The sequence below is a fragment of the Tsukamurella sp. PLM1 genome, assembly GCF_023168325.1.
Lineage (GTDB): Bacteria > Actinomycetota > Actinomycetes > Mycobacteriales > Mycobacteriaceae > Tsukamurella.
In genome coordinates this window covers 737602-1189550 of the sequence record NZ_AP025688.1, presented here as the reverse complement: position 1 = coordinate 1189550, position 451949 = coordinate 737602, and the positions used below count along the sequence as shown (strand labels likewise).

General features: G+C 70.6%; 404 protein-coding genes, 5 tRNA genes, 3 rRNA genes, 78 pseudogenes and 2 riboswitches (1 of these 492 running past the window's edge). Of the genes and pseudogenes, 186 read left to right on the top strand and 304 right to left on the bottom strand.

The annotated features are described in order from the left end of the window. Positions 1 to 27, top strand: partial view of an ectoine/hydroxyectoine ABC transporter permease subunit EhuD gene (ehuD, locus tag MTP03_RS06315; RefSeq protein ID WP_248491203.1) — the 3' end only. It extends 615 nt beyond the left edge of the window; 27 of the gene's 642 nt are visible here — the last part of the coding sequence; the start codon falls outside the window, past its left edge; its stop codon occupies positions 25 to 27. Positions 28 to 46: 19 nt separating this feature from the next. Next, complete coding sequence (gene ehuA / locus MTP03_RS06310) at positions 47 to 802, top strand: ectoine/hydroxyectoine ABC transporter ATP-binding protein EhuA (RefSeq protein WP_248492061.1); 756 nt, start codon at positions 47 to 49, stop codon at positions 800 to 802. 26 nt (positions 803 to 828) lie between these two features. On the opposite strand, the gene MTP03_RS06305 is transcribed toward ehuA, so the two are convergent. The 7 genes and pseudogenes from MTP03_RS06305 to MTP03_RS06275 form a co-directional block, all read right to left on the bottom strand. After that, positions 829 to 1788 carry an alpha/beta hydrolase gene (locus MTP03_RS06305; RefSeq protein WP_248491201.1) on the bottom strand — a complete coding sequence of 320 codons (960 nt, stop codon included), beginning with the start codon at positions 1786 to 1788 and terminating at the stop codon, positions 829 to 831. Positions 1789 to 2056: 268 nt separating this feature from the next. Further along, entirely contained in the window at positions 2057 to 3319 is a 1263-nt protein-coding gene (locus MTP03_RS06300; protein ID WP_248491199.1) for an ABC transporter substrate-binding protein, read from the bottom strand. 53 nt (positions 3320 to 3372) lie between these two features. Next, positions 3373 to 4287, bottom strand: a complete 915-nt coding sequence (locus MTP03_RS06295; RefSeq protein WP_248492060.1) for a tetratricopeptide repeat protein — start codon at positions 4285 to 4287, stop codon at positions 3373 to 3375. Positions 4288 to 4428: 141 nt separating this feature from the next. Then, on the bottom strand, positions 4429 to 6084 hold the full coding sequence (locus MTP03_RS06290) for an AMP-binding protein (RefSeq protein WP_248491197.1): 1656 nt from the start codon (positions 6082 to 6084) through the stop codon (positions 4429 to 4431). Next, on the bottom strand, positions 6081 to 7367 hold the full coding sequence (locus MTP03_RS06285) for an alpha/beta fold hydrolase (protein WP_248491196.1): 1287 nt from the start codon (positions 7365 to 7367) through the stop codon (positions 6081 to 6083). The genes MTP03_RS06290 and MTP03_RS06285 overlap by 4 nt, the downstream gene beginning before the upstream one ends. A 71-nt stretch (positions 7368 to 7438) precedes the next feature. Beyond that, positions 7439 to 7717, bottom strand: coding sequence for a DUF3817 domain-containing protein (locus tag MTP03_RS06280; protein WP_248492059.1), 279 nt, complete (start codon positions 7715 to 7717; stop codon positions 7439 to 7441). A gap of 103 nt (positions 7718 to 7820) precedes the next feature. Then, positions 7821 to 9066 (bottom strand): annotated as a pseudogene (locus MTP03_RS06275) (acetyl-CoA C-acetyltransferase). 31 nt (positions 9067 to 9097) lie between these two features. Here MTP03_RS06275 and mce point away from each other — a divergent pair. Together mce and MTP03_RS06265 are read left to right on the top strand one after the other, a co-directional pair. Continuing rightward, a pseudogene (mce, locus tag MTP03_RS06270) lies at positions 9098 to 9611 on the top strand (methylmalonyl-CoA epimerase). 70 nt (positions 9612 to 9681) lie between these two features. Continuing rightward, positions 9682 to 10758 carry a hypothetical protein gene (locus tag MTP03_RS06265; protein WP_248491194.1) on the top strand — a complete coding sequence of 359 codons (1077 nt, stop codon included), beginning with the start codon at positions 9682 to 9684 and terminating at the stop codon, positions 10756 to 10758. 43 nt (positions 10759 to 10801) lie between these two features. Here MTP03_RS06265 and MTP03_RS23455 read toward each other — a convergent pair whose 3' ends face one another. From MTP03_RS23455 to murA, 6 genes and pseudogenes are all read right to left on the bottom strand, one after another. Then, entirely contained in the window at positions 10802 to 10984 is a 183-nt protein-coding gene (locus tag MTP03_RS23455; RefSeq protein ID WP_371820902.1) for a hypothetical protein, read from the bottom strand. Between the two features lie 136 nt (positions 10985 to 11120). Beyond that, positions 11121 to 11816: an endonuclease NucS gene (gene nucS, locus MTP03_RS06255; RefSeq protein WP_248491192.1), complete on the bottom strand. Its 696-nt coding sequence runs from the start codon at positions 11814 to 11816 to the stop codon at positions 11121 to 11123. A gap of 176 nt (positions 11817 to 11992) precedes the next feature. Further along, positions 11993 to 12109: ribosomal RNA gene (gene rrf, locus MTP03_RS06250) — 5S ribosomal RNA — on the bottom strand. A 130-nt stretch (positions 12110 to 12239) separates the two neighbouring features. Then, positions 12240 to 15322, bottom strand: a 23S ribosomal RNA gene (locus tag MTP03_RS06245). A 438-nt stretch (positions 15323 to 15760) separates the two neighbouring features. After that, a 16S ribosomal RNA gene (locus MTP03_RS06240) occupies positions 15761 to 17280 on the bottom strand. The 16S, 23S and 5S rRNA genes sit together here, the layout of an rRNA operon. Before the next feature lie 838 nt (positions 17281 to 18118). Next, positions 18119 to 19371, bottom strand: a pseudogene (gene murA, locus MTP03_RS06235) (UDP-N-acetylglucosamine 1-carboxyvinyltransferase). Positions 19372 to 19419: 48 nt separating this feature from the next. On the opposite strand from murA, the gene MTP03_RS06230 reads away from it, so the two are divergent. Then, positions 19420 to 19992: a cob(I)yrinic acid a,c-diamide adenosyltransferase gene (locus MTP03_RS06230; RefSeq protein ID WP_248491190.1), complete on the top strand. Its 573-nt coding sequence runs from the start codon at positions 19420 to 19422 to the stop codon at positions 19990 to 19992. Between the two features lie 3 nt (positions 19993 to 19995). Here the strand turns inward: MTP03_RS06230 and MTP03_RS06225 are convergent, their stop codons facing one another. The 11 genes and pseudogenes from MTP03_RS06225 to MTP03_RS06175 all read right to left on the bottom strand — a co-directional run bounded on the left by MTP03_RS06225 (position 19996) and on the right by MTP03_RS06175 (position 29713). Further along, positions 19996 to 20424, bottom strand: a complete 429-nt coding sequence (locus MTP03_RS06225) for a DUF2550 domain-containing protein (protein WP_248491188.1) — start codon at positions 20422 to 20424, stop codon at positions 19996 to 19998. 94 nt (positions 20425 to 20518) lie between these two features. After that, entirely contained in the window at positions 20519 to 20902 is a 384-nt protein-coding gene (locus MTP03_RS06220; protein ID WP_248491187.1) for a F0F1 ATP synthase subunit epsilon, read from the bottom strand. 6 nt (positions 20903 to 20908) lie between these two features. Continuing rightward, positions 20909 to 22354 (bottom strand): F0F1 ATP synthase subunit beta, encoded by a 1446-nt coding sequence (atpD, locus tag MTP03_RS06215; protein ID WP_146435791.1) that lies wholly within the window; start codon positions 22352 to 22354, stop codon positions 20909 to 20911. A gap of 18 nt (positions 22355 to 22372) precedes the next feature. After that, positions 22373 to 23290, bottom strand: a complete 918-nt coding sequence (locus MTP03_RS06210) for a F0F1 ATP synthase subunit gamma (RefSeq protein WP_248491186.1) — start codon at positions 23288 to 23290, stop codon at positions 22373 to 22375. Beyond that, complete coding sequence (atpA, locus tag MTP03_RS06205; RefSeq protein ID WP_248491185.1) at positions 23283 to 24917, bottom strand: F0F1 ATP synthase subunit alpha; 1635 nt, start codon at positions 24915 to 24917, stop codon at positions 23283 to 23285. Before atpA ends, MTP03_RS06210 begins: the two co-directional genes overlap by 8 nt. A 44-nt stretch (positions 24918 to 24961) precedes the next feature. After that, positions 24962 to 26308 carry a F0F1 ATP synthase subunit B/delta gene (locus tag MTP03_RS06200; protein ID WP_248491184.1) on the bottom strand — a complete coding sequence of 449 codons (1347 nt, stop codon included), beginning with the start codon at positions 26306 to 26308 and terminating at the stop codon, positions 24962 to 24964. Then, positions 26309 to 26818, bottom strand: a complete 510-nt coding sequence (locus tag MTP03_RS06195) for a F0F1 ATP synthase subunit B (protein WP_248491183.1) — start codon at positions 26816 to 26818, stop codon at positions 26309 to 26311. 35 nt (positions 26819 to 26853) lie between these two features. Next, the gene (locus tag MTP03_RS06190) at positions 26854 to 27108 is read right to left on the bottom strand and encodes a F0F1 ATP synthase subunit C (protein ID WP_068575212.1); all 255 of its coding nucleotides are present in this window, start codon (positions 27106 to 27108) and stop codon (positions 26854 to 26856) included. Between the two features lie 81 nt (positions 27109 to 27189). Further along, a pseudogene (gene atpB / locus MTP03_RS06185) lies at positions 27190 to 27938 on the bottom strand (F0F1 ATP synthase subunit A). Beyond that, positions 27935 to 28348: an ATP synthase subunit I gene (locus MTP03_RS06180; RefSeq protein WP_248491181.1), complete on the bottom strand. Its 414-nt coding sequence runs from the start codon at positions 28346 to 28348 to the stop codon at positions 27935 to 27937. Before MTP03_RS06180 ends, atpB begins: the two are co-directional and overlap by 4 nt. A gap of 207 nt (positions 28349 to 28555) precedes the next feature. Further along, a complete protein-coding gene (locus MTP03_RS06175) occupies positions 28556 to 29713 on the bottom strand; it encodes a glycosyltransferase family 4 protein (RefSeq protein WP_248492057.1) in 1158 nt (385 codons plus the stop codon). Positions 29714 to 30039: 326 nt separating this feature from the next. Here MTP03_RS06175 and MTP03_RS06170 point away from each other — a divergent pair, with 326 nt between their 5' ends. The 12 genes and pseudogenes from MTP03_RS06170 to MTP03_RS06120 all read left to right on the top strand — a co-directional run bounded on the left by MTP03_RS06170 (position 30040) and on the right by MTP03_RS06120 (position 39060). Then, complete coding sequence (locus MTP03_RS06170) at positions 30040 to 30897, top strand: ABC transporter permease (RefSeq protein ID WP_248491179.1); 858 nt, start codon at positions 30040 to 30042, stop codon at positions 30895 to 30897. 117 nt (positions 30898 to 31014) lie between these two features. After that, a pseudogene (locus MTP03_RS06165) lies at positions 31015 to 31876 on the top strand (ABC transporter permease). 27 nt (positions 31877 to 31903) lie between these two features. Then, positions 31904 to 32104 carry a hypothetical protein gene (locus tag MTP03_RS23450; RefSeq protein ID WP_371820901.1) on the top strand — a complete coding sequence of 67 codons (201 nt, stop codon included), beginning with the start codon at positions 31904 to 31906 and terminating at the stop codon, positions 32102 to 32104. Continuing rightward, on the top strand, positions 32092 to 33018 hold the full coding sequence (locus tag MTP03_RS06160) for an MCE family protein (RefSeq protein WP_248491176.1): 927 nt from the start codon (positions 32092 to 32094) through the stop codon (positions 33016 to 33018). The genes MTP03_RS23450 and MTP03_RS06160 overlap by 13 nt, the downstream gene beginning before the upstream one ends. A gap of 14 nt (positions 33019 to 33032) precedes the next feature. Then, positions 33033 to 33689 carry an MlaD family protein gene (locus MTP03_RS06155; protein ID WP_248491174.1) on the top strand — a complete coding sequence of 219 codons (657 nt, stop codon included), beginning with the start codon at positions 33033 to 33035 and terminating at the stop codon, positions 33687 to 33689. A 5-nt stretch (positions 33690 to 33694) separates the two neighbouring features. Further along, positions 33695 to 34054 (top strand): hypothetical protein, encoded by a 360-nt coding sequence (locus MTP03_RS06150; protein WP_248491172.1) that lies wholly within the window; start codon positions 33695 to 33697, stop codon positions 34052 to 34054. After that, positions 34051 to 34590 (top strand): MlaD family protein, encoded by a 540-nt coding sequence (locus tag MTP03_RS06145; RefSeq protein ID WP_248491171.1) that lies wholly within the window; start codon positions 34051 to 34053, stop codon positions 34588 to 34590. Before MTP03_RS06150 ends, MTP03_RS06145 begins: the two co-directional genes overlap by 4 nt. 464 nt (positions 34591 to 35054) lie before the next feature. Beyond that, entirely contained in the window at positions 35055 to 36158 is a 1104-nt protein-coding gene (locus tag MTP03_RS06140; protein ID WP_248491169.1) for an MlaD family protein, read from the top strand. Between the two features lie 142 nt (positions 36159 to 36300). Next, complete coding sequence (locus MTP03_RS06135) at positions 36301 to 37203, top strand: MlaD family protein (protein WP_248491167.1); 903 nt, start codon at positions 36301 to 36303, stop codon at positions 37201 to 37203. After that, positions 37200 to 38162, top strand: a complete 963-nt coding sequence (locus MTP03_RS06130) for an MlaD family protein (RefSeq protein ID WP_248491166.1) — start codon at positions 37200 to 37202, stop codon at positions 38160 to 38162. The genes MTP03_RS06135 and MTP03_RS06130 overlap by 4 nt, the downstream gene beginning before the upstream one ends. A gap of 47 nt (positions 38163 to 38209) precedes the next feature. Beyond that, complete coding sequence (locus tag MTP03_RS06125) at positions 38210 to 38512, top strand: hypothetical protein (protein WP_248491165.1); 303 nt, start codon at positions 38210 to 38212, stop codon at positions 38510 to 38512. Continuing rightward, entirely contained in the window at positions 38473 to 39060 is a 588-nt protein-coding gene (locus tag MTP03_RS06120) for a hypothetical protein (protein WP_248491164.1), read from the top strand. Before MTP03_RS06125 ends, MTP03_RS06120 begins: the two co-directional genes overlap by 40 nt. A gap of 61 nt (positions 39061 to 39121) precedes the next feature. On the opposite strand, the gene MTP03_RS06115 is transcribed toward MTP03_RS06120, so the two are convergent. The 4 genes from MTP03_RS06115 to rpmE all read right to left on the bottom strand — a co-directional run bounded on the left by MTP03_RS06115 (position 39122) and on the right by rpmE (position 42124). Continuing rightward, entirely contained in the window at positions 39122 to 39772 is a 651-nt protein-coding gene (locus MTP03_RS06115) for an L-threonylcarbamoyladenylate synthase (protein ID WP_248491163.1), read from the bottom strand. After that, the gene (gene prmC / locus MTP03_RS06110) at positions 39769 to 40656 is read right to left on the bottom strand and encodes a peptide chain release factor N(5)-glutamine methyltransferase (protein WP_371820900.1); all 888 of its coding nucleotides are present in this window, start codon (positions 40654 to 40656) and stop codon (positions 39769 to 39771) included. Before prmC ends, MTP03_RS06115 begins: the two co-directional genes overlap by 4 nt. 58 nt (positions 40657 to 40714) lie before the next feature. Then, a complete protein-coding gene (gene prfA, locus MTP03_RS06105) occupies positions 40715 to 41803 on the bottom strand; it encodes a peptide chain release factor 1 (protein ID WP_248491162.1) in 1089 nt (362 codons plus the stop codon). Positions 41804 to 41890: 87 nt separating this feature from the next. Further along, entirely contained in the window at positions 41891 to 42124 is a 234-nt protein-coding gene (gene rpmE / locus MTP03_RS06100; RefSeq protein ID WP_248491160.1) for a 50S ribosomal protein L31, read from the bottom strand. A 272-nt stretch (positions 42125 to 42396) separates the two neighbouring features. On the opposite strand from rpmE, the gene MTP03_RS06095 reads away from it, so the two are divergent. Next, positions 42397 to 43419 (top strand): serine/threonine-protein kinase, encoded by a 1023-nt coding sequence (locus MTP03_RS06095; protein ID WP_248491155.1) that lies wholly within the window; start codon positions 42397 to 42399, stop codon positions 43417 to 43419. A gap of 11 nt (positions 43420 to 43430) precedes the next feature. After that, a complete protein-coding gene (locus MTP03_RS06090; RefSeq protein ID WP_248491154.1) occupies positions 43431 to 43985 on the top strand; it encodes a hypothetical protein in 555 nt (184 codons plus the stop codon). A gap of 62 nt (positions 43986 to 44047) precedes the next feature. On the opposite strand, the gene rho is transcribed toward MTP03_RS06090, so the two are convergent. The 6 genes from rho to argS all read right to left on the bottom strand — a co-directional run bounded on the left by rho (position 44048) and on the right by argS (position 52881). Then, the gene (gene rho / locus MTP03_RS06085) at positions 44048 to 46018 is read right to left on the bottom strand and encodes a transcription termination factor Rho (RefSeq protein WP_248491153.1); all 1971 of its coding nucleotides are present in this window, start codon (positions 46016 to 46018) and stop codon (positions 44048 to 44050) included. Between the two features lie 383 nt (positions 46019 to 46401). Then, positions 46402 to 47403, bottom strand: coding sequence for a homoserine kinase (gene thrB / locus MTP03_RS06080; protein ID WP_248491152.1), 1002 nt, complete (start codon positions 47401 to 47403; stop codon positions 46402 to 46404). Positions 47404 to 47411: 8 nt separating this feature from the next. Next, positions 47412 to 48503, bottom strand: coding sequence for a threonine synthase (thrC, locus tag MTP03_RS06075; protein ID WP_248491151.1), 1092 nt, complete (start codon positions 48501 to 48503; stop codon positions 47412 to 47414). Then, the gene (locus tag MTP03_RS06070) at positions 48496 to 49830 is read right to left on the bottom strand and encodes a homoserine dehydrogenase (protein ID WP_248491150.1); all 1335 of its coding nucleotides are present in this window, start codon (positions 49828 to 49830) and stop codon (positions 48496 to 48498) included. The genes thrC and MTP03_RS06070 overlap by 8 nt, the downstream gene beginning before the upstream one ends. Continuing rightward, positions 49830 to 51254, bottom strand: coding sequence for a diaminopimelate decarboxylase (gene lysA, locus MTP03_RS06065; protein ID WP_371820899.1), 1425 nt, complete (start codon positions 51252 to 51254; stop codon positions 49830 to 49832). Before lysA ends, MTP03_RS06070 begins: the two co-directional genes overlap by 1 nt. After that, a complete protein-coding gene (gene argS / locus MTP03_RS06060) occupies positions 51229 to 52881 on the bottom strand; it encodes an arginine--tRNA ligase (RefSeq protein WP_248491147.1) in 1653 nt (550 codons plus the stop codon). Before argS ends, lysA begins: the two co-directional genes overlap by 26 nt. A gap of 76 nt (positions 52882 to 52957) precedes the next feature. Between argS and MTP03_RS06055 the strand changes: the two genes are divergently transcribed. After that, positions 52958 to 53030 (top strand) — tRNA-Arg (locus MTP03_RS06055). A 62-nt stretch (positions 53031 to 53092) separates the two neighbouring features. Here the strand turns inward: MTP03_RS06055 and MTP03_RS06050 are convergent. Next, a complete protein-coding gene (locus MTP03_RS06050; protein ID WP_248491146.1) occupies positions 53093 to 53239 on the bottom strand; it encodes a zinc transporter permease in 147 nt (48 codons plus the stop codon). A 101-nt stretch (positions 53240 to 53340) separates the two neighbouring features. Between MTP03_RS06050 and MTP03_RS06045 the strand changes: the two genes are divergently transcribed. After that, positions 53341 to 54942, top strand: a complete 1602-nt coding sequence (locus MTP03_RS06045) for an FUSC family protein (protein WP_248491144.1) — start codon at positions 53341 to 53343, stop codon at positions 54940 to 54942. Here the strand turns inward: MTP03_RS06045 and MTP03_RS06040 are convergent. The 3 genes from MTP03_RS06040 to MTP03_RS06030 all read right to left on the bottom strand — a co-directional run bounded on the left by MTP03_RS06040 (position 54929) and on the right by MTP03_RS06030 (position 58751). Next, positions 54929 to 55432 (bottom strand): hypothetical protein, encoded by a 504-nt coding sequence (locus tag MTP03_RS06040; RefSeq protein ID WP_248491142.1) that lies wholly within the window; start codon positions 55430 to 55432, stop codon positions 54929 to 54931. The two genes, MTP03_RS06045 and MTP03_RS06040, sit on opposite strands and share 14 nt — an antisense overlap. A gap of 50 nt (positions 55433 to 55482) precedes the next feature. Further along, positions 55483 to 56205 (bottom strand): O-methyltransferase, encoded by a 723-nt coding sequence (locus tag MTP03_RS06035; protein ID WP_248491140.1) that lies wholly within the window; start codon positions 56203 to 56205, stop codon positions 55483 to 55485. An 86-nt stretch (positions 56206 to 56291) separates the two neighbouring features. Beyond that, positions 56292 to 58751: an HAD-IC family P-type ATPase gene (locus tag MTP03_RS06030; RefSeq protein WP_248491139.1), complete on the bottom strand. Its 2460-nt coding sequence runs from the start codon at positions 58749 to 58751 to the stop codon at positions 56292 to 56294. Between the two features lie 120 nt (positions 58752 to 58871). Between MTP03_RS06030 and MTP03_RS06025 the strand changes: the two genes are divergently transcribed. Continuing rightward, on the top strand, positions 58872 to 59333 hold the full coding sequence (locus MTP03_RS06025; RefSeq protein ID WP_248491137.1) for an SRPBCC family protein: 462 nt from the start codon (positions 58872 to 58874) through the stop codon (positions 59331 to 59333). Between the two features lie 108 nt (positions 59334 to 59441). After that, complete coding sequence (locus tag MTP03_RS06020) at positions 59442 to 60965, top strand: long-chain fatty acid--CoA ligase (protein ID WP_248491136.1); 1524 nt, start codon at positions 59442 to 59444, stop codon at positions 60963 to 60965. A gap of 371 nt (positions 60966 to 61336) precedes the next feature. Here MTP03_RS06020 and MTP03_RS06015 read toward each other — a convergent pair whose 3' ends face one another. From MTP03_RS06015 to MTP03_RS05980, 8 genes and pseudogenes are all read right to left on the bottom strand, one after another. After that, positions 61337 to 63955: an ATP-binding protein gene (locus MTP03_RS06015; protein WP_248491134.1), complete on the bottom strand. Its 2619-nt coding sequence runs from the start codon at positions 63953 to 63955 to the stop codon at positions 61337 to 61339. A gap of 11 nt (positions 63956 to 63966) precedes the next feature. Next, entirely contained in the window at positions 63967 to 65103 is a 1137-nt protein-coding gene (locus MTP03_RS06010; RefSeq protein ID WP_248491133.1) for a metallophosphoesterase, read from the bottom strand. An 80-nt stretch (positions 65104 to 65183) separates the two neighbouring features. After that, positions 65184 to 65969 (bottom strand): hypothetical protein, encoded by a 786-nt coding sequence (locus MTP03_RS06005; protein WP_248491132.1) that lies wholly within the window; start codon positions 65967 to 65969, stop codon positions 65184 to 65186. Next, positions 65970 to 67232, bottom strand: coding sequence for a DEAD/DEAH box helicase (locus tag MTP03_RS23445; protein WP_371820898.1), 1263 nt, complete (start codon positions 67230 to 67232; stop codon positions 65970 to 65972). A gap of 101 nt (positions 67233 to 67333) precedes the next feature. Further along, a pseudogene (locus MTP03_RS23440) lies at positions 67334 to 68029 on the bottom strand (SNF2 helicase-associated domain-containing protein); the annotation flags it as partial. Then, positions 68026 to 68445 carry a hypothetical protein gene (locus tag MTP03_RS05990; protein ID WP_248491131.1) on the bottom strand — a complete coding sequence of 140 codons (420 nt, stop codon included), beginning with the start codon at positions 68443 to 68445 and terminating at the stop codon, positions 68026 to 68028. The pseudogene MTP03_RS23440 and the gene MTP03_RS05990, both read right to left, overlap by 4 nt. A gap of 400 nt (positions 68446 to 68845) precedes the next feature. Then, on the bottom strand, positions 68846 to 69469 hold the full coding sequence (locus tag MTP03_RS05985) for a GNAT family N-acetyltransferase (protein WP_248491130.1): 624 nt from the start codon (positions 69467 to 69469) through the stop codon (positions 68846 to 68848). 10 nt (positions 69470 to 69479) lie between these two features. After that, positions 69480 to 69929 (bottom strand): thioesterase family protein, encoded by a 450-nt coding sequence (locus MTP03_RS05980; protein ID WP_248491129.1) that lies wholly within the window; start codon positions 69927 to 69929, stop codon positions 69480 to 69482. Between the two features lie 118 nt (positions 69930 to 70047). On the opposite strand from MTP03_RS05980, the gene MTP03_RS05975 reads away from it, so the two are divergent. Both MTP03_RS05975 and MTP03_RS05970 read left to right on the top strand, forming a co-directional pair. Continuing rightward, positions 70048 to 70833, top strand: coding sequence for a hypothetical protein (locus MTP03_RS05975; protein ID WP_248491128.1), 786 nt, complete (start codon positions 70048 to 70050; stop codon positions 70831 to 70833). A gap of 137 nt (positions 70834 to 70970) precedes the next feature. Beyond that, positions 70971 to 74705, top strand: a complete 3735-nt coding sequence (locus MTP03_RS05970; protein ID WP_248491127.1) for a multifunctional oxoglutarate decarboxylase/oxoglutarate dehydrogenase thiamine pyrophosphate-binding subunit/dihydrolipoyllysine-residue succinyltransferase subunit — start codon at positions 70971 to 70973, stop codon at positions 74703 to 74705. Between the two features lie 572 nt (positions 74706 to 75277). Here MTP03_RS05970 and MTP03_RS05965 read toward each other — a convergent pair. Beyond that, entirely contained in the window at positions 75278 to 75937 is a 660-nt protein-coding gene (locus tag MTP03_RS05965; protein ID WP_248491126.1) for a TetR/AcrR family transcriptional regulator, read from the bottom strand. A gap of 119 nt (positions 75938 to 76056) precedes the next feature. On the opposite strand from MTP03_RS05965, the gene MTP03_RS05960 reads away from it, so the two are divergent. Further along, a complete protein-coding gene (locus tag MTP03_RS05960) occupies positions 76057 to 76887 on the top strand; it encodes an SDR family oxidoreductase (RefSeq protein WP_248491125.1) in 831 nt (276 codons plus the stop codon). A gap of 71 nt (positions 76888 to 76958) precedes the next feature. Here MTP03_RS05960 and MTP03_RS05955 read toward each other — a convergent pair whose 3' ends face one another. Continuing rightward, the gene (locus MTP03_RS05955) at positions 76959 to 77777 is read right to left on the bottom strand and encodes a glycine betaine ABC transporter substrate-binding protein (RefSeq protein WP_256465270.1); all 819 of its coding nucleotides are present in this window, start codon (positions 77775 to 77777) and stop codon (positions 76959 to 76961) included. A gap of 119 nt (positions 77778 to 77896) precedes the next feature. On the opposite strand from MTP03_RS05955, the gene corA reads away from it, so the two are divergent. Then, on the top strand, positions 77897 to 78982 hold the full coding sequence (gene corA / locus MTP03_RS05950; protein WP_248491124.1) for a magnesium/cobalt transporter CorA: 1086 nt from the start codon (positions 77897 to 77899) through the stop codon (positions 78980 to 78982). Positions 78983 to 78992: 10 nt separating this feature from the next. Beyond that, positions 78993 to 79145, top strand: coding sequence for a hypothetical protein (locus MTP03_RS05945; RefSeq protein WP_248491123.1), 153 nt, complete (start codon positions 78993 to 78995; stop codon positions 79143 to 79145). Positions 79146 to 79164: 19 nt separating this feature from the next. On the opposite strand, the pseudogene MTP03_RS05940 reads toward MTP03_RS05945, so the two are convergent. From MTP03_RS05940 to MTP03_RS05885, 13 genes and pseudogenes are all read right to left on the bottom strand, one after another. After that, positions 79165 to 79759, bottom strand: a pseudogene (locus MTP03_RS05940) (suppressor of fused domain protein). Between the two features lie 25 nt (positions 79760 to 79784). Continuing rightward, a pseudogene (locus MTP03_RS05935) lies at positions 79785 to 80649 on the bottom strand (chromosome partitioning protein ParB). Next, positions 80639 to 80899 carry a hypothetical protein gene (locus MTP03_RS23435; RefSeq protein ID WP_371821017.1) on the bottom strand — a complete coding sequence of 87 codons (261 nt, stop codon included), beginning with the start codon at positions 80897 to 80899 and terminating at the stop codon, positions 80639 to 80641. Before MTP03_RS23435 ends, MTP03_RS05935 begins: the two are co-directional and overlap by 11 nt. A gap of 260 nt (positions 80900 to 81159) precedes the next feature. Then, a pseudogene (locus tag MTP03_RS23430) lies at positions 81160 to 81288 on the bottom strand (metallophosphoesterase); the annotation flags it as partial. 36 nt (positions 81289 to 81324) lie between these two features. After that, on the bottom strand, positions 81325 to 82506 hold the full coding sequence (locus tag MTP03_RS05925; protein WP_248491122.1) for an ABC transporter ATP-binding protein: 1182 nt from the start codon (positions 82504 to 82506) through the stop codon (positions 81325 to 81327). 28 nt (positions 82507 to 82534) lie between these two features. Continuing rightward, the gene (locus MTP03_RS05920) at positions 82535 to 83368 is read right to left on the bottom strand and encodes a carbohydrate ABC transporter permease (protein ID WP_248491121.1); all 834 of its coding nucleotides are present in this window, start codon (positions 83366 to 83368) and stop codon (positions 82535 to 82537) included. A gap of 9 nt (positions 83369 to 83377) precedes the next feature. Beyond that, positions 83378 to 84309 (bottom strand): annotated as a pseudogene (locus MTP03_RS05915) (carbohydrate ABC transporter permease). After that, positions 84306 to 85751 carry an extracellular solute-binding protein gene (locus MTP03_RS05910; RefSeq protein WP_248491120.1) on the bottom strand — a complete coding sequence of 482 codons (1446 nt, stop codon included), beginning with the start codon at positions 85749 to 85751 and terminating at the stop codon, positions 84306 to 84308. Before MTP03_RS05910 ends, MTP03_RS05915 begins: the two are co-directional and overlap by 4 nt. A 141-nt stretch (positions 85752 to 85892) precedes the next feature. After that, entirely contained in the window at positions 85893 to 86633 is a 741-nt protein-coding gene (locus MTP03_RS05905; protein WP_248491119.1) for a TetR/AcrR family transcriptional regulator, read from the bottom strand. A 34-nt stretch (positions 86634 to 86667) separates the two neighbouring features. Then, positions 86668 to 87664 (bottom strand): annotated as a pseudogene (locus tag MTP03_RS05900) (diiron oxygenase); the annotation flags it as partial. 381 nt (positions 87665 to 88045) lie between these two features. After that, positions 88046 to 88342, bottom strand: a complete 297-nt coding sequence (locus MTP03_RS05895) for a transcriptional regulator (RefSeq protein ID WP_248491118.1) — start codon at positions 88340 to 88342, stop codon at positions 88046 to 88048. Beyond that, positions 88339 to 88665: a hypothetical protein gene (locus tag MTP03_RS05890; RefSeq protein WP_248491117.1), complete on the bottom strand. Its 327-nt coding sequence runs from the start codon at positions 88663 to 88665 to the stop codon at positions 88339 to 88341. Before MTP03_RS05890 ends, MTP03_RS05895 begins: the two co-directional genes overlap by 4 nt. 169 nt (positions 88666 to 88834) lie before the next feature. Beyond that, positions 88835 to 89353 (bottom strand): general stress protein, encoded by a 519-nt coding sequence (locus MTP03_RS05885; RefSeq protein WP_248491116.1) that lies wholly within the window; start codon positions 89351 to 89353, stop codon positions 88835 to 88837. 51 nt (positions 89354 to 89404) lie between these two features. On the opposite strand from MTP03_RS05885, the gene MTP03_RS05880 reads away from it, so the two are divergent. The 3 genes from MTP03_RS05880 (at position 89405) to MTP03_RS05870 (ending at position 91974) form a co-directional block, all read left to right on the top strand. Next, entirely contained in the window at positions 89405 to 90691 is a 1287-nt protein-coding gene (locus MTP03_RS05880) for a magnesium transporter MgtE N-terminal domain-containing protein (protein ID WP_248491115.1), read from the top strand. Then, positions 90688 to 91233, top strand: coding sequence for a DUF1003 domain-containing protein (locus MTP03_RS05875; RefSeq protein ID WP_248491114.1), 546 nt, complete (start codon positions 90688 to 90690; stop codon positions 91231 to 91233). The genes MTP03_RS05880 and MTP03_RS05875 overlap by 4 nt, the downstream gene beginning before the upstream one ends. Positions 91234 to 91419: 186 nt before the next feature. Further along, complete coding sequence (locus MTP03_RS05870) at positions 91420 to 91974, top strand: hypothetical protein (RefSeq protein ID WP_248491113.1); 555 nt, start codon at positions 91420 to 91422, stop codon at positions 91972 to 91974. A gap of 12 nt (positions 91975 to 91986) precedes the next feature. Here the strand turns inward: MTP03_RS05870 and ahcY are convergent, their stop codons facing one another. The 5 genes from ahcY to MTP03_RS22605 all read right to left on the bottom strand — a co-directional run bounded on the left by ahcY (position 91987) and on the right by MTP03_RS22605 (position 97089). Next, positions 91987 to 93462 carry an adenosylhomocysteinase gene (gene ahcY, locus MTP03_RS05865; RefSeq protein WP_248492053.1) on the bottom strand — a complete coding sequence of 492 codons (1476 nt, stop codon included), beginning with the start codon at positions 93460 to 93462 and terminating at the stop codon, positions 91987 to 91989. A 244-nt stretch (positions 93463 to 93706) separates the two neighbouring features. Beyond that, positions 93707 to 95206, bottom strand: coding sequence for an amino acid permease (locus MTP03_RS05860; protein ID WP_248491112.1), 1500 nt, complete (start codon positions 95204 to 95206; stop codon positions 93707 to 93709). Positions 95207 to 95272: 66 nt separating this feature from the next. Next, positions 95273 to 95833 (bottom strand): ATP-binding cassette domain-containing protein, encoded by a 561-nt coding sequence (locus MTP03_RS05855; RefSeq protein ID WP_248491111.1) that lies wholly within the window; start codon positions 95831 to 95833, stop codon positions 95273 to 95275. Beyond that, positions 95830 to 96903: an ABC transporter ATP-binding protein gene (locus MTP03_RS05850; protein WP_248491110.1), complete on the bottom strand. Its 1074-nt coding sequence runs from the start codon at positions 96901 to 96903 to the stop codon at positions 95830 to 95832. The genes MTP03_RS05855 and MTP03_RS05850 overlap by 4 nt, the downstream gene beginning before the upstream one ends. Positions 96904 to 96960: 57 nt before the next feature. Then, entirely contained in the window at positions 96961 to 97089 is a 129-nt protein-coding gene (locus MTP03_RS22605; protein ID WP_255603085.1) for a hypothetical protein, read from the bottom strand. Between the two features lie 203 nt (positions 97090 to 97292). Between MTP03_RS22605 and MTP03_RS05845 the strand changes: the two genes are divergently transcribed. Next, positions 97293 to 97496, top strand: coding sequence for a hypothetical protein (locus MTP03_RS05845; RefSeq protein ID WP_248491109.1), 204 nt, complete (start codon positions 97293 to 97295; stop codon positions 97494 to 97496). 27 nt (positions 97497 to 97523) lie between these two features. On the opposite strand, the pseudogene manA reads toward MTP03_RS05845, so the two are convergent. From manA to MTP03_RS05830, 3 genes and pseudogenes are all read right to left on the bottom strand, one after another. Further along, positions 97524 to 98767, bottom strand: a pseudogene (gene manA / locus MTP03_RS05840) (mannose-6-phosphate isomerase, class I). 1138 nt (positions 98768 to 99905) lie between these two features. Continuing rightward, positions 99906 to 101276 carry a phosphomannomutase/phosphoglucomutase gene (locus MTP03_RS05835; protein ID WP_248491108.1) on the bottom strand — a complete coding sequence of 457 codons (1371 nt, stop codon included), beginning with the start codon at positions 101274 to 101276 and terminating at the stop codon, positions 99906 to 99908. 127 nt (positions 101277 to 101403) lie between these two features. Next, a complete protein-coding gene (locus tag MTP03_RS05830; protein ID WP_248491107.1) occupies positions 101404 to 101886 on the bottom strand; it encodes a DUF3499 domain-containing protein in 483 nt (160 codons plus the stop codon). Between the two features lie 179 nt (positions 101887 to 102065). On the opposite strand from MTP03_RS05830, the gene MTP03_RS05825 reads away from it, so the two are divergent. Continuing rightward, complete coding sequence (locus MTP03_RS05825; protein WP_371820897.1) at positions 102066 to 102488, top strand: metallopeptidase family protein; 423 nt, start codon at positions 102066 to 102068, stop codon at positions 102486 to 102488. Positions 102489 to 102502: 14 nt separating this feature from the next. On the opposite strand, the gene MTP03_RS05820 is transcribed toward MTP03_RS05825, so the two are convergent. Then, a complete protein-coding gene (locus MTP03_RS05820) occupies positions 102503 to 102829 on the bottom strand; it encodes a WhiB family transcriptional regulator (RefSeq protein WP_248492052.1) in 327 nt (108 codons plus the stop codon). A 384-nt stretch (positions 102830 to 103213) separates the two neighbouring features. Here MTP03_RS05820 and cofD point away from each other — a divergent pair, with 384 nt between their 5' ends. Genes cofD through MTP03_RS05805 form a run of 3 tightly spaced genes read left to right on the top strand, consistent with a single transcriptional unit; the run spans position 103214 to position 106182 of the window. Continuing rightward, entirely contained in the window at positions 103214 to 104242 is a 1029-nt protein-coding gene (gene cofD, locus MTP03_RS05815; RefSeq protein WP_248491105.1) for a 2-phospho-L-lactate transferase, read from the top strand. Then, positions 104239 to 105621 (top strand): coenzyme F420-0:L-glutamate ligase, encoded by a 1383-nt coding sequence (locus MTP03_RS05810; RefSeq protein WP_248491104.1) that lies wholly within the window; start codon positions 104239 to 104241, stop codon positions 105619 to 105621. Before cofD ends, MTP03_RS05810 begins: the two co-directional genes overlap by 4 nt. Positions 105622 to 105624: 3 nt before the next feature. Then, positions 105625 to 106182 carry an NUDIX hydrolase gene (locus MTP03_RS05805; RefSeq protein WP_248491103.1) on the top strand — a complete coding sequence of 186 codons (558 nt, stop codon included), beginning with the start codon at positions 105625 to 105627 and terminating at the stop codon, positions 106180 to 106182. Positions 106183 to 106225: 43 nt separating this feature from the next. Here MTP03_RS05805 and MTP03_RS05800 read toward each other — a convergent pair whose 3' ends face one another. Further along, a complete protein-coding gene (locus MTP03_RS05800) occupies positions 106226 to 107098 on the bottom strand; it encodes an SDR family NAD(P)-dependent oxidoreductase (protein ID WP_248491102.1) in 873 nt (290 codons plus the stop codon). 222 nt (positions 107099 to 107320) lie between these two features. On the opposite strand from MTP03_RS05800, the gene MTP03_RS05795 reads away from it, so the two are divergent. Then, the gene (locus tag MTP03_RS05795; protein ID WP_248491101.1) at positions 107321 to 107776 is read left to right on the top strand and encodes an alpha/beta fold hydrolase; all 456 of its coding nucleotides are present in this window, start codon (positions 107321 to 107323) and stop codon (positions 107774 to 107776) included. Next, complete coding sequence (locus tag MTP03_RS05790; protein WP_248491100.1) at positions 107776 to 108129, top strand: alpha/beta fold hydrolase; 354 nt, start codon at positions 107776 to 107778, stop codon at positions 108127 to 108129. Before MTP03_RS05795 ends, MTP03_RS05790 begins: the two co-directional genes overlap by 1 nt. Positions 108130 to 108158: 29 nt before the next feature. Here the strand turns inward: MTP03_RS05790 and MTP03_RS05785 are convergent, their stop codons facing one another. Together MTP03_RS05785 and glgC are read right to left on the bottom strand one after the other, a co-directional pair. After that, complete coding sequence (locus MTP03_RS05785; RefSeq protein WP_248491099.1) at positions 108159 to 108848, bottom strand: CD225/dispanin family protein; 690 nt, start codon at positions 108846 to 108848, stop codon at positions 108159 to 108161. 96 nt (positions 108849 to 108944) lie between these two features. Further along, positions 108945 to 110162 carry a glucose-1-phosphate adenylyltransferase gene (glgC, locus tag MTP03_RS05780; protein WP_248491098.1) on the bottom strand — a complete coding sequence of 406 codons (1218 nt, stop codon included), beginning with the start codon at positions 110160 to 110162 and terminating at the stop codon, positions 108945 to 108947. Between the two features lie 168 nt (positions 110163 to 110330). Here glgC and glgA point away from each other — a divergent pair. Then, positions 110331 to 111498 (top strand): annotated as a pseudogene (gene glgA / locus MTP03_RS05775) (glycogen synthase); the annotation flags it as partial. A gap of 44 nt (positions 111499 to 111542) precedes the next feature. Here the strand turns inward: glgA and MTP03_RS05770 are convergent. The 5 genes and pseudogenes from MTP03_RS05770 to MTP03_RS05750 all read right to left on the bottom strand — a co-directional run bounded on the left by MTP03_RS05770 (position 111543) and on the right by MTP03_RS05750 (position 113915). Beyond that, positions 111543 to 112025, bottom strand: a complete 483-nt coding sequence (locus MTP03_RS05770) for a hypothetical protein (RefSeq protein WP_248492051.1) — start codon at positions 112023 to 112025, stop codon at positions 111543 to 111545. Continuing rightward, positions 112022 to 112390 carry a putative RNA methyltransferase gene (locus MTP03_RS05765; protein ID WP_248491097.1) on the bottom strand — a complete coding sequence of 123 codons (369 nt, stop codon included), beginning with the start codon at positions 112388 to 112390 and terminating at the stop codon, positions 112022 to 112024. The genes MTP03_RS05770 and MTP03_RS05765 overlap by 4 nt, the downstream gene beginning before the upstream one ends. 76 nt (positions 112391 to 112466) lie before the next feature. Continuing rightward, positions 112467 to 112633 (bottom strand): annotated as a pseudogene (locus MTP03_RS05760) (DUF3117 domain-containing protein). A gap of 111 nt (positions 112634 to 112744) precedes the next feature. Continuing rightward, entirely contained in the window at positions 112745 to 113065 is a 321-nt protein-coding gene (locus tag MTP03_RS05755; RefSeq protein WP_248491096.1) for a DivIVA domain-containing protein, read from the bottom strand. 7 nt (positions 113066 to 113072) lie between these two features. Further along, complete coding sequence (locus tag MTP03_RS05750; protein WP_371820896.1) at positions 113073 to 113915, bottom strand: erythromycin esterase family protein; 843 nt, start codon at positions 113913 to 113915, stop codon at positions 113073 to 113075. 77 nt (positions 113916 to 113992) lie between these two features. Between MTP03_RS05750 and MTP03_RS23425 the strand changes: the two are divergent. Beyond that, a pseudogene (locus MTP03_RS23425) lies at positions 113993 to 114826 on the top strand (MerR family transcriptional regulator); the annotation flags it as partial. 254 nt (positions 114827 to 115080) lie between these two features. Here the strand turns inward: MTP03_RS23425 and MTP03_RS05740 are convergent. The 10 genes and pseudogenes from MTP03_RS05740 to mgtE form a co-directional block, all read right to left on the bottom strand. Continuing rightward, positions 115081 to 115200 (bottom strand): transcriptional regulator, encoded by a 120-nt coding sequence (locus tag MTP03_RS05740; RefSeq protein ID WP_248492050.1) that lies wholly within the window; start codon positions 115198 to 115200, stop codon positions 115081 to 115083. A 13-nt stretch (positions 115201 to 115213) separates the two neighbouring features. Continuing rightward, a complete protein-coding gene (locus MTP03_RS05735; protein WP_248491095.1) occupies positions 115214 to 115387 on the bottom strand; it encodes a transcriptional regulator in 174 nt (57 codons plus the stop codon). Continuing rightward, the gene (locus tag MTP03_RS05730) at positions 115387 to 115860 is read right to left on the bottom strand and encodes a hypothetical protein (protein WP_248491094.1); all 474 of its coding nucleotides are present in this window, start codon (positions 115858 to 115860) and stop codon (positions 115387 to 115389) included. The genes MTP03_RS05735 and MTP03_RS05730 overlap by 1 nt, the downstream gene beginning before the upstream one ends. 64 nt (positions 115861 to 115924) lie before the next feature. Continuing rightward, a pseudogene (locus MTP03_RS05725) lies at positions 115925 to 116858 on the bottom strand (glucosyl-3-phosphoglycerate synthase). After that, positions 116855 to 117733 (bottom strand): dihydropteroate synthase, encoded by an 879-nt coding sequence (gene folP / locus MTP03_RS05720; protein WP_248491093.1) that lies wholly within the window; start codon positions 117731 to 117733, stop codon positions 116855 to 116857. Before folP ends, MTP03_RS05725 begins: the two are co-directional and overlap by 4 nt. A 1-nt stretch (position 117734) precedes the next feature. Next, positions 117735 to 119546 (bottom strand): long-chain-acyl-CoA synthetase, encoded by a 1812-nt coding sequence (locus MTP03_RS05715; RefSeq protein WP_248491092.1) that lies wholly within the window; start codon positions 119544 to 119546, stop codon positions 117735 to 117737. A 10-nt stretch (positions 119547 to 119556) separates the two neighbouring features. Then, positions 119557 to 120105: a TIGR00730 family Rossman fold protein gene (locus tag MTP03_RS05710; RefSeq protein ID WP_248491091.1), complete on the bottom strand. Its 549-nt coding sequence runs from the start codon at positions 120103 to 120105 to the stop codon at positions 119557 to 119559. Further along, a pseudogene (locus tag MTP03_RS05705) lies at positions 120102 to 120886 on the bottom strand (TIGR00730 family Rossman fold protein). Before MTP03_RS05705 ends, MTP03_RS05710 begins: the two are co-directional and overlap by 4 nt. 10 nt (positions 120887 to 120896) lie before the next feature. Further along, positions 120897 to 121998 (bottom strand): annotated as a pseudogene (dapE, locus tag MTP03_RS05700) (succinyl-diaminopimelate desuccinylase). Between the two features lie 14 nt (positions 121999 to 122012). After that, positions 122013 to 123365, bottom strand: a complete 1353-nt coding sequence (mgtE, locus tag MTP03_RS05695) for a magnesium transporter (RefSeq protein WP_248491090.1) — start codon at positions 123363 to 123365, stop codon at positions 122013 to 122015. An 82-nt stretch (positions 123366 to 123447) separates the two neighbouring features. Between mgtE and dapD the strand changes: the two genes are divergently transcribed. After that, complete coding sequence (gene dapD, locus MTP03_RS05690; RefSeq protein WP_248491089.1) at positions 123448 to 124398, top strand: 2,3,4,5-tetrahydropyridine-2,6-dicarboxylate N-succinyltransferase; 951 nt, start codon at positions 123448 to 123450, stop codon at positions 124396 to 124398. A 30-nt stretch (positions 124399 to 124428) separates the two neighbouring features. On the opposite strand, the gene MTP03_RS05685 is transcribed toward dapD, so the two are convergent. The 4 genes from MTP03_RS05685 to fdxA form a co-directional block, all read right to left on the bottom strand. After that, positions 124429 to 124830 (bottom strand): hypothetical protein, encoded by a 402-nt coding sequence (locus tag MTP03_RS05685; protein WP_248491088.1) that lies wholly within the window; start codon positions 124828 to 124830, stop codon positions 124429 to 124431. A gap of 274 nt (positions 124831 to 125104) precedes the next feature. Beyond that, positions 125105 to 125995 (bottom strand): DUF692 family multinuclear iron-containing protein, encoded by an 891-nt coding sequence (locus tag MTP03_RS05680; RefSeq protein ID WP_248491087.1) that lies wholly within the window; start codon positions 125993 to 125995, stop codon positions 125105 to 125107. Then, on the bottom strand, positions 125992 to 127095 hold the full coding sequence (gene dapC / locus MTP03_RS05675; protein ID WP_248491086.1) for a succinyldiaminopimelate transaminase: 1104 nt from the start codon (positions 127093 to 127095) through the stop codon (positions 125992 to 125994). The genes MTP03_RS05680 and dapC overlap by 4 nt, the downstream gene beginning before the upstream one ends. A 1-nt stretch (position 127096) precedes the next feature. Further along, positions 127097 to 127423 (bottom strand): ferredoxin, encoded by a 327-nt coding sequence (fdxA, locus tag MTP03_RS05670; protein WP_248491085.1) that lies wholly within the window; start codon positions 127421 to 127423, stop codon positions 127097 to 127099. A 124-nt stretch (positions 127424 to 127547) separates the two neighbouring features. Between fdxA and MTP03_RS05665 the strand changes: the two genes are divergently transcribed. Beyond that, entirely contained in the window at positions 127548 to 128747 is a 1200-nt protein-coding gene (locus MTP03_RS05665; protein WP_371820895.1) for a NupC/NupG family nucleoside CNT transporter, read from the top strand. A gap of 1137 nt (positions 128748 to 129884) precedes the next feature. Here the strand turns inward: MTP03_RS05665 and MTP03_RS05660 are convergent. The 6 genes and pseudogenes from MTP03_RS05660 to typA form a co-directional block, all read right to left on the bottom strand. Beyond that, positions 129885 to 132443, bottom strand: a pseudogene (locus tag MTP03_RS05660) (bifunctional FO biosynthesis protein CofGH); the annotation flags it as partial. A 35-nt stretch (positions 132444 to 132478) separates the two neighbouring features. Continuing rightward, positions 132479 to 132829 carry a hypothetical protein gene (locus tag MTP03_RS05655; protein ID WP_248491083.1) on the bottom strand — a complete coding sequence of 117 codons (351 nt, stop codon included), beginning with the start codon at positions 132827 to 132829 and terminating at the stop codon, positions 132479 to 132481. Beyond that, positions 132830 to 133731, bottom strand: a pseudogene (gene mshB, locus MTP03_RS05650) (N-acetyl-1-D-myo-inositol-2-amino-2-deoxy-alpha-D-glucopyranoside deacetylase). Beyond that, a complete protein-coding gene (locus tag MTP03_RS22600; RefSeq protein ID WP_256465224.1) occupies positions 133728 to 133850 on the bottom strand; it encodes a hypothetical protein in 123 nt (40 codons plus the stop codon). Before MTP03_RS22600 ends, mshB begins: the two are co-directional and overlap by 4 nt. Next, on the bottom strand, positions 133820 to 135295 hold the full coding sequence (locus MTP03_RS05645; RefSeq protein WP_248491082.1) for an ABC transporter family substrate-binding protein: 1476 nt from the start codon (positions 135293 to 135295) through the stop codon (positions 133820 to 133822). The genes MTP03_RS22600 and MTP03_RS05645 overlap by 31 nt, the downstream gene beginning before the upstream one ends. Positions 135296 to 135665: 370 nt before the next feature. Then, positions 135666 to 137573 carry a translational GTPase TypA gene (gene typA, locus MTP03_RS05640; RefSeq protein WP_248491081.1) on the bottom strand — a complete coding sequence of 636 codons (1908 nt, stop codon included), beginning with the start codon at positions 137571 to 137573 and terminating at the stop codon, positions 135666 to 135668. Between the two features lie 181 nt (positions 137574 to 137754). Between typA and MTP03_RS05635 the strand changes: the two genes are divergently transcribed. After that, positions 137755 to 137952, top strand: coding sequence for a hypothetical protein (locus MTP03_RS05635; protein WP_248491080.1), 198 nt, complete (start codon positions 137755 to 137757; stop codon positions 137950 to 137952). 43 nt (positions 137953 to 137995) lie between these two features. On the opposite strand, the gene MTP03_RS05630 is transcribed toward MTP03_RS05635, so the two are convergent. The 4 genes and pseudogenes from MTP03_RS05630 to mgrA all read right to left on the bottom strand — a co-directional run bounded on the left by MTP03_RS05630 (position 137996) and on the right by mgrA (position 141962). After that, positions 137996 to 139411, bottom strand: coding sequence for an NAD(P)/FAD-dependent oxidoreductase (locus MTP03_RS05630; protein WP_248491079.1), 1416 nt, complete (start codon positions 139409 to 139411; stop codon positions 137996 to 137998). 459 nt (positions 139412 to 139870) lie between these two features. Then, on the bottom strand, positions 139871 to 140221 hold the full coding sequence (locus MTP03_RS05625) for a hypothetical protein (protein ID WP_248491078.1): 351 nt from the start codon (positions 140219 to 140221) through the stop codon (positions 139871 to 139873). 25 nt (positions 140222 to 140246) lie between these two features. Then, positions 140247 to 140915, bottom strand: coding sequence for a TetR/AcrR family transcriptional regulator (locus MTP03_RS05620; protein ID WP_248491077.1), 669 nt, complete (start codon positions 140913 to 140915; stop codon positions 140247 to 140249). Then, positions 140912 to 141962: pseudogene (gene mgrA / locus MTP03_RS05615) on the bottom strand (L-glyceraldehyde 3-phosphate reductase). The gene MTP03_RS05620 and the pseudogene mgrA overlap by 4 nt, the downstream one beginning before the upstream one ends. Before the next feature lie 52 nt (positions 141963 to 142014). Between mgrA and MTP03_RS05610 the strand changes: the two are divergent. Then, a complete protein-coding gene (locus MTP03_RS05610; RefSeq protein ID WP_248491076.1) occupies positions 142015 to 142998 on the top strand; it encodes a cation diffusion facilitator family transporter in 984 nt (327 codons plus the stop codon). A 2-nt stretch (positions 142999 to 143000) separates the two neighbouring features. On the opposite strand, the gene MTP03_RS05605 is transcribed toward MTP03_RS05610, so the two are convergent. The 6 genes from MTP03_RS05605 to MTP03_RS05580 are packed head-to-tail and all read right to left on the bottom strand — an operon-like array spanning position 143001 to position 150011. Next, a complete protein-coding gene (locus MTP03_RS05605) occupies positions 143001 to 144950 on the bottom strand; it encodes a GMC family oxidoreductase N-terminal domain-containing protein (protein WP_248491075.1) in 1950 nt (649 codons plus the stop codon). Between the two features lie 4 nt (positions 144951 to 144954). Then, positions 144955 to 145968 (bottom strand): ABC transporter ATP-binding protein, encoded by a 1014-nt coding sequence (locus tag MTP03_RS05600; RefSeq protein WP_248491074.1) that lies wholly within the window; start codon positions 145966 to 145968, stop codon positions 144955 to 144957. A 46-nt stretch (positions 145969 to 146014) separates the two neighbouring features. Continuing rightward, complete coding sequence (locus MTP03_RS05595; RefSeq protein ID WP_248491073.1) at positions 146015 to 147451, bottom strand: iron ABC transporter permease; 1437 nt, start codon at positions 147449 to 147451, stop codon at positions 146015 to 146017. Continuing rightward, positions 147388 to 147621, bottom strand: a complete 234-nt coding sequence (locus tag MTP03_RS05590) for a hypothetical protein (RefSeq protein ID WP_248491072.1) — start codon at positions 147619 to 147621, stop codon at positions 147388 to 147390. The genes MTP03_RS05595 and MTP03_RS05590 overlap by 64 nt, the downstream gene beginning before the upstream one ends. A gap of 13 nt (positions 147622 to 147634) precedes the next feature. Further along, positions 147635 to 148699 (bottom strand): thiamine ABC transporter substrate binding subunit, encoded by a 1065-nt coding sequence (locus MTP03_RS05585; protein WP_248491071.1) that lies wholly within the window; start codon positions 148697 to 148699, stop codon positions 147635 to 147637. A gap of 4 nt (positions 148700 to 148703) precedes the next feature. Then, a complete protein-coding gene (locus MTP03_RS05580) occupies positions 148704 to 150011 on the bottom strand; it encodes a glycosyltransferase 87 family protein (protein ID WP_248491070.1) in 1308 nt (435 codons plus the stop codon). Between the two features lie 57 nt (positions 150012 to 150068). On the opposite strand from MTP03_RS05580, the gene MTP03_RS05575 reads away from it, so the two are divergent. Next, positions 150069 to 150833 (top strand): CPBP family intramembrane glutamic endopeptidase, encoded by a 765-nt coding sequence (locus MTP03_RS05575; protein WP_248491069.1) that lies wholly within the window; start codon positions 150069 to 150071, stop codon positions 150831 to 150833. A gap of 279 nt (positions 150834 to 151112) precedes the next feature. Here MTP03_RS05575 and MTP03_RS05570 read toward each other — a convergent pair whose 3' ends face one another. Then, positions 151113 to 151787, bottom strand: a complete 675-nt coding sequence (locus MTP03_RS05570) for an MFS transporter (protein ID WP_248491068.1) — start codon at positions 151785 to 151787, stop codon at positions 151113 to 151115. A 5-nt stretch (positions 151788 to 151792) separates the two neighbouring features. Then, complete coding sequence (locus MTP03_RS05565; protein WP_248491067.1) at positions 151793 to 152329, bottom strand: hypothetical protein; 537 nt, start codon at positions 152327 to 152329, stop codon at positions 151793 to 151795. A gap of 50 nt (positions 152330 to 152379) precedes the next feature. On the opposite strand from MTP03_RS05565, the pseudogene MTP03_RS23420 reads away from it, so the two are divergent. Continuing rightward, positions 152380 to 152472 (top strand): annotated as a pseudogene (locus MTP03_RS23420) (hypothetical protein); the annotation flags it as partial. 182 nt (positions 152473 to 152654) lie between these two features. After that, positions 152655 to 153374 carry a substrate-binding domain-containing protein gene (locus tag MTP03_RS05560; protein WP_248491066.1) on the top strand — a complete coding sequence of 240 codons (720 nt, stop codon included), beginning with the start codon at positions 152655 to 152657 and terminating at the stop codon, positions 153372 to 153374. Here the strand turns inward: MTP03_RS05560 and MTP03_RS05555 are convergent. From MTP03_RS05555 to glgP, 5 genes are read right to left on the bottom strand one after another with little or no spacing between them, the layout of a single operon-like run. Then, a complete protein-coding gene (locus tag MTP03_RS05555; RefSeq protein ID WP_248491065.1) occupies positions 153365 to 153850 on the bottom strand; it encodes a WS/DGAT domain-containing protein in 486 nt (161 codons plus the stop codon). The two genes, MTP03_RS05560 and MTP03_RS05555, sit on opposite strands and share 10 nt — an antisense overlap. After that, positions 153850 to 154686: a hypothetical protein gene (locus tag MTP03_RS05550; protein ID WP_248491064.1), complete on the bottom strand. Its 837-nt coding sequence runs from the start codon at positions 154684 to 154686 to the stop codon at positions 153850 to 153852. Before MTP03_RS05550 ends, MTP03_RS05555 begins: the two co-directional genes overlap by 1 nt. Further along, positions 154683 to 154949: an ROK family protein gene (locus MTP03_RS22595; RefSeq protein ID WP_256465223.1), complete on the bottom strand. Its 267-nt coding sequence runs from the start codon at positions 154947 to 154949 to the stop codon at positions 154683 to 154685. The genes MTP03_RS05550 and MTP03_RS22595 overlap by 4 nt, the downstream gene beginning before the upstream one ends. Then, on the bottom strand, positions 154859 to 155590 hold the full coding sequence (locus MTP03_RS05545; RefSeq protein WP_256465222.1) for an ROK family protein: 732 nt from the start codon (positions 155588 to 155590) through the stop codon (positions 154859 to 154861). Before MTP03_RS05545 ends, MTP03_RS22595 begins: the two co-directional genes overlap by 91 nt. Next, a complete protein-coding gene (gene glgP / locus MTP03_RS05540; protein WP_248491063.1) occupies positions 155587 to 158055 on the bottom strand; it encodes an alpha-glucan family phosphorylase in 2469 nt (822 codons plus the stop codon). The genes MTP03_RS05545 and glgP overlap by 4 nt, the downstream gene beginning before the upstream one ends. A 153-nt stretch (positions 158056 to 158208) precedes the next feature. Here glgP and MTP03_RS05535 point away from each other — a divergent pair, with 153 nt between their 5' ends. The 3 genes and pseudogenes from MTP03_RS05535 to pyk all read left to right on the top strand — a co-directional run bounded on the left by MTP03_RS05535 (position 158209) and on the right by pyk (position 161981). Next, positions 158209 to 159384, top strand: a complete 1176-nt coding sequence (locus tag MTP03_RS05535) for an ROK family transcriptional regulator (RefSeq protein WP_248491062.1) — start codon at positions 158209 to 158211, stop codon at positions 159382 to 159384. A gap of 151 nt (positions 159385 to 159535) precedes the next feature. After that, positions 159536 to 160555 (top strand): type I glyceraldehyde-3-phosphate dehydrogenase, encoded by a 1020-nt coding sequence (gap, locus tag MTP03_RS05530; RefSeq protein ID WP_248491061.1) that lies wholly within the window; start codon positions 159536 to 159538, stop codon positions 160553 to 160555. A gap of 5 nt (positions 160556 to 160560) precedes the next feature. After that, positions 160561 to 161981 (top strand): annotated as a pseudogene (pyk, locus tag MTP03_RS05525) (pyruvate kinase). Positions 161982 to 162011: 30 nt separating this feature from the next. On the opposite strand, the gene MTP03_RS05520 reads toward pyk, so the two are convergent. The 4 genes and pseudogenes from MTP03_RS05520 to MTP03_RS05505 form a co-directional block, all read right to left on the bottom strand. After that, positions 162012 to 162512, bottom strand: coding sequence for a MarR family winged helix-turn-helix transcriptional regulator (locus tag MTP03_RS05520; protein WP_248491060.1), 501 nt, complete (start codon positions 162510 to 162512; stop codon positions 162012 to 162014). A 24-nt stretch (positions 162513 to 162536) separates the two neighbouring features. Next, positions 162537 to 163406, bottom strand: coding sequence for a 3-hydroxyisobutyrate dehydrogenase (mmsB, locus tag MTP03_RS05515; RefSeq protein WP_248491059.1), 870 nt, complete (start codon positions 163404 to 163406; stop codon positions 162537 to 162539). Between the two features lie 13 nt (positions 163407 to 163419). Then, positions 163420 to 164537, bottom strand: a pseudogene (locus MTP03_RS05510) (acyl-CoA dehydrogenase family protein). Positions 164538 to 164591: 54 nt separating this feature from the next. After that, positions 164592 to 166142: a CoA-acylating methylmalonate-semialdehyde dehydrogenase gene (locus MTP03_RS05505; protein ID WP_248492049.1), complete on the bottom strand. Its 1551-nt coding sequence runs from the start codon at positions 166140 to 166142 to the stop codon at positions 164592 to 164594. 105 nt (positions 166143 to 166247) lie between these two features. Between MTP03_RS05505 and MTP03_RS05500 the strand changes: the two genes are divergently transcribed. Together MTP03_RS05500 and MTP03_RS05495 are read left to right on the top strand one after the other, a co-directional pair. Beyond that, the gene (locus tag MTP03_RS05500; RefSeq protein ID WP_248491058.1) at positions 166248 to 167915 is read left to right on the top strand and encodes an AMP-binding protein; all 1668 of its coding nucleotides are present in this window, start codon (positions 166248 to 166250) and stop codon (positions 167913 to 167915) included. A gap of 205 nt (positions 167916 to 168120) precedes the next feature. After that, complete coding sequence (locus tag MTP03_RS05495) at positions 168121 to 169116, top strand: MarR family transcriptional regulator (RefSeq protein ID WP_248491057.1); 996 nt, start codon at positions 168121 to 168123, stop codon at positions 169114 to 169116. Between the two features lie 16 nt (positions 169117 to 169132). On the opposite strand, the gene MTP03_RS05490 is transcribed toward MTP03_RS05495, so the two are convergent. From MTP03_RS05490 to MTP03_RS05475, 4 genes and pseudogenes are all read right to left on the bottom strand, one after another. Then, positions 169133 to 169339 (bottom strand): hypothetical protein, encoded by a 207-nt coding sequence (locus MTP03_RS05490; protein WP_224646123.1) that lies wholly within the window; start codon positions 169337 to 169339, stop codon positions 169133 to 169135. A gap of 102 nt (positions 169340 to 169441) precedes the next feature. Next, a pseudogene (selB, locus tag MTP03_RS05485) lies at positions 169442 to 171219 on the bottom strand (selenocysteine-specific translation elongation factor). Continuing rightward, positions 171207 to 172488 (bottom strand): annotated as a pseudogene (selA, locus tag MTP03_RS05480) (L-seryl-tRNA(Sec) selenium transferase). Before selA ends, selB begins: the two co-directional pseudogenes overlap by 13 nt. A 46-nt stretch (positions 172489 to 172534) precedes the next feature. Beyond that, positions 172535 to 172630 (bottom strand) — tRNA-Sec (locus tag MTP03_RS05475). Between the two features lie 93 nt (positions 172631 to 172723). Here MTP03_RS05475 and selD point away from each other — a divergent pair. Next, positions 172724 to 173713 carry a selenide, water dikinase SelD gene (gene selD, locus MTP03_RS05470; protein ID WP_248491056.1) on the top strand — a complete coding sequence of 330 codons (990 nt, stop codon included), beginning with the start codon at positions 172724 to 172726 and terminating at the stop codon, positions 173711 to 173713. Here the strand turns inward: selD and nrfD are convergent. The 3 genes from nrfD to fdnG are packed head-to-tail and all read right to left on the bottom strand — an operon-like array spanning position 173703 to position 179045. Further along, positions 173703 to 174803: an NrfD/PsrC family molybdoenzyme membrane anchor subunit gene (gene nrfD, locus MTP03_RS05465; RefSeq protein WP_248491055.1), complete on the bottom strand. Its 1101-nt coding sequence runs from the start codon at positions 174801 to 174803 to the stop codon at positions 173703 to 173705. The genes selD and nrfD overlap by 11 nt on opposite strands. Then, on the bottom strand, positions 174800 to 175822 hold the full coding sequence (locus MTP03_RS05460) for a 4Fe-4S dicluster domain-containing protein (protein WP_248491054.1): 1023 nt from the start codon (positions 175820 to 175822) through the stop codon (positions 174800 to 174802). Before MTP03_RS05460 ends, nrfD begins: the two co-directional genes overlap by 4 nt. A gap of 31 nt (positions 175823 to 175853) precedes the next feature. Then, positions 175854 to 179045 (bottom strand): formate dehydrogenase-N subunit alpha, encoded by a 3192-nt coding sequence (gene fdnG, locus MTP03_RS05455; RefSeq protein ID WP_248491053.1) that lies wholly within the window; start codon positions 179043 to 179045, stop codon positions 175854 to 175856. 271 nt (positions 179046 to 179316) lie between these two features. On the opposite strand from fdnG, the gene MTP03_RS05450 reads away from it, so the two are divergent. The 5 genes and pseudogenes from MTP03_RS05450 (at position 179317) to MTP03_RS05435 (ending at position 181590) form a co-directional block, all read left to right on the top strand. Then, complete coding sequence (locus tag MTP03_RS05450; protein ID WP_248491052.1) at positions 179317 to 179955, top strand: HAD-IA family hydrolase; 639 nt, start codon at positions 179317 to 179319, stop codon at positions 179953 to 179955. Positions 179956 to 180022: 67 nt separating this feature from the next. After that, positions 180023 to 180238 (top strand): annotated as a pseudogene (locus MTP03_RS23415) (RNA polymerase sigma factor); the annotation flags it as partial. Positions 180239 to 180371: 133 nt separating this feature from the next. Further along, complete coding sequence (locus MTP03_RS05445) at positions 180372 to 180587, top strand: RNA polymerase sigma factor (RefSeq protein ID WP_248491051.1); 216 nt, start codon at positions 180372 to 180374, stop codon at positions 180585 to 180587. Continuing rightward, complete coding sequence (locus tag MTP03_RS05440) at positions 180584 to 180955, top strand: hypothetical protein (protein WP_248491050.1); 372 nt, start codon at positions 180584 to 180586, stop codon at positions 180953 to 180955. Before MTP03_RS05445 ends, MTP03_RS05440 begins: the two co-directional genes overlap by 4 nt. Next, positions 180952 to 181590, top strand: coding sequence for a DUF4349 domain-containing protein (locus tag MTP03_RS05435; protein WP_248491049.1), 639 nt, complete (start codon positions 180952 to 180954; stop codon positions 181588 to 181590). The genes MTP03_RS05440 and MTP03_RS05435 overlap by 4 nt, the downstream gene beginning before the upstream one ends. Positions 181591 to 181594: 4 nt before the next feature. On the opposite strand, the gene MTP03_RS22590 is transcribed toward MTP03_RS05435, so the two are convergent. From MTP03_RS22590 to MTP03_RS05415, 5 genes are read right to left on the bottom strand one after another with little or no spacing between them, the layout of a single operon-like run. After that, the gene (locus tag MTP03_RS22590; protein WP_256465221.1) at positions 181595 to 181717 is read right to left on the bottom strand and encodes a hypothetical protein; all 123 of its coding nucleotides are present in this window, start codon (positions 181715 to 181717) and stop codon (positions 181595 to 181597) included. After that, a complete protein-coding gene (locus MTP03_RS05430; RefSeq protein ID WP_248491048.1) occupies positions 181705 to 181995 on the bottom strand; it encodes a PaaI family thioesterase in 291 nt (96 codons plus the stop codon). The genes MTP03_RS22590 and MTP03_RS05430 overlap by 13 nt, the downstream gene beginning before the upstream one ends. Positions 181996 to 182019: 24 nt before the next feature. After that, positions 182020 to 182265 (bottom strand): hypothetical protein, encoded by a 246-nt coding sequence (locus MTP03_RS05425; protein WP_248491047.1) that lies wholly within the window; start codon positions 182263 to 182265, stop codon positions 182020 to 182022. Beyond that, the gene (locus tag MTP03_RS05420) at positions 182265 to 182996 is read right to left on the bottom strand and encodes a DUF5995 family protein (RefSeq protein WP_248491046.1); all 732 of its coding nucleotides are present in this window, start codon (positions 182994 to 182996) and stop codon (positions 182265 to 182267) included. The genes MTP03_RS05425 and MTP03_RS05420 overlap by 1 nt, the downstream gene beginning before the upstream one ends. Before the next feature lies 1 nt (position 182997). Then, positions 182998 to 184191, bottom strand: a complete 1194-nt coding sequence (locus MTP03_RS05415) for an NAD(P)/FAD-dependent oxidoreductase (RefSeq protein WP_248491045.1) — start codon at positions 184189 to 184191, stop codon at positions 182998 to 183000. A 100-nt stretch (positions 184192 to 184291) separates the two neighbouring features. Between MTP03_RS05415 and MTP03_RS05410 the strand changes: the two genes are divergently transcribed. Continuing rightward, entirely contained in the window at positions 184292 to 185818 is a 1527-nt protein-coding gene (locus MTP03_RS05410) for an OFA family MFS transporter (RefSeq protein ID WP_248491044.1), read from the top strand. Positions 185819 to 185836: 18 nt separating this feature from the next. Here the strand turns inward: MTP03_RS05410 and MTP03_RS23410 are convergent, their stop codons facing one another. Beyond that, positions 185837 to 186154, bottom strand: coding sequence for a MerR family transcriptional regulator (locus tag MTP03_RS23410; protein WP_248492048.1), 318 nt, complete (start codon positions 186152 to 186154; stop codon positions 185837 to 185839). 90 nt (positions 186155 to 186244) lie between these two features. On the opposite strand from MTP03_RS23410, the pseudogene MTP03_RS23405 reads away from it, so the two are divergent. Both MTP03_RS23405 and MTP03_RS22580 read left to right on the top strand, forming a co-directional pair. After that, positions 186245 to 186553: pseudogene (locus tag MTP03_RS23405) on the top strand (NAD(P)H-dependent oxidoreductase); the annotation flags it as partial. Between the two features lie 82 nt (positions 186554 to 186635). Continuing rightward, a complete protein-coding gene (locus tag MTP03_RS22580; protein ID WP_256465219.1) occupies positions 186636 to 186878 on the top strand; it encodes an NAD(P)H-dependent oxidoreductase in 243 nt (80 codons plus the stop codon). 67 nt (positions 186879 to 186945) lie between these two features. On the opposite strand, the gene MTP03_RS05395 is transcribed toward MTP03_RS22580, so the two are convergent. The 3 genes from MTP03_RS05395 to MTP03_RS05385 form a co-directional block, all read right to left on the bottom strand. Beyond that, entirely contained in the window at positions 186946 to 187911 is a 966-nt protein-coding gene (locus MTP03_RS05395; RefSeq protein ID WP_371820894.1) for an RNA polymerase sigma factor, read from the bottom strand. A 157-nt stretch (positions 187912 to 188068) separates the two neighbouring features. After that, complete coding sequence (locus tag MTP03_RS05390) at positions 188069 to 188455, bottom strand: YciI family protein (RefSeq protein ID WP_248491043.1); 387 nt, start codon at positions 188453 to 188455, stop codon at positions 188069 to 188071. Between the two features lie 93 nt (positions 188456 to 188548). Beyond that, positions 188549 to 189241: a type 1 glutamine amidotransferase domain-containing protein gene (locus MTP03_RS05385; RefSeq protein ID WP_248491042.1), complete on the bottom strand. Its 693-nt coding sequence runs from the start codon at positions 189239 to 189241 to the stop codon at positions 188549 to 188551. A 96-nt stretch (positions 189242 to 189337) separates the two neighbouring features. Between MTP03_RS05385 and MTP03_RS05380 the strand changes: the two genes are divergently transcribed. Next, positions 189338 to 189781 (top strand): MarR family winged helix-turn-helix transcriptional regulator, encoded by a 444-nt coding sequence (locus MTP03_RS05380; protein WP_248491041.1) that lies wholly within the window; start codon positions 189338 to 189340, stop codon positions 189779 to 189781. Between the two features lie 6 nt (positions 189782 to 189787). Here the strand turns inward: MTP03_RS05380 and MTP03_RS05375 are convergent, their stop codons facing one another. Continuing rightward, positions 189788 to 190246 carry a peroxiredoxin gene (locus tag MTP03_RS05375; protein WP_248491040.1) on the bottom strand — a complete coding sequence of 153 codons (459 nt, stop codon included), beginning with the start codon at positions 190244 to 190246 and terminating at the stop codon, positions 189788 to 189790. A gap of 23 nt (positions 190247 to 190269) precedes the next feature. Here MTP03_RS05375 and MTP03_RS05370 point away from each other — a divergent pair, with 23 nt between their 5' ends. Together MTP03_RS05370 and MTP03_RS05365 are read left to right on the top strand one after the other, a co-directional pair. After that, on the top strand, positions 190270 to 190902 hold the full coding sequence (locus tag MTP03_RS05370) for a DUF2461 domain-containing protein (RefSeq protein WP_248491039.1): 633 nt from the start codon (positions 190270 to 190272) through the stop codon (positions 190900 to 190902). Continuing rightward, a complete protein-coding gene (locus tag MTP03_RS05365) occupies positions 190892 to 191317 on the top strand; it encodes a YbaN family protein (RefSeq protein WP_248491038.1) in 426 nt (141 codons plus the stop codon). The genes MTP03_RS05370 and MTP03_RS05365 overlap by 11 nt, the downstream gene beginning before the upstream one ends. On the opposite strand, the gene MTP03_RS05360 is transcribed toward MTP03_RS05365, so the two are convergent. From MTP03_RS05360 to MTP03_RS05335, 6 genes are all read right to left on the bottom strand, one after another. After that, positions 191298 to 191576, bottom strand: a complete 279-nt coding sequence (locus MTP03_RS05360) for a hypothetical protein (protein ID WP_371820893.1) — start codon at positions 191574 to 191576, stop codon at positions 191298 to 191300. The genes MTP03_RS05365 and MTP03_RS05360 overlap by 20 nt on opposite strands. A 95-nt stretch (positions 191577 to 191671) precedes the next feature. Next, on the bottom strand, positions 191672 to 192508 hold the full coding sequence (locus tag MTP03_RS05355; RefSeq protein WP_248491037.1) for a helix-turn-helix domain-containing protein: 837 nt from the start codon (positions 192506 to 192508) through the stop codon (positions 191672 to 191674). Then, positions 192505 to 192840: a hypothetical protein gene (locus MTP03_RS05350; protein ID WP_248491036.1), complete on the bottom strand. Its 336-nt coding sequence runs from the start codon at positions 192838 to 192840 to the stop codon at positions 192505 to 192507. Before MTP03_RS05350 ends, MTP03_RS05355 begins: the two co-directional genes overlap by 4 nt. 96 nt (positions 192841 to 192936) lie before the next feature. After that, complete coding sequence (locus MTP03_RS05345) at positions 192937 to 193368, bottom strand: VOC family protein (protein ID WP_248491035.1); 432 nt, start codon at positions 193366 to 193368, stop codon at positions 192937 to 192939. A gap of 56 nt (positions 193369 to 193424) precedes the next feature. Then, positions 193425 to 194423: an acryloyl-CoA reductase gene (locus MTP03_RS05340; protein ID WP_248491034.1), complete on the bottom strand. Its 999-nt coding sequence runs from the start codon at positions 194421 to 194423 to the stop codon at positions 193425 to 193427. Positions 194424 to 194491: 68 nt separating this feature from the next. Beyond that, on the bottom strand, positions 194492 to 195655 hold the full coding sequence (locus tag MTP03_RS05335; RefSeq protein WP_248491033.1) for an FAD-dependent monooxygenase: 1164 nt from the start codon (positions 195653 to 195655) through the stop codon (positions 194492 to 194494). Positions 195656 to 195750: 95 nt separating this feature from the next. On the opposite strand from MTP03_RS05335, the gene MTP03_RS05330 reads away from it, so the two are divergent. The 3 genes from MTP03_RS05330 (at position 195751) to MTP03_RS05320 (ending at position 197497) form a co-directional block, all read left to right on the top strand. Next, positions 195751 to 196335: a hypothetical protein gene (locus tag MTP03_RS05330; RefSeq protein ID WP_248491032.1), complete on the top strand. Its 585-nt coding sequence runs from the start codon at positions 195751 to 195753 to the stop codon at positions 196333 to 196335. Beyond that, a complete protein-coding gene (locus MTP03_RS05325; RefSeq protein ID WP_248491031.1) occupies positions 196328 to 196786 on the top strand; it encodes a MarR family winged helix-turn-helix transcriptional regulator in 459 nt (152 codons plus the stop codon). Before MTP03_RS05330 ends, MTP03_RS05325 begins: the two co-directional genes overlap by 8 nt. A gap of 96 nt (positions 196787 to 196882) precedes the next feature. Further along, the gene (locus MTP03_RS05320) at positions 196883 to 197497 is read left to right on the top strand and encodes an FABP family protein (protein WP_248491030.1); all 615 of its coding nucleotides are present in this window, start codon (positions 196883 to 196885) and stop codon (positions 197495 to 197497) included. Between the two features lie 8 nt (positions 197498 to 197505). Here MTP03_RS05320 and MTP03_RS05315 read toward each other — a convergent pair whose 3' ends face one another. Further along, positions 197506 to 197847, bottom strand: a complete 342-nt coding sequence (locus MTP03_RS05315) for a VOC family protein (RefSeq protein WP_248491029.1) — start codon at positions 197845 to 197847, stop codon at positions 197506 to 197508. Positions 197848 to 197869: 22 nt separating this feature from the next. Further along, positions 197870 to 199369 carry an MDR family MFS transporter gene (locus MTP03_RS05310; RefSeq protein WP_248491028.1) on the bottom strand — a complete coding sequence of 500 codons (1500 nt, stop codon included), beginning with the start codon at positions 199367 to 199369 and terminating at the stop codon, positions 197870 to 197872. Positions 199370 to 199485: 116 nt separating this feature from the next. Here MTP03_RS05310 and MTP03_RS05305 point away from each other — a divergent pair, with 116 nt between their 5' ends. From MTP03_RS05305 to MTP03_RS05295, 3 genes are all read left to right on the top strand, one after another. Next, a complete protein-coding gene (locus MTP03_RS05305; RefSeq protein WP_248491027.1) occupies positions 199486 to 199950 on the top strand; it encodes a nitroreductase/quinone reductase family protein in 465 nt (154 codons plus the stop codon). Between the two features lie 60 nt (positions 199951 to 200010). Beyond that, the gene (locus MTP03_RS05300; RefSeq protein WP_248491026.1) at positions 200011 to 200619 is read left to right on the top strand and encodes a vancomycin high temperature exclusion protein; all 609 of its coding nucleotides are present in this window, start codon (positions 200011 to 200013) and stop codon (positions 200617 to 200619) included. Positions 200620 to 200681: 62 nt separating this feature from the next. Further along, positions 200682 to 201506: a bifunctional 2-polyprenyl-6-hydroxyphenol methylase/3-demethylubiquinol 3-O-methyltransferase UbiG gene (locus tag MTP03_RS05295; RefSeq protein ID WP_248491025.1), complete on the top strand. Its 825-nt coding sequence runs from the start codon at positions 200682 to 200684 to the stop codon at positions 201504 to 201506. Positions 201507 to 201586: 80 nt separating this feature from the next. Here MTP03_RS05295 and MTP03_RS23400 read toward each other — a convergent pair whose 3' ends face one another. The 5 genes from MTP03_RS23400 to MTP03_RS22575 form a co-directional block, all read right to left on the bottom strand. Beyond that, positions 201587 to 202459, bottom strand: coding sequence for a hypothetical protein (locus MTP03_RS23400; RefSeq protein WP_371820892.1), 873 nt, complete (start codon positions 202457 to 202459; stop codon positions 201587 to 201589). Between the two features lie 28 nt (positions 202460 to 202487). Beyond that, a complete protein-coding gene (locus MTP03_RS05285; protein WP_248491024.1) occupies positions 202488 to 202859 on the bottom strand; it encodes a zinc ribbon domain-containing protein YjdM in 372 nt (123 codons plus the stop codon). An 88-nt stretch (positions 202860 to 202947) separates the two neighbouring features. After that, positions 202948 to 203535 (bottom strand): dihydrofolate reductase family protein, encoded by a 588-nt coding sequence (locus MTP03_RS05280; protein WP_248491023.1) that lies wholly within the window; start codon positions 203533 to 203535, stop codon positions 202948 to 202950. A 48-nt stretch (positions 203536 to 203583) separates the two neighbouring features. Further along, entirely contained in the window at positions 203584 to 204219 is a 636-nt protein-coding gene (locus MTP03_RS05275; protein WP_248491022.1) for a DUF5701 family protein, read from the bottom strand. An 89-nt stretch (positions 204220 to 204308) separates the two neighbouring features. Further along, positions 204309 to 204599 (bottom strand): type II toxin-antitoxin system RelE/ParE family toxin, encoded by a 291-nt coding sequence (locus tag MTP03_RS22575; protein ID WP_256465268.1) that lies wholly within the window; start codon positions 204597 to 204599, stop codon positions 204309 to 204311. A gap of 88 nt (positions 204600 to 204687) precedes the next feature. Here MTP03_RS22575 and MTP03_RS05265 point away from each other — a divergent pair, with 88 nt between their 5' ends. Genes MTP03_RS05265 through MTP03_RS05255 form a run of 3 tightly spaced genes read left to right on the top strand, consistent with a single transcriptional unit; the run spans position 204688 to position 206119 of the window. Further along, entirely contained in the window at positions 204688 to 205452 is a 765-nt protein-coding gene (locus MTP03_RS05265; protein WP_248491020.1) for an MFS transporter, read from the top strand. Then, positions 205413 to 205550 carry a hypothetical protein gene (locus MTP03_RS05260; RefSeq protein ID WP_248491019.1) on the top strand — a complete coding sequence of 46 codons (138 nt, stop codon included), beginning with the start codon at positions 205413 to 205415 and terminating at the stop codon, positions 205548 to 205550. The genes MTP03_RS05265 and MTP03_RS05260 overlap by 40 nt, the downstream gene beginning before the upstream one ends. Before the next feature lie 2 nt (positions 205551 to 205552). Next, a complete protein-coding gene (locus MTP03_RS05255; protein WP_248491018.1) occupies positions 205553 to 206119 on the top strand; it encodes a hypothetical protein in 567 nt (188 codons plus the stop codon). Here the strand turns inward: MTP03_RS05255 and MTP03_RS05250 are convergent. Beyond that, entirely contained in the window at positions 206116 to 206298 is a 183-nt protein-coding gene (locus MTP03_RS05250) for a hypothetical protein (protein ID WP_248491017.1), read from the bottom strand. The genes MTP03_RS05255 and MTP03_RS05250 overlap by 4 nt on opposite strands. A gap of 678 nt (positions 206299 to 206976) precedes the next feature. On the opposite strand from MTP03_RS05250, the gene MTP03_RS05245 reads away from it, so the two are divergent. Continuing rightward, positions 206977 to 208128, top strand: coding sequence for a hypothetical protein (locus MTP03_RS05245; RefSeq protein WP_248491016.1), 1152 nt, complete (start codon positions 206977 to 206979; stop codon positions 208126 to 208128). Positions 208129 to 208185: 57 nt separating this feature from the next. Here MTP03_RS05245 and ychF read toward each other — a convergent pair whose 3' ends face one another. Then, positions 208186 to 209259 carry a redox-regulated ATPase YchF gene (ychF, locus tag MTP03_RS05240; protein ID WP_248491015.1) on the bottom strand — a complete coding sequence of 358 codons (1074 nt, stop codon included), beginning with the start codon at positions 209257 to 209259 and terminating at the stop codon, positions 208186 to 208188. 101 nt (positions 209260 to 209360) lie between these two features. Between ychF and MTP03_RS05235 the strand changes: the two genes are divergently transcribed. From MTP03_RS05235 to MTP03_RS05205, 7 genes and pseudogenes are all read left to right on the top strand, one after another. Continuing rightward, the gene (locus MTP03_RS05235; protein WP_248491014.1) at positions 209361 to 211631 is read left to right on the top strand and encodes a carbon starvation CstA family protein; all 2271 of its coding nucleotides are present in this window, start codon (positions 209361 to 209363) and stop codon (positions 211629 to 211631) included. Continuing rightward, entirely contained in the window at positions 211592 to 211792 is a 201-nt protein-coding gene (locus MTP03_RS05230; RefSeq protein WP_248491013.1) for a YbdD/YjiX family protein, read from the top strand. The genes MTP03_RS05235 and MTP03_RS05230 overlap by 40 nt, the downstream gene beginning before the upstream one ends. A 63-nt stretch (positions 211793 to 211855) precedes the next feature. Next, entirely contained in the window at positions 211856 to 213319 is a 1464-nt protein-coding gene (locus MTP03_RS05225; protein WP_248491012.1) for an AlkA N-terminal domain-containing protein, read from the top strand. Position 213320: 1 nt separating this feature from the next. Next, positions 213321 to 213836, top strand: a complete 516-nt coding sequence (locus MTP03_RS05220; protein WP_248491011.1) for a methylated-DNA--[protein]-cysteine S-methyltransferase — start codon at positions 213321 to 213323, stop codon at positions 213834 to 213836. After that, positions 213833 to 215344 carry an AI-2E family transporter gene (locus MTP03_RS05215; RefSeq protein WP_248491010.1) on the top strand — a complete coding sequence of 504 codons (1512 nt, stop codon included), beginning with the start codon at positions 213833 to 213835 and terminating at the stop codon, positions 215342 to 215344. The genes MTP03_RS05220 and MTP03_RS05215 overlap by 4 nt, the downstream gene beginning before the upstream one ends. Further along, positions 215271 to 216155: a DNA recombination protein RmuC gene (locus tag MTP03_RS05210; RefSeq protein ID WP_248491009.1), complete on the top strand. Its 885-nt coding sequence runs from the start codon at positions 215271 to 215273 to the stop codon at positions 216153 to 216155. Before MTP03_RS05215 ends, MTP03_RS05210 begins: the two co-directional genes overlap by 74 nt. Before the next feature lie 16 nt (positions 216156 to 216171). Next, positions 216172 to 216532: pseudogene (locus MTP03_RS05205) on the top strand (DUF6542 domain-containing protein); the annotation flags it as partial. A gap of 436 nt (positions 216533 to 216968) precedes the next feature. Here MTP03_RS05205 and MTP03_RS05200 read toward each other — a convergent pair. After that, on the bottom strand, positions 216969 to 217223 hold the full coding sequence (locus MTP03_RS05200; protein ID WP_248491007.1) for a hypothetical protein: 255 nt from the start codon (positions 217221 to 217223) through the stop codon (positions 216969 to 216971). Between the two features lie 272 nt (positions 217224 to 217495). Here MTP03_RS05200 and MTP03_RS05195 point away from each other — a divergent pair, with 272 nt between their 5' ends. Beyond that, on the top strand, positions 217496 to 217705 hold the full coding sequence (locus MTP03_RS05195) for a hypothetical protein (protein ID WP_248491006.1): 210 nt from the start codon (positions 217496 to 217498) through the stop codon (positions 217703 to 217705). A 39-nt stretch (positions 217706 to 217744) separates the two neighbouring features. Here the strand turns inward: MTP03_RS05195 and MTP03_RS05190 are convergent, their stop codons facing one another. Then, positions 217745 to 218695, bottom strand: coding sequence for a 4-hydroxy-3-methylbut-2-enyl diphosphate reductase (locus tag MTP03_RS05190; RefSeq protein ID WP_248491005.1), 951 nt, complete (start codon positions 218693 to 218695; stop codon positions 217745 to 217747). Between the two features lie 163 nt (positions 218696 to 218858). On the opposite strand from MTP03_RS05190, the gene MTP03_RS05185 reads away from it, so the two are divergent. From MTP03_RS05185 to MTP03_RS05175, 3 genes are read left to right on the top strand one after another with little or no spacing between them, the layout of a single operon-like run. Further along, positions 218859 to 219404 carry a lipid droplet-associated protein gene (locus MTP03_RS05185; protein ID WP_371820958.1) on the top strand — a complete coding sequence of 182 codons (546 nt, stop codon included), beginning with the start codon at positions 218859 to 218861 and terminating at the stop codon, positions 219402 to 219404. Next, on the top strand, positions 219401 to 220690 hold the full coding sequence (xseA, locus tag MTP03_RS05180) for an exodeoxyribonuclease VII large subunit (protein WP_248491004.1): 1290 nt from the start codon (positions 219401 to 219403) through the stop codon (positions 220688 to 220690). The genes MTP03_RS05185 and xseA overlap by 4 nt, the downstream gene beginning before the upstream one ends. Then, positions 220687 to 220896 (top strand): exodeoxyribonuclease VII small subunit, encoded by a 210-nt coding sequence (locus MTP03_RS05175; RefSeq protein ID WP_248491003.1) that lies wholly within the window; start codon positions 220687 to 220689, stop codon positions 220894 to 220896. The genes xseA and MTP03_RS05175 overlap by 4 nt, the downstream gene beginning before the upstream one ends. A gap of 1 nt (position 220897) precedes the next feature. Here the strand turns inward: MTP03_RS05175 and MTP03_RS05170 are convergent, their stop codons facing one another. Next, positions 220898 to 221485, bottom strand: coding sequence for a DUF4245 domain-containing protein (locus tag MTP03_RS05170; RefSeq protein ID WP_248491002.1), 588 nt, complete (start codon positions 221483 to 221485; stop codon positions 220898 to 220900). A 117-nt stretch (positions 221486 to 221602) separates the two neighbouring features. Here MTP03_RS05170 and glpX point away from each other — a divergent pair, with 117 nt between their 5' ends. Beyond that, on the top strand, positions 221603 to 222610 hold the full coding sequence (gene glpX, locus MTP03_RS05165) for a class II fructose-bisphosphatase (RefSeq protein ID WP_248491001.1): 1008 nt from the start codon (positions 221603 to 221605) through the stop codon (positions 222608 to 222610). A 62-nt stretch (positions 222611 to 222672) separates the two neighbouring features. Beyond that, on the top strand, positions 222673 to 224091 hold the full coding sequence (locus MTP03_RS05160; RefSeq protein ID WP_248491000.1) for a class II fumarate hydratase: 1419 nt from the start codon (positions 222673 to 222675) through the stop codon (positions 224089 to 224091). Positions 224092 to 224217: 126 nt separating this feature from the next. Here MTP03_RS05160 and MTP03_RS23395 read toward each other — a convergent pair. Together MTP03_RS23395 and MTP03_RS05155 are read right to left on the bottom strand one after the other, a co-directional pair. Next, a pseudogene (locus tag MTP03_RS23395) lies at positions 224218 to 224382 on the bottom strand (NPCBM/NEW2 domain-containing protein); the annotation flags it as partial. Positions 224383 to 224698: 316 nt separating this feature from the next. Next, entirely contained in the window at positions 224699 to 225010 is a 312-nt protein-coding gene (locus MTP03_RS05155; protein ID WP_248490999.1) for a hypothetical protein, read from the bottom strand. A gap of 135 nt (positions 225011 to 225145) precedes the next feature. On the opposite strand from MTP03_RS05155, the gene MTP03_RS05150 reads away from it, so the two are divergent. Both MTP03_RS05150 and MTP03_RS05145 read left to right on the top strand, forming a co-directional pair. After that, on the top strand, positions 225146 to 226666 hold the full coding sequence (locus tag MTP03_RS05150; protein WP_248490998.1) for a serine/threonine-protein kinase: 1521 nt from the start codon (positions 225146 to 225148) through the stop codon (positions 226664 to 226666). A gap of 13 nt (positions 226667 to 226679) precedes the next feature. Further along, positions 226680 to 227273 carry a trans-aconitate 2-methyltransferase gene (locus MTP03_RS05145; RefSeq protein ID WP_248490997.1) on the top strand — a complete coding sequence of 198 codons (594 nt, stop codon included), beginning with the start codon at positions 226680 to 226682 and terminating at the stop codon, positions 227271 to 227273. 94 nt (positions 227274 to 227367) lie between these two features. On the opposite strand, the gene MTP03_RS05140 is transcribed toward MTP03_RS05145, so the two are convergent. The 7 genes and pseudogenes from MTP03_RS05140 to MTP03_RS05110 all read right to left on the bottom strand — a co-directional run bounded on the left by MTP03_RS05140 (position 227368) and on the right by MTP03_RS05110 (position 235915). Beyond that, positions 227368 to 229062, bottom strand: coding sequence for a fumarate hydratase (locus tag MTP03_RS05140; RefSeq protein ID WP_248490996.1), 1695 nt, complete (start codon positions 229060 to 229062; stop codon positions 227368 to 227370). 99 nt (positions 229063 to 229161) lie between these two features. After that, positions 229162 to 230490, bottom strand: coding sequence for a permease prefix domain 1-containing protein (locus MTP03_RS05135; protein WP_248490995.1), 1329 nt, complete (start codon positions 230488 to 230490; stop codon positions 229162 to 229164). Further along, positions 230487 to 230836, bottom strand: a pseudogene (locus MTP03_RS05130) (PadR family transcriptional regulator). Before MTP03_RS05130 ends, MTP03_RS05135 begins: the two are co-directional and overlap by 4 nt. 71 nt (positions 230837 to 230907) lie before the next feature. Continuing rightward, on the bottom strand, positions 230908 to 232212 hold the full coding sequence (locus MTP03_RS05125) for a PhoH family protein (protein ID WP_371820891.1): 1305 nt from the start codon (positions 232210 to 232212) through the stop codon (positions 230908 to 230910). Positions 232213 to 232460: 248 nt separating this feature from the next. Then, positions 232461 to 233291, bottom strand: coding sequence for an acyl-ACP desaturase (locus MTP03_RS05120; protein WP_248490993.1), 831 nt, complete (start codon positions 233289 to 233291; stop codon positions 232461 to 232463). 105 nt (positions 233292 to 233396) lie between these two features. Then, complete coding sequence (glyA, locus tag MTP03_RS05115; RefSeq protein ID WP_248490992.1) at positions 233397 to 234695, bottom strand: serine hydroxymethyltransferase; 1299 nt, start codon at positions 234693 to 234695, stop codon at positions 233397 to 233399. A 9-nt stretch (positions 234696 to 234704) separates the two neighbouring features. Next, positions 234705 to 235915 (bottom strand): annotated as a pseudogene (locus MTP03_RS05110) (DUF885 domain-containing protein). A gap of 44 nt (positions 235916 to 235959) precedes the next feature. On the opposite strand from MTP03_RS05110, the gene coaA reads away from it, so the two are divergent. Next, positions 235960 to 236889: a type I pantothenate kinase gene (coaA, locus tag MTP03_RS05105; RefSeq protein ID WP_248490991.1), complete on the top strand. Its 930-nt coding sequence runs from the start codon at positions 235960 to 235962 to the stop codon at positions 236887 to 236889. Between the two features lie 34 nt (positions 236890 to 236923). Here the strand turns inward: coaA and MTP03_RS05100 are convergent, their stop codons facing one another. From MTP03_RS05100 to MTP03_RS05065, 8 genes and pseudogenes are all read right to left on the bottom strand, one after another. Then, the gene (locus tag MTP03_RS05100; protein WP_248492045.1) at positions 236924 to 237724 is read right to left on the bottom strand and encodes an isoprenyl transferase; all 801 of its coding nucleotides are present in this window, start codon (positions 237722 to 237724) and stop codon (positions 236924 to 236926) included. 72 nt (positions 237725 to 237796) lie between these two features. Next, entirely contained in the window at positions 237797 to 238582 is a 786-nt protein-coding gene (locus MTP03_RS05095) for an ABC transporter ATP-binding protein (protein ID WP_248490990.1), read from the bottom strand. Then, positions 238579 to 239634, bottom strand: coding sequence for a glycine betaine ABC transporter substrate-binding protein (locus MTP03_RS05090; RefSeq protein ID WP_248490989.1), 1056 nt, complete (start codon positions 239632 to 239634; stop codon positions 238579 to 238581). Before MTP03_RS05090 ends, MTP03_RS05095 begins: the two co-directional genes overlap by 4 nt. Further along, complete coding sequence (locus MTP03_RS05085; RefSeq protein WP_248490988.1) at positions 239631 to 240452, bottom strand: ABC transporter permease; 822 nt, start codon at positions 240450 to 240452, stop codon at positions 239631 to 239633. The genes MTP03_RS05090 and MTP03_RS05085 overlap by 4 nt, the downstream gene beginning before the upstream one ends. A gap of 128 nt (positions 240453 to 240580) precedes the next feature. After that, on the bottom strand, positions 240581 to 241333 hold the full coding sequence (locus tag MTP03_RS05080; RefSeq protein ID WP_248490987.1) for an SDR family NAD(P)-dependent oxidoreductase: 753 nt from the start codon (positions 241331 to 241333) through the stop codon (positions 240581 to 240583). Then, complete coding sequence (locus MTP03_RS05075; protein ID WP_248490986.1) at positions 241326 to 241859, bottom strand: DinB family protein; 534 nt, start codon at positions 241857 to 241859, stop codon at positions 241326 to 241328. The genes MTP03_RS05080 and MTP03_RS05075 overlap by 8 nt, the downstream gene beginning before the upstream one ends. Positions 241860 to 241991: 132 nt before the next feature. Then, positions 241992 to 243049, bottom strand: a pseudogene (locus MTP03_RS05070) (3-deoxy-7-phosphoheptulonate synthase). Between the two features lie 196 nt (positions 243050 to 243245). After that, positions 243246 to 245214, bottom strand: a pseudogene (locus MTP03_RS05065) (thioredoxin domain-containing protein). A 128-nt stretch (positions 245215 to 245342) separates the two neighbouring features. Here MTP03_RS05065 and MTP03_RS23390 point away from each other — a divergent pair. Then, positions 245343 to 246407: a dihydrofolate reductase family protein gene (locus tag MTP03_RS23390; RefSeq protein ID WP_371820890.1), complete on the top strand. Its 1065-nt coding sequence runs from the start codon at positions 245343 to 245345 to the stop codon at positions 246405 to 246407. A gap of 3 nt (positions 246408 to 246410) precedes the next feature. Here MTP03_RS23390 and MTP03_RS05050 read toward each other — a convergent pair whose 3' ends face one another. Then, positions 246411 to 247379: a YafY family protein gene (locus tag MTP03_RS05050; RefSeq protein ID WP_248490985.1), complete on the bottom strand. Its 969-nt coding sequence runs from the start codon at positions 247377 to 247379 to the stop codon at positions 246411 to 246413. 121 nt (positions 247380 to 247500) lie between these two features. On the opposite strand from MTP03_RS05050, the gene MTP03_RS05045 reads away from it, so the two are divergent. Beyond that, entirely contained in the window at positions 247501 to 247896 is a 396-nt protein-coding gene (locus MTP03_RS05045; protein WP_248490984.1) for a RidA family protein, read from the top strand. A gap of 172 nt (positions 247897 to 248068) precedes the next feature. Here MTP03_RS05045 and MTP03_RS05040 read toward each other — a convergent pair whose 3' ends face one another. The 4 genes from MTP03_RS05040 to mca form a co-directional block, all read right to left on the bottom strand. Next, entirely contained in the window at positions 248069 to 248287 is a 219-nt protein-coding gene (locus tag MTP03_RS05040; RefSeq protein ID WP_248490983.1) for a DeoR family transcriptional regulator, read from the bottom strand. 70 nt (positions 248288 to 248357) lie between these two features. After that, positions 248358 to 248600 (bottom strand): hypothetical protein, encoded by a 243-nt coding sequence (locus MTP03_RS05035; RefSeq protein ID WP_248490982.1) that lies wholly within the window; start codon positions 248598 to 248600, stop codon positions 248358 to 248360. A 95-nt stretch (positions 248601 to 248695) separates the two neighbouring features. Further along, positions 248696 to 249025: a hypothetical protein gene (locus MTP03_RS05030; protein WP_248490981.1), complete on the bottom strand. Its 330-nt coding sequence runs from the start codon at positions 249023 to 249025 to the stop codon at positions 248696 to 248698. Next, entirely contained in the window at positions 249025 to 249891 is an 867-nt protein-coding gene (gene mca, locus MTP03_RS05025; protein WP_248490980.1) for a mycothiol conjugate amidase Mca, read from the bottom strand. Before mca ends, MTP03_RS05030 begins: the two co-directional genes overlap by 1 nt. 60 nt (positions 249892 to 249951) lie before the next feature. Between mca and MTP03_RS05020 the strand changes: the two genes are divergently transcribed. The 3 genes from MTP03_RS05020 to greA all read left to right on the top strand — a co-directional run bounded on the left by MTP03_RS05020 (position 249952) and on the right by greA (position 251861). Beyond that, positions 249952 to 250380, top strand: a complete 429-nt coding sequence (locus MTP03_RS05020) for a DUF4307 domain-containing protein (RefSeq protein ID WP_248490979.1) — start codon at positions 249952 to 249954, stop codon at positions 250378 to 250380. Next, positions 250377 to 251201, top strand: a complete 825-nt coding sequence (locus MTP03_RS05015; protein ID WP_248490978.1) for a queuosine precursor transporter — start codon at positions 250377 to 250379, stop codon at positions 251199 to 251201. The genes MTP03_RS05020 and MTP03_RS05015 overlap by 4 nt, the downstream gene beginning before the upstream one ends. Positions 251202 to 251366: 165 nt before the next feature. Then, a complete protein-coding gene (greA, locus tag MTP03_RS05010) occupies positions 251367 to 251861 on the top strand; it encodes a transcription elongation factor GreA (protein ID WP_248490977.1) in 495 nt (164 codons plus the stop codon). Between the two features lie 100 nt (positions 251862 to 251961). On the opposite strand, the gene MTP03_RS05005 is transcribed toward greA, so the two are convergent. Further along, positions 251962 to 252579 (bottom strand): polysaccharide deacetylase family protein, encoded by a 618-nt coding sequence (locus MTP03_RS05005; protein ID WP_248490976.1) that lies wholly within the window; start codon positions 252577 to 252579, stop codon positions 251962 to 251964. A gap of 122 nt (positions 252580 to 252701) precedes the next feature. Between MTP03_RS05005 and MTP03_RS05000 the strand changes: the two genes are divergently transcribed. Next, positions 252702 to 252989, top strand: coding sequence for a hypothetical protein (locus MTP03_RS05000; protein ID WP_248490975.1), 288 nt, complete (start codon positions 252702 to 252704; stop codon positions 252987 to 252989). A 404-nt stretch (positions 252990 to 253393) separates the two neighbouring features. On the opposite strand, the gene MTP03_RS04995 is transcribed toward MTP03_RS05000, so the two are convergent. Further along, the gene (locus MTP03_RS04995) at positions 253394 to 254566 is read right to left on the bottom strand and encodes a cystathionine gamma-synthase (RefSeq protein ID WP_248490974.1); all 1173 of its coding nucleotides are present in this window, start codon (positions 254564 to 254566) and stop codon (positions 253394 to 253396) included. A 15-nt stretch (positions 254567 to 254581) separates the two neighbouring features. Next, positions 254582 to 255963: pseudogene (locus MTP03_RS04990) on the bottom strand (cystathionine beta-synthase). A 70-nt stretch (positions 255964 to 256033) separates the two neighbouring features. Here MTP03_RS04990 and MTP03_RS04985 point away from each other — a divergent pair. Continuing rightward, positions 256034 to 256498 carry a hypothetical protein gene (locus tag MTP03_RS04985; protein WP_248490973.1) on the top strand — a complete coding sequence of 155 codons (465 nt, stop codon included), beginning with the start codon at positions 256034 to 256036 and terminating at the stop codon, positions 256496 to 256498. After that, a pseudogene (locus tag MTP03_RS04980) lies at positions 256384 to 256950 on the top strand (GDSL-type esterase/lipase family protein); the annotation flags it as partial. The gene MTP03_RS04985 and the pseudogene MTP03_RS04980, both read left to right, overlap by 115 nt. A gap of 60 nt (positions 256951 to 257010) precedes the next feature. Here MTP03_RS04980 and MTP03_RS04975 read toward each other — a convergent pair. From MTP03_RS04975 to MTP03_RS04965, 3 genes are all read right to left on the bottom strand, one after another. After that, positions 257011 to 257919 carry a Bax inhibitor-1/YccA family protein gene (locus MTP03_RS04975; protein ID WP_248490972.1) on the bottom strand — a complete coding sequence of 303 codons (909 nt, stop codon included), beginning with the start codon at positions 257917 to 257919 and terminating at the stop codon, positions 257011 to 257013. Between the two features lie 127 nt (positions 257920 to 258046). Beyond that, positions 258047 to 258586 (bottom strand): Clp protease N-terminal domain-containing protein, encoded by a 540-nt coding sequence (locus MTP03_RS04970; protein WP_248490971.1) that lies wholly within the window; start codon positions 258584 to 258586, stop codon positions 258047 to 258049. A gap of 18 nt (positions 258587 to 258604) precedes the next feature. Beyond that, complete coding sequence (locus MTP03_RS04965) at positions 258605 to 258811, bottom strand: RNA polymerase subunit sigma-70 (protein WP_248490970.1); 207 nt, start codon at positions 258809 to 258811, stop codon at positions 258605 to 258607. A 180-nt stretch (positions 258812 to 258991) separates the two neighbouring features. Between MTP03_RS04965 and MTP03_RS04960 the strand changes: the two genes are divergently transcribed. The 3 genes from MTP03_RS04960 to MTP03_RS04950 all read left to right on the top strand — a co-directional run bounded on the left by MTP03_RS04960 (position 258992) and on the right by MTP03_RS04950 (position 260304). Beyond that, a tRNA-Leu gene (locus MTP03_RS04960) sits at positions 258992 to 259068 on the top strand. 145 nt (positions 259069 to 259213) lie between these two features. Then, entirely contained in the window at positions 259214 to 259597 is a 384-nt protein-coding gene (locus MTP03_RS04955; RefSeq protein ID WP_248490969.1) for a DUF4062 domain-containing protein, read from the top strand. A 362-nt stretch (positions 259598 to 259959) separates the two neighbouring features. Then, entirely contained in the window at positions 259960 to 260304 is a 345-nt protein-coding gene (locus MTP03_RS04950; protein ID WP_248490968.1) for a PadR family transcriptional regulator, read from the top strand. 23 nt (positions 260305 to 260327) lie between these two features. On the opposite strand, the pseudogene MTP03_RS04945 reads toward MTP03_RS04950, so the two are convergent. From MTP03_RS04945 to MTP03_RS04930, 4 genes and pseudogenes are all read right to left on the bottom strand, one after another. Beyond that, positions 260328 to 260723 (bottom strand): annotated as a pseudogene (locus tag MTP03_RS04945) (site-specific integrase); the annotation flags it as partial. A gap of 321 nt (positions 260724 to 261044) precedes the next feature. After that, positions 261045 to 261602, bottom strand: coding sequence for a dihydrofolate reductase family protein (locus MTP03_RS04940; protein ID WP_248490967.1), 558 nt, complete (start codon positions 261600 to 261602; stop codon positions 261045 to 261047). A gap of 68 nt (positions 261603 to 261670) precedes the next feature. Then, a pseudogene (locus MTP03_RS04935) lies at positions 261671 to 262653 on the bottom strand (mechanosensitive ion channel family protein). Between the two features lie 72 nt (positions 262654 to 262725). Beyond that, positions 262726 to 263301, bottom strand: a complete 576-nt coding sequence (locus tag MTP03_RS04930; RefSeq protein WP_248490966.1) for a dihydrofolate reductase family protein — start codon at positions 263299 to 263301, stop codon at positions 262726 to 262728. Between the two features lie 45 nt (positions 263302 to 263346). Continuing rightward, a riboswitch (guanidine-III (ykkC-III) riboswitch) is annotated at positions 263347 to 263410 on the top strand. A 17-nt stretch (positions 263411 to 263427) separates the two neighbouring features. Here MTP03_RS04930 and MTP03_RS04925 point away from each other — a divergent pair. After that, the gene (locus tag MTP03_RS04925; protein ID WP_248490965.1) at positions 263428 to 263742 is read left to right on the top strand and encodes a multidrug efflux SMR transporter; all 315 of its coding nucleotides are present in this window, start codon (positions 263428 to 263430) and stop codon (positions 263740 to 263742) included. Between the two features lie 51 nt (positions 263743 to 263793). On the opposite strand, the gene MTP03_RS04920 is transcribed toward MTP03_RS04925, so the two are convergent. The 5 genes from MTP03_RS04920 to eno form a co-directional block, all read right to left on the bottom strand. Beyond that, a complete protein-coding gene (locus tag MTP03_RS04920; RefSeq protein WP_248490964.1) occupies positions 263794 to 264075 on the bottom strand; it encodes a hypothetical protein in 282 nt (93 codons plus the stop codon). Positions 264076 to 264195: 120 nt separating this feature from the next. Continuing rightward, positions 264196 to 265161 (bottom strand): Ppx/GppA phosphatase family protein, encoded by a 966-nt coding sequence (locus MTP03_RS04915; RefSeq protein WP_248490963.1) that lies wholly within the window; start codon positions 265159 to 265161, stop codon positions 264196 to 264198. Next, a complete protein-coding gene (locus MTP03_RS04910; RefSeq protein WP_248490962.1) occupies positions 265158 to 265682 on the bottom strand; it encodes a DUF501 domain-containing protein in 525 nt (174 codons plus the stop codon). The genes MTP03_RS04915 and MTP03_RS04910 overlap by 4 nt, the downstream gene beginning before the upstream one ends. After that, positions 265682 to 266101, bottom strand: coding sequence for a septum formation initiator family protein (locus MTP03_RS04905; protein WP_248490961.1), 420 nt, complete (start codon positions 266099 to 266101; stop codon positions 265682 to 265684). Before MTP03_RS04905 ends, MTP03_RS04910 begins: the two co-directional genes overlap by 1 nt. Positions 266102 to 266127: 26 nt before the next feature. Next, positions 266128 to 267411, bottom strand: a complete 1284-nt coding sequence (gene eno, locus MTP03_RS04900) for a phosphopyruvate hydratase (RefSeq protein WP_248490960.1) — start codon at positions 267409 to 267411, stop codon at positions 266128 to 266130. Positions 267412 to 267559: 148 nt separating this feature from the next. On the opposite strand from eno, the gene MTP03_RS04895 reads away from it, so the two are divergent. The 17 genes and pseudogenes from MTP03_RS04895 to MTP03_RS04815 all read left to right on the top strand — a co-directional run bounded on the left by MTP03_RS04895 (position 267560) and on the right by MTP03_RS04815 (position 285171). Then, positions 267560 to 268579, top strand: coding sequence for an isopenicillin N synthase family oxygenase (locus MTP03_RS04895; protein ID WP_248490959.1), 1020 nt, complete (start codon positions 267560 to 267562; stop codon positions 268577 to 268579). A 28-nt stretch (positions 268580 to 268607) separates the two neighbouring features. Next, positions 268608 to 269003, top strand: coding sequence for a hypothetical protein (locus tag MTP03_RS04890; RefSeq protein WP_248490958.1), 396 nt, complete (start codon positions 268608 to 268610; stop codon positions 269001 to 269003). A gap of 147 nt (positions 269004 to 269150) precedes the next feature. Further along, on the top strand, positions 269151 to 269513 hold the full coding sequence (locus MTP03_RS04885) for an NADH-quinone oxidoreductase subunit A (protein ID WP_248490957.1): 363 nt from the start codon (positions 269151 to 269153) through the stop codon (positions 269511 to 269513). Beyond that, positions 269504 to 270057 (top strand): annotated as a pseudogene (locus MTP03_RS04880) (NADH-quinone oxidoreductase subunit B family protein). The gene MTP03_RS04885 and the pseudogene MTP03_RS04880 overlap by 10 nt, the downstream one beginning before the upstream one ends. Further along, entirely contained in the window at positions 270054 to 270776 is a 723-nt protein-coding gene (locus MTP03_RS04875; RefSeq protein ID WP_248490956.1) for an NADH-quinone oxidoreductase subunit C, read from the top strand. Before MTP03_RS04880 ends, MTP03_RS04875 begins: the two are co-directional and overlap by 4 nt. A 26-nt stretch (positions 270777 to 270802) precedes the next feature. Further along, positions 270803 to 272061, top strand: a pseudogene (locus MTP03_RS04870) (NADH-quinone oxidoreductase subunit D). Continuing rightward, a complete protein-coding gene (gene nuoF, locus MTP03_RS04865; protein WP_248490955.1) occupies positions 272058 to 274124 on the top strand; it encodes an NADH-quinone oxidoreductase subunit NuoF in 2067 nt (688 codons plus the stop codon). The pseudogene MTP03_RS04870 and the gene nuoF overlap by 4 nt, the downstream one beginning before the upstream one ends. Then, a pseudogene (locus tag MTP03_RS04860) lies at positions 274121 to 276480 on the top strand (NADH-quinone oxidoreductase subunit G). Before nuoF ends, MTP03_RS04860 begins: the two are co-directional and overlap by 4 nt. Further along, on the top strand, positions 276477 to 277802 hold the full coding sequence (gene nuoH / locus MTP03_RS04855) for an NADH-quinone oxidoreductase subunit NuoH (RefSeq protein WP_248490954.1): 1326 nt from the start codon (positions 276477 to 276479) through the stop codon (positions 277800 to 277802). Before MTP03_RS04860 ends, nuoH begins: the two are co-directional and overlap by 4 nt. Before the next feature lie 40 nt (positions 277803 to 277842). Continuing rightward, positions 277843 to 278297: pseudogene (nuoI, locus tag MTP03_RS04850) on the top strand (NADH-quinone oxidoreductase subunit NuoI). After that, positions 278294 to 279069: pseudogene (locus MTP03_RS04845) on the top strand (NADH-quinone oxidoreductase subunit J). Before nuoI ends, MTP03_RS04845 begins: the two co-directional pseudogenes overlap by 4 nt. Then, positions 279066 to 279364, top strand: a pseudogene (gene nuoK / locus MTP03_RS04840) (NADH-quinone oxidoreductase subunit NuoK). Before MTP03_RS04845 ends, nuoK begins: the two co-directional pseudogenes overlap by 4 nt. Positions 279365 to 279367: 3 nt before the next feature. After that, positions 279368 to 281245 (top strand): NADH-quinone oxidoreductase subunit L, encoded by a 1878-nt coding sequence (gene nuoL, locus MTP03_RS04835; RefSeq protein WP_248490953.1) that lies wholly within the window; start codon positions 279368 to 279370, stop codon positions 281243 to 281245. Beyond that, positions 281242 to 282752 (top strand): annotated as a pseudogene (locus MTP03_RS04830) (NADH-quinone oxidoreductase subunit M). Before nuoL ends, MTP03_RS04830 begins: the two are co-directional and overlap by 4 nt. After that, a complete protein-coding gene (nuoN, locus tag MTP03_RS04825) occupies positions 282749 to 284188 on the top strand; it encodes an NADH-quinone oxidoreductase subunit NuoN (RefSeq protein ID WP_248490952.1) in 1440 nt (479 codons plus the stop codon). The pseudogene MTP03_RS04830 and the gene nuoN overlap by 4 nt, the downstream one beginning before the upstream one ends. Positions 284189 to 284203: 15 nt before the next feature. Then, positions 284204 to 284521, top strand: coding sequence for a hypothetical protein (locus tag MTP03_RS04820; protein ID WP_248490951.1), 318 nt, complete (start codon positions 284204 to 284206; stop codon positions 284519 to 284521). Then, positions 284518 to 285171: a TetR family transcriptional regulator gene (locus MTP03_RS04815; protein WP_371820889.1), complete on the top strand. Its 654-nt coding sequence runs from the start codon at positions 284518 to 284520 to the stop codon at positions 285169 to 285171. Before MTP03_RS04820 ends, MTP03_RS04815 begins: the two co-directional genes overlap by 4 nt. 16 nt (positions 285172 to 285187) lie before the next feature. Here the strand turns inward: MTP03_RS04815 and MTP03_RS04810 are convergent, their stop codons facing one another. The 3 genes from MTP03_RS04810 to MTP03_RS04800 are packed head-to-tail and all read right to left on the bottom strand — an operon-like array spanning position 285188 to position 287125. Beyond that, on the bottom strand, positions 285188 to 286618 hold the full coding sequence (locus tag MTP03_RS04810) for a lipase family protein (RefSeq protein WP_248490950.1): 1431 nt from the start codon (positions 286616 to 286618) through the stop codon (positions 285188 to 285190). 48 nt (positions 286619 to 286666) lie between these two features. Further along, complete coding sequence (locus tag MTP03_RS04805; RefSeq protein WP_248490949.1) at positions 286667 to 286954, bottom strand: DUF1905 domain-containing protein; 288 nt, start codon at positions 286952 to 286954, stop codon at positions 286667 to 286669. A gap of 15 nt (positions 286955 to 286969) precedes the next feature. Then, entirely contained in the window at positions 286970 to 287125 is a 156-nt protein-coding gene (locus MTP03_RS04800) for a DUF1761 domain-containing protein (RefSeq protein ID WP_248490948.1), read from the bottom strand. Positions 287126 to 287425: 300 nt separating this feature from the next. Between MTP03_RS04800 and MTP03_RS04795 the strand changes: the two genes are divergently transcribed. The 4 genes from MTP03_RS04795 to MTP03_RS04780 all read left to right on the top strand — a co-directional run bounded on the left by MTP03_RS04795 (position 287426) and on the right by MTP03_RS04780 (position 293524). Continuing rightward, entirely contained in the window at positions 287426 to 288085 is a 660-nt protein-coding gene (locus MTP03_RS04795) for a TetR/AcrR family transcriptional regulator (protein ID WP_248490947.1), read from the top strand. Between the two features lie 51 nt (positions 288086 to 288136). Continuing rightward, on the top strand, positions 288137 to 291790 hold the full coding sequence (mfd, locus tag MTP03_RS04790) for a transcription-repair coupling factor (protein ID WP_248490946.1): 3654 nt from the start codon (positions 288137 to 288139) through the stop codon (positions 291788 to 291790). After that, positions 291787 to 292731, top strand: a complete 945-nt coding sequence (locus MTP03_RS04785) for a MazG family protein (RefSeq protein WP_248490945.1) — start codon at positions 291787 to 291789, stop codon at positions 292729 to 292731. Before mfd ends, MTP03_RS04785 begins: the two co-directional genes overlap by 4 nt. 79 nt (positions 292732 to 292810) lie before the next feature. After that, positions 292811 to 293524, top strand: coding sequence for a lytic transglycosylase domain-containing protein (locus tag MTP03_RS04780; protein ID WP_371820888.1), 714 nt, complete (start codon positions 292811 to 292813; stop codon positions 293522 to 293524). Positions 293525 to 293546: 22 nt separating this feature from the next. Here the strand turns inward: MTP03_RS04780 and MTP03_RS04775 are convergent, their stop codons facing one another. From MTP03_RS04775 to MTP03_RS04750, 6 genes are all read right to left on the bottom strand, one after another. Further along, a complete protein-coding gene (locus MTP03_RS04775) occupies positions 293547 to 293849 on the bottom strand; it encodes a MerR family transcriptional regulator (protein ID WP_248490943.1) in 303 nt (100 codons plus the stop codon). A gap of 143 nt (positions 293850 to 293992) precedes the next feature. Further along, entirely contained in the window at positions 293993 to 294331 is a 339-nt protein-coding gene (locus tag MTP03_RS04770) for a hypothetical protein (protein WP_248490942.1), read from the bottom strand. Positions 294332 to 294387: 56 nt separating this feature from the next. Beyond that, positions 294388 to 294870, bottom strand: coding sequence for a hypothetical protein (locus MTP03_RS04765; protein ID WP_248490941.1), 483 nt, complete (start codon positions 294868 to 294870; stop codon positions 294388 to 294390). Next, a complete protein-coding gene (locus tag MTP03_RS04760) occupies positions 294867 to 295178 on the bottom strand; it encodes a DoxX family membrane protein (RefSeq protein WP_256465267.1) in 312 nt (103 codons plus the stop codon). The genes MTP03_RS04765 and MTP03_RS04760 overlap by 4 nt, the downstream gene beginning before the upstream one ends. A 71-nt stretch (positions 295179 to 295249) precedes the next feature. Beyond that, complete coding sequence (locus MTP03_RS04755) at positions 295250 to 295459, bottom strand: CsbD family protein (protein WP_248490940.1); 210 nt, start codon at positions 295457 to 295459, stop codon at positions 295250 to 295252. A gap of 56 nt (positions 295460 to 295515) precedes the next feature. After that, on the bottom strand, positions 295516 to 295689 hold the full coding sequence (locus tag MTP03_RS04750; RefSeq protein ID WP_248490939.1) for a hypothetical protein: 174 nt from the start codon (positions 295687 to 295689) through the stop codon (positions 295516 to 295518). 200 nt (positions 295690 to 295889) lie between these two features. Here MTP03_RS04750 and MTP03_RS04745 point away from each other — a divergent pair, with 200 nt between their 5' ends. Then, positions 295890 to 296327, top strand: a complete 438-nt coding sequence (locus MTP03_RS04745; protein WP_248490938.1) for a pyrimidine dimer DNA glycosylase/endonuclease V — start codon at positions 295890 to 295892, stop codon at positions 296325 to 296327. A gap of 4 nt (positions 296328 to 296331) precedes the next feature. Here the strand turns inward: MTP03_RS04745 and MTP03_RS04740 are convergent. Continuing rightward, positions 296332 to 296403: transfer RNA gene (locus MTP03_RS04740), tRNA-Gln, on the bottom strand. A gap of 107 nt (positions 296404 to 296510) precedes the next feature. Between MTP03_RS04740 and glmU the strand changes: the two are divergent. The 5 genes and pseudogenes from glmU to MTP03_RS04715 all read left to right on the top strand — a co-directional run bounded on the left by glmU (position 296511) and on the right by MTP03_RS04715 (position 301486). Continuing rightward, positions 296511 to 297961, top strand: a pseudogene (gene glmU / locus MTP03_RS04735) (bifunctional UDP-N-acetylglucosamine diphosphorylase/glucosamine-1-phosphate N-acetyltransferase GlmU). 29 nt (positions 297962 to 297990) lie between these two features. Next, a complete protein-coding gene (locus MTP03_RS04730; RefSeq protein WP_232015612.1) occupies positions 297991 to 298935 on the top strand; it encodes a ribose-phosphate diphosphokinase in 945 nt (314 codons plus the stop codon). Between the two features lie 13 nt (positions 298936 to 298948). Next, positions 298949 to 299290, top strand: coding sequence for an arsenate reductase (glutaredoxin) (gene arsC / locus MTP03_RS04725; protein WP_248490937.1), 342 nt, complete (start codon positions 298949 to 298951; stop codon positions 299288 to 299290). Positions 299291 to 299296: 6 nt separating this feature from the next. Then, the gene (locus tag MTP03_RS04720; RefSeq protein WP_248490936.1) at positions 299297 to 300190 is read left to right on the top strand and encodes a LysR family transcriptional regulator; all 894 of its coding nucleotides are present in this window, start codon (positions 299297 to 299299) and stop codon (positions 300188 to 300190) included. A 117-nt stretch (positions 300191 to 300307) separates the two neighbouring features. Continuing rightward, complete coding sequence (locus tag MTP03_RS04715) at positions 300308 to 301486, top strand: NAD-dependent formate dehydrogenase (protein WP_248490935.1); 1179 nt, start codon at positions 300308 to 300310, stop codon at positions 301484 to 301486. Positions 301487 to 301522: 36 nt separating this feature from the next. On the opposite strand, the gene MTP03_RS04710 is transcribed toward MTP03_RS04715, so the two are convergent. The 3 genes from MTP03_RS04710 to MTP03_RS04700 form a co-directional block, all read right to left on the bottom strand. Continuing rightward, a complete protein-coding gene (locus MTP03_RS04710) occupies positions 301523 to 301849 on the bottom strand; it encodes an FUSC family protein (RefSeq protein ID WP_248490934.1) in 327 nt (108 codons plus the stop codon). Next, the gene (locus MTP03_RS04705; RefSeq protein WP_248490933.1) at positions 301840 to 302493 is read right to left on the bottom strand and encodes a hypothetical protein; all 654 of its coding nucleotides are present in this window, start codon (positions 302491 to 302493) and stop codon (positions 301840 to 301842) included. The genes MTP03_RS04710 and MTP03_RS04705 overlap by 10 nt, the downstream gene beginning before the upstream one ends. A 73-nt stretch (positions 302494 to 302566) precedes the next feature. Next, positions 302567 to 302758, bottom strand: coding sequence for a hypothetical protein (locus tag MTP03_RS04700; protein WP_248490932.1), 192 nt, complete (start codon positions 302756 to 302758; stop codon positions 302567 to 302569). A gap of 145 nt (positions 302759 to 302903) precedes the next feature. Here MTP03_RS04700 and MTP03_RS04695 point away from each other — a divergent pair. The 4 genes and pseudogenes from MTP03_RS04695 (at position 302904) to MTP03_RS04680 (ending at position 307510) form a co-directional block, all read left to right on the top strand. Continuing rightward, positions 302904 to 303870, top strand: a pseudogene (locus MTP03_RS04695) (Dyp-type peroxidase). Beyond that, positions 303867 to 304663 (top strand): annotated as a pseudogene (locus MTP03_RS04690) (family 1 encapsulin nanocompartment shell protein). The pseudogenes MTP03_RS04695 and MTP03_RS04690 overlap by 4 nt, the downstream one beginning before the upstream one ends. Positions 304664 to 304698: 35 nt before the next feature. Further along, entirely contained in the window at positions 304699 to 307254 is a 2556-nt protein-coding gene (locus MTP03_RS04685) for an ATP-dependent Clp protease ATP-binding subunit (protein ID WP_248490931.1), read from the top strand. Between the two features lie 97 nt (positions 307255 to 307351). Continuing rightward, on the top strand, positions 307352 to 307510 hold the full coding sequence (locus MTP03_RS04680) for a hypothetical protein (RefSeq protein ID WP_248490930.1): 159 nt from the start codon (positions 307352 to 307354) through the stop codon (positions 307508 to 307510). A 13-nt stretch (positions 307511 to 307523) separates the two neighbouring features. On the opposite strand, the gene MTP03_RS04675 is transcribed toward MTP03_RS04680, so the two are convergent. From MTP03_RS04675 to MTP03_RS04665, 3 genes are all read right to left on the bottom strand, one after another. After that, on the bottom strand, positions 307524 to 308354 hold the full coding sequence (locus MTP03_RS04675; protein WP_248490929.1) for a dienelactone hydrolase family protein: 831 nt from the start codon (positions 308352 to 308354) through the stop codon (positions 307524 to 307526). A 20-nt stretch (positions 308355 to 308374) separates the two neighbouring features. Then, a complete protein-coding gene (locus tag MTP03_RS04670; protein WP_248490928.1) occupies positions 308375 to 309193 on the bottom strand; it encodes an LLM class F420-dependent oxidoreductase in 819 nt (272 codons plus the stop codon). A gap of 63 nt (positions 309194 to 309256) precedes the next feature. Beyond that, positions 309257 to 309700, bottom strand: a complete 444-nt coding sequence (locus MTP03_RS04665; RefSeq protein WP_248490927.1) for a limonene-1,2-epoxide hydrolase family protein — start codon at positions 309698 to 309700, stop codon at positions 309257 to 309259. 237 nt (positions 309701 to 309937) lie between these two features. On the opposite strand from MTP03_RS04665, the gene MTP03_RS04660 reads away from it, so the two are divergent. From MTP03_RS04660 to MTP03_RS04650, 3 genes and pseudogenes are all read left to right on the top strand, one after another. Next, complete coding sequence (locus MTP03_RS04660; protein WP_248490926.1) at positions 309938 to 310534, top strand: 50S ribosomal protein L25/general stress protein Ctc; 597 nt, start codon at positions 309938 to 309940, stop codon at positions 310532 to 310534. A 2-nt stretch (positions 310535 to 310536) separates the two neighbouring features. Further along, complete coding sequence (gene pth / locus MTP03_RS04655; RefSeq protein WP_248490925.1) at positions 310537 to 311121, top strand: aminoacyl-tRNA hydrolase; 585 nt, start codon at positions 310537 to 310539, stop codon at positions 311119 to 311121. A gap of 231 nt (positions 311122 to 311352) precedes the next feature. After that, positions 311353 to 312878 (top strand): annotated as a pseudogene (locus tag MTP03_RS04650) (peptide chain release factor 3). Between the two features lie 66 nt (positions 312879 to 312944). Here the strand turns inward: MTP03_RS04650 and MTP03_RS04645 are convergent. Beyond that, positions 312945 to 313556: a TetR/AcrR family transcriptional regulator gene (locus MTP03_RS04645; protein WP_248490924.1), complete on the bottom strand. Its 612-nt coding sequence runs from the start codon at positions 313554 to 313556 to the stop codon at positions 312945 to 312947. Between the two features lie 51 nt (positions 313557 to 313607). On the opposite strand from MTP03_RS04645, the gene MTP03_RS04640 reads away from it, so the two are divergent. Continuing rightward, entirely contained in the window at positions 313608 to 314051 is a 444-nt protein-coding gene (locus tag MTP03_RS04640) for a PaaI family thioesterase (protein ID WP_248490923.1), read from the top strand. Between the two features lie 190 nt (positions 314052 to 314241). Here the strand turns inward: MTP03_RS04640 and MTP03_RS04635 are convergent, their stop codons facing one another. The 5 genes from MTP03_RS04635 to MTP03_RS04615 form a co-directional block, all read right to left on the bottom strand. Next, positions 314242 to 314643: a transposase gene (locus MTP03_RS04635; RefSeq protein WP_248490077.1), complete on the bottom strand. Its 402-nt coding sequence runs from the start codon at positions 314641 to 314643 to the stop codon at positions 314242 to 314244. Continuing rightward, on the bottom strand, positions 314610 to 314954 hold the full coding sequence (locus tag MTP03_RS04630; RefSeq protein WP_248490922.1) for a hypothetical protein: 345 nt from the start codon (positions 314952 to 314954) through the stop codon (positions 314610 to 314612). Before MTP03_RS04630 ends, MTP03_RS04635 begins: the two co-directional genes overlap by 34 nt. A gap of 92 nt (positions 314955 to 315046) precedes the next feature. Then, entirely contained in the window at positions 315047 to 315439 is a 393-nt protein-coding gene (locus MTP03_RS04625; RefSeq protein ID WP_248490921.1) for an IS110 family transposase, read from the bottom strand. Positions 315440 to 315632: 193 nt separating this feature from the next. Then, a complete protein-coding gene (locus tag MTP03_RS04620) occupies positions 315633 to 316334 on the bottom strand; it encodes a LysE family translocator (RefSeq protein WP_248492041.1) in 702 nt (233 codons plus the stop codon). Between the two features lie 78 nt (positions 316335 to 316412). After that, positions 316413 to 317693, bottom strand: coding sequence for a glycosyltransferase (locus MTP03_RS04615; RefSeq protein ID WP_248490920.1), 1281 nt, complete (start codon positions 317691 to 317693; stop codon positions 316413 to 316415). A 38-nt stretch (positions 317694 to 317731) separates the two neighbouring features. Here MTP03_RS04615 and MTP03_RS04610 point away from each other — a divergent pair. The 3 genes and pseudogenes from MTP03_RS04610 to MTP03_RS04600 form a co-directional block, all read left to right on the top strand. Then, positions 317732 to 318001 (top strand): annotated as a pseudogene (locus MTP03_RS04610) (glycosyltransferase); the annotation flags it as partial. Between the two features lie 97 nt (positions 318002 to 318098). Continuing rightward, positions 318099 to 318779, top strand: a pseudogene (locus MTP03_RS04605) (glycosyltransferase); the annotation flags it as partial. A gap of 295 nt (positions 318780 to 319074) precedes the next feature. Continuing rightward, entirely contained in the window at positions 319075 to 320325 is a 1251-nt protein-coding gene (locus MTP03_RS04600) for a cytochrome P450 (protein WP_248490919.1), read from the top strand. 933 nt (positions 320326 to 321258) lie between these two features. On the opposite strand, the gene MTP03_RS04595 is transcribed toward MTP03_RS04600, so the two are convergent. From MTP03_RS04595 to MTP03_RS04555, 11 genes and pseudogenes are all read right to left on the bottom strand, one after another. Further along, a complete protein-coding gene (locus MTP03_RS04595; RefSeq protein WP_248490918.1) occupies positions 321259 to 321726 on the bottom strand; it encodes an AfsA-related hotdog domain-containing protein in 468 nt (155 codons plus the stop codon). 143 nt (positions 321727 to 321869) lie between these two features. Next, positions 321870 to 322298: pseudogene (locus MTP03_RS23385) on the bottom strand (AfsA-related hotdog domain-containing protein); the annotation flags it as partial. 72 nt (positions 322299 to 322370) lie between these two features. Next, positions 322371 to 323216: a nucleoside-diphosphate kinase gene (locus tag MTP03_RS04590; protein WP_248490917.1), complete on the bottom strand. Its 846-nt coding sequence runs from the start codon at positions 323214 to 323216 to the stop codon at positions 322371 to 322373. Then, positions 323216 to 324249, bottom strand: a pseudogene (locus tag MTP03_RS04585) (SDR family oxidoreductase). Before MTP03_RS04585 ends, MTP03_RS04590 begins: the two are co-directional and overlap by 1 nt. Positions 324250 to 324296: 47 nt before the next feature. Then, on the bottom strand, positions 324297 to 324530 hold the full coding sequence (locus tag MTP03_RS04580; RefSeq protein WP_248492040.1) for an acyl carrier protein: 234 nt from the start codon (positions 324528 to 324530) through the stop codon (positions 324297 to 324299). Positions 324531 to 325304: 774 nt separating this feature from the next. Further along, complete coding sequence (locus MTP03_RS04575) at positions 325305 to 325475, bottom strand: hypothetical protein (protein ID WP_248490916.1); 171 nt, start codon at positions 325473 to 325475, stop codon at positions 325305 to 325307. 92 nt (positions 325476 to 325567) lie between these two features. Further along, positions 325568 to 328027, bottom strand: coding sequence for an AMP-binding protein (locus MTP03_RS04570; protein ID WP_248490915.1), 2460 nt, complete (start codon positions 328025 to 328027; stop codon positions 325568 to 325570). After that, a complete protein-coding gene (locus MTP03_RS04565) occupies positions 328020 to 329774 on the bottom strand; it encodes a PEP-utilizing enzyme (RefSeq protein WP_248492039.1) in 1755 nt (584 codons plus the stop codon). The genes MTP03_RS04570 and MTP03_RS04565 overlap by 8 nt, the downstream gene beginning before the upstream one ends. A gap of 143 nt (positions 329775 to 329917) precedes the next feature. Continuing rightward, positions 329918 to 329986, bottom strand: a pseudogene (locus MTP03_RS22570) (hypothetical protein); the annotation flags it as partial. A gap of 11 nt (positions 329987 to 329997) precedes the next feature. Beyond that, positions 329998 to 330786: a PEP/pyruvate-binding domain-containing protein gene (locus MTP03_RS04560; RefSeq protein WP_256465218.1), complete on the bottom strand. Its 789-nt coding sequence runs from the start codon at positions 330784 to 330786 to the stop codon at positions 329998 to 330000. A 232-nt stretch (positions 330787 to 331018) separates the two neighbouring features. Continuing rightward, positions 331019 to 331930: pseudogene (locus tag MTP03_RS04555) on the bottom strand (enoyl-CoA hydratase/isomerase family protein); the annotation flags it as partial. Between the two features lie 97 nt (positions 331931 to 332027). Between MTP03_RS04555 and MTP03_RS04550 the strand changes: the two are divergent. Beyond that, positions 332028 to 333855: pseudogene (locus MTP03_RS04550) on the top strand (ABC-F family ATP-binding cassette domain-containing protein). A 104-nt stretch (positions 333856 to 333959) separates the two neighbouring features. Here the strand turns inward: MTP03_RS04550 and MTP03_RS23380 are convergent. The 7 genes and pseudogenes from MTP03_RS23380 to MTP03_RS04510 all read right to left on the bottom strand — a co-directional run bounded on the left by MTP03_RS23380 (position 333960) and on the right by MTP03_RS04510 (position 341913). Then, entirely contained in the window at positions 333960 to 334106 is a 147-nt protein-coding gene (locus tag MTP03_RS23380) for a YHS domain-containing protein (protein ID WP_371820957.1), read from the bottom strand. Positions 334107 to 334284: 178 nt separating this feature from the next. Beyond that, positions 334285 to 336529, bottom strand: a pseudogene (locus tag MTP03_RS04540) (heavy metal translocating P-type ATPase); the annotation flags it as partial. 32 nt (positions 336530 to 336561) lie between these two features. After that, entirely contained in the window at positions 336562 to 337524 is a 963-nt protein-coding gene (locus MTP03_RS04535; protein WP_248492037.1) for a heavy-metal-associated domain-containing protein, read from the bottom strand. 143 nt (positions 337525 to 337667) lie between these two features. Next, positions 337668 to 338581: pseudogene (locus MTP03_RS04530) on the bottom strand (4-(cytidine 5'-diphospho)-2-C-methyl-D-erythritol kinase). 10 nt (positions 338582 to 338591) lie between these two features. Next, a complete protein-coding gene (gene rsmA, locus MTP03_RS04525) occupies positions 338592 to 339497 on the bottom strand; it encodes a 16S rRNA (adenine(1518)-N(6)/adenine(1519)-N(6))-dimethyltransferase RsmA (protein ID WP_248490914.1) in 906 nt (301 codons plus the stop codon). Positions 339498 to 339512: 15 nt separating this feature from the next. After that, positions 339513 to 340486, bottom strand: a pseudogene (locus tag MTP03_RS23090) (transglycosylase family protein). Positions 340487 to 341064: 578 nt separating this feature from the next. Continuing rightward, the gene (locus MTP03_RS04510) at positions 341065 to 341913 is read right to left on the bottom strand and encodes a TatD family hydrolase (RefSeq protein WP_248490913.1); all 849 of its coding nucleotides are present in this window, start codon (positions 341911 to 341913) and stop codon (positions 341065 to 341067) included. A gap of 122 nt (positions 341914 to 342035) precedes the next feature. Between MTP03_RS04510 and MTP03_RS04505 the strand changes: the two genes are divergently transcribed. Together MTP03_RS04505 and MTP03_RS04500 are read left to right on the top strand one after the other, a co-directional pair. Further along, on the top strand, positions 342036 to 343217 hold the full coding sequence (locus MTP03_RS04505; protein WP_248490912.1) for a hypothetical protein: 1182 nt from the start codon (positions 342036 to 342038) through the stop codon (positions 343215 to 343217). Then, positions 343214 to 344362 carry a hypothetical protein gene (locus tag MTP03_RS04500; RefSeq protein WP_248490911.1) on the top strand — a complete coding sequence of 383 codons (1149 nt, stop codon included), beginning with the start codon at positions 343214 to 343216 and terminating at the stop codon, positions 344360 to 344362. The genes MTP03_RS04505 and MTP03_RS04500 overlap by 4 nt, the downstream gene beginning before the upstream one ends. A 15-nt stretch (positions 344363 to 344377) precedes the next feature. On the opposite strand, the gene metG is transcribed toward MTP03_RS04500, so the two are convergent. Together metG and MTP03_RS04490 are read right to left on the bottom strand one after the other, a co-directional pair. Further along, positions 344378 to 345928: a methionine--tRNA ligase gene (gene metG, locus MTP03_RS04495; RefSeq protein WP_248490910.1), complete on the bottom strand. Its 1551-nt coding sequence runs from the start codon at positions 345926 to 345928 to the stop codon at positions 344378 to 344380. A gap of 129 nt (positions 345929 to 346057) precedes the next feature. After that, positions 346058 to 346411, bottom strand: a complete 354-nt coding sequence (locus MTP03_RS04490; protein ID WP_248490909.1) for a hypothetical protein — start codon at positions 346409 to 346411, stop codon at positions 346058 to 346060. 86 nt (positions 346412 to 346497) lie between these two features. Here MTP03_RS04490 and MTP03_RS04485 point away from each other — a divergent pair. After that, positions 346498 to 347535: pseudogene (locus tag MTP03_RS04485) on the top strand (aminodeoxychorismate synthase component I); the annotation flags it as partial. Between the two features lie 109 nt (positions 347536 to 347644). Further along, a complete protein-coding gene (locus MTP03_RS04480) occupies positions 347645 to 348139 on the top strand; it encodes a hypothetical protein (protein WP_248490908.1) in 495 nt (164 codons plus the stop codon). Here MTP03_RS04480 and rsmI read toward each other — a convergent pair. Continuing rightward, positions 348112 to 348904: pseudogene (gene rsmI / locus MTP03_RS04475) on the bottom strand (16S rRNA (cytidine(1402)-2'-O)-methyltransferase). The gene MTP03_RS04480 and the pseudogene rsmI sit on opposite strands and share 28 nt — an antisense overlap. 63 nt (positions 348905 to 348967) lie before the next feature. Between rsmI and MTP03_RS04470 the strand changes: the two are divergent. Then, complete coding sequence (locus MTP03_RS04470; RefSeq protein WP_248490907.1) at positions 348968 to 350578, top strand: dolichyl-phosphate-mannose--protein mannosyltransferase; 1611 nt, start codon at positions 348968 to 348970, stop codon at positions 350576 to 350578. A gap of 209 nt (positions 350579 to 350787) precedes the next feature. Here the strand turns inward: MTP03_RS04470 and MTP03_RS04465 are convergent, their stop codons facing one another. Continuing rightward, positions 350788 to 351999 carry an MFS transporter gene (locus MTP03_RS04465; protein ID WP_248490906.1) on the bottom strand — a complete coding sequence of 404 codons (1212 nt, stop codon included), beginning with the start codon at positions 351997 to 351999 and terminating at the stop codon, positions 350788 to 350790. Between the two features lie 92 nt (positions 352000 to 352091). On the opposite strand from MTP03_RS04465, the gene MTP03_RS04460 reads away from it, so the two are divergent. The 8 genes and pseudogenes from MTP03_RS04460 to MTP03_RS04435 all read left to right on the top strand — a co-directional run bounded on the left by MTP03_RS04460 (position 352092) and on the right by MTP03_RS04435 (position 359799). Further along, complete coding sequence (locus MTP03_RS04460; protein ID WP_074850389.1) at positions 352092 to 352181, top strand: potassium-transporting ATPase subunit F; 90 nt, start codon at positions 352092 to 352094, stop codon at positions 352179 to 352181. Then, a pseudogene (gene kdpA / locus MTP03_RS04455) lies at positions 352181 to 353837 on the top strand (potassium-transporting ATPase subunit KdpA). Before MTP03_RS04460 ends, kdpA begins: the two are co-directional and overlap by 1 nt. Continuing rightward, positions 353834 to 355948, top strand: coding sequence for a potassium-transporting ATPase subunit KdpB (gene kdpB / locus MTP03_RS04450; RefSeq protein WP_371820887.1), 2115 nt, complete (start codon positions 353834 to 353836; stop codon positions 355946 to 355948). Before kdpA ends, kdpB begins: the two are co-directional and overlap by 4 nt. A 34-nt stretch (positions 355949 to 355982) precedes the next feature. Further along, positions 355983 to 356563, top strand: a pseudogene (kdpC, locus tag MTP03_RS04445) (potassium-transporting ATPase subunit KdpC). Positions 356564 to 356587: 24 nt separating this feature from the next. Continuing rightward, a pseudogene (locus tag MTP03_RS23375) lies at positions 356588 to 356635 on the top strand (hypothetical protein); the annotation flags it as partial. A 58-nt stretch (positions 356636 to 356693) separates the two neighbouring features. Beyond that, positions 356694 to 357158, top strand: a pseudogene (locus MTP03_RS23370) (histidine kinase); the annotation flags it as partial. 145 nt (positions 357159 to 357303) lie between these two features. Continuing rightward, positions 357304 to 359128: pseudogene (locus tag MTP03_RS04440) on the top strand (DUF4118 domain-containing protein). Beyond that, positions 359125 to 359799: a response regulator transcription factor gene (locus MTP03_RS04435; protein ID WP_248490905.1), complete on the top strand. Its 675-nt coding sequence runs from the start codon at positions 359125 to 359127 to the stop codon at positions 359797 to 359799. The pseudogene MTP03_RS04440 and the gene MTP03_RS04435 overlap by 4 nt, the downstream one beginning before the upstream one ends. Positions 359800 to 359961: 162 nt before the next feature. Here the strand turns inward: MTP03_RS04435 and MTP03_RS04430 are convergent, their stop codons facing one another. The 8 genes from MTP03_RS04430 to MTP03_RS04400 form a co-directional block, all read right to left on the bottom strand. Further along, positions 359962 to 360723, bottom strand: coding sequence for a hypothetical protein (locus tag MTP03_RS04430; RefSeq protein WP_248490904.1), 762 nt, complete (start codon positions 360721 to 360723; stop codon positions 359962 to 359964). Then, a complete protein-coding gene (locus tag MTP03_RS04425) occupies positions 360702 to 360860 on the bottom strand; it encodes a hypothetical protein (protein ID WP_248490903.1) in 159 nt (52 codons plus the stop codon). Before MTP03_RS04425 ends, MTP03_RS04430 begins: the two co-directional genes overlap by 22 nt. A gap of 304 nt (positions 360861 to 361164) precedes the next feature. Further along, positions 361165 to 362166 (bottom strand): RNA polymerase subunit sigma-70, encoded by a 1002-nt coding sequence (locus MTP03_RS04420; protein WP_248490902.1) that lies wholly within the window; start codon positions 362164 to 362166, stop codon positions 361165 to 361167. Position 362167: 1 nt separating this feature from the next. Further along, positions 362168 to 362326 carry a VOC family protein gene (locus MTP03_RS23365; protein ID WP_371820886.1) on the bottom strand — a complete coding sequence of 53 codons (159 nt, stop codon included), beginning with the start codon at positions 362324 to 362326 and terminating at the stop codon, positions 362168 to 362170. Then, on the bottom strand, positions 362323 to 362586 hold the full coding sequence (locus tag MTP03_RS23360; protein WP_371820885.1) for a VOC family protein: 264 nt from the start codon (positions 362584 to 362586) through the stop codon (positions 362323 to 362325). Before MTP03_RS23360 ends, MTP03_RS23365 begins: the two co-directional genes overlap by 4 nt. Positions 362587 to 362700: 114 nt before the next feature. Beyond that, entirely contained in the window at positions 362701 to 363987 is a 1287-nt protein-coding gene (locus tag MTP03_RS04410; RefSeq protein WP_248490901.1) for an aspartate aminotransferase family protein, read from the bottom strand. Further along, positions 363984 to 364943: a phosphotransferase enzyme family protein gene (locus MTP03_RS04405; protein ID WP_248490900.1), complete on the bottom strand. Its 960-nt coding sequence runs from the start codon at positions 364941 to 364943 to the stop codon at positions 363984 to 363986. The genes MTP03_RS04410 and MTP03_RS04405 overlap by 4 nt, the downstream gene beginning before the upstream one ends. Beyond that, on the bottom strand, positions 364940 to 365371 hold the full coding sequence (locus MTP03_RS04400; RefSeq protein WP_248490899.1) for an Lrp/AsnC family transcriptional regulator: 432 nt from the start codon (positions 365369 to 365371) through the stop codon (positions 364940 to 364942). Before MTP03_RS04400 ends, MTP03_RS04405 begins: the two co-directional genes overlap by 4 nt. Positions 365372 to 365452: 81 nt before the next feature. Between MTP03_RS04400 and MTP03_RS23355 the strand changes: the two genes are divergently transcribed. Further along, complete coding sequence (locus MTP03_RS23355; protein WP_371820884.1) at positions 365453 to 366454, top strand: AzlC family ABC transporter permease; 1002 nt, start codon at positions 365453 to 365455, stop codon at positions 366452 to 366454. A 312-nt stretch (positions 366455 to 366766) separates the two neighbouring features. Here MTP03_RS23355 and MTP03_RS04385 read toward each other — a convergent pair whose 3' ends face one another. The 4 genes and pseudogenes from MTP03_RS04385 to MTP03_RS04370 all read right to left on the bottom strand — a co-directional run bounded on the left by MTP03_RS04385 (position 366767) and on the right by MTP03_RS04370 (position 369781). Continuing rightward, positions 366767 to 367384 (bottom strand): hypothetical protein, encoded by a 618-nt coding sequence (locus MTP03_RS04385; RefSeq protein WP_248490898.1) that lies wholly within the window; start codon positions 367382 to 367384, stop codon positions 366767 to 366769. Positions 367385 to 367894: 510 nt separating this feature from the next. Continuing rightward, a pseudogene (locus MTP03_RS04380) lies at positions 367895 to 368674 on the bottom strand (lysophospholipid acyltransferase family protein). Between the two features lie 88 nt (positions 368675 to 368762). Continuing rightward, complete coding sequence (locus MTP03_RS04375) at positions 368763 to 369404, bottom strand: NAD(P)-dependent oxidoreductase (RefSeq protein ID WP_248490897.1); 642 nt, start codon at positions 369402 to 369404, stop codon at positions 368763 to 368765. Next, positions 369401 to 369781 carry a DoxX family protein gene (locus MTP03_RS04370; protein ID WP_248490896.1) on the bottom strand — a complete coding sequence of 127 codons (381 nt, stop codon included), beginning with the start codon at positions 369779 to 369781 and terminating at the stop codon, positions 369401 to 369403. The genes MTP03_RS04375 and MTP03_RS04370 overlap by 4 nt, the downstream gene beginning before the upstream one ends. 152 nt (positions 369782 to 369933) lie before the next feature. On the opposite strand from MTP03_RS04370, the gene MTP03_RS04365 reads away from it, so the two are divergent. Continuing rightward, positions 369934 to 370263, top strand: a complete 330-nt coding sequence (locus MTP03_RS04365; protein WP_248490895.1) for a helix-turn-helix domain-containing protein — start codon at positions 369934 to 369936, stop codon at positions 370261 to 370263. 476 nt (positions 370264 to 370739) lie between these two features. Here the strand turns inward: MTP03_RS04365 and MTP03_RS04360 are convergent. The 5 genes from MTP03_RS04360 to MTP03_RS04340 form a co-directional block, all read right to left on the bottom strand. After that, a tRNA-Ala gene (locus MTP03_RS04360) sits at positions 370740 to 370812 on the bottom strand. Positions 370813 to 370856: 44 nt separating this feature from the next. Continuing rightward, the gene (glpR, locus tag MTP03_RS04355; RefSeq protein ID WP_248490894.1) at positions 370857 to 371996 is read right to left on the bottom strand and encodes a gephyrin-like molybdotransferase receptor GlpR; all 1140 of its coding nucleotides are present in this window, start codon (positions 371994 to 371996) and stop codon (positions 370857 to 370859) included. A 141-nt stretch (positions 371997 to 372137) separates the two neighbouring features. Beyond that, the gene (locus tag MTP03_RS04350; protein ID WP_371820883.1) at positions 372138 to 372710 is read right to left on the bottom strand and encodes a GNAT family N-acetyltransferase; all 573 of its coding nucleotides are present in this window, start codon (positions 372708 to 372710) and stop codon (positions 372138 to 372140) included. Between the two features lie 57 nt (positions 372711 to 372767). Then, entirely contained in the window at positions 372768 to 374009 is a 1242-nt protein-coding gene (gene glp / locus MTP03_RS04345) for a gephyrin-like molybdotransferase Glp (protein WP_248490893.1), read from the bottom strand. 20 nt (positions 374010 to 374029) lie between these two features. After that, positions 374030 to 374932: a UTP--glucose-1-phosphate uridylyltransferase gene (locus tag MTP03_RS04340; RefSeq protein ID WP_248490892.1), complete on the bottom strand. Its 903-nt coding sequence runs from the start codon at positions 374930 to 374932 to the stop codon at positions 374030 to 374032. 104 nt (positions 374933 to 375036) lie between these two features. On the opposite strand from MTP03_RS04340, the gene MTP03_RS04335 reads away from it, so the two are divergent. Together MTP03_RS04335 and MTP03_RS04330 are read left to right on the top strand one after the other, a co-directional pair. After that, the gene (locus tag MTP03_RS04335; protein WP_248490891.1) at positions 375037 to 375588 is read left to right on the top strand and encodes a 5-formyltetrahydrofolate cyclo-ligase; all 552 of its coding nucleotides are present in this window, start codon (positions 375037 to 375039) and stop codon (positions 375586 to 375588) included. Between the two features lie 224 nt (positions 375589 to 375812). Continuing rightward, complete coding sequence (locus tag MTP03_RS04330; RefSeq protein WP_248490890.1) at positions 375813 to 376559, top strand: endonuclease domain-containing protein; 747 nt, start codon at positions 375813 to 375815, stop codon at positions 376557 to 376559. Between the two features lie 43 nt (positions 376560 to 376602). Here MTP03_RS04330 and MTP03_RS04325 read toward each other — a convergent pair whose 3' ends face one another. Next, a complete protein-coding gene (locus MTP03_RS04325; RefSeq protein ID WP_248490889.1) occupies positions 376603 to 377166 on the bottom strand; it encodes a TetR/AcrR family transcriptional regulator in 564 nt (187 codons plus the stop codon). A 72-nt stretch (positions 377167 to 377238) separates the two neighbouring features. On the opposite strand from MTP03_RS04325, the gene MTP03_RS04320 reads away from it, so the two are divergent. The 3 genes from MTP03_RS04320 (at position 377239) to cpaB (ending at position 379085) form a co-directional block, all read left to right on the top strand. Then, positions 377239 to 377505: an FmdB family zinc ribbon protein gene (locus tag MTP03_RS04320; RefSeq protein WP_248490888.1), complete on the top strand. Its 267-nt coding sequence runs from the start codon at positions 377239 to 377241 to the stop codon at positions 377503 to 377505. An 18-nt stretch (positions 377506 to 377523) separates the two neighbouring features. Further along, positions 377524 to 378327 (top strand): acyl-CoA thioesterase II, encoded by an 804-nt coding sequence (locus tag MTP03_RS04315; RefSeq protein ID WP_248490887.1) that lies wholly within the window; start codon positions 377524 to 377526, stop codon positions 378325 to 378327. 110 nt (positions 378328 to 378437) lie between these two features. After that, complete coding sequence (cpaB, locus tag MTP03_RS04310) at positions 378438 to 379085, top strand: Flp pilus assembly protein CpaB (RefSeq protein ID WP_248490886.1); 648 nt, start codon at positions 378438 to 378440, stop codon at positions 379083 to 379085. 3 nt (positions 379086 to 379088) lie between these two features. On the opposite strand, the gene MTP03_RS04305 is transcribed toward cpaB, so the two are convergent. The 3 genes from MTP03_RS04305 to MTP03_RS04295 are packed head-to-tail and all read right to left on the bottom strand — an operon-like array spanning position 379089 to position 380451. Then, positions 379089 to 379841 carry a PrsW family intramembrane metalloprotease gene (locus MTP03_RS04305; protein ID WP_248490885.1) on the bottom strand — a complete coding sequence of 251 codons (753 nt, stop codon included), beginning with the start codon at positions 379839 to 379841 and terminating at the stop codon, positions 379089 to 379091. Next, positions 379826 to 380086 (bottom strand): hypothetical protein, encoded by a 261-nt coding sequence (locus MTP03_RS04300; RefSeq protein WP_248490884.1) that lies wholly within the window; start codon positions 380084 to 380086, stop codon positions 379826 to 379828. The genes MTP03_RS04305 and MTP03_RS04300 overlap by 16 nt, the downstream gene beginning before the upstream one ends. Further along, positions 380086 to 380451, bottom strand: coding sequence for a hypothetical protein (locus tag MTP03_RS04295; protein WP_248490883.1), 366 nt, complete (start codon positions 380449 to 380451; stop codon positions 380086 to 380088). The genes MTP03_RS04300 and MTP03_RS04295 overlap by 1 nt, the downstream gene beginning before the upstream one ends. Positions 380452 to 380677: 226 nt before the next feature. On the opposite strand from MTP03_RS04295, the gene mscL reads away from it, so the two are divergent. After that, entirely contained in the window at positions 380678 to 381130 is a 453-nt protein-coding gene (gene mscL, locus MTP03_RS04290; RefSeq protein ID WP_248490882.1) for a large-conductance mechanosensitive channel protein MscL, read from the top strand. Between the two features lie 70 nt (positions 381131 to 381200). Here mscL and MTP03_RS04285 read toward each other — a convergent pair whose 3' ends face one another. The 17 genes and pseudogenes from MTP03_RS04285 to mrf all read right to left on the bottom strand — a co-directional run. Continuing rightward, complete coding sequence (locus tag MTP03_RS04285; RefSeq protein WP_248490881.1) at positions 381201 to 381383, bottom strand: hypothetical protein; 183 nt, start codon at positions 381381 to 381383, stop codon at positions 381201 to 381203. 73 nt (positions 381384 to 381456) lie between these two features. Further along, positions 381457 to 382137, bottom strand: a complete 681-nt coding sequence (locus MTP03_RS04280; protein WP_248490880.1) for a hypothetical protein — start codon at positions 382135 to 382137, stop codon at positions 381457 to 381459. 187 nt (positions 382138 to 382324) lie between these two features. Further along, on the bottom strand, positions 382325 to 382960 hold the full coding sequence (locus tag MTP03_RS04275; RefSeq protein WP_248490879.1) for an MspA family porin: 636 nt from the start codon (positions 382958 to 382960) through the stop codon (positions 382325 to 382327). Positions 382961 to 383179: 219 nt separating this feature from the next. Further along, entirely contained in the window at positions 383180 to 383902 is a 723-nt protein-coding gene (locus MTP03_RS04270; protein WP_248490878.1) for an MspA family porin, read from the bottom strand. A 61-nt stretch (positions 383903 to 383963) separates the two neighbouring features. Next, a pseudogene (locus tag MTP03_RS23350) lies at positions 383964 to 384182 on the bottom strand (MspA family porin); the annotation flags it as partial. 80 nt (positions 384183 to 384262) lie between these two features. Further along, positions 384263 to 384622 (bottom strand): annotated as a pseudogene (locus tag MTP03_RS23345) (MspA family porin); the annotation flags it as partial. Between the two features lie 509 nt (positions 384623 to 385131). After that, entirely contained in the window at positions 385132 to 385584 is a 453-nt protein-coding gene (locus tag MTP03_RS04265; protein WP_248490877.1) for a hypothetical protein, read from the bottom strand. Beyond that, on the bottom strand, positions 385581 to 386159 hold the full coding sequence (locus MTP03_RS04260) for a hypothetical protein (protein WP_248490876.1): 579 nt from the start codon (positions 386157 to 386159) through the stop codon (positions 385581 to 385583). Before MTP03_RS04260 ends, MTP03_RS04265 begins: the two co-directional genes overlap by 4 nt. Positions 386160 to 386577: 418 nt before the next feature. Continuing rightward, complete coding sequence (locus MTP03_RS04255; RefSeq protein WP_248490875.1) at positions 386578 to 386787, bottom strand: hypothetical protein; 210 nt, start codon at positions 386785 to 386787, stop codon at positions 386578 to 386580. Then, entirely contained in the window at positions 386771 to 387355 is a 585-nt protein-coding gene (locus MTP03_RS04250; protein WP_248490874.1) for a molybdenum cofactor biosynthesis protein B, read from the bottom strand. Before MTP03_RS04250 ends, MTP03_RS04255 begins: the two co-directional genes overlap by 17 nt. A gap of 12 nt (positions 387356 to 387367) precedes the next feature. Continuing rightward, positions 387368 to 388654, bottom strand: coding sequence for a S1C family serine protease (locus tag MTP03_RS23085; RefSeq protein WP_305852785.1), 1287 nt, complete (start codon positions 388652 to 388654; stop codon positions 387368 to 387370). Positions 388655 to 388798: 144 nt separating this feature from the next. Continuing rightward, a complete protein-coding gene (locus tag MTP03_RS04235) occupies positions 388799 to 390292 on the bottom strand; it encodes a HAMP domain-containing sensor histidine kinase (protein ID WP_248490873.1) in 1494 nt (497 codons plus the stop codon). A 55-nt stretch (positions 390293 to 390347) separates the two neighbouring features. Continuing rightward, on the bottom strand, positions 390348 to 391034 hold the full coding sequence (locus MTP03_RS04230; RefSeq protein WP_248490872.1) for a response regulator transcription factor: 687 nt from the start codon (positions 391032 to 391034) through the stop codon (positions 390348 to 390350). Between the two features lie 191 nt (positions 391035 to 391225). Continuing rightward, entirely contained in the window at positions 391226 to 391879 is a 654-nt protein-coding gene (locus tag MTP03_RS04225; protein WP_248490871.1) for a trimeric intracellular cation channel family protein, read from the bottom strand. 69 nt (positions 391880 to 391948) lie between these two features. Continuing rightward, positions 391949 to 392101 (bottom strand): 50S ribosomal protein L32, encoded by a 153-nt coding sequence (locus MTP03_RS04220; protein WP_248492033.1) that lies wholly within the window; start codon positions 392099 to 392101, stop codon positions 391949 to 391951. A 98-nt stretch (positions 392102 to 392199) separates the two neighbouring features. Beyond that, positions 392200 to 392463 carry a type B 50S ribosomal protein L31 gene (locus tag MTP03_RS04215; protein WP_248492032.1) on the bottom strand — a complete coding sequence of 88 codons (264 nt, stop codon included), beginning with the start codon at positions 392461 to 392463 and terminating at the stop codon, positions 392200 to 392202. A 43-nt stretch (positions 392464 to 392506) separates the two neighbouring features. Further along, positions 392507 to 393676 (bottom strand): annotated as a pseudogene (gene mrf, locus MTP03_RS04210) (ribosome hibernation factor-recruiting GTPase MRF); the annotation flags it as partial. Between the two features lie 46 nt (positions 393677 to 393722). Here mrf and rpmB point away from each other — a divergent pair. From rpmB to MTP03_RS04175, 7 genes and pseudogenes are all read left to right on the top strand, one after another. Further along, positions 393723 to 393956 (top strand): annotated as a pseudogene (gene rpmB, locus MTP03_RS04205) (50S ribosomal protein L28); the annotation flags it as partial. Then, a complete protein-coding gene (rpmG, locus tag MTP03_RS04200) occupies positions 393957 to 394121 on the top strand; it encodes a 50S ribosomal protein L33 (protein ID WP_019200705.1) in 165 nt (54 codons plus the stop codon). Further along, a complete protein-coding gene (gene rpsN, locus MTP03_RS04195) occupies positions 394121 to 394426 on the top strand; it encodes a 30S ribosomal protein S14 (protein ID WP_248490870.1) in 306 nt (101 codons plus the stop codon). Before rpmG ends, rpsN begins: the two co-directional genes overlap by 1 nt. After that, positions 394426 to 394656 (top strand): 30S ribosomal protein S18, encoded by a 231-nt coding sequence (gene rpsR, locus MTP03_RS04190; RefSeq protein WP_248490869.1) that lies wholly within the window; start codon positions 394426 to 394428, stop codon positions 394654 to 394656. Before rpsN ends, rpsR begins: the two co-directional genes overlap by 1 nt. Positions 394657 to 394779: 123 nt before the next feature. After that, entirely contained in the window at positions 394780 to 395718 is a 939-nt protein-coding gene (locus tag MTP03_RS04185) for an AEC family transporter (protein WP_248490868.1), read from the top strand. A 137-nt stretch (positions 395719 to 395855) separates the two neighbouring features. Continuing rightward, entirely contained in the window at positions 395856 to 396893 is a 1038-nt protein-coding gene (locus MTP03_RS04180; protein ID WP_248490867.1) for a hypothetical protein, read from the top strand. Positions 396894 to 397093: 200 nt separating this feature from the next. Then, positions 397094 to 397711, top strand: coding sequence for a DUF1707 domain-containing protein (locus MTP03_RS04175; RefSeq protein WP_248490866.1), 618 nt, complete (start codon positions 397094 to 397096; stop codon positions 397709 to 397711). 55 nt (positions 397712 to 397766) lie between these two features. Here MTP03_RS04175 and MTP03_RS04170 read toward each other — a convergent pair whose 3' ends face one another. From MTP03_RS04170 to MTP03_RS04155, 4 genes are all read right to left on the bottom strand, one after another. Beyond that, complete coding sequence (locus MTP03_RS04170; RefSeq protein WP_248490865.1) at positions 397767 to 399758, bottom strand: VWA domain-containing protein; 1992 nt, start codon at positions 399756 to 399758, stop codon at positions 397767 to 397769. After that, positions 399751 to 401172 (bottom strand): sigma 54-interacting transcriptional regulator, encoded by a 1422-nt coding sequence (locus MTP03_RS04165; protein ID WP_371820882.1) that lies wholly within the window; start codon positions 401170 to 401172, stop codon positions 399751 to 399753. Before MTP03_RS04165 ends, MTP03_RS04170 begins: the two co-directional genes overlap by 8 nt. 128 nt (positions 401173 to 401300) lie before the next feature. Continuing rightward, the gene (locus MTP03_RS04160; RefSeq protein ID WP_248490863.1) at positions 401301 to 402164 is read right to left on the bottom strand and encodes a hypothetical protein; all 864 of its coding nucleotides are present in this window, start codon (positions 402162 to 402164) and stop codon (positions 401301 to 401303) included. A 10-nt stretch (positions 402165 to 402174) separates the two neighbouring features. Further along, positions 402175 to 402642 (bottom strand): SRPBCC domain-containing protein, encoded by a 468-nt coding sequence (locus MTP03_RS04155; RefSeq protein WP_248490862.1) that lies wholly within the window; start codon positions 402640 to 402642, stop codon positions 402175 to 402177. 16 nt (positions 402643 to 402658) lie between these two features. Here MTP03_RS04155 and MTP03_RS04150 point away from each other — a divergent pair, with 16 nt between their 5' ends. Continuing rightward, on the top strand, positions 402659 to 403051 hold the full coding sequence (locus MTP03_RS04150; protein WP_248490861.1) for a helix-turn-helix transcriptional regulator: 393 nt from the start codon (positions 402659 to 402661) through the stop codon (positions 403049 to 403051). A 311-nt stretch (positions 403052 to 403362) separates the two neighbouring features. On the opposite strand, the pseudogene MTP03_RS04145 reads toward MTP03_RS04150, so the two are convergent. From MTP03_RS04145 to sucC, 7 genes and pseudogenes are all read right to left on the bottom strand, one after another. Further along, a pseudogene (locus tag MTP03_RS04145) lies at positions 403363 to 403932 on the bottom strand (class II aldolase/adducin family protein); the annotation flags it as partial. An 18-nt stretch (positions 403933 to 403950) separates the two neighbouring features. Continuing rightward, positions 403951 to 405498 carry a bifunctional phosphoribosylaminoimidazolecarboxamide formyltransferase/IMP cyclohydrolase gene (gene purH, locus MTP03_RS04140; protein ID WP_248490860.1) on the bottom strand — a complete coding sequence of 516 codons (1548 nt, stop codon included), beginning with the start codon at positions 405496 to 405498 and terminating at the stop codon, positions 403951 to 403953. Continuing rightward, positions 405495 to 406145 carry a phosphoribosylglycinamide formyltransferase gene (gene purN, locus MTP03_RS04135; RefSeq protein WP_248490859.1) on the bottom strand — a complete coding sequence of 217 codons (651 nt, stop codon included), beginning with the start codon at positions 406143 to 406145 and terminating at the stop codon, positions 405495 to 405497. The genes purH and purN overlap by 4 nt, the downstream gene beginning before the upstream one ends. 57 nt (positions 406146 to 406202) lie before the next feature. After that, positions 406203 to 407720 carry a DUF6350 family protein gene (locus tag MTP03_RS04130; RefSeq protein ID WP_248490858.1) on the bottom strand — a complete coding sequence of 506 codons (1518 nt, stop codon included), beginning with the start codon at positions 407718 to 407720 and terminating at the stop codon, positions 406203 to 406205. 60 nt (positions 407721 to 407780) lie between these two features. Beyond that, positions 407781 to 409091 (bottom strand): DUF5336 domain-containing protein, encoded by a 1311-nt coding sequence (locus tag MTP03_RS04125; protein ID WP_248490857.1) that lies wholly within the window; start codon positions 409089 to 409091, stop codon positions 407781 to 407783. 158 nt (positions 409092 to 409249) lie between these two features. After that, a complete protein-coding gene (gene sucD / locus MTP03_RS04120; protein ID WP_248490856.1) occupies positions 409250 to 410152 on the bottom strand; it encodes a succinate--CoA ligase subunit alpha in 903 nt (300 codons plus the stop codon). Between the two features lie 16 nt (positions 410153 to 410168). Next, on the bottom strand, positions 410169 to 411332 hold the full coding sequence (sucC, locus tag MTP03_RS04115) for an ADP-forming succinate--CoA ligase subunit beta (RefSeq protein WP_248490855.1): 1164 nt from the start codon (positions 411330 to 411332) through the stop codon (positions 410169 to 410171). A gap of 273 nt (positions 411333 to 411605) precedes the next feature. Here sucC and MTP03_RS04110 point away from each other — a divergent pair, with 273 nt between their 5' ends. Next, a complete protein-coding gene (locus MTP03_RS04110) occupies positions 411606 to 412391 on the top strand; it encodes an LppX_LprAFG lipoprotein (protein ID WP_248490854.1) in 786 nt (261 codons plus the stop codon). A 48-nt stretch (positions 412392 to 412439) separates the two neighbouring features. Continuing rightward, on the top strand, positions 412440 to 412817 hold the full coding sequence (locus MTP03_RS04105; RefSeq protein ID WP_248490853.1) for a DUF4189 domain-containing protein: 378 nt from the start codon (positions 412440 to 412442) through the stop codon (positions 412815 to 412817). Positions 412818 to 412897: 80 nt separating this feature from the next. On the opposite strand, the gene MTP03_RS04100 is transcribed toward MTP03_RS04105, so the two are convergent. The 5 genes from MTP03_RS04100 to MTP03_RS04080 form a co-directional block, all read right to left on the bottom strand. Next, positions 412898 to 413110: a hypothetical protein gene (locus MTP03_RS04100; RefSeq protein WP_248490852.1), complete on the bottom strand. Its 213-nt coding sequence runs from the start codon at positions 413108 to 413110 to the stop codon at positions 412898 to 412900. 37 nt (positions 413111 to 413147) lie between these two features. Then, a complete protein-coding gene (locus MTP03_RS04095; RefSeq protein WP_248490851.1) occupies positions 413148 to 414068 on the bottom strand; it encodes a hypothetical protein in 921 nt (306 codons plus the stop codon). A 16-nt stretch (positions 414069 to 414084) separates the two neighbouring features. Further along, a complete protein-coding gene (locus MTP03_RS04090; protein ID WP_248490850.1) occupies positions 414085 to 415062 on the bottom strand; it encodes a hypothetical protein in 978 nt (325 codons plus the stop codon). A 166-nt stretch (positions 415063 to 415228) separates the two neighbouring features. Then, entirely contained in the window at positions 415229 to 416185 is a 957-nt protein-coding gene (locus MTP03_RS04085; RefSeq protein ID WP_248490849.1) for a protein phosphatase 2C domain-containing protein, read from the bottom strand. 39 nt (positions 416186 to 416224) lie between these two features. After that, the gene (locus MTP03_RS04080) at positions 416225 to 417049 is read right to left on the bottom strand and encodes a hypothetical protein (RefSeq protein WP_248490848.1); all 825 of its coding nucleotides are present in this window, start codon (positions 417047 to 417049) and stop codon (positions 416225 to 416227) included. A gap of 13 nt (positions 417050 to 417062) precedes the next feature. Here MTP03_RS04080 and MTP03_RS04075 point away from each other — a divergent pair, with 13 nt between their 5' ends. Both MTP03_RS04075 and MTP03_RS04070 read left to right on the top strand, forming a co-directional pair. Then, the gene (locus tag MTP03_RS04075; protein ID WP_248490847.1) at positions 417063 to 418556 is read left to right on the top strand and encodes a hypothetical protein; all 1494 of its coding nucleotides are present in this window, start codon (positions 417063 to 417065) and stop codon (positions 418554 to 418556) included. A gap of 14 nt (positions 418557 to 418570) precedes the next feature. Further along, on the top strand, positions 418571 to 418741 hold the full coding sequence (locus MTP03_RS04070) for a hypothetical protein (protein ID WP_248490846.1): 171 nt from the start codon (positions 418571 to 418573) through the stop codon (positions 418739 to 418741). 63 nt (positions 418742 to 418804) lie between these two features. Here MTP03_RS04070 and MTP03_RS04065 read toward each other — a convergent pair whose 3' ends face one another. The 8 genes and pseudogenes from MTP03_RS04065 to MTP03_RS04030 all read right to left on the bottom strand — a co-directional run bounded on the left by MTP03_RS04065 (position 418805) and on the right by MTP03_RS04030 (position 429219). Continuing rightward, positions 418805 to 420691 carry an acetoacetate--CoA ligase gene (locus MTP03_RS04065; protein WP_248490845.1) on the bottom strand — a complete coding sequence of 629 codons (1887 nt, stop codon included), beginning with the start codon at positions 420689 to 420691 and terminating at the stop codon, positions 418805 to 418807. Between the two features lie 4 nt (positions 420692 to 420695). Beyond that, positions 420696 to 422321, bottom strand: coding sequence for an AMP-binding protein (locus tag MTP03_RS04060; RefSeq protein WP_248490844.1), 1626 nt, complete (start codon positions 422319 to 422321; stop codon positions 420696 to 420698). Positions 422322 to 422366: 45 nt separating this feature from the next. Next, positions 422367 to 423207: pseudogene (locus MTP03_RS04055) on the bottom strand (CoA ester lyase). A gap of 14 nt (positions 423208 to 423221) precedes the next feature. Then, a pseudogene (locus tag MTP03_RS04050) lies at positions 423222 to 423692 on the bottom strand (MaoC family dehydratase); the annotation flags it as partial. 56 nt (positions 423693 to 423748) lie between these two features. Next, the gene (locus MTP03_RS04045) at positions 423749 to 424897 is read right to left on the bottom strand and encodes an acyl-CoA dehydrogenase family protein (protein ID WP_248490843.1); all 1149 of its coding nucleotides are present in this window, start codon (positions 424895 to 424897) and stop codon (positions 423749 to 423751) included. A gap of 1 nt (position 424898) precedes the next feature. After that, positions 424899 to 426899 (bottom strand): biotin carboxylase N-terminal domain-containing protein, encoded by a 2001-nt coding sequence (locus tag MTP03_RS04040; RefSeq protein WP_248490842.1) that lies wholly within the window; start codon positions 426897 to 426899, stop codon positions 424899 to 424901. Positions 426900 to 426907: 8 nt separating this feature from the next. After that, complete coding sequence (locus tag MTP03_RS04035; protein WP_248490841.1) at positions 426908 to 428440, bottom strand: acyl-CoA carboxylase subunit beta; 1533 nt, start codon at positions 428438 to 428440, stop codon at positions 426908 to 426910. 164 nt (positions 428441 to 428604) lie between these two features. Then, entirely contained in the window at positions 428605 to 429219 is a 615-nt protein-coding gene (locus tag MTP03_RS04030; protein ID WP_248490840.1) for a TetR/AcrR family transcriptional regulator, read from the bottom strand. Between the two features lie 59 nt (positions 429220 to 429278). Next, a riboswitch (M-box (ykoK) riboswitch) is annotated at positions 429279 to 429447 on the top strand. A gap of 268 nt (positions 429448 to 429715) precedes the next feature. Here MTP03_RS04030 and MTP03_RS04025 point away from each other — a divergent pair. The 6 genes from MTP03_RS04025 (at position 429716) to MTP03_RS04000 (ending at position 434560) form a co-directional block, all read left to right on the top strand. Then, positions 429716 to 430438 (top strand): MgtC/SapB family protein, encoded by a 723-nt coding sequence (locus MTP03_RS04025; protein ID WP_371820881.1) that lies wholly within the window; start codon positions 429716 to 429718, stop codon positions 430436 to 430438. Next, the gene (locus tag MTP03_RS04020) at positions 430435 to 430581 is read left to right on the top strand and encodes a hypothetical protein (RefSeq protein WP_248490839.1); all 147 of its coding nucleotides are present in this window, start codon (positions 430435 to 430437) and stop codon (positions 430579 to 430581) included. The genes MTP03_RS04025 and MTP03_RS04020 overlap by 4 nt, the downstream gene beginning before the upstream one ends. Positions 430582 to 430766: 185 nt before the next feature. Beyond that, a complete protein-coding gene (locus MTP03_RS04015) occupies positions 430767 to 430976 on the top strand; it encodes a hypothetical protein (protein WP_248490838.1) in 210 nt (69 codons plus the stop codon). Positions 430977 to 431196: 220 nt separating this feature from the next. Continuing rightward, positions 431197 to 431784: a M23 family metallopeptidase gene (locus MTP03_RS04010; RefSeq protein WP_248490837.1), complete on the top strand. Its 588-nt coding sequence runs from the start codon at positions 431197 to 431199 to the stop codon at positions 431782 to 431784. A 218-nt stretch (positions 431785 to 432002) separates the two neighbouring features. Continuing rightward, positions 432003 to 432836, top strand: coding sequence for an SDR family oxidoreductase (locus tag MTP03_RS04005; RefSeq protein ID WP_248490836.1), 834 nt, complete (start codon positions 432003 to 432005; stop codon positions 432834 to 432836). Beyond that, positions 432833 to 434560 carry an acyclic terpene utilization AtuA family protein gene (locus MTP03_RS04000; RefSeq protein ID WP_248490835.1) on the top strand — a complete coding sequence of 576 codons (1728 nt, stop codon included), beginning with the start codon at positions 432833 to 432835 and terminating at the stop codon, positions 434558 to 434560. The genes MTP03_RS04005 and MTP03_RS04000 overlap by 4 nt, the downstream gene beginning before the upstream one ends. On the opposite strand, the gene MTP03_RS03995 is transcribed toward MTP03_RS04000, so the two are convergent. After that, positions 434550 to 435086 (bottom strand): TetR/AcrR family transcriptional regulator, encoded by a 537-nt coding sequence (locus MTP03_RS03995; protein ID WP_248490834.1) that lies wholly within the window; start codon positions 435084 to 435086, stop codon positions 434550 to 434552. The two genes, MTP03_RS04000 and MTP03_RS03995, sit on opposite strands and share 11 nt — an antisense overlap. 195 nt (positions 435087 to 435281) lie before the next feature. Between MTP03_RS03995 and MTP03_RS03990 the strand changes: the two are divergent. The 4 genes and pseudogenes from MTP03_RS03990 (at position 435282) to MTP03_RS03970 (ending at position 441468) form a co-directional block, all read left to right on the top strand. Continuing rightward, a pseudogene (locus tag MTP03_RS03990) lies at positions 435282 to 436881 on the top strand (acyl-CoA carboxylase subunit beta). A 5-nt stretch (positions 436882 to 436886) separates the two neighbouring features. Further along, complete coding sequence (locus MTP03_RS03985) at positions 436887 to 438875, top strand: biotin carboxylase N-terminal domain-containing protein (protein WP_248490833.1); 1989 nt, start codon at positions 436887 to 436889, stop codon at positions 438873 to 438875. Beyond that, positions 438872 to 440565 (top strand): annotated as a pseudogene (locus MTP03_RS03975) (AMP-binding protein). Before MTP03_RS03985 ends, MTP03_RS03975 begins: the two are co-directional and overlap by 4 nt. 123 nt (positions 440566 to 440688) lie before the next feature. Beyond that, positions 440689 to 441468, top strand: a complete 780-nt coding sequence (locus MTP03_RS03970; protein ID WP_248490831.1) for an enoyl-CoA hydratase/isomerase family protein — start codon at positions 440689 to 440691, stop codon at positions 441466 to 441468. On the opposite strand, the pseudogene pcrA reads toward MTP03_RS03970, so the two are convergent. The 4 genes and pseudogenes from pcrA to MTP03_RS03950 all read right to left on the bottom strand — a co-directional run bounded on the left by pcrA (position 441425) and on the right by MTP03_RS03950 (position 447956). Then, positions 441425 to 443844 (bottom strand): annotated as a pseudogene (gene pcrA / locus MTP03_RS03965) (DNA helicase PcrA). The gene MTP03_RS03970 and the pseudogene pcrA overlap by 44 nt on opposite strands. Positions 443845 to 444113: 269 nt before the next feature. After that, complete coding sequence (locus MTP03_RS03960; RefSeq protein WP_248490830.1) at positions 444114 to 445949, bottom strand: hypothetical protein; 1836 nt, start codon at positions 445947 to 445949, stop codon at positions 444114 to 444116. A gap of 160 nt (positions 445950 to 446109) precedes the next feature. Then, positions 446110 to 447681 (bottom strand): hypothetical protein, encoded by a 1572-nt coding sequence (locus tag MTP03_RS03955; RefSeq protein WP_248490829.1) that lies wholly within the window; start codon positions 447679 to 447681, stop codon positions 446110 to 446112. Continuing rightward, entirely contained in the window at positions 447630 to 447956 is a 327-nt protein-coding gene (locus tag MTP03_RS03950; RefSeq protein ID WP_248490828.1) for a hypothetical protein, read from the bottom strand. Before MTP03_RS03950 ends, MTP03_RS03955 begins: the two co-directional genes overlap by 52 nt. Positions 447957 to 448044: 88 nt before the next feature. Here MTP03_RS03950 and MTP03_RS03945 point away from each other — a divergent pair, with 88 nt between their 5' ends. After that, entirely contained in the window at positions 448045 to 448329 is a 285-nt protein-coding gene (locus MTP03_RS03945; protein WP_146561708.1) for a chorismate mutase, read from the top strand. A gap of 73 nt (positions 448330 to 448402) precedes the next feature. On the opposite strand, the pseudogene MTP03_RS03940 reads toward MTP03_RS03945, so the two are convergent. Further along, a pseudogene (locus MTP03_RS03940) lies at positions 448403 to 449863 on the bottom strand (NAD-dependent succinate-semialdehyde dehydrogenase). A gap of 68 nt (positions 449864 to 449931) precedes the next feature. Here MTP03_RS03940 and pgi point away from each other — a divergent pair. Then, positions 449932 to 451593 carry a glucose-6-phosphate isomerase gene (gene pgi, locus MTP03_RS03935; protein ID WP_248490827.1) on the top strand — a complete coding sequence of 554 codons (1662 nt, stop codon included), beginning with the start codon at positions 449932 to 449934 and terminating at the stop codon, positions 451591 to 451593. 38 nt (positions 451594 to 451631) lie between these two features. On the opposite strand, the gene MTP03_RS03930 is transcribed toward pgi, so the two are convergent. Further along, positions 451632 to 451859 (bottom strand): hypothetical protein, encoded by a 228-nt coding sequence (locus tag MTP03_RS03930; protein ID WP_248490826.1) that lies wholly within the window; start codon positions 451857 to 451859, stop codon positions 451632 to 451634. Positions 451860 to 451949 lie beyond the last annotated feature (90 nt).

Below are 451949 nucleotides of genomic sequence, written 5' to 3'. Positions count from 1 at the left end.
CGACTGGAGAAGCGCCTTGTCTACTGACCCGGACACCAACGATCGAATGATCCGGTTCGACGGCGTAGTCAAACGGTTCGGCGACCACACCGTGCTCGACCGCCTCGACTTCACCGTCGGACGTGGAGAGAAGGTGACCCTGATCGGCCCGAGCGGCTCCGGCAAGACCACGATCCTCCGGCTGCTCATGACTCTCGAGACCGTCACGGAAGGCGTGATCGAAGTGGACGGGCGACCGCTGACCCACGAGATGCGCGGCGGCCGTCTGGTGCCGGCACGGGAGAAGCACCTGCGCGAGATCCGCAAGCAGATCGGCATGGTGTTCCAGCAGTTCAACCTCTTCCCGAACATGCGCGTCCTGGGCAACATCATCGAGGCCCCCGTGCACGTCCTGAACCAGGACAAGGAGAAGGCCGTCGCCCGGGCCCGGGAACTGCTGGAGGTCGTGGGGCTCGCCGACAAGGAGGACGCGCACCCGTCGCAACTGTCCGGAGGGCAGCAGCAGCGGGTGGCCATCGCGCGGTGCCTCGCGATGAATCCCAAGGTGATGCTGCTCGACGAGGTCACCTCCGCGCTCGACCCCGAGCTGGTCGACGACGTGCTCGTTGTGCTCCGGGACATCGCGACGGGCACCGACATCACGATGGTGATCGTGACCCACGAGATGCGCTTCGCCCGCGAGGTCTCCGACCGGGTGCTCATGTTCGACAGCGGTCGCGTGATCGAGGAGGCGCCCCCGGAGAAGCTGTTCGGCAGCCCGACGCACGAACGCACGCGCGAGTTCCTCAGGGCCGTACTCTGACGACGGCCGCCCCCGGTCCAGCCCGTTCAGGCGGCGCGGCGTGCGGAGTTCGCGTCGAACGCGGCCTCCAGGAAGAGTGCGGTGATCTGCACCGCCTGGGCACTCTCCGGGGTCGCACCGGCGAGCACCGGAAACGCGTGCACACCGCCCTCGTACAGGTGCAGGTCACAGAGGCGGCCGGCGGCGTCGAGACGCGCGTGCAGGCGCTCGGCGTCCACGCGGAGCATCTCTTCGGTACACGCGACCACCAGCGCGGGTGGGAAGGCGGCCGGGTCGATCCGCGTCGCGTCGTCGTCGCCGCGCAGCGCGTCCGGCCCGCGGTCGAAGAACTCGCGCAGGCCGCGCAGCTTGTCGGCGGTGAGGTACGCATCGTCGATGTCGTAACGCGGGTCGCCGTCCTCGACCGTCGGGGTGAGCAGCGGGGAGAAGCCGAAGTACGCCGCGGGCGTCCGCGAGGCGTCGAGGTACGCGAGTTCGACCACCTTGGCGGAGACGTAGCCGCCGGCGGAATCGCCCCCCACCGCGACCTGTGTGTAGCGGCCCGAATCGGCGACCGCGCGGTAGACGCGGTAGCCGTCCTCGACCGACGATCCGACCCCCACCTCGGGCAGCTGCCGGTAATCGACGTTGAAGACCGTCACGCCGAGCGCGCGGGCCAGCGCCGCCGCGACCCGGCGGTGGGTCGCGGGGCCACCGGCGAGGAACGCGCCACCGTGGTAGTAGCAGAGAGCGACGTCGGGCCGCAGGTCGCCCGCGGTGGGAACCAGCCGCTCCACCGGCACGCCGGCCAGCTCCACCCGGTCCACCTCGACGTCGTCGGGCATCCACCCGATTCGGTCCGCGAGCCCCTCGATGAGCGCGAGCGGACCGAACGACCAGGACCGCACGGGGTACAGCCCGATGAGGGGCTTGAGCAGCAGGCGGGCCCCCGCGATGGCGAGCGCCGACTGGGCGCTCACGCCGCGATGCGTGGTGACCGACATCATCGTCTCCTCTCGTCCGGCCGACGAGGGCCGGACAGAACCGGTTCAGACTAAGCGGAACCGGTCGATAGATCCAGCGAATCCGCCTATCAACGGCCCCGGCGTGTCCCGGTCGCCGGAGCTCGGACACCGGTGACGACGGTCACATCAGCTCATCGGGGAACTGCCGGTGCGCTCCGCGCCCGCCGTGATCCAACGCCGCGCTACCAGGAACAACGCCGCCGGAGGGGCGATCGATACCAAGGAACGCGTTCCGGGACGCGGCGGACCGTCAGCTCGGGAACCGCTCGAGCTCCTTCTCGACGACCGTGGCGACACCGCGGAGCTCGGCCATCGGGTCGGTCCCGCCGCGGATGACGCGGTCGAGCGCGTCGCGATAGGCCGTGGCGCTGCGCGGGGTCCACAACAGGGGAGTCTGCGGCCGGCCGACGGAGTACACGAGTTGGGCGGCCTCGTTGTACAGGCCGGTCGCCAGCTTCGTCGCCTGCGGCAGCAGCGACCGCCGGGCCGGGACGTGCAGCCCGTACTGCTGTGCCCAGTCGAGCTGCAGGTCGGTCCTCTCGATCCACAACCACTGGACGAACTTCTTCGCCCGCTCCACGTCGCCTTCGGCGTTCACCGCCGCGCCGTACGCACCGAACGGGACGCTCGCGCCGCCGTTCGCGCCGATGGCCGGGAAGGGCCGGACGCCGACGTCGTCGCCGAGCGCCGCGCGGATCGCCGGCAGCGCCCACAGGCCGGTCCACTGCATCGCGGTCCGGCCGGCGATGAACGCGCCCGGATCGGACCAGTCCTGCGGTGCGCCGAGCAGCAGGTCGCCCGACGTGAACAGGCTGCGGAGCGTCCGCAGGCCTGCGGCCACGTCCTCGTGAACGAAGCCGGGCCGGATGTCGGGCGTGAGGTAGTCGTGTCCCGAGGACCACAACAGGACCCCGCCGACCACGTCCACCCCACCGTTGTTACCGAGGAACAGGCCCTTGACCTCCGGCCCGTTCAGCGCTCGCGCCGCCGAGACCAGCTCGTCGAGGGTGCGGGGTGGAACTACCCCGGCCGCCTCCAGCATCGACCGCCGATACACCAGTAGCTGCATGTCGGTCACCTGCGGCACCGCGTACACCCGGCCGCGGTACGTCATCCGGTCGAGCAGCGCGGGCGTGAAGTCCGAACGCGCGTCACCGAACAGGTCCGTCAGATCGGCGACCCGGCCCGCGGCGATCATGTCCATCGTCGGGCCGTTGGCGAACTCGAACACGTCCGGCCCGTCGCCGCCGGCCAGCGCCGACGACACCCGCTGGTCGTAGTCGCCGGGGAACGAGACGACCCGCACGCCACTGCCCGGGAACTGCGACGCGTACCTCACCAACGCCTCCGGGGCGCCGTTCTCGCCGTACTGGTGGAACCAGGCGTGCAGATCACCGCCGGTCCCCGATTCACCACGGCCGGTGCTCGGTCCGCACGCGGCGAGCGCACCTGCGAGTGTCGCCCCGCCGACCCCCGCCAGCACCGCGCGACGCGACACTCCGTTCACAGACACCCGATCATTATCACAAACCCGCGATCGTGGTGCGGCCCATGCCCGCCCGCGGGTCAGAAGAGCGCGGCAGCGAGATCGCGGCGAGCCGCCAGCACGACCGGATCCGCCGGGTCGAACAGCTCGAACAGCTCCAGCAGTCGGGTGCGCAGCGCGGTGCGGTCGTCGCCGGACGCGGTGCGGATCGCCGCCGTCAGGCGCGCGAACGCATCCGCGGGGGCCCCACCGAGGAGCTCCTCGTCGGCGGCGGCGAGGATCTGCTCGACGTCGCCCGGGGCGGCGGCCGCGCGCCCCACGGCCCCCGGTTCGATGCGGGTGGCGCGGGCGAAGAACGCCATCTGCTTCACCGCGGCGGCGGCCTCCACATCGCGCGGGTCGGCGTGCAGGATCGCCTCGTACGCGGCGCGCGCACCGTCGTAGTCGCCGTCGGCCGCGAGCTGCTCTGCCGCGTCGCGCCGCGGGTCCGACGGTGCGTCCGCCTCCCCCTCGACGCCGGCCCCGCCGCCGACGCCGCCGAACTCGGGCGGCAACTGCGAGAGCACGTCGTCGAGCCACTGGCGCACCGCCTGCTCCGGTTGGGCGCCCGCGAACGCGGTGGCCGCGCGGCCCCCGGCGACGGCGATCACCATGGGCACCGACTGGGCGCCGAAGGCCTGCGCGACCCCCGGCGCACCGTCGACATCGACGCGCGCGAGGGTCCAACGCCCGCCGTCGTCGGCCGCCAGCTTGCCGAGCACCGCGGCCATCGCCTGGGACTGCTCGCTGTATGGGGCCATGAGCAGGACGACGACCAACTGGTTCGCCGACCGATCGATGACCTCGACGGGGAAGCTCTGGTCGGTGACGTCGACGACGCCGGGCCCGGCGGACGCGGCACCGTCGGGCTCCTGCCCCGCCGCCGCGCGCGCCTCCTGGACCGCCTTCGCGTCCGCCCGGGCCTTGAGGCCCGAGAGGTCGACCGCCCCCGCCATGGCCGCCGCGGTGCGCAACGCCCGTTCCTGGTCCTGCCTGGAAGCGCCTCGTCCGGCGCGCGGTGTAGTCACCCCTCCATCTTGGCACGGGTCCGCCCCCGCGCTGGCGCCGGAAGCGTTCGCCGAGAGCGAGCGCTCGGGTCAGGCGTACCGCGAGCGTTCGGCGTCGAACCGCCACGACCCGGGCCCGGGCGTGCCGCGCTCGGCCAAGGCGCCGCGACGCGGGCGGAACCAGCTGGTCTGGGGAACCGAGTCGACCACGTGCACGGCGTCGGGGTACTGCTCGTGCCGGCCCGCGAACGCGTCGGTCACCTCGTCCGCCGTGAGGGTGTCCCCCGCGCGCAGCGTGACTGCCGCGACCACCTGGGGCGCGTCCGACGGCGACGCCCCCGGGACGTGGTACACGACCGCCTGGTCGACCTGGCCCAACTGCTCGAGCACGTCCGAGACGGGGATCGAGTACACCGGACCGCGGTCGGTGACCGCGACGGTGCGCACGTCGTCGACGAGCCAGTAGTCGCCGTCGTCGTCCTGGCGGAACAGGTGCCCCGTCGAGAACCAGGCGTCGCCCGGGCGGAACACGCCGCGCAGCAGGACGTCGTGGTGAGTGGTGTCCGGGTCCGCACGACCGAGGAGCACTCCCACCTCGCCCTGCCGGACCTCCTGCAGGAATCCGTCGCCGTTCTCCACGAACCGGCCGGAGTCGAAGTAGTAGTCCACCAGGGCGACCTCGGCGCTGCCCGGCAGGCGACGCCCCTTCGCCCCGGGTTTGCCGCCCCGGACCTTGGCCAGCACGATCTCCCCCTCGGTGGAGGCGTAGAACTCGACGACCTGCGCGTCGAACGCCTCCGAGACCCGGCGGGACAGCTCGGCGGACATGCCCGAGCCGATGAACGCCCGGACGGGGTGGTACTTCGGAACCGTGAGGTCCGGTGCGTCGAGCACCGCACGCATCAGGTTCCAGGTGTAGCAGACCACGGTGACGCCGTAGCGCTGCACCTCGACCATGAACCGGTCGGGATCGAAGTCCCTGGTCAGCGCGATGCGGGAGCCGCCGGCAAGCGCACCGCCCAGGCTCGTCATCAGGCCCGAGCTGTGACTGAGCGGCGTGAGGCAGTAGACGGTGTCGCTCTCCGACAGCCGCGCCGCGGACGCCGTACCGAACGCCGAGAGCGCCCACCGGCCGTTCGTGACCCGCTTGGCCCGCAGCCCGCCGCCCGCCTCGGAGAACATGACGAACGCGAGGTCGCGCCCGAGCCCGGCGTCGGGCCGGTACCAGCGCGGGATCCGCACGTCGTCGGGGTCGACCTGCTCCAGGTCGACGAGCTCGGCGTCGAGGTCCTGACGGGACGCCCCCGGCCGGTCGCGCCGGTCGCCGCCACCGACGACGAACACACGCTCTGCGACGGCCACCGCGTCCTGCGCGTGCTCCGGGTCGGTGATCACCGACGTCGCCTCGCCGAGCCGTAGCGCTGCCGCGTAATCGATACCCGGCGGCAGCAGCACCGCGACGGCCCCGAGCCGCGACAGCGCGGCCATCACGACCAGCGCCGACGGGCGGGTGTGCATGAGCACACCCACGTGCTCGCCCTGCCGGACGCCGACCTGGAGCAGGCCGCTGACGACGCGGTCGATGCGCTCGTTGACCGCGTGCTTGGAGTGCACGCGGTCCTCGTACAGGAACAGCTCGCCGTGCGGGTCCCGCGCCGCCTGCTCCGCGAGCAGCTTGCCCAGCGAGACCTGGGTGTGCGCCTGCAGCTGCCCCAACCGGGCCAGTTTGGGCAGGCCACGGGTCACCTCGCGCGCCACCGCCGACGCGCCGGCCGCGGCCCCGACGCCGCGTCGAGCACGTCGCGCGCGGCCACGAATCCGACGGTGGCGAGCCCACCCAGGCCGGCGACCACCGGATTGACGCCTGCGTCCGTGCCGTCGTGCGGCTGCATCGCCGCCACGTTCTCCGGCTCGGGGCCGCGCCCCTCCTGCCAGGCGATCCAGGCGGCCACCGTCGGATAGGTGACCGCGCCGGCCGAACTGCCCACGACGAGCCCGAAGTGCCCGGCCGAGACCTGCGCCTCGTAAACGTCCGCGGACGGGGCCGCCTGCAGGATCCCGCGGACCGCGCTCGGCCGGCCGATCTGGTCCGACTTGCCGACGAACGCCAGCACCGGGCAGGTGATCGAGGCGAGCGAGACCGCGTCGCCGTCGATCGCGAAGCCGCCCGTGAGCATGCGGTTGTGCACGACGAACTGCTTGAGCAGGTCGGCCACCGCAGGCCCCGCGTAAGCGACCCAGCCGTCGGCCTCGAGGAAGCGGCGCTGGTCCTCGCGCGGGAGCAGTGCCGCCCGGTCGTGCAGCTGCCGCACGAAGTCGATCCGCGAGCGGACCGCCTTCACCGGGTTGAGCATCTCGAAGCCGCGCTGCACCATCCAGCTCGGCAGGTAGAAGCGGTTGAACACGTGGTCGGCGACGAACTCGGCGCCCTTGTTCACCAGCGCGGGCGGGGCGCCCAGCGGCAGGCCGGCGGAGATGTCGACGGGGCTGCCGAACGTCACGAGGCTCGCGATCGACCGCGATCGGCGGTACGCGGCCACCTGGTAGCAGAACATCCCGCCCTGCGAGTAGCCGCCGATGTGCACGTCGCGCCCGCGCACGGCGACGATCCGGTCGATCGCTTTGGAGATGGCCACCACGTGGTCCGCGAGGTTGCGCTCGAGTCCGCCCTCCTCCCGGTCGGGCGAACCGAAGTCGATCACCCACGGGTCGATGCCCGCGCGGTGCAGCACCGAGACGGCGCCCTTGTCCTCGGTGACGTCGAAGACGTTCGCGTCCACCATCATCGGCGGGACCAGCAGGATCACCGGCCGCCCGTCCACGGCGGGCGCCGGCGACGAGTCGGCGAAGTACCGCCGCAACCGGTACATCGGGGACCGGTCGACCACCGCGAATTGCGACGGCTTCGCGCCGGTCTCGAGGCCGCCCTGCGTGAGCACCTCGTAGCCGTTGCGGGCCGTGGCGGCCAGCCGGTTCACGGACGCCTCGAGCGCCCTTCCTCCGGGCAGGCCGCCCAGGATGTCCACCATGTCTCACGCCCCTCGTCAGGCCGAACCGATCAGCGAATCAAGGTACCCCGCGAGCCGGGCGTCGCGGCTGCCTATCCGCGGATCGCGTCTGCGGTCACGTCCCGCTTCGGGGTGCCCGACGGTGCCGCGGGCGCGTCGAGCTTGCCCGCGCGCTGCGCCCAGACCTCGAAGACCACGGAGCAGAAGGGCAGCACCGTGGCGAGCAAGCCGAGGGCGAGGGTCTTGAGGTCCCACTTGCGGGCGTAGGCGGTGGCGAGGGTCAGAACGACCAGCACCATGAAGACGATGCCGTGCGTCATGCCGGGCGCAGCAATCGCGTCGGGCTTGTCCTGTACCCGCTTGATGATCATGCCGATGATCAACCACACCCAGGTGAGGGCCTCGACGAAGGCGACGACCTTGAATGCGGTGACGATCTTGGACGCGAGGGATTCGTTCATCGGTGTTGCTTCTCTACTTTCCGGGGACGGTGATGATGAGGGCGTCGCCACGGCCGCCGGCGCCGCACAGGCCCGCGGCGCCGGTGCCGCCGCCGCGGCGGGCGAGCTCGAGCGCGAGGTGGAGCACGATGCGCGCCCCGGACGCCCCCAGCGGGTGGCCGATGGCGATCGCGCCGCCGTCGACGTTGACCTTCTCGGGGTCGACGCCGAGGTCGGCGGTCGACGCGAGGCCGACGGCCGCGAACGCCTCGTTGATCTCCAGCAGGTCGAGGTCGCCGGGTGTGATGCCCTGCTTCTCACACGCCTTCTTGATGGCGTTGGAGGGCTGGTGCTGCAGCGACGAGTCCGGGCCGGCGACGACACCGTGCGCGCCGATCTCGGCGAGGTAGTCGAGACCGAGCTCCGCGCCCTGCTCCTGCGCATCACCACCACGGCGACGGCGCCGTCGGTGAGCTGGCTGGCGTTGCCCGCGGTGATGCTGCCGTCCTTCGCGAAGGCCGGGCGCAGCTTGGCGAGCGACTCGACGGTCGTATCGCCGCGGACGCCCTCGTCCTCGATAACACGGATCGGCTCGCCCCGGCGCTGCGGGATCTCCACCGGCACGACCTCGTCGGCGAACTTGCCGGCGGCCCACGCCGCGGCGGCCTTGCGGTGCGAGTCGGCGGCGAACGCGTCCTGCTCGTCGCGTGAGTACGTCACCGTGTCGGTGGTGTTGAGCTGCTCGGTGAGGCCGCCCATCGGCTGGTCGGTGAACACGTCGTGCAGGCCGTCGTACGCGGTGTGATCGAGCATCTCGACGCTGCCGTACTTGTGGCCCTCGCGGCTGCCGGTGAGGATGTGCGGCGCCTGCGTCATCGACTCCTGGCCGCCGGCAACCACGACCTCGTACTCACCGGCGCGGATCAGCTGATCGGCCGGGCGATCGCATTGATGCCCGACAGGCACATCTTGTTGATCGTCAGCGTGGGCACGTCCCACGGCACGCCGCCCGCGATCGCGGCCTGGCGAGCCGGCATCTGGCCGGCGCCCGCGGTGAGGACCTGTCCCATGATCACGTAGTCGATCGTCTGTGGATCGACGCCGCTCTTCTCCAGCGCGCCGCGGATGGCGACGGCGCCGAGATCGGTGCCGGACTGCGACTTGAGCGCTCCGAGGAGCTTGCCGAAGGGCGTCCGAGCGCCGGCGACGATGACCGTCGGATCGTGGCTGGCGTCCTGCGTGGGTACGGTCGGGGCCACTTCATTCCTCCTCGTGGGCATGGGTCTTCCGCCTCAAAGCTACATTCGAGGCATGACGGAGAGCCAATCGCGACAAACAGATCACACCGCCCACGGTGCGCACCCCGGGGCGAACGCCGTCCCCGCGGAGTTCGTGCTGGGCATCGACCACGTCGGCGTGGCCGTGGCCGACTTCGACGCGGCCCTCGAGTGGTACGCCCGGGTGCTGGGCATGGAGTGCACCCACGAGGAGATCAACGAGGCCCGGGCGTGCGCGAGGGGATGCTCTCCCCGCCTCCCTCCTTGCGGACGGCGGCGCACCGTCGAGCCAGGCCCAGCTGCAGATTCTCGCGCCCCTGACCCCCGAGTCGACCATCGCCAAGTTCCTCGACCGTAGCGGTCCCGGGATGCAGCAACTGGCGTACCGGGTGTCCGACCTGGACGCCGTGACCGCGCATCTCACCGAGCAGGGTGTGCGGCTGTTGTACGACGCCCCGCGGAGCGGCACGGCCGGCTCGCGCATCAACTTCCTGCACCCGAAGGATGCGGGCGGCATCCTCGTGGAGTTGGTCGAACCTGCATCGTGACCGGGTGATAATTCGGACCTTGTGCGGCTGCTGACGCCGGGCCCGCGCCCGGCCCACGTACCATCGGTGCATGGCGAATTCGGACAACGTAACGGGCGGCCCGGCGCCCGCACCGTTCGCGGTGGTCCTGCGTGGGTACGACCGGGACCAGGTCAGCGAGCAGTTCCACCGCTACCAGGCTGAACTGCGGGTTCTGGCCGCAGACCGGGACGCGGCGTCCGCGCACGCCCGCGAGTTGACCGACCTCCTCGACGAGGCGCAGGACGAGATCGACAACCTGCGCCGCGAGGTCGACCGGCTCAGCGTTCCGCCCACCAGCGCCGAGGGGATGAGCGACCGCATCGCCCGGATGATGCGTCTCGCGTCCGACGAGGCGTCGGAGATCCGCGCGGCCGCAGAGAACGAGTCCGCCGAGGTGCGCTCGCTCGCCCGCCAGGAGGCCGAGGCCACGCGCCGCGAGGCCGACCGCATCCGGTCCGACATGACGGCGCGCCGCGAGGCCATGGAGGAGGAGCACGAAGCCACCATGGCGAAGGCCCGCGCCGAAGCCGACCGCATCGTGGCGGAGGCGAAGGCCGAGGCCGAGAAGCTGGCGCAGTCGGCTGCGGACAACCGCGAGCGGGTCCAGAACGACTTCGACATGGCGATGTCGATGCGCCGGGACAAGGCCATCCGCACGATCACCGAGCTCGAGGAGGCGTCGAAGGACGAGGCTCGTGAGCGGATCGACTCCGCGAATGAGCGCGCCGAGCAGACGCTCAACACCGCGAACGCCACAGCGGAGCAGAAGCTCGAGGACACCAACACCCGGATCGCCACTCAGGTGGCGAACGCCCGTCGCATCACCGAGGACATGCAGTCGCTTCGCGCGTCGATCCTCGATCAACTCGAGACGGTGCGCCGGCAGCTCTCCCTCGTGCCGGAGGCTCTCGCGACGGGCGACGACGAGCCCGAGGTCGTGGAGCGGCGCATCGATCCCGCGCCGTACCAGGCGGCGAAGCCGCCCCGGGCCGACCACGTCACCGATCCCGGCCCCACCGCCGCGCAGCGCGCGAACGAAGTGCTGGGTGCCGACGATTTCGCTGCGGCCGAGTCCGACGAGATCACTGAGGCGGTCACCGAGCAGGTCGTGGTCGACAAGCGCTGACGCGCCGGACACGTTGATGCGCCGGACACGTTGACGCGCCGGGTCAGCGCGCCCGGCGGTCGGCCTCCCGGCGCCAGCACCCGCTGTGCCAATGCCGGCGCTCGCCGACGCCGCCCCGTTCCGCAGCCGGCCACACGACGACGTGGGCCGTCCCCGCGCCGATGACCTGATCGCAGCCCGGGCACCGGTAGGCTTTCACCGCGCCCGAGCCGGTCACGGTGCGCACCTGGAACGCCTCCTCGCCGAACTCGACCCGGGAGCCGAATCCCCCGCGCTCAGCGGCCGGTGCCCCGTCGCGCCGCCCCGTGGCCCGCCGGCTCGGGACGCACCGGCCCGTTTCCGCGATACCGGCCGGCGGCCCATTAGAAGAGCTTGTAGGACGTGTCTTCGGTGCCGCGCAACGCGTCGTAATCGACGGTCACGCACCGGATCCCACGGTCCTCCGCGAGCGTCCGCGCCTGCGGCTTGACCTGCTGCGCCGCCAGAATGCCCGTCACGGGCGCGATCAGCGGGTCACGATTGAGGAGCTCCAGGTAGCGGGTCAGCTGCTCCACGCCGTCGATCTCCGCCCGCCGCTTCACCTCGACCGCGACGGTGCCACCGTCCGCGTCGCGGCACAGCAGGTCGACAGGGCCGATCGCCGTCATGTACTCCCGCCGGATCAGGGTGTAGCCCTCACCGAACGTGTGAGTGTGTTCGGCGAGGAGCTCCTGCAGGTGGGCCTCGACTCCGTCCTTCACCAGGCCCGGGTCGACCCCGAGCTCATGGCTGCTGTCGTGCTCGACCTCGCCGATGAGGATCCGCAGCTGCTCGTCGGCTTTGTTGCGGACCACCCACAGCTGGTGTCCTTCGGGCAGGTCCTGAGCGTCCTCGTCCGACGGTGCCGTCTCCAGCCAGCACGGCGGGCTCATCCAGTTCAGCGGCTTGTAGGCGCGATCGTCCGCGTGGATGCTGACCGAGCCGTCCGCCTTCACCAGGATCAGTCGGCGGGCCATCGGAAGGTGAGCCGTGAGCCGTCCCACGTAGTCGACCTGGCATTCGGCAATCACAACACGCACGCATCCACCCTACGGCACCCGATTCGACGGTGCGCCCACCCCCGCAGGGGCCTCGGGACGCGCCGGCCCACGATCCCGGACGCCCGCGGAACCGTACGGGCACACGAAAGAACCCCCGCGGTCGGGAGCATTTCTGCTCTACCGACCACGAGGGTCCTCTTCTGTATCTAATTTTAGTCCGGCGGTGTCCTACTCTCCCACACCCTCACGAGTGCAGTACCATCGGCGCTGAAGGGCTTAGCTTCCGGGTTCGGAATGGAGCCGGGCGTTTCCCCTTCGCTATGGCCGCCGTAACACTTCGAGACATGTGTTGTCTCAGACATTGCATAGTGGACGCGAACCAGACCAACGTCTGGATTCTGTTTCAGTTACACGCTATTCGTTTCTGCGAGGCTCGTTGCTCGTTTTGGCGAATGTTATGTGTGTGGTAAGTCCTCGACCGATTAGTACCAGTCACCTACACGCATTACTGCGCTTCCAGTTCTGGCCTATCAACCCCATAGTCTGTAGGGGGTCTTACCCACTCAAGGTGGTGAGAAACCTAATCTTGGAACAGGCTTCCCGCTTAGATGCTTTCAGCGGTTATCCCTTCCGAACGTAGCCAACCAGCCGTGCTCCTGGTGGAACAACTGGCACACCAGAGGTTCGTCCGTCCCGGTCCTCTCGTACTAGGGACAGCCTTCCTCAAGTTTCTAACGCGCGCGGCGGATAGAGACCGAACTGTCTCACGACGTTCTAAACCCAGCTCGCGTGCCGCTTTAATGGGCGAACAGCCCAACCCTTGGGACCTACTCCAGCCCCAGGATGCGACGAGCCGACATCGAGGTGCCAAACCATCCCGTCGATATGGACTCTTGGGGAAGATCAGCCTGTTATCCCCGGGGTACCTTTTATCCGTTGAGCGACACCGCTTCCACTTGCCGGTGCCGGATCACTAGTCCCGACTTTCGTCCCTGCTCGACCTGTCAGTCTCACAGTCAAGCTCCCTTGTGCACTTGCACTCAACACCTGATTGCCAACCAGGCTGAGGGAACCTTTGGGCGCCTCCGTTACATTTTGGGAGGCAACCGCCCCAGTTAAACTACCCACCAGGCACTGTCCCTGAACCAGATCATGGTCCGAGGTTGAGGTATCCAATACGATCAGAGTGGTATTTCAACAACGACTCCACGAACACTGGCGTGCCCGCTTCACAGTCTCCCACCTATCCTACACAAACCGAACCGAACACCAATACCAAGCTATAGTGAAGGTCCCGGGGTCTTTTCGTCCTGCCGCGCGTAACGAGCATCTTTACTCGTACTGCAATTTCGCCGAGTCTGTGGTTGAGACAGCAGAGAAGTCGTTACGCCATTCGTGCAGGTCGGAACTTACCCGACAAGGAATTTCGCTACCTTAGGATGGTTATAGTTACCACCGCCGTTTACTGGGGCTTAAATTCTCAGCTTCGCCTTACGGCTAACCGGTCCTCTTAACCTTCCAGCACCGGGCAGGCGTCAGTCCATATACATCGTCTTGCGACTTCGCATGGACCTGTGTTTTTAGTAAACAGTCGCTTCTCTCTGGTCTCTGCGACCCCACCCAGCTCAAGCCGAAAAAGCCGTCACCAGGTCGGGTCCCCCTTCTCCCGAAGTTACGGGGGCATTTTGCCGAGTTCCTTAACCACAGTTCTCTCGATCTCCTTGGTATTCTCTACCTGACCACCTGTGTTGGTTTGGGGTACGGGCCACATCAGATCTCGCTAGAGGCTTTTCTCGGCAGCATAGGATCATGGAATTCACCGCAACGGCTACGCATCACCTCTCAGGCACCACAGGATCCGGATTTGCCTAGATCCCGCCCTACAGGCTTACACCAGTACAACCACTGACTGGCCCCACTACCTTCCTGCGTCACCCCATCGCTTGACTACTACCAGCCGAGGTCCCGTGCATCCACTCCACCGTCACCCGAAGGTGATCTGGAAGCTTCAGGACGGTTAGTACAACTGATTCATCAGGGGCGATCTGACACGGGTACGGGAATATCAACCCGTTGTCCATCGACTACGCCTGTCGGCCTCGCCTTAGGTCCCGACTCACCCTGGGAGGATTAACCTAGCCCAGGAACCCTTGGTCATCCGGAGGACAAGTTTCTCACTTGTCATTCGCTACTCATGCCTGCATTCTCACTCGCGCAGCCTCCACAACTGGGTCACCCCGCTGCTTCTACGGCTGCACGACGCTCCCCTACCCACCCACACCCGAAAGTGTGAGTGCCGCGGCTTCGGCGGTGTACTTGAGCCCCGCTACATTGTCGGCGCCCAGCCACTAGACCAGTGAGCTATTACGCACTCTTTCAAGGGTGGCTGCTTCTAAGCCAACCTCCTGGTTGTCTTCGCGACCGGACATCCTTTTCCACTTAGTACACGCTTAGGGGCCTTAGCCGGCGATCTGGGCTGTTTCCCTCTCGACTACGAAGCTTATCCCCCGCAGTCTCACTGCCACGTTCTCACTTACCGGCATTCGGAGTTTGGCTGACGTCAGTAACCTGTGAGGGCCCATCGGCCATCCAGTAGCTCTACCTCCGGCAAGAAACACGTGACGCTGCACCTAAATGCATTTCGGGGAGAACCAGCTATCACGGAGTTTGATTGGCCTTTCACCCCTACCCACAGCTCATCCCCTCAGTTTTCAACCTAAGTGGGTTCGGGCCTCCACAACATCTTACTGCTGCTTCACCCTGGCCATGGGTAGATCACTCCGCTTCGGGTCCAGACCCGGCGACTCAACCGCCCTATTCGGACTCGCTTTCGCTACGGCTACCCCACAACGGGTTAACCTCGCCACCGAGCACTGACTCGCAGGCTCATTCTTCAAAAGGCACGCCATCACCCGAAGGCTCTGACGGATTGTAAGCACACGGTTTCAGGTACTATTTCACTCCCCTCCCGGGGTACTTTTCACCTTTCCCTCACGGTACTAGTCCGCTATCGGTCGCAAGGTAGTATTCAGGCTTACCGGGTGGTCCCGGCAGATTCACAGCAAATTCCACGGGCTCGCTGCTACTCGGGAATCCATCAAGACAGGCACCACGTTTTCGGTTACGGGACTCTCACCCCCTCCGGCGGACCATTCCAGGCCACTTCACCTAACATGACACTTTCTCACTGCCCTCCAGCAAGGTAGTACTGGAAAGATGAACCCCACAACACCACACACACAACCCCTACCCGGTATCACATGTGCATGGTTTAGCCTCATCCGCTTTCGCTCGCCACTACTCACGGAATCACTATTGTTTTCTCTTCCTGAGGGTACTGAGATGTTTCACTTCCCCTCGTTCCCTCCACACCGTCTATATATTCAACGGCAGGTAACACCACATGACTGGTGCTGGGTTTCCCCATTCGGAAATCCTCGGATCACAGCTCGGTTGACAGCTCCCCGAGGCATATCGCAGCCTCCCACGTCCTTCATCGGCTCCTTGCGCCAAGGCATCCACCGTGCGCCCTTAGACACTTACAACACACAAAACACACACCAAACCCGAAACAACCGAAGCCATCACAAAATTCGATGCGCCCTTCATGACATCAAGCGCCAAAAAACACAACAAAATGCTTACACAGAAACATGTAAAATTACAGAAACAAAAACCACGACAACCAGACACAAACGATCCGGCATCATGGTTGATGCTCGCGTCCACTATACAATTCTCAAACAACACACACCACCACACCGCCACCAGCCCGGCCCCGAAGAACCAGTACGCCGGCGCAGACACGCAGCAGCACAGAGAAGACGTGTCCTCTCAGACACCCAACAGTGTGCCGACGAAACCCCAGACCAGCACCAGCCGGCCACCAGGGCGATAAGAATTACCGTGTCAGTGTTCCACCCAATAATATGAGCGACCGCCGAACCACGATCGGGCTCGATACGGCACTAAATGCTCCTTAGAAAGGAGGTGATCCAGCCGCACCTTCCGGTACGGCTACCTTGTTACGACTTCGTCCCAATCGCCAATCCCACCTTCGACAGCTCCCTCCCACAAGGGGTTAGGCCACCGGCTTCGGGTGTTACCGACTTTCATGACGTGACGGGCGGTGTGTACAAGGCCCGGGAACGTATTCACCGCAGCGTTGCTGATCTGCGATTACTAGCGACTCCGACTTCATGGGGTCGAGTTGCAGACCCCAATCCGAACTGAGACGCGCTTTAAGGATTCGCTCCACCTCACGGTATCGCAGCCCTCTGTACGCGCCATTGTAGCATGTGTGAAGCCCTGGACATAAGGGGCATGATGACTTGACGTCATCCCCACCTTCCTCCGAGTTGACCCCGGCAGTCTCTCACGAGTCCCCACCATAACGTGCTGGCAACATGAGACAAGGGTTGCGCTCGTTGCGGGACTTAACCCAACATCTCACGACACGAGCTGACGACAGCCATGCACCACCTGTATAGAAGGCACAAGGCAAACCGAATCTCTCCGGCGATCCTCTATATGTCAAACCCAGGTAAGGTTCTTCGCGTTGCATCGAATTAATCCACATGCTCCGCCGCTTGTGCGGGCCCCCGTCAATTCCTTTGAGTTTTAGCCTTGCGGCCGTACTCCCCAGGCGGGGTACTTAATGCGTTAGCTACGGCACGGATCCCGTGGAAGGAAACCCACACCTAGTACCCACCGTTTACGGCGTGGACTACCAGGGTATCTAATCCTGTTCGCTACCCACGCTTTCGCTCCTCAGCGTCAGTTACTGCCCAGAGACCCGCCTTCGCCACCGGTGTTCCTCCTGATATCTGCGCATTCCACCGCTACACCAGGAATTCCAGTCTCCCCTACAGTACTCAAGTCTGCCCGTATCGCCTGCAGGCCCGAGGTTAAGCCTCGGGTTTTCACAGACGACGTGACAAACCGCCTACGAGCTCTTTACGCCCAGTAAATCCGGACAACGCTCGCACCCTACGTATTACCGCGGCTGCTGGCACGTAGTTGGCCGGTGCTTCTTCTGTAGGTACCGTCACTTGCGCTTCGTCCCTACTGAAAGAGGTTTACAACCCGAAGGCCGTCATCCCTCACGCGGCGTCGCTGCATCAGGCTTGCGCCCATTGTGCAATATTCCCCACTGCTGCCTCCCGTAGGAGTCTGGGCCGTGTCTCAGTCCCAGTGTGGCCGGTCGCCCTCTCAGGCCGGCTACCCGTCGTCGCCTTGGTAGGCCATTACCCCACCAACAAGCTGATAGGCCGCGGGCCCATCCTGTACCGCAAAAGCTTTCCACCAACCCCCATGCAGGAGAAGGTCATATCCGGTATTAGACCCAGTTTCCCAGGCTTATCCCGAAGTACAGGGCAGGTCACCCACGTGTTACTCACCCGTTCGCCACTCGTGTACCCCCGAAAGGGCCTTACCGTTCGACTTGCATGTGTTAAGCACGCCGCCAGCGTTCGTCCTGAGCCAGGATCAAACTCTCCATAAAAAACACTAGAAACACAAGGTTTCAGCATAATCCAGGAAATCCTGAACAAAACGAAACCACTGACAAAAATCAATGATTCCAGAAATACATCTCGCAAAGAAATAAACGAGAAAAGCCACAACACAAACAACCAAATAATGATTGTCCATGCGTGCCAAAAAATTTTGGCACTGACAATTTCATCGACACACTGTTGAGTTCTCAAAGAACACGCCAAACGCGGCCGACCACTCTTTACTGGAGTGACCCGCACCTTCGCAGGCAGTTCATGCTACTCTTTCGAGATCTGCCAGTCAAACTCTCTGGCGTGACTCTCTCGGAGCAACCGTTCTAGTCTAGCAGATCGGATTTCCGTGTGCAACTCGCTCTCGCGGGCCGCGCTCGGAACACTTCGGACAGCTCAACCTCACGATTGAACCCTCCCGATCGCGAGGCGATCGAAAGTAGGTGTCTTTCGTTGGGGCTGGCTGCTCGGAGCAACCGTTCTAGCTTAGCAGTTCGGATTTCCGTGTGCAACTCGCTCTCGCGGGCCGCGTTTCGGGCTTCCGATCCGCTCACCACATGGAGAAACCCCACGACCGCGACGAGCGCGGCCGAGAAGAAGGTGACTCTTCTGTGGCGGTCAGCGTGAGGATCCTTGCGGATCGACCTGGTTTCCGAGCTTCCGGCGGCGCGTCGAGATCCAGATTCATTGGACTGCTGTGGGCCTGCCGGGCGGCGCCTGGGCGCTGCTGACTCGATATAAGTTACACACGTCGAACTCGGAACACAAATCGCCAGCTCATCCCCCGAACGGCGCGCTGTTCGCGCACTGTTCACTCCGGCCGCGGTTCCACCGTCAGGGAATGCGCTCGATCTCTCCGCCCAGGGCTTTCACGTTCCCCACGAAGTTCGGGTATCCCCGGTCGATGTGGAAGACGTCGTGCACCTCCGTCACCCCGTCCGCGCACAGGCCGGCGAGCACCAGCCCCACGCCGGCCCGGATGTCGGTCGACCACACAGGGGCACTCGACAGCTGCTCCACTCCCTGATCACCGCATGATGACCGTCGGTCCGCGCATCCGCGCCGAGCCGGACCATCTCCTCGACGAAACGGAACCGCGCCTCGAAGACGTTCTCCGTGATCATCGACGTGCCGTCCGCGACGCAGGCCATGCCGATGGCCATCGGCTGCAGGTCGGTGGGGAACCCGGGGAAGGGCAGCGTCGCCACGTTCACCGCGTGCGGACGCTCGGGCGAGGCGATGCGGAACCCGTCCGCGCGCTCGGTCACCGTCGCCCCCGCGTCCTGGAGCTTCTGCAGCACGACCCCGAGAGTCTCGGGAGCCACGCCGTTGACCGTGATGTCGCCGCGCGTCATCACGGCGGCGAAGCCCCACGTAGCCGCGACGATCCGGTCCCCGATCACCCGGTGCTCGGTGGGGTGCAGCTTCTCCACCCCGCGCACCATGAGGGTGTCGGTCCCGATCCCCTCGATGTCGGCACCCATCTGGACGAGCATCGCGCAGAGGTCGACGATCTCCGGCTCGCGCGCGACGTTGCTGATCACGGTCAGACCGGTGGCGAGCACCGCGGCCATCAGGATGTTCTCCGTGGCTCCCACCGAGGGGAACTCGAGCGTGATCTCGGCCCCCTGCAGCGAATCCGCCTGCGCCACAACACAACCGTGCTCGATCGAGCTGGTCGCTCCGAGCGCGCGGAGCCCGGACTGGTGCATGTCCAGCGGCCGCGACCCGATCGCGTCTCCACCGGGGAGCGCCACCACCGCGCGGTGCTCGCGCGCCATCAGCGGGCCGAGCACGCACACCGAGGCACGGAACTGCTTGACCGCATCGAAGTCTGCGCGGTGGTTCAACACGGCCGGCGTAGTGATGCGGGCGGTGTCGCCCTCCAGCTCGACCTCCGCGCCGAGACCCCGCAGCACGTCCGCCATCAGCGGGACGTCGAGGATCTCGGGGCAATTGGTGAGCACGGACGTGCCCTCGGCCAGCAGCGTCGCCGCCATCAGCTTGAGGACGCTGTTCTTCGCGCCGCCCACGGTGACCTCGCCGGTCAACCGGGCTCCGCCGTGCACTAGAAACTTCTCTCCCACGCCGCTCAGCCTATGGCACGGCGCCCGAGCCTGTGACAGCCTGTGACCATGGCCGTGCACCTGACCCGCATCTACACCCGTACCGGCGACGACGGGACCACCGGACTCGGTGACTTCACTCGCGTCCCGAAGTCCGATTCCCGGCTGCGGGCCTACGCCGACTGCGACGAGGCCAACGCGGCGCTGGGGGTGGCGGTCACCGTCGGCGATCCCGGACCGGACCTGCGCGCCGTCCTGCTGCGGATCCAGAACGAACTGTTCGACGTGGGCGCAGATCTGTCCAATCCGGTGGTCGCCGAGCCCGAGTACCCGCCGCTGCGGGTGACCCCCGACTACATCGACCGGCTCGAGGCCTGGTGCGACGAGTACAACGAGGACCTGCCCAAGCTCGATTCGTTCATCCTGCCGGGGGGTACCCCGCTGGCCGCGTACCTGCACGTGGCACGCACCGTCGTCCGGAGGGCCGAGCGTGCGGCGTGGGACGCCGTCGCCGAGCACGGGGATTCGGTGTCGATACTGCCGGCGAAGTACCTCAACCGGCTCTCCGACCTGTTGTTCATCCTGGCGCGCGTCGCCAATCCCGACGGTGACGTCCTGTGGCGGCCCGGCGGCGAGCGGTAGCCGTTACTGCCGGCGCTCGCGGCGCGGACTGGGTCGCGACTCGAGCCAGGACTGGAACGCGGTCAGCCCCTCGCGCGCGAAGGCGAGCTCGGTGTCACCGTCGGGCGTCGAGACGTGGACGACCGTCATGTCCGGATCGATGACGTCGAGCTCGGTACCGGCGGGCCGGCGCCGGCCGACGATCTCGGTCTCGGCGCGCGGCAGCGTCCAGCTCGGGCCCAGCCGCACGCTGGAGAGCCGGTAGTACCGGAGCTCGTGATCGTCGTAACGCAGCGTGCCATGGCGCCATCCCTGCTCGGGCGCGGCGGGCAGGTACCGCAGGATGATCGGCACGCCGGCCACGCGCAAGCTGTACAGCCGCAGCACGATCACCGCGCCCACGACGAGCACCACCAGGGCGGCGACCACCGCGCCGAAGATCACACCGCCCATCGTCCGTCAGCTCCTTGTTCCCACCGAGGCGAAATAGCAGAAAGCCGGTGGCCCGTTTCACCGGGCCACCGGCTTTCACGCTGCAATTCCTATGCTACTTGCCCGCGAGGAACTCGATCGCGCGCAGCTGTCCCTGCGCGGTCGCCTGCTCATCGGAGCCGTCCGCCGCGCTCTCGAGGGCGCGCCGCACATCGGTCTCGACCAGCGACGAGGCCCACTCGGCCCCGTCGGCCAGTACAGTAACCTTCTCGCCGGTCACCGAGAGGAACCCGCCGCGGATGGCCGCGGAGAGTCGCTCGCCGCTCACCGTGTCGATGGCGACCGCGCCACCGGAGATGAGCTGGCCGAACAGCGGCTCGTGGTGCGCCAGGACACCCAGCTCACCCTCCGTGGTCTGGGCGATGACGAAAGTCGCCTCGCCCGACCACAGCCGCTCCTCGACGGAGACGACCTCTACTTGAAACGCCGTGTCAGCCACTCGAAACTACTTCCCGGCGATCTTCTTCGCGGCGGCCTCGACGTCGTCGAGACCACCACAGGAGTTGAACGCCTGCTCGGGCAGGTGGTCGAACTCGCCCTTGCACACACGATCGAAGGCCTCGATGGTGTCGGCCAGCGGCACGACGGAGCCCTTCTCACCGGTGAACTTCTCGGCGACGATGAAGTTCTGGCCGAGGAACTTCTGGAGACGGCGAGCGCGCTGCACCGTGACCTTGTCCTCCTCGGAGAGCTCGTCCATACCGAGGATGGCGATGATGTCCTGCAGCTCCTTGTACTTCTGCAGGATGCGCTTGACCTCGTTGGCGACGCGGAAGTGCTCGTCGCCCACGATCGACGCCTCGAGGATGCGCGAGGTCGACGTCAGCGGGTCCACAGCGGGGTAGATGCCCAGCTGCGAGATCGGACGCGAGAGCTCGGTGGTCGCATCGAGGTGCGCGAAGGTGGTGGCCGGCGCCGGGTCGGTGTAGTCGTCGGCGGGCACGTAGATGGCCTGCAGCGAGGTGATCGACCGGCCCTTGGTCGAGGTGATGCGCTCCTGGAGCTCGCCCATCTCGTCGGCGAGAGTGGGCTGGTAACCCACGGCCGAGGGCATACGACCCAGCAGGGTCGAGACCTCGGAGCCCGCCTGCGTGAAGCGGAAGATGTTGTCGATGAACAGCAGCACGTCCTGGTGCTGCACGTCGCGGAAGTACTCGGCCATCGTCAGGGCCGAGAGGGCGACGCGCATACGCGTCCCCGGCGGCTCGTCCATCTGGCCGAACACCAACGCGGTGTCCTGGAGCACGCCCATCTCCTCCATCTCGAGGTGGAGGTCGGTGCCCTCACGCGTACGCTCGCCGACGCCCGCGAACACCGAGGTGCCCGAGAACTCGCGCGCGATACGGGTGATCATCTCCTGGATCAGAACGGTCTTGCCGACGCCGGCGCCGCCGAACAGGCCGATCTTGCCGCCCTTGACGTACGGGGTCAGCAGGTCGATGACCTTGATGCCCGTCTCCAGGATCTCGGTCTTGCCCTCGAGCTGATCGAAAGCCGGGGGCTTGCGGTGGATGCCCCACTGCTCGCCGTCGCGGCCGAGTCCGGGGGTGTCCAGGCAGTCACCGAGCGCGTTGAACACGTGGCCCTTGACGACGTCGCCGACGGGGACGCGGATCGGGTAGCCCGAGTCGGTCACGTCGGTGCCGCGGACGAGGCCGTCGGTCGGCTGCATCGAGATGGCGCGCACCAGGTTGTCACCGAGGTGCTGCGCGACCTCGAGGGTCAGCGTCTTGGCCACGGACGGGAGCGTGATCTCCGCGTGCAGGGCGTTGAACAGGTCGGGGACGGCGCCGCGCGGGAACTCGATGTCGACGACGGGGCCGATGACCCGCGTCACGCGACCGGTGGCCGCAGCGGTGCCCGCCGACGCGGGCTGGGTTGCTGTAGTCATTGTTCTACTTTCCCGTTTCTAGTTCGCGAGGGCGCCGGCGCCACCGACGATTTCGCTGATTTCCTGGGTGATCTGCGCCTGGCGCAGCTGGTTCGCCTCGCGGGACAGCGAGACGGCCAGCTCGTTGGCGTTGTCGGTGGCCGCCTTCATGGCCGTACGACGCGCCGCGTTCTCCGAAGCGGCCGAGTCGAGCAGGGCCGCGAAGACGCGGGTGGCGACGTACCTGGGGAGCAGCGCGGACAGCAGCGTGTCCGCGCCCGGCTCGAACGTGAAGTTGCGATCCGGGGCGTCGGTCGATGCCTCGTCGGCCTCCTCGACCACGAGCGGCGCCATTCGACGCACCTCGGGGTTCTGGGACAGCATCGACACGAAGCGCGTGTAGACGATGTGCAGTTCGTCGACACCGTGCGTCTCGGTGCCGTCGATGGTCACGTACTCCTGCGAGCCGGCCTCGAACAGCTTCACCAACGTCTCGGTCGCCGCGGTGGCGTCCGAGTGGTGCGGCTGCTGGGAGAAGCCGGTCCACGACCCCGCGACGGCCTGGCCGCGGAAGCGGAAGTAGTCCACGCCCTTCTGGCCCATCACGTAGAGCACGGGCTCCTTGCCCTCGCTCTTGAGCAGCTGGATCAGCTCACGGGTCTCTCGCAGCACGTTCGAGTTGTAGCCACCGCACATGCCGCGGTCCGAGGACACGACGAGGATCGCCGCGCGCTTCGGATCGTCGCGCTCGGTGAGCAGCGGGTGATCCAGCGAACCGGACTTCCCGGCCAGCTCCGACAGCACGGAGGTCATCTCCTCCGAGTACGGCTTGGCGGCCGCGACTCGTGCCTGCGCCTTGGAGATCCGCGAGGTCGCGATCAGTTCCTGCGCCTTGGTGATCTTCTTGGTCGAGTTGACCGACCGGATCCGCGAGCGCAGCTCTCGGATACTAGCCATTGCGCTTGACCTTGATCGTCTCCTGCTCCACGTCCTCGGCGGGCAGGGCGCCGGCCTCGGCCTCGTTGACGACCCGCGAGCCGTCGGAGGCGAGGAAGCTCTCCTTGAAGCGGTTGGTCTCGGCGACGAGCGCCTCGGCCTGGTCCTTCTCGAGGACCTTGCCACCGGCGATCGACTCGTAGACGCCGGCCGCCGCGTGGTGCAGGTGGGCCAGGAGCTCACCGTCGAAGCGGCGGATGTCCTCGACGGGCACCGAGTCGTAGTGACCCTCGCCGCAGAGGTAGATCGAGACGATCTCGTCCTCGACCGAGGAGGGGCTGTACTGATCCTGCTTGAGTAGCTCGACCCAGCGGGCGCCGCGCGCCAGCTGCGCCTTCGACGCCTCGTCGAGGTCCGAGGCGAACGCCGAGAAGGCCTCCAGCTCGCGGAACTGCGCGAGTTCGAGACGCAGCGAGCCCGAGACCTTCTTGAGGCCCTTGGTCTGCGCGGCGCCACCGACGCGGGACACCGAGGTGCCGACGTTGATCGCGGGACGGACGCCCTTGTTGAACAGGTCGGACTCCAGGAAGACCTGGCCGTCGGTGATCGAGATGACGTTGGTCGGGATGAACGCCGAGACGTCGTTGGCCTTGGTCTCGATGATCGGCAGCGCAGTCATCGAACCGCCGCCGAGGGCGTCGGACAGCTTGGCCGAACGCTCCAGCAGGCGGGAGTGCAGGTAGAAGACGTCGCCGGGGTAGGCCTCGCGGCCCGGCGGACGACGCAGCAGCAGGGAGATGGCGCGGTAGGCCTCGGCCTGCTTCGACAGGTCGTCGAACACGATCAGGACGTGCTTGCCCTGGTACATCCAGTGCTGGCCGATGGCCGAGCCGGTGTACGGCGCGAGCCACTTGAAGCCGGCCGAGTCGGACGCGGGGGCCGCGACGATGGTCGTGTACTCCATGGCGCCGGCCTCGTCGAGCGCCGCCTTCACGCCGGCGATCGTCGAGCCCTTCTGGCCGATGGCGACGTAGATGCAGCGGACCTGCTTGGTCGGGTCGCCCGACTCCCAGTTCGCCTTCTGGTTCAGGATGGTGTCGACGCAGACCGCCGTCTTGCCGGTCTTGCGGTCACCGATCACCAGCTGGCGCTGGCCGCGGCCGATGGCGGTCATGGCGTCGATGGCCTTGATGCCGGTCGCGAGGGACTCCTCGACGGGCTGGCGCTCGAGCACGGTGGCGGCCTGCAGCTCGAGGACGCGCTGCTCCTCGGCCTCGATGTCGCCCAGGCCGTCGATCGGCTGGCCGAGCGGGTTGACCACGCGGCCCAGGAACTTGTCGCCGACGGGCACGGACAGCACGTCGCCGGTGCGGCGGACCTGCTGGCCCTCCTCCAGCTCCTCGTAATTACCGAGGATGACGGCGCCGATCTCGTCCTCGTCGAGGTTCAGTGCCACGCCGAGCACCCCACCGGGGAACTCGAGCAGCTCGTTCGCCATCGCGCCGGGCAGGCCCGACACGTGCGCGATGCCGTCGGCGGTATCGGAGACGGTGCCGATCTCCTCGCGGGAGGCGTCGGCCTCGAACGTCGAAACGTACTGTTCGATCGCGCCCTTGACGTCGTCGGTTGAGATCGTCAACTCAGCCATGAGTACTCGTTTCCCTCTTTTGTGTTTCTGGGTGGAAGTTTGGTTTAGCGGGGCAGCTGCTCGGCGGCCTTGTCGAGGCGCGAAGCGATGTCGCCCTCGATGACCTCGTTGCCGACGGTGATGCGCAGCCCACCCAGCAGCTCGGGCACGACCTCGGTCTGCACCGCGATCCTGCGCTGGTAGATCCGGGCCAGCAGGTCCGCCGTGCGGGTCTGCTGCGGCGCGTTCAGCGCAACCGCGGACTCGACGATCGCAACCGACTCGCCGCGGCGGGCGGCCGCCAGCTCGGCGATCGACGCGACGGAGGCGTCGACGCGGCCGGTGCGCAGCAGGCGCACCGTCTGGCGGAGCAGGGCTGCGGTGAACTCGTTCACCTTGCCCCCGAAGACCTTGTCCAGCAGACCGATTCGCTGAGCCGTGGGCACGCGGGTGTCGGAGAGCATCGCCGTGAGCTGCGGCTCCGCCTCGAGGATGCGGCCCGCACGGAACAGCTCGTCCTCGGTGGCGTCGAGCTGGCCGGCGCGCTCCGCGCCGAGCAGGACCGCGACGCGGGCCTGGCGCTCGATCGCACTGGCGAAGTCCGCCGGCGCCGACCACTTCGACGCCGCGGCGTCCTGGACGAAGACGACAGCACCGTCGGAGATCTTGCCGCCGAACAGGTTCGACGCGAGCCGACGCTTGCCCTCCGGCGAGTCCGAGGACTCCGCGAGGTGCTTGCGCAGGACCGGCTGCTCGTTGAGAACGTTCACGACGTCGGCCAGGTCGTCGGCGGTGCGCGCGAGGGCGGCGTCGTCAATCGACGCCGTCCGCTGGTCGAAGCCCGCCGCGAGCGCCCGGATCGATTCCCGACTCGACGCGCGCATCGAACGGGAGCCGATGCGGTCGGCCTCGGTGACCCGGGTCTCGTCCGCCCCCTGCGTCATCTGCTCGAGCTCGTCCAACGCGCGGTCCACCGACTTCGACTGGTTCGCCGGGTCGGCCAGGTGGCCGCGAACCAGCTTGCCGGCGACGTCGACCGCCTCGGCTCCGAGCCCGGCGCGGAGGCCGCGGATCAGGTTGCTGCGGTTGAGGGCGGTCTGCCCCGCGCCGTGCTCGCCGATCCGAGCGACCTCGCGGTCGGTCTGGGTGCGCAGGTCGTCGCGGATCGCGTCCGCGTCGCCACGGGCCTCGTCGCGGATGCGGCTGCCCTCACGGGCGGCGTCCTCACGAGCGCGCTCCCCCGCCGCGCCGGCCTCGGCCAGCTTGGCGCGGGCCTGGGCCGAAGCCTCGAGCTCCATCCGAACGGTCTCCTGGCGGGCCTTCATCGCCTTGCGGACGACGGGGACGACCCACTTCCACAGGATGAACAGGACCAGGAGGAAGCCGACGAACTGTCCGATAAAGATTGCCATTTAGTTCTTCACCACCGAGTCGCGGTTGATCTGGTCCAGTTCAGCCTTCAGCTGCGGGTCCTGCGTCACGTCGAAGCCGAGCACCCGACTCGCGAGTGTCGCCGACAGCGGCGCGAGATCGCTCCGCGCCGCTGCGGCCGAGGCTTCGCCTGCGCCGCGCAGCTGCTCCGTCTCCTGACGGGTGAGAGCCTCTGCTTCGGCGGTAGCTCGCTGCTTCTGCTCCTCCATCGCGGCGCGTCCGGTCGCCCGGGCGTCGTCGCGGATCGCTCCGGCCTCGGCACGCGCGTTGCGGACACCGTCGTTGTACTCCGACTCGGCGTCGTCGAACCCCTTGTTCGCGTTGCGCTGGTCCTTCACCGTCTGGTCGATCATCGCCTCACGCTCGTCCAGCACCTTGGTGACGGACGGAACGACGAAGGTCCAGATGACCCCGAGCACGATCAAGAAGATGATGAGCTCGACGAAAAAGGTGCCGTTGGGGACGAGGAAGTTACTCTCTGCGAGCTGCATGACGTCAGTTCCCGTTTCTAGCGAGGGCGGTCGGTTTAGGAAGCGCCCGGGGTCGCGAACACGAACAGAGCCATGAACGCGAGGTTGATGAAGTACGCGGCCTCGACCAGACCGACGGTGATGAAGAACGGGGTGAAGAGGCGGCCCTGCGCCTCGGGCTGACGGGCGATGCCCGCGATCAGCTGCGCACCGGCCAGGCCGTCGCCGACACCGGCGCCGATGGCGCCGCCACCCATGATCAGGCCGCCGCCGATGAGCGCACCCTGAACGATCTGCGGATCTGCTGCCATTGTTACTTTCCCTTTCGGTTTCTGGTAGTACGCCCTACCAGGGTCTGTGGTCGCATCGGCCGGGTTCGGCCGGGCGAGGATCTAGTGCTCGTCCGTCTCCATGGCCTGCGAGAAGTACAGGATGGTCAGGAGCGAGAAGATGAACGCCTGGATCAGGCCGACGAAGAGGTCGAAGGACTTCCAGATCGCGTTCGGCAGCCACATGATGTAGGCCGGGAACAGCGCGATGAGCGCCACCATGACGGTGCCGGCGAACAGGTTGCCGAAGAGTCGGAGTGCGAGCGAGATCGGCTTGGCGAGCTCCTCGATGATGTTGATCGGGGCGAGGCCGACGGCGTGGCCCTTGATCAGCTTGACCGGGTGTCCGATGATGCCGCGCGCCCGGAAGCCGGCCGCGTGGTACCAGACGAACACGACCGCGACCAGCGCGAGCACGAAGTTGATGTCGGACGCGGCGGGCGCGAAGAGCTCGCCCGAACCCTCCCCCTTGCCGTACTGCACTGGCAGCACCGCGAGCCAGTTCGCCGTGAGGATGTAGACGAACAGCGTGACCGACAGCGGCAGTACGAACGGCGCGATCCGCATACCGATCGACGACTCGATCTGCTGCCGCATCTGGATGGTGATGGTCTCCCAGAACAGCTGCACACCCGACGGCACGCCGGTCGAGGTGACCTTGGCCTTGAGCACGAACGCCAGGATCAGGACGACGACGGCCGCGATGGCGGTCGACAGGATGGTGTCGGTGTTGAACGTCCAGCCGAACGGACCGATCCACTCCTGTGGTGGCCGGGCGAGATCGCGCCCTCGGCAAACAGATTCGTGCTCATGACTGCTGTCGGAGTCCTTTCAGAACAGGGATCACAGTGTTGAGGACCAGGACGATCTGTCCGACCGCGAGTCCGAAGATCACCCCCAGCCCGGAGGGCCGGAAGAAGTACGCGATGACGAGGGCCAGGACGGATACCACCGCAAGGCGAACGACCGAGTTGACCGCGACGGGGGCCTTACGGGGCTCCTCCTCCGCGGTGGCGTTCGCGACCTTGATCACGACGAGCTTCGCGTTGAGCAGCGCCAGCAGGCCGCCGAGGAAGAACCACGCCGCGAACCAGACGTGATCGAAGGAAGCGGCGATTCCGGCCACGATCACGCTGATTCCCGCGAGAATCACGAAGGGGTTGGTGAACGTCACTACGCCGCGTGCCGCAGCACCGTCGACTGAGGGGGCCGGCGTCGTCATGTCCCCTCCTTCGGGGTCGGGGTCGCTCACGCGAGTTCTCGCGGCGACCGGGCGGCGTCTGCCGAATCCGTAGCGTGGGTCACAATACGGATTCTTTGTGATTGGCTGAGACTCTACCAAGAAGTAGGGACACCCCCCACATCGGGGCGGCGCCGGCAACCCGCCGATCAACTACACACGATAGTACTACAGGACGGCCGTTCCGCGTTACCGGGTTCCGGTCTTGCGCGACGCGTCTGACCTCATGGTTTCGGAGTAATGCTCGCGGAGTCGCGGCAGGATCCGCGGCACCACCGTGAAGACCAGGGCGCACAGCAGGCCCGCTCCGAAGAGGGGTGCGATCAACGTCGGGGGCAGCATCGTCGATGCTGCGGCACTCAGGCCCAGCACACCCACCCACAGGTAGATGACCACCACGACCCGGCGCTGACTATGCCCGAGGCCGAGGAGCCGGTGATGCAGATGCATTTTGTCGGCGGTGAACGGATGCACCCCGGCGCGAGTACGCCGGACGACCGCGAGCAGCAGGTCGAGCATCGGCACGAACATCACGGCGACGGCCAGGAGCAGCGGGAGCAGCAGGGCGAAGATGTCGGTCGTGCCGTAGGCGTTCTGAGAGATGCGCCCCGACGCGGACGTCGACGCCGCTGCGAGCGTGAGCCCCAGGAGCATCGACCCCGAGTCGCCCATGAAGATGCGGGCCGGCTGGAAGTTGTGCGGCAGGAATCCCATGCAGGCGCCGAACAACGCCGCCGTGATCAACGCCGGCGGGTAGGACGGGGCGTCACCCCCGGAATCGAACATCAGGCCCACGGAGAAGATGAGGATCGCGAGCGCGGCAAGGGCGGCCACGCCGGCCAGCAGCCCGTCGAGCCCGTCGATGAAGTTCATGGCGTTCACGGTGGCCACCGCGACCACGACCGTGAGCAGCCCGGCCTGCAGTTGGTCGAGGACCACCGTCGTGTTGATCCCGGGGACGTAGACGACGTTCCAGGCCACCCCCATCACCACGAGCAGACCCGCGGCGAAGATCTGGCCCACCAACTTGGTGAGGGCGTCCACCCCCCACCGATCGTCGATGATGCCGACGATCACGATCGCGCCACCGGCGACGAGGACCGCGACGGCGTCGGACGAGTAGATGAAACCGCGGGTGAGCGCGGGCAGTTGGGCCGCGAGGAAGATGCCCGCGGCCATCCCGAGGTAGATGCCGACACCGCCCAGCCGGGGCGTGGGAACCACGTGCACGTCGCGCGCCCGCGGGACCGCCACGGCACCGAACCGGGTCGCCACCACCCGGACGAGGGAAGTTCCGAAGAATGTGACAACCGCAGCTGTCAGTCCGACTACCAGCAATTCTCTCATCGGAACCCCGGCCGCGCCGGCCCCGATGACCGCCCCGCCCGACGCCTCGATGTGCACCCGTGCGAATCTACTCGCACCCCCTGCGCCCGTGCGCCCGGCAGGCCGGACGGTGTCGATCTCGGTTCAGTTCCACCCATGCTGACCTGAGCGGATAGGCACCCCGCATCGAACCGGCCATAAGTTACTGACGAGTCCCTCACCCGCGGACAGCGAAGCAGGCCAATGACGCACATCACCCCGCGGACCGTTATAGTGTCCTCGGTCATACACCTGAGAGCGCATTATGTGAGTCACAGTCTGACCACAGTCGAGAGGAGACGTTCGCGGTGACGAATGCTGTGGCGCAGGGCGCCGGAACCACCAAGAGGCCGTCGTACTGGTCCATCATCAAGAAGAACTTCTCCAGCACGGTGGTCGACGCGATCCGCACGATCGGCCGGAACGTCCGGATGCTCATCCTGACGCTGGTAGCACTCGTCACCGACACGGTGCGCGGTCGCCTACAGTGGAAGGAGACGCTCAACCAGGTCTGGTACATGATCGGCGTCACCACGTTCCCGGGCATCCTCATCGCGATCCCGTTCGGCATCGTCATCGCGATCCAGGTGGGCAACATCATCGGCCAGCTCGGCGCCGACTCGCTCCAGGGCGCCGCCGGCGGCATCGCCGTCATCTCGCAGGGTGCACCGATCGCCGTGGGCCTGCTGCTCGCCGGCGCCGGCGCATCGGCCATCGCCGCGGATCTCGGTGCCCGCACCATCCGCGAGGAGACCGACGCTATGCGCGTGATGGGCATCAACCCCATCAACCGGCTCGTCGTGCCCCGACTGCTCGCGGCGTGGATCGTCGCCCCGCTGCTGAGCATCCTGGTCATCACCGTCGGCACGGTCGCCGGGTACCTCGTCGCCGTGGGCGCACAGGGCGTCACCCCCGGAGCCTACTGGCTGTCGTTCGGCTCCTTCGCGCATCCGATCGACGTGTGGATCTCGATCGGCAAGTCACTGGTCTTCGGCACCGTCATCGCCCTCATCGGCTGCCAGCGCGGCCTCGAGGCCCGGGGCGGTTCCCGCGGCGTCGCCGACGCCGTGAACGCGACGGTCGTCCTCTCGTTCGTCGTCATCTTCGCGTTGAACCTGCTCATCACGCAGATCACAACCATGTTCTTCCCGATGCAGGTGGGCTGACCCATGACCCACCTCCCCCTGGGCCCGTCCCACTTCCACCCCGACGCAAGTGGGCTGACCATGCGCCACGGCTTCGTCGAATCGTCCGCACCCCACCCTGAACAGGTGAGCTGAATCATGGCAACCGTCTACCGCCCTCGGGGCACACGCTGGTTCTTCAATCTGTTCGGAGCCTCCGGCTCGGCCTGGAGCGCCTTCGACACGATCGGCCACGTCTTCTCGTTCATCGCGGAGGTCGTCCGGACCATCCCGCACGCGATCAAGCACTACCGGTCGCAGATCATGTACATCCTCACCGATATCACCTGGGGCCGTGGCGCCCTCGTGGTCGGTGGCGGCACCGCACCGGTGCTCGCCGTGCTCGGCATCACCGTCGGCGGCATCGTCGCCGTGCAGGGTTTCGCGATCCTCAACATGCTCGGCATGGGTCCCCTGACCGCCGTCATCGCGAGTTTCGCGAACACCCGTGAGTTCGCCCCGATGCTGGCGGGCGTCGGCTTCGCCGCGCAGGCCGGCTGCCGTATGACGGCCGAGATCGGCGCCATGCGCATCAACGAGGAGATCGACGCCCTCGAGTCGCTCGGCCTGCGCTCGGTGTCGTTCGTCGTGACCACCCGCGTCATCGCGGGCCTGATCGCCGTCGTGCCGGTCTACCTGATCACGCTGATCCTGTCGTGGGCGTCCTGCGCCTGGGTGGTCAAATCGGTGTACGGCATGCCCTCGGGTACGTACGACCACTACTTCAACCAGTTCGTGAGCGCCTCGGACATCACCTTCTCGGTGATCAAGGTCGCCGTGTTCCTGACCGCGGTCATCATCATCCACTGCTATCAGGGCTTCTTCGCCTCCGGTGGCGGAGGGTGTGGGTACCGCGTCGGGCCGGGCCATTCGAGCCAGCCTCGTGGCCGTCGTCGCCCTCAACCTCATCATGACGATCGTGCTGTGGGGCGTCACCGCTCCCGTCTACTTCAAGGGGTAACCAATGGGAGTCGTCTCCGTACCAGGCATGTCGATCGACCGATCGGTGCTCCGGCGCCGCGGTCTGATCATCGTCGCCGTGATCGTCGTGGCCGTCCTCGTCGGTTGGCTCATCAAGAGCCTCCTGCCCAAGGATGAGTTCTCGTTCACGATCCGCTCTCCCATCGTCGCCGCCGGCGTGAAGGACGGCGCGCCCGTCCGGATCAAGGCGTTCAGGTGGGCGAGGTGACCGGGATCCAGGCTCTCGGTAACGGCCAGCAAGGCGTGACGGTCACGATGAAGACCGCCGACGGCAAATCGCTGACCAACAACGTCGAGGCCGCCTACTCGGCCGGCAACCTGTTCGGCATCACCGAGGTCATCCTGACCCCGCACGACGGTGGCGGCACGCTCCAGGACGGCGCCAAGATCTCGCCGACCAAGCCGGTCACCGACAACACCGTGTCGAACATGATCGCCACCATCGGCGACGTCAACCGGGACGCATTGCGGCCGCACATGAGCCAGATCCTGCTCAACTTCGACGCGTCGTCGAAGGCCATGCTGCCGCTCTTCACCGCGCTCGGCAACGTCGCCCAGGCCGTCCAGGACACCCAGCGCCTGTCGACCTCGCAGACCTTCCCGATCATCACGCAGTCGATCGAGAACGCCGATGCCGCGGTCTCCGCGGTCATCCCCGCGATCAAAGCGCTGTACGACTACGGGCCGGTCCACGACAAGGGCTGGACGACCCGCGGTGCGGCCACCATGGACGCGATCACGAACGAGCGCGACAGCCTGACCGCCGCGCTCCAGAAGATCCTGGACCCGAAGGCACTGGCCGGCCTCAAGACCGCCACGCCAATGCTGGTCAACCTGATGCAGCCGCTGCTGACCGCGTTCCCGAACGGCAGCGCCACCGCCGTGGGCATCCAGCTCGGGCAGCTCATGGACAACGTGCGCAAGGCCATGCCGAACACCCCGAACGGCCCGGTACTGAACCTGCGACTGTCGGTGGACTACCCCGCTATCGGGGCCATGCTGCCGCCTGCACCGACGTTCGAGTACATTCCGCCGAAGCCGGGCGAGACCAAGCCGGCACCGGCCGCGGGCGCCTCGTCGTCGGCGAAGCCGAGCACCCCGACCACGAAGCCAGGGAGCTGAACACCATGAAAGCCATGAAGACGACCATTCTCAAGATCGTGGTGTTCGCCGCGATCATGATCACGATGCTCGTACTGGTGATGCAGGCGCTGACTCGTCCGCCGGGGGGCGACCTGGAGACCTACCACGCGAAGTTCAAGGACGTGTCCGGCCTCAAGGTCGGCGACGACGTCCGCATGCTGGGCGTCCAGGTCGGCAAGGTGACGGACATCGAGGTCGAGCAGTCCTCAGACCACCGCATGTCGAACGCGGCGGTGTCGTTCACCCTCCAGAACGACCGCAAGGTGCGCACGGACGACGTCCTCGCCATCCGGTACCAGAACCTCACCGGCTCGCGCTTCCTCGAGGTACAGAAGAACGCGAAGAGCACCGGCACCGCGGTCAAGCCAGGGGGGACCATCGACGAGAAGTACACCCGGCCGTCGTTCGACATCACCACGGTGTTCGTCGGGCTCAAGCCCGTCCTCTCCACGCTCAACTCGGACGACATCAACCACCTGTCGCAGTCGGTGCTCGCCGTGATCCAGGGCAACGGGGAGGGCCTCGGCCCGCTGCTCGACTCGCTGGACAAGCTGATGGACGTGAGCAACGACCGCCAGCGCGTGCTGACTCAGCTCATCACGAACCTCGGCTCGGTCTCCGAGTCCATCGGCGGGGCCTCCCCGGCCTGACCAAGGTGCTCCAGCAGCTCGACCTGTTCGCCCGCACGCTGGCCAGCAACGTCGACTCGATGCGCGACTGGTCGGACAACACGTCCGGCGTCGTCACCCGCACCAACGCTCTGCTGGCCGCCCTGGGCCTCACCCCGAACGAGAACCCGCCGCTCGACGCGATCGTTGCGAACGCGATGCCGATCGCCGAGCAACTGGTGAACGCGATCGCGACGCTCCCGGGGATCGTGCAGCTCCTCAATGAGGGCACCAAGCCGCAGGCGAACGGTGCGGTGTCGCTGACGTGTAAGAACGGGCAAGCCCAGCTTCCCGGCATGATGAACCTGTTCGTCGCAGGCCAGAAGGTGACGGTGTGCAACAAATGAAACTCTTCGACCGTCCAATGCCGACGGCGGTGCAGGACCGCCGTTACCAGCTGAACTGGGGTATCGTCGGCGCGCTCATCGCCGTCGTGATCCTCGGGATCTGCGGTTACATCTTCGTGTTCCAGCCGGGCACCAAGGTGTACTCCGCCGACTTCAAGGAGGCCCAGGCGATCCGGTCCGGCGTCGACGTCCGCGTCGCGGGCATCAGCGTGGGCTCGGTGTCCGATGTCGAGCTGCTCGACGACCGGGTGCGCGTGAAGTTCCGCGTCGACAACGAGATCTTCCTCGGTGACGCCACCACGGCCTCGATGAAGATGCTCACCACGGTCGGCGGCTACTACATGGCCCTGACCCCCATGGGCACCAAGGATCTGGGCGACAAGCCGATCCCCGGAGCGCGTGACGATGCCGTACAGCCTCCTGGAGACGTTCCAGCAGGCCACGCCGAAGGTCGAGAAGATCCAGTCGACCCCCATCCGGCAGTCGATGGCCCAGTTGAACGAGGCCCTCGAGGACCAGCCCGAGTCGATCCGTAAGACGGTCACCACCTTCAACAAGATGTTCGACAACATCCTGCGCCAGCAGGACCAGGCGGGCGAGTTCGTCAAGGTGATGGGTGAGTACTCGACCACGGTCAACCAGAACGGCGACCTTCTGCTCTCGCTCATGCGCAACATGTCGATGTTCTTCGCGGCGGCCGAGGTGAACCTGTCCGGATTCCAGGCGTACCTGAGCGGGCTCACCGAGCTCACCGCTCGGCTCGAGCCGGTGCTCAACGTCTACCTGAACAACATCGACCCCCTCGCCAGCCGCTTCGACGCGCTGGTCGCCAAGGCCCGCGAGATCGTCAAGCAGGCCGAGCCCGCGATCGCGAACGCCAAGGAGATGCTCGCAGGGCTGCAGAAGACGATCGCGCCGGACGGCACGATCCAGCTGAACCAATCCGAGAAGACCTTCCTCGCCACCAACGTCTGCATTCCGAGCCCGGGGTGACCTGCTGATGCGTAAGTTCCTCGCTTCCCGCGGAGCGATGTCCGCGTTCGTCGTCATCGTGGCCGTGACACTGGTTCTCGGCGGCGTGGCCTTCAAGGGGCTGACGACGAAGACCACCGCGTACTGCGCCGAGCTCGACAACTCGATCGGTCTCTACACCGGCAGCAAGGTGGCCCAGTTCGGCTACCCGATCGGCGAGGTCACCAAGATCACGCCGAACGGCGCCACCACGCGCGTCGATTTCGACATCCCGGCCGATCGCAAGCTGCCGACCAACGTGGGCGTCGTCGCCATCGCCGACTCCCTCGTGGCCCAGCGTCGCCTTGAGATCCTGGAGACGTACAAGGGCGGGCCCAGCTGGTCGCCCGGCAAGTGCATCACCAACACCAAGACGCCGCTGTCGATCACGGAGTCCCTCCAGGCGGTGTCGAAGGTCGTCGACGACCTCACCACCGCCGGCGGCGACGCGGAGTTCCGCAAGGCGATGGCGTCCATCCCCGCGCTGAACAAGGCGACGACGGGCACGGGCCCCGAGATCTCCGCCCTGACCAACAAGCTCGGCGAGCTGATGCGCAACCCGGGCCCCGGCATGGGCGACGTCGCTGCCGTCCTCGACGCGTTCGCGCCGGCGTCCGACGGCCTGGTGCAGAACTGGGACGAGATGCGCGACTTCCTGACGACGTACGCCTTCCGCATCAAGAACGTCGGCGAGCCGTTGATGGACGTCGGTATCAACGCCTTCCCCAAGCTGGTCCCGCTCGTCCAGGTGCTGGCCAAGGTCTTCGACAAGTACGGCGCGTTCATCGCCCCGCTCCTCGAGATCACGGTCCCGATGACCACGGTGTTGGCGGCGACGACCAAGCAGTTCGGTGACCTGCTGAACATCTTGCCGCCGCTGATCAAGGCCTTCAACGTCAGCGTCGACAAGAAGACCCTGGCGACCAAGATCACCTACCGGCCGCCGTCAGCACTGGTGCCGTCGAAGAACCCCGCCCAGACCTGCAACAACCTGAACCGGTTCGCACCGGGCCAGTGCAAGGTCGCCGACGCGGGCCACGTCAACGTGGAGCTCATCTCCACAGTCCTGCGCGCGACGGGAGCGGCGTACTGATGCGCATTCGAATCAACAAACGGACCCTGCAGGTGGGTGTCGCCTCGATCGCGGCGACCACCATGCTGGCGGGCTGCGCGGGCACCTTCAACCCGTCGGCGATCCCCGCCCCGGACAGCCGGGCGGCGGCGACGGATACATCGTGCACCTGGACTTCACGAACGTGCTCAACCTGCCCGACCGGGCGCGTGTGGTGTACGACGGCGTCGTCTCCGGCCGGCTGCAGAAGGTGACGCTCAAGGACGACAAGGCCGTCGTCGACATCAAGATCCTCGACGGCGTCAAGGTTCCCAACACCGTCACCGCGACGCTGCAGCAGGACACCATCCTGGGCGACACCTACGTGGCCCTCAAGTCCACTCCCAACAAGCCCGGGACGCCCCTCAAGTCGGGCGACACGCTGCCGACGTCGCAGACGAAGCCGCCGACGCAGATCGAGGACATCCTCAGCGACCTCGCGAACTTCCTCGGCAGCGGCAGCCTCATGCAACTGCAGGACACGTTCAGCCGGATCAACAACAACCTTCCGGCCGACCCGCAGAAGCTCTCGGGCCTGGTCAAGACCGTGTCGCAGACGGTCGTCGACCTCGGTGAACAGAACGACAACGTGAGCCAGGCGATCACCTCGGTCGGCAACCTGGTCACCACCGTCAACGAGAACGATGCCGTATTGGTCGCGCTGCTCAAGCCGCAGGACGACTGGTTGGGTGACACGCTCTCGCTGACCACGGGCGCCATCAAGGTGCTCAGCCGCCTGTCGGACACCCTCTCCCCCCTCGTGTTCACCGCACCGCTGTTGGACACCTCGACCGCGGTGGTCGCCACCGTGATCAAGCCGCTCATGTTCCCCGGCTGGCCGAACATGAACGGCCGGCAGGCGAACCTCGCGAACCTTGAAGACCTGCTCAAGAACAAGATCCTTCCGTTCCTGACGAGCGGCGCCAAGGTCAACGTGAAGGAGATGGGCACGAACGGCGGAGTGCCCACCGCCGAGGCCGCCCGGCAGGCGGTCAACAACCTTCGGATGGTGGGAGCAGTTCCGTGAAAAAGAGCACCTTCTTCAGCCTTCTGACCTTCGCGCTGGTGATGGTCCTGGGGACCGCGTACATCGCGCTCTCCGTGGTGCAGTGGCGTCCGCTGACCGACTACCGCCAGGTCACGATGAAGCTCGACGACGCGAACCAGTTGCTCACCGGGTCGCCCGTCCTGGTGCGCGGCGTCAAGATCGGCGACATCCAGTCGATCGGCCGCGCCGACGGCAAGGTCGTGGTGAAGTTCCGCTACGACTCGAAGTACAAGATCCCCGCGGACTCGAAGCTGCGCATCGAGCAGCTGTCGGCCGTGAGCGAGCCGTACGTCGACTTCCGCCCGGACAGCCTCGACGGCCCGTACCTGGCCGACGGCTCGACGATCGACATCAACAAGGTCAAGCAGCCGCTGTCGCTGCCCGAGACCTTCAAGTTGATCTCGCAGCTGACGACCAACATCAACTCGACGGACCTCGGCGGCATCACCGAAACCCTGGCGGACGCCCTGAACAACACGCAGGGAGCGCTGCCGAACCTGTCGCAGGCCGGTAACCTGCTGGCCAGCACCATCACGGCCCGCATGCCCAACATCCGCCGCATGCTGGAGAACACGCAGAACTACCAGTCCGACATGAGCTGGCTGCCCGGCGCGATCTCCGAGTTCGGGCCCTCGACGCGGACCTTCGTGATGAAGGACATCGAGGTGCTCAAGGCACTGGACACCCTGATGAAGGGCATCGACGGCCCGAACATGCTGAAGAACACCGTCAACCCGAACCTGTTCAAGATCGCGCCCGACACCAGCAAGCTGCTGGCCAACCTGGGTCCGATCACGGAGCCGATGGTCCCCGTCGTCCAGGCCATGACGGACGTGCTGCCCCAGATCGACATGGGCGCGCTACTCTCGCAGGCGTTGAACACGTTCGGCTCCGACGGTGCCGCCAACCTCACGGTGGTCATCCCGCCCAAGAAGTAAGCGCGCCGCACGACCGACACACCACGACACGATTGGCAACGCGACAAGTGACTGATTCCACCCCGGACGACAAGAACCTCGCTGGCGAGGAAGCGGCGACCGAGGAGACCGTGCAGGACACCACTGAGGACACCACCGCCGACGAGGAGACGGCGCAGGTTCCGCTGAGCAAGAAGCCCGCCGCGAAGCGCCCTGCTCCCCGGTCGAGGACGACTCGGAGGACGCGGACTACGAGGAGGAGGCACCCGTCCGCCGGCGTCCCGCTCCCCGTCCTGCGGCGCGTAAGCCCGGCGGGTCCGCTGGTTCCGGCATGGCCGCGACGGCGACCACCGTGGTGGTCACCGTCGTGATCCTCGCGCTGCTGGCCACGTCGATCCTGTTCGGCGTGCTCTGGGGCATGAAGAAGAGCGAGCTCAGTGACGTGCAGGAGGCCGCGGCGAATCGGTCGCAGGCCGAGAAGGTGGCAGCGGAGTACGCCGCCGGCGCGTCGACCTTCGACTACCGCGACCTGACCCCTTGGCGCAGCGCGCTCACCAAGGGGGTGTCGCCGGAGCTGAAGACCAAGCTCGAGGCCACCGTCGGTGCGATGAACCAGTTGCTGCAGCCGCTGCAGTGGGTGTCGAAGGGCACCGTCATGGACGCGGTGGTCAACTCGGAGTCGGGGTCGATCTTCAAGGTCAACGCGTACGTCCGCGTCGAGGCCACCAATGTCCAGGCCGCGAGCGGCCGCGAGGTCGTCACCGTCTACAACGTGACGCTCGACAAGGACAAGGACTGGCAGATCACCGACGTGGGCGGCGTCGGCGGCGGCGTGCCCGCCACCACCGGCGGCGATCAGGCGCCCGCCCCCACCGCCGGGGAGACTCCTGCGGCACCCGCCCCCACGCCGGGCAACTGATCGGAGCGGAGAAGCGCCGAGTCCCCACCGGGGCTCGGCGTTTCTGCGTTTCTCGGGTAGCTCAGGCCAGCGATTCGGCGCTCAGGCCCAGGACCTCGGCAACGCGGGCGGTGCTCACGGCGCCCTCGCGCAGGACGCGCGGCTGCGGGCCGGACAGGTCGACGATGGTGGACGCCACCGCGTGCTCGGACGGACCGCCGTCGAGGTAGACCTCGACGGAATCACCCAGCTGGTCCCGCGCGTCGTCCATCGTGGCCGCCGGCGGCTTACCGGAGACGTTCGCACTCGACACCGCCATCGGCCCCACCTCGCGCAGCAGCTCGATCGCGACGGGGTGCAGCGGCATCCGCAGCATGACGGTGCCCCGGGTATCCCCCAGGTTCCAGGCCAGGCTGGACGCCTGCTCGACGACCAGCGACACCGCACCCGGCCAGAACGCGCGGGTCAGTTCCCGGGCGGCGTCGCTGACGCGGCTGACGAGACCGTCGATCGTGTTCCACGAGCCGACCAGCACGCCGACCGGCATGTCCGGCCCGCGATTCTTGGCGGCCAGCAGCGCTGCCACTGCGCGATTGTCGAAGGCGTCGCAGCCGATGCCGTAGAGCGTGTCCGTCGGCATGACCACGAGACGACCGCCCTTGAGCGCTGCGCGGGCCGCGCTGATGCCGGCGGCGCGGGAGTCCGGGTCGGTGCAGTCGTACGCGATACTCACGCGTCCATCCTGCCAGTCACGTAGCGGGGTCTCCCGGTGAGGTCCCGGTGCTGCTCCACGCCCGCGAACCCGGCCGCGGTCAGCAGCCCGGCCGCACCCGCGCCGTTCGCATCGTCGTGCTCGACGGCCACCGCTCCCCGTCGGCCAGCAGCCGCGCCGCGGCGCGCCAGTTCGCGGATCAGGTCCAGCCCGTCGGCGCCGGAGAACAGCGCGAGCGCCGGGTCGGCGGCCGCCTCCCGGTCGAGGTCGGCACCCTCCGGCACGTAGGGCGGGTTGCTCACCACCAGGTCGACGGTGCCGAGCAGCTCGGTCAGGCGGCCGGGCAGGCCCGGGTCTCTGACGTCGGCGGCGAGCACCGTCACCGTCCCCGCGAGGGTGGCCGCAGCGACGTTGCGCACCAGGTAGCCCAGGGCGGCCGGGTCACGTTCGACGAGCACGACACGCGCGTCCGGCACCGTCGCCGCCAGGTACAGGCCCAGCGCGCCGGATCCGGCGCACAGGTCCACGATGCCAGGGCCGGGAGCGGAGCGAGCGGGCCGCGTCCGATCAGAGCCCCGCCCCACCTGCCGGGCGGCCCAGACCGCCAGTAGCTCGGTCTCAGGACGCGGGACGAACACGCCGGGCCCCACGGCCAGCGTGAGCGGCCCGAAGTACGCGCGGCCCAGGATGTGCTGCAGGGGCTCCCGGGCCGCTCTGCGGGCGACCAGGGCCTCGTACGCGGCCTGCTGTGCCACACTGGCGTCGTCGGCGACGGGGATGCGCCCCCGGTCGATCCCGAGGGCCTCCGCGAGCAGGATCTCCGCGTCCACGCGCGCCGACGGGACGCCCGCGCCCGCGAGCCGGGCCGCCGCGGCCGCCGCGAGGTGCGTGGGCCGGGCGGTCACTCCGCCTCGAGCCGGGCCTGACGGTCCGCGGCCTGACGGGCGGAGGGGCTGGGGGACGTCACTCGGCCTCGAGCCGTGCTTGCCGGTCTGCCGCCTGGAGTGCGTCGAGCAAACCGTCCATCTCACCGTCGAGCACCTGGTCGAGGTTGTGCGCCTTGAAGCCGATGCGGTGGTCGGCGATGCGGTTCTCGGGGAAGTTGTAGGTGCGAATCCGCTCGGACCGGTCGACGGTGCGGATCTGTGCAGCCCTCGAGTCCGACGCGGCGGCCTCGGCCTCCTCCTCCTTCAGCGCCTGCAGGCGCGCGGCGAGCACCTGCATGGCGCGCGCCTTGTTCTGCAGCTGCGAGCGCTCGTTCTGGCAGGTCACGACGATGTTCGTGGGCAGGTGCGTGATGCGCACCGCGGAGTCGGTCGTGTTGACGCCCTGGCCGCCCTTGCCGGAGGACCGGTAGACGTCGATGCGCAGGTCCGACTCGTCGATCTGCACCTCCTCGACCTCGTCGGGCTCGGGGTAGACGAGCACGCCCGCCGCGGAGGTGTGGATGCGGCCCTGGCTCTCGGTGGCAGGAACGCGCTGCACGCGGTGCACGCCGCCCTCGAACTTCATCCGGGCCCACACCCCGTCGATGGTGCCGTCCGCGCCCGGCCCGCGGGACTTGATGGAGAACGTGGCGTCCTTGAACCCGCCCAGGTCGGAGTAGGTGGCGCCGAGGGTCTCGACCTTCCAGCCCCGCTGCTCGGCGTAGCGCAGGTACATGCGGGCCAGGTCGCCGGCGAAGAGGGCCGACTCCTCGCCGCCCTCGCCGGACTTCACCTCCAACACCACGTCGTCCGAGTCGTGCGGGTCGCGGGGCGCGAGCAGATCGGTCAGCTGCTGCTCGAGTGCCTCGATCTGCGCCGTCAGCGTCGTGACCTCCTCGGCGAACGACGCGTCATCGGCGGCCAGTTCCTGCGCGGCCGCACGGTCCTCGCGGGCGGTCTCCAGCTTGCGGTGCGTGGCCATGATCGGGGCCAGCTCGGCGAAGCGCTTGCCCACCCTGCGGGCCGCGGCGGCGTCGTTGTGCAGCGCCGGGTCGGACATCTGCTGTTCGAGACCGGAGTACTCGGCCAGGATGTCGTCGATCGCGGAGGGAGAGCCGGCGCTCATGTGGTGTCCTTCTTCCGATGGCTGTGCGGGGCCCGCAAAACGCGCCGACGCCCGGCCTGCGGAGCAGGACGGGCGTCGGACGGGCGGCTACTTCGAGTCGGCCGAGGCCTTGCTCGCGCGCCTGCCGTAGCGCTTCTCGAACCGGGCCACGCGGCCGCCGGTGTCGAGGATCTTCTGCTTGCCCGTGTAGAACGGGTGGCACTGCGAGCACACCTCGACGTTGATGCGGCCATCGGCCTTGGTGCTGTGCGTCTCGAACGTGTTGCCGCAACCGCACACGACGGTGGTGGCCACGTACTCGGGGTGGATCCCCTGCTTCATCTTGCCGTCCTTTTCGTTTCTGGTCGCCGGGTCGCCCCTGGCGTGCGCCAGGACCGTGAACCGGAACCCATACCGACGTTCCAGTATGCCAGAACGCACCGGCCGACGAGAAATTCCCGGCCCGGTGCGGGATCCGCCCGGGCGCGGTTTGGCCGATGACTGGCGCGCCCCAAGTCCGCCGGTGTTAGCTACCGTCTGTCAGATGTACGAGGCGGGAGAGACGACGTGAACCACTCAGGCAATGGGCCGGCCGGCACCGAGCCCCCGGGACCGTGATCGGCGGCTACGTGGTGGAGCGTCTGCTGGGTGCGGGCGGCATGGGCGCCGTGTACGCGGCGCGTCACCCGCGGCTACCCCGCGTGGACGCCCTCAAGGTCCTCCCCGCTGCGTTCTCCGGCGACCCGACCTACCGGGCGCGGTTCGAGCGCGAGGCCGACATGGCCGGCCGCCTCGACCACCCCAACATCGTCCCGGTCTACGACCGCGGCAACGACGACGGCCGGCTGTGGATGTCGATGAAGCTCATCCCCGGCCAGGACGCGTCCGGTCTGCTCGCGGCACACCCGCGGGGCCTCCCGGTCGACCAGGTGCTGACCATCGTCGACGCAGTCGCCGCCGCCCTCGACTACGCCCACTCCCAGGGCCTGTTGCACCGCGACGTCAAGCCGGGCAACATCCTCATCGACTCCGCCGGGCCGTCCTCGCGGATCATGCTCGGCGACTTCGGCATCGCCCGGCAGCAGCAGGACAACAGCGAGCTCACCACCGTCGGCATGGTCGTCGGCACCCTCGACTACGCCTCGCCGGAGCAGCTCGCGGGCGATCCCGTGGACGGCCGCAGCGATCAGTACAGCCTCGCCGGCACCACGATGCAACTGCTCACGGGCTCGAAGCCGTACGGCGCGAGCAGCGGCACCGCCGTGATCCGCGACCACCTGATGTCCCCACCGCCCGTCCCGTCGCGCCTGCGCCCCGATCTGCCGCCCGCGATCGACGCCGTCATCGCGCGTGCCATGGCCAAATCTCCGCAGCAGCGGTACGGCTCGTGCCGCGAATTCGCGCAGGCGCTGCGCGGCGCGGCGAGCCGGCCGGGCGGCGTATCGTCGACCACGCGGGTCCCGACGCCCCCACCCGTCCCGGCCCAGCGCCCCGCGACTCCCCCGCAGTTCGCGAGCGCACCGTCGCAGCCCTTCCCGCAGCCCGCCTCCGGACCGCAGGGCACGTGGCAGGGCGCCCCGATGGGCCTGTCCCAGCAGGGCCCGGCGCAGCGGGGCTCCGGCAGTAAGAGGGCCTGATCATCGGCGCCGTGGCGGCGGTCCTCGTGGTGGCCGTGGGCGCGGTCGCGGTGCTCCTGCTCAGTTCGGGGTCCGACGGTACGCGGACCACCGCCGCGCCCGTCAGCTCGTCCAGTGCACCCGTCTCGACGACGCCGGCGCAGCCCGTGAACAACACGTCCACGCTGCGCAACGGGTTCATCGACCCGTGCCTGATCAACGCCTCCGTGATCCAGACGCTCGGGATCAGCCCCCTCGCCGACGATCCCGGCCAACGCGCCGCCGACGGCGTGAAGTTCGCCTGCAAGGGCTCCGACTCGAAGGCCAGCAACGCCGACGTGAAGTTCGCGACCTTCGCGACGTCGACCGCCTGGGAGACCGGCGCCCCCGTCACCGTCGCAGGCTCGACGAAGTGGCGCAGCTTCACCGTGCCCAGCACCAACAAGAACCTGCCCGACTACTGCGTGACCGCATACAAGTCGCTGGCCAACGGCGTGCTGTACATCGGCATGCAGAAGGTGGGCGAGCGCGATTGCAACCGCGGCGCCGAGATCGCGGCCGCGATCACGGAGTACCTGCCGCAGTAGCAGCGCGAACGCGCAACGGCGCCCCACTCCGCTGGAGTGGGGCGCCGTTGTCTGTCACAGGCTCAGTCGTTGTCGGCGAACCCGCTGTTCTTCTGGACCGTCATCAGGAACTCGATGTTGTTCTTGGTCTTCTTGAGCTGGCTGATCAGCAGGTCGATCGCCTGCTGGCTGTCCAGCGCCGAGAGCAGCCGGCGCAACTTGTTCACCACGGCCGCCTCGTCGGGGGCCATGATGAGCTCGTCCTTGCGGGTGTTCGACGCCGCGACGTCGACGGCCGGGAAGACGCGCCGCTCGGAGATCTTGCGGTCCAGCTTCAGCTCGGCGTTGCCGGTGCCCTTGAACTCCTCGAAGATCACGGTGTCGCCGGTGGAGCCGGTCTCTACCAGCGCCGTCGCGATGATCGTGAGCGAGCCGCCGTTCTCGATGTTGCGCGCCGCGCCCAGGAACCGCTTCGGCGGGTACAGGGCCGTCGAGTCGATACCGCCCGAGAGGATACGACCCGACGCGGGGCTCGAGTTGTTGTACGCGCGGCCCAGACGGGTGATCGAGTCGAGCAGCACCACCACGTCCTTGCCGCCCTCGACCAGGCGCTTGGCCCGCTCGATGGCGAGCTCGGCGACCGAGGTGTGGTCCGACGGGGGCCGATCGAAGGTGGAGCTGATGACCTCGCCGCGCACGCTGCGCTGCATGTCGGTCACCTCTTCGGGCCGCTCGTCCACCAGCACCACCATGAGGTAGCACTCGGGGTTGTTGGTGGCGATCGCGTTGGCGATGTCCTGCAGCACCGTGGTCTTGCCGGCCTTCGGCGGGGCGGAGATCAGCGCGCGCTGGCCCTTGCCGATGGGCATGATCAGGTCGATCACGCGGGTGGTGAGGATGTTCTGCGCGGTCTCGAGGCGCAGCCGCTGGTTGGGGTACAGCGGCGTGAGCTTGTTGAACTCCGGCCGGTTCTTGGCCGCCTCGACGGGCTGGCCGTTCACCGAGTCCAGCCGGACCAGCGGGTTGAACTTCTGCCGGTTGTTCTGGTTACCGCGGCCGCCACCGCCGCCGGAGTTGCCGCCGCCGTCGTTCTCGCCGTCGCGGGGCATCTTCACCGCGCCCGTGATCGCGTCGCCGCGGCGGAGGCCGTTACGGCGGATCATGTTCATCGAGACGTAGACGTCGTTCGGCCCCGCGATGTAGCCCGACGTGCGCACGAACGCGTAGTTGTCGAGCACGTCGAGGATGCCGGCCACGGGCTGCAGGACATCGTCCTCGCCGACCTGCGGCTCACCGTCGTTCTGGCCCCGATCGCGGCCGCGGCGGCGCTCGCGGAAGCGGCGCCCGCGGCGCCCGGTGCCCTCACCGTCGTCGTCCGGGCCGTTGTTCTGGTTCCGGTTTCCCTGGCCCTGGTTGTTGCCCTGGTTGCGCTGGCGGTCGCCCTGCTGGCGGCCGTCGCCGTCCTGGTTCTGGTTGCGGCGCTGGTTCCGCTCGCGGCGCTGGCCCTGCTGTCCGCCCTCGGCGCGGGGTGCGTCGCCCTTCTGGGCGTCGCCCTTCTGGGCGTCGCCCTTCGCGTCCGACGGTGCCTGCCCGTCACGCCCGTCCGCCGCCTGCGCGTCGTTCCGGGCCTCGTTCCCGGCCTCGTCCCGCGGGGCGTCCTCCTTGGGGGCGTTCCGGGGCGCCTCGTTCTTGGGCGCCTCGTTCTTCGGCGCGTCGGCCTTGGGCGCCTCGATCTTCGGCGCGTCGTTCTTCGCGCGGTCGTTCTTCGCGCGGTCGTTCTGGGGCGCGTCGGCCTTCGGTGCGTCGGCCTTGGGGGCCTCGGCCGCCTTCGGCGCCTTGGCCGGCGTGCCGCCACCCTGCTGCGCGGTGATGGCGGCGATCAGATCGCCCTTGCGCAGGCCGGAGATCCCCTTGATCCCCAGCTCGCTCGCGATGCCGCGCAGCTCCGCCAGCACCATGCCGTTGAGGCCGGAGCGGCGACGCGCGTCCGCGCGCGCACTGCTGGCCGAGGCGGTGCCCGCCTCCGGGCCGGTGGTCAGTGACGTTTCGGTCACGGAGTTCCTTTCAATTCCCTACTCGCGCACTGCGAGGGTAGGGATCTACCGCGCTTCGCCGGCTGTCCTGCGGTGTTGCGCAGGGTTTTTCACGGGCGACGCACGAATGACGAAGGTGCTTGTTGCGCTTCGGCTGCCGGGCCCCGCGTTTCCGGCGGGGGCACAGATGTCTCGGCCTGATGTGGAGACCGGCGCGCCAACACGTCCGAGGCTGGTTGCTGGGCGTGGAATGGCTGTGTGCCGAAGTAGCGTCCGCGCATTCGTCGGACACGTCTGCCATGATAGCGCGGGCGTGGACGCCCGGCAATCACCGCCCCCGTACGAATGCGAACGCGTCCCCGCGCCCGCACCGCGGCCGGGGCGGACGGAGGCCTGTCGCCGGTTCAGATCCGGGCGACCCCGTCGGCGATGGGCAACTCGCGCACCGTGAACCCAGCCTCGACGGCGGCGTCCGCGAGCCGGGGCGCGAGCGGCTGCGGCGTCAGTGCCAGGACAGTGGGGCCGGCACCCGAGATCGCTGCGGCCACGCCGGCCGCCCGCAGCCGCTCGACCAGGGCGAACGACTGCTTCATCGAGGCCGCCCGGTACCGCTGGTGCAGCCGGTCCTCGGTGGCGTCGAGCAGCAGATCCGGGTGCGCGGTGAGCGCGAGCACCATGAGCGCGGCGCGCGAGGCGTTGAAAGCGGCGTCGGCGTGCGGCACGAGCCGGGGCAACATGCCGCGCGTCACCGAGGTCGAGGACTGCACGTCGGGCACGAAAGCGTAGGCACGGACGTCTGGGTGCACGTCCACGCGCCGCGCTCCGTAGTGCAGGGGCGCCGACGGTGCCGCGCTCGCCGCCGCGTGATCGCGGTAGCCCGCCACGTCGGGCACCGGGACGGCGGGCACCGTCCACGAGACCACCGCACCGCCGAGAACGCTGGCCGACGCGTTGTCCGGGTGACCCTCGAACTCCGAGGCCAGCTGGACCATCTCGTCGGAGGTCAGCGCCCGGGGGGCTCCGGCGTCGGCGGCCAGCGCCGCGGCCGCGGCGATCCCCGCGACGGCGGCGGCCGCGGACGACCCGAGGCCCCGCGAGTGCGGGATGCGGTTCACACAGGTCAGGCGCAGCCCGGGCGCAGCAACGCCCAGGTGGGCGAGGGTGCGACGGAGCGCGACCACCACGAGGTGCCGGTCGTCGTCGGGCACCTCGTCGGCGCCCTCGCCGGACACGACGATCTCGAGAGCACCGTCGGGGATCGTCTCGACGGTGACGTCGTCATACAGACCGAGGGCAAGCCCGAGCGTGTCGAAGCCGGGGCCGAGGTTGGCGCTCGACGCCGGGACTGTGACGGTGACCGTCAGGCCGGCGGGCAGGGCGAACGGGGCGGTGGCAGCGATGGTCACGGGTGCGGCTACTCCGTCAGTCCCATGGCCGCGGCGACCGCGACCGGATCGATGCCGACGCGGGCGATCTCGGGCAGGCTGCTGAGGGCGGTGTCGGGGTCCTTGAGGCCGTTGCCGGTCACGGTGCAGACGACGGTGGAGCCCTTCTCGATCCAGCCGTCCGCCGTCGCGGCGAGCAGGCCCGCCACGGACGCGGCGGACGCGGGCTCGACGAACACGCCCTCGGTCTTCGCGACCAGGCGGTACGCCTCGAGCAGCTTCTCGTCGGTCGCGGCGCGGAACTGGCCGTTCGACTCGTCCTTGGCGGCGACGGCCTGGTTCCAGGAGGCGGGGCTGCCGATGCGGATGGCGGTGGCGATGGTCTCGGGGTCCTTGACCGGGGCGCCGTTGACCAGCGGCGCAGCGCCGGCGGCCTGCACGCCGAGCATCCGCGGGCGCGATCCGCTGATCCCGTCGGCGAAGTACTCGCTGTAGCCGCGCCAGTAGGCGGTGATGTTGCCGGCGTTGCCGACGGGGAGCGCGTGCACGTCGGGCGCCTTGCCGAGCGCGTCGACGATCTCGAAGGCCGCGGTCTTCTGGCCCTCGATGCGCACCGGGTTCACCGAGTTGACCAGGGCGATCGTGTCGAAGGTGGCGGTGGTCTTGCGGGCCAGTTCGAGGCAGTCGTCGAAGTTGCCGTCGACCTCGATGATCCGCGCGCCGTACATGACGGCCTGGGCCAACTTGCCCATCGCGATCTTGCCCGCGGGCACCAGCACGGCGCACTCGATCCCGGCGATGGCGGCGTACGCGGCGGCCGACGCGGACGTGTTGCCGGTGGACGCGCACAGCACGCCCTTCTTGCCGGTGGCCTTCGCCTCGGTGACGGCCATGGTCATGCCGCGGTCCTTGAAGGAGCCGGTGGGGTTGAGCCCCTCGACCTTGAGGTGCACGTCGCACCCGGTGAGCTCGGAGAGCGCCTTCGCGGGCAGCAGCGGGGTCGCGCCCTCGCGCAGGGTGACGGGCGCCCAGCCCGGCTCCCACGTGTCGCACACGGGCAGACGGTGCCGGTACGCCTCGATCAGGCCGGGCCAGGGCTGGTGCACGGGGGTGCTAGTCATTGGTTCCCTCCAGACGGAGCACGGAGGACACGGCGGTCACCACGTCCAGGTTCTTCAGGGCCTCGACGGTGTCCGACAGGGCCGCGTCGGGCGCCCGGTGCGTGAGGATCACCAGGCGCGCGCCCCGCTCGGGGGTGTCGGCCTGCTGCCGGACGGTGCTGATCGACACGTTGCGCGCGGAGAACTCGTTCGCGACGGCGCTGAGCACGCCCGGGCGGTCCGCGACCTCCATCGCCACGTAGTACCGGGTGAGCACCTCGCCGATCGGCGCGATCGGCAGCTTCGCGTACGCCGAGTCGCGCGGGCCGCGGCCGGAGACGACCTTGTTGCGGGCCGCGGCGACCAGGTCGCCCATCACCGCGGAGGCAGTGGGCGCGCCGCCGGCCCCGGCCCCGTAGAACATCAGACGGCCCGCGTTCTCGGCCTCCACGAACACGGCGTTGTACGCGCCGTCGACGCTGGCGAGCGGGTGTTTGAACGGCACCAGCGCCGGGTACACGCGGGCCGAGACCCGCTGCGCGCCCTGGGCATCGGTGAACTTCTCGCAGATCGCGAGCAGTTTGATGGTGCAGTCGAAGGCCCTGGCCGCCTCGATGTCCGCGGCGGTGACGCCGGTGATGCCCTCGCGGTGGACGTCGGCGGCCTTGACCCGGGTATGGAAGGCGATCGACGCGAGGATCGCGGCCTTGCTCGCGGCGTCGTAGCCCTCGACGTCGGCGGTCGGGTCGGCTTCGGCGTAGCCCAGGCGGCCGGCCTCGGCGAGCACCGTCTCGTAGGCCTCCCCCTTCTCCGCCATGTTGGAGAGGATGAAGTTGGTGGTGCCGTTGACGATTCCGGCCACCAGCTCCACGCTGTCGCCCGCGAGGGACTGCTGCAGCGGGCGGATCACAGGAATCGCGCCGGCCACGGCGGCCTCGAAGTACAGGTCGGCGCGGGCCTTGTTGGCGGCGTCGGCGAGTTGGCCGGTGTACTCGGCGAGCAGCGCCTTGTTGGCGGTGACCACCGACTTGCCGGCCTTGAACGCGCTGAGCATCAGCGAGCGCGTGGGCTCGATGCCGCCCATCACCTCGACCACGATGTCGACGTCGTCGCGGCCGACGAGGGCCTCCGCGTCGTCGGTCAGCAGGCTCTTCTTCAGCCCGAGCGCCTTGAGGCCGCGGTCCTTCTCGGTGTCGCGCACCGCGATCCCGCGGATGACGAGGTCCGCGCCCACCCGGGCGGCGAGATCGTCCGCGTTCTCCACCAGGATCCGCGCCACCTCGGCGCCCACGGTGCCCATGCCGAGAAGGGCGACGCCCAGTTCCTTCTGCTGCGGCGAATCGGTCATCAGAGCACCTCCAGGCTCACCAGGTCGTCCACGGTCTCCCGGCGCAGGATCAGCCGCGCCGCGCCGTCTCGCACCGCCACCACAGCCGGTCGCGGCTGCATGTTGTAGCGGCTGGACATCGAATAGCAGTACGCCCCCGTGGCGGCGACGGCCAGCAGGTCGCCCTCCGCCAGATCGCCGGGGGTGTCGGTATCGCGGACCACGACGTCGCCGGTCTCGCAATGCTTTCCGACGATGCGCGACCGCACCGGCGCCCCCTGCGGGTCGCCGCTCGCGACCACCGCGGTGTACTCCGCGCCGTACAGGGCGGTGCGGATGTTGTCGCTCATTCCGCCGTCCACGGAGACGTAGCGCCGGAAGCCCTGCGCCGCAACATCCTCCGAGTCCACGACGACGTCCTTGATCGTGCCCACTTCGTACAGCGTGATCCCGGGCGGGCCCGCGATGGCACGGCCGGGCTCGACGGCCAGGTGCGGTGTCGCCAGTCCCAGTGCGGCGGACTCGGTCTCCACGATGTGCCGCAGCTTCGCCGCGAGGTCCGCGACCGGCGGCGGGTCGTCGTGGGCGGTGTACGAGATCCCCAGCCCGCCACCGAGGTCGATGGTGCTCAGCTGCGCGGTCTTCTCCGCACCGAAGCGCGCGACCACGTCGCGCAGCAACTCCAGCACGCGGCGGGCGGCGATCTCGAAGCCGTCGACGTCGAATATCTGCGAGCCGATGTGGCTGTGCAGGCCCACCAGGCGCAGGTTGTCGGCGGCGAAGACGGCGGCGACCGCCTTCATCGCCGGGGAATCGGAGCCGGCTCCGCCGGATTCACGGCCCGCCGTGGCGGCCAGGGAGAAGCCGAACTTCTGGTCCTCATGCGCGGTCGAGATGAACTCGTGGGTGTGCGCCTCGACGCCCGGCGTGAGCCGGATCAGCACCTCCTGCACCGCGTTCCGCTCCCCCGCGACGGCATCCAGCCGGGCGATCTCCGACAGCGAGTCCACCACGACGTGGCCGACGCCGGACGCGACGGCGTAGTCCAGCTCGGCGACGGACTTGTTGTTGCCGTGCAGCGCGATCCGCTCCGCGGGGAAGCCCGCACGCAGCGCCATGGCGAGCTCGCCGCCGCTGCACACGTCCAGGTTCAGCCCCTCCTCGCGGACCCAGCGGGCGATCTCCATGGACAGGAACGCCTTCGATGCGTAGTGCACCGCGGCGCCGTCGCCGAAGGCCTCCCGCATGCCGCGGCAGCGGGCGCGGAAGTCGTCCTCGTCGATCACGAGCAGCGGCGTGCCGAACTCGGCCGCCAGGGCGTTCGCGGACACACCGGCGACGGACAGCGCACCGTCGGGCTCCCGGCGCGCGTGGGCGGGCCAGACGGCCCGGTCCAATTCACTCACGAGTGGTGGCCTCTCACATCCGGTCGGGTGCCGAAACACCCACGAGCGCCAAGCCGTTCGCGAGCACCTGGCGGGTGGCGGCGCACAGCGCCACGCGGGCGCGGTGCAGGTCGGTCGGCTCCTCGTCGCCCAGCGGCAGCACGCGGCACTCGCCGTAGAAGCGGTGGTACGCGCCGGCGAGGTCCTCGAGGTAACGCGCGATGCGGTGCGGCTCACGCAGATTCGCGGCGCCCGCGGCCACCGCGGGGAACTCGCCCAGGGTGCGCACGAGGTCGCCCTCGCGCGGGTTGTCCAGCAGCCCCAGGTGTTCCGTCGACGCCTCGATACCGAGCTCGGCCGCACTGCGCGCGATGGCCGAGAGCCGCGCGTGCGCGTACTGCACGTAGTAGACGGGGTTCTCGTTGCTGGCCTGCGCCAGGAGGTCCAGGTCGAGGTCGATGGAAGTGTCCACCGAGCTGCGCACCAGCGAGTACCGCGCGGCGTCCACGCCCACGGCCTCGACGAGATCGTCGAGGGTGATGACGGTGCCGGCGCGCTTGCTCATCCGGACGGGCTTGCCGTCCTTGACGAGGTTCACCAGCTGGCCGATGAGCACCTCGATCCGCGCCGGGTCGTAGCCGAGCGCCGCGGCGGCGGCCTTGAGCCGGCCGATGTAGCCGTGGTGGTCGGCGCCCAGCATGTAGATCGCGAGGGTGAAGCCGCGGTCGAACTTGTGCTTGATGTAGGCGATGTCGCCCGCGATGTAGGCGGCGTTGCCGTCGGACTTGATGACGACGCGGTCCTTGTCATCGCCGTAATCGGTCGCCTTGAGCCACCAGGCGCCGTCCTGCTCGTACAGGTTGCCGTTCGCCTTGAGCTGCTCGACGCTGCTCTCGACCAGGCCCGAGCTGAACATCTCGTCCTCGTGCGTGAACACGGCGAAGTCGGTGCCGAACTCGTGCAGGGTGCGCTTGATGTGCGCGAACATGAGCTCGACGCCGTCGGCGCGGAAGGCCTCGATCCGGTCGGCCTCGGGAAGGTCGAGGATGCCCGGCCGGCCGCCCACGACGGTGGCGGCGATCTCGCCGATGTAATCGCCGGCGTAGCCGTCCTCCGGGGTCGGCTGGTTGCGCGCGGCGGCGTCCAGGGAGCGCGCGAAGCGGTCGATCTGCGCGCCGTGGTCGTTGAAGTAGTACTCGCGGGTGACCTCGGCGCCCTGCGCCTCGAGCACGCGGCCCAGGCTGTCGCCCACGGCGGCCCAGCGCGCACCGCCCAGGTGGACGGGACCCGTCGGGTTGGCGGAGACGAACTCGAGGTTGATCAGGGCGCCGTCGAGCGCCTTCCCGTGCCCGAACGCGCCGGCCTGCTCGAGGATGCTCGCGACGAGCCGGTTCTGCGCGTCCGCGGCGAGGCGGATGTTGAGGAAACCCGGACCGGCGACGGTGGCCTCGGCGACCCCGACGGCGTCGCCGAGCGCCTCGGCGAGCCAGGTCGCGAGGTCGCGGGGGTTGACGCCGGCCTTCTTGGCGACCTGCATCGCGACGTTGGTCGCGTAGTCGCCGTGCTCGGGATTGCGCGGTCGCTCGACGGTGACGCGCTCGGGCAGCACCGACACGTCGAGGCCGCGCTCGGTGAGCACGGTGGTCGCGGTGGCGTGCAGGAGTTCCGAAAGGTCAGCGGGAGTCACCGGTCCATCCTAGGGTGCCCCTGACCGCCCGGTTTCCGCCGGGGCGCTCGGATGCGCTAACCTAGCTGAGCCCTGCGCCCCCGTAGCTCAGGGGATAGAGCGTTCGCCTCCGGAGCGAAAGGCCGCAGGTTCGAATCCTGCCGGGGGCACGATCATGACGCGACGGCCCCGCCACCGAGGATCTCGGTAGCGGGGCCGTCGTCGTGCGGGCTCAGTGCTCGTCGTAGTGGTCACCGTGCGGCGCGTGCCGGTGGCCGTCGTGGATGTAGTCGACGTGGTCGTCGTGCTGGACGGCCTCGTGGCCGCAGCCCTCGCCGTGGACGTGGTCGGAGTGCTCGTGGATCTCGTGGTCGCTCATACCCGGGACGCTACCGACGGACCGGATACATAGCAATATTTGCATATTCATGCATCGGCGGTCGCTCGCGGTCCGCAGGCCACGGGTGATGAGATGGCCCCGTGACAGATCCGCTCCCCCAGGTCGCCCGGGTCCGCTCGCTGCTGTTCGCCGACGGTGCGCCCGTCTGGCGCTGGTCGGCCGGCCTGCGCGCCGCGGCTGCGGCCGGGATCCCCGGCGCGACCCTGGTCGCGGCGGGCCACGCGGGCTCCGCGCTGTTCGCCACCTTCGGCGCCTTCGCCGTCCTCTACGGCGAGGGCCGCGCGTACCGGGTGCGCGCCCAGGTCGTGGCAACGGCGGGCGTCGCCCTCCTGACCGGCGTCGTCGCGGGCGCGATTCTCGGCACCGTCGTCCCGCCGGGCACGACCCTGATGATGGCGGTCGCCGTCGCGGTGGTCACGGTGCCGGCGGTCCTCGCTGTCTTCGTCGTCGACGCGCTGCGCCTCGGCCCGCCCGGCGCCCTGTTCTTCGCACTGGTCGGTTCGGGCGCGCTCATGGCGGTGGAGGCCGGGGCCGATCCGGTGCTCCTCGTCGTGGCGGCGGCGCTCGGCGCCGCCACCTCGGTCGTCGTCACGATGGCGGGCGCGCTCCGCGACCCGTCCGGGCCGCAACACGAAGCCACGGGACGCGCCCTGCGCGCGGTGTCCGGCTACCTCGAGTCCGACGGTCCGCCGTCGGCCGAGCGCCGGCATGCCGCGGGTTCCGCACTGGTCGGGGCCTGGGCGGTGCTGGACGACGCGCGGTCAGCCACCCGCCCCGCCGACTCGAGGCTGCTCGCCGACCTGCGGGCGGCGAACCGCCGCTTCGCCGCCGCGAGCGACGATTCCGTCGACACCGAGAGCGACCCCTCCCGTGGCGTCACGACCGCACGACTACGGCCGAGCATCGCGCACCGCCTGCGCCGCTCGGTGCACCCGGCCGCGCACGCGGCGATCACCGCGGCGCGCGTCGGGATCGCATGTGCAATCGCCGGCGCGGTGAGCATCGCGTTCGGATTCGAGCGGCCGCAGTGGGCGGCGATCAGCGCGCTCGTGGTGTTGCAGACCGGCACCGACAGGGTGCACGGCACGGTGCGTGCGCTGCACCGCTTCCTCGGCACCGCGGTCGGGCTGGTGCTGTTCGCTGGCCTGCACGCACTGGCACCCACCGGTTACGCGCTCGTCGCCCTGATCTGCGTGCTGCAGTTCTGCATCGAGATCCTGATCGTGCGCAACTACGCCGCGGCGGTCGTCGCCATCACCCCGGTGGCGCTCCTGGCGAGCGGCGCCGCCGCCACCGGCGCCGCCGCGGTGGACGCGATGCGCGAACGGCTGCTCGAGACCGTGGTCGGGGTGCTCGTCGCACTGGTGGTGATGTTCCTGACGTTCCCGAAGGCGCACCGTCGGACCTTCACGTGGACGGAGGCCCGGATGACCCGCGCCGCGCACGAACTCGTCGCGGCCGCGACGGCGGCGCCCGTCGGTACCGCCCTTCCCCGCGCCGCGGCGCGCGACCTGCACTTCGAGATCGAGGGTTGCGTACGCGCGGGCATCGACTCGGCCCACAACGACCCCGAGTGGACCGCCGAGCGGTGGGCGCGGCGCGCCGAACTCGTGCATCGCGGCTACGACCTGGCGGTGCGGTTCTGGACCAGCCCGCCGGACCGGCCGCTCAACTCCGACTGACCACGCCGATCATCGGCACGCCGCGGCCGGCGCCGTACAGGCCCCGATAGATCGACGCGTACAGCTGGGCGATCGCGGCGATGGCGAACAACACACCTTCGGCGATCACGAACCCGATGTAGCTCGGATAGGGCTTCGCCATGTCGTGCATCCACGCCTCGGGGCCGAGGAACGCCGCGTGCACCAGCAGCACGGCGGAGGTCGCGACGAGAGTCGCCCGAGCGGCGGCCGCGAGCTCCACCGCGTTGACGGCCGCGATCAGCGCGATCAGCGCCACGGCCGCGCCGAAGGCGACGAATCGCAGGGCCTGGATCTGATAGTCCTCGGGCACTGAGACCCGCCCGACCTTCGCCGCGAGATGGACGCCGTTCAACGTGACCCGAATCTGCCACAGCAGCGCGAACGCGATGATCGGCAACACGAACGCCGACACCGCGACCACCATCGGGGTCAGCCACGCCAGCGCGACGGGGCGCCGTTCCTCATTCATGAATCGAATGCTATCGCATATTCGCGATCATGCATGATGGTCGCAGTGGCTCAGCCCCGCTTGCGGGAGATCTCCAGGCCGCCGTTGCCGGGCACCGTCACCGACGTGAACGGACCGTCGGGGTCGCGAACGAACCCGAGGTACTCTCGGTACGCCGTCGCGGCGCCGACCACGTTGTCGCACACCACGAGCGCGCCCGGCCGCAGGTGCGGCGTCACGAGTTCGAGGGCCGGGAGGGCCATCGGCGTCCAGATGTCGACGAGCATGAAGTCGATGGGCCCGTCGAGGTCGCGCAGCGTCTCGCGCAGGTCGCCCTCGCGGATCTCCACGTAGTCGCCGACACCGGCCTCCCGCAGATTGCGGAGCGCGCGCTGCACCTTGGCCGGCTCGTGCTCCGTGCCGATGACGACGCCCCGCTCGCCGTTGCCGGCCTCGCCCTCCGCGAGGTTGTCTCGGACCGCGGCGGCGAGGTAGATCGTGGAGACGCCGAAGGACGTGCCCGCCTCCACGATCCGGGTCGCGCCGATGGAGCGGGCCAGCATGTGGATCAGCGCCGCCTTCGCCGGTGCGATCGCCACGAGCTTGTCGGCGACGAACCGCTTCCCCTCCTCCCCCTGGGTGAAGTCGATCGTCCGCTCACGCAGCAGGGACACCGCCATCCGCCGCCCGATTGCGGGAACGCTCCCGATGATCTGCTTCTTACTCTGCGCGTGCAGCCGGTTCGCGACGGCGGCGGCGAGCGGGTCCAGCGGTGACGGCGCGAGCTTGTCCATCCCCCGACGGTACCGATATTAGGCTCACCTAACAAGACCTGGTGCGGAGGCGCAACGAGGGCCGAGGGTCCGCCGGCGTGCGCGCATCAGGCACCTCGGCGATCGAACCTCGCGAACACCGACGGCGCGCCCCGCCGGAAGACTTCCACCATCACGATCGCCAGCCCGCCGAAGGCGAAGCCGGTGCCCACCGCCGCCGGATCGCTGATGTCGAGGAAGAACTTCTCCTGCGCCAGCGGAATCGAGAACAGCACCACGTAGAACGCGACCGAGCCCCCGACGAGCAGGAGCTTCCACCACGTGTACGGCCGCGCCACGATGCCGAGCACCCACAGCGAGCCGACGAGGAGGGTGATCAGCGCGGCCGTCGACGCCTGGATCTGCTCCGGGCTCAACGTGGTCGCCTTCGCGCCGATCGACGCTCCGGACCCGCCCGGGTTCACCACGAGGTAGCACAGGAACGTCGCCAGGCCGATCCCCACGCCCGACGGTGCCGCCAGCCGCAGGACGCGCGCGACGAACCCCGTCTTGGCCCGCTCGTTGTTGGGTGCCAAGGACATCACGAACGCCGGAATTCCGATGGTGAACCACGCGGCGATCGTCACGTGGATCGGCTGGAACGGATACGAGATCGGCGCGAAACCGAAGACCTTGGCGCCCAGGCCCGCCAGGCCCACGAGCCAGGCGAGCAGGACCGCGTAGACGGTCTTGGTGAGGAACAGGTTCGCGACGCGCTCGATGTTGCCGATCACGCGGCGCCCCTCCCCCACCACGTACGGGAGGGTGGCGAACCTGTTGTCCAGCAGCACGATCTGCGCGACGGATCGCGCGGCGGAGCTGCCCGACCCCATCGCGACGCCGATGTCCGAGTCCTTGAGCGCGAGCACGTCGTTCACGCCGTCGCCCGTCATGGCGACGGTGTCGCCGCGAGACTGCAGCGCCTTGACCATGGCCCGCTTCTGATCCGGACGCACGCGGCCGAAGGTCACGTTGTCGGTGACCGCGGCGCCGAGCTCGTCGTTGTCCGAGGGCAGCTTCCGCGCGTCCACGGACGAGTCCGGCGACCCGAGCCCCAGCGAATGTGCCACGGCGCCGACGGAGACCGCGTTGTCGCCGGAGATCACCTTGACGGCGACGCCCTGCGAGTCGAAGTAATCGAGCGTGCCCTGCGCGTCGGGCCGCACCCGCTGCTCGAGCGCGATCAACGCGCGGGGCACCAGGTTCCCGGGCGCCTCCAGTCCGTCGACCTCGGTGTCCACCGGGACGTCCGTCGACGCGACGAGCAGCACTCGCAGGCCCGTCGACCCGAGCTCGGTGGCGCGCCGGGCGCCGTCGGACTCGGGATCGAGGAGGACGTCGGCGGCGCCGAGGATCCAGTTCCCCTGCGGCGCGGCACCGTCGGCGAGCGAGATCCCGGACCATTTCTTCGCGGAGCTGAACGGCGCCACGGCCGCGGCGCGCCACGACGGCGCGTCCGGGTACGCCTCCGCGATCGCCTGCACGCTGGCGTTGGGGCGCGGGTCGAGGGCGGCGACGGCCGCGAGCGCGCGCTCGATGTCGCCCCGGTCACCGTCGAGCACGTCCAGCACGGACAGCCGCATGCCGTTCTCGGTGAGCGTGCCGGTCTTGTCGGCGCACACCACGTTCACGCGGGCCAGCCCCTCGATCGCGGGCAGCTCCTGCACGAGGCACTTTCGCTGCCCCAGCCGCACGACGCCGACGGCGAAGGCGATCGAGGTCATCAGCACGAGCCCCTCGGGCACCATCGGGACCAGGGCGGCGACCATGCCCAGGATCGCCTGGTTCAGCTCCTGCTTCGAGATCACCAGCTGGTTGAAGACGGTGAGGACGCCGGCCGGGACCAGCAGCCAGGTGATCACCTGGAGAATCTTGTTGATGCCCGAGCGCAGCTCGGAGTCGACGAGGGTGAACTTGCTGGCCTCGTCGGCGAGCTGCGCGGCGTAGGCGTCCGCGCCGACCTTGGTGGCGCGGTACGCGCCCGAACCGGAGACCACGAAGCTGCCGGAGAAGATCTCGTCGCCCAGCTGCTTGTCGACGGGATCGGCCTCGCCGGTGAGCAGTGACTCGTCGACCTCGAGGGCCTCGAACTCGATCGTCTCGCCGTCGACGACGATCTGGTCGCCGGGGCCGATCTCGATGACGTCGTCGAGCACGACCTCGGACTGCGCGACCTCCGCCGAGGCACCGTCGCGCCGCACCACGGGGCGTGCCTGCCCGACGATCGCGAGCGAGTCCAACGTCTTCTTCGCGCGGAGCTCCTGAATGATGCCGATGCCCGAGTTGAAGATGATGAGCAGGCCGAACGCGCCGTTGATGATCGAGCCGGTGAACAGCACGAGCAGGAACAGCACGCCCAGCATCGCATTGATACGGGTGAACACGTTGGCGCGGATGATGTCCCACGCGCTGCGCCCGGACCGATCGGGCAGGGTGTTCACCCGGCCGTCGGCCACGCGCTCCGCCACCTGCGCGCCGGTGAGGCCGGACGCGGGCAGGCCGGACGTCGTGTCGGGGGCAGCAGTCATGCACGCGAGTGTAATGAGGCGGACCCGCGCTGCGCGGGCGGTGAGGCGGGCGACACGCTGGGGCCGGCCTGTCGTCGTGCTCACCGTGCTGGGCGTCCGGGCGCGCCGTACTCTTCCCCCATGGCCGAATTCACCGTCACCCGATCCACCGCGATCGCCGCCCCTGCCGAGACGGTGTTCGGGCTGATCGACGACTTCCACGAGTGGCGGCACTGGTCGCCGTGGGAGGGACTCGACCCCCGCCTGCACCGCGAGTACACCGGCCCGGCCGAAGGCCCCGGCGCGACCTACGCGTGGCGCGGGAACCGCAAGGCGGGCGCCGGGCGCATGACGATCTCCGACTCGGTCCCGCCGCGATCCGTGGACGTGGACCTCGAGTTCCACAAGCCGATGGCCGCGAACAACCACGTGCGTTTCGACATCGAACCCGACGGCGACTCCGTCCGGGTCACCTGGACGATGACCGGCGTGACCACGGGCCTGTTCGCGCTGATCGGGAGGATCGTGCCGGTGGACAAGTTCGCCGGCAAGGACTTCGAGAAGGGCCTCGCCGCCCTGAAGGCCCGCGCCGAGAACCGGTGACCGGTCCGGTCGTCGGTGCCGGCGTGGAAAACCGGCAAAACAGGTGACCGCGGCGGGCCGAGCGGAGAAGATGTAGCCCAGATTCCGCACGCCCGCCGAGGAGAGCCCATGCCTGCACGCCCCGCCGTCGACCTCGGATCCTGGATCGCGCGCCGCGCCGCGGTGAGCGGGGACCGCCCCGCCGTCACCTACGGTGACGCGACGTGGAGCTACCGCGAGTTCGCCGACCGGGTGGACCGGCTCGCGGCCGAGCTGGTGGCCGGCGGTGTGGGCACGGGCGACCGCGTGGGGTACGTGGGCTTCAACCACCCCGACTTCCTCACCACGATGTTCGCCGCCTCTCGCGCGGGCGCCGTCTTCGTGCCGCTGAACTTCCGCCTGACCTCGGCGGAGCTGGAGTACATCCTCACCGACGCAGGCGTACACACCCTGGTCGCCGACGCGGACCGCGCGGCAGTCGTCGAGCCGGTACGGGCCTCGTCGGGGATCACGCGGGCGATCGCACTCGAGGCGGTGGACGGCTGGGAGCAGCTCGACGCACTCCTCGCCGCGCGCGAGCCGATCGCGGAACCGCAGTCGCCCGCCGAGGACGACCTCGCCCTCATCATGTACACCTCGGGCACCACGGGCCGCCCGAAGGGGGCCATGCTCACGCACGGAAACATGTTCTGGAACAACATGAACGCGCTGCTGAGCCTCGACACGATGTCGACGGACATCAGCCTCGTCGCGGCGCCGATGTTCCACATCGGCGGCCTCAACGTGACCACGCTGATCACCCTGCAGAAGGGCGGGCAGCTGGTGATCCTGCCCGCCTTCGATCCCACCGCCGCGCTGCAGCTCATCGAGAAGCACCGGGTGACCACCATGTTCGGCGTGCCGGCGATGTTCCTGTTCATGAGCCAGGTCCCGGCCTTCGAGACCGCCGACCTCTCCAGCGTCCGCCAGTTCACCTGCGGCGGCGCGCCGGTCCCCGAGCCGCTCATCGCCCTCTACAACGGCCGCAGCATCCCTTTCTGCCAGGGCTACGGGCTCACTGAGACCGCGCCGCTCGCCCTCGTCATGGATGTCTACGACACCGCGCGCAAGATCGGCGCCGCCGGCCACCACGTCCTGCCGCTGTCGGAGGTCGCGCTCCTCGGGCCCGACGGTGCGCCGGTCCCCGCCGGGGAGCGCGGCGAGGTCTGCGTGCGCGGCCCGCAGGTCACGCCCGGCTACTGGCAGAACTCCGACGCCACCGGCGCCGCGATCGACGCCGACGGCTGGTTCCACACCGGCGATGTCGGAGAGCAGGACGAGGACGGCTACGTCACCGTGGTCGACCGGGTGAAGGACATGGTGATCTCCGGCGGCGAGAACGTCTACCCCGCCGAGGTCGAGTCCGTGCTGTATCGGCACCCGTCGATCGCAGAGGTCGCGATCATCGGTACGCCGCACGAGAAGTGGGGCGAGGCCGTGACCGCGATCGTCGCACTCAAGCCCGAGACCTCGCTCACGCTGGACGAGGTCCGTGACTTCGCGAAGGGCTCTCTCGCGCCGTACAAGCTGCCGCTGGCCCTGCACATCGTGGACGCCCTCCCCCGCAACCCCGCCGGCAAGGTGCTCAAGTTCAAGCTGCGCGAGCAGGTCTGATCAGGCCTACGCCCGCCGGGAACGGCGCGATCCGACTGCCGGAGCGGATCGAAGAGCGGGACCTACCGCCCGTCGCCCGGCGGTCGCCGGTCGTCGGGCATCTGCCCCGGCGCCCCCGCGCCCTGCTGTCCGTAGGGGCCCTGCTGTCCGTAGGGGCCCTGCGGGTACCGCGGGGCGGCGGCTGCTTCGACTTGGCCACTGCTGCGACGATCAACACCACCGCGGCGGCTACAGCACCCAGCACGACGACGGCGACGAGCAGGACGAAGATCGGCGCGTGCATGAGACCCATGCCCTCAGCCTGCCACGATGCCCAGCCGTCCGCAGGGCGATACTGCCGCCCGCCGCGGCCGGATCGCGTGAGTTCCGGTCTAACCGAACGACACCTCAGTGACGCCGTCACGGCCGCGGAGGGCGTCGAACCGGCCGGGGACGCAGCTGAACACGATCACCTGCGCGCCACGGCCGGCCTCGACCAGCGCGTCGGCCATCGCGCCGAGGCGCGCCGGGTCGCTGTGGCCGAGAGCGTCGTCGAAGATGACGGGCGCGCCGTCGGCACCGTCGACCAGGCGGGCGCAGGCGAGCCTGCTGAGCACGCCCAGCTGCTCCTGTGCGCCGCCGGACAGCGATTCGAAGGGCACCGTGACCCCGCCGACGGTGCGCGAGACAATGGTCAGGTCGTCGCCCACGGTAATGGTGAGCGGGTCACCGAAGACGGTGCGGCCCAGCTCCTCCAGCGCCCGCTGATACGGGGCCTGCACGCGGGCGCGGCGGGCGTCACGGTGGGCCGTGAGGGTGTCGTGCAGCAGGGCCGCGGCGCGGGCCCGCTCCTCCACCGACGCCAGGGCCCGGGTGGCGTGGACGAGCTCCGTCTCGGCCGCGTCGAGCCGGTCGCGGCGGCCGTCGGCCTGATACACGGCGAGCTCGGTCTCGAGGCGCAGGATCTGCTCGCGGGCCTCGCGCTCCGCCTTCGCCGCCGCGTCGGCGTGGGCGCGGGCCGCGGCGAGGCGGGCCGCGAATCCCGCGACGTCGGCGTCCCGGGCCGCCGACTCGTGCGCGGCCAGTTCGGATGCGGCGGCAGCAGCAGCGGCGACTGCGGCATCGGCGGCCGCACCCAGCGCCTCGTCCGCGGCCACCGCGCGGTCACGTTCCAACTCCGCCGTGAGCTCCGACGCCCGGAGGTCGAAGTCCTGCAACCGATCCGCCGCCGACCGCGCCGCCGCTTCCGCCCGGTGCAGCTCCTGCTGCTTCTGGCCCAGTTGCTCGCGGGTCTGCTTCTCCTCGGCCCTCGACGCGACCTCGGCCTGGGTGGCCTCCATGAGCCCCTGCTTGGCCGCCTCGGGATCCACCGCGAGCAGGTCCGGGTCGACCGCGGCCTCGAGCGCCACGATCCGCTCGGCCGATTCGTCCGCCAGCGCGCGCAGCTCGGCGACGGTGTGTTCGCCCAGCGCGTGCGCCAGGGCGATCCGGGCCTCCTGCAGCTCGATCTCGATCGCCTCGCGCGCCTCGTGCAGCTCGCGTGCCTCCGCCGGGTCCGCCGCACCGGCGTCGCGACACGCGGCGAGCACCGCGGCGTGCGCGGCCTTGACCTCCGCGGCGGCGTCGGCGCTCTCGCCGCGCTGCACGACCTCGATGCGCACGGCACCCGGCACCTCGACGACGGTGCCGTTGCCCGCGATCACCTCGACCGGCTCCTCACCGATGTTGCGGCCGTCGACGAGCACATCGGAGAATCCCAGACGCTCGAGCGTGAGCGTGGCGGCCAGCGCCGAGAACCGCGCCTGCGCCTTCTCGTGGCGCTGCTCGGCGATCACGATGGCCTGCAGCACGCGGCGGTCAAGAGGGTTGGCGGCCAGCCGGTTCCGCGCATCCTCCACGTCCTTACCGAGGAGCTGCGCCTGGTCGATCCGCTTGAGGATCCGCTCGTAGGTCACGGACTCCCGCGCGTAGTCGACCGCGTACTGCGCCTGCGCCTTCCGCTCGCGCCGGTCCGCCGCTACCGCGGAAAGCTCGTGCACGGTGGTCTCGAGCCACGATGCCTCCGCTGTGAGCACCTCCCGGTCGGCCAGCGCCCGATCGCGCAGCACGCGCACCTGTGCCGCCCGTTCGGCCGCCTTGGCCTGCTGCGCGACGAGCCGCCGCCGCCGGTTGGCCGCGTCCCCCGCCCGCTGCTCGCGCAGGGTGGCCGAGTCGAGTACGGCGCGCGCGTGCGCGACCTGTGTCTCGAGGCGGTTCACCCGGTCCTGGTCGGCGCTCATCGCCGCGAGCGCAGCGGCGGCCGCGGACCGTCGCTCCTGCAGGCCGGACAGGAGGGTGGACGCCGCCTCGTGCCGCTCGACGACCTCGTCCACCTCGCGCAGCGCCGCCTCCGCGGCCTCGAACGCCACGCGGGCCGTGGCCTCGCGTGCGCGGGCGGCCGACAGCTCGCCCGTCGGGCGGCCCGTGGGCGTGAAGTACCGCGCACGCTCGGCGAAGACGGCCTCGGCGAGCCGTTCGGCACCCGGCTCGTCGTCGCCCGCTCCGCCGGATGCGGAGTCCAGCGCCGTGGCGAACGCCGCGCTGTCGCGGAGCGAGGGCTGCTCCGGCCCCGGCCCCTGCAACACCGTGAGAGCCTTGAGCAGGTCACCGTCGACGAACCGCGCCATCTGCTCCGCGACCCACGCCTCCGCGCTGCCGCCGGTGAGCTGCTGCGGGGCGGGCTCGAGCACCGTCAGGGTGGTGCCGGGCCGGCGGTGGTACTGCTTGGCGTACACGAAGCGGTACGGCCCCACCGTGAGCTCGGCCTCCACGTACGGGCCGGCGTCCCGATGCGCCGGGCACACCGCCTCGACCCGCTGCGACCTGGACGTGGCCTTCACGTCCAGCAGCAGTTGGAGGGCCTCGACCATCGACGACTTGCCGGCCTCGTTCGGCCCGTGCAGCAGCGTGACGCCGGTCTCGGAGAAGGCGATCTCCCGCTCCACGACGCCGCGGAAATCCCTGACCGCCAAGCGGTGCAGCCTCATTCGCCCACCTCCTGGCGGGTGAGGCGGTAGAGCAGCGCGAGCGCGCCCGCGGCGTCCGCGGCGCGCTCCGCCCCGCTCCGGGCGACGCCGAGCAGTTCCTCGGCGGCACCGGCGGCCGGGCCGGTGAGTTCCAGCGATTCCAGCTCCACCTCGCCCGGCAGTACCGCGAGATCCGTCTTGCGCTCCCACAGCTCGACCGCCGCGAACCGCGCCCGCAGCGCCTCGAGCTCGTCGTCCAGCGCGGCTTTCGCGCCGAGCCCGACTGTGCCCGTGAACCCCACCTTGACCACGGTGCGGTCCTTGTCCGGCAGGGCCGACAGCGCGGCGACCGCGGCCGCCACGTCCGCCTCCGAGGACAGGGGGAACTCCCGCGAGGCGAACCGCCACGTACCGACGCGCTCCGCGGTCACCTCGGGTGCGCCCGACTCGGGGACCTCGACCACGAGCACCGAACCGGACCCGTGCTCCTTGTGGTCGAAGGCGGTGACCTCCGGTGCGCCGGAGTACCAGACCCCCTCGGCGACCTCGGTGACCGAGTGCCGGTCGCCGAGGGCGACGTAGCGCAGTTCGCCCGCGGCGATCCGCTGCGACAGCGCGGCCACGTCGATCAGGCGCTGGTCCTGCGCGCCGACGGGCAGGGTGCCGCCGTGGCCGACGGCGATGCGGACCACGCCCGCGGCGGGCGGTGCAGCCGCGGCGACGGCCTCGGTGAGCGGATCGCCCGCGGGATGCTTGGAGAACCACGGCGCCGCGAGCAGCTCGACGCCCGGACGCACCTCGTGCACGCCGGGCGCGTCCAGCACGACCACGTTGGCCGGGCGGTGCCGGGCGAACACCTCGGACGTGTAGATCGAGGCGGCGTCCAGCGGGTCGTGATTGCCGGGCAGCAGGTAGACGGGACGATCGATCGCGGCGATCCGGTCAAGACTGCGCGCGATGACCGCGGGCGCGAGGCGGTTGTCCTCGAACACGTCGCCACAGACCACCACGAACTCGGCCTCGTGACACGCGGCGACGGCACCGAGCCGCGAAATCGCGTCGAGTCGCGCGTCGGTGAACCGGGCCTGCGCGTCCGCATCGAGAAAGTGCCGGGTCATCCCCAGCTGCCAGTCCGCCGTGTGCAGAAATCGCATGCCCGTCACCCCCTCGTAGGTCGCCCCTCAGGGTAGTGACCCCCACCGACAGGTTCGGTCACCGACGCGGCCCCGCCGCGTCAGAGCGGGTCGCGGAGGCGGTCGTAGAGCTCGGCCAGCTCGTCCTGCGCCTCGGCGACGTCGGCGGGCTTCGTCCCGGTGCGGCGCAGCGCCGTGCGCAGCAGCGCGGGGTCGAGCAGGGTCATCGCGTCGATCGGGGACGGCTCCGGCAGCGGCGGCAGGTCGTAGCCCTCCCCGTAGAAGGCCGCGGCCCCCGCGTCCCAGGCGTCGGGATCCCAGCCCTCGCGGGCACCGTCGGCCTCCGGGGTCGACGGTGCGGGCCCTTCCCGCTCGGACGTGCTGACGCGCGCCAGCAGCCCCGCGAGCGGGACGCCGGCGAAGTCGAGGATCAGCGACGGGTCGGCGTCGGCGGCGGCGCAGAACTCGTAGGTGACGGCGAGGGCGTGCACGCACGCGCCGGAGTCGTCGGGGCACGCGCAGTCGACGATCACGTCGGACGCGGTCTCGGGCAGCACCAGCTCGCCCAGCGTGCGTCCCAGCTCGCCGCGCGTCACGCCGAGCAGCTCCGCGGCCGCGCCCTGCGCCACCAGCAGGGAGACCACCGCGGCCGCGTCGCCGGGCACCCGCGACAGCGCGACGCCGAACGGGTCGAGCTGGCTGCCCTGGACCGTCGCGGTGATCGACGCCGGCACCACGGCGAGCGAGTACACCTGGTGCTCCTGGTAGAGGCGCCGCGCGTACTGGACCTTGCGCCGCTCGGTGACCTCCTCGCGCTGCTGGATCAGGCGCCGGCCGAACCACGTCGCGCCCATCGGCCGCGCGGTGTCACGCGCCTTTCGCGCCATCTAGACCACCGCCTCGTCCCGCAGGGCGACCAGCTCGTACAGCTCGTCGTTGTTCAGCTCCGTCAGCCAGGCCTCGCCCGTCTGCACCGTCATCGATGAGAGCTCCCTCTTGGCGGCGATCACCCCGTCGATCCGCTCCTCGAGCGTGCCCGCGCAGACGAACTTGCGGACCTGCACCGCGCGGGTCTGGCCGATGCGGAAGGCGCGGTCGGTGGCCTGGTTCTCGACGGCCGGGTTCCACCAACGGTCCACGTGGATCACGTGATTCGCGGCGGTGAGGTTGAGCCCGGTGCCGCCCGACTGCACCGTCGCGACCAGGGCGGGGGCGCCGTCGCCGGACTGGAACCGGGCGACCAATGCGTCACGCTCGGCGCGCGGCACCCCGCCGTCGAGCACGGGCACCTCCGCGCCGAGCAGCCCGGTGAGCCAGGGCTGGAGCATCCGCGCGAACTCGGCGTACTGGGTGAAGACGAGCGCACGCTCGCCCTCGTCGGCGACGGTGGTGAGGATGTCGGCGAGCAGCTCGACCTTGCCCGAGCGGTGCTGCCCGCGGCGCAGCAGCGGCGAACCGTCGCCGAGGTAGTGCGCGGGGTGGTTGCAGATCTGCTTGAGCCGGGTCAGCGAGGCCAGCACGAGACCGCGGCGGCCCATGCCCTGCGATTCGCGGAGCTCCTCCACCAGCCGGTTCAGGGTGGCCTGATAGAGCCCCGCCTGCTCGGGCGTGAGCGAGGCGCGCACCGTGAACTCGGCCTTCTCGGGCAGCTCCGGGGCGATGGCCGGGTCGGTCTTCTCGCGCCGCAGGATGAACGGCGAGGTCAGGGTGTTGAGCCGGCGCACGGCAGCCTGGTCCTGTTCGCGCTCGATCGGCAGCGCGAACCGATTGCGGAACGTGCGGGCCGAGCCGAGCAGGCCGGGATTGACCAGATCGATGACGGCGCGCAGGTCCTCGAGCCGGTTCTCCACCGGCGTGCCGGTGAGGGCGACCCGATGCGCGGCCGGGATGGACCGCAGCGCCTTCGCGGCCGCGGTGTTGACGTTCTTGACGTGCTGCGCCTCGTCGACCACGACGCGGCCCCAGTGGTGACCGGCGAGCAGCTCCCGGTCGCGGGCGGCGAGCGCGAAGGTGGTGAGCACGACGTCCGAGGCCGCCGCGACCCGACCGAACTCCTCACCGGTCGGCCGGTCCGTGCCGTGGTGCACGTGCACCCGCAGGCCCGGGGCGAAGCGCTGCGCCTCCGCGACCCAGTTGCCGACCACCGACATCGGGCAGACCAGCAGCGTGGGCCGGACCGACTCCCCGCCTCACGCTCGTGGCAGAGCAGCGCGAGCACCTGGATCGTCTTGCCCAGCCCCATGTCGTCGGCGAGGACGGCACCGATGCCGCTGTGCCACAGCGTGACCAGCCACTCGAGCCCGCGCAGCTGGTAGTCGCGCAGCTGGGCCTTCAGCGTCGACGGTGCCGTCACCTCCGCCGGGGCGATGGTGCCGCCGCGGTAGACCGAGTCGAGCCAGCCGAGGCCGTCGACGGCGGCGAGCGGGGCCGGCAGGGCCGCGGGATCGGCGATCATGCCGAGCAGGTCGCTCAGGTCCGTGCCGGACTCGGCGGCGGAGCGTTGCTCGGCGACGAACCGCGCGGCCTGCGCCAGCGTCCGGCGATCCGCGCGCACCCACTTCCCGCGGACCTCGACCAGCCCCGACGCCGCGTTCGCCAGGGTGGCCAACTCGCTCCCGGTGAGAACGGTATCGCCGACCGCGAGCTGCCACGCGAACTCCTTGATCTCGGCGAGGCCGGCCTGCACCGTGAGCGCCGTGCGGCCGGGCTGCTCCCGCCCGACGAGCCGCAGCGCGGGGCGCACCGTCGCGATCGACGCGGGCAGCAGCACCTCGTAGCCGGCCTTCGTCAGCCCGGGCGCGCCCTCGAGGAACAGCGCCTCCGCCTCCTCCGTGGTGAGCAGGAAGTCCAGCGACGAATCGTCCTGGGCGACCCGCTTGAGCGGCGGATACACCGCGAGGGCCCGGGCCAGCTCGCCCGCCAGGTCGTCCAGGTCGACGGGGCTCATCCGGCCCGGGTCGGCGCGCACGGGCGCCGCGCCGGGGACGCGGCGGCACACCTCGAGCCGCCACGGCGTCCCGCCCGGCGTGCTCCGCGGCGCCAGGGGTTCTCGCCCGGGCCACGGCCGTCCGGCTCCACGAGCCGCAGCACCAGCAGGGTCTCGGCGGAGCGGACGCTGCCCGCCCATTCGGTCCACGCGGCGGCGGCCCCGGCGTCGGCGACGGCGCGGGCCGGAAGGGGCTCGCCGTCGACGAGGGCGCGCAGCGAGGGCGCCGCCACCCAGGACCACGGCCCGTCGCCGAGCCGCCGCCGGGCGTACCCGTCCGTGAGCTCCGCGGCCATGTCGAGGATCGCGGCGAGGTCCCCGTCCGGCGCAGCACCGGCGGCATCGCGGCCGCGGCCGTCTGTCCCCAGGTGCGCCACTGCACCGACTCGACGGGCGCCCAGCGCACGATCCACTCGCCGTCGTCGCCGCGCAGCGCCGGGCTCACGGCCCCGGCGGCGACGAACCGCTCGACGGACTTCGCGACCCAACGCAGGTACCGCAGGTCGCCGGCACCGTCGGACGGGGCGAGGGCGTCGAGCAGGGCGGCGGCGCGCTCCGGCCCCAACGTGAGGGCGGGCGCGACGAGGCGGCCCTGCGGCCCGGCGAACGTGACCGAGCGCCGGGGGCGGCGGTCGCCGAGGACCTCGGCGACGGGCCCGGGCAGGGCCGCGAGATCGGGCTCGGCGGTGGGCTCGCCGAGATCGTCGGTGAACCACAGCGCGAGTCCGAGGCCCGGGCGCCACAGCCCGTGCGCGGCGGCCTGGGGACGGGGCACGACTACTCCGGGACGGAGCGGTAGGCCTCATGCCGGTGGCGCAGACGGTGCCGCAGGTGCGCGTCCACCGTCGGCCACTCGTGCCGGAGGATCGAGAAGAGCACCGCGTCCTGCAGGGCCCCGTTGCGGTACCGCTTGTAACTGCGCAGGACCCCGTCCTGCTTCGCGCCGAGCCGGGCGATGGCCTCGCGCGACTGCGTGTTGACCCACTGCGTGCGCAGCCCGATGCACTCGCAGCCGAGCACCTCGAAGGCGTGCCGGAGCAGCAGCAGCTTGGACTCGGCGTTGGTGCCGGTGCCGTGCGCGGAGGCACGGTTCCAGGTGTAGCCGATCTCCATCCGCGGGACCGTCGCGTCGATGTCGTAGTAGGTGGTCATGCCGAGCACGCGGCCCGCGACGTCGATCGCGGTGAAGGGGATCATCCCGCCCTTCTCCTGCAGTTCCAGGCGGCGGTCGATCTCGGCGCGCAGGCCCGAGGGCGCGGGCACCGACGTGTACCAGCGGTCCCACAGCTGCCCGTCCTCGAGCGCTTCGAGCAGGCCGTCGTGCTGGTCGTGCGCCAGCGGCACGAGCGTGACCAGGTGGCCCGTCAGGGTGACGGGCTCCAGCGGGGTGAGGAACGCCATGGCTCGCAGGCTACTGCGGGGCACCGACGAGCAGGCGCTCCAGCGCGGCGCGGATCCCGTCGGGGACGCCCGCGGGGCGCCGCGTCTCCCGGTCGACGAAGACGTGGACGAACCAGCCCTCCGCGGCGGGCCGCGCCTCCGCACCGGGCGGGTCGCCGGCACCGTCGAACAGGGTGACGGCATAGGTGACGCTGGACCGGCCCAGCTTCGTGACCGCCAGCCCGGCGGTGACGGGCTCGGGGAAGGCCAGCGGGGCGTCGTAGCGGCAGTGAGATTCCACACACAGGCCGATCACGGGGCCGCCGTGGATGTCGAGGCCGCCCTCGCGGATGAGGAAGGTGTTGATCACCGTGTCGAAGAAGCTGTAGTAGACGACGTTGTTGACGTGCCCGTACACGTCGTTGTCCTTCCAGCGCGTGGGGATGACCAGGGTGTACGGCTGCTCGTCGATGCTCGGCACGGTCTCCGACGGTACGCGGGCGGGGTGCGGTCCGGTGCGCCGGTCGGGAACTTTCCGGGGGTCGTCGGGGGTTAGATGGGGTGAAAGGTCACCAGGATCGCTTCCGACGGAGGACACCATGGCGAACAAGCCCGCGCGCATCCAGCCCGATCAGCCCGGCGTCCCCGCCGTCCAGCACGACGGCGGCGGCGTCCTCGGGTCCGTCATCGACCGAACGTCGCGCCTGCAGGCGCCCGCGGTCGCCAGGTACGTCGCGAGCCTGCGCGCCGATCACCCGGACGAGGCGCCGGCGCAGATCATCGCGCGGTTGGAGAAGCGCTACCTGCTCGCGGTCACCGGCAGCGGCGCTGCGGTGGGCGCGGCGGCGGCCGTTCCCGGTGTCGGCACGGTCACCGCGATGGGCGCAGTGGGCGCCGAGACGGTGGTGTTCATGGAGGCGTCGGCACTGTACGCGCTGGCGGTCGCGGAGGTCTACGGCATCCCGATCGACGACCGGGACCTGCGGCGGGCCCTCGTACTGACCGCAGTACTCGGCGACGCCGGGCTCGGCGCGCTGCGCGCCACCGTCGGGGCGAAGAACGCGACGCTGCTGAACCTGAAGAAGAACCCCACCTCGATCCCCGGGCTGGGGAACCTCAACAAGCAGCTGATGAAGATGTTCACCAAGCGGTTCCTGGCGAAGAAGTCGCCACTGGTGCTGGGCAAGCTGCTGCCCGCCGGCATCGGCCTCGTCGTCGGCGCCGGGGGGAACCGGGTTCTGGGCAAGGGCGTCATCCGCAACGCCCGCGAGGCGTTCGGACCGATCCCGGTTACCTGGCCCCAGCCGCAGCTTCGGGTGGTCGAGGGCACGGCCGCGAACGGCCCGGAGCTCACGGGCCCGCGAGCGCAGCCCGGTCCCGAGTGAACGTACCGGTGTAACGGGAGTAACCCGACACACATTTTCCGTGGTGGACTACCCTGGACCGCGCGGACTTGCGCCGTCTGTGATCCAGTGCGGTGCGCGCTAGATGTGACGATGATGAAGCGAGGCGAGGACCTGCCGTGAGCAGCAGTTCTGTATCGGATTTCGGCCAAAACGAGTGGCTGGTCGAGGAGATGTACGAGCGGTTCAAGGCCGACCCCAAGTCGGTCGACCCGAGCTGGCACGAATTCCTCTCGAACTACACCCCGGGCTCGGCGTCGGGCAACGGTGCGGCGCCGGCGAGCGCGGCGCAGGCGAGCGCGGCGTCCCCCGCCGCACCCGCCGCCGCCAAGACCGCAGCGCCTGCGGTGGCCAAGCCCAAGGCCGCGAAGACCGCCGACACCACGCTGACGCCGGCGCCGGCCACACCGGTGACCCCGGCACCGTCGTCGCCCGCGAAGCCGGCCCCCGCACCCAAGGCGCCCGCCCCGGCGGCCTTCCCAGCCGATGAGGAGCGCACGGTGCTCCGCGGCGCGGCGAACGCCGTGGTGAAGAACATGAACGCCAGCCGCGAGGTGCCGACCGCCACGTCGGTGCGCTCGATGCCGGTCAAGGTCATGTTCGACAACCGCGTGGTGATCAACAATCACCTCGCGCGCACGCGCGGCGGCAAGATCAGCTTCACCCACATCCTGGGTTACGCGCTGGTGCAGGGCGTCAAGGCGTTCCCGAACATGAACCGGCACTTCGCCGAGGTCGACGGCAAGCCGAACGCGGTGACTCCGCCGCACATCAACCTCGGCATCGCGATCGACCTGGTCGGCAAGAACGGCAGCCGCAGCCTCGTGGTCGCGGCCGTCAAGGAAGCCGAGACCATGGACTTCGGCCAGTTCGTGGCCGCCTACGAGGACATCGTGCGCCGCGCCCGCCAGGGCAAGCTGGGCGCCGAGGACTTCGCCGGCGTCACGATCTCGCTGACGAACCCCGGCGGCATCGGCACGGTGCACTCGGTGCCGCGCCTCATGGTGGGCCAGGGCGCGATCATCGGCGTGGGCGCGATGGAGTACCCCGCCGAGTTCCAGGGCGCGAGCGAGGAGAAGATCGCGGAGCTCGCCGTCGGCAAGCTCACCACGCTGACGTCGACCTACGACCACCGCATCATCCAGGGCGCCGAGTCCGGCGACTTCCTGCGGTTCGTGCACGAGCTCACCCTGAGCGACGACTTCTGGGACGAGATCTTCCGCACGATGCACGTGCCGTACGAGCCGATCCGGTGGCGGCGGGACATCCCCGCCCACGGCATCGACAAGGACGCGCGGGTCCTCGAACTCATCGCGGCGTACCGGGCGCGCGGCCACCTCATGGCCGACGTGGACCCGCTGCGTTACAACAACGAGAGCCTCGAGTCGCACCCCGACCTCAACGTGCTCACCTACGAGCTCACGCTGTGGGACCTGGACCGCACGTTCAACGTGGGCGGATTCCACGGCGCCGAGCGGCTGAAGCTGCGCAAGGTGCTCTCGGTGCTCCGCGACGCCTACTGCCGCCACGTCGGCATCGAGTACGCGCACATCCTGGAGCCCGAGCAGCAGAAGTGGCTCGAGGAGCGCGTGGAGACGAAGGACATCAAGCCCACCGTCGCCGAGCAGAAGTACATCCTGAGCAAGCTCAACGCCGCCGAGGCGTTCGAGACGTTCCTGCAGACCAAGTACGTCGGCCAGAAGCGGTTCTCGCTCGAGGGCGCGGAGTCCGTCATCCCGATGATGGACGCGGTCCTGGATCAGGCCGCCGAGCACTCGCTCGACGAGGTCGTCATCGGCATGCCGCACCGCGGCCGGCTGAACGTGCTCGCGAACATCGTCGGCAAGCCCTACAGCAAGATCTTCACCGAGTTCGAGGGCAACCTGAACCCGTCGCAGGCGCATGGCTCGGGCGACGTGAAGTACCACCTCGGCGCCGAGGGCAAGTACTACCAGATGTTCGGCGAGAACGAGATCACCGTCTCGCTGGTCGCGAACCCGTCGCACCTCGAGGCCGTGGATCCCGTGCTCGAGGGCATCGTCCACGCCAAGCAGGACATGCTGAACGCGCCCGAGGGCACGCACCCCGTGATGCCGCTCATGCTGCACGGCGATGCCGCCTTCGCGGGCCAAGGCGTCGTGGCCGAGGTACTGAACCTGGCGAACCTCAAGGGCTTCGACAACGGCGGCACCATCCACATCGTGGTCAACAATCAGGTGGGCTTCACCACCGCCCCGGAGCACTCGCGCAGCTCGAAGTACTGCACCGACGTGGCGAAGATGATCGGCGCGCCGATCTTCCACGTCAACGGCGACGACCCCGAGGCCTGCGTGTGGGTGGCGAAGCTGGCCGTCGACTTCCGCGAGCAGTTCGACAAGGACGTCGTGATCGACCTCGTGTGCTACCGCCGTCGCGGCCACAACGAGGGCGACGACCCGTCGATGACCCAGCCCGGCATGTACGACGTGATCGACACCAAGCGCGGTGTCCGCAAGTCCTACACCGAGGCCCTCATCGGTCGTGGCGACATCTCGACCAAGGAGGCCGAGGACGCCCTGCGCGACTACCAGGGCCAGCTGGAGCGGGTCTTCAACGAGGTCAAGGAGCTGGAGAAGTTCCAGCCCGAGCCCGCGCCGTCGATCATCGCCGACCAGCCGCTGCCCAGCTCGCTGGTCACCGCGGTGCCGCTGGAGCAGCTGCAGCGCGTCGGCGATGCCTACGCCAACGTTCCCGAGGGCTTCACCGTGCATCCGCGCGTGGCGCCGGTGGTCAAGCGCCGCTTCGAGATGTCGCGCGACGGTGGCGTCGACTGGGCGTTCGGCGAGCTGCTCGCGTTCGGCACCCTGCTGGAGGAGGGCCGGACGGTGCGTCTGGCCGGCCAGGACAGCCGCCGCGGCACGTTCACGCAGCGCCACGCGGTCCTGATCGACCGGCAGTCCGGCGCCGAATACACGCCGCTCGAGCACCTCGGGCCCGACGGCAGCCCGTCCCCCGGCCGATTCGAGGTGCTGGACTCCGCACTCACCGAGTTCGCGGGTCTGGGCTTCGAGTACGGCTACTCCGTGGCCGACGAGTCGGCGCTCGTGTGCTGGGAGGCGCAGTTCGGCGACTTCGTCAACGGCGCGCAGTCGATCATCGACGAGTTCATCAGCTCCGGCGAGGCCAAGTGGGGCCAGACGTCCGGCGTGACGCTCCTGCTCCCCCACGGCCACGAGGGCGGGGCCCGACCACACGTCGGGCCGCATCGAGCGGTTCCTGCAGCTGTGCGCCGAGGGCTCGATGACGGTCGCGATGCCGTCGACCCCGCGTCGTACTTCCACCTGCTGCGCCGCCACGCCCTCGATGGCGTGCGCCGCCCGATGGTCGTGTTCACGCCGAAGTCGATGCTGCGCAACAAGGCCGCGGTCAGCCCTCTCGAGGACTTCACCACGGGCAAATTCCGCTCGGTCATCGACGACCCGGCCTTCGAGAAGGACGGCGGCGACCGCTCCAAGGTGACCCAGCTGCTGCTGGTCTCGGGCAAGCTCTACTACGAGCTCGAGGCGCGTCGGGCCAAGGACAAGCGCGACGACGTGGCGCTCATCCGCATGGAGCAGCTGTACCCGCTGCCCTCGCGGCGGCTGCCCGCCACGCTGGACAAGTACCCGAACGCCACCGACGTGCGGTGGGTCCAGGAGGAGCCGGCCAACCAGGGCGCGTGGCCCTTCTTCGGCCTGGAGCTGCCGGAGCTCGACGAGCGCCTGCGCGGCATCAAGCGCGTCTCCCGCCGCGCCATGTCGGCCCCGTGCTCGGGCTCGTCCAAGGTGCACGCCGTCGAGCAGGCCCAGATCATCGACGAGGCCTTCGCCCTCTGACCTGATCCGGCGGCACGACGTGCCACCAACGCCAGGGCCGGACCTCCCCTGGGGAGGTCCGGCCCTCGTCGTTCACTCCCACCGTCGACGGTGCCTCGCCCCGTCGGTGCCTCGCGCACCACGGGCCCGCGCCTCCGGGCGGCCGACTCGACTTCGACGGCCGATCAACGTGGACGGCCGGCTCATCTGGACCCGGCTGCAGCTGGACCGAGGCGGCAGCGGCAGCGGCAGCGGCAGCGGCAGCGGCAGCGGTGATCGTCCCCGCTCCGCGCCGAAACGCGTTCCCAACGTTCCCTCCCCAACTGCACGAACGGCTTCCAGCGTGGGCTCGATCGCCCCCACGCGTAGCCGTCTCCCCCACTGGGAGCCGGGTCTCCCCACCAGGAGCCGTCTCCCCCACTGGGAGCCGGGTCTCCCCCACCAGAAGCCAGACCACCCCCACCCGACGCCGCCTCCCCCGGCCGACGCCCACGTCAGGAGCCAGCTCTCCCCACGTCAGAAGCCGATTCCCCACCGCACGCCATGCCCCACACCGCGCGCCGATCTCTCCCAACGCACGCCGCGGCGCACCGTCAGACCACGCCGGACGTGAGATCCAAGCCGACCGCCCCCGCCATCCCCACGAACATGGTCGCGAGGTGGTCGACCACCTCGTCGCGGGTCATCTCGGCGAATCCGGCGTTCTCATCGAGCCACTGGACCAGGGTCTCCTCGACCACGGCGATCCAACCGTGCACCGCGAGCACGAACCGCGGCGAGCGCTCGATGCCGATGTTCTGGGCCTGCTCGACGAACTGGTTGACGATCTGCTCGCGCACCGACTTCACGGCGGTGCGGATCCGCGGCTCGGACCAGCTGACCCCGGCGAGCATGGGTAGCAGCGATTGCCGGTTCTCCATGATGTGGTCGACGTACGTGCCGAGCGTCGCGATGAGGATCGGCATCACCTCGGCGATGTCCTCGGGGTCCTTCTCCGGCGTGGCCACTTCTCCGACGATGCGGGCCTGTTCCTCGACGAGCGCCACCTGGAAGTCGAGCTTGGAGTCGAAGTAGTGGAACAACAGCCCCGCGGACACTCCCGCCTCGCTGGCGATCTCCTCGATCGACACCTGCTCGAGCGCCTGGTGCTTGAGACTCTGCAGACCCAGGTCGATGAACTGCTGGCGCCGCGCCTGGGGACTGAGCCGGGTGCGCTTGCGTCCCACGGCGGCGGCTACGGACTTTCTGGTCACTACTGAATCATACTCAATAGGTCGTTGACAGAGGTCGCATCCCAACCCTACTGTCGAGTAAGTACGCCAACACCGGCGCAACCCCAGCAGATCAGCCTGCGCAGCGTGAGGAAGACAAGATGAAGAGTTTCCGCGGCAAGGTCGCCGTCGTCACCGGAGCCGCCTCCGGAATGGGCCGGGAGCTGGCCCTCCAGCTCGCCGAGGAGGGCGCGAAGCTCTCGCTCTGCGACTACGACCCCGCAGGCCTCGAGGAGACCGCCGAGAAGGCCCGCGCCCTCGGCGCCGAGGTGCACACCAAGGTGGTGAATGTCGGCGAGCGCGAGCAGTTGCTGGCCTACGCCGACGACGTGGTCGCGGAGTACGGCACCGTCAACCTGCTGTTCAACAACGCCGGGATCGCGCACCACGAACCCGTCGAGACCACGTCGTTCAAGGACTACGACCGGGTCATGGACATCGACTTCTGGGGCGTCGTCAACGGCACCAAGGCCTTCCTGCCACACCTGATCGCGTCGGGTGATGCGCACATCATCAACACCAGCTCGCTGTTCGGCCTGCTCTCCGTGGGCGGCCAGAGCGCCTACAACGCCGCCAAGTTCGGCGTGCGTGGCTTCACCGAGGCGCTGCGCATCGAGATGCTCTCGAGCGACCACAACGTGGGCGTCACCTGCGTGCACCCCGGCGGCATCAAGACGGCCATCGCGCGCAACGCCACCGTCGCCGAGGGCAAGGACCAGTCGGCGACGGCCGAGCTGTTCGACAAGTACCTCGCCCGCACCGAGGCCGACGACGCTGCGCGCACGATCCTGAACGGCGTCAAGAAGAACCGGGGCCGCGTGCTCGTCGGCGCCGACGCGAAGATCCTCGACATCCTCGTCCGGCTCGGCGGCTCCGCCTACGAGCGGGTCAACGCCCTCGTCGACCAGCAGCTCAACAAGCGACTCAAGTAGGCCGAGCAGCACGAACGCCCCGCATCCGTGCGGGGCGTTCGTTGGTTGCGGCGTCGTTCCCGAAGGGTGCCTCAGTGCAGCGGGTGCTCCGCAGCCCAGTCCGCGGCGGCCTGCTCGGCCGTCCGCTCCCCCGACTCGACCTTCGCCACCAGCACGGCCAGGTCCTCCGTGGTCAGCTCACCCGCGATGGACGACAGGCGCTTGGTCTGCGCCACCGTCAGGCCGTCGCGCCGCACCAGCGGCACGACCGCGCGGGCGGGCACCGTCTCGTCCGGGTCCGCGACCTGTGTGAGCCCCTGCGCCGCGGGCGACAGTGTCCCGAGCTGCGCGATCGCGGCGCGCCCCTCGGTCACGGCCCGCGCGGCGGCCGCGTCGTCCGCGACGACGGTGACCGGCCCCAGCGAACAGCGGTATCGCGCCTTCAGGTCCGACGGCGACCCGGCCGGAACCGCGACCGCGCCCGTCAACCCCTCGCACCCACGCAGCGACGCCGCCGGACCGTCCTTCTTCACGAACAGCATGGGCTGATCGAGCGCGGGCGTCGGATCGCCCAGGCCCAGCCCCTCCGGCAGCACGGCGCTGAGCGCGACGAACTGCGCGTCCCATTGATTACGAGGGTTCTCCGCGCCCGACTCCTCGGCCTTCGCCGACGGCTGCGCCGCCCCCGGGCGGTACCGCTCCCACAGTGCGCCGGTCAACGCGGGAGCGACGGTGATCGTGCCCTCCTCGACGGCCGCGACGGCCGCGTCACCCGGGCCGAGCCCGAGGCGCGCCTGCACCGGCGTGCCGGCCGTGCGCAGGGCGTTCGCGTAGATGAGAGCAGCCAGGCGGGACGCGGCACCGTCGGCCGACCCGACGGTGACCGTCCCCGGCGCCGTGCGCGGCCCCAGGTCGGCGGCATCGCCGCCGTCGGAGCAGCCGGCGACGGCCGGGCCGCGAGTGCGGCGGCGGCGGCCGCACGGAGCTTCGTCGTTCTCACGGGTACTTTCTACCCGACTATCATTCCCCCATGCCCTCGATGCCGTCCATGCCCCGGCCCGGAGCCGCGCGCCGCGAGGTGCGGGGCGCCCAGGTGACGCGCGTCCCGGTCCCCGTCGCCCGCGCCGTCGTCGACTGCGGCGTGTACGTCGACGGTGAGCGGCTTCCCGGCCGGTTCGGCTACGTCGAGGCCATCGAGGAGGTCCGGCGGCGCGGCGAGGGGTACGTGTGGGTCGGCCTGCTGGACCCGGACCAGCACCAGATGGACGAGGTGGCCCGCGTCTTCGGCCTGCACCCGCTGACTGTCGAGGACACGCTGGTGACGCATACCCGGCCGAAGGTGGACCGATTCGATGACACGTTGTTCCTCATCCTCAAGACCGTCAACTACGTGGGCCACGACCGCACCGATCCGATGGCCCGGATCGTCGAGACCGGTGAGGTGATGGTCCTCGTCGGCCCCGACCACGTGATCACCGTGCGGCATGGCGACCACGGCAGCCTGCGGCGCGTGCGGCGGAACCTGGAGAGCAACCCCGAACTGCTGCAGCGCGGACCTTCGGCGGTCATGCACGCCGTGGCCGACCACGTGGTCGACTCCTACGTCGCGGTGTCCGACCTGCTCGAGGACGACATCGACCGGGTCGAGGAGGACGTGTTCCGCGCCGGCGCGCGCACCCAGGTCGACGAGATCTACCAGCTCAAGCGCGACATCGTCGAGCTGCGTCGTGGCATCCACCCGCTCTCGCACGCCCTCAAGCGCCTGACCTGCGACTTCGGCGACATCATCCCGCAGGAGATCCAGCGCTACTTCTCCGACGTCCTCGACCATCAGGCGATGGTCGCCGACCATGTGGAGACCTACAACGACGTGCTCAGCTCGCTGATCGACGCCGCCGTCGCCAAGATCGGGATGCAGCAGAACGAGGACATGCGCAAGATGTCCGCGATCATCGGCCTGGTGGCGGTGCCCACGATGATCGCCGGCGTCTACGGCATGAACTTCGACAACATGCCCGAACTGCATTGGCAGTACGGCTACTTCATCGTGCTGGCGATCATGCTGATCGCCTGTCTGGCGCTGTACTTCACGTTCCGGAAGATCAAATGGCTGTAGCCTGAGATTCGTGATCCGCAATGCGCCCAGCTTCTGGGCCCACGGCACCGACGGTGCGCCGGGCCGGGTCTGGGTAGCCCGGAGCGCGGCGTTCGCGGTGCTGTTGGCGGCGTGGTCGCTGTGGGGCGGCCTGATCACGGGCCGGTTCGTCGGCCTCGACTGAACGGCCACCCCGTATCGGATCAGACCGCGCGGGCCGCGGGGCGGCCGGGATCGGCGGGGTCGATGTCGGCCTCGGCCCACGCCTCGCGCAGCGCCGCGGCGCCCTTGAGCCGCACCCAGGCGGCCTCGTTGGCGGTGATCGGGTCGGCGCGCAGGAAGCGCACCGGCTCCCCCTCGCCCCGTTCGAGGTCGGGCACCGTCGACGCCGAGGAGCACAGCCGTGAACGGCGCTCCCGCCCAGAGCGGTTCGCCGAGATCGACCAGCGCATCGGGCGCCAGGATCAGCCCCTCGACCGCCGGCGTCGCCGCGAGGATCGCCAGCGAACGGTGCACGCCGTCGAGCGCAGCGCCCGGACCGTCCGCGGCGGGCCGCAGCTCGAGGACGAGCTCGGCGCGCGGGCCGTCGTCGACAGTGACGAGCGCGTTCGGGTCGGTCATCGGGTGCCGCGAGCATCCGACGCTCGCGAACGCGACGGCGGCCTCTCCCAGCCAGCGCTGGACCGTCATCGGTTCCAACCCCAGGAACGTCACCGACGCCGCCGCGGGCGGCGCGAACCCGCGCCCCGCGTAATGCTCGTTCAGGTGCGCTCGGACGTCGTCCACAACGGAAGCCACGGGATCCGATCCTACGGATCGGCCCTCAGAAGAACCTGCCCGGCTGCCAGCGCGGGTTCTGCTCGGACACCTCGTCGATGATCTCGGGGCTCCAGACGTGCTTGCGCACCAGCCGGTACCGCTCGCAGGCGACGAAGAGGTAGACCTCGGCATCCGTCGACGCCGCCATGATCCCGGCGTCGCGGGCCATCGCGATCACGGGGCTGAACTCCTCGCGGAACCACCGCTGCGCCACGTCCGCGCGGGAGAGGTACTCCCCCGACTCCTGGACCAGCCGGAACCCCCACGCCTCCACCGATTCCGCGAGGACCGAGTAGTCCCACGCGTTGCTCATCCGCACCGCGTCCCGCTCGTCGCCGGTCAGGGGCACGCGTTCCAGGAACAGCCGCCGATGGTCCTTGAGCAGCAGGTCCGACCGCACCGCGATGCCATCGGCACCCACCCGGGTGAGCACCTCGGTCACGTCGGCGTCGATGGTCGTGAAGCCGCGAGCGAACGCGATCGACACGCGGTGGTGCCCGTCGACCACGAAGTACATGTCGCCGACCTTCTTGAGCTCGATCGGCGGCATCGCCTCGCCGCGGCGCTGCGCCGCGGCCAGCCGCTGCCAGCGGGCCCGCAGCGCGGGCGAGCGCGGCCGGAAGTACCGGTCGAAGTCGCGCGTGCGGTCCACGCTGCCCACGATCTGCGCCACCGGCACCACCTGCAGGCCCAGGCGCCGCTCCTGCGACTCCGAGCGCGGCCACCACCTCGTCATAGGGCAGCACGTCGTTGACGTCGCCGGGCCGGCGCCGCACCCAGGCCGCGAGCCGGGCGATGTTCGCACGCCGCCGCGACCGCTCGAAGTCGGTGCGGGCGTCCTCGTCGGGGAAACCGGTGTCACGCGCCACGTCGCCGCTCCCTCACGCGGTAGTCCCCGGGGCGGCCCGGGGTGATCTCGAAGTACGTGTACCCGACGGTGTTCAGCACCGGCACCCCGTCGATCTCCCGGTCCGGACCGGGCCGGCCGAACGGGTGCACGTGCCCGTGCACGAAGACCTGCGGCCGCAGCCGCCCGACCAGCCCGCCGAGGGCCGCGAGGCCGCGGTGCGGCCCGTCGTCGCCGTCTCCCACGCCGAGTGCCGGGGAGTGCGCGAGCACCACGTCGACGGTCCGCCGGTGCGCGCGGGCCGGAGCCTGAAGGCCCGGCGGCGGGCCTGTGCCTGCGTCCACTGGTTCGCGCCGCCCCGGTACCGGATCGACCCGCCGAGGCCGGCCACCGTCAGGCCCGCGACGGTGACCACGCGCCCGTCCGCGTTGACCCCGCCGCGCGGGCCGGGCGGTTCGCACGGCAGGCCCCCGCGGACGAACCCGCCCCTGGTGCGTCGGTAGCCCCCGAAGTCGGGGTCGTGATTGCCGGGTACGAACACGCACGGCGCGCCGTACCGGTCGACGAGGGCCTCCAAGTACTCGCCCGGCAGGTCGCCGGCGCCGAGGATCAGGTCCGGCCGCAGCGTCGACGAGGCCAGGGCCGCCCCGCACCTCCTCATCGCTGACGGCGAGCACCCGCACGGCGACGGTCGCGCCTAGAGCGCCAGGTTCACGCCGGTCGAGGCGTCGAAGACGGCGATCTTGGCCGGGTCGTAGTAGAGGTCCACGTCGGCGCCGCGGGCTGCGGTCGAATCCGCGGACAGGCGCGCGACGATCTCGTCGGCGCCGGCGAGCGGCGGCGCCTGCCCGCCGGCGGTGAGGTCGCCGAGCACGTCGGTCGGGGCGTCGGCGGCGGCGACCGCGAAGTGCACGAACTTGTCGGAACCCATGGACTCGAGCACGTCGACACGGGCGCGGAACGTGAGCCCGCCGATGCGCTGGTTCGGGTCGAGCAGGCGCGCGTCCTCGAAGTGCTCGGGGCGGATGCCGACGAGCACGTCGCCGGTCTTGTTGCCCGCCGCGGCGGCGCGCTCGGCGTACCGCGGCGCGTCCAGCAGCAGGATCTCGCCGAGCGCCGTGTCGATCCCCACGGATGTGAGCCGTCCGGGCACGAAGTTCATGGCCGGCGAGCCGATGAATCCGGCGACGAAGAGGTTGGCCGGGCGGTCGTACAGCTCCTGCGGGGCGCCGATCTGCTGCACGTCGCCGCTCTTGAGCACCACGACCCGGTCGCCGAGCGTCATGGCCTCGGTCTGATCGTGCGTGACGTACACCATGGTGGTGCCGAGCCGTTTCTGCAGTCGGCTGACCTCGGTGCGCATCTGCACACGCAGCTTGGCGTCGAGGTTCGACAGCGGCTCGTCCATGAGGAAGGCCTTGGGGCTGCGGACGATCGCGCGGCCCATCGCGACGCGCTGCCGCTGGCCGCCCGACAGCTGCGACGGCCGGCGGTCCAGGTGCTGCGTGAGGTCCAGCGTGCGGGCCGCGTCCTCGACGGCGGAGTTGATCTGATCCTTCGGCAGCTTCGCCAGCTTGAGCGGGAACGCGATGTTCTCGCGCACCGTCATGTGCGGGTACAGCGCGTACGACTGGAAGACCATCGCGATGTCGCGGTCCTTCGGCGCCTTCTCGTTGACCCGCTCGCCGCCGATCCGCAGCTCACCCGAGGAGATGTCCTCCAGGCCGGCGATCATGTTGAGCGTGGTGGACTTGCCGCAGCCCGACGGACCCACCAGGATCACGAACTCGCCGTCGGCGATCTCGAGGTTGATGTCGCTGACGGCGGTGGAACCGTCGGGGTAGGTCTTCTTGACGTGGTCCAGGACGATGTCGGCCATGTGATTGCTCCTCGAATACTTTCCGGCGTCAGCCCTTGACCGCGCCGGAGGTCAGCCCGGCGACGATCCGTCGTTGGAAGATCAGGACGAAGATGATGATGGGGATGGTCACGATCACGGCGGCCGCCGAGATGGAACCGGTGGGCGTCTCGAACTGCGAGCTGCCCGTGAAGTTCACGATCGCCACGGGGGCGGTGGTCGACGAGTCGGTCGCCGTCAACGTGAGGGCGAACAGCAGGTCGTTCCAGCAGAAGATGAACACCAGGATCGCGGCGGTCACCACGCCCGGAGCCGCGAGCGGCGCGATCACGCGACGGAACGCCTGCGCCGGCGTGGCGCCGTCCATCTTGGCGGCCTTCTCCAGTTCCCACGGAATCTCCCGGAAGAACGCCGACAGCGTGTACACCGTCAGCGGCAGAGCGAACGTGATGTACGGCAGGATCAGGCCCGGCCACGTATCGAACAGGCCGATCTTGCGCTCGATGTTGAACAGTGGCGTGATCAGCGAGATCTGCGGGAACATCGCGATCAGCAACGCCGCACCCACGAACAACTTCTTTCCGGGGAAGTCCAGCCGCGCCACCGCGTACGCAGCGAACATGCCGATCGCGACGGCGATCACGGTGGAGATGATCGCGATGCCGATCGAGTTGATCAGCGGGCGGACGAATCCGTTGCCCTCGAAGATCGCGGTGTAGTTGTCGAACGTGAACGTCTTGGGGATGAAGTTCCCGTCGCCGACGTCCGTGGTGGGCTTGAGCGAGAGCGAGACGATCCACATCACCGGGATCAGTGCGTAGCAGACCACCAACAGGTCGATCACGCCCCAGCCGAGCTTCTTACCGGCGGAACCCTGAGCCATGTCGTACCCCTACCGTCGATCGCCGGAGTCGGAGCCCGGCACCGAGGTGCCGAACGCCTTGACGAAGATGAACGCGATGATCGCGACGCAGATGAAGATCAGCACCGAGATCGCCGACCCCACGCCCAGGTTGAACGCCTTGAACAGGTTGTCGTAACCCAGGATCGAGACGGACCCGGTGCCGTTGCTGCCCTTCGTGAGGATGTAGATGTTGTCGAAGATGCGGAACGCATCCAGGGTGCGGAACAACAGTGCTACCAGGATCGCCGGCTTCATCAGCGGGACGGTGATCTTCACCAGCCGGGTCCACGGTCCGGCGCCGTCGAGCGCAGCGGCCTTGAGCAGGTCGTCCGGCACCAGGGCCAGGCCCGAGAGCAGCAGCAGCGCCATGAACGGGGTGGTCTTCCACACCTCCGCCAGGATGATGATCGCCACCGACGGCCACTGCTCGGTGAGCGGCGCGGAGCCGTCCGGCAGCAGGTTCGCCAGGTAGCCGGTCTCCGGAGTCCAGGCGTAGTACCAGGAGAACGCGGCGACCACGGTGACGATGCCGTACGGGATCAGTACGACGGTGCGCACGACGCCCGCCCGACGATCGTGCGGTGCATGACCAGCGCGATCGCCAGGCCGAGCACGAACTCGATGATCACCGACACCACGGTGATCAGCGAGGTCATCCCCAGCGCCTGCCACCAGTAGCCGTCCTGGAGGACCGTCAGGTAGTTCGACAGCCCGATGAACTCGTCCTGCCCTGGGTAGGCCAGCGACGACTTGTGCAGGCTCAGCCAGAAGGCGTAGATGATCGGGTACGCGGTGACGGCGAACATCACCAGCGCGGCGGGCGCGATGAGCAGCAGGCCCAGCTTGCGCTCGGCGCGCCGGCCCTCGCTCTGGGCGGCGGGCTCCGCCGGCTCGTCCTTCACAACGGTCGCGGAGGTCACGGCACGAGCCCCTTTCCGTCCATCGCCTTCTGCGCGGCGGCGGTGAGTTCATCGGCCAGCTGCTCCGGGTCCCAGGAACCTACGGGGGCTAGCTTGGCCTGCAGCAGCGTGGACATCGCCTGGTACTGCGGGGTGATCGGTCGGACCGCAGTGGTGTTCTCCTGCAGCTGGTCGCGGATCAGCGAGGCCATCGGGTACGCCTTGCGGAACTCGGGATCGTCGTACAGCTTCGCCATGATCGGCGGGGTGCCGCCCTTGACCGCGTACTTCCGCTCGGCCGCCTCGTTGGTCAGGCACGCGAGCGCCTCGAACGCCTGCTTCTCGTAGCGGGTGGTCTTGGCGACGCCGAAGTTGATGCCGCCCACCGTGGTCTTGGCCGGCTTGCCCGGAATCACCGACGGGTACGGCGCGAATTCGAACTTCTGGCGCGTCAGGTTGTTGATCTCGTTGAGCTGCGCCGTGGTGGGCGACGGCGGATCCTCCGCGTCCTTGGGCGGGTTCAGCAGGTCGTTGTACTTCTCGAGCTCGGTGAGGAAGGGCACCTTCCCCGCGGAACCGTTCTCCTTGATCCCCGCGAACACGAACGGCCAGTTGACCTCGAACAGGCCCTTGCCCGTCTCCATGTTCAGGCGCGAGCTGCCCTCGTCGAGCTGGGTGAACGACGGGTCGCGGCCCGGTGCGGTGGCGACGGCCTTCATGATCGACAGCGCCTTGACCGTTGCGGCGCGGTGCTCCGGCGTATCGGTCAGCGTCACCGTCTTGCCGTCCTCGGCCACCATCCGGCCGCCGGCGCTCTCGAGCAGCGTGTTGAACCACACCACCACGCCCTCGTACTGCGCGGCCTGCGCCTCGATCTGCGTGGGCCCACCGATCGCCCCGGACTTGCCGGCGTACTGCACCACCTGATCCCACGTGAGCTTCAGCGGCTGGTTGCCGATCTTGCGGCCGAGCACCTTCTCCAACGCGTCCTTGCGGTACCAGAGCAGCTGCGTGTTGGTCCACGCCGGAGCGGCGTACTGCGTGTCCTGCCACATGGCGGTCTTCAGCGGGCCGGCCAGCACCGTCTTCTTCGCCGCCGCGGCCATCTCGTCGGGGAACGGCAGGATCCAGCCGGCCTCGGCGAACTCGGCCGTCCAGTTCACGTCCAGGCCCACGATGTCCATGGTGCGATCGTTGCCGGTGGCCCGGCGGGCGAGCTGCAGCCGCTGATCGTCGGCCTGCTTGGGCAGCGCGTGCCCGACCACCTTGTAGTCGGCCGTGGAGCAGTCCTGCGCGACCTCCTTGACCGTGGTCGCGCCGTCCGCCGGCGCGTACACGTTCAGGGTGATGCCGCTCTCCTCGGTGCCGCACCCGGCCAGCAGGGTGACGGCCATGGTAGCCGTGAGCCCCACCGCCGCGGCGCGCGTGCGCGTGCCGAGCCGCGTTCTCCGTCGTATCGCCACGCCGCCTCCTATGCCGCCCTCGATCCGGGTGGCGTCGCTCGAAAAGCTAGCCGACGCGGCCGGTGAGGTGAACCACATTCGGCATTATCGTGCCAGATGCCGCCGACGAGTTCCGCGCGGCGCGCGGATCGGTCCGCCCGGTCACGCACCGCCCGACGGTACCGCGGCACCGTCGGGCACGAGGGTCGCGAGGACCGCACTGAACTCGGCGTCGGGGTCCACGTGGACGCCCGAGCCGCGCGCGGCACCGTCGAGCACGAACCACGTGATGTCCGTGAGCGATTCGACCACCTCGGACCGCGACGCGCCGCGGATCGCCTCCTCGCCCCGGACCCAGCCGGTGAGCGTCGCCTCCACCATCGTGAACACGACGAACGGGATGCGATCGAAGGAGCCCGCGTCGAGTCCGGTCACGGCGGCGATGCCGTCGATGATCGCGTGCGCCCGCGCGACCACACGGTGCTTGAGTTCGCCGACGGCGTCGGGCGACTCGGGCGACGCGTCGGACGGGCCGGACCGCAGCAGGTCGACCAGGCTCGGATGGTCCTCCATCCACGCCGCGGCGCTCGCGATCGAGCGGCGCAGGATCGCGCGCAGCGAGCCGGCGCTGACGTCGAGGTCGGCCTCGAGCTCGGCGGCGAACTCGTCCACGACGAACCCGCGCAGGCCGCGCACCAGGTCGTCCTTGCTCTTGTACTGCCGGTACACCACCGATTTCACCAGGCCCGCCCGTTCGGCGATGCGCTGCACCGAGATCGGGGCGCCGGGCTCGGACTCCTCGACGAGCTGCGCCGCGGCCCGCAGAATGGTCTCGCGGCGCGCCGAATTGTGCGCGCGCCAGCGCAGTTCGTAACCGCTCTCCGGCTCGCCGACGCCCGCCATACCGGGCGATGTTACGCGCGTCGACGGTGCCGTCAGGCGGCGAGCTGCGCGGGCGGGTGGGCTCGCCCCGGTAGCGGGCCTTGTGGCCGTCGATCTTGAGCAGCTTCCACATGAACTTGCCGAAGGGCGTCATCAGGCCCAGATCGTCGGCGAGCGCACGCATCTCGGCGAAGTAGTCGTTGAGCAGCGCCGCGCCGCGGGCCGCGCCAGAACGCCTCGCGCTTGACCTCCCGCGGCACCTCGAAGCGCTCGAAGAACTCCTTCGGCGGCGTGAAGATCTCGCCGACCAGCCAGCGCATCGCGAGCGGAAAGGCGAACGCGCAGATCCTCTTCTGCCGCTTGGTCATGTCCTGCAGGTGGGCGTGCAGGAACTCGTGCGCGAAGGAGATGTGCCGCGCCTCCTCGGCGACGTGGATCTCCATGGTGCGCAGCACCAGCGGCGGAACCTGCCCGCCGTGCCGCATGATCGCCTTCTGGTAGTGGTCGATCGGCTCCTCGCCGCCGAGGATGCCCATGAACAGGATCACGTGGGCGTGGCCGCCGAGCACGCCGATCATCGGCGAGGCCCGGCGGAACCACTTCCGCATGCCGGGCACGTCCACGTCGATGCGGTTGACCAGCTCCTGGAACATCTGGATGTGGTTGCACTCCTCCGTCATCTCGTGGAGGGAGTAGCGGAACTCCGGCGACTTGTTCGGGAGCTTCATGATGTACTGCATCATTCCGCGGATCAGGATGGACTCGAAGGCCGCGCCCACCTTGATCGTGTTGGCCATGCGCCATTTGCCGATCTCGATCTGCCGCTCGAGGGGAAGATCGCGGTACCACTGCGTGGCGCCGAGCGAGTCGAGCGTCGGCGGCAGCACCCAGCGGGGATCGTTCGGGTCCAGCTTCAGCTCGTCCGAATCCCACGCGATGTCGAGGAACGGATCGAACCGGCGATGCACGGAACCGTCGGACAGGTCCGCGAGGGTGTCCACGTACTCCTGATCCAGCTCGCGCAGGCTCACGCGCCCCAGGATGTCCGCCATGAGAGTCCTCCTTGTGATCACTATCACTTGACTCGAATTTAGCAGGACCACGCGACCCGGTAAACCTTTTCTTCCGTTCTGTCCATCTGCGCACGTCAGCGGGCCCGACGGTGCGCCGCCATCGCCCCCGACATCCCCCGGCGCTACAGAATCCTCCGGACGCCACGCGAATACACGGGGCGTCCGGAGATATCTGCAGCGTGCCGGCAACCCCCACGCCGCCCCGGACCGCTGGACACCCGAAACGCCCTAGGCTGCCCGCTCTAACACCCGAAATGCACGAGGACACCCTGCATGCCGGGTGCCCTCGTGCAGAACGGGTGTCACAACGCCCCGAACACCCGATTCGCCCGCCGCAGGCGGGGTACGACGCAAGCGGAACTATTCGGTGAGTTCGCGGAGCGCGGCGACGTGTCGAGAGAACGCCGACCTCCCCGTCGGCGTCAGCTCCACCCGCTGCCGCCGCGAGTCCGCCGAGTCCCGGCGCAGCGCCACGTACTGCGCCTCCTCCAGCTTCGCCAGATGCTTGCTCAGCGTCGGCGCACTCATCTCGAGAGCCTTCGCGAGCAGGTCGAATCGCAGTTCCTGCGCCTGCGCCAGCGCCGCGCAGATCATCAGCCGCTGCCGCGGATGAATCAGGTCGTCGAACGCGGGCGGCCCGTACTTCGTGTCGCTCACGCGGCCTGCCGCAAGACGATCCGCTCTGCCGCCAGCCGACAGCCGCCATACACGACGATCACCACGAGGAAGACCACGACAATCGTGATCGCCCGTCCCGGCTCCAGGTTCTTCGTGACGATAATCGCGCCACCCATCGCCCCGAAGAATCCCACCCAGAAGACGTTCGCCGCACGCGAGCCCGGCACGAACGCCGCCGCACGACCCCGTCGCTTGGTGAACCACCACAGAAGCAGGAGCGGCACCGCGAAGACCGCGAACGACAGCAGAATGTGCGACCAGGACTGATCTCCGCCGAAGATCATCGCCCACAGGCCCGCCACGAGAAGAGTGTCAAGCGCGAGCAGCCACCACGGCTGTACCGCCCGGCGCCCGGCCGTTCCCGCGGCCTCGATGTCGCCGAGCGTGCCACCGGCCTCAGAGTTCGTTTCCATACCGGAAACGATACCTGTTCGTTTCCGGTATGGAAACGATTTCGGCTACTGGATGTGGCTACTGGATGTTCAGGCGCGCCAGCATGTCGCGGGCCTGCTCGGCGGTCTGGGGGTCGCACAGCACGTCGTACCGGCCGGCCACGAGCTGCATCGTCGAGGAGAAGTCACGGGTGCCGCGGGAGGCCCAGTACGGCACGGCGGCGGAGATCAGGCCGAACACGATGCCGCCGATCACGCCGGCGATCACGGTGGGCAGCGGGTTCCCACCCGCCACGAACAGGCCCACGAGCAGGCCCAGGAACAGGCCGAGCCAGGCCCCGGACGCGGCGCCCGCCGAGAGCACCCGCCCCCAGGTCAGCCGCCCGGTGATCCGCTCCACCTGCATCAGGTCCACGCCCACGATGGTCACGTTCTGGACCGGGAACTCCTGGTCGGAGAGGTAGTCCACCGCGCGCTGGGCCTTGGCGTACGTGCCGTAGGAGCCGATCGGCCAGCCCTTCGGCGGCGTCGGCAGGCCCCGTCCGACAGGCCCTCCCGGCTGGTTCTGCGAACCGGGTCCCTGCATCGGATTCGACATTATGGCCCTCCCTCACGTGCGGCGAAACGAAACGAAACTACCCTGAACATCATGTCGGCTGTCTCCAGAGTATTCGTCGCGCGACTGTCCGGCCTCCCCGTCGTGGGCCCGGACGGCGAGTCGATCGGCCGAGTCCGGGACGCCGTCATCGGCCTGCGCGCCGACCGCAAGGCGCCGCGCGTCCTGGGGCTCGCCGTCGAGCTGGCCAACCGCCGCCGGATCTTCGTCCCCATGCTGCGGGTCACCAGCATCGAAGCGGCCGCCGTCACCCTCAACACCGGCTCCGTCAGCCTGCGCCGCCTGCACCTGCGCACCGGGGAGGCCCTCGCGCTGGGTCAGGTCGTCGGGACGCGCGTGAAGGTCGAGGAGCCCGGGCAGCCGTACGACGGTGCCGACGCCACCGTCGCCGACGTGGGCATCGAGCAGACCCGTACGCGCGACTGGGTGGTGCACCGCCTCGCCGTCCGGCTGCGCAGCGCGGGCTGGAGCCGCCGCGGGGGCGTGCACGTCGTGGACCTGCCGCACATCGTCGGCTTCACGACGACGGCCCTCACGGGGGCCGACCACGACGTCGCCGAGGCGCTGACGATGTTCGACGACATGCGCGCCACCGACGTCGCGCAGGCCCTGCGCGAGCTGCCCACCGCGCGCCGCCTCGCCGTCGCCGCCGCGTTCGACGACGAGCGACTCGCCGACGTCATCCAGGAGCTCGGCTCCGACGACCAGGCCGAGGTCATCGCCCACCTGTCCAAGGCCCGCGCCGCCGACGTCCTCGAGGCGATGGACCCCGACGACGCGGCCGACCTCCTCGGCGACCTGCCCGTCCGGCAGCGCGAGGAACTGCTCGCGGTGATGGACCCCGAGGACTCGGGCACCGTCCGCCGGCTGCTCACCTTCTCGCCGTACACCGCGGGCGGCATGATGACGCCGGAGCCGATCGTGGTCACCCCGTCGACCACCGTGGCCGAGGCCCTAGCCCGCGTGCGCAACCCCGACATCACCCCCGCGCTGGCCAGCATGGTGTTCGTGGTGCGGCCCCCGACGGCCACCCCGACGGGCCGCTACCTGGGCGCGGTGCACCTGCAGCAGCTGCTGCGCGAGCCCCCGGCCGACCTGGTGGGCGGCATCGTCGACACCGAGCTCCCGCAGCTCGCGCCCGACGACCCCCTGGGCGCCGTGACGCGGTACTTCGCCGCGTACAACCTGGTCAGCGGCCCGGTGATCGACGCGGAGAACCACCTGCTGGGCGCCGTGTCCGTCGACGACGTGCTCGACCACCTGCTGCCCGAGGACTGGCGCGACGAGGACACCGACGACACCGTGGAGGAGATCCAGTGAAGGAACGCTCCCGGCTCGACACCCCGCGGCTGAGCCGCAGCTTCCGGCTGAACCTGGGCGACGACATGATCGGCCAGGGCGCCGAGCGCGTGGCCCGCTTCCTGGGCACCGGCCGATACCTCGCCATCCAGACGGTGATCGTGATCGTGTGGATCCTGCTCAACGTCCTGTGGTTCACGTTCCACTTCGACCCGTACCCGTTCATCCTGCTCAACCTGGCGTTCTCGACGCAGGCCGCGTACGCGGCGCCGCTCATCCTGCTCGCGCAGAACCGGCAGGAGAGTCGCGACCGCGTCGCGCTCGACGAGGACCGTTCGCGCGCCGCACAGACCAAGGCCGACACCGAGTTCCTGGCCCGCGAGCTCGCGGCCGTCCGCATCGCCGTGGGCGACGCCGCGAGCCGCGACTACATGCGCCGCGAGCTCGACGAGGTGCACGAGAAGCTCGATGCGCTCACCGCCCTGCTGCAGTCGATGCAGTCCGAGCAGTCCCGACAGAACACGCCGGCGACCGGCGAGGAGCGTGCCGATGCGACCGACTGACCCCCGCGAGCTGCTGCACCCCGTCCTGCCGCCCGAGACCTACCGCCGGCTCGGGATCGCGCCGCCCCGTCCGCCGCAGCAGTACGCGCCCGGGGCCCCGTCTCCGCCGCCGGCGTCCCCTACCTCACCGGCTCGGCCGTCACCGGCGCACGCCCGGCGCCCTCCCCCGCGTCCCCCGGCCCGACGGTGCCGCGCGCACCGTCCGGCGGGGACGGCGCACCGTCGAGCCCGGCGGGCGTGACCCCGAACCCGGTTCCGCCCCCGCTGCCGTACACGCCGCCGCCCCGCAAGGACCGGACGCTGTGGATCGTCGCGGGCGCGACGGCGCTGATCATCGCGATCATCGCGGGCGCGACGTGGATCATCCTTGCGTCCCGCGGTTCGGACGACGAGCAGCAGATCCGCGACGTCATCGCAGCCGAGACCCGGGCACTGAACGCCCGCGACCTGCAGGCCGTCATCACGACCCGCTGCGCCGCCGACGTCCAGATGCTGCAGACCCAGTTCACCCCGACGACGTTCGCGGCCGAGGTCGACGCGCTGATCGGCCCCGGCGGCCGCTGGGAGGTGAGCGTCGGCGAGGTGCGCATCGACGCGAACGCCGGAACCGCCACGGCCGAGGAGACCTCGACCCCGGTCGGCTCCGGCGCCGTCGTGCCGCAGTCGGTGACGGACACCGCCTCGCTCCGGAAGGAGTCCGGGGCGTGGAAGGTGTGCGTCAGCTCGTCGCGGGTGCGCTGATCGCGCGGGTGATCAGTAGCGGTAGTGCTCCGGCTTGTACGGGCCCTCGACGTCGACGCCGATGTACTCCGCCTGCTCCTTGGTGAGCTTGGTCAAGGTGCCGCCCAGGGCCTCGACGTGGATCTTCGCGACCTTCTCGTCGAGGTGCTTGGGTAGGCGGTAGACCTCGTTGTCGTACTCGTCGGGCTTGGTCCACAGCTCGACCTGGGCGATCACCTGGTTGCTGAAGCTGTTGGACATCACGAACGAGGGGTGGCCGGTCGCGTTGCCCAGGTTCAGCAGGCGGCCCTCGGAGAGCACCACGATCGACTTGCCGGTGTCGCCGAAGGTCCACTGGTCGACCTGCGGCTTGATGTTCAGGCGCACGGCGCCCGACTTCTCGAGGCCGGCCATGTCGATCTCGTTGTCGAAGTGGCCGATGTTGCCGAGGATCGCGTGATCCTTCATCGCCTTCATGTGCTCGAGCAGGATGATGTCCTTGTTGCCCGTGGAGGTGATGACGATGTCGGCGTCCCCGATGGCCTGCTCGACGGTGACCACGTCGAAGCCGTCCATGAGCGCCTGCAGCGCGTTGATGGGGTCGATCTCGGTGACCTGGACGCGCGCGCCCTGGCCGGCGAGCGACTCGGCGCAGCCCTTGCCCACGTCGCCGTAGCCGGTGATGAGGACCTTCTTGCCGCCGATCAGCACGTCGGTGCCGCGGTTGATGCCGTCGATCAGCGAGTGACGGGTGCCGTACTTGTTGTCGAACTTGCTCTTGGTGACCGAGTCGTTGACGTTGATCGCCGGGAACTTCAGCTCACCCGCCGCCGCGAACTGGTACAGCCGCAGCACGCCCGTGGTGGTCTCCTCGGTCACGCCCTTGACCGACTCGGCGATCGTCGACCACTTGGTCGCGTCCTTGGCCAGCGACTCGCGCAGCAGGGCCAGGAACACCTGGTACTCCGCGCTGTCGGCGTCCTCGTCGGTCGGCGGGACGACCCCGGCCGCCTCGAACTGCGCGCCGCGCAACACGAGCATGGTGGCGTCGCCACCGTCGTCGAGGATCATGTTGGCGGGCTCACCCGGCCACGTCAGCATCTGCTCCGCGGCCCACCAGTACTCCTCAAGGGTCTCGCCCTTCCACGCGAACACCGGTACGCCCTGCGGGGCTTCGACGGTGCCGTGCGGGCCCACGACGACGGCCGCAGCGGCCTCGTCCTGGGTGGAGAAGATGTTGCAGGAGGCCCAGCGCACCTCGGCGCCGAGCTCCACGAGGGTCTCGATGAGCACCGCGGTCTGCACCGTCATGTGCAGCGAACCCGAGATCCGCGCACCCTTGAGCGGCTTGACGTCCGCGTACTCGCGACGCAGCGCCATCAGGCCCGGCATCTCGTGCTCGGCCAGGCGCAACTGCTTGCGGCCCGCCTCCGCGAGCGAGAGGTCCGCGACCTTGAAGTCGATTCCGTTCGCCGTATCGGCGGTCAGCGTAGAAGTCACGCGCACCAGGCTATCGCTCCTGGTGTCCGACGGTGCCGTCGCCCGTTGCGGTCGAGTTCCGAACGTCGGGTTTTCTCGACGGTCCGCCGCTGGGATCCGGGATCGAAGCACTGGAGAGCCCGGCTCTCGGCTGTCCACTGAGGACAGAATCGGAGAGTCCGTCGATCGCGGCGCCCCGGCTTCACGGCGGCCACCCGGAAAAGACGAAACCGGGGCCGGCGCGTTGCGCCGACCCCGGTCCGAGCGGAGATGATCAGTCGGCCAGCGACTCGATGACCTCGCCGCGCGCCCGCCGACCCACCAGGGAGTGGTTCATCGAGTACAGGAAGTACACGATCACGCCCAGGGCCATCCAGATCAGGAACCGGAGCCAGGTCTCGAGCGACAGGTTCAGCATCAGCCAGGCGCAGGCGATCACCGAGAGGATCGGCACCAGCGGCACCAGCGGCGCGCGGAACCCGCGCTTGAGGTCGGGCCGCTGCTTGCGCAGAACGACCACGCCGACCGAGACGAGCACGAACGCGAACAGGGTGCCGATGTTGATCAGCTCGGCCAGCTCGCTCAGCGGGACCAGGCCGGCGAAGATCGCGACCACGACCCCGACGCCCACCGTGATCCGCACGGGCACGCCGCGGTCGGACGTCTTGGCCAGCGGCCGCGGCAGCAGACCGTCGCGCGACATCGCGAACAGCACGCGGTTCTGGCCCATGAGCAGCACCATCACCACGGTCGTGAGGCCGGCCAGCGCGCCGATGGAAATGATGGTCGCGGCCCAGTCCACGCCGTTCAACTTGAACGCGTAGGCCAGATTCTTCCCGCTGCCGTCGCCGGCGCTTGTCGCGAGATCCTTGTAGCTGGCCATACCGGTGACCACGACGGTGACCGCGATGTACAGCACGGTGACGACCGCGAGCGAACCGAGGATGCCCCGCGGCACGTCGCGCTGCGGGTTCACCGTCTCCTCGGCGGACGTCGCGACGATGTCGAAGCCGATGAACGCGAAGAACACGATCGAGGCGCCCGCCAGCACGCCGTACCAGCCGTACGACGATCCGCTGCCGCCGCTCAGGACCTGGAACAGAGTGTTGGTCCAGTCGAACCCGGTCTTCTCGCCCGGCACCGACTCCGGCACGAACGGGGAGTAGTTCGAGCCCTTGATGTAGAAGGCGCCGACCACGATGACGAGCAGCACCACGGCGACCTTGACCGCAGTGATCACCGCAGAGACGCGGGAGGAGACCTTCGCGCCGAAGGTGAGCAGCGCCGTCAGAGCTGCGACGATGAGCATCGCTCCCCAGTCGACCGTGTGTCCGCTGACCTCGAACGCCGCCGGCCCGGTACCGAAGACCGTCCCGAGGTAGCTCGACCACCCGCTGGCGACGGCCGCCGCGGCGATGGAGAACTCCAGCACCAGGTCCCAGCCGATGATCCACGCCGCGAACTCGCCGAAGGTGGCGTAGGAGAATGTGTACGCCGAGCCGGCGACGGGCACCGTCGACGCGAACTCCGCGTAACACAGGGCCGCGAGCCCGCACGCGATCGCCGCGATCACGAACGAGACGGTGACCGCCGGCCCGGAGTAGTCGCCCGCCGTCGACGCGCCGATCGTGAAGATGCCCGCACCCACGACCACGGCCACGCCGAAGATCGTGAGATCCCACGCCGTCAGCTGTTTCTTGAGGCGGGTGCCGACCACCTCGGTGTCGGCGATGGATTGCTCCACCGATTTGGTGCGCAGCAGTGGGTTCGCCATCGGTGCTCCTGGTCTCGTCCTGGTGTGACGATTCATCAAACACCACCGCCCAACGCGCGCGGGATTTCAGGTATAAGCGTGCTCCGCAGCGGCGACACGTCCGTTTTCGACCGAATAGCAGCGGTCCGCCGCCGCCTCCAGTACGGGGTCGTGTGTGATCACGACGACGGTGCGCCGCTGCGCGACGGTCCGCAGCACCCCGGCGAGCCGGGCCGTCGCGGCACCGTCGAGCCCCGTACTCGGTTCGTCGAGGATCAGGACCGGGGTCGGCCGGGCGAGCCCGCGTGCCAATGCGATCCGCTGCCGCTGCCCACCCGAGAGTTCGTCCCCGCCGAACGAGGTGCGGGTCAGGTAGCCGCCGGGGAGCCGGCGCACGAACTCGTCCGCCCCGGACAGCTCGCCCGCGACGCCCGGCTCCGCGCCGCTGCCGTAGGCGATGTTCGACGCCAGGGTTCCGGTGCGGATCACCGCGCGCTGGGGCACCAGGGTCACCAGCTCCCGCAGCTCCGGCCCCGCGAGGTCCGCCCGCTCCCCCAGTTCGACGGTGCCTTCGGCCCCCGTCAGGCCCGCGAGGACCGCGGCGAGGGTCGATTTGCCCGACCCGGACGGCCCCACGATCGCCGTCACGGTCCCGGCTCGGCGTCGAACGCCGGACAATCCAGAACGAAGTCGCCGCGCCGGGCTCGGACATCGCGCACGCGTACCGCGAGCGCGGGCGGGACGAGCCGGGTACCGGCATCGTCCGGCACGACGGGCGGCAGCGGCGCGCCGAGCGGACCCGCCACCGCCTCCAGCCGGTCGGCGCTGATCCGCGCCCCGACCAGCGCGAGGCGGCTCTCGGCGATGTCCTGGATCCGCGGATACAGGTGGCCGAGGTAGCCCGTGAGCGCGATCAACGCGCCGTAGGTGAGGGAGCCCGTGCGCACCAGCATCACGCCCGCCACCGACACGGCGATCAGTGTGAGCGCCTGCGCCGAGCCCAGTACCCCACCGAACAGGGCGTGCACGCGGGCCTCGCGCATCCGCGCCGCGAACAACGACCGGCCGCGGCGGTGCACCCAGCCGCGCTCGGCCGGCTCCATGCCGTACAGGCGCACGTGCTCGACGGTGGCCGTGACCTCGGCGATCGCGGATCCGAGCGCGGAGTGCGCCTCCCGCTCCCGCACGGTCGCGCGCTCCTGCGCGCCCCGGAACGCGCGCGCCAGGCCCATCAGGCCCGGCACCGCGATCAGCGCGATCAAGGTGAGCTGCCAGCTCAACCACCAGGCGACCGCGACGAGCCCGCCGGTCGTCAGCAGTGCGACCGCGGCCTGCACCACGGACACCGACAGTGCGGTCTCCAGGACCACCACGTCCTCGGTCAGCCGTACCACCACGTCGCCGGTCGACAGGCGGTTCGCCTCGTCCGACGGCAGATCCAGCACGCGCGCGAGAACCTCGTCGCGCAGGGCGAGGACGGTACCCTCCGCGGCCCGGCAGGTCGCAAGCGTGCCGCAGTAGGTGAGCACCGCGCCGAGCAGTGTCACGCCCACCCACTGCGCGACGCCGCGCCCGGCGCCGCCGACGCCGGACGAGGTCAGTACCGCGTCGAGCACGTCGGCCATCACCAGCACCGACACCACCTCCACGAGCGCCGCCGCGACCAACAGCGCCAGGCCACCGACGAGGATCGTCGGTGGCCCGGCGTGTAGGCCCACAGCAGCGTCAGCAGACTCGCCGACTCCATGGGTCCTCCTGCGATCAGTACCGCGGGCTCACTGCCACACCCAGTCCCAGCGACGAGCCTGCGGGTTCCACCGGCGCACGCGGCGGCGCTGGGGCTGCTGCGGCTTCGGCTGACCCGGTCGCTGTCCCTGACCGTTGCCCTGTCCCGGTGCTGCCATGTGTTCTCTCCTTGCGTCGTGGCCCGATCGGGCCTCATCAGTTGCAAGGAACCACTCTCGCGGCGCCACCTGGGTGCACTCTGCCGCGACGCTGGCAATCACATGGGAACGGCACCCGGGAGCGGAGAAGTTACCCGCTGGTGTTACCCATCGGTACACGAAAACTGTTGGCGTACCGCGGAGTAACACTTACCGTCGGGCCTATGACCAAGACTTTCGCGCACACCACCGACCAGACCGTCGCTCAGCTCCTCAGCATCGTCGAGGGCGGGGACGACGTGCTGCTCACGCGCGACGGCAAGCCCCTCGCGGTGCTCAGCAAGGCACAGCCCGAGGCGATCGCCGTGGCGAACATGCAGACGTTCGACATCCCCGAGACCTTCTACGAGAACCTCGGCGGCGTCTAGTCCCGCCCGAGCGCCCTCAGCACGCTCCTAGTGCCCGCCCACCAGCGTGCGGAAGAACTCCGCCGCCGGTGAGTGGGCACTGACCACGACTCCGGATCCGATGCGGCCATCCACAGGCCGCTGCCCGCCGGAACGTCGATCGCCCGGCCCGCACCGCGCCCCGAACTCCGCACTGACACCGTGCCCTCGGTGACCACCAGTAGCTGCGGGCCGCGCGCGTCCAGCTCCACCGACGCCGCGCGCTTGAGCGCAGTCCCGTCGAGCCGCACCCGCGAGACCCGGAACTCGGGCGCGGGGGTCGCGAAGACCACCTCCGGGCCCACCGAGGATGTCGTCGGCGCCAGATCCGACGGTGCGCGGGGTGAAGTCCAGCACCCGCAGCAGTTCCGGCACGTCCACGTGCTTGGGGGTGAGGCCGCCGCGCAACACGTTGTCGCTGTTGGCCATCACCTCGACGGCCGCGCCGCTCACGTACGCGTGCAGGTTCCCCGCGGCCAGGTACAACGCCTGCCCCGGCTCGAGCACCACCCGGTTGAGCAGCAGCGCCGCGAGCACACCCGCGTCGTCCGGGTACCGCTCCCCCAGCATCAAAGCCAGTCGGGCCTCGCCCGGAACCGCGTCTCGCCGCTCTTGAGGTAGCGCACGCACCCCGCGAGGACCGCGGGGACCAGCTCCGCCAGGGCCGACTGCGGCAGCGTGATCCAGGTGGTGACCAGCGCCCGCAGCCCCTGTGAATCCGGCTGTCCCGCCAGCAGACCGAGGTAGCTGTCCAGTTCCGGCACGGCCAGTGCCCGCAGCAGGTCGACGGTGACCGCCGGGTCGCGGAAGCCGGCGAGAGCCTCGAACCGGCTCAGCGCGATCACGACCTCGGGCTTGTGCGCGGCGTCGCGGTAGTTCCGCTCGGGCGCGTCGAGCGGGATGCCCGCGGCGTTCTCGCGGGCGAAGCCCTCCGCCGCCTGCTCCCGCGACGGGTGGGCCTGCAAGGACAGGGGCTCGTCGGCGGCCAGCACCTTCACCAGGTACGGCAGCCGGTCGCCGAACTCCTCCCGGCACACGGGCCCGAGCTGGCCGTCCAGGTCGGAGGCGATCGCGGACAGCAGGTCGCCGCCGTCCGGATCGTCGCCACCCAGTTTCGCGGGATCGGCGGGATGGGCGCCGAACCACAGCTCGGCCTCCGGATGGTTGGACGGCACCGTCCGGCCCTGCATCGTGGCCAGAACCGTGCGCGAACCCCACGCGTACGGGCGGATGACGCCCTCGATCCGCTGCATCACGCCTCCCCGGTCAGGCGCCGGTACACCGACGCGAGATCGAACCGTACCGCCAGCGCCGAGGTCCAGCGCGTCCGCCCGCGGCCCCTCGGATTCGGGCGAGCGGGGCTCCGCGTCCTCGTCGACCGGCAGGGCGTCCACGTCGGGCAGCGCGCGCAGCCGGGCCCGGACCATCGGCGCGCGTTCCTCCGCGGTCAGGACCAGCACGCGCAGCGGTGTCTGCGCCGCCGGGCCGTCGAGGAACGGGTCGTGGAACAGCGGGTCCACGGGGTCGGTGCCGAGCGCCCCGCCCGACGGTGCCGCGGCCAACTCCGGCACGGCGAGTTCGACGTCGGCCAGGCCGACCGCGGCGACGACCTGCCCGCCCAGCGTGAGCGCCTGCGACGCGGCGTGTTCCGCCACCGCCAGACCGGCCGCGGTATCGGCGGTCAGCGCCACCCGGCGGCCAGTCATCCGCGCCGCGAGCCGCTTCGCCGGATTGGAGTCGATGCCACGGTCAGGAGCGCCGCGCACGGCCTCGTCGTCGAGCGTCTCGGCGAGCCTGAACAGGAACCCCTCCCCCGGGGCGGCGGCGCGGTCCGTGCCGGCCAGGCGCCCGAGGACCGCGAGCAACGCCGCGGCCACGCCGACGAAGCCGAATCGTTCGGGGACGCGCAGCCGGGGCGACAAGTCGACGGTCCGCCCCGCCGCCGCCTCGGCGACCGGGCCCTCCATCGGCACCACGACCACCGTGGTCGCGCCGCGCCGCGCCGCGGTGGCGACCGCCCGCGCGAGCACCAGATCCCCGGCGTCGAAGCCGCACACGACCACCACGTCGAGCGCGCCCACCCACGGCGGCAGCTCCGTCGACCGGACCAGCGGGACGTCGAGTCGGCCCGCGGTGAGTGCCTCGACGAACCCGGCGGCGGCAGCCGCGGGCCCGGCCCCGCAGACCACGACGACAGCCCGCGGCGTCACGGAATCCAGCTCGTCCAGCGCGCCCTCATCGACGGCGGTGGCCACGGCGCGCACCTGCGCGCCCGCGAGCGCCGCCGCGCGGAGATGCCCGCCGACATCGGCCGCGATCAGACCCGCCGGATCGTCCAGATCGGCAACCTCGGTCACGGTTCCCTCCCGTCCACCTGCGCGCGAATCGCGTTCAGGCACGTACGATCGCCAGGATCCTCGTCGTCAGCGCACGCACCTCGTCCGGCGTCGCGGCCTCGACGTTCAGCCGGAGCAGCGGCTCGGTGTTGGAGGCGCGCAGATTGAACCAGGCGCCCGAAAGCAACTGTACCGTCACGCCGTCCAGTTCATCGGTGCTCTCGATTTCGTCTGCGAAAGCATCGAGGACGGCCCGCGTGCGCTCGGCCTGGTCGGCCACCGTCGAGTTGATCTCGCCGGATGCCGCGTACCTGTCGTACCCGCCCATCAGTTCTGACAGCGGCGCCTGCTGCTCGCCGAGGGCGGCCAGGACGTGCATCGCGGCCAGCATGCCCGAGTCGGCGCCCCAGAACTCGCGGAAATAGTAGTGCGCTGAGTGCTCGCCGCCGAACACCGCACCGGTCTCGGCCATCCGCGCCTTGATGAAGGAGTGACCGACCCGCGTGCGCACGGGCGTCCCGCCGTTCTCCTCGATGATCTCCGGGACCGCCTTGGACGTGATCAGATTGTGGATCACCGTGGCGCCGGGGTGCTTGGCGAGCTCGCGTTCGGCGACCAACGCCGTCACCGCCGACGGCGACACGGGATCGCCGTTCTCGTCCACCACGAAGCAGCGGTCGGCATCGCCGTCGAACGCGAGGCCGATGTCGGCACCCTGCTCGACGACGAACCTCTGCAGGTCGACGAGGTTCTTCGGGTCGAGCGGGTTGGCCTCGTGGTTGGGGAACTCACCGTCGAGCTCGAAGTACAGCGCCCGCACGTCCAGCTCCTCGACGGGGCCGAGCACCGACGGCACCGTGAACCCGCCCATCCCGTTGCCGGCGTCCACGGCCACGCGCAACGGCCGCGAGCCCGACAGGTCGACCAGCTTCCGCAGGTACGCCCCGTACTCATCGAGCACGTCCCGCTCGGTGACCCGGCCAGCGGCACCGTCGTACGACGGTACGCCGTTCGCCACCTGCTCGGTGATCGCCCGCAGGCCCGTCTCCTGGCCCACGGGCTTCGCACCGGCACGGCACAGCTTGATGCCGTTGTACGCCGCGGGGTTGTGCGACGCGGTGAACATGGCGCCGGGCCGGTCCAGCAGGCCCGATGCGAAGTACAGCTCGTCGGTGGAGGCGAGGCCGATGAGGACGACGTTCACCCCCTGGGCCGTCACCCCCGCCGCGAACGCCGCGGACAGCGCCGGCGACGAGTCCCGCATGTCGTGACCGACGACGGCGTCCGTCGCGCCCTCCCCGCGGATCAGCGCGCCGAAGGCGGCGCCCACGTCGCGGACGAAATCCTCGTCGATCTGCTCGCCGACCAGGCCGCGCACGTCGTACGCCTTGATGACAGCCTGCACCGACTCCAGCGCTCGAACCACGCCCGACGACCTCCTCGTGAACCGGACCGGGCACCGTCGGAGCCCGTAGAACAACGCCCCACCCTATCGGCACCGTGTCCGGAATCGGGTATCCGGCACCGGAATGGGGTGGACTCTCGGCGGACTCTCAGTCGACCGGGTCCGGCAGCACCCGTAGGTGGCCGCGCCGACCGGTGCGCGCGGCGTGCTTGGGCCCGGACGAGCCGGGCTGCGCCGGCGGCGCGGCCTGCGGCCCGGGGAAGCCGTCGTGCACCGGTCGCATGGCGCCGATCGGCGGCAGCGAGCGGACGGGGCCCGGCTCGCGCGGGGCCGGCTCGGGCGCCGCCTGGGCGGCACGCTCGCGGACGGTGTCGGCCAGCGCCGTCAGGTCGTCGTCGAGGGCGGTGTTGCCCACGGCGGCGGCGCTGTACGCGGGCAGGTTGCGGAGCATCTCCCACCCGCGGGGCGCGGTCATACGGCCGGCGTGGAACTCACAGAGGTCCCACGAGTGGGGTTCACTCGTGGTTCCCAACGGGCCCAGGACGGCGATCGACTGGCGGTAGTCGAACGTCAGCGTCGCCACGGCGTGGTTCCTGCAGCCGGGGCGGCAGCACTGACGGACGGAGTTCACGACAAAAGGGTAACCCGTGGCTCCGGCGCGGCGCTCCCGACACACCGCACGACGGTGCGCGGCGGCCCCGGCTACGCTCCGCCGCTTACACTGAGAGGACCATGAGAACTCGGAGAGGGTCACGGGACAGTGGCGCGCGCCTGCGGCGGCGCGCAGCCAGAGATCGCCGGGAGCGCGGCTTGCGCGGTCCGTTGGTCCCGCGTGACCTTCCCGCGCACCGCACGCGGACACAGGATTTCGACGAGGTCGTCCTCGACGCGTTCGCGGAGATCGACTCGCTGTGGCACGAACGGCTCGCAGACCTCGACATCGCCGTCGACGACGTACCCGGCATCCTGCCGCACGACCCGGACACCGTCTCCTGGCCGGACGAGGTGGAGGCGGACGGCCCGATCCCGCTGGCCCGGATGGTGCCGGTGGGTATCGACCGCCGGGGGAACCGGACCCGGGCCCGCCTGATCCTGTTCCGGCGGCCACTGCAGCGGCGCGCGAAGTCGGAGGCCGACCTGCTCGAGGAGATCCTCGCGATCCTGGTTCACCAGATCAGCGATTACCTCGGGGTCACCGAGGAGACACTGCTCTCGGGACCGGACTCGCTGTAGTCGTTATCGGGACATCAGACGATGCCGCGCTTGAGCTTCCGCCGCTCACGCTCGGACAGACCGCCCCAGATACCGAAGCGCTCGTCCTTGGCCAGGGCGTACTCGAGGCACTCGTTGCGCACCTCGCAGCCCAGGCAGATGCGCTTGGCCTCGCGGGTCGAGCCGCCCTTCTCGGGGAAGAACGCCTCCGGATCGGTCTGCGAGCACAGCGCACGGTCCTGCCACTGATCCTCGACGGCCTCGTAGAGTTCCTCGAAACCCGTGGACACCAGAGAAAGATGCGCACGGCCGGACCCACCGGAGAAGCTTCCGAACGGTTCACGATGAGCGTCGATCGTCATCGGCCCGCCTCCCTCGTTGCTTTCGTGGTGTTCGATGGTCTTTCGATGGTGATGTGCCGGTCGACGCTCGATCGCGCCGCAGTGAATGACACGGTTGTGATTACACACGCACAGAGCCGCCACGTCAAGCTGAACTGCAAAATTAGCTAATACCACCTGGAGAGTCGGATCGGAGGGCTCGACACGAGGTTGAGAGGTGATTCATCTCACATCGCGCAACAGCCGCTGGCCCGGCGGCGACGCGCTCGGGTCGCCTTTCATCATGCCACTCGGGCGGCGCGACGACCAACGCTTCGTAGCCCCTCGAGAGCCGGATCCGATGCCGGATCGGATGCCGGGACCCGTCGGCCACGCGACTCGCCGACGCCCATTACGCTCGTGGTCGTGAAGGTGACGGTGCTGGTGGGCGGTGTCGGCGGTGCACGATTCCTGGAGGGCGCGCGAGAACGCTTCGGCGCGACGGAGTTTCCCGAGCGAGAGGACACACCGTCGGAAGGCGCCCGTGAGAATTCGGTCACAGCGGTCGTCAACGTGGGCGACGACGCGTGGATGCACGGCGTCCGCATCTGCCCGGACTTGGACACGTGCATGTACACCCTGGGCGGCGGGATCGACACCGAGCGCGGCTGGGGCCACCGCAACGAGACCTGGAACGCCAAGGAGGAACTGGCGAAGTACGGCGCCGATCCGGACTGGTTCGGGCTCGGCGACCGCGACCTCGCCACGCACCTGATCCGCACGCAGATGCTGTCCTCCGGCTTCCCGCTCACCGACGTGACGGCAGCGCTGTGCAACCGCTGGCGGCCCGGCGTCCGGCTCGTGCCGGTCACGGACATGCGGCACGAGACGCACGTGGTCATCGCGGACCCGGAGTCCGGCGACGGCGCGAAGAAGGCCGTGCATTTCCAGGAGTGGTGGGTCCGCTACCGCGCCGACGTGGAGACCTTCGGCTTCGCCCAGGTGGGTGGCGGCACCGACGGTGCCGGGGCCGGGAAGGCCCAGGCCACCCGCGCCGCGCTCGCCGCGATCGAGGACGCCGACGTGGTCTTCCTCGCGCCGTCGAACCCCGTGGTGTCGATCGGCGCGATCCTGTCCGTCGGCGGCGTCCGCGCCGCGCTGCGCACGACGAAGGCCAAGGTCGTCGGCGTCTCCCCCGTGATCGGCGGCGCGCCCCTGCGCGGCATGGCCGATCGCTGTCTCGAGGTGCTGGGCGTCGAGACCAGCGCCCGCGCCATCGGCGAACACTTCGGCGCGCGCAGCGGCAACGGGATCCTCGACGGCTGGCTCGTGGCCGAGGAGGACGCCGGCGTCGCGATCGACGGCCTCGATGTCGCGGCCGTGCCCCTGCTGATGAGTTCGCCGCAGGCCACCGCGGCCATGATCGACGCCGGCCTCGAGTTGGTGGGCCTGTGACCGGCGCCGCCGCCGGAACCCCGCGGCCGGAGCGCGACCACGGCGCACCGTCGCTGGAGATCCTGCCGGTCTTCGGCATCCCCGAGGTGACGGAGGGCGACGACGTCGGCGCCCTCGTCGCCGACGCCGCCCCCTGGCTCGCGGACGGCGACGTCGTGGTGATCACTTCGAAGGTCTTCTCCAAGGCGGAGGGCCGCGTGCTCGCCGCGCCGTCGGACCCCGAGGAGCGGGACGCGTTCCGGCGCAGGCTGATCGCCGAGGAGTCCGTGCGCGTGCTGGCCACCAAGGGCCGTACGTGGATCACCGAGAACAAGCTGGGCATCGTGCAGGCGGCCTCGGGCGTCGACGCGTCGAACGTCGCGTCGAACACCGTCGCCCTGCTGCCCGAGGATCCGGACGCGGGCGCCGCCGCGGTGCGCGCCGGGCTGCGGGACCGACTTGGCGTGGACGTCGCGGTGCTCGTCACCGACACGATGGGCCGCGCCTGGCGCACCGGCCAGACCGACGCCGCGATCGGCGCCGCCGGCATGGAGGTGCTGCACGGGTACGTCGGCGCCGTGGACGCCTACGGCAACGATCTGGTGGTCACCGAGATCGCCGTCGCCGACGAACTGGCCGCCGCCGCGGATCTCGTGAAGGGCAAGCTGGGCGGCGTGCCCGTCGCGGTGGTGCGGGGATTCGCCGTCCGCACACCGGATCCCGGCTCCCCGCTCGCGACGGCGCGAGGCCTCGTGCGCCCCGGCGAGGACGACCTGTTCCACACCGGCGTCGAACTCGCGCGCCGCCAGGCGCTGCTCGTGCGCCGCTCGGTCCGCGCGTTCGCGGACGAGCCAGTGCCCGAGGACGATGTTCGGGACGCCGTCGCGGAGGCCCTGACGGCCCCTGCGCCGCATCACACGCACCCGGTGCGGTTCGTGTGGGTACGCGACGCGGAACGCCGCACGGCACTGCTGGACGCCATGAAGGACCAGTGGGCCGCGGACCTCTCCGGCGACGGGCGCACACCCGAATCCGTCGCGAAGCGCGTGCGCCGCGGGCAGCTGCTCTACGACGCCCCGGAGCTCCTCCTCCCGTTCATGGTTCCCGACGGTGCCCACGCCTATCCCGACGCCCGTCGCACCGCGGCCGAGGAGACGATGTTCACCGTCGCCGTCGGCGCCGCCGTGCAGTCGCTGCTGGTCTCGCTGGCCGTGCGCGGTATCGGCAGTTGCTGGGTGGGCTCGACGATCTTCGCCGCCGAGACCGTGCGGACGATCCTGGACCTGCCGGACGACTACCGGCCGGCGGGCGCGATCGCCGTCGGGTATCCGGCGGATCCGTCCGTGCTGTCCGCGCCCCGTCCGCCGCTCCCGCCGGGCGGGATGCTGCTCGAAAGGTAGCCCGTGACCTTCGCCTCCCTACACGCCTCCGCCATCGACGTCCTCGCCCGGTTCGACGCCCGCACCGACGGCGACGACGCCCTGCGCCACACCGTGCTCGCGTTCCTCGATGCCCAGCCGAACGCCTGCGCCCGCGCCAACGTGCCCGGTCACATCACCGCCTCGGTGGTGATCCTCAACGAGACGCGGACGCACGTCGTCCTCACCCACCACCCCCGCGTGGGCGAGTGGCTGCAGTTGGGCGGGCACTGCGAGGACTCGGATTCGACGGTGGCCGCCGCCGCGCTCCGCGAGGGGCACGAGGAGTCCGGCCTCGCCGACCTCGTCCTCGACGCGGACCTGCTGACCCTGCACACGCACCCGATCCGGTGCTCGCTCGGCGTCCCGACGCGCCACCTGGACCTGCGTTTCCGCGCGTTCGCCGTCGGATCGGGCACGCCCGACCTCGCGATCAGCGAGGAGTCGAACGACCTGCGCTGGTGGCCCGTCGACGCGCTCCCCGAGTCCGCCGAGCACACCACCGTGGCCCACCAGGTGCGCGCCGCCCTCGCGCGGGATTGACGACGGCGCCTCCCCCGGCAACAGCGAGGGCTGACGCAGCGGCTCACGAGGTGGGGATCGCCCGCGACGGTGCGGCCGCGTCCGGATAGTCTGCGGAGCGGGCCACGTCGGCCCATCGCCGCACACCGTCGAGCCCGGCGGTGTAGGCCGCGGTGAGACGCTCGACGGCTTCGGCGCCCAGCGGCAGGCGCAGTGGCACGTCCGCCGTTCGGACCAGGTCGCCGATGATCCGGGCGGCGCGGGCCGGGTCGCCCTCCTGCGCTCCGTCGGACCCGGTCAGGTCGCGCTGCACCGCCCCGACGGTCCGCCCGTACACCTCCGACGGCGCGGTCACCGCCAGCGAGCGCGCGGTGTTGAAGCCGGTGCGGAACCGCGAGGGCTCGACGATGAGCACCCGCACCCCGAACTCCGCGACCTCGGCGGCGAGCGCCTCGGACCAGCCCTCGAGAGCGAACTTGCTCGCCGAGTAGGCCCCGACGGCGGGGAACGACAGCCGCCCGCCCTGGCTGCTCATCTGCACTATCGTCCCCGCCCGCCGCTTCCGCATGCCCGGCAGCGCCGCCCGGGTCATCGCGGCCGCGGCGAAGAAGTTCAGCTCCAGTTGTTCCCGAAGCAGATCCATCGACAGCTCCTCCGCGGCGCCCGCGATCGCCCGGCCCGCGTTGTTGACGAGCACGTCGATCGGCGACTGCGCGAGCACTGCGGCCACCCGCTCGACCGCCGCCCGATCGCGCAGATCCGCCTCGACCACGTCCAGGCGGCCCGGATGCGCGTCCACGAGCCCTCGCATCGAACGGGCGTCACGGACGACCGCGGTGACGGCGTCACCGCGCCCGAGTGCGTCCTCGACGAGACACCGGCCGAAGCCCTGCGACGCCCCGGTGACCAGCCACTTCATTTCCTTGTTCGCGTTCATGGCGGCGACGCTAGGCCTTCGAGCGCGCTCGAACGCAAGACGGAGAACCCCGTGGGACGGCGTCAGGTGCGTCAGGTCCACACGATCGCAAATACCATCACCAGCGATTTTTCTGAGAGGTCTTGCGCTCATATCTATCAATCCGTACGCTCCGAACAACCGTCCGGCGCACCGTCGGACCACGCGGGCCCCGCCCGCCCGACCACGACGAGGTGGCACGAGATGTTGGCGTACGAACGATTCGGCTCGGGTGAGCCGCTGGTGCTGGTCCACGGGATCGCGCACCGCCGGCAGGCCTGGTACCCGGTGGCGGAGCGGCTCGCGGAGCACCGCGAGGTCATCCTCTTCGACCTGCCCGGTCACGGCGAGTCCCCCGCTCTCGACCTCGCCGGCCGCACCGTCCAGGAGGCCCTGCAGCAGCACCTCGAGGACCTGTTCACCGAGCTGGACCTCGTGCGCCCGCACATCGCCGGCAACTCACTCGGTGGCCGCATCGCCCTGGAGGCCGCGGCCAGCGGCATCGTCAGCAGCGCCACCGGCCTCTCCCCCGCCGGCTTCTGGCGCGACGACACCGACTTCCTGCTGATCCGCGCACACTTCATCGCACTCATCGCCGCGGGCCGGGCCGCAGCCCGCTCGCGCCGCTGCTCACTCGCAGCGGCATCGGCCGCAAGCTGATGCTGGCCTCGCTGATGACCCACGGCGAGCGCCTCGGCGCCGACCGCGTGCTCGGCGATCTGCGGAACATGGTCGACTCGCGACACACGCTCCGCGACATCATCGGCGGCGCGTTCCCGTTCGACGCCCCGATCGCGGCCGACATCCCCGTCACCGTCGCGTGGGGCACGCAGGACCGGGTGCTGCTGCCCTACCAGGCCCGGCGCGCCCGGCACCTGCTCCCGCAGGCCGAACACGTCTGGCTCCCGGGCAGCGGTCACGTCCCCATGTCCGACGATGCCGACGCCGTCGTCGAGATCCTCCTTCGTGGCTCCTCGCACGGTCTCCTCGCCCGCGCCGACGACGCCGCCTGACCGCGCGCCGCCCTGTCCGGGCGCGGTCGTCACACCGACGTCAGGCAGAGCACCACCTGAGTGGGGGTGCGCGACGAATCGCTCTGGCTGCGCACCCAATTCGATCCGCAGTTGCTGGTGGACGTCGTCACGCTGGTCACTTTCACGTCCGCGGCGTACTGGCTGCACGAGACCTTAGAGAAGATCGACAGCTCGCCCCCTGATGCGACCCGGCGGAAGCAGTCGCCGTACGAGGCGGACCGGATCTGGGCGTCGATCTCGCTCTTCGTCATGTACGAGGGGACCGACGAGGTCGCCGTCGTGGTGATCGACGACGAGAACGCCGCGACGGAGCCCATGATGATCCCGAAGACGACCACGTAGAAGACCACCACCGCGACGAGCAGCGCGATCCCCACCACGAAGGCTGCGATGGCGAACTTCTTGGCCGAGTCGGCCGCGCTCACGGCGCCCGCCCGGTCGCCTCGCGCCCACAGGCCCTCCACCTGCGACGACTTCACGATCGCCACCACGCCGAGCGGCAGGAAACCGAAGATCGTGGACAGCACCGACAGCACCATCCGGTTGTCCGGCGCCCGCTCGGGGCCGGCGTAGGGCGCGATCGGACCGCCGCCCGACGGTGCGCCGTACGGCTGCGCCGCCGGGTACGGCATCGGGCTCGACGGTGCCCGGTACGGTCCGGCGGGCGGGTATCCGTGCGGATCCTGCGGGTTGCTCACGACGCTCCTCGGCTTGAACGCGATCGGGACAGAACCTCGATCACATCACGCCGGCGCCGCGTCCGCCATCCTCCGAACGGACGACAGCCCGCAGGTTCAACCGATCCGGATGCCCTTGCCGACGGTGACCACTCCACCGGCGGACACGTTGAACCGCTCCCGCTCCCGGTCGAGGTTCACGCCCAGGATCTCGCCGCGGCCCACGACGACGTTCTTGTCGAGGATGGCGCGCCGCACCACGGCACCGGCTTCGATCTTCACGCCCGGCATGAGCACCGACCCCTCGACGGTGGCGCCGTCGCCGATCGTGACGTTCGCGCCGATGACGGAGTTGCGGACCGTGGCGCCCGAGATGATGCTGCCCGCGCCCACCATCGACTCCTGTGCGAGGCCGCCGCGGGCGAACTTCGCCGGCGGGAGGTTGTCGTTCTCGCAGCGGATGGGCCACTGCCGGTTGTAGAGGTTGAAGATCGGGTACACGGAGACCAGGTCCATGTGGGCGTCGTAGAACGCGTCGATCGTCCCGACGTCGCGCCAGTAGCCGGCGTCGCGCTCGGTGGCGCCGGGCACCTTGTTGTCGCTGAAGTCGTACACCGCGGCCTCGCCGCGCGCCACGAACGCGGGGATGATGTCGCCGCCCATGTCGTGATCCGAGTCGGGGTTCTCCGCGTCGGCGATGATCGCGTCCACGAGCGCCTGCCGGCTGAACACGTAGTTGCCCATCGACGCGAAGGTGACGTCCGGATCGTCCGGCGTGCCGGGCGGGTCCGCGGGCTTCTCGAGGAACTGCGTGATCTTGCCGGAGTCATCGGATTCGATGCAGCCGAACGCCTTCGCCTCCGAGCGCGGCACGCGGATGCCCGCCACGGTGACACCCGCGCCGGAATCGATGTGCGCCTGGACCATCTGCGACGGATCCATGCGGTACACGTGGTCCGCGCCGAACACCACGATGTAGTCCGGATCGTCGTCGGTGATGAGGTTCATCGACTGGTAGATCGCGTCCGCGCTGCCGGTGAACCAGCGCTTGCCCACCCGCTGCTGCGCGGGCACCGGAGTGATGTACTCGCCCCGGAACCCGAACATTCGCCACGTCTGGCTGATGTGCCGGTCCAGCGAGTGCGACTTGTACTGCGTCAGCACGCACAATCGCTGGTACCCGGCGTTCACCAGGTTCGACAGCACGAAGTCGATGAGCCGGTACGACCCACCGAACGGCACTGCGGGTTTCGCCCGGTCCGCGGTCAGCGGATACAGACGCTTACCCTCGCCACCGGCGAGGACGATTCCCAGGACACGAGGCTGGTTGCTCACGGGGTCCACGCTAACCCCAATCCGGGCACGCGTGCAGCGTTCTGCGACAGTGGATCCGAACGCACGACTAAGCACAGGGGTCCGGGTGACCAACCGAAGACGAACCACAGGGTTCGGGCTGCACCAAACCGGCTGCGTCCGCGACGCCCACGCTCTAGCGTGAACGCCATGCGCGTAGCGATGATGACGAGGAGTTCCCACCGGAGGTGTACGGCGGCGCCGGTGTGCACGTGACCGAGCTCGTGAGTCGCCTGCGCGAGCTGTGCGACGTGGACGTGCACTGCATGGGCGCGCCCCGCCCGGAGATGAACGGCGTCACCGTCTCCGGACCGGACCCGGAGCTCGCGGGCGCCAACACCGCGCTGGAGATGTTCTCCACCGATCTGCGCATGGCGCACGTGGCCGCGGGCGCGGAGGTGGTGCACAGTCACACCTGGTACACGGGCTTGGCCGGGCACGTCGCCGGACAGCTCTACGGGGTGCCGCACATCCTGACCGCGCACTCCCTGGAGCCGCATCGCCCGTGGAAGGCCGAGCAACTGGGCGGGGTTACCGCCTCTCCAGCTGGGCCGAGCGCAACGCCGTCGAGTACGCCGATGCGGTGATCGCCGTCAGCCGCGGCATGGCGGACGACGTCCTCGACGCCTACCCGAACCTCGACCCCGCACGGGTCCACGTGGTACTCAACGGGATCGACTCGCAGGTGTGGCACCCCTCCCCCGTCTTCGGCGAGGACTCCCCACTGGTCGAGCGCGGCGTCGACCCGGATCGCCCCATCGCAGCGTTCGTCGGCCGCATCACGCGGCAGAAGGGCGTGAAGCACCTCGTGGCCGCGGCCCACCACTTCGACCCCGAGATCCAGCTCGTGCTCTGCGCCGGCGCGCCGGACACGCCGGAGATCGCCGCCGAGACCGCGAACGCGGTGGCCGAGCTCGCCGAGTCCCGGGACGGCGTGCACTGGGTGCAGGACATGTTGCCCACTCCGAAGGTGCGCGAGATCCTCAGCGCCGCCACGGTGTTCGTGTGCCCCTCGGTGTACGAACCGCTGGGCATCGTCAACCTCGAGGCGATGGCGTGCGGCACGGCGGTCGTCGCCTCGGACGTGGGCGGTATTCCCGAGGTGGTGGTCGACGGCGTCACCGGCACGCTGGTGCACTACGACGAGGCCGACACCGCCGCCTTCGAGGCGGACCTCGCCGCCGCCGTCAACGCGGTCTGCGCCGACCCGGCGCGCGCGGCCGCGTTCGGCACCGCCGGCCGGGAGCGGGCGATCGCCGACTTCAGCTGGGAGTCGATCGCCGCGCAGACGCTCGAGGTGTATCGGCACGCGCTCGCAGCGCGGGCTGACGAGCCCGACGGTGCCGCGGCCCCGTCGGGCGCCTACCGCGCGGCGTACACGCTGACGGTGCCCGACGCCGTCACGGCCGCGGTTCCTTCGGCGGTGAGGCGGGCGATCGCCGAGGCCCGCTCGGACGGCGAGCCATGATGCGCGCTCGGCCCCATCGCCACGAGGTCCGTCGCGGCGCCGGCCGTGAGATCCATCACCCACTCGTGCTTCTCGCGCGAGATCAGCGAGAAGTCGTGCAGCGCACTGTCGAGCCGCGCGACCTTCCCCTCCTCGACCGAGATCATGCCCAGCGGCTCCACCAGCTCCCGCAGGTGCCGTGGGCCCGGCGTGAGCACCACCAGCCGGCCGCCCGGCGCGAGCACCCGCGCGAACTCGGCCGCATTGCGCGGCGCGAAGACCGACAGTACGGCGGAGACGGCACCGTCGGCCACGGGTAGGCGTCCCCAGCCGTTCGCGACCACCGATCCGATCGACGGTCCGCGCCGCGCGGTGCGGCGGGCCGCGGGCTTGCTCAGGTCCAGGCCGACGCCGGTGCCGCCCCGGGCCGCGACCGCGCGCGCCAGATAGCTCCCTCCCCGGCGCCGCAGTCGAGCACGGGGCCGTCGGGGGCGCCGGCGGCGGCGTCCGCCACTGCAGCGTGGAAGGTCTCGTAGTGCCCGGTCCCGAAGAACCGCTCCCGCGCGCCGATCATGTCGGCGTCGTCCGCGATGAGGCCGCTCGCGTCTCCGGCGAGCAGCGAGACGTAGCCCTGCCGGGCCACGTCGAAGGAGTGCCCCGCGGGACAGAGCAGCGTGCCGCCGTCGGCGTCCAGCTCCCCTCCGCAGTGCGGGCAGGCGAGTACCGGCAGCACCGCGGCGAGGCCGGGTGGGACGGCTGCCATGGGATCACCCCGTCAATGAGAAGATCCCGCACGGCACCGCCGCACGGGATCTCGAGTGGAATACGACTGACCAGCGTCAGGCGGTGACGCCGCGCAACTCCTCGCCGAGCGCCGCGGCCTCGTCCGGCGTGAGCTCCACCACGAGACGTCCACCGCCCTCCAGGGGTACGCGCATCACGATGCCGCGCCCCTCCTTGGTCGCCTCCAAGGGCCGTCCCCCGTACGTGGCTTCATCGCCGCCATCCGTTGCTCCCTTCAGATCCTTCACCCGCCCCGGGCACGCCCGAACCGAGTCCGCTGTTCATTCTAGCCTGTGCGCTGCGACGATCGTCGCGGACTACGGGCAACCGGCCCTCACTCGGCTGCGTCGCGCTCCTCCGTCGGGGTCGGCGCACCGTCCCGCTCAGCGGCCAGTTGCGTGCGCAGCACATCGATCTCGCGGGCGAGTCTCTCGAGTGCCCAATCCACCTCGGCGGGCTTGTACCCGCGTACCACCTGCTGGAATCGCAGCGCACGTACGTCGGCCCCCGCCACGTCCTCCGCGGGGAGCACCGTGGGCGTGGCGCCCGTCTCCAGCGGCGGGGTCTCGTCGCCGCGGCCGAAGACGAGCGCCGCCACCCCGTAGAGCACCGCGGCCACGGCCAGCAGGCCCAGGGCGTACAGCACGATCACCATGAGGCCATCATGCCCGAACCTCCCGCAGGAAGAGCACGCCGTCCGCGTCCGCGAGGTGCTCGGGCGCCAACGGGAAGTACGCCCCGCGCGCGTCGCGATCCGTCCGCTCGGTCGCACACTCCGCCGGTCCGGCGAGATCCGCCGCCCGGTACAACCGGGCCGCGGCGGTCTGATGCCGGTACAGCTCGCCCTCGACGGTGCCCGGCGCGGGCGCACCGAGGCCGTGCGCGGGTGCCGCGCCGATCGCCATGGGCACGAACCGGTACGCGCCGCCCAGCCGCGCAGCGGCCTGCGCCCCGGCGCTGAACCACCGCACCCGGTGCGGACCCATCCGCATCTCGCTGGGCTCGCGCTGCAGGTGCAGGTTGTGCGCGAACACCACAGTCGGGCCGCGCCCTGCCTCCCGCTCGGCGATCGCGAGCAGGTTCGCGCCCATCATGGCGTCCCGCTGTGCGCTGAGCCGCCCCAGCCGATCGGGCGTGTCGGTCGCCATGATGGCGTGGTACCGCAGCAGTCCGACGGCGGTGCGGGCGTCCGCCGCCACCCGGAAGCGGCTCTCTCCCGACGGTGCCAGTGCCGGCCCGCAGGCGTCCGCCGCCGCGCACAGGTCGTCGGCGAGCAGCCGCAGGCGGTCCGCCTCCGGCGTCCGCCCGACGGACCGTTCGGCGTGGTACATCGCGGACTCGTCCGTCCAGCGCGCGTCGGCGCCGGCCAGTTCCTCGATCTCCGCTGTATGCACGGGCGCGCCGCCGTCCGCCGCGACCACCGCGGCGTGCAGGCGCAGCACGTACTCCCGTGGGCTCGGTGCCGCGGCCATCTCCATCGGGCCGTCGAATCCGTAGAACCGCACGGGGTCGGGAGCTCCGCGTTGATCTCCCGGAGCCGGTCCAGCAGCTCCCGCGCGGCGTCGAGCCGGTGCACGTAAGGATGACTGAACCCCTCGGTGAGAACGCGCTCGGGGTCCACATCGGCGCCGGCGATGTAGTCGTTCACCAGCGGCCCGCGGTGCAGGTCCGATTCGACCGCGATCGAGCGGTAGCCACCGCGCAGGATCAGGTCCTCGACGACGTCGTTGCGGGTCCGCAGGATCTCCTCGGATCCGTGCATGGGCTCGCCGATGGCGAGAAGTCGGGGCGGGACGGACAGGTCGGCGGTGAACGAGACGAGGTCGAGATCATGCGAAGTCATTCACTTAACGTTATCGTTGAACGATCCGTTGAGACTTCGCGCAGAAAATCCCAGTTACATGCCGCAGAACCCTCGAACCGACCTGCGTCCCGTCGACCTCGCGCGGCCGCACGGGCTGTCCACCCAGGCGGTCCGGAACTACGAGGAACAGGGGATCCTTCCCCGGCCAGCCGCACCGCGACGGGGTACCGGATGTACACCGAGCGGCACCGTCTGGCCCTCGCGGCGTTCATGGCGCTCGCCCCCGGCTGCGGCCACGCCCGGGCCGCCGCGGTCCTGCGCGCGGTCCACGACGGCGACCTCGAGTCCGCGTTCGCGCTGCTCGACGCCGCGCACTCCGAACTCGCGGGCGACCGGGCGGTCCTGCGCCAGGTACGGATCGCCCTGGGCGACCTCGACGAGCCGCTCCCCACCGACGACGCGTCACCACTGTTCGTGGGCGACCTCGCGCGGATGATCGGCGTCGTGCCCGCCACGATCCGGACCTGGGAGCGCGCGGGAATCGTTCGCCCACAGCGCGATCGCGCCACCGGCTACCGCGTCTACCGGGCCGCCGACGTGCGCGACGCCCGGATGGCCGAGCAGTTGCGGCGCGGCGGGTACGGACTGTCCCGGATCGCGCGACTGGTCGAGCACGTGCGGGCCGCCGGCGGCGTCGTGCCGCTGCGCGACACGCTCGACGGCTGGCAGCAGGCGCTCACCTCGGGGCCGCGCGCTCCTCGCGGGCGCCGCCGGCCTGGACGCGCTACTCGGCTCAGAATCCTCGGCCGGGCCGCCGCGAGCGGACGACGCGCACTCATGACGCCGGAGAATCGGCTTTCCCGAGCTCACCCCTCCGCGATCGCCCGCAGCGCCTCGAGGTGCGACGCGAACGCCGCGCGGCCCTGCGCGGTGAGCGAGAGCCAGGTGCGGGGACGCTTGCCCACGTAGCCCTTCTTGATCTTCACGTAACCGGCGGCCTCAAGCTGTGCGGCCTGCTTGGACAGCACGGAGTCCGAGTTCCACCGCGTCACGGACGGCGGCGAACTCGGCGTTCTCCACTTTGGCCAGCGCCGCGACGATGGAGAACCGCACGGGGGCGTGGATCACGTCGTCGAGCCGGTGGCGAGCATGGCCGCCGTCGGTGGCGGTCATCAGCGCCCCAGCGTGCGGTACGAACGCGCCGCGACCAGGCCCGGGATCAGCGCGGCGACCGCTGCCACCGCAGTCACCGCCCACGGCACGCCGCGCTCTTCACCCATCCAGACCTGCAGCGCCACATAGGCGAGGTAGACGCACATCGAGACCATGAACCCCGCGAGGTACCGGTTCCGGAACCCTCGCGGCGCGGAGGACGCCCCGCGGAACGCCAGCATCGACACCACGATCATCCCGATGTACACGGCCATCGACACCCAGAACCCCACCACCTGCACCCGATCCGATGCCGCCGGGTCACCGGTGGTCAGACGTAGCGAGATGATCAGCAGCGCGATCGCGAACGCGACGATGACCGTGCCCCACTGCAATCGGGAGCGATCCGAATCCGTCACCACGGCGGACCGATCGGCGACGGCGAGCGCGCGGCGCGCCTCCTCGGGAGTCGGGGTCGAGGACTGCTCGGACATGGCGGGTTCCCTTCGTGGTGTTCCTACCACAGTAGAAACTACTTTCCACACAGTCAAGTAGTTTCTAAAGGCGACGCAGCGAAGTCACCGGCGGGCGGTCCTCGAGGTTCAGATCCGTGGTGACCTCGGTGAACCGGTCCTCCGGCCCCGGCTCGGCCAGGTACTGCGTGATCCCGGCACCCGAATCCTCGATGCCGCAGCGGCGCAGCGCGGTGCCCAGGATCTGCCGGCTCATCACGCCGAGGTCGCGCAGGTCGCGATTGCGGTGCTTGCGCACCGACAGGTTGACCTGGGCGATGCCGCCCATGCCGTACCGCGCCTCGGCGTCCAGCAGCAGCCCGATCTCCACGCCGTACCCCGGCGCGAAGGGCACCGACCCGAGGAACTCCCGGGTGCCGGCGTACTCGCCGCCCAGCGGCTGCAGAATCACCCGCAGCGGGGGGCGGAGCGCGGCGAGCAGAGGCCGCGCGACCAACTCGGTGACCCGGCCGCCACCGGTCGGATCCTCGCCCTGCTTGAACACGCGCAGCGGGCGCCGGTAGTACGCCTTCACCAGGTGGACCTCTGGATGGAACAGCATGGGCCCCAACAGCCGCGGCACGTACCGGGGATCGGGCTCGATGAGGTCCGAGTCGATGAACGCGATGAGATCACCCGACGACGCCGCGACCCCGCGCCACAGCGCCTCGCCCTTGCCCGGCACCGGCGGCAGCCCGGGATCGCCTCCTCGCGGCTGATCACCGTGGCGCCCGCCGCGCGGCCCGCGCGGCGGTGGCGTCGGTGGAACCCGAGTCCAACACGATCAGCTCGTCCACGAGGGTGCCGAGCAGCGGGACGATCGTCGCCACGACCGCGCCCACCGTCTCCTCCTCGTTCAGCGCGGGGAGCACCACGGACACCGTGCGGCCGTCCTTCGCCGCGATCAGCTCCTCGACGGTCCAGGCAGGCTCCGCGAAGAACCGCTCGCTCGAATGCGCCTGCGGCGCCTCCCCGCTCACGCCAGGCCCCGCACGGTGCGGGCCGGCGGGCGGGCGCCGTCGATCGACGCCACCATCTCCACCACCCGGCGCGTGTCCGCCACCTGATGCACCCGGAACATGCGGGCGCCCGCGTGCGCGGCGAGGGCCGTCGCGGCCAGCGTGCCGGCCACCCGTTCTTCGAGCCCCGCGTCCAGGGTCTCGCCGATGAAGTCCTTGTTGGACAGGGCCATCAGCACCGGCCAGCCCGTGGCGACGAGCTGGTCCAGGTGCCGCAGCAGCGCCAGCCCGTGGTGGGTGTTCTTGCCGAAGTCGTGCGTGGGATCGATGACGATGCCGTCCTCGCGCACCCCGGCGGCGAACGCCGCTTCGGCTGCGGCGGTGAGCTTCTCGCGCACGTCCGCGACCACGTCCGGGTACCGCACCCGGTACGGCCGCGAGCGGGGCACCGCGCCGCCGGTGTGCGAGCACACCAGCCCCGCACCGGTGGCCGCCGCCACCCGCGGAAGGTCCGGGTCCGCACCCGCCCAGGTGTCGTTGATCAGGTCGGCGCCGGCGTCGACGGCGGCCTCCGCGACCGACGCCCGCCAGGTGTCCACGCTGATCAGCAGGTCGGGGTGCCGCTCACGGACCTGCGCGATGAACGGCACGGTGCGAGCGATCTCCTCGGTCGCGTCCACCTTCTGGCCCGGTCCGGCCTTCACGCCGCCCACGTCCACGACGTCGGCCCCTTCGGCCACTGCCGCGTCCACCCGCTCGAGCGCGGCGTCCACGGCGAAGTAGCTGCCGCGGTCGTAGAACGAGTCGGGCGTGCGGTTGATGATCGCCATCACCAGTGCCCGGTCCACGGGAACCGGCCTGCCGCAGAAGGAGTCGCGCACAGCGAGCGGCGTCATGTCAGTTGCGCAGATCCGGGACCTTGGCTGCCGCGACATCGGCCGCGTAGCCGTCGTAGGCGGGCACGTAACCGTCGGCCCCGCCGACGAACACGTACAGCGGATCGGCGCCGGTGTCCGCGAAGCCCTGCTTGCGCAGCTCGCCCTTGAGGCTCTTGAACGTCGACGTCACCTCCAGGCTCGGCACGACGCGCACGAACAGCGGGATCGCGTAGCCGGGCAGGTCGTTCCGCAGCCCTCGTGCGAGCGCGGCACCGTCGAAGTCATGGCCCTCGGCGAGCTTCACCGCGGCCATGCCGGCCTTGCCGTCCGCCCCGTCGATCGCGACGCCGTACACGATCGCGCCCTCCACCTGGTCGGCCTCGTCGAGCGCGCCCTCCACCTCGGTGGTGGCCACGTTCTCGCCCTTCCAGCGGAAGGTGTCGCCGAGTCGGTCGACGAAGGCGATGTGCGAGAACCCCTGGTTCGTCACCACGTCCCCCGTGTTGAACCACACGTCGCCGTCCTTGAACCCGTCGCGGATCAGCTTGGCGTCGTTGGCCTTCCCATCGGTGTAGCCGTCGAACGGTGCCGCCTTGGTGATCTTGGTCAGCAGCAGGCCGTTCTGCCCGCGCTTGACCCGCTTCATCCGGCCGCGCGAATCACGCAGCGGCCCCGCAGAATCCAGGTCGTACTCCACGACCGCGTGCGGCAGCGGGCACAGTCCGACGGTGCCCTCCACGTCGAACACGTTGACGAACGCGATATTGGTCTCGCTGGCGGCGTAGAACTCCATGATCCGGTCGATCCCGAAGCGCTCCTGGAACTCCCGCCAGATCTCCGGGCGCATGCCGTTGCCCGCGGCCACCCGGATGGTGTTCGACCGGTCGCTCGGCTTGGCGGGCTGGTTGAGGAGGTAGCGGCAGATCTCCCCGATGTAGATGAACATCGTGGCCGAGTTCTCATTGGCCTCGTCCCAGAACTTCGACGCGGAGAACTTGCGCCCGATCGCGAGCGTGGCGCCAGCGACCAGCACCGAGCCGAGCGCTACCAGCGCGGCGTTGTTGTGGTACAGCGGCAACGGGCAGTACATCACGTCGTCGGGGCGCATCCGCACGGCGGTCGCGCCGAATCCGGACATGCCCTTGAGCCATCGGTAGTGCGTCATGATCGACGCCTTGGGCATGCCGGTGGTGCCCGAAGTGAACACGTAGAACGCCCGGGTGGTCGCGGGAAGCGTGGCGGTCACGGGAAGGTTCTCGGTGGCCTGCGGGTCCTGGGCGCGGATCTCGCGGGCCTGCTGGGCCAGCGCCTCGACGGTCAGCAGCACGCCGTCCGCGGGGCGGTCCGCGGGATCGAGCGAGTCGAAGGCCTCGAGATCCTCCTCGTCGGTGACGATCGTGCCGGTATCGAGGATGTTCAGGCTGTGCGCGAGAACCGCCCCGCGCTGGTTGTAGTTCACCAGCCCCGCCGTGGCGCCCACCTTCACGATGGCCAGCATCACCAGCACCATCTGTGGGTGGTTGTGCATGACCACGCCCACCACGTCGCCCACCTTCACGCCGCGCCGCAACAGCACGCGCGCATAGGTGTTGACGGTGGCGTTCGCCTCGCCGTAGCCGATCCCCTCGCCGTGGAAGCGGAGGAAGTCGCGCGCCGGGTACTGCGCGGCCCGCTTCTGGAACACCGTGCCGATGGTCTCCTTGCTGCTCTGCGAACGCAGCAGGATGGACGGCCCCTCTTTGATCAGCAGGGGTAGGTCGGGAATGATCTTGCGCACGCCCTTGGCCAGATCACCGACACCGACGATGCTGTTCTTCTGCGGGGAACTCACAGCGGCGAGCCTACCGCGCGGAGGTTCCGCCCCGGCACGCGTCGAGCGCGCCCGTGACGTCCGTCGCACGCTGCAGCCGGCCGAGAGCCGCGTCACCGACGAAACCCCGCGCCTTGAGCCCGTCGAGCCAGTCCAGCAGCGGCGTGTAGAAGCCGTCGTGGTCGAGCAGCACGACCGGCTTGTCGTGCATCGACAGATAGCCCGCGGTCCACGCCTCGAAGAACTCCTCCAGGGTGCCCACACCACCCGGCAGCACCAGGAAGGCTTCCGCGTTGTCGTCCATGAGCTGCTTGCGCTCGCGCATGGTGGCGACCACCAGCAGTTCGTCGGCGCCGTGATCGGCGACCTCGCGGTCCACCAGCGCCGTCGGGATCACCCCGAGCGTGTGCGCGCCGCCGTCGCGCGCCGCCTGCGCCACAGCGCCCATCATCGACACGTGCCCGCCGCCCCACACCAGCGAATCACCGCCGGCGGCGATGCCCTTGCCCACCTCGGCCGCGAGCGCGATGTACTCGTCGGCGACGGGGCGGGACGCGCAGAACACCGCGATCGCCGTCACGAGGGGTCCACCTTCGACGCCTCGGCCTCGCGCGCCGCGTCCGCGCGTCGGATGATCTCGATCGCCTCGTCCACCGAGTCCGTCACCGTCAGCAGGTCCGCGTCGCCGGCCGACACCATGCCCTGTTCGGTGAGCGTGCCTCGATCCAGTCCACGAGCCCGCCCCAGTAGTCCGAACCCAGCAGCACGATCGGGAACCGCGTCACCTTCTGGGTCTGCACCAGTGTGAGCGCCTCGAAGAGCTCGTCCAGCGTCCCGAAACCGCCCGGGAGGCAGACGAACGCCTGCGCGTACTTGACGAACATCGTCTTGCGCACGAAGAAGTAGCGGAAGTTGATGCCGAGATCGACCCAGTCGTTGAGGCCCTGCTCGAAGGGCAGCTCGATGCCCAGCCCCACCGAGAGCCCGTCGGCGTCCTTGGCCCCGCGGTTGGCCGCCTCCATCGCGCCCGGCCCGCCGCCGGTGATGACGGCGTAGCCCGCCCGGACCAGCCCGGCACCCAGCTCGCGGCCGATCGCGTACTCGCGCGAATCCTGTTTGATCCGTGCGGAACCGAAGACGGTGACCGCCCGCGGCAGCTCGGCGAGCGCGCCGAAGCCCTCGACGAACTCGGCCTGGATCCGCATCACCCGCCAGGGGTCGCGGTGCAGCCAGTCGGCGTCGTCCGCGTTCGCGAGGAGCCGCTGGTCGGTGGTCGACGATTCCGTCGCCGCCACGCCCTGCACCCGCACGGGGCCGCGGTAGCGCAGGTACTCGTCGTGAGGCTTCTTCTCGGCTGCCATGAACCACACGCTATCCGGCGAGGAACGCGCGCAGCACGGCGGCCACCTCGGTGATCTGCGCGGTCTCGACGTGCTCGTCGCGCTTGTGCGCGTAGTTCGGATCTCCGGGCCGAAGTTGACCGCAGGATCCCCAACGCGGCGAAGCGCGAGACATCGGTCCACCCGTACTTGGCGCGGAACCGGCCGCCGGCGGCGGCAACCAGCTTCGCCGCGGCCGGGGCGCCGAGACCGGGCAGCGCGCCGGGCGCGGCGTCGGTGACCTCGAAGGCGAGCGCACCGTCGGCCAGCGGGCCGGCCAGGACCTCCCGGACGTGGGCCACGGCATCGTCGACGCTGCGGTCCGGCGCGAACCGGAAATTGACGTCCACGAACGCCTCGTCGGGAACGACGTTGCCGGCGACTCCCTCGATCCGCACGGCGGACAGGCCCTCGCGGTACTCGCAGCCGTCGATGTCGACGGTGCGCGCGGAGTAGGACTGCAGGGCGGTGAGGACGGGGCCGAGCTTGTGGACGGCGTTGTCGCCCAACCACGACCGGGCGCTGTGCGCGCGGACGCCGCCCGCCGTGATGCGCACGCGGATGGTGCCCTGGCAGCCGGCCTCGATGAGTCCGCCCGAGGGCTCGCCGAGGATCGCGACGTCGGCGGCCAGCCACTCGGGGAGCTCGCGTTCGATACGGCCGAGACCGTTGAACCGCGAGGCGATCTCCTCGCACTCGTAGAAGATCAGGGTCAGGTCGTAGGCGGGGTCGGCCATCGTGGCGGCGAGGTGCAGGAACACCGCGTCGCCGCTCTTCATGTCGACGGTGCCGCAGCCGTGGAGGACGTCGATCGACTCTCCCGTCGCTGCGCTCGCCACGACCTCGCGGCGGCTGGGCACGTTGTCGGCGATCGGCACGGTGTCGAGGTGGCCCGCGAGCATCACTCGTTGCGGCCGGCCACGATTCGTGCGCGCGAGCACGTTGTTTCCCACCCGCAGCACCTCGAACCGGCCCAGCGCGCGCAGCGCGGCCCCCACCTCGGTCGCGATCCTCTCCTCGTCGTGGCTCACGCTGGGGATGTCCACCAGCGCGGCGGTGAGGTCGATCGGGTTCTGGGTGATGTCGAGGCACAGCCCCAGCGTAGTGCTCAGAGCCCGAGGATCGCCTCGGCGATCAGGAAGTACAGGATCAGGCCCGTCGCGTCGACGAAGGTGCTGATGAACGGGTTGGAGAAGACCGCCGGGTCGACCCGGATCGACTTCGCGACGATCGGCATGAGCCCGCCGACCGACGCCGACATGGTGCACACCCCCAGTAGGGTCGCGCCGATCACCAGTCCCACATCGGTGCCGAACAGGGCGCCGGCGATCACCGCGCCGAGGCCGCCGAGCACCAGTCCCAGCGTCGCCCCGACCCGGATCTCCCGGCCCAGCACCCGCACCGCGTCGCGCGGGGTGACGTCGCCGAGCGCGAGCGCGCGGGTCACGGTGGTCGCGGCCTGGTTGCCCGTGTTGCCGCCGGTGCCGATGATGAGCGGCACGAACAGCGACAGCACCACCATCTCCTGGAGGCTGTCCTCGAAGACCGAGAGCACCTTGACCGTCAGCGTCGCCCCGATGGCCAGCACCAGCAGCCACACCACCCGCGAGCGGACCAGCGTCCGGACCGGGGTCGACAGGTAGGGCCGGTTCAGCGGCTCCACACCGCCCTGGCGCGCGGCGTCCTCGCTCTCGGCCTCCTCGAGGATGCGGAGCGCGTCGTCGACGGTGAGGATGCCGACGAGCCGGTCCTCGTCGTCGACGATCGGCATCACCAGCAGGCGCTGTTCCGCGCAGCGTCGGGCGGCTTCCTCGGCCGACTCCCGCGCCCGGGCGGTGCCGGCGACGTTCATGATCTCGCTGACCGGGGTGTCGGGCGCGCTGCGCATCAGCCCGCGCAGCCCGACGATACCGACGAGCACCCGTCCGGGGCCGACGACGGGAATGCCGTAGATGGTCTCGACGTCGTCGATGCGGGCCTGCACCGCCCCGAGCGCGTGTTCCGCCGTGTAGTCGGGGTGGACGGAGACGAACTCGGGCGTCATCTCGCGGCCGACGGAGCCCTGCGGGTAACCGAGCAGGGCCGCTGTGGCGGCGCGATCGCTCTCCGGCAGCCCGTGCAGCAGGCGCGCGGCGACGGTGGCCGGCAGCTCGTCGAGCAGCGTCACCCGGTCGTCGGGGTCGAGTTCGGCGAACAGTCCGGTGACCTGCTCGTCCTGGAGGTCGCGGATGAGCTCGCCCTGCAGCGGTGCGTCGAGGGACTCGAAGACGGTGAGCGCCTCGTCCTTCGCCAGCAGGCGGAAGACGACGGCCCGGTCCTTGCGGCCGAGACGTTCGAGGACATCGGCGATCTCGTGCGAGGTCAGCGGTGCGATGAGGGCCGCGACCGTGGTCAGGTCCCCGTCGTCGACGGCGTCGTCGATCCGGTTCGCGAGCTTGGCCGTGTCGAGTATCGAGGTCACTGAAGGCACCGTATCCGAATTCCGCGGCTCCGCAGCACGAGCGCGGACGGGCACGCGGACCTCGCCCGGTACCCTGATCGACGTGACGAATCGTGGAGCGAAGGCGTACGGACTGGCCACCATCACGGATGACGGGACGGTGCTCGACACCTGGTACCCGGCGCCGGAACTGACCGACGGCGGCGGCACCGTCGGATCGGTCCAGGATCCCGCGGGCGCGCCCGCGGAGCTGACCGCGCTGGCGGGTCCGGACACCGACCGCAAGGTGCGCACCGTCGTGGTCGAGACCACCATCGCCGATCTCGCCGCGGCGCCGGTCGACGCACACGACGTGTACCTGCGCCTGCACCTGCTCAGTCACCGCCTCGTCCAGCCGCACGGTCTGAGCCTCGAGGGCCAGTTCGGCCTGCTGGCGAACGTGGTGTGGACGAACTTCGGCCCGTGCTCCCCCGCCGGCTTCGAACTGGTGCGGGCGGCGCTGCGCAAGCGCGGCCACGTCACCGTGTACTCGCTGGACAAGTTCCCGCGCATGGTGGACTACGTGCTGCCGACCGGCGTCCGCATCGGCGACGCCGACCGCGTGCGCCTGGGCGCCCATCTCGCCGACGGGACCACCGTGATGCATGAGGGCTTCGTGAACTTCAACGCCGGCACGCTGGGCACCGCGATGGTCGAGGGCCGCATCTCCGCGGGCGTCGTCGTCGGCGACCACTCGGACGTGGGCGGCGGCGCGTCGACCATGGGCACCCTGTCGGGCGGCGGCAAGGAGATCATCGCCCTCGGCGAGCGCTGCCTGCTGGGCGCGAACTCGGGCCTCGGCATCCCGCTCGGCGACGATTGCGTCCTCGAGGCGGGCCTCTACCTGACGGCCGGCACCAAGGTGACCGGCCCGGACGGCACGCAGGTCAAGGCGCGTGAGCTGGCCGGTAGGAGCAATATGCTGTTCCGCCGTAACTCGGTGACCGGCGCGGTCGAGGTCGTGCCGTGGAAGAGCGAGGGCGTCGAACTCAACGCCGCGCTGCACAAGAACTGACGCGGGCGCGCCGGGACGGCGGCAGGCCCGTCAGGTGCCGTACACCCGGGACCCGACACGGACGACGGGCCGGCCGTGCGCCACAGCCCAGCGGCGTGCGCCGCTGCGCACCGACTCGACGGCGACCCACGCGCGCTCGGCCGCCGTGCCGTGCACGCGCAGCCAAGACAGGTACGCCCGGGCGTCGTGGGCCGAGCAGTCCGCCTTCGGGTGCGCCGCAGCGTAGTCGACGAAGCCGCCCGGCCAGCCCGGCAGGGTCCGCAGCACCGGGAGCGCCCGGGCCGCCGAGCCCGCCCGCTTCACCGCGAGGACCCGACCGGTCAGCTGCGCCCCGTCCGGGTCGAAGCCGGGCGGCACCCGCCCGGCAAGGAGGTCGGTGAGCACCGCCGCCTGGCGGTGCCGCAGCCGCTGCCGCGCCTCAGGAGGAACCACAGCTGCTCGAACTGCTCGAGCTGGAGCCGCAACTGCTGGAACCGCAACTGCTCGCGCTGCAGTTGGACCCGGAGTCGTGGCTCGAGTGGTGCGAGCCACCGTCGGAACCGCCGAAGAACCAGGCCGAACCGCCGCTTGCCGAACCGCCGCTGCCCCCGCGGGACCGCCCGCCGCGCCGCCCGCTCCGACCTCCCGCGATGGACACGCACACGGCGATCACGGCGAAAATCACGAATACTGCCACTGCGATCTCCATCCCGCACCTCCTCGTCGTTCAGTCGATCCCGAGAATCTCTCGTAGGCCCAGCATCTCGTGCCGGACGGCGGATTCGATCACGGACTCGTCACGTTCCAGCAACACTCCGGGCAATGCGCCGCCACCTGGGGAGACGCCCCCAAGAGAACGCTGTGAATCCCGCCAGACCGCGAGCAGATCCAGAACTTCCGGACATATCGGGTCGGCGTGGGTATCGAGGTAGAGGCCACGGTCGAAGCGGCCGCCCGCGATGTGCACGTACGCGACGGCCTCCAGCGGGTAGCGCCGCAACTCGTCGGCGGCGTCGGCGCCGCGCGCGGTGCACGAGGCGTAGACGTTCGCCAGGTCGAGTACCAGGCGCACCCCGGTCCGGTCGACCAGTTCCCGCAGGTAGGCGGGCTCGTCGTAGGCGTCCTCGGGCCACGCGAACAGGGCCGCGATGTTCTCCAGCGCGAGCGGCACCGGTAGCGCTGCCTGCGCGGCGCGCACGTTCTCGACGAGGACGTCGAGCGCCTCTGCGGTCCTCGGGGCGGGCATCAGGTGGCCGGCCTCGAGGACGTCGTCGTGGGGCCCGGACGCGGCCGGATCGTCGTCCAACCCGACGGTGCCCGCCCGCACGAACGCGATGTGCTCGCTGACCAGCGGCGCGTCGAGCGCGAGCGCGAGGTCCGCGAGCCGCTGCAGCCGCCCCGTGTCGGGGAAGTCGGCGCCCGCGATGCCCAGCGTCACGCCGTGCGGCACCACCGTGACGCCCAGGCGCGCCAGTTCCGCGAGCTCCGCGGGTGGGTCGGCGGGATCCACGTTCTCCGCCACGACCTCGGTGAAGGCGACGGAGCCGGACCGCGCACCGTCGAGCAACAATCCGGCGAGCTCGGGCCGCCACGCGGCCGAGACGCCGGAGATCGTCACCGGGCCAGGCGCTCGGCCGCGGCGGCGATCCGCTCGTCCGTCGCGGTCATCGCGATGCGCACGTGCTGCGCGCCCTGCGGGCCGTAGAACTCGCCGGGCGCGGCCAGGATGCCGCGCTCGGCGAGCCAGTCGACGGTGCCACGGCACGGCTCGCCCCGCGTCGACCACAAGTACAGCCCCGCCTCCGAATGGTCCACGGTGAAGCCCGCGCCGCGGACCGCGTCCACCAGCACCGCGCGGCGGGCGGCGTAGCGGGCGCGCTGCTCCGCCTCGTGCTCGTCGACCGACAGCGCGTAGGTCATGGCCGCCTGCACCGGGAACGGCACGATGGCGCCGGCGTGCTTGCGCACCGCGGCGAGGTCGGCGATGAGCGCCGGATCGCCCGCCAGGAATCCGGCTCGATACGAGGCCAGGTTCGACGTCTTCGACAGCGAGTGGATGGCGATCAGCCCGGTGGTATCGCCGTCGCACACCCGCGGGTCGAGGATCGAGACCGGCTCCGCCTCCCAGGCCAAGCCCAGGTAGCACTCGTCGGACGCCACGATCGTGTCCCGCTGGCGCGCCCACTGCACCACCTTGCGCAGGTGGTCGACGCCCAGGACCTTGCCGGTCGGGTTGGACGGGGAGTTCACGAACAGCAGCGCCGGGCGCTCGGGGCCGAGCTGGGCGGTACCGTCGGCCCGCACCGGCCGCGCCCCGGCCAGCAGCGCGCCCACCTCGTACGTCGGGTACGCGACCTCGGGGATCACCACCGTGTCGCCCGCGCCGATGCCCAGCATGGACGGCAGCTGCGCGATGGCCTCCTTGGTCCCGATCACGGGCAGGATCGCGTTCTCGGGCAGCCCGACGGTGCTGTACCGCCGGCTCAGCGCGGCCGCGGCGGCCTCACGGAGCTCGACGGTGCCGATCGTCGCGGGATAACCGGGGAAGGCGGAACCGTCGAACAGCGCCCGCCGGATGGGCTCGGCGACCGGGTCGACGGGGGTGCCGACGGAGAGGTCGACGATGCCACCGGGATGCGCGGCAGCGCGCGCCTTCGCCGCTGCCAGCGTGTCCCAGGGGAAGTCCGGCAGGCGCGCCGCGAGCGGCTCGCGAGCCACGCTAGTCCTCGGTGTTCATGGGCGGCAGGGCCGCGATGAACGGGTGATCGTAATCGATCTTGCCCTGCTTGGCGGCGCCGCCGGGCGAGCCGATCTCCTTGAAGAAGTCGATGTTCGCGGACACGTACTCGGCCCACTCGTCGGGGACGTCGTCCTCGTAGAAGATGGCCTCGACGGGGCACACCGGCTCGCAGGCGCCGCAGTCCACGCACTCGTCAGGCTGGATGTACAGCGATCGGTTGCCCTCGTAGATACAGTCGACGGGGCATTCCTCGATGCATGCCTTATCCATGACATCCACGCAGGGTTCTGCGATGGTGTACGTCACCTGACCACTCCTTCGGACGCTGTTGCCTGCCTACAGTATTCCGTGCTGCTGGAACGTGTCACAAAGAAGTGTCGCCTAACCTGCGATCATGTGATTTCATTCACCAGTGCACGTAATCGTCGGTGTGTTCGGATTGCTCGTGTTCCTGCTGCTCGCGTACCTGCCTACGCGAAACGTCGCCATGCTCAAGAAGAAGGCGCCCTACATCCTGGGCATGCTCGCGATCCAGTTCGCCCTGGGCCTGGTGATGCTCAAAACCCCTGTGGGCAAGTACGTCATCGACGGCCTGTCGACGGGCTTCGAGCACCTGTTGAGCTACGCCCACGAGGGCACCGCGTTCGTGTTCGGCGGGCTCGTCGACTACAAGGCCGATGCCACCAGCGGCACGCCGTTCTTCCTGAACGTGCTGACGCCGATCATCCTGATCTCGGCTCTCATCGGCATCCTGCAGTTCGCCAAGGTACTGCCGCTGATCATCCGCTACCTGGGCCTCGCCCTGTCCACGATCACCGGCATGCCGAAGCTGGAGTCGTTCAACTCCGTCAGCTCCGCGATCATCGGCCAGTCCGAGAACTTCATCGCGATCAAGAAGATCCTGCCCACGCTGCCCGAGCACCGCGTCTACACGCTGTCCGCGTCCGCGATGTCGACGGTGTCGATGTCGATCGTCGGCTCGTACATGGTGATGATCGAGCCGCGCTACGTGGTGGCGGCGATCGTGCTGAACCTGTTCGGCGCCTTCATCGTGGTGTCGCTGCTCAACCCCTACGAGGTGGCGCCCGAGGACGACGTCTTCGCACCGCCGCCGCAGAAGAAGCAGTCGTTCTTCGAGATGCTCGGCGAGTACATCCTCGACGGCGCCAGGGTCGCGCTCACGGTCGCCGCCATGCTGATCGGCTTCGTGGCGATCATGGCGCTGATCAACGGCATCTTCTCGGGCCTGTTCGGCGGCACCACCTTCCAGGACGTGCTGGGCTACGTGTTCGCGCCGCTGGCCTGGCTCACGGGTGTGCCCTGGAACGAGTGCCAGACCGTCGGAAGCCTCATGGCAACCAAGTTGGTCACCAACGAGTTCGTCGCGATGCTCTCCTTCACCGAGCAGAACCCCGGCGGGCCGCTGCAGCTCTCGCACCGCGCCGAGGCGATCATCCAGACCTTCCTCGTGTCCTTCGCCAACTTCAGCTCCATCGGCATCATCGCCGGCGCAGCCAAGTCGCTGGCGCCCGTGCAGGGCGACCAGATCGCCAAGTTCGGCCTCAAGCTGCTCTACGGCGCGACGCTGGTCTCGTTCATCTCCGCCACCGTCGTGGGGCTCATCTCCTAGCCCGACAGCGCCTCAGGCGAGGGCCGTGAGGTCGATCCGCAGCTCGAACGGCACCGTCGTCGTGACGAGTCCGGTCACGACCTCGCCGACGTACGCCCCGTCGACCAGGGTGAGCGTGAGCAGCGACGGTCCGGCATCGAGGTCGACGATCCAGTAGTGCGGGATGCCCGCGGCGAGCGCAGTTGTGCACCCATCGCGAGCATCGCGTCTTGATGCCACGAACGCGGACTCGGAGGCATCATCAGGACCCCCTCCTGCAGCTCGGACCGCCCCGACGTGTCCTCCCCCAAGGCACGCCAGTCGTCCAGCGACATCAAGTCGCCTCTCCGAGCTGCGGTCATGTGCCGATACTAGCGCCCGCGGACCGAAAGGAATCGGGGCTACGCCTCGGGCTCGGGGTCCGCCTCGATGCCCGACGGTGCGACCTTCCCGGCGAACACCGCCTCCAGGCCGAGGATCTTGGCACCGTCGGCCGCGCGGGCCTCGACGACCCGCAGCGTGGCGAACTCGCCCACGTAGCCGGCCACGGCGCCGACGGCGGGCAGCTTGCCGAGCGTGTCGAACACTCCGCCCGGGCGCGGGCGCGATTCCAGCGCCGACCGCGCGGACTTCACGGTGTGCAGCACGTCGCGGACCGCGCCGAACGCCGAGAAGACGCCGCCGCGGAGTTTCGCGCTCGTCTCGCGCACGGGCACCAGATCCTGGAAACCGGGGCGCTCGCCCAGCAGCGCGCGGGAATCGATCTGGCGCCGCGAGAGCACTCGCGCGACCAGGTCGATCTGCTCCGGCACCTGATCCACGCCGTGCTCCCCCGCCACGCCGACCACCACGAGGGTCTGATTGGCGAAGCCCAGGTACGTCTGCACGGGCAGCAGCCGCGCGACGACGCCGAGTGCGCCGGGCCAGGCCACTGCCACCGTCGAGATCGCGCCGACGGGGATGACCCACCACCGCGCACGACCGTCGGCATCGCGCTTGAGGTAGCCGTTGACCAGCGGGATCGGGGTGAGCCCGGCCAGCGTGGAGACGATCCGCGCGCCGGCCACGGCCGGGCGCACTACCGTCACGAAAACGCCGACGGTCCGCGCCAGCTCCAGGTCCGTCACCGTGCCCGTGACCGCGCCGCCGCGCGGCTCCAGCGCGTTCACGCGGCTCCCGCTGGGCGTGCGTCGTGGTGCGCTCGCGCGCCGGGCGCCCGATGCCGTTGGCTATCGCATGCAGTTCCGCCACCGTCTTCTCCGATCCGTGCGCCGATCCCGCCATCCGCGAGATCGTCTCCTCCATCAGGGTGCCACCCAGGTCGTTCGCGCCGCCCTGCAACATGGCCTGCGTGCCGGCCGTCCCCAGTTTCACCCAGGACGTCTGGACGTGGTCGATACGACCGTGCAGCATGACCCGCGCCAGCGCGTGCACGGCTCGGTTGTCGCGCTTGGTCGGCCCGGGCCGGGCCGCGCCCGCGAGGTACAGCGGGGCGCTCTGGTGCACGAAGGGCAGGGGCACGAACTCGGTGAATCCGCCCGTGCGATCCTGGATGTCGCGCAGCACGTTCAGGTGCGTGACCCAGTGCGAGGGGTTGTCGACGTGCCCGTACATCATCGTCGAACTCGACCGGATGCCCACCTCGTGGGCGGTGGTGACCACGTCGATCCACGCCGACGTGGGCAGCTTGCCCTTCGTGAGCACCCACCGGACCTCGTCGTCGAGGATCTCGGCCGCGGTGCCGGGGATCGTGTCGAGCCCGGCCTCACGCAGGCCGATCAGCCAGTCGCGCACGGACTCCCCCGAGTGGGCGGCGCCGTTGACGATCTCCATCGGGCTGAAGGCGTGCACGTGCATGCCGGGCACGCGGTCCTTCACCGCGCGCACCAGGTCGGCGTAGCCGGTGGCGGGCAGGTCGGGGTCGATGCCGCCCTGCATGCACACCTCGGTGGCGCCCACCCGCCATGCCTCCTCCGCGCGGTCGGCGACCTCCGTCATCGACAGCGTGAACGCGTCGGCGTCGCCCTTGCGTTGCGCGAAGGCGCAGAACCGGCATCCGGTGTAGCAGATGTTGGTGAAGTTGATGTTCCGGTTGACGACGTAGGTCACCACATCGCCGACGGTGTCCTTACGGAGCTGATCCGCCAGTGCCACCAGGGCCTCCAGGCCGGCGCCGTCCGCGTACGCGAGCGCCCGGTACTGGTCGTCGGACAGCCCGCCGGGGTTCCTCTCGGCGGCGCGCAGGGCCGAGAGCACGTCGGACTCCACCTTCTCCGGTGCCGAGAGCGAGAGCACCTGCTCCCGCACCGATTCCCAGTCGCCGAAGGCGGAGCCGAGGTCCGAGCGGGTGTCGGTGTTGCGGCCGTCGACGTCGATGGCGGTGTTGAGGTCGGTGCGCCCCGAGGACGCCCACTCCTCGTCGGGCTCCTGCCAGGGCAGCCCGACGGGCATCGCTGCCGGGTCCGCGAGTCCGGTCTCCGGATCGGCGAGGGCAGCGACGTGCGGCGCGACCCGCGGGTCGATCCACGGGTTACCCGCGCGCACGTACTTCGGCTGCGCCGTGAGCCGTTGCCGCAGTTCGAATCCCGCGTCCGCGGTGATCCGGGCGAGCGCGTCCAGGTCCGGCCACGGGCGCTCCGGGTTGACGTGGTCCGGAGTCACCGGCGAGACACCGCCCCAGTCGTCGACGCCGGCCTCCAGCAGCAGCCGGCACTCGTCCGCGGACACCAGGTTCGGCGGGGCCTGCACCCGCATCGCGGGCCCCAGCACCAGCCGCGTCACCGCGATCGCCGCGCGGTACACCTCGAGGTCCGCGTCCTCGACCGCACGCATGGCGGTGTCGGGCTTGGCGCGGAAGTTCTGGATGATCACCTCCTGCACATGGCCGAAGGCCTTGTGCACCTTTCGGATCGCCATGATCGACTCGGCGCGCTCGCGCTCGTCCTCGCCGATGCCGATGAGCAGCCCCGTCGTGAACGGCACGGAGAGCCGCCCCGCGTCGGTGAGCGTGCGCAGGCGCACCACCGGGTCCTTGTCGGGCGAGCCGTAGTGCGGCTGGCCCTTCTCGGCGAACAGGCGCTCGGAGGTGGTTTCGAGCATCATCCCCATCGACGGCGCGACGGGCTTGAGCCGCGAGAGCTCCTCCCAGCTCATGACGCCCGGGTTGAGGTGCGGGAGCAGGCCCGTCTCCTCGAGCACACGGATCGCCATGGCGCGCACGTAGTCCAGGGTGGAGTCGTAGCCGCGCTCGTCGAGCCAGGTGCGGGCCGCCTCCCAGCGGTCCTCCGGCCGGTCGCCCAGGGTGAACAGGGCTTCGTGGCAGCCGAGCTCCGCGCCGCGGCGCGCCACCTCGAGGATCTCGTCGGGCTCCATGTAGGCGCCGTGTCCCTCGGCGGCCAGCTTGCCGGGGACCGTCACGAAGGTGCAGTAGTGGCAGCGGTCGCGGCACAGCCGGGTGATCGGGATGAAGACCTTCTTCGAGTACGTGACCTGCGGCGTACCGTCGGGCCCCGTCAGCCCGGCCTCGAGCAGGCCCGCGTCGCGCACCCGCGCCGCGGACGCGGCGAGGTCGGTCAGGTCGTCGCCCCGCGCGGCGAGCAGCACCTGCGCCTCGTCCACGTTGAGCACGGCACCGTCGCGCGCTCGGCGCAGAGCACGGCGCATCGCCGAGGGGGTGGGTCGATACGGCTCCGCCGTTCGCTTCGGCACCGAGGGCATCGGCAGAAGCGCGGGAGTCGGCTCAGCAGCGTCCGTCACTTCTCCGATGATGCCAGGTATCCCGCGGCGACCGGCATCCCGATTCCGCAAACCAGCAACAGCGGCAGCCGCCAGTCCGTGTACATCACGCTGTTCCCGGGCCCACCCAGCAGGAATGCGACGATCACCACCAGGAATGCGATCACCGGGAGCGCGGCGTGGAACAGCTCTCCGCCGAGCCGGCGCGCCGCCACCGAGATCCACGCGAGCAGCCCGCCGAACAGGACCGCGGAGACCGGGACGGGCACGGCGCCGATGTACAGGTGCAGGTACATCGTGGCACCCACGGCGCACACGGCGCCGCCGAACACCGCGACGCCCAGCAGGACCCGGTCCAGCGTGCCCATCTACGCGACCCCCGCGAACAGGTCGCGTTCGTACCCGTCCGTTCCCGGGCCGACGGTGCCGCGGGCCAGGATGTACGCCTCCTCGCCCAGCACCGGCTGCGCGATCCGGTTGGTGAGGGCGAACGCCGCGCCGGAACCGGCCACGGCGAGCTGGGTCTCGTGCGCCCGCAGGGCCGCGAGCTTGCGGTCCGCGACCTGCGCCACGTCGATCAGCGTCGTGATCTCCGCGTCGGCGTGCGCGGGCAACTCGTCGGGGGCCGCGACCCGCCATCCGGGCGGCAGTGCGGCACCGTCGAGCGCGGCGAGGCCGGCGTCCACCTGGCCGCGCCCCGACACCGTCCAGTACAGCTTCGCCACGTCCCACGGCTCCCCGGCCCGCCCGGGTTCGCCGCGGCGGCGACTGCCGCGGTGGTCAGACGGTGCGCGGCGATGTGGTCGGGGTGGCCGTATCCGCCCACCTCGTCGTACGTGATCACCACCTGGGGCCGCTTCGCGCGGATGACCCCCGTCAGCGCCGCGAGGGGGCCGCCCTCGCCCCACTCGGGCGGGGTCGAGGCGAAGGCCCGCGGATGCTCGGCCGCCGGCGTGCCCGCCATGCCGGAGTCGCGCCACCGGCCCGCGCCGCCGAGGAACAGCGGCTCGAGCACCGGGCCGCCCGGGGCGCTGAGCGCCGCCAGAGCGGCCGTGAGCTCGCCGATCCGGTAGCCGCCCAGCTGATCCGCGTTCTCGGAGGTGAGCTCGGCGAACCGCGGCTCCATCACCTCGCCCTCCTCGCCCAGCGTGCACGTCACCACCGTCACGTCGGCGCCCTCGGCGAGGTACCGCGCGATCGTGCCCCCGGTGGTGATCGTCTCGTCGTCGGGGTGCGCGTGCACCAGCAGCAGCCTGCGCGCCGCGGTCACTTCCGCGTCCACCCTTCGACGCCGCTGAAGACGCCGTCGCGCGGCGGGCCCTCGAGCGCGACGCCCTGCACCGTCGGGGCGACGGCCGTCAGCGTGACGTCCTGCAGGATCGGCAGCACGGTCGCGCGCTCCCACAGTTCCGCGTCGATCTCCGCGAGGTCGACCGCGCCGCCCTGCAGGCCGTCGAAGGCCAGCGCCTGCAACTCCTCGTCGCACAGGCCGGCCAGGTTCCCGCCGACGGTGGTCGCAGCCGGATCGTTCTGCAGGTCAGGGACGGCCGACGGTGTCGGCGTCGGGGTGGCCGACGACTCGGACGGCAGCGGCGGGCACTCGACCCGTCCGGCGAACCGCTCGACCGGGCTGGGGCCGGTCCCCGACCAGCCCACGACCGCGTCGACGGCACCGTCGAGCAGGGCCGTCCCGGCGAGCACCTGCGGCTCGAGCGCCACCACGGACGCGAACACGCCCATGGCCCGCAACTGGTCGGTCGCGTTGCTCGCCACCGCGAAGGCGGCCGTATTGCCCTGCGGCACACCGATCCGCAGGAACATCGGTACGCCGTCACGGACGTACTGCTGGACGTTCTCCCCGGCGACGGCGACGGCGGCACCGGCAGCGCCGACGGGTCGCTGCTCGACGGCGCGGAAGTCGTCGTCGGGGCGCTGGGCGGCGGCGTGGGCGGGACGCTCTGACTGGGCGGGATGGGCGCGTCCTGCAGCGAGTAACCCGCCCCGGCCAGGGCCCGCTCCAATTTGACCTTCGCCTCGGCCGGCGCGGGCCGGGCGGGCATCGTCGGCGCGTACCCGGGGTCCGACGGTGCCAGCACCTGCGCGCGGGCGGGCCGCACCGAGTCGCCGCCGGAGCCGACGGTGGTGAGCAGATCCACGTTGATCGCGTCGAGCAGCGCACGGCGCACGGCGACGTCCGCGAGGAACTTCGACCGCGTGTTGAGCGTCAGCGACAACACCCGCGGATCGACCTGCTCGATGGCGCGGACCTGGTAGATCGACGTCAGTTGGGCGAGCAGCGACGGTCCGCCGTGCACGGCGACCACCTGCACGTCGCCGGTGCGCACCGAGTTCGCGAGCTGCGCGTCGCTGCCGCCACGGCGGAGCACGATCCGGTCGACCAGGGCGGGCTTCATCCAGTACCGGTCGTTGCGCTCGAGAGTCACCTCGTCGCGCGCCACGTCGACCTTCTTGACCAGGTAGCCGGCGCCGGACGCGGGGATCTTCTCGCGCATCGCGCCGTTGAACCCGCCGGGTGAGCCCTTGACGAGATGGCTGGGCAGCAGATTCTGGAACAGCGTGCGCCACCCGGGCAGCGGGGCCTTGAGCTGGACGATCACCTGCTTGCCGCCGGCGCCCGACGACACCGACTCGATCTGCCGGTACGGCGCGGAGCCCACGGTGTCGGGGGCGGTGATCATCGACTGCCAGAGGTACACGAAGTCCTCGGCGGCGATGGGCGCGCCGTCGGACCACTGCGCGTCCTGCCGGATGGTGTACACGATCTGGAGTGGGGCGGGCCGCTCGACCGTTGGCACCAGGTCGGTGTTCTGCACCAGTTCGACGCGACCGTCGGGCCCCGGACCTCTCGGAACGCGCTCGGCAGGGTCATCGCCGCGAGCGCCCGCGCCGCGGACGAGGAGTTCGACGCCAGGTGCGGATTGAATCCCGCCCCCAGGGAGTCGATCGCCACCTGCACGGTCGCGCCGGTGGTCGTGGGCGCCTGCGGCGGCGCCGACGTCTCGGACCCCGGCACCGCCGGGGGCGGGTCGGCGACGCAGCCGGTGAGGGTGGCCGCGAGCAGGACCGACGCCACCGTCAGGCCTTTCGACCGTCGCCGCACCGCCGCTCCCTTCCCGTTGCCGTCCCGTCGTTCCCGGTCCCGACGGGCACCGTCGGGACGCGTCCCCGCCACCCCGGTGCGGGTCAGCCTGCGGCCTGGTCCCGCGACTTGGCGCGCGAACGCTCGCGGGCCCGCTCGGTGGCGTTCAGGTGCACCTTACGCACCCGGACCACCTCGGGGGTGACCTCGACGCACTCGTCGGCGGCGCAGAACTCCATCGCCGCCTCGAGCTCCAGCTTGATGGGCTTGGCGAGGGTCTCCATCACGTCGGCGGAGGACTGACGCATGTTGGTCAGCTTCTTCTCCTTGGTGACGTTGATGTCGAGGTCCTCGGCGCGCGGGTTGATGCCCACGACCATGCCCTCGTAGGTGTCGGCGCCGGGCTCGACGAAGAAGGTGCCGCGGTCGGCCAGCTGGATCATGGCGAACGGGGTCACGCTGCCCTGCCGGTCGGAGACCAGCGAGCCGGTGTGGCGGGCGCGGATCTCGCCCGCCCACGGCGCGTACTCGTGGAAGACGGCGTTGGCGATGCCGGTGCCGCGGGTCTCGGTGAGGAAGTCGGTGCGGAAACCGATGAGGCCGCGCGACGGGACGATGAACTCCATGCGGACCCAGCCGGTGCCCTGATTGGCCATGGTCTCCATGCGGCCGCGGCGGTTCGCGAGCAGCTGGGTGACCGAGCCGAGGTACTCCTCGGGCACGTCGATGGTCAGGTGCTCGAACGGCTCGTGGACCTTGCCGTCGACCTTGCGGGTGACGACCTGTGGCTTGCCGACGGTCAGCTCGAACCCCTCACGGCGCATCTGCTCGACGAGGATGGCCAGCGCCAGCTCGCCGCGGCCCTGCACCTCCCACTGGTCGGGCTTGCCGATGTCCATGACCTTGAGCGAGACGTTGCCGATCAGCTCGGAGTCGAGGCGCGACTTCACCATGCGCGCGGTCAGCTTGTGGCCCGAGACCTTACCCACCAGCGGCGACGTGTTGGTGCCGATGGTCACCGAGATGGCGGGCTGGTCGACGGTGATCCGCGGCAGCGCGACGGGGTTCTCGAGGTCGGCCAGGGTGTCGCCGATCATGATCTCCGGGAATCCCGCGACGGCCACGATGTCGCCGGCGACGGCCTCCTCGGCGGGCTTGCGCTCGACGCCGTCGGTGGCGAGCAGCTCGGTGACCTTGGCGTTGGTGATGACGGGCTCGCCGTCGACCTCGCGCATCCACGCCACGGTCTGGCCCTTGCGCAGAGTGCCGTTGTGGATGCGGACCAGGGCGAGGCGGCCGAGGAAGGCCGAGGCGTCGAGGTTGGTGACGTGGGCCTGCAGCGGCGCCTCGGCGTCGCCCTTGGGCGCGGGGATGTGGTCGTGCAGGATCTGGAACAGCTCGTCGAGGTTCTCGGCGTCCGGAACGGTGCCGTCGGCGGGCGCGGTGGTCGACGCCTTGCCCTCGCGGCCCGAGGCGTACACGACCGGCAGCTCGAGCGCGAGCTCGGCGGCCTCGGCGGCCTCGTCGGACAGGTCCGACGCGAGGTCCAGCAGCAGGTCCTGAGCCTCGGTGACGACCTCCTCGATGCGGGCGTCGGGGCGGTCGGTCTTGTTCACGACCAGGATGACGGGCAGCGACGCGGCGAGCGCCTTGCGCAGCACGAAGCGGGTCTGCGGGAGCGGGCCCTCGGAGGCGTCGACGAGCAGGACGACGCCGTCGACCATGGACAGACCGCGCTCGACCTCGCCGCCGAAGTCGGCGTGGCCGGGCGTGTCGATCACGTTGATCACGGTGGTGGTGCCGTCGGCGTTCACACGGTGCACGGCCGTGTTCTTCGCCAGGATGGTGATGCCCTTCTCCTTCTCCAGGTCCCCGGAGTCCATCACGCGGTCCACCAGCTCGGCGCGCTCGCCGAACGCGCCGGACTGCCGCAGCATGGCGTCGACGAGGGTGGTCTTCCCGTGGTCGACGTGCGCGACGATGGCGACGTTGCGGAAGCTGGGCTGGCTCACAAGGGTTCTCCTGCGGTTGGCGTCCGCGCACGCGTGAATCCATCACGCGGACACGAAGAAGGGGGCGTACGGACACGCCTGGTCGATGCCAGTTTAAGGGGAACCACCGTTCGGGCCCGAATCGAAGCAGCGGGGTGTGACGATTGACAACTTCTCATTAGGTTGCGCTAACCTTTGAAACATGAGTAAGACCAAGGCGCACAAACTCGTGGGCAGCAAGCCCAAGAAGAAGTGCTGCCGCAAGAAGACGCGGTGCATGAAGTGCCCCGTGGTGATTCACAAGCTCAACCGGCTCGCCGCCCACGGCGCGACCAAGAAGGAGCTCCAGAAGTCGCTGAAGGCGGTGCGCGCCAACCCGGAACGCACGCGCGTCGCGTGACACGGGGCCGACGGTGCGCCGCCCGCGCGCACCGCCGGCTCGACTACGCCGAGTCCTCGGCCCGCTCCGCTTCTTCCGCCTCCTCGACCGCGGCCAGTTCCCCCTGCGCCGTCCGGAGCTGGTGCATCGCCAACCGCGCGTAGACCATCTGGCTGGTGATGGCCATCTGGCCGCGGCCGCGACTCGAGAACGTGACGAGCCAGGTCAGCAGCGTGGAGAACCGGTTCTTGAAGCCGACCAGATACACCAGGTGCAGCGCGAGCCACATCAGCCAGGCAAGGAAACCGCCGAACTCGATCTTCCCGACCTTGACCACGGCGTCGAACCGCGACACCGTCGCCATGCTGCCCTTGTCGAAGTACTTGAACGGCTTCCGGTTCGCCGGGGCGTCGCGCCCCTCGACCGACGCCTTGATGAGTTTCGTCGCGTACTTGGCACCCTGGATCGCCCCCTGCGCCATGCCGGGAACGCCCTCGACGAACATCAGGTCGCCGATGACGAAGACGTACGGGTGCCCCTTGACCGTCAGGTCGGGCTCGACGACGACGCGGCCCGCGCGGTCGACCTCGACGCCGTCCACCTGGTCCGCGATCAACTTCCCCAGCGGGTTGCCCTGTACGCCGGCGGACCACACCTTGCACGCGCACTCGATCCGCCGCTCGGTGCCGTCCTTCTCCCTGACGGTGATCCCCTGATAGTCGACCTCCGACACCATGGCGTTCAGCTGGACCTCCACCCCGAGCTCCTCGAGGCTGGTCTGCACCTTCTTCCCCAGCTTGGGGCCCATGGGCGGGAGCACCGCGGGCGCCGCGTCCAGCAGGATCACCCGGCAGTCCGACGGGTTGATCGTGCGGAACGCGCCCACCAGCGTGCGCTGCGCCAGTTCGGCGATCTGCCCGGCCAGCTCGACGCCGGTCGGTCCGGCGCCGACGACCACGAACGTGAGCCGTCGGTGGCGCTCGGCCTCGTCGGTCGACACCTCCGCGGCCTCGAACGCGCCCAGGATCCGCCCCCGCAGCTCGAGCGCGTCGTCGATGGTCTTCATGCCGGGCGCGAACATCGCGAAGTGGTCGTTGCCGAAGTACGACTGCTGCGCCCCCGCCGCCACGATCACGCTGTCGAACGGCGTCACCGTCTCCATCGTCATCAACCTCGACGTCACCGTCTTCGCCTCGAGGTTCACGTCCTCGACCTCGCCGAGCACCACCCGGACGTTGTCCTGGTCCCGCAGCACGAGCCGCGTGGTCGGAGCGATCTCGCCCTCGGACAGGATACCGGTGGCCACCTGGTACAGGAGCGGCTGGAACAGATGGCTCGTGGTCTTCGCGATCAGGGTGACATCGACGTCGGCGTCCTTGAGCGACTGGGCGGCGGTCAGCCCTCCGAACCCGGATCCGACGATGACGACGTGATGTCGTCGGCCGGTCCCGGACTGCGCTGGCCATGGTGCAACGGTCATGGTTCCTCCGGATGGTTGGTCGGCGCCTCAAGTAAAGTCGCTGGACGTTCCGTCCGCAGAGGAAGCGGATATTCGCCGCCGGACTTCAACAGTCGGATCCTCGCCGGCCGTCATCACCGAGCAGGGCGCGGAGTGCGACCGGATCGGCAGCACCCGCGAGTGCCCTGTCGAGTTCCTCCGGCGTCACCGGCAGAGCGCGCAGTTCCTCTACGAGACCCGGCACGTCCTCTTGACGTCCCGCCGGTGTCGCGAGTTCCAGGAGGAAGGCCAGGGCGTGCGCGCGTTCGATGTTCGTGTCCCCCTCCTTCGGTCGACGCAGCGCCGACGTCAGGGCTCGGTATGCAGCCTTGTCGTCATTCTTGAAGCCGCTGAGGATGCGGGCGTTGTCCAGGGCCTTCGCGAGCCCCGAAAGTTCCTTCCCACCGCCGTACTCGAACTCCTCCTCGTCCTTCTGAATGATCAGGAGCTGATTTCCCGACGGATCAACGAGCGTGAACCTGGATGCACCGGGGCGGAACCGGGTGAGCCGCGGCTCCCAGAGGCGGGCACCCTGCCCAGCAGACCCTTGATCGCAGCCTTGAACGCCGCGTGCTCAGCGGCCACGTCGTCGACGAGCAGCAAGCAGATCCCGGTGTCGTCCGCGTCGCGGGCGAAGCGCCCGAAGTGGACGTCGGCTCCGTCGCGCGTGAACGCGAGGTAGAGGTACGGGCGCACCTGATAGCCGGTGCACTCGAAGCCGAGCGCGGTGTAGAAGTCGCGAACGGCCTCGGGATCGACGCAGGGCAGGACGGGAACGGCGGTGGTGGGCATGACACCACGCTAGTGCGGAATCAGGTCAGTTCCCGTCCGGCGGGGCCGCCACCAGCAGGTCCGCCAGTACCGAGGTCAGCACGGCCACCAGCTCGGCCGGATCGGAGCGGTCCGGCGCGTTCTGCCACCAGGCCATGAGGAACTCGTTCACCGAGGGGATGAACGCGGCGTAGACCCACGGCGCCGTGGCCCGCGCGCCCGCGTCCTCCGCCGCGGCCCGCACCAGCGCGGCCCACTCGGCCCGGTTCGCGAGCCGGAACCGTTCGAGGTCCGCGCTCACGCCGACGACCTCCACGAACGCCACGCGCAGCGTGCGCGGATCGGCGAGCACCGTCCCGATGTACGCGGCCACCCCTGCGGACACGAGGGCGCGCACGGCCTCGGGCCCCGTGCCGCGCGCGCCGCCGGCCAGCGCGTCGGCGACCGCCGCCCGCCCCCGGTCCTGCGCCTGTGTATAGAGGTGCCGCAGCAGCGCCTCACGGTCGGCGAACTGCTCGTAGAAGTGCCGCCGCGACACCTTCGCCAGCTCGCACACCGCCGCGACGGTGGTCTCCTGATAGCCGACGGTCGCGAACAGCTGCAGCCCAGCTGCCTCCAGCTTGGCCAGTCGTTCCGCCTGCCGGGTCGGTGCGTCGGCCCCGGCGTAGACCCGCCCGACGGTGCGCCCGTCTCCTGCTCCGGAGCCCGCCGTCATGCCGTGGATTCCGTCGCACCCCGCCAGATGTTCACGTCGCCGTCCACGGCGAACTCGTCGATGGCGGCCAGTTCATCGGCGGAGAACTCGAGATTCGCGACGGCCCCCACGCTGTCTTCGAGCTGCGCGACGCTGGACGCGCCGATCAACGCGGACGTGACCGCGGGCGACCGGAGCACCCACGCGATCGCCAGTTGCGCGAGCGTCTGGCCGCGGCCGGCGGCGATGCCGGCCAGCCCGCGCACGCGCGCGAGGTTCTCCTCCGAGAGCATGCCGCCGGAGAGGCTCTTGCCGGCCGCGGCGCGGGAGTCCGCGGGCACCCCGTCGAGATAGCGGTCCGTGAGCAGGCCCTGCGCGAGCGGCGAGAAGGCGATCACGCCCATTCCGTCGGCAGCCGCTGTGTCCAGCAGCGAGGGCTCACCGCGCTCGATCCACCGGTTGAGCATCGAATAGGACGGCTGGTGGATCAGCAGCGGCGTGCCGAGTCCGCGCATGATCTCCTGCGCCCGCGCGGTGAGCGCGGCACTGTAGGACGAGATGCCCACGTACAACGCCTTTCCCGAGACCACTGCCTGGTGCAGCGCGCCCATCGTCTCCTCGAGCGGCGTCTGCGGATCGGGCCGGTGGCTGTAGAAGACGTCCACGTGGTCGAGCCCCATGCGGGCCAGCGACGCGTCGAGCGAGGACAGCAGGTACTTGCGGGACCCGCCGAAACCGTAGGGGCCGGGACGCATCTCCCACCCCGCCTTGGTGGAGATGATCAGCTCGTCGCGATACGGCCGGAAGTCCTCCGCGAACAGCGTGCCGAAGTTCCGCTCGGCACTCCCGGGCGGCGGCCCGTAGTTGTTGGCGAGGTCGAAATGGGTGACACCCAGATCGAAGGCGCGGCGCAGGATGTCACGCTGCGTCTGCAGCGGCTTGTCGTCGCCGAAGTTGTGCCACAGGCCGAGCGAGACCGCGGGGAGCTTCAGCCCCGATCCCCACTCCCCGGTACGGAACGGACGCGTACCGCTGCGGGCTCGCGGCGTACGGATCGAAAATGCCCATGCGGACCATCATGCCCCGTGCCGCGGACCGGGAGGCCCTAACATCGAACGACATGGGCGAATCCGATGACTCGCAGTCCGAGAGCCTGCTGACCGTGCTGGTCGCGTTCGGCGCGAACGTGTTGATCGCGGTGGCCAAGACGGTGGCTGCGATCGTGACCGGCTCGGCCGCGATGGTGGCCGAGGCCGCTCATTCGTGGGCGGACACCGGCAACGAGGTGTTCCTGCTGATCGGCGCGAAGCGCGCGGGCACGCCCGCCGACGCGACCCACCCGTTCGGGTACGGGCGATCGGGCTACGTCTGGTCGATGTTCGCGGCGTTCGGCCTGTTCAGCGTGGGCGCGGCGGTGTCGGTGTGGCACGGGATCTCGGCGCTCGGCGCGCCCGAGGAGGCCGGGGACTACGGCTGGGGCTATGCGGTGCTGGCCATCGCGTTCGTACTGGAGGGCACGTCGTTCCTGCAGGCGCTGCGCCAAACCCGGGCCGGCGCGCGCGAGCGCATGCTGCACCCGCTGCGGTACGTGCGGATCACGTCGAACCCGGTGCTGCGGTCCGTGTTCGCGGAGGACCTCAGCGCCCTGATCGGCATCGTCATCGCAGCGGCCGCAATGGGCCTGCACCAGGCCACTGGGAATCCGGTGTGGGACGCGGTCGGCTCCATCGCGGTCGGCGTCCTCCTGGGGTTCGTGGCGGTCTTCCTGATCCGCCGCAACATGGACTTCCTCACCGGCGAGGAGGCGACTCCGCTCGCACGCAACCGCATGCTCGAGGCGCTGCTCGCACATCCGGACATCCGCCAGGTGAGCTTCCTGCACATGGAATGGGTCGGCGCGGACCGCCTGTTCCTGGTGGCCGCGGTCGACCTCGAGGGCGACCTGCCGGAGTCGCGGGTAGCGGCCCGCCTGGCCGCGATCGCCGACGACATGAACCGGATCCCGCGGATCCAGCGCGCGGTGTTCACGCTCACCCGTCCGGGCGATACCACGCAGCTGACCGCAGATCCGCTCCCCGACTGGTACCTGCCCGGGAAGGGCTGATCTCAGGCCAGGTGCGCGGCCAGCCGTGACGCGTTCATGTACGCGATCGCCTCGATGGAGATCATCGGGTTCACCCCGCTGGGCGTCGGGAAGCACGAGGCGTCGGCCACCACGAGGTTCGGCACCTCCCAGGTCGCCCCGTCCGGATCCGTCGCGGAGGTGTCGCGGCTCCCGCCCATCGCGGCGGTGCCCATGATGTGCAGCGCGATCATCATGCACCGGGCGGGCGCGTAGCCCTCCCGTGCCGCGGCCGCGGCGAACCCGTCGAGCGATCCCGGCAGGTCGGCGGCGACCCGGTTCTGGTGGGAGCTGCGCACGGACGACGCGCCCGCGGCGGCGAGGATCTCCGCCGCGCCGACCACGCCGCGCTGCATGTGCGCGGCGTCGTGATCGCTGAGCCGGTACCGCACGACGGGCTCGCCGTCACGCCCGACGGTGACCCGCCCGCTCCCGCTGTCCCGCACCAGAACTCCCACCTGCACCGTGTGCCGCAGGGCGCGCATGTCGGCGGCGTGCTGCGCCGCGGAGTGCCACGGCTGGAACAGCGTGATCGCCCCGGGGCTCGCCGGCCCGGTCTCGTAGATCACCCCGTAGCCGTCGCCGTCGAGGTCGGCGTGCTCGGTCGAGTACCGGGTCTGCAGGCCGCCCTCCCAGGGGCGCACGTCCTCGTCGAAAACGCCCGCCACCGAGGTCACCGGGTGCAGCCGCAGATTCTCGCCGATCCGCTTGTTCCGCAGCCCCGAGCGCCGCAACAGCGGCGGCGTCTGCAGCGACCCGGCGGCGACGACCACCGCCCGCGCCGCGACGGTGACCGAGGCACCGTCGGGCCCGATGGCCTCGACGCCCGTCGCCCGGCCCCGCTCGACGATCACGCGGCGCACGTCCACGCCGACGGCGATCCGCGCACCGTCGGCCTGCGCGTCCTGCAGCCAGGTCTTGGCCGTGGACTGCTTGGCCCCGATGCGGCAACCGTAGCCGCAGCGTCCGCACTCGATGCCCTGGTCGCAGCCGAGCACGTTGCGCGGCATGGCGTCGCAGTGCCGGCCGAGGGCGGTGAGGCCGCGCTCGAGGATCGCGTCGCGCGACGACGCGGCGTTGTGGTCGGTGTTCACCCCCAGGCGCTGCTGCACGGCGTCCAGTGCCCGGGTGAACTCGTCGCCCGCGAACTGCCGGGCGCCGTGCGCGGCCCATTCGGCGCGCACGTGCTCGGGCGTGGCGAACGAGGTGGACCAGTTGACCACCGTCCCGCCGCCCAGCGTGCCGCCGGCCATGAAGGAGGAGAACTGCCCCTCCGCGGAGACCGCGGGCGCGCCCGCGTACAGGGTGGTGAGCGAGTCCAGTTCGCCCGCACCGAAATCGCGGTCGTCGTGGTAACCGCCGCGCTCGAGGACGAGTACGTCGAGTCCCGCGGCGGCGAGAACCGCGGCGGCCGTCCCGCCCCCGGCGCCCGAGCCGACGACGACCACGTCGGCCGTCAGGCGCGCACCGCCAGCTGTGAGGGTGATGGGCCGTAGCGACGGCTCGGGCGCGTCCGGCAGCGGGCCCGGGGCTTCCGGGTACCCGATCGCGGCGCGCGCCGCGATCGCGTCCGGAGCGATGTAGTAGGAGCCGATCAGCAGTGATCGCAGCCCCTGGAAGACGGCGCGGACCGGCGCGAGCGGGTGCGTTCCCCAGCGCAGCAGGGCCTCCTCGCGCCGCGCGTGCGGCAGCGCGGAGAACCTCCGCGGCCCGATCCGGTTGACCACGCCGAAGCCCCGCGTGTCCCAGACGTCGAGGAACGCCTTCAGTTCGCGCAGCTCGCGCGGCAGCATCTTGTGCTGCGCGGTCCGGGAGACGGAGGCGAGGAGGTCGATGTCGCGGGCACCGGGGACACCGTCGCCGCCGGGCACCAGGGTGTCGGCGATGGACAGCAGCGCGCGCGCCTGACGCGGGCTGAACACGTCGGAGCTCACGCGCTCATCCGATCACGGCCACGCGCCGCGGGTTGAGCGCGACACGCACCGTGTCGCCGTCGGCGGGCGGGGTGTCCCCCAGCGCCTCCACGAGTAGCTCGTCGTCCCCCGCGTCGACCGCCACCGTGATCCGCACCCCGTCGATGACGGGAACCGAGGAGACCACCCGGGCCCGCACGCCGTGCGCCTGGATGACGACGGACCCGGGCCGCAGCCCCAGCTGGAACCTGCCGTCGGGACAGTCCACCATCACCGGGCCGAGGGCGCTGTCCGCCTGTCCACCCGCCACGACCGCGTCGAGCAGCACGGCGTACCCGAGGAACCGGGCGATGTCGGGCGTGCGCGGCCGGCGCCACAGCCGCGCGGGGCGGTCGGTCTGGACGATCTCGCCGGCGTCCAACACCGACACCGAGTCCGCGAGCTCCACCGCCTCGCCGTGGTCGTGGGTCACGATCAGCGCGGGCGTGGCGGTCTCGCGCAAGATCCGCCGCAGATCGCTCACTAGGCGGTCGCGCAGCTGCCGGTCCAGCGCCGACAGCGGCTCGTCGAGCAGCAGCATCCGCGGCCGCGGGGCGAGTGCCCGCGCGAGGGCCACCCGCTGCTGCTGGCCGCCGGACAGCTCGCCGACGGGACGCGCCCCCATCCCGGGCAGCCCCACCAGTTCGAGGAGCTCGGTCACCCGCTCGGCGGAGTCCGCGCGCGACCAGCCGTGCCGCTGCAGGCCGTAGCGGACGTTCCCGGCCACGTCGCGATGACCGAACAGCTGACCGTCCTGGAACACCATCCCGAAGCCGCGCCGGTGCGTGGGCACCCGAGCGAGATCGGCACCGTCGAACAGCACCCGCCCGCCGGCCAGGGGCTCGAGCCCCGCGACCGCACGCAGGAGCGTGGACTTACCGCACCCGGAGGGTCCCAGCAGGGCGGTCACGGGCGCGTCCGGCGTCCCGACGGTGAGCGTCGCGTCGCGCACGGCCACCCGGTCGCCGTACCGGACCGTGACCCGGTCGATGGTCAGCACCGATTCACCCCTCGTCTCCAGAACTCCGACTCACGAACGTGCGACATCAGAACTCGGCCCGGCCGGGTTCGTCCCGTCGCAGAGCCTCGACGACGCCGATCACCACCACGGTGGCGGCGATGAGCAGGACCGAGCAGGCGGCCGCCAGCGCGGCGTCCTCCCACCCCGGGCGCGCGGAGATCCGGCCGATCAGCACGGGCAGCGTCATCTGCACCGGGCGCACCAGGAAGCTCGCGGCCCCGAACTCCCCCAGCGTAACCACGTACGCAAATCCGGCCGCCACCGCCACGGAACGGCCGATCACCGGCAGGTCCACCGAGGCGAACACGCGCACGGGCGACGCGCCGAGGACCGCGGCGGCCTGCCGCTGCCGGGGGTCGACCGCCGCGAGCGCGGGCACCAGCACCCGGACGACGAGCGGCACCGCGACCAGCGCCTGCACGAACGGCAGCACCGCTGGCGACTCGCGGATCGTCGGCAGCGACTGCAGGGCCACCAGGTAGCCGAACCCGAGGGTCACCGCACTCACTCCGAGCGGCAGCATGACGACGGCGTCGGCGAACCGGCTGAGTACGCCGCGCGAGCGGGCGATGGCGACCGCGGCCAGCGCCCCGACGACGAGCGCGATCGCCCCCGCCTGGGCGGCGGTGACCAGCGACATCACGAGCGCCTTCGCCGGCACGACGCCGCCGAAATCGGCGGTGAGCCGCTGGTACGCGGCCGTGCTCAGGGCCCCCGACGGGTCGGGGTGCAGCGAGCGCAGCACGAGTGCGCCCAGCGGGAACAGCAGCAGCACCACTGCCACCGGGACGCCGGCGAGCACCGCGATGCGCGTTCCGGGTCCGGCACGCCGCGCCTGCGTCGCCGCCGCGGACGAGGGCCGCGACACCCGCACCCGCAGCGCGCCGCTCACGGACACCGCGAGCACCACGACCACGATCTGCACGAGCGCGAGCAGCGCCGCGGTGCGCAGGTCGAACACGCCCACCACCTCCTGGTACACCGCGGTCTCCAGGGTGCGCAGCCGGCTGCCGCCGACCACGAGGACGATGCCGAAGCTGGTCGCGCAGAACAGGAACACCACCGACGCGGCGGACGCGATCGCGGGCAGCAGCGCGGGGGCGGTCGCGGTGAGGAAGGCCCGCGCCGGTCCGGCGCCGAGCGTGCGGGCGGCCTGCTCGGCCCGCGGGTCCACGCCCGCCCAGACGCCGCCGACGATCCGCGCGACCACGGACACGTTGAAGTAGGCGTGCGCGATCAGCACCGCCCAGACCGTCTCCGAGAGCCCGAGGAAGCCGAGGCCGCCGCCCGGCGCGAACAGCGTGCGGAACGCGACGCCGACCACCACCGTCGGGAGCACGAACGGCACCGTCGCGAGCACCCGCAGCACCCACTGGCCGCGGAACCGCGCCCGCGCGGTCAGCCACGCCAGCGGCAGCCCCAGGACCACCGTGAGCAGCGTCGACGCGGCGGCCTGCCACACCGTGAACCAGACCAGGCCGAGGCCCCCGCGCCGGTGAAGCCCTCCCAGAGCCCGACCCCGCCGGACGCCAGGCCACGCGCGATGATCGCGGCGACGGGCCACAGGAAGAACACCGCGACGAACAGCAACGGTGCGGCCAACAGCGCGAGCCGCCCGCGCGACGTGGGCATCACGGGACCGGGATCACCGGCCCATCAGCTGGCGCCACTGGCGCACCCAGCCGTCGCGCTCGTCGGCCAGCCGCTCGGCGGGCAGGGTCGCGGCCTTCGACGGGACGGGCGCGTACTTCGCCCACGCCTCGGGCAGCGCCACGCCGCGTGTGACGGGGTAGACGTACATCTCGTCCGGGATGGTGGCCTGCGCCGCCGGCGAGAGGAGGAAGTCGATGAGCTTGCGCGCACCGTCGGGGTTCTTGGTGCCGCGCAGCACGCCGGCGTACTCGACCTGCCGGAAGCAGGTGTCGAGCAGCGCCTTGGTCGGCGGGGCGGCGCCGTCCTCGCCCACCTCGGCGGCCGGCGAGCTCGCGTAGGACACCACGATCGGCTTCGGGCCCTTCCCCGCGGAGCCGGAGAAGTCGGTGGAGTAGGCCGTCGACCAGTTCGGCGCGACCGCGACGTCGTTGGCGCGTAGCGAGCGCCAGTAGTCCTGCCAGCCGTCGCCGAGCGTCGCGACGGTGCCGGCCAGGAACGCCATGCCGGGCGACGCGGTCTCGGGATTCTGCACGACCGTCAGGCCGCGGTACTCGGGCTTCGCGAGGTCCTGGTAGGTAACCGGCTCGGGCAGGTTCTTGTCGCGGAAGTAGCGGGTGTCGATGTTGACGCAGACGTCGCCGAAGTCGATCGCGGTGAGCTGCGGCATGCCCGCGAGGGCGTACGCGTCGGCACCGTTCGCGGCGGCCGGCGAGACGTACTCGTCGAACACACCGGCGCGCACCGGACGCGCCGCGTAGGTGTTGTCCACGCCGAACGCCACGTCGCCGGGCGGGTTGCCCGGCGTCAGCGACAGCTTGGTGGCGAGCTCGCCGCCGTCGCCCAGCTCGACGGTCTTGATCTGCAGGCCCGTCTGCGTCGTGAAGTCGGCCAGCACGTCGGCCGGCAGGTGGAAGCTGGAGTGCGTCACCAGCGTCACGGTCCCGGTCGCCGACGGTGCTCCGCTCTCCCCCGACGGTGCCGTGCTCGTCGCGCACGCGGACGTCGCCAGGGTGGCCGCAGCCAGGATCGCGATGCCGATCCGTCCGAGGTGGTTCACCCGCTCAGACTACGGCCCGCAGCGCGCGCCGCTGCGCGAGGATCAGCACCACGAGGCCACCCGCGGCGAACACGCCGTGGGCCATCAGCACCGCCCAGAGCACGCCGTCGTGGAGCCCGAGCGCGCCGAGCGTCTTGAGCATGATGTGCACGCCGATGTAGCCGAGCACCGCGATCGCGCCGGCCAGCACCGTCGCCCAACGGGTGTACGCGGCACCGGGCGCCCGGAACCCGTCGGCGCCGGCGCGGCCGAGCGGCCCGTGCACGAGCCAGATCAGCAGCGGGACGATCCACACGAAGTGGTGGATCCACGAGATCGGCGACGCCATCAGGCCCAGGTACTGTACGAGGACCAGCGCGATGAGCGCGTCGCCACGCCGCACCACCCACCACGCGGCGAACAGCAGCGCCGCCGCGATCGCCACCGCGACCACCCAGACGGCCCCGGTCCCCACGTCGTAGCCCACGAACCGCGACATCGCGCCCCGCATGGCCTGGTTGTCCGGTTTCGCCGGGTCGCCGATCGGGCCCGTGTCGCCGAGTAGCACGGTGAAGTAGCGGCGGGTCTCCGCGGGCAGGAGGAGGTAGCTGATCCCCACCGTCGCGCCGAACGTCACCGCCGAACACGCCGCGGCCCACACCCGGCCGCGGGCGAGCAGGAACAGCCCGCCGACCGCGGGTGTGAGCTTGATCCCGGCCGCGACGCCGATCAGCAGGCCGGAGGCACCGTCGACCTTCGCCGGGCGCGGGGCGAGCGCCGGACCGGGCGCGGTCCGCGCCACGAGGTAGGCGGCCCATACGCCGAGCGTCATGAGCACCACGTTGATCTGGCCGTAGTCCAGGTTGGTGCGGACGGGGTCGATCCACAGCGCGGCCGCGGTCCACAGCAGGGGCAGCTCGCGCGGCACGTCGCCCAGGCGCGACGGTGCGCCGCGCCCCGCAGCCAGGATCGCCAGGCACATACGGATCACCAGGAACAGCAGCCCGGCGGTGAGTGCCACCCAGCCGACCGCGACCACCGGGAACGGCAGGAAGCGCAGCGGGTAGAAGAACAGCCCCGCGAACGGCGGGTAGGTGAACGGCAGCGGCTGCTGCGGGGTGTAATCCGACAGCGCGAAGTCGTAGAGGCCTCCCTCGGAGACCCGGCGCGCGGCCTCGTAGTACACGCGCAGGTCGACGAAGTTGAAGTTGTGCTTCCCCGCGAGGATCCACACGATGCGCGCGCCGACGGCGACGACGAAGGCGGGAAGCGCGATGCGCTCGAGGAGGCCACTCCGACTGCCGGAGGCCGGCGTGGAGCGGTCTCTGGTCACGGGCACACACCTTAGCCAGGGTCACACTCATTGCGCGAACCGCCGCGCGTCTGGACCATGGAGCGGGTGACTGCAGCACAGGCGAGCGTTCCCGACCACTCCACCCTCCGTTCGGTGGTGTCCGGAGCTCGCGCGGTCGTCGACGTCGGCGTGGTCGTGGCGGTGCTGGTGCTGACCAATCTGATCGCGCATTTCACCGGGAGCTGGGCCGCGCTGCTCGCCGTCCCCGTGTCCGCGGTCCTGCTGATCGGCATCGCCCGGCACCGCGGGTTGGACTGGCACGAGTTGGGGCTCGGTCGGGAGCACTGGCGGTCCGGCGCGAAGTACGCCGCGGCTGCGGTCTTCGTCGTGGCGACGGTGATCGCCGTGGGCGCGCTCCTGCCGGTGACCCGTGGCCTGTTCCTCAACGACCGATACGCGACGTTCTCCACCGCGGTGATCGCGTCGATGGTGATCATCCCGCTGCAGACGGTGATCCCCGAGGAGTTGGCCTTCCGCGGCGCGCTGCACGGCACCCTGGCGCGCGCGATGCACTTCCGCTGGGTCGTGGTGACGGGTTCGCTGCTGTTCGGCCTCTGGCACATCGCGTCATCGCTGGGCCTGACCAGCGGCAACGCCGGCCTGACCAAGATCCTCGGCGCCGGCCCCCTGGCCCAGATCGCCGGCATCGGGGGTGCCGTGATCGCCACGGCCTTCGCCGGCTGGGTGTTCACCTGGCTCCGCTCCCGCAGCGGTTCCCTCATCGCCCCCATCGCCCTGCACTGGTGCCTCAACGGCGCCGGCGCCCTCGCCGCCGCCTTCGCCTGGCAGCTGCTCCGCTGACCCGCCCCACCGCGCCCCTCCTCGCACGCGCCTGCACCCGCGCCCGCCTGCGCTCGCTCCGCTCGCCGCCGGCTCCCTATAGGGAGCCGGACTCCCCGACCGCCGCCGGCGTCCCCACAACTGCAGCTGGGGGAGTCCAAATCTCGCCGGGGAGACCGGCTCCCCCTGGGGAGCAGGCCCCACGGAGCAGGCCCCCACGGAGCAGACCCCCACGGAGCGGGCCCCTGAAGTGCGGACACGCCTGACCCCCTGGGGGCACCGGCTCCCCGCAGGGACCGGTCACACAGAGCCCGACGGTGCGCCTTCGGGCTCGCGCGCCGCGGGCGCCGCCACGACGGCCACAGCGACGGCCACGAGCACCAGGATCAGCGCGTACAGCAGGGTGACGTACTCCCCCAGCGCGCCGATGATCGGCGGACCGGCGAGGAACGACAGGTATCCGATCGTGGACACCACCGACACGCGCGCGGCGGCCATCCGCGGTTCGTCGGCGGCCGCGGACATGCCCACGGGGAAACCGAGCGACGCGCCCAGTCCCCACAGCGCGACGCCCGCGTACGCGGCCCAGGTCGGCCCGAAGATCACCAGCGCCAGGCCCACGAAGGCGAGGACGCCGCACACGCGCAGCGTCGGCACCCGTCCGAAGCGGTCCAGCACCGCAGTCCCGGCGAGCCGTCCGATCGTCATGAACGTCACGAACACCGCGAACGTCAGCGTGCCCACGGTCTTGGACACGTCGTGGTCGTCCACCATCGCCAGGGCCAGCCAGTCGTTCGCGCTGCCCTCGGTGAGTGCCATGCCCAGCACCATCAGGCCGATCAGCAGCGTGCGGGGCTCGCGCCACACCGCCAGCCGCTCGCGACGCGACACAGGCGCGTGCTCGTCGGCGTCGTGCGCCTCGAACGGCACGTGGCGCAGCGCGAACCAACCGGCCACCAGCAGTAAGCCGTTCACGCCGATCAGGTGCGGCAGCAGGGGACGTGCGCCGCCTGCGCCGCGGCCGCGGTCAGCGCGCCCGCCACCGTCCCCATTGAGAACGCCGCGTGGAACGCCGGCATCACTGTGCGACCCAGCGCCCGCTCGTTCTCCGCACCGGACAGGTTCATGCACACGTCCGTGATGCCGTGGGAGAGCCCGACGAACACCAGCGGGATCAGGGTCAGCGCGTAGTTCCCCACCTGCGCGCCCGCCGCCGCGGCGATCATCGTGACCCCGAGCGCGGGCAGAGTCACCGCCAGCACGCGCCGCGATCCGAACCGCGCCGCCAGCGCCCCCGACCCGACCAGCCCCACCACGGAGCCGACCGCGAGCCCGAACGTCAGCAGGCTGACCTGCAGTGTCGTGGCACCGAGATCGTCCCGGACCTGCGGCAGCCGGCCCAGATAGCTCGCGAACGTGAGCCCGCTGAGCGCGAAGATCGCGGCGACGGCGGTACGCCAGGCGAGCACCGAGCCCCCTGCCGCGTCCATCTTCTGCTCCTGGAAATCCACGCTCACCGATCAGCCCTTCGAAACGTTTCGATTACTGCTTGCTAGGCTAGGTCCCCATGTCACGCGGGTCAAACCGGATAACGCTGGTCCACGTCGCCGAGGCGGCGGGCGTCTCGCTGTCGACGGCCTCGCACGCGTTCGGCGTCGACAAGCCGATCAGCGACGCCACCCGCGCCCGCGTGCTCGCGGCCGCCGCGGAACTCGGCTACGAGGGCCCCGACCCGCGCGCCCGCTCCTGCGCAGCGGCCGCACCGACATCATCGGCGTCCAGGTCGATGACGAAGCCGGCCGCGCCTTCCGCGACCCCGTCATCATCGGCATCCTCGACGGGGTGTCGGCGGCGCTCGCCGCGAGCCCCACCTCGGTCCTGCTCATCCCGGACTCCCTCCCGGAGGAGCGCCTGCGGACGCTCCCGGTCGACGGGGTCGTCGCGGCGGGCTGCTCCCCGGCCCTCGACGCGCTGCGCGCGGCGATGACCAAGCGCGCGATCCCCGTCGTCACGGCCGGCAACCAGGTCGACGACATCGGCAGCGTCGGGATCGAGAACCACGCCGCCACGCGCCTGCTCACGGACCACCTCCGCGGCCTGGGCCATCGCGCGGTGGGGATCGTGCGGCTGCGCCACGGCGACGTCGAGCACGCGCGCACCGCGTCGGCCCTCGCAGCCTTCCCCGACGCCCGGGTCGAGGCGAGTGCCGATAGCACCATCGACGAGGGCCTCCGCGTCGGGGACGCGCTCCTCGACGTCCCGTCCGGCGACCTGCCGACCGCGATCATCGCGCAGTCCGATCTCCTCGCGGTGGGCGTGATCCGCGCCGCCCAGGCGCGGGGGTTGCGTGTGCCACAGGACCTCTCGGTCGTGGGGTTCGACGGTGTGCGGGTGGACGGTTTCGACCGCACCCTCGCCACGATCCGCCAGCCGATCGTCGAGATGGGAAGGCTCGCAGCGCAGGCCGTCGTCGCCGCACAGGACGGAGCGCCGCTCCCCACCCTCGCGATGGACGTGGAGTTCGTGCGCGGCGACACCACCGCGCCGCCGCCTCAGCGCTGACCGAGCTCGTCCACCGCCTGCGCGAGCAGTCCGGCGTACAGGTCCGGATCCGGCACCGCAGTGCGGCTGCTCGTGATCGACAGGGTCACCGTGCCGCCGAGCCCGTGCACGCCGTGGGTCAGTCCCATCGCGGGCGAGAGCGCGGGAAAGCCCGCGGTGAACACCGATCTGCCGCCGAGCAGTTCGAGATCGGCGGCGCCCCGGTCCACGCTCGAGACGACCGTCGCGCCGGCCATCGTCTCGGGCCGCGCGGTGGGATCGAACGAGCGCACGCCCAGCCCGGCGAGCACCGACGGAGCCGCGTCCTCCGCCGCGCCGACCGTGGCCCACAGCGGGCTGGCGGCACGCTGCCGCGCCGCGGCGAGCGCCGTCGCGATCCGCGCGGGACGCTCGGCAGCGGGAACGCCGGGACACAGTGGCACGGAGACGTTCCCGAACGCGTTGCGCTCGCCGGCGCGGCGCGGGCGCGCCACCATCACCTCGGCGCAGAGCTCCGGGGCACTGCGGCGCCGCGGGTGACCAGGTAGCGTTCGAGCGCCACCGATACCGCGGTCAGCGCCCCCGTCGTCACCGTTCCTTCGCCGAGCGACGCGGTGTCGCGCACCAGCATCCGCACGTCGCGTGAGGCATCGGGCGCCACGTTGAGCACCGTCGGCGGACATCCCGGGACCGCGGCGGGAAGTGCCCCCGACGCCGTGCGCCGGTCGATCTCGGCGCGGGCCGGCGCGACCCGGGTCCCCAGCGCCACCGTGCGCACCAGCGACAGCGGGAGTCCGAGTAGCCCGCGCGCGGCCCGCATGCCGGCAGGCAACGGCGCGAACACCGGTGCCTGTGTGCGGGATCCGGAACTGAACAACGCGCGCGCGATGGCGGCGGACCGTCGCCCGTCCCCCAGTGCGTGCGCCACCTGCAGCACCACGACGGTGGCTGGCCCGGTGCACCGCGGCGCGTCGGCGACATCGGCGAACACGTGCACCCGCCACGGCGCGACGGTCGCGTCCACCTGCTGCACGAACAGCCGGGCCACCGCGCCCGGCACGGCGGACCAGGAACACGCGTCGTGCTCGCAGATGTCGACCACGTCGCAAGGCGCCCAGGCGGGGTGCTCGAGATCGCAGGGCGCGGGCGCGACCCGCAGCCGCAGGTCCGTGACCGACGGTGCGCGCGCGGCGATCTCGGCGGCAACCTCCGCCGCCGCCGGCACCGGACCGGAGCCGTGATCGAAGCAGTACAGCAGGAACTGGTCGCTCGGTACGATCGCCGACGCCCAATGGGTGCGGGCGTCGCGCGGAGCGAGCAGTCCACCTGTCACGGCAGCAGATCCCTCCGATACCAGAGCGCCGCCGCCCCCACGAGCGGAGCGTCGGCGCCGAGACCCGCCGGCACCACGCGGGCGGCGGACACGTACGGCAGCGGGTGCGCCGAGACCGCGTCCTGCACCAGGGAGTGGAAATCATCTGCCACACGGGTGAATCCGCCGCCGATCACCACCACAGAGACCGGCACCAGCGCGACCGCGCTGCCGATGCCCTGGCCGACGGCAGCGGCGCACCGTCGGACCGCCGCGACCGCCACCCGATCGCCCGACCGGTACGCGAGCCCCAGGTCCTCCCCGGTCTCTCCTGGAATCCGTGCGAGCGCGCCCATTCCACGGTGTGCGGGCCCGACGCCACGGATTCCAGCATGGTGGTGCGGCCGAGGCTCTCGCTGCCCCGGTACCCGGACACCTCGACCTGCCCGATGTGCCCGGCGTTGCCGGTGAGCGGCCTCCCGCCCACGACGAAGCCGCCGCCGATGCCGGTGGAGACCACCATGCCGAGCGCAGAGTCGTGCCCGCGGGCCGCGCCGAGCCAGTGCTCGCCCAGCACCATCGCGACCCCGTCGCGGCGGAACTCGACGGACAGGCCGCCCGCCGCGCGTGCGACCACCTCGCGCAGCGGGAACCCGTGCAACGCTTCCAGGTTGATGGGAGAGGTGGTGCCCGCCGCCTCGTCGACGGGACCCGCGGCGGCCAGCCCCACACCGAGCACGTCCGCGCCGGGCGCCGCGGCCAGCGCGTCGCGCACCACCGAGGTGATCGCGGCCTCGAGCTCCGCGGCGGTGGCCTCGGGTCCGGTCGGGGCGCGCCGTCGCGTCGACTCGACGACGGTGCCGTCGTCCTGCACGAGCGCCGCCGCCACCTTGGTACCGCCGAGATCCACCGCGAGGACGGTCATCGCGCGTACCGCACCAAACCGAGTTCCGCGGGGCTGGTGAGCAGTCGGTGCTGCGGCAGCACCCGCACCGCGTACCCGAACCGCCCGACCCGGCCGGGCAGCACCGCGCGGTAGCGTTCGCCGTCGCAGTGGAGCCGAACAGGCGTGCCGTCCACGATCTCCCCGGATTCGCCGACCCCGCCGACCACGGCCTCGACCCGGACGTCGCCGTCCTCGAGGGCGCCGAGATCGACCTCCGCCGCGAGGTCCACGCCCTCGGGGATCACGACGGCGCGCGACGGGCCGACGCGCACCCCGTCCCATCCCGCGCGCACCCGCTCGATGTAGTCCACGAGCTCGCCGATGGCGGGGCGGGTGGCGCGGGCGGAACGCGCGGCGGGGCGATAGTAGTCCGATGCGTACTCGCGCACCATGCGGTCCGCCGCGACCCGGGGGCCGGTGGCGGACAACGTGTGCCGCACCTTGGCGAGCCAGCGGGGCGGGGCGTCGTCGCTGTCGCGGCGGTCGTAGAACGCCGGGACCACGTCGTGCTCGAGCAGGTCGTACAGCGCGTCCGCCTCGATGTCGTCGCGCCGGTGCGGGTCGATCCCGACGGCGGAGGGGATCGCCCAGCCGTTCTGGCCGTCGTACAGCTCGTCCCACCACCCGTCGAGGACGGACAGGTTGAGCCCGCCGTTCATCGCGCTCTTCATGCCCGACGTCCCGCACGCCTCCAGCGGCCGCAGCGGGTTGTTCAGCCACACGTCACAGCCGTGGTACAGGTACCCCGCCATGCCGATCGAGTAGTTGGGCAGGAACGCGATCCGGTGCCGCAGCGCGCGGTCGTCGGTGAAGGCGAGCAGTTGCTGCAGCAGGCGCTTGCCGTCGTCGTCGGCGGGGTGGCTCTTGCCGGCGATCACCACCTGGACGGGGCGATCTGCGTCGAGCATCAGCGCGCGCAGGCGGCCGGGATCGCGCAGCATCAGTGTCAGGCGCTTGTAGGTCGAGACCCGGCGCGCGAACCCGATGGTGAGGACGTCGGGGTCGAACATCCGCTCCGTCCAGCCGAGTTCGGCGTCGACGGCGCCCCGCTCGCGCCACGCGGCACGGGTCCTGGTGCGGACCTCGTCGACGAGGCGACCGCGCAGTACCGTGCGCAAGCGCCAGAGCGCGTCGTCCGGCATCGAGAGCGGGTCGGAGGCGCGCTCCGTGACCAGACGGTCCGCCCACGTCCCCCGGTGCACGCCGTTGGTCACCGAACCGATCGGGATCTCGGACGCCTCGAAGCCCGGCCACAGCGCGCCGAACATCTCCCGGCTCACCGCCCCGTGCAGCTTCGAGACGCCGTTGGCCCGCTGGGCGAGCCGGAAACCCATGTGGGCCATGTTGAAGACCCCCGGGTCGGCCTCGGCGCCGAGCGCGATGATCTCCTCCAGGGGGACGGTCGGCAGCAGGGCGCACATCTGGCTGCCGTCGCCGAAGTACCGGCGCACCAGGTCCACGGGGAAGCGGTCGATCCCGGCCGGCACCGGCGTGTGGGTGGTGAAGACGGTGGCCGTCCGCGCCAGCGTCCTGGCCTGCGGGTAGGTCAGGTCCTCGGTCGCCATCAGCTCGCGGATCCGCTCGAGACCGAGGAATCCGGCGTGCCCCTCGTTGGCGTGGAACACCTCGATTCCGGGGTGCCCGGTCAGGTCACAGAACGCGCGAGCGGCGCGGACTCCGCCGATGCCCAGCAGGATCTCCTGCCGCAGGCGGTGTTCCGCGTCGCCGCCGTAGAGGCGATCGGTCACGCCGCGCAGGTCGGCGTTGTTGGCCTCGATGTCGGTGTCCAGCAGCAGGAGCGGGATGCGGCCGACCTCGGCACGCCACACCGCGGCGCTGAGCACACGCCCGCCCTCCAGCGGTACCGACACCACCAACTGCTGACCGCCCGAGAGCGTGACGGGCCGCAGCGGGAGCTGCGTGAAGTCGAGCTCCGGGTACTGCTCGAGCTGCCAGCCGTCGGCGGTGAGCGCCTGCTGGAAGTAGCCGTGGCGGTACAACAGGCCGAGGGCCACCAGCGGCACGCCGAGGTCGGACGCCGCTTTGAGGTGGTCGCCCGCGAGGACGCCGAGGCCGCCGGAGTAGTTCGGCAGCGTCTGGCTCACGCCGAACTCCATGGAGAAATAGGCGATGCCTTTCGCGCCGTCCTTCAGCCCGTCGGCCCACGCCGGCCGGGTGAGGTAATCGTTCAGGTCCGCCCGGACCGCCCGGACCCGGGCCACGAACTCGTCGTCCGCGCCCAGCTCTGTCACCCGGGCCTGTTCGGCGCCGCGCAGCGCCTCGAGCGGGTCGCGCGTCGCGGCCCACACCTCGGGCGCGAGTGCCGAGAACAGGTCCTGGGTGGGGCCGTGCCACACCCAGCGCAGGTTGTGCGCGAGGTCGGCGAGCGGCGCGAGCGACTCGGGGTAGACGGGCTCGACGGTGAAGGTTCCTTCTGCGTGCACGGCTGCCAAGCCTATTGGCTGTCCGCCCGCCCCGCGACGTTACCGCCGGGTCACCTCGCCGTCGACGCGGCCACGGGTCGGCGGCCGTCCACCCCGACCGCAGGGTTTACCTGGAAGGCCGACCAGCGCCTCGCCGACCTCTGCGAGGATCGGATGATGCGCGATCACCGGCCCGGATCCCCGTCGGCGCTCCACGACCGCAACCGGGCGTCGGTCGTGGAGGCGCTGCGGGCCCGTGGCAGCCTCGCGCAGGCCGACCTCGCCCGGGAGACGGGGCTGTCCGCCGCGACCGTGTCCACCATCGTGCGGGCGCTCGCAGAGGAGGGCCTCGTCGATGTGGCAAACGGGCCGGGCCGCCGCCGCATCGTCGACCTCGCGGGCAGCGTCGGCTACACGGTGGGCATCGACTACGGGTACCGGCACATCACCGTCGCGGTGAGCGCCCGCACGCGGGACCTGCTGTGCGAACTCCGATCCCCCGTCGACCCGCGCATCTCCGCGCCCGGCGGGCTCGCGGTGGCGCGCCGCCTCGTCCGCGACGCCCTCGACCGCGCGGGGATCGGGCGCGACGAGGTCGTCGGGGCGGGCATGGGCCTCCCGGTCCCGGTCTCCAGGTCGACGGGCCGCGTCGGCCTGGACGGCATCCTCCCGTCCTGGACCGGGATCGACGCCGCCGCGCTCGCCTCGGAGGTGCTGGACCTGCCGGTGGCGGTGTCCGTCGACAACGACGCGAACCTCGGGGCGCTCGCCGAGTTGCGGTGGGGCGCGGCGATCGGCGCCTCCGACGTGGTCTACCTCGCGATGTCCGAGGGCCTCGGCGCCGGCATCGTCCTGGGCGGGCGCGTGTATTCGGGGAGCGCGGGTACCGCCGGCGAGATCGGGCACGTCCGGGTCGACGGTGCCGGCCGGTCCTGTCGGTGCGGCAGGCGCGGCTGCCTGGAGACGGTGGCGTCGGCCCAGGCCCTCGCGACCACGCTGCGACAGTTCCTCGGCGAGGCACCCACCGTCGCGAAAGCGGTCGACCTCGCCCGGCTGGGCGATCTGGATTGCCGGGACGCGCTCGAGGCGGTCGGCCGCTACGCCGGCGCAGCGCTGGCGGACGCGTGCAATCTCCTCAACCCGGAGCTGATCGTCGTGGGCGGGGAGATGGCCCAGGCCGCGCACATCGTGGTTCCGATCATGCAACGCACGATCGCACGACAGGCGATTCCCGGTGCCGCACAATCGGTTCGAGTCCGCGCCTGCAAGCTGGGTCAACGCGCCCACGTCCTCGGCGCGATCGCTCTGGCGGCGGCTAACGTCGAGACCTCCCCTGTGTTCGACTCCTGAACACACGAACGCGGTAATTCCTGCACGAAGCGGACAGCGGGTTCCGGCACGCCCCCGATCGGTGCATCGTGGAAGTGCGACACCCACCAGCCCGCTCGGATCAGGCCCGCCATCGTGCGATCCTGCACCGCGCGACCCACAAGGAGCACTCATGACAGTCCGCGTAGGCATCAACGGTTTCGGCCGGATCGGCCGCAACTTCTTCCGGGCCGTCGCCGCCCAGAAGGCCCTCGGCGGCGCCGCCGATATCGAGATCGTCGCGGTCAACGACCTCACCGACAACGCCATGCTGGCGCACCTGCTCAAGTTCGACTCGATCCTGGGACGCCTCGACGCGGACGTGGTCGCCGACGGCGACTCCATCCGGGTGGGCGATCAGATCATCACCGCGCTCGAGGTCCGCGAAGGCCCCGCCGCCCTGCCCTGGGGTGACCTCGGCGTGGACGTCGTCGTCGAGTCCACCGGCATCTTCACCGCGCGCGACAAGGCGCAGGGCCACCTCGATTCCGGCGCCAAGAAGGTCGTCATCTCCGCTCCCGCTTCGGGTGAGGACATCACCATCGTGATGGGCGTCAACGACGACAAGTACGACGGCAGCCAGAACATCATCTCCAACGCCTCCTGCACCACCAACTGCCTCGGCCCGCTCGCGAAGGTGGTCAACGACGAGTTCGGCATCGTCAGCGGCCTGATGACCACCGTCCACGCCTACACGCAGGACCAGAACCTGCAGGACGGCCCGCACAAGGACCCGCGGCGCGCCCGCGCCGCGGCGATCAACATCGTGCCCACCTCCACCGGCGCCGCCAAGGCCATCGGCCTCGTCCTGCCCGAACTCCAGGGCAAGCTCGACGGCTACGCCCTGCGCGTGCCGATCCCCACCGGCTCGGTCACCGACCTCACCGTCGAACTGGGCAAGCGGGCCACCGCCGACGAGATCAACGCCGCTCTCAAGGCCGCGGCCGAGGGGAAGCTCAAGGGCATCCTCAAGTACTACGACGCCCCGATCGTCTCCTCCGACATCGTCACCGACCCCCACAGCTCCCTGTTCGACGCCGGCCTGACCAAGGTCATCGACGACCAAGCCAAAGTGGTGTCCTGGTACGACAACGAATGGGGCTACAGCAACCGCCTCGTCGACCTCACCGACCTCGTCGGGAAGTCGCTGTGAACGCCATGAGCCGCCGTACCAAGATCGTCTGCACGCTCGGGCCCGCCGTCGGGACCGACGAGAAGGTCCTCGCCCTGGTTCAGGAGGGGATGGACGTCGCCCGCCTGAACTTCAGCCACGGTGAGCACGCCGACCACGCCGCCAACTACCACCGCGTTCGTACCGCGTCCGATGCGACGGGCCGGGCGGTCGGGATCCTGGCGGACCTGCAGGGCCCGAAGATCCGGTTGGGCCGGTTCGCCGGCGACGGCCGCACCGTCTGGGAGACGGGTGAGACGGTGCGGATCACCGTCGAGGACGTCACCGGCACCCACGACCGCGTCTCCACCACCTACAAGGAGCTGGCGCAGGACGCCCAGCCCGGCGATCGGCTCCTCGTCGACGACGGCAAGGTCGGGCTGCGCGTGGTCTCCGTCGACGGCGACGACGTGGTGTGCGAGGTCACCGAGGGCGGTCCGGTCTCGAACAACAAGGGCGTCTCGCTGCCCGGGATGAACGTCTCGGTCCCGGCGCTGTCCGACAAGGACATCGAGGACCTCGAGTTCGCGCTGGAGCTCGGTGTGGACTTCATCGCCCTGTCGTTCGTGCGGTCCCCGGCCGACATCGAGCGGGTGCACGCGGTCATGGACCGCGTCGGCCGGCGGGTGCCGGTGATCGCCAAACTGGAGAAGCCCGAGGCGATCGACAACCTCGAAGCGGTGATCCTGGCGTTCGACGCGGTGATGGTCGCCCGCGGCGACCTCGGGGTGGAGCTGCCGCTCGAGGAGGTGCCGCTGGTGCAGAAGCGGGCCATCCAGATCGCCCGGGAGAACGCCAAGCCGGTGATCGTGGCCACGCAGATGCTCGAGTCGATGATCGAGAACAGCCGCCCCACCCGCGCCGAGGCCTCCGATGTCGCCAACGCCGTCCTCGACGGCGCCGACGCGGTGATGCTCTCCGGCGAGGTCTCGGTGGGCAAGTACCCGATCGAGACCGTCCGCACCATGGCGTCGATCGTGAGCACCGTCGAGCTCGGGCCGCTGCCGGTGAACCAGTTCACGCACACGCCGCGCACGCGGCCGGGGTCATCTCGTACGCCGCCCGTGACATCGGCGAGAGGCTCGGGGTGGCCGCGATGGCCGCGTTCAGCGAGTCGGGCGACACCGTGCGGCGGCTGTCGCGGCTCCGCAGCCGGCTGCCGCTGCTGGCGTTCACGCCGCACCCGGCGGTCCGCAGCCAGCTCGCACTGTCGTGGGGCACCGAGACGTTCCTCGTCGACCCCGTCGCCACCACCGACGACATGATCGGCCAGGTCGACACCGCCCTGCTCGGACGGGGCGGCTACGTCACGGGCGATCAGGTGGTCGTCGTGGCCGGCGCGCCCCCGGGCACCGTCGGGTCCACGAACCTGATCCACGTGCACCGGATCGGCGAGAACGACCACTGACGCGCTGCGCCCCGTGCGGGCGATCCGCTCCTAGAAGTCGCCGTTGAACCGGCGCAGGGAGCGGATCGCCCGGACCAGCGCGGCGGATTCGTCATCGGGCATGCCGATGTCGGAGAAGACGTCGTTGAGCACCACGGTCGCCTTCTCCACCAGTTCCCGGCCGTCCGGGGTGATGGCGACGAGCGTGGTGCGGCCGTCGGTGGGATGCGGCTTGCGCTCGACCAGCCCGGCCTCGCCGAGCCTGTCGATCGCGTGGGTCACCGATGAGACGTGCACCTGCAGGCGGGTGCTCGCCTTCGAGATCGGCAGTTCGCCGCGCTTGGTGAAGGCGAGCAGCCGCAACAGCTCGAACCTGGAGAACGAGAGGCGGAAGGGCTTGAGCGCCGTCTCGATCCGCGCGAGCAGGATCTGGTGCGCCCGCATCACGGACGTCACCGCCTCCATGCCGGAGGCGACGTCGCCGCCCCAGCCCGCGTCCTCCCAGTTGCGGCGGGCACGCGCGATCGGGTCCCGGGTCTCCGGCTCGTTCATCGCGCCCGCCCTCCTCACTTCCCGTTACCTCAGCGTCTGGATGATCGCACTGAAGTCCAGGTCGCCGTTGTCCTGCGCGAACGCGCAGTACAGCTCCGCGGCGTGCGTGCCGAGCGGCGCGCTCGCGCCCGTGGACGCCACCGCGTCCATGGCCAGGCCCAGGTCCTTGTTCATCAGGGCCGTCGCGAAGCCGGGCTTGAACTCGTTGCCCGACGGTGCCCCCGCCACCGGCCCCGGCACGGGACAATTGGTGTGCAGCGACCAGCAGTTGCCGGTGGCGCCGGTGACCACGTCGTACAGCGCCTGATCCGCCAGCCCCAGCTTCTCGGCGAGCACGAACGCCTCGCCGACCACGATCTGCTGCACCGCGAGGATCATGTTGTTGCACACCTTCGCGGCCTGCCCGTTACCCGAGCCACCGCAGTGGATCACCTTGCCCGCCATCGGGTCCAGCACGGGCTGCGCGGCGGCGAAGGCCGCATCGTCGCCGCCGACCATGAAGGCGAGCGTGCCCGCGTCGGCGCCCTTGACGCCGCCCGAGACGGGGGCGTCCACTTGGAGCATCCCCGCGGCCTCGGCCAGCGCGTGCACGGCGCGGGCGTCGTCGACCGAGATGGTGGAGCTGTCGATGAACAGCGTGCCCCGCTCCGCGTGCGGGAGCACGGACTCGTAGACGGACCGCACGATGGCGCCGTTGGGCAGCATCGTGACCACGGCGTCCGCGCCGGCCACGGCCTCCTCGGCGGTGTCGATCACCGTCACGCCGGCCGCTCGGGCGGCGTCCTGCGCCGCGGGGACCAGGTCGAAGCCGCGCACGGTGTGCCCCGCCGCGACGAGGTTCTTCGCCATCGGGCCACCCATGTGGCCGAGCCCGAGGAATGCGATGGTGCTCATGAAAACGCCTCTCCTACTTGCCCTGGACGCGGGCGGCCTCGGCACGGCCGATCACCATCCGCATGATCTCGTTGGTGCCCTCGAGGATCCGGTTGACCCGAAGGTCGCGGACGATCTTCTCGACGCCCGTCTCGTGCAGGTAGCCGTAGCCGCCGTGCAGCTGCAGCGCCTGATCGGCGACCTGGAAGCAGTTCTCGGTGACGAACTTCTTGGCCATCGCGCAGAGCTCGACCTTGTCCGGGTCGTTCTCGTCGAGCGCCGTTGCCGCGCGCCACAGGATCAGGCGCGAGGCCTCGAGCGAGGTGGCCATGTCGGCGAGGGCGAACCGGATGGTCGGCTCGTCGATCAGCTTGCGGCCGAACGTCTCGCGCTCCGTCATGTACTTCAGCGCCAGGTCGTAGGCGGCCTGCGCGCCACCGAGGGAACAGGCGGCGATGTTGAGCCGGCCGCCGTTGAGCCCGTTCATGGCGATGCCGAAGCCCTTGCCGGCACCGTCGGTCCCGCCCAGCATGCGCGAGGCCGGGATCCGCACGTTCTCGAAGATCACCTGGGTGGTGGGCTGGCTGTGCCAGCCCATCTTCACCTCGGGCGGCCCGAAGGAGAGACCGGGGTCCCCTTGTCCACCAGGAAGGTCGAGATGCCGCGGGCGCCCTCGCCCTCGCTGCGCGCCATGACCACGTACAGATCGGACGCGCCGCCGCCGGAGATGAACTGCTTCGTGCCGTTGAGCACGAAGTCGTCGCCGTCGCGCTCGGCCTTGGTGCTGAGCGACGCCGCGTCCGAGCCGGCACCCGGCTCGGTGAGGCAGTAGCTGGCCATGACGTCCATCGGCGCGAGCTTGGGGATCCACTCCTCGCGCTGCTCCTGCGAACCGTAGGTGTCCACCATCCACGTGCACATGTTGTGGATTGAGATGAACGCCGCGGTCACCGGGTCGCCCTTGGCGAGTTCCTCGAAGATCCGCACGCCGTCGAGCCGGCGCAGGCCGGAACCGCCCACGTCCTCGCGGGTGTAGATGGCGGCCATGCCGAGGCTGCCCGCCTCCTTCATCTCCGCCACCGGGAAGTGCTTGGTGGCGTCCCATTCGAGGGCGTAGGGCGCGAGGCGCTTGCGGGAGAAGTCACGCGCCATCTCGACGATGGCGTTCTCGTCCCCCGTCAGGTTCGGGTAGGGCACTTCGCGCTCCTAGTGCATCGTCGGGATGGAGAACTCCGCGCCGTCCTTGATGCCCGAGGGCCAGCGCGAGGTCACCGTCTTGGTCTTGGTGTAGAACAGGATCGAGTGCGGGCCGTGCTGGTTCAGGTCACCGAAGCCGGAGCGCTTCCAGCCGCCGAAGGTGTGGTACGCCACGGGGACCGGGATCGGCACGTTGACGCCGACCATGCCGACCTCGACGCGGCTGGTGAAGTCGCGCGCCGCATCGCCGTCGCGGGTGAAGATCGCCACGCCGTTGCCGTACTCGTGCTCGGTGGGAAGCGCGAGCGCCTCGTCGTAGTCCTTCGCACGCACGATGCACACCACGGGTCCGAAGATCTCGTCGGTGTAGATCGACATGTCCTTGGTGACGTGATCGAACAGCGAGGGGCCGAGGTAGTTGCCGCCCGAGAGGTCCTCATCGCCGAAGGTCAGCTCGTCACTGGTCCGCTCACGGCCGTCGATCACGAGCTCGGCGCCCGCGTCGACGCCCTGCTGGATGTAGCTGCGGGTGCGCTCCACCGCGGCCGGGGTGATGAGCGGCCCGTAGTCGGCCTTCGGGTCGTGGCTGTGGCCGACGCGCAGCTGCTGCACGCGCTCGACGAGGCGCTCGCGCAGACGGTTCGCGGTCTCCTCACCCACGGGCACGGCGACGGAGATCGCCATGCAGCGCTCGCCCGCGGAGCCGTAACCGGCGCCGATGAGGGCGTCGACGGCCTGGTCCAGGTCGGCGTCGGGGAGGATCACCATGTGGTTCTTGGCGCCGCCGAAGGCCTGGCTGCGCTTGCCGTTCTTGGCACAGGTCTCGTAGATGTACTGCGCGATGTCCGAGCTGCCGACGAAGCCGACGGCCTTGACCTCCGGATTGTTGAGCAGCGCGTCGACCGACTCCTTGTCGCCGTGGACCACCTGGAAGACGCCCTCGGGCAGGCCGGCCTCGACGAACAGCTCGGCCAGGCGGACGGGCACGGAGGGGTCGCGCTCGGAGGGCTTGAGGATGAAGGCGTTGCCGCAGGCCAGCGCGGGCCCGGCCTTCCACAGCGGGATCATGGCCGGGAAGTTGAAGGGCGTGATGCCGGCGACGACGCCGAGCGGCTGGCGCATCGAGTAGACGTCGATGCCGGTGCCGGCGCCCTCGGTGTACTCGCCCTTGAGCAGGTGCGGGATGCCGATCGAGAACTCGATGACCTCGATGCCGCGCTGGATGTCGCCCTTGGCGTCGGCGAGGGTCTTGCCGTGCTCGCTCGAGAGCAGCGAGGCGAGCTCGTCGATGTTCTGGTGGACCAGGTCGATGAACTTCATGAAGACGCGGGCGCGGCGCTGCGGGTTGAACGCGGCCCACTGGACCTGAGCCTTCTTCGCACGCGCGACCACGTCGTCGACCTCGGCGGCGCTCGCCAGCGGGACGGTGGCCTGCACCTGACCGGTGCTCGGGTCGAAGACGTCGGCGGTGCGGCCGCCGCCGGCGGAGCCGGCGATGACGGCACCGGCCTCCACACGATGCCCATCAACGAAATGCGGGATGGTGCGCACGTCAGCCATGGTGTGTCCTTCTCTCTCGATCGAGTCCATCGCGAAGCCCTTGCGCGATGTGTTGCCCATCACTATATACTTGGATATCCAAGTAATCAACCGGAGGATCTGAAAGTGGCTAGCACACAGGGGTATCGAGACTTCCTTGCCGCGCGCGACCTGCTGGTCGAGCTCGCCGACGACTACGACGCGGCGCGGGAGCGCTTCAGTTGGCCGCAGCTCGACGAGTGGAACTTCGCGCTCGACTGGTTCGACCGGGTCGCCGAGAACAACGACGCACCCGCCCTGTGGATCGTCGAGGAGGACGGCTCCGAATCGAAGTTCAGCTACGCGGACATGAGCGCGCGCAGCAACCGCGTCGCGAACTGGCTGCGCGAGCGCGGCGTCGCCCCGGGAGACCGGATCCTGCTCATGCTCAGCAACCAGGTCGAGCTGTGGGACGTGATGCTCGCCGCGATCAAGCTCGGCGCCGTGGTCATCCCCGCGACCACCCTGCTCGCCGAGGCCGACATCGCCGACCGCATCGCCCGCGGCGGCGCGAAGCACGTCATCGTGCGCAGCGAGCTCGCCGAGCGCGTCCCCGCGGACGCCCAGGTCACCCGCATCGCCGTCGGCGATCCCGTGCCGGGCTGGGAGTCGTTCGCCGCGGCGTACACGGCACCGTCGGACTTCACCCCCTCGCACGTCACGCACGCCGACGACACCCTGCTGCTGTACTTCACCTCCGGCACCACGAGCGCGCCGAAGCTGGTCGAGCACACCCACGCCAGCTACCCCGTGGGCCACCTGTCGACGATGTACTGGATCGGGCTGCGCCCGGGCGATGTGCACCTCAACGTCAGCTCCCCCGGCTGGGCGAAGCACGCGTGGAGCAACGTTTTCACGCCGTGGATCGCGCAGGCCTGCGTGTTCATCTACAACTACACCCGGTTCGACGCGGCCGCCCTGATGAAGCAGATGGAGCGGGCCGGCGTCACCAGCTTCTGCGCGCCGCCCACCGTGTGGCGCATGCTGATCCAGGCCGACCTCGCCGCCCTGAAGACCCCGCCGCGCGTCGTGGTCGGCGCGGGTGAGCCGCTCAACCCCGAGGTGATCTCGCGGGTCCGCGAGGCGTGGGGCGTCACCATCCGCGACGGATTCGGGCAGACCGAGACCACCGTCCAGGTGGCCAACACGCCGGGCCAGCAGCTGAAAGACGGGTCCATGGGCCGCCCCTGCCCCGGCTACGACGTTGTGCTGGTCGACCCGGCCACCGGCGAGCAGGGCGTGGACGAGGGCGAGATCTGCCTGCGCCTGGACCCGCGGCCGCTCGGCCTCATGGTCGGCTACCACGGCGATCCGGAGAAGACCGCGAAGGTGATGGACGGCGGCGTGTACCACACCGGCGACGTGGCCGAGGTGGATGCGGACGGCTACCTCACGTACGTGGGCCGCACCGACGACGTGTTCAAGTCGAGCGACTACAAGATCAGCCCCTTCGAGCTGGAATCGGTTCTGCTGGAGCACGATGCGGTGGCCGAAGCAGCCGTCGTCCCGGCGCCGGACGAACTGCGCCTCGCGGTGCCGAAGGCGTACATCGTGCTCGCGGACGGCCACGCACCCGACGAGGCGACCGCGAAGGCGATCTTCGCCTACAGCCGCGAGCACCTCGCACCGTACAAGCGTGTGCGCCGCATCGCCTTCGCCGAGCTGCCGAAGACGATCAGCGGCAAGATCCGCCGTGTCGAACTGCGCAAGGCCGAGGAGCAGGGCCTGACCTCCGCGGAGTTCCGCGAGTCCTGACCCGCCCGCACTCGCACCGCGGCGGCGATCCGGTCCGGGTCGCCGCCGCGCCAGGCGCGCAGTGCTACCGCGATAGCGCCCCACGGTTACCCGTGAGTAGCCAGCACGCCATGCACACGAATCCCCAGGAAGCGGTCCGGGCTAACGCTGTTAAGTCAGGAACCGAGGGGCGGCGGGAGCGGTCTGAACCTAAGCTGTGCGTCTCATGCTCACCTACGTGCTCGACGTCCGCGACCTGTCGGACGTGCGCTTCGTCCTGGCGCCGATGAACGAGACCTCGCTGAGCCTGTTCCACCTGAACACGACGCACGAGAGTTCCGCGCACCTGCAGCGCTGGCGCAGCAACGCGCAGGCGCAGCGCGACCGGTACGACCACCGTCTCGTCAGCGCGCTGGTGGCACCGTCGGGGAACGCGATTCCGGACTTCCTGACGCCGATGCCGCCGCTCGGGGACTCGCGGCCGTCTCTCGACGAGGGCCTGACGGCGATCGCGGCGACGGATCCTGAACTGATCCACGCGCAGCTGGACGAGTTGCGGGAGGGCGGGGATCCGTCACCCGCGCTGGCGCGGCTCCTCGACGACCCCGACCGGGCGGGGCCGCGCATCGCGGGGGCGCTGGAGCGCTACCACCGCGTGGTGATCGCCCCGATCTGGCCGTCCGTGAACCGGATCCTGGAGTCGGACATCACGTTCCGCGGTCGGGAGCTGGCAATCGGCGGGCCGACGCAGCTGTTCGCCTCGCTCAACCCGAACCTGGCGTGGGATCGCGACGGCCGGCTGCGCCTGGACCTGGCGTACACGCGATCCGGCGAGTACGCCTCCGCCGGGCGCGGGCTCATTCTGATCCCGAGCGTCTTCCTCACCCGCCTCGTGAGCGCGCATTCACCGGAGACGGCAGTGCCGCACGCCGGCTATCCGGCGCGCGGCAGCGCAACCCTCATGGAGTCGATGCGGGAGGTTCCGCCGGGCGCGCTGCGGCGTCTCATCGGCGGGGCGAAGGCGGACGTGCTGCACGCCCTGAACGAGCCGGTGGCGGTCAGCGAGTTGGCGCGGCGGCTGGAGGTGACGCCGTCGGCGGCGTCCCAGAGCCTGCGTGTGCTCCACGAGAACGGTCTCGTCGACCGGGCCCGGAGCGGGCGCGAGGTGCTCTACCGGCGCACGCCGGACGGTGACCGGCTGGTGCGCGGCCACCGCGCCTGAGGGGTCGAGCGGTGGATCAGAAGCGCAGCGCGGCGGGGCCGGTGTACTCGGGGTTGGCAGTCACGAAACGCTGCAGGGCGGCACGCAGGCCGGCGGCGGCGAATCCGGAGCGCGGCGCGGCGGTCGGCTTCGCGGCGTCCTCGTGGATGTCGGCGAGGCGGGCGTAGACGGTGCCGGCGGTCGGGTCGGCGGTGAGGCTCTTGAAATCACGGTAATTGGTCATGACCAAGAGTCTCCCGGTCGCGCCGTCGTGCCGCCAATCTTTAAGCGATGACCTAAAATGTGACCATGGACACTGTGCGCTGGAACACTTTCCGTCGAGCCGTCAGCGCGCGACTTCGCGCCGGCCGGCGTCGAGCCGCCGGGTCCAGCCCCGTGCGTCGAGCAACTCCAGGAGGGGAACCGCGACCCGCCGGCTGGTGCCCAGCGCCTGCCGCGCCTGCGACACGGTGAAGGGCTGCGGCAGCCGCGCCAACTCCCGCATGGCGAGCGCGGGCGCACGCGGGGCCAGCACGACGCCCTCCGCCAGCCGCAGCAGCCGTCCCGCGCGCTCGGCCGCCGCGAGCTCGCGGGCCCCGAGCCGCAGCGCCGCCAGGTCGTCGGCCTCCGGCGCGGCGAAGGGCGCCTCCGCGAGACGGCGCTCGACCTCCGCCACGGCGGGCTCCGCCGGCCCCAGGTCCGTGCGGTGCCCCGGCAACGCGAGCCGCCCGCCCTCCGCTTCGAGCCCGGCACCGTCGACGACTGCGGGCAGCAGCGCCGGATCGGGCAGGTCGAGCCCCTCGCGCGCGGCGCCCAGCGACAGTCCGGCGGCGAGCGGATCCCGCTCGTGCAGGTCGGCCACGAGCCCGCGCAGGCGGGCCTGCCAGGCGTCGAGCGCGGCCTCGTGCACCCACCACGGCCCGACGACCCGCACGCCGTCCGGGACGTCCGCGCCGAAGCCGAGGTCGTCCAGGCGATCGCGCCGCACGGCGCCCCGACGCGCGACCTCGGCGAGGAGGTCCCCGGCGGATCCCGGCCCGCGAGGGCGTCTGCTCGGCGGGCGCCGTCGCCGCGGCGGCGCAGCGGCGGCGGGTCCGCGTCGAGCACCCGCGCGCCACCGACGATCCGCTTCTCCCCGGATCCCGCAGTACCAGCGGGTCGCCGAGCACGAGCGGCAGCTCCCGCGACAGCGTGAGCCGGACGTGGTCACCGTCGAACGGACGGACGCGGGCGGGGACGGCGGCGGTGCCCGCGTGCACAGTGAGCCACACGGGCACGGCCGCGTCCGGGTCCGACGGTGCGACCCGCACGTCCACGACACCGGTGGCACGCCACCGCCCGGGCGTGAGCAGGGCGTCGCCGCGGTGGATCTCGTCGACCGCGGCCCCCCGCAGGTTCAGCGCGACACGCGAGACCGGCCCCACCGCGTCCGCGAATGCGCTGTGCCGCTGCAGCCCGCGCACCGTCACCCGACGGGTGCCGCGCACGCCGAGCAGTTCCAGCTCGTCGCCCACGCGCACCGTGCCCGCCGCCACCGTGCCGGTCACGACAGTGCCGGCGCCTACGACGGTGAACGCGCGGTCGATCCAGATCCGCACGCGGGCATCCGGATCGGGCAGCGGCACGTCCGCGAGGACGGTGTCGAGCGCGGCCCGCAGCTCGCCGAGCCCGTCGCCGGTGACTGCGGAGACGGCGACGACCGGGGCCCCGCGAGCCCGGTACCGGCCAACTCGCGGCGGGCCCGGGCGGTCACGGCGGCGACCGCGTCGGGCGCCCGGTCGGTCTTGGTGATCACGATGAGGCCGTACTCGATCCCCAGGGCCGCCACCGCGTCCGGTGATCGTCGGACTGCGCGCTCCAGCCCTCGTCGGCGGCGATCACGAAGCACACCACCGGGACGGGGCCGAGACCGGCGAGCATGTTGCCGAGGAAGCGCTCGTGACCGGGCACGTCGACGAAGGCCAGCTCGCGGCCGGACGGCAGTGCGGTCCAGGCGAATCCGAGGTCGATGGTGAGGCCGCGGCGCTGCTCCTCGGCCCAGCGGTCCGGCTCGATCCCGGTGAGCGCGCGGACCAGCGTGGACTTGCCGTGGTCGACGTGGCCCGCGGTGGCTACGACGTGCACGCGAGCACCGCCTCCGCGACCGTCGCATCCGCCTCCTCGGGCACGCAGCGCAGGTCGAGCAGGCAGGCACCGTCGGACAGGCGCGAGAGGACGGGCGGGTCTCCAGCGCGCAGCGGCGCCGCGAGCGCCTCCGGCAGACGAACGGCCCAGCCGGGCAACGGCACTCCCGGTGCCCCGCCACCGCCGACACGCCCGTCGTGCGGGACGACGGTGCCGCCCACGCGCGCGGCGAGGCGCTCCGCGCGCCGGTGCAGGTCCTCGGGGTCGGCGTGCAGGGAGGCGAGGACGGGCGCCTCGGGCCCGGCAACGGTGGCCTCCAGCGCGGCGAGCACGAGCTTGTCGGCGCGGACGGCACGCGCGAGGATGCTTCGCGAGCCGGGAGACGAGTTCCGCGCGGCCGAGCAGGATCCCGGCCTGGGGACCGCCGAGCAGTTTGTCGCCGCTGGCCGTCACGACGTCGGCACCCGCCGCGAGCGCGGAGGCGGCGTCGGGTTCACCGGGCAGGGCGGGGTCCGCGGCGAGGAGGCCGCTGCCGAGGTCCATGACGAGCGGGACGTCACACACGGCGCGGAGCTCAGCGAGGGGCACGTCGGCGGTGAAGCCCTCGACGCGGAAGTTGCTGGGGTGCACCTTGAGCACGCACCCGGTCTCGGGGCCGATCGCCTCGGCGTAGTCGCGGGCGTGGGTGCGGTTCGTCGTGCCGACCTCGCGCAACCGGGCGCCCGTGGAGGCGATGAGGTCCGGCAGCCGGAATCCCGCGCCGATCTCGATGAGCTCGCCGCGGCTGATGACCACCTCGCGGCCCGCGGCGAGCGCCGTGGTGGCGAGGACCAGGGCGGCGGCGCCGTTGTTGACCACGAGCGCCTCCTCCGCGGCGGGGCACGCCGCGAGCAGCGCCGCCCGGGCTGCGACCCCGCGCTTGCTCCGCGCGCCGGTGCCCAGGTCCAGCTCGACATCGGTGTACCCGGCGGCGTCGACGAGGGCCGCGACCGCCGCGGCCGACAGCGGCGCACGGCCGAGGTTGGTGTGCACCACGACGCCGGTGGCGTTGAGCACGGGCCGCAGCGAGGCCGGCGACGCTCCCGCGAGCTCCCGCTCGACGGCGCCCGCGACGTCGTCCGGCGCGATCTCCCCGCGGCGCGCGGCCTCCTGGGCGGCACTGACGGCGGCGCGCACCCGGCGCTCGCCGAGCCGCGTGGCTGCGGCCGCGATGGACGGCGCGGCGAGGAGATGGTCGGTGCGGGGAATCCGCCTGCGGGGGTCCGTCATCCGTCCTCCTCGTGGCTCCGGCGTCGTCCCGCGGCGCGCGGACGCTTGGCGGAGGTGGACGGGAATCGAACCCGCCAGGCCGAGATACTCGACCTCACCGGTTTTGAAGACCGGGGGGCCCACCAGGAACCCGGACACCTCCACCGACCAACATAGCCGCCGGGCCGTGCCCCGGTGCCCCGGAGGGCGTCGGTCCCCCGGGAGGCCGCGAACGGTCCGGGGCTACGGTGGGGTCATGACCGACGAGATCGCCCGGCTCACCTCCTTCGCACACGGCGGCGGCTGTGCCTGCAAGATCCCGCCGGGCGAGCTCGAGGACGCGGTCAGGGGCCTGCAGGGCCAGGTCGCGCCGGACGTTCTCGTCGGGCTGGACGACGGTGACGACGCCGCCGCGGTCCGGCTGTCCGACGACCTCGCCGTGCTCTCCACGGCCGACTTCTTCACCCCCGTCGTGGACGACGCCTTCGACTGGGGCCGCATCGCCGCCGCCAACGCGCTCTCCGACGTCTACGCGATGGGAGGCCGGCCGGTGATGGCGATCAACCTGGTCGGCTGGCCCCGCGAGCGGCTGCCGATTGAGCTCATGACCGAGGTGCTGCGCGGCGGCCTGGCTGTCGCGCAGGAGGCCGGGTGCCCCGTCATCGGCGGGCACAGCATCGACGATCCGGAGCCCAAGTACGGCATGGCCGTGACCGGCGTCGCGCACCCGGACCGACTGCTGCGCAACGACGCCGCCGCCGCCGGACTGCCGCTCACCCTGACCAAGCCCCTCGGCGTGGGCCTGCTCAACAACCGGCACAAGCGCACCGGCGAGGTCTTCGAGGCCGCGATCGCGACCATGACGGCGCTCAACCGCGACGCCGCGGCCGCGGCCCTCGACGCGGGCGCCCGCGCGGCCACGGACGTCACCGGCTTCGGCCTGCTCGGTCACCTGTTCAAGATGTGCCGGGCCTCCGGCGTCGCGGCGGAGATCGACGCCGCCGCGGTGCCGCTGGTCGACGGTGCGCGGGAGGCCGTGCGGGACGGCTTCGTCTCCGGCGGCACGCGCCGCAACCTCGATTGGGTCGCCCCGCACCTCGACGCCGACGGCGCCGAGGAGGACGACCTGCTGTACCTCGCCGACGCGCAGACCTCCGGCGGCCTGCTGGTGGTCGGCGAGGTGCCCGGCTACCCCGTGATCGGCCGGACCGTCGCCGGGCCGGCCGGGCGCATCGTCATCCGGTGATCGAGTCGCCCGTGTTCCCGGCCGCGCGGCGGGCGGCGAGGCGCCGCTTCTGCGGCTCGATCGTGTAGCGCGGGTCCTTCGCCGATTCCAGGCCGGCCTCGAAGACGCCGAACCGGGTGCAGGCAGAGGCCGCGACGAGCGCGCCGCCGGACAGGGCGGCGAGGCCCCGTCGGACCCGACCCCGGCGACCGCCCGTGAGCAGCGCGCCCACGCCCCCGGCGATCGCGAGGCGCTCCGCCCAGCGCATGAGCTTCCCGGGCGTGCCGTGGTGCAGGGGCTCGGCGGCCACGGGGTCCATGCGGGACTCCATGATCCGCGTGGCGGCCACGTCGCCGATGACGCCGAGCACCGCAAGGTTGCGAGCGGGCGCCGCCTCCGCGGCGGGGGTGGTGACGAGCGCCAGGCCGCCGGCAGCGAGGCTCGCCGAGCTGACGAAGACGAAGGGCAGATCCTTGTAGGCGGCGTTCCACGTGGGCATCGCCGTGTCCGCGAGGAGGACCGCGGTGTACGCGGCGAGCGGGGTCGCGAAGACGGCGGCGCCGAGCCCGGCGGGCGCCTCCCCGAACCGGAGCACCGTCCGCAGCGGGCCGAGCGGGAGCCGCTCGCCGAGGAGGCGGTCGATCTCCGCCGCGGCGGCGACGCCGATCATGCCGCTGTAGCCGGAGAGGATCCAGGAGCCGACGCTCATGGGCGAGGTCACCTTGAAGGTGCGCATCATGTGCAGGAAGCGTTCCGGCCGGCCGAGATCCACGACCAGCGCGAGCGCGCCGACGCCCGCGGCACCCAGGCCGGCGAGGCGGGCGTTGCGCCGCAGCGCGGGATACCCGGCGAGCTGCGCCCCCGCGGCGAGCAGGCCGGAGCCGCCCGCGATACCACCGAGGACGAGGTACGCGCCGACGGGCGCCTCCCACGGCGGCGGCTTCACGATCGGATGGCCGTAGTAGCTGTCGACGTGCTCGATCACGGCCTCGGGCACCATGACGTCGTCGGGCCGGCGCCGCTTCGGCGCACCATCGCGCTTGCCGTCACCGCGCTTGCCGCGGCGCTCGGGCCGGGGTGGACGGAACTGGTCGAACTCGGAACTGGTCACCGGCGGCCCTTCTTCCGCGCCGAGAGGAAGGAGACCGCGGCCGCGGCGATCATGCCGGCCGCGGCGGTGCCGGCGCGCTTGTACATGGTCATGAGGTCGGCGGTGCACACCCGCGGGTCGGGCGGCAGCCCGTAGACCTCCGGCTCATCGAGCAGCAGGAACACCGAACCGGTGCCGCCCACCCCATCGTCGTCGTTGGCGCCGTACAGGCGCGCCTCGGTCATGCCCTGGGCGTGCAGCTGCGCGACGCGCTCGCGGGCGGTCGCCACCATCTCCTCGCGCTCGCCGAACTTGATCGACGTGGTGGGGCAGGTCTTGGCGCACGCCGGCGTCTCGTCGTCACGGAGCCGGTCGTAGCAGAGGGTGCACTTCTGGGCGATGCCGCGGTTGTCGACCGGGGGCTGCTCGCCCTTGCGGTGCCCCTCGCGCACCGTCGGGGCGACGGTGCCGTCGCTGCGCCGCTCGACGACGCCGAACGGGCAGCCCGCGACACAGGTGCCGCAGCCGTTGCAGATGTCGTTCTGCACGACGACGGTGCCGAACTCGGTGCGCATCATGGCGCCGGTCGGGCACACGTCGAGGCACCCGGCGTGGGTGCAGTGCTTGCACACGTCGGAGGACATGAGCCAGCGGAACTCGGGGGTGTCGGGCGGGGTGATGTCGGCCTCGCCCCAGGCCGGCATCTCCTCGCTCGCCGGGGCGGCGCCGCGCACCGCGGGCATGCCGAGGCCGACGAGGGCGCGGCCGGACTCGCGGGCCTGCTCGATCCGCTCGCGGTCCTGCTCGATGAAGGCCACGTGCCGCCACGTGCTGGCGCCGAGCGCGACGGTGTTGTCGTAGGACATGCCCGTGAGCTCGAGGTCACCGTCGCGCGGATTGCGGTTCCACTCCTTGCAGGCCACCTCGCACGCCTTGCAGCCGATGCAGATGGACGTGTCCGTGAAGAACCCCCGCCGGGCCTCGTGCACGTGCCAGTGCGCGTCGGCGCTCGGGTCGGTGGGGCCGGTCAGCTGTCCCATCGTCTCGCACCTCCTCGTCGCCGTGTCCACGTCACCATCGGGTCCATCCCTCCTGCTCGGGATCGTCCCGCCGCGGGTCCGGGTAGATGTCGCCCGGCTTCGGGGCGGTCAGCCGCACGTTGTCCGTCGCGGTGGTGACGCCCGCCCGGTCCCGGTAGCTCTGCACCAGGTCCTCGAGCGCCGCGCCGCGCGGCCGGCGGCCGGCGATCACCGTGCAGGAGCCGACCTTCGACTCCTGGATCTGCGTGTTCGGATCGAGCGTGACGCCGATCAGGTCGTTGGCGGCGTCGCCGGTCACGACGGCGTCGCTGCCGACGCCCCAGTGATACGGCAGGCCCACCTGGTGAACGGTGCGCCCGCCGATGGTCAGCGGCCGCATCCGTTCGGTGACGAGGACGCGGCATTCGATCGCGGCGCGCGGGGAGATGATCGTCGCCCAGCCCTCGTTCTCCAGGCCGCACTCCGCGGCCAGCCCCGGCGAGACCTCGCAGAACATCTCGGGCTGCAGCTCCGCCAGGTACGGCGACCAGCGGCTCATGCCGCCCGCGGTGTGGTGCTCCGTGAGCCGGTACGTGGTGAAGACGTACGGGTAGACGTCCGCCCCCGGGTCACCGGCGCTCGGCGCGTCGAGGTTGTCCTCGCGCGGGAACAGCACCCGGGCCGGGGCCTGCTGCTGCGGGTGGATCGCGTTCCGCACCGGCGACTCCTGCGCCTCGTAGTGCGTCGGCAGCGGACCGTCGACGAGGCCCGTCGGCGCGAACAACCAGCCCTTGCCGTCGGACTGCATGATGAACGGATCGTCGCCGGCGAGGGCCTCGGCCCCCGTCGCCCCGGGTTCGGGGACGGTGCCGGGGGCGAGCGTGGCCGGGAAGTCCGGGACGTCGGGCCCCGTCCACCGGCCCTCGGTCTCGTCCCACCACAGGTACTTCTTGCGCTCACTCCACGGGCGCCCCTGCGGGTCCGCGGACGCCCGGTTGTAGAGCATGCGGCGGTCGGCGGGCCACACCCAGCCCCACTCGGACTGCGTGATCCCGCCGCCGCCCTGCGGCACGCGGCGGGCCGCCTGGTTGGCGCCGTCGGCGTAGACGCCGGTGTAGATCCAGCAGCCCGCGATCGTCGAGCCGTCGGCCTTCAACTGCGTGTACGACGTGAGATTGCGCCCCGCGTCGGGACCGGATACGAAGCGGCCGTTGATCTCCGCGAGCACCGCCTCGGGGTCCGGGTTGCCGTGCGCATCCGGCGGGTAGTCCCAGGTGAGGTCGAGCAGCGGGCGATCGCGCTCGTCGGTCGAGCCCGCGAGTCGCTCCCGGATCCGGAGGCCCAGCTCGTAGAAGAAATCGAGCTCGCTCTGCGCCTGGCCCGGCGGCTGCACGGCCTGGTGCCGCCACTGCAGCATCCGCTGGGTCTGCGTGAACGAGCCCGCCTTCTCGACGTGCGTGGCGGCGGGCATGAAGAACACCTCGGTGCCGATGTCCTCGGTGCGCAGCTCGCCCGAGGCGATCTCGGGGCCGTCCTTCCACCAGGTGGCCGACTCGATCATGTTCAGGTCGCGCACGACGAGCCACTTCAGCTTCGCCATGCCCATGCGCTGCTGCCGCCCGTTGGCGGAGCCGACGGCGGGGTTCTGGCCGAGCACGAAGTACCCGTCGACCTTCCCGTCCAGCATGTCGACGGCGGTCTGGTACGTGCCTGCGGGACCGTTCAGCTTCGGCAGATAGTCGTACGCGAAGTCGTTCTCCGCCGTCGCCGCGTCGCCCCACCAGGCCTTGAGCAGACTGATCATGTAGGCGTCGGCGTACTGCCAGTAGCCCTTGCCCGTGCTCGGCCGGACCGACGCGATGTAGTCGGCCAGGGTGTCGTGCTTGCCGACCGAGGGCATCGGCAGGTACCCCGGCAACAGGTTGAACAGCGTGGGGATGTCGGTCGAGCCCTGGATGCTGGCGTGCCCGCGCAGCGCCATGATGCCGCTGCCCGGCCGCCCGACGTTGCCCAACAGCAGCTGCAGGATCGCCGCGGTGCGGATGAACTGAGCGCCCATCGTGTGCTGCGTCCAGCCGGTCGCGTAGCCGAAGCACGTCGTGCGCTCGCGCCCGGAGTTGCTCGTGATCGAATCCGCCAGGTAGGCGAACTCGGTCGGCGAGATGCCGCACATGTCGGCCACGACCTCCGGGGTGTAGCGCGCGTAGTGGCGGCGCAGCACCTGGAAGACGGTCCGCGGGTCCTGCAGCGTCTCGTCGCGGCCCTCGGCGTACTGCCACGTCGACTGGTCGTACTTCCCGGTCTCCGGGTCGAACCCCGAGAACAGTCCGTCGAGGTCCTCCGTGTCGCGGTAGTCCTCGCCGACCATCTCCGCCGCGTTGGTGTACGCGACGACGTAGTCGTGGAAGTACGCGTCGGTGGCGAGCACGTGGTTGATGAGCCCGCCGAGCAGCACGATGTCGGAGCCCGCGCGGATCGGCACGTGCCGGTCCGCCACCGCGGAGGTCCGCGTGAACCGCGGGTCCACGTGGATCACCCGTGCGCCGCGGGCCTTCGCCTCAGCGACCCACTGGAATCCGACCGGGTGCGCCTCGGCCATGTTGCCGCCCATGAGCACGATGCAATCCGCGTTGGCCATGTCCTGCAGGGACTGGGTGGCGCCGCCGCGCCCGAACGAGGCTCCCAGACCGGGAACCGTGGCGGAGTGTCATATGCGGGCCTGGTTCTCGATCTGGATGGCGCCCGCCGCGGTGAACAGCTTCTTGATGAGGTAGTTCTCCTCATTGTCGAGCGTGGCGCCGCCGAGCGAGGCGATGCCCATGGTGCGGCGCAGCGGCCGCCCGTGCTCGTCGAAGTCCTGCCAGCCGTGGCGCCGCGCCTCGACGAACCGGTCGGCGATCATGTCGATCGCGGTGTCCCGGTCGAGGTCCTGCCACTCGGTGGCGTACGGCGCGCGGTAGCGGATCTTCGTCTGCCGCAGCGGATTGTTCACCAGCTGCTCGCTGGACGAGCCCTTCGGGCACAGCCGCCCGCGCGAGATGGGCGAATCCGGATCGCCCTCGATCTGGATGACCTTCTCGTCCTTGACGTACACCTTCTGGCCGCAGCCGACGGCGCAGAACGGGCAGACGCTCTGCACCACCCGGTCGGCGGTCTTCGTGCGCGGCTCGAGTGCGCGGGTACGCGGAGACTCGACGGCCGGGCCGCGGCCGAACACGTCCCCGGAGCGGAGCTGCCGCAGCACGGGCCATTCGAGGGGCTGAACCTCGTCATGCCCCCGAGCCTAGTCCCGCCGGGCGCGCGTCGCTCCGGAACCCGCAGTCGACCCGGCTGTGAGATCGTGAAGACTGCTCGAACTCGCACGTGCGGAGCAGCAGCTCCCGAGCTCCCGCCCGAGGTCTGGGCGTACCTGTTGCGCGGCACGACCGGACCTCGTCGTCCCCCCGCTGATCCGCACGCCCCGCCCGGACCGGTCCGTATCGTGGTGCCCACACGCCCATCCCAGGAGGACATGCATGCTCACCGGTCACGCTCTGCTGCTGGACATGGACGGCACGCTGGTCGATTCGCACACCGTCGTCGAACGGTGCTGGAGCCGGTGGGCGCGGGAGAAGGGCCTCGACCCCGCGGCGGTGCTGGCCGTCGCGCACGGCCGGCAGGGGCACGCGACGATGGCGGAGCTGCTGCCAGACCGCCCCGTCGAGGTCAACCTCGCGGAGAACCGAGCACTGCTCGCGCAGGAGACCGCCGACACCGAGGGCATCGTGCCCGTCGCCGGCGCGCCCGCCTTCCTCGCCGCGCTCGACGGTGCCCCGCACGCCCTGGTGACCTCCGCCGACGTGGCGTTGTCGACGGCGCGCATGGGCGCCGCGGACCTGCCGCTGCCGGCGGTGCGGGTGACCGCGGAGGACGTGCGCGCGAGTAAGCCCGATCCCGAGGGTTTCCTCCGCGGCGCGGAACTGCTCGGCATCGTCCCCGCCGACTGCATCGTCTTCGAGGACTCCGAGGCCGGCATCGCCGCGGGGAAGGCGGCGGGGATGCGGGTGGTCGGGGTGGGCCCGCAGGCGGCGCGCTTCTCCCCCGACGTGCACGTCGACGACCTGACCGCGGTGACGGTCACCGTCGACGGCGAGGGCATCCACCTGGCCTTCTAGCCGGCACCGTCGGATCCGGGTGAGACGGTCGGCCGCCACGGCGACATAGAGGGGTGTGACGTCCACGATGAGAACCGACGAGTCCGCGGACCGGACCCTCCTCGCCCGCGCCGCGGGCGGTGACGGCTCGGCCTTCGCGGCGATCCACGACCGCCACGTGCGCCCCGTCTTCTGGCAGGCGTACACCGTCCTGCGCGACGCCGACGCCGCGCAGGAAGTCACCCAGGACACCTTCCTCACGCTCTGGCGCCGTATCGACGCGGTGCGGATCGTCGACGAGTCGGCGCTCCCGTGGCTGCTCACCACGGCGCGGTACACCGCGCTCAACGCGGGGCGGCGGCTCTCCGCAGTCCGGGACAGATCGGCCCCGCTCGACGACGCCGAACCGCCGGGCGCGGCCCTCCCCCGAAGACGAGGTGCTCGCGGCGGAGATCCGCGAGCTCATCGCCGCCGCGGTGAACGCCCTGTCCCCCACCGACCAACGCCTCTACCGCTTGTGTGTGGAGGACGAACAGACCTACGAGCGGGCCGCGGCCGAAGTGGGCGTGACCCACGCCGCCGTGCGCAACCGCGTCTCCCGGCTGCGCGGCCGTCTGCGCGCCGACCTGAGCACCCTGAGGGAGCAGTCATGACGACCCGGATCACCCCCGACGACATCCTGACCGACGACCGCATCGACGCGATACGCACGCATGTCATGACCGCGGTCGACTCCGATGTCCGCGCACGACGCACGAGTCGGCGGCGCCGCACGGCCGGGATCGCCGCCGCGGCGGCCGTCGTCGCCGTCGTCGCGGGCGGCGGGATCGTGCTCGGCACGCAGACCGGCGGTTCGTCGTCGGCGCCCGCGGCCGACCGGGCGGGCGGCGCCGCCCCGATGGGTTTCTCCGCCCCCGAGGACGCGGCCCCCACCGCGGCCAAGACCGTCGCCCCGAACGCCGCTCCCGAGCGGACGCCGGCACCGTCGACGCCCACCCCGGGCAGACGAGCCGGCAGGTGATCACCACCGGATCGGTCGCACTGCGGATGGACGATCCCGCCGGCGCGGCAGAGGATCTCGCGGCCGAGGCGGAGCGGCTCGGCGGCCGGGTGGACGAGCGGACCGAGTCGGGCGTCGACGACGCGAAGCGCGCGACGCTCCGGCTGCGAGTGCCGAACGACAAGGTGGACGACCTGGTCGCGAAGGTGGGCCGGCTCGGTGAAGTGCGCTCGGTCTCGCTGCAGCACGAGGACGTGACCACCACGGTGGTCGATCTCGAGGCCCGGATTCGCGCGACGCAGTTGTCCGTCGACCGGCTCACCGACATCCTCGCGCGAGCGGACACCTCCGACAAGGTGATCGCGGCGGAGGGCGCACTGACAAAGCGGCAGCAGGAGCTCGAGAGTCTGCAGTCGCGACGCGCGTCGATCGGCGAGAAGGTCGCGCTGTCGACGGTGACCGTTTCCATCAGCACGCCGTCGGCAGGAGAGGACCGCGGCGGATTCCTCGGCGGGCTCGAGGACGGGTGGGACGCGATGGTCGGCGCCGCACGCTGGCTCGTGGTCGCCGTCGGCGCCGTACTCCCCTGGGCCGCACTGCTCCTCGTGCTCTACGGGCTGTACCGGACGGTGCGCCGCCTCCGGTCCCGGCCGTGACGGGCTAGGAGGGGACGACGAGCGCGCGGGCCGTGGCGAACCGGGGCCCGCGCGCACCGTCGACCTCGACGAAGAAGTCGGCCTCGGAGAAGCTCTGCTTGCTGCCGGGCTTGATCACCCGCCCCACGGCGAGGAAGGCCCCTCCTGCGCGGGACGCAGGAACTGCATGTCCATCTGGGTGACGAGGCCGCCTGCGCCGGGATGCATCGCCAGAGCGTAGCCGCACGCGTTCTCGAGGACGCCCGCGATCAGCGCGGCGTGCAGGCCGCCGACGTTCTGGCACAGATCGTCGCGGCGTTCGAGCCGGAGGACGACCTCCTCCCGGTCGGCGCTGAGCACCTCGATACCGGCCCACCGGTTGAACGGCAGGGAGTCGTTGTAGCTGACGAGTTCCTCGAAGGTCACCCCAGCACTATCGCACCCGGCCGCTCAGCGACCGGTCGCGGCGAGCACCGGAGCGGGTGCGGGACGCGGCGCCGGCCCGGGCACGGGGCTCGGATTCGGCACGGGCGTACCGAGGCCACCCAGGCCGGACAGGACGTCGAACGCGACCTCGCCGGTCTGCCACAGCGCGAGGATCGCGCCCTGCGTCGCCGGGCGGACGCCGGGATTCTGCAGCGCGAGCCCGTTGGCGAACGTGATGGTGTTGTAGCCGTCGTCCGCGGCGCGCAGCATCAGGTTCGAGGCGACGCCCGCGCCCACGATCCGGTCGAGCCCCGGCCGAAGAAGTAGAACGTCCACAGCGCCCACAGATCCGCGTTGTAGATCCGCTTGCTGCGTTCGGGGATCACGTTGCCGTTCTTGGCGATCGAGTCCACGACCCGGTAGAAGTCGGGCGCGTTGGCGGGCGTGCTGCGCGTGGCCTCCACGGTGTACGCCAGGTCGACCGTGATGTGCGCGTTGTATCCGGCCATCGCCACCCGCCCGGGCGGCAGCTCGCACCGCGAGGCCAGCCGGAAGTAGGTGCCCCACCACTGCGGCACGGCGCCGCCGGTCCACTGGGCGTGCACCGCCCGCAGGTACCGGCCGACCAGGTCGATCGAGAGCGACTTGGTGTACCGCGGATCGTCGAGCGCGGCCTCGTTCCGCTGGGTGGGCGTCACGGCGTCCCGGATCACGCCGTCCATGCCCACTCCGAACAGCCCGCGCCAATCCTTGTGCGCGGCCAGGACGTCCGCGATCTTCCGCTGCCTCGCGGTCAGATCGTCGAGGGTCGCGAACGTGGGTGCCGTCGAGACGCCGCGCAGGTCCGAGAGCGCGACGATCCGGGCGTTCTCGGCGGGACTCAGCGCGCTCGTCCCGCAGTATCTCGACGGTGCCGCCTGCGCGGGTTGGGCGAGCAGGGGCACCGTCAGTACGGCGGCGATGAGCGCGCCGGCGTAACGCGCCGACCGGGCCGGTGACACGTCAGACGTCCGCGAGCGGCACGCCGGTGTCGGCGAGCCGCGCCGGGTCCACCACCCGACGGGACGTGATCAGCTCACGCACATCGTCGCCCACGTCCCAGACGTTGACGTTCATGCCTGCCAGCACCCGCCCCTCGGACAGCCAGAAGGCGACGAACTCGAGTGAGTCCACGTCGCCGCGGATCACCACCGCGTCGTACCCCGTGGAGAGCCCGAGGTACTCCATGCCCAGTTGGTACTGATCGGTGAAGAAGTAGGGTAGCCGGTCGTACACCTCGTCGCCGCCCAGCATGTTCGCCGCCGCGACGGCGGGCTGGTTGAGGGCGTTCGCCCAGTGCTCCACCCGGATCCGTCGCCCGAGGGCCGGGTGCTCGGCGGCCGCGACATCGCCGACGGCGTAGATGTCCGGGTCGGAAGTCCGTAGTCCCGCGTCCACGGCGACGCCGCCCTCCGCGAGCGCGAGGCCGGCCGCCTCCGCGAGGTCCACGTTCGCGATCGCCCCGATTCCCACCAGCACGGTGTCGGTGGGCACGGATTCCCCGTCGCCGAGGACGAGCCCCTTCCCGCCGGGCAGCACCGACCGCACCGTCGTGCTGGTCCGCATCTTCACGCCGTGCGACCGATGCAGGTCGGCGAAGACCTTCGCCACCTCGGGCCCGAGCGCCCCGAGGAGCGGCTGCTCCGCGGGTTCGACGACGACGACCTCGAGCCCGGCCTCCCGCGCCGCGGCCGCCGCCTCGAGGCCGATCCAGCCGCCGCCCACGACGCCGAGCCGCCCGCCGCGCGCGAATGCCTCGCGCAGCCTGTCGCTGTCGTCGAGCGTGCGGAGGTAGTGCACCCCGTCGGCGTCCGGCAACGGGCGAGGCCGGGAGCCCGTGGCCAGGAGCAGCTTGTCGTACGGGAGCTTCTCCCCCGTCTCGAGTTCGACGGTGCGCGCTCCCCGATCGAGAGCGGTCGCGCGGACGCCTGTCCGCACGGCGACGTCGTGGTCGGCGTACCACGCGGCATCGAAGGTGAAGACACTGTCGCGCTCGGCCGACCCCTGTAGGTACCCCTTCGACAGCGGAGGCCGCTCGTACGGCAGGTGCTCCTCCCCACCGATCACGGTGATCGGGCCGTCGTGGCCCCGATCCCGCAGTGCCTCGGCCGCCTTCGCGGCCGCCAATCCCGCTCCGACGATGATGATCGCTGCCATGCATCCGACGGTAGACCCGACCAGCTGCGAGCGAAACCCCTCGGAGTAGCGGCCTCAGCGGGTAGAACAGGTGAGTTCGACTTCCGAAGAGGAGACCACCTTGCCAGCCCTGTCGTTCCTGGACCGCGCCCACTCCGTCGCTCCGACCGGGTACAGCCGCTGGCTGATTCCTCCCGCAGCGCTCGCCATCCATCTGTGCATCGGCCAGGCGTACGCGACCAGTGTCTACAAGGACGCCCTCGTCAAGCACTTCGACACGAGCCTCACCGCGATCGGCGTGGTGTTCTCGGTCGCGATCGTGATGCTCGGCGTCTCGGCCGCACTGTTCGGGACCTGGGTCGACAGGGTGGGTCCGCGGCGCACCATGTTCACGTCGGCGTGCTGCTGGTCGGCGGGATTCCTCATCGCCGCCGCGGGCATCGCCACCGAGCAGCTGTGGCTGGTGTACCTGGGCTACGGCGTGGTCGGCGGCATCGGGCTCGGCCTGGGCTACATCTCCCCCGTGTCCACGCTGATCAAGTGGTTCCCCGACCGGCCCGGCCTCGCCACCGGCATGGCGATCATGGGGTTCGGCGGCGGCGCCATGGTCGCGGCGCCGCTGTCGAAGCAGTTGCTCTCGTTCTACGGCGGCACGGCGGCGGGCGGCACCGCGGTGATGAAACTGTTCGTCACACTGGGCGTCGCCTACTTCGTGGTGATGATGCTGGGCGTGTTCACCGTCCGCGTCCCGGCCCCGGGCTGGCATCCCGCGGGATTCGACCCCGCCGACAAGCCGGCGTCCGCGCTGGTCACCACCGCGCACGTGTCGGCCGCCAACGCCATCAAGACCCCGCAGTTCTGGCTGCTGTGGATCGCGCTGCTGTGCAACGTGACCGCGGGGATCGGCATCCTGGAGAACGCGGCGGACATGATCCAGGACTTCTTCCGCGGCGACGGTGGCGTCTCGACCGTGACCGCGACCGTGGCCGCGGGTTTCGTGGGCCTGTTGTCGGTGGCCAACATGGCGGGCCGGTTCGGCTGGTCCACGGCATCGGACTACCTGGGGCGCAAGCGCACCTACATGGTGTACCTCGGGGTCGGGATCCTGCTGTACCTGGCGCTGTCGACGGTCGGCTCGTCGTCGACCGCGCTGTTCGTGCTGTTCTGCGCCGTGATCATCTCGTTCTACGGCGGCGGCTTCTCGACCGCACCCGCCTACCTGCGGGACCTGTTCGGCACCTTCCAGGTGGGCGCGATCCACGGCCGCCTGCTCACGGCCTGGTCCACCGCCGGGATCCTCGGCCCGCTCATCGTGAACGGCGTCCTGGACGCTCAGGGCAAGCCGGGCGAGCTGCAGTCCGGCGATTACCGACCCGCGCTGCTGATCATGACGGCCGTGCTGGTCGTCGGCTTCGTCGCGAACCTGCTCATCCGCCCCGTCGCGCAGAAGTGGCACGAGAAGGGGGCCGTCACCGACGCCGTCGACGCGGCGCACCGGCACGAGGACGGCCCCGTCGAACCCGTACCCACGGAGGCGTCCACGAAGTACGGCCCGGCCCTGCTGGTCACGTGGGCGGTGGTGACGGTGCCGTTGGCCTACGGCCTGTTCCACGCGGCGAAGGCCGCGCTGCAACTCTTCACCGGCTGACGCGGCGAGCCCCAGCGGTCAGAGACGCTCGGCCTCGACGTACTCCCGCAGCTCATCGAGTTTGCGCCGCGCGGCGAGGAGTTCCTCGATGCGCGCGTCGAGCAGGGACCTGCGCTCCGCGATCCGGTCGAGTGCCGCACTCACCTCGGCGGGCGTGACCGGGGCGGGGCCGCACACGATGCCGACGAGGTCGGCGGTCTCCGCCGCGGTCAGGCCCGCCTCGATCAGGCACCGCGCGTCCTCCACGGTGCGCACGTCCTCCTCGGTGAACGAGCGGTAGCCGTTCGACGTGCGACCCGGCGCGAGGATCCCGGTGGCCTCGTAGTGCCGGATCATCCGCGGCGTGGCGCCCGTGCGGGCGCACAGGTCACGCATGCGGAGCGCGGGCTTGACCATGACACTGGTGTCAGAGTTCATGCTCTCAGTATGACCGAGAATCACACTCCGCTCCGCGCCCTCATCGTGACCGCCCACCCCGATCCGCGGTCCGTGACGATGTCCACCGCGCGCGCCGTCGCCGCAGGCTTCCGCGACGCGGGCCTGGACTCCGCCGAACACCACGACCTCGTCGCCGCCCGCTTCGACACCGACTTCCACGACGCCGACCTCGCCCTCTACCGCGACCCGGCCGCGCCGGTGCCGGACGACGTGCTCGCCGAACAGCGCCGGCTCGAGGAGGTCGACGTGCTCGCCGTCGTGTTCCCGGTGTACTGGTGGTCGCTGCCGGGCGTGCTGAAGGGCTGGATCGACCGGGTGTTCACCCGTGGCTGGGCGTACGACGACACCGGCTCGGGCCTCCCTCCGCTCCCCGAAGCGGATGTACTTCATCGGCATCGGCGCCACCAACGAGGCGACCTACCGCAGGCGCGGCTACCTCGAGAGCATGCGGACACAGCTGGTCGACGGGATCGCCGGGTACATGGGTGCCGACGATGCGGAGCTCATCCTGCTCCACGACGGGGAGTCGTCCGATCCGGCGGTGCACCGCGCGCGGGACGAGGCCGCGCGGGCGGCCGCGTACGGGCTCGGTCTCCGCGGACGCGACGCGGACGCCGCGTGACCGAACGGGCTCGGTCGGTCTGCTCACCGTAGCGCGGCGAGGTACTCGCGTTCGGCGGGGTCGGTGGTCAGCGAGATCGCCTTGGCGACCGCCGCACTCGCCTCGGGCTCGCCCGGCGGCGGAGCAGGTGGGCGCGGAGCGCCCACGCGGACTGCAGTCGATCCACGCCCTCGATCGCGTCCAGCGCGGCCAGGGCGGGTGCGGCACCGTCGGTCTCGGCGAGGACGGCGGCCCGCGCGACCGCCGCACCGCGGGTGGGCGCGAGGCCGAGGAGCGCGTCGTAGAGCCGCCGCAGGTGCGCCCAGTTCGGCTCCCCGCCGGCGGGCCGGGCGCAGTGCACCGCCCCGATCGCCGCCTCCAGCTGGAACCGGCCGACGGTGCCCAGCGCGTGCGCGGCGCGCAGGTGGCGGTGCCCGGCGGCGATGAGATCGCCGTCCCAGCGCCGCGGATCCTGCTGCGGGAGTGGGACGTAACGGCCGTCCTCATCGACGCGGGCCGGCAGCCGGGCACTCGAGAGATAGAGCAGCGCGGCGAGCCCGTGCGCCTCGGCGACGGCCGGCGCGGCCTCCGTGATCGTGCCCGCCAGACCGAGCAGGAGCGCGTGCCGCTCACGCGGCGGGGTGGGCCACTCGATGCTGTACGCCCCGTACACCGCCTCCAGCACCGGCCCGAGTCGTTCGGAAGTCACTGCACCGTCGGGGACCTCGAACCGGATCCCGTCGGTCCGGATGCGTTTCTTGGCCCGGGTGAGGCGGGCGGCCATGGTGGCCTTGGGGATGAGGAACGCGGCGCCGATCCGTTCGGCGGTGAGGCCGAGGACGGTGTTGAGCATCAGCGGGACGCCCGCCTCCGCCACGGCCGGGTGCGCGCACACGAGTAGGAGTTCCAGTCGGCGGTCCGGTCGTTCGCTCAGCGCCGGGGCGTCGTACTTGTCGTCGAGCGGCACCGACGTGCGCTCCGCGGCCGACTTCCACCTGTCCCGCTGACGGTTCCGGGCGACGGTGAGCAGCCAGGCATCCGGATCATCGGGCACACCGTCGAGGGCCAGCGCGTGAGGGCGCGCTCGAAGGCGTCGGCGAGCGCGTCCTCCGCCGACGCGATGTCGTGGGTGCGCGCGGCAAGCAGCGCCAGCAGTCGGCCGTACGAGGTGCGGGCGGCGGCCTCCGCCCGCACCCTCGCCTCGTCGTCCATCAGTCCGTGCAGGCCGCGGCGTTCCAGACGCCCTCGTCGCAGGCGGCGGCGACCTTGCGGACCTCGATCACCGCGTACTGCGTGGCCGGGTGCTTCTCGGCCCACGCGATCGCGGCGTCCCGATCGGGCACGTCGAGGATGAAGACGCCGGCGAGCGCCTCGCGGGTCTCGGCGAACGGCCCGTCCTGGACCCGGAGGTCACCGTCGCGCCGGGTGACGGTGACGGTGGCCGCCTGCGGTTCCAGGATCTCGGCGCCGACCAGGACCCCGGCCGCCTGGAGCGCGGCCGTGTAGTCGGCCATCGCCTGCTGCATCTGCAGCATCACGTCCATGGGGATGTCGCCCTCGGTGGGCTCGGCGTTGTTGAGCAGCAGTGCGTAGTGCATGTCGTCCTCCTGATGTCTTCACCGTGCCCCAGGGGCGGGGCACAGTGATGACGATCGAGGAACGCAGGAATCGACAGCCGCCCGGATTCCTGCTCAGCGGGCGGCGAGCAGTGCGAGGACTCCCTCGGCGACGGGGTGCGCGCTGGCCGGGTTCTGGCCGGTCACGACGTTGCCGTCGGTGACAGCGAAGGGGGCCCACGCCTCGTCCGCCTTGACGTAGGTGGCGCCGAGCTCGGCGATGCGCTCCTCGAGGTTGAACGGCACGATGGGGTCGAGCCCGGCGAGGAGTTCCTCGTCCCAGGAGAACCCGGCGATGCGGCGCCCGTCGATGAGCGGCGCACCGTCGGAGCGCGTGGCGCCCAGCAGGCCGGCGGTGCCGTGGCAGACGGCGGAGACGACCTTGCCGGCCGCGTCGAAGTCGCGGAGCAGGGTCGCGAGGCGCTCATCGGTGGGGAAGTCGAACATCACGCCGTGGCCGCCGGTGAGGTAGATCGCATCGAAATCCTTGACGTCGACGTCCTCGAGCGACTTCGTGTCCCGGAGCAGGTCCATGAACGCGGGATCGTCGTAGCGGGCGCGGGTTCCGCCCTGCGCGAGCACCTCGTGGCTCAGCGACTCGGGGTCGATCGGAACGAAGCCGCCGTCGATGCTGGCGATGGTGGTGGTGTGGCCCGCGGCCTCGACGGCGTCGACGAAGTGGGTGAGCTCACCCAGCCACAGGCCGGTGCGGCGGCCGCTCACTTCGTAGGACGGGATGCTGGTGGTGACGACCAGGATGTTGCTCATTGTCTCCGCTTTCCGCAGTTGGTTTGTCCGACAACTCAACGGTAACACATATGAGTTGATTCGCAACTGATATGTCTGTCCTGCTATGCTGCAGGCGTGGCTGAGCATGAGGAGACCTGCGATTTCGGCTGGTCCGTGGGGGTGTTGAACAAGGCGTACGCGGAGGCGGTGGCGCCGATCCTCGAGCGGATCCCACGCGGGATCCGTGGCTACCAGACGCTGTACGCGGCCGCGACGTACGACCTGCCGACGCAGTTGGCCCTCGCCGAGTATCTGCTCATCGACAAGTCGGTGATGCCCTACGTGGTGGACGACCTGGCCGACGCCGGACTGGTGACGCGGGAACCGTCGCCCACGGACCGGCGCGCGCGGCGCGTGGTGCCGACGGACTCCGGCCTCGCGATGCTGCGCGAGGTGCTGGACGCCGTCCACGCCGCGGAGCGCGACCTGCTCGGCCCGCTCTCCCCCGACGATGCCGACGTCCTGCGGCGCGCGGTCGCCATCGTCGCGCGCACGTCGCGCGACGCGATGTCCGCCTGAGAAGGGCTACCCGCGGAGCGCGGCGAGGGCGCGGTCGGCGTGGACCTGCATGTTCACCTCGGAGGCGATCACGTCGGCGACGGTGCCGTCGGCCCGGATCGCGAACGTGGCGCGCTTGGTGGGCAGGCCGGCGAGCTTGAGCAGGCCGTCGCGCCTGACGCCGTACGCGGCCGCGACGACACCGTCGACGTCCGCGAGCAGCGGGTAGTCCAGGCCGTGCTTGGCGGTCCAGTCCTGCTGCTTGGCGACCGCGTCGCGGCTGACGCCGACGCGTTGCACGCCGGCCTCCGCGAACTCGGCGGCGAGGTCGCGGAAGTGGCACGCCTCCTTCGTGCAGCCCGGCGTGAACGCCGCGGGGTAGAAGAACAGCGCGACGGGGCCTGTCGCGAGCAGGTCGCTGAGCTTACGCGCGGTGCCGTCCTGATCGGGCAGTTCGAAGTCGGGCGCCTTGTCGCCGGGTTTCATACCGCCAAGGCTAGCCTGGGCCCATGAGTTTCACCGGATTCCCCGAGGCGGCGCTGGACTTCTACGACGACCTCGAGGCCGACAACTCGAAGGTCTTCTGGGAGGCGCACAAGGAGGTCTACAAGACCGCGGTGGCCGCGCCGATGGCGGCGCTGACCGAGGAACTGGCCGACGAGTTCGGCGGCGCGAAGATCTTCCGGCCGTACCGCGACGTGCGCTTCTCCAAGGACAAGACACCGTACAAGACGCACCAGGGCGCGTTCGTCGCGGTCGGCCCTGCCACCGGCTACTACCTGCAGATCGGTGCGCCGGGAGTCCGCGTCGGCGCCGGCTTCTACGAGGCGAGCCCCACCCGTCTCGCCGCGTTCCGGCAGGCCATCGACAGCGACGTCCACGGCCCGGCGCTGGAGAAGATCATCTCGAAGCTCCGGCGCGGCGGGTGGGAGATCGGCGGCGACACCCTTAAGACCGCGCCGCGCGGCTGGGACACCGACCACCCGCGGATCGAGTTGCTGCGTCACCGATCACTCACAGTGATGCGCGACTACGGGTTCGGCGAGATCATCGGCTCGCCGAAACTGGTGGACGAGATCCGCAAGCACTGGCGGCAGACCACGCCGCTCCTGGACTGGTTGGTGGAGCACGGTGACGCCTGAGGTCCCCGAGCCCACCCCGGCACCGCGACCCCACTCGCGGTTCCGGTGGCTGTGGTGGGGCGCCGCCTACGTCGCGCTCGGGCTGGGCATCGCCGGGGTGGTCCTGCCGCTGGTGCCCACCACGCCGTTCATACTGCTCGCCGCGTTCTGCGCGGCCCGCGGCTCGGACACCCTCCACCGGAAGCTGCTCGAGCACAGGATCTTCGGGCCGATGATCCGCGACTGGCAGGCCACGGGTGCGGTGAGCCGGACGGCGAAGTACCTGGCCATCGGCAGCATGGCGGTGTGCGCCGTGATCCTGTTCCTGGTGACCCCGATGTGGTGGACAGCGGCGCTCGGCACCGCCGTCATGGCCACCGTCGCGACGTGGTTGTGGTTCCGCCCGGAGCCGGAGGTCAGTCGTCCAGGGCGCTGACGGCGATCCCGTACGGCAGGAACCGCACCTTGCGGGTGGCGTCGGTGTTGTGCTGGTTCGCCCGCAGCGCGTCGATCTCCGCGGCGAAGACCTGCTCGACGCGGGCGCTGCCGTCCTCGGCGAGGGCCACCACGGCCCACACGCCGTCGCCGGTCTCCCCCGCGGTCTCGGGCTCGCGCCGCGGCTGGGGCGCGGCACCGTCGAACAGGCCCGAGAACACCTCGCGCCCGGCCGCACCACCGACGAACTTGCCGAGCATGTCCCGGCCTCGCGCGCGAGCTCGTCGAACTCGCCCGGACCGAACCCGAACGGGTTCTCGTTACCTGCCATGACTGACTCCTCGGCGTTGACCTGCTAGTTGACTCCAGTGTCCACGCCCGAGGCGTTCTCGGCCACCATCGATCGCAGGACGCCGGCCGTCGCCGCGTCCGCGGGGAAGAACGTCTCGATCGCGAGGTCCTCGACGGTGACGTCCCGCGCCGCGCCGAAGACGGTCGTGGTCGAGAGGAACGAGAGCTCGCCGAAGTCCGTCCGCACGCGCAGCCCGACCACGAGCTCGACGGTGCCGTCGCAGGCCGGATCCGACGACACGTCGTCCGGCGGGCCGGGCGGATACGACGCCAGTTCCCGCGCCAGCTCACGCAGCCGCGCATCGCCCGTGGCCTCGATCTGGTGGTCCAGCCGGTGCAGCAGGTCGTGCCGCCACTGGGCCAGGTTCACGATGTGGGGCGCCAGCCCCTCGGGGTGCAGCGCCAGCCGCAACACGTTGACGGGCGGTTCCAGCAGCCAGGGCGCGCACCGCGTGGTGAGGGCCGCGACCTGCGGGTTCGCTTCGATCATGGTCCAGTGCCTGTCGACCACCAGCGTCGGGTTCGGTTCCTGAGCGGCGAGGATCTTCGCGATCGCCGAGGCCACCGCCGCCATCGGCGCGGCCGACAGCTCTCGCGCCGGGAAGGTCGGGGCAAACCCGCCGGCGAGCAGCAGTTCGTTGCGCTCGCGCAGCGGGATCGCCAGGTGCTCGCCCAGCCGCAGCAGCATGTCGCGCGTGGGGCGGGCCCGGCCTGTCTCGAGGAAGCTCACGTGCTTGGCGGACACGTCCGCCCGAGACGCGAGTTCGAGCTGACTCAACCGCCGTAGCGTCCGCCACCGCCGCAGCAGCGACCCCACGTCGAGCACGTCCGGCGCCGTCATCCGCCGAGCGTATCCCGCTCCGGCCGGACGGGGCCCGGGACTTTCACCGCGCGGTCGAACTGGCTGAGGAACCAGTCGAACTCGAGCGAGTCGCCGCGGCTGCCCAGCACTGCCATCCCCGTGGCCATCACGATTCCCAGCAGGGCCAGCACGATCGCGCCGACGATCAGCGACCACCACATGGCCCGGTGCAGGCCGGGATCGTCGGTGAACACCAGGACCAGCGGCGCCGCGGTGAGCGCGTACACGATGTAGGCGTTGCTGAGCACCTTATCCGCGTGCACCGCGAACCACAGCATCCGGCACCTGCCGCCTCGGGTCTGCTCGAACATCGCCCACTCCCCTCGTCCCTGATCGGTGGTCGATCCGAACGTAAGCGGGACGAGGTGGTCGCGTCGATTACCTCGCGGGTAATCGGCGGAGAGGAGTCAGTCGAGGCAGAACTCGTTGCCCTCGACGTCGGCCATCGTGAGGCACGACTCGTTCACGCCGTCGGCCTCCTGCAGGTAGAGGCGGGTGGCGCCCAGCTTCTCGAGCCGGGCGCCCTCCGCCTCCAGCGCGGCGAGGCGCTCGGCGCCCACCATGCCGGTGCCCACGCGGACGTCCAGGTGGACGCGGTTCTTCACCGTCTTGCCCTCCGGCACGCGCTGGAAGAACAGGCGCGGACCCACCCCGTTCGGGTCGACGCAGGCGAAAGCGCTGCCCTGATCGGCGGGCGGCAGGGCCGCATCGAACGCGTCCCAGTCGGCGAAGCCCGGCGGAGGCGGCGGCACCACGTAGCCGAGCACCTCGCACCAGAACAGCGCGACCCGCTTCGGGTCGGCGCAATCGAACGTCACCTGGATCTGCCTGACAGTCATGCGATGACCGTAACCAGCGCTGCGGTCATCGTGTGACCTGATTTCAGCCCGCGATGTCACCAACCGCGGCGCACATCGACGACGGCGCGACCGGTGTACGTGCCCGCGCGGAGCGCGTCGACGACCGAGGCGACACCGTCGACGCCGATGTCGCGGCCGGTCAGCCCGAGGTGCCGCGGCCGCAGGTCCGTCTCGATGCGCTGCCACAGCGCGCGCCGGTCGGCGATCGGCAGTTGCACCGAGTCGATGCCGATCAGGGCGACGCCGCGCAGGATGAACGGCATCACGGTGGTGTGCACCGCGATACCGCCGGTGAGCCCGCTGGCCGCGACGGCGCCGCCGTAGTGCAGCGTGCTGACGATGTCGGCGAGCGCCGCGCCGCCCACGCAGTCGACGGCGGCCGCCCACTTCCCCTTGCCCAGGGGACGCGGCTTCGCGTCCGGGTCCAGCGGCAGGCGGCCGATCACCTCGGACGCGCCGAGCTCGCGCAGCAGGTCTCCCGCGTCGGCCTTGCCCGACGACGCGATGACCTCGAAGCCGAGCCCGGCGAGCAGATCGATGCTCGCGGAGCCGACGCCGCCCGTCGCGCCGGTCACGACGACGGGACCGTCGCCGGGGGTCAGACCGCGGTCCAGCAGCGCCGCGACGCTCATGGCCGCGGTGAACCCGGCCGTCCCGACTGCGGCGGCGTCGCGGGTGGAGAGCGCGGCCAGGCGGACGACCCACTCGGCGGGGACCACGGCCTGCTCGGCGTAGGCGCCATCGCGGGCGGTCCCGATCTCGTAGCCGTGCGCGACCACCTTCTCGCCGACGGCGAACTCGTCGGACGCGGACTCGACGACGGTGCCCGCGATGTCGATGCCCGGCACGATCGGGTACTCGCGCACCACGCCGCCGCGCGGGGTGAAGGCCAGCGCGTCCTTGTAGTTCACCCCCGAGTACTCGACGGCGATCCGCACCTGCCCGGGCTCGAGGGCCGCGGGATCGCGGAGCTCCACGCGGGAAGTGATGGCATCGTCGGCCTGCTCGGCGACCAGGGCGCGGTACTGGGTCATGGTGGGCTCCTGACGGACTCGGTGGCGTGCCTGCGATGCTACGGCCCCGCAATCGCGCTCGCCCCGGGCTACTTCGGGCCGCGTGGACGCAGCAGCCGACCCACACCGGGCAGCGTGAGCGCGCGGATCATCAGGTTCTGAATCTCCAGGTGCACGCGCGACGGCGGCGCGTAGCGCGCCATCCCGAGCCGGGCCTTGCGCTGGTGCTCGCGCACCTCGTCGCGCAGGCCCTGCTCCCAGGTCCGCAGCGCCGCCGTGACGTCGTCCGGGTGTTCGGCCAGAGCAATGCCCAGACGGTCCGCCCCGGCCAGCGCGAGCCCGGCCCCGTGGCCGGCGAACAGGGAGACGCACCACGCGGCGTCGCCGAGGAGCACGGTCCGGCCGGTGCTCCAGCAATCCATCACCACCTGGCTGACCGCGTCGAAGTACGCGCCCCGCGAGTGGGCGGCGCGGGAGTCGAGCACCGCGCGGAGCTCGCCCGCCAGGTCGGCGTAGCGCTCGGCGAGTGCGGCTGCGACGCCCGCTTCGAGTTCGCCCTGCGTCGAATCCGTGCGGTAGGTGAAGAACGCGGACGCGGCCCCGGCGCGCGGATGGAACACCGCGGCGGTGCGGCCGACGTCGATGAACGTGTCGGCGGTCCGAGGCGGCGTCGTCGCGGGCGGGGCGTCGAGCGGGAACGCGGCCACGACGTGCCCCATGTCGCGCACGAACTCCTCCTCCGGCCCGAACGCCAGCGCGCGCACGCCGGAGTGCACGCCGTCGGCGCCGATCACGAGGTCGACCTCGTCGACGGTGCCGTCGCTCAGCGTGACCCGGAGCGGGCGGGCACCGTCGGGCTCGATACCCGTGACCGTGGTGCCGTAGCGGATGCCGACCGCGGCCGCGACGGCGTCGTGCAGGACCGATTCGAGATCGCCCCGGAAGACGGTGAGAACCCTGGTGCCGAGCGCGGATTCGGCCATCGCGGCGGGGAGCGTGAAGCGGACGGTGCCGTCGGCGCGGACCACGTTGGAGGTGAACGCCCCCTGGTCGTGGCGGCGCAGCTGGTCCACGATCCCCAGGCGGTCCGCGGCGTCGAAGCCCGAGCCCAGCAGGTTCACGAGGTAGCCGCCGGTCCGCCGTCCCTCGGCGCGCTCGACCACCACGACCTCGTAGCCGTCTCGGTGCAGACGCAGCGCCGCCGCGAGCCCCGCGATTCCCGCACCGGCGATCAGTACCCGGCCGTCGGCCATGTGCCCTCCTCGTTATTTGAGCGACTGTTCAAAGTAAAGTATGAACGACTGACCATTCCGACCGCAAGCGCAGCCGACCTCGTAGGATCAGGGTCATGCCACGCGGAGTCCCCATCGACGGAGCCCGGCAGCGGATGTTCGCCGCGGCCGAGGGCGTCGTGCTGCGCGACGGGGTCGCCGGCCTGCGCGGGCGGGCGGTCACCGCCGAGGCGGGGGTCGCCACGGGGCTGCTGCACGCGCACTTCGGCGACTTCGACCGGTTCCTCGTGGCGTACGTCATCGATCGCAGCTTCGCGCTCACCGCCGAGGCCTCGGCGGCGCTGGGCCCGGCGGACCGTCGACCCGCGGCGGACGCGGTGTGCGAGGCCCTCGAGGCACTGCCCCGCCCCGCAGTGACGACGCTGGCCCGCCTGCTCGCCGCCAGGCCCGACCTGCTCGCGCCGGCCGCCGAATCCCTCGGCGCCGAGAGCACCGGCTTCGCCGGGGTGACGCGGGCCGTCGCCGACCGACTCGCGGCCGAGACCGGCCGGTCCGAGGCGGACGGGCCGGGCGCGGGCGCGTCGGCCGAGCACCTCGGCTACGCCGTGGTGGCGATCGCGCTGCGCGCGTGGACCGAAGGCGGAGCGGCGGACTGGCGCGCCGTGGTCGCCGGGCTGCTGGAATACTCGCGGAATGAGTGATCGCACCGTCCCCCTCGACGAGGTGCGGGCGTTCGAGACCGCGACCCGCGACCTGGTCGGCCTGGCGCTGCGGAGCGTGGAGCAGATCGATCTGTCGCTCCCGCAGTTCCGGCTGCTCCAGGTGCTGGTGGAACAGGGGCCGTCGAGCGCCATCCAATGCGCCGTCGCGCTCGGCGTGGTCGGTTCGACGGTGACCCGCCTCGCGGACCGGCTGCACGCTTCGGGTCACCTCGAACGGCGCGCGGATCCGTCGAACAGGAGCATGGTCGAGCTGCAGGTCACGCCCGCCGGACGGAAGGTCGTGCGGACCGTCACCGAGCACCGTCGACGGGAGTTGCGCGCGGCGCTCGCCCACCTCGACCCCGCGGCGCGGGCCGCGTGCAGCGCGGCCCTGCGCGCACTGCACGACACCCTCGACACCGGCGACCGGCCGCGACAGATCCCGATCTGACCGACGTTCTCGATCCGCGGATACCGGGCGATAACGGTCTTGCGTTGTGCAAGACTTGTGGTGCGCAAGACCTCAGCCCTCGCGATTGGAGCAGCCATGACCACCCCGGCGATCGCCGACATCCGCGGACCGCAGAAGCTCGGCCCCCTGACCCCGCTGGTCGGCGAATGGGAAGGCGACGTGGGCGTCGACCTCTCGTACCACAACACCGACGACATCACCGGGCACACCTCGTACTTCGAGAAGGCGATGTTCAAGCCGATCCCGATCCAGGAGAACGGCCAGCAGACGCTGTGGGGCCTGAACTACTCGATGACCGCCTGGCGGCACGGCGAGGAGGCGATGGACCCGTTCCACGACGAGATCGGATTCCTCCTGTGGGACAAGGCGAACGGCCAGGTCATCCGGAACGTGGTGTTCGGCCGCGGCATCGCGATCCTGGCCGGCAGCGACGCCGGCCCGCACGACCGCGAGCTGCATTTCGACGCCAAGCCGGGCGATCCGTCGTACGGGATCCTGCAGAACCGCTACCTCATGGAGCGCGCCGAGATCCGCGACTTCACCAGTACTTTCACGATCATCGACGACGAGACGTTCAGCTACACGTCCTCGCTCAGGCTGCGTCTCGCGGCCACCGGCGCCGAGATGGACCACACCGACGAGAACACGCTGCGGCGCGTGAAGCGGTTCCACCCGGGCTCGGACGCGTAGCCCCCGGTTCAGTCCGCCGCCGGCGCGCCACCCACCCCGACCTCGTTGCCGTCGGGGTCACGGAACAGTGCCTTGCGGACGCCGTTCTCGTACACCTCTTCCGACTCCGGCCGCACGCCGCGTTCGGCGGCCGCGGCGAGGAAGCCGGTGTAGTCGTCGACGAACACCGTGACCGCCGCGTGGCCCGCGTGCTGCGGGAGCACCTCCGCATAGACGTGGCAGTGTTCCTGCAGCGTCCAGACGTGCTCGGTGTCGTTCGGCGCGAACGTCTCCACCGGGCCGAAAAGACGTTCACCCCAGGCGATCGCGCGCGGCAGGTCGGTCACGGCGAGGCGTGCGAACAGATCCATGGTCACTCCGACCGCTCGTCCGTCAGTGGTGTGCCGGGCCGGAGGCGGCGGCACCGTCGGGCTTGTGGGCGGGGAGCAGCAGGGCGGAGGCGACCACCGCGACGCCCATGAGGGCGGCGAGGGCGAAGGCCCACTGCAGTCCGCCGAGGAAGCCGTCGGGCTGCGTGGCGCCGGCGGATACGAGATGCGCAGAGCGGTTCTCCAGCACCACGATCAGCGCGGCGGTGCCGATCGCGCCGGCCACCTGCTGCAGCGTGCCGAGCAGCGAGGAGCCGTGCGAGTACAGCTCCGACGGCAGATCGCCGAGGCCGACCGTGAAGACGGGGGTGAAGATCGCGGCGAGGCAGATCATCAGCGCCACATGGAAGGCCACGATCACCGGGTACGGGGTGGTGGAGCCGATCCGACTGAGCGCGGCGAGCGCGACCACCATGCCGATGGCCCCGGGGATCACCAGCGGCCGCGCGCCGACGCGGTCGTAGAGCTTGCCGACCTGCGGGCCGAGCAGGCCCATCGCCAACCCGCCGGGCATCACGAGCAGGCCGGTCTCCAGTTCGGAGAGGCCGCGCAGGTCCTGCAGATACAGCGGCAGCAGGATCATCGAGCCCAGGAAGGCCATGAAGCCGGCCGTCATGAGCAGGAGCGAGACGGCGAAGGTGCGGTGGCGGAGGGTGCGCAGGTCGAGCAGCGGCATGTCGCGCTGCTGCAGCCGGAGCTGGTACGCCGCGAAGGCGGCGATGAGGAGCACGCCGGCGGTCACGGTGAGCGCGGGGCCGGTCCAGCCGCCGGAACCGATCTCGCTGAGGCCGTACACGAGGCTGCCGAAGCCGCCCGCGGCGAGCATCACGCTGATCCAGCTGATCGGGGTGGTCTCCGTCTCCCCCACGTTCTCCAGCTGCCGCATGCCGGCCATGCCGACCAGCACGGCGATCGGGAGGACGAACGCGAAGATCAACCGCCACGAGCCCAGGTGCAGGATCATCCCGGACACTGCGGGCCCGAGCGCCGGCGCGCACGACATGGCGAGCGTGACCTGCCCCATGACGCGGCCACGGTCGTTCTCGGGGACGACGGTCATCAGGGTGGTCATCAGCAGCGGCATCATCACCGCGGTGCCGCCGGCCTGGACCACGCGGGCCGCGAGGAGCACCTCGAACGACGGTGCCGCCGCCGCGAGCGCGGTGCCGACGCTGAACGTGGTCATCGCGACCGCGTAGGCGGTGCGGGTGCTGACGCGGTGCAGGAACCAGCCGGTCACCGGGATCACCGCCGCCATCGTCAGCATGAACACGGTGGAGAGCCACTGCGCCGCGCGGGCGTCGATGTGGAAGTCCGCCATCAGCCGCGGGATGGCGTTGATCATGATCGTCTCGTTGAGGATCACGACGAAGGTGGCCGCCACCAGCAGTTTGATCACCAGCGGCGTGCGCCCGGCCTGCTCCGTGCGCGCGCTCGATGCTGCGCCGGCGGGCTTCGTCAGATCGGTGGGTGGTTGATTCACCTGTTCAGTGTGCGTGGTCATGGCCCGTTCCTCGTAGTCGTTTTCCGGTGACCCCTGCCGATCACCGCCGTCATGAGTACGACGAACACAGGCCCGAGGTTTCGACACCGCCGGGCGAACGGGTCTACCGTTGAGGCATGAGCCGGAGTGCGGGAACCGCCAGCACCATGCCGCTGCAGGGCGCCATGAACGCCCTGATGCGAACCCTGCTCAAGGCACCCGGGATCTCGAGATTCCTCGGCGAGCGCCTGCTCACGCTGTACGTCGTGGGGCGGAAGTCGGGCAAGCTCTTCGAGATCCCCGTCGCCTACACCAAGCGGGACGGGAAGCTGCTCGTGGGCTCGCCGTTCGGGTGGGGGAAGAACCTGCGCACCGGCGAGCCGATCGACATCCAACTCGCGGGTCGCCGCCGCACCGCCGACGTGCGGGTCGTCTCCGACGAGGCCGGGGTCGTCGAACTGTACGGCGTGATCGCCGCCGACAATAAGAACTTCGCCTCGTTCAACAACATCGGTTTCACCGCCGACGGCTCCCCATCGCCCGAGGACCTGCATCGGGCGTTCGAGGGCGGCGCACGCGTCTTCGTCCTCACTCCGCGGTAAGCGGAGTCGCGCCGGTGCCGCCGAGGCGCCGGCGGCCGCGCCATCGGTACGCTGGGTCCAGTGTTCGCAGTAGTGCGCCGGCTGATCCGGTATGCCGTGATCGTGGCGGTCGTCGTGATGGCGGCATCGAGCGTCTGGGTGCAGTGGGAGAGCCGCTCGCGGATCGATCCGAACGCGTCTCGACAGTGGGTGATCGTGCTCGGCGATCGGGTGCGCGACGGCGCACCGTCGGTCTACCTGCGCGAGCGGCTCGACACGGCGCTGACCGTGCTGCGCGACGGGCGCGCCCAGCGCGTCCTGATCTCGGGACACGCGGCGTCGACGAAGGGCGACGAGGTGGCCGCGATGCGGCAGTACCTGCTCGAGCGCGGCGTCGACGCCGCCGCCATCACCGACGACCGATTCGGCGTGACCACCTACAACACCTGCGCCCGCGCGCGCACCGTCTTCGGGATCGACGGTGCCGTGCTCGTGACGCAGGACTTCCACCTGCGGCGGGCCGTCGCGCTGTGCCGGTCGCAGGGCATCGACGCCGTGGGTGCGGAGGCGGATTCCGACGCCGGTGTGTACCTGACCGTGCGGAACTGGGTCCGCGAGGTCGGCCTGTCGCGGCCGAAGGCGACCCTGGACGCGCTCCTGGATCCCGGCCCGCGCACCGTCGAGCGGTGACGCTCGGTCCGTGTTCGCAGTCGGCGAAACCGAGAACGTCGAACCCGACCTACTGTGAAGGCATGCCCGATTCACCCGGCGGGCGGGCGGGTTTCGCCCCACTCGACTCACATCAGGCCCGCGCGTTGGCCGAATCGTTCGGTGCCGACGCGCAGGGCTACGACGACGCCCGCCCGCGCTACCCCGATCCGCTCCTCGCGCAGATCCTCGACCGCCGGCGCACGCCGAGCGTCCTCGACGTCGGCTGCGGCACCGGCATCGCGGCGCGGCAACTGCGGGAGGCCGGCGCCGACGTCATGGGCGTCGAGCCCGACGCGCGCATGGCGCAGTTCGCGCGGGCGCACGGAGTCACCGTCGAGGAGGGCACCTTCGAGTCGTGGGACGCCGCGGGCCGAACGTTCGACGTGATCACTGCCGCGCAGTCATGGCACTGGGTCGACCCCGCGGTGGGGATCGGCAAGGCCGCCGGTCTGCTCCGCCCCGGCGGGCTGCTCGCGATCTTCGGGCACGTCTTCGAGCCGCCGGACGACATCGCTCGGGCCTTCGGGGAGGCGTTCCGGCGCGCGGTGCCGGATTCCCCGTTCGACGGTGCCGGTCGGCGCCCCGTCGAGGCCTACCTCGCGGGGTACGAGCGGATCGCGGACGTCCTGCGGGAATCGGGCCGGTTCGCCCACGTCGACGTCCTGCGGTTCGACTGGACGAGGGAGTACCAGCGCGACGAGTGGCTGGCACTCCTCGCGACGACCGGCGGCGTCGCGCCGCTCGCGGTCGACCAGAAGGTGCAGGTGCTCCACGCCGTCGGCGCTGCGATCGACGCGCGCGGAGGCTCGTTCACGATGGAGTACGTCACGCTCGCGACGCTGGGACACCGTGGAACCGCTGCGTGACATGGCCATGCTCGGGTGAATCCGCGGCCCTGCGGGCATGGGAACCGGATCTGGCCTTCTGTGGCGCTACAGACGAGGATTCACCTGCGGGGTGGACGGAACTTCGCGACGAAGGTCTTCTGCCAGGGCGTCTCGACAGCGCGCGGGTCGTAGTTCTCGCGGACGAAGCGGACGGCCTCGGCGGGATCGACGCCGTCGACGATCGCGATGCAGGCGAGTGTGACGCCGGTGCGTCCGCGCCCGCCCGTGCACGCCACCTCGACACGCTCGGATCCCGCACGTTCCCAGGCGGTCTCGACCGCGGCGGCGAACGCGTTCCGATCGCGGGGTAGGCGGAAGTCGGGCCACTCGAGAACCGTGTGATCCCACTCCACCGGGGTCGCGTGCCGCCCGATGTACACGCCGAAGTCCGGCCGTTCGTCCGCGATGTCCCGCCGCAACGACCGACCCCGGATCCGCCGGCCGGACGGCAGTTCGAGGACTCCCGGTTCCGCCGCGGGCCACGGGCCCCGGTGGGTGGGGTGGCCGTCGTAGGAACTGATGCGCGTGAGCGCGGCACCGTCGGCGAACACGAGCTGCAGGCCGTGCTCGGGTTCCCAGGCGCACTCGTCCTCGCTGATCACGTACCAGCGGCCGTCGTGGAACTCGACGTGCGGCGTCCGGTTGAAGGTGACGTTCGCCCAGACCTCGTCCTCGGTCAGGAGGGGCACCTCGTCCTCGCAGTAGTCGAGCGCCTCGGCGACGGAGGTGTAGTAGGCGAAGAGGGCGGGCGTCGCCGCCGTGAGGACCGACGGATCGAGCGCGCAGAAGTTCCGGATGCACTGGGCGAGAGCGGCTTCCGCTCCTTCTTCGAACTCCTCGAACGTGAACTCACACTCGCCGCCGAGGGCGTCGACCCGCAGCGGTTCGGTGCGGTACCAGGACGTGGACTCGTCGAACTGCAGCGGCCCCACGCCTGGCAGGTGAGTGCGCGCCGGCATGTCAGGGCGCGACCTTCTTGACGACGCTCGACTTGAGCTGCATCCGCCCGAAACCCGGCACTGTGGCGTCGATGTCGTGGTCGCCGACGCCGTCGGAGATGAGGCGGATGCCGCGCACCTTGGTACCCACCTTGATGACGCCGCCACCGCCGCCCTTCACCTTCACGGTCTTGGTGATCGAAACGGTGTCGCCGTCGGCGAGCGAGTTGCCCACGGCGTCGGTGATCACGCCCGTCCCGTCCGTGCTGTCCGACGGTGCGCCGTCGCCCGCGTTCCACTCGTGGCCGCACATCGGGCAGACGAGCAGCGGGCCCTGCTCGTACGTGTACGCCTCGGCGCACTCCGGGCACGGCGGCAGCTCATGATCACTCATGCGCAGCAGCTTATGCCCGCACGCGTCCACCGCGACCGCGAACCGCTGCGCATCGTCGAGGACGAGCGCGTCCAGATCATCAATCGACCTACCGATCGTAGGTGAGGAACATCGCGCCGCTGGGCAGCACCGTCCGATCGGTGAGCGTCCAGGCGCGCGGGTCGAATTCGGCGTCGGCCGAGAACATCGGGACGCCGGAACCGATGGTGAGTGGCGCGAGTTTGAGGACGATCCGGTCGATCTCGGTGTACAGCGCACCCGCGAGCGTGCCACCTCCCACCAGCCAGATGTCCTTTCCCCGCTGGTTCTTCAGTTCGCGCACCGTCGATACGGGGTCGGCGGGAACGACCTCGACAGCGGAGGGCGGCAGGTCACTGAGAGTGCGCGAGAAGACGAGGTGGCGCAGGTGCGGGAACGCATCCGCCACCCCGACCGCGAGGCCGAGCTCGTAGCTCCGTCGCCCCTCCACGACGGTGTCGAAGTGCCTCCCCTCGCCCGAGATCGACAACGCCTCACGCGCCTGCACCGGCAACGCCTCCGGGTACTCGGAGATCAGATGTGCGAGATAATCCTCTGGAACGGGCCAGAATCCGCCCGGCCCCGTCGGATCCTTCCCGTCGGGGCCGGCGATGAAACCGTCGAGGGTGCTGGCGACGAGGTAGACGAGTTTCCGCATGTTCGCACCGTAGCGGCTGCGCCCGGTGTAGGGCCGACGCCGGCACCGTCAGGCGGACCGAGCCGCCCCGGAGGCGAAGCCCAGCCAGGTATGCCGGTTGCCCCACCAGCACCAGCCGACCTTGGGCGCGTCACGGCGGTCCTTCCCGTCCCGGCCCGTACCGTTGCTGATCCAGATCGCCGGGGTGCGGGAGTCGAAGGCACCGTCGGGCTTGCGCAACCGGGATCCGATCGTCATGAAGCACCTGTTGCGCTCCAACGCTTCCGGCTGCTGCAGCACCCAGCCGATGCCCTCGGTGAGGAGCAGCGGGGTGCGCCCCACGCCGGTCAGTTCCGGCAGCGCCTCGGCGGGGCTCCAGTTGGCCAGGTGATCGCCGCGGTCGGGGTCCGAGACCACGTACAGCGGAGCGTCCGGAACGTCGACGATGGGCGAGAACTCGTCGACGTCCGGCATGTCCGTGACGATGAAGCCGGCTTTGTCACCACGGCGCATGAGGTGCGCGATCGCCGAGCCCGGCAGGCGGTCCGGGTGAACCGCGAGTAGTCCCGAGGCGTCGTGTTCGGCTGCGTAGGAACGAATCACGTCGGCACCGATGCCCGCAAGCGCGGGGACGCCGAGGTCGATGAGACGTTCCGCCTGTTCGGCGAGGACGGGCAGGGCCGGAACGGTTCGGATAGAGCTCACGCGACTCCTGGATCGTCGAGGGGCCATCGACTGTACCGGCGGATTCTCGAGCCCGCCAGGGCCGAGGGCACCGACGGGGACCGTCTGCATCAGCGCCGGTGCACGTCACGCCGGTCTCCCGCCGCGACGGCCATGACGAGGAGTTCGTCATCGTGGATCTCGTAGACCTTTCGCCAGTCGCCCGTGCGCACCCGCCAGGCATCTCGGCCCGTGAGCTTCTTCGACGCTGGTGGCCGAGGCTCGTCAGCCAGAAGAACGAGCACGGCCGCGACTCGCTCCTGACCGCGACGCGGAAGCTTGCGGATCTCTTGGCGTGCGGCGGATGCGGTCCAGCTTGAGTCGCATACCCCACCTAGGTATTCTGATGCCAGATACCCCATAGAGGTATCTGGCATCCATGCGTGCTCGCACAGAAGGAGACGAATGCCCGTGGCGGGCTCATACCCCTCCTGGTGATCGCCACTCCTGGTGATCGCCACCGCCCAGCTGATGATCGTGCTCGACGACACGATCGTCAACATCGCCCTGCCCAGCATCCAGTCACAGCTGACGGTGGACCCGGTCCACCTGCCGTGCATCGTCAACGGCTACATCCTCGCCTTTGGTGCGCTCCTCCTCCTGGGCGGGCGCATCGGTGATCTCTGGGGGCGAAAGCGGAACCTGCAGGTCGGGCTCGTCGTCTTCGCCCTCGGCTCGCTGGCCGGCGGGCTCGGCCAGAGCGCCGAGATGCTCATCGCCGCCCGCGCCATCCAGGGCATCGGCGCAGCCCTGACCGCACCCAACGTCCTGGCCCTGATCGCGACCACCTTCCAGGACCGGAAGACCCGCGACACCGCGCTGTCGCTCTATGGCGCGATGTCCGGCATCGGCATCGTCGTCGGGCTCCTGCTCGGCGGAGCGCTCACCGAGCTGCTCGACTGGCGCTGGGTGTTCTTCATCAACGTCCCCATCGGCCTGCTCGTCCTGATCGGCAGCCGTACCCTCGCCGCACCCGAGCGCCACACCGGGCGGCTGGGCTTCCTCGACGGCGTCCTCGGCACCGCCGGCATGGTCTCACTCGTCTACGCGATCACGCGCTTCGGCGAAGACGGCTTCGCCGATCCCGTCGCCTACGGGCTGGTCACTACAGGAGCGGTGCTGCTGGTGGTCTTCATCCTCCTCCAGCGCCGCATCAAAAGCCCCCTGGGCCGCTGGTGCTATTCAAGGACCGCAACCGCTCAGGCGCGTACCTGACGATGCTGGGGCTGGCGATCGGGCCGATGGGCATCGGCTACGTCGTCACCCTGTACCTGCAGCAAGTCCAGCACTACGCGCCACTGCCGACGGGCTAGCCATGCTGCCGTTCGCCGCCGGCATCATCTTCGGCGCAGGATCCGCGCCGAAGCTCATGCTCAAGGTCGCACCGCACTGGATCACCGCGATCGGCGGACTCCTGGGCACAGCCGGCGCACTGTGGATCGCCTGGGCCATCTCCCAGCACGGCGGGTGGCCGTACATCGCGCCCGGCTTCCTCGTCGTCGCTCTTGGCTTCGGTTTCGGCGTCATGGCGCTGACCCATGCCGCGGTCTACCGCGTCGAGCCCGACAAGGCGGGCATCGCCTCAGCCCTGCTCAACTCCGCGCAGCAGATCGGCGTCGCGCTCGGCCTCGCCGTCCTGGCCGGCGTCGCCGCCACCGTCACCGCCGGTTCCAACGACTCCGGCCCGCAGGTGCTGGCGACCGGGCACAGCACAGCCCTCGTGGTCGGCGCTGGCGTCCTGCTCGCCGCGAAGCTGGTGGGCGCTGCTCACGCTCAACCGGAGGGTGAACGCCGAAGGTCATGCTGCCGCAGCCCCTGCCCGGACGTCACCAGGCAGGGGCTGACGGCCCGATCGCGGGCTGCTGTGAGCGCCAGACGTTAGCGCGAGAATCTCCACTCCACCACGTCGCCGCACGTAGGACTATCTTCCGAAGTCGTCATCCCCCCGACGCTCCACGGGTCGACCAGTTCGACGCCGGTATGCGCAAAGTCCTTGACGCTCCGCGTCGCGCAGATCGCCCCTTGTACCAGCCAGAACGCGGCGATCTGCGCGTCTGCCATGCGGATCAGAGCACATCGTCTACCTCGCGGATAGCCTCGTCAAGGTGCTCGCCGAGCACGTCGCCCGCCCACGGCACCATCGGCAAGGACCGGTGACTCTTCGCCGGGGAGGCTGACAACCCACCGCACCAGAACACCGTCGGCTACTGGTGGCGCAAGCACTGCGCGACGCCGGGCTCTCCGGAATCAAGCTCCACGACCCACGGCACTTCTACGCCTCCGGCCTCATTGCCGCCGGGGGCGAGGTCGTGACCGGCCAGCGCTCGCTCGGCCATGCGAAGGCGACGACCCTCAACACCTACGCCCGGCCTCTGGCCTCCCCCGAGGACCGCACACGGAAGACTGCCGAGTCGATCATGTCCGCGTCGCTCGGTCAGCCCCCACGACATCGGAACAGCAGTGGGCCACCATCGGCGACCGCCGGCGGTGAGGCTTTATATCTCGGACCTCCGGCGCGGTTCGGACGTGCATCACAACGCCCCGGGGATCCGCGACGCCACGCTGCCTTCGAGGTCTTCATAGCTGTGGCGCGGACTGAGTGGAACTCGTTCGGGTGCAGGCTGCCGCCGAGGTTGACAACTCGTCACGGCTCGGCGCGGAGGGTGGCTGTGCTGAACGACTCCCAGCTGTCGGCGGGTACGCGTACCCTTGGCAGTCCGGGGCCCAAGGGGGAGAACGATGACTGAAGAGACGCCCGAGCAGAAGGTGGAAGCCGCGTCCGTCGACGCCGGAGAGAGGCCCGCCGACAAGCCTGCGACCCAGGGCGGCAGGGCGCAGTACCCGTTCCCCCGGAAGACCGTGGAGGACGCCCTGCGTGTCCCCACGGCGATTCGCACCAACAACGGCGGCGAGCCCTTCGACCCGCAGGAGATCGCGAAGGCGCTCAACGTGGGCGGCAAGACCGGAAACTTCTTCTACCTGACGACCGCCTCTCGCGACTACGGATTCACGGACGGCACCCGGGACTCCTCGGAGATCTCGCTGACGGCGCTCGGCAAGCAGGCCGTCTACCCGGCGTCCGACGCCGACGCCTACACGGCGAAACTGCAGGCGTTCTTGAACGTCGACAAGTTCAAGGGGGTCGTGGAGCACTATAAGGGCAGCAAGCTCCCGGCTGACGAGTTCGTCCGCAACGTCCTGGAGACAAAGTTCGGCCTGGACCCGCGCACGCACGACACGTTCCTCGACGTCTTCCAGAAGAACTGCCGCTATCTCGGCATCGGAGCCGAGTGGACCCCCGGCCAGCAGGCTCAGGCAACATCGCCGACCGCCCCCGCCACGAACGGTGTCCCGACAAGAGCTGTCACGACGCCTGCAGCACCCGCCGCGCCGAACGGCTCCGGCAGCGGCAAGCCGGTGTGCTTCGTGGCCATGCCCTTCACGGAGAAGACCGAGGCGTACCCGCCCCGGTTCTTCACGGAGGTCTACGCCTCGTTGTTCGAGCCCGCGATTGAGGCGGCGGGGTTCGAGGCCAAGACTGCCAAGGGCCAGGGTTCCGACGTTATCCACTCCACAATCGTCAACGGGTTGCTGGACGCCGACCTCGCGCTCGTTGACCTAACGGAGCACAACCCCAACGTCCTGTTCGAGCTGGGCCTACGCATCGCGGAGAAGAAGCCGACCGTGCTCGTCAAAGCGATCGGCACCAACCCGATCTTCGATGTGGACAACCTGATGCGGGTCGTCTCGTACAACCCGAACCTCTGGCCGAGCACGGTGAAGGAAGACCTGCCGAGGCTGACCGAGTTCATCAAGGGTGCGTGGGCCATGAAGGACACCGAGCGCCCCTACATGGAGATCCTGCGACAGCAAACCATGTCCATGGCCTGACGACTCCCCTTCAGTGCAGGCGGCCTACATCCACTCTGAACTGCGGTTTCGCGTGATTCACACGTTGAAGCGGAACTCCACCACGTCACCGTCGACCATGACGTAGTCCTTGCCCTCCATCCGGACTTTCCCGGCGGCTTTGGCTGCGGCCATGGTGCCGTTGGCGTCGAGGTCGGCGAAGGAGACGATCTCGGCCTTGATGAAGCCCTTCTCGAAGTCGGTGTGGATCACGCCGGCGGCCTTGGGCGCGGTGTCGCCCTTGCGGATCGTCCAGGCGCGCGACTCCTTCGGGCCGGCGGTGAGGTAGGTCTGCAGGCCCAGGGTGTGGAAGCCAGCCTTGGCCAGCGAGTCGAGGCCCGGCTCGTCCTGGCCGATGGACTCCAGCATCTCGGCCTGGTCCTCGGGGTCGAGCTCCAGCAGCTCGGACTCGATCTTGGCGTCGAGGAACACGGCGTCGGCGGGGGCGACGGCGGCCTCCAGCTCGGCGCGGCGCGCGGCGTCGGTGAGCACGCCCTCGTCGGCGTTGAAGACGTACAGGAAGGGCTTCGCCGTCATCAGGTGGAGCTCGCGGATCGGCGCGGTGTCGAAGCCGGCGGCGAACAGCGTCTTGCCGTCCTCCAGCACCAGCTGTGCGGCCTTCGCGGCCTCGGCCGTCTCGGCGACCTCCTTGTTCTTGCGCGCCTCCTTCTCCAGGCGCGGCAGGGCCTTCTCGATGGTCTGGAGATCGGCGAGGATCAGCTCGGTGGCGATCACCTCGATATCGGCGAGCGGGTCCACCTTGCCGGCCACGTGCACCACGTCCTCGTCGGCGAACACGCGCACCACCTGGCAGATCGCGTCGGCCTCGCGGATGTTGGAGAGGAACTGGTTGCCCATGCCCTCGCCCTCGGAAGCGCCCTTCACGATGCCGGCGATGTCGACGAACGACACCGTCGCGGGGAGGATCCGCTCCGAGCCGAAGATCTCCGCGAGGCGGTTCAGCCGCGGGTCGGGCAGGTTCACCACGCCCACGTTCGGCTCGATGGTGGCGAACGGGTAGTTCGCCGCCTCCACCTCACTGTTGGTGAGGGCGTTGAACAGGGTGGACTTGCCGACGTTGGGCAGCCCGACGATTCCGAGGGTAAGACTCACGGGGCCTGATTCTACGTGCCGAATCGCCCGCACCCGACGCCCACTGGTGCGACGATGACCCTTGCGAACCAGCACACCCCTCACTCCCATCAGGAGGCCATGTGTCCGCTCCGACCGCAGAACCGGTCTCGGAGACCGACGGCGACATCACCTACGTCCGCACGGACCCGGCGCAACCGCCGGTGGCGATCATCGACCGCAGCCCGATCACCACGAAGCACAAGCTGATCTTCGGCGCCGTCGCCGTCCTGGGCGCGGTCGCCTGGGCGATGATCGCCCTCGCCCGCGGCGAGACGGTGAACTCCGTGTGGTTCGTGCTCGCCGCGGTGTGCACCTACGTCGTGGGCTACCGCTTCTACGCGCGCCTGATCGAACTCAAGGTGGTGCGCCCGCGCGACGATCACGCGACGCCCGCCGAGATCCTCGACAACGGCACCGACTACATGCCGACGGACCGGCGCGTGCTGTTCGGCCACCACTTCGCCGCCATCGCGGGCGCCGGGCCGCTGGTGGGCCCCGTGCTCGCCGCCCAGATGGGCTACCTGCCTGGCACGATCTGGATCATCGTCGGCGCCCTCGTGGCCGGCTGCGTGCAGGACTACCTGGTGCTGTGGGTCGCCACCCGGCGCCGCGGCCGGTCGCTGGGGCAGATGATCCGCGACGAGCTCGGCCCCGTCGGCGGCGCCGCCGCGATCATCGGCATCGCGGCGATCATGACGATCCTCATCGCCGTTCTCGCGCTGGTCGTCGTGCAGGCGCTCGGCCACAGCCCGTGGGGCGTGTTCTCCATCGCCTGCACCATCCCGATCGCGCTGTTCATGGGCGTCTACCTGCGCTACCTGCGGCCCGGCCGGGTCTCCGAGGTCTCGCTCATCGGCTGCGTGCTGCTGCTGGCCGCGGTGATCGGTGGCCGCCCCGTCGCCGAGACGTCCTGGGGCCAGGAGCTGTTCACCCTCACTCCGGTCCAGCTGAGCTGGGCCATCATCATCTACGGCTTCGCCGCGTCGGTCCTGCCGGTGTGGCTACTGCTGGCGCCGCGCGACTACCTGTCGACGTTCATGAAGGTCGGCACCATCGTGTTGCTCGCGGTCGGCATCCTGATCGCCCGGCCGCTCATGGAGGCGCCCGCCGTCTCCGACTTCGCCAAGGACGGCACCGGCCCCGTGTTCGCCGGCTCGCTGTTCCCGTTCCTGTTCATCACCATCGCCTGCGGCGCGCTCTCCGGCTTCCACGCGCTGGTCAGCTCGGGGACCACCCCGAAGCTACTGGAGAAGGAAGGGCAGATGCGGCTGATCGGCTACGGCGGCATGCTCACCGAGTCGTTCGTCGCGATCATGGCCCTGATTACCGCCTCGATCATCAACCAGCACTTCTACTTCGCGATGAACGCGCCGATGGCCAAGACCGGCGGCACCGCGGAGACCGCGGCCACGTACGTCAACTCGCTCGGCCTGGGCGGTGATCCGGTCACCGGCGCGGAGATCGCGCAGGCGGCGAAGGACGTCGGCGAGGAGTCGATCGTCTCCCGCACCGGCGGCGCCCCCACCCTCGCCTTCGGCATGTCCGAGGTCCTGCACCAGGTGTTCGGCGGCTCGTCGATGAAGTCGTTCTGGTACCACTTCGCGATCATGTTCGAGGCCCTGTTCATCCTCACCACCGTGGACGCGGGCACCCGCGTCGCCCGGTTCCTGGTCTCCGACGCCCTGAGCAACCTGGGCGGCCCGTTCCGGCGGCTTAAGGACCCCAGCTGGCGCGTCGGCGCCTGGGTCGCGTCGCTGCTCGTGGTCGCCGCCTGGGGCAGCATCCTGCTCATGGGCGTGACCGACCCGCTGGGCGGCATCAACACCCTCTTCCCGCTGTTCGGCATCGCCAACCAGCTGCTCGCCGCGATGGCGCTCACCGTGGTGGTGGTCGTCGTGGTGAAGAAGGGCTACTACAAGTGGGTGTGGATACCCGCGATACCGCTCGTCTGGGATCTGATCGTCACCATGACCGCGTCCTGGCAGAAGATCTTCAGCGCCGACCCCGCGGTCGGGTACTGGAAGCAGCACAGCAACTTCAAGGCCGCCGCCGAGCAGGGACTGCAGAGTTACGGCTCCGCCAAGACGCCGGAGGCGATCGACGCGGTGGTGCGCAACACCTTCATCCAGGGCACGCTGTCGATCGTATTCGCCGTGATGGTGCTCATCGTGTTCGTGATGGGCCTGTGGACGATCTACCGCACCGTGTCCGGCAACGGCCGCCCGCTCACCGAGGAGGAACCGGTGCTCAGCCACCGCTTCGCCCCGGCGGGCCTCATCCCCACCGAGCACGAACGGGAGGTGCAGGCGCAGTGGGACGCACTGGGCGTGCCCCGATCATCCGGGCACTGAAGGCGATCCGCTGGTACGTGGGCTCGGTAATGGGCGACAACCACTACCAGCGGTACGTCGAGCACCGTCGGGCCACCCATCCGGGCGAGCCGATCCTGACGGAACGGCAGTACTGGAAGGCGCGGCACGACGGGGCCGGCGTGGCGGTGCGCTGCTGCTGACCGCCGACGGTGGTGTCTGAAAGCCGCTAGCGCGGCGCGCGCCCGGATGCCAGAGTCGAAGGCGTGACCACCAGCTCACCCCACCTCGACTTCGACCGGTGCTACCGGGCGATCGCCGCGCGCGACGCGCGGTTCGACGGGCAGTTCTTCACCGCAGTGGCCAGCACGGGGATCTACTGCCGCCCGTCGTGTCCGGCGACGACACCCCGGGCCGAGAACGTCTCGTTCCACGTCACGGCGGCCGCCGCGCAGGCAGCGGGCTACCGGGCGTGCCGGCGCTGCCTGCCCGACGCCGTGCCCGGATCGCCGCGGTGGAACCTCGAGTCCGACCTCGCGGCGCGCGCCATGCGCCTCATCGCCGACGGTGCGGTGGACCGGTCCGGCGTGACGGGCCTCGCCGAGCGACTCGGCTACAGCCCGCGCCAGCTCACCCGCGTGCTCACCGCGGAACTCGGCGCGGGACCGCTCGCGCTGGCCCGGGCGCACCGCGCCGCGACCGCGCGGATGCTCATCCTGGGCACCGCGATGCCGTTCTCCGACATCGCCTTCGCCGCCGGATTCACCTCGATCCGCCAGTTCAACGACACGATCCGCGAGGTCTTCGCGCGCACCCCCTCGCAGCTCCGGTCCGGCGGGCGGGCGGCACCGTCGAACGGCACGGGCGAGCTGACACTGCGGCTGGCACTACGCGGACCGTACGACACGGGATGGGTGCGGTGGTTCCTCGCCGCACACGCGGTGCCCGGACTCGAGCACGCCGACGGTGACCGCTACACCCGCGTGCTGAACTTGCCGGGCGGCAACGGGATCGCCACCGTCGACCTGGGATCCGTCCCCGACGGGTACGTCCGTACCACCCTGTCGCTCGCCTCGATGAGCGACCTGTCGGCAGCGGTCGCGCGGCTGCGGCACCTGCTGGACCTGGACGCGGATCCGCTCGCCATCGACGAGGCCCTCGCCGCCGACCCGCACCTGGCCCCGCTGGTCGCAGGCACCCCCGGGATCCGGCTGTTCGGTTGCGTCGACCCCGCGGAACTGCTGCTGCGCACCATGATCGGGCAGCAGATCTCGATCGCGGCCGCCGCCACCCACCAGGCGCGCCTGGTGGCCGCGCTGGGCGACGAGGTGAGCGACCCGGCCGGCCGGGTGAGCCGCGCGTTCCCCACGCCCGCTGCGGTGGCCGAGCGGGGCGGCGAGGTGCTCACCGGGCCGCGGAGCCGGATCGCGGCGATCCGGGGCGCCGCCGCGGAACTCGCGGAGGGTCGGCTGCACCTGCATGCGGGCCTGACCCGCGCCGATGCCCGCGCGGAGCTGTTGCGTCTCAAAGGCGTCGGTCCGTGGACCGCCGACTACGTCGCGATGCGGCTGCTCGCCGACCCCGACACTCTCCTCGCGTCCGACCTCGTAGTCGCCAAGGGCGCGGAGCGGATCGGCCTCGACATCGCCGCCAACCGCTGGAGCCCGTGGGGCAGCTACGTCTCGCTGCACCTGTGGAACCACGCCCTCACCACCGACCGGAGGAAATGACATGCCCGACACCGCGCTCAGCGCCACCGTCACGACCCCGATCGGGCCGTTCACCGCGGTCGTCGATACCGACGGTGCCGTGCTCGCCTCCGGCTGGACCGCGGACCTGGGCGCGCTGCTGCCGGTGATCCACGCCTCGTTGCGGCCGCGCACCGTCGAGCCCCGGACCGAGCTGGGCGCCGTGACCGCGGCCGTCACCGCGTTCCACGCGGGCGACCCGGCCGCCATCGACGACGTCCCGGTGCGCCAGCGCTCGGGCGGCTTCGTCGAGCACGCCTGGGACGTGCTGCGCACCGTCGAACCGGGACGTCCCCTGACCTACACGCAGTACGCCGCGCTCTCCGGGCGGCCCGCGGCCGTGCGCGCGGCCGCCATGGCCTGCGCCCGCAACGCCGCCGCGCTGTTCGTCCCGTGCCACCGGATCCTGCGGACCGACGGTTCCCTGGGCGGCTTCCGGTGGGGCCTGGACGTCAAAGAGTGGCTGCTCGCGCACGAGGCACATACGATCGCGGCGTGAGCGATGACGTAACGAAACCGGCGGGCGCCCCCACCCGCAGCGACGTGTACGGCAGGGCCGGTCGCTGGCTGGCCTCGTGGAGCATCCGCGTCGTCGCCGTCGCGGCGATGCTGTTCGTGTTCAGCTGGCTCATCGGCGAGTTGTGGACGGTGATCCTGCCGGTCCTGCTCGCGCTGCTGATCTGCACGGTGCTGTGGCCGCCCGTGAGCTGGCTCCGCAAGCGGGGCTTGCCACCCGCCCTCGCGACGGCCCTGGTCCTGCTGCTGTCCGCCGGGATCCTGGGCGGGATCATCGGCGCGATCGCGCCGTCCATCGGTAGCCAGTCGCGCGACATCGCCGACAAGGCGGTGCAGGGCGTCGCCAAGGTGCAGAAGTGGGCGCAGGGCCCACCGCTGAACCTGCAGGACGAACAGATCAGCAAGTTCGTCACGTCCATCACCGGCAAGCTGCAGGAGAGCGCCGAGACCATCGCGTCCGGCGTGTTCACCGGCGTCAGCGCGGCGGGGTCGTTCGTGGTCGCGATCGTGATGGTCGCCATGCTGGTGTTCTTCTTCCTCAAGGACGGCGACAAGTTCATGCCGTGGCTGCGCCGGCACTCGGGTACGCCCGTCGCGGAGCACTTCGCGGAGCTGCTCAGCCGGGTCTGGGCCACCCTGGGCGGCTTCATCCGCACGCAGGCCGTGGTCAGCCTGATCGACGCGTTCTTCATCGGCCTGGGACTGGTGCTCCTCAACGTGCCGCTCGCCGGCGCCCTCGCCGTGATCACGTTCCTCGGCGGGTTCATCCCCATCGTCGGCGCGTTCGTGGCCGGGGCCCTGGCCGTGGTCGTGGCGCTGGTCACGAACGGGTTCGGCACCGCGCTCGCCGTGCTCGCGATCGTGATCGCGGTGCAGCAGCTCGAGGGCAACGTGCTCTCCCCCATCCTGCAGTCCCGGTCGATGCAGCTGCACCCGGCGATCGTGCTGCTGTCGATCGCGTTCGGCACCACCGCGTGGGGCATCATCGGCGCCTTCCTCGCGGTGCCCGTCGCCGCCGCCTTCGCAGTGCTCTTCCGGTACCTGGGCGAGCTCGTCGACGCGAAGACCGGCGAGACCCCACCCCGGACGACGAACCGGCGAAGCCGACCTTCTGGGACCGGCTGCGCCGTAAGCCGTCCCCGGCCACCACCGCGGACGAGAACGAGCCCGAGCCCGCGTAGGCCGAAAATTGTCAGTGGGATCGACCATCCTGGCCCCATGGACCTCTCGCACCTGATCGTGGCGCTCCTCGCGCTACTGGTCGGCGCCGCCGTCGGGGTGATCCTCGCCAGGGCGGTGCCGCCGCCGTCCGCACTGCCCGACGGTGCCGTCCCCGCACCCGATGCGGTGGCGGGGCCGGTGAGCGCGCTCGGCCCCGCTCCGGCAGGCCCTGGATGCGCTCGGGCACGAGTTCGCGGTGGCGGAGCGAAGCCGCGTCGCGGCGTTCGCGGGGCTCCGCGAGCAGATCGGCACCGTCGCCCGGACCAGTGAGGCGCTGCGCGCCGAGACGGCCACGCTGCGCTCGGCGATGAAGTCGTCCACCGTGCGCGGGCGGTGGGGCGAGTTGCAGCTCGAGCGGGTGGTGGAACTGGCCGGGCTGAGCCGGCACTGCGACTTCTCCACCCAGGTGGCGTCCGCCGTCGGCGACGCCCGGGTTCGGCCGGACGTGGTGGTCCACCTGGCGGGCGGCCGGAACCTCGCGGTCGACGCGAAGGTCCCGCTGGATTCGTACCTCCAGCTCCTTGAGGCCCCGCCGTCGGAGCACACCGCGCTGCTGTCCGATCACGCCCGGCGGTTCCGCTCGCACGTCGTGCAACTGTCGGGCAAGCGGTACTGGGAGGCCGTGGGCTCCCCGGAGTTGGTGGTGATGTTCGTGCCGGCCGAGGCCTTCCTCGACGCGGCTCTCCAGGCTGATCCAGAGCTGCTCGAGTTCGCACTGGACCGGAATGTGGTCCTGGCCACACCCACGACCCTCGTGGCGATGCTCCGCGCGGTCGCGCTCGCCTGGCGTCAGCACGCCCTCGGAGAGGATGCAGCGCGGATCCACGCGCTCGGCCGCGAGCTCAGCGAGCGGTTCGACGTCCTGAACAGCCACTTCACGTCGCTCGGTTCCGCCCTGGGTAAGACGGTCGAGGCGTTCAACGCCACCGTCGGGTCGTACAACGCGCGGGTCGGCGTCACGGCGCGACGGCTGTCGGATCTCGCATCGATGCCGGACGGTGCGCGGGACGATCCGCACGAGGTGAACGTCGCGCCGCGCGCGGTACCCACGGCTGTACATTCTCGGTTCTCACAGCCTTAACCGGTACGGTTCACCTGTGTCGAAGTTCCAACCCTCCCGCTCCCAGGTGCCGGTCGACGAGCGCTCAGTGCTCGCGACGGTCCCCGGTCTGCCGTGGTGGGGCGCCGTCATCACGCTGTTGGCGTTCACCGCGGTCGGCGCCCTCGTGGCGGGCGAATACACCGGCGTCAACGCGGGCGTCCTGGCGATGGCGGTCGGGGCGATCGTCGCGGTGCTCGCTGTCCGCAATCGCGCGCTGTTCACAGCCATGGTGCAACCCGCTGGTGATCGCGACCGCGATCCCCGTCTACAAGTGGTTCACGATGCCCAGCCCGCGCAAGACCAGCGCGATCCTGACCGACGTCCTGTTCCCGATGATCTCGCTGTTCCCGTGGATGTTCTGGATCACCGTCATCGTGCTGGTGATCGGCGGGGCCCGCCTCGTGCTCTACCGGCGGTTGACCGCCACCGCCCGGAGCGCGCAGCGCAGTAACGCCGCGACGAAGCAGGCGGCCAAGGCCGGTGCCCCGCCAGGTCCGGGGCCGGCTCGAAGGCCGGGACCGGCTCGAAGGCCGGGACCGGCTCCGAGCCGGGTTCCGGCAAGAAGACTCCCGCATCGACGGGCCTGCCGATCGGCGAGCGGATCCGGGGGCGCTATCGCGCATGCGGCCCGAACCCGCCGGCTCGGCGGCGTCCGCCGGCGCGGCGGCCCTCGTCGGGTCCGCCGGAACGTCCGAGCGCCACCAGAGCAGTTCCCGGCCCACGAGCCCGTCCACCACCGACCGCGGGACGCGGCGAGACCGACCCGAGGCACCCGCCGTGGGCAAGCCCGAATCACGCCCTGCGGGCCGCAGCTCGGCGGCACGCACGGACGAGCCGCGCCGCCGCCTCACCCGCGAGGAGGTCGCACGCCGGGACGAGGGCGCACCCGCCACCCGCATCAACCGGGTCGTGCGCCCTGATTCCGGCCAGATCCGGCGCGGTCAGCCGCCGCGGCGCGGCGTCGACGACGAACGCCGCGACGTTCCGCGGGGCGCCCGGCCCCGGCCCGCCGTCGCGCAGGGCGACCGCCCGCGGCCCGTCCAGCACGATTCCCGTGAGCTGCGGCGCGACGCCGAGCGCCGCGGGATCGAGCAGCCGCCCCGGTGGCGCGGCGCGCGCGATCCCGAACCGCGGCCGGACGCACCGTCGGGCCCCCGACGAGCTGTCCCGCGCCCCGATTCCCGCGATTACCGGCGCGAGGCCCGCGACATCGACCGTGCCCGCGGCGGTGGAGCGCCACGCCCGCGCCCCGAACGGGAGCGTTCGCGCATCCCGCGCGACGACTTCGGCTCGCTCCCCGCATCTCGGGCACCCGCCCGGTGCAGCCCGACCTTCCGAGCCTGCCCCGCGACCCCGAACGCCTCTCCGGGCGCGCGGACTCGCCCGCCGCACCCGGCCGGTACGAGCACTACCGGGCACCGCGCTACCAGCCGCAGAGCGAGCAGACGCCGGTGGAGACCAACTTCCGGGACGATTTCGCCGAGCCCGCCGAACCACGCTCGATCCGGCGGCATCGTTACAAGGACTGATGCGCCAGCGCCGCGCAGAGGCGACGGTATCGCCTTCGGTCAGGCCTTGGCGCGGGGCCGAAGCTCGCGCGGCAGTGCGAAGACCAGCGTCTCGTTCGCCGTGGTGACGGGTTTGACGTCGTGGAACCCCTCCCCGTCGAGGTACTCGACGACACCCTTGACCAGGATCTCGGGCACCGACGCGCCGGAGGTGATCCCGACGGTCTCCACGCCGTCGAGCCACGTCGGATCGATCTCGCGGGCGAAGTCGATGAGGTGCGCGGCGCGGGCGCCCGCCTGCAGCGCGACCTCCACCAGGCGCACCGAGTTCGACGAGTTCCGCGAGCCCACAACGATCACCAGGTCACATTCCGGGGCCATCGCCTTCACTGCGACCTGCCGGTTCTGCGTGGCATAGCAGATGTCGTCGCTGGGTGGGTCCTGCAGCTTGGGGAACCTCTCCCGCAACCGGCGCACCGTCTCCATCGTCTCGTCGACCGAGAGCGTGGTCTGCGAGAGCCAGACCAGCTTGTCCTCGTCCCGCACCGTGACGTGGTCCACCGCGTCGGGCCCGTCGACCAATTGCACGTGCTGCGGCGCCTCGCCCGCCGTGCCCTCGACCTCCTCGTGGCCCTCGTGGCCGATCAGCAGGATGTCGTAATCGTCGCGCGCGAAGCGCTTGGCCTCCTGGTGCACCTTGGTGACCAGCGGGCACGTCGCGTCGATCGTGCGCAGGCTGCGCTGCGCGGCGCCCTCGTGCACCGCGGGCGAGACGCCGTGCGCGGAGAACACCAGGAGCGAGCCCTCGGGCACCTCGTCGGTCTCGTCCACGAAGATCACGCCCTTGTCCTGCAGCGTCTCCACGACGTGCCGGTTGTGCACGATCTCCTTGCGCACGTACACCGGGGCGCCGTGCTTCTCGAGGGCCTTCTCGACCGTTTCCACCGCACGGTCGACGCCCGCGCAGTACCCACGCGGCTCGGCCAGCAGGACTCGCTTGCCAGAACTCATGCCTCCAGGCTACGGCACCTGACGACGCGGCCGCTTCCGCGATGAGGCACCCTGGAGGCATGAGCCGTTTACCGTTCGTGGTCCGCGTCGCGGTGGGCGCCGTCGCCTTCGCCGCCGAGAAGGGCCAGGAGATCGTGACGGGGGCCGTCAGCGCACCCTCACGCTGGGCAGCAAGTCCGCCCAGGCGTTCATCCACGTCCAGCAGGACCTCGCCGACCTGGCCGTCCGCGGCGACCGGGCGATCGAGACCGTCTTCCCCGCCAAGGAGGAGGAGCAGGCCGCATGGGCGACGTTCGACGACGACGAGGACGTCGACATCGACCTCCCCGTTCCACCGAAGCCCGCCTTCGGCGAGGTCCGGCCCGCCGCCGAGCCCGCGACCCCGGTGCAGCCCGCCGAGGCCGAGCCCACCGAGGCGACCGCCGCCGCACCGGCCGCCGAGGCCGCGTCACCATCGGGGGCCGGACGGTACGCCCTGTACAGCTCGCCCGCACCGGCACCGTCGGGCGACACGGCCCCGGCGGAGACGTCCGACGACCTGCCCGCGGCCGCGGCACGGATCGACTACCCGGAGCTGACGCTGGCGCAGCTGCGCGGCCGGCTGCCCGGCCTGACCACGGCCGAGGTGGAATCGCTCGTCGAGTTCGAGCGCGGCCACAAGGCGCGGCCGCCGTTCCTCACGATGCTCGAGAACCGCATCACGCGGTGACCGGACCGGCGAACGGCGCGCCGTCGGGCGCCTCTGCGGGACCGCCCACGGCCGAGCACCCGTGGCCCGTGCGCGTGGTCTCGATGAAGGTCGCGCAGTGGATCGACCGCCTGGGCGAGGTCTGGGTCGAGGGCCAGATCACCCAGCTGAACCGGCGCGGCGGCGGCACCGCGTTCCTCACACTGCGCGACCCGTCGGCGAACGTGTCGCTGCAGGTCACGTGCCTGCCCGCGGTGCTCGACCGCTCCGAGGTGCCGCTGCAGGAGGGCACCCAGGTGATCGTCCGCGGCAAGTTCACCTACTGGGCCGGGCGGGGCAGCCTGTCGCTGCGGATCACGGAGATCCGGGCCGTCGGCATCGGCGAGTTGCTGGCGCGCATCAAGCGCCTGCGCCAGCTGCTGCACGCCGAGGGACTGTTCGAGCCGCGCCTGAAGCGGCCCCTGCCGTTCCTCCCGCGCACCGTCGGGCTGGTCACGGCGCGGGCCAGCGCCGCCGAGCGCGACGTGCGCTCCATCGCCGAGGGCCGCTGGCCCGACGTACGGATCCGGGCCGAGTACGCCACCGTGCAGGGCCCGACCGCGGTGCCGCAGCTGATCACCGCGCTGCGGGCGCTCGACGCGGATCCCGAGGTCGACGTCATCATCCTCGCGCGCGGCGGCGGCAGCGTGGAGGACCTGCTGCCGTTCTCCGACGAGGCCCTGTGCCGCGCCGTGCACGCCGCCCGCACCCCGATCGTGTCCGCGATCGGCCACGAACCCGACAACCCGCTGTGCGACCACGCCGCCGACATGCGCGCCGCGACCCCCACCGACGCCGCGAAGCGCGTCGTGCCCGACGTGCTCGCCGAACGGGAGCGGATCGCCGAGTTGCGGGCCCGCGCCGCCACCGCGCTGCGCGGCTGGGTCGCCCGTGAGTCGCACGCCCTGGAGGCGCTGCGCTCGCGGCCCGTGTTCGCCCATCCGATGCGGATCGTCGACGACCGGGCCGACGACGTGGCACGGCTCCTGCGGGACGCCCGGCGGGACGTGCGGCGCACCGTCGAGCGCGAATCCGACGGCGTCCGGCACCTGGCGGCACGGTTGACGTCGCTGGGCCCCGCCGCGACGATGGCGCGCGGCTACGCCGTGGTGCAGAAGGTGACTCCTGACGGGGAGAACCCCGTGGTCCGGAGCATCGAGGAGCTCGCGCCCGGCTCGCAGCTGCGCGTCCGGCTGCCCGACGGTGCCGCTGCCGCGGCCGTGATGGGCGTCACCAGGATCACCGTACGAACCGAGGAGGCGTCGTGAGCGACGAGACACCCGTGGCCGAGCTGGGGTACGAGCAGGCCCGCGACGAACTGGCGGTCGTGGTGAAGCTGTTGGAGCAGGGCGGGATCGACCTCGACGAGTCGCTGAACCTGTGGGAGCGCGGCGAGGCCCTCGCCAAGCGCTGCGAGGAGCACCTCGCCGGCGCGCGCGAACGCATCGAGAAGGCGATCTCCGCCGAGGAGTGATCTACGCCTTCGGCAGCGGCGGCTGCGACTGGACCGCGGTGGCGAGCTCGGTGAACCGCGGCACCGGCGCGCTGCCGTAGACGACGACGACCGCGCCGTCGAGGTCGATCGCCCACGCGCTCCGGTTCCTCTCGTTCGGCCCGAACACCTGCCAGGTGCGGCCCTCCACCGGAATCGACCCGGAAGGCTCCGTACGCGCGCCGAAGACCGACCGCACGACCTCGGCGAGTGGGGCGCCCGACTGGGCGAGCTGCATCGAGTTCTTCTCGGGCGTAACGTAATTCACGGAGAAGACGGTGCCGCCCTCGATCTGCTCGTCGCGGGTGGCAGTGGCCTTCCAGCCGTCGGGCACACCGTCGACGACGCCGGGACCACCCGGCATCCGGACGGGGAAGCCGAGCTTGCCCGCCGACACCTCGTAGACGCCCTTGGGGTTGATCGGGTCGACCGTCTCGTCCTTCGGATCGGCTCCGAAGCCCAACCGGAAGTTGCCCGACGCGAAGAGTGCCAGCAGGCACAGCGCCAGCAGCGGCACCATCGTGAGCACCATGTCGCGGCGGTTCTGCAGGATCCGGGGTTTATCAGCCACGAACTCCAGTATCCCGAAGCCCGGACCGGACGGGGTAGGCGGCATCCGCGAACACGCGCGACCCGGCATGAAACAATCGGCTCGAGCTGGCGCACCGTCGAACCATTGGAGGCACCCATGTCCGATCCGCAGGCCGAATCGAACCCGATCGCGCCCGACCGCAACCTCGCGATGGAGCTGGTGCGGGTGACCGAGGCAGGCGCCCTGGCCGCGGGTCGTTGGGTCGGACGCGGGCAGAAGGAGTCGGGCGACGGCGCGGCCGTGGACGCCATGCGCCAACTGGTCTCGACCGTGTCGATGAGCGGCGTGGTCGTGATCGGCGAGGGCGAGAAGGACGAGGCGCCCATGCTCTACAACGGCGAAGAGGTGGGCAACGGCTTCGGCCCGTCGACCGACGTCGCCGTGGACCCCGTCGACGGCACCACGCTGATGGCCAAGGGCATGCCCGGCTCGATCGCGGTGCTCGCCGTCTCCGAGCGCGGCGCCATGTACGACCCGTCCGCCGTGTTCTACATGAACAAGATCGCCGTGGGCCCCGAGGCCGCCGGCGCCATCGACATCCAGGCCCCGATCGCCGACAACATCGCGAAGGTGGCCAAGGCCAAGGGCATCAAGGTCTCGGACGTCACGCTGACGGTGCTCGACCGGCCCCGGCACGAGCAGCTGATCGCCGACATCCGCGCGACCGGCGCCATCGTGCGCCTCATCTCCGACGGGGACGTGGCCGGCGCCATCGCCGCCGCGCGGCCCGAAGCGAAGACCGACATCCTCGTCGGCATCGGCGGCACCCCCGAGGGCATCATCGCCGCCGCCGCGCTCCGCTGCATGGGCGGCGAGATCCAGGCGACCCTGGCACCGTCGAACGACGCGGAGCACGCCCGCCTCGCCGACCTGGGCATCGACCCGAACGAAGTGCTCGGCACGATGGACCTGGTCAAGGGCGAGCACGTGTACTTCGCCGCGACCGGCGTGACCGACGGCGACCTGCTGCGCGGCGTCCGGTACCGCGCGGACGGTGCGACCACGCAGTCGATCGTGATGCGCAGCAAGTCCGGCACCGTCCGGATGGTGGACGCGACGCACCGGCTGACCAAGCTGAAGACGTACGCGCAGATCTTCGACTGATCACGGTGATCTTGCCCTCGGGCCCTGGGAATCATCCCGGGGCCCGAGTACGTTTCTAAGGTATGGCTAAGAACGCTGACGCACCCGAGACCGAGTACCGCATCGAGCACGACACCATGGGCGAGGTGCGGGTGCCCGCGAGCGCGTTGTGGCGCGCGCAGACGCAGCGCGCCGTGGAGAACTTCCCGATCAGTTTCCGCCCCCTTGAGCGCGCCCAGATCCGCGCGATGGGCCTACTGAAGGCCGCTGCGGCGCAGGTGAACCGGGACTTGGGACTGCTGCCGCCGGAGAAGGCGGACGCGATCATCGCCGCCGCGACCGAGGTGGCCGAGGGCCGGCACGACGACCAGTTCCCGATCGACGTGTTCCAGACCGGCTCCGGCACCAGCTCCAACATGAACGCCAACGAAGTGATCGCCTCGCTCGCCGCGCGCGTCGGCGTGCAGGTGCACCCGAACGACGACGTCAACATGTCGCAGTCGTCCAACGACACGTTCCCCACGGCGACGCACGTGGCCGCCACCGAGGCCGCCGTGACCACCCTGATCCCCGCGCTGGAGCACCTGCAGGCAGCGCTGGCGACGAAAGCGGTTTCGTGGCGTGAGGTAGTCAAGTCCGGCCGCACGCACCTCATGGACGCGGTGCCCGTGACGCTGGGCCAGGAGTTCGGCGGCTACGCCCGGCAGGTCGAGGCCGGTGTCGAGCGGGTGCGGGCGACGTTGCCGCGGGTGGGCGAGGTGCCGATCGGCGGCACCGCCGTGGGCACGGGCCTCAACGCGCCGGAACGGTTCGGCTCGCTGGTCGTCGCGGAGTTGGTGCGGCTGACCGGGGTTGAGGACATCCGGCTTGCGAAGGACAACTTCGAGGCGCAGGCCGCGCGTGACGGGCTGGTCGAGTTGTCGGGCGCGCTCCGGACGATCGCGGTCTCGCTGACCAAGATCGCCAACGACGTCCGGTGGATGGGTTCCGGCCCACTCACCGGCCTCGGCGAGATCGCCCTGCCCGACCTGCAGCCCGGCAGCTCGATCATGCCCGGCAAGGTGAATCCCGTGCTCCCCGAGGCGGTCACACAGGTGGCCGCGCAGGTGATCGGCAACGACGCCGCGGTGGCCTGGGGCGGCGGCAACGGTGCCTTCGAGCTGAACGTCTACATCCCGATGATGGCCCGCAACGTCCTGGAGTCGATCACGTTGCTGGCCAACGTTTCCCGCCTGTTCGCCGACCGCTGCATCGACGGGCTCGTCGCCCACGAGGAGCGGCTGCGGACGCTGGCCGAGAGCTCGCCGTCGATCGTGACGCCGCTGAACTCGCTCATCGGTTACGAGGAGGCCGCCGCGGTCGCGAAGCAGGCGCTGAAGGAGGGCAAGACCATCCGGCAGACCGTGATCGACCGCGGCCTGATCGGCGATGCGCTCACGCTGGACGAGCTGGACCGTCGGCTGGACGTGCTGGCGATGGCGAACGTGGACCGCGTCAGGTGAGGCTCGCGGCACCGATGGCGCCGTAGGGCGCCGGTGCGGGCGCGCACTCCCCGCCGTCGCCAGGGCGGTGACGGTGACCGACCGCGCACCGTCGAGCGGGACGGAGATGATCTGGGGCCGGTCACCGCGCACCATTGTCGTGGTGTACCGGGTCTCCCCGTCGACGACGACACCGAACTTCACCTGCAGCGACCGCGGGGTGTGCGGCTGCAGGCCGAGGACGCCGGTGAGCTTGGTGAATTCGCCGCGGAGGCGGTAGACGGCGGTGGCCGCGGTGCCCTCGCACCCCACCCACACCCCGGTCGCGCTGAGATACGTCGTGCCGCCCAGGGACGCCGTCAGAGCGTGGCCGGTCGCCCCGCCCGCGCTCGACGTCGTGAGCCGCGTGTACAGCGGGGTCCCGATGGGTGTCGTCTGAGTGGGCGTCGCGCCGCCGGCGGCCACCTCGCGGGCCTCGACGCCGAGCGCGCCGGGGCGTGCCTCGTCCGCGGCCGGTGCCTGCCCGCTACAGGCGGACACCGCCGCGCAGGCACAGACGGCCGCCGTGAAACTTGTTCTCCATCCCACCGGACGAGAGTAGCCCGCGGCCGCCCGCCGCGGGCCTCGGTCAGTGCCGATCGACCAGGACGTACGACGCGCCCGCCGCCGCCGCGGCGACGCCCAGGACCGCCGGCCACGCCCCGACCTTCTTCGCCAGCGGGTGCGAAGCGCCGAATCCACCCAGGTAGACCGCGCCCAGAGCGGCCGCCGTGCCGGCGCCGCCCTTCGCGTACCAGCCCTGCGCCGCCGCTGCCCCGGCCGCCGCCAGCACCGCACCGCCGAGCGGCCTGATCCCGGTGCCCCGCGCCACGGCGTAGCCGCCCACGAGACCCGCCGCGGCGATCGGCGCGGTCCCGATCCGGTCGATGATGTTCGTCATCCCCCGAGCCTACCCACTACCCCATGTAGTAGATCGGCGTCGGGAGCGGTTGGCAGCAACCGATCGAGGCCTCGCAGCAGGACAAATCACTCCGGTTGGAGCCTGTCGCGGTAGGTTCTTCGCGGGGAGGTCAGCATGGCACTGGAACAGGGCGAGGTGTTCGCCGGCTACACGATCGTTCGGCAACTCGGGGCAGGTGGTATGGGCGAGGTGTACCTCGCACAACATCCGCGGCTTCCCCGGCAGGACGCGATCAAGGTACTACCGCCCCACCTCGCCTCTGATGACGCTTTCAGGCTGCGATTCCTCCGCGAGGCTGATCTCGCAGCGGGGCTCCGTCACCCGAACATCGTCAGTGTCCTCGACCGCGGCGAGGAGAACGGCAGATTGTGGCTGTCGATGCCGTTCGTCGACGGTATCGACGGAGCCGCGCGGCTCGGACGGTCTCCGCGGGGATTGCCGCTCGACGAGGTCATCGCGATCGTCCAGGACACCGCAGCGGCTCTCGATTACGCGCACCAGCGCGGCGTACTTCATCGAGACGTCAAACCCGCGAACATCCTGCTCGACGGATCGCAGTCGCTCCTCACTGATTTCGGCATCGCCCGCGCGGCCGGTGATGACTCCGATTTGACCGCGACCGGCACCACCATCGGGTCCGTCGCCTACGCGGCGCCGGAACAACTCCGCGGCGACCCGATCGATGCGCGCGCCGATGTGTACTCGTTGGCGGCGACGACCTATGCACTGCTCACCGGCTCAAGACCGTTCGAGCGCAGCAACCCCGCCGCGGTCGTCGCTGCCGCGCTCGACGGCGCCTACACTCCGATCTCCGTTTCTCGCAACGATCTTCCGCCCACAGTCGACACTGCGATCGCACGAGCGATGTCGCGCGACAGAACCCAGCGTCCTGCGACTGCCAGCGATTTCGCCGCGGAGTTGACCGCGGCGCCTTCCTCCGCGACGCACATCGCGCCACCGCACGTCTCGGCTGGCCACTACGACGACACGATCCTCGTACCTACGGCCGCGTCGCCGTCTGGGGTGCGATCCACGGACGCCCGCCGATCGCGGTGGATACTCCCCACCGCGATCGGTGCCGCACTGGTCGTCGGCGGCCTCGTAGCCGGGGGCGCTGTGATGGTCACTCGTTCCGGCACGTCGGAGACTGCCAGTACCCCGTCGGTCAGCACCTCATCCGTCGGCACTGCATCAGCCGGTATCTCCACGCCGGGTACGAATCCGACTGCGTCGATGACCATTCCGCCCGCCGCCGGGACGCTGGCCGCGCCAACGAATGCCACCCCTCCGCCGATCCGTGCCAGCGGCGACCTCGGCCTCGCACGGCCCGTGAGCACGCCGCCGTGCGATGGCCGGTACATTCTTGTACTCGCGTCGATCGAGCGATCGAACCCCGAGATCAAGACTCTCGTAAGCGGCCACCTCACGTCGAATCCTGGGGCCGAGTACTTCTACAGCAGTGCACTGAACTGCAGCTCCGTGCGGGCGGTCGATGACAACGGGGAGCCGTTCTACACGCCATACGTCGACTACGGCACGAGTCGCGCCGCGGCATGCAACGGCCTGCAGCACCGCGGCGCTTACGTCCGCGTCCTCAGCAACACCACCACTCCCGGTACAAACCCGTGTCAGTAGTAGTTTCGGAGGTATGAGCACACCGCGCTGGTTCACCGAGACCAAGGAAGGCCACAGCGAGTGGTACATCGAGCGCTTCCGGACCATGGCGCGGGAGAACGACCTCGCCGGTGAGGCGCGGCTGATCGATGCGATGGTGGGCCGGGGTTCGCGGATCCTGGACGCCGGCTGTGGACCGGGCCGTCTCGGCGGCTACCTGCACGCCGTGGGCCATGACGTGGTCGGCGTCGACGTGGACCCGAAGCTGATCGAGGCGGCGCAGCAGGACCACCCCGGCCCGCGCTGGCTGGTCCAGGACCTCGCCGAGCCGGGCCTTCCGGCGCTGGCGGACGCCGAGCCGTTCGACGCGATCGTGTGCGCAGGCAACGTGCTGGTGTTCGTGGCCGAGGGCACCGAGACCGCAGTCCTGCGCAACTTCCGCGAGCGCCTCGCACCGGACGGCTTCGCCGCCGTGGGCTTCCACGTGAACCGCGGGCTCACACCGGATCAACTGGACGCCTACGCCGCGGACGCGGGCCTGCGCACGGATCTGCGTCTCGCCACCTGGGACGTCAAGCCCTGGCACGACGGCGCCGACTTCGCCGTCACGATCCTGCGCCCGGCCTGAGCCACCCGGGCGCGCACCGTCGAACCGAGGACCTGTAGACGGAAACCGCGACGCACCCCCAGAGGCTCGCCGCGGTTTCCGCATACACGTGGAGTTACCGCTCCTTGGAGCGCACCCGGATCCCGCTGAGCGGCAGGGCCACTTCACCCGACGGGTCGGTGAAGAAGTCGTTGCCCTTGTCGTCGACGACGATGAAGGCGGGGAAGTTCTCGACCTCGATCTTCCACACGGCCTCCATGCCGAGCTCGGGGTACTCGATGACCTCCTGCGACTTGATGCAGTCGAGGGCCAGCCGGGCGGCCGGACCGCCGATGGACCCGAGGTAGAAGCCGCCGTGCGCGTCGCAGGCCTGCGTGACCTGCTTCGACCGATTCCCCTTGGCCAGCATGATCATCGAGCCGCCCGCAGCTTGGAACTGATCGACGTAGCTGTCCATGCGGCCGGCGGTGGTGGGACCGAAGGAGCCGGACGCCATGCCCTCCGGCGTCTTCGCGGGACCCGCGTAGTACACGGGGTGATCGCGCAGGTACTGCGGCATCTCGCCGCCCGCGTCCAGCAGGTCCTTGATCTTCGCGTGGGCGATGTCGCGCGCCACGACCAGCGGCCCGGTCAGCGACAGGCGGGTCTTGACCGGGTACTTCGAGAGCTCGGCGAGGATCTCGGGCATCGGCCGGTTCAGGTCGATCTCGACGACCGCGCCGCCCTCGATGTCCTCCGCCACGCCGGCGTCCGGCATGTACTGCGCCGGGTCGGTCTCGAGCTGCTCGAGGAACACGCCGTCGGCGGTGATCTTGCCCAGCGCCTGGCGGTCCGCGGAGCACGACACGGCGATCGCGACGGGCAGCGAGGCACCGTGCCGCGGCAGGCGCACCACGCGCACGTCGTGGCAGAAGTACTTGCCGCCGAACTGCGCGCCGATGCCGAACGACTGGGTGAGCTCGAAGACCTTCTCCTCCAGCTCCTTGTCGCGGAAGCCGTGCGCCGCGATGGATCCCGTCTCGGGCAGCTCGTCGAGGTAGTGCGCCGAGGCGTACTTGGCGGTCTTCAGCGCGAACTCGGCGGACGTGCCGCCGATGACGATCGCGAGGTGGTACGGCGGGCAGGCCGCGGTGCCCAGCGAGCGGATCTTCTCGTCGAGGAACGTCAGGATGCGGTCCGGGTTGAGGATCGCCTTCGTCTCCTGGAACAGGAACGACTTGTTGGCCGAGCCGCCGCCCTTGGCCATGAACAGGAACTTGTACTCCGGCCCCTTCGGCCCCTGCTCGGTGGCGTAGATCTCCACCTGGGCCGGCAGGTTGGTGCCGGTGTTCTTCTCCTCGTACATGGTGATCGGCGCGTTCTGCGAGTACCGCAGGTTGAGCTTGGTGTAGGCGTCGTAGACGCCGCGCGAGACCCACTCGCCGTCGTCGACGCCCGTGAGCACGCCCTCGGCCTTCTTGCCCATCACGATCGCGGTGCCCGTGTCCTGGCACATCGGCAGTACGCCGCCGGCGGAGATGTTGACGTTCTTGAGCAGGTCCAGCGCCACGAAGCGGTCGTTACCCGACGCCTCGGGATCGTCGATGATCCTGCGGAGCTGCTTCAAGTGCGCGGGCCGCAGGTAGTGGCTGATGTCGTGCATCGCCTCCGCGGTCAGCTTCTGAATGGCCTCCGGCTCCACCTGGAGGAACTTCCGCCCGTTCACCTCGAAAGTCGAGACGCCCTCGGTGGTCAGCAACCGGTACGGCGTCGAGTCGGGACCGATGGGCAGCAGGTCGGAGTAGATGAATTCGGGGCTGTTCGAAGTCACACATCGAGGGTATTCCTCGACGTTTCCGCACTTCAGGTTAGGTTGCCCTACCTGCGCCCCCAGGTCCGACGGTGCGCCGCGCACCGTCGGGCAGGCCCCTCACGCGAACCCGAACAGGGGCGGGAAGGCCACGGCGACGATCGCCGCCCACGCCACGTATCCGGGCAGGGTGCCCGTCTGCCAGCGCTCGATCGCGGCGAAGTCCCGGCTCTCCCGAACGAAGCTGACGCCCAGTCGTGCCGCGCCCGCCAGGATCACCAGCAGGATCAGATTCAGGCCCAGCACCGCGGCCTTGTTCGGCGATGTGCCGAACTCCGCGGTGCGGGTGACCATCGCGACCAGCACCACCAGGTCGACGGCGATCGCCGCGACCACGAGACCCACCTGCAGCCGATCGAACACGTCCGGCCGGCGCCGCGGATCGCGGGCCGAGACCGCGTACAGCAGCAACCCGACGACGAGCACCAGGACCACCGTCATCAGCACCAGGAGGTCGCGGTCCGCGCCCACCAGGCCCGGACGAGCGGCGAACGCGCCCAGCACCACGAGCAGCATCACCAGCGTGATCGGTGTGAAGATCCGCGTGAGGACCGGCGCGATGTTCTCGATCACCTCCTGCTTCGCCTCCACCAGCCACGCCGCCACCAGCACGGCGCCGCCGACGCAGACGGGTAGCGCCCACTCGGTGACGGGCACCTCCGCATCGAGCCCGACGGCCCCCAGTGCGCCGATCGTCAGGCCCGTGATCGCGCCGCCACCGAGGGCGATGAGCAGGAAGTAGATGGCGAACTCGCCGGTGAACCGCACGAAGTCCATCCGCCTCGGCCCCGAGCGCCACGCCCCGCCCGTGTAGGCGATTCCGACGCCGAACCACAGCACGACCGGCGCGGCGACGGCGGCGAGGACCTCGGTCGAGCCGCCGGACTCGAACGGGTACACCGCGAGCAGCCCCGCGAGCACCGCGAACCCACCGAGCACCACCGCCGCGCCGCGCCGGGGCATTGCCCGCTTCCACGCGAAGTACCCCACCAGGAACGGCGCGATCGCGAAACCGAAGAACCGCGGCGCCGACTCGCCGAGCAGATGCAGCACGGCGAGCAGCGACAGTCCCGCACCAGCGCCCAGCGCGAGCACCACCGGCAGCTCACCCCGCCGCACCGCCGCATCCTCGGAGGCACCCAGCACGAGCTGCTTCCACAGCCGGTCCGAGTGCTCGCGCGCGAACTCGTGGGCCACCGCGTCGGCGGCGCCCATGCGCTTGACGGCGACGAGGAAGGATTCGTCGCCGTCGAGACCGCGCGCCTGCAGGTCGTCGATCGACTCGCGCAAGTGCGACTCGAGCTCGTCGACCTCCTCGGCCCGCATCCGACGCCGGCCCTCCAGGTAGCCGCGCCACTGCCGGATCTGCGCGTCGACCGGGCCGGTCATGCGAGCCCCGGCTGCGGCGCACCGTCGGACCAGAGGACGTCGAGGGCCGCGCTGACGGCCCGCCACTGATCCCGACGGTCCGCCAGCGCCTCCCGCCCGGCGGGCGTGATCGCGTAGTGCTTGCGCTTGCGGCCGGTGTCGGCCACGCCCCACCACGATTCGACGTGCCCGAGCCGCTCGAGGCGGTGCAACAGGGGGTACAGCATGCCGTCGGACCACTCCAGCCGCCCACCCGAGAGCTCCCGGACGCGCGTGAGGATCGCGTAGCCGTAACTGTCTCCGCGGCTCAGGATGCTCAGCACCAGCGGGTCGCCGACGCGGCGACCAGATCCTTGTCGATATGCATCAGCCCTCCATACCTAGAACTATTAGGTATAGATATACCTTGCGGTTCTAGGTATGGCAACGAGGCGCGGATCAGGCGCCCGGGGCGAACTCCTCGAGCATCTCGGTGACCAGCGCCGCGATCGGCGAGCGCTCGGACCGGGTGAGCGTGACGTGCGCGAACAGCGGGTGCCCCTTGAGCTTCTCGATCACCGCGGCGACGCCGTCGTGCCGGCCGACGCGCAGGTTGTCGCGCTGCGCGACGTCGTGCGTGAGCACCACCCGCGAGCCGGAACCGAGCCGCGAGAGCACCGTCAGGAGCACGTTCCGCTCGAGCGACTGCGCCTCGTCGACGATGACGAAGGAGTCGTGCAGCGAGCGGCCGCGGATGTGCGTGAGCGGCAGCACCTCGAGCATCCCGCGGGACATCACCTCGTCCATCACCTCGGGCGAAGCCAGCCCGTCGAGCGTGTCGAACACGGCCTGCGCCCACGGGCCCATCTTCTCGCTCTCCGACCCCGGCAGGTAACCCAGTTCCTGACCGCCGACGGCGTACAGCGGGCGGAACACCACGACCTTGCGCTGCGTGCGCTTCTCCAGCACGGCCTCCAGGCCGGCGCACAGGGCCAGCGCGGACTTGCCGGTGCCGGCCTTGCCGCCGAGCGAGACGATGCCCACCGACTCGTCGAGCAGCAGGTCCAGCGCGACCCGCTGCTCCGCGCTGCGGCCGTGCAGGCCGAACGCCTCGCGGTCGCCGCGGACCAGCTGCACCTGCTTGTCGGCGGTCACGCGGCCGAGCGCGCTGGACGTGCCGCCGAGCAGCCGCACCCCGGTGTTGCAGGGCAGGTCGCGGGCGTCGTCGAGGTCCACCACACCGTCGGCGAACAGCGCGTCCACCTGGTGCTTGCCCACCTCGAGCTCCTCCATGCCGGTCCAGCCGGAGGTCACGACGTCGTGCGCGCGGTACTCGTCGGCGGGCAGGCCCACGGCGCCCGCCTTGACGCGCAGCGGGATGTCCTTGGACACCAGCACCACGTCGCGGCCCTCGGCGCTCAGGTTGAGGGCGCAGGCGAGGATGCGGGAGTCGTTGGTCTCCGTGCGGAAGCCGACGGGCAGCACCGTCGGGTCGATGTGGTTGAGCTCCACCTGCACCGTGCCGCCCCCGGGCGTGGGGATCGGCTGGTCCAAACGGCCGTACTCGAGCCTCATGTCGTCGAGCATCCGCAGCGATTCGCGGGCGAACCAGCCGAGTTCGGCGTGGTGGCGTTTGCCCTCGAGTTCGCTGATCACCACGAGCGGGAGCACGACGTCGTGCTCGGCGAAGCGGGTGACGGCCCAGGGATCGGACAGCAGGACGGAGGTGTCGAGAACGTAGGTGCGGGTGTTCCGAGTAGTCACGGTGACGCTCCTAGCCCGCGTGGCGCCCACGCTGGGCGTGTTGCTCCGGCCGGTAGGTCCAAACGTCGACGGTGCGCTGTTACGCCCGTTCGGCGAGGACCGGGCCGGCCCTCTCGTGTGTGCTGCACTCACGGTTGGTACCTCCCGGAACGGGAAGCTTCCCCGCAACCCGTCACCGCCAAACTAACGCCGAACGCGCCGCAGGAGCGGGACCCCGTGCGGCGCGTTCGTTAACAGTGCGTGACGACTTAGAGCGCGAGACCCCAGCGCGACAGGAGCTGGTCGAGGATCTCGCGGTCGCGCTCGGGCGAGCTGATGCCCGCGGCGGTGACGATGCGCCGCGACTCGTCGAGCCCCTCGGCCGTCTCAGCGCCGATCGGCGACGCGAGGCGCGCCTGGCCCAGCAGGGCGTCCTTGACGTGGCCCTCGTTGACGTCCAGCGCGACGGTGAGCAGTTCGGTCCAGTAGTGCTGCTGGTTGCGGTCGTCGTTGGCCACCTTGCGCAGGGTGGTGACGAGGCCGTCCGGGGTGCCCTCCGCCTTCTCGGCGAAGTCGGCGAGGCGGTCGAAGTAGTCGGCCGACAGCGCCTCGTGCACGATCACCATGGCGATCTGCTCGGCGATGTGCAGCTCGTCCCGGGTGCCCTCGTACTGACGGTAGCCGCGGGTGACGGCCTCGAGGCGCCACATCTCCAGCTGCTGCACGTCGAAGGTGCGGCTGACCACGACGTGGTCGCGCAGGGCGATCCCGTGGCGGTTCTCCTCGGCGGTCCAGTGACCGACGAACTTGCCCCAGTCCGAATCGATCAGATGGTGCTGCGCCAGCAGGCGGTGGAACGACGGCAGGTGGTCCTTCGTCAGCAGGCCCAGCACGAGGCCGTGCGCGACGACGGGATCGACCGTCACGTCCTCGGGGACGAAGTCCTCGCCGCCGAGGAAGGCGTAATTGCGGCCGTTGTCCCACGGCACGTAGTCCTGGGGCTGCCAGGGGTCGCCCGCCTCGACGTACTCGGCGCGGATGTCCGGCAGCGCCTTGTAGATGGCGAGAGTCAGGTCGTCCTCGGAAGTGCTGGAAGTCACCGGGACACTGTAAGGCAGCGGCCGCCCGGCACTCAAATCCCTGGTGGCGGGCGCGACGAACCCGGAACCCGGGTTCACCACGACGGTGCGCCGGCCCGTCCTGGTTCAGCGCGAGAGCAGGCCCCAGTCCTCAAGGCCCTCGTACAGCGGAACCTCGAGCGCGAGCGCGGAGACGCGAGCGCGCAGCGCGGCGGTATCGGCGGCCTTGCCCTGCGCGAGGGCGGTGCCGATGATATCGGCGACCTCGGTGAACTCCTTCTCACCGAAGCCGCGGCTGGCGAGCGCGGCGGTGCCGATGCGCAGACCCGACGTGACCATCGGCGGGCGCGGGTCGAACGGCACGGCGTTGCGGTTGACGGTGATGCCGACCTCGTGCAGGAGGTCCTCGGCCTGCTGGCCGTCGAGGTCGCTGTTGCGCAGGTCGACGAGCACGAGGTGGACGTCGGTGCCGCCGGTGAGCACGGTGACGCCGGCGTCGGCGACGTCCTTGCCGTTCAGGCGCTCGGCGAGGATCTTGGCACCGTCGAGCGTGCGCTGCTGCTTCTCGCGGAACTCGTCCGTGCCCGCGACCTTGAGCGCGACGGCCTTGGCTGCGATCACGTGCATGAGCGGGCCGCCCTGCTGACCGGGGAAGACGGCGGAGTTGAGCTTCTTGGCCCACTCCTGCTTCGCCAGGATGATGCCCGACCGGGGGCCGCCGAGGGTCTTGTGCACAGTGCTCGACACGACGTCGGCGTGCGGGACCGGGCTCGGGTGCAGGCCCGCGGCGACGAGGCCGGCGAAGTGCGCCATGTCGACCCAGAGGTGGGCGCCCACCTCGTCGGCGATGGACCGGAACGCGGCGAAATCGAGGTGCCGCGGGTACGCGGACCAGCCGGCGACGATGACCTTCGGCTTGGAATCGAGGGCGATCTTGCGCACCTCGTCCATGTCGACCCGGTGGTCCTCCTTGGACACCCCGTAGAAGACGTTCTCGTAGAGCTTGCCCGAGAAGTTCAGGCGCATGCCGTGCGTGAGGTGGCCACCGTGCGCCAGGTCCAGGCCCATCAGGGTCTCGCCGGGCTCCATGAGCGCCTGCAGGACCGCCGCATTGGCCTGCGCGCCGGCGTGCGGCTGGACATTGGCGAACTCGGCGCCGAACAGCTCCTTCGCGCGGCTGCGCGCCAGATCCTCGACCACGTCGACGTACTCGCAGCCGCCGTAGTAGCGGCGGCCCGGGTAGCCCTCGGCGTACTTGTTGGTGAGCACCGAGCCCTGGGCCTGCAGCACGGCACGCGGCACGAAGTTCTCCGAGGCGATCATCTCCAGCGTGTCCCGCTGGCGCGCCAGCTCGCCGTTCATGGCGGCCGCGACCTCGGGATCGAGTTCGGCGAGGGACGCGGTGTTCACGCTGTTGTCGCTCATGCGCTCATCCTAAGCGGCGAGCTCACGACGCAGCGCAGACGGGGTGAGCGGCTCGTCGAGCAGGCGTCCGAACCGGTCCAGCCGGGCGGGCCGGGACTCGGCGCGGTCGAGCCACTGCCCCAGCAGCCGGTATCCCTCGACGTAGGTCGAGATGTACGCGCGCCACAGCGGCGAGCCGACGAACCGCAGCGACTGCCGGGCGCTGCGCTCGGCGATCAGGCCCCAGCGCTGCAGGTACGCCGCCACGTCGTCCTCGCTCGCGCCGCGATCGTGTAGCAGCAGGGCCGCGTCCTGCCGCACGCCGAGCAGGCCCGACGATGCCGCCGCGATGCGCTCGGCGAGTTCCCCGTCGAACGCGAGGCCGAGGTCGGCGTAGATCTCCTGCGCCCAGCGGCCCCAGCCGGGCCGATCGCGGCGCCCAGCGCGTGGTCCGCCAGTCCCTCCGCCATGAGGCACTGCGGCGTGTTGACCAGGAAGACGGTCTGTTCGGGCTGCTGCTCGCCACGAACCAGGAGCTGTTCCTTGCGACAGTGCTCGGTGTGGTGCCCGGGGTACGCCTCGTGCGCGATGAGGTGCGGCAGCGACGAGAGGTACTGCGGCAGGTCGCCGTTGACCGCGACCCGCGATCGGTAGTCGCCGACGTAGTAGTTGAAGCCCGACCAGGGCTTGTCGTGCTCGATCTCGAACGCCACGGTCTCCGCCTCGGGCAGCGGATACCGCTCGCGCACGACGTCGCGCAGCGCACCGGCCAGGGCGTCGACCACCTCCGGGACACGCTCGGCCGGCACCGCGAACCGCTCGCGCTGGGCCTGCATGCGCGGCTGCAACGGCCCCGTCCCCGGCAGTAGTTCGTCCAGCCGGGCGTGGGCCACGTCGTACTCGGCCCGATCGCCCATCGCGATGTCCACGTCGAAGTACGCCTTGACCTCGTCGACGAAGCCGATCGGCGCACCGTCGAACTTGCGCGCCGAGCACTCGAGGGCCGCGACGTGACCGGCCAGGAACTCGCGCCGCTGCGGGCTCAGCGCCGCATCGGCCGCCACGTCGCGCGCCAGCTCACGCGCCTGCGCGGCGAGCCGGGCCGGTTCGGGGGCGTCCTCCGCCTCCACCGCCCGACGGTGCCCCGGGTCACCGAAGTACGCGTCCACGAATCCGGATTCGATGCGGTCGAAGCGCAGGCCCAGGCGCAGGTAGCGGTCGGTGACGCTCAGTTCGGTCATGCGTGCCAGACTAGGGACATGTCAGCCCCGGCGCGGTGCGGAGTGTGCGCGTGAGCGAACCGAGCCCGTACATCGAGCTCGACCGCGCGCAGTGGCGCGAGCTCCGGCAGTCGACACCACTCTCGCTGACCGAGGAGGACCTGTCCTCGCTGCGCGGCCTCGGCGAGCAGATCGACCTGGCCGAGGTGGCCGAGGTCTACCTCCCCGTCTCGCGACTGATCCACCTGCAGGTGGCCGCGCGGCAGCGGCTCTACGCCGCGACCGCGACGTTCCTCGGCGAGCAGCGGCACGATGCGCAGGTGCCGTTCGTCATCGGCGTCGCCGGTTCGGTCGCGGTCGGCAAGTCGACGACCGCGCGTGTGCTGCAGGCCCTGCTGGCGCGGTGGGACTCGCATCCGCGGGTGGACCTGGTGACCACCGACGGGTTCCTGCACCCGACGGCCGAGCTGGAGCGGCGCGGCATCATGCACCGCAAGGGATTCCCCGAGTCGTACGACCGGCGGGCGCTGCTGCGCTTCGTGACCGCGGTGAAGTCGGGCGCCGAGGACGCGACCGCGCCGATGTACTCGCACCAGCTCTACGACATCGTGCCCGGGGAGTTCATCCACGTGCGCCGGCCCGACATCCTCATCGTCGAGGGGCTCAACGTGCTGCAGACGGGGCCGCGCCTGATGGTCTCGGACCTGTTCGACTTCTCCGTGTACGTGGACGCGCGGATCGAGGACATCGAGCGCTGGTACGTCGACCGGTTCCTCTCGATGCGGACCACCTCGTTCGCGGACCCCTTGTCGCACTTCCACCACTACGCAGGCCTCTCCGACACCGAGGCCCGCGATCGCGCCGAGGGCATCTGGGCCGGCATCAACCGCCCGAACCTGGTGCAGAACATCCTGCCCACCCGCCCCCGCGCGACGCTGGTGCTGCGCAAGGACTCCGACCACTCCATCAACCGCGTGCGGCTGCGCAAGCTCTGACGGAGCGGGGCGGACCGTCGGGACCGCGCGGCGCTCAGGCCCCGAACCGACGGTGCCGAGCGGCGTAGTCGCGCAGCGCGCGCAGGAAGTCGACGCGCCGGAACTCGGGCCAGTAGGCCTCGGTGAACCAGATCTCGCTGTACGCGCTCTGCCACAGCAGGAACCCGGAGAGTCGCTGCTCCCCCGACGTGCGGATCACCAGGTCGGGGTCGGGCTGACCTTTGGTGTAGAGGTGCTGATCGATCCCCTCGACGGTGACCGCGTCCACCAGTTCCCGCCCGGACAGTCCCTCGTCCAGACGATCGCGCAGGAGCGACTGCACCGCGTCCACGATCTCCTTGCGCCCGCCGTAACCGACCGCCACGTTCACGTGGGTGCCGGTGCGCCCCTCGGTGCCCTCGGCGGCCGCCGTGAGGCGCCGGGCCGCGTCGGCCGGCAGCAGGTCCATCGCGCCCACGATCTTCACGGACCAGTTCTTGTCCGGCCCGGAGATCTCCTCGACGACGTCCGTGATGATCTCCAGCAGCGCCGACAGTTCGTCGGGATCGCGCCGCAGGTTCTCCGTGGACAGCAGATAGATCGTGGCGAGCTCGACGCCCGCCTCGTCGCACCACTCCAGCATCTCCGCGATCTTCTTCGCGCCCATGCGGTAGCCGTGGCTCACGTCCGTGAACCCCGCCGCGCGGGCCCACCGCCGGTTGCCGTCGCAGAGCACCGCGACGTGCCGCGGACGCTGCGCGCCGTTGCGGTACGCCGCCGTGAGCTCGCCGACCAGCCTGCGCTCGTACAACGCGTACGCGGGTCCGACGAGCTTGCGGGCCTGCCCGGTGGGCAGGGAGACGGGCAGTTTGGGGACACTCACCACGCTGGCAACACTACGCCGCGGGTCCTGTGGGACTGCTGAGGTTCAGCCGTGCGCCGCGTAGATCGCCTCGGCCAGCTCCGTGCGCAGGGCCTGGAATTCGGGCGTTGCGGTCACCGCGGGATCCCGCACGACATCGGGACCGTCGCCCGGCAGCTCGACCTTCCGGTCGATCACCACGCGGCCGGGGCGGGCGCTCATCACCAGGACGCGGGTGCTGAGGAAGACGGCCTCCTCCACGGCGTGGGTGATGAAGACGATGGTCTTGCCCGCCTCCCGCCAGATCTTCAGCAGGTCCACCTGCAACCGCTCGCGGGTCAGCGCGTCGAGCGCGCCGTACGGCTCGTCCATGAGCACGATCGCGGGATCGTTGACCAGCACCCGCGCGATCTGCGCCCGCTGTTGCATGCCGCCGGACAGCTCGTACGGCCGCTTGTCGCCGAAGTCGCCGAGGCCGACGAGATCGAGCAGCTTCTGCGCCCGCTCGCGCCGCTCGGCCTTACCGACGCCCGAGACCTTGGGCCCGAACTCGACGTTGCCGCGCACCGTCAGCCAGGGGTACAGGGTGGGGGCCTGGAAGACCACGCCCCGGTCGGCCGACGGTGCCGTCACCCTCGCCCCGCCCACCTCGACGACGCCCTCGGTGGGCTCCTCGAAGCCGGCGACGAGCCGCAGCAGGGTGGTCTTACCGCACCCCGACGGCCCGACGATGGACACGAACTCGCCCGGCTCGATGGTGAGGTCGGTGGGCTGCAGGGCGATGGTCTGCCCGCTCGCCGTGTCGTAGGTCTTGCCGACGCCCGTCAGCTCGACGCGTTCCGTGCCGGTCATTTCGTGCCTCCCGGGGTTCCCGCGGAGAAGACCCCGTCGGTGTAGTGCTGCGCCGGCCCGACGCCCTGGACCTGCCCCTGCTGGAGCAGGAACTCGGCGGTCCGCCGGATGTCGGCGCCCAGCTGTCCGCCCAGGTACTCGGGGCCCGCCTGGGTCTTCGCGTCGAAGTAGGCGTACCCCTTTATCTGCGTGAGGATCTGCTCGAGCGGCACACCCAGCTGGCCGGCGATGTGCTCGGCGGCCTTGTTCGGATCGGTGTTGATGAGATTCGCCGCCCAGCCCTGCACCGCGGTCCAGACCCTGAGGAACGCCGGGTTGTCCCGCACGAAATCGGCCCGCGCGCCCTCGAGATCGTAGGTGGGCGCGCCCTGCTCGGCGACCTGCGCGCTGTCGGTGAGCACGGTGCCCTTCAGCTGGCTGAGTGTGGGTTCCCAGATGTACGTGGCGTCGATCTGGCCGCCGCCCCAGGCGCCGCGGATCGCGTCCGGGGCCAGGTTGATCACCTGCGCGTCGGTGACGCCGGCCTTGGCGAGCGCGGTGAGCAGGCTGTAGTGCGCGGTCGACGCGAACGGCACGGCGATGCGCTTGTCCTTGAGATCGGCGACCGTCTTGATGGACGGGTCCTTCGCGACCAGCGATTCGGCGGCGCCGATCCGGTCCTGGATCCAGATCACCTTCATGTCGATGTTCAGCGGCGCGCTCAGGGCCTTCGCGGCGGGTGCGCTGCCGAGCAGGCCCACGTCGAGGCTGTTCGCCCCGAACGCCTGGATCACGTCGCCCCCTGAGGCGAACTTGCTCCAGACCACGTTCACGTTCGGCAGGCAGGTCCCCAGCAGGCCCGTGTCCTTGACGACCAGGTCCCCGTTGGGGATCTCCTGCCAGCCGATCCGGACGGTGCCGCGCACCGTCGGATCCGGTTCGACAGGGCACGGCGTGCTCCCGCCGATCGAGCGGGACTGTTCGGCCCTGCCGGACTCGACGATGCACCCGGACAGGGTGAGGCCGACGGTGACCAGCGCTGCGGCCTTGAGCGCGAGGCGGGCGCGGTTCATGCCTTTCCCTTCCACGGGACGGCCAGCAGGCCGACCCACTTGATGAGCGAATCGAGCAGCAGCGCGGTGATGCCGATGACCACGATGCAGGCGATCGTCAGCGGCGTGTTGAGCTGCTGGCCGGCGAGGTAGGCGAGGCCGCCGATGCCGGGGATGCCGTTGTTGAGCTCGGCCGCGACTACCGTGGTCCAGGCGAACCCGACGGCGATGCGGATGCCGTTGATGACCTCCGGCAGCGTGGCCGGGACGATCACGCCGCGGATGGTCTGCAGCCGATTCGCGCCGAGCGCGCGGGCGGCGTTGATCTGGTCGACGCTGACGCCCTGCACGCCGTTGACGGTGGAGATGGCGATCGCCGGGAACGCTGCGAGGAACAGCAGCCAGATCTTCGACGTGTCCCCGATGCCGAACCACACGATGAGCAGCCCGATGTAGCCGAGCGGCGGCAGCGCGCGCAGGAAGTTCAGGTATGGCTCGATGATCGTGTTGATCGTCTTCGACGTGCCCATCGCGAAACCGAGCAGCGGGCCGATGACGATCGCGGCGCCGACGCCCGCGAAGATCCGCTGCAGGCTGGCGACGAGGTGCTCCCAGAGGAAGTAGTTCTGCTCGCCGAGCACCTCGCGCGGCACGCCGGGCGCCACCTGGTGCCAGGTGCTCGCGCGCACCGCGGCGTCCCAGACCGCCCTCGGCGTGGGGAGGAACTTCTCGTCGATCAGGTGCAGGCCGCTCACGAGCCACCACACCGCCACGAACGCGATGAGGGCGATCAGGCGCACCAGCCACGCCCGCACCACCTCGGGCAGCGGCTCGATCACCGCGTTCTTGACCCGCAGCAGCGGGGTTCTCCGGCCATGGAGTCCTCTCCGGCACCCGGTCGGGCACACGAACAGGAAACTCTGTCAGGCGGCGCGGTGCAGCGGAACCGTTCGAATCCCGGTGATCGTTAGGTGCGCCGGTGCACGTTGCGCGCGGCGACCTGATCTCGCGGCATGATGTGGATCTGGTCGATGTTCACGTGCGGCGGGCGGGTGACCGCCCAGGTCACGGCGTCGGCGACGTCGTCGGCGGTGAGGTTGTCGACGCCCTCGTAGATCTTGTCGGCCGCTTCCCTGTCGCCGCCGAGCCGGACCACCGAGAACTCGGTCTCCACCAGACCCGGGTCGATCTCTATGACGCGGATCGGCTCGCCCTTCAGCTCGAGGCGGAGCACGCGGGTCACGGCGCGGGCGCCGAACTTCGCGGCGTTGTATCCGGCGCCGGTCTCGTACGCCTCGAACGAGGCGACGGAGCCGATGGTCACGACGGTGGCGGCCGGGGACGCCCGCAGCTTGGGCAGGAGCGCCTGCGTGACCCGCAGGATCGACAGCACGTTGATGTCGTACATGCGCGACCAGTCCGCCTCGTCGGCGGTCTCGAAGCGGTCGACGCCCAGCGCGCCGCCGGCGTTGTTCACCAGCACGTCGACCTTGTCGATCGCGTCGGTGAACGCCTTCACCGAGTCGACGTCGGAGACGTCGAGCGGCAGTGCGGTGACGATCCGCTCGGGATGCTGGGCCTGAAGGTCGGCCTTCAGGGCCTCCAGCCGATCCACGCGGCGGGCCCCGATCACCACCTCGAAGCCCGCACGCACCAGGTGCCGGGCGGTGGCCGCCCCGATCCCGCTGCTCGCTCCGGTGACGACGGCGACTTCAGCCATGTGTGTTCTCCATTCCCACGTCGATGCGGTGATGTTCCAGATCGTGCAGGGCGTACACCGCGAACGACTCGATGGTGAACGCGGAGCCATTGGACCGCAACCCGGTTCGTCCCCAGTCGCCGTCCTCGACGATGCTGTACGCCTGCGCGAAGGTCAGCGCGGCGTCCGCGAGTTCCTGGGCGACCACCTCCGGATCCTGTGCACCGTAGTCGTTCTCGATCGCGGCCGCGTCCTGGTCCCAGTTGGCGAACGCGGCGCCGTCGCGGGTGAGCATCAGCTGCAACCGCTCGCGCATGATCAGGTGCACATCGCGCACGTGGCAGCCGTATTCGAGGACCGACCAGGTGTTCTCGTCCGGGCGCACCGCCGCGTCGGGCCGGGCCAGCGCGGTGTCCCAGCCCGACGCCGATCGCGCGATGCGGTCGGCGACGTCCGTGCGGCGCACCGTCGACGGGTCGAATCCGCAGGCCGGGCACGGCCGCTCGATGACCCAGGTCCAATCCTTGGTGTCCGGTGTGATCGCCACGCCCACGAATCTACTGCGAGCCGCGCCGCTCACGATTCCGGGTTGAGCGTGTTCACACCTGCGCCGGCCGGCGCACGTGTACCCCGGCAGAACCCGAAATCCTGAACCGCGTCGACCGTTCCGGCACCCGCCTCAGCGCAGCGCGACGGCGAGGTCGTGCAGCACGGAGTCGGTGGTGCCGAAGTCCATGCACTTGTCGGTGACGGACTGGCCGTACACCAGCGGGCCGGGGCCGGGCTGCTGCGCGCCGGCGACGAGGAACGACTCGAGCATCACGCCGGAGATCCCCTTCTCCCCGCCGCGAGGCGGGCCGCGATCTCCCGCGCGACCTCGGCCTGCCGGACGTGGTCCTTGCCTGAATTGGCGTGCGAGCAGTCCACCATCACCGACGGAGCCAGGCCGGCCTTCTCCAGCGCGGCCACGGCGGTGTCGACGGACGCGGAGTCGAAGTTCGGCCCGCCCCGGCCGCCGCGGAGGATGATGTGGCAGTTGTCGTTGCCGACGGTCTCCACCACGGCGGCGGCACCTTCGTCGTCGGTGCCGAAGAACACGTGCCGGGACGCGGCGGCCTGCACCCCGTCGATCGCGACGGAGACGTTGCCGTCGGTGGCGTTCTTGAAGCCGATCGGCATCGAGAGCCCGGACGCGAGCTGGCGGTGCACCTGCGACTCGGTGGTGCGGGCGCCGATCGCGCCCCAGGCCACCGTGTCGGCGATGTACTGCGGGCTGGTCGGCTCGAGGAACTCGCAGCCCACGGGCAGGCCGATCTCCAGGACGTCGAGCAGCAGCTCACGGGCGGTGCGCAGGCCGCGGGGCACGTCGTACGACTCGTCCATGCCGGGATCGTTGATCAGGCCCTTCCACCCGACGGTGGTGCGCGGCTTCTCGAAGTACACGCGCATCACGATCAGCAACTGATCGGCGAGCTCATCGGCGATCGGCTTGAGCCGCCGCGCGTAGTCGATCGCGGCGGCCGGGTCGTGCACCGAGCACGGTCCGACCACGACGAGCAGCCGATGGTCGCGTCCGGCGATCACGTCGGCGATCGCAGCCCGGTCGGCCTCGACCTGGGCGGCCAGACGGGGCGCGAGCGGCAGCTCGTCGCGCAGCTCCGCGGGCGACGGGATCGCGTGGAACGCCGAGACCCGACGATTCGATGTCGACGCCGGTGTATCGAGTTCGATGGTCATGAGAAACCTTCCTGGTGGCGGCACCAGTGGGGAACGTCCGGTGCCTATAGAAAAAGGCAGCGAGAATTCGCTGCCTTCGGCTCCGGGTTCGTGCGGTCTAGTTATCCGCGCATGCGCGCAACACCGACGGCTCCACCCGGAGCCTCGATAAAGCGCCAATACGCGTTCATACCCACGGGAGAGACGTTAGCACACCCTATGGCGCGATCTCTGTGGCGAGCGTCTCACCGTCGGTCACGGGCAGGGAGCAGACGGTGCCGCGGCACACGTACGCCGCGGCCCGCCCGTCGACGGGGCCGCGCCCCTCGAGCAGCGGGTGGGAGTCCTTCTCACCGGTCACGACGACGGCGCCGCCCGGCGCGAGCCGCCGCGCTTCGGCCACCAGGGCCGCAGCGCCGGCACCGTCGGCGACGGCGATCTGCAGCCCGGCGGCGGCCTGTTCCGCGACGGCCAGGTGGTGTCCCGCGCCGCGGGGACCTTCCGGATCAGCTCGCCCGACCGCGCCCGGGTGGCCGCGGCGAGCGCCGCGTATCGCTCACCGAGCAGCGCCTCAGCGTAGGACAGGGCCTCGGCGATCAGGCTGGCTCCGGCAGGGTCGCGCCGTCCGCGGGGTCGCGCGGGCGGGTCAGGAGCGGTTCGCCGTCCGACGGTGCGTCGTACCAACTTCCGTCCGCCGCGGTATCCGCGAAGCGGGTGATCGCGGCGTCGAGGATCGCGGCCGCAGAAGCGGCCCAATCGGATCGGTCCGATCGCTGCACGAGCGCCAGCAGGCCCGTGACGAGCGCCGCGTAGTCCTCGAGCATGCCGTCGGCCTCGCCGACGGCACCACCCAGCGAACTCCGGCGCAGCCGCTCACCGTCCCAATGGTTCTCGAGCACGAACCGGGCGACGTCCTCCGCGGCACCTACCCGGCCCGCCTCCGCGAGCGCGGTGATCGCGAGCCCGTTCCAGGCGGTGACCACCTTGTCGTCGCGGCCGGGCTGCGGCCGGGCGGCCCTCACCTCGAACAGTTTTCGCCGCACGTCCGCCAGTCGAACCGGATCGGGCTCGCCCCGCATCTGCAGCGTCGACGTGCCGTGCTCGAAGGTGCCGCGCTCCGTCACCGCGAAAACCTCGGCGGCCCAGGCACCGTCGGCCTCGCCGAGCACGTCGACGAGTTGCGCGGGTGTCCAAACGTAGGTGGCGCCCTCGACGCCGTGCCCATCGACGACGGTGTCCGCATCGAGCGAGGACGCGAGACCGCCGCCGGCGACGCCGAGGTCGCGGATCAGGAAGTCCGCGGTCTCGTCGGCCACTCGCAGCGCCAGCGGCGAGCCGGTGCGCCGGCCCAGGTGGGCGTAGAAGCGGAGCAGAAGGGCGTTGTCGTACAACATCTTCTCGAAGTGCGGCACCACCCAGTCGGCGTCCACCGCGTAGCGGGCGAAGCCGCCGCCCAACTGGTCGTACACGCCCCCGCGGGCCATCGCCTCCGCGCACCGGAAGGCCACGCCGTACGAGGCCGCGTCGCCGGTGCGCTCGTGGTGCCGCAGCAGGGCTTCGACGGTGGCCGACGGAGGGAACTTCGGCGCGCGGCCGAAGCCGCCCGACGGGTCCTCGTCGGCGCAGATCGCGCGCACCGCCCCGGCCAGGTCCTCGGTGGAGGGGGCGGCACCGTCGGGCAGGCCGGCGGAGGCCTGGCGCAGGTGCGCGACCACCTGCCCCGCAACGCGGGTGACATCCCCGCGGCGCTCGCGCCAGGTGTCCGTGATGGCCTCGAGGAGCTGTGGGAAGCTCGCCTGCCCGCCCCGCGGCTCGGGCGGGTAGTAGGTTCCGCAGTAGAAGGGTTCGCCGGACGAGGTGAGGAAGCAGGTCATGGGCCAGCCGCCCTGCCCGGTCATGGCCACGGTGGCGTTCATGTAGATCGCGTCGAGGTCGGGGCGCTCCTCGCGGTCGACCTTGATGCAGACGAAGCCGGCGTTCATCTGCGCCGCGATTGCCTCGTCCTCGAAGGACTCGTGCGCCATGACATGGCACCAGTGGCACGCGGCGTAGCCGATGGACAGCAGGATCGGCACGTCGCGCTCGGCCGCCTCCGCCAGCGCGGCCTCGCTCCACTCCTGCCAGTGCACCGGGTTGTCCGCGTGCTGGCGCAGGTAGGGGCTGGTGGACGCGCCGAGACGGTTCATGTCCCCATCCTGCCTCAGTACAGCGGCGCGGGCACCGACGCGCGTCTTGACGCGGGAATCCACCGCACCGTAGCGTCGATGTGCACGCCGTACACATCGGCGTCGCCGCCGACACGAGGGACAGCCGCATGGGCAAAGTGACGTTCAGCCTCAACGTGCCCCTGGACGGGTGCATCGACCACGAGGCCGGCATCGCCGACGACGAGACCCACGCCCTGTTCACGCGCCTGATGGACGCCAACGGCGCCATGCTGTGGGGCCGCACGACCTACGAGATGATGGCGAGCTACTGGCCGCTCGTCGCCCGCGGCGAGGTCGAGGCGCCGCCGGCGATCCGCACGTGGGCGGAGAAGCTGGAGACCAAGCCGAAGTACGTCGCCTCCACCACGCGGAGCGAGTTCCCGTGGACGAACAGCCATCACCTCACCGGCGACCTCGCCGCGGCGGTGCGGGACCTGACGAATCAGTACCCGGCAGGGGTGCTCGTCGGCAGTGAGGCGCTCGCCACCGAGCTGGACCGACTGGACCTGATCGACGAGTACCTGTTCCTCCTCCACCCCGTCATCGCCGGCCATGGCCCCACGCTGTACGCGCGGGGCTGCCCGGCCACCGGCGCGTCGAGCTGGTTTCGTCGGAGTCGCTGCGCAACGGCACCGTCGCCCTGCGCTACCGCAGGGCCGACGACGCAGCCGGGGCGCGCGGTGAAGTGCACGACGTCCATCGAGATCGCGCTGCCTCTCGAGCGCGTCGCGCTGCTGCTCTCCGACCCCGCGCACCTGCCGATGTGGCTGCGGGGCATGGAGGTCCACGAGCCGGTGAGCGGGAAGCACGGAGAACTCGGCACCGTCTCGCGCGTCGTTCTCCGGTCGGGGAAGCAGACGATGGAGCTCACCGAGACCGTCACCCGCCGCGAGCCGGCGGACCTGCAGGTGATCGCGCCCGGCACCGTCGTGCGGTTCGAGCGCGAGATCGAGGGCGCGGGCATGTGGAACGCCGCGCGCGAGCGGCTCTCGGCGGCCGGCCCGGACCGGACGCGGTGGGAGAGCGAGAACGAGTACCGCTTCCGCAATCCGCTGATGCGTCTCATGGCGCTCCTGATGCCCGGGGTCCTCCGCGAACAGCAGCTGCAGCACATGGAGGACTTCAAGGCCTTCGCCGAGCAGGGGACGGACGTCCGCGACCACGGGCCCTGATCGTCAGGTGCCCCGGTACCGGTCCGCGAGGACCTCCGCTCGAGCACGCAGGGCGGCCCGCAACTCCTCGGGGGCGAGCGCCTCAGCGGCGGTGTCGAGCTGCCAGAGGGCCCAGACCGCATGGCGCAGGTCCTCGAAGGAGACGTCGAGGCGGACCCGCCCGTCGGGCTCGGTGACCTCGGCGCGCACGGCACGCGCGTGGTTGAGCAGTTCGTCGCGCCGCGCCGCCTCGACACGGACCGCGACCGCGAGGTGGTTCTCCGCGAGGAACTGCGCGCTGCGCTCCGCCCAGATGCGGTCGAGGTCGACCTGCGCCGGGCGCTGCGCGACGTCCGCGAGCACCTCGGCCACGAGCATCCGCGACAACCGGTAAGTGCGGTCGGCGCCTGCCTTCGCAGCGAGCAGGTACGTGCGGTCGCGCACAGTGACGAGGCCGATCGGGTCGACGGTGTGCCACCGCGGCTCCTTCTCCGGCGCGGCGTACTCGAACCGGAGCACCCGCCCCGCGAGCACGGCGCGGCGGACCTCACCCATCACCTGCGGATCGACGGCCTCGGCGCCGGTCCGCCGGGACAGCAGGTCGATCTCGGGCTCGACCAGGAACCGCGCGGCGGCCCGGTCCAGGTTCACTCGGTTCCCCTCGGGCAGAGCGTCGACGACCTTGCGCATGGCGGAGGCGAGGGCGGCGCTGAGGCCGAAGACCTTCCGGCCGGGGCCCGATCCGGCGGTGAGCAGCGCGAGGGCCTCGTCGTGGCTCAGGCCCGTCAGCTCGGTGCGGAAGCCCGGAAGGAGGGAGTAGCCGCCGCGCCGGCCGCGGTCGGCGTAGACGGGGACGCCCGCGGTCGAGAGCGCGTCGATGTCGCGCTGCACCGTGCGCGGCGACACCTCCAACTCCGCGGCCAGCTCGTCGGCCGTCATCCGACCGCGCCGGCGCAGGAGGAGCACCAGCGAGACCAGCCGATCGGCGCGCATGTGTCGATTGTCGCCGAAAATCACGACATAGGGTGACGTGATTCGCTGCGAGCCTGGTCATGCGGGTGTCGACAGGTGGTCACGGGACCACCGGACGCCCGCTCGACGAACGGAGACGACGATGGAACGCACCGCAGTGAACCCAGTGACCTGGTCCCAGGAGCTCGGCTTCAACCAGGGCGAACTGGTCACCGGGCACACCCGGACCCTGTACGTGTCCGGGCAGACCGCGACGGGCACCGACGGCCGGCCGGAGCACGACGGCGACGTCGCGGCCCAGCTCGCGCTCGCTGTCGACAACCTCGAGGCCGTGCTCGACGCGGCGGGGATGTCGCTGGCGAATCTCGTCCGTCTGAATGTCTACACCACGGACGTGGACGAGCTGTTCCCGCACTACGGCGTCCTCGCAGCGCGGCTCGGCGCCGCAGGCGTCGCCCCCACCACCACGATGCTCGGCGTGACCCGGCTGGCGATTCCGGGCCAGAAGGTCGAGCTGGAGGGCACCGCCGTCGGCTAGCCCGACGGGGTGCCGCCCGCGCCGGGGCCGATCGGGTTGGGGCGGCCAGTCTGGGCCCGCCCCGCCTCGGTGCCCGAATGCGCGCTGCGTTTCGGACCGCGCGGTCAAGACCGCCCCGTACGCGCGGGTCAGAACCCCTACTGGCGCATCGAGCAGGCGCCGTTCGTGATGTTCACTCGGGGCGCGTCAGCACAGCCAGGAAGTCGTGATTGACGAAGAGCAGTTCGCGTCCTGACTTGACGTCGCTCAGGAGCCCGGCTTCGACGAGCGCGTGCAGCCACGTCGATGCTGTCTGACGCGAAACCCCGCACCTCTCAACAACACTGTTGATCCGGCAATACGGCTGCTCGAACAGAAGTGACAGGAACTGCGCATCCTTGAACAGGTCCACGCAAAGCGTTAAGGTTTCACGATTATTTTAACATATCAACGGGATCCGTCAGGAGAATCGACATGTCGGGCTAGCCCGCCAGCTTGTGGACCGTCGCGCTCCCGACCGTCGTCGCGGTGAGTTTCTTCTCCACCCAGCCCTGGATCTCGGACGTCCCGCCGCGCGGTCCGAAGCCGCCGAAGGCAACGTAGTACGCGATCTTCCCGTCCTCGACGCACTGCTGGAACTGCGCGAGGGTCTGCGCGGGATCGGAGCCGCTGATCGAGAGGTTCCAGCGGTACAGCAGCGCCGGGCCGGCGAGCAGTACGGTCACGGCGCAGCGCCGTGCGGCCATGACTTCACGGACGCCACCCTCGCGGGCGGAACTGGGTGGGCCCGGCCGTGGGCCTGGGAGGTCGCTGTGAGGTCCTACCGGGGCCCGTCGCCCCCGGGCCGATCGCCCCGGGCACCGTCGGCCTCGCCCGACGGTGCGCCGCCCGGCCGCAGCGCCGGGTCGATCCCGTCGCGGTCGGTGCCGCCGGCCTCGTCACCCTCGCCGGGCGCCTCGTCGTCGAAGGACTCGGGGAGGTTCTTGACGTGCTTGTTCATCGAACGGATCAGGAAGAAGGTCACGGCAAGAAGCGCGACGATCACGGCGAGGCCGAGCGGGCCCGACTTGCCGAACTCGGGCCCCTTGGGCTTCTGCGGGTCCTGCGCCAGGATCGCGACATCGGTGGCGAGCTGCAGTAGTGGTCCCATCACTTCTCGATCCCGCTGAACAGGTCCTTCTCGGGCATCCTGCTGCTCACCGTGGTCTTCGCCAGCTCGTACTCCTCGGTGGGCCACAGCCGCTGCTGCCACTCCATCGGGACCACGAAGAACGGGCCGTTCGGGTCGATCTGGGTGGCGTGGGCGCGCAGCGCATCGTCGCGCACCGGGAAGTACTCGCCGCACTCGACCTGCGTGGTCACGCGGGCCATCATGTCGTTCTTCTCGTCCTTCCAGCGCGCGAGCCACTCGGTGTACGGGTTCTCCAGGCCGTTCTTCTCGAACTCGTCCGCGAACGACTGGAACTTGCCGCGCAGGAAGCCGTGGCTGTAATAGACCTTGGAGATCTGCCAGGGCTCGCCCGCGTCGGGGAACCGCTCCGGGTCCGCCGCCGCCTCGTACGCCGCCATCGAGACGGTGTGGGTCATGATGTGGTCCGGGTGCGGGTAGCCGCCGTTCTCGTCGTACGTGATCATCACGTGCGGGCGGAACTCGCGGATCAGGCGCACCAGCGTCTCCGTGGGGCCCTCGACGGGCTCCAGCGCGAAGCAGCCCTCCGGGAGCGGGGGCAGCGGGTCACCCTCGGGCAGGCCCGAGTCCACGTAGCCGAGCCAGCGGTGCTCCACCCCGAGGATCGCTGCGGCCTTGGCCATCTCCTCGCGGCGCACCTCGGGCAGGCGGTCCTTCACCCCGGCGACGTCCATCGCAGGATTGAGGATGTCGCCCCGCTCGCCACCGGTGAACGTCGCCACCAGCACGTCGTTCCCCTCGGCCGCGTATCGCGCCATGGTGGCGGCGCCCTTGCTCGACTCGTCGTCCGGGTGCGCGTGGACGGCGAGTAGGCGGTATCCGGTCATGGGGTCCAGTGTCCACGATCAGCCGACGGGCCGCCGAATCGGGTGTGCTTCCATGGAGCCATGTCGACCGCCCCCGCCCGCCCGTCCGATCGCTATCCCGACGAGCGCGATCCCGCCCGGATGCGGCGCATCGGGATCATCGGGCTCGTCGTGGTCGTGGTTCTCGGCGTGGGTCTGGCGTGGCTCGGGTTCCAGAAGTTCTCCCGCCAGCCGGTCACCGGCACCGTCGCGGGCTACCAGGTGGTCTCGGATTCCACGGTGGAGGTGCAGGTCACCGTCACCCGGACCGACCCGTCCACGCCGGTCAGCTGCATCGTCTACGCCAAGGACAAGGCCGCCAACGAGATCGGCCGCCGCGAGTTCTACGTGGCGCCCTCCGCGGACCCCGTCGTCGTGGTCACCAGCGAGGTCCGCACCACCGAGCCGCCCGCCGTGGGCGACGTGTTCGGTTGCGGAACCGACGTGCCCGCGTATCTTGACCGTGCGTGAGCACTGACAACTCCCCCACCCCGAAGTCTGGGCGGCCGGCCCGCGTCCGCGCGCGGCCGGCGTTCGCCACCGTTTCCCAGCGCCTCCGCCGGCCACGCGACCACTCCCGCCCGAAGCCGGCCTTCGCGACCGTCTCGTCCCCCTACTTCCCCCCGATCGTCGGCCTGTTCGTGGGCGTGATGATCATCAGCAACATCACCGGCACCAAGGCCGTGCTGTTCGCGCCGTCGCTGCACGTCGAGATCCTCGGCCTGCAGATCGACGGCATCGCCACCGACGGCGCCTTCTACCTCTTCCCCCTCGCCTACGTCCTCGGCGACGTCATCTCCGAGGTCTACGGTTTCCGCGCCATGCGCCGCGTGATCGTCACCGGGTTCGCGATCCTCGCGCTGGCGGCGCTGTGCTTCTGGATCACCACGACGCTGCCGGCCGCGCCCGGCTGGCCCAACGACGAGGCCTTCCGCACCGTCGCCGGCGTCGTCCCCCGCTTCCTCATCGCCGGCCTCGCGGGCTACCTCGTGGGCGAGTTCATGAACTCCTGGGTCCTGGTGCGGATGAAGGCCTGGACGGGCGAGAAGCACCTGTGGTCCCGCCTGTTGGGCTCCACCGTGGTCGGCGAGTTCTTCGACACCCTGGTCTTCTGCTCGATCGCCGCCCCCGCGCTCGGTTTCACCAGCCCCGGCCAGTTCCTCAACTACCTGATCCTCGGGTTCGTATGGAAGACGCTGGTCGAGATCGTGATCATGCCGCTGAGCTACGCGCTGTGCGCCTTCCTCAAGCGGCGCGAACCCACGTATCAGGCCGCGCTGCTCGCGATGTGAGCCGAACCATGATGGGTGGATCCGTGCTAGGATACGCGGATACACGGTTCCGCGTTGGGGCCGTGTATTGCTGCATTTCGGGCCCCGGCACCGTCCGGGGCCGGCCCGGTTGCGGGGCGTCTACGCCGTGGCGGGCCCTGCCGACAACGACGAAGGATGGATGACATGACGGACACTCAGGTGACGTGGCTGACCCCCGAGTCGCACGAGCGCCTCAAGAACGAGTTGGACGCGTTGATCGCCAACCGACCCGTCATCGCCGCCGAGATCAACGAGCGTCGCGAAGAGGGCGATCTCAAGGAGAACGGCGGTTACCACGCCGCGCGCGAGGAGCAGGGCCAGCAGGAGGCGCGCATCCGCCAGCTGCAGGAGCTGCTGAACAACGCGAAGGTCGGCGAGGCCCCCACGCAGTCCGGTGTGGCACTGCCCGGCTCGGTCGTGAAGGTGTATTACGACGGCGACGAGTCGGACACCGAGACCTTCCTCATCGCCACCCGCGAGGAGGGCGCGCAGGACGGCGGCCTCGAGGTCTACTCCCCCAGCTCCCCGCTGGGCGCGGCGCTGATCGACGCGAAGATCGGCGAGTCGCGCGAGTACACGATCCCCAGCGGTGCGGTCGTCAAGGTCACGCTGGTCAGCGCGGAGCCCTACCACTCGTAGCCTCCGCTGCACCCACGTACGAAGCGGGCCGCCCCTCGAATGGGGCGGCCCGCTTCGCGTCGGTCGGGTTCGCGCCGGTGCAGCGCCCCGCCGGCGGTGGCTATCCTGCGCGGGTGCGGAGCAGCTGGCTGACGGTGACGAAGGCGTACCCCTTGTCCGACAGCGCGGCCATCGCGCGCTCGAGCGCCTGCGCCGACGCCACGAAGGTGTCGTGCAGCATCACGATCTGGCCGGGCTGCATCCCCATCAGCACCTGCGTCAGGCCGTCGGGATCGCCCTGGTAGTTGTAGTCGCGGGTGTCCAGGTCCCACAGGATCTGGGTCAGGCCGAGCCGCTTGCCCGCCTCCACCACCGACGGTGACGTGTGGCCACCCATCGGCCGGAACAGCGTCGGCGCGGAGCCGACCGAGCTGCGGATCGCATCGTTGGTCTGCTGCAGCTGCGCGGTCCCGTCCGCCTCGGACAGCGTGGTCATATCGGGCTGGGTCCAGGTCCCGTTCGCGACCTCGTTGCCCGTGCCGGCGATCGCGGTCATGATGTCGGGGTTGAGGCTCACCTGCGCTCCCGTCACGAAGAACGTGCCCTTGCCGCCGTGCGCTTCGAGGGTCTGCAGGAACTGCCTGGTCACCGGCCCGGGACCGCCCGAGAACGTGAGGGCCACGCACTTACTCTTCGCGCAGTCGACGGTGCCGTCCGCGAGGTACACGGGCTTCGCCACCGGCTTCGCCTCGGTGCTCGGCGGGGCCGGGGTGGTCGGGCACCGTCGCCCTGGCCCGACGGTGCGCCGCTCCCCCTGTTCGCGTTGTTCGCAGAGTCCGGCTTGGCGCCGCGGCCTGCGCGGTGGGCACGGGCGCGGGCGCCTGCGGCTTCGACGCCGCGGCAGGCGGCGGGACGACGACGGTCATGGTGGCGGGAGCCGGCGGGGCGGGCGCAACGGTCGTCTGCCCGGGCGGCAGCGCCCCCGGGTTGACGCCGGACCCGGGCGCGGCGGAGGCGCCCGACGGCGCCGACGACGGGAGCGGGTCGAACGTGAGGCTCGACCCGGCGCGGTTCGTGTCGGTGCCGGTCACGCCACAGCCGACGGCGACGGCAGCGGCGATCACCAGCGCGCTCCCCGCCACCGCGTAGTTGCGGACCTTTCGGCTCTGATTGGGCCTCAAGAACTCTCTCCAGCCACTTGCGTCATCTTCTACAACAGACGCCACATTAGTCCCAACAATCCCAAATCGAAAGTCGGGCGAGTGGAAGGTGACCGAGTCGTTACTCCAGCCCGGCGCGATTGCACGCACGCACGCGGGCGCACGTGGGCGCACACAAGGCGGGGATGGCCGCGTCCCGGACGAGCGCCGCGGGCGCGGCGATGTCGTCCCCCGCGCCGCACCGATCCGCGGGTCCGGCGTTCGCTCCCCGATCGAACGCCGGACGTAGGTGAGGGGGCCGAACGTCCCCCGCGCGACGCCGAATCCCCCATTCGACGCCACGTGTTCGCCACCGGGTCCGGAGTCGACCCGGGGCGCCCGCGCTCCGGCGGGTCAGCCGAACGCGTTCTCCAGGTCGGCGATCAGGTCGCCGATGTCCTCGATGCCCACCGACAGGCGGACCAGGTCCTCGGGGACCTCGAGCTGCGAGCCGGCGGTGGAGGCGTGGGTCATCGCGGCCGGGTGCTCGATGAGCGACTCGATGCCGCCCAAAGACTCCGCGAGGGTGAAGATCTCGGTCCGGGCGCAGAAGCGCTGCGCAGCCTCGCGGCCGCCGGCGAGGCGCACGGAGATCATGCCGCCGAAGCGCTTCATCTGCTTCGCGGCCACCGCGTGGTTCGGGTGGTCCTCGAGGCCCGGGTACAGCACCGTCGACACCTCGGGGCGGCCGGCGAGGAACTCGACGATCCGCTCCGCGTTGTCGCAGTGCCGGTCCATCCGCACGCCGAGGGTCTTGATGCCGCGCAGCGCGAGGTACACGTCGAACGGGCCGGGGACCGCGCCCGCGCCGTTCTGCAGGAACGCGAAGTCAGTGTCCAGCTGCTCGTCGTTCGTGATCAGCGCCCCGCCGACGGTGTCCGAATGCCCACCCAGGTACTTGGTCACGGAGTGCAGCACCACGTCGGCGCCGAGAGTGAGCGGTGTCTGCAGGTAGGGGCTGGCGAAGGTGTTGTCCACCACCAGCTTCGCGCCGCCGGCGTGCGCCACCTCGGCGAGCGCCTCGATGTCGCCGATGTTGAGCAGCGGGTTGGTCGGGGTCTCGATCCATACCAGCTTGGTGTTGGGGCGGAGGGCGGCGCGGACGGCGTCGACGTCGTTGACGGCGGCCGGCGTGTGCTCGATCCCCCACTGCGCGAACACCTTGTCGATGAGGCGGAAGGTGCCGCCGTAGGCGTCGTCGGGGATCACGAGGTGATCGCCCGGGCGCAGGGTGGCGCGCAGCAGGGTGTCGGTGGCGGCCATGCCGGAGGCGAAGCCGCGGCCGAACGTGCCGTCCTCGATCGCGGCGAGGTTGGCCTCGTACGCGCGCCGGGTCGGGTTGCCGGTGCGGGCGTACTCGAAGCCGCCGCGCATGCCGCCGACGCCGTCCTGCGCGAAGGTGGAGCTGGCGTAGATCGGCACGTTGACGGCGCCGGTCAGCGGGTCGGGCTCGTAGCCGGCGTGGATCGCGCGGGTCGAGAAACCCTGGGCGGCGTGCTTGTCGACAGCGCTCTTCTGCTCGCTCATCGTCGGAGCCTTTCTTTACTTGCCGTGGGAGAGGAAGCCCAGCACGTCGTGCCGGGTGATCACGCCGACGGGCTTGCCGTCATCGATCACCATCAGGGCGTCGGAATCGCTGAGCGCCTTGTTGGCGGCCGAGATCGGCTCGCCCGAACCGATCAGCGGGAACGCCGGCCCCATGTGCTTGCTCACCGGGTCGGCGAGCTCGGCGCGGCCCTCGAACACGGCCGAGAGCAGTTCGCGCTCGGTGACCGCGCCCGCGACCTCGCCCGCCATGATCGGCGGCTCGGCGCCCACCACCGGCATCTGCGAGACGTTGTACTCGGCGAGGATCTCGATCGCGTCGCGGATGGTCTCCGACGGGTGCGTGTGCACGAGGTCGGGCAGCTCGCCCTTCTTACCGCGCAAGATGTCGCCGACGAGGGCCTCCCGCTCGTTCGGGTCGAGCGGCGCGCGCAGGAAGCCGTAGCTGCTCATCCACTTGTCGTTGAAGATCTTCGACAGGTAGCCGCGGCCACCGTCGGGCAGGAGCACGACGACGACGGCATCCGGATCGCGCTCGGCGACGTGCAGCGCGGCGACGACCGCCATGCCGCACGAGCCGCCCACCAGCAGCCCCTCCTCGCGCGCGAGGCGCCGCGTCATCTCGAAGGAGTCTGCGTCCGAGACCGCGATGATCTCGTCGGGGACGTCGGGGTCGTACGCGGTCGGCCAGAAGTCCTCGCCCACGCCCTCGACGAGGTACGGGCGGCCCGTGCCGCCCGAGTAGACCGAGCCCTCGGGATCGGCGCCGACCACCTTGACCGCGCCGCCCGAGACCTCCTTGAGGTACCGGCCGGTGCCCGTGATGGTGCCGCCGGTGCCCACGCCCGCCACGAAGTGGGTGACCTTGCCCTCGGTGTCGCGCCAGATCTCGGGGCCGGTGGTCTCGTAGTGCGACGCCGGGCCGTTGGGGTTGGAGTACTGGTTCGGCTTCCACGCGCCGGGGATCTCGCGGGTGAGCCGGTCCGAGACGTTGTAGTACGAGTCCGGGTGCTCCGGCGGGACGGCCGTCGGGCACACGACCACCTCGGCGCCGTACGCCTTGAGCACGTTGCGCTTGTCCTCGCTGACCTTGTCCGGGCAGACGAACACGCACTTGTAACCGCGCTGCTGCGCGACGATCGCGAGCCCGACGCCCGTGTTGCCGGAGGTGGGCTCGACGATGGTGCCGCCGGGCTTCAGCTCGCCCGACGCCTCGGCGGCGTCGATCATCTTCACCGCGATCCGGTCCTTGCTGGACCCGCCGGGGTTGAGGTACTCGATCTTGGCCGCGACCAGGCCGGATCGGGCTTCACCACGGAGTTCAGTCGCACCAGTGGGGTGTCGCCGATCAACTCGCTGACGTGTCCTGCGATACGCATGCGTCCATGGTCCCAGAAGTGCCCGGTACGCCTCACGCCCGGTCCATGACCGCACGTCTAGATTGGGGTCATGGGGTACTCCCGAAGCCGGCTCACGCGCGACGCCCTGTACACCTCGGCCGCCGCGGTCGGGGGCGCTGGCGCCACCTGGGGCGCGTACGCACTCCTGACGAAACAGGCGCGCACCGCGCGCACCGTCATTCCCCACCGCACCGATAAGGCACCGTCGAAGGACGGGATCTACGCGCCCGGCCGGGCGCAGGTGGAGCGGCCCGGGCCGCACGTCTCCGCCGACGTGAGCCTCATGGTGTTCGGAGATTCGACGGCCGCCGGCCTCGGGGTCGACGATGCCGAGCACACCCCCGGCGTGCTGCTCGCGCGCGGGCTCGTGGCCGAGACCGGCCGCACCGTGCGGCTCGCGGTGAAGGCGATCGTGGGCGCCACGTCGAAGGGCTCGCGGGGCAGATCGAGGCGGCGTTCATCGCGAAGCAGGTCCCCGACGTGGCGGTCATCATCGTGGGCGCCAACGACGTGACGGCGCTCAACGGCATCGAGTCCTCCGCACGGCGGCTCGGCGCGGCGGTCGCGCAGTTGCGCGGCGCGGGCGCCGAGGTGGTCGTGGGCACCTGCCCGGACATCGGGGTGGTGCAGGCGATCCCCCAACCCCTGCGGTCGGTGATCCGGCGGTACGGGCTGCAGCTAGCGGCGCGGCAGCGGGCGCACGTGCGCGCCGCGGGCGGGCATCCGGTGCCGTTCGCCGACACCCTGACGCCCGAGTTCCTCGAGGCGCCGGAGCGGATGTTCTCGCCGGACAACTTCCACCCGTCGGCGGCGGGGTACGAGCTGGCGGCGAAACTGCTGCTGCCCGAGGTCCTCGCCGCGCTCGGCGAGTGGCACGGCCCGCTGCCCTCGCCGCCCGAGGTCTCCGAGGCCGCCGACGCGAACGGCCTGACCACCCGGCTCACCCGCGCCCTGCGGCGCGGGTGAGCGGCCCGGGACGACGAACGCCCCGCAGCCGGAGCTGCGGGGCGAACGTGTGCGTACCTACTAGTCGCTGCTGTAGAAGTAGCTCAGCAGGCGCAGGATCTCGACGTACAGCCAGACCAGGGTCACGGTCAGTCCCAGGGCCACGCCCCACGCCGCCTTCGACGGTGCACCGGCCCGGATCAGCTGGTCCGCCTGGTCGAAGTCCAGCAGGAAGCTGAACGCCGCGATCGCGATGCAGACCAAGGAGAAGATGATCGCGATCGGGCCACCGTCGCGGAGGACGCCGACGCTACCGGTGAACAGGCCGATCACCATGTTGCCCAGCGCCAGCACGAGCACGCCGATCATGGCCCCGAAGAGCATGCGGGTGAAGCGCGGGGTCACGCGGATCGCGCCGGTCTTGTAGACCACGAGCATGCCGATGAACACGCCGACGGTGCCGAGCACCGCCTGGCTGATCAGAACGCCGGCGCTGACGCCCTGGACGGTGAACGAGAACACGAACGAGATCGCACCGACGAACAGCCCCTCGAGAGCCGCGTACGACAGCACGATGGCCGGGTTGTCCTGCTTGCGGCCGAAGCTGGCGACGAGCACCAGCACCAGGCCGCCGATCGCGCCGACGATCGCGAGCGGCGCAGCCAGCCCCGGATTCGAGTCGGCGAGGAAGAAGGCGGCGATCGCGAACACGATCAGCACGCCGAGGGTGGACGCGGTCTTGGTCACCACGTCGTCGATGGTCATGGACCGCGTGCCCGCACCCTGCTGGTACGGGGCCTGCGGCGGCTGCTGGTACTGCTGGAACTGGTTGAAGCCCTGCGCAGCGCCGGCAGCGCCCATACCGAAGTTGGTCGCCTGGTTGAAGCCCTGCTGTCCGTATCCCTGCTGCTGTGGGAAGCCCGCAGGCGCGCCGGCCTGGCGGTTCTCCTTGGACAGCCCGCGGAAGATCGGGTTGCTGCTCTCGCGCACCGTTGGGTCCTTTCCTGAGGTCGTGCACCTACTAGCTATTCAACGAACGCGGAGACCCGGGAGTTCCCACTTCCGGCACGCTCTTTACGAACAGCTTAACCAAGACCGGACGGCGGCGCAGAAACGGTTACGCCGCGGGCCTGTCCAACAGAGCGTAGAGCCGTTGCCGCAGCTCGTCGCGTGGGATGACGGATTCCACCGCCGCCAGGGATGCGGCGTCATCGGCGCGCAGCACCCCGAGGAGCACGTGGGCACCGTCGATGTTCCGGTCCTTGCGGTGCGCGGCCTCCCGCAGGGCCAGCTGCAGCGTCTTCTTCGACGCGGGGTCGAAGGGGATGTGTCCCGCGCGGAACTTCTTGCGGATGGGCCGCAGGATGTCGAAGCCGAAGCGCTTCTCGATCGCGTCCGCGACGGCCCCGACGTCGATGCCGATGCCGCGCAGGGCTTCGGCGTCGCTGTCGGTGAGCACGCGGCCGGCGGCGGACGCGCGCACCACATCCGGCGTGAGGCCCACGCCGGCCAGCTCATGCTGCAGCGGACCGTCGACGGTGCCGAGCACCCCGAGCAGCAGATGGGTGGGGGTGATCCTGTCGGCGCCGTTCTCGCGCGCCTCCTCCTGAGCGAGCACGACCGCGACGCGGGCGCTCTTGGTGAACCGTTCGAACACAGCAGTCCTGTTCCCGGCTTACTTGCCGTACTTCTTGTGCACCGCTTGACGACTGACCACGAGGTGTTCCGCGATGTCCTGCCAGGACCAGCCGAGGTTCCGGGCGTTGGCCACCTGGACGGCCTCGAGTTGGTCGGCCAGCTTCCGCAGTGCGACGACGGCCCGGAGCCCCTCCGCAGGGTCCTCCGATACCGCCGATCCGACGAGAGTGGGTGGTGAGCTCACACCCGTCAATCTACGTTGACACCGTCGCGCTGTCAACACACGTTGACAGGTCCGACGGTGCGCCGCCCCACGCGTAGCCGCCTCCCCCACCGAGAGCCAACTCTCCCGCACCAGAGGCCGCATCCCCGCCCACAGCCGGCTCCCCCGGGCGACGCCTGGCCGCGTTACGCTTCAGCCCGCGCCCCCATAGCCCAATTGGCAGAGGCAGCGGACTTAAAATCCGCCAAGTGTCGGTTCGAGTCCGACTGGGGGCACCAGATATCCGCAGGTAAGCGACTTGTCGAGCTCCTTCGCTCGCCCGTTAGCCGTGCCCGTACTGCCCCCGTGCTACCCAACTAGCGCGGCACTCGCGGTAGGGCCGGAACACCCAGACCTGTCGGTGCCACGTGGGATGATCGCCTTATGACCGACAAGCGCTACCAGGTGTTCGTGAGTTCGACGTACGAGGACCTCATCGAAGAACGCAGGGAAGTGACGCAAGCCGTCCTGGAACTCGACTGCATTCCAGCTGGAATGGAGATGTTTGTTGCGTCGGATGCAGCGCAATGGGAGCTGATCAAGGAGGTCATCGAGCTTTCGGACTACTACGTGCTAATCGTCGGAGGCAGATACGGCAGCCGAACCGCGGATGGGATTAGCTATACGGAGACCGAATTCAACTACGCCCTGGAACTCGGAAAGCCGGTTCTCGCCTTCGTGCACGAAAATCCGGATGACATACCCCAGGGGCGAACCGATGGAGACGACAAGTCGCGGGAGCTCCTGGGGCTTTTCGAGCCCGAGTAATGACAGACAGGACAGTCGCCAAGTTTTCGAGTGCAGACGACCTTGGCAGCAAGGTCTCTCGAGCACTCAATCGCGCAATAAGAAAGACACCCGGGGTGGGGTGGATACGCGGAGATTCCGTATCGGTTGAGGCAGAGAGCGAAATCCTTCGACTACGGGCCGAACTTGCTGAGTCTAGGGAGAAGTCCCAAACATTGAAAGCGGCAACCACCGATACTGGCGGGGCAGCGGGACTGTCTTCTGGTGACGACTCAATCGATATTACACTCAACGCTTCCTCGCAAGTTTACGGAGATGACACGCATGTGCAGTGCCAATCACGAGTGACTTGGAACGATATTTTGCGAACAGTTGGACCCTCGATGATCGACGAAGCTACAGAAGAATACGCTGAAGAAAAACTCGCCGTATGCGCATACTATGGCGAAATCTCTGACGATGATTTCGAGGCATTGAAGAGCGTCCCGAGGCGGCGGCTGTGGCTATTCGATGCCGAAGTTGAACAGGTATTCGTCCACTTGCGTACCCTAGGAATTATAGAAAGCGGAAACAAACGACGTCCAGTCAGCGACAGGCGCAAGTATTTGCGGCTCACCGAGTTGGGGCGTGCAACACTGGAAGCACTCATGGCCGTAAAGAAGGAAACCGACGATAGTTCGGACAAGGGTGACAGCGCGGCCACGGCAGATGGGGACGGGGCGCAGTAGAAGTCGCCCAACCGCTGGTGGGTCTAGCTTCTACCGAACAGCTCAATCACGTTCGCAACTTCTGATTCGGCCGAAACATCGTCCGAAACTCTCGGCGCAGGCAAAATGTTGAGAGCGCCGCCGTCTTCCTCGGGGATCCAGTCACCGTAGGTATCCAGTGTCAACGTGAACGTGCTGTGCCCGAGCCACTTGGATACCTGCATGAAGTGCACGCCCGCCATTAGCTGCATCGTCGCGAACGTGTGACGCAGATCGTGCAGGCGGACGCCGTGGCGCGCTGGCTCGGCAGGGCGGGTCTTCGTGGCGGGCTTCGCGGGCTGGCTCGCCGGTAGCCCCACGGCGATCAGCGCGGGCTTAAGAATGGTGTCGTAGAAGGTGCCCATCGCCAACGGCTGCGACCAGTCCAACGGCACCGCGTAGGCCGGCGAATCGCTGACGGAGGGGTGCTGTGCTACCCCGTGCTACCCACCGGCGCTAGTTTGGCGGTGGGCAGCGGGTGGCCGCTACTGCTCAACCGGTGCGCAAATAGTTGCCCTCACCTGCAAGTCTGCGGAATCACCAATCGCGTCATGCCTGGTGGCGTATCTCGGAGAGCAGCACACCGGGAGTACTTAAAATCCGCCGAGTGTCGGTTCGAGTCCGACTGGGGGCACCGAGTGGACACCACGCCCGCGGCGGTTTCCGACTCTTCATCCTGTCGCAACCGGACAGGGCAGGAGCGAGCGTCCGCGGGAACCCGACTACCGGCGTACGCGGAAGTGCGAGAAGGTCACGCCGCCGTTGAACTGCCGAGTCTCCAGCAGCTCGAGGTCGACGCGCTCGCCGCCCTTTCCGAAGAACGGCGTGCCGCCGCCGACGACGACCGGGTAGGTCCGAACACGGTACTCGTCGATGAGACCGAGCCGCGCGGCTTCGGACGCCAGCCCGCTCCCGCCGACCCCGATGTTCCCGGCGCCGGACTCCGCCCGCAGCCGCTCGATCTCCTCCGCCACAGTCCCCGTCGCCAGACGCGCGTTGCGGCCGTGCACCTCGGTGAGGGTCCGGGAGAACACGACCTTGGGCAGCGCGTTCCACAGCTCCGCGAACACGAGTTCGTCCGCGTCGAGGTCGGTGACGGACTCCCAGTACAGCATCGTTTCGTACAGGCGCCGTCCCAGGAGGTGGACGCCGAGGCCGCGCACCTCGTCGGTGGCGAACCGGAACAGCTCGGGGTCGGGCTCCGACCAGTCGAACGTTCCGTCGGGGCCGGCGATGTAGCCGTCCACCGACATGCTCATCGAGAACGTCACACTGCGCATCGCGAACGCCTCCTCACCGAGGTCGGTGCGCCGTCCTACGGCGCCTGATCCGACCGTACCGCGCACCGTCAGCCGGCGGCACCGTCGGCGCCGACGGAAACGGGGAGGCCGCTGCGGTAGGGCGGGGCGATGTCGTGCTCGTCGAACGCACGCAGAATGCGCCGGCGCAGCTCCCGCTCGACGGCCCACTGCCGGTTCGCGCGCACCCGCACGGTGAGGCGGATGCTCACCCGGTCGGCGGTGGCGCCGTCGACCCCCAGCATGTCGGGCGCACCCAGCACGTCGCCGGACAGCGGTTCCTCGGCGACGGCATCGGTCGCCGCCTCCAGCGCGACCCGGCACGCGAGGTCGACATCCGCGGAGTACGAGATGGGCAACTGCAGGAAGGCCACCGCGTACTCCTGACTGAAGTTCGCGACCCGCATGATCTCGCCGTTACGCACGTACCAGAGCGTGCCCTGGACGTCGCGCACCGTCGTGATCCGCATGCCCACGGTCTCGACGGTGCCGGTGACCTCCCCGAGGTCCACGACGTCGCCCACACCGTACTGGTCCTCGATCAGCATGAAGATGCCGGAGATGAAGTCCCGCACCAGATTCTGTGCGCCGAAGCCCAACGCGACACCCACCACACCGGCGGAGGCGATCAGCGGCGCCACGTTCACCCCGAGGATGGCCAGCGACTGGATCAGCACCCAGATCAGCACCAGGAACGACACTGCGGATTTGAGGACCGAGCCGATGGTCTCGGCCCGCTGCGCCCGCCGGGCCGCGCCTCCCGATCGCGCTGCGCCTTCGCGGGATCGTCGACGGTGCGCCGCCGCACGGTCGGCAGTCGACGGCCGCCCAGCGCGCCACGAAGTCGGGCGACGCCGAATCGTCGTGGGGCCGAGTCACCGTCGCGCCGGTTGCCGCGAACGAGCCGGTCGATGCCGCGGTGCAACAGGTATCGGACGACGACGGCGAGGACGACGTACAGGACGATCTCCAGGGGCCTGTGGATCAGCCACTGTCGTCCGTTCTCACTGAGCTGCAACGCTAGATCGGACATGGTCCCGACGGTACCGACGGCCGCCGAGCGGTCAAGTTCCGACAATGGGGGCTGTGCGCGACGGGCCGCCTGTCAGCGTGGGACGTCGTAGATCAGTTTCATCACGCCGTTGGCGTACATCTCGGACTCGCGCAGACGCAGCGCGGTCGCGTCGCGCTCCGCGTCCGAGAACGGCCGCTTTCCGGAGCCGAGGAGGTACGGGAACATCAGCAGGTGGTACCGGTCGATCAGCCCGGCGTCGGCGAGCCGACGCGCGAGTTCGGGGCTGCCGTGGATGAAGATCGCGCCGCCGTCGCCATGCTTCGCCGCCGCGACCTCCTCGGTCGAGCGGAGCACCGTAGTGCCGCCCCACCCGTCCACGAGATCGTCCTCGGCGATCGTCGTGGACACCACGAACTTCGGGATATTCCGGTACGCCGCATGGTCCTCCGAGCCCGGCCACACCGCGCCGAACGCCTCGTAACTGCGGCGTCCGAACATCAGAGCAGACGTCTCCGCGATCTCCTCCCCCTTGAGCGAGAACATCTCCGGCAGGAACTCGTGTCGCAACACCCAGCCGCCGCTCGGGTGCCCCTCCTCCGTTCCGCCGGGCGAATCGGCGACCCCGTCGAGCGTGATGAATCCGGTCCACACCAGTTCCCGTGTCATGTGGATCACCCTAACTTGCCGATCGCCGCAGTTTGGGTAGTCTCAGGACCGTCGCGAACGACATCCGGACGAGGCACACCGTACCCGGCCAGCGCAAAGACGGTGTGAACCTAGGAGGTTCGCATCATGGCATGGATCATTCTCATCGTTTCCGGCGCGTTCGAGGCCGTGTGGGCCACCGCGTTGGGCAAGTCCGAGGGGTTCTCGAAGCTCACACCCACGCTCGTCTTCTTCGGCGCGCTCGTCGTCAGTATGGGCGGTCTCGCCTACGCTATGCGCGACCTGCCGACCGGCACCTCGTACGCCGTCTGGGTCGGCATCGGCGCCACCCTCACGGTGGTCTACGCGATGGCCACCGGCGCCGAGGCGGTCTCGCTCGTCAAGGCGATCTGCATCATGGCGATCGTCGGCGGCGTGATCGGGCTCAAGCTCGCCCACTGACGCTGCCGCTGGCCCTGCGCGACCGGTTCCCCACGGGCCGCCCGCGCGGGATCAGGCCGCGCGGGCGGCCAGCCTGCCGGCTGGATCCAGCACACGGTCGACGGTGCCGTGCCGCGCCTCGGCGCGACGGACCGCGGTCTCCCACTGCTCGATGTCCGACAGGTCGGCGACCAACGCGTAGACGTCGCCGGACAGTACCGACACCACATCGCGGAAGTTCACGCCCACCGCGGTCACGCCGACACCGGTCCGGCACAGGTCGCCCACCAGCCGCACCGTCGCCTCGGTGCCGTCCAGCACCACGATGACGCTCTTCACGGACGCGTTCCTCATTTCGAGCTCCCTTCGACGCCTGCGGTAGACGTTAGGCGAGGAAACCTCCTGCCGCGCTTCCGGAAAGCTGTGAGTTCGTCAACAGTGCGTTAATTTCCGGAATCCCCGCGGAGACGCGGCTCACAGCGTTGCGGCGAGTCCCATCGCCACGCCGTCCAGGATGTCGTGTTCGGACACCACGAGCTCCGTCACCCCGACCGCGGCCAGTCGCTCCGCCAGGGCGATCACCACGAGCGCGCCGCCGCCGATCACATCTGCGCGCCCCGGGTGCATCGGGCCCAGCGCCAGCCGCTCGGCCGCGGTCATCCGCACCAGCCTGCGGCACAGCGGGACGAGTTCGTCGAGCGGCACGCGCGAGCCGTGGATCAGCGCCGGGTCGTACTCGGCGAGCCCGTGCGCGAGCGCGGCGAGCGTCGTGAAGGTGCCGGCCACCCCGATCCAGGTGCGCACCCCGTCGAGGGGGACGGTGCGGACGGCCTCGTCCAGCGCACCGTCGATCACGGCCCGGGCCGCGCCGGCCTCAGCATCGGTCGGCGGGTCCGAGGGCAGGGCGCGCTCCGTGATCCGCACGCACCCGATGTTCGCCGAGAAGGCCCGGTCCACGGCGCCGCCGGCGCCGACGACGAGCTCGGTCGATCCGCCCCCGAGGTCCACGACCAGCACGGGGTCGGCGGCAGCGAGGCCGGCCGTGGCACCGAGGTACGACAGCTCGGCCTCCTCGGTCCCCTCGATCACCTCGGCCGTCGCGCCGGATGTGATCCGCCCGAGCTCGTCGGCGGTCAGCGCGAAGAACTCATCGCGGTTCGACGCATCGCGCGCCGCGGACGTCGCCACCATGCGCACCGCGGTCGCACCCAGTTCCAGGGCACGGGAGACGTATCCGCCGAGTGCGACCCGCACGCGCTCCAGCGCCTCCGGCGCGAACCGCCCTGTGGCGTCCACGCCCTGCCCGAGGCGGACGATCGTCATGTCCCGGTGCAGCTCCACCAGCCCCGCGGGCTCGACGCGCGCCACGTACAGGCGGATGCTGTTGGTGCCGCAGTCGATCGCGGCGACCACCGGGGCGCGCGTCCCGGCAGCGGTCACCGCCTGCCCCACGGGAACCGCGGCTCCGGCCAGTCGGCGGGGATCGCGCTGCCCCGCAGCCCGGCGGCCGCGGCCAGCGCCACCGCCTCGTCGCCGAGCACGACCACGCCCGGCCCCTCGGCCAGCGCGTAGGCGATGAGCACGTGCAGGCACTTCACCCGGTCGGGCATGCCGCCGCCGGTGAAGTCGGTCCCCAAGTCCTCCAAGGCGTTCCGCGATGCGAGGTAGTGCTCGTGCGCGGCGCGGTAGTTCTCCGCGACCTCCGGATCGGCGGCGAGCAGCGCCTCCATCTCGCGCATCACGCCGGCGCTCTCCTGACGGCTGGCCTCGGCGGTCAGGCGCGGGTCGGTGAGGTAGTACAGCGTGGGGAACGGCGTACCGTCGGGCAGCCGCGGAGCGGTCTTGACCACGGCGGGCTCCCCGTCCGGGGTGCGGTAGGCCACGGCCAGCACGCCGCGCGGAGGGCGGCCGAGCTGCTCGGCGACCCGGTCCAGATCAGCCTGGGCTACAGCGTCACTCATCAGTGCGGCACCGCGATCGTGCGCCACACGTTCGTGTACCACGGGTTCTGTTTCGCCTGCTCGGCCTGCACCTGCTCGGGCGTCGGGGCGGGCGCGCCGGGCACCTGTACCCGGTACGCCGTCTCGCCCGGCATCACGTACTGCAGCCGGATCCGCGCCTGCTGCTTGATGTACTCGGGATCCTCCTGGAGCCGCTTCTGCTCCTCCAGGCGCGCGATGTCGGAGAGCAGCTGCGCGTGCTCGGCCGCCACCTTCTCGTCGCGGGCCTGCTCGGACAGGTAGGTCCGCACCGGCACCGCGAGGGTGAGCGCCAGGACGCACAGCACCAGGAACAGCACGACGGTCCGCCCCGCGCCGCGCCCGTCCGAACGGTCATCGCCGCCGGACGGGGTACGGACGACGCGGGATCTGCTACTCACCTGTGCTGCGCTCCTCACCGAACCGGTCAGCCGTTGAACTCGAAGCGGGGGAACGCGGTGTCGCCGGCGTACCGCGCGGCGTCGCCTAGCTCCTCCTCGATGCGCAGCAGCTGGTTGTACTTCGCCACCCGCTCCGACCGGGCGGGAGCACCCGTCTTGATCTGGCCGCTGCCGACGGCGACCGCCAGATCAGCGATGGTGGTGTCCTCGGTCTCACCCGAGCGGTGGCTCATCATCGACTTGTACCCGTTGTTGTGGGCCAGCGCCACCGCGTCCAGGGTCTCGGTCAACGTACCGATCTGATTGACCTTCACCAGCAGCGCATTGGCGGCGCCACGAGCGATACCGTCCTCGAGACGCTCCGGATTCGTCACGAACAGATCATCACCCACCAACTGCACCTTGTCACCGATGGCGTCGGTCAGATCGACCCAGCCCTCCCAGTCGTCCTCCGACAACGGGTCCTCGATCGACACCAGCGGGAACTCCCCCACCAGACCACGGTAGAACTCACCCATCTCAGCAGCACTGAGCACCTTGCCCTCGAACGTGTAGCCCTCCGGGCCGTAGAACTCGGTCGCCGCCACATCGAGCGCGAGCGCCACATCCGTGCCCAGCTTCAGGCCCGTCCTACCGATCGCCTCCGAGATCAACTCCAACGCCTCACGAGTACCGGCCACCGACGGGGCGAAACCACCCTCATCACCCAAACCGGTGTTCAGACCCTTGGCCTTGAGCACCGACTTCAGCGCGTGATACACCTCCGCACCCCAGCGCAGCGACTCCTTAAAGGTCTCCGCGCCGATCGGCGCGACCATGAACTCCTGCACATCCACACCACTGTCCGCATGCGCGCCACCATTGAGGATGTTCATCATCGGCACCGGCAGGATGTGCGCGTTCGGCCCACCCAAGTAACGGAACAACGGCAGCGCCGCCGACTCGGCGGCGGCCTTCGCCGCGGCCAGCGAGACGCCGAGCAGTGCGTTCGCGCCGAGACGGCTCTTATCCGGGGTGCCGTCCAGGTCCAGCAGGGTCTGATCGATGATCCGCTGCTCATCAGCCGGGATGCCGATCACCTCGGGCGCGATCACCTCCAACACCCCCTCAACAGCCTTCGTCACACCCTTACCCAGGTAGCGGTCACCGCCGTCCCGCAGCTCCACCGCCTCGTGCTCACCCGTGGACGCACCCGACGGCACCGCCGCGCGGGCGAAACTGCCGTCGGCCAGCACGATCTCGACCTCGACCGTGGGATTACCACGCGAATCGAGGATCTCGCGGGCGCCTACCTGGATGATTTCGGACACGGTGTCTCCTTATGGGGGCCGAGCTCTTGAGCGAACCGCCCCCAGCCTAGTGCCCGGCCACCGCGACGCGAAGCCCGGCGCGCACGGGAGTCCCGATCACACCGATCGAATCCGTTCATGTCCGCCCGCGCGGCGCTAGCCTGCGGACATGGCCGCCTCCGCGTCCCCCGGACACCCGTCCGGCGGGCCTCACCCGCACATCCCCGTCCTCGACCTGTCGCTGCTCGACACGCACCCCTCGCGGTTCGACGGTGCCGTCCGCGCGGCCGCGCACGACGTCGGCTTCTTCTACCTGACGGGGCACGGCCTCCGGCGCGAGCGCATCGACGAGGTGCTCGCCACCGCCCGCGCCTTCTTCGCGCTCCCGCAGGCCGACAAGGACGCGATCGCCATGATCAACTCGCCGCACTTCCGCGGGTACACCCGGCTGGGCGGCGAGCTGACCCGCGGCGCGGTCGACTGGCGCGAGCAGATCGACATCGGGACCGAGCGGGAGGCACCGTCGGGCCCCGGACCGGACCATCGCAACCTGCTCGGCCCGAACCAGTGGCCCGCGGCGCTGCCGGAGCTGCGCGCGGTGATGGAGCGGTGGGACGCCGACCTGTCGCGGATCTCGCTCACTCTGCTGCGTTCGTGGGCGCGCTCGCTGGGCGCCGACCCGCGGGTCTTCGACGAGGCCTTCGCCACCGATCCCGCGACGCTCATCAAGATCGTGCGCTACCCGGCCGGCACCGCGTCGGAGCAGGGTGTCGGCGCGCATAAGGACTCGGGCGTGCTCACACTGCTGCTCGTCGACCCGGATTCGGAAGGACTGCAGGTGCTGCCGCCGGGCGCGGACGAGTGGGTCGACGTGCCGCCCGTCCCCGGCGCGTTCATCGTCAACCTCGGCGAGATGCTCGAGGTGGGCACCGACGGCTACCTGCACGCCACCGAACACCGCGTCGTGAACCGCGTGCGCGGCGCGGACCGGATCTCGGTGCCCTACTTCTTCAATCCCGCCGTGACGGCGCGGATGCCGCACCTTCCGCTGCCCACCGGCCTGCGGACCGGGATCACCGCCGACCCGGACAACCCGATCTTCGCGACCTACGGCGAGAACGCCTGGAAGAGCAGGCTCCGGGCGCACCCCGACGTGGCGGCGCGGCACTACCCGCAATCCGCCTCGTAACCCGTCCCCCGTCCCTATCGTGGGACGCATGACCGGCGCAGCCCCGCTCGTCCTCGTCTACAGCTCGAACGCGCGACACCGCGCGGAGATCGTCGCCGCGCTGGGGAGCCGCCCCGCCCCCGACAGACCCCCGATCCGGGTCCTCGAAGCGGCGACCGCGCCCACCGTCGTGGCCCGCCTGGACGAGGGCGGCGTCGGGTTGGTCGTGCTCGACGGTGAATCGTCCCCGGCCGGCGGGATCGGGCTCGCGAGGCAACTGCGCGACGAGATCGAGCCCTGCCCGCCGCTGCTGGTCGTCACGGCCCGCCGGGCGGACGGCTGGTTGGCACGGTGGTCCCAGGCGGACGGCTGGGTCAGCCACCCGCTCGACCCGTTCGAGCTGGCCGCAGCGGCCTCCCGGCTCCTGGCACCGGCCGCACCGTGACGCGACACACCCCGTCCGAATTCGACGATCTTGACCCGAAGCCATACTTCGGACATATAGTTGTGACGTAGCTCACGTCCCCACTCAGGGGAGCCTAACCGGTTCTCCCGTCTGGGATTTCGCACACACCGCGGAAGGAGCGTCGCCGTGAACCTGTACGTGCCCATCCTCGTACTGGGGGCGATCGCGGCCGCCTTCGCCGTGTTCTCCGTCGGCGTCGCGCGGTTCGTCGGCCCCCGCCGCCGCAATCGCGCCAAGCTCGAGGCGTACGAGTGCGGTATCGACCCGTCGCCCACTCCTTCGTCGGGTGGCGGCCGGTTCCCGGTGAAGTTCTACCTGACGGCGATGTTGTTCATCATCTTCGACATCGAGATCGTGTTCCTCTATCCGTGGGCCGTCCACTTCGACGTGCTCGGCACGTTCGGTCTCCTCGCGATGGCCCTGTTCCTGGTGAACGTCACGGTCGCCTACGTGTACGAGTGGCGGCGGGGTGGGCTGGCATGGGACTAGAGGACAAGGTTCCGGGCGGCTTCCTGCTGTCGACGCTCGAGGTGGTCGCGGGGTACGCGCGGAAGGGCTCGCTGTGGCCCGCCACGTTCGGCCTGGCCTGCTGCGCGATCGAGATGATGGCCACCACCGGCCCGCGGTTCGACATCGCCCGGTTCGGCATGGAGGCCTTCCGCGCGTCGCCCCGCCAGGCCGACCTGATGATCGTGGCCGGCCGCGTCAGCCAGAAGATGGCACCGGTGCTGCGCCAGGTCTACGACCAGATGGCCGAGCCCAAATGGGTCCTGGCGATGGGGGTCTGCGCGAGTTCGGGCGGGATGTTCAACAACTACGCCATCGTCCGGGCGTGGATCACGTGGTGCCCGTGGACATCTACCTCCCCGGCTGTCCGCCCCGGCCGGAGATGTTGCTCAACGCGCTGATCGCCCTGCACGAGAAGGTCTCGCAGACGCCGATGGGCGTGCATCGCGAGGAGGCCCGCCGCGCCGCGGAGGAGGCCGCGCTCGCCACCCGGCCCACGATCGAGCTCAAGGGCCTGCTGCGATGACCGACACCGAAGAACCGGAACCGCAGGGCACCGTCGAACCGCGTGACGCGACGCCGCCCGATGTGGTGCGCACCCGCCACGGCATGTTCAGCGGGGGCACCGGCGATACGTCGGGCTACGGCGGGATCGCCCGCCCCGTCGTCATGCCCGGCCCGGGCGAGGAGCCGCTCCCGGCCGGATACGAGCGGGTCGTCGAGGGCCTGCGGCTCGCGCTGGCCCGGTCCGACGGTGCGCCCGCCCTCGCCGACGCGGTCCGCGCGGTCGTCGTGTACCGCGGAGAGGTCACCCTCCGGGTGCCGCGCGAGCACCTGGTGGCGGTCGCCCGCCTGCTACGCGACGAGCCGGAGTTGCGGTTCGAGATGTGCCTGGGCACCTCGGGCGTCCACTTCCCCGAGGACTCCGGCGCGGAGCTACGCGCCGTGACGCACCTCCAATCGATCACCCACGGCCGCCGGCTCCGCCTCGAAACCTCCTGTCCCGATGCGGATCCGCACGTCCCCTCGCTGTTCGCGGTGTACCCCACGGTCGACTGGCACGAACGCGAGACGTACGACTTCTTCGGCATCGTCTTCGATGGGCACCCGTCGCTGACGCGGATCGAGATGCCGGACGACTGGGAGGGGCATCCGCAGCGCAAGGACTACCCGCTCGGCGGCATCGGCGTCGAGTTCCACGGCGCACAGGTGGCCGCCCCGGACACGCGGAGGTCGTACTCATGACCACCGGATTCACCGAGTACACCGCGATGGGCTCCGACTGGGACGACATCGCCGCCGAGGCGGTCGGCAAGGAACGCATCGTGGTCAACATGGGACCGCAACACCCGTCCACCCACGGGGTGCTGCGGCTGATCCTCGAGTTGGACGGCGAGACGGTGACCGAGGCCCGGTGCGGGATCGGCTTCCTGCACACCGGCATCGAGAAGAACCTGGAGTTCCGCAACTGGACGCAGGGCACCACGTTCGTCACGCGCATGGACTACCTGGCGCCACTGTTCAACGAGACCGCGTACTGCCTGGCCGTGGAGAAGCTCCGGGCGTCACCGACGAGATCCCCGAGCGCGCCACGGTGATCCGGGTCCTGCTGATGGAACTCAACCGGATCACCAGCCACCTGGTGGCGCTGGCGACGGGCGGCATGGAGCTCGGCGCGGTCTCACCGATGCTCAAGGGATTCGAGATCCGCGAGCAGATCCTCGACGTCTTCGAGACGATCACCGGGCTGCGGATGAACCACGCGTACATCCGGCCCGGCGGCGTCGCGGCCGACCTGCCGGACGAGGCCGTGCCGCAGATCAAGGACCTCCTGAAGACGCTTCCGCCGCAGCTCGACGCGATGGGGGCGCTGCTCAACGAGAATCCGATCTGGATCGCCCGCACCAAGAACGTGGGCTACCTCGACCTGACGGGCTGCATGGCGCTCGGGATCACCGGGCCGGTCCTGCGCTCCACCGGCCTCCCCCACGACCTGCGCCGCGCCGAGCCGTACTGCGGCTACGAGGACTACGAGTTCGACGTGATCACCGACGCCGGGTGCGACTGCTACGGCCGCTACATGATCCGGGTGCGCGAGATGTACCAGTCGCTCGGCATCGTCGAGCAGTGCCTGGACAGGCTGCGCCCCGGCCCCGTGATGGTGGACGATGCGCGGATCGGCTGGCCGGCCGACCTGAAGGTGGGGCCGGACGGGCTCGGCAATTCGCGCGCCCACATCGCCGAGATCATGGGCGATTCGATGGAGTCGCTGATCCGCCACTTCAAGCTCGTGACCGAGGGCTTCGCGGTGCCGCCCGGCCAGGTCGCGGTGTCGGTGGAGGCGCCCCGCGGTGAGTTGCTGGTGCACGCCGTCAGCGACGGCGGCACGCGCCCCTACCGGGTGCACTTCCGCGATCCGTCGTTCACGAATCTGCAAGCGGTGGCGGCGATGTGCGAGGGCGGCATGGTCTCGGACGTGATCGCCGCCGTCGCCAGTATCGACCCGGTGATGGGAGGCGTGGACCGATGAGTGAGCAGGTGTTCGTCCCGCTGGCGCAGTTCGGAGCCCGGCCGCAGGAGTCCGTCCAGCTGTACCGGCCCGGCGCGCCCACCGCCTATCCGGACGAGGTGGCGGACCGTCTGGCAGCGGACGCGGCCGTGCTCGTCGCCCGGTACCCCGAGGCCCGGTCGGCGCTCCTGCCGCTGCTGCACCTGGTGCAGTCCGAGGACGGGTACATCACGCCCGCGGGCATCGAGTTCTGCGCCCGCGCCCTCGATCTCACCGCGGCCGAGGTGGTCTCGGTCGCCACCTTCTACTCGATGTACCGCCGCGGCCCCACCGGCGAATACCTGGTCGGCGTGTGCACCACCACGTTGTGCGCCGTGCTCGGGGGCGATGCGATCCTCGAGACCCTGTGCGAGCACCTGGGCATCGCTCCGGGCGGCACCACCGAGGACGGCGCGGTCACCGTCGACCGCATCGAATGCAACGCGGCGTGCGATTACGCGCCGGTCGTCATGGTCAACTGGGAGTTCTTCGACGACCAGACGGTGGCGAGTGCGCGGGAGCTGGTGGACGCGCTCCGGGCGGGCCGGCCACCGGCGCCCACGCGCGGCGCGCCCTGGGCACGTTCCGCGAGACCGCCCGCCTGCTCGCGGGATTCGACGACGCCCGCCCCGGCGCGGTCTCGGCCTCCGGGGCCGGCGGCGCCCCGACGATGGCCGGGCTCCGGGCGGCCGGGGAGGCGGGGCATGACAGCGCACCTGACGCCCGTGCTGTCGGCGCACTGGGGCGACCCCGAACCGTGGACGCTCGAGTCCTACCGCGCCGCCGGCGGCTACGCCGGACTGGAACGCGCACTGGCGATGTCGCCCGACGAGGTGATCAAGACCGTGCAGGACGCGGGCCTGCGCGGCCGCGGCGGCGCCGGCTTCCCCACCGGCCTCAAATGGAGTTTCATCCCGCAGGTCCGCGAGGGCGAAGAGCCGAAGCCCGGCGCCGACAAGCCGCACTACCTGGTGGTCAACGCGGACGAGTCCGAGCCCGGCACGTGCAAGGATATGCCGCTCATGTTCGCGACGCCGCACACGCTGGTGGAGGGCGTGATCATCGCCTCCTACGCGATCCGCGCGCAGCGGGCGTTCATCTACGTGCGGGGCGAGGTGCTGGGCGTGCAGCGCCGCCTGCGCGCCGCGGTCGCCGAGGCCCATGCCGCCGGCTACCTCGGGAAGCCGCTGGGCGAGAACGGATTCACCCTCGAGGTGGTGGTGCACGGCGGCGCCGGCGCCTACATCTGCGGCGAGGAGACGGCCCTGCTGGACTCCCTGGAGGGCCGCCGCGGTCAGCCGCGGCTGCGCCCGCCGTTCCCCGCCGTGGCGGGCCTGTACGCCTCCCCCACGTGCGTGAACAACGTCGAGTCCATCGCCAGCGTCCCCGCGATCCTGGCGAACGGGGCCGAATGGTTCCGCACCATGGGCAGCGAGAAGTCGCCGGGCTTCACGCTGTACTCGGTCTCGGGCCACGTGGTGCGGCCCGGCCAGTACGAGGCTGCGCTCGGCGTCACGCTGCGCGAGATGCTGGAGCTGGCGGGCGGCGTGCGACCGGGCCACGAGCTCAAGTTCTGGACCCCAGGCGGGTCGTCCACGCCGCTGCTCACCGCCGAGCACCTCGACGTGCCGCTGGACTACGAGGGCGTGGCCGGCGCCGGGTCGATGCTGGGCACCAAGGCGCTGCAGATCTTCGACGACACCGTGTGCGTGGTGCGCGCGGTGCTGCGCTGGCTGGAGTTCTACGCGCACGAGTCGTGCGGCAAGTGCACGCCCTGCCGCGAGGGCACCTACTGGCTGGTGCGCCTGCTGCGCCGGCTCGAGGAGGGCGAGGGCACCACCGACGATCTCACCACGCTCGCCGAGGTGGCCGACGGCGTTCTCGGCAAGGCCTTCTGCGCCCTGGGCGACGGCGCGGCGAGCCCGATCATGAGCTCCCTCCAGTACTTCCGCGAGGAGTACGAGCGGCACGTCGCGGAGGGCGGATGCCCGTTCGACCCGGCGGCCGCGATGCGCGAGGCGCCCGTCGCGGGAGGTGCGCAATGACCGCCGTGCAGACGGTGCGGGCGACCATCGACGGGATCGAGATCGAGGTCCCGCCCGGCACCCTGGTGATCCGGGCGGCGGAGCAGCTGGGCATCGCGATCCCCCGGTTCTGCGACCACCCGCTGCTCGCGCCGGCCGGCGCGTGCCGGCAGTGCCTCGTGGACGTGGAGGGTCAGCGCAAGCCGCTCGCCTCGTGCACCACGACGGTGACCGACGGCATGGTGGTGCGCACGCAGGCCACCTCCGCCGCCGCGGCGAGCGCACAGCGCAGCGTGATGGAGCTGCTCCTGGTGAACCACCCGCTGGACTGCCCGGTGTGCGACAAGGGCGGCGAGTGCCCGCTGCAGAACCAGGCGATGTCCGCCGGGCGGCCCGTCTCACGGTTCCCCGCCGCCGACAAGCGGACCTACCCCAAGCCGATCCCGATCTCCGCCGAGGTGATCCTCGACCGCGAGCGCTGCGTACTGTGCGCGCGGTGCACGCGGTTCTCGAACGAGATCGCCGGCGACGACTTCATCGAGTTGCTCGACCGGGGCGCGCTGCAGCAGGTGGGCACCGCGGGCGACCAGCCGCTGGACTCGTACTTCTCCGGCAACACCGTGCAGATCTGCCCGGTCGGCGCGCTCACCAACACCTCGTACCGGTTCCGGGCCCGCCCGTTCGACCTCACGTCCAGCCCGTCGGCGTGCGAGCACTGCGCGAGCGGCTGCGCGCTCCGCACCGACCACCGCCGCGGCGAGGTGCTGCGCCGGCTCGCCGGCGACGACCCGGACGTCAACGAGGAGTGGAACTGCGACAAGGGCCGCTGGGCGTTCACCTACGCGACGATGCCCGACCGGCTCACCGCCCCGCTGGTCCGCGACGGGGACGGGAACCTCGCCCCCGCCTCGTGGCCGGCGGCGATCGCCGCGGCCGCGCGCGGCCTCGCCGACCGCGCCGCCGCGGTCCTGGCCGGCGGCCGGGGCACCGTCGAGGACCTGTACGCGTACTCGGCGTTCGCGCGGATCGCCCTGGGCACCAACGACGTCGACTTCCGGATCCGCTCGCACAGCGCCGAGGAGGCGGACTTCCTGGCCTCCGGCACCGCGGGCGGGGTCACCTACGCGGACCTCGAGACCGCGCCCGTCGTCCTGCTCGCCGGCTTCGAGCCCGAGGAGGAGTCGCCCATCGTGCACCTGCGGCTGCGCCGGCCGTCCGGTCGGGGCGCACCCGCGTGCTGTCGATCGCGCCGTTCGCCTCGCGGGGCCTCGGCCGGCTGAGCGGCGAACTCCTCCCCTGCGTCCCCGGCGCCGAGGCCGCCGCGCTCGCCGATCCCGCCCTCGCGCAGCGGCTTCCCGACGGTGCCGTGATCCTGGCCGGCGAGCGCCTCGCCGAGGCGCCGGGCGCCCTCACGGCCGCCGCGGCCCTCGCGACCGCGACGGGTGCGCGGCTGGCGTGGATCCCGCGGCGCGCGGGTGAGCCCGGCGCCGTCGCGGCGGGCACCCTGCCCGGCCTGCTGCCCGGCGGCCGCGCCGTCTCCGACCCCGCGCACCGCGCCGAGGTCGAAGCCGTCTGGGGCACCGCGATCCCCACGGACGCCGGACGCGACACCGGCGGCATCCTGGCGGCGGCCGCCGCCGGCGAGGTGACCGCCCTGGTCTGCGGCGCCGTCGACGTGGCCGACCTGCCCGACCCCGATGCGGCGCGGCGCGCGCTCGACGCCGCGTTCGTCGTCAGCCTGGAGCAGCGCGAGTCCGAGGTCACCGCCCGCGCCGACGTGGTGCTCCCCGTCGCCACCGTGGTCCAGCGCTCCGGCACGTTCGTCGACTGGGAGGGCCGCCCCGGAGTTTCGGCGCGGCGCTGCCGTCCCCGCCGCCCTGCCCGACGCGCGGGTGCTGGCCATCCTCGCCGGGGCCATGCGCACCGACCTCGGCTTCACCGATGCCGACGGTGCCGCCCGCGCCCTCGCACGCCTCGGCACCGTCGAACGGAAGCGACGCACCGCGCCGGCTCCGAACCCTGCCCCGGCCCCGCAAGCGGTCCCGCACCCCGCCGCCGGCCGGGCCGTCCTCGCCACCTGGCGGCAGCTGCTCGACCTCGGGCGCGGGCAGGACGGTGAGCCCGACCTGGCGGCGACCGCCCGGCCCCTGTCGCGCGGATGTCGGCCGCGACCGCCGAGGAGATCCGGGTGGCCGACGGCGGCCTCGCGTCCGTCACCACCGCGCACGGCACAATCACGCTGCCGGTCGCGATCACCGACATGCCGGACCGGGTGGTCTGGGTGCCGCGGAACTCGCCCGGCAGCACCGTGTTCGAGACGCTGCGCGCCCGCGTGGGCGACGTCGTCGGCATCGCGGCATGGGGGTACCCGCGATGACACGACGCCCGCTCACCGGCCTGGGGCCGCACGATCCCGTCGACCTGTCGGCGTTCGGCCGCGACCCGTGGTGGCTGATCCTCGCGAAGGCGATCGCGATCTTCGCATTCCTGGTGCTGACGGTGCTCGCCGCGATCCTCATCGAGCGCAAGGTGATGGGTCGCATGCAGCACCGGCCGGGCCCGAACCGACTGGGGCCGTTCGGCATCCTGCAGTCGCTGGCCGACGGCATCAAGCTGGCGCTCAAGGAGGGCATCACGCCGGCCGGCGTCGACAAGCCGGTGTACCTGCTGGCGCCGATCATCGCGACGATCCCAGCGTTCCTCGCCTTCGCCGTGATCCCGTTCGGGCCCGAGGTGTCTGTGTTCGGGACGCGGACGCCCTTGCAGCTCACCGACCTTCCGGTCGCGGTGCTGTACATCCTCGCGATCACCAGCATCGGCGTGTACGGCATCGTGCTCGCCGGCTGGTCGTCGGGTTCGACCTACCCGCTGCTCGGCGGGCTGCGCTCCACCGCGCAGGTGATCAGTTACGAGGTGGCGATGGGCCTGAGCTTCGCCGCCGTCTTCCTGTACGCGGGCACCATGGCAACGTCGGGCATCGTCGCCGCGCAGGACGGCACCTGGTACGTGTTCCTGCTGCTCCCCTCATTCGTCGTCTACACCGTGTCCATGGTCGGCGAGACCAACCGCGCCCCGTTCGACCTGCCCGAGGCCGAGGGCGAGCTCGTGGGCGGCTTCCACACCGAGTACAGCTCGCTGAAGTTCGCGATGTTCATGCTCGCGGAGTACGTGAACATGACCACGGTCTCGGCGCTCGCGACCACGCTGTTCCTCGGGGGCTGGCACGCGCCGTGGCCGATCTCGGTGTGGGACGGCGCGAACACCGGGTGGTGGCCGGTGATCTGGTTCGTGGCCAAGGTGTGGTGCTTCATGTTCTCCTTCATCTGGCTGCGCGCCACGCTGCCGCGCCTGCGCTACGACCAGTTCATGCGGTTCGGCTGGCAACTGCTCATCCCCACCGCGCTGGCCTGGGTCCTCGTGGCCGGCGCCGTGCAGGCCTGGGCCCTCGCGGGACACGGCACGACGGTGCTCGCCCCCGCGGTCTCGCTCGCCTTCACGCTCGCGATCCTCACCGTGCTGGTGGTGCGGCACCGTCGGCAGAAGGCACCCGCGCCCGGGCCGGATCGAGACCTTCTCGCTGCCGTTCGACCCGATGGCGGGCGGCTTCCCCGTGCCGCCGATGCCGGGCCAGTACCTGCCCGAGCCCACGCGGCGCGCCTGACCGACGACGGAAGAGCGAAGGAGGCCTCCCGTGGCTGATCCCCTCGGGCTCGCCGGATTCGGCGTGACCCTGCGCACCATGTTCAGCAAGCCCGTCACCGAGAACTACCCGGAGCACAAGGAGCCCACCGCGCCGCGGTACCACGGTCGGCATCAGCTCAACCGGTACGCCGACGGCCTGGAGAAGTGCATCGGCTGCGAGCTCTGCGCGTGGAGCTGCCCGCCGACGCGATCTACGTGGAGGGCGCCGACAACACCGAGGAGGAGCGGTACTCGCCCGGCGAACGGTACGGGCGCACCTACCAGATCAATTACCTGCGCTGCATCGGCTGCGGGCTGTGCGTGGAGGCCTGCCCCACCCGTGCGCTGACGATGACCAATGACTACGAGATGGCCGACGGCGACCGCGGGAACCTCATCTACGACAAGGACGACCTGCTGGCCCCGCTGCACGAGGGCGAGACGCCGCCGCCGCACGCCATGCGCGAGGGCCTGACCGCCGCCGACTACTACCGCGGAGAGGTCGACGAATGAGCGGCGAGGAATGGGCCTTCTGGATCGTGGCGGTGCCCGCGGTCCTGTTCGCCCTCGGGGTGGTGCTGGCCTCGAAGGCCGTCTACTCCGCGCTGTGCCTGGCAGCCACCATGATCCTGCTGGCCGTGGCCTACATCGCCCAGGGCGCGATGTTCCTCGGCGTGGTCCAGATCGTGGTCTACACGGGCGCGGTGATGATGCTGTTCCTGTTCGTGGTGATGCTCGTCGGCGTCGACTCGTCGGATTCGCTGGCAGAGACCCTGCGCGGGCATCGCGCCGCGGCCGCGGTGGCCGGGCTCGGCTTCGGCATGCTGCTGGTGGGCCTCATCGCCCGGGCCACGCTGCCCACGCCCCGCAGCGGCGCACCGTCGGTCTACCCGCCGAACTCGGTCGAGGCCCGGCCGACACGGTGTTCGTACGCTACCTGTGGGCGTTCGAGCTCACCGCCGCCCTGCTCATCACCGCCACGCTGGGCGCGATGATCCTGGCGCACCGCGAGAAGCTCGCCACAGCGCTCTCCCAGCGCGAGCAGTCGATCCGCCGGTTCCGCGAGGGCCGCCGCGCCACGCCGCTGCCCAACCCGGGGGTGTACGCGCTCGGCAACGCCGTCGATCTCCCGGCCCTGCTGCCCGACGGTACGCCGTCCCCCGATTCGGTGAACCACACCCTGACTCCGCGGACGCCCGGACAGCGGCGCGCGTTGCCCGGCCGCACGAACGCGCTCGACGACGAGACCCCGTCGGTGCCGCGCGGCGAGGAGGTGTCGCAGTGAACCCGCATCTGTACCTCTACCTGGCCGCGCTCCTGTTCGCCATCGGCGCCGCGGGGGTACTGCTGCGCCGCAACGCGATCGTGGTGTTCATGTGCGTGGAGCTGATGCTCAACGCCGCCAACCTGTCGCTGGTGACGGCGGGCCGCATGCACGCCGTGCCGCAGGGCCGGTGCTGGCCTTCTTCACGATGGTGGTCGCCGCGGCCGAAGTCGTCGTGGGCCTCGCGATCATCATCGCCATCTTCCGCGTTCGACGGTCCGTGTCCGTCGACGAGCCGCACCTCCTGAGGCGGTGACCCGTGGGACCCCTCATCGCGGCTCTGCCGCTGATCCCCCTCGCCGGAGCGGCGGTGCTGCTGCTCGGTGGGCGGCGCCTCGACCGGACTGGACACCTCCTCGGCACGCTGGTCGCGGCCGGTTCGTTCGTCGCCGCCGCCGCCGCGTTCGTCGGGCTGCTCGGCCGCGACGGCGCCGATCGCTCGGTGGGTGTGGTGCTCTACCACTGGTTCTCGGGGGGCGACCTCTCGGTCGACCTGGCGCTGCGGCTGGACCAGCTCTCGGTGTGCTTCGCGCTGTTGATCACCGGCGTGGGCACCCTGATCCACGTGTACTCCGTCGGGTACATGGCGCACGATCCGGGGCGGCGGCGGTTCTTCGGTTACCTCAACCTGTTCCTCGGCGCGATGCTCGTGCTGGTCCTGGCGGACGACCTGGTGGTGCTGTACCTGGGCTGGGAGGGCGTGGGCCTCGCGTCGTACCTGCTGATCGGTTTCTGGCAGCACAAGCCCTCCGCGGCGACCGCCGCGAAGAAGGCGTTCGTGGTCAACCGCGTCGGCGACATGGGGCTGGCGCTGGCCGTGGCGGTCACGCTGACCACGTTCGGCACCACCACCTTCGGCGAGTTCCTGCCGCGCGCGGGTGAGGCGGGCGAGGGGACGCTGACCTGGCTCGGCCTGCTGCTCCTCCTCGCCGCCTGCGCGAAGTCGGCCCAGGTGCCGCTGCAGAGCTGGCTCGGCGACGCGATGGAGGGCCCCACTCCAGTCTCCGCGCTGATCCACGCGGCCACCATGGTCACGGCGGGCGTGTACCTCATCGTCCGCGCCGGGCCAGTGTTCGAGGCGGCACCCGTGGCGCAGGGCTTCGTGCTCGCGGTCGGCGCGGTCACGCTGCTGTTCGGCGCGATCATCGGCTGCGCGAAGGACGACATCAAGAAGGCGCTCGCCGCGTCCACGATGAGTCAGATCGGATACATGGTTCTGGCCGCCGGCCTCGGGCCGGCCGGATACGCGCTGGCGATCGCGCACCTGCTGGCGCACGGCTGCTTCAAGGCCGGCCTGTTCCTGGGCGCGGGTTCGGTGATGCATGGCATGGACGACGAGACCGACATGCGCCGGTACGGCGGCCTCGCGAAGGTCATGCCCGTCACCGCCGTGACCTTCGGGCTGGGCTACCTCGCCATCATCGGCGTGCCGCCGCTCTCGGGCTTCTACACCAAGGACGGGATCATCGAGGCGGCACTGGGGCACGACGGATTCTGGGGGATCGTGCTGGGCGGCATCGCGATCCTCGGCGCCGGCATCACCGGCTTCTACATGACCCGGGTGATGATCCTGACGTTCTTCGGCGCTCCCCGCTGGCGCGAGGGCACCCACCCGCACGAGTCCCCGTCGGTGATGACGACGCCCATGGTCGTGCTGGCCGTCGGCAGCATCGGCGCCGGCGCTCTCCTCGTCCTGGGCGGCCGGGTCGCCGACTTCCTCGCCCCCGCCGTGGGTTCCGCCCCCGAGGCGCATCACACGATCCCCGCATGGGCGGTCACGGCGCTGGTCCTGGGCGCCGTCGCCGTCGGCGTGACCGTCGCGATCCTCGCCACCCGCACCGTCCCCGTTCCGGCACCGTCGGAGGTGACCCCCCTGACCCGCGCGGCGCGCAACGACCTGTACGGTGACGCCCTCAACGAGGCCGTGTTCATGCGGCCCGGACAGGGCGCCACGGCCGCGCTCCTGACGGCCGAGAGCAAGGGCATCGACGGCGCCATCAACGCGATCCCGGCGGGCATAGGAGGCGCGTCGGTGCTGCTGCGCCGCTGGCAGACCGGGTACGCGCGGAGCTACGCGCTGACGATGCTGGCCGGGACGGCGGTGCTGATCGGCGCCGCGGCGGTGTGGGTCTCATGAGCGCGCCCTGGCTGACCCTGCTGTGGGCCGTGCCGGCGGTCGGCGCCGTCGCGGCGGCGGCGGCGGCGCCCCGCGCGGCGCGCTGGATCGGTCTGCTCGCCTCGGCGGTGGCGCTCGCGATCGGCATCGGACTGGCCTGGGCGTTCGACACCGCAGGGGATTCCAGTTCGCCGAGAACGCCGAGTGGATACCGGCGTTCGGCGCCGGGTACCGGCTCGCGCTCGACGGCACCGGCCTGGTGCTGGTGTTGCTGACCACGGCTCTGCTTCCGGTGCTGCTCCTGGCCGGGCGCCGGGAGGCGGAGTCCGAGCGGGGCGGCGCGTACGTCGCGCTCACGCTGGCGGTCGAGGCGCTGGTCCTGCTGAGCTTCGTGACCACCGACGTGCTGGTGTTCTACCTCGTCTTCGAGGCGATGCTGATCCCGCTCTACTTCCTGCTCGCCGGGTTCGGCGGCACCGGAAGCGATCCCGGCGACCGCACCCGCGCCGCCGTGAAGTTCCTGCTGTACAACCTGGCCGGTGGGCTCGTGATGCTGGCCGCGGTCGTCGGCCTCTACGCCACCTCCGGCACGTTCGATCTGCGGTCCCTCGCCGACGGTGCCGGCCCCGGCCCCGGCGCCGCACAGGACCTGATGTTCCTGGGGTTCCTGTTCGCGTTCGCCGTCAAGGCACCGCTCTGGCCGCTGCACACGTGGCTCCCCGGCGCCGCGGTGCAGACGAATCCGCCGACCGCCGTGCTGATGATGGCGATCGTCGACAAAGTGGGGACCTTCGCGATGCTCCGCTACTGCCTGACGCTGTTCCCGGACGCCGCAGCGCGTTTCGCGCCGTGGATCGCGGCGCTCGCGGTAGTCGGGATCGTTTACGGCGCGATGCTGGCGATCGGGCAGTCCGATGTGATGTCGCTCATCGCGTACACCTCGATCAGCCACTTCGGATTCATCATCCTGGGGGTGTTCGCGCGCACCGGCGATGCGCAGGCGGGATCCGTGCTGTACATGGTGAACCACGGCGTCGCGACCGCCGCGCTGTTCCTCACGGCGGGGTTCCTGGTTGCCCGGCGCGGCAGTCGCGAGATCGCCGACTTCGGCGGCGTGTGGTCGCGCGCACCGAGATTCGGCGCCGCGTTCCTCATCGCGGGCCTCGCGACGCTCTCGCTGCCCGGCCTCGGCCCGTTCGTGTCCGAGCTGCTCGTGGTGGTGGGCACCTATCCGCGGTGGGCGGTCGCCGCGATCGTGAGCGTGATCGCCCTCGTCCTGTCCGCGTTGTACGTGCTGTGGACGTATCAGCGCATGTTCACCGGCCCCGCCCCCGCGGAGGTGGAGCGCACCTTCGGCGCCGGGAGCGCAACGAGCGGGCCGAATGATTCCAACGACGCCCGGCCGGGCGAGCTGATCGTGCTGGTCCCCCTGCTGATCGCCCTGTTCGGGCTCGGCCTGTTCCCGGCGCCGGCGCTCGACGCGATCAACCCGTCCGTCGCCGCGACCACGGCGGAGGTGGCGCGATGAGCATCGAGTATGCGCAGATCGCCCCCGCGCTCATCGTGTTCGGCGCCGCGATCATCGGCGTGGTGGTCGAGGCGTTCGCGCCGCCCCGGGGCCGCGCGCTCGCGCACGGCGTGCTCGGCGGGGGCGCCGTGGTAGCGGCCCTCGTCGCCGTCGTCCTGCTCGCCGTCGACGGTGCTCCGCCCCACCCCGTGCTGGCCGGTTCGGTCGCCGCCGACGGCCTGTCGCTCGCGATCCAGGGCCTGCTCCTCGTGTCGACCCTGCCCGCGATCGCGCTGATGGTGGCGCGCGACAACCCGATGACGCACACCGAGTCCGTTCCGCTGACGCTGTTCGCGCTCGGCGGGATGATGGCGTTCGCCTCGGCGCAGGACTGGCTCACGCTGTTCGTCGCGCTCGAGGTGTTCTCGCTGCCGCTGTACCTGCTGTGCGCCCTCGCCCGGCGCCGCGGCCAACTGCCGTTGGAGGCCGCGCTCAAGTACTTCCTGCTGGGTGCGTTCAGCTCGGCGATCCTCCTGTTCGGCGTGGCCCTGCGCTTCGCCGCGACGGGCGATACCGCGATCGAGGCGGTGCCCCAGGACGAGGTCCTGGGCGCGGTCGGGGCGGCGTTGATCGCCGTGGGCGTGCTGTTCAAGGTGGGCGCGGTGCCGTTCCACTCATGGGTACCGGACGTGTATCAGGGCGCGCCCACGCCGGTGACGGCGTTCATGGCGGCGGCCACGAAGGTCGCGGCCTTCGGGGTGCTGGTGCGGCTCGTCCTGGTCGCGTTCGGCGACGTGCCGTGGGGGCCGGTGCTGGCGACGGTGGCGGTGGTGACCGTCGTCGTCGGCTCGATCATGGCGATCACCCAGTCCGACATCAAACGCCTGCTCGCGTACTCGGCGATCGCGCACACCGGCTTCCTCCTCATCGGCGTCCACGCGGGGACGGTGCGCGGCGCCGGAGCGGCCTGCTTCTACCTGGCGATCTACGCGCTCAGCACGATCGGCGCATTCGCCCTCGCGGGCGCGGTCCGCGAGACCCGGCCCGAGGGCGGCACCGTCGAAGTGGGCGAACTGGCCCGGTGGGCCGGGCTGGGCCGGTCCCGTCCCTGGCTGGCCGGGGCGATGGCCCTGTTCCTGCTGTCGTTCGCGGGGATCCCCCTGACCGGCGGTTTCACCGGGAAGTTCGCCGTGTTCGCCGCGGCGGCGGAACGCGGCGGAGCCTGGCTCGTGGTGGTCGGTGTGGTCGCCAGCGCCGTGGCCGCGGTGTTCTACTTCCGGGTGATCGTGGTGATGTACTCCACCACGCCGCACGAGTTCGCGCCCGACGTGCCGAAGGTCGATCCGCTCACTGCGGTGGTGATCGGGGCGGGCGTGGTCGCCGTCGTCGTGCTGGGCCTGTTCCCGCAGCCGCTGCTGGACCTGTTCGCCGACCTCACGGTGCTCGCCATGCGGTAAGTAGAATCGGCTCTTATGAGTGAAAAGCCGCTTCCGTTCAGCAACGGCCTCAACCTGAAGGTGATGGGCGGCGTGCTGGTGCTGATCCTGGCCGTCCTGATCTGGCGGCTCACCGACGCGCAGAACAACACGCAGCGGGTGCTGTACGTCGTGGCGATCGTGCTGGAGATCCTGTTCTTCGTGGGGCTGGTGTTCGCCAGCCGGTACATCAAGCGGCAGCACGACCGGGCGCAGGCCGCCTACCAGGCGCAGATCGCCGCGGCCCGCGCCGACGCCGAGGGCGCGCCGGCGGCACCGTCGAAGCCGGAGGCCGGCGAGACGGACGCGCCGTGACCACGGCGAAGCCCGCCCGGAAGCGGATGACGGCGGCGGAGCGCCGCAACCAGCTGGTCGACACCGCGCGGTCGGTGTTCGCCGACCGCGGGTACGAGGCGGCGACGATCGAGGAGGTGGCCGCGAAGGCAGGCGTCTCCAAGCCCGTCGTGTACGAGCACTTCGGCGGCAAGGAGGGCCTCTACGCCGTGGTCGTGGACCGCGAGATGGAAACGGTTCTCGACGTTTTCTCGCGCGCGCTCAAGGAGGACCGCTCGAAGTCACGCATCGAGCAGATCGCCCTCGCGCTGCTGACCTACGTCGAGGACCGGGCCGACGGCTTCCGCATCCTCACCCGCAACAGCTCCGTCGAGCACTCCGGCGGCTACTCGACGCTGCTCAACGACCTGGTGGGCCAGGTCGAGAACCACCTCGAGTCCGAGTTCGAGCGCAAGAACCTCGACCCCGACCTGGCGCCGCTCTACGCCCAGGCGCTGGTCGGGATGGTCGCCATGACGGCGCAGTGGTGGCTCGAGGTGCGCACGCCGCCGAAGGAGGCCGTCGCCGCCCACATCGTGAACCTCTCCTGGTACGGCCTCATCGGCCTCAAGGAGAACCCCGTCGCCATTGAGCCCAGCCCGCTGGCCGAGAGCGAGGACGGCACCGAGTAGGCAGCGGCGACGTCGGCTACCGCGGGCCCGCCCCGATCGGAGCCCCCACGAGCGAGGCGAGGATCGTGCCGATGGCCTGCCCGAAGGTGCCGATCGCGGCGGGCTCGAGGCCGCTGCTGAAGACGTTGCGGATGTCGCAGCCAGACGATGCCGGTCCGGTCGAATCCATCCGCTGCTTGAGCCAGTTGAAGGCGCCGCCCGCGCCGGTCACCACGACGGTGCCGTGGGTGGTCATCAGCTGCGGGACCGGGTTGGGCGGGAACTCCTCGCGACGGTAGGTCACTGACGCGCCGCCCTTGCAGTACGAGTTCACGAGCTTGTCGGTACCCGAGATCGGGGCGACCTCCTCGGTGATGCCGTTGTACACGTACGCGGGCACCGTCGGGACGCGGCCGCTCACGCCGCGCTCGCGGATCGTCTTGGCGATGACCGGGATCCGCAGGACCTCGTCGACCGGCTTGGTCAGCATGCGGTTGTAGTCGAACCACAGGTTGGCCACGACGTTCTGCGGCATGCAGTGCCGACGGGTCTCGTTGACACGCGCCCGCCCCTCGGGGGTGAGCACCTTGTCCAGGGCCGCGCGGAACTCCTCGGAGTCCTTGCCGAGCGCGGACAGCGCCAGCGGGATGAGGCCGGCGAGCAGCGAGGTGTTCACGGCCTTGAGCGAGGCCTCGAGATCGCGCTCGGGCGCGCCGAAGGCCGCGCCACGGATGTTGAGCTCCGGCGCGTAGGTGGGGTGCTCCTCGATGGTCCAGCTGCTGGCGATCGCGCCGCCGGAGTAGCCCCAGAGCGTGACGGGGGTCTTCGCGTTCATCCCGAGGCGGGAGAAGTTCTCCACCGCCCGGATGCCGTCGAGAACGGCCCAACCGGGCTGCCGCGGGGTGAGGAAGCGGTTCTCGCCGCCGCCGTGGTCGGGCATCGCGACGGCCCATCCCTCCTGCAGCCCGAGGCCTGCGAACAGCAGCTCGGCGGCGGGCATGCCGAACGTGAGCGGCCCCTCCTTCGCGGCGAGGTCGACGGGGCCGCCCTTGGTCGTCGCGTACGACGACTGGCAGATGCGCAGCGTCGAATCGGCGGCCGCCTGATACGAGAGCAGCTTGGTGGGCTTCGTGCCGCGCGGCACCATCACGGTGGTCACGCTGAGGTCGGGCTCGCCGTTCATGCCGGTGGTGCGGTAGGCGAGCTGCCAGGCGTCCACGTTGAGCGGCATGATCTGCAGCGACCGGATCGACGTGGCGCGGGTGCGCACGATCTCGCCCGGCTGCAGCGACGCGAGGTCCGCCGGCCGGTCGTAGAAGGGATCGGCGGGCGGCGCGGGCTCGACGATGGGCGGGAGCGCGTGCGCGCTCGGCGTCGTCGCAATACCGACCGCGATCGCGAGGACCGCGCCGATCAGCGCCGCGAGGAACCGCGATCCCATCCGGAACGCTGATGTTTCATTCACCATGAACAAGGAACCTAAAGTGACCCACGTCACCTGTCAAGACTCGGCCGCTCAGTTCAGCCGCCGCTGGAGGTGGACCGTGACCGCGTCGCCCTCCCGCTTGCCGATCTCGCGGCGGATCTTCGCGGCGACCGGGAGCTTGTGCGTCCCGTCGCCCAGGGCCATGAAGGAGCTGGTGAACGGGACCCCGTCCACGGTCCCGGAGACCTTGACGAGGCCGCGGGAGCCGAAGAACTCGGCGGACCCGTCGAGCACGACGTACGTCCACCCACCCTTCGCCTCGCTCCGCCGGAGCACGGCGGTGAAGGTGGTGTCGAGCGGACCTGCGATGGCGGACATGACGTTTCCCTTCGATCAGTGGAGGAGGCCCAGCGCGACGGCGATGAGCACGAGCTTGAGGAGCCAGTCGCCGGCGTGGATCGCCGCGGTCTGCCACGGCACGCGCTCCCAGATGATCGATCCGGTGAGCAGCACCACGGGGAACGCCACCCAGAGCACGAGGGCGAGCAAGAGGGATCCCGAGAGGGAGAAAGACCGGCCTGATCCGCGACCCAGGCGAAGCCGGCCGCGACCACGGCCGTGCGGACCAGTTCCGCGACGACCTTCGCCGGGCCGGGCCTCCCGCGGTCGAGCGCCCGATCTCCGAGCGCCCGCTGCTCCACCGGGGAGAGAAGCACGTAGTAGATCGAGCTGAGAACGAATGTCGCGAACGCGGCGACGGCGATACCTGCGACGATCATGACGCCCTCCTTTTAGTACTAATGAGTACCCTACGCCCGCGCTCGAGTACTGTCCAGTACTATTTCGGGCATGGACACCGCACAGGGCACACCCCGGCTCCGCGGGCGGCCGGGCGGCCGCAGCGGCGCCGACCTGCTCGCCGTCGCGCGGGACCTGCTCCTCGACCGCGGCTTCGCGGGCACGACCATGGACGCCGTCGCCGCCGGTGCCCGCATCTCCAAGCAGACCCTCTACCGGCAGTACCCGTCGAAGGACGACCTGTATGCGGCCGTCGTCCGCGATTGGGTGGACCGCGGCCGCGACGCGATGCGGCCGCACCTCGACGCGCTGGTCGCGACCGACGACGCCGCACGCGGGCTGCGCGCACTCGCCGGCGCGCTGCAGGCGGGCGTCCTCAGCGGCCCCGTCCTGCGGATGCGCGCCCTGGTCTCCGCCGAGGCGGAGCGCTTCCCCGAGGTCGCCGACGACTACGTGCGGCGCAGCTGGGATCGCAACCAGGCACTCCTCGCCGACGCCTTAGCGCGCCTGGCCGACCGGAATCTGCTGCACACCGCCGATCCCGCCTCCGCGGCCGAACAGTTCACCTGGCTGGCCCTCGCCGCGCCACTCAACCGGCTCACCCTCACCGGCGGCCGGTCGCGCCCTACGCAGCAGGAATCGGACGCCGTCGCCGACGAGGCGGTCGCCACCTTCCTGGCCCGCTACGCGCCGTCCGGCTCCGGAGACTGAGCCGACTCGGGCCCGTCGGCGCGTGTCGGACTGCGCCAATACACTGGTCCGGTGCCTGACGCCGCCCCCTCCTCCGTCCCAGCCCTCTCCGGACTGACCAGGGCGGTCGCCGCCGATCCGGATGTCGCAGCATTCGCGGCCGCCGCGGGTAGGCCCGACCTCACCGTTACCGCGGTCGACGGTGCGCGTCCCTTCCTCGTGTCGGCGCTCGCGGACCGTGTGGCTGTGCTCGTGGTCACCGCGACCGGACGCGAGGCCGACGACCTGAGCGCCGAGCTGCGCGAGATGCTGGGCGACGGGGCCGTGGCGCAGTTCCCCAGCTGGGAGACGCTGCCGCACGAGCGGCTCTCCCCGGGCGCCGACACCGTGGGCCGCCGGCTGCAGGTGCTGCGCCGGCTGGCCCACCCGGACGACGCGCAGTACGGCGAACCCCTGCGCGCAGTCGTGGCGACGGTGCGCTCCCTGGTGCAGCCGATGGCGCCCGGGCTGGGCGACGCACCGTCGATCACGCTGCGCGAGGGCGTCGAGCACGACTTCGACGAGCTCATCGAGACCCTGGTCGAACTCGCCTACACCCGCGTCGACATGGTGGGCAAGCGCGGCGAGTTCGCCGTGCGCGGCGGCATCCTCGACGTCTTCCCCACGACCACGGATCTCCCAGTGCGCGTGGAGTTCTGGGGCGACGAGATCACCGACCTGCGCGCCTTCTCGGTGGCCGACCAGCGCTCCCAGCCCGAGGTCGAGGTGGGCACCGTGCACGTGTACCCGTGCCGCGAGCTCCTCCTCACCGCGGAGGTCCGCGAGCGCGCGGCAGCGCTCAAGGCCGAACACGAGTCCGACGCCGCGCTGGTGGAGATGCTGGAGAAGCTCTCGCAGGGCATCCCGGTGGAGGGCATGGAGGCGTTGATCCCCGCGCTCATCCCCGGCGAGCTGCAACTGCTCACCGACGTCCTGCCCGCGGGCGCGCACACCCTGCTGCTCGATCCCGAGAAGATCCGCACCCGCGCCGCGGATCTCGGCCGCACCGGCCAGGAGTTCCTGGAGGCCTCGTGGACCGCGGCCGCGCTCGGCTCGGCGGCGCCGCTGGACCCGTCGGGGATGAACCTGGGCGCCAGCGCCTACCGCTCGCTCGACGAGGTGCACGATTCCGTCTCCGACGGCGGCCGCCCGTGGTGGACCGTCTCCCCGCTAGCGACGGGGCCGGACGAGGGGCCGGACCACCTCACGGTCCACGCCGAACACGCGCCCGCACCACGGGGATCCGAGGCCGAGGCGGAGAAGCTGTTCGCGACGCTGCGCGCCCACGCCGCGTCCGGCGGCACCGGCGTGATCGTGGTCGCCGGCCAGGGCACTCGCGCCCGCATCCTGGAGCGGCTGCGCGACGCCGAGGTCCCCGCCACGGAGCTGGACGCGGGCGCCGCGCCGCAGCCCGGCACCGTCGGCGTGCTGCGCGGTAGCCTGCAGACGGGCCTGACCGTGCCCGCCGAGAAACTCGTCCTGCTGGCCGAGCCGGACCTGACGGGCAACCGGGTCGCGGGTGTCGGCGACGGTCGGCGGCTTCCGGCCAAGCGCCGCAACCAGGTCGACCCGCTGGCCCTGACCGCCGGCGACCTCGTGGTGCACGACGAGCACGGCATCGGCAAGTTCGTCGAGATGATCGAACGCACCGTCGCGGGGGCCCGCCGCGAGTACCTGGTGATCGAGTACGCCCCCGGCAAGCGGGGCCAGCCGGGCGACAAGCTGTTCGTCCCGATGGAGTCGCTGGACCAGCTCTCCCGGTACGTCGGCGGCGAGATGCCCGCGCTGTCGAAGATGGGCGGCAGCGACTGGCAGAACACCAAGCGCAAGGCGCGCAAGGCCGTCCGCGAGATCGCGGGCGAGCTGGTGCAGCTGTACGCGGCCCGCAATGCCGCGCCCGGTCACGCCTTCGCACCCGACTCCCCGTGGCAGCGCGAGATGGAGGACGCGTTCCCGTTCACCGAGACCGTCGACCAGATGACGGTGATCGGCGACGTGAAGGCCGACATGGAGAAGGCGGTCCCGATGGACCGCGTCGTCATCGGCGACGTGGGCTACGGCAAGACGGAGATCGCCGTGCGCGCCGCCTTCAAGGCGGTCCAGGACGGCAAGCAGGTCGCGGTGCTCGTGCCCACGACGCTGCTCGCGCAGCAACATCTGAAGACCTTCGAGGAGCGGATGCAGGGCTTCCCGGTCACGGTGAAGGGCCTGTCCCGGTTCACCGACAAGCTGGAGACCCAGCAGGTGCTCGAGGGCCTCGCCGACGGCAGCGTGGACGTGGTGGTGGGCACCCACCGGCTGCTGCAGACCGGGGTGCGCTGGAAGGACCTGGGCCTCGTCGTGGTCGACGAGGAGCAGCGCTTCGGCGTCGAGCACAAGGAGCACATCAAGGCGCTGCGCACCAATGTCGACGTGCTCACCATGAGCGCGACCCCGATCCCCCGCACGCTCGAGATGAGCATGGCCGGCATCCGCGAGATGTCGACCATCCTCACCCCACCAGAGGAGCGGCACCCGGTGCTCACCTACGTGGGCGCGTACGACGACAAGCAGGTGGCCGCGGCCATCCGCCGCGAGCTGCTGCGCGACGGCCAGGTCTTCTACGTGCACAACCGGGTCAGCTCGATCGACCGGGCCGCCAAGCACATCCGCGACATGGTGCCCGAGGCGCGGGTCGTGGTGGCGCACGGGCAGATGGGCGAGGAGGCCCTCGAGAGCACGGTGCAGGGGTTCTGGAACCGCGAGTTCGACGTGCTGGTGTGCACCACGATCGTCGAGACCGGCCTGGACATCTCCAACGCGAACACGCTCATCGTGGAGCGGGCCGAGAACCTCGGACTCTCGCAGCTGCACCAGCTGCGCGGGCGCGTGGGCCGCTCCCGCGAGCGCGGCTACGCGTACTTCCTCTACCCGGCGGAGAAGCCGCTCACCGAGACCGCCTACGACCGGCTGGCGACCATCGCGCAGAACAACGACCTCGGTGCCGGCATGGCCGTGGCGATGAAGGATCTCGAGATCCGCGGCGCCGGTAACGTTCTCGGCGCCGAGCAGTCCGGCCACGTCGCGGGCGTCGGCTTCGACCTGTACGTCCGGTTGGTCGGCGAGGCCGTCGAGGCCTACCGCGCCGCCGCCGACGGCAAGCCGATCACGGCGCCCGAGGAGCAGAAGGAGGTGCGCATCGACCTGCCGGTGGACGCGCACATCCCGCCCGACTACGTCACCAGCGACCGGCTCCGCCTGGAGGCGTACCGGAAACTGGCCGCGGCGCACGACGATACGGCCGTCGCCGAGGTGCTCACCGAGCTCACCGACCGGTACGGCCCGCCGCCGGTGGAGGTGGAGCGGCTCGCGGCGATCGCCCGGCTGCGCTCGCTGGCGCGGGACGCGGGCGTCACCGAGATCACGGTGACCGGCACCAATCTGCGCATCGCGCCGATGGAACTACTGGACTCGCAGCAGATGCGGCTCAAGCGTCTGTACCCGGGCGGCTCCTACCGCGCGGCGACCCGCACCGTCACCTTCCCGCTCCCCCGGGTCGGCGGGGGCGGCGTCGGCAGCGAACGGGTGCGCGACATCGAGGTGCTGCAGGCCGTCGCCGACTTCCTCGCCGCCATGGCGGGCAAGGGCGCCGGCTACTGGCGGCTCGACCAGCCTCCCCGCGCGGTCGCCGCGGCTGGGGCGCCGTGAGTGGCGGGCGCGGCACCGTCGTGCTGCTCAACCCCGCGCTGCCCACCCTGCTGCCGGTCGCGGCCCTGCCCGCGCTCTCCGGACCCGTGCACTACACCGAGGAGCTGCCGGTGAAACTCGCGTGGCACCTCACCGACGGCCGCCCCGTCCTCGGGACGGAGGTCCCGTCGGGCGCGACGCTGCTCACCTCCGACGACGCGCATCCCGCGGCGGTCGCGCTGCGGGCCGCCGGGGCCGACGTGATCGCGGTGCCGCGCCCCGCCGGGCTCGCCGTGCTCGACACCGTCGACCTGATCGACCGGCTGCGGCGCGAGGGACCGTGGGAGTCGGAGCAGACGCACGCGAGCCTGCTGCGGTACCTGGTGGAGGAGACGTACGAGGTGGCCGACGCCGTCTCCGCACTCGACGCCCCCGAGGGCGGGGCCGCCGCTGCGGACGAGCTGCGCAGCGAGCTCGGCGACCTGCTGCTGCAGGTGGTCTTCCACTCCCGGATCGCCGAGGAGGGGACGCACCCGTTCGGCATCGACGACGTCGCCCGCACCCTCGCGGCCAAGGTCCGCCGGCGCACGCCGCACCTGGCTGACGGTGCCGTGGTCGACGTGGCGACGCAGGCCGAGAACTGGGAGCGGCAGAAGCGGCTCGAGCGCGGCGACCGCGCCTCCGTCCTCGATTCGATCTCCCTCGGCCAGCCCGCGTTGGCGCTGGTGGCGAAGGTCTTCGAGCGGCTGCGCACCACCGGGTTCCCGTGGGAGCTCGTCCCCGACGAGCTGCGCACCGTGACAGTCGACCCCGCGACCGAGGATGCCGCCTTCGAACTGGACTACCGGCGGCGGGTCCTGGCCTTCATGGACCGGGTGCGGGCGGCGGAGGCGGCGATGGCCTCCGGCGAGGTAGACTCGTGGGCCGCGGCCTGGGACCGGGATCACATCCTGGAACCCTGAGACGCGCTCCGGGCGTTGATCCCACGTCCGACATGTTCCGGTTCGAGAAAGTTCACGCGAGGTCATGGTCAGTTCCCGCATGCGCGCGGCAGCCGTCGTCGGCGTCGCGGCCACGGTGCTCGCCGCCTGCGGTACCTTCTCGCCCCGCCCCGAGATACCGCAGGGCATCCCGCCCGGACCGGGCGCACCGGTGCCGTACATCAACGTCAACGGGCCCGGCCGAACGGCCGAACTGCTGCGTGACTGGGCCACCCCGATCAGCGTGGCCACCGGCATCCCCGTGATCTCACTCGAGGCCTACGGCAACGCCGCGGAGGCGCTGCGGCAGCGGACGCCCGAGTGCGGGATCGCGTGGACCACGCTGGCCGGTATCGCGTTCATCGAGAGCAAGCACGGCACGTACCACGGGGCGACGGTCGCCGCGGACGGCAAGGTGTCGCCGCCCATCCGCGGCGTGCCGCTCGACGGGACCAACGGCAACATGGAGATCCGGGCTACCGGCACCGACCCGCACCGTCCGAACGCGAAGTACGACGCCGCGATGGGACCGTTCCAGTTCATCCCCGAGACGTGGCAGCGCTACGGCGTCGACGCCAACGGCGACGGCAAGGCCGACCCCGACAACATCGACGACGCGGCGATGACCGCGGCGCGGTACCTGTGCGTGTCCGGCAAGGACCTCACCACCGCGCAGGGCTGGGAGAAGGCCGTGATGGTCTACAACCAGTCCCGCAAGTACGTGCTCGACGTGCGGGACGCCGCGGCCTCCTACTCGGTCAACGTGCAGCCGTAGCGCAGCGGACGCACCGCCCGCGTCAGTCGGTTCCGGCGCGGCAGGCGTCGAGTTGCATCCGCAAGTCAGCGCACTGGTCCTCCAGATCGAGGATCCGTTCGACTCCGGGCAGGTTGACCCCCGTGGCGACGAGTTCACTGATCCGCCGGATGCGCGCGATGTCGTCCTCGCTGTAACGGCGGGTCCCGCCGGCGGTGCGCTGTGGGCGGATCAGGTTGCGACGCTCGTACAGGCGGAGCGTCTGCAGGCCCACCTCGGACAACTCGGACGCCACGGAGATGCTGTACACGCCGAGATCGGAACGCACGCGATGGGATCGAGTCATCGCACTCATCCTCCGATCCCTTCCGATCTCCCGGCCACCCCCTGTGACCCGAAGGGGATGAAAACCTGCTTTCCAGAGTATAGATCTTGTGCCCGCTGAATCAGGAGCACTACGCCGCCCCGCGGAGGATCCCGCGGGGACGGTCAGGTGTGCGGCACTTCAGTCACGGGCGGAAGGTCCTGTACCGCGGCGTCGTAGGCGTCGATCAGCCACGCCGCCGACCGGTCCGCGATCAGTTCCGCCGCACCTGCGTCGAGGGCACCGTCGTAGAACCGCACCCGCCACGGCGCGCCCGCATCATCGTCGGCGAGGCCGCTGTCCGCGTCGGTGTTCGTCGCGAGCAGGTACCGGCCGAGCTCGAAGTCGACCCGGAGTGCGTAGTGACCTCCGAGATTCTCCACCCGAGCACTGCGCTGCGTCGACACCTCCAGGGCGTGCAGCGCATCGGTGTACCGCCCGGTGAATTCAGGCCTACGGGGCACGGCGACTCGATTCTTCTCGACCTACCCGCGACCGTATCCAGGCCGGGCGCCCCACGTTACGCGATGCGCGCCCGCTTGCCCTCCGCCACCGCGGCGGACGCCTGGTCCCGCAAGGCGTGCAGACGGTCCCCCGCCTTCTCGGCGAAGCCCGCGGCGGCGTCCGCCGCATCGGCGAGGACGGGCCGCGCGCGGTCCACGGCGTCGTCGACGACGGGCTTCACCTTCTCCGCCGCGTCCGCGACCGCGGGCTTGGCCCGCTCGACGGCGTCGCTGAGCGTTGGTCTCGCCGTCTCGACGGCGCCCACCACCGCGGGCTTCGCCCGGCCGATCGCCGTCGCGCCGTACTCCTGGGCGGCATGGGCCCGCTCCTTCCAGGTCGTTCCACCGTCGTGGTGTCCCGGCGTGATGGCCGAGACGGTGTCGGAGACCCGCTCCGACGCACGCTCGGCTGCGCGGCGGGCGCGCCAGGTGACGCCCGGCTTGCCCTCGGTGTCGAAGCCTGCGATCAGCAGGCCGCCGAGCAGCGACAGGTTCTTCACGAAGTGCAACTGCTGCTCGCGGCGGGCCGCGGGTCCGACTCCGCCCAGAACGGGTGGTCGACGACCGTCGCGGGCACGAGGGTGCCCGCAAGGGCCAGCGAGGCGGCCCGCGGAACCCGCCCGGTGGCGAGCAGCAGGCCACCGCCGAGCTGGACACCCGCGTTGATCCTTACCCAACTCCTGGCGCTCGTCGGGATCGCCGTCGAATCGGGAAGGGCCTCAGTGGCCTTCTCCACCAGCGGGGCGACGGTGTCCGCCTTCCGCCCCGGGTCGCTCGTCAGGCCGGTGTAACCGGTGTAGACGAAGATCGAACCGAGCAGGGTCGCGCTATCCGTCGAATCATCATTGTCCAGCTCCCGTCGTCGTCGGTCTCGGGCCCTCAGTTGCCCGAGAGCTTGTCCTTCACCTCGTCGACGCCCTCCTTGACCTTGTCGGCGGCGCCGGCAATCTTGTCCTTGACCGAGGCCTCGGCCTGGTCGCCGCGACCCTCCTCCTTGAGCTGGGGGTCGTCGAACGCGGTGCCGACGGTCTCCTTCGCCCTGCCCTTGATGTCCTGCGCCTTGTTCTTGGCGTCGTCGGTGAAGCTCATCGTGTTCTCCTTCGCGTTACGGAACTTTCGGGTGTGCAACTCGACGGCCGGTGCGATCAGCCGATCGGAACGCGTGCCAGATGCACGACGAGGGGAACCATGAGCCCCAGCGTCAGCACCAGCAGTGCACCGATCACGACACCACCGCGGGGGTGGAGGACCAGCGGCGGAACCGCCTCGACGGGAGGTCGCGGGACTCGTTCCGCCGGCGTGGCGCGGTCGTCGGTCATCATCTCGCTCCCATCGAATATCTATGTCGTGTCGAGCAGATTTCACGTTATGAACGGAATCTATTCCTGTCAACAGATGAATGAGAAAAGATTGTCCCGCTTGGGAAGAACATCCTGCGACCTGCACATTGTCCGCGACGTGCGCCTCGTCACACACGACTGTCTGCGCTCCTAATCTCAGCGCCTATACCGTGTGCCCCATGCGGATCTGGTCGGTGCACCCGCGCTACCTCGACCGGCAGGCGCTGGTCGCCTGCTGGCGAGAGACGCTGCTCGCGCAGGCGGTGCTCGCGGGCCGCACGAAGGGCTACACGCGGCATCCCCAGCTCGAGCGCTTCCGCGGCGCGCCGGACCCGCTCGGCGCGGTCAGCGCGTACCTAGTCGCCCTCGCCGACGAGGCCGACGCCCGCGGCTACCGCTTCGACCGCACCCGCATCGACGAGCCGACCCTGACGGTCGCACCGATCGACGTGACCGACGGCCAGCTGAACCTGGAGTGGGTGCACCTACGGGCCAAGCTGGAGGCGCGGAGCCCGGACGTGGCGCGGCGGTGGCGCACCGTCGAGACGCCCGATCCACACCCGAGCTTCCGAGGCGTTCCCGGCCCCGTCGAACCGTGGGAACGCACGCGGCCCTGAACTGCTCTCCCGCCAGGACTCGAACCTGAAATGTCTGAACCAAAATCAGAAGTGTTGCCGATTACACCACGGGAGACCGGGCCCGAGTGCGATTCGGAACCGTCGCCAAGCATTGTGCCATGACGAGCCCGGCCGGACCGCTCTCGTAGGATTCACCTCGATGCGCAACACGAGGAGCGAGCGATGACGAACGGGACGGCGGTGGTGATCCTCGCCGCGGGCGCGGGCACGCGGATGAGGTCGAAGACGCCGAAGGTGCTGCACCGGATCGCGGGCCGCACGCTGCTCGGACACGCGCTGCATGCCGCCGCGGGCGTGGCGCCCGACCACCTGGTGGTTGTCGTCGGGCACGACCGGGAACGCGTCGCGGACGCGGCGCAGGCGACGGCCGGCGAGCTCGAACACGACATCCTGATCGCGGTGCAGGAGAAGCAGCGCGGCACCGGTGACGCCGTGCAGGCCGGACTCGGCGCGCTGCCCGGCGACTTCCGCGGCACCGTCATCGTCACGGCGGCCGACGTGCCGCTGCTGGACGCCGCGACGCTCCGCGCGCTGCTGGACACGCACACCGGCGGCGCGGGCGCCGCCGTCACCGTGCTGACCACCGCCGTCGCGGACCCCACCGGCTACGGCCGCGTCCTGCGGACCCAGGACGGGCAGGTCACGCAGATCGTCGAGCAGAAGGACGCGACGCCGGAGCAGCTTGCGATCACCGAGATCAACTCGGGCGTGTACGCCTTCGACCACGCGCGGCTCGTCGCGGCGCTGGCCCAGCTGCGGCCCGACAACTCGCAGGGCGAGCTGTATCTCACCGACGTCATCGGCATCGCCCGCGCGGCCGGCCACCTGGTGCGCGGCGACCACGTGGACGACGACATGCTGGTGGCCGGCTGCAACGACCGAGTCCAACTGTCGAACCTGGGCCGCGAGCTCAACCGCCGGATCGTCGAGCGGCACCAGCGGGCGGGGGTCACCGTGATCGACCCCGAGAGCACCTACATCGACGTGGACGTCGAGATCGCGCCCGACGTCACCGTCGAGCCCGGCACGCACCTGCGCGGCGCCACCGTGATCGCCGAGGACGCGGTGATCGGCCCCGACACCACCCTGATCGACACCGAGGTGGGCGCGGGCGCGACGGTGCTCCGCAGCGAGGTGCACCTGTCGGTGATCCGCGAGAACGCGACCGTCGGGCCGTTCAGCTACCTGCGGCCGAACACCGACCTGGGCCCGAAGGGCAAGATCGGCGCCTTCGCCGAGACCAAGAACGCGCAGATCGGCACGGGCAGCAAGATCCCGCACCTGAGCTACATCGGCGACGCGACCATCGGCGAGGGCAGCAACATCGGCTGCGGCACGGTGACCGTGAATTACGACGGGGTGAACAAACACCGAACGGTGATCGGCGACCACGTGCGCATCGGATCCGACACGATGCTCATCGCGCCGGTGGAGGTCGGCGACGGCGCGTACAGCGGAGCGGGTACCGTGATCAAGCGCGACGTGCCCCCGGAGCCCTGGCGGTGTCCGCCGCGGATCAGCGAAACATCGACGATTGGGTACAGCGCCGACGCCCGGGCACGAGCTCAGCCGAAGCGGCCCAGAAGGCTATCGCGAGGATTGACGAGCAGTGAACAACTGGATCGATAACCAGAAGAACCTGATGCTGTTCTCGGGCCGCGCCCACCCCGAGCTGGCGCAGCAGGTCGCCGACGAGCTCGGAGTGCAGGTCACCCCGCAGACCGCGCGCGACTTCGCCAACGGCGAGATCTTCGTGCGCTTCGAGGAGTCGGTGCGCGGCAGCGACGCCTTCGTCCTGCAGAGCGCGCCGTATCCGGTGAACCAGTGGATCATGGAAACGCTCATCATGATCGACGCGCTCAAGCGCGGCTCCGCGAAGCGGATCACCGCGGTGCTCCCCTTCTACCCGTATGCGCGCCAGGACAAGAAGCACCGCGGCCGCGAGCCCATCTCCGCCCGCCTGGTGGCGGACCTGCTCAAGACCGCGGGCGCCGACCGGATCATCACGGTCGACCTGCACACCGACCAGATCCAGGGCTTCTTCGACGGCCCCGTCGACCACATGCACGCGCAGCCGATCCTCGCCGGGTACGTCCGGGAGAAGTACGGCACCGACAACATGGTCGTCGTCTCCCCCGACGCCGGGCGCGTCAAGGTCGGCGAGAAGTGGGCCGACGCTCTCGACGGCGCGCCTCTCGCGTTCGTGCACAAGACGCGCGACCCCAATGTCCCGAACCAGGTCAAGAGCAACCGCGTGGTCGGCGACGTGGCCGGCCGCACCTGCGTCCTCATGGACGACATGATCGACACCGGCGGCACCATCGCCGGTGCCGTCGGCGTGCTCAAGGAGGCGGGCGCGAAGGACGTGATCATCGCGACCACGCACGGCGTGTTCTCCGATCCCGCCACCGAGCGGCTCGCGAACTGCGGTGCCCGCGAGGTGATCGCGACCAACACGCTGCCGATCCCGCCGGAGAAGCACTTCGACAACCTCACCGTACTCTCGCTGGCGCCGCTGCTGGCCCGCACGATCAACGAGGTCTTCGAGAACGGCTCCGTGACCAGCCTCTTCAACGGCAACGCCTAGCCCGGGACCGGCCATGGACGCGACGATCTACCACAACACCCGCTGCTCCAAGTCCCGCCAGGCGCTCGCCCGCCTGCAGGACGCCGGGGCGACGGTGACGGTGGTCAACTACCTCGACGAGACGCCGACCCGCGCGCAGCTCCAGCAGCTGATCGACGATGCCGGGCTCACCGTCCGCCAGGCGGTGCGCACCCGCGAGGCGGAGTACAAGGAGCTCGGCCTCGCCGACGCCACCGACGACGAGCTGCTCGACGCGATGGTCGCGCACCCCAAGCTCATCGAGCGTCCCTTCGTGGTCACCCCCAAGGGCACCCGCATGGCCCGCCCGACCGAGGCGATCGACGAGATCCTGTAGCCCGCGATGCTGTTCCGCCAGCTGGAGTATTTCGTCGCGCTCGCGCGGGAGCGGCACTTCGCGCGGGCGGCGAGCTCCTGCTACGTCTCGCAGCCCGCTCTGTCGGAGGCGATCCGCAAGCTCGAGAAAGAGCTGAAAGTTCCACTGGTGCTGCGGGGCTCGTCGTTCGAGGGGCTCACACCCGAGGGTGAGCGACTGGTGCCGTGGGCGCGCCGGATCCTGGCCGACCGGGACGCGCTGGAACACGAGGTGACCGCGCTGCGCACGGGCCTGACGGGCGAGCTCACGATCGGCGTGATCCCGGCGGCCGCTACCTCGGCCGCAGTGCTCGCCGACCCGTTCTGCACCGCGCATCCGCTGGTCCGGGTTCGTCTGTGGGCGGGTCTGCGGTCCGCGGAGATCGTGGAACGCCTCCACCGGTTCGAACTCGACGCGGGCATCGTCTACTCCGACGGCGTCGACGTCGCCGGCCTCACCGTGACACCCCTGTACCCGGATCGCCTCGCGCTCGTCGCGCGGGCGGACCTGCTCAGGGAGGGCGACGAACCGCTCGCCTGGAATGACGCCGCGCAGCTGCCGATGTGCCTGCTGCACAAGGGGATGCACGGACGGGACCTGATCGACGCGGCCGCGGAGGCGCACAACGTACGGCTGTCGCCGCGCCTCGAATCCGATTCGGTCGCGACGCTGCTCGCCATGGTGGGTGCGGGGCGCTGGGCCACCATCGTGCCCCGGGCGTGGATCGCGACGTACCGCGCACCGTCGGGCACCCGGGTGATCGACCTCGAGGTGTCCTCCGGGCGCCCTGTCCTCACCTCCCCCGTCGCCCTGGTACGGCACGCCGGCGAACCCGAGTCGGTGCTCGCCCGCGCCTTCGCCGAGAGCGCCCGCCAGGCCTGATCGGCGCCGCCTATCGGGCGAGCGGAGAGACGTATTGGACGCCACACCCCGATCGGCGGGACAGTAGAGGCAGAGGGACGAAATCGGTTCTGCCCCTCTCCGATTCAAGGAGCGATAATGGCGAAGATCCTGTGTGTACTGTACCCCGACCCGGTGACGGGCTACCCGCCCGAGTACGCCCGCGACTCCATCCCGCTGATCGAGGCGTACCCCGGCGGCCAGACCATTCCCTCTCCTGAGGACATCGACTTCACGCCCGGGGAACTGCTCGGCTGCGTGTCCGGCGAGCTGGGCCTGCGGAAGTACCTGGAGGCCGCCGGCCACGAACTGATCGTCACGTCCGACAAGGAGGGCGAGGAGTTCGAGCGGCACCTCGCCGACGCCGAAGTGGTGATCTCCCAGCCCTTCTGGCCCGCCTACCTCTCGGCCGAACGGATCGCCAAGGCGCCCAACCTCAAGCTCGCGCTCACTGCCGGGATCGGTTCGGACCACGTGGATCTGGACGCCGCGATCAAGGCCGGCGTCACCGTCGCCGAGGTCACCTACAGCAACTCGATCAGCGTCGCCGAGCACGCCGTGATGCAGATCCTCACGCTGGTGCGCAATTTCGTCCCCTCGTACAAGTGGGTCATCGAGGGCGGCTGGAACATCGCCGACTGCGTGGAGCGCGCCTACGACCTCGAGGGCATGGACGTCGGCATCATCGCCGCCGGCCGCATCGGCCAGGCTGTGATGCGCCGTCTCGCCCCGTTCGGCGTGCGGCTGCACTACTTCGACACCCGGCGCCTGCCGCTGGAGGTCGAGCAGGAGCTGAACCTGACATACCACGACTCGGTGGAGTCGCTGGTGCGCTCGGTGGACGTTGTCGACATCCACGCCCCGCTGCACCCGAAGACCTACCACATGTTCGACGCCGACCTCCTGGCCACGATGCGCCGCGGCTCCTACATCGTCAACACCGCGCGCGCCGAGATCGTGGTCCGGGACGACATCGTGGCCGCGCTCGAATCCGGCCGGCTCGCGGGCTACGCGGGCGACGTCTGGTTCCCGCAGCCGCCGGCCGTCGATCACCCGTGGCGCACCATGCCGCACCACGCGATGACGCCGCACGTCTCCGGAACGACGCTCTCCGCGCAGGCCCGGTACGCGGCGGGCACCCGCGAGATCCTCGAGGACTTCTTCGCCGGTTCGCCGATCCGCGACGAGTACCTCATCGTGGACGGCGGCGCGCTGGCGGGCGTGGGTGCGAGCTCGTACACCTCCGACGGCTCCGCCAGCCCGGGCGCGCACGTCTGATCGCCGACGGTGCGCGGTCCCGGCACGCGCGGCGCTTCAGCGGCGCCGCTCGGCCGGGCTGCGCACCAGGAGCGCGACGGCCACGCCGACGACCACGCCGATCACGGTGTCCACGCCGCGGTAGAGCAGCATCCGCCACGGATCGGACGGGTCCGCCAGCTCGGTGAGCAGCAGGATCAACGGGGTGAAGAAGCCGATGGCGATGGCGTAGTGCCGGGCCATGTACAGTTCCGTCGGGAACAGCAAAGCGATCGCCACCAGCGCGAGCGCGGTGGGGCCGGGGTCGATCGCGAGCAGCACGGCGGTCAGCGCCAGCCCTATGACCGTGCCGACGGTGCGGTGCGCCGCCCGGGTCAGCACCACCGAGGCCTCGACCTCCGACGGTCGCCGGAGTCGATCACCGCGAGCGGTACCGCGGCCGCCGCCATCGCCCAGTTCGCGTGGTCGACGCCGAGCGCGACGCCCACCCCTCCCGCGGTCCCGACGGCGAGCGCGTACCGCACGGCGTGGATGCCGACGCCCGGCGCCGGCCGGCGGACGACCATCGCGATGCCGTCCCACCAGGGCCGGCCGCGCAGCGGGTCGGGGCGGCCGATCGATCCGACCAGGACGGCGAACGCCACCGTCGCGACACAGATCGCGAGCGCCTGGCCGGGCGGCGCCAGATCGGCGGGCAGCGTGGCGGTCGCCCCGAGCGCGAACAGGAAGAAGAACGGCCCCGCCGGGCGCAGCCGCACCGCGTCGGCGAGGACGGAGGCGACCGTCGCGAACGCCACCCCCACCAGCACGAGCACCCACGGCGGCGATTCGGTCACGGCGAGCGTGATGCCGAGGGCCTCGCCCGCGGTCAGCAGGCCGCCGGCCTGGACCTGGTGGACGATCCGCGGCCGCCCCGTCTCGCCGCGGCCGTACATGCCCGCGAACGCCCCGAACTCCGCGTACACCAACAACTCAGGACGGCCCCACATGATCAGCAGGACACCCGGAACGAGCAGAGCGATCGCCACCCGCAGCGCGTGGCCGCCGTCGGCGAGGTCGGGCCGGAATACGGGTGGTACGAGGTCCCACCCGGGGATCCGCCTACGCAGTGGCCACAAGGATCACGCCGGCCACCGCGAGCAGAGCGGATCCGGTGACCGCGCCCGCCGCGATGTACGCGTTGGTGGTGTACGTCGCGTCCGAGGCCGGGCGCCGGGGTGTGGATACCGCGCACGCGAAGAACAGGCCCACGAGCACCGCGACCAGAAGTACCGCCGCCACGATCCAGATCATGTCCACTCCCTCGGGTATCACGGCCGGACCGTCGCCCGGGGTCGGACGGGGCCCGCGTTTACCCCGGCATCATCGCACGCACGGGATTAGGGTGAGAAACGTGGCGCAACCTCAAGAAGTCCTCACCCCCTTGTCGAGTGCGGCGATGTTCGTCGTCGCCACGATCGAGCGCGGTGGCGAAGAACGGGTCCACGACACGCTCGGCGACCTCTCCGCGCTCGTCCGCTCCGTCGGGTTCCGCTACCCCGACAAACGGCTCACCCTCATCACCTCCATCGGGTCCGAAGCCTGGGACCGGCTGTTCGCCGGGCCCAAGCCCGCGGGGCTGCACCCGTTCGTCGAGCTCGATGGTCCGCGGCACCGCGCCGTCCACTCCGGGCGATCTGCTGCTGCACATCAAGGCGGAGTCGCTGGACATGTGCTTCGAGCTCGCGGCCCGTACCCTCGACGCGTTCGGTGATGCCGTGCGGGTCATCGACGAGGTGCACGGGTTCCGGTTCTTCGACAACCGTGACCTGCTGGGTTTCGCGGACGGCACGGAGAACCCGTCGGGTGATCTCGCGGTGCGCTCCACCGAGATCGGAACCGAGGACCCGGCCTTCGCCGGCGGGAGTTACGTGCACGTCCAGAAGTACCTGCACGACATGGCCGCGTGGCGCGCCCTGTCCGTGGAGGAGCAGGAGAGGGTGATCGGCCGGTCCAAGCTCGAGGACATCGAGATGGACGACGACGTCAAGCCCGCGAACGCGCACATCGCACTGAACGTGATCACCGACGACGCGGGCAACGAACTGAAGATCGTCCGGCAGAACATGCCCTTCGGCGAGGTCGGCAAGGGCGAGTTCGGCACGTACTTCATCGGCTACTCCCGCGATCCGAAGGTCACGGAACGGCTGCTGCGCAACATGTTCCTGGGCGACCCGCCCGGCAACACCGATCGGATCCTCGACTACTCGACCGCGCACACCGGATGCCTGTTCTTCACCCCGCCCGCGGGGCTGCTCGACGATCCTCCCCCGTTCGCGGCGGAGCCCGCCGCTGAACCCGCACCGGAACCGTCCGTCCCGGACGGCTCGCTCGCCATCGGCAGCCTGAAAGGAAGTCCCCGATGAACAACCTGTACCGCGACCTCGCTCCCGTCACCACGGAGGCGTGGACCGAGATCGAGACCGAAGCCACCCGCACCTTCAAGCGCAATATCGCGGGCCGCCGCGTGGTGGACGTGGCCGAGCCCGCCGGCCCGACCGCCGCCGCGGTGGGCACCGGGCACCTCGTGGGCGTATCCGGTCCCGCCGACGGCGTGCAGGCGCACCTGCGCGACAGCCGTCCACTGGTCCGCCTGCGCGTGCCGTTCACCCTGAGCCGCAAGGCGATCGACTCCGTCGAGCGCGGTGCGCAGGACGCGGACTGGGACCCCGTCAAGGATGCCGCGCAGAAGCTCGCGTTCGCCGAGGACCGCGCCGTCTTCGAGGGCTACCCCGCTGCGTCCATCCCCGGGATCCGCAACACCGCCTCGGGGGCGATCTCAAACTCCCCGACGACCCCCGGGATATCCCCGACGTGGTCTCCCAGGCGCTGTCGGACCTGCGCCTGGCGGGTGTCGACGGGCCGTACTCGGTGCTCCTGTCGGCGGACTCGTACACCAAGGTCAGCGAGACCTCCGACCACGGCTACCCGGTGCGCGAGCAGCTACGGCGCCTCGTGGACGGCGAGATCATCTGGGCACCCGCGATCGACGGCGCATTCGTCCTCACCACCCGCGGCGGCGATTTCGACCTGCGCCTCGGCAGCGACGTGGAGATCGGCTACCTCTCCCACGACGCCGACACCGTGCAGCTGTACCTGCAGGAGACGTTCACGTTCCTCGCCTACACCCCCGAGGCGGCCGTTTCGCTGACCGCCTGATCCACCAACCGCCCCCGCTACGAACGGACCAGTACATGAGCGACATCGACGGCGTTTTCGACGACATCTTCCAGCGGTTCTTCGGCGACTCGATGGCCCGTCCCGCCGTGCAGCGCGTGGACCTGAACCGGCTGCTCAACGACTCGGCGAAGAATCTCCTCGCCGAGGCGCAGATCGCGGCGTCCGACTGGGACAACCCCGAGATCACGCCCGAACACCTCCTGTACGCGGCGGCGATGAACGAGCCGACGCGGGACGTGATCGCACGCCTCAAACTCGACCCCGACAAGGTCGCGGCGTCGATGCAGGCCGCCGCGCAGGCGAGCGCGAACCCGGCCGGGATGGACGGCGCACCGTCGCTCTCCCCGGCCTCGCGGCGGGCACTGCGGGTGGCGCAGCAGCATGCCGCGCAGAACGGCCAGTCGTACGTGGGGCCGGAGCACATCCTGCTCGGTATCGCGGACAACCCCGATACCGTGGCGGCGCAGTCGCTCTCGGGCGGCGGAATCGCCGGCCGGACGTTGCCGGGCAAGCCCGGCCAGCCGGGCCGCGCCGGCACCGCGGGGGCGGCGGCACCGCAGGAGAGCACCACGCCGACTCTCGACGAGTACGGCCGTGACCTGACCGCCGAGGCCCGCGCCGGCAAGGTCGACCCCGTGGTCGGCCGCGCCGAGGAGATCGAGCAGACCATCGAGATCCTCTCCCGTCGCCGCAAGAACAACCCGGTGCTCATCGGCGACCCGGGCGTCGGCAAGACGGCGATCGTCGAGGGCCTGGCGCAGCGCATCGTCAACGACGACGTCCCGAAGACCCTCGCCGACCGGCGGGTGATCGCACTCGACGTGAGTTCGATGGTGGCGGGCAGCAAGTATCGCGGTGAGTTCGAGGAACGGCTGACCAAGGTGCTCGACGAGGTGCGCGAGCACTCCGACGAGCTGGTGGTGTTCATCGACGAGCTGCACACGATCATCGGCGCGGGCGGCGGCGGCGAGGGGTCGATGGATGCGGGGAACATGCTCAAGCCGGCGCTGGCTCGGGGCGAGTTGCATGCGATCGGCGCCACCACGATCGACGAGTACCGCAAGTACATCGAGAAGGACGCCGCCCTCGAGCGCAGGTTCCAGCCGGTGATGGTGAGCGAGCCCACCGTGGACGACACCATCGAGATCCTTCGCGGGCTGATCGACGTGTACGAGGAGCACCACCAGGTGCACTACGAGGACGCCGCCCTGGTGGCTGCCGCCGAACTGTCCGATCGCTACATCACCGACCGGTTCATGCCGGACAAGGCGATCGACCTGATCGACCAGGCCGGCGCGCGGGTCCGACTGCGCACCAAGACGTCCGACCAAGGAACGCGAACGGTCGAGGACGAGCTGGCGCGGCTGAACCGCGAGAAGGACAGCGCCGTCGAGGCCGAGGACTACCAGGCGGCGAACGAGCTCAAGATCAAGATCTCGGAGGCCGAGGATCGGCTCAAGAACATCGAGGGCGGCGCGGAGCACGGCCCCGATGTGACGGTCACGGACATCGCCGAGGTCGTCTCCCGGCGCACCGGCATCCCGGTCGCCGACCTCACCAGCGAGGAGAAGGAGAAGCTGCTGCGGCTCGAGGACGACCTGCACCGCCGCGTCGTCGGGCAGGACGAGGCCGTTCTGGCCGTGTCCGAGGCGGTGCGGCGCGCCCGCGCCGGGCTCAAGGATCCGAGCCGGCCGATCGGTTCGTTCCTGTTCCTCGGTCCCACCGGCGTCGGCAAGACCGAGCTCGCGAAGTCGTTGGCGGCCTCCGTGTTCGGCGACGAGGACCGCCTCATCCGCTTCGACATGAGCGAGTTCCAGGAGAAGCACACGGTGTCGCGGCTCGTGGGCGCGCCTCCCGGCTACGTGGGCTACGACGAGGCGGGCCAGCTGACCGACAAGGTGCGCCGGCAACCGTACTCGGTGATCCTCTTCGATGAGATCGAGAAGGCGCACCCGGACGTGTTCAATATCCTGCTGCAGCTCCTCGACGACGGCCGGGTGACCGACGCCCAGGGGCGGACCGTCGATTTCAAGAACACGATCGTGATCCTCACCTCGAACATCGGCTCGGACATCATCCTCACCGCACCCGACGGTGAGCTGACGGACGCGGTGATCGATCAGGTCAAGGAGCGGCTGCACAGCCACTTCCGGCCCGAGTTCCTCAACCGTATCGACGACACCGTGGTGTTCCACCGGCTCGACAAGGAGCAGATCCGCAGCATCGTGGAGCTGATCCTGAACGACACCCGCCGACTGCTGCGGGCGCAGGACGTGGAACTGGACGTGACCGCGAAGGCAGAGGACTGGCTCGCTGACGAGGGCTTCCAGCCCGAGTTCGGCGCGCGCCCGCTGCGCCGCACGGTGCAGAAGGAGCTCGACAACCGGCTCTCGTCGCTGTTACTCAAGGGCGACCTCGGGTCCGGCGACACCGTGCGCGTCGACGCCGACGACGACGGACTGGTGCTGTCGGTGGTGGAGGAGAAGGCCGACGGTGCCGTTTCCGAGGGCAGCCTGCCCGCCGGCACCGACGGCGACGAGACGAACGACACGGAGAAGGAGAACGCATGAGCGACAAGAACGCCAGAGAAGAAGCGATCGAACACGAGGAGAAGCGCAAGCAGGAGGAGCGCGATCGCCTCGAGCGCGAGGAACAGGAGCGCCTGGAATGAGCGACGACAACGACGACCTGGCCTCGCTGGCGGAGACTCCCGCCGAGGCCGCCGATGAAGCGGCCGAGGCGCAGGCCGAGGCCCGCGAGGCCATCGGCGAGGAACTCACCGGCGACGGCGAGGGAACCCTCGCCGAGGAGGAGGGCCTCTCCTAGCCCCGCTCGGCGGCTACCGCAGCGTGTCGCGCATCAGTTGGACGACGTCGTCCAGCGCCTGGCGCGTGGGCTGGCCCGGCTCGTCGATGAGGTGCTCAGTGAGGACGGAGTGCGGGGTGAGCAGCGCGTCGGGGTTCGCGGCGTCGTCGTCGAGCTCGACGGCGACGAAGGCGTCGCCGAGCTGCTCACGGAGGAAGGCGAACCGCTCGTCGGGCACCAGCTTGTCGCTCTTGAACCGCAGCCCCATCACCTTCAGCCCCTGCTTGGCGCAGCGCACCTTCACGGTGTCCAGGTCCTGCGGCGAGATGTCGATGGTGCGGCGCCGGCTCGCCGTGATGCCCAACGGCATCGAGGGCTGGCTGAGCACCGGCGCGAGCAGCACGTCGTCGACCGCCATGCCGAGCGCGAACCCTCCCGTGAGGCACATCCCGACTGCGCCGACGCCCTTGCCGCCGCAGCGCTGGTGCTCCTGCCGGGCGAGCGCGCGCAGCCACGTCACCACGGGCGACGACTTGCCTACCGCGAGGATGGTGAACTCCTTGCTCACGCACAGCGGCGCGAGCGACGCGCCGGCCATCGCCATCCCCTGCACGCCGACCTTCTTCGGATTCCCCGCGTCCAGGCCGGGGACGCCGAACAGGTGCGGCAGGACCGCGGTGAAGCCCGCGTCCACGAGCGTGCGCGCGAAATCGAGCACCTTCGGGGTGATGCCCGGGATCTCGGCGATGACGATCACCGCAGGGCCCGCGCCCTTCCGGTAGAGGTCGTGGGTCACGCCGGCGTCGGTGAACGACTCCTTCGTGAAGTCGGCGAGGTTGGCGGCGGCTTCGGCTTTCAGATCCACGGCACCATCGTGCCGTACGGTCACCGAACCCGCTGCGCGATGGCCTCCAGCGCGGGCCACGGGTCGTCGCCGAGCGCCTGCACGGCGACGTGGTCGGCGCCGGCGTCGAGGTGCGCGCGCACGCCCGCGGCGATGGCGTCGCCGTCGCCGTGCACGGCCAGCACGTCGACCAGCCGGTCGCTGCCGGGCTTCTCGACGTCGGCGTCGTCGAACCCGAGGCGCCGCAGGTTGGCGACGTAGTTCTGCAAGCCCAGGTAGAAATTCACCGTCTTGCGGCCGATCGCGCGACCTCGGGCGGAGTCCTCGTCGAGCACCACCTTCTGCTCGGGCGCGAGAAGCACTCCGGCGCCCAGGATCTCGCGCGCCCGGCGGGTGTGCTCGGGGGTGGTCAGATACGGGTGGGCGCCGGCCGTGCGGTCGGCTGCCAGGCGCAGCACCTTAGGGCCGAGCGCGGCGAGCACCGTCTGCTCCTTCGGCACCCCCTCGGCGGCGAGGACGTCCAGGTAGTCGACGAGCGCCCGGTAGGGCGTGCGGTAGTCGGCGGTGGCCTCGCGGTGGCCGGCGCCGATGCCGAGCACGAACCGGCCGGGGTGCGCCTCCTCGATGCGACGGTAAGCCCTCGCCGCGGAGCGCGCATCGTCCTGCCAGATGTTGAGGATGCCCGTCGCGACCACGAGGCCGGTCGTCGCGCCGAGCAGTTCATCGACGACGGCGAGATCGCCCCCGGGAGATCCGCCCAGCCACAGCGTGCCGTAGCCCAAGGCCTCGGCCCGCGTGGCGAACGCATCGTCGGCCTGCGTCGCGCCCCGCCAGATTCCCAACCTGCCCAGATTCGTCATGCCCGGTGCAACGCCGGGAGGGTGCGCGCTGCTTCCCCGCAGGGTCGGCGCGGGAACCGGAGCTCAGATCGCCGCGCGAGGAAAGGTCGGCCGCGCGGGCGCGTAGACGACGCCGGCGACCGCGCGAGCGGCAGCGCGGAGCACGGCGACCGGTTCCACCTCGTCGCGCCAGGCCACGATCCGGCCGCATTCCACCTCGAACCGGCCACGGACCTGGAACTGGATCCGCAGCGGGCCGTAGACGAGGGCGGTGACGCGTTCGGTGACCGCGGCCCTCCCGACCTGCTCGGAGGACAGCAGAACGGCCTGCATCGCCACCCGGGTGCGGGCGTGCCAGCGGAAGTGCCGGGCGACGGCCGCACGTCCCTTCAGCGGTCGCCCACCAGTGCGCCGGTACTCGACGCCCTTGGCGAGCAGTTGCTCGGCGATCTCGTAGTCGCCGCTGCCCAGCGCGTCGACGAAGCGCTCGGCGACGTCCTGCGGCGACCACAGCGGGGAGTTGTTCACGAGGTCGATGGTGCCGATGTGGCGTGGCGCCCGCGCGAACTGGACATGACGCGTTGGCGAAACTTCGATTTCGCTCCTGAGCGGCGCGTTCGCTAGACTGTGCGGCGACCTTCTCGGCGAGGGCGGCCCGGGCCGCCGTGATCGACGCGAACGGCACTTCGTCCCGCGGAGCCCGCGTGATGCGGTGCGGACCGCCTCGGTAGCGCCGGGGCCGAAGAAACCGCACGTAGGAGCATCATGTCCGACACCAACAAGCTCGTCGCCACCGTCCGTACCGAGTTCGGCAAGGGCGCCGCGCGCCGCGCCCGCCGCGACGGCCTCGTCCCCGTGGTCCTGTACGGCCACGGCACCGAGCCCCAGCACTTCACCGTCGTGGCCCGCGACTTCGCGGCCATCCTGCGCAAGGACGGCACCAACGCCGTGCTGAACCTGGACATCGACGGCAAGGAGCAGCTCGCGCTGACCAAGCAGGTCGTGGTGCACCCGCTGCGCAACTACATCGAGCACACCGACCTCCTCGTGATCAAGAAGGGCGAGAAGGTCACCGTCTCCGTGCCCGTCATCGTCGAGGGCGAGCCCGCCGGCGGCACCCAGGTGGCGCAGGACCTCAACGAGGTCGAGATCGAGGCCGACGCGCTGAGCATCCCCGAGAACATCGTCATCAACGTCCACAACTACGAGGCCGGCACGCAGGTCACCGCGGGCCAGCTCGAGGTCCCTGCCGGCGTCACCGTGATCACCGACGCCGAGGCTCTGGTCATCAACGTCACCGAGATCGCCGCCACGCAGTCCGAGGACGAGACCGAGGACGACGCCGCCGAGGCCGCGGAGTAACCATGTCGGACCGGCCGCTGATCGTCGTGGGGCTGGGTAACCCCGGCGAGAAGTACGCCGCAACCCGCCACAACATCGGCTTCCACGTGGTCGACGAGCTCGCGTCGCGCGCCCGCACCTCCTTCTCCCGACACAAGAAGTCGGGGGCGGAGGTCGCGGGCGCGCGGCTCGCCGGCCGCCAGGTGTACCTCGCGAAGCCGCAATCCTTCATGAACCTCTCCGGCGAGCCCGTGGGGGCGCTGGCGCGGTTCTACTCGGTGGCCCCCACCGACGTGATCGCCGTGCACGACGAGCTCGACATCGACTTCGGGCTCGTCCGCCTCAAGCGCGGCGGCGGCGAGGGCGGCCACAACGGCCTGCGCTCGCTCAGCCAGCACCTCGGCACCAAGGACTACCTGCGCGTCCGCGCCGGAATCGGCCGCCCGCCCGGGCGCCAGGACCCCGCCGACTACGTGCTCAAGCCGTTCGCGAAGGCCGAGCAGTCCGAGGTCCCACTCCTGGTGACCAACGCCGCCGATGCCGTCGAGCTGCTGATCACCCGCGACCTCGACCTCGAGGCCACGCAGAACACCGTGCACGCCTGGTAGGCCTGCCCGCGTTCCCGGGTTCGACGGTGCGCCCCGGCTCCCGTTCGGCGCTGCGGACTTCCAGGCGACGCTCGAGTCACGTCACCCGGCACCGCACAGCGCAGCGGTCCTGCGGTTCGGGCCGCGGCGGGGACCAGCGTAAACTCGTTCGTCGTGAGTTCCATTGCCGACGAGGTCGCCCGCCGCCGTACGTTCGCCATCATCAGCCACCCCGACGCGGGTAAGTCGACGATGACGGAGGCGCTGGCCCTGCACGCCCGGGTCATCAACGAGGCCGGCGCGATCCACGGCAAGGCCGGTCGCAAGTCCACCGTCTCCGACTGGATGGAGATGGAGAAGGCGCGCGGCATCTCCGTGAGTTCGACGGCGCTGCAGTTCAACTACACCTCGCCCGGCGCGCCGGAGGACGCGGAACCGTCGGTGATCAACCTGGTCGATACCCCCGGCCACGCGGACTTCTCCGAGGACACCTATCGCGTGCTCACCGCGGTGGACGCCGCGGTCATGCTGATCGACGCCGCGAAGGGCCTGGAGCCCCAGACCCTCAAGCTGTTCCAGGTGTGCCGGCACCGCGGCATCCCCGTCATCACGGTGATCAACAAGTGGGACCGGCCCGGCCGCACGCCCCTGGAGCTGCTCGACGAGATCACCGAGCGGATCGGGCTGACGCCCACTCCCTGTTCTGGCCCGTGGGCATCGCGGGCGACTTCCGCGGCCTGCGCGACGTCCGCAAGGACGAGTACGTGCACTTCACGCGGACTGCGGGCGGCGCGAAGATCGCTCCCGAGGAACATCTTTCGACGGACGCCGCACTGGAGCGCGAGGGCGACGTGTGGACCGAGGCGGTCGAGGAGACCGAGCTCATGACCGAGATGGGGCAGAGCCACGATCAGGAGCTGTTCCTGGCGGGCCAGACCTCCCCGGTGATCTTCACCTCGGCGATCCTCAATTTCGGTGTGCGGCAACTGTTGGAGGCTTTGGTCGAGCTGGCCCCCGCACCGCACGCCCGTGAATCCGTCGAGGGCGTCGAGCGGGAGGTGGGCGATCCGTTCAGCGCCGTGGTGTTCAAGGTGCAGGCGGGCATGGACTCCGCGCACCGGGATCGGCTGGCGTTCATGCGGATCGTCTCCGGCGAGTTCGAGCGCGGCATGGTGGTCCAGCACGCGCAGACCGGCAAGCCCTTCGCCACGAAGTACGCGATGACGGTGGTCGGACGCGACCGCGAGACCGTCGAGACCGCCTACCCCGGCGACGTGGTGGGCCTCGTCAACGCCAATGCGCTCGCCCCCGGCGACACCCTGTACGACGGTGCCAAGGTCCAGTTCCCGCCGATCCCCTCCTTCGCGCCGGAGCACTTCGCGGTGGTCCGTGCGGACTCCGCCGGCAAGTACAAGCAGTTCCGCAAGGGCATCGAACAGTTGGGCACCGAGGGCGTGGTGCAGTTGCTGCGCAACGACGTCCGCGGCGACGCCTCGCCCGTGATGGCCGCAGTCGGCCCCATGCAGTTCGAGGTCGTCGTCGCCCGCATGAAGACGGAGTTCAACGTCGACGTGCAGGTCGAGCATCTGGGCTACTCGGTGGCGCGGCGCACGGACTCCTCCAGTGCGGACGAGCTGAACCGACAGCGCGGCGTCGAGGTCTTCGAGCGCAACGACGGTGCGCTGCTGGCCCTGTTCTCGGACAAGTGGCGGCTGCAGTACATCGAGAAGGAGCACCCGTCGCTCACTCTCGAGCCGCTGGTCGCCGCCGCCGACTGAGCTCATGGGCCGCGCGCGAAACTGCGGTTGGTCTCCTGCGCCATCCGTGGCTGAACGACCGCGGTTTCACTCCGCCGCGGCGAGACGTGCCGCGCACCGGCTCCGGACCTCGTCGATGAGGTCATTCGCCTCGGCCGGCCCGATCAGGCCGCGCGCGGAGAGCGCGAGGAGCCCGTTGATCCCGGCCCAGCACTGGATCACCTCGGCGCGGGCCGCATCGGCGGGCTCCCCGACCGCCGCGATCACCGCGTCCAGCGCCCGCGCGAGGTAGCCGCGCACCTCCACCCGGGCGGCGCGCACCGTGTCGGAGTCCTCACCGTGCACGTCGGTGAGCCCGAGGAGGCGGAACGCGATCGGCTCGCGATGATGGAAGTCGAGGTACTCGTCGAAGGCCCTGCGCGCGGCCTCGGCTCCCGCTGCGCCCGAGACCGCAGCCTCCATCGCGGCGACGTGTTCGCTCCCCACCCGGCAGGCCAGCACCGCGTACAGGTCCGCCTTCCCACCCGGGAAGTTCGAGTAGATGCTGGTCAGTGCCACATCGGCGTGTGCGGCCAGCTGGTCCACCGAGGTGCCGCGGTAGCCACCGGGGCCCGCGAACAACACGTGCGCCGCATCCAGCAGGGCGGCGCGGGTGCGGCGACGACGCCGGTCCGAGGGTTCCGCCAGCAACGATTCCATGCGACTATCATAGTCGAACTTCGTTTTCATAGTTGAACTAGGAGAATACTCATGACCATCTCGCCCGATCAACTCGACGACGGCGCCGCGGACGGCTCCGCGATCATGCGGCAGTTCGTGCCCGCGTCGCCGTTCGTCGCACTCCTCGGCGTCCGGTTGGAGGAGATCTCCGACGGTGCCGCCACCCTCCTCGTGCCCTACCGGCCCGACCTGACGACGGTCGGGACGATGATGCACGGCGGGGTGATCGCGGCGGCCGCCGACATCGGCGTGATGGTCGCCGCTTGGGCCGGACGCCCGGTACCCGACAAGCTCCGCGGTGTGACCGCATCGCTGTCGATCAACTTCGTCGCCCCGCTCGTCGAGGACGGCCTGCGCGTACGCGCGCACCGCCTGTCCACCGGCCGGAGGACCAGCCACGTGCGCTGCGACATGTACTCCGCGACGGCGGACGCACTGGTGGCCAGCGCCACGGGCACGTACCAGGTGGGCTGATCATGCGGATTCCTTCAAGCCCTCAAGGGCGACGACTTCGTCGGGCACTGGCCTGATCGAACAGTGCGCGGCCCCGCCGAATTGGCGTCCGCGGTCGCCGCGGCGCAGGCGGTCACCGCGGCGCAGGCGGTCACCGACGGCGGATTCGCCATGTGACCTCCGTCGCCGTGTGAGATTCCTGAGTCAACCCCTACGCCGCGATTGGTGCATTTCGGGCGGTTCGGTGCTGGGGGTCGTAGGCCGTCCGGGTCTGCCAGCATGCCCAGATGATGCGCAGCCAGGACCGTCCGAGGGTGCGCAGGGCGTGTGGGTGACGCTGCCCGCGGGCGCGGGCGTCGGCGTAGCGTTGCCGGGCCCAGGGGTCGCCGTGGCGGCTGTTGTCGAACCAGGTGTGCAGGGCTTGGCGGGCGCGCCGGTTGGTGGCGTGCCGGAACCCGACGACGTGGCTTTTGCCGGAGGCGCGGGTGATCGGCGCGATGCCGGTCTCTGCGGCGAGTTGGTCGAAGCTGGTGGCGCGTTCGAGGATCGGTCCGACCTCGCCGATGACCTGCGCGAGATTCAGCGTGCCGATGCGCGGAAGATCTGCAAGCACAGCCGCATAGGGGTGCTGCGCAACTTCCCTGCGATAGCCTTGTCGAGCTCGTCGATGCTGGCTTGCAGCGCTCGGACGACATTGACCTGGGCGGTAATCACCTGCCCGATGACCTCGTCGCCGATGATGCCGACCGGTGTCGGTGCCGTCCGCAGGCGAGCGAGCAGCTCAGCGCCGGGACGGCGTCCGCTGTAGCCGTGCTTGGCGCAGAACGATTCGAGTTGCTTGGCGGTGAGCTTCGCCGCGGAGGCGGCGGTCGGGTAGCGGGTGAGGAACGCCAGGGCGATCGCCGAGTGCAGAGCGGCGAACACGGTTTTGCCGCCGGGCCAGTACTGATCGAGCAGGGCCGCGAGCTGGTTGACCGCCGCGATCCGCAGCTCCAGCTGATCGCCACGAGCACGCGTCAGGGCTTGCAGCTCAAGGTTGCCGGTCGGGTGGGTCGCAACCTGGCCAGGCGGTGCCCGTCGGTGCGGGCGTAGTCGGCGAGCTTGAACGAATCCCCCGGGTCGGTCTTCGCCCGTGCAGCACCCCACCGCGGGCGAGCGGCATGGAAAGCGTTGGGATGCACCGGAATCACCGGATGACCCGCCGCAGTCAATCGGTCAACGACCAGACCGCGGGTGGTCTCGATCGCCACCGGAAGATCCGCAGGGTCACCGACCTCGGCCAACCGGGCGATCGCAGCGGAGATCCCAGCCTCGGAATGCGGTACCGCCGAACGATGCACCTTGACGCCGTTGTCGTCGATAACAGTCATGTCATGGGCTGTGTTGCCCCAGTCCCAGCCGACGAACATACAACTCTCCCTCGCACGTCATCACGAGATCTGCTCGGAGTGGGGAGACGCTGCCGGAAGCTCACTAATCGGCCCTCTACGGGGCGTGTTCCTGATGCCGGTCCGCGGCTCCCGGCCCGGCGGAGCCGGCAGTACTCACACTGGCCCTCGAAGGGCATGCACGATAGGCCGTGCACCCGCCGGAACCGAGAGATCACAACCATACCGAACATGGCTGCAGAAAGGATCGTGCCCTAGTGAGCTCGACGGGCTCACACGCGGCGCGCTGCGGGACCTCGCGGGCGAGCAGCAGGGCGACGGCGCCGAGCATCGTGCCGGTGATCCGGCGCTGCCACACCGCCCACGCGGGGCGCCGCGCGACGAGCGCCGCCACCGCGCCCGCCGCGACCACGATCGCGGCGTTGACCACCATCGACACCGTGATCTGGATGCCGCCCAGCAGGAAGCCCTGCGCTGTGGTGTGCCCACGCGTCGGGTCGATGAACTGCGGGATCAGCGCGAGGTACATGATCGCCGCTTTCGGGTTGAGCAGATTGGTCAGCAGCCCCATCCGGAAGAGCTTCCGAGCGGAATCGCGCGGCAGATCCGTGGTCTCGAACAGCCCGCGACCGCCGGGGCGCAGCGCTTGGAAGGCGAGGTAGCCGAGGTACAACGCGCCAGCGGCCTTGAACCCCATGAAGAGCCACGGCACCGCGACGAAGACCACCGCGAGCCCGACGTTCGCCAGGGTGAGATAGACGACGAACCCGACCGCGGTGCCCGCCAGCGAGATCAGGCCGGCCGCGCGCCCCTGTCCGATACTGCGCGACACCAGATAGATCATGTTCGGCCCAGGCGTGAGCACCATCGCCAACGCCGTCACCACCATCCCCGCCACGGCGGTCCACGAAATGATCACGGCGTCGATCCTCGCGTCGGACCGGCATCGGAGTACAGAGCCAGTCGGGGACGACTGGCCTGCCCGACCGCAGCGTCAGCGCGCGGCGGCCTCCACGATCGCGGCGGTTCGCGTCGTGGCGTCGGTGCGGGCACGCAGGCGGGCGCCGAGGTCGCGCGCCCGCCGGACGGTGTCCGGCCGCAGCACCGTACGCAGCCCGGCGGTGAGCCGGACCTCGTCGAGCTCGACGAACGGGACGTGCGCGCCCACGCCCATGCGAGTGAGCTGGCCGCCCCACATGGGTTGGTCGAACGACACCGAGCACACCAGCGTCGGCAGGCCGGCCCGCAGGCTCTCGAACGTGGTGCCGATGCCGCCGTGGTGCACGGCCGCTGCGCAGCGCTCGAACACCACGTCGTGCGCCACCGCGCCCACGTAGTGCACGCGGTCGCCCGCCCGCGACTCGCGTGCCGCGAGGTCGCTCCACCCCGCGCTGACCAGCACTCGCCGGTCGAGCGAGCGGGCCACGCGCTCGACCATCGCGACGGTCGACGCGGCGTCCCGGATGGGCATGCTGCCGAACCCGCAGTACAGCGGCGGCTCACCCGCGTCGATCCATTCGAGCACCTGGACGTGCTGGTCCGCCCCCTCGCCGATCGCCTCGCGCGCCTCCCGCCCCAGTTCGAGGAAGCCGACCAGGGGCCGCCGCTCGTCCCACTCCTCGGCGAGGCCCGGCACGAACGCCGGATCGTAGATCTGCACCTCCGGCACACCGCGTTTCGCCAGCGTCTCCGACGGGGTCGCGGCCGAGAACCGGAGGCCGAGGTCCTTACGCAGGGCAGCGAGGTGCTTGAGGAACGCCAGCCGCCGCACGTTCTCCGACACGCCCCACGTCAGCGCGTTGACGACGCCCGGGTACGTGCGGTCCGGCGGCAGCGCGCCGGGGAACGGGTAGGCCCGCGAGGCCCTGCCGGGAAACCCGTGCATCGTGACCAGTGGGGTGTCGCTCGCCTCCGTGACCGACGCCGCGCGGTCCTCGGTGAGCAGCGTGGACACCACCACGTCGGCCCCGCGGCACACCTCGATCACCTCGCGATTGAACCGCGCGCCGTACTCGTCCATCTGCTTGCCGACCATCCGCATCAACTGCAGGCTGCTACCAGCCGCCAGTGCCCGCTGCCCCTCCTCCGACGAATACAGTTGTGCCACATCCGGTCCGCAGGGCACGGCGTCGAGTCCGGCGCGCTCGGTGAACTCGACGAGGTTCGGCGGCGCACCGACGAGCACGTCGTGCCCGCGGCGACGCAGCTCCAGCCCCAGCGCGACGGCGGGCTGGACGTCGCCGCGGGTCCCCGTCAGCGGGATCGCTATCTTCACTTCTCGCACCTCTCGTCGGATGTGGTTATCGTCGGGGTATGGATGGAGACGGCCTGCACGTCGCGATGTTCTCCGACTTCCACCCGGGAACGCTGGGCGGGATTCAGAACTCGGTGAACGACCAGCGGCGCGAACTCGAGCGCCGCGGGCACCGCGTCACCCTGTTCACGCCGCCGGGAGAGCAGCCGGGCGCCGCAGACCCGGACATCGTGGCGCTGCGCCCCCTGCCGGGACTGCGGTCCAACGGATTTCCCGCGGTCCTCCCCTCCCGCGCGAACACCCGCATCGTGGACGAGGCGCTGTCCGCGCGCGACGGCGTGGACCTGGTGCACGTGCACACCACCTACGGCGTCGCCGCGATCGGCGTGAGCCGCTGCCCGGCACCGCGTCCCACTGGTGCAGACGATGCACAGCCGGGACGACGAGTTCCTCGCCGCCACCGCGCCCAACCCGTCCGCCTCGGCGCTGGCGCTGCGCGTGCTGCACTCCGCCTTCGTCCCGCATCGCGACGGCATCCCCGATGTCCCGGAATCCGCTGCCGCGCACAATGCCTGGCGGGTGATGATCGCGCAGGCGCGGACCGCGGATGCGGTGATCGCACCCACCGCGCACTTCGCCGCACGGCTCCGCGAGCACGGCCTCGACAGCGATCTGCGGGTGATCTCCGGCGGGATCGACGCAGCGCTCCTGCCGGGCGGGACGGGCGGCACCGTCGGCCATCCCGACGGTCACCTGCGCGCCGTGTGGTGCGGACGGCTCTCGCCGGAGAAGCGGCCGCTGCAGGCCATCGAGGCGGTGCTCGCCACGCCGGGCGTCGCGCTGGACGTCCTCGGCGACGGTCCGCTGCTGGCCGACGCGCGTGCGCTCGCCGGCGCCGAGGGGCGGGTGCGGGTGCGGGGCCGGGTCGGGCGCGCCGAGGTCCTGGCGGCCATGAGCGATCACGACCTCGTGGTGTTCAACTCGTCGGGGTACGAGACACAGGGCCTGGTGGCGCTCGAGTCCATGGCGGTGGGAACGCCTCTGCTGTACTGCGATCCGGACCTCGCCGAGAACGTACCCGACGGTGCCGGATTCCGGACGCGAGACGCCTCCGCGGCGGCGATCGCCGACGCGCTGGCGGATCTGCGTGCGCGTCCGGAGCTCCTGGCGACCGCCCGCGGGGCCGCCGCGGGCGCCGACGTGACCCAGTCCGCGCGGACCGACGAGATCGAGGCGCTGTACCGGGAGCTGATCACGCGGCGCGCGCATCGACGCACCGCGCTGCCCTCCCGGCCGACCGAGGTCCCGGTCGCGCCCGGCGCGCTCCCGGCGCTGGGGCACAGCGTGATCGCTCTGCGTAGGGGCCTGAACTTCATCCGCGACCTGGGCCGGGAGGGCCGTCGTGCGGCTGGACCTGGGGCCCGAGCGGGCCTATGTGCTCACCACCCCGGAGCTGATCCGCGAGGTAGGCTTCCGCACCGCCGGCGAGTTCCACCGCCGCGACGTCCAGGAGTCCATGCACGAGGCGGTCCGCGCCGCGACGAACGTGCTGAGCGGCGAGGCACACGAGTTGCGCCGCAGGATGATCGCCCCCGCCCTGCGCAGCGGCCGGATCGCGGAGTACGCAGGCACCGCCGCGACGATCGCCGACGACTGGGCCCAATCCCTGCCGTTCGACCGCCGCGTCGACCTGCGGACGCAGGCCCACGGCCTGATCCTGCGCACCGTGACCTCCACGCTGTTCACCGCCGACCTCGGCGCCGCCGCGGCCGACCGCATCCGGCAGGACATGCCGTGGCTGCTCTCGCAGGTGATCGTGCGCGGCGCCCTGCCCGCCTCGGTGCAGCGACTCCGGGTGCGCGCCAACCGCCGCTTCGCTACGAGCGCGGCCGCACTGCGGACCGAGATCGGCGCCGTCGTCGCCGCGTACCGCGCGTCCGACCGGGACAGGCATGATGTGCTCTCGGCACTGGTCGCGCACGTCGATCCCGAGACCGGTGTGCGGCTGTCCGACGACGAGATCATCGACGAACTGATCCTCATGGTCGCGGCGGGCGTAGGGTCCACCGCGTCGATCCTCGCGTGGGTCTGGCACGAGATCATGTCCGACGGTGCTGTCGCCGCGCGGGTGCGGGCCGAGGTGGACGACGTGGTCGGGGCCGGCCCCGTCGCACCCGAACACCTGCCCCGGCTCGAATACCTGCGCCGTGTGGTGCAGGAGACGCTGCGCATGTGGGGGCCGTGGATCAGCTCGCAGAACGCCGACGGCGAGGTGGTGTTCGGCACGGGTGACGCCGCCGGCCCCGACGGGACGACGCTCGCGCTGCCCGCCGACGCGATGATCGTCTACAGCCCGTACCTGGTGCACCACGACCCGCGGTACTACCCGGAACCCGAGCGGTTCGACCCCGACCGGTGGACGGCGGAACGCGCCCACGAGATCGACAAGCGGGCGGTCCTGCCCTTCGGGGTGGGCGAACGCCACTGCCCGGGCAGCAATTTCGCGATCACGATCATCCTGCTGGCGACCGCGGCGCTGTACTCGAGCCGCGATCCGCGGCCCGTCGGCGGCGACCCGCGACCGTCGACGACGGACTTCGTCCCGGCACCGTCGGCCCTGCCCGTCGTGCTCGGGCCCCGCGCGTACGCCTGAACCGTACGCGATCACCGGGCCGGCACCACCAGGGCGACGGCGATGAGCACCGCGTACAGCGCCAACACGAACAGCAGGGCCGGCACCACGGGATACTCGGTCTCCGGGACCGGGCGAACCGTGCGGCACCCGCAGCGGGGAGCGCGCACAGCGCCACGGGTGCCCAGGCGAGCAAGGCATCACCGCCGGTGTGCTCCCACGGGCGGATCAGCGCCACCGCGGCGAACACCGCCACCGTCGCGCAGAGCGGGCCCAACGCCGCGCTCGCGCGCACGCCGAGCTCGCTCGAGTAGTACGCCTCGCCGGGGTGCGGCGCGCGAGAGGTCTTGCGCGCGAACTCGAACTGCAGGAACGCACCGGCGAACACGACCGCGGCCCACCAGGCCCGGCCGGACGCCGGGACCTGCCCCGTATCCATGGCTGACACCAGGACGTAGCCGGTCACGAGCAGCTGCACCGGGTAGGTGACCACCAGGTTGAGCGTCACCGACGCCCCCATCGGCGGCCACCGCGCCTCCAGCACCCACAGCAGCAGCCCGTAGGCCAGGACCGCGGCGATCGCCAGGGCGGAGCCGACCGACAGGGCCGCGGAGGCCGCGAGTGCGGCGGCCGCGATCACCGCCATCGCCGCCCGCAGGTCCGCAGCGGTGACGGCTCCCGTCACCAGCGGTCGATCGGGATTGTGCACGCGATCGTAGGCGAGGTCCTTCTGCTCGTCGACCATGCGCAGGTACAGCAGCACGATCGCCACCACCGCGACCCGGACCGCGGTCGCCGCGCCGGGCCGCCACTGGGCGCCGGCGGCGTGGGCGGCCAGTCCCTCCAGTGCCAGCACCCACAGCACGCCGTACAGCGCGTAGTGCGGCTTGTACATGACAGCGGTGAAGCGCGCGATCCGCGCCGCAGAGACGCCCGTGGCCGTCGTCGTCCCCTTCACCGCCGGCCGGTGCCCTCCGCACCGACGGGCACGAATTCGACTTCGATCTCGGCGCACGTCCGGCCCGCCTGCTCGAACCGCACCATGACGGAATCGGGCGCGTCGCCGGGGCCGGAACCCGCGGCGGGCGGGACGATCCGGGCGTGGCACGTGGTCGGGACGTCGAGCTCGACGAACGCGTCGAACCGGCTGCGCAGGGTTGCCGCCCGCCGCGACGCAGAACCCGCCGCGCACACGGCGAACTGACGCGCCGCCTCCAGCAGCAGGCTGCCCGGGACGTGGTCGAGCGGATGGTCGAACAGCGACGGGTGGGAGGGATCGACGACGACGTCCGCCTCCACCGCCGTCCCCGCGCGACGGAGCTCGCCGACGACCACGTTGCGATCGATCTCGCGTCCCACTGCGGCGGGCTCGCCGGCGCGACGCGCCGGGTGCACCCCGGTCGGCCGCTGTCCCAGCCCCATCCGCACGCGCATCGCACGGCGCATCTGCGTCCGGCGCGCGGCGGCATCCAGCTCAGGGAGCCGAGGATCGTGGTGAGCGACTCTCCCTCGCAGGAGATCTCCATGACCACGTCGAGGCCAGTGCGCAATCCATCGGTGCGGTGTTCGCGGGTCACCCTGAGGTCCACGACCAGATTCGCGGGCTCCGCGCCGATCTCCCACTGCGGGCCGGGCGTCGCGACACCGTCGAACACCCGGACCAGGAAGGCGTGGTCCATCGGGACCCCGAAGAACTCGTGGCTGACGGCGATCCCCGCCTGCCGCGCCACCTCCATCACCGCGAGGGGGTCGTGGTGCCCGGTCTGCGGCCCGGTGTGGTCGCCGTAATAGGCGTGGGCGCGCGGCAGTTGGGCGCCGAGCGTGTACACCAGCTCGCCGTTGCCGTCGGTCCGCGGCGCGGCGGCGTACGAGGTCAGGAACACCTCGGAGACCGCGCAGCGGTGCACCAACTGCCGCGGCACCGTGCGGTCGTGGGCGGTCTCCGGGCCCCAGTCGAGGCTGTCTGTGCCGGGCGATGCGCTACTGATCGTCATGACTGCCTCCGGTCCGCGACAGCGGGATCTCCGCTTCGTCGTTCATGGTGTCCAGCAGGGGATTCGGCGCGTTCAACGGGAGTACGTGCGCGCCCAGGACGACGACCGACCAGGGATCGGCGGCCACGCCCTCGTCCCACACGCTGTGCAGCAGGGCCGCCGCATCCGCGTCCGGGTTCCCGGTGTCCGCCGGTGCGGCCACACCGGCCGCCGCCGCGTCCGCCAGGACCCGACGGTGCGCCTCCGCCCGGTCGAAGCCGCGGTCCGGGGCGCCGGCGTAGAGCCCGGGTGCGAGGGCACGGGCGCGGTCGGCTCCCCGCCGGCGGTGATGCCGGCGAGGACGCGCTCGCGGGTCCGCTCGTCGAAGACGATCGCGAGCTCCCGGAGCACGTCGAACGGATCGTCCGGCGTGTGCACGAGGTTGAGCAGGTGGCTGTGCACGCCGAGGGCGTGGCGGAGCTCGCCCGGCGCGCGGCGGCGCGGGTCGGTGGCGCCCTTCGCCCGGGTCAGCCGCACCGACACCGGCTCGGCGACACCGGCTTCGGCGCCCGCGTCGGCGTGGGCGTCATCGGCGGCATCGGCGATCACGAGGACGAGCGCGTCGCACACGCCGACGAGGAGGTCCGCGAGGCGGCGCCGCTCGGCCGACGCCGTGATCCACGAGGTCCGCCACATCGCCCGCGCGAGATGACGGTCGGCGGTGATCCGCTCGGCGTGGGCGACGCGGTACCCGGCCTCGGCCAGCCAGTCCAGCGTGGGCTCGACGGATCGGGCCACGATCGCGTCGGGCTTGAGCAGGAGCAGCGTGTGCCGCTCCGCGAAGTCCACGGGGTCGACGCCGAGCCGGCGCAGATGTCCCACCGACTCGATCACGTACGTGTCGACGTCGGCGGCCGGGCGGTGCAGTCGGTCGAGCATCAGCGCCTCCCCCGCACGGAGTTCAGGACCTCGGTGATGGTGGGCAGCGGCGACCCGAGATAGCCCACCTCGAGGCAGTGGTCGAGCAGCGTGCGCAGGTAGTCCGGGCCCGACGCCGGCGCCGGCCGGCCGAGGAGCGCGTCGGCCCCGGCCGTCGAGAAGGCGAGCTTGCGCTGGAAGTAGCTGGTGTACAGCGACCCCACGCGGCGGAAGTACTCGCGCTCGAGCCGGTCGAGATCGCCGTCGTCGAAGCTCGACTCCGGCACGAACCGCGCGACGGCGAACGAGGGATACTCGGCGAGCACGTCGGACAGCTCGCGCAGCGTGAGCACGTCCGCGCCGAGCGCGTGGAAGGTGCGGCCGTCCACGTCGCCCGCGCGGCCGTCCAGGAACCGCCCTGCGGTCTCCGCGATCACGTCGGCCACGTGGTCGACCGGCGCCAGCGAGAGGGTGGCGTCGTAGCGGCCGGGCAGCGTGCGCAGCTTCCCCTCCACCATGAGCTTGACCACGGTGTACAGGTTCTTGTAATCCCGGATCGTGCCGTCGCCGGTGGCGCCGGAGACGATCCCCGGCCGCACCACCGCGGCACGCAGCCCCTGGCCCGGGCCGCCTCGACGATCTGCTCGGCGCGGAGCTTGCTGCGCTCGTAGCAGGTTCCGAACTCCTGCCCCAGGTCCAGTTCGTCCTCGAGGACGAGGCCGCCGCGCAGGCCGCACACGTACGCGGTGCTCACGTGCACCAGCGGCACATCCCAGGCGAGCGCCAGCTCGACCGCGTGCCGCGCGCCCGCCACGTTGAGCCGCTCGTACTCCTCGTCGGTGGCGTCGAACGCGGTCGTGGCGGCGCAGTGCACGATCAGCGCCGTCTCCGCGGCGGTCGCGGCGTCGTCCGTCAGCCCCAGGCCCGGCACCCGCACGTCGCCTTCCACCCGCCGGGCGACGGTGCGCGGCGCACCGTCGTTGCCCACGAGCGCACGCGCCGCGTGCAGGACCGCGGTGACCGGGACACCCGCCCCCTCCAGGCGTGCGGCCACCTCGACCCCGACGAGGCCGGAGGCGCCGGTGAGCAGCACGGATCCCGTCACGAGGGCCCCTCCGGCGCGTCACTGATGAGGTCCACGACGTCACGCACCCGGAGCACGCCCGCGAGCCGCTCGGACGGGAACGGCGGCAGCCCGAACGCGTCCTCCAGGGCCACTGTGAGCTCGATGAGCCGCACCGAGTCGAAGCCCAGGTCCTCGCGCAGCCGATCCTCGCCGCGCAGCGATTCCGGCGGAACCGGTTGCGGCGCAGCGCCGGTGTTCCCCGGCGCCATCAGGGCGATGACGGCGAGCACGGTCGCCGCCGGCTCGGGTCGCGTTCCGGTCATCGCTCACCTCCCCGGCCGGGGGCCGCGTGCGGCTGCGCGCCACCCGTCGCGAGCAGGTCCTCCGCCTCGGCGAGCGGGGCTTCACGCCCAGGTGATCGCCGATGCGCACCCAGTCGTAGGCCACCTCGAGCGTCCTGCGCCACTGCTCGCGCGAGTCGAACGAGGCGGGGAACCGGGGGCCGCCGATGACGTCCCGGACGACGGTGAGCAGCTCGTCCAGCACACGCAACCCGTCCAGCGGATCACCGTCCACGACCGCGCGCGCGAAATCGACTGCCGCGGCGGTCTCGACGGCCGTGAGCACGCGGCGCTTGTGCGCGGCGTGCGCGGGGATCATCCGCGCGAGCGTGCGCACCGGGGCGACGTCCGGGGGCAGCGGCGCCACCGCGTACGCGGCCAGCACCATCCGGGTGCACATCGCGACCAGACGGTGCGCGGCCACGACGGCCACCTCGGCCTGCCCGCTCTTGACGGCCCCCACCAGGTCCTCCCGGGCGTTCTCGGCGACCACGTTCGCCCACGTGAGATCCAGTGCGGCGGTGGCGAGCCGGTCGGCCGGCAGCGGGGCCAGGGTGAGCGCCACCGGCTCCGCGGGCCGTCGCGCTCCGGTGAGCGACAGGACGGGGTCGCCGGTGTAGGGCGACGGGGTCGTCGGGGCGGCCGGCTCGCACATCGCGAAGGCCGGGCGCACCGCGGCGCCGCGGCCCCAGATGAGCCCGATCAGCCCGGATCGCAGGAACTCCGCCAGCGCGGCGCGGTGCTCCGGTGCCCCGTTCCCGAATCGGCCGCCGCGATCTGCGCGAGCGGCCGGCGGAACACGACGGTGCGCCAGACCCGCGCGGCGGCGTCGGAGAGCGCGAACACGTCGCGGCCGCCACGGACTACGTGCACGCTCCCCGCGACGTCCCACGTGGTGACGCCGTCGACACGGGCCAGGCGCAGCTGCGTAGTGTCGGACCAGTCCCCCTGCGCCAGTTCGCCGATCAGCCCGTCGACCTCATCGCACCACTCGGCGGCGGGATCGTCGAGGCGGGCGCGCGCGGCGCGGATCGGGCGGACGGCGCCGTGCGGCCGGCCGCGGCCGCCCGGTCGAGCTGGCGCGGCAGCCACTTGGTCTCGAGGTAGGTCTCGTCGTTGCGCGCGCACCACGCCTTCGCCGCCTGGACCAGCGCATCCCGCGCCCAGTCACGCGCCTCCTCGTCCTCGCCCAGCAGGCGCAGCGCCTGCACGTGCCGCATCACCTGCTCGACCCGGAAGACCCACCAGCGCTCCAGGATCCGGGAGAACTCGGGCAGCGACAGGACCGCGTCGAGGCCGGCACCGTCGACCTCCGCCGACCGCCGCACGGGCGTGGACCTCAGGTACCGCTGGCAGCGGTTGAGCAGGTCCTCGGTGAGCCGGTCGATCCAGCCGGACGCCGCCGCGTCGGCGACCTCCTGCAGTTGCGCCCGCACCTGCCCGACGGTCCGCGTGCGCACCTCGAGCCGCCTGCCGTCGCCGAACAGCACCGACGGGAGCGTCGGCAGTTCGCCGGCACCCGTGGCGATCACCAGGAAGTCGACGTCCGAGCCCTCGTTGCCGAAGCCCTCGGCGAGCGAGCCCTCGAACCGGACCGCACAGTCCGTGGGGATCGCCACGGACTCCAGCGCCGCGTCGAGCAGGGCCGAGACCCGCTCCGGACTCAGGGTGGGGGCGTACAGGCCGGCGGGTGCGGCCGGCGGGACGGCGGCGGTGCCGTCCGCTTCGTGCGTCACCACGTCGGCCAGCCGCCCGGCGTCGTAGCGCTCCCACAGCAGCCGACGCCGGGGCTTGCCGCTGGAGGTCTTCTCGATCGTGCCGCGCGGTCCGGTCACGATCGTCACGGTCTGCGCCGGGCCGAGCATTCCGCGGATCACCGTGCGTGCCCTCGGAATCCACTCGCCGGCCGGTTCCTCGGCGAACAGGATCACGCCCTGCGAGCCCGACGCCGGCAGTGCCACCGCGGCGAGCCGGCCCTTGATCAGCTCGCACTCGGCGGCGACGGCGCCCTCCACGTCCTCCATGAACACCGACCGTCCGCGCACCTTGATGCTGGTGGCCATCCGGCCGAGGACGAACAGCTCACCGTCGAGCAGGAAGCCCGCGTCGCAGGTGAACACCTCGCCGCCGGCGATCCGCGTGGATCCCGTTCCGTCGCCGGTGTACCCGTCGGAGGCGGACGCGCCGCGCACCACGACCTCGCCCAGGGCACCGTCGGGGAGCGGCGCACCGTCGGCGCCCACGATCCGCACCGGCGACGCGGGGTCCGGCCGTCCCAGCCCGACGATCCAGCGCTCACCCGGGTACTCGAGTGCGGGCTCGAAGACGGCGCGGTCGCGGATCGTGACGGGCTCGCCGAAGCGCATCGACGACGCGTCGGGCTGGACGACGGTGAGCGGCCGATCGGGGCCCGCGGCGGTGACCATCAGGGTGTTCTCGGCGAGTCCGTACGCGGGAACCATCCCGTGGGATGCGAATCCGCGTGGGCCGACCAGGCGGCAGAACGCCTGCACGTCCGGCACGTCGACGGGCTCGGCGCCGACGGCGAGGGAGCGCCAGCCCGACAGGTCGCAGTCCGCGATCGCGTCGGGGCGGACCCGGTGCGCGGCGTATCCGAGGGCGAACGACGGTGCCATCGTGTGGGTGGCCACCGTCATCGCGCGCAGCCACCGCGCGGGGTCGCGGATGAACTGGTCCGGGCGCATCAGGTGCAGGTCCTCCTGCAGCGTGACGGTGGTGAGGAAGCCGCCGATCAGTCCCATGTCGTGGTACAGCGGCAGCCACGACGCCATGGCCTCGCCGGGGCGCCAGCCGAGCGTGCGTGCGATCATCGCCGTGTTGGCGGCGATGTTGTCCCACGTGATCCGCACGCCGCGCGGGGTGCCGCTGGAACCGGACGTGAACTGCAGCAGCGCGTACCGGCCCGGCTCGCCCAGCGGCTCGTCGTCCGCGGCCTCCGCCGCGGACCGGGACGCCAGGGCGGTGTCGAGCGCGATGACCCGCGCGTCCGTGCGCCGGCCGGCCGCGATCGCCGCGCGGGCCAGGTCCGCGAGGCCGGCGATGGTGACGACGACCGCCGGTGCGGCCTCGTCGATAATCGCGGCCACGTGCCGCGTGTACTCGTCGAGATCGGCGAAGGTGGGCGGCGTGACGGGGGTGACGACGCCGCCGCGGGCCCACACGCCGTAGACCGCTGCGACGCAGTCGAAGTCGGTGGGCATCAGCACGCACACGCCGTCGCCGGCGCCCACGCCCGCGTCGCGCAGCACCGCGGCCACCGCGCGGACCGACTCCGCGATCGCCGCGTAGCTGCGGAAGACGGACCCGGATCCCTCTGCTGCGAGGTGGATCCCGCGGTCGGTCGCGGGGTCGAGCAGCCAGCCGCGGACCGCGTCCACGCCGTTCGTCTCGTCGTGGTCACGCATCGTCGTCCCCTCCCGAGAGCACGGTGACGGTGCCCGCCGTCCCGTCGACCCGCACGCGCATGCCGGTACGCAGGCGGCCGGCGGCCCCGCGGAGCTGGACCACCGTGGGCACGCCCAGTTCGCGGGCCACGATCGCGACGTGAGTCAGGGGGCTGCCGCGCTCGATCACCAGCGCGGACGCCGACGGCAGCGCCGCCACCCAGCCCGGATCCGTGCGGTACGCCACGAGGACCCCGCCGGCCACGTCGCCGGGCTCCGTCATCACCACGGCGCGGCCCTCCACCGCCCCGGCGGCGGACGGGACGCCCTGCAGCACGACGCCGTCGGCCGCCGCGTCGACCGCGGCGACGGGGACCCAGCCCTGCGCCGCGAGCTCGGCGTCCGCGAAGCCGGGACCGCGGGTGACGAACCGTTCGGGCGCGACCAGTTCGGCGTCCCGCTCTCGGGCGGCGCGCCGGGCGCTCACGCGCTCGCGGAGGTCACCGGTGCCGTCGCCGCGGAAGTGCTCCCGCAGCTCGTCGATGGTGAGCTCGAAGACGTCCGCGAAGGCGTCCAGTTCGCCGCGGGCCCCGAGGTCGCGGCCCATCACCCGGATGAGCCGCTTGACCATGCCGAACGCGCGGGTGCGGCAGAAGCGCAGGCGCTCGCGGTGCGCGGCGCACCGGGAGACCTTGCGGCGCAGGCGCTCGTAGATCCGGCGGCGGGTGCCGCGCAGGTGCGCGTCGAGGTACTCGTCCGCGGACTGCGCGGGGTCGGTCGTCCCGCCGGTCGCGGGTCGCGGCGCGGACGGGTGCGCCTCGGCGGCGCGGGCCAGGGCGCTGCGCAGCATCAGGTACACCGACGACGGGTCCTCCCGCAGGTCGGGAACCTCGAGCTTGAGCTCGTCGAGGCTGCGGTAGCCGTACTTCGCGAGGTAGTCGTCGAGGTCGGACCGGAACGCCTCGTGGGCGCCGGAGTGCACGGCGGCGTGGATCGTTCCGGGGTCGGCGGTCTCCACCAGGGACTTCAGCGCCGGGTCCTGCGCCGCCCGCCGGGCGAGGGCCGTCATCGCCCGGGCCGGCTCGGCGGATTCGACCTCGGCGCCGGGCCCGATCACCGCGTACAGGAACCATTCCGGCGCCTTCGGCAGGAACGCCTTGGTGAGCAGGTACATCGATCCGGTGAGGGTGAGCAGCACCGCGTCGAGCACCATGAGCGGCCCCCACCGCCGGACCAGGTCGCCCTCCACCCGCAGGTAGGCCGTGAACGCCTCGTCGCCGCTCATCGCGTCGAGGTCGAGCGACTCGAATTCGTCGTAGACGCGGTAGAACTCGCGCAGGAATCCCGCGACCTCCGCGTCGATCGTCCATAGCCGGCGCAGGTAGACCGCGGTGGTGACCGCCCGGGAACCCAAGCGGCGCAGCGGACCGTCGAACGTGAAGGGCCGCAGCGTGCGCGCCACGGCGGCGTCGAGCGGCTCGCTGACGCCGAGCGCGGCCTCGAGGACCTTGCGGTTGAGCGGGTACCCGGGGGCGATCCCGACCATGCGGTACCAGTGCAGCAGGTTGTAGTAGACGCGGGAGTGGAAGCAGCCCAGTAGGTACGGGCTCCACTCGTCGACCTGCCGCAGCTGCGCCTCGGGCACCCGGAGCGATTCGGCGTAGCCGCGGTAGACGCGGCGGTAGATGTCCGCGGCGGTGGTGAACGTGAGCGGCGAGGTGAGGCCGCTGAAGCTCTCGATGATGTTCGAGTTGTCCCAGATCCGCATCTCTCCGGCGGGGAGGGCTCGCCCGCGCCGCGCAGCAGGAGCGCGGCATCGGGCTCGGGGATGATCGCGGGGGCGGGAAGCGCGGCGGCGATCGCGGTGATCGGCCGGGTCTGCAGGTACCAGAATCGGGTGCCGTCGTGGGCCCACTCGATGTCCTGCGGCGCGCCCAGCTCCTGCGCCAGTTCCCGCGCGGCGACCGAGAGTTCCTGCACGCGTTCGACGGTCAGCGCGGCCGCGGCCCGGGCACCGTCGGCCACGGGGCGCTCGGCGGCCCCGCCGAGCCGTGCGGGTGGAAGCTGGTGGCCTTCTCGCCGAGAATCACGTCGGTCGCGCCACCGGCGCCCACGGTGATGGTGTCGGCGTCGACCGCGCCGGAGACCAGGCCCTCGCCGAGGCCGTAAACGGCGCTCAGCACCACCTCGTCGCGCGCGCCGGTGATCGGGTTCGCCGTGAACACCACGCCGCTGGTCTCGGCGTCGACGAGGCGTTGCAGCACGACCGCGACGCCTCCGGTGCGGGGCCGCCCACCCGCGGCGAACGCGTACGTCACCGACCGGTCGGTGAACGCGGAGGCCCAGCAGCGGCGGACCGCGGCGACGACCTCGTCGAGGCCGTTGATGTTGAGGAACGTGTCGAACTGGCCGGCGTAGGACGCCGCGATGCCGTCCTCGGCGGCGACCGACGAGCGGACGGCGATCGCACCCCCGCCGATCGCGTCGTACGCCTTCCCGATCAGGCCGCGGAGCTCTCCGGGGAGCTCGGCCCGGGCGATCGCGTCCCGGATCCGGGCGGCGCCCCGCCGGGCGGACGGCTCGTCGGCGGCGGCCGCGAAGTCCGACATCGCACCGGCGAGCTCGCCGTTGCTCGCGAGCAGGTCGAAGGCGTCGGTGCCGATCACCGACCACTCCGGAACGGGGAGGCCCCGTCGGTGCAGCAGCGCGAGCCCACGGCTCTTGCCTCCCCCGAGCGCCTCGAGCGTGTCCGTGTCGGTCCACGGGCCCAGCACCTGCATGCAGCGTCCTCCTGCGCGTTCGCCGACGACGTCGTGATCGTCGGTTCCGCAGGCGGCCCACGGCCCCGTGGTCTCGAGGCTCGGCGGCCGCGGCCATCCCCGGTGACCGCGGCCGCCCAGCGACCGCCTGTGTGCGCTCCCTGTATCGAGGCGGGAGGGCGCCGCGTTGCTCGGCGCCGAGGATCTCCTCGATCTGCGAGTCCTCGACGTCGGCCATCGAGGCGGGCACGAACTTCGGGTCGCGGGTCTTGTCGATGAGGACGGCGCGGATGCCCTCGACGAAGTCGGGGCGGCGCACCAGGCGTGCACCCACGACGGCCTCCTCGGCGAGACACTGGGCCAGGGTGCGGTCTCGCGAGCCCTGGATGAGGTCGAAGGTGACGAAGACCGAGGTCGGGCAGGCCGTGGAGAGCTGCTCGCGGGCGGTGTCGGCCCACGCGCCGGAGGTGGTGGCGAGGCCCGCGAGGATCTCGGTGACCGAATCGCGGCCGAAGACGTCGGCGATCTCGTCGAGCGGCAGCGTCGAGTCCGGGGCGACGGCGCCGAACCGGGCGAGGGCACCGTCGAGATCCTCCCCCGCGAGGAGGGCCTCCTTGAGCGCCCCCATCGACTCGGACGGCACGAAGTGCGTCGCGAGCCCGACGGCGAGCGCATCGCCCGCGCCGATCCGCGCGGCGGTCATGCCCATGAGCTCGCCGAAGCCCCTCGGCAGGCGGCCCAGCAGGTAGGTGGCGCCGACATCGGGGAGGAAGCCGATCGCGACCTCGGGCATGGCGATGAGCGCCTTCTCCGAGACCACGCGGTGCGAGCCGTGGATCGAGACGCCCACGCCGCCACCCATGTTCACGCCGTCGATGAGCGCGATCACGGGCTTGGGGAACTCCGCGAGGCGCAGGTTCATGTCGTACTCGTCGCGGAAGAAGGGCGTGAAGTCCTCCCCCGCCACCACCTGGTCACGGATGGCGCGGATGTCGCCGCCGGCGCAGTAGGCCTTGGGCGAGGCGGAGGTGATGAGGACGCGGGTCACGGCGTCGTCGGACTCCCATTCCTGCAGCGCCGCGTCGATCGCGTGGACCATGTCCATGGTGAGCGCGTTGAGCGCCTTCGGACGGTTCAGCTCGATGTGGCCGGTGCCCCCGGCCACGGTGGTGACGATCTCGGCGTCGCTCACAACTCACTCCTGATTACTCGGATATCCGACTAAATCAGTATGACAGGCCCCCGCGTAATCTGGATCGGCGATGGCGAATCTTCTCGGCGCGGATGCGCTGCACCTCGAGTACCCGACCAAGACGGTGTTCGATTCGGTGTCCCTCGGCGTGAACGAGGGCGACCGGATCGGCATCGTCGGCCGCAACGGCGACGGCAAGTCCAGCCTGCTCGGCATGCTGGCAGGCACCCGCGAGCCCGACTCCGGGCGCGTGACCCGACGGGGCGGCGTCCGGGTTGGCGTGCTCACCCAGACCGACCTGTTCGACGACCAGGACACCGTGGGCCACGCGGTGGTCGGCGATACCGAGGAGCACGTCTGGGCGGGCGACCCGAAGGTACGCGACATCCTCGCCGGCCTGCTCACCGACCTGCCGTGGGACGCCCGACTCGGCGAGCTGTCCGGCGGGCAGCGCCGCCGGGTGCAGCTGGCGCAGCTGCTCGCGGGCGAGCACGACGTGCTGATCCTCGACGAGCCGACCAACCACCTGGACGTCGAGGCCATCGAGTGGCTCGCCGGCCATCTCAAGAACCGCTGGCCCGCGAACCAGGGCGGGCTGCTGATGGTGACCCACGACCGGTGGATCCTCGACGAGGTCTGCACCGCGACCTGGGAGGTGCACGACCGCATCGTCGAGCCGTTCGAGGGCGGTTACGCCGCGTACATCCTGCAGCGCGTCGAGCGCGACCGGCAGGCGGCGTCCATCGAGCAGAAGCGGCAGAACCTCGCCCGCAAGGAGCTGGCCTGGCTGCGCCGCGGCGCCCGCCCGCACCAGCAAGCCGAAGTTCCGGATCGACGCGGCGAACGCCCTCATCTCCGACGTCCCCGAGATCCGCAATCGCACCGAACTCCAGTCGCTGGCCGTCTCCCGGCTCGGCAAGGACGTCGTCGACATCCTCGACGTCGGCGTGGCGTACGGCGACAAGCAGGTGCTCAGCGACATCGAGTGGCGCATCGCCCCCGGCGAGCGCACCGGCATCCTCGGCGTCAACGGGGCGGGCAAGTCGACTCTGCTCGGCCTGATCGACGGTGCCGTGCAGCCCACGACCGGCACCGTCAAGCGCGGCAAGACCGTCAAGGTGCAGACCCTGACGCAGCGCCTCGACGAGCTCGAGCAGCACTGGGACGACCCCGTGCGGGTGGTGCTGGCGAACCTCGCCACGAGCTTCACCGTGGGCAGTGGTTCCAAGGCGCAGGAGCTCACGCCGTCGCAGCTGCTGGAGCGACTCGGGTTCGCATCGGCGCAGCTCTCGACGCCGGTCAAGGACCTCTCGGGCGGGCAGAAGCGACGCCTGCAGCTGCTGCTCATCCTGCTGGATTCGCCGAACGTGCTCATCCTCGACGAGCCGACCAACGACCTGGACACCGACATGCTGGCCGCGATGGAGGACCTCCTCGACTCGTGGCCGGGCACGCTCATCGTCGTCTCGCACGACCGCTACTTCCTCGAGCGCGTCACCGACCAGCAGTACGGCATCCTCGAGCGGCGCCTGCGGCACCTGCCCGGTGGCGTCGACGAGTACCTCGCCCTGCGGCGCGCCCAGCACGGCGCGGGATCGGCCTCCGGGTCCGGTCGGCTGGGTTCGACGGTGACCGCCACCTCCGGTTCCGGCACCCCCGCCGAGTCCGGGCTGAGCGGCGCCGAACTGCGGGCCGCGCAGAAGGAGGTCGCCTCCGTCGAGCGCCGGATGACGAAGCTGACCGAGCAGGTCGAGAAGGCGAAACTGGCGCTCGCCGAGCATGATCAGGGCGACTACGCGGGCCTCGCCGAGGAGATGAAGAAGATCTCCGCGCTGGAGGACGAGTTGGCCGAGCAGGAGTTGCGGTGGCTGGAGCTGTCGGAGGCGCTGGAGGGCTGAGTGTCCCCGCAGCTACCTCCACTCCCAGCAGAATTCTCCACTCGCCCCGCGGATTCCGGGGGCGAGCGGAGATTGCTGCGGGGAGCGGGCGTTCCTGCCGCGTGTCAGGCGACGTTGGCCGCGTACTTCGCCGGGTCCGCATCGAACTTCGGGGCGCACGAGGGACAGCAGAAGAAGTATCGCTCGCCGTCGTAGTCGCGGAACAGCCCGCGCGCCTCGGCGGTGGACTTCACCACCGGGTTGCCGACCATGACGGGGCACGTAGTGGTGTCGTCCGCGCTGTCCGGCGAGGTCGCACTCGCGGGTGCGGCGCTCAGCCGGATGTCCTCGGGCCCGGCGGAGTTCGTGTTGCAGCAGCTCATGTCGGTGGTGTCCTCTCGATCGATGGAAGGGATCCGGTCCTCGGGGGCGGCCGCGGCCGGCCGCCGCGCTGCGGAATCCGCGCAGGCGCAAGCTGTTCCCGACGACGAAGACGCTGGAGAAGGCCATCGCGGCCCCGGCGAGCATCGGGTTGAGCATGCCCAGGGCCGCCACCGGGATGGCCGCGACGTTGTAGGCGAAGGCCCAGAACAGGTTCGTCTTGATCGTCCGGAGCGTGGTGCGCGACAGGCGGATCGCGTCCACCGCGGCGCGCAGGTCCCCGCGGACGAGGGTGATGTCCGCGGCCTCGATCGCGACGTCGGTGCCCGTGCCCATGGCCAGCCCGAGGTCGGCGGCGGCCAGCGCGGGGGCGTCGTTGACCCCGTCGCCCACCATCGCCACCACGCGGCCCTCGGCCTGCAAGCGGGTCACCACGGCGACCTTGTCCTGCGGCATGACCTCGGCGATCACCTCGTCGATGCCCACCTCCGCGGCGATCTGTCGGGCGGCGGCCTCGTTGTCGCCGGTGAGCAGCACGGGCGTCAGGCCCAGCGCGCGCAGTTCCCGGATCGCCTCGGCGCTGGTCGGTTTCACGGTGTCGGAGACCACGAGGATCCCCCGCGCCGCCCCGTCCCAGCCGACGGCGACGACCGTCGCGCCCTGCTCCTCCGCGGCCGCCTTGGCGGCGGCGAGCTCGTCGGACAGGCGCAGTGCCCAGTCGGCGAGCAGCGACTCCCGGCCCACGATCACGCCGTGGCCGTCGACGACGCCCTGCACGCCCTGCCCCTCGACGTTCGCGAAACCCTCGACGGGCGAGAGCATTCCGACCTTCGCGGTCGCCCCCTTGGCGATGGCCTGCGCGATCGGGTGCTCGGAGGCGTCCTCGAGGGCGCCCGCGTAGCGCAGCACGTCGATCGCGTCGACGCCCGGCTCGGTGATCACGTCGACCAGGGTCATCCGGCCGGTGGTCACGGTGCCGGTCTTGTCGAGCACGACGGTGTCGACGCGGCGGGTCGACTCCAGGACCTCGGGGCCCTTGATCAGGATGCCCAGCTGCGCGCCGCGTCCGGTGCCGACGAGCAGCGCGGTCGGCGTGGCGAGGCCGAGCGCGCAGGGGCAGGCGATGACGAGGACCGCGACCGCGGCGGTGAAGGCCGCGGAAACGGGGAAGCCCGCGCCGAGCCAGCCGCCCAGGGCGATCGCGGCGATCGCGATGACGATCGGCACGAAGACACCCGAGATCCGGTCGGCCAGGCGCTGGACCTCGGCCTTGCCGGTCTGTGCCTCCTCCACGAGTCGCGCCATCTGCGCGAGCTGCGTGTCCGCGCCGACGCGGGTGGCCCGGACCACGAGGCGTCCGCCCGCGTTGACGGTGGCACCGGTGACCGCGTCGCCGGGACCGACCTCGACGGGCACCGACTCGCCGGTGAGCATCGAGGCGTCGACCGCGGAGGTGCCGGAGACGACGACGCCGTCGGTGGCGATCTTCTCGCCGGGCCGCACGACGAACTCGTCGCCCGCGCGGAGCTCGTCGACGCCGATCTTCACCTCGGCCCCGTCGCGCAGGACGGAGACCTCCTTGGCGCCGAGCTCGAGCAGCGCGCGCAGCGCGCCCCGGCCCGCCGCTTGGAACGCTTCTCGAAGTAGCGGCCCGCGAGGATGAACATGGTGACGCCGGCGGCGACCTCGAGGTAGATGTTGGCGGCACCGTCGGACGGCGCGAGCGTGAGGGAGAACGGGTGCTTCATGCCCGGCTCCCCGCCGTGCCCAGGAAGAGCGCGTACAGCGACCACAGGAACGCCGACAGCGTGCCCATGGAGATGAGCGTGTCCATCGTGGCCGTGCCGTGCTTGAGGTTGGCCCACGCCGCCGTGTGGAAGGGCCATGCGCCCCACAGGATCACGGGCGCCGCCAGCGCCAGGGACGCCCACTGCCAGTAGGTGAACTGCAGCGCGGGCACCATCGCCATCGCGATGACCGGCACGCTGAGCACGACGGCGCCGATCAGTCGGGTGCGCAGCGACTCCAGTTCATGGTCGGCCGGGGAGCTGTTGCCCCCCTCCGGGTTCGACGGTGCCGCCCCCACCGGCGTCGCCCGGTACCCGGCGGCGGCGACCTCGTCGATGAGGCGTTGCGCGTCGACGCCCTCGGGCGCGACGACCTTCGCCTTCTCCGTCGCGTAATTGACGGTGGCGCTCACGCCCTCGATCTTGTTGAGGCGATGCTCGATCCGGTTCGCGCACGAGGCGCAGGTCATGCCACCGATGTCCAGTTCGATGTGCGCGCCGCCGGTGGTGCTGCCGGGTGTGCTCATGGTCGATTCCTCCTCTTCTTCGGTGGTGATGGTCAGTGCCCGCCGTGGCCGTCGGCCGGCGGGACGGAAGCGGTGGGGGCCGTGGGGTTCTGCGGCGTCGCGGACGCGCCCGCGTCGAGCACGAAGCTCGCGGTGCGCACCACCCCGTCCACCTGGAAGTCCAGGTACAGCAGGTAGCGGCCCGCGGTGGGGGCCTGCGCCTGGAAGGTGATGGTGGGCCCGCCGGTGTCGCCGGGCTTCGGCTCGGCGCCCTCGGGGTGCACGTGCAGGAAGGCGAGGTCGCCCTGGCGGAGCGCGACGAGGTGGCCGAAGGCGCCGAGGTAGGGCTGCAGCGCGGTGACGGGCGCGCCGTCGCGGGTGACGCGCAGTGTCACCGGGCTCGAGGCGCCGGCGACGAGGTCACCGTCGAGGGTCACGCTGAAGCCGTCCACCTGCGCGGTGCGCGACGGTGCGGGATCGGCGGGCGTGTAGCCGCCCGCCACCTCGACGGTGCGCGTCAGCGTGACGGCCGCACCGGTCGCGGGCGCGAAGTCGGCGTAGAGGCGGTAGGTGCCCGCCTCGGCCCAACTCCACGGTAGCGACCACGTGCCGGTGGCGCGGTCGAGGGTCGGGTGGACGTGCCGGAACAGCGCACCGTCGGACCGCACGACGATGAGGTGCAGATCCTTCTCGTGCGTCGTCGCGTAGTCGGTGACCGGAGCGCCGGCGGCGTCCTCGATGCGGAAGCTCAGCGTGCCCGCCTCCCCCACCGCGCGCGGCGCGCTGACGGGCGCGAAGGTGAGCCCCTCGGCGCTGAGGGCGACGCCCTTCAGCCCGGCGGTCGTCGTGGCCGGCCCAGAGGCCGGGGCACCGTGCCCGCCGTGCCCCTCATCCGCCGGGGCGTTCCACTGGGCGACGACGGCATCGGGCACCACGGCGCCGGCGATGCCGTAGGCGCCGCCGAACGCCACCACGAGGCCGGCGCCGTAGACCGCGAGCTTCGCCGCGGGGTTCATCGTGCGCCGCGTCGTCTTCCGGCCGTCCATGATTCCTCCTCGGTCAGGGTACCCCCAGTGGGTATCTGAACCGAATATATACCCCTGGGGGGTATACCGCAAGGCCTCGGCGGCCCCGATTCCGAGAAGGGTGAGGGTCGCGCCTACGGTACGACGGTGGCGCCCGGCACCGGGCCGGAGGCCACCCGCACCGTCCGGCAGACGCCGCCGCCCGCGAGCTCGGTGCCCACGTCCACGGCATCGTCGGCGTTCGCGCAGAGGAACGCGCAGGTGGGGCCACTGCCGGAGACGATGCCGGCGAGTGCACCCGCCTCCATTCCGGCCCGCAGCGTGCGCCGCAGGCCGGCTGCAGCGAGAGCGCGGCGGCCTGCAGATCGTTCGCCAGCAGGGGCGCCAACCGGTGTGGATCGCCCGAGGCGACGGCCGCGAGCAGTGCGTCGGGGCTGCCGGCCCGCGGCGGATCACCGACCTCGCGGAGGTAGTCGAGCTCGCGGTACACCGCAGGGGTGCTCAGCCCCTCCCGAGCAAGCGCCAGGGCCCAGTGGAACTCACCCCGCGCCAGCGCGGGAATCAAGCGCTCGCCGCGGCCGGTGCCGAGCGCCGTGTGGCCGTGCAGCGAGAACGGAACGTCGGAGCCGAGCGTCGCGGCCACCTCGTCGAGCTCGTCGCGCCCGATGTCGAGGCCCCACAGGGTGGCGGCGCCGAGCAGCGCGGCCGCCGCGTCGGCGGAGCCGCCCGCCATGCCGCCCGCCACGGGGATGCCCTTCGCGATGTCGATGCGCAACGACGCGTCGCGGCCGTAGCGCTCCGCGAGCGCCACGACGGCCCGGGCCGCCAGGTTGGTCGGGTCGGTGGGCACGTCACGGGCGCCCTCGCCCGACACGTGCAGCGCTAGCGCGTCCGACGGCGTGAGCGTGACGTCGTCGTGCAGCGACAACGCCTGGAACACGGTGATCAGCTCGTGGTAGCCGTCGGGACGCACGTCGCCGACGCCGAGATGGAGGTTCACCTTGGCTGGCGCACGCACGGTCAGCGAGCTGGGAACGACGGACAACACGCGGTCCACCCTACGGCGCTGACGGCGCGGAACCGCGCAGCGTCTTCGCCCGGGCGAGCGCGGCGAACTGCTCGATCCCCAGTTTCTCGCCCCGCTCCCGCGGGTCGATGCCCGCGGCGACGAGCAGTTCCTCGGCCGCGGCAGGAGACCCGGCCCACCCGGCGAGAGCGGCGCGCAGGGTCTTGCGGCGCTGCGCGAACGCCGCGTCGACGGCCGCCCACAGCTGGGTGCGGTCCACATCGGCGCGGCCGTCGGGGCCGTGCAGATCGATCCGCACCAGGCCCGACTCGACGTTCGGCTCGGGCCAGAACACCGCCCGCCCGACGGTGCCCGCCTTGCGGACGCGCCCGTAGTACGCCGCCTTGACCGACGGTACGCCGTACACCCGCGACCCCGGCGCGGCCGCGAGCCGGTCGGCCACCTCCAGCTGGACCATGACCAGCACCGTGCGCAGCGTCGGAACCTCGGCGAGCAGGTGCAGCAGTACGGGGACCGAGACGTTGTACGGCAGGTTCGCGACGAGGACCGTCGGCGGGCCCGAGACGCCCGCCTGGGCACCGGACACCTTGAGCGCGTCCTCGCCGATCACGGTGAGGTTCCCGGCCAGCTCCGGGGCGCGGTCGGCCACCGTGGCCGGGAGTTGCTCGGCGAGGACGGGATCGATCTCGATCGCGGTGACGGCCGCGGCGGCGTCGAGCAGCGCCAGGGTGAGCGAGCCGAGGCCGGGGCCCACCTCGAGCGCGACGTCGTCGGGGCGCACGTCGGCGGCCGCGACGATCTTGCGGACCGTGTTCGGGTCGTGGACGAAGTTCTGGCCCAGTGTCTTCGTGGGGCGAACGGACAACTGCCCGGCCAGCGCGCGGATCTCCGCGGGGCCGAGCAGTCGTGCCTGATTCTTGAACTCGGCGCCGGTCACAGCGGCTGAGTCTACTTACCCCGCGCTGCCGTACAGACCGAGCTTCGCCGAGCACGCGGGCCAGGCGCCCCAGCCCTGCTGGGCGAGGGTCTTGCGGGCGATGTCGATCTGCTCCTCGCGGGTGGCGAGATCGGCGCGGGAGCGTACTTGCCGCCGCCGAACGCCATCCACGTCTGCTGCGTGAACTGGACGCCGCCGTAGAAGCCGTTGCCCGTGTTGATGGCCCAGTTGCCCGTGGACTCGCACTGCACCAGGCGGTCCCAGACCGAGCCCGGGGCCACGTACGGCGCGCCCGGCGCGGTGCCGACGGCGGTGACGCCCGCGACGCCGGCGTCGAGCACCTTCGAGGTGATCTTCTCGCGCGAGACGACCTTGCCGTCGACCACGTGCTCGCGGTACTGGACCTCCTGCGTGCCCGGCTTGCCCGGGTTCACGACCTGGGTCTTGCCGTTGGTCAGCTTCGGATCGTCGACCTTCTTGGGCGGCGCGACGTACTTCTCGGTGACCGTGACGTCGGAGACGCGGTCGCGGGTGACCTTGATCGTCATGCCCGGCTTGACCGGCGACGATGCGTTCGGCGTCACCGTGTCCTTCTGGATCAGCGGGACGCCCAGCTTGGCGAGGTACTCGCCGACGGTGCGCCCGGCGGCGTCCGCCCGGACGGTCTTGCCGCTGTCGATGACCGTGGCCGCGACCGGGGTGACCACCGAGACGGCGGCGCCGGTCAGCGGCACCTGCGCGTCCAGCGGCAGCGAGACGAAGTTCTTGGCGTCGCCCAGGCCGGCGTCGGCGAGCGCAGCGCCCACCGTCTGATCGGTGGTCTTGACGGTGCGGACCTTGCCGTTCACGTTGACCGCGATGTCACGGGCGTGCTGGACGGTGATCGGCTGCCCCGCGGCGACGGACTGGTTCAGGGCGGGGGTGACCTCGTCGCCCTCGCCCGCCTCGATGCCCGCCGACTCCAGGATCGACGACACCGACCGGCTCATGGTCGAGACCTCGCGGGTCTGCCCGTCGACGGTGATCGTGACATCCTCGTACATCGCGATCGCGGTGCCGCCGGTGGCCATCAGCGCGATCAGCATCGCGCCGGTCACGGCCTGCACGGGACGGTTGTTCAGCGAGTCGAGGGCGGTGCGCAGCCCGCCCGGCTCGCGGCGCTCCTCCGACGGTGCCGAGTCGGCCTCGGCGTCGTCGGTCTCGACGAGATCGTCCTCGTCGTACACGGCGGGCTCCACCGGGGCCGGGGCGGTGTCGACCACGTCGATGTCGTCGAAGTCGGCCTCGAACTCGGCGAGTTCGGGGTCGACCTCAAGATCGACGGTCTTCTCGTCGATCGCGCTGAACCGGTTGTAGACACGGTTGACGTCGAACTCCGCGGTGCGCACCCCGCTACCCTGCGGGTGCGCAGCCTGCTGATCCTCCGTGGTGGCGTTGTCGTCTGCAAAGAGCTCAGGCACTGGTGACTTCCCATGGGTGGACTGCAAAGGCTGCGCGTCGGCGACGATAAGGTCGCCGTTACATCACGGTACGGTAACGGAGATTCGCGGCCCGTGCCACCGACTGTTCATTTTCCGGCCGAGAATGTGGCGCCGAACACACGGTTCGCCGTCGCCGTCGTGGCGGCCGCGACGGCTTCCGCGGAGACTCCGCGCAGGTCAGCGAGGAATCGGGCGGTGTACGGCACGCAGTACGACTCGTTCGGGGTGCCCCGGTACGGATGGGGTGTGAGATAGGGCGCATCGGTCTCGACCAGCAGTTGATCCTCGGGAACCAGGCGCGCCGCCTCCTGCAGCTCCGTCGCGTTGCTGAAGGTGACGGTGCCCGAGAAGCTGAGCACGTAGCCGCGATCCACGCACGCGCGTGCCATCGCCGCATCGCCGGAGAAGCAGTGGAAGATCACCGTCTCCGGGGCGCCGAACCGGTCGAGGTCGGCCAGGATGTCGGCGTCCGCCTCGCGGTTGTGGATCATCAGCGGCTTGCCCAGGCGCTTGGCCAGGTCGATGTGCCACTCGAACGCGGCGTGCTGCTGCTCCGGCGTCGCGACGCCCTCCCGCTTGCCCAGCCAGTACCAGTCCAGCCCCGTCTCGCCGATCGCCACGCAGCGCGGATCCGACGCCAGGCGCTCGAGCTCGGCAGGGGCACCGTCGGCCTCGAGCTGGTGCGCGTCCGTCGGATGCAGGGCCACCGCGGCGAAGACACGCTCGTCCCAGCGGGAGGCGTCGATGACGTATCGCGCCTGGTCCAGGTCGCACGCGACGGTGACCACGCGGTCGACACCGACCGAGGCCGACCGGTCGACCAGCTCCCGCACGGCCTCGGGCGTGGTGGCGCGGCAGCCGTCGAGGTGCGTGTGCGCGTCGACGAGGCCCGGCAGCGGCTCGGGCAGCGGAGGCGGCGGCTTCTTCTTACCCATGCGGCCCATTGTTCCGGTACCGCGTACACCTGACGTCGGTCAGGCCATGTTTAATCCGATGTTAAGCGGCACCGAAGCGACGTCGGGTCTCCTCGTGACCGCACCCTGACGAGGAGAAACAGATGAAGACGAAGGCCCTGCCCGCCCTGATCGCCGGCGCCGCGCTGCTCGCGGCCTGCAGCACCAGCACGGGAGGCGAGGCGACCACGGCGACCTCGGGCCCGGCGAGCGCGACGGCACCGTCGGCCGCCCCGACGGTGACCGTGCCCGCCGGGCTGGACACGGGCACGTTCCCGACGACCACCACGGCCCAGGCGCCGCTGACCGCGGACCGGGCCTGGCTGATGGAGGGCAACCGGATGGCGGACGCGCTGATCCAAGTGAACGAGGTCGATCCGCGGATGATCCTGGGCGGCGCCGGCCTGCGCTCGTTCCCCGTGCTCAGCGGCGACCAGTTGTCCAGCCGCGTGCCCGACGCGACCGCGGCCGCGTTCCTCGCCCGGCAGATGAAGGTCGGCATGACAACCACGCGCGGGGACAAGATCGAAGACCCGACCGTCGCCATGCGGATCGGCCTGTACCGCTTCGCGTCCGCCGAGGACGCCACCAAGGCCCTCGAGATGGTGCAGACCTCGACCAGGAACGCGCGGAAGGTCACGATCACCGGGACCGACGGCGTGAGCGCCACCGAGTTCAAGCCGGGCACCGTCGACTCCTACCGCGTCGAGGGCCCGTTCGTGATCAACATCAGCGGCACCGCGCCGACCACGGACGAGGCGACGACGCTGGTGACGAAGGCGTACCGGCTGGAAGTCCCCAAGGTTCAATCGTTCAAGGGGACGCCGGTGTCGGAGGTGCAGAAGCTGCCGAGCGACATCGAGGGCGCTCTCGCACGAACCCTGCCGAGCTCGAACACGAACAGGTACACCGCCAACCTCAACAACAACGTCTACGGCATCAACGGGCTGCTGCACCGCATCCGCGACATCAGCAACGGCGATGTGTACCGCAAGGCCGGCGTGGACGCCGTCGGCGAGGGCGACGCCGCCGTCTATCGCACTCGCGATGTCGCGGCCGCGACACAGCTCGCCGCCGACCTCGCCGCGATCAACGCGAAGACCGGCGACCCGATCGCCGCCCCCGCGCAGCTGCCCGACGCGAAGTGCTTCGACCGCCGCGACGTCGGCAACAAGTTCTGCATCGTGACCGCCGGACGGTGGCTCGCCACGATGGGCGGTAGCACCGTCACCGAGGTGCAGCAGAAGGCCGCCGCGCAGTACACGATCCTCGCGAAGAACCAGTGAACCGCGCCGCGCTCGCCCTGGTCGCGTGCGCCGTTGCCGTGACTGCGTGCAGCACGACGGTGTCGGGCGTCGCCACCGACAGTGCCGGGAACTCCCCCGGGCCCGTCGTCCCGGTCGGACTGGACTTCGGGCAGTACCCCACCACGACCCGGGAGGTACCGCCACCGTCGACCGAGAACGCGTGGGTGATCGAGGGCAACAGGATGGCGGAGGCCCTGATCCAGGTGAACGAGGTGGACCCGAGGCTGACGATCGGGGGCGCCGGCCTGCGCTCGTACCCGGTGCTGCGCGGGTCTCAGCTGAACTCGCGCGTCCCCGACGCCACGGCCGAGGCGTTCACCCGGAACGAGATGCGGGTGGGGATGACCACCACGCGCGGCGACGCGTTCGACGAACCGACCGTCGCGATGCGGATCGGTCTGTACCGGTTCGACTCGCCCGAGGTCGCGGCGAAGGCACTCGCGGCGGTCGAGGCCGGCGCCGGCTCCCTGCGCCGGGTCGTCGGGATCGACCGCGTGTTCGCCACCGAGTTCAAGCCCGGCACCGTGGACTCGTACCGGGTCGAGGGCCCGTTCGTGATCAACGTGAGCGGCACCGCTCCCACGACCGCCGAGGCCACTCGCTTCGTCTCGAAGGCGTACGAGCTCGAAGTGCCGAAGGTGAAGTCCTTCACGCCCACGCCCGTCGCGGCGATCCAGACGCTGCCGGGCGACAAGGACGGCGTGCTGGCGCGCACCCTCTACGAGGATTCGTCCCCGCTGGTGCAGAGCCTGTCGAACTCGTATTACGGCCTGACCATGCTGCTGCACAAGATCCGCGACATCGACAACGGTGAGCTGTACCGCAAGGCCGGGGTCGACCTGGTGGGTGAGGGCGCGGCCATCATCTATCGCACGCGGAGTTCCAGCGCCGCGCAGACGCTGCTCGACGACCTCGAGAAGACCAAGGCGACGACGAACCGCAGGCCGGCGGCGGGTCCGGCCGGAATCACGACCGTGAGCTGCACCGAGTACACCGGCGACGACACCTATTTCGGCTGCTCCGGGCGCGCCGGCAGGTGGATGTTCACCCTGTCGGCCGACACGCTGACCGAGGCGCAGCACAAAGTCGCCGCGCAGTACGCGATCCTCGTGACGAACCCGTAGGCGCGGGACCCGCGGCTACTGGGCCTCGGGTTCCACGTAGCGCGGGAACACGCCCTGCGGCTTCGGCAGCGCCGTGCCGGGCCGCAGGCGCGTGGCGACGGCCTCGAACGTGCGCTGGTCCTTCGGCTGCTCGAGCAGGGTGAGCAGCTCTTCCGAGGACTCCGGCATCACCGGCTGCAGCAGCAGCGACACCTGGCGAACCACCTCGGCGGTCACGTACAGCACCGTCGCCATGCGGTCCGGGTCGGAGGCCTTGAGCTTCCACGGCTCCTGCGCCGAGAAGTACCGGTTGGTGTCGGCGAGGACCTCCCAGATCGCCTCCAGGTACAGGTGCAGGGCCTGGTCGTCGACGTGGCCGCGCACGCGCGCCAGCAGGCCGTCGGCTTTGGCGAGGAGGGCATCGTCGTCCTGCGTGAACGGGCCCGGCGTGGGGACCGTACCCGCACAGTTCTTGTTGATCATCGACAGCGAGCGCTGCGCGAGGTTCCCCAGCTCGTTGGCGAGGTCGGCGTTGATCCGGCCGACGATGGCCTCGTGGCTGTAGCTGCCGTCCTGGCCGAAGCTGACCTCGCGGAGCAGGAAGAAGCGCAGCGCGTCGAGACCGTACCCGGCGATGAGGGCGTGCGGGTCGACGACGTTGCCGACCGACTTGCTCATCTTCTCGCCCTTGTTGAACAGGAAGCCGTGGGCGAAGACGCGCTCGGGCAGCTCGATGCCGGCGCTCATGAGGAACGCGGGCCAGTAGACGGCGTGGAAGCGGATGATGTCCTTGCCGATGATCTGCAGCTTCGGCGGCCAGTAGGTCTGGAACCGCTCGGACTCGGTGTCCGGGTAGCCGGCGCCGGTGAGGTAGTTGGTGAGCGCGTCCACCCAGACGTACATGACGTGGTCCGGGTCGCCGGGGACGGGGACGCCCCAGTCGAACGTGTCGCGGCTGATCGACAGGTCCTTGAGGCCACCCTTGATGAAGCTGACGATCTCATTGCGGCGCGTGGCAGGTTCCAAGTAGCCGGGGCGCTCCTCGAACAGCTGCAGCAGCCGGTCCTGGTAGGCGGACAGCTTGAAGAAGTAGGACGCCTCCTCGGTCCACTCGACCTCGGTGCCGGACTCCGTGGACACGCGCACGCCGTTCTCGGTGACGGTGGTCTCGTCCTCGGCGTAGTACGCCTCGTCGCGCACCGAGTACCAGCCCGAGTACTTGCCCAGGTAGATGTCACCGGCGTCGACCATCTTCTGCCAGATGGCCTTCGACGCGGTGTAGTGATCGGCGTCGGTGGTGCGGATGAAGCGGTCGAAGGTCGAGCCCACGGCGCGCTGCAGCGCCTCGAAGGCGGCGGCGTTGCGATCGGCGAGGGCCTTGGTCTCGATGCCCTCCTTCGCCGCGGTCTGCTGCATCTTGAGGCCGTGCTCGTCGGTGCCCGTCAGGTAGAACACGTCGAAGCCGTCGAGGCGCTTGAAGCGCGCGATGACGTCCGTGGCGATGTACTCGTACGCGTGCCCGATGTGCGGGACGCCGTTCGGGTACGCGATCGCCGTGGTGAGGAAGAAAGCCTTGTCTGCAGCCATGATGGCGTCAGCTTATCGGTGCGCCGCAGGGTGCGGGCAAGCACGTTTCCCGAGGCGGGTCAACCCCCGCGGACGGCGATCACCTCCGGAACACCGACCACGAACCATGAGTACTCGGGTAGCCGAAGCTCAGCGCGGCAGGTCGGCCTCGGAGAGGAGGCGGGCCAGGATCGCGGGGATCGGGTCGATGGCCACCACCGTGCCGTCGGACACCAGCTGGAACCGGACGATCTCGCGGCCGTAGGCCACGTAGACCAGGTCGTAGTCGACCCCGATCACGGACGTGTCCGGCGTGGGCTCCGCGGTGGCGTTGCGCGCGAACTCGCCGTCGATGGCGAACACCACGTTGCTCAGCGCGCCCACCCCGATGTGCGCCCAGGACAGGCGCCCGCCGAGCGCGGTGCCGGCGTCGATGGTCCGCACGTCCTCTCCCATGTACCCAGCCTCCCGCGATCCGCGGCCGATGTCGATGGGGGAACCCACCCAATCCCTCCCCGATCCATTGTGGGATCTGCATCGCGGATCCAGTCGGCCGGACGTGACAGGATGGCGCGGTGCAACCGGTCGACATGCTGCGGGCGCTGCGAGAACGCGGCCACCGCCCCGCGGCGCTGCTCGGCTCGTGGGGTGGATTCCGGGCGGTGATCGCACCGGATCCGGAGCTCCGCCCGGGCGCGCACCCGCAGGGCGGACCGTGGCTCGGCGTGATCGGCTATCCGGACGTGACCGGCGACCCGCGGCTGGTCCCCGAGGTGATCGGCGGCGACCCCGGCGCCCTGCTCCTCCTGACCGACGACGGCCGCTGGACCTGCACCGATCCCGCCTTCCCGATCCCCACGACGGCGCCGGTGCCGCGCCCCTGGACCGCCGCGTGGACCGCACCCGACCGCAGCGACCACCGCGCGGCCGTCCTCGCCTGCCAGGAGGCGATCCGCGCCGGAGACGTCTACCAGGTGAACGTGTGCACCCGGTTCGACGGAACGCTCACGGGCGCGCCGCTGGAGATGTTCTGCGACATCGCCTCCGCGACGGCGCCCGCGAAGGCGGCCTACCTCGAGGGCGACTGGGGCGCCGTCGCGTCCTTCTCCCCGGAGACCTTCCTCGCCGAACGCGACGGCCTGCTCACTGAGCGCCCGATCAAGGGCACGCTCCCGCTCGCCGAGCCCGCGGAGGACCTGCGCGCCAGCGTGAAGGACGTCGCCGAGAACGTGATGATCGTGGACCTGGTGCGCAACGACCTGAGCCGGGTCGCCGCAACCGGCACCGTCCGGACACCGGAGTTGCTGCGCGTGGAGCCCGCGCCCGGGGTCTGGCACCTCGTCTCCACCGTCACCGCCCGGCAGCGCCCAGGCACCACCCGCGCGGACCTCCTCGACGCGACGTTCCCACCCGCGTCGATCACGGGCACCCCGAAGCTCGCCGCCCGGACTCGCATCACCGCGTGGGAGCGGCACACCCGCGGCACCTACTGCGGCGCGCTCGGCATCGACCATCCGCTGACCGGCCTCGACCTCAACGTGGCGATCCGCACCGTCGAGGCCCGCGACGGTGCGCTACGGCTCGGCGTGGGCGGCGGCATCACCATCGACTCGGAGCCGGACGCGGAGTGGCGCGAGTGCCTGGACAAGGCGGCGTCGATCGTCGGGTTCCCGGCGCGGCCGCAATCTCCCCGCACGGGTGAGGCGCCCGAGCGTCCCGGCGCGCGACGCTGCCCTCGTGACCGTTCTCCGCATCCCGGCGCTGCGCCGGTTCCCCTGCTCGGCGCTCGCGTTCGTGGCGGGCCTGGCGTTCGGCGGATTCCTCTACACCCGGCGCAACCCGGTCGTCGCGGGCTTCGTGCCGTGGACCGCGGCGTGGCCGCAGCACGCGGTGGTGGCCGTGGTCGGGGTGGCCCTCATCGTCGCGATCCGGGTCCGACGGTGGCCGCCCCGTGTCCCGGCGGTCACGCCGGCCCGGCTGCTCGCGGCCGTCCCGCTGCTCGGGGTGCTGATGTTCGCGGCGTTCCGGGCGGGCGTGCAGGTGCTGGCGGGGCTGGACCCGAACTTCACCGTCAACGCGTGGGGCGGGCCCACCTACCTGGGCGCGATGGCCTGCCACTACCTCGACATGGCGGTCGGCGGCATCGTCGTGGTGGGCGCGCTGCGCCTGCTCCTGACGCGGCCGGCGGCCCGGCCCGACGCGGGTCAGCGGGCGGCGAGCACGGCCTCGTAGAGCTCACGCTTGGACGCGCCGGTCTCGGCGGCGACGGCGGCGCAGGCGTCCTTGAGCCGCTCCCCCGCATCGACGCGGCGCAGCACCGCGGCCACGTGGTCCTCCGGGTTCGCCGCGACCGCGGCGGCCCCCTCGAGCACGACCGTGATCTCGCCGCGCACCCCGTCGGCGGCCCAGTCGGCGAGCTCGCCCAGCGCGCCGCGCCGGACCTCCTCGTACGTCTTGGTCAGCTCGCGACACACCGCGGCCCGACGGTCCGCCCCAGCACGTCGCGCGCGTCGGCCAGCGTCTCGGCCAGGCGGTGCGGCGACTCGAAGAAGACACAGGCCCGCCGCTCGGTGACGAGTTCGGCGAGCCAAGCTCGCCGGGCACCGGACTTGCGCGGGGCGAAACCGTCGAACTGGAACCGCTCGACGGGCAGCCCGGACAGGGCCAGGCGGTGGTGACGGCCGACGGCCCGGGCAGGCAGGTGACCCGGAGACCGGCCTCGACGCACGCCGCGACCAGGCGGTATCCGGGGTCGGAGACCGACGGCATGCCGGCATCGGTGATCAGGAGGACCGTCTGGCCCGTTTCGAGGGCGGCGAGCAGCTGGGGGATGCGGCCGGCCTCGTTGTGGTCGTAGAAGCTGAGCACGCGGCCGGGCGGCTCCACATCCAGGGCGGCGGCCAGCGAGCGGGCGCGGCGGGTGTCCTCGGCGGCGATCACGTCGGCGGAGCCGAGCGCCGCGATCAGTCGCGCGGTGGCGTCACCCGGGTTGCCCATCGGTACGCCGGCGACGATCAAGACACCGCTCGCTCCGTCTGATCCCACGGGTCACACCCTACGATGGGTCGCGTGACCGCTGTGGCAACCCCCGAAGGCAGGGCCGCGCCGGGCCCCGACCGGCCGATGGCGAGCCCCGGGCGGACGCTCCCGCCCGCGGTCTTCGGCGCCACCGACCGCGCGTTCGGCTGGACGGTCACGCTGATCCTGACGGCGGTCGCCGCCGCGACCCGGTTCTTCACGCTCGGCTACCCCAGCAACGCCGGGTTCCTCGGCACGCAGGCCGTGCAGACGCCCGTGTTCGACGAGAAGCACTACGCGCCGCAGGGCTGGCAGGTGCTCACCGGCGGGCAGTGGATCGAGGACAACCCGGGCTTCGGCCTGATCGTGCACCCGCCCGTGGGCAAGTGGATGATCGCGGTCGGCGAGTGGTTGTTCGGGTACACACCGCTGGGCTGGCGGTTCATGTCGGCGGTGTGCGGCACGCTGCTGGTGTTCCTGGTGATCCGGGCGGCGCGAAGGCTGAGCCGCTCGACGCTGATCGGCGGGCTCGCGGGGCTGTTCCTGATCTGCGACGGGCTCACGATGGTCTCGTCCCGCGTCGCGCTGCTCGACATCTTCCTGGTGTTCTTCGGGTTCGCCGCGTTCTCGATGATCCTCGTCGACCGCGATCAGATGCGGCGGCGCCTCCACACCGCCGCGATCGAGGGCCGCATCCACGACAGCGTGTACGGGCCGCGCTTCGGCTTCCGCTGGTGGCGGTTCTCGGCCGCGCTGATGGTGGGGCTGGCGTGTGGCGTGAAGTGGTCGGGCATCTACTTCCTCATCGGCATCCTGGTGCTGTCGCTGGCCTTCGACGTGGCCAATCGCCGCGAGTACGACGTGCAGCGGCCCTGGCTCGGGGTGCTGCGGCGCGACCTGGTGCCGTCGGGCATGTCGTTGGCCGTGCTTCCGGTCCTGGTGTACCTGGGCACGTTCTGGCCGTGGTTCGCGTCCGAGACGTCGGTCTACCGCTACGCCGTGGGCAACCAGGTCACCGAAGGCGGGACGTTCGGCTGGGTGCCGGCGGCGCTGCGCTCGCTGATCTTCTACGAGCAGTCGATCCTCGACTTCCACGACGGCCTCACCAACTCCGCGGGCAACCATCACCCCTGGGAGTCGAAGCCGTGGACGTGGCCGATGGGCCTGCGGCCGATGCTCTACCACTACACGGCGGACCAGTCGGGCGGCATGTGCGGCGACGGCCCGTGCGTGCGCGCGGTGATGGCCGTGGGCACCCCGGCGCTCACGTGGATCGCCGTGCCGGTGGTGCTGTGGGCGCTGTGGAAGGTGTTCGTCAAACGCGACTGGGCCTACGCCGCGCCCGTCACCATGTACTTCGTCACGTTCCTGCCGTGGTTCGTGGCGCTCGACCGGCAGATGTACTACTTCTACGCCCTCACCCTGATGCCCTTCCTGTGCATCATGATCGCGCTGATCTGCCGCGAGGTGATGGGCCTCGACGGCCGCGCCCGCTATTTCGGCTTCGAACGCCTGCAGCTGGGCCGCTGGCTCGTGGTGCTCTACACCAGCCTCGTGGTGCTGAACTTCGCGTGGCTGTGGCCCATCCTCACCGCCGCGCCGATCCCCATGTGGTGGTGGCGCCTGGAGTTGTGGTTGCCCAGCTGGCAGTAGCGTTCGGTCCCCGTGGCCGACGGTGCCCGGCCGTCGCGCGGGTAGCGGCGCGCTGAGCTGCGGGCGGGCGAGCGAGCGGAGGCACGCTGTCCCGGCAGACACTCGGATTCCGTCCGGGTCGGACAGCCTGTCCGCCGTGGACAGAATCCGAGTGTCGCGCCGAGGTCGATGTTATGTCGCACGACATCGGTGACAGTTCAGCGGGCGGGTCAGACGCGTGCGGCCACGCGGGTCTCGCGCGCCAGCATCCAGCCGATCGCCGCGAGCACGCACAGGGCGCCGGTGACGATGAACGCCCAGGTGAACCCGAAGTACTGGGCGATCGCGCCGGCCAGCAACGGGCCGCTGATCGTGCCGGCGTCCTGGGCCATCTGGTACGCCGACAGCGCGCCGCCGCTGCGTCCTTTGCCCTGCAGCACGTCGGCGAGGGTGGCCTGCATCGTCGGCGCGACGAGGCCCGTCCCGATCCCGGCGACCACGGTGACGGCGAACGCCATGAGCACCGAGTCGGTGTACCCGAGCGCCACGGTGCCCACCGCGATCACGAGCAGGCCGGTGATGATGAACGGCTTGCGCCCGTACCGGTCGGAGGCGCGGCCGGCGGGGAACATCGCCAGCACGTCGCCCGCGGCGTACGCGGCCAGCGCGTAGCCGGCGATCGCGGCGGGCTGGTCGAGGACCGCCGCGAAGAACAGCGGCAGCAGCGACACCCGCATCGAGTACACCCAGCCGAACACGACCGACGCGAACAGCGCGGCCCGGTAGGCGGAATCGGCGAGGGCCTCGCGCACCGTCGTACCCGGTTCGGAGGATTCCTCGGCACGCCCCGCCAGGACGCTGCCGCGCAGCGCGAACCCGACGACGGCCGTGGCGATCACGAGGGCGATCGCGTACACGACGAACGGCACCCGCAGCCCGAACCCGACCAGCGCGCCACCCAGCAGCGGGCCGCAGATGCCGCCGAGCACGAAGCTCGAGGAGTAGACGCCCGAGACGCGGCCGCGGATGTCGGGTGGCGCGATGCGGATCATCAGGCCCATCGCCGAGACGGTGAACATCACCGAGCCCACGCCGCCGAGGCCGCGGAACAGCATGAGCTGCCAGTAGGTCTGCGCGAACGCGACGGCCAGTGTGGACGCCGCGACCACGAGCAGGCCGACCATGTAGATCCAGCGCTCGCCGAACGCCTTCACCAGCGGTCCGGTGGCCGGCGCGAACGCCAGGCGCATGATCGCGAACGCGCTGACCACCGCGGACGCGGCGCCGATGCCCACGTCGAAGGTGCGCGCGAAGGCCGGCAGCGCGGGCGCGACCACGCCGTAGCCGAGGGCGATCACGAAGCTAGCCGCCACCAGCACCCACACCTCGCCGGGAACCCGCTGCGTCGTCTGCGGGGAGCCGGCGGCGGGTGATTCAGGCACCGAACCATCATCCGCTAAGAACGCGTCAAGACCCGCATGGGGGCCGTTAACGGGGCGTGAATCCGGCCGATCCGGGTGGTCCAGTGGAGCCCATGGACATCTCCAACGCGCTGGCGCTCGCCGCGACGATCCTCACCCTGGCGTACCTGCTGTACGCCCTGCTGCGCCCGGAGCGCTTCTGATGAGCGGCACCCTCTCCGGGCTGCTGACGATCGGCACCCTGGTCGCGGCGCTGGCGATCGCGTACCGCCCGTTGGGCGACTACCTGGCGCACGTGGTCACCACGCCGAAGCACTGGCGGGTGGAGCGCGTGATCTACCGCCTCGTGGGCGCCGATCCCGAGGCCGAGCAGGGTTACCGCGTGTACACGGTCGCGGCGCTGGCGTTCAGCGCCGTCAGCATCGTCGCGCTCACGATCCTGCTCCTCGTCCAGGGTTGGCTGCCCGGCGTCGAGCCGAAGCAGTGGCGGCTCGACGAGGCCCTCAACACCGCGATCTCCTTCGTCACCAACACCAACTGGCAGTGGTACTCCGGCGAGGGCGCCATGAACCTCATCGCGCAGGCGATCGGCCTCGCGGTGCAGAACTTCGTCTCGGCGGCCGTCGGCATCGCGGTGGCGGTGGCGCTGGTCCGCGGCTTCGTCCGCTCCCGCACCGACCGGCTGGGCAACTTCTGGGTGGACCTCACCCGCATCACGCTGCGCGTGCTGCTGCCGATCGCCGCGATCGGTGCGGTCGTCCTCATGGCGCAGGGCGTGGTGCAGACGCTGTGGCAGCGGCACGAGATCGTCGGCCTCGACGGGCAGAAGCAGGTGCTCACCGGCGGCCTGGTCGCGAGCCAGGAGGTCATCAAGCTCCTCGGCACCAACGGCGGCGGCTACTTCAACGCCAACTCGGCGCACGCCTTCGAGAACCCGACGGCCGCGACCAACCTGTTCCAGATCTTCCTCATCCTGCTCATCCCCGTCGCGATGCCCCGCATGCTGGGCAACCTCGTCGGCAACCACCGGCAGGGGTACGCGATCCTCGGCGCGATGGCGGTGATCTTCTCCGTCTCGACCGCGATCTCGATCGGGGCCCAGCTCGGCGGCCAGGGCACGGCGACCCGCGCCGCGGGCGCCGCCCTCGAGGGCCGGAGCTGCGCATCGGCCAGTGGGGCACGGGACTGTTCGCCACCGCCACCACCAGCACGTCGACGGGCGCCGTGAACGCCGCGCACGACAGCCTCACCCCGGCGCCGGCGGTGCCGCGCTGGTGAACATGCTGCTCGGTGAGATCAGCCCCGGCGGCGTGGGCTCCGGCCTGTACGGGATGCTCGTGATCGCCGTGCTCACGGTGTTCCTGTGCGGGCTCATGGTGGGCCGCACGCCCGAGTACCTGGGCAAGAAGATCGGGCGCCGCGAGATCACGCTGGCCGCGCTGTACCTCCTGGTGATGCCGGCGCTGGTGCTGATGGGCACCGCCGCCACGGTGGTCCAGGAGCAGGGCGTCGCCGCCATGACCAACGACGGTGCGCACGGGCTCAGCGAGGTCCTCTACGCCTACGCCTCGGCGGCGAACAACAACGGCAGCGCCTTCGCCGGCCTCGCCGTCGACACCCCGTGGTTCAACTACACGCTCGGCGTCGCGATGCTCTTCGGCCGGTTCGCGCCGATGGTCGCGATCCTCGCCCTGGCCGGCGCGCTCGCCAAGCAGCACCCCGTGCCCGCCACCGCGGGCACCATCCCCACCCACCGCCCGCTGTTCGTGGGCCTCACCGTGGGCGTCGTGGTCCTGGTGGCCGGATTGACCTTCGTCCCCGCCCTCGCGCTCGCACCGATCTCGGAGGTCACCCAGTGACGCACACGCTGACCGGCACCCCCACCCCGTCGGACCCGAAGGCCGTCACCCCGGCACCCAAGCGGCGCTCCGCCTTCTCGCTCGCCGAGCTCAAGACGGCGCTGCCCCGCGCGGCCACCAAGCTGGACCCGCGCACGCAGATCCGGCAGCCCGTCGTCTTCGTGGTCTGGATCGCCTCGGTCTACACGACCGCGCTGGCGATCGTGAACCCCTCGGTGTTCGCGTGGTCCGTGGCCGTCTTCCTCTGGGCGACGGTGCTCTTCGCGAACCTCGCGGAGGCGGTCGCCGAGGGCCGCGGCCGGGCCCAGGCCGATTCGCTGCGCAAGGCGAAGACGGAGACGGTGGCGCGCCTGCGCCGCGCCGACGGCGCCGAGGAGCAGGTGCCCGGCTCGCAGCTGCACGTGGGTGACCGGGTGATCGTCGAGGCCGGCGAGGTGATCCCCGGCGACGGCGACGTGGTCGAGGGCATGGCCACCGTGGACGAGTCGGCGATCACCGGCGAGTCCGCGCCCGTCGTGCGCGAGTCCGGCGGCGACCGCTGCGCCGTCACCGGCGGCACCCGCGTGCTGTCCGACCGCATCGTGGTCGAGATCAGGACCGAGCCCGGCATGAGCTTCATCGACCGGATGATCGGCCTCGTCGAGGGCGCGAACCGGCAGAAGACGCCGAACGAGATCGCCCTGAACATCCTGCTCACGGTGCTCACGATCATCTTCCTGCTGGCCGTCGCGACGCTGCAGCCGATGGCGATCTACTCGGGCGGCGCGGTCGACGTGGTGGTGCTCGTGGCGCTACTCGTCTGCCTCATCCCCACGACGATCGGCGCGCTGCTCTCCGCGATCGGCATCGCCGGGATGGACCGGCTGGTGCAGCGCAACGTGATCGCCAAGTCGGGCCGCGCGGTGGAGGCCGCGGGCGACGTCTCGACGCTGCTGCTCGACAAGACCGGCACCATCACCTACGGCAACCGCCGGGCCACGTCGTTCCACCCCGTGGCGGGGGTCGACGAGCACGGCCTCGCCGCGCACGCGCTGCTCGCCTCGCTCGCGGACGAGACGCCCGAGGGACGTTCGATCGTGGACCTGGCCGCGACCCACGGTCACGAGATACCGACGGTGCGCCTCGGCACCGTGGTGCCGTTCACGGCGCAGACGCGCATGTCCGGTGTGGACCTGCCGGACGGCACGCGGATCCGCAAGGGCGCCTCCGCCGCCGTGCTGGCATGGGTGGCCGCGGAGCACCGCGGCGACGCCGCTCTGACCGATGGCGACATCGAGGCGCTGGGCGCCGTCGACGTGCGGCTGGCCGTGGACGAGATCTCCGCCTCCGGCGGTACACCGCTCGTGGTGGCGCACGCCGAGCCCGGGGCCGCCCCTACCCTGGTGGGCGTCATCCACCTCAAGGACGTGGTCAAGGCCGGCATGCGGGAGCGCTTCGCGCAGCTGCGTGAGATGGGCATCCGCACCGTGATGATCACTGGCGACAACCCGCTCACCGCCAAGGCCATCGCCGAGGAGGCCGGCGTCGACGACTACCTCGCCGAGGCCACCCCCGAGGACAAGCTGGCCCTGATCAAGCAGCAGCAGGAGGGCGGCCGCCTCGTCGCGATGACCGGCGACGGCACCAACGACGCGCCCGCGCTCGCGCAGGCCGACGTGGGCGTCACGATGAACACGGGCACCTCCGCCGCGAAGGAGGCCGGGAACATGATCGACCTGGACTCCGACCCGACGAAGCTCATCGACGTCGTGGAGATCGGCAAGCAGCTGCTCATCACGCGCGGCGCGCTGACCACGTTCTCCATCGCCAACGACATCGCGAAGTACTTCGCGATCATCCCCGCGATGTTCGTGCCGCTGGCGCCGCAGCTGGACGTGCTCAACGTGATGCGTCTGCACAGCCCGCAGTCGGCAATCCTCTCGGCGGTGATCTTCAACGCGCTCATCATCGTCGCGCTGATCCCGCTGGCCATGCGCGGCGTGAAGTACACCGCCAAGTCGGCCGACAAGCTGCTGGCCCGCAACCTCGCGATCTACGGCCTCGGCGGCATCGTGGCCCCCTTCCTCGGGATCAAGCTGATCGACCTCGTGGTCGCGCTGCTGCTCCCGTGACCCCCTCGCACCGATCTTCTCGAAAGGCACTGACATGTTGAGTTCCGCACCGCGCCAGCTCGTCGCCGGGCTGCGCATGCTGATCGTCATGACCGTCGTCCTCGGCGTCGCGTTCCCGCTGGTGATCTGGGGCGTCGGGCAGGTCGCGTTCGCGTCGAAGGCGAACGGCTCGCAGATCGAGCGCAGCGGCACCGTCGTCGGATCCGAGCTGCTGGCGCAGAAGTTCGACGGTCCGCAGTGGTTCCACCCGCGGCCGTCCGCGGGAGACTACGACACCCTCGCCTCCGGCGGCACCAACCTCGGCCCGAACAGCACGGAACTGATCGCGCTGATCGCCGAGTGCCGCGCCGCGGTCGCCGGGCAGGAGGGGGTGGCACCGTCGGACGTGCCGACGGACGCGGTCACGGCGAGCTTCTCCGGGCTCGACCCGCACATCTCCCCGCGTACGCCCGGCTGCAGACCGCCCGCGTGGCGAAGGCCCGCGGCCTCGCGCCGGAGCGGGTGGCCGCGCTCGTCGCCGCGCACACCGACGGGCGGCAGCTGGGGTACCTGGGCGAGGAGCGGGTTAACGTGGTGAACCTGAACGCCGCGGTCACCGACCTCGCCGCGAAGTAGCCCGGGCGGAGAAGGAGGGGACAGATGCCGAAGGGGCAGCTCCGCGTCTACCTGGGCGCCGCACCGGGCGTGGGCAAGACCTACGCCATGCTCACCGAGGGGCCCGACGGCCGCCCGCGGCACGTCGGTCGTGGTCGGGTACGTGGAGACGCACGGCCGCCCGCAGACGCAGGCGCAGGTCCAGGGACTGCAGGTGATCCCCCGCCGGCGCGTCGAGTACCGCGGCGCGGTACTCGAGGAGATGGACGTGGACGCGGTGATCGCGGCGCACCCCACGGTGGCGCTGGTCGACGAGCTGGCGCACACGAACGCCCCGGGTTCGCGCAACGAGAAGCGCTGGCAGGACATCGCGGAGCTGCTCGACGCCGAGATCACCGTGATCACCACGGTGAACATCCAGCACCTGGAGTCCCTCGGCGACGTGGTCGAGTCGATCACCGGGGTGCGGCAGCGCGAGACCATCCCCGACACCGTGGTGCGCCGCGCCGAGCAGGTGCAGCTGGTGGACATGACGCCGGAAGCGCTGCGCCGCCGCATGGCGCACGGCAACATCTACGCCCCCGACAAGGTGGACGCCGCGCTCTCGCACTTCTTCCGCGTGGGCAACCTGACGGCGCTGCGCGAGCTGGCCCTGGTGTGGCTGGCCGACCGCGTGGACGAGCGGCTCGAGCAGTACCGCACAGAGCAGGGCATCTCGGCGGCGTGGCCGACGCGCGAGCGCACCGTCGTGGCCCTGACCGGTGGGGTGGAGGGCGCGACGCTGCTGCGGCGCGGCGCCCGGATCGCGGCGAAGGGCGCGGGCGGGGAGCTGCGGGCCCTCTACGTGGCGCGCAGCGACGGCCTCTCGGGGCCTCCCCGCGTCGCTGGCGCAGCTGCGGCAGCTCACCGAATCGCTGGGCGGCACGTTCCAGGTGGTGACGGGCGACGACGTCGCCGCCGCGATCCTGCAGTACGCGACGTCGGTGAACGCCGCGCGGATCGTGCTCGGGCAGTCCCGGCACCGGCCGGTCGCGTCGCTCGTGCGGCGGTCGGTCTCGGACGCCGTGATCGACGGTTCCGACGAGATCGACGTGCACGTGGTCACCCACGAGCGGGCCGCTGGCGGCCGCGGGCGGCGGGGCCTGCCCCGGCTGGAGCGGTCGGACTCCGCGCTGCTGGGGCGGCGGCGCACGATCGCGGGCTGGACGCTCGCCGTCGCGGGCCCGGTGCTGCTGACGGCCGCGCTCGCGCACTCGCGGCAGTGGCACTCGCTGCCGACGGAGCTGATGCTGTTCCTGATGCTCACCGTGGCGGTGGCGCTGGTGGGCGGGCTGCGGCCCGCGGTGCCTGCGGCAGTCCTGGGCTCGGTGCTGCTCAACTACTTCTTCGCGCCACCGCTGTACACGTTCACGGTGGCGTCGGGCGAGAACGTGTTCGCGGTGGCGATGTTCGTGCTGACGGCGATCGCCGTCGCGTCGGTGGTCTCGCTCGCGGCCCGGCAGACGGCGCGCGCGGCGCGAGCCCGCGCCGAGGCGGACGTGCTCACCGGGCTGGCCGACACGCTACTGGCCGCCGACGACGAGCTCCCCGCCCTGCTCGACGAGGCCGTCTCCACCTTCGGGTTGCGCGGGGCGTCCCTGCTGCGGCGCGCGGGGCCCGACGGTGCCTGGGCCGTCGTCGCCGGCCGGGGCGCGTCGCCGCTCACTCCGGAGAACGGCACGGACGTGGCGCGGGTCGGCGACACCGTCGCCCTCGTGGTCGACGGCCCGCCGCTCTCGGCGTCCGAGCACGGCCTGCTGGTGGCGTTCGCGGCGCACGCCGCGGCTCGGCTGGATCGTGAAGAGCTGAGCGCCGCGGCCGGCGAGGCGCGGGCGCTGGCGGAGGGGAACCGGGCGCGCACGGCGTTACTCAGCGCGGTCTCGCACGATCTGCGGACGCCGCTCGCCGGGATCAAGGCCGCGGTGGGGTCGCTGCGCAGCGACGACGTGGAGTGGTCCGGCGAGGACGAGGCCGAGCTGCTCGCGACTATCGAGGAGAGCGCCGACCGGCTGGATTCGCTCGTGGGGAACCTGCTGGACATGTCGCGGCTGCAGTCCGATTCGCTGACGCTGCTCACCCGCGAGGTGGGGGTCGAGGAGGTGCTGCCCGCGATCTGGACCGCGCTCCCCGACGCCGACCTCGCGTTCGAGTTCGCCGACGGTGCGCCCACCGCGTGGGCCGATCCGGGTCTGCTGGAGCGGGTGCTGGCGAACCTCGTGGAGAACGCGGTGCGGCACTCGGGCGATTCGACGGTGACCGTGGGCGTGTCCGGCGTGCACACCCCGGACGGCGATCGCCTGCAGGTGCATGTGCGCGATCACGGGCGGGGTGCCGCAAGAGCAGCGCGACGCGATGTTCGCGCCGTTCCAGCGGATGGGCGATGCACCTGCCGGCACCGGCGTGGGGCTGGGGCTCGCGGTGGCGCGCGGGCTGACCGAGGCGATGGGCGGCACGCTCGCCGCGGAGGACACCCCGGGCGGCGGCCTGACCATGATCGTGGACCTGCCCGCGGCGCAGCCGGTGTCGAGTGATGAGGTGATCTCGTGACGTTCGTTCTGGTGGTCGACGACGAGCCGGCGATCCTGCGGACCCTGCGGATCAATCTCAAGGCCCGCGGGTACGAGGTGGAGACCGCGGCGGACGGCCGGTCGGCGCTGCAGATCGCGCGGGAGCGCACTCCCGACGTGGTGGTGCTGGACCTGGGCCTGCCCGACCTGGACGGCACGGCCGTGCTGGCCCGGCTGCGCGAGTTCTGTACCGCGCCGGTGATCGTGCTCTCGGCACGGCACGGCAGCGACGACAAGGTGGAGTCGCTGGACATCGGCGCCGACGACTACGTGACCAAGCCGTTCGCGATGGACGAGTTCCTGGCCCGGGTGCGGGCGCAGGTGCGGCGGACGGGGCTCGTGGACGCGCCGGCGCCCGTGCGGACCGACGCGTTCGAGGTGAACTTCGAGGCGCGCACCGTCGTCCGGGACGGCGCGCCCGTGCGCCTCACCCCGACCGAGTGGAAGATCGTGGACGTGCTGGTCCGCAATGCCGACCGCCTGGTCTCGCAGCAGACCCTGTTGCACGAGGTGTGGGGGCCGTCGTACTCGCGGGAGACCAACTACCTGCGGGTGTACCTGGCGCAGCTGCGCCGCAAGCTGGAGCCGGACCCGTCGAATCCGCGGTACTTCGTGACCGAGCCCGGGATGGGCTACCGCTTCATCCCGTAGGGCGGTCCGGGGCGGGCATGGGCGTGGGCGTGGGGAGCCGGTACGGGAGCACGCCGTACCGCCCGCCGTGTTCGACGGTGCCTCTGCCGGAGCGCCCTCGGATCGTGTCCGGATCGGACAGGGCGACGGACAGCAGGTCGAACGCGGTGGCCCGCGCCGCGCTCAGCTCCGCCTCGGCGCGGGCGATGGCGTCGGTGCGGCCGGCGCCCCGAGCCGCGCGGTTGACGGCGTCGCCCAGCTCCCCCACGAGGGGTTCCAGTTCTCGGAACGCCGCGGTGAAGGCGTGCGCGGCGACCGCTCCCGCGGTCCGCTCGAAGCCGAAGACGACGGCCGGTGCGGGGCCAGCCGCTCGGCCCACGCCCGCTCCGACAGCGTGACCCACGCGGCGACCTCGGGCCGCTCCCGCAGTAGCGCCGCGATCTGCGGGAGGCGGGACGCCCAGCCGGTGCCGATGAGGTGCCCCGTGATCACGACGTGCAGATCGCACAGCATGTCCCGCAACGGGATCGGCTCCGGCGAGGTGCGAACCGGATCGCCGAGCGGATCCTCGACGCCGGCGTCGATGAAGAACTCCGCCGGCGGCCACGCGTCGTCCGCGCGCTCCCCCTCGCAGCAGGAGGCGTGCAGGATCCGGTTCCGGTCGTCGCGCTCGGGTCGGCCGTCGAGACAGAAGCAGTCGTCGACGACCGCGGCCGCGTCCTCGGCTTCCCGCCCGCACGGCCAGACGGGGCCGCGGCCCGGATCGACGCGCGGCGCGAGCACCGCGCGCACCGCGTCCGCGGGCTCCGGCATCCACCACGGGGCGCCGAAGAGCAGCCGCGTTGTGCTGCCGTACCGCCGACGCAGCGTGCGCTCGGAGACCCGCTGCTGGCCGGGTAGCAGGACGCGCGCTGCGATCGCAGTCAGGGTGACCCGGTCCAGCACCGGGCCGCCACCCGCTCACCGCCCGTCCGATCGGCGCCCGCGCCCCCTGTCGAGTCGACGGCCGTCCACTCCCCGTCGAGCAGCGTCAGCGCGACGCGGACCGCCGCCGCGTGCAGCGCCCGATCGCGGATCGGCATCTTCCGTTCCTGGAAATTGTGCATGGCTCCCCGAAGTCCACGAACTCCGTTCGAGAGTACGACGGCGAGGGCCCGCTCGCGGACGAACGGTCCACCCGCCGCGCCGGAGACCGCGATGGCCGCCGGGTGGCGACTCCGCCACCTGTTCGATCCGCCGGCACTCGGATTCTGGCCGGTCCGGACTCGCTGTCCGCAGCGGTCAGAATCCGAGCGTCGCGCAAACGTCGTGTTACGTCGCTAGACATCACAGTCGCGCAAACGTCGAGGTGTCGGGTGCGCGCCATCGGGACGCCGCTCGTCGCGGCTATCGAGGGTCCGCGGGCCCCAACGACGCGGGCAGACCCGCCAGCGCGAAGAGTTCCGCGGGATCGAGGAACGCGGAGACGTGGGTGAGGGCGCCGTCGGTGAACGTCAGCACGTCCAGTTGGAAGGGCAACCACACGTCGCCCGCCCCGGCCTGCGAGCGCAGGTACATCGCTGCTGCGGGCAGGCCGTTGCACACGGTCGGGATCATCCGCAGATCGCCGGCGACCTGCGCGGGGCACTGTGTCCGCGACAGCATCCCGATCTCCTCGGCACCCCGGTACCAGCCCGGGATGGGCGGCATCTCCCAGGTGGCGTCGGCGGCGAGAACGCGCACCACGCCGTCGATGTCGTGCCGCTCGAACGCGGCGCAGAACTCGGCCCAGACCTCCCGCTCGTGGTCGTCGAGCTCGGCAGCGCGCCGGCCGTCACGGGCGGCACCGTCGCCGATGGAGGCCCGCGCACGCTGCAGCGCGCTGTTGGCGGAGGCCACCGAGGTCTCGAGCGCGGCGGCGGTCTCCGCGGCCGAGAACTCGAGGACGTCGCGCAGGATCAGCGCGGCCCGCTGCTTGGCCGGGAGCACCTGCAGCGCGGCGACCATCGCGAGCCCGATGCCCTCGCGGGCCACCGCGGCCTCCCCCGGATCGCCGAGCGCCCGGTCCGGCAGGGGCTGCAGCCACAGCACCTCGGTCGACGGTGCCACCGGCTCCAGCGGATTCGCCGGCTCGCCCCCGAGCCCGACGGGGAGCACCCGCCGGGACCGGGAAGCGGAGATGCACACGTTGGTGGCGATCGTGTACATCCAGGTCCGCACCGACGACCGGCCCTCGAAGCGGTGGAACGCCTTCCACGCGCGGAGATACGTCTCCTGCAGCAGGTCCTCGGCGTCGGACGCCGAGCCGCTCATCCGGTAGCAGTGCGCGAGCAGCTCGGCGCGCAGCGGCGCGGTGACCTCGTCGAAGCCGGCGTCGGGACCGGCGGGGCCGGTGGCGGTAGCGGTCACATCAGTCCTCGGCGCCCTCGGGCCCGCCCGCGGCGGCGGCCGGGTCCATCCACATGATCTCCCAGGTGTGGCCGTCGGGATCGTCGAAGGCGCGCCCGTACATGAAGCCGTGATCCTCGGAGCGGCCCTCCTTGCCGCCGGCGGCGACGGCCCGGTTCACGACCTCGTCGACCTCCTCGCGGCTCTCCGCGCTGAGCGCGACGAGCACCTCCTTGGTCCCGGCTCCGCCGTGGTGGCCTCATGGAAGGTGCCGAAGAAATCGCGCTTGAGCAGCATCGCGGCGATGTTCTCGCCCAGCTCCACCGAGATCGCGTTCTCGTCGCTGAAGTTCTCGTTGATGGTGTAGCCCACGGCGGTGAAGAAGTCGCGCGAACGCTGGACGTCGGCGATGGGCAGGTTCACGAAGATCATCTTGTGCATGGCGTCGCTCCTTGGGTCTGCGGCATCCGCTCTCGAATACCGTCACATGTGTAGACGGGCGGCGATCGCGGAACTCATCGGTCCGCACGGATATATTTTCAGGCGGCCGATGAACTACCCCTGCAGAGCCGAGTCGAGGATCTCCAGCCCCTCGTCGATCTCGGCGTCGGTGGCGGTGAGCGGCGGCGCGATCCGGAAGATCGAGCCCATCCCCGGCAGCTGCACCACGTTCATGTGCAGACCCCGCTCGTAGCAGCGCTGCGTCACCAGCCTGCCGAGCTCGTTCGCGGGCTCCCTCGTCTCCCGGTCCACGACCAGCTCGATGCCCTGCATGAGGCCGCGGCCGCGCACGTCGCCGATCGCCTCGTGCCGGGCGGCCAACTCGTCCAGCCCGGCCCGCAGCCGCGCGCCGCGCGCGGCGACCTCCCGCGCGACGCCGGGGCCGGCACCGTCGCCCAGGACATCCAGCACCGTCGTCGCGACCGCCGCAACCATCGGGTCGCTGACGTGCGTGGTGAAGAACAGGTAGCCCCGCTCGTGGCACACCCGCTCGATCTCGGCCGACGTCACCACCGCCGCGATCGGCAGGCCCGCGCCCAGGGTCTTGGACAGCGTGAGGATGTCGGGGACGATGCCGTCGCGCTCGAAGGCGTAGGCGGCGCCGGTGCGCCACAGCCCCGTCTGCGCCTCGTCGACGATGAGCAGCATCCCCCGCTCCTCGCACTTGCGCTTCAGCGCCGCGAGGTACCCGACGGGCACGTCGATGATCCCGCCGGAGCTCAGGATCGGCTCCACGAGGCAGGCCGCGAGCGAACCGGTGGACTGCGCGTCGATCAGCTCGAAGCCGAAGTTCAATTCGGCCTGCCAGTCGTACTTCCCCTCCGGGGAGACGAACCGCGAGCGGTAGGCGTTGGGCGTCGGCAGCGCGAAGTTGCCGGGCGTCGTCGGCCCGTAGCCCCTGTGCCCCGACGAGTACGTCGCCGCCGCGGCACCCGCGGTCATGCCGTGCCAGGACTTCGAGAAGCTGACGACCTCGTGCTTGCCGGTGTAGAGCTTCGCCATCCGCAGCGCGGCCTCGTTGGACTCGGCACCGGTGGTCAGCTGCAGTACGTGACTCAACGGCTCCGGCAGGGTGGCCGCGAGCCGCTCCGCGAGGGTCACCACCTGTGGCGAGAGCATCCCCGAGAAGAGGTGGTCGAGCGTCGCGATCTCCCGCCGCACGGTCTCCACGATCGCCGGATGGCTGTGCCCCAGAATGGCGCTCATCTGGCCGGAGGTGAAGTCGAGCCAGCGCCGCTCGCCGCTGTACACGTACGTTCCCGCGGCGCGGTCGATGGGCAGGGGCGCGAAGGTGCCGCCGTAGCGCACGACGTGCGCGGCGACCGATTCCGAGAAGCTCACGCGCTCGAGAGTAGCCGCCCGGCGAGGTACGCCTGCGCCAGTTCGACGGTGCCGTCGGCGAATCCGGGATCCGCCTCCAGCGCATGCCCATGCGTGCCGAGCCAGCCGAGCAGCTGCAGGCGCCGCAGCAGCACGAAATCGGGCAGGAGCGCGACGTGTGCGTCGGGCAGGTCGCGGCGCCGACGGTACGCCGCGGTCCACGCCGCGGCCCACTCCGGCAGGCGCGGATCCGTCTCCACGAACGACGCCGCCGCCGCGAATTCGAAGAGGTACCAGCCGAACCCGGAGTCGTCGAAGTCGATCACGGTGAACCCGCTGGCGGAGGCCTCCGGATCCGGGCCCCGATCGGCGAGGAGGTTCGCGGCCCGGAGATCGCCGTGGATCAGGCCGAACCTGTCCGGCGCGCGGCCGAATCCGGCGATCCGCTCGGCCACGCGCGCGGCCGCCGGCGCGATGGCCCGACGGTGCGCCACCCCCACCGCGAGCCCGTCCCGCCAGGAACCCCACCGCGGGCGGGCCCCGATCGTGGCGCCGACATCCCACGTGAACCGGGTGAATCCGGCCGGGCGGGACCAGGTCTCGGCGTGATCGTGGAAGGTCGCGGCGATGTCGCCGAGCGCGGCGAAGTGCCCGGAGTCGAGGGAACCGTCGGGCACCGGGCCGCCGGGGAGCTCCGCGAACAGCACCGCGCGGCGTCCCGTCGGCGGGTCGACGAGGACCGCGCTCAGCGGCTCCACGACGGGCACCGCCGTATCGCGGCGCAGGGCGGAGATCCACGCCAGCTCGGAGGCGATCGCCGCATCGCCGACGTATCCGGGCCGGTGCAACCGCAGTACCGCCGGCCGCGGCCCGCCGCGCACCCGGAAGGTGGCGTTCTCACTGACCAGGAGCGGCTCGACGGTCGCGCCCGGGAGGGCACCGTCGACGACGCGCTGCGCGACCTCCAGATCGCTCACTTGACCACCTTCATCGTCATCCGGGAGTCCACGCGGACGATGGCCGGGTCGCCCATGAGATTGGTGGTGACCCAGCGCTCGTAGGTCGCGAGGTCTGCGACGCGCACACGGATCAGGTAGTCGGGCAGCCCGAACATGCGGCGCACCTCGATGACCTCGTCGAAGGAGGCGATCCGCGCCTCGAACGCCTCCACCGACGCGCGGTCGTTGGCGCCGAGGTCGGCGTTGATCACCACTTCGAAGCCGCGGCCCAGCGCCGCCTGGTCGAGGACGGCCGTGTAGCCGGTGATCACGCCGTCGGCTTCGAGCCGGCGGACACGGCGCAGGCACGGGGCGGGCGTGAGGCCCACACGCTGCGCCAGCTCCTGGTTGGTGAGGCGCCCGTCGCGCACCAGCTCGTCGATGATTGCTCGATCCAGCGAATCCACATCTGAGATATTGCCACAGACCCCGCCAAGCTAATCACTCTCGCAAGCACATTGCGCATCATCCGAAATAGAATTGTTTGCATGAAAGTTCCGTCGCAGGTGACAGTCGTGTGGCTCGGGCTGTTCGTCCTCGGCATCGGGCTGGGCGTGGTCGTGACGGGCGCGGGGTTGCCGTGGTGGCTGGCGCCGGTGCTGTCGATGGCGGTGTACGCCGGGTCGGTCGAGTTCCTGCTGGCCGGCATGCTGGCGGCCGCGATGCCGCTGGCCGCGATCGCGGCGACCACCTTCCTGGTGAACTCGCGGCACCTGTTCTACGGGCTGACGTTCCCGCTGGACCGCGTGCGCGGGCGGATCGCGAAGTGCTACAGCGTGTACGCGCTCACCGACGAGGCGTACGCGCTGGTGAGTACGGCACCGTCGGCCACCATGACGGGACGGCGGATCCTGGCGACGCAGGTGGGTCTGCACGTCTCGTGGGTCGCGGGGTCGCTGGTGGGTGGCCTCGCCGGCGGGGCGTTCCTGCGCCACGTTCCGGGCGTCGACTTCGTGCTCACCGCGCTGTTCGTGGTGCTGGCGATGGACGCGTACCGCGAACGGCCCGACCGGATCACAGTGGCGCTGGCGCTGGGTGCGGCGGCGTTAGCCCTGGTCGTCGCGCCGAGCGCGATGCTGCTGGTGGCGATGGGGGCGTTCGCGGGCCTGCTTTGGCGCGGCACGTCCGGGGCCGCACGCGGTCCGAGCGGAAGGAGCCCGCGCATGCCTAGCGTCGGATACCTGCTGGCGGGCGTCGCGGTGGCGGCCGCGATCACCTTCGCGCTCCGACTCGCGCCGTTCGGATTGGCGACGGTGCTGCGCGACTCGCCGTTGCTCGCCGACCTCGGGCGGTGGATGCCCGCCGGCGCCGTGACCGTGCTCGCCGCGTACTGCATCGCGCAGGTCGACTTCGGGGCCCCGGCCCACGGGATCCCGCAGCTCGCGGGCGTCGCCGCCACGGCGGTCGCACACCTGTGGCGGCGCAACGCCGTGGTGAGCATCGTCGCCGGGACCGCCGTGTGCGTGGCGCTGAGCTACGCGCTGGGCTGAGTCGCGCCGGCCTGCGACCGCGGCCGGCGGCGGCTGTAGTCGGCAGCGGCTGCAATCCTCGGCGTTCGTCACCCGCGCCGCACCGAAAAGCGGCTCCGGCGTCCGCTCCCCCACCGCACACCGTTCCAGCGGCAGGGGCTCGACCGACCCCCACGCGGCGCCGACTCCCCCACCAGACGCCGGCTCTCCCCACCCCAACGCCGACTCCCCCACCGCACGCCCGGGCACCGTCGGCCGGGAAGACGACGAGGCCCGTTCCGCCGGTGAGCGGAACGGGCCTCGGATCGCGGTGCGCGGGAAGCGCGGTGCGGGCTACGGGGTGAGCGGGGCCACCTGGCCGCCGGAGATGCGACGGTACGCGTTGACCACCAGCAGCGCGGCGACCGGCGCCGCGACCAGCAGGCCGACGCCGCACAGGCAGGCGCCGACGAAGCTGATCAGAGCCGCGATGATGTACACCAGGATCGAGTTGCCGAAGTCCTTCTGGATCAGCGCGAAGCCCTCCTTGATGCCATCGACGGCGGGCAGGCCGCGGTCGACGATCACGGGCACCGCGAACATCACCAGGAAGCCGATCACGATGCTCAGGATGCCGCCGAGGATGGGGATCAGTGACAGCACGGACGAGACGACGGCGATGATCACGCCGGCGAGCACGACCTGGCCCAGGTTGCGCGGCTTGAAGAACGAGCCGATCTCCACCGGCTTGCCGTCGGCGATGTCGAGCAGGCCGCTGAAGAACGACGCCTGCACGACGGCGAACAGGATCTGCAGGACCAGCTGGACGAGCGCGAAACCGAGCATGGCGCTGAACCCGGTCGCGGACACCATGAAGCTGCCGTCCACGGACGAGGACGTTCCCAGGACCGAGAGCACCAGGAAGTACGCGGCACCGCCGATGATCGACAGGGCGAGGCCGTAGACGAGCACCGCGACGATGAGCGGAACGGCGTTCTTGGTGAACTTGTTCCACGCCCACGAGAAGGCGTCACCGAGGTTGAACGGCTGCTGGCCGCCGAACGGCGCGCCGAAACCGCCGCCGGGCGGGGCGGGAAACCGCCCTGCGGGGGCGGCGGAAACCCGCCCTGGCCGTAGTCGCCACCCTGCGGCGGCGGGAAGCCCTGCCCGCCGGGGTAGCCACCGTCACCCTGCGGGGGCGGCGGGAAGCCCTGCCCACCCTGCGAAGGCGGAGGGAAGCCCTGCCCACCCTGCGGGGGCGGCGGGAAGCCGCCCTGGGGCGGGGGCGAGAAGCCCTGCTGCCCCTGCGGCGGGAAGCCGCCCTGCGGGAATCCCCCTGTTGCGGATCCTGCGGGTTCTCCGGGTAGCCGCCCTGGTTCCCACCAGGGTAGTTCGGCGGCTGCGTCATGGTCTCCTCCAGTCGCTGACGAACGATCCTGGCAAACCTACCAATCGCAGGTGGGACGCACCACAGAAGCCGGGTCAGCGGCCCCCGTCGCCCTCGATGTCCCGCGCGGCCGCGCGCTTGGCCCGGCGCGCGGCGAACTCCTCTTCCTCGAGCCGGTGCGCCTCGTCGGGCGGGGCGCGCCGCCGCCGAGCCGGGCGGGGACCCACGCCTCGCCCGCGGGTGCGGGGAAACCGTCCTGCGCGCGGTCGAGCTGGTCCTGCATGGCGGACCGCAGGCGGTCCGTGAGGGCGTGGGGGTCGGCACCGTCGGGCTGCAGGGGCGAGCCGACCTGCACGACCACGGGGAACCGGTGCCGGCCGATGCGCCGCTCGGTTCCCTTGGACCAGATGCGCTGCGTGCCCCAGACGATGACGGGCACGATCGGCACGCCCGCCTCGATGGACATGCGGGCCGCGCCGGACTTGAACTCCTTGAGCTCGAAGCTGCGGCTGATGGTGGCCTCGGGGTAGACGATCACGGCCTCGCCGGACTCGAGCGCGGCGACGGCCTCGTGGTAGCTCTCGGCGCCGTGCTCGCGGTCGACGCCGATGGCGCCGCAGTGCTTGATCAGGAAGGCCATGATCTTGATCTTCTTGAGCTCGGCCTTGAGCATGTAGCGGCCAGCGGCCGGCGCGCTTGACCGCGAGGCCTGCCTCGAGGAAATCGACGTAGCTGGTGTGGTTGACCGCGATCAACACCCCACCGGTGGACGGGATGTTCTCCAGTCCACGGTATTCCACCTTCAACCCCTGCGCGCCGATGATGCTCTTCGCCAGCACCAGGACCACCTGGTAGACGGGTTCGCGCCGCGCCATCACACCCTCCGGCTGATTTCTCGACCGGGGCCAGGATACGACGGCGCGGCGCGGGCCGCGTGTTCTTTCCGCGCGGGTCACTCGCGGGTCAGTACGCGACCGAGAACCGCTCGCGGTGATGCGCGGGGGTGACGATCTCGTCGACGAACGCCCGCGCGTAGTCGACACCCGAGATCTCCGAGTTCCCGTCGGCGTCGGTGAGCAGCAGATCTCCGCTCACGCGGTAGGTCCCGCGCTTCTCGCCCGGGTTGAACGAGCCGTACGCGGCGGCGGGGCTCAGGTAGAACCAGTCCACATCGTCGACGGTGCGCAGGTAGTCGAGAGCACGGTCGTGCTCCTGCGCGATCGGCTTGACCTCGGCGGGAAACGACGGGGTGTCGACCAGCTTGGGGCCGCCCTCGGCGACGAGCAGGCTGCCCGCGCCGCCCACGACGCCCAGCCGCGCGCCCACGGCGCGTGCCCCGGCCACGAGGGCCTCCAGTCCGGTGCGCAGCTCCACGCCCTCGCCCGACGGTGCCGCGGTCGGCAGGGCCGAGACGATCACGTCGGCACCGTCGACGGCCTGCGCCACGAAGGAGGGGTCCGTGACGTCGCCGGAGAGGGCCTTCGCGCCCGACGGGACCTTGGCGGCGTCGCGGGCGACGCCGACGGTCTCGACGTCGCGGGCGAGCAGGTCGGAGACGATGTTGCCGCCCGAGTAACCGGACGCGCCGAAGACGACGACACTCATGCGCGCACCTTCGATCGCCCCTTGAACAGGTGGGTATCGGCCGCGAGCGGGCCGTGCGAGGCGATACCCACCGCGATGAATCCGGCGATCAGGGCCAAGGGCAACTCGTAGCCGCCGCCCGCGGCGAAGAAGCCGTTGCCCCAGTGCACGAAGATGATCGCGCCGATCATGTCGATGATGCCGAGCACCGCGACCAGCGGCACCGCGAGACCGATGATCAGTGCCGCACCGCCGACGAGTTCGACGAGGCCGGCGAACCAGGCCGACAGGGTGGGCAGCGGGACGTCCATCTTCTCGAAGCCGGCGGCGACGTTGTCGATGCCGTTGGTGACGAACTTCTGCCAGCCGTGGGCGAAGAAGATGACGCCGAGGATCACCCGGGCGATCGTGGAGGCGAGGCCTCGGCCCGCTCGAGCTGTGCGGTCATGCGGACCACTCCATTCTATTGTTGAAGCTTCAAGCGTGCGTTACCATAGAAGCACACACGAAAAGTAAGCGCAATACTTCCGTACGTGTAAGGTTAGAAACCATGCCCGAGTTCGACGTCTTCGCCAAGAACTGCCCCTCCCGCGACGTGTTCGCTCACGTCACCGGGCGATGGGGCGCACTGGTGTTGGGCCGGCTCACCGTCGAGCCGCAGAGGTTCGGCGAGATCCGGCGGCAGGTGGAGGGGATCAGCGATCGGATGCTGACCCAGACCCTGCGGACGCTCGTCGACGACGGCCTGGTCAGCAGGTACTCCGCGGGAACCAATCCGCCGCACACCGAGTACCGGCTCACCGCGGCGGGCGTCGGCATCGCCGCCGCGGTGCTGAACCTGGCCGAGGCCGTCGAGGCGGCGCTGGCCGGGACGGCGTGATTAGGGGCGCGAGTTAGGCGTTCGGGCCGGTGACGTAGGCGCGCAGGGCCGAGTCGTCGGATTCCAGACGGTCCGCGATCTCCCCGCCGTCGCACCGCATCAGGGCGACGGTGACCGCATCCCCGGTCCGGCGCAGCAGCGCCCGGTGCCGCCGGAGTCCTCCCAGTGCTGCAGTTGTTCGAGCGGGGTCACGCTCGCATCGTATGCCCGCGGCTCGCCGCCTCCGACCGGTCCTGCCGTGCGATCGGCAGTGAGTGGCGTTGTCGGCGGTGCTTCTGCCGAGGGCGGCGGTGTTCCGGGCGAGACACTCGGATTCCGTCCACGGCGGACACGCGGTCCGGGCCGGACAGAATCCGAGTGTCGCGCGGACGCGCACATGCCAGGAACAGGCGCGCCGCCGCCGGGTCGATGCGCCCGATGTGGCGGCCCACGCGAAGGCCCCTCCCGAGGGAGGGGGCCTTCCGGTGTTCCTTCTGTGGAGCTAAGGGGAATCGAACCCCTGACCTCCTCGATGCGAACGAGGCGCGCTACCAACTGCGCTATAGCCCCTCGGGCGGAACTCGAATACCTTAGCAAGGTCCGCCCGGAAACTGTTAACCGACCTTGCGCTCGAGCGATTCTCGCACTTCAGAGCTGTTTCGGAGGAAGTCGAACTCCGCGGCGCGGTAGCGCGGCAGGTGGTCGAAAGCGGGATCCTCGTCGTCGATCTCCATGACCACGCAGCCGCCGCGGCGCATGTGGGCGGGGATGCCGTCGCGCACCTCGGCCTCGCGCTCGCGCTCACGGCGGGCGCGCTCGAGGCGGGCCATCCGCCGGCGACGGATCTCGGACTCGATGCGCACCGTCCGGCGGAGGTAGGTGAGGTACACGACCAGCGCGACCACCACGGCCCCCAGCCCGTACCAGGCGAACGGCACGTCCATCAGGCCCGCGCCCAGCGCGACCACGGCGAGCACACCCAGCAGCAGCGTCACGCGCTGGCGGAAACGGAAGCGCGCCTCGGACAGGCGGGCGTCGTTCTCGGGGTCGAAGCCGCCGCGCCGGCTACGCGGCACATCGTCGTCGTAATCCGCGTACTCCACCTCGGACCGGACGACGGGGTCGACCTCCTCAGTCAACTGCTCATCCGCCGGGATCTCGTCGTCGACGGCGCCGAGATCCTCCGCGACCTCGGGCTCGGCCTCAGCCTCAGCGAACTCGACCTCGGGAGCGGGCTCATCCGCCTCGACCTCGGGCTCAGGCTCCGGCGCGGACGTGCGCGCAATGACCGGAGCGGGCTCGGGAGTGGGCCGGGTGACGTCGGCGCGGCGCACCGTCGTGATCGGGGTGGTGTCGCCGTCCATCGGGCTGGACACGGGCAACTCGTCGACATCGGAATCGACGAAGGCGTGCGCCTCGGCATCGAAGTCGTCCGCCTCGGCCACTGCACCGTCCGCATCGGCGCGCACCTCGCGACCGGAGAACAGCACCTCGTCGCCCTCGGGCAGCTCGTCGACGTCCAGCTCGTTGATCTCGTCCAGATCGTCCGACTCGGCGACGCCGGCGGCCGGCCCCGTCGGGCGGAGCTTGCGGCGCAGGGCGAGCTTGGCCGAGCCACCGCGGTGCAGCAGGCGGGTCTTCAGAGTCGCATCGGACACCTGGTTCACCTTGGGATGCCGCGCGGCGAGCATCGGAACGAGCACCACCAGCCACGCGACGATCAGCCCCACCCAGAGCAGTGTCTGCGGGATCATGTCGGCTCCCTCCGGAAATCGAGGACACGGATCACATCCGTGTAAGTCGCCTAGAAGGCTATTTCACCTGCGGCGTCGAACCCCGCCGACGCGCCGTAGCGAAACCCCAAAAATCTCATCACGTCACTTCAGTCACAGCGCTCAGAACCGCGCGCGACCCGTCCTGACCACCCGCGCGACCATCGAATCGGCCACCTCCTCGGCCGTGATCGCGACGAGCAGATGGTCGCGCCAGGCACCGTCGACGTGCAGGTACCGGCGCAGCAGCCCCTCCTCGCGGAACCCCGCGTGCGCCAGCACCGCCCGCGATCCGGCGTTCTCCGGGCGCACCGTCGCCTCGACGCGATGCAGCCCGAGCCGGCCGAAGGCGTGGTCCACCGCGAGCGCGACGGCGGTCGTCGCCACGCCGCGCCCGGTCACCGAACGATCGACCCAGTACCCCACCCATGCGCTCTGCAACTGCCCCCGCGAGATGTTGCCGAGCGTGATCTGGCCGGCGTAGGCACCGTCGACCTCGATGACGAGCGGGACGAGCGAACCGGACCGCGCCTGCGAACGCAGCGACGCGCACAGCGGATGCCACTGGGCCACGGCGTGCCGGCGGCTCCAGTCCACGTCGCCCGACGGTTCCCAGGGCTCGAGCTCGGCCCGGTTCAGCAGCCGCAGGCGCGACCACTGCCTGGCGTCGCGCGCGCGGATCGGCCGCAGCGTCACCACCCCGGCGGAGGTGGTGAGGGTCCGAGCCGGACCTGCCAGGGCGCTCCGAGCACGTCAGCCGCGCTGGGCGAGGAACGCGACGATCACGTCGTCGCCGGCGCGGACCTCGGTGATCTCCGGGTCCACGACGATGAGGCAGTTCGCCTCGGCCAGGCTCACCAGCAGGTGCGACCCGTTGTCCGGGATGGGCGCGACCATGAACTCGCCGGTGTCCTCATCGCGCATGAGCTGGCCGCGCACGTACTCGCGGCGCCCGCCGGGCGACTCGAACGCTGCGGCGCTCTTGGCGGTCACGAGCCGCCGCATCGGCTGCCGCTTGCCCAGCGCGATGCGGATCAGCGGCCGCACCATGACCTCGAACGCGACCAGCGCGCTCATCGGGTTCGACGGGAGCAGGAAAGTGGGCACCTCGTCGGGGCCGAGGGCGCCGAAACCCTGCACCGACGCCGGGTGCATCGCGATCCGCTCGACCGCGAGATCGCCGAGATCGACCAGGGCGGCGGTGATCTCGTCGGACGCCGTGCCGCCGAGCGCGGACGTGACGATCACGACCTCGGAGCGCTGCAACTGGGCCTCGACCGCCTCGCGGACCCCGTCGGTGCTGACGATGCCCACGCGGTGCACCTCGGCGCCGCAGTCGCGGGCCGCGGCCGCCAGCGCGTAGGAGGCCACGTCGTAGACCTGGCCGGCGCCGGTGTCCCGGTCGATGTCGACGAGCTCGCGGCCCACGGAGATCACGGCGACGCGGGGCCGCGGGTGCACCGACACCTTGTCGCGCCCGACGGCCGCCAGCAGGCCCACCTGCGCGGGCCCGACGACGGTGCCCCGCCGCACGGCCACGTCCCCCGGCTGCACGTCGTCACCCGTGCGCCGGACGTACTGCCCGGACCGGACGGCGTGTCCGACACGGACTTTCGACAGGCCACCGTCGGTCCACTTGTCGGGCAGGACGGCGTCGGCCAGGGTGGGCAGGGGCGCGCCGGTCTCGACCTTGACGGCCTGGCCGGGCTGCAGCCGGATGGGCTGGCGGTTACCCGCTCGGACCTCGCCGACCACGGGCAGCGAGACCACGATCTGCTCGCCGGTCTCGTCGTCGGTGGCGCCGGCGTCGGTCACGTCCACCGAGCGCACCGCGTACCCGTCGATCGCGGCCTGGTCGAACGCGGGAAGGGCGTTCTCGACGACCACTTCCTCCGCGCACATCAGGCCCTGCGCCTCCGAGATCCCCACGCGCACCGGCCGCGGCGCCACCGCCGCCGCCGTGACCCGTGCCAGATGGTCCTCCACGGAGCGCATGTGCTCGCCTCCTGCTCGCGTCAGTCTCGGTTCAGGCGATCCTGCAACCACTCGCGCAGGTCGGGCCCGTAGTCGTCACGGTCCAACGCCAAGTCAACCGCAGCTTTGAGGTAGCCTCCGGGATTTCCGAGATCGTGTCGGGTGCCGCGGTGCACCACCACGTGCACCGGATGACCCTCGCTGATGAGCAGCGCGATGGCGTCGGTCAGCTGGATCTCGCCGCCCGCGCCCTTGTCGATGCGCCGGATCGCGTCGAAGATCGCCCGGTCCAACAGGTAGCGCCCCGCGGCCGCGTAGTTCGACGGTGCGTCCTCCAGCTTGGGCTTCTCGACCATGCCGTTCACCTTGAGCACGTCGGGATTGGTCGCGTCGGGGACGACCTCGGTCTCGAAGATGCCGTAGGCGCTGACCTGCTCGTCGGGGACCTTGATCGCGCAGAGAACGGAACCGCCGCGCTTCTCGCGGACCTTCGCCATGGTGGTGAGCACGCCGATCGGCAGCACCAGATCGTCGGGCAGGAGCACGCAGATGGCGTCCTCGTCGTCGTCCAGGGCTGCTTCGACGCAGGCCACGGCATGTCCCAGGCCGAGCGGCTTGTCCTGGATCACGGCCTCGGCGTGGATCAAGTTCGGGGCGCGGCGCACCTTGTCGAGCATCGCGGTCTTGCCACGCTTCTCCAGGGTGCCCTCGAGCACGAGATCCTCGACGAAGTGCGCGACCACGCCGTCCTTGCCGGGGCTGGTGACGATGCACAGCCGCTCGGCGCCGGCCGCCGCGGCCTCCTCCGCCACGAGCTCGATACCCGGCGTGTCCACCACCGGCAGCAGCTCCTTGGGAACCGTCTTCGTGGCGGGCAGGAAGCGCGTGCCGAGGCCGGCGGCGGGAACGACCGCGGTCTTCGGGATGGACGGCGAGGTGGTCATTCCCCCACCATAGGCTAGGTCACGTCAAGGTAACGATCCGAGTCGCTGTGATGTCCGCGGGAAGGTGCTCCGTGTCCGATAGGGATGAAGTCGAATGTGTGCACGTGGATCCGCTGCCCGCGTCCGAGGCGAAGAACGCCTGGCGGAAACGGTTCCGCCGCACCCGCGCCGCACTGTCGGAGGCCGCGCGCGCCGAGGCCGCCGCCGAACTGACCACTGTGCTGGCGCAGCTGGACCTGGGCGTCGTCGCGGCGTACGTGCCGGTGGGATCCGAGCCCGCGTTCGCGCTTCCCGGCCGGGCGCTGCTGCCGGTGACGCCGCCGGAGCCGGGGCCGCTGCGCTGGGCCTGGTCGGGCGAGCTGGCGCCGGGGCCGTTCGGGTTGCTCGAACCGGCGGGCCCGCGACTCGGTCCGGATGCGCTCGCCTCCGTGGACACCGTGCTGCTCCCGGCGTTGGGGGTGTCCCGCGACGGGGTGCGACTGGGCCGCGGGGCGGGGTATTACGACCGCTCGCTGAGCTTCGCGCGCGGGAAACGGCTGATCGCGGTGGTCTACGACCACGAGCTGGTCGATTCGCTGCCGTCGGAGCCCACCGACGTGCCCGTGCACGCCGCACTGACGCCGTCGGGGCTGGTGGAGTTCGCGCTGCCGGGGTGACGGCGCGGGGTGAATCCACGGCTGTAGGAGCACAGGAAGCCGAATCTGGTTCGCCATGCCCACTGAGCCGCGGATTCACCCACGCTCCGGATACACCCGGCCTCGGATTCACCTGCGCAGCGTTGTGGGGCGGCGCCTGTGAACAGAAACGTTAGGTACCAAAACTGGGGATGGACGCGGATCACCCGCGATTCCGGGGCGGCCGCCGGCGCGAGGATCGCCGCATGATCGAGATCGGAAGCTGGGGCGACGTGGCGGTGGAACTCGGCCGCGGGAATGGCAACGTGGTGTCACGACGGCAATTGCTCGGGGCCGGCGTGCTCAGATGGCCACCGCACCGTCGGACTCGTCACCGCACGCACAAGCAGTGCACAGCGTTCCGCACGCTGGCCACGCCACGGAGCGCGGTGGACGAGCTCGACGACGCCCTGCTGTGCGCGGCCGATTGCCTTGACCCCGACCAGTTGGTAGCCGTACTGGACTCGACCCTGCGCATGGACGTCCCGCTCACCGATAAGCACCTGCAGGAGCTCTTCGCGAAGGCTCCGCGCCGGATCACGCGGGTACTGAAGTACCTCGATCCCCTCGCGGGTTCCGGGACCGAATCGATCGTCCGCTACCGCCTCCGGTGCAAGCACATCGCGGTGCGGAGCCAGGTGACGATTCCCGGCATCGGCAGGGTGGACCTGCTGGTGGGCGACAAGCTCATCATCGAGTGCGACAGCGAGGGCAACCACAGCGGCGCGCAGCGAAAGATCGATCTGAAACGCGACCGCAAGGCCGAGATCGGCGACTACCACGTGCTGCGCGTCGACTACGACGAGGTGATGACGGATTGGAAGTCCGTGTACAAGGACATCGCCGAAATCGTCCACACCGACCGCCACCTGGGCAAGGTCCGGGAGATCAGCGAGGTGAATCCGCGGCCGCCTGACAACAGGAAGCCAGATCTGGTTTCCTGTGCTCCGTGAGCCGCGGATTCACCTACACCTCAGGGGCGGCCAGCAGCACCACCTACACCAGCAGGCGGGAGATGTACTTCTCGCCGTACGCGCGCAGGGCTGCGGTGTCGTTGACATCCAGGCCGGTGGGCGGATTGGACAGCAGCGAGCCGGTGACGCGCAGCATCAGGTCGGTGACGGAGCACAGCTCGGCGTAGTCCTGCTCGGCGCCGGAGTTCCGCAGGCGGATCACGATCCCCTGGATCAGCAGGTCCCAGACCCCACGCGGGATGCGCAGGAAGTACTCCGGCTCGGCGGCCAGCACCTTGGACACCGCCAGGTTCGACGCGGCCTGGTCGATGCTGAGCACGAACACCTCGACCAGTGTCTGCTGCGGGGTGAAGCCCACGATCGCCTTGTCCAGCTTCCGGCGCAATGTCCGGATCTCGATGGCCACGACCCGCGCGATCAGCTGATCGCGGTTGGGGAAGATCCGGTACAGGGTGCTGCGGGAGACGTGCGCCTGCTTCGCGACCTGGTCCATGCTGACACCCGGGATGCCGTTCTCGGCGATCACCTCACGTGCGGCGTCCACAATCCGGCGGGCAGGCGACGGCGTGCGAGAAGGAACCGTCATGGCCGTATCCTATCGGCTCACACCTCTGGCACTCGAATCGCCAGAGTGCTAATCAGAGGCTAGAATCAGTAGGTGCCTACCTACTCATACGCGTGCAAGGAGTGCGGCAACAGCTTCGACGCCGTCCAGTCCTTCTCCGACGAGCCCCTCACCGTGTGCCCCGAGTGCGGCGGTCCGCTGCGCAAGCTGTTCAACTCCGTGGGCGTCGTATTCAAGGGCAGCGGCTTCTACCGCACCGATTCCCGCAGCTCCAAGGCGGATACGACGGCCAAGTCCGACTCGACGCCGGCGCCCAAGTCCGAGACCGCCGCCAAGGTCGAGAAGGCCACCAGTTCGTAGCGTTGCTACGTTGCAACCATGACCCACGTCTTCGATGAGGCCACGGCCGTCGAGCAGGTGGACGGCACCTTCCGCGCCCACACCCACCCCGCGTACAACAACATGGTCGGCCCGTTCGGCGGAATCACCGCCGCGACCGTCGTGGCCGCCCTGCAGGCGCACCCGGACGCACAGGGCGATCCGCTGAGCCTGACGATCAACTACGCCGCCCCCATCACCGAAGGCGCGTGGGACATCGCGATCACGGTGCTGCGCACCAATCGCACCAACCAGCACTTCACCTTCCTCATCGAGCAGGCCGACGGTGCCGTCGCCTCCGGTACCGCGGTGTTCGGCAACCGCCGCGATACCTGGAGCCACACGGAGCTGCCGTTCCCGCAGGTGGGAGCACCCGAGGACTACCCCGAGCAGCCGTTCCCCGAGTTCATCGCCTGGGCCGCCAACTATGAGACCCGGTTCGTCGAGGGCAGCCTGAACATCGAGGGCGCGCAGGACTCGTCCGTGAGCACGCTGTGGTTGCGCGACAAGCCGGCCCGCCCGCTGGACTACCCCGCTCTCGCTTCCATCACCGACGCGTTCTTCCCCCGTGTGTTCCTGCGCCGCGGCACCTACCTCCCCGCGGGCACGATCTCGCTGACCACCTACTTCCACGCCAGCGCCGACGAACTCGCCGAACAGGGCGACGACTTCCTCCTCGGCACCGCGCGCGGCGCCCGCTTCGGGCACGGCCACTTCGACCAGTACGCGCAGGTCTGGGGCCGGAACGGCACCCTGCTGGCCACCACGCACCAGATCGTCTACTACAAGGATCCGAAGGCCTGACCAGGGCCTGATCGGGCCCCGTTATCCACAGATTCCGGGCTATCCACAGGCGGGCCGTTTCCAGCCCTTTCCGACGGTCCGCCGTCGGCGCACCGTCGTAGATTCCGGGCATGGAGTCGCTGCAGCCGACGGGCACCGAACGGATCAGGGCCGCGTTGCGGCCGGGCTGGGCGCGCACGCTGACGGCGCGGCGGGCGGCCGCGGCGGCACTGGCCGTGCTCGCGCTGGTCATCGCGGTCACGAGCCGGCCCAGCGGGCCGCAGGCGCAGGTACTGGTCGCGGCGCGCGAGCTGGGTCCGGGCGGCGGGCTCACCGCCGCGGACCTGACGGTGCGCACGGTGCCCGCCGAGCTCGCGCCGCAGGACGCGCTGCGCAGTCCCGACGATGCGGTCGGCCGGTCGGTGACGGGGCCGGTCGGCGCGGGTGAGATCCTCACCGGCCGCCGCGTGCTGACAGACCGGACCGCCGGCTACATCCGGCCGGGCGCCCGCCTGGTCCCGGTGGCGCTGCAGGACAACGCGACGATGGACCTGCTCCGCCCGGGTGACGTGGTGGACGTGGTCGCGCAACGCAAACGCGCGGGCGGGCCGGACGAGGAGCCGCTGGTCCTGGCCCGGTCGGCGACGGTGGCGGTGGCGCCGGCCGCGCAGGCCGGGCGGCAGCAGGCGCGGACCGCGATGCTGGCGATGTCGGAGGCGGAGGCCCACGCCGTGGCCGCCGCCGCGCTGAGTTCGCCGCTGTCGGTGGTGTTCCGGTGAAGCTCACCCCACCCGGTAGGTCAGTTCGCGGAGCAGCCACTTCTGCCGCTGCCGCGTCACGGCCGCGAAGGCGGGGCCGTAGTAGTGGCGCACGAACTGCTCGCCGTTGCGCCGCAGGGCGCGGGTGGGCAGGGTCGCGAGCTCCGCCGGCGGGGCCAGCGCCGCCGCTTCCGGAGTGCGGACCGCGGCGGCGAGCCACCGTCGGTGCTCGAACAGCATCCAGGTCCATGCCCCGCCCAGCAGCGCCAGGGTGATCCCGCACTTCAGCGCGATCAGCAGCAGAACCAGCACGGGCTCGGAGCCGCTGGGCGCGTTCCACCAGAAGTGCAGCAGGTACGACAGCAGCAGCGGCACCGGGAACAGCAGCGACCGCATCCGCAGCAGGATCAGGCCCAGCGCGAAGAAGCCGGAGTACACCCAGTGCGACTGGAAGCCGAACAGCGCGCGGGCGAACGACACGATCAGGGCGCCCACCACGTCGGACTGCGGGTCGCGCAGCGCGAACGTGACCGCGTACGAGAGGTTCTCCACCACTTGGAAGCCCAGGCCGGCGAACGCGCCGACGGCGAACGCCTGCATCGGCCGCCGGATCCGGTCGCGATACAGCACCAGCAGCAGCGCGACGCCCGCGCCCTTGATCGTCTCCTCGTTGACCGGACCGACGAGGGCCGCTCCCCATGTGGTGGCGCCGGGGTCGCCGAGCACGTCGTTCACCGCGTCGGAGGCGAAGCCGTTGATGGTCAGGGCCGGCCGCACGCGCCGACCGCGCCCCACGCGAACGCCGCGCCCCACGCCGAGTGGACCTGCGCGTGGGAGCGGTCGAGCAGCCAGATGATCACCGCGACCAGCGCCGCGGCGATCAGCACCACCGGCACCGCCGCGAAGAACCCTGACCAGGTGCTCGCGAACCGCGGCACCATGTCGCGGCCCAGCACGAACACGCCGATCGCCATGCCCACCGCCAGCACCCAGAAGCTGATCTGCGTCAGCAGCCCGCGCATCACGCCTCCCGCAGGGAGGTGACGAGGGCCGGAAGGTCGGGGGCGGCACCGTCGGGCCCGCGCAACGTGAGCACCGTGACCAGCAGGGACGAGCGCGCGACCACCGCACACTCTCCCGTCCGCCCGCCGCCCGCCGCGGCGCAGCTGCGGCCGGTGAACTGCGCGCCGCGGACATCGCCGGTGAAGTGCGCGTCGACGCCGCCCGCCGCGAATTCGCGCAGGCGGCGCGGGGCGGCGGTGTCGAAGTCGGTCATGCCGGTGGTGAGGCGGACCGACAGTGAACTGCCGCTCGGGTGGGTGAACCGCACCACGTCGGCGCGGCCGGACGGCACCTTCTCCCACCCCGACGGTCCGCGGAACGCCACGCGGGCGGCGTCGGTACCGACGCTGAACGTCTGGTCGGCGACGGGGTCGTGGGGGTGGGAACGGCGCGCTCGAGCCCGTACCAGCCGGCGGCCAGGCCGCCGATCGCGAAGATCACACCAATGGAAACCCCCGCGTCGACTACGCGAACACGGTTCATACCGCTAGCATAAGCACGAAGTTGCCTCATGCGTAACTCTGGTTACATCACTGCAAAGGACTCGGAACATGCTCAAGGGCTTCAAGGACTTCCTCCTGAAGGGCAACGTGCTGGACCTGGCGGTTGCCGTGGTCGTCGGCGCCGCCTTCACCGCGATCGTCACCGCCTTCACAGATCACATCGTGCAGCCGCTCATCGCCTCGATCGGCGGCGGCAAGGACGTGCAGGGCCTGGCGTGGCAGATCGTGGACGGTAACGACAAGACCATCGTCGACATCGGCGCCGTGCTGACCCAGGCGATCAACTTCGTGCTGGTCGCGGCCGTCGTGTACTTCATCCTGATCCTCCCGTACGAGCGCATGAAGGCCCGCTTCGCGCCGGAGAAGGCCGCCGAGGACGAGGTGGACGTACTCGTCGAGATCCGCGACCTGCTGGCCGCGCAGGCCGGCCCCAGCCAGGGCGGCGCCCACTCGGCGCTCCCGCCCACGGGCCAGTTCCCGTCGCAGAAGCCGCAGATCTGATCCTGGTTCCGACGAAGCCGGCCTCCCTCGCGGGGAGGCCGGCTTTCGTTTGTCGGATTCGACGGTGCCGCTACAGCGACCCGCGGCGCGAGAGTCCGGTGTCGTCCATCGCCAGCACGGCCATGAGCTCGCGATAGCTGGACTCGGACAATCGCGTTGGGGGAGCCTTCTCCTCAGCTCCGGAGGCCGACACTCGCTTCTGCTGCTCAGTGGCGTTCTCTGCGACCATCTCGATCGACCCGTCGTGAGTCATGCGCCCCGTGGCGGTGGTCCCGTCCGGGAGACGAACGACGACGTATCCGTCACCCCGCGGCTGGGCTCGGCGCTTATGGAGCCCCTTCACTCCTGCTCGGACGACCTTGCGCGTACGGCGGCCGGACTTCAGTTCGTCCACGTCGAATAGCCTCCTCGGTCAACACATTGATGATAACGCTCTCGCCGGGGTTCGACGCCGTGCCTTTGAGGTAGCTGAACCACTCCGCTACACCTTCGTCGAATCCGACCTTCTCGACTCGGTTTTCCATGACCCACTCGAAGGTCTCCCACCATCGATCATTGCTCGCCGAACGCGCCTGGCTGCGCAGGGCGGCACGGAACGCCACCAACGCCGCGATGACCGCCCCGATCGCCCCGAACCCGGGCGACGTGACGAGCACCCAGAGTGCGTGCAGCACCTCTGACGTGCCATGCGGCCAATGCTCCCGGCAGTATCCGACGACCGGGTTGGAGACGATCCAGACAAGGACGATCGCGCCGGCCGCAAGCAGCACTCGGCGCGCCCACACTCGCCTCCGAACACTTCTCCGCGCGAGTTCGAGCTGGACACGAGCCGGACGAAGCTGCTTGGGAACACTCTCCCCGTGCCGGTCGCCGCGTACCACCCATCGAATCAATGACAGGGCCGTGGCACGACGATCGTTCATCTCGGCAAAATCCCTGACAATCCACCATGCCGCCTGGCAGCGTCCCGGTGCAGACAACGACGCCGACTCTTCTCCTGGCTCCACCGAACCACCTCCGCCACACGTCGCGAGGACATCGCCTCCACGAAACGGGCGCCCTCATCAATTGGACGCGCCAGAGCGCGGATCGGTTCCGAAGCGGCAGTCCCCGCAGCCGCGACTCAGCCGAGGGTGAAGCGGTCTCCCCACAGGACAAGGCGCCCCTTCGAGTCCCCCACCTGCGCCCGCACGATCACATAGAGCCGCGCCGGGCGTAGCCCGCGCAGCTGTCGACGCCGATCGTCTGGTCGTTGTAGGTGAAACTGCCGCTCGCGCCGGTGAAGTCGAAGCTCGTCGACGGTGCCGCCCAGTCCGGGTCCACCTCGTCGCCCGGCTTCGGCCACGTCGCGCGGTCGTAGGTGAGTGACTGGGTACCGATCGATCCCGCGGCGAGCTTGATCGACCCGCCGGTCGAGCCCGACACCGACGGCGTGAGTCCGCCGCCGGCCCCGACGGTCGCACCGGAATCGACGTCCGCTCCGAGGTCGAGGCTCGCATCGCCCACGTCGATCTGGCAACCGACCGCATAGCCGGCCTCGATCGACCCGCCGTCGGCGTCGCTGCCGCTCACCTTCACGCTCACGGTGCCCGACACCCACGCATTGCGGGTGGTCGGCAGCGCGACCATGCCCGGCGACAACCGCGCCCGCTGGCCCTTCACCGCGATGGTGATCGTGCCGCTCCCCGCCTTGATGGACTTCGTGGTGTCCCGCAGCGGGATCACGGTGTCGGCTCCCGTGCTCGGGGCGGGGGCCAGCAGTCCGACGGTGACCGCTCCCGCAGTCGTGAGCGACGCTCGGCGCGCGAGATCCTCGAGGTCATGGCTCATCCTCTTTCCAGCCTCCGGCGAATTGCGCCGGAGTGTTGAAAGGGCAAGATAGCAGGGCGAATCCACCCGAGTCGCCCGTGGAAGCAGTGCCGTAACATTGGCGCGAATTCGAAACCAAGGTCGATAAGTCGGCGGCCACCCGCTCGTCGTTGGAAACGCCAAAGGGCGGCATCCGGACGTAACCGGATACCGCCCTCAGGCGTTGCCTCTCGAGCGCGACTAACCCAGCGTGAAGGGCTTACCCCAAAGGATTGCTGTGCCCTGAGTGCTACCAGCCTTGGCCTTGACCTTGGCAAAGAAGCGCGCCTGAGCGTATCCCGCACAGCCGTCGACGCCGATCGTCTGCTCCGTGAAGCTCAGAGAGCCCGAAGACCCCTTGAACTTGAAACCTGTGCTGGGCGAAATAACACTGTCCCAGTTCGGTGAGATCTCGTCGCCAGCGGCGGGCATTGTCGCACGGTCATACGTGAGGAACTGGGTGCCAACTGAACCCGCCGACAGAGACAGCGTCCCACCAGTCTTTCCGCTAGCTGACACCGCATAGCCCTGCTTGCTTTCGCCATACTTCGACTGACCGAAGCCTGCGTCGGCGCCCGTCTCACCACCCAGTGTGATCTTTGCGGCCCCGACGTCAACCTGGCAACCCACGGCATAGCCAGCGGCGATCGACCCACCGTCAGCCTTCCCACCGCTGATCTTGGCCGAAACAAGCCCTGAAACCCACGCGTTGCGGGTTGTAGGCAGTGCAACCATTCCCGGCGAGAGCTTCGCGCTCTGATTAGTAATCGTAACCGTAAGAGTGGCTTCACCAAGCTTAATGGAGGTACTACCATTCGGCAGTGGGATAAACGTGTCTGCGTTCGCAGCACCCGTCGAGAGGGCACCCATCGCGACGCCTGCCGCAGCGGCGACAGCAGCGCCGCGCAGAGCGATCTTCTTCATGAAATATCCTTCAGGATTCGCCGCCCCGCGAGGCGGACAAGAGAGTCAGGTCGGATTCGAATCAGCCCAGCGAGAACGGCGCGCCGTACAGGAAGCCCTGGATACGATTGCTGCCCTTGATCTCGACCCAGGTCACTACACGGGCCTGCGCGTAGCCTGAGCACGCCTTAATGTCAACATTCGCATCCTTGATGGTGACGTTGTACGTTCCAGGCTTTGTAAACTTGATCGAGTCGATCGAGCCCGGCTGATCCTCGCGAGAGTAGCCTGTGACGCTGTCAGTCGCGCCAGGGCAAGCGGAAGACTGGCCCCAACACCACCTCCGAGACCGACACCACCCGACGGTCCCGCAGTGCCGAAACCGAGACTTGCCGACGGGCCACCGACCGTGAAGTCAACCCCGACCTTGCCCGGGAACTGACAACCAACAATCACGCCGACTCCCAGCTTGCCAGCGATGTCCTTTGCGTCGGCGGGCGCCTTGACGGTGACCGAGCCGTGGGAAGTGACCCACGCCGACCGCGACTGCGCCGTTGCCAGCGAGCCCTGGATCGCCGAGGAGTTACCCGTCGACTTCAGGACGACGCTCCAGCCCGCGGGGGCCGGGACAATCTTCTGACCGCTCGGAAGCGGGCCCGCGTTGGCGGTGCCGGCTGCGATCGAGGCGGCAGCAGCCACCGAGACCGCAACGACGCCGGTGCGCGCTGCGACCTTGCTCATCTTGCTCATTCGTTCCCCTCACCAGGAATCATGTATGTGCCACCCCGGTAGGGTGTCGGCACGGCGGCTCACCCAGCCGCCAACCGAATCCTGAGCGACTTGCTCGCTCACGATCACTGTCGGTTCCCCGGAGGTCTTCGCTGACCTACGGTTCCCGCGGAGCATATCCTCAGGTTTCGAGGGACCGCAACGGTTTGAATCTTCGCAAATGCTGCATTCAACAACTTAGAGTTACACATAGAGAATCTCGCCCACCGCCTCCCGCCAGCGGTTCTTAGGCCATACTCACCGGTAACAGGCCCCTGACCTGCGAACCAATTAGGGTAGCCTTCCCCTTAGAGTTCACTCAGGTAACTCGATCCCGTAACCTTGCCGTAAATCTCGCGGGATGTGTCCTTGGTCACACGACCTGCAGCGACGGTCGGTACACACCGTTATTCGATGGGCTGAACCTCTCAGCCGCCATGATGCGGCGGGCGATTCTCGCGATACCACTGCCTCTGACGGCGTCAGCGATCCGCGTCGCTGGAGATCGCACTCCCCACAGCCTCGGCCAGTCCGCCAGGAAGCCGCGCAGAGAACGACACCGCGTTCAAACCGACGGACAGTCTCGCGTCGGACAGTGCGGCCCGCAGGTACCCCATGGCGAATGGAAGCCCCTCGCCACGCGCGAACTCGGTCGCCTCCTCGGGCGTCAGTTCACCCGGGTGATCCGAGAACTCGAACTCGACGATGCATTCGAGCGCCGCCGAGCATTCCGGCTCGGACAAATCCAGCCCCATACGAAGGCGGAGCCGCGCTGCGCCATCCTCCGATGTCGTTGCTCTGGCACCGAGATGGGCGTTCAAGCCCTCACCGTGTTCAGGATCCGGCCGCCACGAAGTCACCTCATCGCCGTAGCGACGCTCCACGGAACGCCTGACCCATCGCACCGACGCATCGGTGGCCGTCGGCGCACTCACCGAGCATCCTTCACATCGATCTTGAGCGCGACGCACTCCGTGCCGGCCCGCCCAGTGTCACTGTCCGGCGACCACGGCAGCGGGAAGACCCTGGCAGGCCCCGAAACTGGCCGGTGAGTCAGCAGGTGGTAATCGATATCAGTGTGATCCGATCTGGACGGATACGCGACACCCACGTCGTGCGTACGATCATTGGCGATGAGCCAGGCGTTCACCTCGCCCCACAGCCACAGGCCACGGTCCCCGGCATAGAACGGGGCCGGGAATCCTTCGCCGCGCTCACCACGAATCCACGCGCCCACTGCCTGCCGCGTGACAGACGCACGCATCGCGATCTCACTCGGGCTCACGAGATCCGGAAGCGTCCTGGCCGGAACGATGCCGTGCCGGATCAGCGCGGTGCCGGCTTCACGTCCCGCGGGAGCCGCCGACACGCCCTCCCAGGAGAGCGTGACCCTTGCGCCGTACCCCGAGACCACCACGAACGCATCCAGCTCGTCTTCGGCGACATCGACCAGTGGATCATCGAGCGACGTCAACGTGGGCACCTCGAAACTGATCTCGAACGTGCTCATCGACATGGTGGGAGTCTCCTGTTCCGCCCGGGCGTTGTCAATCGACAACGCTGTGGTCTGCGTGTTTGTTCCCCTGTCGCATCAGATCAAATCGTGGCGGTCAGGGCACCTATCGACGGTTCGGCGAACGCGCCGAGCGGTGGCGGTCGAGTTCCGCACGGTTCCGCCCAGACCGAACTGCTTGCCGAGGTCACCGCCGCAGGGGCAGTACAACCGAAACTTGTGCCCCTGCTTCCGCACGGTCCACCCCTTGCCCATGGCGTACTCGACGGCAGCACAAAGATCGGTCTCCCCCTTGTACGCGTTGCGAACGTCCTGAAGCGTCGCTACATCCCAAGCCAAGCTCCCCCTCGACGGCACTCTAATCCGCCTGCATCCGCGTGCGCGGCGGTTCGAACGGAGCCAGCGAGCGAATCACTCAGCCGCCATGATGCGGCGGCCGGTTCTCGCGATACCACTGCTCCGTGCGGGCACCGTCGGGCCCGGAGACGGGAGATGCCGCACCCGACCCGGATGCGGCATCGGCCAGATCGTCCTTCGTCTGCGACGGCAGGACGTCCCCGAAGATGCGCGCGATATCGCGCGCGGAATACTTCTTGCCCGAATCGGGCTTATCGGGCCTGGTCATCCCCGCCTGCGATGTGCCGGATCACGTGGGTCGCCAAGGGCGTGAGGGTGGCCATCCCGTCGCGGATCGCCGCGCGCGAGCTCGCCAGGTTCACCACCACGGTGCTGCCGGACACGCCGGCCAGCCCCCGCGAGAGCCCCGCGTCGGTCGCGCCCGCGGCCAGACCGGACGAGCGCAGCGCCTCGCAGATGCCGGGCAGCTTCTTGTCCAGGATCTCCTCGGTCGCCTCGGGCGTCACGTCGCGCGCGCCCACGCCCACGCCGCCGATCGTCACGGCCAGGTCGACGCCGCCGATCACCGCGGTGTTCAGCGCGTTGCGCACGTCCACCTCCTCGGCGGGGACCACGACCACGGCGTCCACCTCGAAGTCCGCCTCCTCGAGCAGCTCCGTCACCAGCGCCCCCACGGACTTGCCCGCGCTGGACCCGCCCGGCTGCAGGTGATCGTCGACCACGATCACCAGGGCCCGGCCGATCACCCCCGCGCCGTCCAGCGCCGATTCGTCCAGCGTGTCCGGGACTTCGTCCGTCAACCACTCCGGCGCCGCGGCGCCACCGATCTGCGTCATGTCCGGACTCCTCTACTTGTCCAACTTGTCGAGCGTGATCTGCTTGGTCTGCGGGGACGTACTGCCCGCCGTCTCCAAGTACGTGATGGTCACGGTAGCCCCCGGCGGGTACGAACGCACGGCCCCGATCAGCCCGTACCCGTCCGTGATGGTCAGATCGTCGACCTTCGTCACCAGCGCCCCCTCCGGGATCCCGGCGCGGCCGAACGCCCCCGTCGACGACACCTGCGCGACCACCGCGCCCGGCCGCGTCACCGACGTCTGCCGAACGTCCACCGTGACGCCCACCGCGGCGTGCGTCGCCTTGCCCGACTCCATCAGCTCCTTCGCGATCCGCTGCACCTGGTTCGACGGGATCGCGAAGCCCAGGCCGATGCTGCCGCCCTGCTGCCCCGTGAGGCGCGAACTGCCCAGCGTGGCGATCGACGAGTTGATGCCCACCAGGCGGCCGGTCATGTCCACCAGGGCGCCGCCCGAGTTGCCGGGGTTGATCGCCGCGTCCGTCTGCACCGAATTGATGACGGTGGCCTGATCCGAGTCCTTACCGCTCGTCGCCACGGGCCGGTTCAGGGCGGAGACGATACCGCTCGTCACCGTGCCGGCGAGGCCGAGCGGCGCGCCCACCGCCACGACCTCCTGGCCGACCGTCAGCTTGCCGCTATCGGCGAACGTGAGCGGCTTGAGATCGCGCTTGTCCGTCTGGATGACCGCGAGATCGGTCACCGGATCCGCCCCGACCACCGCCGCGTTACTCACGCTGCCGTCCGAGAACGACACCGTGAGCCTGCCGTTCCCCGCGATCACATGATTGTTCGTCACGATCTTGCCGTCAGCGCTGATCACCACACCCGAGCCCGACGACTCCGAGGTGCCCGCCTGATTGTCGATCGACACGACCGCCGGCAGCACGTTCGTCGCCACCTCCTGCACCGAGCCCTTCACCACGGGCGGCGCATCCCCGCCGTTCACCGTGATCGCGGCCGGCGCGTCGTCCTTGCCCCACACGAGGTACGCGCCCGTCACCGACAACAGCGAGGCGACCAGCGCGATCGCCACGCCGAGCGCCACCAGCGCGCCCATGCCCGGGCGCTTCGAGCCGGAGGGCCCGGGCACCGTCGGGCCGCCGGGGCCGGGCGGGAAGCCCGACGGTGCGCCCCCGCCCCCGCCGGGCTGCCCCACCACACCGGCCTGCGCGGCCGCGTACGGGTTCGAGTACTGCTGCGTGGGCCGGTACTGCCCCGGCTGCGGCGGTGTTCCCCCCGGCTGCGGCTGGTAGGGATTCTGCGGACCCTCGGTCATGAGGTTCGCCTCCTTCGTGTTCTCCCCCGCCACATTGCAGGCGGCGTCTGTGAAGTCGCTGTGAGCAGCTTGTCACTTCCCTCGAAGCAGGCTCCCTCATTTGCCTCGAAGCAGGCTCCCTCATTTGCCTCGAAGCAGGCTCCCTCATTTGCCTCGAAGCAGGCGGAGCCGCGGCTCCCGCTGCACCACCTGCGGCGCGCGGCCGCCCGCCACCGGACTGCCGGGGATCTCGAACCGGACCAGGGCGCCGCCACCGTCGGCCGAGCCGACCGAGACCGTGCCCCCGTGCCGCTCCACCACCTGCTTGACGATCGCCAGCCCCAGGCCGGAGCCGGGCATCGAGCGGCTCGACATCGAGCGGTAGAACCGCTCGAACACCAGCTCCCGGTCCTCCTCCGGGATGCCGGGGCCGCTGTCGGCCACCGTGAGCGCGGCACGGTCGACGCCGGTCTCAGCGAGCGAGACGCGCACCACGGAACCGTCGGGCGAGAACTTCGCGGCGTTGTCGAGCACGTTGATCACCGCGCGGCCGAGCCCGCCGTGGTCGCCGTAGACGAACCACGGGGCGGAGGTGACGTCGAAGCGGACCGTCGGGCGGCGGCGCTCGACCCGGTCGACCGCCTTGGTCAGCACCTCCACGAGGTCGACCTCCTCGTTGACCGCCTCGGGCGCGTCCTCGCGAGCCAGGTCCACGAGATCGCCGACGAGCGTGGTCAGCTCCTGGACCTGGGCGAGCACGTCGTCGGACAGGTCCTGCAGGTCCTCCTCGGGGATCGGCGGAGCGCCCGGGCGGCGCGTCGCGATGAGCAACTCCACGTTCGTGCGCAGGCTGGTCAGCGGCGTGCGCAGCTCGTGTCCCGCGTCGGCGACGAGGCGCGCCTGCCGGTCCCGCGACTCGGCCAGCGCCTTCAGCATCGTGTTGAAACTGACCGTGAGGCGGGCCAGCTCGTCGCGGCCGGTCACGGGGATCGGCGCCAGATCGTCCGTCTTCGCCACGCGTTCGGCGGCCTCGGTGAGCCTCTGCACCGGTCTGAGCCCACCCCGCGCCACCGCCGTGCCGGCGATCGCGGCCAGGATGATCCCGCACGCGCCCACCACGATGAGCACGGTGCCCAATTCGTTGAGCAGGTTCTTCGTGGGCGTCAGGTCCTCGGCCACGATGATCGTGACGCCGTTGTCGAGGCGGCGCGCCATGACCCGGGTGTCGCCCGCCGAGCGCAGCGACTCCGCCGCCTTGCCCGAGATCACGGCGCGCTCCGCGTCGCCGATCGGCACCGGGCCCGAGTGGTACGGAGTGCCGTCGGGGTACACCACCATCGTGCGGTTGACCGACATGTCCGGGCGGAACATCAGCATCATCATCACGGTGGTGAACTGCGTGACCGGCGAGCTCATCGCCGGCGCCACCGAGTCCACCTGCTGGTGCAGTCGGTTGTCGACATCCGCGTACATCGCACGCTTGACCACGAAGAACGCCGACGCCGCCATCAGCGCCACGGTGATCCCCACGACGACAGCCGCCAGCAACGTGACCCGCCACCGGAAGCTGACGTTCCGGGTGATCGGGTTCGGGTCGCGCATCGGGCGCTTGTCGCGCACGTCCGGGCGCGCGTGCCGGGGTGGGGACGGCACCGTCATCGCCCTGTTTCCGGCGCGTACCGCGCCGTCCCGGCCACCGCGCACCGTCCGGCCGTCACGGCGGGGTCTCGCGCAGGACGTACCCGACGCCCCGCACGGTGTGGATCAGGCGCGATTCGCCGTCGGCCTCGGTCTTGCGGCGCAGGTAGCCGACGTACACCTCGAGCGCGTTGCCCGAGGTCGGGAAGTCGTAGCCCCACACCTCCTCGAGGATCCGGCTGCGGGTGAGCACGCGGCGCGGGTTGCCCATGAGCATCTCGAGCAAGCTGAACTCGGTGCGCGTGAGGCTGATCGCCCGCTCGCCGCGGGAGACCTCGCGGGTGGCCGGATCCAGGCTGAGGTCCTCGAACGTGAGGACCTCGTTGTCGGCACCGGTGTCGGGGGCGGCGCGACGCAGCAGGGCGCGCATGCGGGCCAGGAGCTCCTCGAGCGCGAACGGCTTGGGGAGGTAGTCGTCGGCGCCGGCGTCGAGGCCGCTGACCCGGTCACTGACGGCGTCGCGCGCCGTGAGCACGAGGATCGGCAAGTCGTCGCCCGCGCTGCGCAGGCGGCGGCACACCTCCAGCCCGTCGACACGGGGCATGTTCAGGTCGAGTACCAGCGCGTCGGGGCGGTTGCCCGCGATGTGATCGAGGGCGTCCTGCCCGTCGACGGCGGTGTCCACCTGGTACCCGTTGAAGGTCAGTGAGCGGCGCAGGGACTCCCGCACCGCACGATCGTCGTCGACCACCAGAATTCGCATAGTCCTCAGTCTTACCGAAGACGGCTAGGAATTGGCTGAATGGGGGCCTTGTCGCAAGGGATCGGCGGGTCGCGGGTCGCCCGCTCCATGAGGTCGCCCGCCCCGTGAGGCCACCCGGCCGCACACCGACCACCACGACGAACCGCCGGCAGCCGCCGGCAGCTCTCGGCAGCCCTCGACAGCCGGCCGGATCAGCGGCGGAGCGCGCGCTTACAGGTGCTCACGAACCGCCCGACGACATCGGTCGGCGCCACCGGCACCCGCCACTTCTGCCACAGTGCCAGCAACCGGAACCCCGTCGCCAGCACGGCGCCGGCCACCAGCGACCGGGCCTCGGTCGCGCCCCAGGACCAGGCCGCGACGGTGGCGACGGCGCCGGTCAGTGCGGGGATGGCGTAGAGGTCGCGCTGTTGGAGCAGCAACGGCACCTCGTTGACCAGCATGTCGCGGATCACGCCGCCGCCGAGCGCGGTGGTGATGCCGATCAGCGCGGCGGCGAAGGGCGACGCCTCGTGCTGCAGCGCGGTGAGTGCGCCGGTCGCCGAGAACACCCCCATGCCGACGGCGTCGAGCACCAGCACGGACCGGCGCAGCCGGCCGAACTGCGGGTGGAAAACGAACACGAACGCCGCCGCGATCGTGGCGGTGGTGAGGTTGCCCCAGCCCTGGACCGACGACGGCGGGTGGATCCCCAACAGCACGTCCCGCGCGACGCCGCCGCCCACACCGGTGAGCGCAGCCAGGGTCCACACCCCGAACATGTCGAGCCGCTTACGCACGCCGATCAGCGCGCCGGACGCGGCGAACACCGCGATCCCCGCGTGATTGAGCACCGCCAGCAGCACCTAAGCCCCCTGGATACACGTCAAGAGCGGGCCGACCATCGGTCGACCCGCTCTCGAACTGGAGAAGACTTAGCGGCGGTCCAGATCGACCAGGCCCAGCTTCGCGGCGCGCACGAGGCGACGCGGAACCAGGTGGGTGCGACCGCCGACCTGCACGGCCTGCAGCTCGGGGTTGTTCGCCTTCCACTGCGAGCGGCGAGCATGCGTGTTCGCCCGCGACATACGGCGCTTCGGTACAGCCATGATTCTTCCTATCGGTCTTGATGAGAAAAGCTCTCGACGCGAGCCCGGAAGGCTTCCAACGTCACAAGCACTGAAGTCTACCGTCGAACGGCCCGACCGCCAAAACGCGCGTACTTCTCCTGGAACTTCTGTACCCGGCCCGCAGTGTCCACGACGCGCTGCTTCCCCGTCCACAGCGGATGCGAATCGCTGGTCACATCCACCACGACCAGCGGATACGTCACCCCGTCCACCTCGACGGTGCGCTCCGACGTGGCGGTGCTCCGCGTGACGAACACCTTCCCCGTGGACGAGTCCTGGAACGCGATCGGACGGTACTCGGGATGGATCCCCTTCTTCATGACATCTCCTCATCGATATCGATCTCCGCCTCCGGCCGGTCGCCGGGGCCAGGTCCTCACAGGGGTCGGCGTGCATGTCGCCGAACGGGTCGTGCGACGGTGCGCCGCCCGCCGCGAGTTCCGCGGGCGTCATCTCCGCCCAGCGCAGAATCTCGAGCACCCGCGCGGGCTCAGCGCCGGCGAGGAGCGCGACCAGGTCGGTGCGCCGGTCGCCGCACACCTCGTCCCACGCCGCGGACGCCATCGCCCAGCGTTCGGGAGATCCGTCGCCGCCGGCGGCGAGCCACCGTCCGGCGACGCCGATCCGCAGCCCCGACCCCGCGGACTCCAGCCAGAGGGCATCGTCGGGCCGGGTGGCGAGCCAGACCCGCCCGCGCGCCTGCACTACCCCGTCGAGCAGCACGTCGATCGCCTCGTGGAAGCGGCCGGGGTGCATAGGGCGGCGCGCGGTGAACTCGACCAGCGCGACGTCGCCGTCGGCGTCGAGCGGCGGGCAGCCGGCCAGGAGCGGGCCGAACGGATCCGGCAGCGGGCGCGGACCGCGCAGCCGCGCGACGAGGCGGTCCAGCGGCACCCGTTCGCGGGCGATCGGCGCGCCCGGCGCGAGCCTGCGCAGCACCGCCCGCAGCCGCGCGGGGTCGGGACTGTCGCCGGTCACCACCAGTAGGTCGGCTCCGCTCGCCTGCCCGACGGCGAGCTGCGCGACGGTCCGCTCGTCGTCGTCGGCGAGCGCGAACCGCTCACTCAGGTCCTGCTCACCGAGGGCGTCGTCGAGCCAGGTCGCGCCGTCGACGAAGCCGATCACGCCGACGACCTCGACGTCGCGCGCGGCCGGTCCGGGCACCTCGCCGACCATCTCCACCACCACGTGCTCGATCGCGTGCCGCACGGCCTCCGCCTCGAGCGTCGGGTCCAGCCGGAGCACGATGCGTCGCACGCCCGCGCGCCGGTGCAACGTGCGCAGCAGCGGCAGCAGGTCCTCGCGCAGCGTGCACGAGACGCAGCCGTGCGCCAGCTCGAGCAGGGCCACGCGCTCCTCGGCGGTGCCGTCGGGCCGGACGGTGGCCTCGGACCGCACGACGAGGCCCTCCCGCAGGCCCGACAGGTCGTGATGCAGCACGACGGTGCCGGGCTCGGCGAGTTCCAGCGCACGGTCGGTTCCGGCGAAGCCCGTCAGGATGAACACCGGGGTTCTATTGGAAATGGTTCCCATTTCTAGTACGTTACCTTATCGACAACTGTTCGCAAGAAGGAGAACCATGTCCGCACACTGCCAGGTCACGGGCCGCGCGCCCGGCTTCGGCAAGCGGGTCTCGCACAGCCACGTGCGCACGAACCGCCGCTGGGACCCGAACATCCAGCGCCGCCGCTACTACGTCCCGTCGCTCGGCCGCACCGTCGTGCTCCGGGTGTCCGCCAAGGGCATCAAGACCATCGACCGCCGCGGCATCGACGCCGTGGTCGCCGACATCCTGCGCCGGGGAGAAGCTGTAATGGCCCGTAACGAGATCCGACCGATCATCAAGCTCAAGTCGACCGCCGGCACCGGGTACACCTACGTGACCCGCAAGAACCGTCGCAACGACCCCGACCGCATGGTGCTGCGCAAGTACGACCCCGTGGTCCGCAAGCACGTCGATTTCCGGGAGGAGCGCTGATGGCCACGAAGGCGAAGATCGCCGCCAACGAGAAGCGGAAGGTGCTGGTGGCCCGGTGGGCCGAGCGCCGCGCCGAGCTCAAGCGCGTCATCTCGCACCCCGACACCCCGGCCGACGAGCGGGCCGCGGCCGTGAGCGCGTTGGCGAAGCTGCCGCGCGACGGCTCGGCCACCCGAGTACGCAACCGCGACGCCGCCGACGGCCGCCCGCGCGGGCACCTGCGCAAGTTCGGGCTCTCGCGCGTGCGCGTGCGGCAGATGGTGCACAACGGTGAGCTGCCCGGCGTCCGGAAGTCGAGCTGGTGATGGCGCGCAAACCGGTTCGCACCCCCGCCACGCGGCGCGGCCTCGTCCGCGTGCCCGACGGTGCCCTCGACTACAAGAACGTCACCTACCTGCGCACCTTCCTCAACGAGCGCGGCAAGCTGCGCTCGCGTGCGGTGACGCGGCTGTCGCCGCAGGATCAGCGGAAGCTGGCGCTGGCGGTGAAGAACGCGCGCGAGATGGCGCTGCTGCCGTACGCGACGAGGAGGTAGCTCACGGTGTCGGGTTCTCGTGCTTCGCGCGTGCACTGCGCACTCGCGAAGCACGAGAACCGCGATTCGTGAGCGGCCCCGGCCCGGCGGCGGCGATACTTCGGTCGCGTAAGCTTTCCGCCCGTGACTTCCGTGCTGGCCGGCTTCGCCGTGATCGCGATCATCATCGCGGCGGGCTGGCTGGTCGGCAGGCTCGGGGTGCTCGGCGAGCAGCCGGAGAAGCAGCTCTCCCTGCTGGTGTTCTACCTGCTCACGCCCGCACTGTTGCTGCACGTGCTCGCCACCACCGACGTGAGCGTCCTGTTCAGTGCGCGCCTGGCGGTGAGCGCGGGGTCCGCACTGGCCATCGCGGCCGTCTACTACGTGATCGTCCGCGTGCTCTGGCGCCGGACGATGGGCGACGCCACCATCGGCGCGCTCGCGTCGAGCTACGTGAACTCCTCGAACCTCGGCATCCCGATCGCCGTGTTCGTGCTGCACGACACCTCGTACGTGGCGCCGCTGCTGCTGTTCCAGATCCTCATCTTCTCGACGATCGCGCTCACGATGCTCGACCTCGCCGAGGCGCGCGACCAGCCCGGGCCCAGGCCGGGCGCGTGGCGCACCGTCGCCACTCCCCTGCTCAATCCGATCGTCGCCGGCGCGCTCATCGGGCTCGCGATCTCCCTGGCCGGATGGCACCCGCCGGACTGGCTGATGAGCCCGGTGAAGCTGCTCGGCGACGCGTCCGTGCCGATGGCGCTGCTCGTGTTCGGGCTGTCGCTCGGCGGCGTGAAGGTGATGCAGAAAGGGGAGGCGCCGCGCCGCGACATCGCGCTCGCGACCGCGCTCAAGATGATCGCAATGCCCGTCCTGGCGTGGGCGATGTCGCGCTTCCTGTTCGGCCAATCGGGCCACGCACTGTTCGCACAGACGGTGACCGCCGCACTCCCGACGGCACAGAACGTGCTGGTCTACGGCCTGCGGTACAACCGCGGCGTGATCCTGGCCCGCGACAGTGGACTTATCACAACCGTGCTCTCGGTACCGGCGATCATGCTGATCGCGGCACTTCTCACCTGACGAATGTGACGAACGACCCCGTCACATTACGCCTGTGACGCCGATTTCGGCTTGGGTCCTCCACCTTACTCATGGGTTAATAAGTGCACGAGCGGCGTGCTGAACGGTGCGCCGCGACCACACTTCAGGAGAGACTCATGGCTCAGACCGCCGCACAGCGCGCTGTCGACGTGTTCGTCTCTGCCGTTCAGGCCCGCGGGGGCAAGGCAGAGGTCGCCACGAAGGGCAGCATCACGCTGGTCACCGTGACCGCAGCCGGCCGCACCGAGACGCTCCGCGTCAAGGCCACCACCGGCGACACCTGGCAGGCCCGCAAGAGCGAGGCCGCCGTCAAGGCGCCCGTCACCGCATGGGCCCTGGTGGACCTGTCCGACGGTGCCCCCATCGCCATCGCGCCCGCCGCCGAGTACGCCGCGCACGTCGCGAAACTGGCCGCCGCGTACGAGGGCAAGAACCCGGGCAAGACGCTCACCGCGAACACCAACCTCACCGTCACCGCCGACGCCGTGGCCGCCTGGGAGGACGCCTGGTCGGTCCTCGGGCTCGACGGTGCCGCCCCCTCCGCCGAGGCTCCTGCCGCCGCGAAGCCTGCCGCCGCCACGCCCGCGGCTGCGAAGACCGCCGCCGGCGCGAAGGCCGCACCGGCCAAGAAGGCCCCCGCCGCGAAGAAGGCCACGCAGGCGAAGAAGGCTCCAGCCAAGACCGCCGCCGCCAAGACCACCGTGTCGAAGCCTGCTGCGTCGAAGCCGACCGCTGCGAAGTCCGCTGCCACCAAGCCCGCTGCCGCGAAGACCGAGGCGACCAAGTCCGCTGCCGCGAAGACCGAGGCGACCAAGCCGTCGGCCACCAAGGCCGCTGCGAAGAAGCCGGTGAAGGCCTCGGAGGCGAAGATCACCCCGATCGCCGCCCAGAAGGACGCCGCCTCGAAGAGCAAGGCCCCCGCCTCGATCGACGCCAAGGCCACCAAGCCCGCCGCGAGGACCGAGACCAAGGCCGCGCCGAAGGCGAAGCCCGCCGCCAAGGCCGACAAGCCCGCGAAGGCCGAGAAGCCGGCCGCGAAGGCACCGTCGAAGGATGCGCCGAAGGACGAGAAGAAGTCCGCTCCGAAGCAGAGCCAGCCCACGGGCATCGCGCTGCTGCTCAAGCGTCTCCCCGTGGTCGGCCGGCTGCTCTGAACCGTCCGCCCGCTCCGGCGCTTATCCGCTCCCTATAGGGAGCCGACGCCCCCGACAGAATCCGGCGTCCCCCTAGCTGCAGCTGGGGGGACGCCGGCTGTATCCGGGGAGTCCAGCTCCCTATAGGGAGCTGGAACCCGGGGTGAGCCGGAAACCCCGGGGAGAGCGCGGCGACACCAGGTGGATTCCCCTAGGGTGGGATGCATGTCCGACGAGTTGGAACCCTCCGCCGTGACGTCCTGCGGGCCTCGGACCAGGATCGCAGCCGGGTCGTCGCCCTGCTCTCCGATGCGCTCGGCCTCGGCCAGATCACGTTCGGCGAGTACGAGGAGCGGTCGCAGCAGGCCGTCGAGGCGCGTACGTTCGCCGATCTCGACCGGCTCGTGGTCGATCTTCCCGCCGCGCAGGCTGCACCCGCGCCGCCGTCCTCCGCCGCGACCCCTGCGTACCGCGCACCGTCGCACGCCCCCGCCGGGGTGCCGCGCATGGGCGAGACCAAATGGGCGGTGATGTCGGAGACCAAGGTGCACGGCCCCGTCGCCGTAGGCCCCGAGCACACGGCGACCGCGTTCTGGGGCGGCGTGAAACTCGACCTGCGCGAGGCCACCTTCCTCGTCGGCGACGTGACGATCAACGCCTACGCCGTCATGGGCGGCGTGCAGATCATCGTGCCGCGCGGCGCCAACGTGAACGTCGACGGCGTCGGCGTGATGGGCGCGTTCGAGCACAAGAACCCCGAACTCGGCGACCCCAACGGGCCACGAATCACCGTGAAGGGCTTCGCCTTCTGGGGCGGCGTCGAGGTCCGGGTCCGCTAGCCCGCTCGCCCTCCGCAACCCGACGGTGCCCCTCCCGGCCGACGGTGCCGCGCGCTCAGCCGCGTCTGCGGCGGCTGCCCAGGTAGTCGCTGACCACAGCGGCCCCGAGCCCGTCGAGGTCGGGTGAGACGAGGCGCCCGCCCACGCGCCGGACCACCGCGTCGAGGAACCGGGTGAGCCCGGGGTCGTCGCCGAGCTGGAACACGGTGATCTGCGCGCCCTGCGCCGCGACCGCATCCAGTCCGCGCACGGTCATCGCCAGCGTCCGCGGGTGGGGTGGGTAATCGAAGAAGGCGTGCCCGTCGCGCTCGAGGTGGGCGGTCGGCTCGCCATCGGTCACCACGAGTAGCACGGGCTGGGCGTTCGGATGCGACCGGAAGTGCTGCTGCGCCAACATGAGTGCGTGATGCAGGTTGGTCCCCTGCTCGTACACGCCGTCGAGGCCGGTCAGCTCCCCCACGCTCAGGCTGCGGGCGTGCCGCCCGAATCCGATGAGCGCCAGCTGATCCCCGCGGAACCGGGTCGAGACCAATTGGTGCAACGCGAGAGCGGTGCGCTTCATCGGCAGCCACCGCCCCTCCATCACCATGGAGAAGCTGGTGTCCACGAGCAGCGCCACCGCGGCGTGGCTCCGCGCCTCCGTCTCGGTGACCTCGATGTCACGCGCGTCCAGCACCACCGGCCCCTGCTCGCCCGAGGCGGCCCGGCGGAGAACGCCGTTGAGCACCGTACGGGTGGCATCCCACGGCTCGGTGTCACCGAATCGCCACTCCCGGCTGGCGCCGGTGGCCTCGCCGGCCGCGCCCTGCCGGGCCGTGTTCCGCTCGCCGCCGCGGGCGGACAGCCGATCGGCCACGTCCCGCAGGATGGACTGCCCTAGCTGCCGGATCGCCTTGGGCGACAACCTGAGCGCACCGTCGGGATCGCGGGCGAAGTAGCCCTGGTCCTTCAGCGCCTTCTCCAGCTCGGCGAGGGTCCGGGCGTCGGCGACGGCCTCGTCGCCGAGCTGACGCTGCAGCGCGTCCAGGTCTATGTCGTCGAGCGAGGCGCCGTTGTGCTGCTGGCTCAGTTGCTCCGCAAGGGATTCCAGGTCGGCGATGTCCTGCATGGCCTGCGTTGCATCCCCTAACCCCATCCCGGAATCGCCCTCGAACTCCTGGCTGCCGTACCAGTCCTCGCCCGGGCGGGCGTCCACGAGCTTGCCGGTGAGGTCGCTGAGCGCCTGCGAGAGCTGCGGCGAGCCGAAGGCCGCCTGCGACAGCTCCTCCAGCTCGGCGCGCTGCTCGGGGGTGAGGCTGTTGTACAGCCGCTGGGCGGCGGCGCTCCTGCGGGCGAGCGCGTCGATGAGCTCGTCGATGTTCCGCGGGTTCTCCGGGAAGTACTGGCCGTGCTCCGCCATGAACTCGTCGAAATCGTCCTGGGTGGCCTCGCCGGCGTTGTGCTTGTCCAGCAACGCGTTCAGGTCGTCGAGCATCTTCTGGATCGCCGCGCGGTCCTCGTCGGTCGCGCCCTCGAGGGCCTGCTTGATCCCGGCGAACTGCTGATCGAGCAGCTCGCGGCCCAGCAGGTCCCGGATCTGCTCGTACTTCTGCGCCGCCTCGGGCGAGCGCCACTGGTAATCGCCCAGCTCCCGCACGGCCTGCGCGGGCGACGGCGGCAGGTTCTCGATCCGCATCTCGGCGAACCGGGCGTCGTCGTCCAGCGCCCGCGCGAGTTCCTTGCGCTCGGCGAGCACGGCATCGTCGAGCAGCCCACGGATGTCCTCGAAGGTCTTGCCCAAGTTGTTGCGCTGCAACAGCTCCTGCCGGCGCCGGTTCGCGAGCTCGGCCAGCTTGTCGAGCCCGCGGCGGCTGCTCGATCCCCGGCGCAGGTACTCCTGCAGCGCCCGCCGCGGCGACATCCCGGCCATCACGTCCTGGCCGATCTCGTCGAGCGCGTCGCGCAGATCCACCGGCGGCGCCAGCGGATCCGGCCCGCCCGTGTACCTCCGGTACCGCGCGAGGTGCCGGTTGCGGCGGCCCGCGTGGTCGCCGGACCTCCTAGCCATAGACCGTCTGGCCCTCGTCGTCGGACTCCTTACCGATGCGGCGCGTGAGATACAGCCCCTCCAACGCGAACTCGGCCGCGGCGGCCCGCTCGCCCGGCGACTCCGCCTCCAGCCGCCGGTACACCTCGGCCAATACCGGTACCTCGGGCAGCGCGTCCAGCAGCTCGGCCGCCGTCACGTCGTCGCCCGTGGTCACCGGACCGCCCGCCTCGATCGCCTCCACCAGCGGCGTGAGGTCCACGCCCAGCAGATACTCGCCGATGGTGGCCGCGGTCGCGCGCCGCAGCAGGTGCACCAGCGTCGCGAGCTCGCGCCCCTCCTCGCCGGCCTCGAACTCGACCTTGCCGCGCAGCACGTCCGGCACCGTCGCCAGGTCGATGACGCGGGCCACCGGCAGCTCCTCGCCCCCGACGGCGGCGCGGTGCAGCGCGCCGGCCGCCACCGTCTCCTGCGCCGCGATGGCGAACCTCGCCGAGACGCCGGACCGCTGATCGACGGCGGGCGATTCGCGCAGCTCGCGGGTGAACCGGGCCAGCACCTCCGTGAGGTACAGCGGTACCGAGGCCACCACATCGGCCTCCTGCTCGATCACAGCGACCTCGTCCTCGAGGTCCAGCGGGTAGTGCGTGCGGATCTCGGCGCCGAAGCGGTCCTTGAGCGGCGTGATGATACGGCCGCGGTTCGTGTAGTCCTCGGGATTCGCCGACGCCAGCAGCAGCACGTCCAGCGGCAGGCGCAGCGTGTACCCGCGCACCTGGATGTCGCGCTCCTCCATCACGTTGAGCATCGCCACCTGGATGCGCTCGGCCAGGTCCGGCAACTCGTTGACGGCGACGATGCCGCGGTGCGCCCGCGGGATGAGGCCGAAGTGGATGGTCTCCGGATCGCCGAGGCTGCGGCCCTGCGCCACCTTCACCGGGTCGACATCGCCCACCAGATCGCCCACGGAGGTGTCCGGCGTGGCCAGCTTCTCCGAGTACCGTTCGTCCCGGTGACGCCACGCGACGGGCAGCTCGTCGCCGAGCTCGGCCGCGCGGCGGATCGAGGCCGGGGTGATCGGGTGGTACGGGTGCTCGCCGAGCTCGGCACCGTCGACGACGGGGGTCCACTCGTCGAGCAGCCCGACGATGGTGCGGATCAGCCGGGTCTTGCCCTGCCCGCGCTCGCCGAGCAGCACCACGTCGTGGCCGGCCAGGAGCGCCCGCTCGAGCTGCGGGATGACGGTGTCGTCGAAGCCCTGGATTCCGTCCCACGGATCGGTGTCCGCGCGGAGCGCCGTGAGCAGGTTGTTGCGGAGCTCGTCCTTGATCCCGCGGTAGACGTGGCCGGAGGCCTTCAGTTCTCCCAGCGTGCGGGGCAGGTCGGCGGGCGAATCGGTGAGTGCATCGGAGCGTGCGAAAGTCACGCCGTCCACGCTACGCCGATCCCCGCTGCGCGCCCTACGGACTACGCCCGCAGCGAAACCGGAAATACGCCCGGCACCCCCTCGCTTCCCCTGTCCGACGGTGACCGCCGTCGCGCGCCGGCTTCCTCGCGCGCCGCCTACTTCTTCGTGGTCCCCGGGATCACGCCGGCATCGATCACGGCCTTCGTGAGCGGCCGGATCCGGTCCAGCAGCTCGGAGCTGCCGTCGCCGAACGCGGGCGCGCTGATGGCGTCGGTCCCAGCCTCGATGTCGAGGTAAACGCTCATGCCCTCCGCCGTCAGGCGGTGCTCCTCCGGCTCACCCTCGACGAGTCCGCGCTCGGCCAGGCGCGCGACCGCGGCGCCCCAGGCGTCCTCGCTCCACCCGCGCGTGATGCGGAAGAACCTGCGGCCCATGACCCGGCGGCGCACCGTCGGGTCCGGGAGGTCCGCCTCGTGCAGGACTCCCGCCTCGAGGCCCGTGAGGCCGTGGCGGATCAGCTCCGACAGGTGGTTGTCGCCGCGCCACTCGCGCAGGACGCTGAGGTGACGCCAGAGCGCGAGCGCGGGCGGGTCCGGCACCGGCGACGACGCCCAGGCCGCGGCGAGGGTGCGGCCCGCGAGCGGGAGATCATCGACGAGGCGGCCGAAGCCCGCGGCGATGTGCTCGATCTCCGCGGGGTCGATGCCGGCGAGGATGGTGGCGTACTGCTCGGCGAGCATCGCGTAGCGCCGGTCGTCGATCTCCGCGAGGCCCGCGGCCACCGCCTCCGACCAGCCCTTCTCGATGACGGCGGGCGAGAAGTTGTAGAACGCGGCGGCGACCACGGAGGCGTGAGCCTCGCCGATCGGGGCGGCGCGGGCGCCCACGTAGAAGGCGTGCTGGTCGACCCCGGCATCGCGGCACGCGTCCCGGATCCCCGGGTTGAAGTAGGCGACGACGTGGAAGGGTTCGACGGTCTCGTAGGCGCGGCGGGCGAGGGCGACGGCGGTGTCGGTCATGGCGCCCACGCTACTTGTAGAAGCCCTCGCGCAGGTTGATCCCGTGCTCGACCCACGCCTTGAGCGCGGCCAGCATGCCGGTCCAGCCCATGCAGTTGCCGAACGCGCCCCTGGCGCCGGCGTCGGTGGCCGTCCACGCCGACTCGGTGATCGTGACGAGCGTGCGGGTGTCGTCGTCGATCGGGTCGAACTCGAACGTCGTGGTGGTGTGCCCGTCACCCGCGACGGCGTTCTCCGCCTCCCAACGGATCACGATCCGCCGGTGCGGGACGGCCTCGATCACCTGCACCGGGAACGCGCCTGGGAAGTCGGCGAAGTCCCAGGTGACCTCGGTGTTCGGTTCGAGGCGGCCGCGGGCGCCGCCGGTGGTGAAGTACTCGGACAGCTGCGCGGGGTCGGCGACGGCCTCGTAGACCTGGGCCGTGGGTCGCGCCACGTATCCGGTGACGGTGAAGGAGAGCTGGTTGAGTTCGGACATGTGATAAAAATACAACATGTCTGGGATCGAGGGCAAGAGCAGCGCCGGCTCGAGCGCGGGGCCGGCGGGGTCGCGGGACGCGGTAGGACCGGGCACGCCCGCCGACGACGTCGATGACCTCGTGTTCAAGGCGCTCGGGAACGCCACGCGCCGGCGGATGCTGGATGTACTCAAGGAGGCGCCGCGCACCACCGGCGAGCTGTGCGCCCAGTTCCCCGACCTCGACCGGACCACGGTGCTGCAGCATCTGCGCGTGCTCGAGCGCGCTGAGCTGGTGATCGGACGGAAGGTGGGCCGCGAGCGGCACCTCACGCTGGCGCCGGTCCCGATCAAGCGCATCCACGACCGCTGGATCGGCGACTACACCCGCGCCGCAGTGTCCTTGCTCGACGACCTCACCCGCGACTGATCGCCTGCGCGAAAACTGAAGCAGGCCACGACCTACATCAAGGCGCGCAACGTCCGGATCGCCGCGCTGAGGATTCCCACCCTCGAGTGACGTCCGAGCCTCAAGGAGCGGACCCTCGACCGTCTCCACCACAACCGGATGCTCCTCGGATTCCGCCCACCCCGGACACGCTGCCCACAGCGGACAGATTCCGACGGGCGGGCGGGAGTTGTGTTACGTCGCGCGGGAGTTGTTCACCCGCCTCGCTGCGGAGCCCCTGCGGGCGCACCCGCCCTGCCTGCGGAGTCCCCTGCCCTCCGCAGGTGGGCGGCCTAATCGAAGACGTCGGGCGAGGAGGCCACGGTCTGCTCCCACAGCGGGCGGAACTGGAACCAGCCGGCGAGGTCGCTGCCCACCTGCGAATGCGTCAACCGCGCTGTGGCGGGATCGATCTCCTGCGGCTCCCCGGCCGCCATGGCGAGTAACTGCGCCTGGCAGGACCGCTCCATCGTCACGAACCACCAGGCGGCGGACGACACCGACCCGCCCACCGTGATGAGCCCGTGGTTCTTCAGGATCGCGGCCTTGTGATCGCCGATCGCCGCCGCGACCCGCTTGCCCTCGACGGTCTCGTTGACCACGCCGGCGTAGTCGTCGTAGATGCCGTGGTCCTCGTAGAACGCGCAGGCGTCCTGCGTGAGCGGGGCCAGCGGGATGCCCAGCGACGAGAAGGACTTCCCGTGCACCGAGTGGGCGTGCGCGGCGGCCACCGCATCGGGCCGGGCCTCGTGCACCTGCGCGTGGATCACGAATGCCGCCCGGTTCACCGGGCGCCGCCCGTGCACGACGACCCCGTTGTGGTCCACGCTGATCAGGTCGGAGACGCGGATCTGGTTGAAGCTCCGTTCGCCACGCGCGGATCAGTGGAAGAAGTGCCGCGTCCCGGTGAAGTACATCGTGACGCCGGCCTCGGCGGCGGCCTCGACGACCTCCTTGTCGCGGATGGACCCGCCCGGCTGGACGATCGCCTTCACGCCGGCGTCGATCAGGATCTGCGGGCCGTCGGGGAACGGGAAGAACGCATCGGACGCGGCCACGGAGCCAAGCACCCGATCGCCGGCGCGGCGCACCGCGAGCTGCGCCGAGTCCACCCGGTTCACCTGCCCCATGCCCACGCCCACCGAGGCGCCGCGCGACGCCAGCAGGATCGCGTTCGACTTCACGGCCCGGCAGGCCCGCCAAGCGAACTCGAGGTCGGCCAGCGTCGCCTCGTCTGCCGGCTCGCCGGTGGCCAGCGTCCATTCGGCCGCGTCGTCGCCGGCGGCATCGATCGCGTCCGAGTCCTGCACCAGCAGCCCGCCGGTGATCTGCTTGATCTCGGTGCCCAGCACGGGCGGCTCGGCCAGCAGCACGCGGATGTTCTTCTTGCGCTGCAGGACGGCGAGCGCACCGTCGGCGTACCCGGGCGCGATGATGACCTCGGTGAAGATCTCCGACACCTGCTCGGCCATCTCCAGGCTGACCTCGCGGTTCGCGGCGATCACGCCGCCGTACGCGGACACCGGGTCGCACGCGTGGGCCTTGCGGTGCGCCTGCGCGACGTCCTTGCCGATCGCGATGCCGCACGGGTTGGCGTGTTTGATGATCGCGACGGCCGGCTCGTTGAAGTCGTACGCTGCGCGCCAGGCGGCGTCGCCGTCGGTGTAGTTGTTGTAGCTCATTTCCTTGCCGTGCAGCTGCTGCGCCTGCGCCAGCCCGGACTTCGCGCCACCCACGTACAGGGCCGCGCCCTGGTGCGGGTTCTCGCCGTAGCGGAGCACCGTCTCGCGGGTCCAGGTGCCGCCCATCCACGACGGGAACTTCTGATCCGCCTCGGGAGCGACGACCGATGTCATGTACGAGGCGACGGCCACGTCGTAGTCGGCGGTGTGCCGGAAGGCCTTCGCGGCGAACGCCTTGCGCTGCTCCAGGGAGAAGCCGATCCGCGCCGAATCGATCACGGAACCGTAGTCCGCGGGCGAGACCACCACGGCCACCGACGGGTGGTTCTTCGCCGCGGCCCGCACCATCGACGGTCCGCCGATGTCGATCTGCTCGATGCACTCGTCCTCCGATGCCCCGGAGGCGACGGTGTCGGTGAACGGGTAGAGGTTCACCACCACCAGCTCGAACTTCTTCACGTCCAGCTCGCGCAGCTGCTCGAGGTGCTCCGGCAGGCGAGTGTCGGCGAGGATGCCGGCGTGGATCTTCGGGTGCAGGGTCTTGACCCGGCCGTCGAGGCACTCGGGGAAACCCGTCACGTCCTCGACACGCGTCACGGCGACGCCGGCGTCGGCGATGGTGCGCGCCGTCGACCCCGTCGAGACGATCTCCACGCCGTTCTGCGCCAGGCCCGTGGCCAGCTCCACCAGGCCCGACTTGTCGTACACGCTGATCAGCGCGCGCTTGATCGGGATGTTGTTGCTCATGAAATGGTGGCCTTTCGTCCATCCGTGCGGTAGCCCCCGAGGGCGACCGCGGCGACGACCTCTGTCAGAAGCCGGCGCTCAACGACCTTGATCCGTTCGTGCAGAGTCTCCTCGGTGTCCCCGGGCTCCACCGCGACCGCCTCCTGCGCGAGGATCGGCCCGGTGTCGAGGCCCGCATCGACCAGGTGAACCGTGGAGCCGGTGAGCTTGACTCCGTGTTCGAGGGCCGCCGGCACGGCGTGCGCGCCGGGGAACGCGGGCAGCAGTGCGGGGTGCGCGTTGATCACGCGGCCGCCGAACGCGCCGAGGAACTCTGTCCCGAGGATCTTCATGAAGCCGGCCGCCACCACCAGGTCGGGGTTCAGCTCGGCCACCGCCGCCGTCAGCCCGGCGTCCCACGCGGCCCGGTCGGCGTACGCCTGCACCGGAACCTCCGCGCTGGGCACGCCGGCTCCCGCGGCCACCTCCACGGCGCGGCACGAACGGTCCGTCACGACGCCGACGACCGACCCCGGGTAGTCGGGGGCGGAGGCCGCGGCGAGCAGGGCCTCGAGCAGCGAACCGGTGCCGGAGGCCAGCACGACGATCCGCGCGGGCGCGCACGGCTGCACGACCGTGTGACTGGGCGTGGTCAGGATGCTCTCCATCGCAGAGGGACGATTCCCGTTCAGACTAATCGTCCCATCCGATCCGGATCATCGGGCCTACGAATCGTTCGATCCGGCCTCCTGCCCGAAGGTGTAACTGTCGAGTTCCTCGATGTCTGCTATCGCCCGCTCGCGCTTCGACGCCGCAGGTCCGGCGGCCTGCCGCGGCACCGCCCGGGCAGCCGGACGCGGCACCGGCCGCACCTCCTGCGTCGGCTCGTCGGCAAGCGCGTCGAAGTCGCCCGTGTCCGCGGCGTCCTCCTCGGCCGCGTCCACCGCAGCGGGCTCATCCGCATCGCTCGGGGCCGCGTCGTCCGGACGGTCGACGGGGTCGAGCTCCACGGTGACCCCGTCGTCGATCGCGTCGGCCTCGTCGGCGTACGTGGTGTAGCCCGACGGTGCCTCCTCCTCCGCCCGGCGCGCGGCGCGAACGGCCCGCGACTCCCCCGCCTGCTGCAGGACCAGCGCGGCGAGCACGCCCACGAGTCCCACCCAGCCGAGGGTGAAGCCGAACAGCTCCAGCAGGTCGGCGCCGGCGTATCCGAAGCCGCCGAGTTCGCCACCGGCGAGGAAGGCGGCGGCCGTGAAACCGGCGGCCGTCAGGAACGCGGTGACCGCGACCGAGGTCACCGTCGGCCCGAGATCGAGCGAGCGGGAGGCGCACCGTCGGCCCACCCGGACGGCCACGAAGGCCGGGACCGCGAGCAGCGGGAGCAGGTACCAGGGCGACGGGCCCTGCGGCAGCACAGCGAGGATCGGCACGCCGGGCGCGCGGCCCGGAACCGAGGAGAACAGGCTCACCGCGATCGGCCCCAGGTCCACGCCCGCGCCCGTGGGCAGCGCCGCGGCGCCGATCACCACGTTCGGCAGGTACAGCAGCGAGAGCACGACCAGCGAGATCATGCCCACCGCGTCGTTGCCCGCGCGGACCAGCTCGAAGAGGGTCTCCCAGCGGATCACCAGGCGCACCACGACGATGGCCAGGCCCATCGCGGCGAACGTCAGCAGCGCGCGGCCGGCGAGCCGGGCGCAGTCGTCGACCCAGGCGGGGATGCGGAGGAGGTGGGCGGCGTCGCGCCAGTACTCGGGCGCCAGGCCGAGCAGCGCGCCGCCGAGGTGCACGGCGATCGTGCACACGAACGCGGTGAGCGGCGGCGGGATGCCGATCGTGTACCGCCCGGCGGCGTCGTTGACCACGGCCAGCGCGATGGCGGTGAAGAGTGCGGGCCCGCCGACCGCGCAGAGCAGCAGCGTGCGGAGTTCGAACAGCGGGCGGCCCTCGCCGCCGGCGCGACGCGCGACCTTGGCGACGCCCGCGACCAACGCGATCGTGGGGACCAGCGGCAGCACGCCCAGCGTGATATCGCTGACGGTGACCGGCACCTGATGCACGGCCAGCCACATCCCGGCGAGGGTGGGGACGATCGCCCCCAGACTCGTCGAGGAGGTGAACAGGACGAACGCTCCCACGACGAGCGCCACCGCGAGAGTCACGAGCGAGGGCCAGAAGGCCATCGCGAACAGCGGCCGGGTCTCCGTGGAGTCCCGGCCCGCGGCACGCACTGAATCAATCATCGAATCCACTGTGGCATTGCAGCGGCCGATGATGCCTCAGGCGCGCCGCAGGCGGCGGTACTACTGGCCCTGCGACTTGTTCTCGTCGTCAGCCGAGTGCGAGCCGTGCTGCGGGTTGGCCGGCGTCGCGGGGGTGCCGAACGCCTGGGTGCTGGGCGTCTGGTTGAACGCGGTGGTCACCTCGTCCTTGGACAGCGAGGCGCCCGGGTTCGACGGTGCGCCGCCCGGCGCCGGGAAGCCGGTTGTCGCCGGCGCGGCGGGGGTGGACGGCGTGCTCGGGGCCTGGTAGCCCGACGCCGCCGGCGCCTCGTAGCCCGACGAGGCCGGCGCCTGGTAGCCGCTGCCGTAGGTGGGCCACTGCGCCTGGCCCGCCGACGGTGCGGCGGGGGCCGACGGGGTCGACGGGGTCGACGGAGCGCCGGGAGTAGCGGGAGTGGCCGGCACCGACGGCGACGACACCGCCTGCTCCTGACCGGGCACCTGCGCGATCTCGGTGGCGCCCGCAGCGGCCGCGCCGGCCGTCGCCGCACCCGCGGTGGCAGCGGTGGCCGCACTGGCATCGGTCGAAGCGGCATCGGCCGCGGCTTCCGCAGCCGGGTTCTTGATGACGCCCGAGTCCACCAGCACCAGCACGACGGCCGCGGCGGCGGTCAGCAGCGCGAACACCAGCGCGATCCAGAATCCGACGGCGAGCAACTCCCAGGAGAACGACCCGAAGAGGATCGCGAAGAAACCGGCCACTGCCAGCGCCGCAGCGGGAGTGCGCCCGGTGTTGTTCCTGGAGATCAGGCTCAGGCCGGCGGCGATACCCGCCGCCAGCGCGAGCGTGAGCGCCAGCAGCGCCTGGTGATCGAAGCCGCTGGCACCGACCTTCTCCCCGGACAGCGGGTTGGTGGCCTCGGCGAAGTTGAGGAAGCCCAGGAGGAACGTGATCACACCCAGCGCGGCGGTGGCGATGGAGAGGATCAGCGCCAGGTCCAGCGGCTTCGAAGGAGTAGCGGGCGCCTGCGGGTAGCCGCCGTACTGCTGGCCGTAGCCCTGCTGCGGGTAGCCCTGGCCGTAGCCCTGCTGGGCGGGCTGACCGTAGCCCTGCTGCCCGTAATCGGGCTGCTGGCCGTAGCCCTGTTGCGCGGGCTGCCCGTACCCTTGCTGGGCCGGCTGACCGTAGCCCTGCTGCGCCGGCTGACCGTAGCCCTGCTGGGCGGGCTGGCCGTAGCCCTGCGAGTAGTCCGGCTGCGGCTGGCCGTAACCCTGGCCCTGCTGATGCTGGCCGTAGCCCCCTGGCCCGGCTGCTGGCCGTAGCCACCACCTGAGTAAGTCATGTTCTTCTCCCCGAAAGGTCGACTCGGCCCTGTTGGGCCTGTACGCCACCACCCTATACACGACGACCGACTCGTTTCCGGTTCACCTCATGCGGAGTGCTGGCCGGCGTCGCCCCCGGGGGTGGGGAGGCGCACCGTCGGACCGGGGAACGGGACGGCCCCGCCTCCCTGCGGGAAGGCGGGGCCGTGGACCGAGTGATGGTGCTTCTACAGCGACTGCAGGATCTCGCGGGCGAGCGCGGCGGTCTCGGACGGGGTCTTGCCCACCTTGACGCCGGCGGCCTCGAGGGCCTCCTTCTTCGCGGCGGCCGTGCCCGACGAGCCGGAGACGATGGCGCCGGCGTGGCCCATGGTCTTGCCCTCGGGAGCGGTGAAGCCGGCCACGTAGCCCACGACGGGCTTGGTGACGTTCTCCTTGATGTAGGCCGCAGCGCGCTCCTCGGCGTCGCCGCCGATCTCGCCGATCATGACGATGAGCTTGGTGTTCGGGTCCTTCTCGAACGCCTCGATGGCGTCGATGTGGGTGGTGCCGATCACCGGGTCGCCGCCGATGCCGATGGCGGTGGAGAAGCCGAAATCGCGCAGCTCGTACATCATCTGGTAGGTCAGCGTGCCCGACTTCGACACGAGGCCGACGGGGCCGGTGCCGGTGATGTTGGCCGGGGTGATGCCGACGAGGGCCTCGCCCGGGGTGATGATGCCGGGGCAGTTCGGGCCGATGATGCGGGTCTTGTTGCCCTTCTCCACGTTGTAGGCCCAGGCGTACGCCGAGTCCTGCACGGGAATGCCCTCGGTGATGACCACCAGGAGCGGGATCTCGGCGTCGATGGCCTCGACGATGGCGTCCTTGGAGAACGCCGGCGGAACGAAGGCGATCGACGTGTCGGCGCCGGTCTTCTCCATCGCCTCGGCGACGGAACCGAAGACGGGGAGCTCGACCTCGTTGCCGTCGGAGTCGACGTGCTTGACGGTGGTGCCCGCCTTGCGCGCGTTGACGCCGCCGACGACGTTGGTGCCCGCCTTGAGCATCAGCGCGGTGTGCTTGGTGCCCTCGCCGCCGGTGATGCCCTGGACGATGACCTTGTTGTCCTTGGTCAGGAAGATAGCCATTTTTCTGTTGTCTCCCTTACTTGTTCGCCAGCTCGGCGGCCTTGTCGGCGCCTTCGTCCATGGTCTGCGCGAGCGTCACCAGCGGGTGGTTCGCCGCGGCCAGAATCGCCCGGCCCTCCTCGACCTTGTTGCCGTCGAGGCGCACGACGAGCGGCTTGGAGGCCGCGTCGCCCAGGGTCTCAAGGGCGCCGACGATGCCGTTGGCCACCGCGTCGCACGCGGTGATGCCGCCGAAGACGTTGACGAACACGCTCTTGACCTGCTCGTCGCCGAGGATGACGTCGAGGCCGGCGGCCATGACCTCGGCCGAGGCGCCGCCGCCGATGTCGAGGAAGTTGGCGGGCTTGACGCCGCCGTGGTTCTCGCCGGCGTAGGCGACCACGTCCAGGGTCGACATGACCAGGCCCGCACCGTTACCGATGACGCCGACCTGTCCGTCGAGCTTGACGTAGTTGAGGTCGTTCTCCTTGGCCTTGAGCTCCAGAGGATCGGTGGAGCCGGCGTCGGCGAAGGCCTCGTGATCGGGGTGGCGGAAGTCGGCGTTCTCGTCGAGCGAGACCTTGCCGTCGAGCGCGAGGATCTGGTCGTCCGGGGTGCGGACGAGCGGGTTGACCTCGACCAGGGTGGCGTCCTCGGCGACGAAGACCTCCCACAGCTTCTGGATGGTCACGGCCGCGGCGTCGAGCACCTCGGCGGGCAGCTTGCCGGCCTCGGCGATCGCGCGGGCGGTGGCGAGGTCGACGCCCTTGGTCGCGTCCACGGCGATCTTCGCCAGTGCGTCCGGGTTCTCCTCGGCGGTGACCTCGATCTCCACGCCGCCCTCGACCGAGCACATGGCCAGGTAGGTGCGGTTGGCGCGGTCGAGCAGGAAGGAGATGTAGTACTCCTCGGCGATGTCGCTCGCCTCGGCCACCAGCAGCTTCTTGACGACGTGGCCCTTGATGTCCAGGCCCAGGATCGCCTCGGCGTTGGCCTGCGCCGCATCGGCGTCGGCGGAGTACTTCACGCCGCCGGCCTTGCCGCGGCCACCCACCTTGACCTGCGCCTTGACCATCACCGGCTTGCCGATTTCCTCGGCGATCGCACGGGCGCCGGCAACAGTGTCCGTCACGCGGCCGGCCGAGGTAGGCACGCCGTGCTTGACGAACAGTTCCTTCGCTTGGTATTCGAAGAGATCCATCAGCTCACCATCTGTCTGGTTACTCGGTCCACCCGCATTCTTCACGGGTCCGCCGTCGACTCTATGCCTCCCCTGATTCGCCGGGGCGGCGACCCTTGACTAATGACGTATCTCACTTGACCTGCGGTTATCGACGCATCCAACCTACCCGCCAGTAAGTTTCGATCCGACCTGCGCATCGGCCGGTTATGCCCGGTTTCAGGGGACTGCAAGCGTAGGTTAAGCGCCGCCGACGATGGTTATCGCAGTCGAAGTGAAGGAGAACCACACCTCATGAAGTCTTCCCGCCCCGCCCTCATCGCGGCCTCGGCCGCGGTCGCCCTCACCGTCGCCCTCACGGGCTGCGCCGACAAGGGCTCCTCGTCGAACGGCTCCGGGACCACCGCCACCGCGAACGCCTCGGCCAGCGACGCGCCGGCGCTGCTCAAGTCCGCCGCCGAGGCCGCCAAGAACGTCACGAGCGTCCACTTCGTGATGGCCGTGACCGGCAAGGTGCCCAACATGCCGGTCTCGGGCGTCGACGGTGACCTCCAGATCAAGCCGAGCACGCAGGCCACCGGTACCGCCACCATCGACATCGGCGGCAAGTCCGAGGGCAAGTTCACCTACATCGACGGCAAGATGTACGCCGCGCTGATGGGCGACAAGTACGTCGACTACGGCGATGGCGCCTCGATCTACGACGTCTCCGCCCTCTTCGACGAGACCAGGGGCATCCCGAACATCCTCGCCAAGGTCACCGGCGCGAAGGCCGAGGGCAGCGAGACGATCGACGGCCAGGAGACCACCAAGATCACCGGCACGGTGCCGGCCACCGAGATCGCCGCGATCTCCGGCTCGCGCGTCGCCCCCGAGAAGAGCGTGCCGGTCCCCGTCACCGCGTGGGTCCAGTCCTCTGGCGACAAGCAGCTCGTGCGCCTGCAGGTCAAGCCCGCCGAGGACGGCACCATCACCCTCACGTTCTCCAAGTGGGGCGAGAAGGTCACCGTCACCAAGCCGTCCGTCGAGCCCGCTCCGACCGGCGCCGCCCCGAGCGACGTCCAGGACTCCCCGCGCTGACCCACCACTCCCCGTCACCCTGCATCACTCCGCACGAAAGGCACCACCATGAAGACGTTCACCAAGAAGGCGTTCGTCGCCGCAGTCGCCACCGCGTCCGTTGCGGGCGGCATCCAGGTCGCCGCGGCCCCCGCCGCGAACGCCGCCACCTACTTCGGGGCCATCGCCGTCGCCTCGAACGGCGCGACCGGCCGCTCCTGGGACTACCCGTCCGCCGCCTCGGCCCGCTCGGCCGCACTCAACTCCTGCGGCTACGGCAGTTGCAAGGTGCTCGCCTCGTTCGCCAACGGCTGCGGCGCCGTCGCCGAGAACCGCACCCGGTTCCGCGGCTACGCGGCGCGGTCGCTCGGCGCCGCCCAGAACGGCGCCCTCACCCTGCCCGGGTCGTACATCAAGACCTGGGTCTGCACGTCCGGTCATCTCTGACCCGGGACCGGAACGCTAGGGGCGGTACCGTTTCGAAGACGGTGCCGCCCCTCCGTCCTTCACCTGCAGCGCAGCGCCGTTCAGGCTGCCCCGCGCAGGATCAGGTAGGCGGCCGACGTCACCTGGCGGACCTTCTCGACTTGGACATCGGTGAACACCGATGTGTAGCGTCCGACCGCGATCGAGCACGTCGCACGCCGCGTCTCGGAGAATGTGCTGTCACTGTACGTTCGGCACTGTGCGCCGGGGAGACCGTCGATCGCGAACGGTTCGGGCTTGTCCTTGCCCTGCATCCACGCGACGTCAGCCTCGACCAACCGCTGGGCACCATCACCGTCCCGCGCGGAACACCGTGTTCCGGCCGACTCCCGCGAGGTCCATACCGACCTCCTCGAACAGCTTCGCCGTTTCCACTGGGCTGGAGTCCCAGTGCAGGGCAGCGCGACGACCGCGAAAACCGTAGTCAGACTCGAACTTCCCTGCTTCGATCGGCTCTGGCGCCACCGTGTAACTGACGATCGCCTCCTTGTCTGCGGGCAGTCCTGCGAGTTCGGCACGCCCGGCTGACGTGAACCCTGCGAGAAGCCGGGCCTGCGCGTCCATCGCTCGCGGGACCATCCCCCGCGCCCTTGCCTCGTCGTCCGCCCACGGCACGGCGATCACCACGAGCGGCCCGATCGCCATGTACGCAGTGAAGACGGTGTAATCCTGGTACTGCTTCGGACCCGCCTTTCGGACCGCCCACTCCGTACGGCCGTCGACCACCTCCGATCCGCCGCCCTTGCTGCGGAAGTCGTCGACGACGCCACTCGCGGCACCGTCGTCAGTCATCCGCAGGACGATCATGGTGATACCGGAATCGACCTTCTCCGCCGAGGTATTCCGGCCGGAGACGAACCCGTACAGCAGCCCGCGCTGCCCGATCCGCTCCGCATCGGCGTCCTCGAGGGTGTTCTTGAGATTGCCCGACTGCACCACCGCCCGGACCGACAGCATCCCCGGCCGTGTGAAGGACGGATCGAGATCCGTCGGCAGGACCATCCTGTCGGCCAATTCATTGGCGGCCAAGACCTTCTGCTGTGTGTTGGACGTCTCGGGAGTGCGCGGCTCGGTGGGGAGCCCACCCGTGTTCAGCCTTATCTCCAGGGCCTCCGGATCGGGCGTCGCGGTTCCCGAAACGACCGTGCTGCACCCCGTGACCAGGGTCCCGGCCACCACGAACGCCGCGAGACGGAACGGTGATCTGCGCATCGGATTCCTCTCGTGCTCAGGGACTTCGGGTCAATAGCACCCACTGCGCGGTGGCGAGCTGCTGGGCGTCGGTCAGGTCGCGGCTGCCGACCTGCGCGTAGTACCGGCCCACGTGCATCCGGCAGACGAAGTCCGTCCCGCCCGCGCTCCGTCGGCAAGCGATCTTCCCGTCCAAGCCCGGCGGGGCGGCGCCGGGCGGTTGTTTCGAGGTCTGCTCGAGCCGCTCGAACAGGCGTGTCGCGGCAGCGACGTCCCGCGCGCGCATCACCTTCCCGTAGTTCCAGCCCATCAGGTCGACCCCTGCCTCCCGCAGGTGCGGAACGATCGGGTTGTCGGCCAGCCGCCGTTCGTACATCGGCGGGGTCAGCGCTGCGATGAAACGACGGTCCTCGTCGGACTCGGCGGCCATTCCGACCGCTCGCGACAGGATGCCGTCTCGGTCCAGCGGCAGCCGCGGAACGTCAGCGCCGGCGGTGGGCCGATACTGCTTCGCCGCCGGTATCTGCACGGCGAGTATCCGATCCGCGAGGGAGGTCGACTCCTGCAGCGACCGGCCCTTCGCGTGGACGTGCACCAGGAGCGCACCCACCGGCACGAAGGCGTCGACCTCGCCCGGTACGTGCTCCGCCGCTGCGGCGTCCGACGCCGACGGCAACGTCACCTTCGGCTTGGTGGAGAACGCGGACTCGAAGAGCTTCATCTCCTTACTGACGGCTTCGGCATCCGTGTAGCGGTACAGGCCGATGCGCACCTCCTTCGTCGCGTTCTCCGCGAGGTCCGCCCGTCCGACGCTCACGCCGACCTTCGTCCCAGAGATGAGCCTCACACCGTCGTGGAGACTCTGCGATTCGTACCCGTTCAACGTCGGTGCCCCGTCGACGTCCTTCACCGCACGGGTGAGGGACGGGTCGACGTCCGAAGGCAGCACGACGGCCTCGACCATCCGGTTCCCCTCCGCCGCCCAGCCGAAGTCGCCGTCTCCCTGCTTCGGCACATAGGGCTCTACGGAGTAGTCCCCGACATCGATCCCAGCCGGCAAGGGGCGGCCGACGACCGCGCAACGCTCGAAGCGGCGGTCGGGACGCCGGGCACCGTCGTCGAACAACCCGCGAGCACAGCGCACGACCCGACCAGCACCGCCCCGACGGCGCGCGGCCGCCTCACAGTGCCCACACCCCGATCAGCGACCGGTCATCGTCGAAGGTCTCGCGAGAGAAGTCGACCGCGTTGGCGAACTCGACGAGCGAGGGCACCGTCGGCAGGAGTAGTCCGCGCAGCAGATCGCCGACCCCACCCTGCCCCGCTCCCAACGGATCTCCCACACCGTCGGAGCCCAGCAGCAGGACCTCACCGGGCCTGAGCACCTCCGTGGAAGGCACGATCTCGGCGGGCAGGCGAGGCAGGGCCGCGACGGCCGAGGACGCAATCCCTCCTGCACCGATGGCCTTGCCGCCGAGCAGCGGCGTGAATGTGCCGTCGCGCAATACCCATGCGCTGGAGTCGCCCACGCCCACCGCTTCGACGTACAGCACGCCGTCCGGGTCCGGATCGATCACGGCGGCCACCAGCGTGGTAGCGAAGTCGCGTTCGACGGCGGCGGCATCCAAATCCTCGCCGAGGACGGACCGGCCTCGTTCGGCCATCTGCCAGTTGACCGCCCGGATCATCTCTTGCCATGCGACGGGCGCACCGATCTCCGCGGCCTCCGCGAGCAGCCACTGGACCGCGACGGTCGTGGCCGTGTTCGCGCCGATGTGCGAATGGACGGCCGCGGAGACCCCGTCGGCGACCACCGCCACGATCCTCCCCGACGGTGCCGCATGGACGGCGACGTCGTCCTGCCGCGGCGCACCGTCGTACCTGTGTAGGTGACCGCGCATCGACACCGCACGCACCGCTGCCGACCGCGTGCTCCACCCGTCGAGGACGGTATCGGGACGGAACGGCACCGACCGATAGCGCGCGACCGTGGGCCGCGGTTCGACGCGCGGGCCCGGATCGCCCACGCTGATCGGCATGATGGTGACGGTGCCGCGCACCGGAGTGAGCGGCGCCGCAATCGGTTCCGTGCGCGCGTCCTGCTGGTCCTCTTCCCAGCCCGGCTCCGCGACATGCACGTCGAGCCAGTGCCGAGCCCCTCCTGTCGGCGCTCACGGCTACACGTAATCCACGGCCAGGCTGAATCCTTCGGGGCGTTCCAACTGCAGTTCTCCGGCCCCACCGGCCAGCGCGTTCCCCGACGCGATCACCGACTGCGTCAGCTGGGTCATGAATTCGCTGATCGCCACGCCGGTGTCCACCCCCTGCGAACGGATGAACGCGTACTCCGAAGCGGTGGCGACCTCCATGATCGTGGCCGCATCCGCATCCCCGATGCCGAAGGCGAGAACGTTAGGGGCCGCGGGCTGCGCGAGCATGTAGGTGCGCGCCGCGCGCCAGTCCTCGTGACGGTTGGGAACTCCGTCGGTCAGGAAGAAGACCGCCGGACGGTGGACCTGGTACCCCTCTGCCTTGAGGCGCGGGACATCAATGGAGATCCGGTAGCCGATCTGGTCGAACGCCGCCTGGTAGGAGGTCAGGCCGCGGGCCTGAAACACCGGCATCTGCGGAAGAGTACGCAGGTCGGCGGGCTCCAGGTACGTCACCGCGTCGTCGGCGAAACCGATCACCGAGAAGCGGATCTTGGCCGCGGCGAACGACTCCACCTGCATCGCGTCCTGCAGCGACACCAGGCCGTCGTTCAGTTCGTGGATGTGCGCCGCCATCGAGCCGGATTCGTCCGCGACGAAGTACATCGGCAGCAACGTGCCCCTTGGTTCCATCAGTGCATTCCTCCCGTCACCGGCCGGCCGCCCCTCCGCGATCCGACCGCGATGCTCCCAACAATCGCATAACGTATTGTGCACGATCGAAGGGTTGCCGGCCGGCCGTCGGGGGAAACGGAGCGGATCGTTGGGGGACATCGAGAACGCGGAAGACACGTCGCCGCCCGTCTTGGAACGGGCACGTCTCGGCACGCTGACCAGGATCTCCGCAGGTGGACAGGGCGTCACCTACGACGCTCCCGGGGTGCAGCTGGGGTTCGCCCCCAGGGCCGTCTACAAGGAGTACCGGCCCGAGGTCCTCGCCTCGGTGGACGCCGACGCGCTCCGCGCCCTGCCGCGGTTCCTCGCGCAACAGCCGGGTGCCACTGCCCTGCGCCTAGTGACGGCCAGCGCCTGGCCGTGCGCCACGGTGTCCGACGGTGCCCGCACCGTCGGGTTCGTGATGCCGCACATCCCCGACCGGTTCTACATCGACATGACCACGGTGCGCGGTTCCCAGCGTCGCACAGCCGAGTTCCAGCACCTGCTCAACGATGACGACTACCTGCGGCAGCGCGGGATCCCACTGTCGGACGCGGACCGGTACCGGCTGATCGCCGCGGTGGCAGAACAGCTGTCGTTCCTGCACTCGATCGGCGTGGTCGTGGGCGACATGTCGCCGAAGAACATGATGTTCAGCCTCACTCCGGACGCCGCCGTGTACTTCATCGACGCCGATGCGATGCGGGTGCGCGGGGCCACCGTCGCGCCCCAGGTCGAAAGCCCGGGGTGGGCGATTCCCGGCGGGGAGGAACTGGGAACGGCTGCCACGGACTCGTACAAGCTGGGGCTCCTGGCCCTGCGACTCCTGGCCGGTGACCAGGATACGCGGGACCCCGCCCGGCTCCCTGCCGGGACACCGGCGGGCGTCGTCGCGCTCGTGTCGCAGGCCCTGAGCGCCGCCCCCTCGGGACGTCCGGCCCCGTCAGCCTGGGGACCGGTGGCGCTCGCCGCGGCGAGGCAGGCCGCGACGGTGCCGCGCGGCCTGCAGGTCCCGCCGGCGTCGCCCCTGTCGCCGAAGCCCCCGCAGCGCGGTGCCGAACCGGCGGCAACGGGACCCGCTCCGGGCCCGACCGGGGCGGCGAGCCGGGTCGGCGGACCGCAGTACCCCGCGTTCACGCCGCGCACGGCGACGCCGGCCGGCCCACGGGTGCCCGCCGGCGCCGTCCTCGCGGGCGCGGTCGTCGTGATCGTCGCCGTCATCGGGATCGCGATCGCGATGACCTCGGCGGGCGGGGGCTCGACGGCGAGCCCGACGAACTACGCCTACCCGAGTACGACGACGCACGGCTACGGGACTACGTACCCCACGACGCCCCGGACCACCACAACCACAACCACAACCACGACGACTACGGCTGCGCGGACCTCGGAGAACCCGCCTGAGAAGACCACGTGGTGCGACGACCTGCGCCTGTACAGCGTCAACTCCGTGACTTCGTGCGGATTCGCCCGCAATGTCTACCTCGCAGTCGACAAGTCTGAGCTACCCATGCGGTACACGGGTATCACCAGCCCGGCGCGCTCGGACCGCACGTTCGACATGTTCTGCCGTTACACCAGTTCCACGTCGTCACTCGTCACCTGCACCGGCGGCGACGATGCCGCCGTGTACATCTTCTGATCGGAAGGATCGCCATGTCCCACGATTACGTCGACCCCTACGCCGACACCGCGCCGCGGCCGATCGCGCGCCGGCCCGGCACTGCGCCGGAGCCACCGCGACCCGAGCCGGATCCCGCGCGGACGGCACCGTCGAAACCCGCGAACCGCGGCCCGAAGATCAAGCCGTACAAGCCGAGCTACTGACGCCCGCAGCCTGCCGGCGCAGCGCCATGAGACCCGTCCTACGCTACGGCCTGCGACCATGCGTCACCAGGTGTGGGCGCGGCCCCGATCCTCGTACCAGCCGAGCAAGTCCGGGTCGTCGACGGACTTGGGGTCGACGTTCACGTCCCGACCGGCGAGCATGGCGGTGATCGGGATCTCGAGCTTCTTGCCGGTCTTGGTGTGCGGGATGCCCGGAGCGAGGATCACCTCGTCGGGCACATGCCGGGGCGAGAGGCGCGCCCTCACGTCGGCGCGGATCCGGTTCACCAGTTCCTCGGTGAGCGATGCACCGGGGACGAGGGTCAGGAACATCGGCATCCAGTACTTCGCGTCCGGGCCGTCCACACCCACGACCATCGCCTCGGCGACCTCGTCGATCGCCTCGACCACCTCGTAGATGTCGGCGGAGCCCATGCGGATCCCGTTGCGGTTCAACGTCGCATCGCTACGACCGTGGATGGTGACGGAGCCGCGGTCGGTGAGCTCCACCCAGTCGCCGTGCCGCCACACGTTGGGGGCGACGCCACCGGACTCGGGCGCATCGGCACTGCCGGTCCACTCGTGCTCGAAGTAGGCGGCCCGGTACTTGGCATCGCTCGGGTCGTTCCAGAAGTTCGTCGGCATCGACGGCATCGGCTGCGTGATCACCATCTCGCCGACCTCGCCCACCAGTGGCGTGCGGTCCGGCGCCCAGGCGTCCATCGCGCAGCCGAGGTAGCGCACCGTCAGTTCGCCGGGCACGTGCGGCACCGAGGCGGTGCCGCCACAGAACGCGCTGCACACGTCCGTGCCACCTGACACCGAGCTCACCGGAAGCCCCTGCGCCACATGCTCGTCCACCCAGGTGAACAGGTCAGGCGCGAGCGGCGAGCCGGTGCTGCCGATGGTTCGCAGCACGAGGCGGTGATCCGTCCCGGGGTTGAGGCCGGCCTTGCGCGAGGCCTGCAGCTGCCCGGGGCTGGTGCCGAAGAAGGTGACCTTCTCGTCCTCGCACACCTGCCACAGTCGGTCGGCCGTGGGCGCCAGCGGATGCCCGGAGAACGTCACGATCGTCGCGCCCATCAGCAGGCCCGCGACCTGGTAGTTCCACATCATCCACGACAAGGCGGTGTGCCAGAAGAATACGTCGCCGGGGCCGATCTCGTTGTGCAGGCCCAGCACCTTCACGTGCTCGACGAGGATGCCGCCGTGGCCCTGCACGATGCCCTTCGGCTTGCCCGTGGTGCCCGATGAGAACAACACCCACAGCGGGTGATCGAACGGCACCTGCACGGGCTCGAGCGGCGGCGTCGCGACCGTCGGCTCGGGCAGCTCGGTGATCACGTGTGACGCCGGCACCCCCAGCAGGCCTGCGAGTTCGGCGGTGTCAGCACGCTTGTCCACGTGCTTCTCACCGAAGGTGTAGCCATCTCGGGCGAACAGCACCTTCGGCTCCAGTTGTGCCATCCGTCCGGCGGCGCCCTCGGGCGCGTAATCCTGCCCGCACCCGGACCAGACGGCGCCGATCGACGCCGTCGCGAGGAACGCGAGCACCGCGAACGGCTCGTCCGGCAGGTACGCCGCGACCGTATCGCCCACGCCCACACCCAGCGACCGCAGCAGTTCCGCGATCGCAGACACCCGCGCCGGCAGCTCCGACCACGAAATCTCGACTCGCGCACCGTCGTCCGACAAGCCGACGATCGCGGCCCCGGGGAGCGACGCGAACCGCAGCACGCGGTCCACGTAGTTCAGCTCCACCTCCGGGAACCAGCGGGCGCCGGGCATCTCCCGCGCCACCAGGACGGGCCCGGTGCGCTCCCCCAGCTCGAAGAAGTCCCACACCGCGCCCCAGAACTTCTCCGGCTCGGTCACGGACCACTGATACACGGCGTCGTAGTCCCCCGTGGGGAGGCCGACGGACTCTGCGAAGCGATCGATCGAATGCACCTCGTCAGCCTTCCAGACCGAGCAGCGTCACGGACTCTTCTCGCATCTGCACCTTGCGGATCTTTCCCGATACCGTCATAGGGAAGGCCGATACCACGTGCACGTAGCGCGGGATCTTGTGCCGCGCGATCTTCCCCTCCGCGAACGCCCGCAGGTCCTCGACGGTGAACGACTCCACGCCCTCGCGGAGCTGGATCCAGGCCATCAGCTCCTCGCCGTACTTCTCGTCGGGCACGCCGATCACCTGCGCGTCGAGGATGTCCGGGTGGGTGTAGAGGAACTCCTCGATCTCGCGGGGGTAGATGTTCTCGCCACCACGGATCACCATGTCCTTGATCCGACCGGTGACCCGGACGTAACCGTCGTCGTCCATGGTCGCCAGGTCGCCGGTGTGCATCCAGCCGTCTGCGTCGATCGCCTCCGCGGTCTTCTCCTCGTTGTTCCAGTAGCCCTTCATCACGGAATAGCCACGGGTGCACAGCTCCCCGACCTCGCCACGGGGCATCACAGTGCCGTCGATCGGGTCGATCACCTGGATCTCCAGGTGCGGCCCCACCCGCCCGACGGTGCCGACGCGCAGCTCCAGCGCGTCGTCGACCCGCGTCTGGGTCGAGACCGGCGACGTCTCCGTCATGCCGTAGCAGATCGACACCTCGGTCATGCCCATCCGGTCGACCACCTTGCGCATGACCTCTTCCGGACACGGCGAGCCGGCCATGATGCCGGTGCGCAGGCTCGACAGGTCGTACGAATCGAACTCGGCGAGAGCCAGTTCCGCGATGAACATGGTGGGCACGCCGTAGAGGCTGGTGCACTTCTCCGCGGCGACGGCGGCCAGTGCGTCCTGCGGCACGAACGCGGGCCCCGGGATCACCATCGCGGCGCCGTGCGTGATCGCCGCGAGGTTGCCCATCACCATCCCGAAGCAGTGGTAAAAGGGCACCGGGATACAGATCGAGTCCTGCTCGGTGTAGTTCAGCAGCTCGCCCACGAGGTAGCCGTTGTTGAGGATGTTCGCGTGGGTCAGCGTGGCGCCCTTGGGGAATCCCGTGGTGCCCGAGGTGTACTGGATGTTGATCGGATCGTCGGCGCGCAGTTCGTCGCCGAGGTCCGCGAGCGTGCCCAGCTCCTCGTCGGTGGCGGGAGTCAGGTAGGCCTCCCACTCGGGCGAGCCGAAGGTCACCACGTCACGCAACGACGGTGCCTCGGGCCGCGCCGCGTCCAGCATCGCCGCGTACTCGGAGGTCTTGAACGCGGTCATCGTGTAGACCGCGGTGATCCCCGACTGGTTCAGCGCGTACTCCAGCTCCCGTTGCCGGTAGGCGGGGTTGAGATTCACCAGGATCACCCCGGCCAGGGCGGTACCGAACTGCACGATCACCCACTCCGGGGTGTTGGGTGCCCACACGCCCACGCGATCGCCCCGGCGGATCCCGGCCCGCAGCAGCCCCGCGGCGAAGGCCCGGGAGTCCGCGAGCAGCTCGGCGTACGTCCACCGCCGTCCCGACGGGGCGTCCACCAGCGCGGGGCGGTCGCCGAACCGGTCGGCCGTGACCTCCAATTGGGCGCCGATCGTGTAGGTCAGCAGCTCGGGTGTCGCCTCGCCGCGGTCGTAGGACGGACTGGTCATCTTCTGCACGCTCCTGGTGGTGTTCTGGCCGGCACGATGCGCCGTCTAATCGGTCCTGGCGATGATCGCGCGGGCCTGCGCGAGCAGCGGCGCGTCGATCATCTGTCCGCGCACCGAGAAGACGCCGTTGTTGCCCGCCTCCGCCTCGAGCACCTCGCGGGCCCAGGCGATCTCGTCGTCCGTTGGGCGGTAGGCAGCGCGGATCGCCGCGGCCTGCGACGGGTGGATGCACACGGTCGCGGCGAAGCCCAGCGCCACGGCGTCCTCGGCCTCCTCGGCGAGACCCGCGGTATCGGCGATGTCGATGTGCACCGCGTCCAGCGCGAACTTGCCGTGTGCGGCGGCGGCGAGCGCCGTCGCCGCGCGCGCGTGCCGTGGAACGTCGCGGTACCGCGCGTTCGCGAACCGGCTGGACCTGCCGCCCATCGCGGCAACCAGGTCCTCCGCACCCCACATCAGGCCGATGCACCGCGGATGCGCCGCGATCTCGTTCACGTTGACGGCGCCCAGCGGCGTCTCGATCAGCGCGATCACCTGCACACCGTCCAGCTGCGCCAGCCCGTCCAGCTGGTGCGCCGACTCGGTCTTCGCGAGCATGATCACACGATAGGCCGTGCGGCGCAGCGCCTCGATGTCTTCGGCGAAGTCGTAGCTGCCGAAGGCGTTCACCCGCACGATCGTCGTCGCCGGGTCGAGGTCGTTGTCGATCAGGGCCTCGGGCCGCTGGCCGCGCGTCGGCCGTCACCGCGTCCTCGAGGTCGAGGATCACCGCGTCGGCGCGTTCCGCCGCCTTCGCGTACCGCTCGGGCCGGTCCGCCGGGCAGAACAGGATCGCGGCGCCGGGCGGCCGCCAAGCCGGGGCGTCGCGCCCGTCGTGGTGGAACATCTACTCCCCTCGCCCGACGGTGCCCGGCGAACCAGGGTGGACCGCTCGGCCACCGCGACGACGGCGCCGTCCTGGTTCCGCGCGACGTGCCGCAGGTTGACGATGCCCTCCCCGGGCCGCGACTTCGACTCCCGTTTGCCCGTGCACAGCGTCTCCGCGTACAGGGTGTCGCCGGCGAAGACCGGCGCGGGGAAGGCGATCTCGGAGAAGCCCAGGTTCGCGACCAGCGTGCCCTGGGTGAGTTGCGCGACGGAAAGGCCCACCAGCGTGGAGAGCGTGTACATCGAGTTCACCAGCCGCTGGCCGCCGAAGCCCGGCTGCTGCGCGGACCAGTGCGCGTCCAAGTGCAGCGCCTGGGTGTTCATGGTCAGCTTGGTGAACAGCATGTTGTCCGCCTCGGTGACGGTGACGCCGGGCCGGTGCTCGTACAGCACCCCGTCCTCGAACTCGTCGAACCACAGGCCGCGCTGAGTGACCCGCCGCACGGGCTCCTGCTCGGCTGTGACATCCCCCGGTCGGCCTGCGGCCTCCTGCCCGCCGGTCACGCCTGCAGCCCCAGCGAGCGAGCGATCAGCATGAGCTGGACCTCGGTGGTACCCTCGCCGATCTCGAGGATCTTCGAGTCGCGGTAGTGCCGCGCGACGGGGTACTCGTTCATGAAGCCGTAGCCGCCATGGATCTGGGTGGCCATGCGCGCGTTGTCCATCGCCGCCTCGGAGGAGATCATCTTGGCGATGGCGGCCTCCTTCTTGAAGGGCTTCCCGGCGAGCATCAGCCGGGCCGCCTCGTAGTAGGCGACGCGCGAGGTGTGCGCCCGCGCCTCCATCCGGGCGATGGCGAAGGCGATCGACTGGAACTCGCCGATCGGCTTGCCGAAGGCGTTGCGCTCCTTGGCGTACTTCACCGACTCGTCGACGCAGCCCTGCGCGGCGCCGGTCGCGACGGCGGCGATGGCGATACGGCCCTCGTCGAGGATCGAGAGGAAGTTCGCGTAGCCGCGGCCCTCCTCGCCGAGGAGGTTCTCCTTCGGGACGCGCACGTCGGAGAAGCTCAGCGGGTGCGTATCGGAGGCGTTCCAGCCGACCTTGTTGTACGCGGGCTCCACGGTGAACCCGGGCGTGCCGCTGGGCACGATGATGGTCGAGATCTGCTTGCGGCCGTCCGGCTTGGTGCCGGTCACCGCGGTCACGGTCACCAGGCTGGTGATGTCGGTGCCCGAGTTGGTGATGAACTGCTTGGAGCCGTTGATGACCCACTCGTCGCCGTCGAGCTTGGCGGTGGTCTGGGTGCCGGAGGCGTCCGAGCCGCAGCCCGGCTCCGTGAGGCCGAAGCCGGCCAGGTTCTCGCCGGCGGCCAGCGACGGCAGGTACTTCTGCTTCTGCTCGTCGGTGCCGAACTTGTAGATCGGCATGGCGCCGAGGCCGACGCCGGCCTCCACCGTCATCGCGACCGACTGGTCGACGCGGCCGAGCTCCTCCAGCGCGAGGGCGAGGGCGAAGTAGTCGCCGCCCATGCCGCCGTACTCCTCGGGGAACGGAAGGCCGAACAGGCCCATCTGCCCCATCTGCTTGACGACCTCGTACGGGAAGGAGTGCTCCTCGTCGTGCTTCGCCGAGACGGGCGCGACCACCTGGTTGGCGAAGTCGCGCACCGTGTCCCGCAGGTCGGCGTAGTCCTGGGTCAGTTCCATGTCAGTTCTCTTCCGTTTCGGTAGCCGTGACGGTCGCGAGCACCTGGGCCGCGGTCACCTTGTCTCCTGCACGCACCGCGATCGACACCACACCGTCGTGCGGCGCGGCCAGCGGCTGCTCCATCTTCATCGCCTCGATGATCACCAGGGTCTCGCCCTTGGTCACCGTCTGTCCGTCCTGCACCGGCACCGCGACGACGGCTCCCGGCATGGGGCTGGTCACCTCGCCGCCATGCGCTCCGTCCCGGTCCTTGGACCGAGACTTCGCGAGCGGCAGCTCGTACGTCCCGTCCTCGCCACTGACCCAATAGGTTCCGTGATCGAGCGCGACGGTGACCGGGCTGGAGTAGCCGTCCACCACGAGGCGCTCGCCGACGATGCGGGCCGTGCCTGACCAGTCGAGCGTCGAGTCCTCGGCCTGGCCGCGCACCCTCACCGCGTCGCCGAGGACGGACACGTGGACCGGGCCCGAGTCACCGTCGACATCCGCACCGCTCGCGGAGAACCGCACGACCGTGGGCCGCGCGCCCCCGATGCGCCAGCCGATCTCCGTGCCCCACGGTCCCTCGCCGCGGGCCGCGGCAACGGCGGTCACCGCCGCGGCCGCGTAGGCGCGCACCGTCGGATTCGAGCGGGTGTAGGTGGGCGCCAGGCGATCCAGCAGCTCCGTGTCGAGCCGCCCCGCGACCACGTCGGCGTCGTTCAGCACGAACCGGCAGAAGTCGACGTTCGTGCGCAGGCCCGTGAGCTGCGTCCCGGCGAGCGCCTCGTCGAGCCGCCGGAGCGCCTGCTCGCGGTCGTCGGCGTGCGCGATCACCTTGGCCAGCATCGGGTCGTAGTCGCTGCCGACCACGCTCCCGGCCTCGATGCCGGTGTCGACGCGGACCGGGCCGCGACGGTCGCTGCGCGGATACCGCAGGGCCGTCACGGTTCCGCCGGTGGGCAGGAACCCCGCCGCCGGATCCTCGGCATAGACGCGGGCCTCGACGGCGTGCCCGGTGAGCACGATGTCATCCTGGGTCAGCGCCAGCACCTCGCCGTTGGCGACGCGGATCTGCTGCTCCACCAGGTCGACCCCAGTCACCAGTTCGGTGACGGGGTGCTCGACCTGCAGCCGGGTGTTCATCTCCATGAAGAAGAACTTGTCGGGACGCCTGGCCGAGACGATGAACTCGACGGTACCGACGCCGGTGTAGCCCACGGAACGCGCGGCATCGCAGGCGGCACGGCCGATCTCGGCGCGGGTGGCGTCGTCGAGCAGGGCCGACGGCGCCTCCTCGATCACCTTCTGGTGTCGGCGCTGCAGCGAGCACTCGCGCTCGCCGAGGTGGATCACGTTGCCGTGCTTGTCCGCCAACACCTGCACCTCGATGTGGCGCGGGGTGTCCACGAAGTGCTCCATGAACAGCGCGTCGTCGCCGAACGCAGCGGCCGCCTCGCGGCGCGCGGCCGCGACCGCGGCCGGCAGGTCCGCCGGGTCCTCCACGCGGTGCATGCCCTTGCCGCCGCCGCCCGCACTGGGTTTGATGAGCACGGGGAAGCCTATGCCCTCGGCCGCGTCGATGAGGTCGGCGTCCGTCAGGCCCGGGCGGCTGATGCCGGGGACCACGGGCACGTCGCGCTCGACGACCGCCGCGCGCGCGGTGATCTTGTCGCCCATCGTTTCGATGGATTCGACGGGCGGGCCGAGGAATTCGATGCCCGCCTCGGTGAGTGCCCGGGCGAACGCCGCGTTCTCCGAGAGGAACCCGTAGCCGGGGTGCACCGCATCGGCGCCCGTGGCGCGGGCCGCCTCGACGACCTTGTCGATGCGCAGGTAGCTCTCGGTGGCGGCGGCCGGGCCGAGGCGCACGGCCTCGTCGGCCAGCCGGACGTGACGTGCGTCGGCGTCCGCATCCGAGTACACCGCGACGCTGGCGATGCCCAGGGTGCGCAGGGTATCGATGACGCGGCAGGCGATCTCGCCGCGGTTGGCGATCAGGACCTTCTCGATTTTGCTCATGTCTCTCATCACATCCGGAAGACGCCGTAGGAGACCTCGGCCAGCGGCGTGCGGGACGCCGCCTCGAGCGCGAGGCCGAGGACGGTGCGGGTGTCGGCGGGATCGATCACGCCGTCATCCCACAGCCGTGCCGTGGAGTAGTAGGCCTGGGACTGCCGCTCGAACTGATCGCGCACGCCCTGCTTGAACTCCTCCATTCCCTCCTGCTCGCGGCGCACGGAGCCAAGGGTGTCGGCCGCCTGAGGGCCGCCCATCACGGAGATCCGCGCGTTGGGCCACATCCACAGGAAGCGCGGCGAGTAGGCGCGGCCGCACATCGAGTAGTTGCCCGCGCCGAAGGAGCCGCCCACGATCACGGTGAACTTGGGGACGCGCGCGCACGCGACGGCGGTGACCATCTTGGCGCCGTGCTTGGCGATGCCGCCCTCCTCGTACTGGCGGCCCACCATGAATCCGGTGATGTTCTGCAGGAACACCAGCGGGATACGGCGCTTGTCGCACAACTCGATGAAGTGCGCGCCCTTCTGCGCGGCCTCGGCGAAGATCACGCCGTTGTTCCCGATGATCCCCACCGGGTGGCCGTGGATCCGGGCGAACGCGGTCACCATGGTGGTGCCGAAGTGCTCCTTGAACTCGTCGAATTCGCCGTCGTCGACGATGATCTCGATGAGCTTGCGGACGTCGTAGCCGATCTTCGGATCGGTCGGCACCACGTCGTACAGGTCCGTCTGCGGGCGGCGGGCCGGCAGCGCCGGGCGGACCTCCCACTGCCGCTCGCCGACGGGGCCGAGGCGGCCGACGATCTGGCGCACCTTCTCCAGCGCTTCGTCGTCGGAATCGACGAGGTGATCGGTGACGCCGGACTTGGTGGAGTGCATGAGGCCGCCGCCGAGGTCCTCGGCGGTGACGTCCTCACCGGTGGCCGCCTTCACCAGCGGCGGGCCGGCCAGGAAGATGGTGCCCTGGTCGCGCACGATGATCGTCTCGTCGCTCATCGCGGGCACGTAGGCGCCGCCCGCGGTGGAGCTGCCCAGCACCGCCGCGATCTGCGGGATGCCCGCCGCGCTCATGGTCGCCTGGTTGTAGAAGATGCGGCCGAAGTGCTCCCGATCGGGGAAGACCTCGTCCTGGTTCAGCAGCATGGCGCCGCCGGAGTCCACGAGGTACACGCAGGGCAGCCGGTTCTGCATCGCGATCTCCTGCGCGCGCAGGTGCTTCTTCACGGTGACCGGGTAGTAGGTGCCGCCGGAGACCGTCGCGTCGTTGGCGACGATCATCACCTGACGCCCGGAGACGGTGCCGATACCCGCGACGGCGCCGGCGGACGGGGCCTTGCCGTCGTACATGTCCTCGGCCGCCAGCGGCGCGACCTCCAGGAACGGGCTACCCGTGTCCAGCAGCCGCCGGATCCGCTCGCGGACCAGCAACTTTCCGCGACCCACGTGCCTGGCGCGGGCCCGCTCGCCGCCGCCCTGCGCCACCCTGTCGAGCCGCTGCCGCAGGTCGGCCACGTTCGCCTCGTGCTCCTCACGGAATGTCACGCCCGCTCCTTTGGGTTATTCATCATTAACTGAAACCCAGAGTAGCTGTGACGCGCGCCACCTGTCTACCTGCATCGATTGAACACCGTTACGGACCGGAAAACCGCAGGTCGGGAAATCCGTCACAGTGTTCAATCGAGTGGGGTGCGACGGTGCGCGGCGGGTCAGACACCCAGGGCGGCGAGGGCCTTGTCGCGCAGCAGCGTGCGGAGCCGGGGCTGCGGCAGCGCCGGCAGACTCGGGGCGGCGTTGATCAGTCCGAAGACGGCGTGCACGACGGCCCGGTTGTCGACCGGATCGCCGCCGAGGGCGGTGAGCGCATCGGTCCAGATCTCCACGTACTGCCGCTGCAGCCGGCGCACGCGGCGCGCCGATTCCGGCGCGAGCGACCACATGTCGCGGTACTGCACACGGATCAGGTCGGGCTCCGAGGCCGCGAAGTCCACGTGGAAGTCGACGAGATCGCGCAACGCCTGCCGCGGATCGCCGGCCCGCTCCTCCGCGACCCGGCGGCCACCGTCGTACAGGTACTCGGAGATCTCCACGAGCAGCGCCGCGAGCACGTCCTGCTTGCCGGCGAAGTGGCGGTACATGGCCGGGCCGGAGACTCCCGCGGCGGCACCGATGTCCTCGAGACGCACGCCGGCGAAGCCGCGCTCGGCCATGAGCGAGGCTGCCGCGGCGAGCAGTTCGCGCCGGCGGGCCGCCTTCGCGCGCTCGCGCGCCGTCCCCGCCTCGCGCGCCGTCGCGCCGGGCAGCCGGGATGTCGGTACCTCCATGGCGCGCCACACTACTCGGCTTGCCCCGCTTCCGGTCCCGTGTCATGCTTGATCCGCAAGGCGCCAATCGTTCGCTGAGGCTCCTTCGCGGAAACAGGCCAGCGACCCCGAACGTCGAGAGACGCCCCGGGTCAGGACAGGCGCATCCGGATTAAGGGTGCTCCCCGATTGGCTCCCGTTCACGGGTTCACGCCGCGAAGTGCTGAAGGTCTGACGTGGAGGGGCGCACTTTCGTCACTCTCCTCCCGGCGCGCGGAAACGTCCACCCGCGGAGGTGATGCAATGCCCGACGACAGTCCTAGTCGATCGCCCGGCCTTTCCCGCATCACCGTGGAAAGCCGCTGAGCGCACCGCGATCCGGGTATGAGCCCCTGGCCCGACGGCGCACCGTCGGGCCGACCGGGCCGCACCCGCCCCACTTGACAGACAGCACCCCGTCACCGCCGCGGCCGCGCGCCCCGGCGCGCCGACGCGTGCCCGGAAACGGGAGACCATCATGCACGTCACCTCGAACATCGCCCTGCTCGACATGCTGCTGCGCATCGCGGCGGGCGTCGGCTTCGGCACCCTGATCGGCCTCGAGCGCCAGTACCGCGCCCGCATGGCGGGCCTGCGCACCAACGCACTGGTCTCGGTGGGCTCCGCGCTCTTCGTCGTCCTGTCCGCCTACGGATTCGCCGGCGGCGACCCCACCCGCGTCGCGGCACAGATCGTGTCCGGCATCGGCTTTCTCGGCGGCGGAGTGATCCTCCGCGACGGCCTCACCGTGCGCGGCCTGAACACCGCCGCCACCCTGTGGTGCTCCGCCGCCGTGGGCGCGATCGCGGGGGCCGGCATGTACGCGCCCGCCGCGATCGGCACGGCGGTGGTGATCGGGGTGAACACTGCGCTCCGCTCGGTGGGCCACGTCGTGGACCGCGCTCCGGACACCGGGAAGGAGGCGCCGAGCCGCTACGAGTTCGTCGCCGTCACCCGCGACGAGAACGAGGCGCACGTCCGCGTCATGCTCGTACAGGCCCTGAGCCGCACCGTCTTCCACCTGCAGTCCATCAGCAGCGTGGACACCGCCGACGGCCGGGTCGAAGTGCGGGCCACCCTGACCGCCGAGGAGCGCGACGACCGGGCGCTGGAGTCGGCGATCAGCCAACTCAGCATGGACCCGTCGGTCACGGCGGTGCGGTGGGACGCGCTGCCCGAGCGAGAGGAGTCGGACCTGTGAGCACCGTGACCGTTCGCCCGCTCGGCGCGCGGCGCTGCGATCGCAACGTCGCGATGGGCCGCGACCTGCGCAGGCGTGGCGAGCCTTATCGCTACGTACGAACGGCGGCCGAAGCCGCCCGTACCTGCGATGATGCATCGTGATCCGGCGGTTTGTGATCGCATTGTGACCAAGAACACATTCAGTGTGTCGGCACCCCTACAGGTTGTCTCGTCGCAATCATTTCGTTATCGTCGACGGGACGCGGGTCACAGAGCGGTCACGATGAGGACATCGTCAGATCACCGAGTGGCCCGAAGTGCGGTTTTACGGTTGGAGTAGGCGAGTTATGACACAGAGTCGCGAGGAACTTCGCGCGGGGCGCCGTCAGGGCGCTACGCAGGTTCTCGACAATGAGTCGATCACCGCGATCATCCCCCTCGACGAGCTCGAAGCCCGCCTTGAGGCCGCGTACGCCGAGACCTGGGCCGACGCCCCCGAGGGCGAGTCGGCCCTGGTCTACCGCCCCTCGAGCCCGAGGTCACGCAGGACCTCATGATCCCCGAGGTGCTGTTCACCGGCACCCCACGCTTCGACGGTCCGGCCCTGGACGAGGATGCGGACACCGCCCTCCTCGCCGAGCCGGAGACCGCTCCGGAGCCCGTCCTCGCCCCGGTCCGCCGTGGTGGCAAGCACCGGGTCCCCGCCGCGCCGCACTCGCTCAAGGGTCGCGCCACGCTGCTCGCGCCGCCGCGGGCGCCACTGTCGCCGGCGCCGCCGTGTCCAGCGCGACGGCCACGGACGACGCCCCCGCCACCGCGCAGCAACCCGCCGCTGCGCCCACCGGCCCCGAGCACAATGCCGGCCGCGCCGCCCCGCTGCCGCCCGCGCAGGACATGGACCAGTTCGCCGCCGGGCTCGCCGGAGGCAAGGCCCGCAAGGATGCCGACGACAAGCGCATCATCGACTCCATGCGCCCGAAGGTGACCGCCCCCGTGAACGGCGCCACCCTCACGTCGAACTTCGGCACCCGGTGGGGCGCCATGCACGGCGGCCTCGACCTCGCCGCCCCGCTCGGCACTCCGCTGTTCGCGGCCGCCGACGGCGTGGTCACCGATTCCGGCCCGGCGTCGGGCTTCGGCATCTGGATCAAGATCCGCCTGTCCGACGGCACGGTGCTGGTCTACGGCCACATGTACAACGTCAACGTCCAGGCCGGGCAGACCGTGAAGGCCGGCGACCTGATCAGCTGGGTCGGCAACAACGGCTACTCCACTGGCCCGCACCTGCACTTCGAGGTGCACGCCCTCGGCGGCGCCAAGCTCGACCCGCAGAGCTGGCTGGCCGAGCGCGGCGTGCACGTCTAAGACTCTCCACGCGAAAGGCGCCCCGGATCACCGGGGCGCCTTTCGCGTACCCGAACCTCGTCGCAATCGGGTCACCCGTCGAGTGAATCGCCCCTAGCGCACGAGCGCGATCTAATATAAATTAGTCCTCATTAATATTATGAGCTAGTTGGACACCCGGCCTCCCGCAGTCGTACTGAACAACTAGATGCTTACCGCCGTTCAGCAAAGGACCCTCAATGACTGATCTCCTCACCCTCCTCTCGCCGACGCTGCACAGCGACAGCACGGTCTTCGTCACAGGCGGTGCCACCGGCATCAACCTGGGCATCGCCGAGACCTTCGCACGAACCGGCGCGAAGGTCTCGATCTGCGGCCGCACCGAGGCGAAACTCGCATCCGCAGCCGAGCATCTGCGACAGTTCGGAGCCGACGTACTGCACACCGTCGCCGACGTTCGCGACCATGACGCGCTCGCTGCGGCACTGGCCCGCACGTGCGAGGCGTTCGGGCCGGTCACTACCGTCATCGCCGGCGCCGCAGGCAATTTCAACGCACCTGCCGAGAAGATCAGCGCCAACGGCTTCCGGACGGTGATCGATATCGACCTGCTCGGCAGCTTCAACACCGCCCGCGCCGCGTTCGAGCAGCTCCAGCGGACATCCGGTTCGATCGTCTTCGTCTCCGCCGGTCAGGCCTATTGCTGCACACCCAACCAAGCGCACGCGGGTGCCGCGAAGGCCGGCATCGAGAACCTCGCGAAGAACCTGGCGCTCGAATGGGGCCGATACGGCATCCGGGCCAACACCATCGTTCCCGGCCCGATCGCGGCAACCGAGGGCCTCGACCGTCTGTCCGCCGAGGTGGGCTCCGAGGAATGGCGCCGGGCGGTGCCCCTCGGCCGATTCGGCACCACCACCGACATCGGCGTGATGGCGGCGGTACTCGCGTCTCCACTCGGCAACTACATCACCGGCAGTCAGGTGATCGTCGACGGCGGCTTCGGCCTCGCCGGCTTCGGAATGCTGCACCGCGCCTGGCTCGAACTCGAACCCCAAGGAGTCACCTCATGACCACACCGCGACCGCTCGGCGCCGACCGGGACGTCCTCCGAATCGGCAACTGCTCCGGCTTCTACGGCGACCGCCACAGCGCCGTCCGAGAGATGCTCGACGGCGGCGAGATCGATGTGCTGACCGGCGACTACCTGGCCGAGCTCACCATGCTCATCCTCGCGAGGGACCGCATCAAGAACCCCGACGGCGGCTATGCGAAGTCCTTCCTCACACAGATGCGCGAGACCCTCGCCTCGGCATACGAGAAGAACGTACAGATCGTCGTCAACGCAGGCGGGATGAACCCGTCGGGACTCGCAGCCCGATTGCGCGAGCTCGCCCAGGAACTCGCCGTCCCTGCGCGTATCGCATACGTCGAGGGGGACGATCTCACCTCGCGCGCACCCGAACTCGGCCTGGGCGCGCCTATCGCCGCGAACGCCTACCTGGGATCCTGGGGCATCGTGGAGTGCCTGCGGGCCGGAGCCGACGTCGTCGTGACAGGCCGAGTCACGGACGCGTCCCTGACCGTGGCGCCTGCTGCCGCCCACTTCAACTGGGACCGAGACGATTTCGACGCCATCGCCGGAGCGATGGTCGCCGGCCACGTCATCGAGTGCAGTACCCAGGCCACCGGCGGCAACTTCTGCGCATTCACCGAGCTCGAGAACCTGGCTCGGCCCGGCTTCCCCATCGCGGAGGTCCGCGGGGACGGCTCCTCGGTCATCACCAAGCACCCGGGTACGGGCGGTGCCGTCACCGTCGACACCGTCACGGCACAGTTGCTCTACGAGATTCAGACCGCCCGATACGCCGGGCCGGACGCGACCGCACGGTTCGACACCATCGATGTCAGCAGCGATGGGCCCGACCGTGTCCTGATCACCGGCGTCCGCGGCGAAGCCCCGCCACCACAGTTGAAGGTCTCGCTCAATCGATTCGGCGGCTTCCGGAACGAGATGGAGTTCCTACTCGTGGGCCGTCACATCGACGCGAAGGCCGCCCTGACCCGTCAGCAGCTCGAGTCGTGGCTGCACGACCGGCCCACCGACCTCGACTGGGAGCTGGTTCGCACCGACACGCCCGATGCGGACACCGAACAACGGGCGTCCGCAATCCTCAAATGCGTGGTGCGCGATACGGACCCGAAGAAGGTCGGCCGCGCGTTCTCAGGGACCGCCGTGGAGCTCGCGCTCGCCGGCTACCCGGGGTTCTTCCTCGCGAATCCGCCGCGCGACGCTTCGCCGTACGGGGTGTTCACCCCCGGCTACGTCGACGCGAGTCTCGTCGAGCACGTTGCCGTGCTCCCCGACGGCACACGGACGACCGTCCCGCCCGCGGGCACCACGCGGGCTCTCGACGAGGTCGCGACACCCGACGTCCCCCCTGCCCCGACGCCGGGCGGGACCCGCCGAGTCGAGCTCGGTGCGGTGGCGCTGGCCCGATCAGGAGACAAGGGGCCCAACGCGAACATCGGGGTATGGGTCCGCACGGACGAGCAGTGGGCCTGGCTCGTGAACGCACTCACGATCGACAAGATCCACGAACTCCTCCCCGAGACGGCCGCCCTACCGATCAAGCGGGTGGTCCTGCCGAACCTACGAGCGGTGAACTTCGTCATCGAGGGCCTGCTCGGTGAAGGGGTGGCCTACAACGCGCGATTCGACCCCCAGGCCAAGGGCCTGGGGGAATGGCTGCTCGCCCGCCATCTCGACGTGCCCACAGATCTACTCAACGTCTAACCACCAGCGCTCGGATCGCGTCGACAAGCCGTTCGTAGTCCTCGGCACGATGCATCTGCATCGATGACACCATCAGCCCGCTGAGCACGGCGACGAGGGCACGGGACAGATCCCGCCGCTCCTCGTCGCCGGCCACGCGCTCCGGGGGCGCCAGCGCCGCCAGCCTGTCGGCGAATCCGCGCAGCTGCCGGAGCAAGGGCTTCAGATCGCCCGACAACTCGTCGTTGCGTTCGGCCTCGACCAGCACGGTGACCACCATCGCGGCGAGCGACGGATCCATCGCGTACAGGCCCGCGAACTCGCGCAGAGCTGCGGAAACCGCCTCGTCGAAGTCTTCGATACCGTCGATGGCTGCGTTGAGCCTCGTGATACCCAACTCGTAGACGTCCTCAGCCACGGCGACGAAGAGCCCGGCCTTACTGCCGAACCTCTGATACAGCACCGGCACGCTCACATCGGCCCGCGGGGCGATCTCCGACACCGACGTGCCCGCATACCCCTGGCTCGCGAACAGCTCCCGGGCCACTCGGATCAACTCGGCGCGGGTATCGAGCCCCTCGGCGGTCCTGGGCCGCCCCGGGGATCGTCCCCGCTTGGGCGCTGCACTCCCCGACGATCGGCTCACGTGATCCTCAATTCTGACGAATTCCTTGCAGTCGAGTCTATGTACCCATTATATTAATGATGCCTAGTTTATTTTAATCCTCCAGGGAGGCGGATCATGCCAGTCCTGACGACCGCCGTCGACACCGCCGATGAGCGCTTTCGGTCTCGCCACACCGAGCTGCTCGAGCGCATCGCGGACATCGACGCCGAGCATGCGAAGGCCGTCTCCGCCGGTGGCGCCCGCTACGTCGATCGCCATCGCGCGCGCGGCAAACTCCTCGCCCGCGAACGCATCGAGATGCTCATCGACCGGGACTCCCCGTTCCTCGAGCTCTCCCCGCTCGCCGCGTGGGGCACCGACTTCCATGTGGGCGCATCGCTGGTGACCGGCATCGGCATCGTCGAGGGTGTGGAGTGCGCGATCCTCGCGCATGAGCCGACCGTCAAGGGTGGAACCGGGAATCCGTACACCGTGCGGAAGTTCCTGCGCCTTTTCGACATAGCACGCGAGAACAACCTCCCCCTGATCTGCCTGGTGGAGTCCGGAGGTGCCGACCTCCCGACCCAGAGCGAGATCTTCGTGCCCGGCGGTCGCCAGTTCCGCGATCTCACCCAGGCGTCCGCGACCGGTCGGCCGGTGATCTCGCTCGTTTTCGGGAACTCGACCGCGGGCGGCGCCTACGTTCCCGGCATGTCCGACTACACCGTGATGGTCAAGGAGCGCGCCAAGGTGTTCCTCGCCGGCCCCCCGCTGGTGAAGATGGCCACCGGCGAGGAGTCCGACGACGAGTCGCTCGGAGGCGCCGAGATGCACGCACGCACCTCCGGCCTCGCCGACTACCTCGCCGTCGACGAGACGGACGCCATTCGGATCGGCCGCCAGATCGTCTCGCGTCTCAACTGGCGAAAGCGCGGTCCCGGACCGGCGGTCCCCGTCGATCCGCCCAAGTACGACGCCGACGACCTGCTCGGCATCGTCCCCACCGACCTCAAACAGCCCTTCGACCCGCTCGAGGTGATAGCTCGCCTCGTCGACGGGTCCCGATTCGACGAGTTCAAGCCGCTCTACGGCACCAGCCTCGTCACCGGTTGGGCGACCCTGCACGGCTACCGGGTCGGGATCCTCGCCAACGCCCGCGGCGTGCTGTTCAGCGAGGAGGCACAGAAGGCCACCCAGTTCATCCAACTGGCGAACCAGATCGACGTGCCGCTGCTGTTCCTGCAGAACGTCACCGGCTTCATGGTCGGCAAGGAGTACGAGCAGAACGGCATCATCAAGCACGGCGCGATGATGATCAACGCGGTCTCCAACTCCCGCGTACCCCACCTGACCGTCAACCTCGGGGCATCCTACGGCGCCGGCAATTACGGAATGTGCGGTCGCGCATACGGCCCGAGGTTCCTGTTCTCCGCCCAACTCCAAGACCGCCGTCATGGGCGGTACACAGCTTGCCGGCGTCATGTCGATCGTCGCGCGGCAGGCCGCCGCAGCACGAGGCGTCGCGTTCGACGAGAGCGCCGACGAGGAGCTCCGCGCCAAGGTGGAATCCCAGATCGATACGGAGTCATTGGCCCCGTTCATGTCCGGGAAGGTGTTCGACGACGGAATCATCGACCCCCGCGACACCCGCACCGTGCTCGGACTGTGTCTATCCGTCATCGACAACGAGACGGTCGAGGGCGCCAAGAACGCCTTCGGCGTCTTCAGGATGTGAGTCACATGATCAACCGAATCCTCGTTGCCAACCGCGGTGAGATCGCACGCCGCGTCATCCGGACCGCGCGCCGCAGGGGCATCACCACCGTCGCAGTCGCGTCCGACGCGGACGCCCGGGCTCCGCACGCACGCGACGCCGACGTGGTCGTCGGCCTGCCGGGCAGCACCCCCGCGGATACCTATCTCCGGATCGACCTCATCCTCGACGCCGCGCGGCGTTCCGGAGCCGACGCGATCCACCCGGGCTACGGGTTCCTGTCCGAGAACGCCGCCTTCGCTCGCGCCGTGACCGACTCCGGGCTCACCTGGATCGGTCCGCCCGCGAAGGCGATCGAGGCGATGGGATCGAAGATCGAGTCCAAGAGGCTGATGGGTGCCGCCGGCGTCCCCGTCCTGTCCGAGCTCGACCCGGCGACCGTCACCGTCGACGACCTGCCGGTCCTCGTCAAGGCCTCCGCCGGAGGTGGCGGCCGAGGCATGCGCGTGGTCGATTCACTTGCGGAGTTGCCGGCGGCGGTGGAGGCCGCCCGCAGCGAGGCGGCTTCCGCATTCGGCGATCCGACGGTCTTCTGCGAGCCCTACATCGCCGACGGCCGACATATCGAGGTTCAGATCCTCGCCGATACCCATGGCAATGTCTGGCCGCTCGCCGAGCGTGAATGCTCGATCCAGCGCCGCCACCAGAAGGTGATCGAAGAGTCGCCCTCTCCCATGGTGGACACCGAACTACGTGAGCGACTCTGCTCGGCGGCCGTTCTCGCGACGAAAGCCGTCGACTACGTCGGCGCGGGCACAGTCGAGTTCCTGGCCGACAATCGCGGCCGCTTCTACTTCCTGGAGATGAACACCCGACTGCAGGTCGAGCACCCCGTCACGGAATGCGTCACCGGCCTCGACCTCGTTGCCTGGCAGATCCGCATCGCTGAGGGCGCAGCGCTTCCGCAGACCTCGATACCCGCACTCAACGGCCACGCCATCGAGGCGCGGCTCGTCGCCGAGGACCCGGCGAACAACTGGATGCCGACCAACGGGCCCATCCACGAGTTCGATTTCGTCGACAGCCACAGTGAGTTCGCGATTCCTGATCTGCCGGGACTGCGGGTGGACAGTGGCTTCGGGGCGGGCGATACCATCGGCGTGCACTACGACGGCCTGCTCGCCAAGGTGATCGCGTGGGCGCCGACCCGCACGGAGGCCGCCCGCATCCTGTCCGGTGCGCTCGCTCACGCGCACCTGCACGGACCGGTCACCAACCGGGACCTGCTCGTCCGCGTACTGCGCCACCCGGAGTTCCTGGCGGGCGAGATCGATACTGCGTTCTTCACCCGCAACAACGGACCCGAGGTCTTCGCGCCGTTGGCCGGCCCCGATGACATTCGACTGTCCGCGGTGGCCGCTGCCCTGGCCCAAGCCGCCGACCGGCACGCGCGGGCCCGAGTCGGAGCCGACCTGCCGTCGGGCTGGCGCAACGTTCCGTCGATGCCACAGCGCACCGCGTACCTCGCCGGCGACGAGGAGATCGAGGTCGAGTACCGGAACACCCGCGACGGGTACCGCGTCTCGGCGGCCGGCACCGACCTGACAGATGCGCGAGTGACCGAATCCACTGCGGACGCAGTCGAACTCGACGTCGATGGCGCCCGCCACCGGTTCGCCGTCTCGGTTGCGAACGACCGCATCGACGTCGACTCGGCCCTCGGGGCGGTGAGCCTGCGGGAAGTACCCCGTTTCCGTGACCCGGGTTCAGACCTGCCCGACGGATCACTGGTCGCGCCGATGCCGGCCCTCGTCACGTCCGTCCACGTGGCTAAGGGCGACGAGGTGATCGCCGGTGCCCCGGTCGTCGTCCTCGAAGCTATGAAGATGCAAGTCACGATGAGCGCACCCCACGACGGCACGGTGTCGCTCCTGGCGGTATCCGCGGGCCAACAGATCGACGCCGATCATGTGCTGGCCATCATCGACAATCCACGAGAAGGGAACCAGCTGTGACCACCGAGCCGACCACCATCCCCGAAGCATTTCAACGACACGTCCGCACCCGGCCCGACGCTTCCGCACTCCGGAACCTGGACGGCTCGATCGATCTGACCTGGGGACAGTACGGTGCTGAGGTGGAGCGCATCGCGGGCGGGCTCGCAGCCCTGGGCCTGCGACGCGGCGACACCCTCGCCGCGCTGCTCGCCAATCGTGCCGAACACGCTCTCTGCGAGATGGCCGCGAACCATCTCGGAGTCACCACGTTCTCCATCTACAACACGAGCTCCCCCGAGCAAGTCCGCTACATGCTGGATAACTCCGACGCCCGGATCGTCGTCACTGAACGGCAATTCGCCGACAACGTCCGTGACTCGGGTACCGACATCCCCGTCCTGGTCATCGAGGACGGCGACGTCGACCGGCTCCGCCCGGAGAAGGGCTTCGACTTCGACGCCGCCTGGCGAGCGGTCCGGCCCGACGACACCCTGTGCCTGATCTACACCTCGGGCACGACGGGGCCGCCGAAGGAGTTGAACACACCCACGACAACTTCCTCGCGATGGGACGCTCGCATGTCGCTCGCTTCCCCATTACTCCTGACGACCGGGCGGTGTCGTACCTGCCCACCGCCCATCTGGCCGACCGCGGCATCCTGTACTACTTCCACTCGATCTACGGCGCGGCGATCACGATGTGCCCGAACATGGCCGACCTCGGGGCAGCGCTCGCGCAAGTCCGTCCGACGACCTTCGCGGCGGTGCCGCGGGTGTGGGAGAAGCTCAAGCAGGGCGCCGAGGCCGCGCTGGCCGCCGACCCGGCCTTGCAGGCAGCGTTCGATAGAGGTGACGATGCCGTACTCAGCGCCATCCGCTCTCGACTCGGCTTCGACGAGCTGCGATGGGCGCTGTCGGGTTCAGCGACCCTCAACGCCGAGGTGCTGGCCTTCCTCAACAAGATCGGTGTCCCCACGACCGACATCTGGGGCATGTCCGAGATCGGGATCGCGACCGCGGCTCCGATCGAGCTGGCGAAGGCGGGCACCGTCGGTTTCCCGATGGAGGGCTACGAGTGCCGACTGGCTGCGGACGGCGAAATGCTGGTGCGGGCAGACTTTCTGATGAAGTGCTACCGGAAGGATCCGGTCAAGACCGCCGACACGATCGACCAGGACGGATGGCTGCACACCGGCGACATCTTCGCCGTCGACGACGAGGGCTACTACTCGATCATCGACAAGAAGAAGGAGCTGATCATCAACTCCGGCGGAAAGAACATGTCCCCGAGCAACATCGAGGGCGCTGTGCGCGACGCCTCTCGGCTGGTGGGCCCGATGATGGTATACGGGGACAATCGTCCGTTCAACGTCGCGCTGATCACGATCGAGGCGGAGGTCGCCCCGGATCTGGGCGTCACCGCCACCGGCGATGACCTGTACCACGATCCGGTCGTGGTGGCGACCATCCGGCAAGCCGTCGCGGATGGAAACGCGCACCTGTCGCGCATCGAGCAGATCAAGCGGTTCAAGATCGTGCCCGAGGGCTGGCATCCGGGCACGCCGATGGTCACCCCTACGGGCAAGCTCAAGCGCCGTGTGCTGAACGAGAAGTACGCCGCCGACATCGAGGACCTCTACGCCGCGACCCTGATCGACGGCGTCCATGAGCCTGCTCCCGCAGTCACGAGCACCCGGAGAGAATCATGAGTCCGGACGACGCCGTCCTCGTCGAGCACCGCGGCGACGCCCTCCACGTCACTCTCAACCGGCCGGCTCATGACTGTCATGACTGATCGTCACGACATCGCAGCACCCGACGTCCTCTGGTCGATGACCGGCGGGATCGCCCGCATCACGCTGAATCGGCCGGACCGGTCGAACGCGCTCGACCGCGCCCTCGCAGACGCGCTGATCGAAGCCACAGCTGTCTGCGCCGCCGACGAGACCGTCCGTGTCCTGGTGCTCGATGCCCGAGGACGCAACTTCTCCGCCGGCGGCGACGTGGCGCCACTGGCCGGTGACCGTGATGTCGCCGACCGACTGACCGTAGACATGACTGATCGCTTGCATCAGGTGGTGGCCACGATCGCCGGTCTGAGCATTCCGGTGATCGCCGTGGCGCAGGGGTACGCCGTCGGCGGCGGGCTCGGACTGCTGTGCGCCGCGGATCTCGTCATCGCGGCGGAGTCGGCCAAGTTCATGACGGGATTCGGTCGCATCGGCCTGGCGACCGACTGCGGTGTCGGATACACGTTGCCGCGTCTGGTCGGCGCTCGGACGGCACTGGATCTGATCCTCACGAATCGGGTCGTCGACGCCGCGGAAGCACTCCGGATCGGCATCGCCTCGCGCGTGGTACCCGACGCAGACCTGGCTTCGGCCACGGATGAGTTGGCCCGCACACTGGCTGATGGTCCTCGCCAGGCGTTCGCCGCGGCCAAATGCCTCATTCGTGACGGCGCGACGCTCTCGTTCCCGGAGCACCTCGCCCGCGAGCAGGCCGCGCAGCGCGCCCTGTGCCAAACCGACGACGCCCGCAACCGCATCCGGAGCCTGTTCGATGGACCTACAGCTTCTCCATCGGCAGCCCGCCGAACGTCATCAGGGTGACGGTGCCCGACGACCCGAAGTCGAACGTGGCACGCTCCATCGGACCGGCGCCCGTGATGGCGGTGACGGTGCCCAGGCCGAACGAGTCGTGCGACACCCGGTCGCCCACGGCCAGCGACAGCTTGTTGGCGCGCCGCGACGGCTTCGGGGCCCGCTTGGGCTGCCAGGCACCGTCGGAGCCCTGGGACCGGGCCCGGCCCCGTACTGACCGCCCCAGGACTGCCGGTCCTGCCCGAACACGCCGCGCGAGCCGCCGAACTGGCTGCGGCGCGGCTCGGTTCGGCGCCAGTCGATGAGGTGCTGCGGGATCTCCTGGAGGAAACGCGACTCTGGGTTCTGCATCGGATCGCCCCAGGCGGAGCGGATCATCGCGCGGCTGACGTACAGCCGCTCGCGCGCGCGGGTGATACCGACGTAGGCCAGGCGGCGCTCCTCGGCCAGTTCGGACTCGTCGCCCAGCGCGCGCATGTGCGGGAACTGCCCGTCCTCCCAGCCGGTCACGAAGACCACCGGGAACTCGAGGCCCTTCGCCGTGTGCAGCGTCATGAGGGTGACCACGCCGGCGTCGCCGTCCGGCAATTGGTCGGCGTCCGCAACCAGCGAGACGCGCTCGAGAAACGCGGCCAGTGAGCCCGGCTCGGGGCTGCCCTCGTCGACCTGGACGTCGGTGAAGTCCTGCGCCGAGAACTCGCGCGCGACGCTGATCAGCTCCTCGATGTTCTCGAGCCGCGCGCCGTCCTGCGGGTCGGACGAGCCCTCCAGCTCGGCCCGGTAGCCCGTCTTCTCGACGACGGCGTCGAGCAGGTCGCCCAGGTCCTGATCCTCGTCGGCGGCGACGCGACGCAGGTCGGCCATGAGGCCGGCGAACGTGGCGATCGCGTTGCGCGAGCGCGGGTTCAGCATGGCGACGGTGCCGTCCACCGCGTCCTCGATGGCGCTCGCGAACGTGCCCCCGCGGTTCTCGGCGTGCACCGTGAGACACGCCTGGGCGCGATCGCCGATGCCGCGGCGCGGGGTGTTGACGATGCGCTGCAGGCTGACGGTGTCGTTCGGGTTGTCGATGGCGCGCAGGTACGCGACGAGGTCACGGACCTCCTTGCGCTCGTAGAAGCGCACCCCGCCGACCACCTTGTACGGGACGCCGTGGCGGATGAACACCTCCTCCAACACGCGGGCGGCGGTGTTAGTGCGGTAGAAGACCGCGACGTCGCTGTACTTGGCGCCCCGGTCGGCCAGCGCGTCGATCTCCGAGACCACGAAACTCGCCTCGTCGTGCTCGTTGTCGGCCACGTAACCGGTGATGAGCGCACCGTCGCCCTGGTCGGTCCAGAGCTTCTTCTCCCGGCGACCCGCGTTGCGGGAGATGACCGCGTTGGCGGCCGAGAGGATGGTCTGCGTGGAGCGGTAGTTCTGTTCCAGCAGAATGGTTTCCGCGTTCGGGAAGTCCCGCTCGAACTCCTCGATGTTGCGGATCGTGGCGCCGCGGAAGGCGTAGATCGACTGATCCGCGTCGCCCACGACGCACAGCTCGCTGGGCTCCACGCCGTCCGCGTCGGTCTCCAACCCGACCAGCTCGCGGACCAACACGTACTGCGCGTGGTTGGTGTCCTGGTACTCGTCCACCATCACGTGCCGGAACCGGCGGCGGTAGTACTGCGCGACGTTCGGGTGCGACTGCAGCAGCGCCACCGTCTCGCCGATCAGGTCGTCGAAGTCGAAGGCGTTCGCACCGCGCAGCCGGGACTGGTACGTGCCGTACACCTCGGCGACGGTGACCGCGAACGGCTCCCCCGTCTTCGCCGCGTCCGCGGAGGCCTGCTCCGGATCGATCAGCTCGTTCTTGAGGTTGCTGATGTGGGTGGCGAGCGCGCGCGGGGCGAACTTCTTCGCGTCCAGCCCCATGTCCTTGACGATCATCGTGAGCAGACGCCGGGAATCGTCCGCGTCGTAGATCGAGAAGTTCGAGTTCATGCCCGACAGCAGGCCCGCCTGCGCGCGGAGGATGCGCACGCAGGTGGAGTGGAACGTGGACACCCACATGACCTTCGCGCGCGGGCCGATGAGCTGCGCCACGCGCTCGCGCATCTCCGCCGCCGCCTTGTTGGTGAACGTGATCGCGAGGATCTGGCCGGGGTGCATGTTGCGCGCGGCCAGCAGGTAGGCGATGCGGCGGGTGAGCACCGCCGTCTTGCCCGACCCCGCGCCCGCGACGATGAGCAGCGGCGATCCCTCATGGAGCACCGCGGCCCGCTGCTGCGGGTTCAGCCCCTCGAGCAGTTCCTGGCCGCGTTCCTGCTGCGCCTTGTGCCGCTGGCTGGGGCGGGTGAAGGGCTGGCGCTGGCGGAGTCCGGACTGCTGCGGTGCTGGGTCATTCATCTCCCGTCCAGAGTAGCCGGGGCGGGTGACAGGTTTCGGAGCACGTGGCCGCGACATGTTTAGAGGCGTTCAGACACCCGTTCCGCCCGCCGACAGCGATCCAGACACCCATTCCGCCCGCCAGCAGCGGTCCAGACACCCATTCCGCCCGCCGACAGCGGTCCAGACACCCGAAATGCGCATGAACCCCCTGCGTGCAGGGTGTTCATGCGCAATTTGGGTGTTACCGGCTTCAGGTACCCGTTCCGCCCGCCGGCGACAGATGTGGATTAGGCCGCGGCGGCGGTCTCCTCGGAATCCGCGGTGTCCGCGGTGTCCGCGGTGTCCTTACCCGCAGTGTCGGTATCACCCGTGGTGCCGGCTGCGTCGGTACCGGTACCTGCGGTGTCGGCATCGGTCGCTTCGTCGGTACCCGTCACCTCCTCGGAAGCAGCGGGGGCCTCCGCCACCTCCTCTGCGGGAGCCTCTTCAGCCGGCGCCTCGTCGTCAGGAGCGGCCGCTCCTTCAGCCGGCGTCCCCGCACCCTCGGCAGGGGCCTCCGTCTCCCCCACGGGCGTCCCGGCCTCCGACGGTGCGCCGCCTCCGGTCGCCGCATCCTCACCCGCCGCATCCCCGCCGGAGGCACCGGCCGCCGTGTCGCCACCCACTGCCTCGTCCGCACCGGCTGCATCGACGTCGGTGGCGGCGGTGGTCCGCATGAGACCCGCATCGAGCGGCTCGGTCTTGCCGAGGACACCGTCGGTGAACCCCTCTGCGATGCTGACCAGGCTCGGCAACAACGCCGGGTAACCATTTGGATCAGACATGAACAGGCCCTTGTTCAGCTCCGCGAGCGTGGTACCCGCTCCGGTGATCACCGCTTGCAGAGCCGCGATCGGATCGCCTGCTGCCAACGCCTTGCCCACGTTCTCGATCGACGTCAACGCGGCCTCCGGCGCGAGCCGTGTAGCGCTGTAGATCCCCAGGGTCGTCATGATCAACGGGAACGTCGCACCGCCGATACCGTTGCCGATCGGGCCGAGGTACGGGTTGATGATGTCGCCGGTCTTGATCACCGGTTCGCCCAGCATCAGCAACGGCGCGAGAAGTACACCGTGCGCCACGACGTACGGCGAAGCGAACTGCCCCTGCGGCAACCCTGACAACACCGCGTCAATCGCTGATCTCAGCCCGGCGGGTCCGCTGAGGTAGTCGAAGACTCCCTTGAACGAGTCCGTCCAAATCGTGCCGATCGCGCCGAAGTCGGGCAGCGCTGTGGGCGACGCGGCGAGGGTGGACGCGGAAGCCGGCGCGAACGTCACCGTGTTGCCGGTCGGCAGGGTGAATGGCCCCGCGTCCGCCCACGACGATCCGGCGAGGCCCGAGAGGACGGCGGGCAAAAGCCCTGCGAGCCCCTTGGTGATGCTCAGATCGCCGAACATCGCTTCCACCGCGAATTCGCCCACCTTGGCGGCTGTGTCGAGCAGCGCGTTCACCGCCCCGAACGGGTCGCCCGCCTGCAACGCCTGCGTCGCTGCGGCGATCCCGGTGAGGACATCCTTCGGCGGGGTAATTGTCGACGTGAGCAGAGGGAAGACCAGGCCGACGATGGACGGCATCGCGGCCGTGAGCGCGTCGGCGAACGGACCGATCTGCGGTCCCAACTGGTTCATGATCGGCGTCATACCGTTGAGGAGCTGGCCGAGAATCGGACCGGTGAGGCTGAACGCGATCGCCTGCCAGGCGTCGCCGGGCTTGCCCTCCGCGATCAGCTGCTGCGCCTGTGCCAGCGCCTTCGGGAGCCCTTCCGTCACACCCTCGATGAGATCCTGACCGCCCGAGAGGAGCACGTCACCGATCACCGTGGCGTTGCCGACCTGGTCGGTGACGAGCTTGGTCAGGCCGGTGACGGGATCGGTGACGAACTTCAGGCCCATCGCGGTGGCCCAGTTCGCGACGGCGCTGGCGGCGCCGCCGAGGTCCTGGACGATCGGCGGGAGCGACGGTGCGGCCACCGCGCCCATCGAGGTGGCGACGGGGGCGACGGCGACGGCCGCGGCGGCGACTATGGCGACGGCGGGCGCGGCGTAACGGCGAGGAAGGATCCGCTGGTCTGCAGCGTGCATGGGGAGAACACCCTTCGGCTGGAGTGAGTCCGGTCACATCGATCCGGACGAACCGGAACCTACCCCCACAACGTGGGTTTTTCGCCCGAATCGCCGAAGCTTTGCGACACCATCCGTTCACCTGTCGCACCTTTAATCCACGCTGTGGAATAACTACTGGTCAGCGGGGCGCGGGGTTCGCCGGCGGGTCCGGGATCGACGCGGGGATCAACAGGCCGACCGGCCCACTTCCCACGCAGGCGACGAGGCCCGGCGTCTCCGCCCGCGCGATCAGGCCGTCCCCTGTACCCGCCACTCGGACGTAGACGGTGTGCGCGCCCTTGCGGACCGGCACCCGCACCTCGGTCGCGCCGCGCTGCTGCCGCAGGGAGACGACACCGTCGGACGAGGCGAGGTAGTTGAACTGCACGACCCAGTCCCAGTAGGCGAGCGGCCCCTCGAACGCGAGCGTGACGTGGGCACGGTCGTCGACGCGGGTGCCGCACGGGTACGGCCCCAGCGGAAGGCTGCGCACGCGGGTGACCTTGCCGGGTTGGAACCGCCCCTCCCGGTCGACGACGGTGGCCTCCCCCGCGAACTCGGCGAACCGGGGGCGGGCGGGCTGCGTCGCGAGGATCCGGGACAGCCGGTTGTACGGGCCGGAGAGCCGGCTCAGGACATCGCCGTAGACCTCCTGGTCGAGCACCTCGCGGTCGGCGTACTCGGCGACGCCGGCGCGGAGGTTCTGCAGGTAGGGGCCGCTCGGATTGTCGTGCCACAGGGGCGCGAAGCGCACAGCGGAGAAGGATCCGCTCATCGCGAAGGCGATCACCAATGCGGTACACAACCAGCGGTCCCGCGCGAACGCCGGAAGGCCCGCGGGCACGCGCCGGCCCACCACCCCTCGGGGCGGGGTTCGACGGGGCGCCGAGCGCAGCACGAGCGCACCGGCCAGCGCCAGCACCCACGCGAAATCCGCGAAGTAGCGCAGCGACAGCGGCAGCAGCGACGAGGTGTACTCCGAGCTGCGCAGGAAGAACACCGTCGATGAGGCGCCGAGGAAGTACGCGCCCGCAGCACCCCACGCCGCAAGCCCGCGCGGCGCGAACCGCCAGGTGGCCGCCAGGATCGCGGCGATCGCGAGAAGCCCGGCCACGGTGAGCGCGACATCGGTCACCACGAGTGGCGGACCGGGATTGGTGCGTCGCCAGGTCCACGGGCCGCCGAACGTCGCGGGGGCGAGGACCGCGTTCACCGACCGCCACAGCACGCGGGCCGTGAACCCGACGGTGTGCTGCCCCGGACGCGACGCGGTCACCGACAGCCACAGCATGATCCACGCCGCGACGACCACCGCGAACGCGACCCATAGGCCCCGGCCCCGGCGCAGCACCGTCCGGACCGGGCGCGGATGCCGGCGCAGGAACGGCAGCAGGCACGCGGTCGCGAGGGCCACGAAGGGGATGACGAGGGCCTTCTCGAAGAACAGCAGGGTGATGAGCAGGGCGAGGACGGCGTACGCCCCGGACCGACGGTGCCCGCGCAGGTAGCGCACCGTCTCGGCGACGCCGACGGCCAGCCCGATCTGCAGCGGCAGGGCGTTGAGCGCCGACCCCCACCACGCCGTCGCCGTGAGGGTGAGCGGACTGAACAGGACGAACACGAACGGCACGAGCACCACCGGCCGCCGGCCCGCGACGATCACCAGTGCGCGCAGCGTGGCCACCGACGCCACCGCCTGTAGCACCAGCACCGACGCCGCCGCGACGGCCAGCTCAGCGGCGCGGTCTTCGTGATCGCGGCCGCCGCGAACAGGGTGGCCGGCATGAAGTGGCCGTCGTAGTCGACGAACCACGCGCCCGGGTCCGTGAGCGGGCGCGACGCCCGACCGATGAACGCGACGTCGTCCCAGTAGAAGCTCCCCCGCGCCAGCACGTACCCGCGCACGAGCAGCTGCGCCGCGATCAGCAGCGCCGCGCCGATCCACAGCACGCGCCGCGGATCGGGCGAGGAGGTCGGACGTGGCACCCGGTCGATGGTAGTGATCACTCCGTGGCGGCACCGGCCGCGACACCTGAGCACCGGATGCGCACCCCGACTGTGGAAAAATCGAAGCATGAGCACACCGGACGACACCGGCGCCGAGACGCCGCTCGCCGACGAGGAGATCCAGGCGCTGCGCGAGGAGATCGACCGCCTCGACGCGGAGATCCTGGCCGCGGTCAAGCGGCGCAGTGAGGTCTCGCGGATCATCGGCCGCACGCGCATGGCGTCCGGCGGCACCCGCCTGGTGCACTCGCGGGAGATGAAGGTGCTCGAGCGGTTCTCCGAGCTCGGCCGCGAGGGCCACACCCTGGCGATGCTGCTGCTCCGGCTGGGTCGGGGCCCGCTCGGCCGGTAGCGGCCCGACGGTCCGCGCCCCTCCTACGGGATCGCCGAGGTCGCGCCCGAGTTCCGGCAGGTCCGGGTCTGACTCACTGCAGGGCGATGTAGCGGGTCTCCAGATACTCCTCGATGCCCTCGCTGCCACCCTCGCGACCGAAGCCCGAGGCCTTGATGCCGCCGAACGGTCCGGCCGGGTCGGAGATGACGCCGCGATTCACGCCGACCATGCCGGACTCGATCCGGTCGGCCACCCGCAGCGCGCGGTCCAGGTCCTTGGTGAAGATGTACGCCGCCAGCCCGTACTGGGTGGCGTTGGCGGCCGCCACGCCCGCGTCCTCGTCGGCGAACGCGACGATCGGGGCGACGGGGCCGAACACCTCCTCGGTGAGGATCCGGGCGTCGGCGGGGACGCCGGCGAGAACCGTCGGGGAAGAAGTGGCCCGGCCCCTCGGGCGCCACCCCACCCAGCCGCAGCGAAGCGCCCTTGGCGACCGCGTCCTGCACCAGCTCGGAGACGATGCTCTGCTGGTCGGCGGAGACCAGCGGCCCGATGGTGACGCCCTCGTCGACGCCGCGGCCCAGGACGTACTTCGCCATCCCATCGACGAGCTTGTCCGTGAACTCCTCGACCACCGATTCGTGCACGTGGAAGCGGTTCGCCGCGGTGCACGCCTCGCCGCCGTTGCGCAGCTTGGCGAGCAGGGCCTGCGCGACGGCCTGATCCACATCGGCATCGTCGAAGACGACGAACGGGGCGTTCCCACCCAGCTCCATCGACGTGCGCAGGATGCCGGGGGCCGACTGCGCGACGAGCGCGGCGCCCACCTCGGTCGAGCCGGTGAAGGTGAGCTTGCGCAGCCGCGGGTCGGCGAGCAGCGGGCCCGTCAGCGCGCCGGACTTCGAGGTGGGCAGTACGGAGATCACGCCGTCCGGGACGCCCGCGTCGCGCAGCACCTCGGCGAGCAGCAGCATCGTGAGCGGGGTCAGCCCGGCGGGCTTGACCAGCATCGTGGCGCCGGCGGCGAGCGCGGGCCGATCTTGCGGGTGCCCATCGCCAGCGGGAAGTTCCACGGCGTGATCGCGAGGCAGGGTCCGACGGGGGCCTTGCTCACCAGGATCCGGCCGGTGCCGGCGGGCGCGGGCGTGTACCGGCCGGCGATGCGGACGGCCTCCTCGGAGAACCAGCGGAAGAACTCCGCCCCGTACTTCACCTCGTTGACGGACTCCGGCAGCGCCTTGCCCATCTCGAGCGTCATCAGCAGCGCGAAGTCCTCGGTGCGGGCGATCAGGCCCTCGTACGCGGCGCGGAGGATCTCGGCGCGCTGCCGGGCCGGCGTCGCGGCCCAGGCCGGTCCCGCCGCGACGGCCGCGTCGAGTGCGGCGACGCCGTCCTCGGGCGTGGCGTCGGCGACCTCCACCAGCATCTCCTCGGTGGCAGGGTCGTGCACCGGAAAGGTTGCGCCCGAACCGGAGTCGCGGAAAGTTCCGCTCACGAAGATCCCCGTGGGGACGCGGTCGAGGAGGTCACGCACGCGCTGTTCGGTAGCCATGTCAGCCACGATAACCGCACTCGCCGAAGCCGCGCAGGAGACCGCGAGTCGCACTAGGCTTTGTATCCATGAGCGACAGCGACATCACCGCGTCCCCCGCCTGGCGGAACCTCGTCGATCACCACCGCGAGATCTCGGGCACCACCCTGCGGGAGCTGTTCGCCGCCGACCCGGAGCGCGGCACCGAGTTCGTGTTCCGGGTGGGCGATCTGTACATCGACTACTCGAAGCACCGGGTCACCCGCGAGACGCTCACGCTGCTCGCGGGCCTCGCGGACGCGGCCGACGTCGCGGGCCTGCGGCAGCGCATGTTCGACGGTGCCCACATCAACGCCACGGAGGACCGCGCGGTCCTGCACACGGCCCTGCGCGCACCGTCGAGCGCGGACCTGTCGGTGGACGGGCAGAACGTGAGCAGCGACGTGCACGACGTCCTCGAGAAGATGGGCGACTTCGCCGACGCGGTGCGCTCGCGCGCGTGGCGCGGCGCCACCGGCGAGCCGATCACCGACGTGGTGAACATCGGTATCGGCGGCAGCGACCTGGGGCCCGCGATGGTCTACGGCGCGCTCCGCGCGTACGTGCAGCGCGGGTTGACCTGCCACTTCGTGTCCAACGTCGATCCGGCGGACATCTCCGCCACGTTGGCACAGCTCAACCCGGCGACCACATTGTTCATCGTCGCGTCGAAGACCTTCACCACGCAGGAGACGCTCACCAACGCACACGCCGCGAAGAACTGGCTGCTGAGCAAGCTGGAGATCGGGGACGCGGCGGTCGCGAAGCACTTCGTGGCCGTGTCCACGAACGCCGAGAAGGTGGCGGCGTTCGGCATCGACACCGCGAACATGTTCGGGTTCTGGGACTGGGTCGGCGGCCGCTACTCGGTCGACTCGGCGATCGGCCTGTCCGTGATGGTCGCGATCGGGCGGGAGCGGTTCGCCGAGTTCCTGGCCGGATTCCGCACCGTCGACGAGCATTTCGCGACCGCGCCGGCCGAGCGCAACGCGCCGCTCATGCTGGGGCTGATCGGGCTCTGGTACTCCGACTTCTTCGGCGCGCAGTCCCGCGCGGTACTCCCGTACTCGCAGGACCTGGCGCGGTTCCCCGCCTACCTGCAGCAGCTCACGATGGAATCGAACGGCAAGTCGGTGCGCGTCGACGGCACTCCCGTCACCGTGGATACCGGCGAGATCTTCTGGGGCGAGCCGGGAACCAACGGCCAGCACGCCTTCTTCCAGCTCCTGCACCAGGGCACCCGTCTGGTCCCGGCCGACTTCCTCGGGTTCGCCGAGTCCACCGACGACCTGCCCACCACCGACGGCGTCGGCACGATGCAGGACCTCCTGATGAGCAACCTGTTCGCGCAGACCAAGGTGCTCGCCTTCGGCAAGACCGCCGACGAGATCGCCGCTGAAGGCACCGACTCGAAAGTCGTGCCGCACAAGGTGATGCCCGGCAACCGGCCCACCACCACGATCCTCGCACCGAAGCTCACCCCGTCGGTCGTGGGGCAGTTGATCGCCCTCTATGAGCACCAGGTATTCACCGAAGCCGCCGTCTGGGGCATCAATGCGTTCGATCAGTGGGGCGTGGAGCTGGGCAAGGTGCAGGCCAACGCCCTCCTCCCCGTCATCGCGTCCTACGGTGCGCCGCCCGCCGCGGATCTCGACTCCTCCACCGACGCCCAGGTGCGCTGGTACCGGACCGCGCGCGGGCGCGCGGTCTGAGCCGCGGTCCGCGCGGGAGCCGCGGTCGACGGAGCCGCTCAGGGCTCCTTCGGGATCTGCCAGGTGCCGTTGCTCGTGCAGGTAAGCACGAAGCCCTGGCTGCGCTCCAGCGCGAGCTTGCCGAGCGGGTAACCGGCACAGGATTCGCCGATGCTGCCCGTGGCGTAATCGCTGATGTCCGGATCCGCGTGGGCAGGGGCCGCCGCGAGCAACAGGCCCGCGCCGGCCACCGTCGAGATCATTGCTGCCTTGATGAACGTGCGCATTTCGCACCACCTTTCGTCCCTATTCACGCTAGGAACTTCGGTGTCGCGGCACATCCGGGCCGATCCCCCAGGTTCGGCGCGGCCGCCTCA

What these genes read in the sequence shown, in the direction of transcription:
- ehuA (WP_248492061.1), top strand. Translation starts at nt 47, where the DNA reads ATGATCCGGTTCGACGGCGTAGTCAAACGGTTCGGCGACCACACCGTG.
- MTP03_RS06305 (WP_248491201.1), bottom strand. Translation starts at nt 1,788, where the DNA reads ATGATGTCGGTCACCACGCATCGCGGCGTGAGCGCCCAGTCGGCGCTC.
- MTP03_RS06295 (WP_248492060.1), bottom strand. Translation starts at nt 4,287, where the DNA reads ATGGCGGGGGCGGTCGACCTCTCGGGCCTCAAGGCCCGGGCGGACGCG.
- MTP03_RS06285 (WP_248491196.1), bottom strand. Translation starts at nt 7,367, where the DNA reads ATGGTGGACATCCTGGGCGGCCTGCCCGGAGGAAGGGCGCTCGAGGCG.
- MTP03_RS06280 (WP_248492059.1), bottom strand. Translation starts at nt 7,717, where the DNA reads ATGATCATCAAGCGGGTACAGGACAAGCCCGACGCGATTGCTGCGCCC.
- MTP03_RS06265 (WP_248491194.1), top strand. Translation starts at nt 9,682, where the DNA reads ATGGCGAATTCGGACAACGTAACGGGCGGCCCGGCGCCCGCACCGTTC.
- MTP03_RS06230 (WP_248491190.1), top strand. Translation starts at nt 19,420, where the DNA reads ATGGCCGTGCACCTGACCCGCATCTACACCCGTACCGGCGACGACGGG.
- MTP03_RS06225 (WP_248491188.1), bottom strand. Translation starts at nt 20,424, where the DNA reads ATGGGCGGTGTGATCTTCGGCGCGGTGGTCGCCGCCCTGGTGGTGCTC.
- atpD (WP_146435791.1), bottom strand. Translation starts at nt 22,354, where the DNA reads ATGACTACAGCAACCCAGCCCGCGTCGGCGGGCACCGCTGCGGCCACC.
- MTP03_RS06210 (WP_248491186.1), bottom strand. Translation starts at nt 23,290, where the DNA reads ATGGCTAGTATCCGAGAGCTGCGCTCGCGGATCCGGTCGGTCAACTCG.
- atpA (WP_248491185.1), bottom strand. Translation starts at nt 24,917, where the DNA reads ATGGCTGAGTTGACGATCTCAACCGACGACGTCAAGGGCGCGATCGAA.
- MTP03_RS06200 (WP_248491184.1), bottom strand. Translation starts at nt 26,308, where the DNA reads ATGGCAATCTTTATCGGACAGTTCGTCGGCTTCCTCCTGGTCCTGTTC.
- MTP03_RS06195 (WP_248491183.1), bottom strand. Translation starts at nt 26,818, where the DNA reads ATGCAGCTCGCAGAGAGTAACTTCCTCGTCCCCAACGGCACCTTTTTC.
- MTP03_RS06190 (WP_068575212.1), bottom strand. Translation starts at nt 27,108, where the DNA reads ATGGCAGCAGATCCGCAGATCGTTCAGGGTGCGCTCATCGGCGGCGGC.
- MTP03_RS06180 (WP_248491181.1), bottom strand. Translation starts at nt 28,348, where the DNA reads ATGACGACGCCGGCCCCCTCAGTCGACGGTGCTGCGGCACGCGGCGTA.
- MTP03_RS06175 (WP_248492057.1), bottom strand. Translation starts at nt 29,713, where the DNA reads ATGAGAGAATTGCTGGTAGTCGGACTGACAGCTGCGGTTGTCACATTC.
- MTP03_RS23450 (WP_371820901.1), top strand. Translation starts at nt 31,904, where the DNA reads ATGTCGATCGACCGATCGGTGCTCCGGCGCCGCGGTCTGATCATCGTC.
- MTP03_RS06155 (WP_248491174.1), top strand. Translation starts at nt 33,033, where the DNA reads ATGAAGACGACCATTCTCAAGATCGTGGTGTTCGCCGCGATCATGATC.
- MTP03_RS06145 (WP_248491171.1), top strand. Translation starts at nt 34,051, where the DNA reads ATGAAACTCTTCGACCGTCCAATGCCGACGGCGGTGCAGGACCGCCGT.
- MTP03_RS06140 (WP_248491169.1), top strand. Translation starts at nt 35,055, where the DNA reads ATGCGTAAGTTCCTCGCTTCCCGCGGAGCGATGTCCGCGTTCGTCGTC.
- MTP03_RS06120 (WP_248491164.1), top strand. Translation starts at nt 38,473, where the DNA reads ATGGCCGCGACGGCGACCACCGTGGTGGTCACCGTCGTGATCCTCGCG.
- prfA (WP_248491162.1), bottom strand. Translation starts at nt 41,803, where the DNA reads ATGAGCGCCGGCTCTCCCTCCGCGATCGACGACATCCTGGCCGAGTAC.
- rpmE (WP_248491160.1), bottom strand. Translation starts at nt 42,124, where the DNA reads ATGAAGCAGGGGATCCACCCCGAGTACGTGGCCACCACCGTCGTGTGC.
- thrC (WP_248491151.1), bottom strand. Translation starts at nt 48,503, where the DNA reads ATGACTAGCACCCCCGTGCACCAGCCCTGGCCCGGCCTGATCGAGGCG.
- MTP03_RS06070 (WP_248491150.1), bottom strand. Translation starts at nt 49,830, where the DNA reads ATGACCGATTCGCCGCAGCAGAAGGAACTGGGCGTCGCCCTTCTCGGC.
- MTP03_RS06050 (WP_248491146.1), bottom strand. Translation starts at nt 53,239, where the DNA reads ATGAGCGACCACGAGATCCACGAGCACTCCGACCACGTCCACGGCGAG.
- MTP03_RS06040 (WP_248491142.1), bottom strand. Translation starts at nt 55,432, where the DNA reads ATGAATGAGGAACGGCGCCCCGTCGCGCTGGCGTGGCTGACCCCGATG.
- MTP03_RS06035 (WP_248491140.1), bottom strand. Translation starts at nt 56,205, where the DNA reads ATGGACAAGCTCGCGCCGTCACCGCTGGACCCGCTCGCCGCCGCCGTC.
- MTP03_RS06030 (WP_248491139.1), bottom strand. Translation starts at nt 58,751, where the DNA reads ATGACTGCTGCCCCCGACACGACGTCCGGCCTGCCCGCGTCCGGCCTC.
- MTP03_RS06025 (WP_248491137.1), top strand. Translation starts at nt 58,872, where the DNA reads ATGGCCGAATTCACCGTCACCCGATCCACCGCGATCGCCGCCCCTGCC.
- MTP03_RS06020 (WP_248491136.1), top strand. Translation starts at nt 59,442, where the DNA reads ATGCCTGCACGCCCCGCCGTCGACCTCGGATCCTGGATCGCGCGCCGC.
- MTP03_RS06010 (WP_248491133.1), bottom strand. Translation starts at nt 65,103, where the DNA reads ATGCGATTTCTGCACACGGCGGACTGGCAGCTGGGGATGACCCGGCAC.
- MTP03_RS06005 (WP_248491132.1), bottom strand. Translation starts at nt 65,969, where the DNA reads ATGGCGCGAAAGGCGCGTGACACCGCGCGGCCGATGGGCGCGACGTGG.
- MTP03_RS23445 (WP_371820898.1), bottom strand. Translation starts at nt 67,232, where the DNA reads ATGTCGGTGGTCGGCAACTGGGTCGCGGAGGCGCAGCGCTTCGCCCCG.
- MTP03_RS05985 (WP_248491130.1), bottom strand. Translation starts at nt 69,469, where the DNA reads ATGGCGTTCCTCACCCCGCTGGAGCCCGTCACCCTGACGGGCCACCTG.
- MTP03_RS05975 (WP_248491128.1), top strand. Translation starts at nt 70,048, where the DNA reads ATGGCGAACAAGCCCGCGCGCATCCAGCCCGATCAGCCCGGCGTCCCC.
- MTP03_RS05960 (WP_248491125.1), top strand. Translation starts at nt 76,057, where the DNA reads ATGAAGAGTTTCCGCGGCAAGGTCGCCGTCGTCACCGGAGCCGCCTCC.
- corA (WP_248491124.1), top strand. Translation starts at nt 77,897, where the DNA reads ATGCCCTCGATGCCGTCCATGCCCCGGCCCGGAGCCGCGCGCCGCGAG.
- MTP03_RS05925 (WP_248491122.1), bottom strand. Translation starts at nt 82,506, where the DNA reads ATGGCCGACATCGTCCTGGACCACGTCAAGAAGACCTACCCCGACGGT.
- MTP03_RS05920 (WP_248491121.1), bottom strand. Translation starts at nt 83,368, where the DNA reads ATGGCTCAGGGTTCCGCCGGTAAGAAGCTCGGCTGGGGCGTGATCGAC.
- MTP03_RS05905 (WP_248491119.1), bottom strand. Translation starts at nt 86,633, where the DNA reads ATGGCGGGCGTCGGCGAGCCGGAGAGCGGTTACGAACTGCGCTGGCGC.
- MTP03_RS05885 (WP_248491116.1), bottom strand. Translation starts at nt 89,353, where the DNA reads ATGTCGAATCCGATGCAGGGACCCGGTTCGCAGAACCAGCCGGGAGGG.
- MTP03_RS05880 (WP_248491115.1), top strand. Translation starts at nt 89,405, where the DNA reads ATGTCGGCTGTCTCCAGAGTATTCGTCGCGCGACTGTCCGGCCTCCCC.
- MTP03_RS05860 (WP_248491112.1), bottom strand. Translation starts at nt 95,206, where the DNA reads ATGGCGAACCCACTGCTGCGCACCAAATCGGTGGAGCAATCCATCGCC.
- MTP03_RS22605 (WP_255603085.1), bottom strand. Translation starts at nt 97,089, where the DNA reads ATGGCAGCACCGGGACAGGGCAACGGTCAGGGACAGCGACCGGGTCAG.
- MTP03_RS05845 (WP_248491109.1), top strand. Translation starts at nt 97,293, where the DNA reads ATGACCAAGACTTTCGCGCACACCACCGACCAGACCGTCGCTCAGCTC.
- MTP03_RS05820 (WP_248492052.1), bottom strand. Translation starts at nt 102,829, where the DNA reads ATGACGATCGACGCTCATCGTGAACCGTTCGGAAGCTTCTCCGGTGGG.
- MTP03_RS05800 (WP_248491102.1), bottom strand. Translation starts at nt 107,098, where the DNA reads ATGAACGCGAACAAGGAAATGAAGTGGCTGGTCACCGGGGCGTCGCAG.
- MTP03_RS05795 (WP_248491101.1), top strand. Translation starts at nt 107,321, where the DNA reads ATGTTGGCGTACGAACGATTCGGCTCGGGTGAGCCGCTGGTGCTGGTC.
- MTP03_RS05790 (WP_248491100.1), top strand. Translation starts at nt 107,776, where the DNA reads ATGCTGGCCTCGCTGATGACCCACGGCGAGCGCCTCGGCGCCGACCGC.
- MTP03_RS05765 (WP_248491097.1), bottom strand. Translation starts at nt 112,390, where the DNA reads ATGGCAGCCGTCCCACCCGGCCTCGCCGCGGTGCTGCCGGTACTCGCC.
- MTP03_RS05755 (WP_248491096.1), bottom strand. Translation starts at nt 113,065, where the DNA reads ATGGTGATCGTGCTGTACGCCCTGGGCCTGCTGGCCGTGGCCGCGGTG.
- MTP03_RS05735 (WP_248491095.1), bottom strand. Translation starts at nt 115,387, where the DNA reads ATGACCGCCACCGACGGCGGCCATGCTCGCCACCGGCTCGACGACGTG.
- MTP03_RS05730 (WP_248491094.1), bottom strand. Translation starts at nt 115,860, where the DNA reads ATGTCCGAGCAGTCCTCGACCCCGACTCCCGAGGAGGCGCGCCGCGCG.
- folP (WP_248491093.1), bottom strand. Translation starts at nt 117,733, where the DNA reads ATGACGCCGCTCGCTGTGCGCGACTCCTTCTGCGGCAGGCCGGTTCCC.
- MTP03_RS05655 (WP_248491083.1), bottom strand. Translation starts at nt 132,829, where the DNA reads ATGGGCACGCTGGACCGGGTCCTGCTGGGCGTCGCGGTGTTCGGCGGC.
- MTP03_RS05635 (WP_248491080.1), top strand. Translation starts at nt 137,755, where the DNA reads ATGAGTAAGACCAAGGCGCACAAACTCGTGGGCAGCAAGCCCAAGAAG.
- MTP03_RS05630 (WP_248491079.1), bottom strand. Translation starts at nt 139,411, where the DNA reads ATGACCGTTGCACCATGGCCAGCGCAGTCCGGGACCGGCCGACGACAT.
- MTP03_RS05625 (WP_248491078.1), bottom strand. Translation starts at nt 140,221, where the DNA reads ATGCCCACCACCGCCGTTCCCGTCCTGCCCTGCGTCGATCCCGAGGCC.
- MTP03_RS05620 (WP_248491077.1), bottom strand. Translation starts at nt 140,915, where the DNA reads ATGACGGCGGGCTCCGGAGCAGGAGACGGGCGCACCGTCGGGCGGGTC.
- MTP03_RS05610 (WP_248491076.1), top strand. Translation starts at nt 142,015, where the DNA reads ATGGGCGAATCCGATGACTCGCAGTCCGAGAGCCTGCTGACCGTGCTG.
- MTP03_RS05590 (WP_248491072.1), bottom strand. Translation starts at nt 147,621, where the DNA reads ATGCCCACGTCGCGCGGGCGGCTCGCGCTGTTGGCCGCACCGTTGCTG.
- MTP03_RS05575 (WP_248491069.1), top strand. Translation starts at nt 150,069, where the DNA reads ATGGAGCGGGTGACTGCAGCACAGGCGAGCGTTCCCGACCACTCCACC.
- MTP03_RS05555 (WP_248491065.1), bottom strand. Translation starts at nt 153,850, where the DNA reads ATGGTGGCGCGCCCGCGCCGCGCCGGCGAGCGCAACGCGTTCGGGAAC.
- MTP03_RS05545 (WP_256465222.1), bottom strand. Translation starts at nt 155,590, where the DNA reads ATGACCGTCCTCGCGGTGGATCTCGGCGGTACCAAGGTGGCGGCGGCG.
- MTP03_RS05535 (WP_248491062.1), top strand. Translation starts at nt 158,209, where the DNA reads ATGATGCGCGATCACCGGCCCGGATCCCCGTCGGCGCTCCACGACCGC.
- gap (WP_248491061.1), top strand. Translation starts at nt 159,536, where the DNA reads ATGACAGTCCGCGTAGGCATCAACGGTTTCGGCCGGATCGGCCGCAAC.
- MTP03_RS05520 (WP_248491060.1), bottom strand. Translation starts at nt 162,512, where the DNA reads ATGAACGAGCCGGAGACCCGGGACCCGATCGCGCGTGCCCGCCGCAAC.
- mmsB (WP_248491059.1), bottom strand. Translation starts at nt 163,406, where the DNA reads ATGAGCACCATCGCATTCCTCGGGCTCGGCCACATGGGTGGCCCGATG.
- MTP03_RS05505 (WP_248492049.1), bottom strand. Translation starts at nt 166,142, where the DNA reads ATGGCTGACGTGCGCACCATCCCGCATTTCGTTGATGGGCATCGTGTG.
- MTP03_RS05495 (WP_248491057.1), top strand. Translation starts at nt 168,121, where the DNA reads ATGCTCACCTACGTGCTCGACGTCCGCGACCTGTCGGACGTGCGCTTC.
- MTP03_RS05490 (WP_224646123.1), bottom strand. Translation starts at nt 169,339, where the DNA reads ATGACCAATTACCGTGATTTCAAGAGCCTCACCGCCGACCCGACCGCC.
- selD (WP_248491056.1), top strand. Translation starts at nt 172,724, where the DNA reads ATGACCGACGAGATCGCCCGGCTCACCTCCTTCGCACACGGCGGCGGC.
- MTP03_RS05460 (WP_248491054.1), bottom strand. Translation starts at nt 175,822, where the DNA reads ATGGGACAGCTGACCGGCCCCACCGACCCGAGCGCCGACGCGCACTGG.
- MTP03_RS05450 (WP_248491052.1), top strand. Translation starts at nt 179,317, where the DNA reads ATGCTCACCGGTCACGCTCTGCTGCTGGACATGGACGGCACGCTGGTC.
- MTP03_RS05440 (WP_248491050.1), top strand. Translation starts at nt 180,584, where the DNA reads ATGACGACCCGGATCACCCCCGACGACATCCTGACCGACGACCGCATC.
- MTP03_RS05425 (WP_248491047.1), bottom strand. Translation starts at nt 182,265, where the DNA reads ATGCTGCGCGCCGCGGACGACGGCTACAACACCATCACGTTCGCCAAC.
- MTP03_RS05415 (WP_248491045.1), bottom strand. Translation starts at nt 184,191, where the DNA reads ATGGCAGCGATCATCATCGTCGGAGCGGGATTGGCGGCCGCGAAGGCG.
- MTP03_RS23410 (WP_248492048.1), bottom strand. Translation starts at nt 186,154, where the DNA reads ATGATCCGGCACTACGAGGCCACCGGGATCCTCGCGCCGGGTCGCACG.
- MTP03_RS22580 (WP_256465219.1), top strand. Translation starts at nt 186,636, where the DNA reads ATGTACTTCATCGGCATCGGCGCCACCAACGAGGCGACCTACCGCAGG.
- MTP03_RS05390 (WP_248491043.1), bottom strand. Translation starts at nt 188,455, where the DNA reads ATGCACTACGCACTGCTGCTCAACAACGCCGAGCCCACCGAGGGCGAC.
- MTP03_RS05385 (WP_248491042.1), bottom strand. Translation starts at nt 189,241, where the DNA reads ATGAGCAACATCCTGGTCGTCACCACCAGCATCCCGTCCTACGAAGTG.
- MTP03_RS05375 (WP_248491040.1), bottom strand. Translation starts at nt 190,246, where the DNA reads ATGAAACCCGGCGACAAGGCGCCCGACTTCGAACTGCCCGATCAGGAC.
- MTP03_RS05370 (WP_248491039.1), top strand. Translation starts at nt 190,270, where the DNA reads ATGAGTTTCACCGGATTCCCCGAGGCGGCGCTGGACTTCTACGACGAC.
- MTP03_RS05360 (WP_371820893.1), bottom strand. Translation starts at nt 191,576, where the DNA reads ATGCTCGGCAAGTTCGTCGGTGGTGCGGCCGGGCGCGAGGTGTTCTCG.
- MTP03_RS05355 (WP_248491037.1), bottom strand. Translation starts at nt 192,508, where the DNA reads ATGACGGCGCCGGACGTGCTCGACGTGGGGTCGCTGCTGCGGCGGTGG.
- MTP03_RS05350 (WP_248491036.1), bottom strand. Translation starts at nt 192,840, where the DNA reads ATGTTCGAGCAGACCCGAGGCGGCAGGTGCCGGATGCTGTGGTTCGCG.
- MTP03_RS05345 (WP_248491035.1), bottom strand. Translation starts at nt 193,368, where the DNA reads ATGACTGTCAGGCAGATCCAGGTGACGTTCGATTGCGCCGACCCGAAG.
- MTP03_RS05340 (WP_248491034.1), bottom strand. Translation starts at nt 194,423, where the DNA reads ATGACCCAGTACCGCGCCCTGGTCGCCGAGCAGGCCGACGATGCCATC.
- MTP03_RS05335 (WP_248491033.1), bottom strand. Translation starts at nt 195,655, where the DNA reads ATGGCCGACGGCCGGGTACTGATCGCCGGTGCGGGAATCGCGGGGCTC.
- MTP03_RS05330 (WP_248491032.1), top strand. Translation starts at nt 195,751, where the DNA reads ATGCCACGCGGAGTCCCCATCGACGGAGCCCGGCAGCGGATGTTCGCC.
- MTP03_RS05325 (WP_248491031.1), top strand. Translation starts at nt 196,328, where the DNA reads ATGAGTGATCGCACCGTCCCCCTCGACGAGGTGCGGGCGTTCGAGACC.
- MTP03_RS05320 (WP_248491030.1), top strand. Translation starts at nt 196,883, where the DNA reads ATGACCACCCCGGCGATCGCCGACATCCGCGGACCGCAGAAGCTCGGC.
- MTP03_RS05315 (WP_248491029.1), bottom strand. Translation starts at nt 197,847, where the DNA reads ATGGATCTGTTCGCACGCCTCGCCGTGACCGACCTGCCGCGCGCGATC.
- MTP03_RS05310 (WP_248491028.1), bottom strand. Translation starts at nt 199,369, where the DNA reads ATGACCACGCACACTGAACAGGTGAATCAACCACCCACCGATCTGACG.
- MTP03_RS05305 (WP_248491027.1), top strand. Translation starts at nt 199,486, where the DNA reads ATGAGCCGGAGTGCGGGAACCGCCAGCACCATGCCGCTGCAGGGCGCC.
- MTP03_RS05295 (WP_248491025.1), top strand. Translation starts at nt 200,682, where the DNA reads ATGCCCGATTCACCCGGCGGGCGGGCGGGTTTCGCCCCACTCGACTCA.
- MTP03_RS05285 (WP_248491024.1), bottom strand. Translation starts at nt 202,859, where the DNA reads ATGAGTGATCATGAGCTGCCGCCGTGCCCGGAGTGCGCCGAGGCGTAC.
- MTP03_RS05280 (WP_248491023.1), bottom strand. Translation starts at nt 203,535, where the DNA reads ATGCGGAAACTCGTCTACCTCGTCGCCAGCACCCTCGACGGTTTCATC.
- MTP03_RS22575 (WP_256465268.1), bottom strand. Translation starts at nt 204,599, where the DNA reads ATGGGGTATCTGGCATCAGAATACCTAGGTGGGGTATGCGACTCAAGC.
- MTP03_RS05255 (WP_248491018.1), top strand. Translation starts at nt 205,553, where the DNA reads ATGCTGCCGTTCGCCGCCGGCATCATCTTCGGCGCAGGATCCGCGCCG.
- MTP03_RS05250 (WP_248491017.1), bottom strand. Translation starts at nt 206,298, where the DNA reads ATGGCAGACGCGCAGATCGCCGCGTTCTGGCTGGTACAAGGGGCGATC.
- MTP03_RS05245 (WP_248491016.1), top strand. Translation starts at nt 206,977, where the DNA reads ATGACTGAAGAGACGCCCGAGCAGAAGGTGGAAGCCGCGTCCGTCGAC.
- MTP03_RS05220 (WP_248491011.1), top strand. Translation starts at nt 213,321, where the DNA reads ATGCCCGACACCGCGCTCAGCGCCACCGTCACGACCCCGATCGGGCCG.
- MTP03_RS05190 (WP_248491005.1), bottom strand. Translation starts at nt 218,695, where the DNA reads ATGAGTTCTGGCAAGCGAGTCCTGCTGGCCGAGCCGCGTGGGTACTGC.
- glpX (WP_248491001.1), top strand. Translation starts at nt 221,603, where the DNA reads ATGTCCGATCCGCAGGCCGAATCGAACCCGATCGCGCCCGACCGCAAC.
- MTP03_RS05160 (WP_248491000.1), top strand. Translation starts at nt 222,673, where the DNA reads ATGGCTAAGAACGCTGACGCACCCGAGACCGAGTACCGCATCGAGCAC.
- MTP03_RS05155 (WP_248490999.1), bottom strand. Translation starts at nt 225,010, where the DNA reads ATGACGAACATCATCGACCGGATCGGGACCGCGCCGATCGCCGCGGCG.
- MTP03_RS05150 (WP_248490998.1), top strand. Translation starts at nt 225,146, where the DNA reads ATGGCACTGGAACAGGGCGAGGTGTTCGCCGGCTACACGATCGTTCGG.
- MTP03_RS05145 (WP_248490997.1), top strand. Translation starts at nt 226,680, where the DNA reads ATGAGCACACCGCGCTGGTTCACCGAGACCAAGGAAGGCCACAGCGAG.
- MTP03_RS05135 (WP_248490995.1), bottom strand. Translation starts at nt 230,490, where the DNA reads ATGACCGGCCCGGTCGACGCGCAGATCCGGCAGTGGCGCGGCTACCTG.
- glyA (WP_248490992.1), bottom strand. Translation starts at nt 234,695, where the DNA reads ATGAGCGACAACAGCGTGAACACCGCGTCCCTCGCCGAACTCGATCCC.
- MTP03_RS05095 (WP_248490990.1), bottom strand. Translation starts at nt 238,582, where the DNA reads ATGACCGGCACGGAACGCGTCGAGCTGACGGGCGTCGGCAAGACCTAC.
- MTP03_RS05090 (WP_248490989.1), bottom strand. Translation starts at nt 239,634, where the DNA reads ATGAACCGCGCCCGCCTCGCGCTCAAGGCCGCAGCGCTGGTCACCGTC.
- MTP03_RS05080 (WP_248490987.1), bottom strand. Translation starts at nt 241,333, where the DNA reads ATGGCTGAAGTCGCCGTCGTCACCGGAGCGAGCAGCGGGATCGGGGCG.
- MTP03_RS23390 (WP_371820890.1), top strand. Translation starts at nt 245,343, where the DNA reads ATGGGCAAAGTGACGTTCAGCCTCAACGTGCCCCTGGACGGGTGCATC.
- MTP03_RS05050 (WP_248490985.1), bottom strand. Translation starts at nt 247,379, where the DNA reads ATGCGCGCCGATCGGCTGGTCTCGCTGGTGCTCCTCCTGCGCCGGCGC.
- MTP03_RS05045 (WP_248490984.1), top strand. Translation starts at nt 247,501, where the DNA reads ATGGAACGCACCGCAGTGAACCCAGTGACCTGGTCCCAGGAGCTCGGC.
- MTP03_RS05030 (WP_248490981.1), bottom strand. Translation starts at nt 249,025, where the DNA reads ATGGGACCACTACTGCAGCTCGCCACCGATGTCGCGATCCTGGCGCAG.
- mca (WP_248490980.1), bottom strand. Translation starts at nt 249,891, where the DNA reads ATGACCGGATACCGCCTACTCGCCGTCCACGCGCACCCGGACGACGAG.
- MTP03_RS05020 (WP_248490979.1), top strand. Translation starts at nt 249,952, where the DNA reads ATGTCGACCGCCCCCGCCCGCCCGTCCGATCGCTATCCCGACGAGCGC.
- greA (WP_248490977.1), top strand. Translation starts at nt 251,367, where the DNA reads ATGACGGACACTCAGGTGACGTGGCTGACCCCCGAGTCGCACGAGCGC.
- MTP03_RS04995 (WP_248490974.1), bottom strand. Translation starts at nt 254,566, where the DNA reads ATGAGCGAGCAGAAGAGCGCTGTCGACAAGCACGCCGCCCAGGGTTTC.
- MTP03_RS04985 (WP_248490973.1), top strand. Translation starts at nt 256,034, where the DNA reads ATGGGGTACTCCCGAAGCCGGCTCACGCGCGACGCCCTGTACACCTCG.
- MTP03_RS04955 (WP_248490969.1), top strand. Translation starts at nt 259,214, where the DNA reads ATGACCGACAAGCGCTACCAGGTGTTCGTGAGTTCGACGTACGAGGAC.
- MTP03_RS04950 (WP_248490968.1), top strand. Translation starts at nt 259,960, where the DNA reads ATGATCGACGAAGCTACAGAAGAATACGCTGAAGAAAAACTCGCCGTA.
- MTP03_RS04940 (WP_248490967.1), bottom strand. Translation starts at nt 261,602, where the DNA reads ATGCGCAGTGTGACGTTCTCGATGAGCATGTCGGTGGACGGCTACATC.
- MTP03_RS04930 (WP_248490966.1), bottom strand. Translation starts at nt 263,301, where the DNA reads ATGACACGGGAACTGGTGTGGACCGGATTCATCACGCTCGACGGGGTC.
- MTP03_RS04925 (WP_248490965.1), top strand. Translation starts at nt 263,428, where the DNA reads ATGGCATGGATCATTCTCATCGTTTCCGGCGCGTTCGAGGCCGTGTGG.
- MTP03_RS04920 (WP_248490964.1), bottom strand. Translation starts at nt 264,075, where the DNA reads ATGAGGAACGCGTCCGTGAAGAGCGTCATCGTGGTGCTGGACGGCACC.
- MTP03_RS04910 (WP_248490962.1), bottom strand. Translation starts at nt 265,682, where the DNA reads ATGAGTGACGCTGTAGCCCAGGCTGATCTGGACCGGGTCGCCGAGCAG.
- MTP03_RS04895 (WP_248490959.1), top strand. Translation starts at nt 267,560, where the DNA reads ATGGCCGCCTCCGCGTCCCCCGGACACCCGTCCGGCGGGCCTCACCCG.
- MTP03_RS04890 (WP_248490958.1), top strand. Translation starts at nt 268,608, where the DNA reads ATGACCGGCGCAGCCCCGCTCGTCCTCGTCTACAGCTCGAACGCGCGA.
- MTP03_RS04875 (WP_248490956.1), top strand. Translation starts at nt 270,054, where the DNA reads ATGACCGACACCGAAGAACCGGAACCGCAGGGCACCGTCGAACCGCGT.
- nuoF (WP_248490955.1), top strand. Translation starts at nt 272,058, where the DNA reads ATGAGTGAGCAGGTGTTCGTCCCGCTGGCGCAGTTCGGAGCCCGGCCG.
- nuoH (WP_248490954.1), top strand. Translation starts at nt 276,477, where the DNA reads ATGACACGACGCCCGCTCACCGGCCTGGGGCCGCACGATCCCGTCGAC.
- nuoN (WP_248490952.1), top strand. Translation starts at nt 282,749, where the DNA reads ATGAGCATCGAGTATGCGCAGATCGCCCCCGCGCTCATCGTGTTCGGC.
- MTP03_RS04820 (WP_248490951.1), top strand. Translation starts at nt 284,204, where the DNA reads ATGAGTGAAAAGCCGCTTCCGTTCAGCAACGGCCTCAACCTGAAGGTG.
- MTP03_RS04810 (WP_248490950.1), bottom strand. Translation starts at nt 286,618, where the DNA reads ATGGTGAATGAAACATCAGCGTTCCGGATGGGATCGCGGTTCCTCGCG.
- MTP03_RS04805 (WP_248490949.1), bottom strand. Translation starts at nt 286,954, where the DNA reads ATGTCCGCCATCGCAGGTCCGCTCGACACCACCTTCACCGCCGTGCTC.
- MTP03_RS04795 (WP_248490947.1), top strand. Translation starts at nt 287,426, where the DNA reads ATGGACACCGCACAGGGCACACCCCGGCTCCGCGGGCGGCCGGGCGGC.
- MTP03_RS04780 (WP_371820888.1), top strand. Translation starts at nt 292,811, where the DNA reads ATGCGCGCGGCAGCCGTCGTCGGCGTCGCGGCCACGGTGCTCGCCGCC.
- MTP03_RS04775 (WP_248490943.1), bottom strand. Translation starts at nt 293,849, where the DNA reads ATGACTCGATCCCATCGCGTGCGTTCCGATCTCGGCGTGTACAGCATC.
- MTP03_RS04755 (WP_248490940.1), bottom strand. Translation starts at nt 295,459, where the DNA reads ATGAGCTTCACCGACGACGCCAAGAACAAGGCGCAGGACATCAAGGGC.
- MTP03_RS04750 (WP_248490939.1), bottom strand. Translation starts at nt 295,689, where the DNA reads ATGACCGACGACCGCGCCACGCCGGCGGAACGAGTCCCGCGACCTCCC.
- MTP03_RS04745 (WP_248490938.1), top strand. Translation starts at nt 295,890, where the DNA reads ATGCGGATCTGGTCGGTGCACCCGCGCTACCTCGACCGGCAGGCGCTG.
- MTP03_RS04730 (WP_232015612.1), top strand. Translation starts at nt 297,991, where the DNA reads ATGCTGTTCTCGGGCCGCGCCCACCCCGAGCTGGCGCAGCAGGTCGCC.
- arsC (WP_248490937.1), top strand. Translation starts at nt 298,949, where the DNA reads ATGGACGCGACGATCTACCACAACACCCGCTGCTCCAAGTCCCGCCAG.
- MTP03_RS04720 (WP_248490936.1), top strand. Translation starts at nt 299,297, where the DNA reads ATGCTGTTCCGCCAGCTGGAGTATTTCGTCGCGCTCGCGCGGGAGCGG.
- MTP03_RS04715 (WP_248490935.1), top strand. Translation starts at nt 300,308, where the DNA reads ATGGCGAAGATCCTGTGTGTACTGTACCCCGACCCGGTGACGGGCTAC.
- MTP03_RS04700 (WP_248490932.1), bottom strand. Translation starts at nt 302,758, where the DNA reads ATGATCTGGATCGTGGCGGCGGTACTTCTGGTCGCGGTGCTCGTGGGC.
- MTP03_RS04685 (WP_248490931.1), top strand. Translation starts at nt 304,699, where the DNA reads ATGAGCGACATCGACGGCGTTTTCGACGACATCTTCCAGCGGTTCTTC.
- MTP03_RS04680 (WP_248490930.1), top strand. Translation starts at nt 307,352, where the DNA reads ATGAGCGACGACAACGACGACCTGGCCTCGCTGGCGGAGACTCCCGCC.
- MTP03_RS04670 (WP_248490928.1), bottom strand. Translation starts at nt 309,193, where the DNA reads ATGACGAATCTGGGCAGGTTGGGAATCTGGCGGGGCGCGACGCAGGCC.
- MTP03_RS04660 (WP_248490926.1), top strand. Translation starts at nt 309,938, where the DNA reads ATGTCCGACACCAACAAGCTCGTCGCCACCGTCCGTACCGAGTTCGGC.
- pth (WP_248490925.1), top strand. Translation starts at nt 310,537, where the DNA reads ATGTCGGACCGGCCGCTGATCGTCGTGGGGCTGGGTAACCCCGGCGAG.
- MTP03_RS04645 (WP_248490924.1), bottom strand. Translation starts at nt 313,556, where the DNA reads ATGGAATCGTTGCTGGCGGAACCCTCGGACCGGCGTCGTCGCCGCACC.
- MTP03_RS04640 (WP_248490923.1), top strand. Translation starts at nt 313,608, where the DNA reads ATGACCATCTCGCCCGATCAACTCGACGACGGCGCCGCGGACGGCTCC.
- MTP03_RS04625 (WP_248490921.1), bottom strand. Translation starts at nt 315,439, where the DNA reads ATGTTCGTCGGCTGGGACTGGGGCAACACAGCCCATGACATGACTGTT.
- MTP03_RS04595 (WP_248490918.1), bottom strand. Translation starts at nt 321,726, where the DNA reads ATGGGGCTGGGACAGCGGCCGACCGGGGTGCACCCGGCGCGTCGCGCC.
- MTP03_RS04590 (WP_248490917.1), bottom strand. Translation starts at nt 323,216, where the DNA reads ATGCTCGACCGACTGCACCGCCCGGCCGCCGACGTCGACACGTACGTG.
- MTP03_RS04580 (WP_248492040.1), bottom strand. Translation starts at nt 324,530, where the DNA reads ATGGCGCCGGGGAACACCGGCGCTGCGCCGCAACCGGTTCCGCCGGAA.
- MTP03_RS04570 (WP_248490915.1), bottom strand. Translation starts at nt 328,027, where the DNA reads ATGCGTGACCACGACGAGACGAACGGCGTGGACGCGGTCCGCGGCTGG.
- MTP03_RS04565 (WP_248492039.1), bottom strand. Translation starts at nt 329,774, where the DNA reads ATGCGGATCTGGGACAACTCGAACATCATCGAGAGCTTCAGCGGCCTC.
- MTP03_RS04560 (WP_256465218.1), bottom strand. Translation starts at nt 330,786, where the DNA reads ATGCAGGTGCTGGGCCCGTGGACCGACACGGACACGCTCGAGGCGCTC.
- MTP03_RS23380 (WP_371820957.1), bottom strand. Translation starts at nt 334,106, where the DNA reads ATGGTCGGCAACCCGGTGGTGAAGTCCACCGCCGAGGCGCGCGGGCTG.
- MTP03_RS04535 (WP_248492037.1), bottom strand. Translation starts at nt 337,524, where the DNA reads ATGAACCCCGCGGCGAAGCTCGCGGTCTACGGCGCCGGCCTCGTGGTG.
- MTP03_RS04510 (WP_248490913.1), bottom strand. Translation starts at nt 341,913, where the DNA reads ATGGGTAAGAAGAAGCCGCCGCCTCCGCTGCCCGAGCCGCTGCCGGGC.
- MTP03_RS04505 (WP_248490912.1), top strand. Translation starts at nt 342,036, where the DNA reads ATGAAGACGAAGGCCCTGCCCGCCCTGATCGCCGGCGCCGCGCTGCTC.
- metG (WP_248490910.1), bottom strand. Translation starts at nt 345,928, where the DNA reads ATGGCTGCAGACAAGGCTTTCTTCCTCACCACGGCGATCGCGTACCCG.
- MTP03_RS04470 (WP_248490907.1), top strand. Translation starts at nt 348,968, where the DNA reads ATGGGTCGCGTGACCGCTGTGGCAACCCCCGAAGGCAGGGCCGCGCCG.
- MTP03_RS04460 (WP_074850389.1), top strand. Translation starts at nt 352,092, where the DNA reads ATGGACATCTCCAACGCGCTGGCGCTCGCCGCGACGATCCTCACCCTG.
- MTP03_RS04425 (WP_248490903.1), bottom strand. Translation starts at nt 360,860, where the DNA reads ATGCCGATCCGCGATCGGGCGCTGCACGCGGCGGCGGTCCGCGTCGCG.
- MTP03_RS23360 (WP_371820885.1), bottom strand. Translation starts at nt 362,586, where the DNA reads ATGCACAAGATGATCTTCGTGAACCTGCCCATCGCCGACGTCCAGCGT.
- MTP03_RS23355 (WP_371820884.1), top strand. Translation starts at nt 365,453, where the DNA reads ATGAAAGTTCCGTCGCAGGTGACAGTCGTGTGGCTCGGGCTGTTCGTC.
- MTP03_RS04375 (WP_248490897.1), bottom strand. Translation starts at nt 369,404, where the DNA reads ATGAGTGTCGTCGTCTTCGGCGCGTCCGGTTACTCGGGCGGCAACATC.
- MTP03_RS04365 (WP_248490895.1), top strand. Translation starts at nt 369,934, where the DNA reads ATGCCCGAGTTCGACGTCTTCGCCAAGAACTGCCCCTCCCGCGACGTG.
- glpR (WP_248490894.1), bottom strand. Translation starts at nt 371,996, where the DNA reads ATGATCCCGCAGACACTGCTCTGGGTGGGGCTGATCGTCGCGTGGCTG.
- glp (WP_248490893.1), bottom strand. Translation starts at nt 374,009, where the DNA reads ATGCGCTCCGTGGAGGACCATCTGGCACGGGTCACGGCGGCGGCGGTG.
- MTP03_RS04340 (WP_248490892.1), bottom strand. Translation starts at nt 374,932, where the DNA reads ATGACCACCTCGCCGTCCATCCCGAAGACCGCGGTCGTTCCCGCCGCC.
- MTP03_RS04330 (WP_248490890.1), top strand. Translation starts at nt 375,813, where the DNA reads ATGATCGAGATCGGAAGCTGGGGCGACGTGGCGGTGGAACTCGGCCGC.
- MTP03_RS04325 (WP_248490889.1), bottom strand. Translation starts at nt 377,166, where the DNA reads ATGACGGTTCCTTCTCGCACGCCGTCGCCTGCCCGCCGGATTGTGGAC.
- MTP03_RS04315 (WP_248490887.1), top strand. Translation starts at nt 377,524, where the DNA reads ATGACCCACGTCTTCGATGAGGCCACGGCCGTCGAGCAGGTGGACGGC.
- cpaB (WP_248490886.1), top strand. Translation starts at nt 378,438, where the DNA reads ATGGAGTCGCTGCAGCCGACGGGCACCGAACGGATCAGGGCCGCGTTG.
- MTP03_RS04300 (WP_248490884.1), bottom strand. Translation starts at nt 380,086, where the DNA reads ATGCGCGGGCTGCTGACGCAGATCAGCTTCTGGGTGCTGGCGGTGGGC.
- mscL (WP_248490882.1), top strand. Translation starts at nt 380,678, where the DNA reads ATGCTCAAGGGCTTCAAGGACTTCCTCCTGAAGGGCAACGTGCTGGAC.
- MTP03_RS04285 (WP_248490881.1), bottom strand. Translation starts at nt 381,383, where the DNA reads ATGACTCACGACGGGTCGATCGAGATGGTCGCAGAGAACGCCACTGAG.
- MTP03_RS04275 (WP_248490879.1), bottom strand. Translation starts at nt 382,960, where the DNA reads ATGAGCCATGACCTCGAGGATCTCGCGCGCCGAGCGTCGCTCACGACT.
- MTP03_RS04270 (WP_248490878.1), bottom strand. Translation starts at nt 383,902, where the DNA reads ATGAAGAAGATCGCTCTGCGCGGCGCTGCTGTCGCCGCTGCGGCAGGC.
- MTP03_RS04260 (WP_248490876.1), bottom strand. Translation starts at nt 386,159, where the DNA reads ATGAGCACGTTCGAGATCAGTTTCGAGGTGCCCACGTTGACGTCGCTC.
- MTP03_RS04255 (WP_248490875.1), bottom strand. Translation starts at nt 386,787, where the DNA reads ATGACCAGGCCCGATAAGCCCGATTCGGGCAAGAAGTATTCCGCGCGC.
- MTP03_RS04250 (WP_248490874.1), bottom strand. Translation starts at nt 387,355, where the DNA reads ATGACGCAGATCGGTGGCGCCGCGGCGCCGGAGTGGTTGACGGACGAA.
- MTP03_RS23085 (WP_305852785.1), bottom strand. Translation starts at nt 388,654, where the DNA reads ATGACCGAGGGTCCGCAGAATCCCTACCAGCCGCAGCCGGGGGGAACA.
- MTP03_RS04235 (WP_248490873.1), bottom strand. Translation starts at nt 390,292, where the DNA reads ATGACGGTGCCGTCCCCACCCCGGCACGCGCGCCCGGACGTGCGCGAC.
- MTP03_RS04230 (WP_248490872.1), bottom strand. Translation starts at nt 391,034, where the DNA reads ATGCGAATTCTGGTGGTCGACGACGATCGTGCGGTGCGGGAGTCCCTG.
- MTP03_RS04220 (WP_248492033.1), bottom strand. Translation starts at nt 392,101, where the DNA reads ATGTCGCGGGCGAACACGCATGCTCGCCGCTCGCAGTGGAAGGCGAAC.
- MTP03_RS04215 (WP_248492032.1), bottom strand. Translation starts at nt 392,463, where the DNA reads ATGAAGAAGGGGATCCATCCCGAGTACCGTCCGATCGCGTTCCAGGAC.
- rpmG (WP_019200705.1), top strand. Translation starts at nt 393,957, where the DNA reads ATGGCCCGTAACGAGATCCGACCGATCATCAAGCTCAAGTCGACCGCC.
- rpsN (WP_248490870.1), top strand. Translation starts at nt 394,121, where the DNA reads ATGGCCACGAAGGCGAAGATCGCCGCCAACGAGAAGCGGAAGGTGCTG.
- rpsR (WP_248490869.1), top strand. Translation starts at nt 394,426, where the DNA reads ATGGCGCGCAAACCGGTTCGCACCCCCGCCACGCGGCGCGGCCTCGTC.
- MTP03_RS04180 (WP_248490867.1), top strand. Translation starts at nt 395,856, where the DNA reads ATGGCTCAGACCGCCGCACAGCGCGCTGTCGACGTGTTCGTCTCTGCC.
- MTP03_RS04175 (WP_248490866.1), top strand. Translation starts at nt 397,094, where the DNA reads ATGCATGTCCGACGAGTTGGAACCCTCCGCCGTGACGTCCTGCGGGCC.
- MTP03_RS04170 (WP_248490865.1), bottom strand. Translation starts at nt 399,758, where the DNA reads ATGGCTAGGAGGTCCGGCGACCACGCGGGCCGCCGCAACCGGCACCTC.
- MTP03_RS04160 (WP_248490863.1), bottom strand. Translation starts at nt 402,164, where the DNA reads ATGACCGACACCGCCGTCGCCCTCGCCCGCCGCGCCTACGAGACCGTC.
- MTP03_RS04155 (WP_248490862.1), bottom strand. Translation starts at nt 402,642, where the DNA reads ATGTCCGAACTCAACCAGCTCTCCTTCACCGTCACCGGATACGTGGCG.
- MTP03_RS04150 (WP_248490861.1), top strand. Translation starts at nt 402,659, where the DNA reads ATGTCTGGGATCGAGGGCAAGAGCAGCGCCGGCTCGAGCGCGGGGCCG.
- purH (WP_248490860.1), bottom strand. Translation starts at nt 405,498, where the DNA reads ATGAGCAACAACATCCCGATCAAGCGCGCGCTGATCAGCGTGTACGAC.
- purN (WP_248490859.1), bottom strand. Translation starts at nt 406,145, where the DNA reads ATGGAGAGCATCCTGACCACGCCCAGTCACACGGTCGTGCAGCCGTGC.
- MTP03_RS04130 (WP_248490858.1), bottom strand. Translation starts at nt 407,720, where the DNA reads ATGATTGATTCAGTGCGTGCCGCGGGCCGGGACTCCACGGAGACCCGG.
- sucD (WP_248490856.1), bottom strand. Translation starts at nt 410,152, where the DNA reads ATGGCTATCTTCCTGACCAAGGACAACAAGGTCATCGTCCAGGGCATC.
- sucC (WP_248490855.1), bottom strand. Translation starts at nt 411,332, where the DNA reads ATGGATCTCTTCGAATACCAAGCGAAGGAACTGTTCGTCAAGCACGGC.
- MTP03_RS04110 (WP_248490854.1), top strand. Translation starts at nt 411,606, where the DNA reads ATGAAGTCTTCCCGCCCCGCCCTCATCGCGGCCTCGGCCGCGGTCGCC.
- MTP03_RS04105 (WP_248490853.1), top strand. Translation starts at nt 412,440, where the DNA reads ATGAAGACGTTCACCAAGAAGGCGTTCGTCGCCGCAGTCGCCACCGCG.
- MTP03_RS04100 (WP_248490852.1), bottom strand. Translation starts at nt 413,110, where the DNA reads ATGCAGGGCAAGGACAAGCCCGAACCGTTCGCGATCGACGGTCTCCCC.
- MTP03_RS04095 (WP_248490851.1), bottom strand. Translation starts at nt 414,068, where the DNA reads ATGCGCAGATCACCGTTCCGTCTCGCGGCGTTCGTGGTGGCCGGGACC.
- MTP03_RS04070 (WP_248490846.1), top strand. Translation starts at nt 418,571, where the DNA reads ATGTCCCACGATTACGTCGACCCCTACGCCGACACCGCGCCGCGGCCG.
- MTP03_RS04060 (WP_248490844.1), bottom strand. Translation starts at nt 422,321, where the DNA reads ATGACCAGTCCGTCCTACGACCGCGGCGAGGCGACACCCGAGCTGCTG.
- MTP03_RS04045 (WP_248490843.1), bottom strand. Translation starts at nt 424,897, where the DNA reads ATGGAACTGACCCAGGACTACGCCGACCTGCGGGACACGGTGCGCGAC.
- MTP03_RS04040 (WP_248490842.1), bottom strand. Translation starts at nt 426,899, where the DNA reads ATGAGCAAAATCGAGAAGGTCCTGATCGCCAACCGCGGCGAGATCGCC.
- MTP03_RS04030 (WP_248490840.1), bottom strand. Translation starts at nt 429,219, where the DNA reads ATGGAGGTACCGACATCCCGGCTGCCCGGCGCGACGGCGCGCGAGGCG.
- MTP03_RS04025 (WP_371820881.1), top strand. Translation starts at nt 429,716, where the DNA reads ATGCACGTCACCTCGAACATCGCCCTGCTCGACATGCTGCTGCGCATC.
- MTP03_RS04015 (WP_248490838.1), top strand. Translation starts at nt 430,767, where the DNA reads ATGACACAGAGTCGCGAGGAACTTCGCGCGGGGCGCCGTCAGGGCGCT.
- MTP03_RS04005 (WP_248490836.1), top strand. Translation starts at nt 432,003, where the DNA reads ATGACTGATCTCCTCACCCTCCTCTCGCCGACGCTGCACAGCGACAGC.
- MTP03_RS04000 (WP_248490835.1), top strand. Translation starts at nt 432,833, where the DNA reads ATGACCACACCGCGACCGCTCGGCGCCGACCGGGACGTCCTCCGAATC.
- MTP03_RS03985 (WP_248490833.1), top strand. Translation starts at nt 436,887, where the DNA reads ATGATCAACCGAATCCTCGTTGCCAACCGCGGTGAGATCGCACGCCGC.
- MTP03_RS03970 (WP_248490831.1), top strand. Translation starts at nt 440,689, where the DNA reads ATGACCGGCGGGATCGCCCGCATCACGCTGAATCGGCCGGACCGGTCG.
- MTP03_RS03960 (WP_248490830.1), bottom strand. Translation starts at nt 445,949, where the DNA reads ATGCACGCTGCAGACCAGCGGATCCTTCCTCGCCGTTACGCCGCGCCC.
- MTP03_RS03945 (WP_146561708.1), top strand. Translation starts at nt 448,045, where the DNA reads ATGAGCACACCGGACGACACCGGCGCCGAGACGCCGCTCGCCGACGAG.
- pgi (WP_248490827.1), top strand. Translation starts at nt 449,932, where the DNA reads ATGAGCGACAGCGACATCACCGCGTCCCCCGCCTGGCGGAACCTCGTC.
- MTP03_RS03930 (WP_248490826.1), bottom strand. Translation starts at nt 451,859, where the DNA reads ATGCGCACGTTCATCAAGGCAGCAATGATCTCGACGGTGGCCGGCGCG.